General features: G+C 63.3%; 420 protein-coding genes and 3 tRNA genes (2 of these 423 cut by a window edge). 205 read left to right on the plus strand and 218 right to left on the minus strand.

Annotated features, from left to right (window positions below):
• A protein-coding gene (gene phnF, locus AC0NIL_RS08805; protein WP_164755509.1) for a phosphonate metabolism transcriptional regulator PhnF crosses the window boundary here: on the plus strand, positions 1-513 show its 3' portion. It extends 237 nt beyond the left edge of the window; 513 of the gene's 750 nt are visible here — the last part of the coding sequence; its start codon lies off the left edge, out of view; it ends in the stop codon at positions 511-513.
• 327 nt (positions 514-840) lie between these two features.
• Positions 841-1779: an IS110 family RNA-guided transposase gene (locus AC0NIL_RS08810; protein ID WP_473572595.1), complete on the plus strand. Its 939-nt coding sequence runs from the start codon at positions 841-843 to the stop codon at positions 1777-1779.
• A 223-nt stretch (positions 1780-2002) separates the two neighbouring features.
• On the opposite strand, the gene AC0NIL_RS08815 is transcribed toward AC0NIL_RS08810, so the two are convergent.
• The 6 genes from AC0NIL_RS08815 to AC0NIL_RS08840 form a co-directional block, all read right to left on the minus strand.
• Positions 2003-3022, minus strand: a complete 1020-nt coding sequence (locus AC0NIL_RS08815; protein WP_473572594.1) for a zinc-binding alcohol dehydrogenase family protein — start codon at positions 3020-3022, stop codon at positions 2003-2005.
• Between the two features lie 66 nt (positions 3023-3088).
• Positions 3089-4054, minus strand: a complete 966-nt coding sequence (locus AC0NIL_RS08820; protein ID WP_013529527.1) for an ABC transporter permease — start codon at positions 4052-4054, stop codon at positions 3089-3091.
• Complete coding sequence (locus AC0NIL_RS08825) at positions 4051-5604, minus strand: sugar ABC transporter ATP-binding protein (protein WP_064995547.1); 1554 nt, start codon at positions 5602-5604, stop codon at positions 4051-4053. The genes AC0NIL_RS08820 and AC0NIL_RS08825 overlap by 4 nt, the downstream gene beginning before the upstream one ends.
• Positions 5605-5787: 183 nt before the next feature.
• Positions 5788-6780, minus strand: coding sequence for an ABC transporter substrate-binding protein (locus AC0NIL_RS08830; RefSeq protein WP_013529529.1), 993 nt, complete (start codon positions 6778-6780; stop codon positions 5788-5790).
• Between the two features lie 300 nt (positions 6781-7080).
• Entirely contained in the window at positions 7081-8079 is a 999-nt protein-coding gene (locus AC0NIL_RS08835; protein ID WP_275954533.1) for an aldo/keto reductase, read from the minus strand.
• Positions 8080-8139: 60 nt separating this feature from the next.
• A complete protein-coding gene (locus tag AC0NIL_RS08840; RefSeq protein ID WP_013529531.1) occupies positions 8140-9645 on the minus strand; it encodes a UxaA family hydrolase in 1506 nt (501 codons plus the stop codon).
• 229 nt (positions 9646-9874) lie between these two features.
• On the opposite strand from AC0NIL_RS08840, the gene AC0NIL_RS08845 reads away from it, so the two are divergent.
• The 6 genes from AC0NIL_RS08845 (at position 9875) to gndA (ending at position 15795) form a co-directional block, all read left to right on the plus strand.
• Positions 9875-10777, plus strand: coding sequence for a GntR family transcriptional regulator (locus tag AC0NIL_RS08845; RefSeq protein ID WP_013529532.1), 903 nt, complete (start codon positions 9875-9877; stop codon positions 10775-10777).
• A 197-nt stretch (positions 10778-10974) separates the two neighbouring features.
• Complete coding sequence (locus AC0NIL_RS08850; RefSeq protein ID WP_275954532.1) at positions 10975-11331, plus strand: DUF2946 family protein; 357 nt, start codon at positions 10975-10977, stop codon at positions 11329-11331.
• Positions 11332-11428: 97 nt separating this feature from the next.
• Positions 11429-11968 carry a copper chaperone PCu(A)C gene (locus tag AC0NIL_RS08855; protein WP_063173102.1) on the plus strand — a complete coding sequence of 180 codons (540 nt, stop codon included), beginning with the start codon at positions 11429-11431 and terminating at the stop codon, positions 11966-11968.
• A gap of 41 nt (positions 11969-12009) precedes the next feature.
• On the plus strand, positions 12010-12528 hold the full coding sequence (locus tag AC0NIL_RS08860) for a YcnI family copper-binding membrane protein (protein ID WP_013529535.1): 519 nt from the start codon (positions 12010-12012) through the stop codon (positions 12526-12528).
• A 53-nt stretch (positions 12529-12581) separates the two neighbouring features.
• The gene (locus AC0NIL_RS08865; protein ID WP_473572593.1) at positions 12582-14219 is read left to right on the plus strand and encodes a copper resistance CopC/CopD family protein; all 1638 of its coding nucleotides are present in this window, start codon (positions 12582-12584) and stop codon (positions 14217-14219) included.
• A gap of 148 nt (positions 14220-14367) precedes the next feature.
• The gene (gene gndA / locus AC0NIL_RS08870; RefSeq protein WP_473572592.1) at positions 14368-15795 is read left to right on the plus strand and encodes an NADP-dependent phosphogluconate dehydrogenase; all 1428 of its coding nucleotides are present in this window, start codon (positions 14368-14370) and stop codon (positions 15793-15795) included.
• Between the two features lie 17 nt (positions 15796-15812).
• Here gndA and AC0NIL_RS08875 read toward each other — a convergent pair whose 3' ends face one another.
• The gene (locus AC0NIL_RS08875) at positions 15813-16868 is read right to left on the minus strand and encodes a LacI family DNA-binding transcriptional regulator (RefSeq protein WP_063169024.1); all 1056 of its coding nucleotides are present in this window, start codon (positions 16866-16868) and stop codon (positions 15813-15815) included.
• A 405-nt stretch (positions 16869-17273) separates the two neighbouring features.
• On the opposite strand from AC0NIL_RS08875, the gene AC0NIL_RS08880 reads away from it, so the two are divergent.
• From AC0NIL_RS08880 to AC0NIL_RS08915, 8 genes are all read left to right on the plus strand, one after another.
• Positions 17274-18512: an ABC transporter substrate-binding protein gene (locus AC0NIL_RS08880; protein ID WP_473572591.1), complete on the plus strand. Its 1239-nt coding sequence runs from the start codon at positions 17274-17276 to the stop codon at positions 18510-18512.
• Between the two features lie 81 nt (positions 18513-18593).
• Positions 18594-19481: a carbohydrate ABC transporter permease gene (locus tag AC0NIL_RS08885; RefSeq protein ID WP_024504415.1), complete on the plus strand. Its 888-nt coding sequence runs from the start codon at positions 18594-18596 to the stop codon at positions 19479-19481.
• A 2-nt stretch (positions 19482-19483) separates the two neighbouring features.
• Positions 19484-20416: a carbohydrate ABC transporter permease gene (locus AC0NIL_RS08890; protein ID WP_275954589.1), complete on the plus strand. Its 933-nt coding sequence runs from the start codon at positions 19484-19486 to the stop codon at positions 20414-20416.
• Positions 20417-20421: 5 nt separating this feature from the next.
• Positions 20422-21519 carry an ABC transporter ATP-binding protein gene (locus tag AC0NIL_RS08895; RefSeq protein ID WP_027161308.1) on the plus strand — a complete coding sequence of 366 codons (1098 nt, stop codon included), beginning with the start codon at positions 20422-20424 and terminating at the stop codon, positions 21517-21519.
• A gap of 53 nt (positions 21520-21572) precedes the next feature.
• Positions 21573-22319, plus strand: coding sequence for a sugar phosphate isomerase/epimerase family protein (locus AC0NIL_RS08900; protein WP_275954529.1), 747 nt, complete (start codon positions 21573-21575; stop codon positions 22317-22319).
• An 11-nt stretch (positions 22320-22330) separates the two neighbouring features.
• Positions 22331-23473: a Gfo/Idh/MocA family protein gene (locus AC0NIL_RS08905; RefSeq protein ID WP_013529544.1), complete on the plus strand. Its 1143-nt coding sequence runs from the start codon at positions 22331-22333 to the stop codon at positions 23471-23473.
• 120 nt (positions 23474-23593) lie between these two features.
• Positions 23594-24640 (plus strand): L-glyceraldehyde 3-phosphate reductase, encoded by a 1047-nt coding sequence (gene mgrA, locus AC0NIL_RS08910; RefSeq protein WP_275954528.1) that lies wholly within the window; start codon positions 23594-23596, stop codon positions 24638-24640.
• A gap of 194 nt (positions 24641-24834) precedes the next feature.
• Positions 24835-25239, plus strand: a complete 405-nt coding sequence (locus tag AC0NIL_RS08915; protein WP_013529546.1) for a Fur family transcriptional regulator — start codon at positions 24835-24837, stop codon at positions 25237-25239.
• Between the two features lie 152 nt (positions 25240-25391).
• Here the strand turns inward: AC0NIL_RS08915 and polA are convergent, their stop codons facing one another.
• Entirely contained in the window at positions 25392-28343 is a 2952-nt protein-coding gene (gene polA / locus AC0NIL_RS08920) for a DNA polymerase I (RefSeq protein ID WP_063170336.1), read from the minus strand.
• Positions 28344-28759: 416 nt separating this feature from the next.
• On the opposite strand from polA, the gene AC0NIL_RS08925 reads away from it, so the two are divergent.
• The 7 genes from AC0NIL_RS08925 to AC0NIL_RS08955 all read left to right on the plus strand — a co-directional run bounded on the left by AC0NIL_RS08925 (position 28760) and on the right by AC0NIL_RS08955 (position 35099).
• Positions 28760-30145, plus strand: coding sequence for a M20/M25/M40 family metallo-hydrolase (locus tag AC0NIL_RS08925; RefSeq protein WP_473572590.1), 1386 nt, complete (start codon positions 28760-28762; stop codon positions 30143-30145).
• 124 nt (positions 30146-30269) lie between these two features.
• On the plus strand, positions 30270-30890 hold the full coding sequence (locus AC0NIL_RS08930; protein ID WP_013529549.1) for a ribonuclease D: 621 nt from the start codon (positions 30270-30272) through the stop codon (positions 30888-30890).
• 100 nt (positions 30891-30990) lie between these two features.
• The gene (locus AC0NIL_RS08935) at positions 30991-31194 is read left to right on the plus strand and encodes a hypothetical protein (RefSeq protein ID WP_013529550.1); all 204 of its coding nucleotides are present in this window, start codon (positions 30991-30993) and stop codon (positions 31192-31194) included.
• A gap of 108 nt (positions 31195-31302) precedes the next feature.
• Positions 31303-31557, plus strand: coding sequence for a GlsB/YeaQ/YmgE family stress response membrane protein (locus tag AC0NIL_RS08940; RefSeq protein WP_013529551.1), 255 nt, complete (start codon positions 31303-31305; stop codon positions 31555-31557).
• Between the two features lie 25 nt (positions 31558-31582).
• Entirely contained in the window at positions 31583-31729 is a 147-nt protein-coding gene (locus tag AC0NIL_RS08945) for a hypothetical protein (RefSeq protein ID WP_275954526.1), read from the plus strand.
• 18 nt (positions 31730-31747) lie between these two features.
• Positions 31748-32662: a hypothetical protein gene (locus AC0NIL_RS08950; RefSeq protein ID WP_275954525.1), complete on the plus strand. Its 915-nt coding sequence runs from the start codon at positions 31748-31750 to the stop codon at positions 32660-32662.
• A 169-nt stretch (positions 32663-32831) separates the two neighbouring features.
• Entirely contained in the window at positions 32832-35099 is a 2268-nt protein-coding gene (locus tag AC0NIL_RS08955; protein ID WP_473572589.1) for a transglycosylase domain-containing protein, read from the plus strand.
• Positions 35100-35108: 9 nt separating this feature from the next.
• Here the strand turns inward: AC0NIL_RS08955 and AC0NIL_RS08960 are convergent, their stop codons facing one another.
• Positions 35109-35474: a nuclear transport factor 2 family protein gene (locus tag AC0NIL_RS08960; RefSeq protein WP_027161316.1), complete on the minus strand. Its 366-nt coding sequence runs from the start codon at positions 35472-35474 to the stop codon at positions 35109-35111.
• 161 nt (positions 35475-35635) lie between these two features.
• Between AC0NIL_RS08960 and AC0NIL_RS08965 the strand changes: the two genes are divergently transcribed.
• Entirely contained in the window at positions 35636-36388 is a 753-nt protein-coding gene (locus AC0NIL_RS08965) for an SDR family NAD(P)-dependent oxidoreductase (RefSeq protein WP_013529556.1), read from the plus strand.
• A gap of 13 nt (positions 36389-36401) precedes the next feature.
• Here AC0NIL_RS08965 and AC0NIL_RS08970 read toward each other — a convergent pair whose 3' ends face one another.
• A complete protein-coding gene (locus AC0NIL_RS08970) occupies positions 36402-37322 on the minus strand; it encodes a zinc-binding dehydrogenase (RefSeq protein WP_473572588.1) in 921 nt (306 codons plus the stop codon).
• 138 nt (positions 37323-37460) lie between these two features.
• Between AC0NIL_RS08970 and AC0NIL_RS08975 the strand changes: the two genes are divergently transcribed.
• Complete coding sequence (locus AC0NIL_RS08975) at positions 37461-38270, plus strand: AraC family transcriptional regulator (RefSeq protein ID WP_473572587.1); 810 nt, start codon at positions 37461-37463, stop codon at positions 38268-38270.
• 70 nt (positions 38271-38340) lie between these two features.
• Here AC0NIL_RS08975 and AC0NIL_RS08980 read toward each other — a convergent pair whose 3' ends face one another.
• On the minus strand, positions 38341-40137 hold the full coding sequence (locus AC0NIL_RS08980) for a cation:proton antiporter domain-containing protein (protein WP_473572586.1): 1797 nt from the start codon (positions 40135-40137) through the stop codon (positions 38341-38343).
• 219 nt (positions 40138-40356) lie between these two features.
• Positions 40357-40806: a baeRF12 domain-containing protein gene (locus tag AC0NIL_RS08985; protein WP_013529560.1), complete on the minus strand. Its 450-nt coding sequence runs from the start codon at positions 40804-40806 to the stop codon at positions 40357-40359.
• Positions 40807-41226: 420 nt separating this feature from the next.
• Between AC0NIL_RS08985 and cysG the strand changes: the two genes are divergently transcribed.
• The 6 genes from cysG to AC0NIL_RS09015 all read left to right on the plus strand — a co-directional run bounded on the left by cysG (position 41227) and on the right by AC0NIL_RS09015 (position 47829).
• Entirely contained in the window at positions 41227-42678 is a 1452-nt protein-coding gene (gene cysG / locus AC0NIL_RS08990; RefSeq protein WP_473572585.1) for a siroheme synthase CysG, read from the plus strand.
• Positions 42675-42968: a DUF2849 domain-containing protein gene (locus tag AC0NIL_RS08995; RefSeq protein ID WP_013529562.1), complete on the plus strand. Its 294-nt coding sequence runs from the start codon at positions 42675-42677 to the stop codon at positions 42966-42968. Before cysG ends, AC0NIL_RS08995 begins: the two co-directional genes overlap by 4 nt.
• Positions 42969-43011: 43 nt before the next feature.
• Entirely contained in the window at positions 43012-44682 is a 1671-nt protein-coding gene (locus AC0NIL_RS09000; protein WP_013529563.1) for a nitrite/sulfite reductase, read from the plus strand.
• Complete coding sequence (locus AC0NIL_RS09005; RefSeq protein ID WP_013529564.1) at positions 44657-45421, plus strand: phosphoadenylyl-sulfate reductase; 765 nt, start codon at positions 44657-44659, stop codon at positions 45419-45421. Before AC0NIL_RS09000 ends, AC0NIL_RS09005 begins: the two co-directional genes overlap by 26 nt.
• A gap of 172 nt (positions 45422-45593) precedes the next feature.
• The gene (locus AC0NIL_RS09010) at positions 45594-46127 is read left to right on the plus strand and encodes a DUF934 domain-containing protein (RefSeq protein WP_473572584.1); all 534 of its coding nucleotides are present in this window, start codon (positions 45594-45596) and stop codon (positions 46125-46127) included.
• Positions 46128-46224: 97 nt separating this feature from the next.
• Positions 46225-47829, plus strand: a complete 1605-nt coding sequence (locus AC0NIL_RS09015) for a GMC family oxidoreductase (RefSeq protein WP_473572583.1) — start codon at positions 46225-46227, stop codon at positions 47827-47829.
• A gap of 126 nt (positions 47830-47955) precedes the next feature.
• Here AC0NIL_RS09015 and AC0NIL_RS09020 read toward each other — a convergent pair whose 3' ends face one another.
• From AC0NIL_RS09020 to AC0NIL_RS09030, 3 genes are all read right to left on the minus strand, one after another.
• Positions 47956-48978 (minus strand): fatty acid desaturase, encoded by a 1023-nt coding sequence (locus AC0NIL_RS09020; protein WP_013529567.1) that lies wholly within the window; start codon positions 48976-48978, stop codon positions 47956-47958.
• Between the two features lie 132 nt (positions 48979-49110).
• Positions 49111-49614, minus strand: a complete 504-nt coding sequence (locus AC0NIL_RS09025; protein WP_473575039.1) for a hypothetical protein — start codon at positions 49612-49614, stop codon at positions 49111-49113.
• Positions 49589-49789, minus strand: a complete 201-nt coding sequence (locus AC0NIL_RS09030; RefSeq protein WP_013529569.1) for a hypothetical protein — start codon at positions 49787-49789, stop codon at positions 49589-49591. The genes AC0NIL_RS09025 and AC0NIL_RS09030 overlap by 26 nt, the downstream gene beginning before the upstream one ends.
• Positions 49790-50028: 239 nt before the next feature.
• Between AC0NIL_RS09030 and grpE the strand changes: the two genes are divergently transcribed.
• Together grpE and AC0NIL_RS09040 are read left to right on the plus strand one after the other, a co-directional pair.
• On the plus strand, positions 50029-50664 hold the full coding sequence (gene grpE / locus AC0NIL_RS09035) for a nucleotide exchange factor GrpE (RefSeq protein WP_013529570.1): 636 nt from the start codon (positions 50029-50031) through the stop codon (positions 50662-50664).
• Between the two features lie 136 nt (positions 50665-50800).
• Complete coding sequence (locus tag AC0NIL_RS09040; RefSeq protein WP_275954517.1) at positions 50801-51433, plus strand: trimeric intracellular cation channel family protein; 633 nt, start codon at positions 50801-50803, stop codon at positions 51431-51433.
• Between the two features lie 64 nt (positions 51434-51497).
• On the opposite strand, the gene olsB is transcribed toward AC0NIL_RS09040, so the two are convergent.
• The 6 genes from olsB to AC0NIL_RS09070 form a co-directional block, all read right to left on the minus strand.
• Entirely contained in the window at positions 51498-52373 is an 876-nt protein-coding gene (olsB, locus tag AC0NIL_RS09045) for a l-ornithine N(alpha)-acyltransferase (protein WP_023812526.1), read from the minus strand.
• Between the two features lie 182 nt (positions 52374-52555).
• Positions 52556-54847 carry a PAS domain-containing hybrid sensor histidine kinase/response regulator gene (locus tag AC0NIL_RS09050; protein WP_027161326.1) on the minus strand — a complete coding sequence of 764 codons (2292 nt, stop codon included), beginning with the start codon at positions 54845-54847 and terminating at the stop codon, positions 52556-52558.
• Positions 54848-54988: 141 nt separating this feature from the next.
• Positions 54989-55978: an acrylyl-CoA reductase (NADPH) gene (acuI, locus tag AC0NIL_RS09055; protein WP_024502831.1), complete on the minus strand. Its 990-nt coding sequence runs from the start codon at positions 55976-55978 to the stop codon at positions 54989-54991.
• 53 nt (positions 55979-56031) lie between these two features.
• Complete coding sequence (lspA, locus tag AC0NIL_RS09060; protein WP_473572581.1) at positions 56032-56520, minus strand: signal peptidase II; 489 nt, start codon at positions 56518-56520, stop codon at positions 56032-56034.
• Between the two features lie 13 nt (positions 56521-56533).
• Positions 56534-57391 carry a TrmH family RNA methyltransferase gene (locus AC0NIL_RS09065; protein ID WP_063169012.1) on the minus strand — a complete coding sequence of 286 codons (858 nt, stop codon included), beginning with the start codon at positions 57389-57391 and terminating at the stop codon, positions 56534-56536.
• A complete protein-coding gene (locus AC0NIL_RS09070; protein WP_473572580.1) occupies positions 57388-58482 on the minus strand; it encodes an RsmD family RNA methyltransferase in 1095 nt (364 codons plus the stop codon). Before AC0NIL_RS09070 ends, AC0NIL_RS09065 begins: the two co-directional genes overlap by 4 nt.
• A 136-nt stretch (positions 58483-58618) precedes the next feature.
• On the opposite strand from AC0NIL_RS09070, the gene AC0NIL_RS09075 reads away from it, so the two are divergent.
• The 3 genes from AC0NIL_RS09075 to AC0NIL_RS09085 all read left to right on the plus strand — a co-directional run bounded on the left by AC0NIL_RS09075 (position 58619) and on the right by AC0NIL_RS09085 (position 60212).
• Positions 58619-59311, plus strand: a complete 693-nt coding sequence (locus AC0NIL_RS09075) for a helix-turn-helix transcriptional regulator (protein ID WP_063169010.1) — start codon at positions 58619-58621, stop codon at positions 59309-59311.
• A 71-nt stretch (positions 59312-59382) separates the two neighbouring features.
• Positions 59383-59778 carry a VOC family protein gene (locus AC0NIL_RS09080; RefSeq protein WP_013529579.1) on the plus strand — a complete coding sequence of 132 codons (396 nt, stop codon included), beginning with the start codon at positions 59383-59385 and terminating at the stop codon, positions 59776-59778.
• Positions 59775-60212, plus strand: coding sequence for an EVE domain-containing protein (locus AC0NIL_RS09085; protein ID WP_473572579.1), 438 nt, complete (start codon positions 59775-59777; stop codon positions 60210-60212). The genes AC0NIL_RS09080 and AC0NIL_RS09085 overlap by 4 nt, the downstream gene beginning before the upstream one ends.
• Here AC0NIL_RS09085 and lhpI read toward each other — a convergent pair.
• The 4 genes from lhpI to sppA form a co-directional block, all read right to left on the minus strand.
• Positions 60209-61174 (minus strand): bifunctional Delta(1)-pyrroline-2-carboxylate/Delta(1)-piperideine-2-carboxylate reductase, encoded by a 966-nt coding sequence (gene lhpI / locus AC0NIL_RS09090; RefSeq protein WP_063173091.1) that lies wholly within the window; start codon positions 61172-61174, stop codon positions 60209-60211. The genes AC0NIL_RS09085 and lhpI overlap by 4 nt on opposite strands.
• Positions 61175-61211: 37 nt before the next feature.
• Positions 61212-61568, minus strand: a complete 357-nt coding sequence (locus AC0NIL_RS09095) for a DUF1049 domain-containing protein (RefSeq protein WP_024502826.1) — start codon at positions 61566-61568, stop codon at positions 61212-61214.
• A 57-nt stretch (positions 61569-61625) separates the two neighbouring features.
• Positions 61626-61910, minus strand: a complete 285-nt coding sequence (locus AC0NIL_RS09100; RefSeq protein ID WP_006200394.1) for an integration host factor subunit beta — start codon at positions 61908-61910, stop codon at positions 61626-61628.
• Positions 61911-61992: 82 nt separating this feature from the next.
• Complete coding sequence (sppA, locus tag AC0NIL_RS09105) at positions 61993-62949, minus strand: signal peptide peptidase SppA (protein ID WP_473572578.1); 957 nt, start codon at positions 62947-62949, stop codon at positions 61993-61995.
• A 404-nt stretch (positions 62950-63353) separates the two neighbouring features.
• Here sppA and lptC point away from each other — a divergent pair, with 404 nt between their 5' ends.
• From lptC to ptsN, 6 genes are all read left to right on the plus strand, one after another.
• Positions 63354-64067: an LPS export ABC transporter periplasmic protein LptC gene (gene lptC, locus AC0NIL_RS09110; RefSeq protein ID WP_013529584.1), complete on the plus strand. Its 714-nt coding sequence runs from the start codon at positions 63354-63356 to the stop codon at positions 64065-64067.
• The gene (locus AC0NIL_RS09115) at positions 64054-64635 is read left to right on the plus strand and encodes an LptA/OstA family protein (protein WP_013529585.1); all 582 of its coding nucleotides are present in this window, start codon (positions 64054-64056) and stop codon (positions 64633-64635) included. Before lptC ends, AC0NIL_RS09115 begins: the two co-directional genes overlap by 14 nt.
• On the plus strand, positions 64635-65453 hold the full coding sequence (gene lptB, locus AC0NIL_RS09120; protein ID WP_013529586.1) for an LPS export ABC transporter ATP-binding protein: 819 nt from the start codon (positions 64635-64637) through the stop codon (positions 65451-65453). The genes AC0NIL_RS09115 and lptB overlap by 1 nt, the downstream gene beginning before the upstream one ends.
• A 199-nt stretch (positions 65454-65652) precedes the next feature.
• Positions 65653-67179: an RNA polymerase factor sigma-54 gene (gene rpoN / locus AC0NIL_RS09125; protein ID WP_024502824.1), complete on the plus strand. Its 1527-nt coding sequence runs from the start codon at positions 65653-65655 to the stop codon at positions 67177-67179.
• Between the two features lie 265 nt (positions 67180-67444).
• Positions 67445-68029, plus strand: coding sequence for a ribosome hibernation-promoting factor, HPF/YfiA family (hpf, locus tag AC0NIL_RS09130; RefSeq protein WP_013529588.1), 585 nt, complete (start codon positions 67445-67447; stop codon positions 68027-68029).
• Between the two features lie 121 nt (positions 68030-68150).
• Positions 68151-68615, plus strand: coding sequence for a PTS IIA-like nitrogen regulatory protein PtsN (gene ptsN, locus AC0NIL_RS09135; protein WP_013529589.1), 465 nt, complete (start codon positions 68151-68153; stop codon positions 68613-68615).
• A gap of 92 nt (positions 68616-68707) precedes the next feature.
• Here ptsN and AC0NIL_RS09140 read toward each other — a convergent pair whose 3' ends face one another.
• Positions 68708-68962, minus strand: coding sequence for a BQ00720 family protein (locus AC0NIL_RS09140; protein WP_013529590.1), 255 nt, complete (start codon positions 68960-68962; stop codon positions 68708-68710).
• A 65-nt stretch (positions 68963-69027) separates the two neighbouring features.
• Positions 69028-69453, minus strand: coding sequence for an Hsp20 family protein (locus tag AC0NIL_RS09145; protein WP_013529591.1), 426 nt, complete (start codon positions 69451-69453; stop codon positions 69028-69030).
• 315 nt (positions 69454-69768) lie between these two features.
• Here AC0NIL_RS09145 and AC0NIL_RS09150 point away from each other — a divergent pair, with 315 nt between their 5' ends.
• A complete protein-coding gene (locus AC0NIL_RS09150) occupies positions 69769-70710 on the plus strand; it encodes a nucleoside hydrolase (protein WP_128307451.1) in 942 nt (313 codons plus the stop codon).
• A gap of 157 nt (positions 70711-70867) precedes the next feature.
• Here the strand turns inward: AC0NIL_RS09150 and AC0NIL_RS09155 are convergent, their stop codons facing one another.
• The 9 genes from AC0NIL_RS09155 to AC0NIL_RS09195 all read right to left on the minus strand — a co-directional run bounded on the left by AC0NIL_RS09155 (position 70868) and on the right by AC0NIL_RS09195 (position 77633).
• Positions 70868-71482: a LysE family translocator gene (locus tag AC0NIL_RS09155; protein WP_473572577.1), complete on the minus strand. Its 615-nt coding sequence runs from the start codon at positions 71480-71482 to the stop codon at positions 70868-70870.
• A 113-nt stretch (positions 71483-71595) separates the two neighbouring features.
• Positions 71596-73047 carry an amidase gene (locus tag AC0NIL_RS09160; protein ID WP_473572576.1) on the minus strand — a complete coding sequence of 484 codons (1452 nt, stop codon included), beginning with the start codon at positions 73045-73047 and terminating at the stop codon, positions 71596-71598.
• 1 nt (position 73048) lies between these two features.
• Complete coding sequence (locus AC0NIL_RS09165) at positions 73049-73954, minus strand: ribokinase (protein WP_473572575.1); 906 nt, start codon at positions 73952-73954, stop codon at positions 73049-73051.
• Between the two features lie 152 nt (positions 73955-74106).
• Entirely contained in the window at positions 74107-74589 is a 483-nt protein-coding gene (locus AC0NIL_RS09170) for a hypothetical protein (RefSeq protein WP_473572574.1), read from the minus strand.
• A complete protein-coding gene (locus tag AC0NIL_RS09175; protein ID WP_473572573.1) occupies positions 74564-75076 on the minus strand; it encodes a hypothetical protein in 513 nt (170 codons plus the stop codon). The genes AC0NIL_RS09170 and AC0NIL_RS09175 overlap by 26 nt, the downstream gene beginning before the upstream one ends.
• Positions 75043-75435, minus strand: coding sequence for a hypothetical protein (locus AC0NIL_RS09180; protein ID WP_013529600.1), 393 nt, complete (start codon positions 75433-75435; stop codon positions 75043-75045). Before AC0NIL_RS09180 ends, AC0NIL_RS09175 begins: the two co-directional genes overlap by 34 nt.
• 21 nt (positions 75436-75456) lie before the next feature.
• Positions 75457-75927, minus strand: a complete 471-nt coding sequence (locus AC0NIL_RS09185) for a hypothetical protein (RefSeq protein WP_024502818.1) — start codon at positions 75925-75927, stop codon at positions 75457-75459.
• 211 nt (positions 75928-76138) lie between these two features.
• Complete coding sequence (locus AC0NIL_RS09190) at positions 76139-77014, minus strand: methylated-DNA--[protein]-cysteine S-methyltransferase (RefSeq protein ID WP_473572572.1); 876 nt, start codon at positions 77012-77014, stop codon at positions 76139-76141.
• A 124-nt stretch (positions 77015-77138) separates the two neighbouring features.
• On the minus strand, positions 77139-77633 hold the full coding sequence (locus tag AC0NIL_RS09195; RefSeq protein ID WP_473572571.1) for a DUF2244 domain-containing protein: 495 nt from the start codon (positions 77631-77633) through the stop codon (positions 77139-77141).
• A gap of 22 nt (positions 77634-77655) precedes the next feature.
• On the opposite strand from AC0NIL_RS09195, the gene nth reads away from it, so the two are divergent.
• Entirely contained in the window at positions 77656-78480 is an 825-nt protein-coding gene (nth, locus tag AC0NIL_RS09200; protein ID WP_473572570.1) for an endonuclease III, read from the plus strand.
• Position 78481: 1 nt separating this feature from the next.
• Here nth and AC0NIL_RS09205 read toward each other — a convergent pair whose 3' ends face one another.
• From AC0NIL_RS09205 to AC0NIL_RS09215, 3 genes are all read right to left on the minus strand, one after another.
• Positions 78482-79990 (minus strand): tripartite tricarboxylate transporter permease, encoded by a 1509-nt coding sequence (locus AC0NIL_RS09205; protein WP_473572569.1) that lies wholly within the window; start codon positions 79988-79990, stop codon positions 78482-78484.
• A 10-nt stretch (positions 79991-80000) separates the two neighbouring features.
• The gene (locus AC0NIL_RS09210; RefSeq protein WP_027037698.1) at positions 80001-80474 is read right to left on the minus strand and encodes a tripartite tricarboxylate transporter TctB family protein; all 474 of its coding nucleotides are present in this window, start codon (positions 80472-80474) and stop codon (positions 80001-80003) included.
• A 75-nt stretch (positions 80475-80549) separates the two neighbouring features.
• Positions 80550-81527, minus strand: a complete 978-nt coding sequence (locus AC0NIL_RS09215; protein ID WP_473572568.1) for a tripartite tricarboxylate transporter substrate-binding protein — start codon at positions 81525-81527, stop codon at positions 80550-80552.
• A gap of 260 nt (positions 81528-81787) precedes the next feature.
• On the opposite strand from AC0NIL_RS09215, the gene AC0NIL_RS09220 reads away from it, so the two are divergent.
• On the plus strand, positions 81788-82321 hold the full coding sequence (locus AC0NIL_RS09220) for a GNAT family N-acetyltransferase (protein WP_013529609.1): 534 nt from the start codon (positions 81788-81790) through the stop codon (positions 82319-82321).
• Positions 82322-82462: 141 nt separating this feature from the next.
• Here the strand turns inward: AC0NIL_RS09220 and AC0NIL_RS09225 are convergent, their stop codons facing one another.
• Entirely contained in the window at positions 82463-83227 is a 765-nt protein-coding gene (locus AC0NIL_RS09225) for an IclR family transcriptional regulator (RefSeq protein WP_013529610.1), read from the minus strand.
• Between the two features lie 183 nt (positions 83228-83410).
• Here AC0NIL_RS09225 and AC0NIL_RS09230 point away from each other — a divergent pair, with 183 nt between their 5' ends.
• The 5 genes from AC0NIL_RS09230 (at position 83411) to AC0NIL_RS09250 (ending at position 88637) form a co-directional block, all read left to right on the plus strand.
• A complete protein-coding gene (locus tag AC0NIL_RS09230; RefSeq protein WP_027161341.1) occupies positions 83411-84385 on the plus strand; it encodes a Bug family tripartite tricarboxylate transporter substrate binding protein in 975 nt (324 codons plus the stop codon).
• A gap of 139 nt (positions 84386-84524) precedes the next feature.
• Positions 84525-85061, plus strand: coding sequence for a tripartite tricarboxylate transporter TctB family protein (locus AC0NIL_RS09235; RefSeq protein ID WP_027161342.1), 537 nt, complete (start codon positions 84525-84527; stop codon positions 85059-85061).
• 4 nt (positions 85062-85065) lie between these two features.
• Positions 85066-86589, plus strand: a complete 1524-nt coding sequence (locus AC0NIL_RS09240; protein ID WP_013529613.1) for a tripartite tricarboxylate transporter permease — start codon at positions 85066-85068, stop codon at positions 86587-86589.
• A 15-nt stretch (positions 86590-86604) separates the two neighbouring features.
• Positions 86605-87789 carry a CaiB/BaiF CoA transferase family protein gene (locus AC0NIL_RS09245; RefSeq protein WP_473572567.1) on the plus strand — a complete coding sequence of 395 codons (1185 nt, stop codon included), beginning with the start codon at positions 86605-86607 and terminating at the stop codon, positions 87787-87789.
• Positions 87786-88637, plus strand: coding sequence for a citryl-CoA lyase (locus tag AC0NIL_RS09250; RefSeq protein ID WP_013529615.1), 852 nt, complete (start codon positions 87786-87788; stop codon positions 88635-88637). The genes AC0NIL_RS09245 and AC0NIL_RS09250 overlap by 4 nt, the downstream gene beginning before the upstream one ends.
• Positions 88638-88641: 4 nt before the next feature.
• On the opposite strand, the gene AC0NIL_RS09255 is transcribed toward AC0NIL_RS09250, so the two are convergent.
• Positions 88642-89112 carry an NUDIX hydrolase gene (locus AC0NIL_RS09255; protein ID WP_013529616.1) on the minus strand — a complete coding sequence of 157 codons (471 nt, stop codon included), beginning with the start codon at positions 89110-89112 and terminating at the stop codon, positions 88642-88644.
• 126 nt (positions 89113-89238) lie between these two features.
• Positions 89239-89547 carry a hypothetical protein gene (locus AC0NIL_RS09260; protein WP_013529617.1) on the minus strand — a complete coding sequence of 103 codons (309 nt, stop codon included), beginning with the start codon at positions 89545-89547 and terminating at the stop codon, positions 89239-89241.
• A gap of 635 nt (positions 89548-90182) precedes the next feature.
• Between AC0NIL_RS09260 and AC0NIL_RS09265 the strand changes: the two genes are divergently transcribed.
• On the plus strand, positions 90183-98258 hold the full coding sequence (locus tag AC0NIL_RS09265) for an autotransporter outer membrane beta-barrel domain-containing protein (RefSeq protein ID WP_473572566.1): 8076 nt from the start codon (positions 90183-90185) through the stop codon (positions 98256-98258).
• Between the two features lie 35 nt (positions 98259-98293).
• Positions 98294-98872 (plus strand): invasion associated locus B family protein, encoded by a 579-nt coding sequence (locus AC0NIL_RS09270; protein ID WP_024502803.1) that lies wholly within the window; start codon positions 98294-98296, stop codon positions 98870-98872.
• A gap of 85 nt (positions 98873-98957) precedes the next feature.
• On the opposite strand, the gene coaBC is transcribed toward AC0NIL_RS09270, so the two are convergent.
• From coaBC to ubiE, 5 genes are all read right to left on the minus strand, one after another.
• Positions 98958-100190: a bifunctional phosphopantothenoylcysteine decarboxylase/phosphopantothenate--cysteine ligase CoaBC gene (gene coaBC / locus AC0NIL_RS09275; RefSeq protein ID WP_473572565.1), complete on the minus strand. Its 1233-nt coding sequence runs from the start codon at positions 100188-100190 to the stop codon at positions 98958-98960.
• Positions 100187-100609 (minus strand): type II toxin-antitoxin system VapC family toxin, encoded by a 423-nt coding sequence (locus AC0NIL_RS09280; protein ID WP_013529621.1) that lies wholly within the window; start codon positions 100607-100609, stop codon positions 100187-100189. Before AC0NIL_RS09280 ends, coaBC begins: the two co-directional genes overlap by 4 nt.
• Before the next feature lie 2 nt (positions 100610-100611).
• On the minus strand, positions 100612-100869 hold the full coding sequence (locus AC0NIL_RS09285) for a FitA-like ribbon-helix-helix domain-containing protein (RefSeq protein ID WP_013529622.1): 258 nt from the start codon (positions 100867-100869) through the stop codon (positions 100612-100614).
• A gap of 81 nt (positions 100870-100950) precedes the next feature.
• The gene (ubiB, locus tag AC0NIL_RS09290) at positions 100951-102525 is read right to left on the minus strand and encodes a 2-polyprenylphenol 6-hydroxylase (RefSeq protein ID WP_473572564.1); all 1575 of its coding nucleotides are present in this window, start codon (positions 102523-102525) and stop codon (positions 100951-100953) included.
• A 70-nt stretch (positions 102526-102595) separates the two neighbouring features.
• On the minus strand, positions 102596-103372 hold the full coding sequence (ubiE, locus tag AC0NIL_RS09295; RefSeq protein WP_024502799.1) for a bifunctional demethylmenaquinone methyltransferase/2-methoxy-6-polyprenyl-1,4-benzoquinol methylase UbiE: 777 nt from the start codon (positions 103370-103372) through the stop codon (positions 102596-102598).
• Between the two features lie 134 nt (positions 103373-103506).
• On the opposite strand from ubiE, the gene AC0NIL_RS09300 reads away from it, so the two are divergent.
• The 3 genes from AC0NIL_RS09300 (at position 103507) to AC0NIL_RS09310 (ending at position 106045) form a co-directional block, all read left to right on the plus strand.
• Complete coding sequence (locus tag AC0NIL_RS09300) at positions 103507-104481, plus strand: adenosine deaminase (RefSeq protein WP_473572563.1); 975 nt, start codon at positions 103507-103509, stop codon at positions 104479-104481.
• 146 nt (positions 104482-104627) lie between these two features.
• Positions 104628-105257: a uracil phosphoribosyltransferase gene (gene upp, locus AC0NIL_RS09305; protein ID WP_013529626.1), complete on the plus strand. Its 630-nt coding sequence runs from the start codon at positions 104628-104630 to the stop codon at positions 105255-105257.
• A gap of 224 nt (positions 105258-105481) precedes the next feature.
• On the plus strand, positions 105482-106045 hold the full coding sequence (locus tag AC0NIL_RS09310) for a TIGR02281 family clan AA aspartic protease (RefSeq protein WP_024502797.1): 564 nt from the start codon (positions 105482-105484) through the stop codon (positions 106043-106045).
• Positions 106046-106130: 85 nt separating this feature from the next.
• Here the strand turns inward: AC0NIL_RS09310 and deoA are convergent, their stop codons facing one another.
• The 6 genes from deoA to AC0NIL_RS09340 are packed head-to-tail and all read right to left on the minus strand — an operon-like array spanning position 106131 to position 112379.
• Positions 106131-107450, minus strand: a complete 1320-nt coding sequence (gene deoA / locus AC0NIL_RS09315) for a thymidine phosphorylase (RefSeq protein WP_275954499.1) — start codon at positions 107448-107450, stop codon at positions 106131-106133.
• Positions 107450-108259, minus strand: a complete 810-nt coding sequence (locus tag AC0NIL_RS09320; protein ID WP_337123644.1) for a purine-nucleoside phosphorylase — start codon at positions 108257-108259, stop codon at positions 107450-107452. The genes deoA and AC0NIL_RS09320 overlap by 1 nt, the downstream gene beginning before the upstream one ends.
• A 30-nt stretch (positions 108260-108289) precedes the next feature.
• Positions 108290-108682 (minus strand): cytidine deaminase, encoded by a 393-nt coding sequence (gene cdd / locus AC0NIL_RS09325; RefSeq protein ID WP_013529630.1) that lies wholly within the window; start codon positions 108680-108682, stop codon positions 108290-108292.
• A 55-nt stretch (positions 108683-108737) separates the two neighbouring features.
• Entirely contained in the window at positions 108738-109709 is a 972-nt protein-coding gene (locus tag AC0NIL_RS09330) for an ABC transporter permease (RefSeq protein WP_013529631.1), read from the minus strand.
• Between the two features lies 1 nt (position 109710).
• The gene (locus AC0NIL_RS09335; protein WP_024502793.1) at positions 109711-110850 is read right to left on the minus strand and encodes an ABC transporter permease; all 1140 of its coding nucleotides are present in this window, start codon (positions 110848-110850) and stop codon (positions 109711-109713) included.
• Positions 110847-112379 (minus strand): ABC transporter ATP-binding protein, encoded by a 1533-nt coding sequence (locus AC0NIL_RS09340; RefSeq protein ID WP_473572562.1) that lies wholly within the window; start codon positions 112377-112379, stop codon positions 110847-110849. Before AC0NIL_RS09340 ends, AC0NIL_RS09335 begins: the two co-directional genes overlap by 4 nt.
• Before the next feature lie 227 nt (positions 112380-112606).
• Between AC0NIL_RS09340 and AC0NIL_RS09345 the strand changes: the two genes are divergently transcribed.
• Positions 112607-112816: a SlyX family protein gene (locus tag AC0NIL_RS09345; RefSeq protein WP_473572561.1), complete on the plus strand. Its 210-nt coding sequence runs from the start codon at positions 112607-112609 to the stop codon at positions 112814-112816.
• A 23-nt stretch (positions 112817-112839) separates the two neighbouring features.
• Positions 112840-113235 carry a hypothetical protein gene (locus AC0NIL_RS09350; protein WP_127368211.1) on the plus strand — a complete coding sequence of 132 codons (396 nt, stop codon included), beginning with the start codon at positions 112840-112842 and terminating at the stop codon, positions 113233-113235.
• Here the strand turns inward: AC0NIL_RS09350 and AC0NIL_RS09355 are convergent.
• The 5 genes from AC0NIL_RS09355 to AC0NIL_RS09375 all read right to left on the minus strand — a co-directional run bounded on the left by AC0NIL_RS09355 (position 113230) and on the right by AC0NIL_RS09375 (position 117036).
• On the minus strand, positions 113230-113691 hold the full coding sequence (locus AC0NIL_RS09355; protein ID WP_063168986.1) for a GNAT family N-acetyltransferase: 462 nt from the start codon (positions 113689-113691) through the stop codon (positions 113230-113232). The genes AC0NIL_RS09350 and AC0NIL_RS09355 overlap by 6 nt on opposite strands.
• A 114-nt stretch (positions 113692-113805) precedes the next feature.
• Complete coding sequence (locus AC0NIL_RS09360; protein WP_024502791.1) at positions 113806-114795, minus strand: BMP family lipoprotein; 990 nt, start codon at positions 114793-114795, stop codon at positions 113806-113808.
• A gap of 208 nt (positions 114796-115003) precedes the next feature.
• Complete coding sequence (gene msrA / locus AC0NIL_RS09365; RefSeq protein ID WP_473572560.1) at positions 115004-115669, minus strand: peptide-methionine (S)-S-oxide reductase MsrA; 666 nt, start codon at positions 115667-115669, stop codon at positions 115004-115006.
• A gap of 32 nt (positions 115670-115701) precedes the next feature.
• The gene (locus AC0NIL_RS09370; protein WP_473572559.1) at positions 115702-116025 is read right to left on the minus strand and encodes a hypothetical protein; all 324 of its coding nucleotides are present in this window, start codon (positions 116023-116025) and stop codon (positions 115702-115704) included.
• A 306-nt stretch (positions 116026-116331) separates the two neighbouring features.
• Entirely contained in the window at positions 116332-117036 is a 705-nt protein-coding gene (locus tag AC0NIL_RS09375; RefSeq protein WP_473572558.1) for a hypothetical protein, read from the minus strand.
• A gap of 351 nt (positions 117037-117387) precedes the next feature.
• Here AC0NIL_RS09375 and AC0NIL_RS09380 point away from each other — a divergent pair.
• From AC0NIL_RS09380 to AC0NIL_RS09425, 10 genes are all read left to right on the plus strand, one after another.
• A tRNA-Ser gene (locus AC0NIL_RS09380) sits at positions 117388-117477 on the plus strand.
• Between the two features lie 113 nt (positions 117478-117590).
• Positions 117591-117815: an alkylphosphonate utilization protein gene (locus AC0NIL_RS09385; protein WP_013529641.1), complete on the plus strand. Its 225-nt coding sequence runs from the start codon at positions 117591-117593 to the stop codon at positions 117813-117815.
• A gap of 258 nt (positions 117816-118073) precedes the next feature.
• Positions 118074-118376: a DUF982 domain-containing protein gene (locus tag AC0NIL_RS09390; protein WP_013529642.1), complete on the plus strand. Its 303-nt coding sequence runs from the start codon at positions 118074-118076 to the stop codon at positions 118374-118376.
• 451 nt (positions 118377-118827) lie between these two features.
• Positions 118828-118917 carry a K(+)-transporting ATPase subunit F gene (locus AC0NIL_RS09395; protein WP_032808122.1) on the plus strand — a complete coding sequence of 30 codons (90 nt, stop codon included), beginning with the start codon at positions 118828-118830 and terminating at the stop codon, positions 118915-118917.
• A gap of 20 nt (positions 118918-118937) precedes the next feature.
• Positions 118938-120641: a potassium-transporting ATPase subunit KdpA gene (gene kdpA / locus AC0NIL_RS09400; RefSeq protein ID WP_224675276.1), complete on the plus strand. Its 1704-nt coding sequence runs from the start codon at positions 118938-118940 to the stop codon at positions 120639-120641.
• 25 nt (positions 120642-120666) lie between these two features.
• On the plus strand, positions 120667-120864 hold the full coding sequence (locus tag AC0NIL_RS09405; RefSeq protein ID WP_224621338.1) for a hypothetical protein: 198 nt from the start codon (positions 120667-120669) through the stop codon (positions 120862-120864).
• Positions 120861-122954, plus strand: a complete 2094-nt coding sequence (gene kdpB / locus AC0NIL_RS09410) for a potassium-transporting ATPase subunit KdpB (protein ID WP_027161361.1) — start codon at positions 120861-120863, stop codon at positions 122952-122954. The genes AC0NIL_RS09405 and kdpB overlap by 4 nt, the downstream gene beginning before the upstream one ends.
• Before the next feature lie 74 nt (positions 122955-123028).
• Positions 123029-123595: a potassium-transporting ATPase subunit KdpC gene (kdpC, locus tag AC0NIL_RS09415; protein WP_473572557.1), complete on the plus strand. Its 567-nt coding sequence runs from the start codon at positions 123029-123031 to the stop codon at positions 123593-123595.
• Between the two features lie 54 nt (positions 123596-123649).
• Positions 123650-126379, plus strand: a complete 2730-nt coding sequence (locus AC0NIL_RS09420) for a DUF4118 domain-containing protein (RefSeq protein ID WP_473572556.1) — start codon at positions 123650-123652, stop codon at positions 126377-126379.
• Positions 126376-127068, plus strand: coding sequence for a response regulator transcription factor (locus tag AC0NIL_RS09425; RefSeq protein ID WP_013529648.1), 693 nt, complete (start codon positions 126376-126378; stop codon positions 127066-127068). The genes AC0NIL_RS09420 and AC0NIL_RS09425 overlap by 4 nt, the downstream gene beginning before the upstream one ends.
• 15 nt (positions 127069-127083) lie before the next feature.
• On the opposite strand, the gene AC0NIL_RS09430 is transcribed toward AC0NIL_RS09425, so the two are convergent.
• The 7 genes from AC0NIL_RS09430 to AC0NIL_RS09460 all read right to left on the minus strand — a co-directional run bounded on the left by AC0NIL_RS09430 (position 127084) and on the right by AC0NIL_RS09460 (position 132694).
• Positions 127084-128520, minus strand: a complete 1437-nt coding sequence (locus AC0NIL_RS09430) for an MFS transporter (RefSeq protein WP_473572555.1) — start codon at positions 128518-128520, stop codon at positions 127084-127086.
• Positions 128521-128742: 222 nt separating this feature from the next.
• A complete protein-coding gene (locus AC0NIL_RS09435; protein WP_127384935.1) occupies positions 128743-129225 on the minus strand; it encodes a DUF992 domain-containing protein in 483 nt (160 codons plus the stop codon).
• 90 nt (positions 129226-129315) lie between these two features.
• Positions 129316-129792: a DUF992 domain-containing protein gene (locus AC0NIL_RS09440; protein ID WP_024502781.1), complete on the minus strand. Its 477-nt coding sequence runs from the start codon at positions 129790-129792 to the stop codon at positions 129316-129318.
• Positions 129793-130000: 208 nt separating this feature from the next.
• The gene (locus AC0NIL_RS09445) at positions 130001-130843 is read right to left on the minus strand and encodes a tetratricopeptide repeat protein (protein WP_013529652.1); all 843 of its coding nucleotides are present in this window, start codon (positions 130841-130843) and stop codon (positions 130001-130003) included.
• Positions 130844-130981: 138 nt separating this feature from the next.
• Positions 130982-131260, minus strand: coding sequence for a 30S ribosomal protein S21 (gene rpsU, locus AC0NIL_RS09450; protein WP_013529653.1), 279 nt, complete (start codon positions 131258-131260; stop codon positions 130982-130984).
• Positions 131261-131437: 177 nt separating this feature from the next.
• A complete protein-coding gene (locus tag AC0NIL_RS09455; RefSeq protein WP_013529654.1) occupies positions 131438-131824 on the minus strand; it encodes an SET domain-containing protein in 387 nt (128 codons plus the stop codon).
• Positions 131825-131935: 111 nt separating this feature from the next.
• Positions 131936-132694: an SDR family oxidoreductase gene (locus AC0NIL_RS09460; RefSeq protein ID WP_473572554.1), complete on the minus strand. Its 759-nt coding sequence runs from the start codon at positions 132692-132694 to the stop codon at positions 131936-131938.
• A 269-nt stretch (positions 132695-132963) separates the two neighbouring features.
• Here AC0NIL_RS09460 and AC0NIL_RS09465 point away from each other — a divergent pair, with 269 nt between their 5' ends.
• From AC0NIL_RS09465 to AC0NIL_RS09500, 8 genes are all read left to right on the plus strand, one after another.
• Entirely contained in the window at positions 132964-134217 is a 1254-nt protein-coding gene (locus AC0NIL_RS09465; RefSeq protein WP_013529656.1) for a sarcosine oxidase subunit beta, read from the plus strand.
• Positions 134217-134657, plus strand: coding sequence for a hypothetical protein (locus tag AC0NIL_RS09470; protein WP_224675281.1), 441 nt, complete (start codon positions 134217-134219; stop codon positions 134655-134657). Before AC0NIL_RS09465 ends, AC0NIL_RS09470 begins: the two co-directional genes overlap by 1 nt.
• A gap of 10 nt (positions 134658-134667) precedes the next feature.
• Positions 134668-134964, plus strand: coding sequence for a sarcosine oxidase subunit delta (locus AC0NIL_RS09475; protein WP_013529658.1), 297 nt, complete (start codon positions 134668-134670; stop codon positions 134962-134964).
• On the plus strand, positions 134961-137957 hold the full coding sequence (locus AC0NIL_RS09480; protein ID WP_473572553.1) for a sarcosine oxidase subunit alpha: 2997 nt from the start codon (positions 134961-134963) through the stop codon (positions 137955-137957). Before AC0NIL_RS09475 ends, AC0NIL_RS09480 begins: the two co-directional genes overlap by 4 nt.
• A complete protein-coding gene (locus tag AC0NIL_RS09485; RefSeq protein ID WP_473572552.1) occupies positions 137950-138534 on the plus strand; it encodes a sarcosine oxidase subunit gamma in 585 nt (194 codons plus the stop codon). Before AC0NIL_RS09480 ends, AC0NIL_RS09485 begins: the two co-directional genes overlap by 8 nt.
• 60 nt (positions 138535-138594) lie before the next feature.
• On the plus strand, positions 138595-138825 hold the full coding sequence (locus AC0NIL_RS09490; RefSeq protein ID WP_024502775.1) for a hypothetical protein: 231 nt from the start codon (positions 138595-138597) through the stop codon (positions 138823-138825).
• 77 nt (positions 138826-138902) lie between these two features.
• On the plus strand, positions 138903-139688 hold the full coding sequence (locus AC0NIL_RS09495; RefSeq protein ID WP_027161369.1) for a ThuA domain-containing protein: 786 nt from the start codon (positions 138903-138905) through the stop codon (positions 139686-139688).
• A 69-nt stretch (positions 139689-139757) separates the two neighbouring features.
• A complete protein-coding gene (locus AC0NIL_RS09500) occupies positions 139758-140807 on the plus strand; it encodes a Gfo/Idh/MocA family protein (protein WP_473572551.1) in 1050 nt (349 codons plus the stop codon).
• A gap of 42 nt (positions 140808-140849) precedes the next feature.
• Here AC0NIL_RS09500 and AC0NIL_RS09505 read toward each other — a convergent pair whose 3' ends face one another.
• The 5 genes from AC0NIL_RS09505 to AC0NIL_RS09525 form a co-directional block, all read right to left on the minus strand.
• Positions 140850-141098 carry a DUF680 domain-containing protein gene (locus AC0NIL_RS09505; protein ID WP_224621347.1) on the minus strand — a complete coding sequence of 83 codons (249 nt, stop codon included), beginning with the start codon at positions 141096-141098 and terminating at the stop codon, positions 140850-140852.
• A 206-nt stretch (positions 141099-141304) separates the two neighbouring features.
• Positions 141305-141949, minus strand: coding sequence for a TetR/AcrR family transcriptional regulator (locus tag AC0NIL_RS09510; RefSeq protein WP_013529665.1), 645 nt, complete (start codon positions 141947-141949; stop codon positions 141305-141307).
• A gap of 165 nt (positions 141950-142114) precedes the next feature.
• On the minus strand, positions 142115-143146 hold the full coding sequence (locus AC0NIL_RS09515; RefSeq protein WP_024502772.1) for a phosphotransferase family protein: 1032 nt from the start codon (positions 143144-143146) through the stop codon (positions 142115-142117).
• Positions 143143-143628, minus strand: a complete 486-nt coding sequence (locus AC0NIL_RS09520) for a MaoC family dehydratase (protein WP_263484965.1) — start codon at positions 143626-143628, stop codon at positions 143143-143145. The genes AC0NIL_RS09515 and AC0NIL_RS09520 overlap by 4 nt, the downstream gene beginning before the upstream one ends.
• A gap of 39 nt (positions 143629-143667) precedes the next feature.
• Positions 143668-144483, minus strand: a complete 816-nt coding sequence (locus AC0NIL_RS09525) for an SDR family oxidoreductase (RefSeq protein WP_473572550.1) — start codon at positions 144481-144483, stop codon at positions 143668-143670.
• 113 nt (positions 144484-144596) lie between these two features.
• Here AC0NIL_RS09525 and AC0NIL_RS09530 point away from each other — a divergent pair, with 113 nt between their 5' ends.
• The 7 genes from AC0NIL_RS09530 (at position 144597) to AC0NIL_RS09560 (ending at position 151018) form a co-directional block, all read left to right on the plus strand.
• Positions 144597-145838, plus strand: a complete 1242-nt coding sequence (locus AC0NIL_RS09530; protein WP_473572549.1) for an acyl-CoA dehydrogenase family protein — start codon at positions 144597-144599, stop codon at positions 145836-145838.
• Between the two features lie 53 nt (positions 145839-145891).
• On the plus strand, positions 145892-146929 hold the full coding sequence (locus AC0NIL_RS09535) for a zinc-binding dehydrogenase (protein ID WP_473572548.1): 1038 nt from the start codon (positions 145892-145894) through the stop codon (positions 146927-146929).
• Positions 146930-146935: 6 nt separating this feature from the next.
• Positions 146936-147478 (plus strand): hypothetical protein, encoded by a 543-nt coding sequence (locus tag AC0NIL_RS09540; protein ID WP_473572547.1) that lies wholly within the window; start codon positions 146936-146938, stop codon positions 147476-147478.
• Between the two features lie 181 nt (positions 147479-147659).
• A complete protein-coding gene (locus AC0NIL_RS09545; protein WP_337123672.1) occupies positions 147660-148823 on the plus strand; it encodes a glycosyltransferase 87 family protein in 1164 nt (387 codons plus the stop codon).
• Positions 148816-149805 (plus strand): glycosyltransferase family 2 protein, encoded by a 990-nt coding sequence (locus AC0NIL_RS09550; RefSeq protein ID WP_032808129.1) that lies wholly within the window; start codon positions 148816-148818, stop codon positions 149803-149805. The genes AC0NIL_RS09545 and AC0NIL_RS09550 overlap by 8 nt, the downstream gene beginning before the upstream one ends.
• Positions 149802-150611: a ChbG/HpnK family deacetylase gene (locus AC0NIL_RS09555; RefSeq protein ID WP_063168965.1), complete on the plus strand. Its 810-nt coding sequence runs from the start codon at positions 149802-149804 to the stop codon at positions 150609-150611. Before AC0NIL_RS09550 ends, AC0NIL_RS09555 begins: the two co-directional genes overlap by 4 nt.
• Positions 150608-151018, plus strand: coding sequence for a GtrA family protein (locus AC0NIL_RS09560; protein WP_013529676.1), 411 nt, complete (start codon positions 150608-150610; stop codon positions 151016-151018). The genes AC0NIL_RS09555 and AC0NIL_RS09560 overlap by 4 nt, the downstream gene beginning before the upstream one ends.
• A 65-nt stretch (positions 151019-151083) precedes the next feature.
• Here AC0NIL_RS09560 and AC0NIL_RS09565 read toward each other — a convergent pair whose 3' ends face one another.
• The 3 genes from AC0NIL_RS09565 to AC0NIL_RS09575 all read right to left on the minus strand — a co-directional run bounded on the left by AC0NIL_RS09565 (position 151084) and on the right by AC0NIL_RS09575 (position 156393).
• Complete coding sequence (locus tag AC0NIL_RS09565; RefSeq protein ID WP_473572546.1) at positions 151084-154215, minus strand: efflux RND transporter permease subunit; 3132 nt, start codon at positions 154213-154215, stop codon at positions 151084-151086.
• The gene (locus AC0NIL_RS09570) at positions 154212-155372 is read right to left on the minus strand and encodes an efflux RND transporter periplasmic adaptor subunit (protein WP_013529678.1); all 1161 of its coding nucleotides are present in this window, start codon (positions 155370-155372) and stop codon (positions 154212-154214) included. The genes AC0NIL_RS09565 and AC0NIL_RS09570 overlap by 4 nt, the downstream gene beginning before the upstream one ends.
• Before the next feature lie 193 nt (positions 155373-155565).
• Complete coding sequence (locus tag AC0NIL_RS09575; RefSeq protein WP_013529679.1) at positions 155566-156393, minus strand: MurR/RpiR family transcriptional regulator; 828 nt, start codon at positions 156391-156393, stop codon at positions 155566-155568.
• A 144-nt stretch (positions 156394-156537) separates the two neighbouring features.
• Here AC0NIL_RS09575 and AC0NIL_RS09580 point away from each other — a divergent pair, with 144 nt between their 5' ends.
• The 12 genes from AC0NIL_RS09580 to AC0NIL_RS09635 all read left to right on the plus strand — a co-directional run bounded on the left by AC0NIL_RS09580 (position 156538) and on the right by AC0NIL_RS09635 (position 171041).
• Positions 156538-157356, plus strand: a complete 819-nt coding sequence (locus tag AC0NIL_RS09580; protein WP_024502760.1) for an N-formylglutamate amidohydrolase — start codon at positions 156538-156540, stop codon at positions 157354-157356.
• Between the two features lie 44 nt (positions 157357-157400).
• Entirely contained in the window at positions 157401-158957 is a 1557-nt protein-coding gene (locus AC0NIL_RS09585) for an amino acid permease (protein ID WP_473572545.1), read from the plus strand.
• A gap of 87 nt (positions 158958-159044) precedes the next feature.
• Positions 159045-160415 carry a glutamine synthetase family protein gene (locus AC0NIL_RS09590; protein WP_013529682.1) on the plus strand — a complete coding sequence of 457 codons (1371 nt, stop codon included), beginning with the start codon at positions 159045-159047 and terminating at the stop codon, positions 160413-160415.
• Positions 160416-160542: 127 nt separating this feature from the next.
• Positions 160543-161931, plus strand: coding sequence for an aldehyde dehydrogenase family protein (locus AC0NIL_RS09595; protein ID WP_224621351.1), 1389 nt, complete (start codon positions 160543-160545; stop codon positions 161929-161931).
• Positions 161932-161948: 17 nt separating this feature from the next.
• Positions 161949-163121 (plus strand): iron-containing alcohol dehydrogenase, encoded by a 1173-nt coding sequence (locus tag AC0NIL_RS09600; RefSeq protein WP_013529684.1) that lies wholly within the window; start codon positions 161949-161951, stop codon positions 163119-163121.
• A 242-nt stretch (positions 163122-163363) separates the two neighbouring features.
• Positions 163364-164470: an ABC transporter substrate-binding protein gene (locus AC0NIL_RS09605; protein WP_013529685.1), complete on the plus strand. Its 1107-nt coding sequence runs from the start codon at positions 163364-163366 to the stop codon at positions 164468-164470.
• Positions 164471-164653: 183 nt separating this feature from the next.
• Positions 164654-165448: an ABC transporter permease gene (locus AC0NIL_RS09610; RefSeq protein WP_224621361.1), complete on the plus strand. Its 795-nt coding sequence runs from the start codon at positions 164654-164656 to the stop codon at positions 165446-165448.
• On the plus strand, positions 165445-166236 hold the full coding sequence (locus AC0NIL_RS09615; protein WP_013529687.1) for an ABC transporter permease: 792 nt from the start codon (positions 165445-165447) through the stop codon (positions 166234-166236). Before AC0NIL_RS09610 ends, AC0NIL_RS09615 begins: the two co-directional genes overlap by 4 nt.
• Before the next feature lie 16 nt (positions 166237-166252).
• On the plus strand, positions 166253-167317 hold the full coding sequence (locus tag AC0NIL_RS09620) for an ABC transporter ATP-binding protein (RefSeq protein ID WP_013529688.1): 1065 nt from the start codon (positions 166253-166255) through the stop codon (positions 167315-167317).
• Positions 167318-167579: 262 nt separating this feature from the next.
• Positions 167580-169130 (plus strand): cation:proton antiporter, encoded by a 1551-nt coding sequence (locus tag AC0NIL_RS09625; protein ID WP_027161381.1) that lies wholly within the window; start codon positions 167580-167582, stop codon positions 169128-169130.
• Between the two features lie 166 nt (positions 169131-169296).
• The gene (locus AC0NIL_RS09630) at positions 169297-170199 is read left to right on the plus strand and encodes an endonuclease/exonuclease/phosphatase family protein (RefSeq protein ID WP_027161382.1); all 903 of its coding nucleotides are present in this window, start codon (positions 169297-169299) and stop codon (positions 170197-170199) included.
• Positions 170196-171041 (plus strand): EamA family transporter, encoded by an 846-nt coding sequence (locus AC0NIL_RS09635; protein WP_337123683.1) that lies wholly within the window; start codon positions 170196-170198, stop codon positions 171039-171041. The genes AC0NIL_RS09630 and AC0NIL_RS09635 overlap by 4 nt, the downstream gene beginning before the upstream one ends.
• Positions 171042-171049: 8 nt before the next feature.
• On the opposite strand, the gene AC0NIL_RS09640 is transcribed toward AC0NIL_RS09635, so the two are convergent.
• The 14 genes from AC0NIL_RS09640 to AC0NIL_RS09705 form a co-directional block, all read right to left on the minus strand.
• A complete protein-coding gene (locus tag AC0NIL_RS09640) occupies positions 171050-172285 on the minus strand; it encodes an MFS transporter (RefSeq protein ID WP_013529692.1) in 1236 nt (411 codons plus the stop codon).
• A gap of 146 nt (positions 172286-172431) precedes the next feature.
• Positions 172432-172740, minus strand: a complete 309-nt coding sequence (locus AC0NIL_RS09645) for a Dabb family protein (protein ID WP_013529693.1) — start codon at positions 172738-172740, stop codon at positions 172432-172434.
• Positions 172741-172757: 17 nt separating this feature from the next.
• Positions 172758-174386: a GMC family oxidoreductase gene (locus tag AC0NIL_RS09650; RefSeq protein ID WP_473572544.1), complete on the minus strand. Its 1629-nt coding sequence runs from the start codon at positions 174384-174386 to the stop codon at positions 172758-172760.
• A gap of 12 nt (positions 174387-174398) precedes the next feature.
• A complete protein-coding gene (locus AC0NIL_RS09655; protein ID WP_473572543.1) occupies positions 174399-175157 on the minus strand; it encodes a 3-ketoacyl-ACP reductase in 759 nt (252 codons plus the stop codon).
• Complete coding sequence (locus AC0NIL_RS09660; protein WP_473572542.1) at positions 175154-176656, minus strand: GMC oxidoreductase; 1503 nt, start codon at positions 176654-176656, stop codon at positions 175154-175156. The genes AC0NIL_RS09655 and AC0NIL_RS09660 overlap by 4 nt, the downstream gene beginning before the upstream one ends.
• Before the next feature lie 88 nt (positions 176657-176744).
• Positions 176745-177860: an ABC transporter ATP-binding protein gene (locus tag AC0NIL_RS09665; protein WP_013529698.1), complete on the minus strand. Its 1116-nt coding sequence runs from the start codon at positions 177858-177860 to the stop codon at positions 176745-176747.
• A gap of 4 nt (positions 177861-177864) precedes the next feature.
• Positions 177865-178809 (minus strand): carbohydrate ABC transporter permease, encoded by a 945-nt coding sequence (locus AC0NIL_RS09670; protein WP_027161386.1) that lies wholly within the window; start codon positions 178807-178809, stop codon positions 177865-177867.
• Positions 178806-179762: a carbohydrate ABC transporter permease gene (locus AC0NIL_RS09675; RefSeq protein WP_024502750.1), complete on the minus strand. Its 957-nt coding sequence runs from the start codon at positions 179760-179762 to the stop codon at positions 178806-178808. Before AC0NIL_RS09675 ends, AC0NIL_RS09670 begins: the two co-directional genes overlap by 4 nt.
• Positions 179763-179866: 104 nt before the next feature.
• Positions 179867-181120: an ABC transporter substrate-binding protein gene (locus tag AC0NIL_RS09680; RefSeq protein WP_013529701.1), complete on the minus strand. Its 1254-nt coding sequence runs from the start codon at positions 181118-181120 to the stop codon at positions 179867-179869.
• 57 nt (positions 181121-181177) lie between these two features.
• Positions 181178-182689 carry an aldehyde dehydrogenase family protein gene (locus tag AC0NIL_RS09685; protein ID WP_473572541.1) on the minus strand — a complete coding sequence of 504 codons (1512 nt, stop codon included), beginning with the start codon at positions 182687-182689 and terminating at the stop codon, positions 181178-181180.
• Between the two features lie 9 nt (positions 182690-182698).
• Positions 182699-183475, minus strand: a complete 777-nt coding sequence (locus AC0NIL_RS09690) for an enoyl-CoA hydratase/isomerase family protein (RefSeq protein WP_473572540.1) — start codon at positions 183473-183475, stop codon at positions 182699-182701.
• A complete protein-coding gene (locus tag AC0NIL_RS09695) occupies positions 183468-185018 on the minus strand; it encodes an acyl CoA:acetate/3-ketoacid CoA transferase (RefSeq protein WP_474048774.1) in 1551 nt (516 codons plus the stop codon). The genes AC0NIL_RS09690 and AC0NIL_RS09695 overlap by 8 nt, the downstream gene beginning before the upstream one ends.
• A gap of 47 nt (positions 185019-185065) precedes the next feature.
• Positions 185066-185245: a hypothetical protein gene (locus AC0NIL_RS09700; RefSeq protein ID WP_224621356.1), complete on the minus strand. Its 180-nt coding sequence runs from the start codon at positions 185243-185245 to the stop codon at positions 185066-185068.
• Positions 185242-186300 (minus strand): LacI family DNA-binding transcriptional regulator, encoded by a 1059-nt coding sequence (locus AC0NIL_RS09705; RefSeq protein WP_013529706.1) that lies wholly within the window; start codon positions 186298-186300, stop codon positions 185242-185244. Before AC0NIL_RS09705 ends, AC0NIL_RS09700 begins: the two co-directional genes overlap by 4 nt.
• A 238-nt stretch (positions 186301-186538) precedes the next feature.
• Between AC0NIL_RS09705 and AC0NIL_RS09710 the strand changes: the two genes are divergently transcribed.
• On the plus strand, positions 186539-187693 hold the full coding sequence (locus AC0NIL_RS09710) for a dihydrodipicolinate synthase family protein (protein WP_473572538.1): 1155 nt from the start codon (positions 186539-186541) through the stop codon (positions 187691-187693).
• 55 nt (positions 187694-187748) lie between these two features.
• Here the strand turns inward: AC0NIL_RS09710 and AC0NIL_RS09715 are convergent, their stop codons facing one another.
• Both AC0NIL_RS09715 and AC0NIL_RS09720 read right to left on the minus strand, forming a co-directional pair.
• Complete coding sequence (locus tag AC0NIL_RS09715; RefSeq protein WP_473572537.1) at positions 187749-189917, minus strand: alginate lyase family protein; 2169 nt, start codon at positions 189915-189917, stop codon at positions 187749-187751.
• A gap of 228 nt (positions 189918-190145) precedes the next feature.
• Entirely contained in the window at positions 190146-190436 is a 291-nt protein-coding gene (locus tag AC0NIL_RS09720; RefSeq protein ID WP_127368816.1) for a hypothetical protein, read from the minus strand.
• A 202-nt stretch (positions 190437-190638) separates the two neighbouring features.
• Here AC0NIL_RS09720 and AC0NIL_RS09725 point away from each other — a divergent pair, with 202 nt between their 5' ends.
• A complete protein-coding gene (locus AC0NIL_RS09725) occupies positions 190639-190971 on the plus strand; it encodes a lysozyme inhibitor LprI family protein (protein WP_224621359.1) in 333 nt (110 codons plus the stop codon).
• Positions 190972-190985: 14 nt separating this feature from the next.
• A complete protein-coding gene (locus AC0NIL_RS09730; RefSeq protein ID WP_013529710.1) occupies positions 190986-191381 on the plus strand; it encodes a hypothetical protein in 396 nt (131 codons plus the stop codon).
• Positions 191382-191833: 452 nt separating this feature from the next.
• Here AC0NIL_RS09730 and AC0NIL_RS09735 read toward each other — a convergent pair whose 3' ends face one another.
• Positions 191834-192601 (minus strand): Stf0 family sulfotransferase, encoded by a 768-nt coding sequence (locus AC0NIL_RS09735; RefSeq protein WP_127365980.1) that lies wholly within the window; start codon positions 192599-192601, stop codon positions 191834-191836.
• A gap of 402 nt (positions 192602-193003) precedes the next feature.
• Between AC0NIL_RS09735 and AC0NIL_RS09740 the strand changes: the two genes are divergently transcribed.
• Positions 193004-193210: a hypothetical protein gene (locus AC0NIL_RS09740; protein WP_013529712.1), complete on the plus strand. Its 207-nt coding sequence runs from the start codon at positions 193004-193006 to the stop codon at positions 193208-193210.
• A 274-nt stretch (positions 193211-193484) separates the two neighbouring features.
• On the opposite strand, the gene AC0NIL_RS09745 is transcribed toward AC0NIL_RS09740, so the two are convergent.
• Both AC0NIL_RS09745 and cpdR read right to left on the minus strand, forming a co-directional pair.
• Positions 193485-193559, minus strand: a tRNA-Val gene (locus AC0NIL_RS09745).
• Positions 193560-193675: 116 nt separating this feature from the next.
• Positions 193676-194038 carry a cell cycle two-component system response regulator CpdR gene (cpdR, locus tag AC0NIL_RS09750; protein WP_006199474.1) on the minus strand — a complete coding sequence of 121 codons (363 nt, stop codon included), beginning with the start codon at positions 194036-194038 and terminating at the stop codon, positions 193676-193678.
• Between the two features lie 164 nt (positions 194039-194202).
• Between cpdR and AC0NIL_RS09755 the strand changes: the two genes are divergently transcribed.
• A complete protein-coding gene (locus AC0NIL_RS09755) occupies positions 194203-195144 on the plus strand; it encodes an N-formylglutamate amidohydrolase (protein WP_013529713.1) in 942 nt (313 codons plus the stop codon).
• 301 nt (positions 195145-195445) lie between these two features.
• Positions 195446-196219, plus strand: a complete 774-nt coding sequence (gene hisN / locus AC0NIL_RS09760; RefSeq protein WP_024502739.1) for a histidinol-phosphatase — start codon at positions 195446-195448, stop codon at positions 196217-196219.
• A 17-nt stretch (positions 196220-196236) separates the two neighbouring features.
• Here the strand turns inward: hisN and AC0NIL_RS09765 are convergent, their stop codons facing one another.
• Positions 196237-197214 carry an alpha/beta fold hydrolase gene (locus AC0NIL_RS09765; RefSeq protein ID WP_127385173.1) on the minus strand — a complete coding sequence of 326 codons (978 nt, stop codon included), beginning with the start codon at positions 197212-197214 and terminating at the stop codon, positions 196237-196239.
• A 481-nt stretch (positions 197215-197695) separates the two neighbouring features.
• Between AC0NIL_RS09765 and AC0NIL_RS09770 the strand changes: the two genes are divergently transcribed.
• A complete protein-coding gene (locus tag AC0NIL_RS09770) occupies positions 197696-198163 on the plus strand; it encodes an Hsp20 family protein (protein WP_013529716.1) in 468 nt (155 codons plus the stop codon).
• 71 nt (positions 198164-198234) lie between these two features.
• On the opposite strand, the gene AC0NIL_RS09775 is transcribed toward AC0NIL_RS09770, so the two are convergent.
• On the minus strand, positions 198235-199284 hold the full coding sequence (locus tag AC0NIL_RS09775; RefSeq protein ID WP_473572535.1) for a threonine aldolase family protein: 1050 nt from the start codon (positions 199282-199284) through the stop codon (positions 198235-198237).
• A gap of 491 nt (positions 199285-199775) precedes the next feature.
• On the opposite strand from AC0NIL_RS09775, the gene gltB reads away from it, so the two are divergent.
• Both gltB and AC0NIL_RS09785 read left to right on the plus strand, forming a co-directional pair.
• The gene (gene gltB, locus AC0NIL_RS09780; protein ID WP_473572533.1) at positions 199776-204512 is read left to right on the plus strand and encodes a glutamate synthase large subunit; all 4737 of its coding nucleotides are present in this window, start codon (positions 199776-199778) and stop codon (positions 204510-204512) included.
• A 141-nt stretch (positions 204513-204653) separates the two neighbouring features.
• Positions 204654-206108, plus strand: coding sequence for a glutamate synthase subunit beta (locus AC0NIL_RS09785; RefSeq protein ID WP_275954474.1), 1455 nt, complete (start codon positions 204654-204656; stop codon positions 206106-206108).
• A gap of 27 nt (positions 206109-206135) precedes the next feature.
• Here AC0NIL_RS09785 and AC0NIL_RS09790 read toward each other — a convergent pair whose 3' ends face one another.
• Both AC0NIL_RS09790 and AC0NIL_RS09795 read right to left on the minus strand, forming a co-directional pair.
• A complete protein-coding gene (locus tag AC0NIL_RS09790; protein WP_013529720.1) occupies positions 206136-207350 on the minus strand; it encodes an SGNH/GDSL hydrolase family protein in 1215 nt (404 codons plus the stop codon).
• A gap of 128 nt (positions 207351-207478) precedes the next feature.
• Positions 207479-208699 carry a lytic murein transglycosylase gene (locus AC0NIL_RS09795; RefSeq protein WP_473572531.1) on the minus strand — a complete coding sequence of 407 codons (1221 nt, stop codon included), beginning with the start codon at positions 208697-208699 and terminating at the stop codon, positions 207479-207481.
• A 209-nt stretch (positions 208700-208908) separates the two neighbouring features.
• Between AC0NIL_RS09795 and galU the strand changes: the two genes are divergently transcribed.
• On the plus strand, positions 208909-209814 hold the full coding sequence (gene galU / locus AC0NIL_RS09800; protein ID WP_013529722.1) for a UTP--glucose-1-phosphate uridylyltransferase GalU: 906 nt from the start codon (positions 208909-208911) through the stop codon (positions 209812-209814).
• 40 nt (positions 209815-209854) lie between these two features.
• Here the strand turns inward: galU and AC0NIL_RS09805 are convergent, their stop codons facing one another.
• The gene (locus tag AC0NIL_RS09805) at positions 209855-211645 is read right to left on the minus strand and encodes an outer membrane beta-barrel protein (protein WP_275954473.1); all 1791 of its coding nucleotides are present in this window, start codon (positions 211643-211645) and stop codon (positions 209855-209857) included.
• A gap of 236 nt (positions 211646-211881) precedes the next feature.
• Between AC0NIL_RS09805 and AC0NIL_RS09810 the strand changes: the two genes are divergently transcribed.
• Positions 211882-212883, plus strand: coding sequence for a KpsF/GutQ family sugar-phosphate isomerase (locus AC0NIL_RS09810; RefSeq protein ID WP_024502733.1), 1002 nt, complete (start codon positions 211882-211884; stop codon positions 212881-212883).
• A 4-nt stretch (positions 212884-212887) separates the two neighbouring features.
• Here the strand turns inward: AC0NIL_RS09810 and AC0NIL_RS09815 are convergent, their stop codons facing one another.
• From AC0NIL_RS09815 to AC0NIL_RS09870, 12 genes are all read right to left on the minus strand, one after another.
• Entirely contained in the window at positions 212888-213352 is a 465-nt protein-coding gene (locus AC0NIL_RS09815) for an NfeD family protein (RefSeq protein ID WP_013529725.1), read from the minus strand.
• An 11-nt stretch (positions 213353-213363) separates the two neighbouring features.
• Positions 213364-214314: an SPFH domain-containing protein gene (locus tag AC0NIL_RS09820; RefSeq protein WP_013529726.1), complete on the minus strand. Its 951-nt coding sequence runs from the start codon at positions 214312-214314 to the stop codon at positions 213364-213366.
• 119 nt (positions 214315-214433) lie between these two features.
• On the minus strand, positions 214434-215645 hold the full coding sequence (locus AC0NIL_RS09825; protein ID WP_275954472.1) for an NAD(P)/FAD-dependent oxidoreductase: 1212 nt from the start codon (positions 215643-215645) through the stop codon (positions 214434-214436).
• Between the two features lie 155 nt (positions 215646-215800).
• Positions 215801-216865: a ferrochelatase gene (gene hemH / locus AC0NIL_RS09830; protein WP_013529728.1), complete on the minus strand. Its 1065-nt coding sequence runs from the start codon at positions 216863-216865 to the stop codon at positions 215801-215803.
• 234 nt (positions 216866-217099) lie between these two features.
• Positions 217100-219130: a 5'-nucleotidase C-terminal domain-containing protein gene (locus tag AC0NIL_RS09835; RefSeq protein ID WP_473572528.1), complete on the minus strand. Its 2031-nt coding sequence runs from the start codon at positions 219128-219130 to the stop codon at positions 217100-217102.
• Between the two features lie 187 nt (positions 219131-219317).
• Positions 219318-219695 carry an outer membrane lipoprotein Omp10 gene (omp10, locus tag AC0NIL_RS09840; RefSeq protein WP_473572527.1) on the minus strand — a complete coding sequence of 126 codons (378 nt, stop codon included), beginning with the start codon at positions 219693-219695 and terminating at the stop codon, positions 219318-219320.
• 185 nt (positions 219696-219880) lie between these two features.
• Positions 219881-221326: a homospermidine synthase gene (locus AC0NIL_RS09845; protein WP_224675584.1), complete on the minus strand. Its 1446-nt coding sequence runs from the start codon at positions 221324-221326 to the stop codon at positions 219881-219883.
• Positions 221327-221456: 130 nt separating this feature from the next.
• On the minus strand, positions 221457-222410 hold the full coding sequence (locus AC0NIL_RS09850) for a heme-dependent oxidative N-demethylase family protein (RefSeq protein ID WP_473572525.1): 954 nt from the start codon (positions 222408-222410) through the stop codon (positions 221457-221459).
• Between the two features lie 3 nt (positions 222411-222413).
• Entirely contained in the window at positions 222414-223076 is a 663-nt protein-coding gene (locus AC0NIL_RS09855) for an aminotransferase class IV family protein (protein ID WP_127368891.1), read from the minus strand.
• Positions 223025-224170 (minus strand): aminodeoxychorismate synthase component I, encoded by a 1146-nt coding sequence (locus tag AC0NIL_RS09860; RefSeq protein ID WP_473572523.1) that lies wholly within the window; start codon positions 224168-224170, stop codon positions 223025-223027. The genes AC0NIL_RS09855 and AC0NIL_RS09860 overlap by 52 nt, the downstream gene beginning before the upstream one ends.
• Positions 224171-224352: 182 nt before the next feature.
• The gene (locus AC0NIL_RS09865; protein ID WP_337123714.1) at positions 224353-225093 is read right to left on the minus strand and encodes a proton-conducting membrane transporter; all 741 of its coding nucleotides are present in this window, start codon (positions 225091-225093) and stop codon (positions 224353-224355) included.
• A gap of 361 nt (positions 225094-225454) precedes the next feature.
• Positions 225455-227287 (minus strand): M3 family oligoendopeptidase, encoded by a 1833-nt coding sequence (locus AC0NIL_RS09870; RefSeq protein ID WP_063168941.1) that lies wholly within the window; start codon positions 227285-227287, stop codon positions 225455-225457.
• 175 nt (positions 227288-227462) lie between these two features.
• Between AC0NIL_RS09870 and AC0NIL_RS09875 the strand changes: the two genes are divergently transcribed.
• The 3 genes from AC0NIL_RS09875 (at position 227463) to AC0NIL_RS09885 (ending at position 231601) form a co-directional block, all read left to right on the plus strand.
• On the plus strand, positions 227463-228998 hold the full coding sequence (locus tag AC0NIL_RS09875) for a sigma-54-dependent transcriptional regulator (protein ID WP_473572521.1): 1536 nt from the start codon (positions 227463-227465) through the stop codon (positions 228996-228998).
• 409 nt (positions 228999-229407) lie between these two features.
• The gene (gene mepK / locus AC0NIL_RS09880; RefSeq protein ID WP_473572519.1) at positions 229408-231234 is read left to right on the plus strand and encodes a peptidoglycan L,D-endopeptidase MepK; all 1827 of its coding nucleotides are present in this window, start codon (positions 229408-229410) and stop codon (positions 231232-231234) included.
• A 175-nt stretch (positions 231235-231409) separates the two neighbouring features.
• Positions 231410-231601: a hypothetical protein gene (locus tag AC0NIL_RS09885; RefSeq protein WP_013529739.1), complete on the plus strand. Its 192-nt coding sequence runs from the start codon at positions 231410-231412 to the stop codon at positions 231599-231601.
• Positions 231602-231688: 87 nt separating this feature from the next.
• Here AC0NIL_RS09885 and AC0NIL_RS09890 read toward each other — a convergent pair whose 3' ends face one another.
• Positions 231689-232327, minus strand: a complete 639-nt coding sequence (locus tag AC0NIL_RS09890) for a 2-dehydro-3-deoxy-phosphogluconate aldolase (protein WP_063173036.1) — start codon at positions 232325-232327, stop codon at positions 231689-231691.
• Between the two features lie 311 nt (positions 232328-232638).
• On the opposite strand from AC0NIL_RS09890, the gene trhO reads away from it, so the two are divergent.
• From trhO to AC0NIL_RS09905, 3 genes are all read left to right on the plus strand, one after another.
• On the plus strand, positions 232639-233559 hold the full coding sequence (gene trhO, locus AC0NIL_RS09895; RefSeq protein WP_013529741.1) for an oxygen-dependent tRNA uridine(34) hydroxylase TrhO: 921 nt from the start codon (positions 232639-232641) through the stop codon (positions 233557-233559).
• Positions 233560-233675: 116 nt separating this feature from the next.
• Complete coding sequence (locus AC0NIL_RS09900; protein ID WP_473572517.1) at positions 233676-234413, plus strand: tellurite resistance TerB family protein; 738 nt, start codon at positions 233676-233678, stop codon at positions 234411-234413.
• A gap of 258 nt (positions 234414-234671) precedes the next feature.
• Complete coding sequence (locus AC0NIL_RS09905; RefSeq protein WP_473572515.1) at positions 234672-235427, plus strand: SDR family oxidoreductase; 756 nt, start codon at positions 234672-234674, stop codon at positions 235425-235427.
• Between the two features lie 22 nt (positions 235428-235449).
• Here AC0NIL_RS09905 and AC0NIL_RS09910 read toward each other — a convergent pair whose 3' ends face one another.
• Positions 235450-235824 carry a YciI family protein gene (locus AC0NIL_RS09910; RefSeq protein ID WP_473572514.1) on the minus strand — a complete coding sequence of 125 codons (375 nt, stop codon included), beginning with the start codon at positions 235822-235824 and terminating at the stop codon, positions 235450-235452.
• 152 nt (positions 235825-235976) lie between these two features.
• Positions 235977-237161, minus strand: a complete 1185-nt coding sequence (locus tag AC0NIL_RS09915; RefSeq protein ID WP_473572512.1) for a pyridoxal phosphate-dependent aminotransferase — start codon at positions 237159-237161, stop codon at positions 235977-235979.
• An 83-nt stretch (positions 237162-237244) separates the two neighbouring features.
• Here AC0NIL_RS09915 and AC0NIL_RS09920 point away from each other — a divergent pair, with 83 nt between their 5' ends.
• The 4 genes from AC0NIL_RS09920 (at position 237245) to denD (ending at position 240206) form a co-directional block, all read left to right on the plus strand.
• On the plus strand, positions 237245-237931 hold the full coding sequence (locus AC0NIL_RS09920; protein ID WP_013529746.1) for a GNAT family N-acetyltransferase: 687 nt from the start codon (positions 237245-237247) through the stop codon (positions 237929-237931).
• Between the two features lie 10 nt (positions 237932-237941).
• Positions 237942-238910, plus strand: coding sequence for a cation diffusion facilitator family transporter (locus tag AC0NIL_RS09925; RefSeq protein ID WP_024502717.1), 969 nt, complete (start codon positions 237942-237944; stop codon positions 238908-238910).
• An 89-nt stretch (positions 238911-238999) separates the two neighbouring features.
• Positions 239000-239212 (plus strand): hypothetical protein, encoded by a 213-nt coding sequence (locus AC0NIL_RS09930; protein ID WP_013529748.1) that lies wholly within the window; start codon positions 239000-239002, stop codon positions 239210-239212.
• Between the two features lie 16 nt (positions 239213-239228).
• Positions 239229-240206: a D-erythronate dehydrogenase gene (gene denD, locus AC0NIL_RS09935; protein WP_013529749.1), complete on the plus strand. Its 978-nt coding sequence runs from the start codon at positions 239229-239231 to the stop codon at positions 240204-240206.
• A 25-nt stretch (positions 240207-240231) separates the two neighbouring features.
• Here the strand turns inward: denD and AC0NIL_RS09940 are convergent, their stop codons facing one another.
• The 4 genes from AC0NIL_RS09940 to AC0NIL_RS09955 all read right to left on the minus strand — a co-directional run bounded on the left by AC0NIL_RS09940 (position 240232) and on the right by AC0NIL_RS09955 (position 244278).
• Positions 240232-241425: a nickel/cobalt transporter gene (locus AC0NIL_RS09940; RefSeq protein ID WP_063173033.1), complete on the minus strand. Its 1194-nt coding sequence runs from the start codon at positions 241423-241425 to the stop codon at positions 240232-240234.
• Positions 241422-242090: a DUF1007 family protein gene (locus AC0NIL_RS09945; protein ID WP_027161413.1), complete on the minus strand. Its 669-nt coding sequence runs from the start codon at positions 242088-242090 to the stop codon at positions 241422-241424. The genes AC0NIL_RS09940 and AC0NIL_RS09945 overlap by 4 nt, the downstream gene beginning before the upstream one ends.
• Positions 242091-242179: 89 nt before the next feature.
• Complete coding sequence (locus AC0NIL_RS09950) at positions 242180-243079, minus strand: LysR family transcriptional regulator (protein WP_024502714.1); 900 nt, start codon at positions 243077-243079, stop codon at positions 242180-242182.
• A gap of 2 nt (positions 243080-243081) precedes the next feature.
• Positions 243082-244278, minus strand: coding sequence for an amidase (locus AC0NIL_RS09955; RefSeq protein ID WP_224621538.1), 1197 nt, complete (start codon positions 244276-244278; stop codon positions 243082-243084).
• A 540-nt stretch (positions 244279-244818) separates the two neighbouring features.
• Here AC0NIL_RS09955 and odc2 point away from each other — a divergent pair.
• Positions 244819-245952 (plus strand): ornithine/lysine decarboxylase, encoded by a 1134-nt coding sequence (gene odc2, locus AC0NIL_RS09960; RefSeq protein ID WP_013529754.1) that lies wholly within the window; start codon positions 244819-244821, stop codon positions 245950-245952.
• A gap of 153 nt (positions 245953-246105) precedes the next feature.
• Positions 246106-246675 (plus strand): GNAT family N-acetyltransferase, encoded by a 570-nt coding sequence (locus AC0NIL_RS09965; RefSeq protein WP_473572509.1) that lies wholly within the window; start codon positions 246106-246108, stop codon positions 246673-246675.
• Positions 246676-246770: 95 nt separating this feature from the next.
• Here the strand turns inward: AC0NIL_RS09965 and AC0NIL_RS09970 are convergent, their stop codons facing one another.
• The 9 genes from AC0NIL_RS09970 to AC0NIL_RS10010 form a co-directional block, all read right to left on the minus strand.
• Complete coding sequence (locus AC0NIL_RS09970) at positions 246771-247055, minus strand: SCP2 sterol-binding domain-containing protein (protein ID WP_013529756.1); 285 nt, start codon at positions 247053-247055, stop codon at positions 246771-246773.
• 197 nt (positions 247056-247252) lie between these two features.
• On the minus strand, positions 247253-247768 hold the full coding sequence (locus AC0NIL_RS09975; RefSeq protein WP_013529757.1) for a hypothetical protein: 516 nt from the start codon (positions 247766-247768) through the stop codon (positions 247253-247255).
• 97 nt (positions 247769-247865) lie between these two features.
• A complete protein-coding gene (locus tag AC0NIL_RS09980; RefSeq protein WP_013529758.1) occupies positions 247866-248291 on the minus strand; it encodes a hypothetical protein in 426 nt (141 codons plus the stop codon).
• 13 nt (positions 248292-248304) lie between these two features.
• Positions 248305-248916 carry a rod-binding protein gene (locus AC0NIL_RS09985; protein WP_318011957.1) on the minus strand — a complete coding sequence of 204 codons (612 nt, stop codon included), beginning with the start codon at positions 248914-248916 and terminating at the stop codon, positions 248305-248307.
• A 99-nt stretch (positions 248917-249015) separates the two neighbouring features.
• Positions 249016-249909, minus strand: coding sequence for a carbohydrate ABC transporter permease (locus AC0NIL_RS09990; RefSeq protein WP_013529760.1), 894 nt, complete (start codon positions 249907-249909; stop codon positions 249016-249018).
• A 1-nt stretch (position 249910) separates the two neighbouring features.
• Positions 249911-250762, minus strand: coding sequence for a carbohydrate ABC transporter permease (locus AC0NIL_RS09995; RefSeq protein WP_473572671.1), 852 nt, complete (start codon positions 250760-250762; stop codon positions 249911-249913).
• 193 nt (positions 250763-250955) lie between these two features.
• Positions 250956-252281: an ABC transporter substrate-binding protein gene (locus tag AC0NIL_RS10000; protein WP_013529762.1), complete on the minus strand. Its 1326-nt coding sequence runs from the start codon at positions 252279-252281 to the stop codon at positions 250956-250958.
• A 37-nt stretch (positions 252282-252318) separates the two neighbouring features.
• Positions 252319-253404, minus strand: a complete 1086-nt coding sequence (locus tag AC0NIL_RS10005) for an ABC transporter ATP-binding protein (RefSeq protein WP_127370955.1) — start codon at positions 253402-253404, stop codon at positions 252319-252321.
• A 422-nt stretch (positions 253405-253826) separates the two neighbouring features.
• Positions 253827-258842 (minus strand): autotransporter domain-containing protein, encoded by a 5016-nt coding sequence (locus AC0NIL_RS10010; RefSeq protein WP_473572506.1) that lies wholly within the window; start codon positions 258840-258842, stop codon positions 253827-253829.
• A gap of 57 nt (positions 258843-258899) precedes the next feature.
• On the opposite strand from AC0NIL_RS10010, the gene AC0NIL_RS10015 reads away from it, so the two are divergent.
• The 3 genes from AC0NIL_RS10015 to AC0NIL_RS10025 all read left to right on the plus strand — a co-directional run bounded on the left by AC0NIL_RS10015 (position 258900) and on the right by AC0NIL_RS10025 (position 262090).
• Positions 258900-259790 (plus strand): hypothetical protein, encoded by an 891-nt coding sequence (locus AC0NIL_RS10015; RefSeq protein WP_473572504.1) that lies wholly within the window; start codon positions 258900-258902, stop codon positions 259788-259790.
• Between the two features lie 159 nt (positions 259791-259949).
• The gene (locus AC0NIL_RS10020; protein ID WP_063168931.1) at positions 259950-261398 is read left to right on the plus strand and encodes a sensor histidine kinase; all 1449 of its coding nucleotides are present in this window, start codon (positions 259950-259952) and stop codon (positions 261396-261398) included.
• Positions 261395-262090: a response regulator transcription factor gene (locus AC0NIL_RS10025; RefSeq protein ID WP_473572502.1), complete on the plus strand. Its 696-nt coding sequence runs from the start codon at positions 261395-261397 to the stop codon at positions 262088-262090. Before AC0NIL_RS10020 ends, AC0NIL_RS10025 begins: the two co-directional genes overlap by 4 nt.
• Positions 262091-262275: 185 nt before the next feature.
• On the opposite strand, the gene AC0NIL_RS10030 is transcribed toward AC0NIL_RS10025, so the two are convergent.
• Genes AC0NIL_RS10030 through flhA form a run of 3 tightly spaced genes read right to left on the minus strand, consistent with a single transcriptional unit; the run spans position 262276 to position 265498 of the window.
• Positions 262276-262659 carry a hypothetical protein gene (locus AC0NIL_RS10030; protein ID WP_013529767.1) on the minus strand — a complete coding sequence of 128 codons (384 nt, stop codon included), beginning with the start codon at positions 262657-262659 and terminating at the stop codon, positions 262276-262278.
• 2 nt (positions 262660-262661) lie between these two features.
• A complete protein-coding gene (gene fliR, locus AC0NIL_RS10035) occupies positions 262662-263414 on the minus strand; it encodes a flagellar biosynthetic protein FliR (protein ID WP_013529768.1) in 753 nt (250 codons plus the stop codon).
• Positions 263411-265498: a flagellar biosynthesis protein FlhA gene (flhA, locus tag AC0NIL_RS10040; RefSeq protein WP_473572500.1), complete on the minus strand. Its 2088-nt coding sequence runs from the start codon at positions 265496-265498 to the stop codon at positions 263411-263413. The genes fliR and flhA overlap by 4 nt, the downstream gene beginning before the upstream one ends.
• 147 nt (positions 265499-265645) lie before the next feature.
• On the opposite strand from flhA, the gene AC0NIL_RS10045 reads away from it, so the two are divergent.
• Together AC0NIL_RS10045 and AC0NIL_RS10050 are read left to right on the plus strand one after the other, a co-directional pair.
• Positions 265646-265945 carry a putative quinol monooxygenase gene (locus AC0NIL_RS10045; RefSeq protein ID WP_473572498.1) on the plus strand — a complete coding sequence of 100 codons (300 nt, stop codon included), beginning with the start codon at positions 265646-265648 and terminating at the stop codon, positions 265943-265945.
• Positions 265946-266075: 130 nt separating this feature from the next.
• A complete protein-coding gene (locus AC0NIL_RS10050) occupies positions 266076-267857 on the plus strand; it encodes a chloride channel protein (protein ID WP_473572496.1) in 1782 nt (593 codons plus the stop codon).
• Positions 267858-267879: 22 nt separating this feature from the next.
• On the opposite strand, the gene AC0NIL_RS10055 is transcribed toward AC0NIL_RS10050, so the two are convergent.
• From AC0NIL_RS10055 to AC0NIL_RS10205, 31 genes are all read right to left on the minus strand, one after another.
• The gene (locus AC0NIL_RS10055; protein ID WP_063168926.1) at positions 267880-269523 is read right to left on the minus strand and encodes an MFS transporter; all 1644 of its coding nucleotides are present in this window, start codon (positions 269521-269523) and stop codon (positions 267880-267882) included.
• Positions 269524-269751: 228 nt separating this feature from the next.
• Entirely contained in the window at positions 269752-270018 is a 267-nt protein-coding gene (gene fliQ, locus AC0NIL_RS10060) for a flagellar biosynthesis protein FliQ (protein WP_013529773.1), read from the minus strand.
• A 24-nt stretch (positions 270019-270042) separates the two neighbouring features.
• Positions 270043-270450 (minus strand): flagellar hook assembly protein FlgD, encoded by a 408-nt coding sequence (gene flgD, locus AC0NIL_RS10065; protein ID WP_013529774.1) that lies wholly within the window; start codon positions 270448-270450, stop codon positions 270043-270045.
• Positions 270450-270893 carry a flagellar biosynthesis repressor FlbT gene (gene flbT, locus AC0NIL_RS10070; protein ID WP_064995636.1) on the minus strand — a complete coding sequence of 148 codons (444 nt, stop codon included), beginning with the start codon at positions 270891-270893 and terminating at the stop codon, positions 270450-270452. The genes flgD and flbT overlap by 1 nt, the downstream gene beginning before the upstream one ends.
• Positions 270890-271237, minus strand: a complete 348-nt coding sequence (flaF, locus tag AC0NIL_RS10075; protein WP_013529776.1) for a flagellar biosynthesis regulator FlaF — start codon at positions 271235-271237, stop codon at positions 270890-270892. The genes flbT and flaF overlap by 4 nt, the downstream gene beginning before the upstream one ends.
• A gap of 31 nt (positions 271238-271268) precedes the next feature.
• Positions 271269-272312 (minus strand): flagellar hook-associated family protein, encoded by a 1044-nt coding sequence (locus tag AC0NIL_RS10080; protein ID WP_013529777.1) that lies wholly within the window; start codon positions 272310-272312, stop codon positions 271269-271271.
• Between the two features lie 4 nt (positions 272313-272316).
• Complete coding sequence (gene flgK / locus AC0NIL_RS10085) at positions 272317-273771, minus strand: flagellar hook-associated protein FlgK (protein WP_063173019.1); 1455 nt, start codon at positions 273769-273771, stop codon at positions 272317-272319.
• Positions 273772-273798: 27 nt separating this feature from the next.
• Complete coding sequence (locus tag AC0NIL_RS10090; RefSeq protein ID WP_013529779.1) at positions 273799-275058, minus strand: flagellar hook protein FlgE; 1260 nt, start codon at positions 275056-275058, stop codon at positions 273799-273801.
• A 79-nt stretch (positions 275059-275137) separates the two neighbouring features.
• Entirely contained in the window at positions 275138-275806 is a 669-nt protein-coding gene (locus tag AC0NIL_RS10095; RefSeq protein WP_013529780.1) for a response regulator transcription factor, read from the minus strand.
• Positions 275807-276029: 223 nt separating this feature from the next.
• Entirely contained in the window at positions 276030-276617 is a 588-nt protein-coding gene (locus tag AC0NIL_RS10100) for a transglycosylase SLT domain-containing protein (RefSeq protein ID WP_275954452.1), read from the minus strand.
• Complete coding sequence (gene fliK, locus AC0NIL_RS10105) at positions 276547-277923, minus strand: flagellar hook-length control protein FliK (protein ID WP_275954451.1); 1377 nt, start codon at positions 277921-277923, stop codon at positions 276547-276549. Before fliK ends, AC0NIL_RS10100 begins: the two co-directional genes overlap by 71 nt.
• Positions 277920-279302 carry a hypothetical protein gene (locus AC0NIL_RS10110; RefSeq protein ID WP_063173017.1) on the minus strand — a complete coding sequence of 461 codons (1383 nt, stop codon included), beginning with the start codon at positions 279300-279302 and terminating at the stop codon, positions 277920-277922. Before AC0NIL_RS10110 ends, fliK begins: the two co-directional genes overlap by 4 nt.
• Positions 279299-280636 (minus strand): MotB family protein, encoded by a 1338-nt coding sequence (locus AC0NIL_RS10115; RefSeq protein WP_013529784.1) that lies wholly within the window; start codon positions 280634-280636, stop codon positions 279299-279301. The genes AC0NIL_RS10110 and AC0NIL_RS10115 overlap by 4 nt, the downstream gene beginning before the upstream one ends.
• Positions 280633-281259, minus strand: a complete 627-nt coding sequence (locus AC0NIL_RS10120; RefSeq protein ID WP_013529785.1) for a hypothetical protein — start codon at positions 281257-281259, stop codon at positions 280633-280635. The genes AC0NIL_RS10115 and AC0NIL_RS10120 overlap by 4 nt, the downstream gene beginning before the upstream one ends.
• 3 nt (positions 281260-281262) lie before the next feature.
• The gene (fliF, locus tag AC0NIL_RS10125) at positions 281263-282909 is read right to left on the minus strand and encodes a flagellar basal-body MS-ring/collar protein FliF (RefSeq protein WP_013529786.1); all 1647 of its coding nucleotides are present in this window, start codon (positions 282907-282909) and stop codon (positions 281263-281265) included.
• Between the two features lie 134 nt (positions 282910-283043).
• On the minus strand, positions 283044-284108 hold the full coding sequence (locus tag AC0NIL_RS10130) for a flagellin N-terminal helical domain-containing protein (protein WP_024502691.1): 1065 nt from the start codon (positions 284106-284108) through the stop codon (positions 283044-283046).
• 267 nt (positions 284109-284375) lie between these two features.
• On the minus strand, positions 284376-285377 hold the full coding sequence (locus AC0NIL_RS10135) for a flagellin N-terminal helical domain-containing protein (RefSeq protein ID WP_013529788.1): 1002 nt from the start codon (positions 285375-285377) through the stop codon (positions 284376-284378).
• Positions 285378-285577: 200 nt separating this feature from the next.
• Complete coding sequence (fliP, locus tag AC0NIL_RS10140) at positions 285578-286309, minus strand: flagellar type III secretion system pore protein FliP (protein ID WP_013529789.1); 732 nt, start codon at positions 286307-286309, stop codon at positions 285578-285580.
• Positions 286306-286800 carry a flagellar basal body-associated FliL family protein gene (locus tag AC0NIL_RS10145; protein WP_013529790.1) on the minus strand — a complete coding sequence of 165 codons (495 nt, stop codon included), beginning with the start codon at positions 286798-286800 and terminating at the stop codon, positions 286306-286308. The genes fliP and AC0NIL_RS10145 overlap by 4 nt, the downstream gene beginning before the upstream one ends.
• A 17-nt stretch (positions 286801-286817) precedes the next feature.
• Complete coding sequence (flgH, locus tag AC0NIL_RS10150) at positions 286818-287525, minus strand: flagellar basal body L-ring protein FlgH (RefSeq protein ID WP_027161433.1); 708 nt, start codon at positions 287523-287525, stop codon at positions 286818-286820.
• Complete coding sequence (locus AC0NIL_RS10155; protein ID WP_013529792.1) at positions 287522-288103, minus strand: MotE family protein; 582 nt, start codon at positions 288101-288103, stop codon at positions 287522-287524. Before AC0NIL_RS10155 ends, flgH begins: the two co-directional genes overlap by 4 nt.
• Before the next feature lie 9 nt (positions 288104-288112).
• Positions 288113-289354 (minus strand): flagellar basal body P-ring protein FlgI, encoded by a 1242-nt coding sequence (locus AC0NIL_RS10160; RefSeq protein WP_013529793.1) that lies wholly within the window; start codon positions 289352-289354, stop codon positions 288113-288115.
• Positions 289351-289878 (minus strand): flagellar basal body P-ring formation chaperone FlgA, encoded by a 528-nt coding sequence (flgA, locus tag AC0NIL_RS10165; RefSeq protein ID WP_063168917.1) that lies wholly within the window; start codon positions 289876-289878, stop codon positions 289351-289353. Before flgA ends, AC0NIL_RS10160 begins: the two co-directional genes overlap by 4 nt.
• Before the next feature lie 3 nt (positions 289879-289881).
• Positions 289882-290670: a flagellar basal-body rod protein FlgG gene (flgG, locus tag AC0NIL_RS10170; protein ID WP_013529795.1), complete on the minus strand. Its 789-nt coding sequence runs from the start codon at positions 290668-290670 to the stop codon at positions 289882-289884.
• Between the two features lie 11 nt (positions 290671-290681).
• A complete protein-coding gene (gene fliE / locus AC0NIL_RS10175; protein ID WP_013529796.1) occupies positions 290682-291008 on the minus strand; it encodes a flagellar hook-basal body complex protein FliE in 327 nt (108 codons plus the stop codon).
• On the minus strand, positions 291008-291424 hold the full coding sequence (gene flgC, locus AC0NIL_RS10180) for a flagellar basal body rod protein FlgC (protein ID WP_013529797.1): 417 nt from the start codon (positions 291422-291424) through the stop codon (positions 291008-291010). The genes fliE and flgC overlap by 1 nt, the downstream gene beginning before the upstream one ends.
• A gap of 2 nt (positions 291425-291426) precedes the next feature.
• Positions 291427-291807, minus strand: coding sequence for a flagellar basal body rod protein FlgB (gene flgB / locus AC0NIL_RS10185; RefSeq protein WP_473572492.1), 381 nt, complete (start codon positions 291805-291807; stop codon positions 291427-291429).
• Between the two features lie 80 nt (positions 291808-291887).
• A complete protein-coding gene (locus tag AC0NIL_RS10190) occupies positions 291888-292727 on the minus strand; it encodes a hypothetical protein (protein ID WP_473572491.1) in 840 nt (279 codons plus the stop codon).
• Positions 292714-294117 carry a flagellar protein export ATPase FliI gene (fliI, locus tag AC0NIL_RS10195; RefSeq protein WP_473572489.1) on the minus strand — a complete coding sequence of 468 codons (1404 nt, stop codon included), beginning with the start codon at positions 294115-294117 and terminating at the stop codon, positions 292714-292716. The genes AC0NIL_RS10190 and fliI overlap by 14 nt, the downstream gene beginning before the upstream one ends.
• A 3-nt stretch (positions 294118-294120) precedes the next feature.
• A complete protein-coding gene (gene flgF, locus AC0NIL_RS10200) occupies positions 294121-294843 on the minus strand; it encodes a flagellar basal-body rod protein FlgF (RefSeq protein ID WP_013529801.1) in 723 nt (240 codons plus the stop codon).
• A 7-nt stretch (positions 294844-294850) separates the two neighbouring features.
• The gene (locus AC0NIL_RS10205; RefSeq protein ID WP_473572487.1) at positions 294851-296662 is read right to left on the minus strand and encodes a DUF1217 domain-containing protein; all 1812 of its coding nucleotides are present in this window, start codon (positions 296660-296662) and stop codon (positions 294851-294853) included.
• Positions 296663-296809: 147 nt separating this feature from the next.
• On the opposite strand from AC0NIL_RS10205, the gene motA reads away from it, so the two are divergent.
• Genes motA through AC0NIL_RS10235 form a run of 6 tightly spaced genes read left to right on the plus strand, consistent with a single transcriptional unit; the run spans position 296810 to position 301648 of the window.
• Positions 296810-297685, plus strand: coding sequence for a flagellar motor stator protein MotA (gene motA / locus AC0NIL_RS10210; protein WP_013529803.1), 876 nt, complete (start codon positions 296810-296812; stop codon positions 297683-297685).
• Between the two features lie 32 nt (positions 297686-297717).
• Positions 297718-298665 carry a FliM/FliN family flagellar motor switch protein gene (locus AC0NIL_RS10215; RefSeq protein WP_224621555.1) on the plus strand — a complete coding sequence of 316 codons (948 nt, stop codon included), beginning with the start codon at positions 297718-297720 and terminating at the stop codon, positions 298663-298665.
• Between the two features lie 16 nt (positions 298666-298681).
• A complete protein-coding gene (gene fliN, locus AC0NIL_RS10220) occupies positions 298682-299068 on the plus strand; it encodes a flagellar motor switch protein FliN (RefSeq protein ID WP_023809994.1) in 387 nt (128 codons plus the stop codon).
• Between the two features lie 43 nt (positions 299069-299111).
• Positions 299112-300122: a flagellar motor switch protein FliG gene (locus tag AC0NIL_RS10225; protein ID WP_013529806.1), complete on the plus strand. Its 1011-nt coding sequence runs from the start codon at positions 299112-299114 to the stop codon at positions 300120-300122.
• Between the two features lie 9 nt (positions 300123-300131).
• Positions 300132-301214 (plus strand): flagellar biosynthesis protein FlhB, encoded by a 1083-nt coding sequence (gene flhB, locus AC0NIL_RS10230; protein ID WP_024502683.1) that lies wholly within the window; start codon positions 300132-300134, stop codon positions 301212-301214.
• Positions 301211-301648 (plus strand): hypothetical protein, encoded by a 438-nt coding sequence (locus AC0NIL_RS10235; RefSeq protein ID WP_024502682.1) that lies wholly within the window; start codon positions 301211-301213, stop codon positions 301646-301648. Before flhB ends, AC0NIL_RS10235 begins: the two co-directional genes overlap by 4 nt.
• A 34-nt stretch (positions 301649-301682) precedes the next feature.
• Here the strand turns inward: AC0NIL_RS10235 and AC0NIL_RS10240 are convergent, their stop codons facing one another.
• From AC0NIL_RS10240 to AC0NIL_RS10255, 4 genes are all read right to left on the minus strand, one after another.
• Complete coding sequence (locus tag AC0NIL_RS10240) at positions 301683-302453, minus strand: helix-turn-helix transcriptional regulator (protein ID WP_027161441.1); 771 nt, start codon at positions 302451-302453, stop codon at positions 301683-301685.
• On the minus strand, positions 302450-303160 hold the full coding sequence (locus AC0NIL_RS10245) for a helix-turn-helix transcriptional regulator (RefSeq protein WP_024502680.1): 711 nt from the start codon (positions 303158-303160) through the stop codon (positions 302450-302452). The genes AC0NIL_RS10240 and AC0NIL_RS10245 overlap by 4 nt, the downstream gene beginning before the upstream one ends.
• A 550-nt stretch (positions 303161-303710) precedes the next feature.
• On the minus strand, positions 303711-304742 hold the full coding sequence (locus AC0NIL_RS10250; protein WP_024502679.1) for a histone deacetylase family protein: 1032 nt from the start codon (positions 304740-304742) through the stop codon (positions 303711-303713).
• Between the two features lie 26 nt (positions 304743-304768).
• Positions 304769-305530: a TetR/AcrR family transcriptional regulator gene (locus AC0NIL_RS10255; protein ID WP_244514233.1), complete on the minus strand. Its 762-nt coding sequence runs from the start codon at positions 305528-305530 to the stop codon at positions 304769-304771.
• 154 nt (positions 305531-305684) lie between these two features.
• On the opposite strand from AC0NIL_RS10255, the gene AC0NIL_RS10260 reads away from it, so the two are divergent.
• From AC0NIL_RS10260 to AC0NIL_RS10295, 8 genes are all read left to right on the plus strand, one after another.
• On the plus strand, positions 305685-307364 hold the full coding sequence (locus AC0NIL_RS10260) for an amidohydrolase (protein WP_224621557.1): 1680 nt from the start codon (positions 305685-305687) through the stop codon (positions 307362-307364).
• A 141-nt stretch (positions 307365-307505) separates the two neighbouring features.
• Positions 307506-308600 (plus strand): ABC transporter ATP-binding protein, encoded by a 1095-nt coding sequence (locus AC0NIL_RS10265; RefSeq protein WP_013529814.1) that lies wholly within the window; start codon positions 307506-307508, stop codon positions 308598-308600.
• A 2-nt stretch (positions 308601-308602) separates the two neighbouring features.
• Positions 308603-309523 carry an ABC transporter permease gene (locus tag AC0NIL_RS10270; protein ID WP_013529815.1) on the plus strand — a complete coding sequence of 307 codons (921 nt, stop codon included), beginning with the start codon at positions 308603-308605 and terminating at the stop codon, positions 309521-309523.
• The gene (locus tag AC0NIL_RS10275) at positions 309516-310316 is read left to right on the plus strand and encodes an ABC transporter permease (RefSeq protein ID WP_013529816.1); all 801 of its coding nucleotides are present in this window, start codon (positions 309516-309518) and stop codon (positions 310314-310316) included. The genes AC0NIL_RS10270 and AC0NIL_RS10275 overlap by 8 nt, the downstream gene beginning before the upstream one ends.
• 23 nt (positions 310317-310339) lie before the next feature.
• Entirely contained in the window at positions 310340-311374 is a 1035-nt protein-coding gene (locus AC0NIL_RS10280) for an extracellular solute-binding protein (RefSeq protein WP_013529817.1), read from the plus strand.
• A gap of 63 nt (positions 311375-311437) precedes the next feature.
• Positions 311438-312634: a serine hydrolase domain-containing protein gene (locus AC0NIL_RS10285; RefSeq protein WP_473572484.1), complete on the plus strand. Its 1197-nt coding sequence runs from the start codon at positions 311438-311440 to the stop codon at positions 312632-312634.
• 37 nt (positions 312635-312671) lie between these two features.
• Positions 312672-313853, plus strand: coding sequence for a serine hydrolase domain-containing protein (locus tag AC0NIL_RS10290; protein ID WP_063173005.1), 1182 nt, complete (start codon positions 312672-312674; stop codon positions 313851-313853).
• 126 nt (positions 313854-313979) lie between these two features.
• Positions 313980-316307, plus strand: coding sequence for a Tex family protein (locus tag AC0NIL_RS10295; RefSeq protein ID WP_473572483.1), 2328 nt, complete (start codon positions 313980-313982; stop codon positions 316305-316307).
• A 58-nt stretch (positions 316308-316365) separates the two neighbouring features.
• Here AC0NIL_RS10295 and AC0NIL_RS10300 read toward each other — a convergent pair whose 3' ends face one another.
• The 3 genes from AC0NIL_RS10300 to AC0NIL_RS10310 are packed head-to-tail and all read right to left on the minus strand — an operon-like array spanning position 316366 to position 317885.
• Complete coding sequence (locus AC0NIL_RS10300) at positions 316366-316677, minus strand: type II toxin-antitoxin system RelE/ParE family toxin (RefSeq protein WP_473572481.1); 312 nt, start codon at positions 316675-316677, stop codon at positions 316366-316368.
• A 3-nt stretch (positions 316678-316680) separates the two neighbouring features.
• Positions 316681-316935, minus strand: a complete 255-nt coding sequence (locus tag AC0NIL_RS10305; RefSeq protein WP_473572479.1) for a type II toxin-antitoxin system ParD family antitoxin — start codon at positions 316933-316935, stop codon at positions 316681-316683.
• 53 nt (positions 316936-316988) lie between these two features.
• Positions 316989-317885 carry a LysR family transcriptional regulator gene (locus AC0NIL_RS10310; RefSeq protein WP_473542866.1) on the minus strand — a complete coding sequence of 299 codons (897 nt, stop codon included), beginning with the start codon at positions 317883-317885 and terminating at the stop codon, positions 316989-316991.
• A 137-nt stretch (positions 317886-318022) separates the two neighbouring features.
• On the opposite strand from AC0NIL_RS10310, the gene AC0NIL_RS10315 reads away from it, so the two are divergent.
• The 8 genes from AC0NIL_RS10315 (at position 318023) to amaB (ending at position 330641) form a co-directional block, all read left to right on the plus strand.
• Complete coding sequence (locus AC0NIL_RS10315; RefSeq protein WP_024502670.1) at positions 318023-319219, plus strand: acyl-CoA dehydrogenase; 1197 nt, start codon at positions 318023-318025, stop codon at positions 319217-319219.
• A 112-nt stretch (positions 319220-319331) separates the two neighbouring features.
• The gene (locus tag AC0NIL_RS10320) at positions 319332-322691 is read left to right on the plus strand and encodes a transglutaminase family protein (protein WP_063173001.1); all 3360 of its coding nucleotides are present in this window, start codon (positions 319332-319334) and stop codon (positions 322689-322691) included.
• 6 nt (positions 322692-322697) lie between these two features.
• Positions 322698-325109 carry a circularly permuted type 2 ATP-grasp protein gene (locus AC0NIL_RS10325; protein WP_063168908.1) on the plus strand — a complete coding sequence of 804 codons (2412 nt, stop codon included), beginning with the start codon at positions 322698-322700 and terminating at the stop codon, positions 325107-325109.
• A gap of 3 nt (positions 325110-325112) precedes the next feature.
• Positions 325113-325997, plus strand: a complete 885-nt coding sequence (locus tag AC0NIL_RS10330) for a transglutaminase family protein (RefSeq protein ID WP_013529827.1) — start codon at positions 325113-325115, stop codon at positions 325995-325997.
• 84 nt (positions 325998-326081) lie between these two features.
• Positions 326082-327188: a DNA topoisomerase IB gene (locus AC0NIL_RS10335; protein ID WP_127369741.1), complete on the plus strand. Its 1107-nt coding sequence runs from the start codon at positions 326082-326084 to the stop codon at positions 327186-327188.
• 107 nt (positions 327189-327295) lie between these two features.
• On the plus strand, positions 327296-327670 hold the full coding sequence (locus AC0NIL_RS10340) for a YciI family protein (protein ID WP_013529829.1): 375 nt from the start codon (positions 327296-327298) through the stop codon (positions 327668-327670).
• Positions 327667-328941, plus strand: a complete 1275-nt coding sequence (locus tag AC0NIL_RS10345; RefSeq protein ID WP_024502666.1) for an RNA polymerase sigma factor — start codon at positions 327667-327669, stop codon at positions 328939-328941. Before AC0NIL_RS10340 ends, AC0NIL_RS10345 begins: the two co-directional genes overlap by 4 nt.
• 185 nt (positions 328942-329126) lie before the next feature.
• Entirely contained in the window at positions 329127-330641 is a 1515-nt protein-coding gene (gene amaB, locus AC0NIL_RS10350; protein WP_127385386.1) for an L-piperidine-6-carboxylate dehydrogenase, read from the plus strand.
• 62 nt (positions 330642-330703) lie between these two features.
• Here amaB and AC0NIL_RS10355 read toward each other — a convergent pair whose 3' ends face one another.
• From AC0NIL_RS10355 to AC0NIL_RS10370, 4 genes are all read right to left on the minus strand, one after another.
• Positions 330704-331564 (minus strand): hypothetical protein, encoded by an 861-nt coding sequence (locus AC0NIL_RS10355; RefSeq protein ID WP_473572476.1) that lies wholly within the window; start codon positions 331562-331564, stop codon positions 330704-330706.
• 386 nt (positions 331565-331950) lie between these two features.
• Positions 331951-332283 (minus strand): hypothetical protein, encoded by a 333-nt coding sequence (locus tag AC0NIL_RS10360; protein ID WP_224675620.1) that lies wholly within the window; start codon positions 332281-332283, stop codon positions 331951-331953.
• 62 nt (positions 332284-332345) lie between these two features.
• Entirely contained in the window at positions 332346-333194 is an 849-nt protein-coding gene (locus tag AC0NIL_RS10365; RefSeq protein WP_013529834.1) for an endonuclease/exonuclease/phosphatase family protein, read from the minus strand.
• A 108-nt stretch (positions 333195-333302) separates the two neighbouring features.
• Complete coding sequence (locus AC0NIL_RS10370; RefSeq protein ID WP_473572475.1) at positions 333303-334766, minus strand: phospholipase D-like domain-containing protein; 1464 nt, start codon at positions 334764-334766, stop codon at positions 333303-333305.
• A gap of 307 nt (positions 334767-335073) precedes the next feature.
• Here AC0NIL_RS10370 and AC0NIL_RS10375 point away from each other — a divergent pair, with 307 nt between their 5' ends.
• From AC0NIL_RS10375 to AC0NIL_RS10430, 12 genes are all read left to right on the plus strand, one after another.
• Entirely contained in the window at positions 335074-335274 is a 201-nt protein-coding gene (locus AC0NIL_RS10375; protein ID WP_013529836.1) for a hypothetical protein, read from the plus strand.
• 613 nt (positions 335275-335887) lie between these two features.
• Complete coding sequence (locus AC0NIL_RS10380) at positions 335888-336175, plus strand: hypothetical protein (RefSeq protein WP_473572474.1); 288 nt, start codon at positions 335888-335890, stop codon at positions 336173-336175.
• Positions 336176-336187: 12 nt separating this feature from the next.
• Positions 336188-336703 carry a helix-turn-helix transcriptional regulator gene (locus AC0NIL_RS10385; protein ID WP_063173788.1) on the plus strand — a complete coding sequence of 172 codons (516 nt, stop codon included), beginning with the start codon at positions 336188-336190 and terminating at the stop codon, positions 336701-336703.
• A gap of 195 nt (positions 336704-336898) precedes the next feature.
• Positions 336899-341893 carry a beta strand repeat-containing protein gene (locus AC0NIL_RS10390; protein WP_473572472.1) on the plus strand — a complete coding sequence of 1665 codons (4995 nt, stop codon included), beginning with the start codon at positions 336899-336901 and terminating at the stop codon, positions 341891-341893.
• A gap of 7 nt (positions 341894-341900) precedes the next feature.
• The gene (locus tag AC0NIL_RS10395) at positions 341901-342458 is read left to right on the plus strand and encodes an invasion associated locus B family protein (protein ID WP_013529840.1); all 558 of its coding nucleotides are present in this window, start codon (positions 341901-341903) and stop codon (positions 342456-342458) included.
• Between the two features lie 13 nt (positions 342459-342471).
• Positions 342472-343140, plus strand: a complete 669-nt coding sequence (locus AC0NIL_RS10400; RefSeq protein WP_473572471.1) for a hypothetical protein — start codon at positions 342472-342474, stop codon at positions 343138-343140.
• A 38-nt stretch (positions 343141-343178) separates the two neighbouring features.
• Positions 343179-343640, plus strand: a complete 462-nt coding sequence (locus tag AC0NIL_RS10405; protein WP_013529842.1) for a DUF4189 domain-containing protein — start codon at positions 343179-343181, stop codon at positions 343638-343640.
• The gene (locus AC0NIL_RS10410; RefSeq protein WP_127369579.1) at positions 343625-344173 is read left to right on the plus strand and encodes an invasion associated locus B family protein; all 549 of its coding nucleotides are present in this window, start codon (positions 343625-343627) and stop codon (positions 344171-344173) included. Before AC0NIL_RS10405 ends, AC0NIL_RS10410 begins: the two co-directional genes overlap by 16 nt.
• Before the next feature lie 421 nt (positions 344174-344594).
• Positions 344595-346043 (plus strand): TolC family protein, encoded by a 1449-nt coding sequence (locus AC0NIL_RS10415; RefSeq protein WP_013529844.1) that lies wholly within the window; start codon positions 344595-344597, stop codon positions 346041-346043.
• A gap of 39 nt (positions 346044-346082) precedes the next feature.
• Positions 346083-348215 carry a type I secretion system permease/ATPase gene (locus AC0NIL_RS10420; RefSeq protein WP_013529845.1) on the plus strand — a complete coding sequence of 711 codons (2133 nt, stop codon included), beginning with the start codon at positions 346083-346085 and terminating at the stop codon, positions 348213-348215.
• Positions 348216-348257: 42 nt separating this feature from the next.
• The gene (locus AC0NIL_RS10425; RefSeq protein ID WP_013529846.1) at positions 348258-349547 is read left to right on the plus strand and encodes an HlyD family type I secretion periplasmic adaptor subunit; all 1290 of its coding nucleotides are present in this window, start codon (positions 348258-348260) and stop codon (positions 349545-349547) included.
• Positions 349537-350178, plus strand: coding sequence for a ribbon-helix-helix domain-containing protein (locus tag AC0NIL_RS10430; protein ID WP_024502654.1), 642 nt, complete (start codon positions 349537-349539; stop codon positions 350176-350178). Before AC0NIL_RS10425 ends, AC0NIL_RS10430 begins: the two co-directional genes overlap by 11 nt.
• Before the next feature lie 49 nt (positions 350179-350227).
• Here the strand turns inward: AC0NIL_RS10430 and AC0NIL_RS10435 are convergent, their stop codons facing one another.
• On the minus strand, positions 350228-351157 hold the full coding sequence (locus AC0NIL_RS10435; protein ID WP_473572469.1) for a transglutaminase-like cysteine peptidase: 930 nt from the start codon (positions 351155-351157) through the stop codon (positions 350228-350230).
• Between the two features lie 323 nt (positions 351158-351480).
• On the opposite strand from AC0NIL_RS10435, the gene AC0NIL_RS10440 reads away from it, so the two are divergent.
• The 6 genes from AC0NIL_RS10440 to AC0NIL_RS10465 all read left to right on the plus strand — a co-directional run bounded on the left by AC0NIL_RS10440 (position 351481) and on the right by AC0NIL_RS10465 (position 364283).
• Positions 351481-360129, plus strand: a complete 8649-nt coding sequence (locus AC0NIL_RS10440) for a VCBS domain-containing protein (protein WP_474048588.1) — start codon at positions 351481-351483, stop codon at positions 360127-360129.
• 60 nt (positions 360130-360189) lie between these two features.
• Positions 360190-360561: a hypothetical protein gene (locus AC0NIL_RS10445; RefSeq protein WP_027163714.1), complete on the plus strand. Its 372-nt coding sequence runs from the start codon at positions 360190-360192 to the stop codon at positions 360559-360561.
• A 32-nt stretch (positions 360562-360593) separates the two neighbouring features.
• On the plus strand, positions 360594-361352 hold the full coding sequence (locus tag AC0NIL_RS10450; protein WP_473574202.1) for a lytic transglycosylase domain-containing protein: 759 nt from the start codon (positions 360594-360596) through the stop codon (positions 361350-361352).
• A gap of 92 nt (positions 361353-361444) precedes the next feature.
• A complete protein-coding gene (locus AC0NIL_RS10455; protein ID WP_473574200.1) occupies positions 361445-362641 on the plus strand; it encodes an ABC transporter substrate-binding protein in 1197 nt (398 codons plus the stop codon).
• 33 nt (positions 362642-362674) lie between these two features.
• Entirely contained in the window at positions 362675-363379 is a 705-nt protein-coding gene (locus tag AC0NIL_RS10460) for a thermonuclease family protein (protein ID WP_473574199.1), read from the plus strand.
• A 151-nt stretch (positions 363380-363530) separates the two neighbouring features.
• Positions 363531-364283: a GGDEF domain-containing protein gene (locus tag AC0NIL_RS10465; RefSeq protein WP_473574198.1), complete on the plus strand. Its 753-nt coding sequence runs from the start codon at positions 363531-363533 to the stop codon at positions 364281-364283.
• A 58-nt stretch (positions 364284-364341) separates the two neighbouring features.
• Here the strand turns inward: AC0NIL_RS10465 and AC0NIL_RS10470 are convergent, their stop codons facing one another.
• Both AC0NIL_RS10470 and AC0NIL_RS10475 read right to left on the minus strand, forming a co-directional pair.
• Complete coding sequence (locus tag AC0NIL_RS10470) at positions 364342-365889, minus strand: GMC family oxidoreductase (RefSeq protein ID WP_473574197.1); 1548 nt, start codon at positions 365887-365889, stop codon at positions 364342-364344.
• Between the two features lie 42 nt (positions 365890-365931).
• On the minus strand, positions 365932-366609 hold the full coding sequence (locus tag AC0NIL_RS10475; protein WP_063172988.1) for a FadR/GntR family transcriptional regulator: 678 nt from the start codon (positions 366607-366609) through the stop codon (positions 365932-365934).
• Between the two features lie 203 nt (positions 366610-366812).
• On the opposite strand from AC0NIL_RS10475, the gene AC0NIL_RS10480 reads away from it, so the two are divergent.
• The 9 genes from AC0NIL_RS10480 to AC0NIL_RS10520 all read left to right on the plus strand — a co-directional run bounded on the left by AC0NIL_RS10480 (position 366813) and on the right by AC0NIL_RS10520 (position 375911).
• Positions 366813-368441, plus strand: a complete 1629-nt coding sequence (locus AC0NIL_RS10480; RefSeq protein ID WP_473574196.1) for a GMC family oxidoreductase — start codon at positions 366813-366815, stop codon at positions 368439-368441.
• A gap of 291 nt (positions 368442-368732) precedes the next feature.
• Entirely contained in the window at positions 368733-369884 is a 1152-nt protein-coding gene (locus tag AC0NIL_RS10485; protein WP_063172986.1) for a cupin domain-containing protein, read from the plus strand.
• A gap of 55 nt (positions 369885-369939) precedes the next feature.
• On the plus strand, positions 369940-371097 hold the full coding sequence (locus AC0NIL_RS10490) for an LVIVD repeat-containing protein (RefSeq protein ID WP_473574195.1): 1158 nt from the start codon (positions 369940-369942) through the stop codon (positions 371095-371097).
• 6 nt (positions 371098-371103) lie between these two features.
• Complete coding sequence (locus tag AC0NIL_RS10495; protein ID WP_013529860.1) at positions 371104-371514, plus strand: RidA family protein; 411 nt, start codon at positions 371104-371106, stop codon at positions 371512-371514.
• Positions 371515-371540: 26 nt separating this feature from the next.
• Positions 371541-372161 carry a glutathione S-transferase family protein gene (locus AC0NIL_RS10500; protein ID WP_275955001.1) on the plus strand — a complete coding sequence of 207 codons (621 nt, stop codon included), beginning with the start codon at positions 371541-371543 and terminating at the stop codon, positions 372159-372161.
• Positions 372161-373090 carry a 5-formyl-3-hydroxy-2-methylpyridine 4-carboxylate 5-dehydrogenase gene (gene fhmpcd1 / locus AC0NIL_RS10505; RefSeq protein WP_024505124.1) on the plus strand — a complete coding sequence of 310 codons (930 nt, stop codon included), beginning with the start codon at positions 372161-372163 and terminating at the stop codon, positions 373088-373090. Before AC0NIL_RS10500 ends, fhmpcd1 begins: the two co-directional genes overlap by 1 nt.
• 130 nt (positions 373091-373220) lie before the next feature.
• Entirely contained in the window at positions 373221-374051 is an 831-nt protein-coding gene (locus AC0NIL_RS10510; protein WP_013529863.1) for an ABC transporter ATP-binding protein, read from the plus strand.
• Entirely contained in the window at positions 374048-374863 is an 816-nt protein-coding gene (locus tag AC0NIL_RS10515) for an ABC transporter permease (RefSeq protein WP_013529864.1), read from the plus strand. Before AC0NIL_RS10510 ends, AC0NIL_RS10515 begins: the two co-directional genes overlap by 4 nt.
• A 37-nt stretch (positions 374864-374900) precedes the next feature.
• Positions 374901-375911 (plus strand): ABC transporter substrate-binding protein, encoded by a 1011-nt coding sequence (locus AC0NIL_RS10520; protein WP_024505123.1) that lies wholly within the window; start codon positions 374901-374903, stop codon positions 375909-375911.
• 38 nt (positions 375912-375949) lie between these two features.
• On the opposite strand, the gene AC0NIL_RS10525 is transcribed toward AC0NIL_RS10520, so the two are convergent.
• Positions 375950-376375: a hypothetical protein gene (locus AC0NIL_RS10525; protein ID WP_063172982.1), complete on the minus strand. Its 426-nt coding sequence runs from the start codon at positions 376373-376375 to the stop codon at positions 375950-375952.
• A 139-nt stretch (positions 376376-376514) separates the two neighbouring features.
• Between AC0NIL_RS10525 and AC0NIL_RS10530 the strand changes: the two genes are divergently transcribed.
• From AC0NIL_RS10530 to AC0NIL_RS10565, 8 genes are all read left to right on the plus strand, one after another.
• Complete coding sequence (locus AC0NIL_RS10530) at positions 376515-377504, plus strand: putative B6 ABC transporter substrate-binding protein (RefSeq protein WP_244506860.1); 990 nt, start codon at positions 376515-376517, stop codon at positions 377502-377504.
• 76 nt (positions 377505-377580) lie between these two features.
• The gene (locus AC0NIL_RS10535; protein WP_027163702.1) at positions 377581-379149 is read left to right on the plus strand and encodes a putative B6 ABC transporter ATP-binding protein; all 1569 of its coding nucleotides are present in this window, start codon (positions 377581-377583) and stop codon (positions 379147-379149) included.
• A complete protein-coding gene (locus tag AC0NIL_RS10540) occupies positions 379146-380243 on the plus strand; it encodes a putative B6 ABC transporter permease subunit 2 (RefSeq protein WP_275954998.1) in 1098 nt (365 codons plus the stop codon). The genes AC0NIL_RS10535 and AC0NIL_RS10540 overlap by 4 nt, the downstream gene beginning before the upstream one ends.
• 3 nt (positions 380244-380246) lie before the next feature.
• Positions 380247-381182, plus strand: coding sequence for a putative B6 ABC transporter permease subunit 1 (locus AC0NIL_RS10545; RefSeq protein WP_275954997.1), 936 nt, complete (start codon positions 380247-380249; stop codon positions 381180-381182).
• Positions 381183-381229: 47 nt separating this feature from the next.
• Positions 381230-382036, plus strand: coding sequence for a 4-pyridoxolactonase (pldA, locus tag AC0NIL_RS10550; RefSeq protein ID WP_013529871.1), 807 nt, complete (start codon positions 381230-381232; stop codon positions 382034-382036).
• 25 nt (positions 382037-382061) lie between these two features.
• On the plus strand, positions 382062-383240 hold the full coding sequence (ppaT, locus tag AC0NIL_RS10555; protein WP_275954996.1) for a pyridoxamine--pyruvate transaminase: 1179 nt from the start codon (positions 382062-382064) through the stop codon (positions 383238-383240).
• A gap of 33 nt (positions 383241-383273) precedes the next feature.
• The gene (gene pldH, locus AC0NIL_RS10560; protein ID WP_275954995.1) at positions 383274-384020 is read left to right on the plus strand and encodes a pyridoxal 4-dehydrogenase, SDR-type; all 747 of its coding nucleotides are present in this window, start codon (positions 383274-383276) and stop codon (positions 384018-384020) included.
• The gene (locus AC0NIL_RS10565; RefSeq protein ID WP_346016466.1) at positions 383992-384981 is read left to right on the plus strand and encodes a sulfite exporter TauE/SafE family protein; all 990 of its coding nucleotides are present in this window, start codon (positions 383992-383994) and stop codon (positions 384979-384981) included. Before pldH ends, AC0NIL_RS10565 begins: the two co-directional genes overlap by 29 nt.
• Before the next feature lie 21 nt (positions 384982-385002).
• Here AC0NIL_RS10565 and AC0NIL_RS10570 read toward each other — a convergent pair whose 3' ends face one another.
• The 4 genes from AC0NIL_RS10570 to AC0NIL_RS10585 form a co-directional block, all read right to left on the minus strand.
• Positions 385003-386352 (minus strand): HlyD family type I secretion periplasmic adaptor subunit, encoded by a 1350-nt coding sequence (locus tag AC0NIL_RS10570; RefSeq protein ID WP_082827485.1) that lies wholly within the window; start codon positions 386350-386352, stop codon positions 385003-385005.
• The gene (locus tag AC0NIL_RS10575) at positions 386349-388118 is read right to left on the minus strand and encodes a type I secretion system permease/ATPase (protein WP_064995308.1); all 1770 of its coding nucleotides are present in this window, start codon (positions 388116-388118) and stop codon (positions 386349-386351) included. Before AC0NIL_RS10575 ends, AC0NIL_RS10570 begins: the two co-directional genes overlap by 4 nt.
• A 79-nt stretch (positions 388119-388197) precedes the next feature.
• Positions 388198-393591, minus strand: coding sequence for a DUF5801 repeats-in-toxin domain-containing protein (locus AC0NIL_RS10580; RefSeq protein WP_474048591.1), 5394 nt, complete (start codon positions 393589-393591; stop codon positions 388198-388200).
• A gap of 316 nt (positions 393592-393907) precedes the next feature.
• Positions 393908-394555: a response regulator transcription factor gene (locus AC0NIL_RS10585; RefSeq protein WP_013529878.1), complete on the minus strand. Its 648-nt coding sequence runs from the start codon at positions 394553-394555 to the stop codon at positions 393908-393910.
• A 470-nt stretch (positions 394556-395025) separates the two neighbouring features.
• On the opposite strand from AC0NIL_RS10585, the gene AC0NIL_RS10590 reads away from it, so the two are divergent.
• Positions 395026-395901 carry an ABC transporter permease gene (locus AC0NIL_RS10590; protein ID WP_275955052.1) on the plus strand — a complete coding sequence of 292 codons (876 nt, stop codon included), beginning with the start codon at positions 395026-395028 and terminating at the stop codon, positions 395899-395901.
• On the plus strand, positions 395894-396865 hold the full coding sequence (locus tag AC0NIL_RS10595; protein WP_275955051.1) for an ABC transporter permease: 972 nt from the start codon (positions 395894-395896) through the stop codon (positions 396863-396865). Before AC0NIL_RS10590 ends, AC0NIL_RS10595 begins: the two co-directional genes overlap by 8 nt.
• Here the strand turns inward: AC0NIL_RS10595 and AC0NIL_RS10600 are convergent.
• The 5 genes from AC0NIL_RS10600 to AC0NIL_RS10620 all read right to left on the minus strand — a co-directional run bounded on the left by AC0NIL_RS10600 (position 396836) and on the right by AC0NIL_RS10620 (position 402403).
• Positions 396836-397756, minus strand: coding sequence for an ABC transporter permease (locus AC0NIL_RS10600; RefSeq protein WP_275955050.1), 921 nt, complete (start codon positions 397754-397756; stop codon positions 396836-396838). The genes AC0NIL_RS10595 and AC0NIL_RS10600 overlap by 30 nt on opposite strands.
• Positions 397756-398847, minus strand: a complete 1092-nt coding sequence (locus AC0NIL_RS10605) for an ABC transporter permease (RefSeq protein ID WP_013529892.1) — start codon at positions 398845-398847, stop codon at positions 397756-397758. The genes AC0NIL_RS10600 and AC0NIL_RS10605 overlap by 1 nt, the downstream gene beginning before the upstream one ends.
• Positions 398831-400378, minus strand: a complete 1548-nt coding sequence (locus AC0NIL_RS10610; protein ID WP_275955049.1) for an ABC transporter ATP-binding protein — start codon at positions 400376-400378, stop codon at positions 398831-398833. The genes AC0NIL_RS10605 and AC0NIL_RS10610 overlap by 17 nt, the downstream gene beginning before the upstream one ends.
• A 97-nt stretch (positions 400379-400475) precedes the next feature.
• On the minus strand, positions 400476-401570 hold the full coding sequence (locus tag AC0NIL_RS10615) for a BMP family ABC transporter substrate-binding protein (RefSeq protein ID WP_013529894.1): 1095 nt from the start codon (positions 401568-401570) through the stop codon (positions 400476-400478).
• Positions 401567-402403 carry a GntR family transcriptional regulator gene (locus AC0NIL_RS10620; RefSeq protein WP_013529895.1) on the minus strand — a complete coding sequence of 279 codons (837 nt, stop codon included), beginning with the start codon at positions 402401-402403 and terminating at the stop codon, positions 401567-401569. The genes AC0NIL_RS10615 and AC0NIL_RS10620 overlap by 4 nt, the downstream gene beginning before the upstream one ends.
• 250 nt (positions 402404-402653) lie before the next feature.
• Here AC0NIL_RS10620 and AC0NIL_RS10625 point away from each other — a divergent pair, with 250 nt between their 5' ends.
• The 6 genes from AC0NIL_RS10625 to fghA all read left to right on the plus strand — a co-directional run bounded on the left by AC0NIL_RS10625 (position 402654) and on the right by fghA (position 409188).
• On the plus strand, positions 402654-403511 hold the full coding sequence (locus AC0NIL_RS10625) for an aromatic ring-hydroxylating oxygenase subunit alpha (protein ID WP_127369653.1): 858 nt from the start codon (positions 402654-402656) through the stop codon (positions 403509-403511).
• Positions 403512-403540: 29 nt separating this feature from the next.
• The gene (locus AC0NIL_RS10630) at positions 403541-404434 is read left to right on the plus strand and encodes an aromatic ring-hydroxylating oxygenase subunit alpha (RefSeq protein WP_275955048.1); all 894 of its coding nucleotides are present in this window, start codon (positions 403541-403543) and stop codon (positions 404432-404434) included.
• Positions 404435-404455: 21 nt separating this feature from the next.
• On the plus strand, positions 404456-406222 hold the full coding sequence (locus AC0NIL_RS10635) for a Rieske 2Fe-2S domain-containing protein (protein WP_275955047.1): 1767 nt from the start codon (positions 404456-404458) through the stop codon (positions 406220-406222).
• A 71-nt stretch (positions 406223-406293) separates the two neighbouring features.
• Positions 406294-406944: a glutathione S-transferase family protein gene (locus AC0NIL_RS10640; RefSeq protein ID WP_063168879.1), complete on the plus strand. Its 651-nt coding sequence runs from the start codon at positions 406294-406296 to the stop codon at positions 406942-406944.
• Positions 406945-407002: 58 nt separating this feature from the next.
• Complete coding sequence (locus AC0NIL_RS10645; protein WP_013529900.1) at positions 407003-408130, plus strand: S-(hydroxymethyl)glutathione dehydrogenase/class III alcohol dehydrogenase; 1128 nt, start codon at positions 407003-407005, stop codon at positions 408128-408130.
• 212 nt (positions 408131-408342) lie between these two features.
• Positions 408343-409188: an S-formylglutathione hydrolase gene (gene fghA / locus AC0NIL_RS10650; RefSeq protein WP_275952393.1), complete on the plus strand. Its 846-nt coding sequence runs from the start codon at positions 408343-408345 to the stop codon at positions 409186-409188.
• Positions 409189-409369: 181 nt separating this feature from the next.
• On the opposite strand, the gene AC0NIL_RS10655 is transcribed toward fghA, so the two are convergent.
• Positions 409370-409446 (minus strand) — tRNA-Met (locus tag AC0NIL_RS10655).
• Positions 409447-409686: 240 nt separating this feature from the next.
• Here AC0NIL_RS10655 and AC0NIL_RS10660 point away from each other — a divergent pair.
• A complete protein-coding gene (locus AC0NIL_RS10660) occupies positions 409687-410652 on the plus strand; it encodes a Gfo/Idh/MocA family protein (protein ID WP_024504501.1) in 966 nt (321 codons plus the stop codon).
• Positions 410653-410708: 56 nt separating this feature from the next.
• On the opposite strand, the gene mnmA is transcribed toward AC0NIL_RS10660, so the two are convergent.
• Positions 410709-411899 (minus strand): tRNA 2-thiouridine(34) synthase MnmA, encoded by a 1191-nt coding sequence (gene mnmA / locus AC0NIL_RS10665; RefSeq protein WP_013529903.1) that lies wholly within the window; start codon positions 411897-411899, stop codon positions 410709-410711.
• A 289-nt stretch (positions 411900-412188) separates the two neighbouring features.
• On the opposite strand from mnmA, the gene sciP reads away from it, so the two are divergent.
• Positions 412189-412464 (plus strand): CtrA inhibitor SciP, encoded by a 276-nt coding sequence (gene sciP / locus AC0NIL_RS10670; protein WP_013529904.1) that lies wholly within the window; start codon positions 412189-412191, stop codon positions 412462-412464.
• 69 nt (positions 412465-412533) lie between these two features.
• Here the strand turns inward: sciP and AC0NIL_RS10675 are convergent, their stop codons facing one another.
• A complete protein-coding gene (locus AC0NIL_RS10675; protein ID WP_275952395.1) occupies positions 412534-413460 on the minus strand; it encodes an NADP-dependent oxidoreductase in 927 nt (308 codons plus the stop codon).
• A 90-nt stretch (positions 413461-413550) separates the two neighbouring features.
• Here AC0NIL_RS10675 and AC0NIL_RS10680 point away from each other — a divergent pair, with 90 nt between their 5' ends.
• A complete protein-coding gene (locus AC0NIL_RS10680) occupies positions 413551-413949 on the plus strand; it encodes a winged helix-turn-helix transcriptional regulator (RefSeq protein ID WP_127368630.1) in 399 nt (132 codons plus the stop codon).
• A gap of 96 nt (positions 413950-414045) precedes the next feature.
• Here the strand turns inward: AC0NIL_RS10680 and AC0NIL_RS10685 are convergent, their stop codons facing one another.
• Positions 414046-414423: a flagellar export protein FliJ gene (locus AC0NIL_RS10685; protein WP_013529907.1), complete on the minus strand. Its 378-nt coding sequence runs from the start codon at positions 414421-414423 to the stop codon at positions 414046-414048.
• 452 nt (positions 414424-414875) lie between these two features.
• Between AC0NIL_RS10685 and ctrA the strand changes: the two genes are divergently transcribed.
• Positions 414876-415571: a response regulator transcription factor CtrA gene (gene ctrA, locus AC0NIL_RS10690; RefSeq protein ID WP_006203583.1), complete on the plus strand. Its 696-nt coding sequence runs from the start codon at positions 414876-414878 to the stop codon at positions 415569-415571.
• 104 nt (positions 415572-415675) lie between these two features.
• Here ctrA and AC0NIL_RS10695 read toward each other — a convergent pair whose 3' ends face one another.
• Both AC0NIL_RS10695 and chpT read right to left on the minus strand, forming a co-directional pair.
• A complete protein-coding gene (locus tag AC0NIL_RS10695) occupies positions 415676-416080 on the minus strand; it encodes a response regulator (RefSeq protein WP_024504503.1) in 405 nt (134 codons plus the stop codon).
• Between the two features lie 238 nt (positions 416081-416318).
• On the minus strand, positions 416319-416948 hold the full coding sequence (gene chpT / locus AC0NIL_RS10700; protein ID WP_024504504.1) for a histidine phosphotransferase ChpT: 630 nt from the start codon (positions 416946-416948) through the stop codon (positions 416319-416321).
• 391 nt (positions 416949-417339) lie between these two features.
• Here chpT and AC0NIL_RS10705 point away from each other — a divergent pair, with 391 nt between their 5' ends.
• Together AC0NIL_RS10705 and AC0NIL_RS10710 are read left to right on the plus strand one after the other, a co-directional pair.
• Positions 417340-417876, plus strand: a complete 537-nt coding sequence (locus tag AC0NIL_RS10705) for a DUF1134 domain-containing protein (protein WP_224621527.1) — start codon at positions 417340-417342, stop codon at positions 417874-417876.
• Between the two features lie 175 nt (positions 417877-418051).
• Positions 418052-419188 (plus strand): coiled-coil domain-containing protein, encoded by a 1137-nt coding sequence (locus AC0NIL_RS10710; protein WP_024504506.1) that lies wholly within the window; start codon positions 418052-418054, stop codon positions 419186-419188.
• 92 nt (positions 419189-419280) lie between these two features.
• On the opposite strand, the gene AC0NIL_RS10715 is transcribed toward AC0NIL_RS10710, so the two are convergent.
• The 6 genes from AC0NIL_RS10715 to AC0NIL_RS10740 form a co-directional block, all read right to left on the minus strand.
• Positions 419281-420096 (minus strand): TrmH family RNA methyltransferase, encoded by an 816-nt coding sequence (locus tag AC0NIL_RS10715; protein ID WP_473573591.1) that lies wholly within the window; start codon positions 420094-420096, stop codon positions 419281-419283.
• 164 nt (positions 420097-420260) lie between these two features.
• Positions 420261-420605, minus strand: coding sequence for an ArsR/SmtB family transcription factor (locus tag AC0NIL_RS10720; RefSeq protein ID WP_013529913.1), 345 nt, complete (start codon positions 420603-420605; stop codon positions 420261-420263).
• 152 nt (positions 420606-420757) lie between these two features.
• On the minus strand, positions 420758-421537 hold the full coding sequence (locus tag AC0NIL_RS10725) for a HugZ family pyridoxamine 5'-phosphate oxidase (RefSeq protein ID WP_473573590.1): 780 nt from the start codon (positions 421535-421537) through the stop codon (positions 420758-420760).
• A 31-nt stretch (positions 421538-421568) separates the two neighbouring features.
• Positions 421569-422744, minus strand: coding sequence for a CaiB/BaiF CoA transferase family protein (locus tag AC0NIL_RS10730; protein ID WP_473573589.1), 1176 nt, complete (start codon positions 422742-422744; stop codon positions 421569-421571).
• Positions 422745-422751: 7 nt separating this feature from the next.
• Positions 422752-423513: a 3-hydroxyacyl-CoA dehydrogenase gene (locus AC0NIL_RS10735; protein ID WP_013529916.1), complete on the minus strand. Its 762-nt coding sequence runs from the start codon at positions 423511-423513 to the stop codon at positions 422752-422754.
• Between the two features lie 60 nt (positions 423514-423573).
• Entirely contained in the window at positions 423574-424110 is a 537-nt protein-coding gene (locus AC0NIL_RS10740) for a GNAT family N-acetyltransferase (protein ID WP_013529917.1), read from the minus strand.
• A 274-nt stretch (positions 424111-424384) separates the two neighbouring features.
• Between AC0NIL_RS10740 and AC0NIL_RS10745 the strand changes: the two genes are divergently transcribed.
• Positions 424385-425377: a glutathione S-transferase family protein gene (locus AC0NIL_RS10745; RefSeq protein ID WP_473573588.1), complete on the plus strand. Its 993-nt coding sequence runs from the start codon at positions 424385-424387 to the stop codon at positions 425375-425377.
• A gap of 1 nt (position 425378) precedes the next feature.
• Here AC0NIL_RS10745 and AC0NIL_RS10750 read toward each other — a convergent pair whose 3' ends face one another.
• Positions 425379-425873 (minus strand): NUDIX domain-containing protein, encoded by a 495-nt coding sequence (locus tag AC0NIL_RS10750; protein ID WP_473573587.1) that lies wholly within the window; start codon positions 425871-425873, stop codon positions 425379-425381.
• 53 nt (positions 425874-425926) lie between these two features.
• Here AC0NIL_RS10750 and AC0NIL_RS10755 point away from each other — a divergent pair, with 53 nt between their 5' ends.
• Positions 425927-426850: a metallophosphoesterase family protein gene (locus tag AC0NIL_RS10755; protein ID WP_473573586.1), complete on the plus strand. Its 924-nt coding sequence runs from the start codon at positions 425927-425929 to the stop codon at positions 426848-426850.
• Here AC0NIL_RS10755 and AC0NIL_RS10760 read toward each other — a convergent pair.
• The 4 genes from AC0NIL_RS10760 to leuA form a co-directional block, all read right to left on the minus strand.
• Positions 426834-427451: a hypothetical protein gene (locus tag AC0NIL_RS10760; RefSeq protein WP_473573585.1), complete on the minus strand. Its 618-nt coding sequence runs from the start codon at positions 427449-427451 to the stop codon at positions 426834-426836. The genes AC0NIL_RS10755 and AC0NIL_RS10760 overlap by 17 nt on opposite strands.
• A 113-nt stretch (positions 427452-427564) precedes the next feature.
• Positions 427565-428368 (minus strand): alpha/beta fold hydrolase, encoded by an 804-nt coding sequence (locus AC0NIL_RS10765; RefSeq protein WP_027162195.1) that lies wholly within the window; start codon positions 428366-428368, stop codon positions 427565-427567.
• Positions 428369-428565: 197 nt separating this feature from the next.
• On the minus strand, positions 428566-430341 hold the full coding sequence (locus AC0NIL_RS10770) for a tetratricopeptide repeat protein (RefSeq protein WP_013529923.1): 1776 nt from the start codon (positions 430339-430341) through the stop codon (positions 428566-428568).
• 184 nt (positions 430342-430525) lie between these two features.
• Positions 430526-432265: a 2-isopropylmalate synthase gene (gene leuA, locus AC0NIL_RS10775; protein ID WP_337123819.1), complete on the minus strand. Its 1740-nt coding sequence runs from the start codon at positions 432263-432265 to the stop codon at positions 430526-430528.
• A 419-nt stretch (positions 432266-432684) separates the two neighbouring features.
• Here leuA and AC0NIL_RS10780 point away from each other — a divergent pair, with 419 nt between their 5' ends.
• Together AC0NIL_RS10780 and AC0NIL_RS10785 are read left to right on the plus strand one after the other, a co-directional pair.
• Positions 432685-433851: an ATP-grasp domain-containing protein gene (locus tag AC0NIL_RS10780; RefSeq protein WP_473573584.1), complete on the plus strand. Its 1167-nt coding sequence runs from the start codon at positions 432685-432687 to the stop codon at positions 433849-433851.
• 4 nt (positions 433852-433855) lie between these two features.
• On the plus strand, positions 433856-434632 hold the full coding sequence (locus tag AC0NIL_RS10785; protein WP_473573583.1) for an esterase family protein: 777 nt from the start codon (positions 433856-433858) through the stop codon (positions 434630-434632).
• Positions 434633-434655: 23 nt separating this feature from the next.
• Here the strand turns inward: AC0NIL_RS10785 and AC0NIL_RS10790 are convergent, their stop codons facing one another.
• On the minus strand, positions 434656-436191 hold the full coding sequence (locus AC0NIL_RS10790; RefSeq protein WP_064994765.1) for an MFS transporter: 1536 nt from the start codon (positions 436189-436191) through the stop codon (positions 434656-434658).
• Positions 436192-436336: 145 nt separating this feature from the next.
• Between AC0NIL_RS10790 and AC0NIL_RS10795 the strand changes: the two genes are divergently transcribed.
• The gene (locus AC0NIL_RS10795) at positions 436337-437221 is read left to right on the plus strand and encodes a LysR family transcriptional regulator (RefSeq protein ID WP_473573582.1); all 885 of its coding nucleotides are present in this window, start codon (positions 436337-436339) and stop codon (positions 437219-437221) included.
• Between the two features lie 125 nt (positions 437222-437346).
• On the plus strand, positions 437347-438426 hold the full coding sequence (locus AC0NIL_RS10800; RefSeq protein ID WP_473573581.1) for an SIP domain-containing protein: 1080 nt from the start codon (positions 437347-437349) through the stop codon (positions 438424-438426).
• Positions 438427-438433: 7 nt separating this feature from the next.
• On the opposite strand, the gene AC0NIL_RS10805 is transcribed toward AC0NIL_RS10800, so the two are convergent.
• The 5 genes from AC0NIL_RS10805 to AC0NIL_RS10825 form a co-directional block, all read right to left on the minus strand.
• Positions 438434-439537: an AbrB family transcriptional regulator gene (locus AC0NIL_RS10805; protein WP_473573580.1), complete on the minus strand. Its 1104-nt coding sequence runs from the start codon at positions 439535-439537 to the stop codon at positions 438434-438436.
• Between the two features lie 43 nt (positions 439538-439580).
• A complete protein-coding gene (locus AC0NIL_RS10810) occupies positions 439581-439874 on the minus strand; it encodes a type II toxin-antitoxin system Phd/YefM family antitoxin (protein ID WP_224675202.1) in 294 nt (97 codons plus the stop codon).
• A gap of 28 nt (positions 439875-439902) precedes the next feature.
• Positions 439903-440211, minus strand: coding sequence for a putative quinol monooxygenase (locus tag AC0NIL_RS10815; protein WP_013529933.1), 309 nt, complete (start codon positions 440209-440211; stop codon positions 439903-439905).
• Positions 440212-440274: 63 nt separating this feature from the next.
• Positions 440275-441054, minus strand: a complete 780-nt coding sequence (locus tag AC0NIL_RS10820) for an SDR family NAD(P)-dependent oxidoreductase (protein WP_013529934.1) — start codon at positions 441052-441054, stop codon at positions 440275-440277.
• Between the two features lie 125 nt (positions 441055-441179).
• Positions 441180-441617 (minus strand): DsrE family protein, encoded by a 438-nt coding sequence (locus tag AC0NIL_RS10825; protein ID WP_013529935.1) that lies wholly within the window; start codon positions 441615-441617, stop codon positions 441180-441182.
• Positions 441618-441719: 102 nt separating this feature from the next.
• Between AC0NIL_RS10825 and AC0NIL_RS10830 the strand changes: the two genes are divergently transcribed.
• The 3 genes from AC0NIL_RS10830 (at position 441720) to AC0NIL_RS10840 (ending at position 443533) form a co-directional block, all read left to right on the plus strand.
• Complete coding sequence (locus AC0NIL_RS10830; protein WP_275952411.1) at positions 441720-442838, plus strand: hypothetical protein; 1119 nt, start codon at positions 441720-441722, stop codon at positions 442836-442838.
• Between the two features lie 66 nt (positions 442839-442904).
• Positions 442905-443150 carry an antitoxin gene (locus tag AC0NIL_RS10835; protein WP_023760667.1) on the plus strand — a complete coding sequence of 82 codons (246 nt, stop codon included), beginning with the start codon at positions 442905-442907 and terminating at the stop codon, positions 443148-443150.
• The gene (locus AC0NIL_RS10840; RefSeq protein ID WP_275952412.1) at positions 443147-443533 is read left to right on the plus strand and encodes a type II toxin-antitoxin system VapC family toxin; all 387 of its coding nucleotides are present in this window, start codon (positions 443147-443149) and stop codon (positions 443531-443533) included. Before AC0NIL_RS10835 ends, AC0NIL_RS10840 begins: the two co-directional genes overlap by 4 nt.
• 6 nt (positions 443534-443539) lie before the next feature.
• Here AC0NIL_RS10840 and AC0NIL_RS10845 read toward each other — a convergent pair whose 3' ends face one another.
• Together AC0NIL_RS10845 and AC0NIL_RS10850 are read right to left on the minus strand one after the other, a co-directional pair.
• Positions 443540-444487 (minus strand): cation diffusion facilitator family transporter, encoded by a 948-nt coding sequence (locus AC0NIL_RS10845; protein WP_013529938.1) that lies wholly within the window; start codon positions 444485-444487, stop codon positions 443540-443542.
• A 5-nt stretch (positions 444488-444492) separates the two neighbouring features.
• Positions 444493-446682 (minus strand): anthranilate synthase, encoded by a 2190-nt coding sequence (locus AC0NIL_RS10850; protein WP_275952413.1) that lies wholly within the window; start codon positions 446680-446682, stop codon positions 444493-444495.
• A 319-nt stretch (positions 446683-447001) separates the two neighbouring features.
• On the opposite strand from AC0NIL_RS10850, the gene AC0NIL_RS10855 reads away from it, so the two are divergent.
• Entirely contained in the window at positions 447002-447772 is a 771-nt protein-coding gene (locus tag AC0NIL_RS10855) for an isocitrate lyase/PEP mutase family protein (protein WP_275952414.1), read from the plus strand.
• Between the two features lies 1 nt (position 447773).
• Here the strand turns inward: AC0NIL_RS10855 and AC0NIL_RS10860 are convergent, their stop codons facing one another.
• The 4 genes from AC0NIL_RS10860 to AC0NIL_RS10875 all read right to left on the minus strand — a co-directional run bounded on the left by AC0NIL_RS10860 (position 447774) and on the right by AC0NIL_RS10875 (position 452048).
• Positions 447774-448829, minus strand: coding sequence for a succinylglutamate desuccinylase/aspartoacylase family protein (locus AC0NIL_RS10860; protein WP_275952415.1), 1056 nt, complete (start codon positions 448827-448829; stop codon positions 447774-447776).
• An 86-nt stretch (positions 448830-448915) separates the two neighbouring features.
• A complete protein-coding gene (locus tag AC0NIL_RS10865; protein WP_013529942.1) occupies positions 448916-450088 on the minus strand; it encodes an MFS transporter in 1173 nt (390 codons plus the stop codon).
• 125 nt (positions 450089-450213) lie between these two features.
• Positions 450214-451590, minus strand: a complete 1377-nt coding sequence (locus tag AC0NIL_RS10870) for an FAD-containing oxidoreductase (protein ID WP_063168860.1) — start codon at positions 451588-451590, stop codon at positions 450214-450216.
• Positions 451587-452048 (minus strand): DUF4126 domain-containing protein, encoded by a 462-nt coding sequence (locus tag AC0NIL_RS10875; RefSeq protein ID WP_473573579.1) that lies wholly within the window; start codon positions 452046-452048, stop codon positions 451587-451589. Before AC0NIL_RS10875 ends, AC0NIL_RS10870 begins: the two co-directional genes overlap by 4 nt.
• A gap of 135 nt (positions 452049-452183) precedes the next feature.
• On the opposite strand from AC0NIL_RS10875, the gene AC0NIL_RS10880 reads away from it, so the two are divergent.
• Positions 452184-452741, plus strand: coding sequence for a sugar O-acetyltransferase (locus AC0NIL_RS10880; RefSeq protein ID WP_063168859.1), 558 nt, complete (start codon positions 452184-452186; stop codon positions 452739-452741).
• 5 nt (positions 452742-452746) lie between these two features.
• On the opposite strand, the gene AC0NIL_RS10885 is transcribed toward AC0NIL_RS10880, so the two are convergent.
• Positions 452747-453742, minus strand: coding sequence for a GlxA family transcriptional regulator (locus AC0NIL_RS10885; RefSeq protein WP_063168858.1), 996 nt, complete (start codon positions 453740-453742; stop codon positions 452747-452749).
• A gap of 126 nt (positions 453743-453868) precedes the next feature.
• Between AC0NIL_RS10885 and AC0NIL_RS10890 the strand changes: the two genes are divergently transcribed.
• Positions 453869-454513, plus strand: coding sequence for a cysteine hydrolase family protein (locus tag AC0NIL_RS10890; protein WP_013529947.1), 645 nt, complete (start codon positions 453869-453871; stop codon positions 454511-454513).
• Between the two features lie 67 nt (positions 454514-454580).
• Here the strand turns inward: AC0NIL_RS10890 and AC0NIL_RS10895 are convergent, their stop codons facing one another.
• From AC0NIL_RS10895 to AC0NIL_RS10915, 5 genes are all read right to left on the minus strand, one after another.
• Positions 454581-456260, minus strand: a complete 1680-nt coding sequence (locus AC0NIL_RS10895) for a formate--tetrahydrofolate ligase (protein ID WP_013529948.1) — start codon at positions 456258-456260, stop codon at positions 454581-454583.
• A 313-nt stretch (positions 456261-456573) separates the two neighbouring features.
• Entirely contained in the window at positions 456574-457698 is a 1125-nt protein-coding gene (locus AC0NIL_RS10900; RefSeq protein ID WP_275952417.1) for a DUF2333 family protein, read from the minus strand.
• A gap of 104 nt (positions 457699-457802) precedes the next feature.
• Complete coding sequence (locus tag AC0NIL_RS10905) at positions 457803-459107, minus strand: DUF6638 family protein (protein WP_224675194.1); 1305 nt, start codon at positions 459105-459107, stop codon at positions 457803-457805.
• 42 nt (positions 459108-459149) lie between these two features.
• Positions 459150-461060 (minus strand): AAA family ATPase, encoded by a 1911-nt coding sequence (locus AC0NIL_RS10910; protein ID WP_473573578.1) that lies wholly within the window; start codon positions 461058-461060, stop codon positions 459150-459152.
• Positions 461061-461084: 24 nt separating this feature from the next.
• Positions 461085-461373, minus strand: partial view of a hypothetical protein gene (locus AC0NIL_RS10915; RefSeq protein ID WP_473573577.1) — the final stretch only. It continues 857 nt past the right edge of the window; only the last 289 of its 1146 coding nucleotides appear in the window; its start codon lies off the right edge, out of view; it ends in the stop codon at positions 461085-461087.

Genomic DNA, 461373 nt, shown 5'->3' on the forward strand with positions numbered 1-461373 from the left:
TTCGTACTGTCGCGCAAGCGGCTGTCCTATCCGATCGGGGCGCGCACACGTTTTTCGACAGGGCTGCAAGGGCAAACGACGGAACGGCACATCGTCCTGCTCGCCTCGTCGGTCGAGCCGGCCAGCCAGCGCGTCGCCGAGGGACTGGGTCTTCCCAAGGGAGCCGATGTGATCCGGTTGGAAACGCGCGGCGAAGCCGACGGACGGCCGGTGTCGCGCGCTGCCGGCTGGTTCGAGGCCCGGCGCTTTGCCGGCATCGATGCCGCGATGGCGGAAACAGGCTCGATCACCGCATCGCTGGCGCGGTTCGGCATAGACGACTATCTCAGGCAATCGACCGTGCTGTCGGCGCGCCATGCCGATGCGGCGGACCTTGCCGACCTCGACCTGCAGCCGGGCGCCATCGTACTGGTCACGGTCGCCGTCAACGTCACGCCGGACGGCCAGCCGATCCAGTTTTCCGAGTCGCGCTTCCCGGCCGAACGGGTGGAGCTGAAGCTGTCGGCGCTGTAGGGAGTGACGGGCTTATACGAGACCGTGATTTATCTGACTCACGCTGATATCAGACCAGCTCGGTCGCGCTCACTTGCGTCTTGGCGATTGAGGACCGCCTTCCCCCACTCCGTCGCTGCTTCGCCGAGCCACCTTGTATCTACACGAGAGAGATTTCGTGGGATTAGAGCGATTGAGCCAAGGTCCGGGTGGCCGCCCGGACCTTGGCTTGGCGAAGTCGCCCGTACCACCTGAGGTTACAGCCGCGGGAGAGCTTGGGATCTTCGCCTTCATCACGCACGACCGAACAGTCGCTTGGTTCCAACCGTACGCACAAGGCAGGTTACCGTGAACAGGATTATTTGTGGAGTTGATGTTTCGAAAGATTGGCTGGACGCGCATGTCTGGCCTGGCGGAGCGGCAGCGCGCTTCGCCAACGACGCGGCGGGGATCGCAGCTCTTTGGCTGTTCTGCCGCAGCCATGACGCAGCCCTTGCGGTGATGGAGGTATCGGGCGGCTATGAACGGCTGGGATTCATGCTCTTGTGGGCGCACGGCATGCCGTGCGGCGTGGTCAATGCCAAGAGCGTGCGCCGTTTCGCCGAGGCGATGGGCTATCTTGAGAAGACCGACAGGATCGACGCCGCTGTCATCGCCCACTACGGCGCAGTCAAGAACACTGTGCCGACGCCACCGCCAAGCGCCGCCCAGCAGCGGCTTGCCGCGTTGGTTGGCCGGCTTTGCCAGATTGTCGGCGATGCGACCATCAACAAGCAGCGTAGAAGTGCCGCACGCGACGCCGAGGTATGCGCCAGCATCGAGGCGATGCTGGCCTTCCTCAAGCGCGAGCAACGGCGCCTGGAAGGCGAGATTGCCTCGATGATCGATGACGATCCGCTGTGGGCCAGGCTGGAGCAGGCCTTTCGTTCGCTGAAGGGCGTGGCCGGACGCACCGTCGCCCGCCTGATGGCCGAACTGCCCGAGATCGGCCTCATCTCCAACAAGGCCATCGCCAAGCTGGCAGGCCTCGCTCCCTTCGCCAACGATAGCGGCAAGCGCACCGGCAACAGGCATGTGCGCGGCGGACGCGCCGGGCCGCGTGGCATCCTCTTCATCGTCGCAGCCATCGTGGCCAAATTCGATCCCAATCTCAAAGCTTTCGCTCAACGGATGCAACAGGCGGGAAAGCCAAAAATGCTCATCCGCATCGCACTCGCCAGAAAACTCCTCGTCATCCTCAATGCAAAAGCACGCGATGCGCGCAACGAGTTCGCGAGTGCAACTTGACACCCCAGATAGTCGCTCTCCCCCCTCCGGAGGGAGAGGAAGGGCGCCACGCTTGGTGGCGGGAGAAGCAGGGAGTCTGGTTGAAGAGCGTTGGCAGCAATAGGCTCGCGCCCTTCCTCTACCCCGTCGATCGGGAGAGAGGTGGCTCGGCGAAGCCGAGACGGAGTGGGGGTCGACCTGGCTCGGGCGTCGTCAGTTCGGGCTGGGTTCGCCGGCTGCCATGTTATAACCCCACCTCGATCACAGCCTTGATCAGGCCGGATTTCTCATGCGCCCAACGAGCCAGATCGCGCGGCGTGGCGGCGAGTGTGGTGCGGTGTGTGACGAGCTTGGCCAGTGGTACGGCCCCGTTGCGGATCGAGGCGGCGACATGATCGAAGTCGGCGCGCAGCGCGTTGCGGCTGCCGATCAGCGTCATCTCTCGCTTGTGGAATTCCGGGTCGGAAAAGCTGATATCGTCCTTGACGACGGAGACCAGCACCAGCGTTCCGCCATGCGCGACATGGGCGAAGGCCGACTGCACCGACTGGGTGTTGCCGGTGGCGTCGAAGACGACATCGAAGCCTTCGCCTGATGTCGCTTCCCTGATCAGATCGGGCACCGCGCCGCGCGAGCCGTCTAGCGTCTGGAAACCAAGCTCGTTTGCAGCGAAGGCGAGCCTTTCACTGCTCATGTCGAGCAGCGTCACGTCGAGCCCGGCGATGCGGGCGAAGATGGCGGTGCCGAGCCCGATCGGGCCGGCGCCGATGACCAGCGTGCGGGCGCCGGGGTCGGCGCGGGCGCGCCACACGGCATGCGCGCCGATGGCCAGGAACTCGACGGCGGCGGCGTCGGCCAGCGACAGGCCGTTGGCCGGATAGAGATTTTGCGCCGGCACCAGGATGCGTTCGCACATGGCGCCGTCGCGATGCACGCCAAGCACCTCGATCCTGACACAGCAATTGGGCTTGCCGTGCCGGCAGGCGATGCACTTGCCGCAGGAAAGATAGGGGTTGACGACGACGGGCTCACCAATGGCCAGTTCGACGCCTTCGCCGGTCTCCATCACGGTACCCGAGACCTCATGACCCATGATGCGGGGATAGGCGAGGAACGGGTGCTTGCCCTCGAAAATGTGGTAGTCGGTGCCGCAGATGCCGACATGGCTGACCGCCACCAGCGCCCAGCCGGGAGGCGGTGTCTCGGGTGCGGGCCGGTCTTCAAGGACAAGATCGCCGGGCGAACGGCAGAGGACGGCTTTCATGCGCTAATCCAGTTATGAAATCGCCGGCCCGTTGGTGTGGCGGACCGGCGGTTGATTGCGGGGTCGCTACTTGCCGCGGCGGCGCAGGCCGTCGAAGTAGACGATGATGATGATCAGCGCGCCGGTGATGATGCGCTGCCAGAACGAGTTGACGTTGAGCAGGTTGGCGCCGTTGTTGATGGTGGCCAGGATGAAGGCGCCGAGCAGCGGCCCATGCACCGAGCCGACGGCGCCGAACAGCGAGGTGCCGCCGATGACCGACGACGCGATCGCCTGCAGTTCCCAGCCCTCGGCCTGCGTCGGGTTGCCGATGCCGATGCGGGCGGCCAGCAGCACCCCGACGAAGGCGGCGCACAGGCCCGACAGCGTGTAGGCCATGTAGATGGTGCGCTGGACATTGACGCCGGACAGGCGCGAGGCCTCGGCGTTGGAGCCGACCGAAAACAGGTATCTGCCCCAGCGGCTGTGGTGCAGGAAGATATAGGCCGGAATGCCGACCAGGATCACCATCCAGAACAGGTTGGGGATGCCGATGAAGGAATTGCGCGAGAAGGCGGTGAAGGTGTCGCTGTTGATGTTGATCGAATTGCCGTTGGTCATCAAAAGGCCGATGCCGCGCAGCGAGGTCAACGTCGCCAGGGTGATGATGAAGGGCGGCAGGCCCATCTTGACGATACCGAAGCCGTGGAACATGCCGATGGCGACACCGACCAGCAGCGTCACCAGAATGGCGAGCCAGATGGGGAAGCCGGCATTGATCATCATGGCCACGACCACGGTGGCGAAGCCGACCACGGCGCCGACCGACAGATCGATGCCGCCGGTGATGATGACGAAGGTCTGGCCGACCGCCATGATGGCGATCATCGAGCCCTGGCGCAGGAGATTGGCTATGTTGTTGGCCGAGGCGAAGCTCGTCGTCGTCACGGAGAGGAGGATCCAGAGCAGAACCAGCAGCGCCAATAGCGTCAGCCCGAACAGGACATTATAGTTGCGCTTCGGTTTTTCGACGGCGATCGCCTCGGTGCTCATATCTGTCCTCCCAGCTTTTCTTGTTTCTCGGCGAGCGCCTGAGTGAGAATATCCTCGTGGCTGGCGGCGTGAAAACCGTGCGTCGCCACCAGTTTGCCGCGCCGGAACACATGCAGCGTATCGGCGAGTTCATAGACTTCCGGCAGATAGGACGAGATCAGGATGATGCCGGCGCCCTTTGACAAAAGCGCGCCGAACAGGCGGTAGATCTCGGCCTTGGTGCCGACATCGACGCCGACGGTCGGTTCGTCGAAGATGAACAGCTTGGCGCCGTGCGCCAGCCATTTGCCGATGACGATCTTCTGCTGGTTGCCGCCCGACAGGCTGGATGCCAGCGCCCCACGTGTCGGTGTCTTGATGCGCAGATCGGCGATCTGGCGATCGGCCTGCGTCTTCTCCTGCGTGCTCGAAATCAGCAGATTGTTCGAGATGCGCTTGTAGATCGGCAGGTTGAGGTTGAAGCCGACCGGCAGGTTGAGGCAGAGGCCCTGGTCGCGGCGGCTCTCCGGCGCCAGCGCCATGCCGAGCTTGATCGCGTCATGTTCGGAATTGACCTGTACCTCCTTGCCTTCCCAGAGGATCTGGCCGGCGGATTTGCGGTGGCGGCCGTAGAGCGTGGTGACGAACTCGCTGCGTCCGGCGCCAATCAGCCCATAGAGTCCGACGATCTCGCCGGCGCGGACCGTCATCGAGACATTTTCGAAGCCCTTGCCGGACAGGTTTTTCGCCTCGATGATGGCGGCGCCCGGCGTGAAATGCTCCTTGTGATAGACCTGCTCGATCGAGCGGTTGATCATCATCTTGACCAGTTCGGCATCGTTGGTCTCTGCGATGTTGCGGGTGCCGACCAGCGTGCCGTCGCGCAGCACGGATACCCGGTCGGCGAGTTCGAACACTTCCTCCATGCGGTGGCTGATGTAGATGATCGTCACGCCTTCGCCCTTCAGACGGCGGATCAGCGTGAAGAGCTGGTCGGCCTCCTTGCGGGTGAGGTAGGCGGTCGGCTCGTCGAAGATCAGGAATTTGGTGCCGCGCACGGTGGCGCGGGCGGCGGCTATCAGCTGCTGCTGGCCGATGGTCAGGTCGCCGAGCGTGACATGCGCCGGCAGGTCGAAGCCTAGGTCGTCGATGATCGTCTGCGCCTGCCTGACCATGGCGCGCTGCTGCAGGATGCCGAAGCGCGAATTCTCCTCGCCGAGGAACATGTTGGCGGCGACCGTCAGGTGACGGCACAGCACGACTTCCTGGTGCACGGCATTGATGCCGAGCGCCATCGCCTCGTGCGGCGTCGCCAGGGCGGCCGGCTGGCCCTCCCAGACAATCTCTCCGGAGGTGCGCGGCATGACGCCGGTCAGAAGCTTGATGAGCGTGGATTTGCCGGCGCCGTTTTCGCCGACGATGGCGTGGATCTCACCGGACTTGAAGGCGAGGTCGACCGGTTTCAGCGCGTGGGTGCCGGGATAGCGCTTCTCCAGCCCGCGCAATTCGAGGATAGTCCGCCCCTGTTCCAGAACGGGTGCGGGATGCAGTTCCTGCGCCGTCGAAATCATGACAATCCTCCCAGATTGGCCTCCCGGATTGGCTTCCCAGGCTGGCCTCACGATTGGCACGCGGCGAGGCAGGGATATGCCTCGAAAACAGCCTGGCTCAGGCGTGCGGATTGCCAAGCCGTTTGTGCGGCAGTTTGTGTCTCCGGGGCGAGGTGCCCCGGAGACGATTGCGGATGCGACGGCTCAGAGCTTCGGATTGAGCAGCGCGTCGATCTTGGGGTCTTTCATGTTGTCCTTGGTCACCAGGTTGGCGCCGGTGTCGACATTGGCTTCGACCTTCTCGCCCTTGGAGGCGGCGAGCGCGGTCTTGATGCCGTCATAGCCCATCCGGTACGGATCCTGGACGACGAGGGCGGAAATGACGCCGTCGTTGAGGAACTTGATCAGCTTCTCGTCGCTGTCGAAACCGACCAGCGCCAGCTTGCCGCCAAGGTTGTTTTCCGCGACGGCCTGGCCGACGCCCTGCGCCATGATCAGGTTGGAAGCGAAGATGCCCTTGAGGTTCGGGTTGGCGGTGATCAGGTCGGTGGCGATGTTGAGGCCGGTGGTGGCCTGGCCGTCGGCATATTTGTCGGCAACCAGCTTGAGGCCCGGATATTTGGCGGCCAGCTGTTCGGTGAAGCCCTGCTTGCGCTGCTCAAGCGAGCCGGCGCCCGGTGCGTTGGTGATCAGGGCGACGTCGCCCTCGATCTTGCCGCCGTTGGCGGCGCCGATGGCGGCTGCGAGGCCGTCGGCAGCGACACGGCCGCCCTGGACGTTGTCGGTGGTCAGGAACGAGGTGAAGGCCTTGGAGTCGGCGCCGGAGTCGATGCCGATGACCTTGACCTTGGCAGCGGCTTCATCGATCGGCTTGCCGAGCGCCTTGAACTCGGTCGGCGCAATGACGATGGCCGCCGGGTTGCTGGCAACGGCGTTCTCGAGGATCGAGACCTGGCCGTTGACGTCGGTTTCAGCCTGGGCGCCGAGTTCCGGCACGTTAACGCCGAGATCCTTGCCGGCCTTGCGGGCGCCGGCCAGAACGATCTGCCAGTAGAAGGACGTGGTGTCCTTGACGATGATCGGAATGGTGACGTCCGCCGCCGAAACCGGCGCCGAATGCATGACGCCGGCGAGCATTGAAGCTGCTGCCAGCGCCATGACGGCGCGGCGGTTGAGAATGCTGGTCACGAATTTCATGAGGTTTCCTCCCTAAGTCGCCCGGTGAACGATACGGAAGCTCCGTTCGGATAGGCGCGGTCCCAAACAGAACTTTATCAATAAAAAACAGTTGCCCTGTTTTGATAGTGCATCGAACAGATCGATGCAAGCGGTGTTTGACCAGTCGTTGCGAGGTCTGGCAGAGGCAGATCCCCCGCCCTGTTCTCCCATTGGCGCCGTCACGCTTCCGTTCCGTTCTGGGAACGTATGGAATATTAATTCCACCAATTCGTCAATATGGAATATCCATTCCTCCATGTGCCGCAAGAACATGACGTTTCACGCCAGCTCCTGCACCAGCGTGTAGGGACGATATTTGGCGTATTCCGTTTCCGGTACGTCGATGTCGAGCAGCTCGAGGTTGCGCGTCAGATTTGCCAGCTTGGCGGTGCCGGTCAGTACGGTGGCGACGGCAGCTTCATGCAAGGGGAATTGGAACGCTGCGGCGGCGAGCGGATAGCCACCCTCGGCGGCGATCCTTTCCATTGCGCCGACGCGGTCGAGCACGTCATGGCTGGCGGGGCGGTAGTCGAAATGTGCGCCTTGCACCGGGCCGGTCGCCAGGATGCCGGAGTTGAACACGCCGCCAATGACCAAGGAGGTCTGCTGTGCCCGGCATAGCGGCAGCAACTCCGCTTCGGCACTGCGGTCGAGCAGGGAATAGCGGCTGGCAAGCAGGATGCAGTCGAGCGGCGCCCGGCGCATCACGTCCAGGCAGATCTGCACCTCGTTGACGCCAAGCCCATAGGCGGAAATGACGCCAGTCCGTTTCAGCTCTTCGAGTGCCTTGAGGCCACCATCCATCAGGTCGCGAAAATGCAGCTTGGTCTTCTCGATACCATGGGTGTAGGCGCCGATGTCGTGGACAAACAGGATGTCTATCCTGTTTAGGCCAAGCCGCGCATAGCTGAACTCGACCGACCGCATAATGCCGTCATAGGAATAGTCGTAGTCGAGCGCGAAGGGCAGCGGATCGACATAGGAGTGATCGGGAACCTGATCGTCCGGCACCGGGCGAAACAGCCGGCCGACCTTGGTCGACAGCACATAGGAATCGCGCGGCTTGTAACGCAGGAAGTCGCCGAAGCGGCGCTCCGACAGTCCGAAACCGTAGAAGGGTGCGGTGTCGAAATAGCGCAGCCCGGCATCCCAGGCGCCCTGCAGCGTCTCCATCGCCGCTTCGCGCGAACAGGCGCGGTAAAGGCCGCCAAGTGCGGCGCCGCCGAAGCTGACTTCGGTGACCTCCAGAGCTGTCCGACCGATACGGCGTTTTTCCATGCAAAACCTCCCCGTTGCCCGCCGCTGACCGGCGCGCAGTCTACTTTATATCAGTAAAATCTAAAGTGTTGCGCCCAGATGCCAGGGCACGAACTCGTTGTCGCCGTAGCCGAAGTCCTCGCTCTTGGTCTTGCGGCCGGAAGCCGTTTCGACGATCAGTTCGAAGATCTCGCGGCCCATGCCGGCGATGGTCTTTTCACCCGAGGCGATGACGCCGCAATTGACGTCCATGTCCTCTTCCATCTGGTGGTACATGGTCGAGTTGGTGGCGACCTTGATCGACGGCGTCGGACGGCAGCCGAAGCAGGAGCCGCGGCCGGTGGTGAAGACGATGACGTTGGCGCCGCCCGCCACCTGGCCGGTCGCCGAAACCGGGTCGTAGCCAGGCGTATCCATGAACACGAGGCCACTGCCGGTGACTTTTTCGGCGTAGCCGAAGACGCCGTTGAGCGGCGTCTGGCCGCCCTTGGCGACCGCACCGAGGGACTTCTCCAGGATGGTGGTGAGGCCGCCGCGCTTGTTGCCGGGCGAGGGATTGTTGTCGATCGAGGCGCCATGCTTGGCGACGTGGTCCTCCCACCACTTCACGAAGCCGTCGAGCTTCTGCGCGATCTCCGGCGTTGCCGCGCGGTAGGCAAGCAGATGCTCGGCGCCGTAGATTTCCGTGGTCTCGGAGAGGATGCCGATACCGCCGACGCCGGCCAGGATGTCGACAGCCGCGCCCAGCGCCGGATTGGCCGTGATGCCCGACATGCCGTCGGAGCCGCCGCATTGCAGGCCGACGACGATCTCGCTGACCGGGATCGGCTCACGCTTCAACTGGCCGACTTCCTCGGCGATCTCGGCCAGCACGCCCATCGCTTTTTCCACCGATTTGCGCGACCCGCCGGCGTCCTGGATGTTGAAATGGCGCTTGCCGGCAGCGACGCCCTTCTGGCCGTAGAGGGTGAGCTGGTTGACCTCGCAGCCGAGGCCGACCATCAGCACGCCGCCGAAATTCGGGTGGCGGGCATAGCCGGCAAGCGTGCGGTGCAGCACCATCATGCCGTCGCCGGTGCCGCTCATGCCGCAGCCCTGGCCGTGCACGATCGGCACGAAGCCGTCGATGCCGGGGTATTTCGGCAACAGCGTGCGGTTGGCGGTATCGGCGATGGAATGGCAGACGGTGGCCGAGCAATTGACGCTGGCGACGATGCCGATGAAGTTGCGCGTGCCGGCGCGGCCATCGGCGCGGCGATAGCCCATGAAGGTGCGGGCGCGGTCGGCCTCCGTCGCGTGCTCGGCCTCGCTCGGCGGCACGACCGGCAAGCGGCCGGATTCGAAAACCAGATTGTGCGAATGCACGTGCTCGCCGGCTGCGATGTCCTGTGTCGCGCGACCGATCGCCTGGGCGTATTTCACCACGGCCTCGCCGGCGGCGATCGGCTTGATCGCCACCTTGTGGCCGGGCTCGATCAGCGCACTGGCGACGGCACCGCCCGGCAGCGCGGTGCCGATCTCGATGCGGCCGTTGGCGACGGCGACATTGTCGGCGGGGGACAGAAGAATGCAGTTGGAGGCGTTCACGGGCGGTTTCCTGGGTGATCCTGGGTTGCGCGGGGCGGATTGACACGCGCCTGTTTAGAGATATTGTCTTTTATCGTGAAAAAACAGTTTTGCGTCAATTGTTTTTTCGTGGGGAGTTCCGCATGTCTCCGGGTTGTTCCGGGAAGCAATTTCGCTTCTCAGAGCCATGCGAACGTCATATTGCGCTTCAAACCGTCCGCTGCAAGCGACGGCGTGCAACGGGTCAGGGATGTCGAAGAGCAACAACGTCTACAAGGATGCCTACAACCGCTGCCTGCGGCTGCTCGACGAAACGCGCAGCCTGCCTTCGGAGCCGGAACTGGGCACCTTGCTTGGCGTCAGCCGGACCACGGTGCGCACCATTCTCGCGCGCATGGAAGAGACCGGGCTGATCGCCTGGAACAAGCGCGCCAAGACGGTGCTGCGCGAACCGCTTCCCGATGATTTCTTCCCCGAGGAAGAGACAGACACGCTGGCCGAGATCATCGAACGGTCGTTCATGCGTCGGCTGCTCGCCGGCGGTGCCGAAGCCGGCATGCAGATCAACGAACTCGAACTGGCGCGCGAGATCGGCGTTGGCACCACCAGCGTGCGCGAGTTCCTGATCCGCTTCTCCCGCTTCGGCCTGATCGAGAAACGTCGCAACAGTCATTGGGTGCTGAAGGGCTTTACGCGCGCCTTCGCGCTGGAGCTGACCGAAATCCGCGAGATGTTCGAACTGCGCTCGGCGGCCGCCTTTGCCGCTTTACCGCAGGACAGCGCAGTCTGGACCGATCTCGACCGCCTGGAAGACGAGCATCGCCAGCTGGCAAACGACATAGCCGCCCGCTTCACCGAGTTCTCCGAACTCGACGAGCGCTTCCACCGGCTGATCCACCGGGCATCGCGCAATCGCTTCATCGTCGATTTCTACGATGTCATCGCCATGATCTTCCACTACCATTACCAGTGGAACAAGGCGCAGGAACGCGAGCGCAACGAAGTCGCGATCGGTGAGCATCTGGTCTACATAGAAGCGCTGAAATCACGCGATCTCGGCAAGGTCGACGCCGCTTGCCGCAAGCATTTGAAGTCGGCGCGCCAGACATTGCTGACCTCGATCCCGGAGAGCCGGTCGCTGCAAAAACACTGAGCCGCATCGCGGCTCGCAGCCTTGTTTCATGCATGTCGTTGTCCCAAAACCGCTATACACTTCTGGGCGACATGCCTTGGGCCTGCCGCGTTGCCGCCGCGGCGATTTGGCGATTTTCCACCCGCCGGCCCCGTGCTAGATATGGTTGGTTGCTGCGAAGAGGCAGGGCTTTGGGCGTATCGAGGAGACGATGGAGCATGCCGGTCGCGCTTGTCGCGGCCTATCTGCTGTTGCTCCAGTCGACGCTTGGTGCATTCGCCTTCGGCGCCGGTCCCAATGCATCGCAACTCGACGCTTTCGGCAACGTCATCTGTACCCATGAAGGCGCAACCCAGCTTCCGGGCGGCAACCAGCCGCCGTCCCATCTGCCGGCATGCTGCGCGCTCGGCTGCAGCATGGTTTCGGCGGCCTTTGCGCCGCCGCCCAATGCCGGTCTGGCGCCGGGCAGCCTTTCCTTTGAAACGGTCGCCTTTGTCTTCCCGGCGGCCATCCATCTCGACTTTGCGCGTGAGCGCTCGCCGTCGAACCCGCGCGCGCCGCCGCTGACGGCCTGAGCCTGTTTGCCCGGCGGAACCTTTCGTGGGCGTACCCATCCAAAGATCTAACTGCTCGCGACCGGCAGCGGCGCGACCTTCACTTCATGGAGCAACCATGTCCTATTTTTTCCCTGACGCCGCGCGTCCTATGGCCGGCAGCATTCTACGCGGCATCGAAGAGCGTGTCGGCATTGCCGTGCTGGCTCTTGCGCTGCTGTTCACAGGCGCGCAGTCCGTCTTCGCGCATGAGTTCAAGGTTGGCGATCTTGAGATCGGCCACCCCTGGTCGCGCGCCACGCCGGCCGGCGCCAAAGTGGCCGGCGGTTATTTCACCATCACCAACAAGGGCAGTGCGCCGGACCGGCTGGTGTCGATTTCCTCCGATGTCTCCGAAAAGGCCGAGCTGCATGAGATGGGCGTCAAGGACGGCGTCATGACCATGCGGCCGGTTGCCGGCGGCCTGGAAATTCCGGCCGGCGGCAAGGTAGCCCTTGCACCTGGCGGCTATCATTTGATGTTCATGGGCCTGAAGCGGCAACCCAAACAGGGCGAAAAGTTCTCCGCCACCCTGACCTTCGAAAAGGCCGGCGCCGTCAGCGTCGATTTCGCCGTCGAAGGCATGGGCGGCGGCGCCGTGGACGATCACGCCAATTGACCGCGCCAGCTCGACAAATCTTGAAAATCCGAGGGACCATCATGAACAAATATCTTTTGTCGGCCGGCGCACTTCTCGCGCTCGGAACCAGCGCCGCCTTCGCGCATATCACGTTCGAAACCCAGGAGGCGGCGGTCGGCTCGACCTACAAGGCCGTTTTGCGCGTGCCGCATGGCTGCGACGGCAAGGCGACGACCGCCGTGCGCGTGCAAATTCCGGAAGGGGTGATCGCGATCAAGCCGATGCCGAAGCCCGGCTGGACGCTGCAGACCAAGAAGGGCAAGTACGAGAAATCCTACCAGCTCTACGGTCAGGCGGTGACCGATGGGGTCAAGGAGGTCGACTGGAGCGGCGGCAACCTGCCCGATGAATTCTATGACGAGTTCGTTTTCCGCGCGACGCTGACGGCGGATCTCCCCGTCGGCCAAAAACTCTATTTCCCGGTCGTGCAGGAATGCGACGGTGCAGCCGATCGCTGGATCGAGATTCCAGCGGCAGGGCAGGATGAAGACGCACTGGAAAGCCCGGCACCCGGCATCAAGCTGCTGCCGAAGAAATGATCTCCCAGGCGGCGCGCTCTTTCGAGTGCGCCGCTTTTTTTCGTGGCGGTGACATGAGCACGACCTCCCTCCTGCAAACGGCTTGCATGACCGGCAAACGCACCGGCCGGCTTGCCGTCGGCCTGTTGGCTGTGATCGTGTTTCTTGCCAGCCTTGCCGTGTCAGATCAGGCCTTTGCCCATGCCGCGCTGATCAAGACCGACCCGGCCGACGGCGCGGTGCTGGCACAGGGACCGGCGCAGTTCTCGCTGACCTTCAGCGAGCCGGTCTCGCCTCTGGTGCTGACGCTGGTGAAGTCCGACGGCAAGCCGGTTCCACTGACCGCCTTTCGTCTCAGCGACCAGACCGTCGAGATCGACAATCCGCAGCCGCTCAAGTCGGGCACGCATGTCTTGAGCTGGCGCGTCATCTCCGCAGACGGTCATCCCGTCGGCGGATCGCTGCTGTTTTCCATCGGAGCGCCCAGCGAACCGCCGGCCGTATCCGAAACCGTCGACTGGCCGTTGCGGTCGGCTATCTGGGCGGGCAAAATCTTTCTCTACGTCGGCCTCTTCCTCGGCGTTGGCGGCGCCTTCGCGCTTGCCTGGTTGGCCGGAAGTGCCCGTGCCGGGCAGCGCTTCGTTGCAGCTGCAATCCTGAGCGGGCTGGTCGCGTCGTCCCTGTCGCTCGGATTGCAGGGGCTTGATGCACTCGGGGCGCCGCTCTCCCATCTGGCACAATCGGTCATCTGGCGGACCGGGCTCGGCACCAGCTTCGGCTGGACGGTGCTGGTCGCGCTGATCGCGCTGGGGCTTGGCCTGCTGTCGCTGGCCGGTCCCCGTGCCACCGCCAAGCCATTGGCGCTGGCCGGCCTGGCCGGGGTGGGGATTGCACTTGCCGCCAGCGGCCATGCCAGTGCCGCCGAACCGCAATGGCTGACGCGGCCGATGGTGTTCCTGCATGGCGTCTGCATCGCGTCGTGGGTCGGCGCATTGGTCCCACTCGGGCTGGCGCTCAAGGGGCAATCGGCGGAGGCCACGCCATTCCTGCGGCGATTTTCTTGGGCGATCCTGCCCGTGGTGGCCGTGCTTGCCGCTGCCGGCACCGTGCTTGCCGTCATCCAGGTGCAAACGCCCGCGGCATTGGTCGACACCGCCTATGGAAGGCTGCTGCTGATCAAGCTCGGGCTGCTGGTCTTTCTGTTCACGCTCGCTGCCGTCAACCGCTGGAAACTCACGGCATCGGCCGAGGCGGGATCGACGGAAGTTCAACGCAGGCTGGTCCGCTCGATCGGCGTCGAGATGTTGATCGTGTTGGCGATTTTCGGCGTTGCCGCGGGCTGGCGCTTCACACCGCCGCCACGAGCCCTGGCGATCGCGGCAGCGCAACCGGTGTCGGTCCATATCCACGCGCTGCAAGCGATGGCCGATCTCAACTTCACTCCCGGCCATGCCGGCCCGGTCGTTGCCTCGATGGTCATCATGAGCGGCGATTTCGGCCCGCTCGACGCCAAGGAGGTAACGCTTGTGCTGTCAAAGCCCGATTCCGGCATCGAACCCTTGAAGCGCACGGCGACCAAGCCCGGCGACGGCAGCTGGCGCGTCGACAACCTCGTCATTCCGGTGCCTGGCCGGTGGACGGTGCGCATCGACATACTGGTCTCGGATTTTCAGATGGTGAAGATCGAGGCGCCCGTCGACATCAGGCCGTAGGCGGGACTGCCAGGTACCTCTACACGGGCACGACCGACAATCCGGGCAACACAATTCGGCGAGGCGGTTGACGCAGGCGTCAAGGCCCGTCAATCATCGCCCGCAAAATCGCGGTCTCAACAAACGATCCGAGAGCAGGGAAGAAACGATGGAAAAAGCCGAAATCGGCCTGATCGGCCTTGGCACGATGGGCTCCAACCTGGCGCTCAACATCGCCGAGCACGGGCACCGCATCGCTGTCTTCAACCGCACCAGGGCGCGCACCGATGCCTTTGTCGAGAATGCCGGAGCGCTCAGGGACATGGTCGTGCCCTGCTACAGCCTTGAAGAGCTCGCCGCCGCGATCCGGCCGCCGCGCCCGATCATCATCATGGTGCTGGCCGGCAAGCCGGTCGACGAACAGATCGCGGCACTGCGCGGCGTGCTGTCGGCCAACGACATCGTCATCGATGCCGGCAACGCCAATTTCCGCGACACGATGCGGCGCTTCTCCGAGCTTTCCGGTTCGGGTCTCACCTTCATAGGCATGGGCGTGTCCGGCGGCGAGGAGGGGGCACGCCACGGGCCGTCGATCATGGTCGGCGGCACGGAGGACTCATGGAAGCGCGTCGAGAAGGTGCTGACGGCGATCTCCGCCAAATTCAAGGACGAACCCTGCGCGGCATGGCTCGGCACCGACGGCGCCGGACATTTCGTCAAGACCATCCACAACGGCATAGAATATGCCGACATGCAGATGATCGCGGAGATCTACGGCATCCTGCGCGACGGCCTGGGCATGGGTCCGAAAGAGATCGGCACGGTGTTTGCCGACTGGAACAAGGGCCGGCTCAACTCCTACCTGATCGAGATCACCGCCAAGGTGCTGGCCGCCGACGATCCGAAGACCGGCAAGCCGGTGGTCGACATCATCCTCGACCGCGCCGGCCAGAAGGGCACCGGCAAATGGTCGGTCATCGAGGCGCAGCAGCTCGGCATCCCGGCCACCGCGATCGAGGCGGCGGTGGCGGCGCGCGTTCTGTCGTCGATCAAGGACGAGCGGCTGGCGGCGGAAAAGGCCTATGGCAACATCAGCGAGACGAAGATTTCCGGTGACAAGGACGCCTTGCTGAAAGATCTGGAACTGGCGCTGTTCGCCGGCAAGATCGCCGCCTACGCCCAAGGTTTCGCGGTGATGAGCGGCGCGTCGAAGGAATTCAATTGGAACCTGCCGATGCCGACCATCGCCAGGATCTGGCGCGCCGGCTGCATCATCCGCTCGCAGATGCTCGACACCATGGCGGAAGCCTTCAGCAAGGGCGGCGCCTCGACCAACCTTCTGATGGCGCCGGCCTTCATCTCGCTGATGCAGGGAGCGCATCCGTCGCTGCGCCGCATCGTGGCGAGGGCTTCGGAAGCCGGCTCGCCGGTTCCGGCGCTGTCTTCCGCACTTGCCTATTTCGACAGCTATCGCCAGGGCCGCGGCACCTCGAATCTGATCCAGGCGCAGCGCGACTTCTTCGGCGCGCACGGCTTCGAGCGTATCGACGACAAAGGCGCGTTCCATGGGCCGTGGGGAAGCGGTGCGGCTGGCTGACAAGCCGGCCCAAGAGCCTAAACGGAAACCGGCGGTCTGAACGCCTGAACCTCGCTGGTGGCGACCAGGCGCTGCAGCGAGCCGGGTGCGGCGCCGCCGATCCAGCCGAGCACGGAGCGGGCGAGATCGGAGCCGGCCAGGCGGAAGTTCTCGTTGACGACGAGCAATTCCGGCCGGAACAGGTGCAACAGGTCCGACGATTGCTTGGACACGACATCGACGTCGCGGCCAAGCTTGAGGCCGGCATCTTCGATGCCGGCGACGATAGCCAGTGTCGCGGCGGCGGCGCTGCTGACGAAGCCGTCCGGCCTGTTTTCGCGGCGCATCACCTGCGCGGTCCTGGTCCTGATCTGCTCGATCGTGTGATCGATGGAAACGGTGTTGAACGGAATTTCGCTGGCGCCGACCTCGCTCAGCGCATCGGCAAAGCCGTTCAGCGTGTGGCCATAATAGGTCAGCCCGGGTGGCGGCGACAGAAGCGCCAGCTTGCGCCTGCCCATGCTCGCCAGGCGGCGCACGGCTTCCATCGCGAATACATGGTTGTCGAAGTCATGGTAGGGGTGGACGAGGCCCATATCGGTGCGGCCATGCGTGGCAAAGGGCATGCCGTGCTCGAGCATGTAGCGGGCGCGTGGATCGTTCGGTTGGGTGCGCGAGATGATGACGCCATCGGCCGAGCCGGTCTCGACGAGATAGCGGATCGGCTCCATCGGATCCTGCGAGCGGGAATAAGGCGTGACGATCAGGTGATAGGGCGTTTCGGCGAGCACTTCCGAAACACCGTAGATGATGTCCGAGACGAAGCTCATGATCTCGCGGTCGGTGTTGAGCACGAGGCTGATGACATTGGTCCTGCCGGTGCGCAGACGCACGCCGGCGCGGTTCGGCCGGTAGCCGATCTGCTTGGCGACGAGTTGGACGCGGCGCCTGGTCTCGGCGCCGATTTCCGGGGCATCCTTCAAGGCGCGTGACACGGTGGTGACGCCGAGCCCGGTCATGAAGGCAAGCGTCTTCAACGTCGGCCGTCCCTGTGCCGAGTTCTCCCCGTTCTTGTCCGTACGCTGTCTGTCCATTCGTCCCGCCCGTCAGGCGCATAGCAGCCGCGGGCCATGTCGGCAATCGCCGTCATAGCGATACGATATGCGTCCCAGCCCCGGCAAAGCGTCAATATACTGAAACGTTACAGATTGCCAGTATCGAGATGTATGTCCTCGTCACGAGGTGGATGGTTCTTTTTGCGAAACGCATTGGGATTCCAGGAGAAATCGCCCCTGCCGCCGCCTTTTGCCCGTATCAGGCGGCATTTCGGTGTTTGCGCCGCAGCAAACCATGCTGCAGTGCATGAGAAGGGCGATCATTCAGACGAATTTGTTCGCTGCCCGAAAAAAATATCGAGGGCGCTTCGTTGATGGGTTGCACAGCCCGCGCAATTGCCGTATCGAAAATCTGTAACGTTTCAGAGTCTGGGAGGAGCCGAAATGCGATACAGATTTTTGACCGCTGCCCTGGCGGCGACGGCTGCACTGCAATTTGCCGGCCAGGCGGCCGCGACGGACCTGGAAGTCACCCATTGGTGGACTTCAGGCGGCGAGGCCGCGGCGGTTGCGGAACTTGCCAAGGCATTCGATGCGGCCGGCAACCACTGGGTGGACGGCGCCATTGCCGGCTCCGGCGGCACGGCGCGGCCGATCATGATCAGCCGCATCACCGGTGGCGATCCGATGGGCGCCACGCAGTTCAACCACGGCCGGCAGGCGGAAGAGTTGGTGCAGGCCGGGCTGATGCGCGACCTCACCGACGTCGCCACCAAGGGCAAGTGGACTGATGTCGTGCGGCCGAAGAGCCTGCTCGACGGCTGCACCATCGACGGCAAGATCTATTGCGTGCCCGTCAACATCCATTCCTGGCAGTGGCTGTGGCTGTCCAACGAAGCCTTCGCGAAGGCCGGCGTGCCGTTGCCGAAGGACTGGAATGAATTCGTGGCGGCAGCGCCGGCACTGGAGAAGGCCGGCATCATCCCGCTCGCCGTCGGCGGGCAAGCCTGGCAATCCTCCGGTGCCTTCGACGTGCTGCTTGCGGCTGTGGGCGGCACGGACACGTTCCTCAAGGTCTACAAGAACAAGGATGCCAAGTTCGCCGCCGGGCCCGAAGTCGCCAAGGTCTTCAAGGCCGCGGACGATGCCCGCAAGATGGCGAAGAACACCAATGTGCAGGACTGGAACCAGGCGACCAACCTGGTCATCACCGGCAAGGCGGGTGGCCAGATCATGGGCGACTGGGCACAGGGCGAGTTCCAGGTTGCCGGCAAGACCGCCGGCAAGGACTATACCTGCCTGCCGGGCCTTGGGCTGAACGAGGTCATAGCCACGGGCGGCGACGCCTTCTACTTCCCGCTGCTCAAGGATGCCGACAAGAGCAAGGCGCAGGAGGTGCTGGCCGAGACGCTGCTCGATCCCAAGACGCAGGTTGCCTTCAATCTGAAGAAGGGTTCCCTGCCGGTGCGCGGCGACGTCGATCTCAACGCGGCGAACGACTGCATGAAGAAAGGCCTCGCCATCCTCGCCAAGGGTGCCGTCATACCGTGGACGGATCAGCTGCTTTCGCAGGACACCCAGAAGCAGAAGGAAGACCTTTTCGCCGAATTCTTCGCCAAGCCGGAATTGACCATCGAAGACGCACAGAAGCGCTTCGCCGACCTCATCGCTTCGGCGGACTGACGCTGGCGGCAACCCACCTCGCTCCCGGCCTTGCGAATGCAGGGCCGGGAATGCACCGCCCTTACCCAGCCGGCTGACGAGATGAGCAAGAGCGAACGCCCGAACCTTCTGTTCCGCAACCTCAATGCGAAGGTCGCCTCGATCCCGATGATCCTCACCGCCATGGTGGTTTTCGTCGGCGGCACCGTTTGGACGGTGCTCTATTCCTTCACCAATTCGAAGCTTCTGCCGCGGCTGAATTTCGTCGGGCTCGACCAGTACTACCGGCTGTGGGCGACGCCGCGCTGGCTGATCTCGATCGAAAACCTGCTGATCTACGGCGCGATCTCGCTGGTGTTCTCGCTGGTCATCGGCTTCCTGCTTGCAGCACTGCTCGATCAGAAGATCCGCTTCGAGGACACGTTGCGCACCATCTTCCTCTATCCTTTCGCGCTCTCCTTCATCGTCACCGGCCTGGTCTGGCAGTGGCTGCTCAATCCGGATTTCGGCATCCAGCATGTGGTCCGTGACTTAGGCTGGACGAGCTTCAGCTTCGACCCGCTCTACAATTCCAGCATCGTCATCTACGGCATATCGATCGCGGCGCTGTGGCAAGGCACAGGGCTCATCATGTGCCTGATGCTGGCTGGCCTGCGCGGCATTGACGAGGACATCTGGAAGGCGGCGCGGGTGGATGGGATCCCGATGTGGAAGACCTATCTGTTCATCGTCATCCCGATGATGCGGCCGGTCTTCATCACCACGCTCGTCATCATCGCTGCCGGCATCGTCAAGGTCTATGATCTCGTCGTGGCCCAGACCAGCGGCGGCCCGGGCATCGCCTCCGAAGTGCCGGCCAAATACGTCTACGACTATATGTTCTTCGCCCAGAACCTCGGCCAGGGCTTTGCTGCCTCGACCATGATGCTGCTCTCGGTGGTGATCGTCATCGTGCCCTGGGCCTATCTCGAGTTCGGGCGGCGCAAATGAGCATGGCAGACATCACCGCTCAAGCGAGCACCGCCGCCGGCGCGCGCCAGGGCATCACCGATCCCTACGGCCCGAAGCCGCGCCGCGTGATTTCGCGCCGCAACGTCTTCCTATACGGCACATTGTTCGTCATGGCGGTCTACTACCTCTTGCCGCTCTACGTCATGGTCGTCACCTCGCTCAAGGGCATGCCGGAGATCCGGCTCGGCAACATCTTCTCACCGCCGCTCGAGATCACTTTCGAACCGTGGGTCAAGGCGTGGTCGACTGCCTGCACCGGCCTTAACTGCGACGGGCTTTCGCGCGGCTTCTGGAATTCGGTGCGCATCACCGTGCCGTCAGTGCTGCTGTCGATCGCCATCGCCTCGGTGAATGGTTATGCACTGGCCAATTGGCGCTTCAAGGGCGCGGATACGTTCTTCATCGTCCTGATCGTCGGCGCCTTCATTCCCTACCAGGTGATGATCTATCCGATCGTCATCATCCTGCGCGAGATCGGCCTCTATGGCAGCCTCAGCGGGCTGGTGATCGTCCATTCCATTTTCGGCATGCCGATCCTGACGCTGCTGTTCCGCAATTATTTCTCCTCGATGCCGGAGGAGCTGTTCCGGGCGGCACGTGTCGACGGTGCCGGCTTCTGGGGCATCTTCCTGCGCATCATGCTGCCGATGTCGCTGCCGATCTTCGTCGTCGCCATCATCCTGCAGGTGACCGGCATCTGGAACGACTTCCTGTTCGGCGTCGTCTACACCCGCCCCGACACCTATCCGATGACGGTGCAGCTCAACAACATCGTCAATTCGGTGCAAGGCGTGAAGGAGTACAACGTCAATATGGCCGCAACCATCCTGACCGGGCTTGTGCCGCTCATCGTCTACTTCATCTCCGGCAAGCTTTTCGTACGTGGCATCGCCGCCGGCGCGGTGAAGGGGTGATGGCGATGACGGCAGCCAACGATACCAGCGTTTCGATCCAGGACCTGTCGCTGAATTTCGGCGCGGTGACCGTCCTGGAGACGCTCAATCTGGATGTCGCCGATGGCGAGTTCATCGTGCTGCTCGGGCCGTCCGGCTGCGGCAAGTCGACCTTGCTCAATTGCATTGCCGGCCTGCTCGACGTTTCCGAAGGCCGCATCTTCATCAAGGGCAAGAACGTCACCTGGGAAGAGCCCAAGGACCGCGGCATCGGCATGGTGTTCCAGTCCTATGCGCTCTATCCGCAAATGACGGTGGAGAAGAACCTTTCGTTCGGGCTGCGTGTCGCCGGCACGCCAAAAGAAGAGATCGCCAAGCGGATCACGCGGGCGGCTGAAATCCTGCAGATCGAACCGCTGCTGCAGCGTAAGCCGGCCGCACTTTCCGGCGGCCAGCGCCAGCGCGTCGCCATCGGACGGGCGCTGGTGCGCGATGTCGACGTGTTCCTGTTCGACGAGCCGCTGTCCAATCTCGATGCCAAGCTGCGCGCCGAACTGCGCGTCGAGATCAAGCTGCTGCATCGCAAGCTGCAGAACACCATGATCTACGTCACCCACGACCAGATCGAGGCGATGACGCTGGCCGACCGCATCGCGGTGATGAAGGGCGGCGTCATCCAGCAGCTCGATGCGCCGCAGACCATCTACAACCGTCCGGTCAACCGCTTCGTCGCCGGCTTTCTCGGTTCGCCCGCAATGAACTTCGTCGATGGCCACCTGGAAGACGCCGACGGCGGCTGGCGGTTCGCGGCCGGGGATATCAAGATCCCGCTCGGCACTTACGACTTTGCCAAGCCTCCGGCTCCCGGCCCCGTCACATTCGGTATCAGGCCCGAGCATGTCAGCCTGAACAGCGGCACCGGCTGGCCGTTCTCGATGGCCGCCAATGTCGAGGTGGTCGAACCCATGGGCTCCGACACGCTGGTCTGGCTGAAACTTGCCCAGCAGAATTTCAGCGTCCGAGTGACCTCGGAACGCACGCCCAAGAACGACGAGGCGGTGACGCTTGGCTTCGATCCGATGCGCGCCTCGCTTTTCGACACCGCAACCGGCACACGCATCTAGCTTCCGAGAACCAACCTTCCAACGACGATCCCCAAGCAAAACGGACAGAGACGATGAATTGGTCATTCCAACTTTACAGCGCCCGCAATTTCCAACCCTGGGACGGTGTGCTCGCCATGCTCGGCAAGCTCGGCTACGCCCAGGTCGAAGGTTTCGGCGGCGTCTATGATGATCCCGGCGCATTCCGTGCCGAGCTCGACAGGAACGGGCTTGCCATGCCGACTGGGCATTTCTCGATCGACGCGCTCGAGAACGATTTTGACGGCGTGCGCAAAACCGCCGACGCACTCGGTATCACGCTGCTCATCTGCCCTTTCCTGATGCCCGACCAGCGGCCATCCGACGTGGCCGGCTGGCGTGGTTTCGGCGAACGCCTGGCCAAGGTCGGTGATGCCGCGAAAAAGGCCGGCTACGGCTTTGCCTGGCACAATCATGATTTCGAGTTCAAGAAACTTGCCGACGGATCGGTGCCGCAGGACCACATCCTCTCATCCGCGCCCGATGTCAGCTGGGAGATGGACGTTGCCTGGGTGGTGCGCGGCGGCGATGATCCGCTGCCGTGGATCGAGAAACACGGCAAGCGCATCAGCGCCGTCCACGTCAAGGACATGGCCAAGCCCGGCGAGGGGCTGGATGAGGATGGCTGGTCGGATGTCGGCCATGGCACCATCGACTGGGCCGGCCTGATCAAGGTGTTGCGTGCCAGGAGTGCTGCCCAATACTACGTCATGGAACAGGACAACCCCAACGACATCGAGCGTTTCGCCCGCCGCTCCATCGCAGCCGCCAAAACCTATTAGGAGCAATCAGCATGGCAAAGAAACTTGGCATCGGCGTCATCGGCTGCGGCAACATCTCGAAGGCGTATTTTTCGCTGGCGCCGCTGTTTCGCGGCATTGAAATGCGTGCCTGCGCCGACATCAACATGGAGGCGGCCAAGGCGCGGGCGAAGGAGTTCAAGCTGCGCGCCGAAACCGTCGAAGACCTGCTCAAGGCCGACGACATCGACATCATCGTCAATCTGACCATCCCGGCGGTGCACTATGAGGTGTCAAAGCAGATCCTCGACGCCGGCAAGCACGTCTATTCGGAAAAGCCGTTCGTGCTGTCGGTCAAGGAAGGGCTCGACCTTAAGAAGCGGGCGGAGAAAAAGGGTCTGCGCATCGGCTCGGCGCCAGACACTTTCCTCGGCGGCGCGCACCAGCTGGTACGCAACCTGATCGACACCGGCAAGCTTGGCAAGGTCACGAGCGGTACCTGCCATGTCATGGGTCACGGCATGGAGCACTGGCACCCCAATCCGGATTTCTTTTTCCAGCCAGGCGCGGGGCCGGTGCTCGACATCGGACCATATTACATCACCAATCTGATCCAGCTGATCGGGCCGGTGAAGCAGGTCGCGGCCTTCGCGACGACGCCGGCCAAGGAGCGCACGATCAGTTCAAAGCCGCGCGCGGGTGAAAAGATACCGGTCAACACGCCGACAACCATCCACGGGCTGCTGGAGTTCGAGAACGGCGCCGTTATCACGCTCAACACCAGCTGGGACGTCTGGGCCCACGGCCACGCGCCGATGGAGCTTTATGGCGAGGCGGGTACGGTGTTTGTGCCGGACCCGAACTTCTTCGGTGGTGACGTTCGCTTCACCGTCGCGGCCAAGCCGGTCAAGAAGCTGCCGAACTGGCCGCATCCGTTCGGCGTGCCCAACGAGATGCATTCGCAAGGCATGATGGCCAACTACCGCACGTCAGGCCTTGCCGATATGGCGGTGGCGATCGCGGAAGGTCGGCCGCACCGCTGTTCGATGGAGCTGGCGCTGCACGCCGTCGACGTGATGACCGGCCTGCTGCGTTCCGGCGAAACCGGCAAGTTCGTCGCCATGCAGACCACCTGCGAACGGCCGGCCGCACTTGGCGTCAAGGAAGCCAAGGCGCTTTTGGCGAAGAAGAAATAGGGCAGCACACCTCAACCCTCTCCCCGTTTCGACGGAGAGAGGGTAAGGGTGGGGGCAGAGCCAACTCGCCGCGTTGTGACGATGCAGCCGACCGGCTCGTTTCCATTCGAGGATTTTCCGATGCCCTACACGCCCGCCGAAAACCGTTACGAGAAAATGGTCTACAACCGCTGTGGCCGCTCCGGCCTGAAGCTGCCGGCGATCTCGCTGGGCCTGTGGCACAATTTCGGCACCGACACGCCGCACAAGACCAAGCAGGCGATCGCGCGCAAGGCCTTCGACCTCGGCATCACGCATTTCGACCTCGCCAACAATTACGGTCCGCCGCCCGGTTCTGCCGAAACCGCCTTCGGTGAGATCCTGCGCACCGACTTCGCTGCCTACCGCGACGAACTGATCATCTCGACCAAGGCCGGTTACCAGATGTGGGCCGGGCCCTACGGCGAATGGGGTGGGCGCAAATACATTCTGGCCAGCCTCGACCAGAGCCTCAAGCGGATGGGGCTCGACTATGTCGATATCTTCTATTCGCACCGTTTCGATCCCGACACGCCGCTGGAAGAAACGATGGGTGCGCTCGACCATGCCGTGCGCTCGGGCAAGGCGCTCTATGCCGGCATCTCGTCCTACAATTCGCAGCGCACGCGCGAGGCGGCCGATATCTTGAAGCAGCTTGGCACGCCTTGCGTCATCCACCAGCCGAGCTATTCGATGCTGAACCGCTGGGTGGAGGAAGACGGCTTGCTCGACACGCTCGAAGGGCTCGGCGTTGGCTCCATCGTGTTCTCGCCGCTGGCGCAAGGCATGCTGACGGACAAGTATCTCGGCGGCATTCCGGACGGCAGCCGTGCGTCGCAGGGCAAGTCGCTGAAGACAGCCTTCATCAACGACAAGACCATCGCCAACATCAAGGCGCTCGACGCCATCGCCGGCAGGCGCGGACAGACGCTGGCGCAGATGGCGCTGGCCTGGGTGCTGCGCAAGGGCAGGGTGACCTCGGCACTGATCGGCGCCAGCCGGCCGGAGCAGGTCGAGGACTGCGTCGGCGCGCTCAAGGCGCTCGACTTCAGCGATGCCGAACTCGCCGAGATCGACACCTACGCGCGCGAATCCGACATCAATCTGTGGGCGGCTTCTGCCGAGCGCAAAGGCCCGCCGAGGAAATAGGTCCGCTCGATAAGCCGGCAAAGCGAAAAACGGCGGGCAACCTGCCTGTTGCCCCGCTCCGATCGATGTTCTCGGCCGCCTTGCGGGCAGAATGCTGGAAACAGTAGCAAAAATGCCTGTTCGTCGCTATCTGGGTGGGACATGGATCGTTTGTGCGCGGCGCAAGCGACGCAAGGCGAGTTGGAAACAGGATCATGGCGGCAAGGGATGTGCTGACGAAAAACCAGCTGTGCGTGCTCGAGAAACTCGAGACCGCCAGCGGACCGCTCAGTGCCTACACCTTGCTCGACCAATTGCGCGAGCGCGGTTTTCGCGCACCGCTTCAGGTCTATCGCGCGCTCGACACGCTGGTGAAGTCAGGTTTCGTGCATCGGCTTGAAAGCATCAATTCCTTCGTCGCCTGCGCCGAGCCGCATGACCACAGCCATTCGATGACTGCCTTCGCCATTTGCGACACATGCGGGCAGGTCACCGAGATGTCCGACCACGATGTCGGCCACAGCTTGGACGAATGGGTGCGCTCCACCGGCTTCGCCGCCAAGAAGGCGGTGATCGAGTTTCGCGGGACATGTGCCAAGTGTTTGGCTGAGGCGGCTTGAGGTGAGTTGAGATTCAGATGATGCCGGCCTGCAAATGGCGGCTTCCTGCCGCTTCCGGTGCTCACGTACGAAAAGTACGCTCCGCTCCGGTTCTCGGAATCCACCATTTTCGGCTCGGCCTGATCTGAATCTCAACACACCTTGCGTTGGTGCTAATGCGCCTCGTCCCAGTTGTTGGCGGCTCGCGCGTCGACATGCAGCGGCACCGACATCGAGACCGCCGGCATCGCCGCGTTTTCCATGACATGACGCACGACCGGGATCGTCGCCTCGACTTCCGCCTCGACGGTCTCGAAGATCAGTTCGTCATGCACCTGCAGCAGCATGCGTGCCGAAAGGCCTGCTTTTTCCAGCGCCTCCTCCATGCGGATCATGGCACGGCGGATGATGTCGGCGGCGGTGCCTTGCAGGCGGGCATTGATCGAGGCGCGTTCGTTGAAGGCGCGGAGCGAGGGGTTGGACGATCTTATGTCGGGGTAATGGATGCGGCGGCCGAAGATCGTTTCGACAAAGCCGTGCTCGCGGGCATAGGCCTTGGTCTCCTCGATGTAATCGCGGATGCCGGGGAAGCGCTCGAAATATTTCTTGATGTAGTTGCCGGCTTCCTCGCGCGGGATCGACAGCTGGTTGGCGAGACCGAAGGCCGAAATGCCGTAGATGATGCCGAAATTGATCGCCTTGGCGCGGCGGCGAACCTCCGAGGGCATGCCTTCGACCGGCACGTTGAACATCTCCGACGCGGTGATGGCGTGGATGTCGGCGCCGTCGGCGAAAGCCTGCCGCAGTTGCGGGATCTCGGCGACATGGGCGAGCACCCGCAATTCGATCTGGCTGTAGTCGGCCGAGACCAGCCGATGGCTCTTGTCGGTGATGAAGGCGGTCCTGATCTTGCGGCCCTCGGCGGTGCGCACCGGGATGTTCTGCAGGTTCGGATCGGAGGATGACAGGCGTCCCGTCGTCGTAGCGGCCAACGCGTAGGAGGTGTGGACGCGCTTGGTGTCGGGGTGGATGAAGCCGGGCAGCGCATCGGTATAGGTCGATTTCAGCTTGGTCAGCTGGCGCCAGTCGACGATCTTGCGCGGCAGTTCGTGACCTTCGGCAGCGAGATCTTCGAGAAGCTGCGCCGAGGTCGACCACTGGCCGGTCTTGGTCTTCGAACCGCCGGGCAGGCCCATGCGCCCGAACAGGATGTCGCCGAGCTGCTTTGGCGAACCGATGTTGATGCGTTCGCCGATGAGCTGGTAGATTTCCTCTTCGAGGCGAGCGGCGCCCTGCGCCAATTCGCCGGAGAGCCGCGAGAGGATCTGCCTGTCGACCGAGATGCCGCGCTGTTCCATGCGCGCCAGCACCGGCACCAGCGGCCGCTCCAGCCGCTCATAGACCGACACCAGGCCCTTGGCGGCAAGCCGCGGTTTCAGCACCAGCCAGAGCCGCAGCGTCACATCGGCGTCTTCGGCGGCATGAGCCGTCGCCTTGTCGATGTCGACCTGATCGAAACCGACCGAGCTTTTGCCCGAGCCGGTCACGTCCTTGAGCTGAAGAGGAGTATGACCGAGCCACTTTTCGGCAAGCGCATCCATGCCGTGACCATGGGGCGTACCGGCATCGAGCACGTAGGAGATCAGCATGGTGTCGTCGAACGGTGCGACATCGATGCCGTAGCGGCTCATGATGACAAGATCGTATTTCAGGTTCTGCGCGATCTTGAGAACCGATCTGTCTTCGAGCAGCGGTTTCAGCACCGCCAGCGCCTCGCGCAGCGGAATCTGGTTTTCGAGCGCGCCACCACCGAGCAGGTCGCCATTGCCGCTCATGTGGGCGAAGGGAATGTAGGCGGCGCGTCCGGGAGCCGTGGCGATGGCCATGCCGATCAGTTCCGCCTGCATCGGATCGGCGGATGTCGCCCTGACGTCGAAGGCGGCGATGCCAGCCTCCCGTGCCTCGGCGACCCAGGCTTTCAGGGTCGAGATATCGCGGATGCAGTGATAGGCCGAAATGTCGATCTTGCCGGTGGCCGCGCGCTCCAGCCTTAGTGCCGCGAGCAGGGAGGGGGTATCGCCTTGTTTTGACGTCTCCGCCGTCCCGCCGGCTTCGTCCGGTTCAGTGCCAGGCGCGTTTCGGGCAACCGGCGGCAAACCGGCGCCAACGTCCGGGCCATGGGCATGATCGGCGCGTTCGACGGTGACCGCGACGGCCTGGACGTCGCCGGCCTCGGTGCTGGTCGCTTCCGCGACACGGCGGGTCAGCGAGGTGAATTCCATGGTCTTGAGGAAACCGATCAGCTTCGGGCCGTCGGGCGCGTGCAGGACGAAATCCTCCAGACCCTCGGTCACCGGTACGTCGTTCATCAGCGTCACCAGCTGACGAGAAATGCGCGCCTTGTCGGCGTTGGCGATGATCGATTCCCGGCGCTTGTCCTGCTTGATCTCGCCGGCCCGGGCCAGCAGCGTGTCGAGGTCACCGAACTGTTCGAGCAGTTGCGCCGCCGTCTTCGGCCCGATGCCGGGCACACCAGGCACATTGTCGACCGAATCGCCGGTCAGTGCCTGCAGGTCGACCATCTTCTCCGGCGGCACGCCCCATTTCTCGATGACCTCCGGAATTCCGATCTGGCGGTCCTTCATCGGGTCGTACATGGCGACCGTATCGCCAACCAGTTGCATCAAATCCTTATCGGAGGAGATGATGGTGGTATCGCCGCCGGCTTCGCAGGCGAGCCTCGCATAGGTGGCGATCAGATCGTCAGCCTCGTAGCCTTCGATCTCGACGCAGGGCAGGTTGAACGCCCTGGTCGCCTGGCGGATCAGGCCGAATTGCGGGATCAAATCTTCCGGCGGTGCCGAGCGGTTGGCCTTGTATTCGGGGTAGAGATCGTTGCGGAAGGTTTTTGACGAATAGTCGAAAATGACGGCGAAATGCGTCGGCACGATGCCTACATCGGTATTGCGGGCGTCGAGCATCAGCTTCCACAGCATGTTGCAGAAGCCGGAAACGGCGCCGACCGGCAGGCCGTCGGATTTGCGGGTCAGCGGTGGCAGCGCGTGATAGGCGCGGAAGATGTAGCCGGAGCCGTCGACAAGGAAGAGATGATCGCCTTTTTTCATGCCGGCAGGGATAGCGCGGCGCGGCGGCTTGGTCCATGCCAAAGGCAGCCTCGACTATCGGTTCCGGCAACACCCTGACAGATCGCCGTCGCCCTGCTCACGCCCATGTTACAAAACTGTAATTTTCGTGCCCTTGAATCGCCACGTTCAGAGACCCAAATACACGTCATCGGCAGTTTTCGCCGAGTCCGGAGCAAGGCCCGTCCCCCGCCTATCCCGGACACCTGCGGCAGCCTATCCCCCCTCTCCGGGCTGCCGCATCGTTTCGAGTAGAAGGCCGCCGTGGTTCCCCCTCCACCACGGCGGTCTTTTTTTGCCTCGCAGAGACGTTTGCAGCCCGTGGTCCAATGATCGCGGGCTTTTCGTTTTCCCGTCATGCCTTTACGGTTCCGGTTCTGAATCGAAAGGCTTCACATATGTCCGCAGTTTCCCCCGTCCTCGACCGTCTCGACAAGAATCTCGACCAGAGCCTCGAGCGCCTGTTCGGCTTGCTCAGGATCAAGTCCATCTCCACCGATCCAGCCTATGCCGCCGACTGCCGCAAGGCGGCGGAATGGCTGGTGGCCGAACTCGAGCTGATCGGCTTCGACGCCAGCGTTCGCGACACGCCCGGCCACCCGATGGTGGTTGCGCACCATGACGGCCCGGCCGGTTCGCCGCATGTGCTGTTTTACGGCCATTATGACGTTCAGCCGGTCGACCCGATCGAATTGTGGGAAAGCGATCCGTTCGCGCCTGCTGTCAAGGAGGTCGGGCCGGACCACAAGGTGATCGTCGGTCGGGGGTCGGCCGACGACAAGGGCCAGTTGATGACCTTCGTCGAGGCTTGCCGCGCCTGGAAACAGGTGCATGGCAATCTGCCTTGCCGCATCACCATCCTGTTCGAGGGCGAGGAGGAATCCGGTTCGCCTTCGCTGAAGCCGTTCCTCGAGGCCAATGCCGACGAACTCAAGGCCGATTTCGCGCTGGTCTGCGATACCGGCATGTGGGATCGCGACACGCCGTCGATCTGCGTCGGATTGCGCGGGCTGGTGGGTGAGGAGATCACGGTGAAGGCCGCCGACCGCGACCTGCATTCGGGCCTCTATGGTGGTGCCGCCGCCAACCCGATCCGCATCCTGGCCAGGGCGCTGGCCGATATCCACGACAAGGACGGCCACATCACCATTCCCGGCTTCTATGATGGCGTCGAGGAAACGCCGTCGCAGATCCTGAAATCATGGGAGACGCTCGGCGAGACTGCCGAGACGTTCCTGGGACCGGTCGGCCTGTCGATCCCGTCGGGCGAAAAGGGCCGCTCCGTGCTGGAATTGACCTGGGCGCGGCCGACGGCCGAGTTCAACGGCATCATCGGCGGCTATACCGGCAAGGGCTTCAAGACGGTGATCGCGGCCGAAGCCTCGGCGAAGGTCTCGTTTCGCCTCGTCCATAAGCAGGACCCGAAAAAAATCCGGGCCGCGTTCCAGAAGTTCGTCAAGGAGCGCATTCCGGCCGACTGTTCCGTCGAATTCCATCCGCATGGCGGCTCGCCGGCAATCCAGCTTTCCTACGACTCGCCCTTCCTGGCCAAGGCCAAGAATGCGCTGTCCGACGAATGGCCGAAGCCGGCGGTTACGACGGGCAGCGGCGGCTCCATTCCGGTTGTCGGCGATTTCCAGACCTATCTCGGCATGGAATCGCTGCTGGTCGGGTTCGGCCTCGACGACGACCGCATCCACTCGCCCAACGAGAAATACGAGCTCAGCTCCTTCCACAAGGGCCAGCGCTCGTGGGCGCGGATTCTCGATGCCTTGACGCGCTGAGCAGCGGAACCCCTGTTTTCCTGTTGATTTTTCAGCCGATCGCGGCGAGGACGGGCCACAAGATAAAGCGCTGCAACATCCCCTGCGGGTCAGGGGGCACTCTAGGGCTCGACCGGAGAAGACAATGGCCGATATCCGTTTCCATAAAAACGACCTGCCCGACCTCTCGCACTACAATGTCGGGGCAGTGGCCATCGACACCGAAACGCTCGGGCTCAATCCGCATCGCGACCGGCTGTGCGTGGTGCAGATTTCGCCCGGCGACGGCAGCGCCGACGTCATCCAGATCGCGCCCGGCCAGAAGAAGGCGCCGAACCTCGTCAGCCTGCTGAGGAACCGCGGCGTAACCAAGCTGTTCCACTACGGCCGCTTCGATCTTGCCGTTCTCTACAATGCGTTCGGCGTCATGCCGGAGCCGGTGTTCTGCACCAAGATCGCCTCGCGGCTCACCCGCACCTACACCGACCGCCACGGGCTCAAGGACATCTGCTTCGAGCTTCTCGGCGTCGGGCTGTCCAAGGCGCAGCAATCGTCGGACTGGGCGGCCGAGACGCTGTCGCCCGAACAGCTCGAATATGCGGCTTCCGACGTGCTCTATCTGCACCGGTTGCGCGATGTACTGGCCGGACGGCTGGCGCGCGATGGGCGGACCAAGGAGGCCGATGCCTGCTTCCGCTTCCTGCCGACGCGTGCCAAGCTTGACCTGATGGGCTGGGACGAAGAGGATATCTTCGCCCATAGCTGAGGGCCGTTGGCGCGCTCCGCGGGCCGGTGACCGTTTGGAACCGGATACAGGCCGTCGCGTTCTGTCGGCTCAGTTTGTCGGTGCAATTGGGGATAATGACATGGCGGACAGAAAGCCGATTGCGACCGCGCCGACAGACGGCTCCAAGGTCTCCGTGACCTGGAAGGACAGCGACGGCGTCATCAACGAATCCATCGCGCAATATCGCGACGACGGCTGGTGGGTCTATATCGACAGTCACACGCAAAAGAAGGTCGAGCCGACCAGCTGGCGCCCTGCCGCAAGCGACGACGACGATCAATAAGCGCGCCGCTGGTGAGGCCGGCTGCTTTCGAATAGCCTAAGCTGTTGATGTCGAGGCCGATTCGGGCTTTCCGGTCCGCGGTCGCCCTCTTGCTCGGAGGAAATGGCTATGGGTGTCGAAAGCTTGCTCGTCTTCATCATCATCGGTGCCATCGCCGGCTGGCTCGCCGGTCTCATCGTTTCCGGCTTCGGCTTCGGCCTGATCGGCAACATCATCGTGGGCATCGTCGGTGCGTTCATCGCCGGCTGGCTGTTTCCGCGGATCGGCTTTTCCATCGGCGGCGGCACTCTCGCCGCGATCATCCATGCCACGATCGGCGCCATCATCCTGCTGGTGCTGGTCAAGGTTCTGAAACGAGCCTGAGGCTCGACAACGCAAAGAGCGCGCAATGAAACAGAATACGCTCAATCTCGTCATCGGCGCGCTCGTCGTCGTGGTCATCGCGCTTGGTATCTATGTCTATCGCGAGCAGACCAAACCCAAGGGCGTCGAGCTCAAGATCGACGACAAGGGCATTTCGATCCAGCAGAACTAAGCCATGCGGGGGCGCGACATGGTTGCTTCTGACGCCCCGGAAGACGTCGATCAGCCCCCGATCACCGTGGCGGAATGGGAGAGGCTGAACAGACCGCCAAGGCGCGAGGCGCTGCTGCGCTATCGTTGGCGGGTGTTTCGCTTTCTGAGGACATCCGCACCGGTCAGCGAATTGCAGGGGCAAGAGCAGGTATTCCGCGATGCGGTCGTCGCCACCGTGGCCTTCAACCGGCCCGAAATGATCGAATGGCAGATCCACCTGGTACGCCGATACCTGGCCGAGCACGAAAGCTACATCGTTTTCGACAACAGCAACAAGGGCGAGGCAAGGGAAGCAATCCGCGATCTCTGCCGTCGCCAGCATGTCCCCTATGTCGCATTGCCGAAGAACAGGCTGGTCGTCAGCAGATCGCACGGTCAAGCGCTCAACTGGATCGTGCGGAATTTCTTGCCCAGGTTCGGGCCGAAGCTGTTCGGCTTCATCGATCATGACATCTTTCCGACTGAACCGTTTTCGATCCGCGCCCGGATGGAGGGCAAAAGCCTCTACGGCAGCGTGCGGCGCGACACGCCGACGCCAGGCGGCTGGTTCCTGTGGCCCGGCTTCTGTTTTTTCGACGGAAGCCTGTTGCGGCGACGGCTGGATTTCGCCCCGAGCTACAAGTTTCATATGGATTCCGGCGGCGGCAACTGGCCTGTGCTCTACAGGTCGATCGATCCGGCGCTGGTTCGATTCGCTGAAAACAAATCGCTTCGCTTCGGCGCCGGACATGATCAATCCGAGGATTTTTTCATGATGGTCGATGGCTGGCTGCACGTCACGAACGCCTCGAACTGGAGGCGACAGCCGGTTGACAGGGGCGAACACATTGTCGCGCTGTTGCGGCAAGCCGGCGGTCCCGACCAGCCGGATGTGAAGTTCGAGCCCATCTGAACGAGACAGCGAACAGCGTGGCGTCAGTAACCTGCAAAGAGCAGACGCTGGCCTTTTTGGCTGCCCAACCCCAAGGCCGGCATTCGAACACGACTTAACCCGCCCTTAAATCGCCGCATCTACTCTTCAACCCGAACGCCATAGGCATCGGGGACATCAAGCACAGCGCATGGCGAACCGCAGAGACAGTCGCATCGAACCCAGTTTCGAGGGGCCGCCGCAGGCGCGGTCCTCGGCGGGTCTTTCGGTGAACGAGGAGGATCGCGTCGTGCCGAGCAATCGCAAAGCCTCCGCAAAACGCAAGCCGGCCAAAGGGAAATCGTCGCGGGTCAAGCGCGGCAGAAGCCGGCGCGGCCTGTTCGGCGTGCTCGGCCGGCTATTCTACTGGTGCTTCGTGCTCGCCATCTGGGGCGGCATCGCCGTGGCCGGCATCGTCATCTACTACGGCGCCAAGATGCCGGCGGCGACGACCTGGTCGATTCCCGACCGCGCCCCCAACATCAAGATCGTCTCGGCAGATGGCCAATTGCTCGCCAATCGCGGCATGAGCGGCGGCGAGGCGGTCGGCCTGCACGAAATGTCGCCCTATATCCCGGAAGCCGTCATCGCCATCGAAGATCGGCGCTTCTACTCGCATTTCGGCATCGACCCGATCGGGCTTTCCCGCGCGATGGTCACCAATGTGCTTGGCGGGCATTTCTCGCAGGGTGGCTCGACGCTGACCCAGCAATTGGCCAAGAACCTGTTCCTGACACCCGACCGCACGCTGGAGCGCAAGGTGCAGGAAGTGCTGCTGGCGCTATGGCTGGAGCACAAGCACACCAAGGACCAGATCCTCGAAATGTACCTGAACCGGGTCTATTTCGGCTCTGGCGCCTATGGCGTCGAAGCCGCCTCGCGCCGCTATTTCGGCAAGAGCGCGCGCGACGTCACCCTGTCGGAAGCCGCATTGCTTGCCGGCCTGCTGAAGGCGCCGTCGCGGCTGTCCCCGGCACGCGATCCGAAGGCCGCCGAGGAACGCTCGCAGCTGGTGCTTGCCGCCATGCGCGACGAGGGCAAGATCAGCGCCAAGGAACTGACCTCGGCGATGAGCGCGCCGGCAACGCGTGCGCCTTCCTATTGGACCGGCTCGGAGAATTACGTCGCCGATACCATCATGGAGGAACTGCCCGACCTGATCGGCGACGTACGCGGCGATATCGTCATCGACAGCACCGTCGACCTGAACCTGCAGAAGCTCGCCGAGCAATCGATCCGCAGGCTGATCGACGACAGCGGCAAGAAACTCAACGTCAGCCAGGGCGCCCTGGTGTCGATCGACGATTCCGGTGCGGTGCGCGCCATGGTCGGCGGCTACGACTATTCGACCAGCCAGTTCGACCGTGCTTCGGAGGCACGTCGCCAGCCGGGCTCGGCATTCAAGCCGTTCGTCTATATGGCCGCTCTTGAAGCCGGCCGCACGCCCGACAGCATCCGCAACGATGCGCCGATCAAGATCGGCAACTGGACGCCCGACAATTACGGCGGCAAGTATTTCGGCAAGGTGACGCTGGCCACCGCGCTGGCCAAGTCTCTGAATTCGGTGGCAGCGCAGCTGACCATGGAGGTCGGGCCGAACGCGGTTGTCGAGGCGGCGCACCGCATGGGCATCCAGTCCGACCTGACAGCCAACACCTCGATCGCGCTCGGCACTTCGGAAGTGACGCCGCTGGAGTTGACATCGGCCTATGTCCCCTTTGCCAATGGCGGCTACAAGCCCGAAATCCATTTCATCCGGCGCGTGACGACCACCGAGGGCAAAGTGCTTTACGACAGCGGCGGCGGCAGCGCGCCGCGCGTCGTCAAGCCTGAGATCGTCGGCATGATGAACTCGATGATGACGGGCACGGTTGAGATCGGCACTGCCCGGAAAGCGGCTTTCGCCTGGCCATCGGCCGGCAAGACCGGCACCAGTCAGAATTCGCGCGACGCCTGGTTCGTCGGCTACACCGCCAACCTCACCACCGGTGTGTGGTTCGGCAATGATGATGGCAGCCCGATGAAGAAGGTCACCGGCGGCGCACTGCCGGCGCAGGCCTGGCACGAGTTCATGGTTGCGGCCCACGAGGGTGTGCCGGTGCGGCCGCTGCCCGGCACCTGGAAATCGACGCCGGCCGACACAATCGTCCCCGACGAGATACCCTCGGCGAACAACACGGCGCCGGTTCCGTCCACGTCGGTCAGCCAGCAGGCACCGGCGCGGCCAGCAGCGCCGGTTGCCCAAGCACCAGCGCCGGTCCGCGCGGCCCGTCCCGCCCAAACCGTCGATGCCGATGGCCTTTCCATGCCGGAGGATGACGGCGCCACCGCATCGATCAAGCACCCGGTGCCGCCAGGCGACGTCGGCGGTCCGCGCAAGAAGCGGCAGACCTCGATCCTCGACCTCCTTGGCGGCTGAGTAGACCCGCTAATTCGCCTTTGGTTTGGCGCTGCCCAGCTTCTTGCTGTCAAAGGTCAGTTTGTCGCTGTGAATCTTGCCGTCGCTGATGGTGAGGTGCTTGGCGCAGGAAAGCGCGCCGGACGACTCTGTCATCAAGTCATACATAAGCAGCGCCTGGTGGTCGTCTCCGAAGGCCGCGATCATGCGCACACCGGTCACATCCTGTGAAAGTTTGGTCAGGCCCTCGAGGTAGGGGGCCTTGCCAGTCGACTGTTGCATCGGCCCATCAAAAACGACGTCGTCGGCGACATAGGATGCTGCCTTTTCGAGGTCGTGTCCTGTCCACGCTTTGGTGAAGGCAGTGGCGATGTCGAGGGGTGCTGTCTGTGTCATGGCTTTGTCCTGATAGATTGATTCAGAACCCCGCGCCCTTTCCGCATTCAAGGACCAACGGCGAGCCGGCTTCCCGGTTCCTCCTTTGAGGTGAATGGTGACATTTCGGCCTCTCGCCACCTCGGCGGCGTTCGGCTACATCTGCCGGCTGGAGACCTGAAATGACTGAACTCGACACCCGAAAGACCATCGTGCTGACCGGCGCCAGCCGCGGCATCGGCCACGCCACCGTCAAGCGTTTTTCGCGCGAGGGCTGGCGCGTCATCACCTGCTCCAGGCAGGCTTTCGCCGAGGACTGCCCGTGGCCGGCCGGGCCGGAAGACCACATCAAGGTCGATCTCGCCGATCAGGAGGATGTCGGCATCGCCGTCTCCGAAATTCGCCACCGGCTGGAAGCGCATGGCGGCCAGTTGCATGCGCTGGTCAACAATGCCGGCATTTCGCCGAAGCTCAAGGACGGCAACAGCCGCATGAATTCGATCGACACGCCGATGCATGTCTGGCGCGACGTGTTCCAGGTCAATTTCTTCGCGCCGATCATGCTGGCGCGCGGGCTGTTCAAGGAACTGGCGGCGGCCAAGGGCTCGATCGTCAACGTAACCTCGATCGCCGGAACCCGCGTGCATCCTTTCGCCGGCACGGCCTACGCGACATCGAAGGCGGCACTCGGCTCGCTGACGCGCGAGATGGCGCATGATTTCGGTCCGCACGGCATCCGCGTCAACGCGATCGCGCCGGGCGAAATCGATACCGCGATCCTGTCGCCGGGCACGGACAAGATCGTCGAGACCATTCCTCTCAGGCGCCTCGGCACCACGGCCGAAGTCGCCGACATCATCTTTTTCCTGTGCTCGCAGCAGGCGTCGTATGTGACTGGCTCGGAAATCCACATCAATGGCGGCCAGCACGTGTGACAAAACAGGATGCTCATCCTGTTATGGTGAGAACAGCCTTGCCGCTGAAGCTGCGCTGGCGCAGTGCGTCCAGCGCTTGAGCGACGTCTGTCCACGGCGCCGTCAAGGCCACGCGCGTTTCGAGCCGGCCGGCTGCGACCAGAGCGAGCAGTGAGGCGATGTCCTCGCCGATGCCTGGACCAGACGTGTAGTACGCAAAAGTCTGAAGCCTTGCCCCTTCATGATCCGGAACGAACTGGCGGAATCCGACGGGCGTCAGCTCGCCGCTGCTCGAACCGAACATGACGATGGTCCCGCCAGGTGCGATACGTTCGATCGCGCGTGCGAGGCTTTGGCCGCCGACCGACTCGGTGACCAGCGAGAACGGCCCCTCGGCCAGATCGATCGCTTCGACAACCTGCTCGGCTCCCAGACCGCGGAGATCGTCGGCGTGCCGGGCCGCGGCGATTGCCGTCACCGAGGCGCCTTGCTCGCGGGCGATCTGGATCTGAAAACGGCCGACCGCTCCGCTTGCACCGGTGATCAAGACCTGCTGGCCGGCGAGGTCGCCGCCATGGCGTAGAGTCCTTAGTGCCGTCGTACCGGCGACAGGAAGCGTGGCTGCGGAAACGAAACTGACGTCATCCGGCAGGACGGCGAGACGGTCGATTGGGACTGCGATGCGTTCGGCCCAACCGGCCTCGTCGACCAAAGCAACAACCCGGGCGCCGACGGCTGGCCCGGAACCATCGGCTGCTCTTCGTTCGACAATCCCCGCGATGTCCTGGCCGGGTGTCCAGCCCTCGGGGCGTATGGCAAGCAGGCGCAGTTCGCCCCGGTTCAACGAAGTTGCGTGGACAGAGACAAGCGCTTCGTTCGAAGCCGGTTGAGGCTCGGCGATGTCGGCGAGCCTCAACCCGGTCGCGCTTTCGGGAGAGATGACCAGGGCGAGCATGGCATACCTTGTTGCTGGCTTGTCGGTGCCAGCTTGCTGTGGAAAAGCACGGCAAGCTGAGTACGAGCCGGAGCTTATCGACTTTCGCCGTTAAAGAATTTAGCTATCATGGCGTTTAATCGCTAATAACAGTCAACCATGAGACAACCCCTCAGCTACCCCTGGCTCGATCTCGATGTGGATGACCCTGCCGCGCCGGCGATTGCCGTGCGCGTCGACATCCCCGACACCAGAGCGGAAGTCCCCGCCCATCGGCACCGCAAAGGCCAACTCGTCTTCGCACTCGGCGGCGGCGTCACATGCCGCGTTCCAAGCGGTCTATGGATGGTGCCGCCGCATTGCGGGGTGTGGATCCCCGGCGGCATGGAGCACAGCAATGTCGCAACCGCCAACGCCCGGATTTTCTTCGTCTACATAGAGCCGGGAGCCGCCGATCTGCCGGAGCGGTGCTGCACGCTTTCAATCTCGCCCCTGCTGCGCGAATTGATCATCGAGCTTTCCGACCGGGTGGAGGATGACGGGGCGAGGGGCGAACTCTTGACCAAGATGCTGCTCACCGAATTGCCACGCATGCCTGTCCAGCAATTGCACCTGCCGATCTCGTCCGAGCCACGCTTGAACAGGATCGCCGAAGCGTTGGCGCAAGACCCTGCCGACCGCAGCACACTGGCGGAATGGGCCAACCGCATCGCGCTCAGCGAGAGCAGCCTCGCCCGCCTTATGGCAAAGGAGACGGGGCTGAGTTTCGGGCGCTGGCGCCAGCAATTGCACTTGATCGTTGCAATTCGGGAACTGGCTTCCGGCAAGAGTGTCCAGCAGGTCTCGGGCGATCTCGGATATGGTTCCGTTACGGCCTTCATCACCATGTTCAAGAAGGCGCTTGGGAAGCCGCCGGCCAAATACCTCAGCGGTATCGCGCAAAATGGCGGCTCTGCATTCGTGGCGTGATGCTCGCTTGAAAGGGTGGTCGAGCCGATCACGTTGCCAGCGTGCGAGAGTGCAGCTTGGGCTTTGGGACTCAGGCCACCGACGGCTCGGCGGTTTCGCGCCTCAACTCCGGTTTGGAACCGAGAACTTCTTCCACAATCCCGCGCGCAATCTCGCGCTCGCCCATGATCACCGTATCGGCGCCCAAACCCTTGAGATGTTCGACCTCGGCATCGGAATGGGCACGGGCGATGACGTTGATAGCGGGATTGGCGGCGCGCGCGCGGAGCACGATCTGGCCGGCTTCGAAGGCATTGGGGATCGCAAGGATCAGCCGGCTGGCGCCCTCGGGATTGGCGGCGGCGAACACTTCGGCATTGGCCGCATTGCCGGCGACGGTCTCGACGCTGTCCGCTTTCAGCTTCGCCAGCGTCTTGTCGGCGTCCTCGATGACCAGGAAGGGCATTGCCGCGCCTTTCAGCGCCGAGCCGACCAGGCCACCGACACGGCCGTAGCCGATCAGGATGGCATGGCCGGTGAGTGCCGTCTTAGGCGGCGGCCCGTCCTCCTTTTTCATCGTTGCCGCGACAGAGGCTACCTGGCCCGGCTCCGTCGCCGGACCAACCGGTTTTGCCTCGACCGGTGGTGCCGTCCTGGCGGCGCGCCGTTCCAGCCACGGCTTCATCCAGTCGATGGCCAGGAACATCAGCGGGTTGAGGACAATCGACAGGATCGCACCGGCCAGAATGAGGTCGCGGCCCTGTTCCGGCAGCAGCTTCAGCCCGACGCCGAGTTCAGCCAGGATGAAGGAGAACTCGCCGATCTGGGCGAGGCTTGCCGAGATTATCAGCGCCGTGGCGATGGGATAGCCGAAGGCAACAACGATGGCGAACGCGGCCAGTGATTTGCCGATGACGATGATGGCGAGCGTCGCCAGGATCGGCCAACCATTGCTGATCAGGCTGAACGGGTCGAACAGCATGCCGACCGAGACGAAGAACAGCACGGAGAAGGCATCGCGCAGCGGCAGCGATTCTTCCGCCGCGCGGTGGCTGAGTTCGGATTCGCTCATGATCATGCCGGCGAAGAAGGCGCCCAGCGCCAGCGAGACACCGAACAGTTTGGCCGCACCGAAGGCGACGCCGAGCGCGATGGCCAGAACCGCCAGCCGGAACAGTTCGCGCGAGCCGGTATGGGCGACATAGTGCAGGATCCAGGGAATGACCCGGCGGCCGACCACCAGCATGACGATGACGAAAGCGGTGACCTTGGCCAGTGTGATGCCGACGACGCCCCAGATGCCGTAGCTGGCCGGCAGCGACAGCAGGCCGCTGGCATGGGCGTCGGCCTGCTCCTGGCCGCCGAGCACGCCAGCGAGCGCCGGCAGCAGCACCAGCGCCAGCACCATGGCCAGATCCTCGACGATCAGCCAGCCGACGGCGATGCGACCGCGCTCGGTCTCGATCATCCGCCGTTCCTGCAGGGCACGCAGCAGCACCACGGTCGAGGCGACCGACAACGCCAGGCCGAACACCAGCCCCGCGCCCATCGACCAGCCGAGCATCCAGGCAAGACCAGCGCCAAGCGCGGTGGCAAAGCCGATCTGGACGATGGCGCCCGGCACGGCGATGGCACGCACCGACAGCAGATCCTTGAGCGAGAAGTGCAGCCCGACGCCGAACATCAGCAAGATGACGCCGATTTCGGCCAGTTCGTTGGCAAGCCCGGCATCGGCGACGAAGCCGGGCGTGTTCGGCCCGACCAGCACGCCGGCTATGAGATAACCGACCAGGGGCGGAATGCGGAAGCGGTTGGCGAGAGCCCCGAAGACGAAAGCCAGCCCCAGACCGGCGACGATGGTGGCGATAAGGGGCGTGTCATGCGGCATTGTCTATGGAGCGCCTTTCAAGTCAGCGATGTTGGATGAGCGCCGCCCAAGGCCGCCGCCTGTTTGCAATATGGTGGATGGTATGTCGGCGATGCAACCCGCAAAGCCGTGAAATCGACGGCGCTGCCGCGAAAATTTGACCGGCAGCTGAGAAAGCTGCCGGCCGGATCGGAATTTGTGCGGAGCTATTCGTCTCGATTCGTCAGGGCCGATCGATGATCAGGCTGCCCGCAGCAAGGCCTCGATTTCCGGTATGGCATGGTTGGTCAATGTCTTGGGAATTTCGGCGGTCACCTTGTCCCCGACCTCCTTGTGCAGCTTTTTGCGCATTGTCCCAAGCACCACCGGCGGCGCGACGAGCACGATCTCGCTGAACTCGCCGTCATGCGCGAGCTTGTAGAGCCGGGCGGCGATTTCATCGGCAAAACGCTCCTTGCCGATGCGGTGCCAGTCCGTATCCTCGACTGCGCTGCGGTGTACGGAGGGACCATCACTGTATCGGCCGGGGCTGTCACTGCCTTGCTCGCGGGTGGGCGGGTTGTCCTGCTGCATTTCCTGCACCACCTCGAGATTCGGATATTTGTTGTCACCGGCGTTCCTGAGGAAAAGCGCCTTCTCGCCATCGGCCACGATCACCCAGATACCGTGCTTGAGTATGATTGTGTTCATGATGACAGGGCTCCTTTTTAGCCGCGTGGCGACTTTAGTTGGCATTCCGCAGCCGGATTTCGATCCGACATGACGGGCCTTTTGAGAACGCACCTCGAGCCGGTAATGTTCCAGTCGGCAGCCAAGTCGGCGTTGGACATTCTGGCTATCCCGAGGTCGCGACTTTAATCTACTAACTTGGTAGAATTTAGAAAAAACAGTTTTGCGGCTTTTCTCGCCGGGCGCTAAAAGAGCCACATATCAAGGCCTGCGACAGCAGCTTGAATCCGCTCTATCTGTAAATAAGAAATATTTTTCTCTTGGCCGGGATGCTTTCAGAAAAGCAATTGCATCCCGATAAGGGATGCGCGAGTGCGTTCCTTCTGGTTTCTCGCGCTCGCGCGTAGAACTGCAAGCTCATTGAGGATTCCGCTCGCGTCCATGTCGCACACTGCTCCCAAGCTCAACGCCTTCCCCGTGTTCATGCGGGTTGAGGGCGAAGCTGTGGCCATCGTCGGGGGCGGCGAAGAGGCGCTGGCCAAGGCGCGGCTGATCGGACAGTCGAGCGCGGTCCTGCGGATCGTCGCGGAACACGCCGAGCCCGACCTGCTCGCCTTCGTCGCCCAGGCCGGCGCGACGCATTTTGCCGCGACTTACGAGGCGTCGCAGCTCGAAGGCGCGGTCATGGTGTTTGCCGCCAGCGGCGACGAGGAACTCGACCGCCGGGTGGCCGCGGATGCGCGCCGCCTAGGCATTCCGGTCAATGCCGTCGATCGGCCTGAGCTTTGCGATTTCTTCACCCCGGCGCTGGTCAACCGTGCGCCGGTGGCCATCGCCATCGGCACCGAGGGTGCAGGCCCGGTGCTTGCCCAGATGTTGCGCGGCCGCATCGACCGCATGCTGTCGCCGTCGCTCGGGCCGCTGGCAATTCTTGCGGCTTCGTTTCGCGGGGCTGCCGAGAAGCTGCTGCCGAGAGGCAATGCCCGCCGCCGCTTCTGGAATGATTTCTTCGCTGGCGCTCCTGCGCGCGCGGCTGAAGCCGGCCAGCTTTCGCAGGCGCATGACGCCGCCGTCGATCTTCTGCTGTCGAACACGCCCGCTTGCGGTCACATCGCGCTGGTTGGCGCCGGTCCGGGCGCCGAGGATCTATTGACCTTGCGAGCCCATCGTCTGCTGATGGAAGCCGATGTCATCGTCCATGACGCCCTTGTGCCCGAGGCGGTCGTTGCCATGGGTCGCCGCGATGCCGAGCGCCTGCCGGTCGGAAAGCGCAAGGGCTGCCACACCAAGAGCCAGGCTGAGATCAATGCGCTGCTGGTCGAGCTTGGCCGTGAAGGCAAGCGTGTCGTGCGGCTGAAGTCGGGCGATCCGCTGGTGTTCGGCCGGGCCGGCGAAGAGATGGCGGCACTTCGCGACGCCGGCATCGCCTATGAGGTGGTCCCGGGCGTCACCGCGGCCTTTGCCGCCGCCGCCGATTTCGAACTGCCGCTGACCTTGCGCGGTGTCTCCTCGTCGATGGTGTTCACCACCGGCCACGACCTCAAGGGCAATTCGCTGCCCGACTGGGCCAAGCTCGCGATTTCCGGCGCCACCGTCGCCGTCTATATGGGCCGCTCGGTGGCGGCCGAGGTTGCCGGGCGGCTGATCGAGGCCGGCCTGTCGCCGGACACTGCGGTGGCCGTGGTCGAGAATGCCAGCCTCGCCAACCGGCGGCGCTTCCACGGCACGCTTGCCGACCTGCCGTCGCTGGAAGCGCGCGCCGATCTTTCCGGCCCGGTCATGACCATCATCGGCGATGCGGTCGCCGGCGCCAACTTTGAACGGTCCGAGCCGCTGGCGGCACACAGGCATGAAGGCGCGTCCAGTTCGGTCGCCGAAGGAGTTCAGCAATGAAGATACTGACCGCCAACCGCCTCACCGACGGCATCGCCGTCTGGTACGCCGATGGCGGCTGGGCCGAGACGGTGGATCATGCCGACCTCGCCCATGACAAGGCAGCCGATGACAGGCTCGAGGCGATCGGCGCCAAGGCCTATGCCGCCAACGAAGTGGTCGACGTCAATTTGATCGACGCTGAAGTCGTCAACGGCGTCGTCCAACCGGTGCGGCTGCGCGAGAAGATCCGCGCCGCCGGCCCGACCATCCGCAACGATCTCGGCAAGCAGGCTGCGCGGGCAGCATAACCAAGACACCAGGCATGGGCGGACGCGCCCTGAAAGACCAAGCATGTACCGTTACGATGAGTTCGACCACGATTTTGTCCAGGCCCGCGTCGCCGAGTTCAGCGACCAGGTGCAGCGCCGTCTTGCCGGCGAGATCACCGAGGACCAGTTCCGGCCATTGAGGCTGATGAACGGCGTCTATCTGCAGCTGCATGCCTACATGCTGCGCATCGCGGTGCCCTATGGCACGCTGAACGGCAAGCAGCTGCGCATGCTCGGCCACATCGCCCGCAAATACGACAAGGGCTACGGCCATTTCACCACGCGCCAGAACATCCAGTTCAACTGGCCGGCGCTGTCGGACATTCCGGCGATCCTGGCCGATCTCGCAAGCGTGGAGATGCACGCCATCCAGACCAGCGGCAATTGCATTCGCAACGTCACCGCCGACCACTTCGCCGGCGCTGCCGCCGACGAGGTCGCCGATCCGCGTCCCTACGCGGAAATCCTGCGCCAGTGGTCGTCGGTGCATCCGGAATTCTCGTTCCTGCCGCGCAAGTTCAAGATTGCGGTGACGGGGGCCGAGCGCGACCGCGCCGCCATCCAGACCCACGACATCGGCCTGCACCTGAAGAAGAACGCCGCCGGCGAACTCGGTTTCGCCGTCTATATCGGCGGCGGCCAAGGCCGCACGCCAATGGTTGCCCGCAAAATCCGCGACTTCCTGCCGGAAGCCGACCTTTTGTCCTACTGCACGGCGATCCTGCGCGTTTACAACCTCTATGGCCGCCGCGACAACAAGTACAAGGCGCGCATCAAGATCCTCGTCCATGAGACCGGCGTCGAGGAGATCACCCGCCAAATCGAGGCCGAGTGGCAAGAGTTGAAAGACGCCCAGCTGAAGCTGCCGGAAGCCGATATCCGCGCCATCGAGGCCTATTTCGCGCCACCGGCACTCGCTGAGCGGCCGGAAGGCGACCAGGCGGTCAAGCTGGCGCGGCTCGATTCCAAGGGGTTCTCGGAGTGGCTCGACCAGAATGTCGTGACGCACCGCCATCCCGATTATGCGGCTGTGACGATCTCGCTGAAGGGCATCGGCGAGGTGCCCGGCGACGCCTCGGACAGCCAGATGGACGCAATCGCCGACATCGCCGAGACATATGGCTTTGACGAGCTGCGTGTCAGCCATGAGCAGAACCTGATCCTGCCGCATGTGGCCCGCGCCGACCTCAAGGCGGTCTATGATGCGCTGGTCGGCATCGGCCTGGCGACGGCCAATTCCAACCTGATATCGGACATCATCGCTTGCCCGGGCCTCGACTACTGCGCGCTGGCCACGGCGCGCTCGATCCCGATCGCGCAGGAAATCTCGCGCCGCTTCGCCTCGCTTGAGCGGCAGCGCGAGATCGGCGAACTGAAGCTGAAGATCTCCGGCTGCATCAACGCCTGCGGTCATCACCATGTCGGCCACATCGGCATCCTCGGCGTCGAGAAGAAGGGCTCCGAACTCTATCAGGTGACGCTGGGCGGCTCGGCCGACGAGAACACCTCGGTCGGCGAGATCATCGGCCGCGGCTTCTCTTCGGAAGAGATCACCGACGCCATCGAACAGATCGTCGAGACCTATCTCGGCCTTCGGCTCGACCCACAAGAGAAATTCATCGACGCCTACCGCCGAGTCGGTCCCGCGCCGTTCAAGGAGGCGCTCTATGCTGGCGAAGCCAAGGCCGCTTGACCGTATTGGAGACGTCGATGACGGCATCGCCGCCAAAGCGGCAGGGCTCGATGCGCTCTATGGTCATCTGAAGCCGCTCGAGATCATCGAACGCTCGGCCCGCGAACTGTTCCTCGACGAGATCGCGGCGGTGTCGTCGTTCGGCGCGGATTCGGCCGTGCTGCTGCACATGATCGCCAAGATCGACCGGACGCTGCCGGTCATCTTCCTCGACACCGGCAAGCATTTCGAGGAGACGCTCGGCTATCGCGATGCGCTCGCCGCCGATTTCGGGCTGACCAACATAAGGGTGATCAAACCCGAGGAAGCAGCACTCGAACGGATCGATCCGACGGGCAATCTGCACCAAAGCGATACCGATGCCTGCTGCGACGTGCGCAAGGTGGAGCCGCTGGCGCGCGGTGTCGCGCCATTTCGTGCCTGGCTCACTGGCCGCAAGCGTTTTCAGGCCGAGACGCGGGCAGCGCTGCCGGTGTTCGAGGCGGTCGGGCCGCGCATCCGCATCAATCCGCTGGCGCATTGGACGACATCGGATCAGGCCGACTATATGCGCGCGCATGCGCTGCGCGAAAATCCGCTGGTCGCTTATGGCTATCTGTCGATCGGCTGCTTCCCGTGCACGCAGCCGGTGCAGCCGGGCGAGGACGCGCGCAGCGGCCGCTGGGCCGGTCATGCCAAGACCGAGTGCGGCATTCACCTGTCGGGGCTGGAGAAGTCGCTGACCGACGCATCCCTTTAGGATATGCTGATATTCAGGTGGGGCTGGTCTGCAAACGGCGGCTTCCTGCGCTTCCGGTGCTCACGTACTTCAAGTACGCTCCGCTCCGGTTCTCGGAAGCCGCCATTTTCGGCGCAGCCTGACCTGAATCTCAACACATCCTTGGTTCGTTTGACTGTTTAGGAACTTTTTGATGACTGGACCGACGACATCGGAGACCCGGCTCTGGACCCCCGCGGGTTTTCAGGAGGATGAGTGGACGCATGCCGAAAGCGCCGATGCGCTGTCCGGCAACGGCCGCTTCATCCTGCCGTTGCAAGTCTTCCTCGATCTCGATCCGGAGGTGCGCCGCTCGGCCAAGGAACGGCTCGGCGTCCTGCTGCAGCCGGGTGATCCACTCGAGAAGATTGCCGACCTGCTCGACCAGCTGTCGCTGGTGGCGCTGGCCTTTCCGGCCTTCAGCGACGGCCGCTCCTTCTCCAAGGGAGAACTGCTGCGCGGCCGCTACCATTTCGAAGGTGCCGTTCGCGCCACGGGCCAGGTACTGGTCGACCAACTGCCGCATATGCTGCGCCTGGGCTTCGACGAGTTCGAGATATCGAACCCCGTGCTGTTGAAGCGTCTGGAGGAGGGCCGCACCGGCGGATTGGGGCTCTACTACCAGCCAGCCGCCGTGCCGGAACCAAAAGGCCCGAAATACTCCTGGCGGCGCGTTCGCAGCAGCTGACGTTGCGGTAATTCCGCGCGTCTTTACAACGCCCCCTGTTCAAGCCTTCTCTTGAGCTTCCGGATGGAAAATCCGGAATGATCGGGGAGGGGTCTTCATGCGTTACGACTATGTCATAGCCGGCGGTGGGTCCGCCGGCTGTGCGCTTGCCGCACGGCTTTCGGAAGATCCCTCGAAAACGGTCTGCCTGATCGAAGCTGGCGGTGAGGGCAGGGATATGCTGATCCGCGCTCCGGCTGGCATTATCGGTATGCTTTCCGGCCGGCCCAGGATCAACAACTGGGCCTTCGAAACCGTGCCGCAGCAAGGTCTTGGCGGCCGCAACGGCTACCAGCCGCGCGGCAAGGCGCTGGGCGGCTCCAGCGCCATCAATGCGATGCTCTATGTCAGGGGCCATCGCAGCGACTATGACGAATGGGCCGATCTGGGCTGTGAGGGCTGGTCGTGGGATGAGGTTCTGCCCTATTTCCGGCGCGCCGAAGGCAATGAGCGCGGCACTGATGCCCTGCATGGCGGGGACGGCCCGCTGAAAGTGTCGAACCAGCGCTCGCCGAGGCCAATCGCCAAGGCCTTCATAGAGGCTTGTGCCGAAAACCAGATTCGCGCCTCGGACGATTTCAACGGACCGGAACAAGAGGGCGCCGGCTATTTCCAGGTGACCCAATTTGCCGGTGGCGCCCGTAATGGTGAGCGCTGTTCGACTGCCGCCGCCTATCTCCATCCGGTGATGCAGCGGGCCAATCTGACCGTGATCACGCGGGCGCACGCCACAGGCATCGTCCTTGACGGCAAGCGGGCCACCGGTATCCGCTACCGGACACGCAAAGGCGAGGCAGTGGCGCAGGCGTCGTGCGAGGTGATCCTGTGTGGCGGTGCCTTCGGTTCGCCGCAGCTTTTGTTGCTGTCGGGTATCGGCCCGGCGGCCGAACTTGCCGTGCATGGCATTCCCGTCGTCCACGAATTGCCTGGCGTCGGCAAGAACCTGCAGGACCACCTCGATTTCATCGTCGGCTGGAGATCGAAGGACACCGATATGCTTGGCATGAGCCCGCGCGGCGCGTTGGGTTTCCTACGGCATATCGCGCAGTGGCGGCGGGATGGGACCGGGCTGATCGCCTCGCCGGCGGCCGAGAGCGGCGCTTTCGTTAAATCCGACCCGGCGCTTGAGCGCCCTGACCTGCAGCTGCAATTCGTCATCGGGCTGGTCGAAAATCATGCGCGCACGCTGCACTACGGCTTCGGCTTCTCCTGTCATGTCTGCATATTGCGGCCGCACTCGCGTGGCGAGGTTGGGCTGGCCAGTGCCGATCCACTTGCCGCGCCGCGTATCGATCCGCGCTTTCTCGGCGACCAGCGCGATGCGGAGCTGCTGTTGAAAGGCGTGAGGATCACCCGGCAGGTGCTGGCTTCACCGGCGCTGACGCGCTACCGGCACAAGGAAATGCACATCGCCGGCGAGCCAAGCGATGCCGATCTGATGACCCATATCCGTACCCGCGCCGACACGGTCTATCACCCGGTCGGCTCCTGTCGGATGGGGGTCGACGAGATGGCGGTGGTCGATCCGCAACTCAAGGTGCGCGGGCTTGAAGCCTTGCGTGTCGTGGACGCCTCGGTGATGCCGACACTGATTGGTGGCAACACCAATGCGCCAACCATCATGATCGCCGAAAAGGCCGCCGACATGATCAGGGCTGCCTGATAGGAGCTCCAGGCGCGGTGCCTATAGACTGGCGGTCGTTTTACTTTTCTTGGTTTGACGCAATTGCCCCAGGGAAAACGCTACGCGCTTTCCCTGGAAACCGTTCACCACTTCTGCTGGAATTGCTTAAGCCGCCGCCCGTGCCTCGCGGAACGACACCAGCTTGCGGCGGTTCTCGTCCCACAACGCCAGTTTAACGCAGCGCAGGCTTTCCAGCAGCGTGACACGGCCGATGTCGCGCAGCTCGGGATAATCCCGCAGCACTTCCTGCAACCGGTAGCACGGCACCTTGGCGGAGAGGTGATGGACGTGATGGACACCGATGTTGCCGGTGAACCAGTTCAGCACCGGCGGGAGGTCGTAATAGGACGATCCGTGCAAGGCAGCGTGCTGGAATTCCCAGTCGACATCCTTCGCCCATTCCGTTTCCTCGAACTGGTGCTGGACATAGAACAGCCAGATGCCGGCCGAACCGGCGAGGATGACGATCGGCAGGTGGACCACCAGGAACGCGCCGGGACCGACGAACCAAATGAGGATGGCTGCTGCGACCGCGATGCCAAGATTGGTGGTCATCGACGACACCCAAGGGGTCAGGCCGCCGCGCATCATGCCGACGGGCAGCCTTTGCTCGAAGATGAACAGCCAGATCGGACCGAGCCCGAACATCACCAGCGGGTGGCGATAGAGACGATAGGCAAGGCGGCCTCGCCACGACATCTGCCGGTATTCTGCAACGGTCAGCGTCCGGATGTCGCCCATGCCGCGTTCGTCAAGATTGCCGGCGCTGGCGTGGTGGGTCGCGTGGGCGCGCCGCCAGCAATCGTAGGGCGTCAGCGTCAGGATGCCGAGCGCGCGGCCGATCCAGTCGTCCGCGTAGCGATTGGCGAAGAAGGAGCCGTGGCCGCAATCGTGCTGGATCATGAAGATGCGCACCAGAAACCCGGCCGCGGGAAGGATGAGGATCAGTCCCCACCAATGGCCATAGGCATAGGCCGCCGAGGACAGGCCCCAGAGTATGGCGAATGGAATGAGAGTGATGGCGAGTTCGACGGTGCTGCGCCGCCTGTCAGGCTTCTTGTAGCGGGCGAGAATCTTCAGCCAGGCGCGCTTGCTGTTGGCGACCGTCTCAGGGGAAATCATGTTCATCAGGAAGCATAGGCGGGGTGCCTCGCCGCCGCAAGGCGACATCACGCAAAATTACTGTGCGTAATTGTCGCGTGGCCCGGCGGTCGAGCCTGCTGATGATTCTGAGCGTCAGTTTTCCGCTGAGGTCGATCGCTATTCGCGATCGAGGATGGGACAGCCGCGCTCGGTGCCAAAAGTCACGCGCACGCGGTCGCCACCCTGTCTGCCGCGGACTGTGATCTCCCGGCGGCCGACGGACTCTATCCTTGCGCGGCGGATGCCCATTCGGTCTGCCTTGTCGAGGGCTCGGTCCTCCGTGCAGCCTCGTCGACGGCGGTCGCGCCGGTCGTCGCGACGGGGGCCTTCGCAATCGTCATAGGCGGGGTCGCAATCTTCCATGAGCTTCAGCCGCGGGCCATGTTTGCCCAATTGCAGCTGCAGATTGTCTGCTTGTGCCGGAAAAGCCGCCAAGGTGATGGCGCCGAGGCCGACAAGCGCCATCAGCGATGAGGTGATCGAAACCTTGCGCACTACGTCCTCCATTTTGAACCACAACACATCTATCCTTAGATGGTTCGGCTCTCCCCGGCTATTGCCGACAGGAGGTTTGCTGCCAAGATCGATTGTTGCGTTAACGCCGGCGCCAGCCGATGTCACCGCGCTCCGCCCCATCGAGGCGGTCGAGCAGTTCTCGGAGCCGGTCGGGAATGTCGGCCTCGGTGCGGAAGGCCGGCAAGGTGCGTAGAAAGCGGGTCACCGCCTCGGCACCCAACTGGCGCCTGACCTCGATGGCCAGCCCTTCTGCCTTTTCGCCCGTGTTGCGGGTCATCATCTCAAAATCCTGTGTCGGCTTCGAAACTCCTCCAGCAAGGGAATGGTTCCCCCATCCTGCCTGTGGGGCAAGCAAAGCCGGCAGTTAAGGTAAAATTTGAATTAAAATCGAAATGTCTTGCCCGTCATTGTCCGGCCTTGGCCGGTGGCTTCCATAATCGCTTACCCCTTGATTTTTGGCTGCCAAACATCGATATCGGGCACAAAATCCACATCATTCGAGATTGACGGGAAACGGCGATGAGCGACCAGGCAAAAGACGAACGCGCGCCCGATGAAGTCGAGGCGACCGAGCCCGCAGCCGAGCGCACGGAAGGCAGCACCGACGGCGACTATGAAGCCCTTGTCCGGCTGCTGAAGGAAAATGAAGAGCTGAAGGACCGCGCGCTGCGCGTGGCGGCCGAGATGGAAAACCTGCGTCGCCGCACGGCGCGCGATGTGCACGATGCGCGCACCTACGCGGTCGCGAATTTCGCCCGCGACATGCTTTCGGTGTCGGACAATCTGCGCCGCGCGCTGGATGCGATTCCCGCCGAGGCCAAGGCATCGGGTGACGCCGGCTTCAAGGCGCTGATCGAAGGCGTCGACCTCACCGAGCGCGCCATGCTGTCGGCGCTGGAACGGCATGGGGTCAAGAAGCTCGCGCCGGAAGGCGAGAAGTTCGATCCCAATTTCCACCAGGCGATGTTCGAAGTGCCCAATCCGGACGTTCCGGCCAACACCGTGGTCCAGGTCGTGCAGCCGGGCTATTCGATCGGCGACCGCGTGCTGCGCCCGGCCATGGTCGGCGTCGCCAAAGGCGGTCCGAAGCTTGCCGCCGCTGAAGCGCCGGTCGAGCCGGGGCCGGTGAACGAGCAGGCTGAGAAAGATGCATAGTTAGGGGAGTAGGGGAGTAGGGGAGTAGGGCAGTAGGGCAGTAGGGCAGTAGGGAAAAGGGCAATCGCACCTTCCGTGCGGCTTCGTGCTAAACATACTGCCCTACTGCCCTATTCCCTTACTCCCCTGGCCTGCAATGAACCCCATCGCGCTTCTCGACTATGCCGGTGTCGCCGTCTTCGCGGCGACGGGGGCGCTTGCGGCTTCGCGTAAGCAGCTCGACATTATCGGCTTCCTGTTCCTGGCCAGCGTCACCGGGATAGGCGGCGGCACGCTTCGCGACGTCATCCTCAACCTGCCGGTTTTCTGGGTCGCCAACTCCGGCTATGTGCTGATCTGCGCCGCGGTTGCGGTGCTGGTCTTCTTCAGCGCGCATCGTGTCGAATCGCGCTGGAAATGGCTGCTCTGGCTCGACGCCATCGGGCTCGCCGCTTTTTCGGTGATGGGCGCGGCCAAGGGGCTTGCGATTACCGGCTCGCCGGTCGTCTCAGTCATCACCGGCGTGCTCACCGCCACTTTCGGCGGCATTCTGCGCGATCTCCTTGCCGGCGAGCCATCGGTGCTGCTCAGGCCCGAAATCTACGTCACGGCGGCCCTTGCAGGTGCCGGCCTTTACACACTTGGCGATCTTGCCGGATTGCCGCCGCTCGCCTCGGACCTTGCCGGTTTTGCGGCGGCGTTCGTCGTGCGCGGTGGTGCGCTCAAATTCGGCTGGTCGTTTCCGTCCTACAAGAGCCGGCCCGGCAGGCGGCCGGAAGATATTTTGTGAAAAGGAAGCGAATAGCGAATAGGGGTTGAACGAGATAGCTCCCGCTACTTTCTATTCGCCAGGCTCACGCAGCGAAGCGCTGGGCTTCGCCGCCATAATAGTTGACGTAGCGGGCGCCGATTTCCTTGACCGGCATCACAACGAACACATCGACCGTCGAGAATTCGCGATCGATGACGCAGCCATCGCCGATGCGGGCGCCGACGCGCAGATAGCCCTTGACCAGAGGCGGCATCGCGGCGATCGCCGCCTTGGCATTGACCGCCTCGATCGGCATCAGGTCCATCGAGCAGTAGCGCCCGGAGACCGCGCGCACGTCCCAGGCCGAATTTGTGCGGCAGTGGTGGGCGAGGTAGGTGAGCGCCTCGGCATGCGCCGCCGGCACGGTGCCGTGAAAAGAAGCGCAACCGGTCATCACACCGATTTCGTAATGGTTGATGTAGGCCCAGATGCCTTGCCACAACGCCTCGATGGTGCGTTTCGAGCGGTATTCCGGCAAGACGCAGGAGCGGCCGAGTTCCAGGAAACGCTGGCCGGGGTGACGGGCAATGAGCTTGGTCAGCTCGAATTCACCTTCGGAATAGAAACCGCCGGCGGTGGCCGCGATTTCTTGCCGCAGCAGCCGATATGTGCCGACGATACGGCGATGTTCGGGACCGGAAAGCGTAGTGTCCAAAACCAGCAGATGGTCGCAGAGTGGATCGAACCGGTCGGCGTCACGGCGATCATGAGCCTGGAACAGGTCCTTCCTGGCGCCAAGTTCGTCGTAGAACACCCGGTAGCGCACTTCCTGCGCGGCCGCGATCTCGGCCTCGTTGCGAGCGAGCCGCACTTCAAGATTGCCTATACGGCCCAGCGCCGCGCCCTTTATGACGGAATCGACGTTACGTCCGGCAAGCAAGGCGCTGCTGGCGTTCGGCCGAGTGTCACATTCCGGCATAACTGTATGCACGAGTGATTCTCCTTCGAGCCATCCCTCTTGGCACGGGGATACGGTGTAGGTGCAACAGGATTGTGACAGTACCGTGATACGACGTCGTGGGCAATACTTCGTCGGCTGGCGAATACGATCAACCGGCTACGTTTAAGTGATCGCCCGGTGCGGAACGGGCGGTGGAAAGCTCAGGCCGCGACGACCTGGCCCTCGACGGCATTGACCAGCGCCTCGGGGTCGAGCGGCTTGGTGACAAAGCCGCTGGCGCCATGGGCCAACACCGCATGGCGGGTCTTTTCCTGGCTGTCGGCCGACAGCACCATGATCGGCACCGGCCGCACAGCACTTTCTTCCTCATGGCGGCGGATGGCGGCAATCGCGTCCAGCCCGTCCATGACCGGCATGTGCAGATCCATCAAGACCACGTCGAAGCGGTCCTTGTGCGCGGCGCCGGTGACAGCCTCGACGGCCGCCTTGCCGTTGCCGACCACCCTGACGCGATGCCCGGCCTTCAGCAGCGTGGCGCGGGCCAGCATGGCATTGATGTCATTGTCCTCGGCGATCAGCACCGACAGGCCGCGCTGGCGGTTGCCGACGGCGCGCAGTGTCGGCGCGCCGCGCTTTTCCGGCTGCGGCGGGCCGAGGCTCGGAGCATGGCTGCTCAACAGTACACGCAAAAGTGTTCCGCCGCGCACCGGCCTGGCCAGGAAGGTTGCGTAGCCACTGGCGCGGAACTCGCCAAGCATGCCGCGATCTGTCGGCGCGATCAGCGTGATCGCCTCACAGTCGGAGAAACCGCTCTGGCGCAGGCGCTTGAGCAGCCTTCCGTCGCCTTCCTCCATCGCTGCATCGACCAGGATCGCGTCGCAGCCGGCGGCGAAAGGCGCGGCCTGTGCGGCGGTGGTGGCGATGTCGACCGCGCCGCCATTGGCGCGGATGGTGCGGGCGATGGCGTCGGCCTCGACGGCGTTCTTCGACAGGATCACCACGCGTCTGCCCGAGAGGGCATTCTGGCGGCCCTGCGGCGCTTCGGTGGCCGCTGTCGCAGGGACTTCGAAGACGAACTCGGATCCCTGGCCGAGCCGGCTGGATACCGAGATCGTGCCACCCATGGCGGCCACCAGGCGCCTGGAGATGGCAAGGCCGAGGCCGGCCCCGCCATGTGTGCGTGTCGACGTGCCGTCGGCCTGCTCGAACTCCTCGAAAATGCGCTCCAGGTCGGCATCATGCAGGCCCGGACCGGTATCGGCGATGGTAAAGCATATGCGGTCGCTGGTTTCGGTGCGTGCGCGTGCAATGCTCACCAGCACGCCGCCGCTGTCGGTGAACTTGATGGCGTTGCCGATGAGGTTGAGAAGCACCTGCCTGACCTTGCCTGGATCGGCGGTGATCAATTGCGGCACGTCGGGTTCGACATGACAACCCAGCCCGATATCCTTGGCGAAGGCGCGCGCCGCCAGCAATTCGATGATGTTGTCGGCGATCTCGCGCACCGACATCGGCTGCGGCTCCGGGTCGAAACGCCCGGCTTCGATCTTGGAATAGTCGAGAAGATCCTCGATCAGGGCAAGCAATGCGCTGGCTGAGGTCGAGACCGCGCCGACATAGGTCTGCTGCTCCGGCGACAGGCTGGTGTCGGCGAGCAACCTGGCCATGCCCATGATGCCGTTCATCGGGGTGCGGATTTCATGGCTGACGGTGGCGAGGAAACGCGATTTGGCCTGGCTGGCATATTCGGCCCGTTCGCGTGCGGTGATCAGCGAGGACTCGGCGCGTTTGCGGGCGGTGATGTCGCGGGCGATGGCGCGGTGCGAAACCGCGCCACTGTCCTTGTCGCGCACCGACAGTTCGATCCAGGAGAACCAGCGCTGCCCGCTCGGCGTGCTGATAGAGACATCGGTGGAACTCAGGCACTCATGGTCGGAAAAGGCGGCATCGGGAACCATGCCGACCTCAATGCCCAGTTCCGCCAGGGTCTTGCCGGCAAGATCGCGCTGGTCGATCTCGACGAGATCGGCGAAGACCTTGTTGGCATAGACGATGTAGCCGTCGCGGTCGCGATGGATGACAAGATCGCCAAGCGCGTCGATCAGGCCGCGAAAGCGCTCATCGCTCTCCTGCATCTCCCACATGCGGTCGGCCAGCGTCTCGATCTCGGCGCGGCTGCGGGCCGTGGTTTCGTCAAGAAGGGCGGCGGTGCGATGTTCGCTCCGCCTGGCGCGCAGATGCATGGCAAGGCCGGCTAGGCCGGTTGCGAGCAATGCAACGCTGATGAACATCGGTGCCCCGGTAAGGTGCGCCAGCCCGGCCATCACTACGATGGCGACGAATGTCAGAAAGGACAGGCCTTCGCGCCTGGAGAATTCCGGCTCGGGCACCAGCGGCGGCGCGGCGACGAAGCGCCGCGTCGACGCCGGCGGGAGCACCGCATCGACATCGTCGCCAGTGTCCGCCTGTTGGCTGCCGGATTGCGCGATCATGCGAAATTCTTGCCAGACAGAGCTTATGGAAAATTGCGGCGGATCGTTCCAATTTTAGCGGATGAGCGCTTTTTGCCGAGGCGCGGCGGGTTTGCCACCAGATCTGGCGATTGCATCCGCCCTTCCGGCAGTTGGGCGGAGTCACATATCCACGACGACGCGGCCGCGGATCTTGCCCTCGACGATATCGCGCGCGGCATCGACGATGCCGTCGAACCCGATGGTGCTGGACAGGCTGGCGAGCTTCTGCAGATCGAGGTCGGTGCCGATGCGGCGCCATGCCTCGAGGCGGACTGCTTTCGGCGCCATCACTGAATCGATGCCGAGCAATGAGACACCGCGCAGGATGAAGGGCGCGACGCTGGCCGGCAGGTCCATGCCGCCGGCCAGGCCGCAGGCGGCGACCGCGCCGCCATAGGAGGTCATCGAGAGCACATTGGCCAGCGTGTGGCTGCCGACAGCGTCAATACCGCCGGCCCAGCGCTCCTTGGCCAGCGGCTTGGCCGGCTGGGCAAGCTCCTCGCGCGAGATCACCTCGGCGGCGCCAAGGTCCATCAGAAAGGGGCTTTCGGCATTGCGGCCGGTGGAAGCAATGACATGGTAGCCGAGGCTGGACAGGATGGAGACCGCGACCGAGCCGACGCCGCCGGCTGCCCCCGTCACCACCACCGGGCCGCGATCGGGCAGGATGCCGTGCCGCTCCAGGGCCATGACACAGAGCATGGCGGTATATCCTGCGGTGCCGACGGCCATCGCGTCATGCGGGCTGATGCCTTGCGGCAGCGGCACCAGCCAGTCGCCCTTGACGCGGGCACGGCCTGCATAGGCACCGAAATGGGTTTCGCCGACGCCCCAGCCATTCAGCACGACCTTGTCTCCGGCGCGCCAGTCGGGATGCGAGGACGAAATGACGGTGCCGGCGAAATCGATGCCCGGCACCAGCGGCCAGCGGCGGATCACCGGCGCCTTGCCTGTGATCGCCAAGCCATCCTTGTAGTTCACCGTCGTTGCCTCGACCGCGACGGTGACATCGCCTTCCATCAGGTCGGCCTCGGTGAGATCGGTCACGGCGACCGACTGCTTTTTCTCGGCGTCACGCGAAACGAGGATGGCTTTGAAGGTTTCGGACATGTCTTTCTCCGCGATCTTGACGACATGAACTGTGCGGCGATGGCCGCACGGGGTCAATCCTTGGAAGGACTGGCTTTGGGTTCGCGCCGCCAGCCGAACAGCTCGTCGAAGACGACCAGTGCCGCACCAACCGAAATGAAGGCGTCGGCAAGGTTGAAGACGGCGAAGGACCAGACCGGCGTGTGGAACAGGAGGTAGTCGATGACGTGGCCGTAGACGGCGCGGTCGATCAGATTGCCGAGCGCGCCGCCGACGATCAGCGCAAAGCCGGTGCGGGCAAGGATCTGGGACGGCGCGATCCGCGTCGCCAGGAACAGCACGAAGGCAACGACGGCGAGCGAAATGACGATCAGCCCGGTGTCGCCGAAGGACGAGAACATCGAGAAGGCGATGCCGGTATTGTAGGTGCGAAACAGCGCCAGGAAGGGCAGCAGATCAACCTTCTCCTGAAAAGGCAGATCGGCCTCGACCAGGTATTTTATCCACTGGTCGAGCGCGATGGCCGCGACGACGAGCAGTGCGTAGGGAGACCATGATCTCACGGGCAGGCAACCTTCATTGCTGGTCCAGGATTGACTCGAGCTTCAGCGCGCCGCGCCGGATCTCGAACAGCATGATGCCGGTGGCAACGGCCAGATTGAGCGAATCGGCACGGCCCGCTTGCGGAATCCTGAGCAGCCTGTCGCAACTCGCAGCCAGGCTTTCGGGCAGTCCCTGCTGCTCGTTGCCCATCATCAGCAGCACGGGCCCGCGGGAAAAATCGACCGAGCGGTAGTCGACGGCGCCTTTCAGGTGGGTTCCGGCGACGAGGCCTGAAAACCCGCCTCGCCAGGCGAGGAAAGCCTCGGTTGTCGCCTTCGCCACCGGCACGGCAAAGATCGAACCCATGGTGGCACGCACCGTCTCCACGGAGAATGGATCAGTGGTATCGCCGACCAGGATGACGCCTTTGGCGCCGACGGCATCGACGGTGCGGATGACGGTGCCGAGATTGCCGGGGTCGCGCACCCGGTCGAGCGCCACCCAGACGTCGCCATTGTCAGCGCGGACATCCTTCAAGGCGAGGAATTTTTGCGAAAAGACGCCGACCACCATTTGCGGGTTGTCGCGACGGGTGATGGCGACCAGCACCTTCTCCGACACTTCGAGCACCATGCCGCCTGCCGCAACCGTGCGTGCGGCCACCTTCTCCACCGCAGCGTTGCCGCGCCCGGCCTTGGCGAAAACCAATGTCCTGATCTGCCAGCCGAGATCGAGCGCATCGATGACCAGCTTCAACCCCTCGGCCATGAAGGCGTTCTGCTGGTCGCGGAATTTCTTCTGAGCGAGCGCCTTGATGTCCTTGACCAGCGGATTGGCGAGGCTGGTGACCTCCTTCACCTGGCCGGGTGCGCCTGCATGCCGCTCGTTCATTCAGCCACCCAACGCGAAAACAATGAGGTCGATAGCGCCCGGCCGGCGGACTTTTCGCGGATGATCAACTCACCCGATTCAACCTTGCCGCCCATGCCGGCAAAGGTATCGCGCATCAGGGCGTGGATGGCGAAGAAGGAGGCGCGGATCGAGTAGGCGGTCAGCACCACGGCAAGCGGCTTCGGCGTCAGGATCGCCCGGCAGAGGTCGGTCAAATCGGGCAGGTCCTCGAACAATTGCCAGACCTCGCCCTTGGGGCCACGGCCATAGGCCGGCGGGTCGAACAGAATGATATCGTAGCGGCTGCCGCGGCGCTCCTCGCGCTCGGCGAATTTCACCGCGTCGTCGACGATCCAGCGGATCGGCTTGCTGCCGAGGCCGGCCATCTCCTGGTTTTCGCGGGCCCAGCCGATCGCCTTCTTCGAGGCATCGACATGGGTGACCTCGGCACCGGCGCGAGCCGCCACCAAGGAAGCGAGACCGGTATAGCCGAACAGGTTCAGAACCTTGACCGGCCGCTTCGCCGCCGCGATCAGCCCGGCCATGTGGTCCCAGTGGGAAGCCTGCTCGGGAAAGACGCCGACATGACGAAACGAGGTGAAACGGCCGAGATAGTCGATGCCGTCATGCTTCATCGGCCAGGTCTCGCCGAGCGGCAGCTTCGGGAAACGCCAGCGGCCGATCCCCTCCTCGTCGGTGTCTCCGGTGAAGACGGCGTCGGCGCGCTCCCATTCCTTTGCCGGCAAGGCCTTTTGCCAGATCGCCTGGCCCTCTGGCCGCACGATCCGGTAGGGGCCATATTGTTCGAGCTTCTGGCCGGTGCCGCTGTCGAGCAGCGCATAATCGGCATTGGGCGCCACTTCCAGGATCACGGGAAGATGTTCAGTGGGCAGAGCGCCTTCGCGGCGGGCCAGGATGCGCGACGCCGGGTTCGGTTCGGAACGATTTTCCGTCTTCGCCTCATGGCGCTCGCGCGGTGGCGCTTCCGGTCTGGCAGGAGCCTGGCCGGGACGCGGGCGTGACACGTCCGCCGCACTCATGGCGGATGGATGTGGACGGTTGTCGCGGCGTTTGTCGCGAAAAGACTTCAAGCGGGGGCAACTCCGAACGGCGTGGCCGCTTTTGACATAGGGCAACCGGCTTCGCAACCAAGTCCGACAGGTCGGCCTCTCCGGTTTATGTCTGCCGGCGATGGACCAATGTCAAAGAAACAGGCAAATCTGCTCGATGTCCCGCTCCGAACGCCTACTCGACCTCATACAGTGCTTGCGCCGGCATCGCCGGCCGGTGAGCGGGCACATGCTTGCCGACGAGACGGGCGTTTCGATCCGCACGCTCTACCGCGACATCGCCACGCTGCAGGGCCAGGGCGCGCCGATCGAGGGTGAGGCGGGGTTGGGTTATGTGCTCAAGCCCGGCTTCATGCTGCCGCCGCTGATGTTCAGCGACGAGGAGATCGAAGCCATTGTGCTCGGCTCGCGCTGGGTCGCCAGGCAGCCGGACCAGCGTCTCTCGGCCGCCGCCGCCAACGCGTTGGCCAAGATCGCAGCCGTGCTGCCCGACGATCTGCGCGAGGATCTTGACGCGAGCACACTGCTGGTCGGGCCTCCTGCCGCGGCCACCGAGGGCATCGATCTTGGTCTGGTGCGGCAGGCCATCCGCAACGAGCGCAAGCTCGGCTTTCTCTACCGCGATGCCGGCGGGGCCGTGTCCCAGCGCGTCGTCTGGCCATTTGCGCTGGGCTTCTTCGACAAGGTGCGGGTGGTGGTGGCGTGGTGCGAGATGCGGCAGGATTTCCGGCATTTTCGCGCCGATCGCATCGCCGAACTCCAAGCAATGGACACGCGCTATCCGCGTCGTCGCCAGGCGCTGCTCAAGGAATGGCGGACGACGCTCGACAAGCCGCGTGGTTCGCGATGACTGCTGCCATATTCTGACAGTAGCCTATCTTATGTTCGCCAAGTCGAAACACCGAACCTTGGAGAGCAGATATGGCCACCCCGAATTTCGTCATCCTCTATGTCGACCAGCCGCAGCAGAGCGGTGCCTTCTACAGCGCGCTGCTCGGTCGTGAGCCGGTCGAAAGTTCGCCGACCTTCGTGCTGTTCGTGCTCGATGCCGGCTTCAAGCTCGGCCTGTGGTCGCGCCATACGGTGGAGCCGGCAGCCGCCACGTCAGGCGGTGGCGCCGAAATCGTGTTTGCGCTGGATACGCCCGATGCGGTCGATGCCGCCCATGCCGACTGGTCCGGGCGCGGGCTGAAGATCCTGCAGACGCCGACCGACATGGATTTCGGCCGCACTTTTGTCGCGCTCGATCCCGATAATCATCGCCTGCGCGTCTACTGGCTGTCCGACGGGGAACAGGCCAATGGGGAACAGAAATGAGCGCGTATTGGATCGCGGTGGCGTCGGCCGAGCATGTCCGGCGTGGTCGCACAGCCGGCTTCATGCAGGTCAACCACGGCAAGGCGGCACCGCTGCGTCGCGTCAAGCCGGATGATGGCGTCGTCTACTATTCGCCGACCACTGTTTTGGGCGAGAAAGACGGCCTGCAGGCTTTCACGGCGATAGGCATCGTGCGGGAAGGCGAGCCCTATCAGGGGGATATGGGCGCCGGCTTCACGCCGTTCCGCCGCGATGTGGCGTGGGCCAAGGCCGAGGAAGCGCCGATCAAGCCGCTGCTCGACAGGCTGGATTTCACCGCGGCCAAGTCGAACTGGGGTTATCAGCTTCGCTTTGGCCTTTTTGAAATCGGGGATCACGATTTTCGTGTGATCGCCGAGGCGATGGGCGCCGAAATGGGTGCAACGGTAAACTAGGCCGTGAGCGCCTTGTAGACGGCAATGCCGGCGGCAAGATCCTCGAGCGCCGCTCCGACCGACTTGAACAGCGTGATCTCACCGGCGCTCTCGCGGCCCTTCTTCCGGCCGCGCGCCAATTCGTGCAGATCGGCGACGATGGCTTCCGGTTTCAGCACGCCGGAGGTCAGCGGTTGGACAATGTCGCCGGCTTCCTTGGTGGCGCCGGCGCGGGTGTCGACATAGACGCGGGCAAGCCTGATCGCATCGTCATCGCTCTCGCGCATCGTCGGCGTAAAGCCGCCGACCAGGTCGACATGGGTTCCCGGCCGCAACAATGCGCCCTTGATTAACGGCGTGGTCGTGATCGTCGCCGAGGAGACGATGTCGGCCTGCCCAAGCTCCGTATCGAGATCGCTTGCCGCACTGGCCGCGAAGCCCTGGGCGCACAGATCGGCCGCGACTTTCTCGGCATTGGCCGGGGTGCGGTTCCAGATGCGGATGGTCTTGATGGGCCGCACGGCTGAGTGCGCCTTGGCGAGGAAGGGCGACAGCGCGCCGGCGCCGACCACAAGCAGCCGCGAGGCATCGTCGCGGGCGAGATAGGAGGCCGCGAGCGCCGAAGCACAGGCGGTGCGCCATTGTGTCAGCCGCTGGCCGTCGATCAGGGCCTCGGGTTCGCCGGTGGCGCCGTTGAGCAGAAGATAGAGCCCCATCACCGCGGGCTTGCCGATGGCATTGTTGTCGGGCGACACGGTGACGATCTTGACGCCGACGTGACCGCCGGCCGACGTGCCGGCCGCGTTGAGATCGGTCCAGGCCGGCATCAAAAGCAGTGTGGAGGCGGCACCATCGGGCCGCTCGATCGTATGATGATGCCTGACCGGCTGCACCGCACCGTCGCGAAACGCCATGCGCAGCGTCTCGACCAGTCCGGGAAAGGTCAGCGCATGGTCGACCTCTGCGGCCGAAATGGTCAGCATGAAAAACTCCGTCAGGACAAAACCGCCGATTGGCGGCTCAAGCGGTCGGCTTCGGCAATGCTGCCCCTTGGGCGGACCCCGGTGCCTGGCTTTGTGATACCGCCGGCGCACGGCTGACCGCCTGGCGCAGGTTCTCGGCTTCGACGCCGCGCTGGCGCGCCAGCTTGCGATAGCGACCCTGTTTGACCCACGTAGCCAGACTGCCGACGATCATGCCGATGGCGAGCGCCAGGAACAGGAAGATGAACAGCGGCAAAGTCAGGGTCAGCTTCGGATTGCCGGGGTTGAACGGGTCCAGCGTGAAGGCGACCAGTTCGCGGTTGGCGACAGCGAGTGCGATCAGGATGATCGCCAGGGGCACGAAGATCGCGATAAGGATGAAGCGATTGAACATGATGTTTTCCGTCGGAAGCTGGCCTGTCCGAAAGGCCGTCAGGCGCTGACGTCGCGCCTACTTGCCGCCGTTCAGCCTTTCACGCAGTTCCTTGCCGGTCTTGAAGAACGGCACCCATTTCTCCTCGACCTCGACGGATTCGCCGGTGCGCGGATTGCGTCCGGTGCGCGCGGGACGATTTTTCACCGAAAAAGCGCCGAAGCCACGCAACTCGACCCGGTTGCCTTCGGCAAGGGCGTCGGTGATTTCATCAAAGATCGCGCCGACGATGTTTTCGACGTCGCGCAGGAAAAGATGCGGATTGCGCGTGGCAATAATCTGCACAAGTTCGGACTTGATCATGAGACGGGTCCCCGTGAAAGCAGTGCGGTCAAAATTATGAGGATGATTTTATTTGCTTTTTTCACTTGCCCCAAACGGCTTCTCAAGGGTGCCAGACGGAAACGAGACCGTCAAGAAACAAGCGGTCGGCTCCGATTTCATGGATGACGTCGCTGCTGTAGGCGGGCAGGCCGAGCGCACTGCCGATCGTTTGCGCCATCGCTTTCGAGAACAGGAAGCCGCTGCGCCGTTCGGTATCCTTCCACTCGACGACCTTGAGCTTGGCATCGACGCCCTTGGTCGCCAGCCAGTCGATCGCCACGGTCTCGCCGCCGACGGCGTCGATCAGCCCGTTGGCAACGCCCTGGCGACCGGTGAATATCGAGCCGTCGGCAAGCACCAGCGCTTGTTCGCGGCTCATCTTGCGGCGTTCGGCGACGATGTCGACGAACCAGTTGTAACTGTCGAGGATGAGCTTGCGAACCATGGCGCGCTCGTCGTCATTGGTCGGCTTGAAGGGAGAGGGCGCGGCTTTCAGCGGCGAGGATTTCACCTCCTCCAGCTTGACGCCGAGTTTGTCCATCAGGCCGCTGACGTCGGGATACTGGATCAGCACGCCGATAGAGCCGACGATCGAGGTCTTGCGGGCAACGATGTGATCGGCGGCACTGGCGATCATATAGCCCGCCGATGCGGCGAGCGTGCCGACTTCCGCCACCACCGGCTTGTCGGCGGCCAGCTTGCGCACTTCTTCATAGATCGATTCACCGCCAACGGTGGTGCCGCCAGGCGAATCGATCGACAGGATCACGCCTTTCACCTTCGATGAAAGACGGATGGTTTCCAGCCGCTTGATCAGTTCCTCGTCCTCGGTGATCGTGCCTTCGATCTTGACCTTGGCAATATGGTCGACCGTCGAGCCGCCGAAATCGTCGCCATAGAACCAGGTTGAAAGCGCAATCACCCCAAGGGCTACGATGCCTATGGCGACGACGCGCCAGAATGTCAGCTTGCGCCGCAAACGGCGGCGGTCGATCAGGTCGTCGGCTCTCAGTGCCATGGTCAGCCTTTCAGTCGGCGGGAGGAGACGCTTTTAGACCATGATCCTCCCATCTGGAAGCAGTTCTCTTTTGCGCATGGCGAGACAAGTCGGCGCCTGGACGTGAGGTGGCTATCCGCGTCGGCAGTCGACGGGGCCGGGTCGGGCCCTCTCCAGGCGTCGGTCTGCTCACATATTCGTGCAATCGCCACCAGGTCGGGCGACGAGACCGATGGCTGATAAATTTTACGCCGCGTGTCTGTTTCTGCTATGGAGAACACGCAGTTGTGCGGACTTCGTTTTCGTCTGTACAAAGGCGGCTGTCACATTTTTGCAGTTTTCGTGGGCTTGTGCTTGCTTGAAAGCGCCGGCGTCCCACCTATAGGCGGTGCCCAAGGGCGGGCAGGGTTAGAAGAAAGCAGTGAATGTTAGCGCGACCGATTGAACCGACCGACGCCGAGGCGGTGTTGGCTCCCCCGGCGGACGGCCGGACGCGCGGCGATGCTTTCGACCGTGCACAGCGTCATTCGCGCCGCGTGCGCGTTCTCAAATTTGCCGTGCCGGTGGCCGCAGCACTGATAGCGGTCGCTTTCCCGGTCTACTCCTATCTCGCCGCACCCGTCTCGGTGAAGATTCAGGCGGAAGGCACTGCCTTTTCCAACGGCAAGCTGGTGATGGCCAATCCCAAGCTCAACGGTTTCACCAAGCAGAAGCAGCCTTATTCGATGACGGCGCTGCGTGCCATTCAGGATGTCAGCACGCAAGGTATCATCGAGCTGGAAGGCATCGACGCCAAGGTGCCGATCGCGTCCGACAATGTGGCGGCGGTCAAGGCCTCGCACGGCACCTACGATCGCGACGGCAATACGATGAACCTGACCAGTGACGTGACGATCACCACGACCGACGGCATGCAGGCCAAGTTCAAATCGGTCTTCCTCGACATGGGCAAAGGCACTATGAAGACAGGAGATCCCGTCGATGTCAGCCGTGGCGGGTCGCGGATCACGGCGGATACGATGTCGGTCCAGGACAATGGCAAGATTCTGGTTTTCGAGAACAAAGTGCGCGTCAACATCGATTCCGCCGCCCTGAAGGCGGCACAGGGAAACAGCGGAGAAACCAATGCGGCTCAGTAGTTCGACGCGGCTCGCGGCTGCAACTTCAGCGTTGCTGCTGCTCGGACTCGTGCCGTCATGGGCGCAGACGACCAGTCAATCAGGCCTCAAACTGTCCGGCGACAAGCCGATCCAGATCGAGAGCGACAAGCTGGAAGTCCGCCAGGCCGACAGTGTCGCCATCTTCACGGGCAATGTCAGCGTCGTCCAGGGGCCGACATTGATGAAGGCCGGCAAGATGACGGTCTACTACGTCAAGGACCCCAACGCCGCTGCCAAGGGCACGGAGGCCGCGGGTGCGGCGATGACGGGCTCGGCCAACATCGACCACCTGGAGATCTCCGACAAGGTCTATATCAAGTCGGATGCGCAGATCGCGACCGGCGATCAAGGCAGCTTCGATATGAAGAGCCAGGTGCTGGTGCTTTCGGGCAAAAAGGTCGTTCTGTCGCAAAACGACAACGTTCTGGTGGGCTGCAAACTTACCGTGCAGATGAAAAGCGGGCTGGCTCAGGTGGATCCATGCGCTGGGCAACGTGTCCAGATGTCGATCACGCCGCCGCCGAAATCGGGAGCGACGAACCCCTGATGGCCAGCCTGTCGTCGCTGACGGCGCGTCTTCCGGGACGGGCCGCCGGCAAGCTTTCGGCGCCGGCCACGGTGACCGTCGATGCGGGAAAGTTCAAGGGAACCCTGATCGCCAAGGGGCTGACCAAGAGCTACAAGGGCCGCAAGGTCGTCAGCGGCGTCACCATCGGCGTGCGCGCCGGAGAGGCCGTTGGACTGCTCGGCCCCAACGGCGCCGGCAAAACGACCTGTTTCTATATGGTTACCGGCCTGGTGCCGGTGGATGAAGGCACGATCGAGATCGACGGCTTCGATGTCACGTCGATGCCGATGTACCGTCGCGCACGCCTCGGCATCGGCTATCTGCCGCAGGAAGCATCGATCTTCCGCGGCCTCAATGTCGAGCAGAATATCCGCGCCGTGCTGGAAGTGGTCGAAAAGGACCGCAAGGTGCGCGAGCGCAATCTCGACGAACTGCTCGAGGAATTCCACATCAGCCATCTGCGCAAGGCGCCATCCATGTCGCTTTCGGGCGGCGAGCGGCGACGCTTGGAAATCGCGCGAGCGCTGGCGACGCGTCCGGCCTACATGCTGCTCGACGAGCCTTTCGCCGGCATCGATCCGATCGCCGTCGCGGATATCCAGCAACTGGTGCGCCACCTGACGGCGCGCGGCATCGGCGTCCTCATCACCGATCACAATGTGCGCGAAACGCTCGGCCTCATCGACCGCGCCTACATCATCCATGCCGGCCAGGTGCTGACCCATGGAAGGGCCGACGAAGTGGTGGCAAACCCGGATGTGCGGCGACTTTACCTCGGCGAGGGTTTCACCCTCTGAGCGTGAAATTTGTTTCCTGACACGATTTTTGCGGCTCGCGCGGCGCTTTTTCGTCGATTTTGCTCCGAGATAACGCTCCGGTAAGCGAGTTTTGCTACCAATTGCCTTGACAAGCAAAAGCCGGGCCAGTTTCTATGGCCGGCTGCAAAATTCCTTTCCGGAAGTCCGGATGCGTAGACGAGGCGTTTGAAACCGAACCATGGCGTTGGCGGCCAAACTACAGCTACGACAATCGCAGTCGCTGGTGATGACGCCGCAACTGATGCAGTCGATTCGGCTGCTGCAGTTCACCCATGTCGAGCTCGAGCATTTCATCGACGAGGAAATCGAGCGCAATCCGCTGCTGGAGCGCGCCGAGCCGCAGGACGATGCCGCCAGCGACCAGGCGCAGAAGATCGAGGCGGAGCCGCAAGCCGCCCCCGAAGGCGACTGGTTCGAAAACGAGACGCAGTGGAGCGCGGAGGCGATCTCGGACAAGCTGGACACGTCGCTGGAAAACCTGTTTCCCGACGACCCGGGCACCAGCGAACGGCTCGGTCCCGACCTGACGGCGCAATGGAAATCGGCTTCCGGCAATGGCGCGGGTTCCTCATCCGAGTGGTTTGACGCCGGCGATATGGCGACTGCTGCGATCACGCTGCGCGACCATGTCGGTGAACAGGTGGCGCTAGCCTTCGCCGATCCGGCTGCACGTCTGATCGCCGCCGACCTCGCCGACGGCCTTGACGAGACCGGCTATCTGCGTGCCGATCTGGCAGAGATCGCCGCTCGTCTCGGTGCGGATGCCGCCGCCGTGGCGAAGGTGCTGGCGGTGTGTCAGACCTTCGAGCCGGCCGGCCTGTTTGCCCGCGACCTGGCCGAATGCCTGTCGCTGCAGCTTGCCGTGCGGAGCCGGCTCGATCCGGCGATGAAGGCGCTGGTCGCCAATCTCGAACTCCTGGCACGGCGCGATTTTCACGCATTGAAACGTATCTGCGGTGTCGACGAGGAGGATCTGCTCGACATGCTGGCCGAAATCCGGGCGCTCGATCCCCGGCCGGGCATGGCGTTTTCGGGCGGCGCCAGCGACGCGATCGTCGCCGATGTCGAGGTGCGCGCGGCCAATGACGGCAGCTGGACGGTCGAACTCAATGCCGAAACGCTGCCGCGGGTGTTGGTCGACCATATCTATTTCGCCCAGGTCTCTCCGCAGGCCAAGAACCAGGCGGAAAAGGATTTTCTGGCCGAATGCCTGCAGAACGCCAACTGGCTGACGCGCAGCCTCGACCAGCGGGCAAAGACCATCCTCAAGGTCGCCTCGGAAATCGTTCGCCAGCAGGACGCCTTCCTCGTCCATGGCGTGCGGCAGCTGAAGCCGCTCAATCTGCGCACGGTGGCCGACGCCATCGGCATGCACGAATCGACCGTCAGCCGGGTCACAGCCAATAAATACATGCTGACGCCGCGCGGCGTGTTCGAGCTTCGCTACTTCTTCACCGCCTCGATCGCCGCATCGGGCGGCGGCGATGCGCACTCCTCGGAAGCCGTGCGTGACCGCATCAAGCAGTTGATCGACGAGGAAAAGCCCGTCGACGTGCTTTCCGACGATGCAATCGTCGACATGTTGCGCGAAAGTGGCGTCGACATTGCAAGGCGTACGGTCGCCAAGTACCGGGAAGGCATGAATATCCCCTCCTCGGTGCAGCGCCGGCGCGAGAAACGTGCGATGGCCAGCGCCGGGCGCTGAGGCGGGTCGATTTTCCACAAGCCAGCACTTCATTGACAAGCCGCGGTGAACTGGCTAGAAGCCCGCCCGCATGAGACGGGCTAGATGCCCGCATGCGGATGGTCCGTCACGACGTTGGCCTCGGGACGGTCAAAGGGCGGCTTGTGATCAACCGGAAAGTCTGGATTTAAAATCGGCGCAAGTGACGCCGCAAAGCTTGTGCGCACGGATCACGAGTATAAACTCGGGCCAGTTTGAAGCCTGAGCAAGGAAGGTCAGTTTTCAGATGAATCTGCGCATATCGGGAAAACACATGGACATCGGCGATGCGTTTCGGACACGCATCAACGATCGTGTCGGCGAAGCGATCGGCAAATATTTCGATCGCGGCTTTGCCGGACATGTCACGGTCATCAAATCGGGCTCGCGCTATTCGGCGGATTGCATGATCCGGCTGGATTCCGGCGCTTCGCTGCAGGCCACCGGCGATGCCCAGGATCCGACGCTTGCCTTCGAGGCGGCGGCGGACCGTCTGGAAACCCGCCTGAGGCGCTACAAGCGCCGGCTGAAATCGCACAATTCGGGCGCCGCCAACGGCCAGCCAACCGACATAGCCTACACGGTGATGGCGCCGCTTGCCGATGACGACGAGGACATTCCGGAGAATTTCGCGCCGGCCATCGTCGCCGAATCAACCATGACGCTGAAGACCATGTCGGTGGCGTCGGCGGTCATCGAGCTCGACACCAAGGACAGCCCGGTCTTCGTCTTCCGCAACGCGGGAACCGACCATCTCAACATCGTCTATCGCCGACCCGATGGAAATATCGGTTGGATCGACCCGTCGACGACCAAGGTCGCACAAGCGTGACGACAACGGTCGCACGGTGACGACAAGGGTCGCACGGTGACGACGAGGTCGCACTGGGATAAGAGCCGGCCGCACGAGGGGTGAGGACTGGTGACGGCAGGCGAACAAGGGATTTTCAAGCATGGATCTGAGCGATCTTATCAACGTTCCGGCGATATTGCCGGCGTTGAAGGCGAACTCCAAGAAGCAGCTGCTGCAATTGCTGTCCGAACGGGCCGCGGCGATTTCCGGCATTCCGGAGCGGGAGGTGTTCGACACCATCCTGCAGCGTGAGCGGCTGGGTTCGACCGGCGTCGGCAACGGCATCGCCATCCCGCACGGCAAGCTGGCCGGCGTGAAGCGCATCGCAGGTGTTTTCGCCCGGCTGGAGACGCCTGTCGATTTCGAATCGCTGGACGATCAGCCCGTCGATCTGGTGTTTCTGCTGCTGGCGCCGGAAGGGGCGGGTGCCGATCACCTCAAGGCACTGTCGCGCATCGCGCGAGTGCTGCGTGACGCCGACACGGTGGCCAAGATCAGGGGTACGCGCGACGCCGCGGCTATCCACGCGCTTTTATCGGACACCCAGGCCTCGCACGCGGCCTGATTTTTCTGGTGAGACGAATTTCAAGGGCCGCCACGGGCGGCCCTATGCGTTTGAGCCTGCTGGTCGCGCCTAACAGGGCGGCGCGCTGGGTCTTAGTGGATGGCGACCGTGGTCAAATCGTTTTCCATGGCACCGGCCAGTGCGCGGTCACGCGCGTCGGAAAGCAGGATCGGCTGGCCATTGGCGGCAAACAGCGCCCACAGTTCCATGCCGGGAGCGATTTCGCCGAGATTGGGGAAACGGCCGAGCAATTCGTCGCTCGAGACCTTTCTGAGATAAGCGACCGAGCCCTCGCCGAGATGAGCGAATTCGCCATTGGTCATGGTGATAGTTTCAGTTCTGGTCATTTCAAAGCCTCCTTGGCGCGAGGACGCCGCTCAAGGCCATCCCGCATGAGAGCCATCGGTAAAGATCAGTCTTTCACCGATATGTTTATTTTCCGTACCAGCCGTTCGGACTCCGGCCGATCGAGGTCGATCGCCAAAAGGCCGTTCTTCAACTCCGCTGCGATCACCCGCATGCCGTCGGCCAGCACGAAACAGCGCTGGAACTGGCGCGCGGCGATGCCGCGATGAAGAAATTCGCGCTCGGTGTCGTCGGTTTGACGGCCGCGCACGACCAACTGGTTTTCCTCCGTGGTGACATCGAGATCGCTTTCGGCGAAACCGGCGACCGCCAATGTGATGCGCAACCTTTCGGTTTTGCCGTCGGCGCCGCTGAGGCGTTCGATGTTGTAGGGAGGGTAGCTGTCACCGGACTTCGCCAGGCGTTCCAGGGTCTTTTCCATGGCGTCGAAACCAAGCAGAAGCGGGCTGGAAAAGGGCGTCATTCGGCTCATGTTACACTGTCCTCTCAAGAGCGACATAAAGTGGAAAAACCCAGATGGCATTTTTCCTGATGGCCTTGATATGGTCCGCCCCGCGACCAAGTTCAAGCCGTCAACAGACCCGCCCAAAAAGACCAGGCCGTGGACTCACAGGAATGACAGACATGGCGCTTGAAACGGCGAGCAGATGCAAGGAAAAGCGCGCGGGTCGGGATTGTCTTCCCCGGTCGAGCGGTTCGGCCTGGCAGCTCGCGGCCGCTTCGGCGTCATTTGGATGTTCCGATCGGATCGATGCAAGTCCACGACCTCGCCAAACAAGGAATTGAAATGCCCCAGTCACGCAAGATCATCATCGACACGGATCCCGGCCAGGATGATGCCGTCGCCATATTGCTGGCGCTCGGCAGCTCCGAACTGGAGATCGTCGGCATATCAGCCGTTGCCGGCAACGTGCCGCTGAAGCTTACCGAAAAGAATGCCCGCAAGATCTGCGAGCTGGCCGGCCGCCCGGACATCAAGGTCTATGCCGGCGCCATCCGGCCCCTGATGCGCGAATTGGTCACCGCCGAGGAAGTGCATGGCAAGACCGGCCTCAACGGACCGCAATTGCCGGAACCGACGATGAAGCTGCAGGACCAGTACGCGGTCGATTTCATCGTCGAGACGCTGATGGGGGAAGAGAGCGGCACAATCACGCTTTGCGCGCTCGGGCCGCTCACCAACATTGCGCTGGCGCTGATCCGCGAGCCGCGCATTGCACCGCGCATCAAGGAAATCGTGCTGATGGGCGGCGGCTTCTTCGAGGGCGGCAATGTCACCCCGACCGCCGAATTCAACATCTATGTCGACCCGCAGGCCGCCGATGTCGTGCTCAAATCCGGCATCCCGATCGTCATGATGCCGCTCGACGTCACCCACAAGGCGCTGACTACCGCCAAGCGCACGCAAACCTTCCGCGCGCTCGGCACCAAGGTCGGCACCGCCACCGCCGAGATGCTGGAATTCTTCGAGCGCTTCGACGAGGAGAAATACGGCACCGACGGCGGCCCGCTGCACGACCCTTGCGTCATCGCCTATCTGTTGAAGCCTGACCTGTTCAAGGGCCGCAACTGCAACGTCAGCGTGGAAACCGCCTCGGAACTGACCATGGGCATGACCGTGATCGACTGGTGGGGCGTTACCAAACGGCCGAAGAACGCCATGGTGATGCGCGACATCGACCATGACGGGTTTTTCGGGTTGCTGGTGGAGAGGCTGGGGCGGCTGTGAGAGCTTCCTTCGCCCCGTTCACGGGGAGAAGGTGCCGGCAGGCGGATGAGGGGCGGCGCAAACGTTGAAATTCGGGCTTGCGGCCTCGGCGCTGCCCCTCACCCGATCGCTTCGCGACCACCCTCTCCCCGTAAACGGGGCGAGGGAAGGCGCGCCGTTACTTCGACCTCGAAAACGCCAGCCACAGGCCGCCGCCTACCATGAAGCTGCCGCTGATCCTCGACAAAAGCTTGATGCGCCTGGCCGACAGCAGGCGCCCGGCGCGGCCGGCGGCCAGCGCATAGGTGGAATCCGAGAAGGCGGCGAAGATCATGGCGGTCAGGCCCATGACGGCGATCTGCAGTGAATAGTTGCCTTGCGGCGAAATGAACTGCGGAAAGAAGGCGCCGAAGAAAATCAGCGTCTTGGGGTTGCTGAGCGCCACCAGCAGGCCCTGCAGGAAGAAGCCGCCGCGCGGTTTCCTGGCTGTTCCATCGGCATTCAGGGTGCCCTTGGAGCGGAACATTTGCACGCCCATCCAGATCAGATAGGCGGCACCGATCAGCCTGACCCACTCGAACCAGTGGCCCATGCCTGCGATCAGCGTGTTGAGGCCGATGCCGACGATGGCGATCATCACGGCAAGCCCGGCCTGCGTGCCGGCGACATTGACGAGGCCGGCGCGCGAGCCATGGCGCATGCTGTTGGCGATGATCAACGTGACCGTCGGACCGGGCACCAGGATGATAACGATGCAAGCGAGGACATAGGCAGCGTAGAGTTCGAGCGACATGGTCTTTCCTCAGGGAGGCCGCCGAGGCGGCGCGGCTGAGGATAATCAATGCATGGCGGCGCCGCTGGTGCAAGCCGCTACCTAACGCCCTGCGACACGCCAGTCCGCCCGGTTCAGGCGCCGGTCGGCCAAGGCAGCCTTGCCTCATAGGCCGCCGCTGCCTTGAGTACGGCGAGGTCATCGCGTGGCCGGCCGATCAGCTGCATGCCCATCGGCCGCCCCTTGTCATCGAAGCCGACCGGCACGTTGATTGCCGGGCAGCCGCCCAAGGTCGCGAAGGCGGAAACCTGCATCCAGCGGTGGTAGCTGTCCATCGCGCGTCCGGCGACCTCACGCGGCCAATGCATATAGACATCGAAGGGGAAGACCTGCGCTGTCGGCAGCGCAATCAGATCATAGCGGTCGAAGATCGACAGCAGCATGCGATGCCAGGATGTACGGGTCACGGAGGCGGCGCGGATCTGCGGCGCCGTCAGCCGCATGGCATTCTCCACTTCCCAGATGGCTTCCGGCTTGAGCAGGCGGCGCTTCGCGGGGTCGTCATAGTGGGTTTTGAGCGCGCAGCCGCTGCTGGCCTGGCGCAGCGTCACGAAGGCCTGCCACAGCGCTTCGAAATCGAAATCCGGCAGCAACGGTTCAGTCGCGAAGGATGCTTCCGCAAAGCGGCCGAGTGCCGCCTCGCACAGGCCGAGAATGCCTGTTTCAACCGGCAGATGACCGCCGAGGTCACCGAGCCAGGCGATGCGGCCAGCAGTTGCCGGTATTCCAAGCCCTTCGAGGAACGAGCCGGGTTTCTCGTAGGACAATGGCGCGTGCGGGTGGTAACCGGCCTGCACATCGAGCAGCAGCGCCATGTCACGAACGTTGCGGCCCATCGGCCCGTCGACGCCCATCTGCGCATGGAAGACTTCGAAATCGGGTCCGCCGGGAACAAGTCCTTGCGACGGGCGGAAGCCAAAAACATTGTTCCAGGCGGCCGGGTTGCGCAGCGAGCCGCCGAAGTCGCTGCCATCGGCGACGGGCACCATGTTGAGCGCCAGGGCCACCGCCGCGCCGCCACTCGAGCCGCCGGCGGTCAGGGCCGGATCGAAGGCGTTCAGCGTCGGCCCGAACACGGCATTATAGGTGTTGGAGCCAAGCCCGAATTCGGGGACGTTGGTCTTGCCGATGATGATGGCGCCGGCACTGCGGATACGCTCGACGAAGAAATCGTCTTCCTGCGGCACGAAATCGGCGAAGATCGGCGAGCCGAACGAGGTCCTGAGGCCCGTGGTCGAGGCGAGATCCTTGATGGCCATCGGCAGACCGAAGAGCGGACCCGCGGCTTCGGTTCGCGACAGGCTGGCATCGGCCGCATCGGCTTCGCGCAGGATATCGGCGCGATCGCGCAAGGAGACGATGGCGTTGACCAGCGGATTGACCGCCTCGATGCGATCGAGGAATGCCGCCACCACCTCGCGCACGGAAAGCTCTCTCTCCCGGATCGCGCCGGCGAGTTCGACCGCGGACAGGCGGCAGATGTCGCCTGCCGGCGGCACGGCATGTTTCGTTTGAGGGCGCAGCATTCTAACGGCTTTCCTGCAGCGCCTGATCGACGTCTTTGGCGAGCGGGATCGCCGGTTGGGCGCCAGGCTTCAGGCAGGCCAGCGAACCGGCCGCGCCGGCGCGCGCCAGCGCCTGTTCGAGCGTGAGGCCCGACGACAGGCTGGCGGCGAAATAGCCGCAGAACGTATCGCCGGCGCCGACCGTGTCGACAGGGGTGATCTTGCGTGCCGGAACGGTGAGGAATTCGCTCGGCGTTGCCGCCATCACGCCGTCGCCGCCAAGTGTGACGACGACGGTGCGGCCGGTCTTTCCGGCAAAGTCGCGCATGCGGGCCGCCCGGTCGCGGCCTTGCAACGACAGCGCTTCGCCATAGAGGTCGAACTCGGTTTCGTTGGCGACGACATAGTCGGCCTTGCCGATAAAGCCGGCTGCCTGCCCCTGGAAAGGCGCCGTGTTGAGCACGGTGAAGGCGCCGGCCGCCCTTGCCTGGTCGAGGGCGGCATCGACGGTGGCCAGCGGAATCTCGTTTTGCAGCAACACGACGTCGCCTTTTTTCAGAAAGGCCTTGGAAAGGTCGCCGGGCACCACGGAAGCGTTGGCGCCCGGCACCACGGCGATGATGTTCTCGCCGTCGTCGGCGACCATGATCAGTGCCGTGCCGGTCGAGGCGTGAGTCTCGGCAACGCCGGACAGGTCGACCTTGCCGTCGCGCAGCAATGCCAGTGCCTCGGCGGCGAAGCTGTCCCTGCCGACGGCGCCAACCATGCGCACCGAGGCGCCGGCGCGTGCGGCGGCCAGTGCCTGGTTGGCGCCCTTGCCCCCAGGCGCGGTGGTGAACGCCGAGCCGCCCACCGTCTCGCCGGGGCTCGGCAAGCGGTCGACCTTGGCGATAAGGTCGAGGTTGATCGAGCCGATGACGATAATCAAGCAAGGCCTCCTGGCAACGCAAATTCAAAATGTCGGAGCGTCTTCGTGCGTCCGGGCGAACGCAGATCGTTCCGATTGCGCGGAAGCTAACCTGTAAGGCCGCGGCTTGCCAGACCACGCGCATGGTCCAGTCCGATTTGAGGTGTCGTGGCCTATTCGCAGCGCACGGTGACCGTGCCCTGATAGTTGCCGGCGGGAAAGATACCGCTCGACTTGGTGGCGGTGAGGTCGACCTGCATCGCGTGGGTGCCGTTGGCAACCCTCTGCGGCACACTTCCGTTGACATCGACCCCCGAGCCATCGAGGCGGAAGACTGAAGCGAAGGTCACGTTGGTGCCGCCGCCGCTCGGCGCGGACGAGAATGCGGCAGGCGCCGGCGCCGAAACCGAATAGCAGTCAAGCAAGTTAAGTATCGAGCACAACAGGGAGCTTGCCACCACGGTGGCGCTGGCGCTCGATCCGCCTGCCTGTTTAGAGCCCAGTATGCTGATGGCGGGATTGGCCTTCATCGTTCCGGACGCCCCGACCACGATAGTGCAGGTGCCGATGATCGCTGCCTGCACCGGAAGGCAGGAACCGGCAAGTGCAGCCATCGCAAGCAGCGCGCGGCTACTGCTTCTTCTTTTTCTTGCCATCACCATTTCCGGTCCTGATGCTCCAGCCTTCATTGGCCCACCCCGGTGACGCGGCCGTGGAAGCGCTGGCGGCCACGCTCGTCGTCTGGCCGTCGGCGCCGAGGCCCATTTTGAGGAGCTTCAGTTCCAACTGCAGGCGCTCGACCTCAAGCTCATAGAGACGGCTGCAATCGACGCGCTTCGGCGTGCGCCCGATCGGGATCACCACGCGGCCGTAAGTGGCGACATCATTGTTCGACTGGCTGTTGCCTCTGATGACGCCGAGATCGACATAGGCGCCGGAACCGGAGACGGCGGAACGGCAGGTGGTGCCGTCCGCGGCATGGACCTCGTCCTGGCCTTGGGGCAAGGTGACGCCCGGCAGGTTGAAGCCGCTCTCATTCTGGTTGAGGTTGTAGACGTCCTCGGCCCCGGCCGGCAAGGCACCCGCCCAAGCAGCCGCGAGCGCCAGTGTCAGGACTTGCGGCGCCCAAAAAACTTTCCGCATATCTGTGCCCTTATCTGCGTCTGTTGATTGGGAAAGGGGATGCTTTCGGTACAGATACGCACTTTACGCTCGGCAGCGCCGTCAAAAGGCACGACCACAAGGACAGAACGGGAGGCCTGGGAGGCCAGTTGGAAGACATTTGGAGAGACCCTGGCATCTACCGGCTGGAAATCCTGATCGTAGACGTGGATTTCGACCCGGATCTTGCGGTCGTAGGGATTGGCGGGGAAGACGCGAACCGCAAAGACGTCGGTGAAGCTGTTGATCTCGCCACGCATCGGCGACATCGATTGGGCCTTGGCGGCAATGGGCGCCAATCCGACGGCCAATGCCGTCGCCAGGATTCGAGCATGTTTCAACGACCCCTCCTTCGCCACGCGTCATTCGCAGCGCAGCGTTACCGTTGCCTGATAATTGCCGTTGGCGAAGCGATTGCTGCCGCCCTTGGTGCCGGCAAGGTGGACCGAAACGAGGTCGGCGCCGGGGGTGGTGATGCTGGTTGCCGAGCCGGTCTCACCGATGGCATGCGCGCCGGCGGCAGAGTAGGTCGGTGTCCAGGTCGTCGACGTGCTGTCGGCGGATGGCACCGTCATGGTGGTGACCGGGTCGACACTCAGCGACACACCTCCGGTCGTCGTCAGCGTCACGGTTCCAGCCGAGCCGCCGCTGTTGTGGGAACTGAGGGACTGGAGATCGGGACTGGCCGTCATCGTGCCGTTGGTGGCAACAACAAGCGTGCAGGTGGGCGCGATCGTGCCATTGAAGATGACATTCTGCGTCGCGGCCAACGCGACCTCGTCGATGCCGGCAACCAGCAGAGCTGCGGCGCAGGCGGCGCGAACCAATGACATCGGGACCTCCTATTAAGCCGGATCGTCCGGATTAATATGAGGGCATCATCACTTTATCGTGGTTAATTTAGAGTTACCTAAAATAATTCCTTAAATAACAATCACAGGAACCGGAGGTTGCCCTCGGTTGCAAAGACAGTGAAAATCGCGCTTATACTTATCAGTGCCGATATATCCATGTTTTTCTTCGCAGTATCGAGAAAAATCGATATTACGACACCTGCCCGGCTTCCCAGCCCAGAATGGCGCGCTTGCGGGTCAGGCCCCAATGATAGCCGGTCAGGTCGCCGGATTTGCCGATGGCGCGGTGACAAGGCACCACGAAGGAGAGCGGATTGGCGCCGTTGGCCGCACCCACCGCCCGGCTGGCGGACGGGGCGCCGATGCTGGCCGCGATCGAGGAATAGGTGCGGGCCTTGCCCATCGGGATCTTGAGCAGCGCCTCCCAGACGCGAACCTGGAAGTCGGTGCCGATCATGACGACATGCAGCGGCTGGTCGGGGCGCCACAGCGTCGGATCGAAGATACGGGCGGCATAGGGGCCGGTAGCAGTCATGTCCTCGACATAGATGGCGTTCGGCCAGCGGCTGGACATGTCGGCGAAGGCGGCGCGTTCCTCGCCGGGGTCGCTGAAGGCGAGGCCGGCGAGCCCGCGCTCGGTGGCCATGATCAGGGCGGTGCCGAACGGCGAGGAGTGGAAGCCGTAGCGGATGAGGAGCCCGGCGCCGCGTGTCTTGTAGTCGCCCGGCGACATCGCCTCATGCGTGACGAACAGGTCATGCAGCCGGCCCGGGCCGGACATGCCCAGCTCGAACGAGGTCTCGAGCAGCGGCATGCCGGAATCGAGCAGCCTGCGCGCATGGTCCAGTGTCACCGCCTGCAGGAAGGCCTTGGGCGACAGGCCGGCCCAGCGGGTGAAGAGTTTTTGCAAGCCGGTCGGCGTCTCGCCGACCTCCTCGGCCAGTTCTTCGAGGGAAGGCTGATCACGATAGTCGAGACTGATCTTCTCGATGGCACGGCGCACGATTTCGTAGTCGCTGCCTTCAGGCGTGATGTCCTTTTTGAGGACTGCGGTGTGTGTGCTCATGGAACTGTCTCCTTGAGCCGGAATATCGCCCCTCGGGGCGTCGATCGCCACCCGAAACTTGCCTTCTTGCGGCGCATACCCAGATAGGCACGGGATTCGAGCCCTGGAGTCGCTCGTAGCTGGCTCAGCGTGCCTTGGCGGTCGCCAGCGCTCGCGAAAAGGCGGTGGCAAAACTCTCGCGGGAATCGGGGTCCAGGAACGATCCGATCGGCACGTTCCGGCCTTCGCCTTCCACCGTCATCCCTGTGATGCCGATCTCGGCGTGACGGGCCACCGAAAACCGCGCCCAGAACGGATTGAAGCGATGGGCTTCCGATTTCCCCGAGGGGGCTGTCTTGCGGATGTCGAGGCTGGTGCGCGAGACCGAGACTTCTTCGCGTGCGCGAGCGGCACGATAGTTGATGCGAAAGGCGATGTAGACGGCGGCCACGTCGAGGCCGAAGAAGCCGAACACCGGCCAGGCGCCGCGCGACAGGAAAAACGCGCCTGTCACCAGCCAGCCGAACAGCAGCGCGCCCATCAGGACGAAAAAGCCTGTCCGGCCCAGAGACCGGTGTGGGGTCAGTAGCGCCTGAAAGAATGGCTCGTCGGCCTGAAACGAGGCGTTTGTGTCGCTCATGAGGGGATATTATAGGAGGGAAATGGCAAGCCCCAAGTCCAAAGATTCTTCCCTGTCCAAAAAAGAGCTGTTGCCCGCACGACGCGATGGTTCGAACGCAAAGCCGCGCCCGCGGCCGACGCGAAGCGCGTCACGCTACAGCCCGGCCGAAGTGAACGAGATATTCCGGCGCTTTTCCGTCCAGCGGCCCGAGCCGAAGGGGGAGCTCGAACATGTCAACGCCTTCACGCTGCTGGTCGCGGTGGTGCTGTCGGCGCAAGCGACGGATGCCGGCGTCAACAAGGCGACGCGGGCGCTGTTCAAGGCCGCCGATACGCCGCACAAGATGCTGGCGCTGGGGGAGGCAAGGGTCGGCGAATATATCCGCACCATCGGGCTGTGGCGCAACAAGGCGAAGAATGTGATTGCGCTGTCGCAGGCGCTGATCCGCGACCATGGCGGCGAGGTACCCGATAGTCGCGATGAATTGGTCAAGCTGCCCGGGGTCGGGCGCAAGACCGCCAATGTCGTGCTCAACATGGCCTTCGGCCAGCACACGATGGCGGTCGACACGCACATTCTGCGCATCGGCAACCGGCTCGGGCTGGCGCCCGGCAAGACGCCGGAACAGGTCGAGCAAGGATTGTTGAAGATTATTCCGGACGAATATATGCGCCATGCACATCACTGGCTGATCCTGCATGGCCGCTACGTCTGCAAGGCGCGCAAGCCGGATTGCCCGGCCTGCGTCATCGCCGACATCTGCAAGGCCGAGGTCAAGACGACCGATGTGCCGGCACCGCTGGTGCCGATCGCACCGCTCGACCCGGTCGACGAGATTCGGGGCGGCAGCGGAACGACGGCGTAATTCAACTCTCCTCCACAAACACCTCTTCGCGCTTTTTCTTGACCGCCGGCAGGAAGACGACGGCGAGCACGGCGAGCGCGATGAGCAGCAGGCCGGCGCTGATCGGTCTGGTCACGAAAGTGCTCGGGTCGCCGCGCGAGAGGATCATGGCGCGGCGCAGGTTTTCCTCGAGCAGCGGGCCGAGCACGAAGCCGAGCAGCAGCGGCGCCGGTTCGCAGCGCAGCTTGGTCAGGAGGTAGCCGAGGAAGCCGAAGAAGGCGACGGCGTAGAGGTCGTAGACGTTGCTGTTGACGCTGTAGACGCCGATCGAGCAGAACGCCATGATGATCGGGAAAAGCACGTAATAGGGGATCGTCAGCAGCTTCACCCAAAGCCCGATCAGCGGCAGGTTGAGGATGATCAGCATCAGATTGCCGATCCACATCGAGGCGATGATGCCCCAGAACAGCGCCGGCTGTTCGGTGGCGACATTGGGGCCGGGTACGATGCCCTGGATGATCATAGCGCCGATCATCAGCGCCATGACCGGGTTGGCCGGAATGCCGAGCGTCAGCATCGGGATGAAGGAGGTCTGCGCACCGGCATTGTTGGCCGATTCCGGTCCGGCGACGCCTTCGATGGCGCCCTTGCCGAATTCTTCCGGGTTTTTCGAGACGCGTTTTTCGACCGTGTAGGAGGCAAAAGCTGCCAGGATCGCGCCGCCTCCCGGCAGGATGCCGAGCGCCGAACCGATGATCGTTCCGCGCACGATGGGCGCTGCCATGCGCCGAAAGTCCTCGCGGGTCGGCATAAGGCCGGTGACCTTGCGGATCATCACGGAACGCTCATCCTCGTTTTCGAGGTTGCGCAGGATCTCGGCGACGCCGAAGACACCGACCGCCACCGCAACGAAGTTCAACCCATCGGCATATTCCCGGATTCCGAGCGTGAAGCGCGGCGTGCCGGTGTAAATGTCGGTGCCGACAATACCGAGCAGCAGGCCGAGCACGACCATGGCCAGCGCCTTGACGATCGAGCCGTGGGCGAGCGCGACGGATGAGACGAGGCCGACGATCATCAGCGAAAAATACTCGGCCGCGCCGAATTTCAGCGCGATCGCCGTCAGCGGCGGGGCAAAGATGGCGACGAGGAACGTCGATACGGTGCCGGCAAAGAACGAGCCGATAGCCGCGATCGCGAGGGCCGCCCCGGCGCGGCCGTTCCTGGCCATCTGGTAGCCGTCGATCGCGGTGACGGCGGACGAGGATTCGCCGGGCATGTTGATGAGAATGGCGGTGGTCGAGCCGCCATATTGCGCACCGTAATAGATGCCGGCGAGCATGATGAGGGAGGAAACCGGGTCGCCGATCTGGAAGGTGATCGGCAAAAGCATGGCGATGGTCGCGGTGGCGCCGATGCCGGGCAGAACGCCGATCAGCGTGCCGAGAAGGACGCCGATCAGGCAGAAACCGAGGTTGGTCAGCGACGTCGCCGTCGAAAAACCGAGCGCGAGGTTGTCGAGCAGATCCATGCTCATCGCCTCACGACACCAACCATGGGGCCAGCCACGGGCCGAAGCGGCGGAACGGCAGGCCGAGCGCGTAGCTGAAGACGAGGTACGCAAACAATGTCAGGCCGGCCGACAGCACGAGCGCGGTCAACGGCTTCATGCGGCGGCTGGCAAACGACGCGATCAACGCCGTGAGAAAGATCGACGGGATGAAGCCGAGGCCGCGCACCGTCAGGCCGAAGAAGATCGGAGCAGGCAGGATGAGCAGCATGCCGCGCCACGCAATGTGCCCGATTGCTTCGCCCCCGACGCGTACGGCCTGGACGAGAATGACGGCGCCAAGCAGGATCAGCACGATCGCCAGGACCAGCGGAAAATAGCCTGGACCCATGCGCAAGGCGGTGCCGATTTCGAGGCCGAGCGATTGCAGCGCGAACCATGCGCCGAAACCGATGAACAGGGCGGCGCACAGGCCGTTGGCCCTGTCGATCGCGAAAGGTTTCATGATGGTTCTCCCAAGCCCGCAGTGGCTGGTGGATGCCGAGCGAACAGGGGCGCCGGTGGCGCCCCTGTTCAACCCTTAGTCGGCGTACTGGCCGGCGGCTTCGATGATCGGCTTCCAGCGCGCGATCTCGCTTTCCAGCTTGGCCTTCAGTGCGGCGGGCGTCGCATCGGCCTCAAGCGACGGCTTGGTGCCGAGTTCGGCGAAGCGGGCCGCGACGTTCTGGTCCTTCAGCGCGACCTGAAGCGATTTCGACAGGCGTTCGGTGATCTCGGCCGGCGTGCCCTTGGGTGCATAGAGACCGTGCCAGATGCCGACCTGCACATCGGGAAGGCCGCCTTCAACCGTCGTCGGCACGTCTTTCAGCACATCGAGGCGTTCCGGCGAGGTGACGGCATAGGCCTTGATCGTGCCGCCCTGGATCTGCTTGGTGGTGTTGGTCGTCTGGTCGCACATGATGTCGACCTGGCCGCCGAGAAGATCGGTCATGGCCGGGCCGGTGCCCTTGTAGGGCACGGTGACCAGCGGCGTCTTGATGGCGCTCATGAACAGCATGCCGCACAGATGCGAGGCCGCACCGATGCCGGCATTGGCGACGGTTATGGAATCCTTGTTGGCCTTGGCGTACTCCACCAATCCCTTGAGATCGGTAGGCTCCAGATCCTTGCGGCCGACGATGGTCATCGGCACCTCGGTGACGAGGCCGACATATTCGAAGGCGTTCAGCGTGTCGTAGGCGAGCTTTCTGTACAGCGTCGCACTTGTCGCCATGCCGATATGATGGAGCAGCAGCGTATAGCCGTCAGGCTCGGCGTTGGCGACGCGGCCAGCACCCAGCGTGCCGCCGGCGCCGCCGACATTCTCGACGATGACTTGCTGGCCGAGATCCTTCGACATGGCTTCGGCGACGAGGCGCGTGACCGTGTCGGTCGGGCCGCCGGCCGCAAAGGGCACCACAACGGTGATGGTGCGTTCAGGATAGGTCTGCGCGCCGGCAGTGAACCCATAAAGCGTGACGGCCGCGGCAGCAGCCAGAGTGGCGACAAATCTTCTCATCGTGATCTCCTCCCGGGATATGAATCTCCAACGCCGCGCGGATCTCCTCTCAACACCGGCTGCGCATGAAGCAACAACTAGGGCAAGCTAGCAAATAGCAACTGGGCGGCAAACTGCCGATGTCCGCAAACATCCGCACTCGATAACATCGTCGCGCAAAATTCCCATAGCGGCGCCTGGATGATGGGCCGTGTTGCCCTGGCCCCTTGCGCAGCACCGGCGATTTGCTAAGCGCTGGCGATCCGTGCGAGGCAGATCCCATGAACAATCCGCAAGCGACCAGTGCTCCTGTCATCGAAACGAAGCGAACCATCCTGCGGGCACACCGGCTGGATGATTTCGACACCTATGCCGCGATGTGGACCGATCCCGTCGTCACCCGCTTCATCGGCGGCAAGCCGCGCACGCGCGAAGAAAGCTGGATGCGCTTCCTGCGTCACGCCGGCCTGTGGTCGTTGCTTGGCTATGGCTTCTGGGCGATCGAGGAGAAGGCGACCGGGCGCTTCATCGGCGAGGCCGGGTTTCACGATCTGAAGCGCGACATGGAACCATCGATCGAAGGCATTCCCGAGGCCGGGTGGGCGCTGGTTCCGGCCGTGCACGGCGCGGGCTTCGCCACCGAGGTGGTTGGCCGCGTCCTGGCATGGGGCGAAGTGATTTTCGGGCGCGAGAAGACCGTCTGTATCATCGATCCGGAAAATGGCGCTTCGCTGAGGGTGGCTGCCAAGTGCGGTTACCGGGAAGTGGTAAAGACCACCTATCACGACGCTCCGACCATCCTGCTGGCGCGGTGACCTGAGCGGCGCGGCTGACCGCTGCGGGCGCCGGCATGATGGCACCTGTCGCCAGCAACGATGACGAAGCGGGCCGCGCCAAGAACCGCCGTGTGGTTCTGGTCAAGTTGAACTGGGCGAGCCTTCCAATCAGGCCGCATTCTACGGCAGGGCGTCCGCTGCCAGGCTTGCCTGCTCGAGCATTGAGGCGTCCTCGCCGAAGGCGCGGGTGGCGCGGGCCGCTGCCTCGAGCAGCGGACGCTTCATGCGCTGCAGAAAGGCCGCGTCGACGCGCGTGCTTGGTCCAGCCAGGGTCAAGGCGCCGAGCAGGACGCCCCCTGGCCCGAATACCGGCGCCGACACGCCCCCCGTCTCGGGGTCGCGGTCGCCGACGGCGAGACAGTTGCAGGTCTTGCGGATGGTCTCGTAGGGTTCGCCCTGCTGGCCCGAAAACGCTGCGAGCACGCGGCCGCCCGAGCCGAGCAGCAAAGGCAATACGTCGCCTTCGCGTATCGTGTAGCGGATCGGGTGCTTGGATTCGACGCGGTAAAGACAGGTGCGGACATCGCCCGAGCGAACGTAGAAGGCAACGCTTTCCCAGCTTCGCTCGGAAAGATCGCGCATGATCGGCAGCAGGATGTCGACCGCCACGACCGAACGCTGGTAGAGCGCACCGAGCCGAAACGTCGCGGGTCCGACGCGGTAGCGCCCATTGTCGAGGCGCTCGAGCAATCGTCCGCGCAAAAGGGAATTCGCAAGCCGCAGGATGGTGCTCTTGTAGAGGCCGGTGCGCGCCGCGATTTCGGCCAGGCTGAGCGACCGATCCTCCGTGCTGAAGGCATCGAGGATGGCAATCGCCCGATCGAGTGCTGCAACACCTTCGGCGCGGTCGATTTCCGCATCTGCCGATTTGCTTGGCGAGTCCATGGCGGTTCCAGTTTGAAGAAAGCCGAGTGACGCGACTGTGTCGCGCCGCCAAATCGTTCTGTCCAGCAGAATATCGTTTCCGTTGACAGAACTCCGTAACATCTGCTTGAAATCGATGACGGGTCTGGATGCAGGCGCGTTTTGGCGGGCACCGGAGGAGGTGTCGTGATTTGGAGGAATCCCATGCTGGACAGACGCAGATTTTTGATGAGCACCGCAGCCGTGGGTGCCGGGCTGATGACGTCGCATCTTTCTCCCGCTTTCGCCGAAGGCGCGCCCCAGATACAGCTCTTCGTGCCTGCCGCACCGGGTGGTGGCTGGGACCAGACGGCGCGCACGATCGACCAGGTGCTGCGCAGTGAAAAGCTCATCTCGGGTTCGCAGATCACCAATGTCGGCGGCGCCGGCGGGACTGTCGGGCTGCCGCAATTCATCAGCCAGTGGAACGGCAAAGGCAATTCCCTGATGGTTGCCGGCATGGTCATGGTTGGCGCCATCATTGCCAACAAGGCCGCCAACAATCTGACGCAGGTCACCCCGATCGCCCGCCTTACCGGCGAGTTCGAGGCCTTGGTCGTGCCGGCGGAGTCGCCGTTCAAGACGGCCGCTGATTTCGTCGCCGCGCTCAAGGCCGATCCGACAAAGGTTCCTGTCGCCGGCGGCTCCGCAGGCGGTTCCGATCACATCCTGTTCGGCCTGATTGCCAAGACTGTCGGCGTGCCGGCGACAAACCTGTCCTACGTGCCGTTCGCCGGCGGCGGTGAGGCGTTGTCGGCGCTGCTCGGCAACCAGGTCGCGGCCGGCATCTCCGGCTTTGGCGAGTTCTCCGAGCAGGTCAAGGCGGGCGCGCTGCGGCTGCTCGCCATCTCGGCAGACAAGCGCCAGGACGGCATCGATGCGCCGACGCTGAAGGAGGCCGGCATCGATGTCGAACTGTTCAACTGGCGCGGCGTCTTCGCACCGCCGGGCATTTCCGACGCCGACAAGGCAGCGATGATCACCCTCATCGAGACCATGGCCAAGAGTGACGCGTGGGCGACCGAATGCAAGAACCGCAACTGGACGCCGATCCTGCTCACCGGCGACGACTATGCGAAGTTCGTCACCGAGGATTCAGCCCGCATCGAGGCGATCCTGAAGGATCTCGGGCTCGCCTGATCCATCGTCATAGGGGCGGCGCAGGTCGCCCCTTCTCGCATGAAATGCAAGCCGGCATGACCCTGCGGTGGGGAGCAAGCATGCGGCGCCGGGCATTTTCGCCAACCATACTTGGCCAGCTCTCCTGGGGAGGACAATCATGAGCACCAGCGACCAGCAGCCGGCGCCGTCGCGGCTTGCCGTGCCGGAATTGTTGATAGGCATCGGGCTCCTGGCCTGCGCCGGCGCCGTTGCCTGGCAGACGCTGGCGATCCCGGTGTCGCCGCTCTACTCCAAGGTCGGCCCGACCGTCTTTCCCTACCTTACCATGGTTGGCCTGGTGGTACTTTCGCTGTTGCTCATCCTTGCCGCGCTTCGCGGCGGCTGGCAGCCGGAGGAGGAAAAGGAGACGCCGACCGACTGGAAGGCAATGGGCTTCGTCGTTATCGGCCTGATCGCCAATCTGCTGCTCATCCAACCGCTCGGCTTCACGGCGGCATCCGTCATCATGTTCGTGCTCGTCTGCTACGGCTTCGGCAGCAAGCGTACGCTGCGGGACGTCGTGCTCGGCCTTATCCTGGCGCTGGCCGCCTATTTCGGCTTCGCCAGGGCGCTCGGCGTCAACATCGGTGCCGGTTTCATCGAGAACCAGCTGAACACGGTCATCGATGCGTTCATCACCATGTTGAGGGGCTGACGCCATGGAAACGCTCGGACATCTGGCACATGGCTTCTCGGTCGCCTTCACCCCGGTCAACCTTCTGTGGTGCCTGCTCGGCACCACGCTTGGTACCGCCATCGGTGTGCTGCCCGGTCTTGGGCCGGCGCTGACCATCGCGCTGCTTTTGCCGATCACCTATCAGGTGGCGCCGGAGGCATCCTTCATCCTGTTTGCCGGCATCTATTACGGCGCCATGTACGGCGGCTCGACGACGTCGATCCTGCTCAACACGCCCGGCGAAAGCGCCACCATCGTCACCGCGCTGGAAGGCAACAGGATGGCGCGTTCCGGCCGCGGCGGTGCAGCCCTCGCCACTTCGGCGATCGGCTCATTCGTAGCCGGCACGATCGGCACGATGGGCGTCGCTTTCCTGGCGCCGGTGGTGGTCAAATTCGCGCTGGCCTTCGGTCCGGCCGAATATTTCTCGCTGATGGTGCTGGCCTTCATCACCGTCTCGGCGGTGCTCGGCTCGTCTTCCGTTCGCGGCCTGACCAGCCTGTTCGCAGGCTTCGTCATCGGCATGATCGGCGTCGACCTGCAGACCGGCCAGCCGCGCTTCACCTTCGGCATGACCGAACTGCTCGACGGCGTCGACGTCATCATCGCCGCCGTTGGCCTGTTTGCCGTCGGCGAGACGCTGTACATGGCCTCGCGCCGCTATGCCGGCAAGGACGAGATCGTGCCGCTGAAGGGCTCGCTCTACATGACGGCGGCCGAGTGGGGGCGTTCGTGGAAACCCTGGCTGCGCGGCGCCGCGATCGGCTTCCCGATCGGCGCCATGCCGGCCGGCGGCGCCGAAATCCCGACTTTCCTGTCCTATGCCATCGAAAAGAAGCTGTCGAAGCACAAGCAGGAGTTCGGCACGGTCGGCGCCATCGAAGGCGTTGCCGGCCCCGAGGCCGCCAACAATGCGTCCGCAGCCGGCGTGCTGGTGCCGATGCTGACGCTTGGCCTGCCGACCTCGGCGACGGCGGCGATCATGCTGTCGGCGTTCCAGAGCTACGGCATCAATCCCGGACCACTGCTTTTGACGACCCAGGGCGACCTCGTCTGGGGGCTGATCGCCAGCCTGTTCATCGCCAACGTCATCCTGGTCATCCTCAACCTGCCGCTGATCGGGCTGTGGGTGCGGCTGCTGAAAATCCCGGCGCCGCAGCTCTATGCCGGCATCCTGGTGTTCGCCACGGTCGGCACCTATGGCATTTCGCAATCGCCCATCGACCTCGTCATCCTCTATCTGCTGGGGGCCGCCGGTTTCCTGATGCGGCGGTTCGATTTTCCGACCGCGCCTGTCATCATCGGCATGATCCTTGGGCCGCTCGCCGAAACCCAGTTCCGCCGGGCGATGACCATCTCGAATGGCGACTGGTCCGTGTTCTACACCCACAAACTGTCGCTGACACTGCTGACGCTCGCCTTCATCGGTCTCGCCGGCCCGCATATCTGGGCCTTCATCGAGCATCGTCGTCGGCGCGGACCGGAGCATGTGCCCGGCGATGCCTGATCGATCCCTGATGCCATGACAGAACTGCTTTCCGGTATTCGCGTCCTCGACCTGACCAATGTCCTGGCCGGCCCCTATTGCGCCTACCAGCTGGCGCTGCTGGGCGCCGACGTGATCAAGGTCGAGGCGCCGCAAGGCGGCGACCTCGCCCGCCAGCTCGGCGGCTCGCCGAAGCTGAACAGCGCCGGCATGGGCGCCTCGTTCCTGGCTCAGAACGCCGGCAAACGGTCGGTTGTGCTCGACCTCAAGAAGCAAGCCGATCGCGAGCGCTTTTTCGATCTGGTGGCCAGCGCCGACGCACTGGTGGAGAATTTCCGCCCCGGCGTGATGGATCGGCTGGGGCTTGGCTACGAGGCACTGAAGACGGTTCGTCCGGGCCTCGTCTATTGCGCGATATCGGGTTTCGGCCAGACCGGGCCAATGCGCGATAATCCCGCCTATGACCAGATCATCCAGGGCCTGTCTGGGATCATGAGCATCACCGGCACACCGGAAGCGGCGCCGCTGCGGGTCGGCTATCCCGTCGCCGATACGCTTGGCGGACTGGTCGGCGCGTTCGCCATCGCCTCGGCGCTGGTGCGGCAGAAGACGAGCGGCGAGGGTGCCTTTCTCGACGTTTCGATGCTCGAATGCACACTTTCCGCACTTGGTTGGCCGGTTTCCAACTATCTGACCGCAGGTATCGACCCCATGCCGATGGGCAACGAGAACATGACGGCGGCACCCTCCGGTGCGTTTCGCACCGGCGACGGGCTCATCAACATCGCCGCCAACAAGCAGGAGCAGTTCGTGGCGCTGTGCCGGCTGATCGGCCGGCCGGAATTGGCTTCCGATGTCCGCTATGCAGAGCGCGAGACGCGCAAGCGCAACCGTGCGGCGCTTAAAGTCGAGATCGAGGACGCCCTGGCGGGCGCCTCGGCGGCGGCCTGGGAAGAGACGCTCAATCGCGCCGGCGTGCCTGCCGGCAGGGTGCTGACGATCCCGCAAGTGCTGGCCGAGCCCCAAGTCCTCGAGCGCCAGGTGACCGCGCATTTCGACGATGTGGCTGGCATGGACAAGCCGCTGACCGTTTTGCGCGGCGGCTTCATGGTCGATGGCGAGGCGCCCTTGCCGACAAAGCCGCCGCCGGCGCTCGGCGAACATATGAGCGAGGTGTTCGCCGACCTGCCGCCCCGCACCAGGACAAAGGCACGCGCATGAGCGGCACGGAGAAGAAGACGGGCCGTGAGCGCGGCGAGGAATGGTGGCAGACCGACATCATCGAGATGCGGCCAGGTGTCATCCGGCTGCGCGGCTACGAGATCCAGGATCTGATCGGCCGCGTCAGCTTTCCGGCTGTCATCTGGCTGATGCTGCGCGGCGAACTGCCCAGCGAGGACCAGGCAGAATTGCTCGGCATTGCCTTGGCTGCCGCCGTCGACCATGGACCGCAGGCGCCATCGATTGCCATCGCGCGCATGGCTGCAACCTGCGGCGTCGGTATCAACAGCGCCATGGCCTCGGCCATCAACGTTCTCGGCGACGTGCATGGAGGCGCCGGCGAGCAGGCGCTTTCCTTCTATGGTGACATTGCCGTGGCGATCGATGCCGGGATGACGCTGAATGAGGCGGTCTCGGCGCGGCTCGACCGGTTCTTCGCCGAGGAGAAGGGCTATGTGCCGGGGCTCGGACATCGCTTCCATCCCGTCGACCCGCGCGCGCCGCGCTTGCTGGAATTGACCCGCGAATTTGCCGCACGCGGTGCCGTCAATGGGCGTTTCGCCGATATCGCCGAAGCGGTCGAGGCGGACGTCGAACGCCGCAAGGGGAAAAAAATACCGCTTAACATCGATGGCGCCACCGCCGTCATCTATGGCGAACTCGGTTTTCCGCCGCCGCTGACGCGAGGGCTTTTCGTGCTGTCGCGCTCGGTCGGCATCCTGGCGCATGCCTGGGAGCAGTCGCAGCATGGCGAGCGAAACAAGGGGCCGCTGCCGCGCGAGTGGCTGTGGGCCTATACCGGCACGCCGGTGCGGCCGTTTCCCGAAAGCGATGACCCCGGCGAGTGAGGCTCTACGCCTGATCCACCTGCACGGGGATCTTCAGCGTCTTCACCAACGTTGAAAGATCCGGCTCGTCGATGAGCATGGCCGCATCGGCTGGCGCCAGCCAGGCCCGCTGGCGTCGTTTGGCTTCCTGCCAGTCGGCCAGTTCCTCGCTCACCTCGAGCAGGTAGACGATGACGTCGACGCGGACAAAGCGATTGGCCAGCCGCTTCCAGTAGGAATAGGTGCCCGCCGGCTGCTTCAGCGTCTTGCCGAGCACGCCGGCCTCCTCCTGCGCCTCGATGGTGGCCGCCTTGCGTCCGCTCTTGCCCTTCATCGGCCAGCCCTTGGGGACGATGAAGCGCCTGGTGGTACGCGACGTGACCAGCATCACCTCGATGTCGCCACGCGCGGTCAGCCGGAAGGGAATAGCCGCCACCTGGCGGATTCTCTCGCCCTTCTTTGCCTTGCGTACGGCCTTTTTCTTGGTGGCTGCCATTCGTCAATCCAGTCGATGCAATGCCGCATAGCGCGACAAGGCGTCGTTGCAAAACCAAAACTTTCGCATGTGCCAACGACACTCGAAATACATAAGTCGGCTAAATAAACGAAAAAGGCCTTGATGTCAGCGGCAATTGCTCACGGCGGTGGTGCCGATTATCTGTGTCTGGCAGCTTGGCTTGAGCTGCTGCACGACCGGTGGCGGTTGCTGAAAGATCTGGCGGTCCTGGGCGCGATTCTGCTGCTGTTGCTGTTGATATTGCTGCCGCTGTATCCTGTTTTGCAGGATTTGCAGGTCGTTCTGCCGGATCAGCGCATTGTTGCCGGTAGCGGGATTGAGCGCTTGCGCGGAAGCCGGCAGGCAAACGCCCGCCAGCACTGCCGTGGCCAGCATTGCCACTGTGAAGATCGTTGATGGCCGAAGTGCCGACATCCGTTCATTCCCGCGCAAAAACTCTGTCCTTTGATATAGGGCGTTTGCGCGTCGATGCCATGGCCAGCGGGTCGAGTATCACGAAATCGGGCGCTCCAATCGCTTTGTTCTGCGATTTCGGCCGCGAAACGGCAGATAGTCATCATATGATGACTATGAAACGTCGGTGGCTTTGGTCAGTGTTCCCCACGTAAATTTTTGGTTTCATCCGGCATAAGTTAATGTATTCTAATTGAGTCAGAGCTCCGCAAGTGGGAATACGGATGCCCTGTTTTAATGCATTGAACCTTATTGCACAGTGCCGGCATCCTTATTGCAATTGCATGAGCAGAGCATAGCGGTGGCGTCGGACTCAAGCAGGCATTGAGGCGCGCCCCCGTAAAACGGGGGGTAAGTGCATGGCTTTGTTCACAGAGCGCGTTGCCGTATTGTCGTGCGCATCGGCCGACGACGGTTCAGCCAGGGCATGTTCTGAGGAAGTTCTTCGTGATGCCGCGGCGACTCAGAAGGGTTTGCCCGGCCGGCCGAATCAATGTCTCGCCACTCTGCCCAAACGGATAGCTCGATTGCTTTGCGCTACGGCACTGGTGGGGCTGGTCTTTCCTTACGCTCAATCTCCGGTCCATGCGCAGCAATTGTCCATCAATACGGATGGTGCACCGGGCGACAATGGTGATGACGGAATCGGTACTGCTGACGCCGGAGATGGCCATTCGCCGGTGGCGCCGGCTACGGGAACGAATAGTGTCGGCCGCACGACCTCCGGGGAGGCCGCTTTCGTTGGCAGCGCCCGGGGTGGGCGCGGCGGCGATGGCGGCTCGGCTGTCCATGCAACAGCCGTCCCGCCTTTTGTGGAGATCAAGGGTGGTAAAGGCGGCGATGGCGCCAAGGGCGGAACCGTCGATATAACAAACAACGCATCTGGCGCCCTCGAAACATCGGGGGACAATGCTCCCGGCATATTGGGCGACGCCAGCGGTGGGGATGGTGGTAACGGCGCATGGGCATTCGCCATCGCGGTAGGCGGTAAGGGCGGCGTCGGCGGGCGGGGTGGCGATGGCGGCACGGCGACCGTGACCACTACGATCGAAAGCAATATCATCACGCACGGGGTCAATTCGAACGGCATCACCGTCAATTCCAGCGGAGGGCGCGGCGGCAATGGCGGCTTGGGCGCTGCGATCGGTGCCGGCAAGGGTGGCAATGGCGGCAATGGCGGTTTCGGCGGTGACGCGAAAGGCGATAATGCCGGCTCCATTTCCACGGACGGGGCTTTCTCGAAGGGTATGCTTGTGCGGTCGGCGGGCGGCGTTGCCGGTGATGGTGCAAGTGGTTTCGGTATCGTGGGTAACGGCGGCAATGGGGGCGTGCCGACAATCGGCGGCAATGCCGAGGGGATAAATTCCGGGACCATCACAACTCGGGGAGATTTTGCCAGCGGCATGGTCGTGCAGTCGGTGGGCGGCGGCGGCGGCGACGGCGGTGGCGGTCTAGGTCTGTTCGGCGGTGGCGGCGCGGGTACGGATGGCAATGACGGCCGGGCAGCCACGGGGACCAACACCGGCAACATCACCACCAGTGGCCTGGGCGCCATCGGCATGCTGGTCGAGTCGGTGGGCGGCGGCGGTGGCGATGGCGGCGGCGCTATAGGTCTCGTGTCGATCGGTGGCAAGGCAAGCGGTGGCGGCCAGGGCGATACGGCGACCGGCAATATTGGCGGCGTGATCAAGACCGGCGTCGATGGAAACGGCGGCGACGGCGCGCATGGCATTCTGATCCAGTCGGTCGGCGGTGGCGGCGGCAATGGCGGCTACGCCATCGGCGTAGCGCCTGCAATTTCGGTCGCCATCGGCGGTGGCGGCGGCACTGGCGGCAAGGGTGGCGTGGTCAACGTCAATCAGGCCGGCAACGGTGTGACCGTCGAGACGAACGGCCGTTCCGCTAGCGGCATCATCGCACAGTCGGTCGGCGGCGGCGGCGGCAATGGCGGCGGCGCCATTGCCATTGGCGGCCTGGTGGGTGTGTCGGTAGGCGGATCAGGCGATGCGGCGGGTGACGGCGACAAGGTGAATTACAACGTTGCGAACGCCAAGGTCACCACGCTCGGGGACGATTCCATCGGCGTGCTTATGCAGTCGGTGGGCGGCGGCGGCGGCAATGGCGGGTTTGCACTTTCCGGCTCGACCGTCGCAGCAGTGGGCGTCGGCGGCAGTGGCGGCAAGGCGGGTAAAGGCGGCGTGGTCGACGCGACCGTCGGCGGCACCGTCAACACCTCCGGGGATCGGTCGACCGGCATCGTTGCCCAATCGATCGGCGGCGGCGGCGGCAATGGCGGCTTTTCCGGCGCTGCCAGCTTCGGCGCCAGTGTGGGTGTCGGCGGCAGTGGCGCAGGCGGCGGCGATGCCGATGCCGTCACGCTGCGCACGGCTGATGGCGCGATGCAATCGATCACCACGGACGGCGCGGATTCGGCCGGCCTGATCGTGCAGTCGGTCGGCGGCGGCGGCGGCAATGGCGGCTTTTCCGGTACACTGTCGGCGATTGCCGGCTTCGGCATGGGGGGAAGAGGCGGCGCGGCCGGCAAGGGCGTGGCGACGGAAGCCACCTATAATGGTTCGGTCGAGACTTTCCGCGAAAGGTCGGCCGGTATCATCGTGCAATCAATCGGTGGCGGTGGCGGAAATGGCGGCGGCCAGTTCGGCCTGAGCGTCAACGCAAGCGTGGGCATCGGTGGTTCGGGCGCGGGGGGCGGCGAAGCCGGGACGGCAAAGTTCTTCTCGACGACAACACTTGACGTCACGACCCATCAGTCGGACTCGGCCGGCGTCATCGTGCAGTCGGTCGGCGGCGGCGGTGGCAATGGCGGCTTCTCGTTGAACGGCGCGGGTCTTGTGGCTGCTGTCAGCATCGGCGGCAAGGCCGGCACTGCCAGCGACGCCAAGGCAGTGACGGTCGGCATCAATTCAGGGCTGATTCACACGCTTGGTGACCGCTCCACGGGTATCATCGCCCAGTCGATCGGCGGCGGCGGCGGCAATGGCGGCGGCACGGCTTCCGCCGGCCTCGGCGCCAACGTCACAATCGGTGGCAAGGGAGGTGGCGGCGGCACGGGCTGGACCGTCGATGTCACCAATGGCGCGGCGGTACACACCGAAGGTGTCCAGTCTCATGGCATCCTGGCGCAGTCGATCGGCGGCGGTGGCGGCTCAGGCGGATTTGCCGTCTCGGTTGGCGGGCCGTCCTTCTCGCTTGGCGGCGATGGCGCGTCGGGCGGCGGGAGCAAGAAGGTCTATGTCGAAAACACAGGCCTGATCAGCACGGACAAGGATATGTCGATCGGCATCTTCGCGCAGTCGGTCGGCGGCTCGGGCGGCGACGGCGGGTTTGCGATGGCGGCCGGCGCCTTTGCCGCGGTCGGCATCGGTGGCAAAGGCGGGGCCGGCGGCGCGGCCGGCGAGGTAGAGGTCAAGAACACCACCAACATCACGACGGTGGGCTCCCTCTCACACGGCATTCTCGCCCAGTCGGTCGGCGGCGGTGGCGGCAATGGCGGATCTGTCGGAACGTTTGCCGTCGGTCTGTTCGGCGCCGCTTCCGTGGCGATCGGCGGCGGTGGCGGCGATGGCAATCTCAGCAACCAGGTCACGGTCACCCACAAAGGTGACATTCATGTCGGCGGCATGGGCTCGAAGGCCATTCTTGCGCAATCGGTCGGTGGCAGTGGCGGCAACGGCGGTTCGGCTTATTCAGGCGCGGTCAGCGCTGGTCTCTACGTGTCCGCTTCGGTCGGGGTTGCCGTGGGTGGCGAGGGCGGCAACGGAGGCAATGGTGGAAAGGTAACGGTTCGGGCTGATGGCAACCTGATTGCCGACACCGACGCAGCCGGTTCCGGCGGCATCGTTGCCCAGTCCATCGGCGGCGGCGGCGGCAATGGCGGCCGCGCTGCCACGATTTCGGGTGCAGCCAGCACGGGGGTCAGCGTTTCACTCGGTGTCACTGTTGGCGGCTGGGGTGGCGACGGTGGCAAGAGCGACCTCGTCATCGTCGACAGCGGCATGAATGGCGGCGGCAGCATCGTTACCAAAGGCGCCAACGCGATCGGCATCCTCGCGCAATCGGTGGCCGGCAGCGGCGGCAATGGCGGCGATTCCTGGGGAGCTGCAGGCGGCTTCGGGGTCAACGCCAGCATCAATGCGACAGTCACCATCGGTGGCGGCGGCGGCAAGGGCAACATCAGCGGCGATGTCGCCGTTCACAACGCCATGACGATCAAGACGGGTGGGGACATGAGCGCCGCGATCGTTGCCCAGTCGATCGGCGGCGGCGGCGGCAATGGCGGAGCAACCAATGGCGCGACGGCCGATCTCGGTACAGAAAACGGCGTCAACGTCGCCGTCAACGTTGGTGTCGGCGGGGCGGGTGGCACAGGCAACAAGTCCGGTGCCGTGGATGTTACGAATTCCGCCAATTTGACCACCGACGGCGACTATTCGTCCGGCATTGTTGCCCAATCGATCGGCGGCGGTGGCGGCATGGGCGGTGCGACAAACACGCAGGCCTTCCACGTCGGCGGCACCGCCGGCACGAGCGTTACCGCAAATGTCAGCATCGGCGGCAATGGCGGCGAAGGCAACGATGCCGCCTGTGCCGCGGACGCAGGTGGCAATGCCACTTGTTTCGATGGCAAGGTCGGTGTCGCAGTCGATAATTTGGGCGAGATCCGCACAAGCGGGTTCAACTCGGTCGGCATCCTCGCCATGTCCATCGGCGGCGGTGGCGGCGGCGGCGGCTCGGCTTCGACCAAAGAGGATATCGTCGGCCCAGGCGATGCTGGCGAGACTTCGGTCGGTATCGGCGCGGCGATCGCGCTCGGTGCCGGCGGCGCCGGCAATGGCGGCACGGTTTTGGTGACCAACCGCAATCTGATCGTCACGGACGGCGCCGATTCCTATGGCATCAGCGCCAATTCGATCGGTGGCGGCGGCGGTGTCGGCGGCTCGTCCAGCTCTGGCGTGCTTGGCACTTACGCAATCGGCGGCTCGCTTGGCGGTGCGGGTGGCAAGGGCGGCAATGGCAACCAGGTCGATGTCGTCAATATGGCCGGCACAACGATATGGACCAAGCAGGAGCGCTCGATAGGCATCTTCGCGCAGTCGGTCGGTGGCGGCGGCGGCGCAGGTGGTGCCGGCGAAAGCAAGGGCAAGAGCGATGGCGGTGAAGTCGCGGTAAACCTGTCGCTTGGCGGCTCGGGTGAGGTCGGCGGCAACGGCGGCAAGGTCAATGTCGAAAACAGCGGCATAATCCAGACCGACAAGGCCAATTCCCACGGCATCCTGGCGCAGTCGATCGGCGGCTCCGGTGGCGTCGGCGGGGCGTCCGGCACGTCATCCACCGACTCGAAGATCGCCATCACGCTGAGCCTCGGCGGCGCCGGCGGCGCTGGCGGTACCAGCGACAAGGTTCACGTCCAGAACTTCCAGAGCGGTTCGATCCTGACGCAGGACGACAACTCGCACGGCATCTTCGCACAGTCGGTGGGCGGCGGCGGTGGTGCGGGTGGCGCTGGCTCGACGGAGACCGGTAAGGCCGAGACGGCGGTTACCATGTATATTGGCGGCCAAGGCGGCAGTGGCAGCATCGGCGGTGAGGTCGAGGTCAACAACTTCGGCAAGATTGAAACACTGGGCTATATCTCGCACGGCATTTTTGCGCAGTCGATCGGCGGTGGCGGTGGTGCCTCGGGTGCCGCGACCGGCGCATCGGAAGCAGACATGACAATCGGTGGCGGTGCCAGCATACCCAACGGGATTCCGATCCCGGTGGTCGGCGACCCCAACGACCCCGACAACGAGGCCGATGGTGGCAACGTCACCGTCACCAACGATGGCGAGATCATCACACACAAGGATGGGTCATACGGCATCTTCGCCCAGTCCATCGGCGGCGGTGGCGGATATGGCGGCACGGTTTCGTCCGACTTCGCCGGGTCCGACTCCTTTGCCCTCAGCCTGGGCGGCAAGGGCGGCAACGGCGGCGATGGCGGAGATGTGAGGGTTGAGGTTTCCGGATCGATCGAAACCTTCGGCGCCCGCGCGCATGGCGTCGTGGCGCAGTCGGTGGGCGGCGGCGGCGGTGTCGGCGGCGACGCAAAAGGTAAAACCTCGAACGCGCTCGGCATCGGCGGCCTTGGCGGCAATGGCGGCGATGGCGGCGACGTGACCGTGATCCGCACCGGCACCATCACCACGCATGGTGTCGATGCGGTCGCCATCATCGCTCAGTCGGTCGGCGGCGGCGGCGGCATCGGCGGTGCCGGCTTCGGGCGCTTCGGCGCCACGGCGGATGGCGGCAGCGGCATCGACAACAACACCATCGGCTTCAACACATTTGCGGGTGCCAAGGGCAATGGCGGCACGGTGACCATCCAGCAGGATGGCGAGATCGTCACCGATGGCGAGCGGGCGCACGGCATCGTGGCCCAGGCGGTGGGCGGCGGCGGCGGCCTGGCCGGCACGCTCTCCACCGGCGCTGCCGGTTCCGGCGGTGGCATCGGCGATGCCGCGGCGGCGACGGCGACGGCCATGAGCCAGGTCTGGGTCAAGGGTGCGAGCTCGTATGCCATGTTCGGACAGAGCGCGACCGGCATCGGCGACGCGCACGCGGTTACGCTGACCGCGGGCGACAGCCTGTTCGCGCAGGGTGCTGGTTCCGTGGCCGCCTACGGCGAAAGCACAGCCAACGGCGCGAAAGGCAACATCACCATCAATCTCAACGGTCATTACACGATTGGCGGCGCCGGAACCGGCGTTGCCGCCATGCTCGTCGGCGGCGCCAACAACGCGCTGACCAACCACAGCCTGCTATACGCAATGGGAGCGACGCCGACATTCGAGATCCAGGCAGCGGATATCCAGGCATTCCAGACCTTCCTGTTGGCGCCCGGTCCCGTCGTGCCGACCAATGCGATCCTGGAATCGCTGCTCGACGATTTCAGTCCGCTGGCCATTACCGGCACGTCGGGTGATGACCATGTCGACAATTCGCCGCTGGGCGACACGCTGGGACGCGTCATCGGCAACATCGATCTCGGCGGCGGCGACAACAGCTTCCACAATTTTGCCGATGCCTCGATGGTCGGACTGAAAACCATCGATCTCGGCGGCGGGCTGTTCACCAATGACGGGCTCTATACCAACCAGGGCATCGGCGTGGTGGCGAAGGTGGATGTCGGCGGCGGCTTCAAACAAAACCTCTCCGGCGATTTCGTCACCGATGTGGATCTCAACAACCAGATCACGGATGCCCTGGCACTAACGGCGGCCGGTGACTTCAACGGCGAAGCGCCGCTGAATTTCCTGTCGATCGATAAGCTGTTCACGGAATATGTGGTCGCCAACGGCTCGGGGATGACCGACTCCGGCATAGCAGCGAAGACCTTGCATCCGGCAGTGGGCTTCAACTTCCAGTTCCGGGTGGATGGCGGCACCGATCTCGTTCTTTACGCCGACAACCCGACATTCCTGGAACTGGCGCAGGATCCGGGGTCCGGCACCACCGATCCCGGCGTGTTCCAGATGGCGCAGTACCTTGACGATGTCGAGGCAGCATCGACCCCGGACAACCCGATGGCCAGGCTTATCAACATGCTGCGCTTCCTGCCCAATGAAGAGGAACTGGGTGCAGCATTGACCCGGCTCACACCGCATTATGCCGTGCATACGTTCGACATGATCAACCGCGAAGCCGACATGATGCTGGAAGCGGCGCGTGAGTGTACTGGCGTGCCTGCCTACAAGAATCCCGACGGCCGCTGCGTCTGGGCAACGATCAGCCCGCAGGCCGAGTACAGCCGCGACGCGGGCGCTGGCACTACGAGCCGCGACGACGTCCTGAAGACGATGTCGCTTGGCGGCATTGGCGAGATCGGCCAGAACTGGTCGCTTGGCGCCACGATCGGCCGCACAGAGTTCGATTCCAAGATCGGCTTCAATGGAGACCTGCTGTCGGAGACCACCGGTGAGGCCTGGCAGGCCTTTGCGCTGGCCAAATATACCAACAAGAATTACTTCGTGGACTTTGCACTCGGTGGCGGCACGGGCTCGTTCAAGGGCGAACGCGACACCCATATCGACCCGGCATTCTACATTCCGGGCGAAACGTTGGCGGGTGATTATCTCGACGAGGTAATGCTGCCTGGCATCGGCAGCAGCGTCACCTACACACAGAAGACCGCGATGTTCGGCGGCTCGGCGCGGTTGGGTTTCACCCGGGAGATGGGCGCCTTCTATCTGCAGCCGACAGTGCAGTTCGACGCGCGCTGGCTGCGTGTCTCAGGCACGGAGGAGGGTTCGGTCGCCGCCTTCAACTTCGATGGCTCGGCCAACACCTACTATTCTGCAACCCCTGCAATCGAGATCGGCACCGACATCGCGCTCAGCGACATTGCCAGCCTTCGCGTCTACGGCAAGGCCGGGGCGGAGTTTTCCAACAAGGAGTGGGAAATCGAAGGTCGCTTCGCGGCGGCGGAGAATCTGCCTGGCAACCCCGCATTGCACTTGACGGAGGCCGTCGATTCGCCGCTCTATCGGGTCGGCGCCGGCCTTGAACTGAATGGCGTCAATGGCGTCGGCATGTCCGTCAGATATAATGGCGCCTTCGGCGAAACGGTTAAACAGAACGCGATCAGCGCGTCTCTCAAGGTCAGCTTCTAGCTGGCCCGAGGCGGAGCCGGGCGGGAGGGGTCTTGATGAGGAAGTTCGCGTATTTCGTGGCGATGCTGGGTGTTGCCTGCACCGTCGGTGTGCCGGCCGTGGCGGCGCAAACCAAGAGCGACAAGGCGGTCGCGGCACCGGCTGCCGCCGATGCGCCGCAGTTGCCCGGTGGCGCGTCGGCACTGTCCGAAACCCACGGCGACTGGACGGTCAATTGCCAGATATCAGGCGCGACCAAAACCTGCAGCCTGTCGCATCAGCAATTCAACAAGCAAAACAATCAGCGCCTGCTGGCGATCGAGCTGTCGAGCAAGACCGGCGAGGATGCCACGGGAACGCTTGCGCTGCCGTTCGGCCTGGCGCTGGCCAAGGGGGTGAGCCTGACCATCGACGATCAGAAGCTGGACGGCAGCCTGGCGTTCAACACCTGCCAGGTCGTCGGCTGTCTGGTGCCGGTGGTGTTCGATGCGACTGTCACGCCGCTGCTGAAATCAGGCACCACGCTGAAGATCGACGCTTTCGCGGCAGACACCGGACAAGCGGTGAGCTTTTCCATTCCGCTCAACGGCTTCGCCGGCGCACTTGCCCGGACCGCGGAGCTTTTGACCAATTGATGTGAGCCGCAGGACTTAAAGCGCGCGCCGCCTGAACGCAGTCTCGCGGCAGGGCGGTGCGTCACTGCAGCAGAACATTTTTCAGTCAAACGACGATTGTTTTAAGCCGTTCGGCGATCAGGGCGGCAAGCCGAGCCGCCACTTCGTCCTTGCTCATCTCCGGCCATTCCTCGACACCGGCCTTTGACACGATCCGCACCCGGTTGCGATCGCCGCCCATCACGCCCGAAGAGCCGACGCCGCTTCCCTGCGACACGTCGTTGGCAACGATGAGATCGGCGCCTTTCTTCTTGAGCTTGGCCTCGGCGTTGCGCAGGAGATCCTGTGTCTCGGCGGCGAAGCCGATAACCAGGCCGGGTCGCTGGCTGTGATGGCCGACGCCGGCGAGAATGTCGGGATTCTCGACCATGCGCAGCACCGGCGGCTCTTCGCCCGCGACCTTCTTGATCTTCTCACCGGCCGAGTTCTCGGTGCGCCAGTCGGCCACGGCGGCGACGAACACCGCCGCATCTGCGGGCAAGAGCCGTTCCACCGCGTCGCGCATCTCCTGCGCACGCTCGACGTGAATGGTCTTCACTCCGGGGGGATCGGCGATGCCGACAGGGCCGGAGACGAGGCGCACATCGGCGCCGAGCCTGGCCAGTGCTGCCGCGATCGCATGGCCCTGCTTGCCGGACGAGCGGTTGGCGATGTAGCGCACCGGGTCGATCGGCTCATGGGTCGGGCCGGAGGTGACGATGATCTTGCGCCCCGACAGCGGCCTGGGGCCGACATCGAGCAGCGCCTCGACCGCGGCAACGATCTCCAGCGGTTCGGCCATGCGGCCTTCGCCCGTCTCATTGCTTTCGGCCATCTCGCCCCTTGCCGGACCGACGAAGGTGACGCCGTCCTTCTGCAGCGTCGCGCGGTTGCGGCGGGTGGCCGGATGCGCCCACATTCTGGGGTTCATGGCCGGCGCCATCAGCACCGGCTTGTCGGTGGCGACAAGCACGGTGGAGGCCAGATCGTTGGCGTGGCCGTTTGCGAGCTTCGCCATCAGGTCGGCGGTGGCGGGCGCCACCACCAGCAGATCGGCCTCGCGCGACAGCCTGATATGGCCGACATCGTGTTCGTCATTGCGGTCGAACAGCTCGGTGAAAACATGGTCGGCGGAGAGCGCGCCGACCGACAGCGTGGTGACGAATTCCTGCGCGGCCGATGTCATGACCACCCGAACCGCGGCCCCGCGCTCGCGCAGCCGGCGGATCAGATCCAGCGCTTTGTAGGCGGCGATGCCGCCGCCGATGATGAGCAGGATGTGCTTGCCGGAGAGGCTCATGCACCCTCCCAAGGATTGACTATGCTGATACCGCAATCGGAAAAGTCAGCAACATTTCTAGTCACCATCGCAAAGCCCCGCGAGCGAGCAACCGAGGCGATCTGTGCGTCAAATTCGCGTATAGGACGTCCCAGAAATCGTCTGTTCGAAACAATCTCCGCGTATGCTTCGGCTTCGCGGTCACCGAACGCGAGCACTGGGGTCTTGAGCCATTTGGTGAAAAAGGCCCCGATGACACTACCCAGTGCAGCCTTACGCGTTCCGTCCGGCATGTTCGCAAGCCCAACGAGCAGCTCTGCCTTGGTCATCGCCGTGACATATGAGCGGGTCGCGAGCGAGCTATCCATCCAGGTAGCCACCCCTGCATCCGGCCGTGGTTTGAAGGTTTCCGAGATAACATTCGTATCCAGCACGAACATGGTTAGTCAAATTTCAGTGGCTCGCGCGTAGGGCCGCGCTCCGGCAACTCGACATCGAAACCGCCATGGGGCTCAACCAGCCTACGAATCGCGGCATAGAGTGACTCTCCCCGAGGGTCTTGGTCCACACCGTCCGAAAGAACACTCTTGGCAAGAACGCTACGCGCTTCCTCTTCCATGGAGACTCCCCTCACGGCAGCTCGCTCACGCAGTTTCTGCTTCACGTTGGTGTCGAGATTGCGGATGGTAAGTGTGCTCATGTTTTTGCTCCTTACCTCAACGTAGTCCATGAAAGCGATGCTTTCAATGATAGCAATGCCGGCACTGCTGTCACCGAGAACTCAGATCATCTTCCAGGCGATATAGACCAGCGTCACGGCAATCACCCAGAGTGCCCAGCGGCCGGAACGGCTGTAGCGCGCCTCGGCCTTGCCGATGGCGTGGGCGGTGGTCTCGTCGAAGCGCAGGCCGTGCTCGGCCATCAGGTCGATCTCGCGCGACAGCCGGTCAGTGCGCGCCGCAAGCTCGGGCACCTGGCGGGCCAGCGTCAGCAGCGCCTTGGCGCCATCGCGCGCATCCATCATCATGCCACGCGGCCCAAGATTGCCTGATATCCAGTCGCCGACCACCGGCTCGGCAGTCTTCCACATGTTGAAGGCCGGGTCGAGCGTGCGCGCCACGCCCTCGACCACCACCATGGTCTTCTGCAGCAGGATCAGTTCGGGCCGCGTCGCCATGTCGAAGAGCTCGGTAACCTCGAACAGCAGCGTCAGAAGCTTGGCCATCGAGATGGTCTCGGCCGGCTGGCCATGGATCGGCTCGCCGATCGCCCGGATCGCCTGCGCGAAGGCCGCGACATTGTGCTGGCGCGGCACATAGCCGGCCTCGAAATGGACCTCAGCGACGCGCAGATAGTCGCGCGTGATGAAGCCGTAGAGGATTTCGGCGAGGAAGCGGCGCTCCTTCTTGCCGAGCCGGCCGGCAATGCCGAGATCGACGGCGACGATGGTGCCGTTCGCCTCGACGAACAAATTGCCCGGATGCATGTCGGCGTGGAAAAATCCGTCGCGCAGCGTGTGGCGCAGGAACGACTGGATCAGGTTGGTGGCGATGGTTTTCAGATCGTGGCCCGCCGCGACCAGTCCGGCAATGTCGTTCATCTTGACGCCGTCGACCCATTCCATGGTCAACACGTCGCGGCCGGTACGCTCCCAGTCGACGGACGGCACGCGAAAGCCGGGGTCGTCCCTGGTGCTTTCGCCGAGCTCCGAGAGGGCCGCCGCCTCGAGGCGAAGATCCATCTCGATCTTGGTGGTCTGCGCCAGCGTCTGGGTGACCTCGACCGGCCGCAGCCGGCGGGACGAGGGGATGTATTTCTCCTGCAGGCGAGCGGCAAGGAAATAGCTTTCGAGATCCTGGAAGAAGCGGCGGCGCACGCCGGGCCGGATCACCTTGACCGCCACCTTGGTGGCAACGCCGTCATGCATGGCACCGGCGGCATGGACCTGGGCGATGGAGGCGGCGGCGACCGGATCGCCGAATTGCGCGTAGAGATCGCCGACTTTGCGCCCGAGCGAGGCTTCGATGGCCGCTATGGCTTCGGCCTTCGGAAAGGTGTGCATCTTGTCCTGCAACATGGCAAGATCGAGCGCCATGTCGTTGCCGACGACGTCGGGCCGTGTCGCCAGGAACTGGCCGAGCTTTACATAGGAGGGACCGAGCCGGACGACCGCCTTGGCCAGCCGGTCGCTGCGCTCATAGGCCAGCGCGCGGCGGCGCGTGAACAGCCGTGCCATCCGCCAGCCGAACTTCGGCAGGCCGGACAGTTCCTCACCCGGCAGAGCGGCGACGACACCCTCGCGGACCAGCACCCAGCCGGCCCTTACGAGCCGGAATCCTGCACTGACATTGCTCATCGCCGCGCCAACCCTGCCGGCTCTTTGAACCGGCATAGCACGCGTCGATTGTGAGAAATGCGGTCCGGCCTCAAAGCTTCCAGCCCGAATGAAGTGCTGCAATACCGCCGGAATAGTTGCGGAAGGAAACGCGGTCGAAGCCGGCGCGGGAAATCATCGTCGTGAAATTCTGCTGGTTGGGAAACCTGGCGATCGATTCGACCAGATAGGAATAGGGCTCGCCGTCGCCGGTGACCATCTTGCCGATCTTTGGAATGGCGTTGAACGACCAGGCTTCATAAGCCTTGTCGAGCAGCGGCATCTCGACCTCGGAAAATTCCAGGCACAGGAAGCGCCCACCGGGCTTCAGCACGCGAAACGCTTCGCCCAAGGCCACCTCGATGCGCGGTACGTTGCGGATGCCGAAAGCGATGGTATAGGCATCGAATGTGGCATCAGGGAAGGGCAGTTCCTCGGCATTGGCCTCGACGAAATCGGTGTTGCCGGACAGGCCCTTCTTTTCGGCCCGGTCGCGGCCGACAGCCAGCATCGAGCCATTGATGTCGAGCACGGTGGCATGGGCATTGCCGTGGCTGGCATCGACGATGCGAAAGGCAATGTCGCCGGTGCCTCCGGCAACGTCGAGCACCTTCCAGCCCGCCCGTTTAGGCGGATTGAGCCAGGTGACCATGGCGTCCTTCCACAGCCGGTGCAGGCCGGCCGACATCAGATCGTTCATCAGGTCGTAGCGGTTGGCGACCTTGTGGAAAACATCGTTGACCAGGGACTGCTTGTCGCCAGCCCCTACACGCTTGAAACCATAGGAGGTTTCCATGCCGCCCGCGGCCGTGGTTCTCTCAACTGACATTTTTTTGATCCGTCATAAAACCGGCGGGACCATAGCCGATCGATGGTGCGGGCGCTATTGTTTAAGGCGCGGTGTTCAGCCGCGCTTCCAGGTGGCGGGTTTTCGAGACCTGGACGGACCGACGGGATGATTGAATGCCTTTGAAAGCGGAACTGCACTGCCACATCGAAGGGGCAGCGGCGCCCGAACTCGTCATCCGCCAGGCGCAGAAATACGGCAAGGACACCTCGCCCTATATCCAGAACGGGTCCTTCGTCTGGCACGATTTCACCTCCTTCCTGGCGGCTTATGATTTTTCCGCCGATCTGTTCCGGACCGAGGAGGACTATGCGCGGCTGGCCGACCACTATCTGACCAGCCTTGCCCGCGATGGCGCCATCTATTCCGAGGTGTTCACCTCGCCGGACCACGCTAAAAAAGCCGGCCTGTCGCCCAAGGCCTATACCGACGCGCTCGGCGAAGGCATGGCCCGCGCCAAGGCCAAGACCGGCATCGAGGGCCGCATGATCGTCACCGGCGTGCGCCATGTCGGCGTCGAGTCGATCGAGCAGGCGGCGCGCTTCGCGGCGCGCTGCGGGCATCCGCTGGTCACCGGTTTCGGCGTTGCCGGCGATGAGCGGATCGGTGATATGGAGGACTATGTCAGGGCTTTCGAGATCGCTCGCGAAGCCGGGCTCGGCATCACCATCCATGCCGGCGAACTGACGGGCTGGGAGACCGTCCAGGCGGCGCTGGATCACATCCGTCCGTCCCGCATCGGCCATGGCGTGCGCGCCATCGAGAACCTGGACCTCGTCCGGCGCATCGCCGACGAGGGCATCGTGCTGGAATGCTGCCCCGGTTCCAACATCGCGCTCAAGGTGTTCGACAGTTTCGCCGATCATCCGTTTCCGGCCCTGCAGGCGGCAGGCTGCAAGGTGACGCTCAATTCCGACGATCCGCCCTATTTCTGGACCTCGCTCAAGCGTGAATACGATATGGCTGCCGAGCATTTCTCGATGAACGACAAGGCGCTGACCGCCGTCACCAGAACGGCCATCGAGGCCGCTTTCGTCGATAGAAAGACAAAGACGGCACTTCTTGCCCGGTTGAACAGCGCGGCACGCTGATTTCCGCCGACAAAGCTGTGGTCGGTGCGGGCCAAGCGGTTCCTTGGCCGGCGTATTGCCGCTAGGGTTCGCCCAGGCAGCTTGAAGCGCGGCGCGTCCGAAAGGGCGATGCGCGCATTTTCGGGCGCAGGCATCAGGAGAACACCATGCAGGGCGTCACCGTCGTCGACCACCCGCTTGTCCAGCACAAGCTGACCATCATGCGCAAGAAGGAAACCTCGACGGCGGGCTTCCGCCGGCTGCTGCGCGAAATCTCGCTGCTGCTCGGCTACGAGGTCACCCGCAATCTCGAACTGACGACGACGACCATCGAAACGCCGATGGAAACGATGGAAGCGCCGACGCTTGAGGGCAAGAAACTGGTCTTTGCCTCGGTGCTGCGCGCCGGCAACGGCTTGCTGGAAGGCCTGCTCGACCTGGTACCGGCGGCGCGCGTCGCCCATGTCGGTCTCTACCGCGATCACGAAACGCTGGAGGCGGTCGAATATTTCTTCAAGGCGCCGAGCGACCTCGCCGACCGGCTGGTGATCGTTGTCGATCCGATGCTGGCCACCGCCAATTCGGCGATCGCGGCGATCGACAAGCTGAAAGAGCGCGGCGCCACCAACATCCGTTTCCTTTGCCTGCTGGCGGCGCCCGAAGGCATCGAGCGCTTCATCAAGGCGCATCCGGACGTTCCCGTCTTCACCGCTTCGATCGACCGCCAGCTCAACGAGAAGGGCTACATCATGCCCGGCCTCGGCGACGCCGGCGACCGCATGTACGGGACCAAGTAATATCAGACCAAGTCGCCTGGTACGATTTACCAAATATTTACGCAAAGGCGCGGTTTTGGCGCGCGTTAAAGCGGCAAACACCATCCGGGCTTAACGATCGGCTGTCACTACAGCGCCGCGCGTCCGTTTCGGACGCGCAAAGGACGCTGTAGCACTTTGATTTTGTGCATGAGCCTTTCGGAAAATCGTTCCCGATTTTCGGGGTCATGCGGCGAGGCCGATCCATGCTGCGCAAACTTCTGATCCTCGCCGTTTTCGCCGGTACATCGGCATCGATACCGATTGTGTATCAGTCGAATCCGCAACTCGTCGAAAACCTGCTGAGGTCGGCGGTGCCGGGCAAACAAGCGGTCGAAGCCCAGCCGAACGTCAACCTGGCATCGGTGCCCAACAAGCCCGCGGCACCGCTGCCGATGGGCCGCAAGGTCCTCGTCGCGGCAGACGAACGCGGGCATTTCTCGTCACCCTTCAAGCTCAACGGACGTCAGGTCGACGGCATGATCGACACCGGCGCTACATTGGTCGCCATCAACATTTCGACGGCGCGCAGGATCGGCCTGTCGCTGAACGCTTCCGACTTCAACCGCGAGGTCAACACCGCCAACGGCACCATCAAGGCGGCCGTGGCCATGATCGACCGCCTGCAGATCGGCAGCATCACCGTCAATGACGTCCAGACCATCGTGCTCGACGACAGGGCGCTGCGCACCAATCTGATCGGCATGAGCTTCCTCAACCGGCTCGACAAATACCAGGTCGAGAACGGCACGCTGCTGCTCGTCCAGTAAGGCTATTCGGTTTCCAATTTCCCAAGGGAAAGCGCTATGCGCTTTTTCCCGGGGAGAACCGTTTCACACTTTTCCTGGAATTGCTCTAGCCGCGCGGCAGAATCCGCCGGATGACCGACTTGTCGGCGGGCGGCTTCGAGGCGCCGACCATATAGGCCGAAAGCACGGTTGCCGCGGCGGCCTCGGCATCGGCCGATGAGCGGGCATGGATCAGCGCCAGCGGCTCGCCGATCCCAACCTCCGCACCGACCGGCAATAGTCTGGTGATGCCGACCGCAGGGTCGATCTGGTCGTCCGGCCGCGTGCGTCCACCTCCCAGGCCGACCACGGCGAGCCCGATATCGCGGGTGGCGATGCCGGTGACGAAGCCATTTGCGGTCGCCTTGACGGCAAGTTCGATCGCCGCCGCAGGCAGATATTTTTCCGGTTTCTCGATGAAATCGGCGGGGCCGCCAAGCGCGGCCACCATGCGTGCGAAAGTGGCGGCGGCGCGGCCGCTGGCGAGCGTCTCGGTGGCGCGCCGCATGCCATCCTGGTTGGACGACACCAGCCCGGCCGACTGCAGCATTTCGGCGGCCAGCGCCAGCGTCACATCTTCGAGCCGACGGTCACGATACCGGCCGGTGAGGAAATCGACGGCGTTGCGCACCTCGACTGCGTTGCCGGCGGCCGACGCCAGCGGCTCGTTCATGCCGGTGATCAACGCCGAGGCCTTCAGTCCGGCGCCGTTGGCGATCTCAACCAGGCTGTTGGCGAGTGCGGTGGCGTCGCGCGATTTTTCCATGAAGGCGCCGTTGCCGACCTTGACGTCGAGCACCAGCGATTGCAGCCCGGCCGCCAGCTTCTTCGACAGGATCGAAGCGGTGATCAGCGGCACCGATTCGACCGTGCCGGAGACGTCGCGGATCGCATAGAGTCGTCGATCGGCGGGCGCGAGGTCGGCGGTCTGGCCGATGATGGCACAGCCTGTTTCGAGCACCGCCTTGCGAAACAGCGCGACATCGGGCTGGCTGATGTAGCCCGGGATGGCATCCATCTTGTCCAGCGTACCGCCGGTGTGGCCAAGGCCACGGCCCGAGATCATCGGCACATAGGCGCCGCAGGCGGCGACGATCGGCGCCAGCATCAGCGAGACATTGTCACCGACGCCGCCGGTCGAATGCTTGTCGGTGACCGGGCCAGGCAGGTCCGACCAGTCGAGCACATCGCCGGAATCGCGCATCGCCAGCGTCAGCGCCACGGCCTCGTCGCGGTTCATGCCGTTGAAGAACACCGCCATGGCGAAGGCGCCGGCCTGGCCGTCGGTAACGGCGCCTGACGTCACGCCCGCGACGAAGCCGGCGATCTCTTCCTCCGACAGCCTGAGGCCATCGCGCTTGCGGCGGATGATTTCCTGGGGAAGCATCAGATCTCCAGCAGTCCGTCGCGGAACACGCGCTGCAGGATCGTCGCCAGCCGCGCGCCGCCGACCGGCGCCATGTCCTTGGTCTCCTGGTGCGAAAGCTCGGCCCCGGTCATGCCGGCCGCCAGATTGGTGATGACCGAACAGGCGGCGACGCGCAGTCCGAGGAAGCGGGCGAGAATGACCTCCGGTACGGTCGACATGCCGACCGCATTGGCGCCCATGATGCGCGCCATGCGGATTTCGGCCGGCGTTTCGAAGCATGGGCCGGAGAACCACATATAGACGCCCTTGTGCAGGGTGGTGCCGGTCGCTTTTGCCGCCCGTTCGATGGCCTGGCGGATGCCGGCATCATAGGCTTCGGTCAGGCCGACGAAACGCCGGTCGCTTGGTTCGCCGATCAGCGGGTTGGTGCCCGAGAAATTGATGTGGTCCGATATCAGCATCACCGAGCCCGGCGGCATGTCCGGATCGACCGAGCCGGCGGCATTGGTGAGGATCAGTTTCGTGATGCCGATGCCGGCAAGCACTTCCAGCACCGGCCGCATCGCCGCGGCGTTGCCGTGCTCATAGTAATGGGCACGGCCCGACAGCAGCAGCACCGGCACGCCGGCAAACAGCCCTGCCACCACTTCGCCGGCGTGCCCGGTGACACCGCTTCTGGGAAAGCCGGGCAGGTCTGCATAGGAGATGCGGATCGGGTCCTCGATCTGGTCGACCAGACCGCCGAGGCCCGAGCCGAGCACCAGTGCCGTGGCCGGCGCCAGGCCGTCCAGCTTTTCGACGAGATGATCCAGGGCTTTTTCCGTCATCGTTGCCAGCTGTTCATTTGAGCCTGTTGCTCATTTCAAAATATCGCCGCGGAAGCCGTAAGGCAGCATGTCGCCCATGGTCACGGTTTCGGCCACACCCGCATTGTCGCAGAGATAGAGCTTTGTTTCCGGCCGGCAGAATTCGGCAAGCCGCTGGCGGCAGCCGCCGCAAGGCGAGCATTTGGCCATGCGTTCGGCAAGCACGGCGATTTCCACGATCTTGCCGCCGCCGCCCATGATGTAGTGGCCGAGCGCCGTGGTCTCGGCGCACCAGCCTTCCGGATAGGAGGCGACTTCGATGTTGGCGCCGGTAAAGACGCGACCGTCCTCGGTGCGCAGGGCAGCGCCGACCGGAAACTTAGAATAGGGCGCGTAGGCCTTGGCCATGGCGGCCTTGGCGGCCTCGAACAGATCATGCGACATTCAGCGTTCTCTCCGATGATCGTGTTCAAAACCCGGCGCAAAGCCGACCCGTCGCTCAACGTTCCTTGACGTAAGGCACGCCGCCGGCGCGTGGCGGGATGGCCTTGCCGATGAAGCCGGCGAGCAGGATGACGGTGAGGATGTAGGGCAACGCCTGCATGAACTGCGCCGGCACCTTGCCGATGATGGGCAGCGGGGATCCTTGCAGGCGGATCGACGCAGCGTCCAGGAAGCCAAACAGCAGGCAGGCGAACATGGCGTTGACCGGCTTCCACTTGGCGAAGATCAAGGCTGCCAGCGCGATATAGCCCTTGCCGGCAGTCATGTCCTTCACGAAGCCGCCATTTTGCACCATCGACAGGTAGGCGCCGGCAATGCCGGTGAGGATGCCGGTGCAGATCAGCGCCCGGTAGCGCAGCCAGGCGACCGAGATGCCGGCGGTGTCGACGGCGGCCGGGTTCTCGCCGACGGCGCGAAGGCGCAGGCCGAAGCGGGTGCGAAACAGCACCCACCAGGTGAACGGCACCATCAGGAAGGCAAGATAGACCAGGATCGAGTGGCCCGACAGGAGTTCGGCATAGATCGGTCCGATGATCGGCACGTCGCGGATGGCCTCGGCGCCCGGCAAGGTGATGGCCTCGAAGCGCTCGCCCGGTTGCAGCGCCGGCGTGCGCCCGCCCTGCTGGAACCAGGCCTGGCCGAGGATGATGGTCGAGCCGGCGGCGATGAAATTGATCGCCACGCCGGAGACGATCTGGTTGCCGCGATGAGTGATCGAGGCAAAGCCGTGGATCATGGCGAAGGCGACCGAGATCACGACCGCCATGCCGAGGCCGAGAAAGGCCGAATGGAACACGGAAGCTGCGGCCGCTCCGGCGAAGGCGCCGACAAGCATCTTGCCTTCGAGGCCGATGTCGAAGATGCCGGCGCGTTCCGAATAGAGCCCGGCGAGGCAGGCAAGCAGCAGCGGCACCGAGAGGCGGATGGTGGAGTCCAGTGTCTGGATGATCGCGTTGAACACATCCATCTCAGGCACCTTTCCCCTTGACCGCTTCCATGCCGACCGATCGCGGACTGAACGAGGCAAACAGCGCCTGGATGTAGGGCCGGAACATGTGCTCGAGGGCACCGGCAAACAGGATCACCAGGCCTTGAATGATGACGATCATGTCGCGGCTGATTGCCGGCATCTCGAAGGCGAGTTCGGCGCCGCCCTGGTAGAGCATGCCGAACAGGACCGCCGCCAATACGATGCCGACAGGGTGCAGGCGGCCCATCAGCGCCACGGCGATGCCGACGAAGCCGGCGCCGGAAACGAAGTCGATGGCGACATTGTGCTGATCGCCCATCACCGGATTGAGCGCCATCATGCCGGCCAACGCGCCCGAGATCATCATGGCGGTGATGATGATGCGGGTTTCGGAAATGCCGGCATAGCGTGCCGCCTTCGGGCTGTGACCGTAGGTGCGCATCTCATAGCCGAGCTTGGTGCGCCAGATCAGCAGCCAGACCAGGAAGGCCATGACCAGCGCCAGCAGGAAGGTGACGTTGAGCGGCGCCGAACGGATCTTGGCGCCGAACAGCTCGATGATCCAGTTGAGTTTGGGCAGTTCCGCGCCGGCGAGGAAGTTGCGCGTCTGCGGCGCTTGCGAGGCGGCTGGCTTCAACGGGCCGACCAGCAGGTAAACCATGATCGAGGCGGCGATGAAGTTGAACATGATGGTGGTGATGACGATGTGCGAGCCACGCTTGGCCTGCAGATAGGCCGGGATAAGCGCCCACAATGCGCCCACCGCCGCTGCCGCAATGATCGCCAGCGGGAAGGTCAGCCACCATGGCAGTGTGCTGTCGAAGCTCAGGCAGACGATGGCGATGCCAAGGCCGGCGATGTAGGCCTGCCCCTCGGTGCCGATGTTGAACAGGCCGCAATGCGCGGCCACCGCCACCGAAAGCCCGGTGAAGATGAAGGTGGTGGCATAAAACAGGGTGAAGGCGATGCCAGTGCCTTTGCCGAAGGCGCCTTCGACCAGGATGACGGCGGCGCGCAACGGATTCTCGCCGACCAGAAGCACGACGAAGCCGGCGACGACGAAGGCGACGAACAGATTGATCAGCGGGATCAGGCCATAGTCGGCCCAGGCCGGCAGTTTGGCGTAAGGCGTGCTCAAAGTGCTGCCTCCTGGTGCTCGATGCCGGCCATCAGCAGGCCGAGCTCGCCCTCGGTCGCTTCCGGACCGCGCTCGCCGACGATGCGGCCGGCAAACATCACCAGGATACGGTCGGACAGCGAACGGATCTCGTCCAGCTCGACCGACACCACCAGCACCGCCTTGCCCTGGTCGCGCATGGCGATCAGGCGCTTGTGGATGAACTCGATGGCGCCGACATCGACGCCGCGTGTCGGCTGGCCGACGATCAGCACGCCCGGGTCCTGTTCCATCTCCCGTGCCAGCACGATCTTCTGCTGGTTGCCGCCGGAGAAATTGGCGGTCTTCAGCCGGCAGTCGGCCGGGCGGATGTCGTATTTGGCGATCTTGTCCCTGGCATCGTTGCGGATGGCATCGATGTTGAGGAACGGCCCTTTCAAATAGCGGGGATCATCGTGATAGCCGAGGATCGAATTCTCGTTCTCCTCGAAGGCCAGCACCAGCCCGACGTGATGGCGGTCCTCCGGCACATGCGCCAGGCCACGGTCGCGCAACTCTCCGGGGTCGGCGGCACCGGTCAGGTCGATCGGCTTGCCATCCAGCATGACCGAGCCGGAAACGGCACGCCTGATGCCGGAAATCGCCTCGAGCAGTTCGGATTGTCCGTTGCCGGCGACACCGGCGATGCCGACGATCTCGCCGGCCCTGATATCGAAGGAGATGTCGTCGACCATGGTGACGCCGCGCGTATCCCTGACCGTCAGGTTCTTGACTGCGAGCTTGACGGCGCCGGCCTCTGCCTCGCCCTTCTCGACCCGCAAGAGCACGCGCCGGCCGACCATCAGCTCGGCCAGTTCCTCGACAGTCGTTTTCCTGGTCTCGCGCGTCGCCACCATCGTGCCCTGGCGCATGACCGACACCGTGTCGGTGATGGCCATGATCTCGCGCAGTTTGTGGGTGATCAGCACCACCGTCTTGCCCTGGTCCTTCAACTGCCGAAGGATGCGGAACAGATGGTCGGCCTCGGCCGGCGTCAAAACGCCCGTCGGTTCGTCGAGGATCAGGATCTCGGCGCCGCGATAGAGCGCCTTCAGGATCTCGACACGCTGCTGCAGGCCGACCGGCAGTTCCTCGATGATTGCATCGGGATCGACTTCCAGCCCGTATTCACGCTCCAGCCGCTCCAGTTCGGAGCGCGCCTTGGCGATGCTCTTCTTCAAGAGCGCATCGCTTTCGGCGCCGAGGATGACGTTCTCCAGCACCGTGAAATTGTCGACCAGCATGAAGTGCTGGTGCACCATGCCGATGCCGAGCGCGATGGCGTCATTGGGGGTCTTGATCGAAGCCGGCTGGCCGCCAACGCGGATCTCGCCGCTGTCGGCCTGGTAGAAGCCGTAGAGGATCGACATCAGCGTCGACTTGCCAGCGCCGTTCTCGCCGACAATGCCGTGGATCGTGCCGCGACCGATCTCAAGATTGATGTCCCGGTTGGCGCGCACCGCACCAAAACTCTTGTTGATGCCGATCAACTCGATTGCGGCTTGCGCCATGCAGCCTGTCCCACTCTTATTTTTTTATCGCTTGGTCAAAACGCCTAGCATGACGCTCCGCCCGTGCCAATTGGCGGAGCAGGTTCACTCTCGACAAATCCCGGTGCGCTTGTCAATTTGCAACGTGGCCGGGGCCTTCACATTCGCTAGTATGACGGAGCCGAAATTCGCATTGCGGCGCAAGACATCGCGGCGCAAGACATCGCGGTGAAGACTGGGGAATTCACATGACCATGCCCGCCGACCGGCTGACGACGCTGGAAATCCGCGCCGCCGAGCAGGAGAAGACCATCGAGGAACTGTCCGGCCAGATCGCCGAGCAGTGGAAAGTGATCGAGCGCATGCAGCGCAAGCTCGACGCGCTGACGGATCGCTTTCTGGCGCTGGAGGAGCAGACGGGAGATGAAGTGCCTGTAACCAAGCCGCCGCACTGGTGAGGAAAAAGGGAAGGGCGCACGCCATGGCCAGTGAAAGCGATCGCATTGCACGGGCCAGCGACTATGTGCGTGGCCTGATGAACGATGCGGAGCGCGAACGGGCCGAACGTGATCTGGAGATCGACCCGGCCTTCCGCGACGAGGTCGTGCGACTTGCCGAGCGCATGCACGTCTTCGACCGTGCCGAACCGGGGGATGGCGAAGAGCGCTGGAAGCAGATCACGCAGCGCATTGGCGACCTGCCGCAGATGCGTAGTTCTGGCCTGAGCGACGCCAGGCCGCCAACCGTGATCCGAAGCCTGTCGCAGCGGCCATACGGCGTCGGCGTGCACGCGCTGGGCGGCCGGCGTGGATTTGTGGTTGCCGCCGGACTGATGGTGGCGTTCGCGCTCGGTTGTCTCGTCGCGAAGCTGCTATAGGCGAGGCCGGCGAGACATCAGAGCCATCGTCTCGCCGTCCGAACGGCATATCTCAACGGTGTTCCAGCCGAGGGCCGCGTAGAAACCACGCGCATCCCATGTGTAGAGATAGAGCATCTCGACGCCCCGTGACGCCGCATGGGCTTCCGTTGCCTTGACCAGCGCGGTGGCGATGCCTCGGCGTCGATACCTTGCATCGACAACCAACCCGGCCAGCCATGGCGTCAGATCATGCGCGGGCTCCAGTTCGTGGCGGACCAGCAGGCATGTCCCGACCGGGGTGTCGCCGATCCGGGCCACGAATGCCGCCTCGAAACCGTCACCGGCGATCAAGTCGCGAAGCCCTGCCGCATCTTCCCCGAGAGTCCTTCCGGTTCCCTCGAAAAAGGCAGACAGGCGCAGTTGCGCGACCGCTGCTACGTCGTGCTCGCCCATGGGTCCGATCGTCGGCTGCATCTGTATCTCGAAACGGTGTCCGGCACGGAGCGAAGGTTTCGCTCGATCCGGTAAGGCAAAACCGCCGGGCTGGCGCCCGGCGGTTTGCAGATCATGGCTGTGTGTTCGTGCCGCTCAATAGGGGCAGGCGTTGTCAGTCGTATAGTCGTGTACTTCGACCTTGCCGGCAATGATGTCGGCCTTGGCTTTTTCGACGGCCGCCTTCATCTCGTCCGTCACCAGCGCCTTGTTGTTGTCGTCCATGGCGTAGTCGACGCCGCCTTCCTTGAGGCCGAGATTCTCGACGCCGCCCTTGAAGGTGCCGTTCTTGCCGTCCATGAAGGCGGTGTAGACGGCGACGTCGACGCGCTTCAGCATCGAGGTCAGCACCTTGCCGGGCTGCAGGCCGTTCTGGTTGGAATCGACGCCGATGCCGAGCTTGCCGGCATCTGCCGCCGCCTGCAGCACGCCGACGCCGGTACCGCCTGCCGCGGCGTAGACCACGTCGGAGCCCTGGTCGATCTGCGTCTTGGCGATCTCGCCGCCCTTGGCCGGATCGTTCCAGGCAGCCGGCGTGTCACCCGTCATGTTCTGGATGACATCGGTCGCGCCGGCCGATTTGGCACCGCCGACATAGCCGCATTCGAACTTGCGGATCAGCGGGATGTCCATGCCGCCGACGAAGGAGACCTTCTTCGACTTCGAGGCCATCGCCGCCATGATGCCGACGAGATAGGAGCCTTCGTTTTCCTTGAATACCAGCGAGCGGACATTGGGCATGTCGACGGCGTCGTCGATGATGGCGAAGTTGAGATCGGGATATTCGGCCGCGACCTTCTTCAGCGCATCCTCCCAGGCGAAGCCGGCCATGACGATCGGGTTGTGGCCGTCCTCGGCGAAGCGGCGCAGCGCCTGCTCACGCTGCGAGGCGTTGGAGACCTCGAATTCGACGTAGGCCGTGCCGGTTTCCGTCTTGAATTTCTCGGCGCCGTGATAGGCAGCCTCGTTGAAGGATTTATCGAATTTGCCGCCGAGATCATAGAGGATGGCCGGCTGGACATCCGCGGCGAAAGCCGGAAGAACCATTGCGGTTGCGGCCAGGAGGCCGAGAACGATACGTTTCATGTGATCCACACCCTGTCGGTTATTTTTTCCGTTACGCACCGCATGCCGGCCCGGTTCTCCGGCAGGCATGCGACGTCAGCCAGGAGTGTATTCCCTCCCGCTCGGCGGCAATCTGGCATGGCCCGAAACAAAATTCACGCGGAATTTTGACCTTTTGGAAAAGCTTGGTGCGGGCAAGCCGCACCGCAGCTTGTCCTTGCGCCAAGTGTCAGGCGGAGGCGGCGGCAGGGATGGCGCAAGCGACACCGGTGCCTTTGAGATTGCACGTGCCGTAAGGGTTCTTTGCCAGATATTGCTGGTGATCGGCTTCGGCGAAGTAGAATTCGGCCGCCGGGGCGATCTCGGTGGTGATCCTGCCGTGGCCGGCACCGCGCAGCGAGGTCTCATACGCATCGCGCGAGGCGCTCGCCGCCAACAGTTGCGCCTCGTCGCTCGTGTAGATCGCGGAGCGATAGGCGGTGCCGACATCATTGCCCTGGCGCATGCCCTGCGTGGGATCGTGGCTTTCCCAGAACAGCTTCAGAAGCCCAGCATAGGAGACGATCCCGGGGTCATGGACCACCAGCACCGCTTCGGCATGACCGGTTAGCCCGGTGCAGGTCTCCTGATAGGTCGGATTGGGCGTCAAGCCGCCGGCATAGCCGGCCGCGGTGACCCAGACGCCTTCGACCTGCCAGAACAGCCGCTCCGCAGCCCAGAAGCAGCCGAGCCCGAACATGGCCGTCTCCAGCCCCTCGGGATAAGGACCCTTGAGCGGTCTTTTCAAGACCTTGTGCCTGGATGCGGTCGGGATCGCCCTGGCGCGGCCCGGCAGGGCCTCGGAGGGCTTCGGCAGATTGAGCTTCTTGTTCAGCATGTCGCTGAGAAAGAACATGCGCGGGTTTCCCTCTCTTCGCGGAAAGCGGATCAGTTTGCGACGAACTGTCCGGCGCGACGTTGCCGCCTGTAGCCTATCGCATAGAGCAGGAAAGCCAGCATCGCGAACACGGCGAAGCCCGGCTGGTTCAGCACCCAGGCGATGGCGCCATCCCACAGCAGCGGGCTGGTCTTGGTTCGGATGAAGGTCTCGAAGGCGGCCCGCGTGTCGGGCGAGACCGCCAGCCAACTGCTGTTGAGCGGGGTCAGCACCAGCACGGAGGCCGCCACTGTGCGTGTCGCGTCGAGCACCGCCATGATGACGGAAATCGACAGCGCGATCATTGCAGCAAGACGAAAGACGAAGCGAAACATCGGAACCCTCCTCCGGGCTGGTCCTCTGCCGAGGGGCTTTTCAGAGATAGAATGCGCATGGCTGGATCGCAATCGCCATACGCGAATTTCCAGACTCCAAACTCAGGTCAACGGAGGGCCGGACGACAGTCGGTCGGGTCGCTTTTCATTGACATGTGAGGGCAGCTATGCTAATAATTTCGGTATGGCGTTGACTTGCGCCGATGACCCGCCGCACAGGCGGGTTTTTGCGTTTGGTGGCCGCAAACCGACGTGCCGGCGAAGTCTTCAAAGACCGTGTGAACCCGGATTTGTTGCCCGCGCGAATTATGCGGCCGGCTTCCTTTTGTGCCGGTGGACACGCCAGACAGCAAAAACGCCGCCGCCGATGGCGCCGATCACCAGACCGGCCAGGCCGGTGAACACGGCGAAATAGCCGCAGGCGCCCTCGAAACAGCTCATCTCGGTGGCATCGGCGATCACCGAGCCGATGGCGAATCCGCCCACGGCGCCGATGACCGCGCCCAGGACGATGCCGAGCAGCGCGGCGATGACCGAGACGAAGGCCGATGGGCTCTCGGTTTTCGGATTGACATAAACGGCATCGGCTTCGGATCCATGGCGCAACAGATAGATGCAGAGCGCGCCGATGGCGATTTCGGCGCCGGTGATGACAAGCGCCTGGCCCGAGAAGACGAATCCCGGCACCGTAGGGGCATAGGCATGGATGACCAGCAGCCCGGCGATTATGGCAATCTGCCAGATCGTGAACTGGCGCGGGAAGCGGGCCGAGCGGCCGAAGGCGAGGCCGAGCAGGTAAAGCCCCCACAGGATGGTGACGATGTCGACGACGAGCCCGCCATAGATAAGGTAAAGCACGCTGTCTGGCAGGCCGGTGGCGCCGACCGCGGGCCAGACGGAGATCAGGCCGTAGACCGACCACGCCATGACGAAGACAAGCCAGCCCACCGGCACGAAGGACAGCCCGCTGTCCGGCCGCCCGACTGGCGTCTGTCCATTGCTCGATGTCATGTCCGCACAATGCCCCCGCAAAGCCTCGGCACCCGACAGGCAACTCCGGGGGAAGTCAAGGGCGGGGTCCTGCCTGTGCACACCATTGCAGCGGCGGCGGCCGCAAAAACGGGCATGCCGGCGGCCTCGTGAAAGACTGTGTGGCCGGCAAAGCGAATAGACTGCCGTTATGGCTTGGCATTCGCCGTCGGATCGACTAGATGAGCCCCGCGCCTGTTGCTTCGACGGCTCAGGTGCAGGGGAAGGCGTTTGCTGGTTGGCGACGCCGATGGCGAAAGTTCCGTCTTGCCCCAAGGGAGGTGCATCTCCCCAACCCGCGCGGCAAAACCGGCCGACGCGACATGCATGGACGGAGAGGTGGCCGAGTGGTTGAAGGCGCACGCCTGGAAAGTGTGTTTACGGGAGACCGTAACGCGGGTTCGAATCCCGCTCTCTCCGCCATTCCTGCTTCGCTCTACGAGCTTCGCAGGACAAGCCCGAGCCTTTGCGCGAAGCAGGGCGGTAAACATCCCGCCGCGCTCTGCCCTTGAAACCTGCCAATCACAGGAGATGGCATGCCGAACGATGTAATCGTGCGCGACAGCAATGGCGCTCAATTGAATGACGGCGATTCCGTCACGCTGATCAAGGACCTCAAAGTCAAAGGCACTTCGGAAACGATCAAGCGCGGCACGTTGGTGAAGGCTATCCGCCTGAACGGCAATCCCGGCGAGATCGAATGCAACACCAAGCAAGTGAAAGGCCTGGTGCTCAAGACCGAGTTCGTGAAGAAGGCGTGAGCCTCAGGGCGGCAAGCGATCTCGATGGCTCCTTCGGGATTTTGGAGAGCCTGCCGTCGCCAAGTGGAAGCGGAGCCGTTGAGCGTCCGGCACACGATCGTTGCGCTGCGAAATTGATAATTTCGCCGACCAGGCACAATCAAAAACCGCCAAGACCCAAGCTTGGAACCTCCGGCCTCATTGCGCGTTTCAGGGCGTCCCGTTCGCGGACCCGCCGGATATCTCTCCAAGCGCGCAAAAAAACCAGGAGCCCGCTTCATGCACGACAAGCTGTTTCATTCCCCGGTCGCACTCTCGGTCGGCCTTGGCTTCAAACGCGAGATTGCGTCGCTGGCCGAAATGCACGACTTCCTCACCAATTGGACGACCTCCCGCCGCGGCCCGCTCTACCGCAACGCGGTGGAAGCATGTGAACTCGCCATCCCAGGCTATGTGACCATCGAGCAGGCCCGCCACGCGCTCGTCCAGTTTGCGCAAGCTTCTTGTATCCTGTGGCCGGACCTCGAGCCGGTGGCGGGCGTGCACGCCGTTGCGCGTGGCTATGGCGGCTACGCCGCCTGAAGATCGATACCCTCCGTGGCGACTTAAGCCACACCACCATAGAAGGCCCGGCTGGCCCCAGCCGGGCTTTCCCGTTTCCGGCAGCTCGCAAGCAAATCGCAATCCTGTGGCTGGCCGCCTGCCTTGCGCGACAATCCCCTGCGTGGAGTGTTGGGAAGAGTCCGCGCAAAAATCTTTATGAAATTCCTCTTTCTTTCCACTGCGCCCCGTCTCGAACCTTTATGGCGATCGGGTCCATATTCCCTTCAGAAAACACATTCGGTTTCGTCGCCAAAGATGCGACGGGAAAATTTCGAGATATTGCGAAATCTCCTGTCAAATTCGCAAAGTACAAAAGAACAAAAGGAATAACACAATGGATATATCCGTTATCGGGATCGGAATTTTGTTCTTCACCCTTTGTTTCGCCTACATCAAAGCTTGCGACGCGCTCTAGAGCGAGGCTGAGAAAATGATCGTCGACTATATTCTCGGTGGCGGCGTGACGCTGTTCCTGCTCGCCTACCTGACCTACGCGCTCGTTCGTCCAGAACGCTTCTGAAGGCACGGAAAGCCACAGCCATGACACTGAACGGTTGGATACAGATCCTGGTCTATTGCGGGATCGTGATATTGCTGGTGAAGCCGCTCGGCGGCTACATGCACCGCGTCTTCGACGGCGACCGGACGCTGCTCTCGCCCCTCTTCGGCCCGCTCGAGCGCGGGCTGTACCGTGTTTGCGGAACCAGCGAACGCGAGGAACAGCACTGGACCACCTATGCGGTCGCCCTGCTGCTCTTCAACCTTGCCGGCTTCCTGGTGCTCTACGCCCTGCAGCGCCTGCAGGGCAGCCTGCCCTACAACCCGGCCGGCATGACAGCGGTCGAGCCTGGGCTCGCCTTCAACACCGCCGCCAGCTTCATGACCAACACCAACTGGCAGAACTATGGTGGCGAGAGCACGATGTCCTATCTCGTGCAGATGGCCGGGCTGACGGTGCAGAACTTCGTTTCGGCGGCCACCGGCATTGCCATCGCCATTGCGCTGATCCGCGGCTTTGCCCGCGCATCGGGCAAGTCGATCGGCAATTTCTGGGTCGATATGACCCGCTCCACACTCTATCTGCTGCTGCCGTTCTGCGTCGTGCTGACGCTGGCCTATGTCTGGCTCGGCATGCCGCAGACGCTGGGCGCCTATGTCAACGCCACGACGCTCGAAGGCGCGCAGCAGACCATCGCCGTCGGCCCGGTCGCTTCGCAGGTGGCCATCAAGATGCTCGGCACCAATGGCGGCGGCTTCTTCAACGCCAATGCCGCGCACCCGTTCGAGAACCCCGACGCGATCTCCAACCTGATCCAGATGGTGTCGATCTTCGCCATCGGCGCCGCCTTGACCAATGTCTTCGGCCGCATGATCGGCAACCAGCGCCAGGGCTGGGCGATCCTCTCGGCCATGGGCGTCATGTTCATCGCCGGTGTCGCCATCTGCTACTGGGCGGAAGCCGCCGGCAACCCGCTGGTGCATGCGCTGGGCATCGACGGCGGCAACATGGAGGGCAAGGAGACACGTTTCGGCATCGCCTTGTCGGCGCTGTTTGCCGTCATCACCACGGCCGCTTCCTGCGGCGCTGTCAACGCCATGCACGGCTCGTTCACGGCGCTCGGCGGCATGATCCCGATCATCAACATGCAGCTTGGCGAAGTCATCGTCGGCGGTGTCGGCGCGGGCCTCTATGGCATCCTGATGTACATCGTCGTCGCCGTCTTCGTCGCCGGCCTGATGGTCGGTCGCACGCCCGAATATCTCGGCAAGAAGATCGAGGCCAAGGAGGTCAAGATGGCGATGCTGGCCATATTGTGCCTGCCGCTGGCGATGCTGATCTTCACGGCCATCGCCGTCGTGCTGCCGACCGGCGTGGCGTCGATGGGCAATGCCGGCCCGCACGGCTTCTCGGAGGTCCTCTATGCCTACACGTCGGCGGCGGCCAACAACGGTTCGGCCTTTGGCGGCCTCAGCGGCAACACGCCCTGGTACAACATCACCATCGGCATCGGCATGCTGATGGGCCGCTTCCTGGTCATCATCCCGGCGCTGGCCATTGCCGGCTCGCTGGTGGCGAAGAAAACGGTTCCGGCCTCCGCCGGCACCTTCCCGACCGACGGCCCGCTGTTCGTCGGGCTGCTGATCGGCGTCATCCTGATCGTCGGTGGCCTCACCTTCTTCCCCGCGCTCGCCGTCGGGCCGATCATCGAGCACCTGGCGATGGCTCACGGGCAGACCTTCTGAGGCCGCCATGTCGTGGTTCAATGCCATGCGCCGCAAGGTCGCCCACAGGGACGATCACGGAAAGGAGGAGGGACCTCCTCCTTTCCCGACCCTGTCGACGTTTCTCGGCCTTGCGGCAGTCATGCTCGTCCTCTGGCTGCTGGCCTACGGGCCGCCCCATCTCTTTTCGGCATCCGATCATCCGGTGCCGTCCAACAACACCGAAGCCGGAGCTTCAAAATGAGCAACTCGAAATCAGCCAGCATCATGGATGCCAGCATCCTGCTTCCCGCCATCGGCGGCGCCTTCCGCAAGCTCGACCCGCGCACGCTGGCCAGGAACCCGGTGATGTTCGTCGTTGCCGTCGTCTCGGCGCTCACCACGGTGCTGTTCGTCAAGGACCTGGTCTCCGGCGGCGGCAATCTCGGCTTCACGCTGCAGATCATCATCTGGCTTTGGTTCACCGTGCTGTTCGCCAACTTCGCCGAAGCGGTCGCAGAAGGCCGCGGCAAGGCGCAGGCGGATTCGCTGCGCAAGGCACGCACCGAGACCAAGGCCAAGCTTTTGACCGGTGAAGACCGCACCAAATACAAACTTGTGCCCGGCACCAGCCTCAAGGTCGGCGATGCCGTGCTGGTCGAGGCCGGCGACATCATCCCGTCCGACGGCGAAGTGATCGAAGGCGTCGCTTCGGTCAACGAGGCCGCGATCACGGGCGAATCCGCGCCGGTGATCCGCGAATCCGGCGGCGATCGTTCGGCGGTCACCGGCGGCACGCAGGTGCTGTCCGACTGGGTTCGCGTGCGCATCACGGCGGCTTCCGGCCACACCTTCCTCGACCGCATGATCTCGCTGGTCGAAGGTGCGGAGCGCCAGAAGACGCCGAACGAGATCGCGCTCAACATCCTGCTCGTCGGCATGACGCTGATCTTCGTGCTGGCCACCGCGACGATCCCGAGTTTTGCTTCCTATTCGGGCGGCTACATTTCGGTGACCGTTCTGGTGGCGCTGTTCGTCACCTTGATCCCGACCACGATCGGGGCGCTGCTTTCGGCCATCGGCATCGCCGGCATGGACCGCCTGGTGCGATTCAACGTGCTGGCCATGTCGGGTCGCGCCGTGGAAGCCGCAGGCGACGTCGACACGCTGCTGCTCGACAAGACCGGCACGATCACGCTCGGCAACCGCCAGGCGACGCAGTTCCGCCCGGTCAAGGGCGTCACCGAACAGGAACTGGCCGACGCGGCCCAGCTTGCCTCGCTCGCCGACGAAACGCCGGAAGGCCGTTCCATCGTCGTGCTGGCCAAGGAGAAATACGCCATCCGCGCCCGCGACATGGCAACGCTGCACGCCACCTTCGTGCCCTTCACAGCACAGACCCGTATGAGCGGCGTCGACATCGATGGTTCGTCGGTGCGCAAGGGCGCCGTGGATTCCGTGCTTGCCCATGTCAACCAATCGACGGTCGCAGCCCATGCCACGCGGCCCGGCAGCGATACCGTCAGGGATCTCCAGGCCATCGCCGACGAGATCGCCAAGTCCGGCGGCACGCCGCTGGCGGTCGAACGCGACGGCCGCCTGCTCGGCGTCATCCACCTCAAGGACATCGTCAAGGGCGGTATCAGGGAGCGCTTCACCGAACTGCGCCGCATGGGCATCCGCACGGTGATGATCACCGGCGACAACCCGATGACGGCGGCGGCCATCGCTGCGGAAGCCGGCGTCGACGACTTCCTCGCCCAGGCCACACCGGAGGACAAGCTGAAGCTGATCCGCGACGAACAGGCCAAGGGCAAGCTGGTTGCCATGTGCGGCGACGGCACCAACGATGCGCCGGCCCTCGCGCAAGCCGATGTCGGTGTCGCCATGAACACCGGCACGGTCGCCGCCCGCGAGGCCGGCAACATGATCGATCTCGACAGCGATCCGACCAAGCTCATCGAGATCGTCGAGATCGGCAAGGCGCTCTTGATGACGCGGGGCTCGCTGACGACCTTCTCGATCGCCAACGACGTCGCCAAGTATTTCGCCATCATCCCGGCGATGTTCGCCGTCTTCTACGTCGCACCGGGACAGACGACCGGCCCGTTGCAGGCACTCAACGTCATGCATCTGGCGACGCCGCAGAGTGCCATCCTGTCGGCCATCATCTTCAACGCGCTGATCATCATCGCGCTGATCCCGCTGTCGCTGAAGGGCGTCAAATATCGGGCCATCGGCGCCGGCGCGCTGCTCAGCCGCAATCTTCTCGTCTACGGCCTCGGCGGCCTCATCGTGCCTTTCGTCGGCATCAAGGCGATCGACATGATCGTCACCGCGCTTGGCCTCGCTTAACTCTTTGTTTTAACGCAATTCCCTAGGGAAAACCGCTTCACACTTTTCCTGGAATTGCTTTGAGGAACATCTCCATGCTCACCCAGATAAGACCCGCGATCATCATGATCGTCTTCTTCACGGTCCTGACCGGCCTGATCTATCCCCTGGGCATGACCGGCATCGCCCAGGCGCTGTTTCCGCGGCAGGCCAATGGCAGCCTGGTCGAGAGGGACGGCAAGATCATCGGCTCCGAATCGATCGGCCAGGGGTTTGCCAGCGACAAGTATTTCCACGGCCGCCCCTCGGCTGCCGGCGACGGCTACAATGCAGCCGCCTCGAGCGGCAGCAATCTCGGTCCGACCAATCCCAAGCTGATCGATCGTATCAAGGGCGAGGCCGAGAAGTTGAAAGCGGAAAAGCCGAACCAGCCTGTGCCGATGGACCTGGTGACGACGTCCGGCAGTGGCCTCGATCCCGACATCAGCCCGGAAGCCGCCTACTTCCAGGTCGCTCGGGTGGCCAAGGCCAGGGGCATCGAGGAAGCCAGGGTCAAGGCGCTTGTCGATGCCCAAGTCGAGGGCAGGGAACTCGGCTTCATGGGCGAGCCTGTGGTCAATGTGCTTGGCCTCAACCTTGCGCTGGACGTAGCGAAAGAGTGAATGGCGGCGGCCGGGGATCGACAGTACCCCCGGCGCCATCCATGATCGATCCCGATGCCTGACGACAGAAGCAGCGACACCAGACCCTCGCCCGACGCACTGCTTGACCATGCCGAGCGGGAGGGTCGCGGCCGCCTAAGAATTTTCCTCGGCGCGGCACCGGGCGTCGGCAAAACCTATGAGATGCTGATGTCGGGCCGCGCCAGGCTGGCCGACGGCGTGGATGTGGTGATCGGCGTCGTCGAGACGCATGGCCGCAAGGAGACGCTGGCCCTGGTCGAGGGCTATGAGGTCATTCCCCGCCGCAAGGTCGACTACAAAGGGCGCATCCTCGACGAGATGGATATCGACGCCATCCTCGCCCGGCGCCCGGCGCTGGTTCTTGTCGACGAACTCGCCCACACCAATGCGCCCGGCAGCCGCCATCCCAAGCGCTACCTCGACGTCCAGGAGATCCTGACGCACCGCATCGACGTCTATACGACGCTCAACATCCAGCATGTCGAAAGCCTGAACGACGTCGTCGCCCAGATCACCAAGGTCAGGGTCCGCGAGACGGTTCCCGATTCCATCATCGACCAGGCCGACGATGTCGAGATCATCGATCTCACCCCCGACGACCTGATCAAGCGGCTCGAGGAAGGCAAGGTCTATTTCCCCAACACCGCGCAGCGCGCGATCGAGAACTATTTCTCGCCGGGCAATCTGACGGCGCTCAGGGAACTGGCGCTGCGCCGCACCGCGCAGCGTGTCGACGACCAGTTGCTCATCCATATGCAGGCGCACGCCATTCCCGGACCATGGGCGGCAGGCGAAAGGGTCCTCGTCTGCCTCGACGCGCAACCTGGAGGAGCGGCCCGCGTGCGCTATGCACGCAGGCTGGCCGACCGGCTGCGTGCGCCGTGGACGGCGCTGCACGTCGACAGCACGCGCTCGGCCAGCATGCCCGAGGATGACAAGGACCGGCTGGCGACGAACCTGCGCCTTGCCCAGCAGCTTGGCGCCGAGGTGACGACCATTCCGGGTCAGAATGTGGCGCAGGACATCGTGCGTTATGCGACGGCGAACAATTTTACCCATATCGTCGTCGGCAGGCCGACCCGGTCGCGCTGGCGCGAATTGATCGAAGGCTCGCTCACCTATGATCTCATCCGCAACGCCGGCGATATCAGCGTCCATGTCATTTCGGGAAGCGAACGCGGCACCGAGGCGGCGTCGCGGAGCGTCAAGGCGGCCGACGAGCAGTGGCAGTTCGAAATCCGGCCCTATCTCAAGGCGACGGCCTTTGTCATCGGCTCGCTCGCCTTCGCCGTCCTTCTCGATCAGTTTCTCGACGTTCGCAATCTGGCGATCATTCTGCTCATCGGGGTGCTGGCATCGGCGGTGACCGGCGGCCTGTGGCCGGCTCTGTATGCTTGTTTCGTCAGCGCCCTTGCTTTCAATTATTTCTTCCTGGAGCCGCGCTATACGCTGACGATCAGGGATCCGGAGAGCATCGTCGCGCTTGGCGTCTTTCTCGTCGTTGCGGTCATTGCCAGCAATCTGACGGCGCGCGTGCAGCGCCAGGCGGTCGCCGCCCGCTCGCGGGCGCGGGCGACGGAGGATATCTACCTCTTTTCGAAGAAGCTCGCCGGCGCCGGGACGCTGGACGACGTCCTCTGGGCCACGGCCTTCCAGATCGCCTCGATGCTGAAGCTGCGCGTGGTGCTGCTTTTGCCGGAAGACGGGACGATCACCGTCAAGGCCGGCTATCCGCCTGATGACACGCTGGCCGAAGCCGACATCGCCGCCGCCCGCTGGGCCTGGGAGCACAATCGTGCCGCAGGTCGCGGCGCCGACACGCTTCCCGGCGCCAAGCGACTCTATCTGCCCTTGCGCACCGGGCGCACGGCCATCGGGGTCGTCGGCCTCGACAACGACAAGCAGGGGCCGCTGCTGACGCCCGAGCAGCAGCGGCTTCTCGACGCACTGGCCGACCAGGCGGCGGTCGCCATCGAGCGTATCCAACTGGTCGCCGACGTCGACCGGGCCAAGCTCGCCGCCGAGGCGGACAGGCTGCGCTCGGCGCTGCTCACCTCCATTTCCCATGATCTGAAGACGCCGCTCGCCGCCATCATGGGCGCCGCCGGCACGCTGCGGGATTTTTCAGCAGCACTTCCCGAACCGGATCGGGCCGAACTGCTGTCGACGGTGCTCGACGAATCCGAGCGGTTGAACCGCTTCATCGCCAATCTGCTCGACATGACCAAGATCGAGTCCGGCGCGATGGAGCCGAACTACGCCTTTCACTATGTCGGCGACATCGTCGGCTCCGCCCTGCAAAGGGCCAGGAAAATCACCGGCGAGCACAAGATCGAGACGGACATTCCCAGGGATTTGCCGATGTTGAAGGTCGACCCGGTGCTGTTCGAGCAAGCGTTGTTCAATCTTCTCGACAATGCGGCGAAATATGCCCCGGCCGGCTCGACGATCCGCGTCCAGGGCTGGACCGACAACGGCTCCGTCCTGCTGCAGATCATGGATGAAGGGCCGGGCATTCCTCCCGGCGATCTGGAACGGATTTTCGACACCTTCTACCGGGTGCGCAAGCGCGATCAGATCCGCGCCGGCACCGGGCTCGGCCTGTCGATCTGCCGCGGCTTCATCGAGGCGATGGGTGGCACGATCACGGCGGCAAACCGGACCGACGGTTCGGGCGCGGTCTTCACCATCAAAATGCCCAAGCCGGCAAATCCGCCCAACTTCGACGCTTCGAATACCGACGATGTGGGTGACCTGGCATGACCAACTCGAACGTCAGGATACTGGTCGTCGATGACGAGCCGCCGATCCGCAAGCTGCTGCGCGTCGGCCTCGGCAGCCAGGGCTACGCGATCAGCGAGGCGCCGAATGCCAGGGCGGCCATCGAGCTGATGGAGGCGGAGAAGCCGGACCTCGTCTTGCTCGACCTTGGCCTGCCCGGCATGAGCGGCCATGAGTTGCTGCGCAAATGGCGCGACGACGGCCTCGACATTCCGGTGGTCATCCTGTCCAGCCGGACCGACGAGGCCGGTATCGTCCAGGCCCTGGAGCTCGGCGCCGACGACTATGTCACCAAACCCTTCGGCATGAACGAACTGGTCGCACGCATCCGCGTGGCGCTCCGCCACAAGTTCCAGCAACAGGGCGAGAAGCCGATTTTCCAGACCGGCGATCTCAGCGTCGATCTGGTCAAGCGCATCGTCAAGGTCGAGGGCAAGGAGGTAAAGCTGTCGCCGAAGGAATACGACATCCTGCGCATGCTGGTGCAGCACGCCGGCAAGGTGCTGACCCACCATTTCCTGTTGAAGCAGGTCTGGGGCGACTCGACCGACGTGCAGTATCTCAGGGTCTATGTGCGGCAGCTCAGGCAGAAGATCGAGAAGAGCCCCGATCAGCCGCGCTACATCACCACCGAGACCGGCGTCGGCTACCGCCTGCGCGAGGTCGAATGAGCGGGTTGGGCGCTTCTAGCCAGTAGCTTCCAGCTGCTGGCCAAGCGGCCTGGAAACCCGCAAGGCCGCCAGGCAGCCGACAATGCCGAGCGGGACGAAGGCAAGAAACAGCCAGGACGCGACATTCGCCGCCGCGTCGTGGTTCAAACCTTGCGAAAAGCCGCTGGCATTGGCGACGATGCCGGCAAGGGCTGCACCCACGGCGTAGCCGATGCGCTGCATGGTCGGCACCGCCGCCGAGGCGATGGTCTGCTCGCTCTCCGGGGCGGAGGCGACGATGACGCGTGTCAGGAACGGCCAGGCGATGCCGAAGCCGCCGCCTTGCAACAGGGCGCAGATCAGGATGAGCGGGATGGAACCCAGGGGTATCGTGTAGGCAAAGCCGGCGATGCCGGCCGCGATCATCACCGCGCCGCTGATGATAATCAGCCGCTCGCGCCGCGGCGGCGCGTTGGCGACCAGGATCGACAGGATCGACCAGGCGATCGATTCGGCGGCGATGATGTAGCCGGTGGTCAGCAGCGGAATGTCGTGAAGGCTGGTCAGCAGCAGCGGCCCGTAGACGCCGAAGGAACAGGTGGCCACCGAAAAGGCGGCAACCATGGTCATGCCGGCGCCGACCGGCGTGCGCCATGAGAACAGCCGCGCCGGGAACAGCCGCGAAAGCGGCTTCAGCGCGTCGATGGTGAAGAACAGCAGCAGGCCGATGAGGCCGAAGGCCATCAGCAGCGAAGAGCGCAGCAAGGCGATGTCGACGCCGGCCGAGGCGATCAGCACCACGGCAACGGCAAGGCAGGCAAGGGCCGCGAACGGGAAGGGCGGCGCCCCGCCTGCGCTCGCCTTCGGCCTCGTCGCCTCCGGCGTGTCGAGCACGATGAAACTTGCCAGCGCCATGGCTGCGCCGCCGAGGGTGAAGATGCCGAAGGCCCAGCGCCATGACAAAAGCTCGGTCATGATCGCGCCGAGCAATGGTCCGCTGAAGGCGGCGACGCCCCAGATCGCCGACATGATGCCGAAAAGCTGCGGCCAGATGGCGCGCGAGAACAGTCGTTCGACCGAGACGAAGGCCAGCGACACCAGCGCACCGCCGCCAAGTCCTTCGATCAGGCGGCCGGCGAGGAACAGTTGCATGGAAGGCGAGGTGGCGCAGATCAGGGCGCCTGCTGCGTAGAGCAGGGCTGCGACCACCATGTTGGTGCGCAAGGGGACATAACTCACCAGCCGTCCGGCGGCCGCGCCGGCAACGATGGCACCGAGTTCGTAGATCGCCAGCGACCAGCCGACGAGCTGCACGCCCGCCAGTTCGCCGACCATGGCCGGCATCACCGTTGCCACCATCGTCTCGTTGGTGGCGTGCAACAGGATGCCGAGGCTGATGAAGCAGAAGCGCGCCAGGTCGCCGCTTGCCCATAATCCGCGCCAGTCGACCTTGTTTGTGCTGATCCCGGTCATTTTCACCCCTGTCTTGCATATCTCGACGCCAGCGCAGGACGCCAGAAGCCAGTGCGGGTTTCCGGCAGGACCATGCGGTTCGACAGCGCCGGATCGGGCGCCGCATCGAGGCGTTGTTGCGTTCGGGGCAGGCTTGTAAAACCTCAACCGGGGTTGAGCTCAAGCGGTTTTTTGGAGACCGTTCGCGCGGCAGCCTTTCCGATTGGCGGGTTCGTTGCGCGATCAGTTCTCGGTGCTGCGCAGCTGGAACTGGCTGACGCCGATCGCGAGGTTCATGCCGGTCTGCGTCTGCAAGCTGAGCGGCTGCAAGGTGAAGGCCTGAGCGGAGCCGCCGACCAGGAGATTGGCGCCGGCGCCGACGGCGGCCGTCACCTCGGCGCTGGCGCCGATGTAGTCGCCGGCCAGCGCACCCGGCGCGTAGATGTTCTTCAGCGGCGTCAGCACGATCCACTGCATGACCGTCTGCTTCGTCGTGCCGATGTCGAGGCCGTATTTGTTGACGGCGCCGAAATAGGCTTCCGGCGCGAAGCTCTTGTCGGCGGGGTTGAAGGTGCAGCTCAGATCCTTGCTCGAGCCGAAGATGAAGCCGGTGCCGCCGCCAATGGCACAGTCAAGCGTACCGAGCTCTATGCCTCGGTCCTGCGCCTGCGCTGCTCCGGCAAACACGGTAGCGAATATGGCAGCAGCAATGGCTGTCTTCAGCATGATGGTCCCTCAAAAATCAACGGCGCGGAACCATCCTATCTGGTTCCGCGCCGTTGGGTGAGGGGTCATGGAGCGCACGGCTCCATGCGATCACTTGAATGAATGGATCAGCTGGAGCGAGGTCACGGCCACGGCAAGGTTGACGCCGGTCTGCGCCTGGACGCTGAGCGGCTCCAGCATGAAGGCGCTGTCCAGGCCGCCAACCAGCAGATTGGCGCCGCCGCCGGTCACCACGCTCGCCTCGGCGTTGACGCCGTAATAGCTGCCGGCGAGATCGCCTCCGTCACGGTCCCGGGTCGCAGCCAGCACGGCCCAGACGAGCTGGCCCTGATGTGTCTGGCCGACATCGAGGCCGATCTTGGAGATGACGCCTGTGTAAACCTCGGACGGCCCGTGATGATGAGGCCGGAAGACACAGGACACGCCCTTGTTGGAAGCGACGATATAAGCGGTGCCGCCGTCGATGGTGCAATCGAGCGTGCCGAGTTGCAGCTTGCCGGCGCTGGCTGGAGCCACCGCGAACATCGTCGTGGCGAGGGCAGCGGCGCAGGCGAGTTTCTTGATCATGGGAGGGTCCTTTCGCAAATTGCTTTTCGATAACGGCTTGGGAGGCCAGACCGTTCCGCTGAAAACTTGGCGCGATCAAGGCAGGGGCCGAAAGCCTCCTGCCGGGGTTAATGCGCGGTTGCGAAGTGCGTCTTTTCGGACACGCCAAGGATCCCGCGGCATTTGGATGTCACGCGGATTTGTATGGGAAGCGTTTGCCGAACCGAGATCAGCTGACGCGGGCGAGGCCATCCTTGGCCGGCTGGTAGGTCGGGTCGAGGCGAACGGCTTCCTTATAGGATTTCGCGGCTTTGGCCTTGTCACCGCGCCGCTCGTAGATCAGCGCCTGGTTGGCCCAGGCCTCGGCGTTCTTGCCGTCGAGCTTGATCGCCATGTTGAAATCGGAGAAGGCGTTGTCCTCGTCATTGGTTGCCAGATAGGAGAGGCCGCGGCCGTTGTAGGGCTCGGCGGCGTCCGGCGCCAGCGAGATGGCGGTCGAGAAATCCTCGATGGCGAATTTGTGCTGGCCCTGGCTCTGATAGATCAGGCCTCGATTGTGGTAGGCGCGCGCGTCGGTCGTATCGAGTTGGATCGCCTTCTGAAAGTCGTTGAAGGCGTCCTGGGTGCGACCCGCCTTGCGGTAGAGATTGCCGCGGCCGATATAGGCGGCGTCATAGTTCGAGTTGATCTGGATCGAACGGTTGTAGTCCGCGAGTGCGGCTTCCTGGTTGCCGAGGAAGCGCTGGATGAGCGCACGATTCGAATAGGCCTGGAAGAAATTCGGATTGAGCTGGATGGCTTGATTGAAATCCTTGAGCGCCGCCTGGTACTGACCGCCACGGCCATAGGCCGAGCCGCGCACATTGTAGCCTTCGGGATCCTGGGGATTGCGCTGGATGACCGCCGACAGCGAGGAAATGTTCTCGCTCGAGCCTTGCGCCTTGTCGATGTTGTTGAATTCACCGGTCGGGCCCGCCGTTTGGCAGCCGGCAAGCGCCAGTCCGGAGAGCAGGGCCGCTGTCAGGGCGAAACCACGCAATGCGGTCCCGCGCTCCACGCTCGTTGCGTTCATGTCTGCCCTGTCCTCACTTCAAGCCGCGTCGTTCAGATCCGGCTCCCCCTCCGGACCGGTCACATCAAAACAAAAAGGTGGCGGCGATTCCACATCGCGCCACCTCTGATATCCTTCGAAAAGGACGAAAAATTGGCGTTAGAACCGCGGCGGACGCGGAGCGCCAGCTGCACCACCAGCGGCGCCGGCTGCAACAGGGCGCGGCGTCATCGGCAGCAGGCCTTCGCGCTGGGCGCGCTTGCGGGCCAGCTTGCGGGCGCGGCGAACGGCTTCAGCCTTTTCGCGGGCGCGCTTCTCGGACGGCTTCTCGTAGTGACCGCGCATCTTCATTTCGCGGAAAATGCCTTCGCGCTGCATCTTCTTCTTGAGAGCGCGAAGCGCCTGATCAACGTTATTGTCGCGGACGAGTACCTGCACGGGCAATCCTGTCTTTCGGGTTTGATATCAACAGGCAAGCGATCATAGCCGCTAGCCTCCGCGGCGGTTTACACCACGAATTGTGGCGGCTGATAGCAGAATCATGCCGCGCTGTCCACAGCGGAAATGAATTTGCGGTGTCAGCCGCAGTCTGTTTGCCTTGAGATAAGGAGCCGACTAGGCCGTCGCGAGGTGCAGCAGCTCGAAATCCTCGAAGAACTCGCCGTAGTCGCAGGTGATCTCCTCGCCCACGGCGATGTCGCGGGTCGCGGTGGCCCCGCCATATTGCGAAAAATCCGTATTCGGATTGCTGGAATGGTTCATGAAGCGGCCATTGTCGACTTCATAGACCATGAAACCTGGCCGGTCGGGGCTGGGATAGGCATAGCGGTCGAGCAGTTCCCTGAGATGCGGGGGTGCCGCTTCGTATTTGTCCATGGGGACCAGGCGGTCGAAATCCGGATCGAGCCGCCAGATCGAAGCGCCTTTCCTGATCGGCTCCGCAGCGAACACGCCGACGCCTTCGATCGCACTCGCAGTCACATAGGTTCTGATCAGCAACATGGTTCCAGACCCCGCTTTTGGACAGAAACGGCATCGCCAAATCGCGGCGAAAAATCAAGACCGGCCGTCTGCCTGGCGGCTATGAGCATGCATTCCGGACGCGAAAAGTCTTCACGTCCGATTGATCGACACGCCGCCATCGGCAAACAGAGCGGCTCCGGTGGTAAAGCTCGAGGCATCGGAGGCGAGATAGAGTGCCGAACGGGCGATCTCCTCCGGCATAGCGACACGCTTCAAAGCATGCAGGCCTTCGACGAAGGCCCGTGATTCCGGGGTCTTGAAGGTTGCCGCCGGCGTGTCTGTGCCGCCGGGCAGCAACGCGTTGACCCGCACGCCTTTCGGGCCGTATTCGGCGGCAAGCACCTGTGTCAGTCCGATCAGGCCGGCCTTGCTTGCGGCATAACTGGTCATGCCTGGCATGCCGACTGTGTGGCCGACGAAGGTGGAGGTGAAGATCAGCGAACCACCGCCACGCTCGACCATTGCCGGCACCTGGTATTTGGCGCCGAGAAACGCGCTGGTGAGATTGGTGTCGAGCGTCTCGCGCCAGCCTTCCAGCGGCAGTTCGGCTATCGGTCCCATCAGGCCGACAGCGCCGGCATTGTTGAAGGCGATGTCGAGCCCGCCGAATTTTTCGACCGCCAGATCGACAAGGGCCTTTGCGTAGGCTTCGTCGCGGACATCGCCGGCAAGCGCGAAGGCGATGCCATCGGCATCCGCGATTTCGGCGACAATCGCGTCGAGCTCGGCCTGGCGGCGGGCGGCGACGATGACCTTGGCGCCTTCCTCCGCGAAGAGTTTTGCCGTGGCGCGGCCGATGCCGGAACTGGCGCCGGTGACGATGGCGATCTTGTTGGCGAGTGCGAACATTTTTGCATCCTTTTCTTCGCGCCGGCTTGACCGGCGGTTGGGATGCTTGGTCGCAGATCGAGGCAAAGCGAGCCACCCGATACCCGCCAAGATGCTGGAAAGCGCCGACGCGCCGGATGCGTCTTTTTCACCACGGCGCAAAACGGCAAGCGCCGTCGCAAACAGCGCAAGGGTGGAAGCGCTGTTTCGCTAGTGATACACCTCGCGCGCCGGGACCGAATGAACGCCGGCCGCCATTCGCGAAGCCTTTTTGGGGCGAGGTTGGGACGTTGAAGAAATATTCGGTATTCGCCATCGCCCGTGAAGCCATGCGCGGCCACAAGGGCTGGGAAGAACAGTGGTCCTCGCCTGAGCCCAGGAAAGAATACGACGTCATCATCGTCGGCGCCGGCGGCCATGGCCTGGCCACCGCCTATTACCTCGCCACGGTTCACGGCATCACCAATGTCGCGGTGCTGGAAAAGGGCTGGCTCGGCGGCGGCAACACAGGCCGCAACACCACCATCATCCGCTCCAACTATCTCTATGACGAGAGCGCCGGCATTTACGATCATGCGCTGAAGCTGTGGGATGGGCTGAGCCAGGAGCTCAACTACAACGTCATGTATTCGGCGCGCGGCGTCATGATGCTCGCGCACAATGTGCACGACGTGCAGGTGCTGAAGCGCCACGTGCACGCCAACCGGCTGAACGGTATCGACAATGAGTGGCTGACGCCGGAGCAGGCGAAGGAATTCTGCCCGCCGCTCAACACCTCCAGGGATGCGCGCTATCCGGTGGTCGGTGCGGCGCTGCAGCGGCGCGGCGGCACGGCGCGCCACGATGCGGTTGCCTGGGGCTATGCGCGCGGCGCCTCGGCGCGCGGCGTCCATATCATTCAGAATTGCGAGGTCACCGGGGTCAAGCGGGCGGCCAATGGCGCGGTTTTGGGCGTCGACACGACGCGCGGCTTCATCGGTGCCAAGAAGGTCGGCGTCGTTGCCGCCGGCCATTCCTCAGTGATCATGAACATGGCCGGCGTGCGCATGCCGCTGGAAAGCTATCCGCTGCAGGCGCTGGTGTCGGAGCCGGTCAAGCCGGTGGTTCCCTGCGTGGTGATGTCGAACACGGTGCACGCCTATATCTCGCAGTCCGACAAGGGCGAACTGGTGATCGGCGCCGGCACCGACCAGTATGTCTCCTATTCGCAGACCGGCGGCCTGCACATATTGCAGCACACGCTGGACGCCATCTGCGAGATGTTCCCGATCTTCACGCGCATGAAGATGCTGCGCTCGTGGGGCGGCATCGTCGACGTCACGCCCGACCGCTCGCCGATCCTGGCCAAGACGCCGGTGCCCGGCCTTTATGTCAATTGCGGCTGGGGCACGGGCGGCTTCAAGGCGACGCCGGGCTCGGGCCATGTCTTTGCCCACACCATCGCCAAAGACGATCCGCATCCGATCAATGCGCCCTTCACCATCGAGCGCTTCCGCACCGGCCGGCTCATCGACGAGGCGGCGGCGGCGGCGGTGGCGCACTGATGATGGCTGGGATGGCTGTCGCGATGCCGCTGATTCTGGCGGGGGAACACGTGCTGGCGGGGGAACGGGGCATGTTCCATTTTCCGTCGGCTGACGAAGTGCGCACGCAACCGATCAGCCGCACCGGCAACGAGACCGTCTGGCCGTTTTCGGTCGACGACGGCACGCTGGCCTGCGTCTGGAGCGGCGGCCAGCGGGTGGTGATGTTCTTCGAGAGACGTCCCGAAGGGCTTGACGAAGACGAGACATTCCAGCCGCGTCAAGTCATCGTCACCACCGATCCGATGCAACTCACTCTCGGCAACATGGCGTCGCGCGATCTGTTTCGTCCCGCTGCAAGCGTGGAGGAACGCATCCGGCTCGTCGCGCCGTTCGCGACCCTGGGACAGAAGCTTTGCGATCAACCGGCGGGCGCCCGCGTCGGCCACGGCGAATTGTAGGAACGAACAAATGCTTCTCATCCGCTGCCCCTATTGCGAGGAAGAGCGTCCGGAACTCGAGTTCCGCAACGCCGGCGAGGCGCATATCGCGCGCTCGGCCAATATGGCCGGCGAGAGCGACGACGATTTCGAAAAGTTCTTCTTCATCCGCTCCAACCCCAAGGGCATCATCTATGAGCGGTGGCGGCACATGCATGGCTGCGCGCGTTTCTTCAACGCCGTGCGCGACACCGTCACCGACAGGTTCGTCATGACCTACAAGGCCGGCGAACCCAAACCCTCCAAGCTGCCAGGAGTTGGCAAATGAGCGGCGCGTCGTACCGCATTTCCGGCGCCGGCCGCTTCAGCCAAGCCAAGACCGCGCGTTTCAGCTTCGATGGCCAGTCCTATGCCGGCATCGAGGGCGACACGCTGGCCTCGGCGCTGCTCGCCAATGGCGTCCATCTGGTCGGCCGTTCGTTCAAGTACCACCGTCCGCGCGGCATCCTGTCGGCGGGCGCCGAGGAGCCGAACGCGCTGGTCGAAATCAGGCGCGACGCGGCACGCAAGACGCCGAACGTGCGCGCAACCGTGCAGGAGCTTTATGACGGGCTCGAGGCGCAGTCGCAGAACCGCTGGCCGTCGCTGTCCTTCGACGTCGGTGCGGTCAACGACATCGCGTCGCCGATGTTTTCGGCCGGCTTCTACTACAAGACCTTCATGTGGCCGAAGGCGGCATGGAAGAGCCTGTACGAGCCCAAGATCCGCGCCGCGGCCGGTCTTGGCGTTTCCCCGGACCAGCCCGATCCCGACCATTATTCGTCACGCTATGCGCATTGCGACGTGCTGGTGCTGGGCGGCGGTGCGGCGGGCATCGCGGCGGCATTGGCAGCGGCGGAGACCGGCGTGCGCGTCATCCTCGCCGACGAGCAGGCCGAGTTCGGCGGCAGCCTGCGTTTCGAGAGCGGCGCGAAAATCGACGGCCAGGACGGCTTTGCCTGGGCGCAAGCTGTGGTGGCGAAGCTCGCCGCGATGGACAATGTCCGCGTGCTCCCGCGCACGACGGCGTTCGGTTATTACGCGCAGAATTTCGTCGGCCTGGTCGAGCGTGTCAGCGATCATCTGAAGGCTCCCGGCCACGATCTGGCGCGCGAGCGGCTGTGGCAGGTCAGGGCCAAGCGCGTGGTACTGGCCTCCGGCGCGATCGAGCGCCACATGGTGTTCGCCGACAATGACCGGCCGGGCATCATGCTGGCGGGCGCGGCGCGCACCTATCTCAACCACTATGGCGTCGCGGTCGGCAGGAATGTCGGCGTCTACACCGCCAATGACTCTGCCTATGCGGCGGCGATCGACCTGAAGAAGGCCGGCGTCAACGTGGCGGCGATCGTCGATCTGCGCGACAATCCGACCGGACCGGTGATCGACGAGGCGAGGGCGCTCGGCATCGAGATCAATTTCGGCCGCGCGGTGATCCGCGCCGGCGGCAAGCTGCGCGTTTCCTCAATGACGGTGCAACCGAAGAATGGCGGCGGCGAACGCACCATCCCGGTCGACGCGATCCTGATGTCGGCCGGCTGGACGCCGTCGGTGCATCTGTTCTCGCAGTCGCGCGGCAAGGTCGCCTTCAACGACGAGACCAAGCGCTTCGTGCCGGGCGCCTATGCGCAGGACTGCGTCTCTGTCGGCGCCTGCAATGGTACCGACGGCCTATCGGCGACGGTCGACGAGGCCTATGCCGCGGGCGCCAAAGCGGCCAGGGATGCGGGCGCGAAAACCGCCAAGGGTACGAAGCCGAAGGTCGACACCTCCGAGAGCTGGTCGCGCGGCATGCTGGGTGCGGCTCCTGGCGCCGGGCCGGACACCACGGTGAAGGCGTTTGTCGACTTCCAGAACGACGTCACCGCCAAGGATATCCGCCAGGCGGTGCACGAAGGCATGCGCTCGATCGAGCACGTCAAGCGCTTCACCACCAACGGCATGGCCACCGATCAGGGCAAGACCTCCAACATGCACGGCCTGGCGATTGCCGCCGAGATGCTGGGAAAGCCGATCCCGGAGGTCGGCCTGACCACGTTCCGGGCGCCCTATACGCCGGTGACCTTCGGCGCCATCGTCAGCCATGCGCGCGGGCCGCTGTTCGACCCGACGCGTAAAACGGCGATCCATCCCTGGGCCGAGGCGCAAGGCGCGGTGTTCGAGGATGTCGGCCAGTGGAAGCGCGCCTGGTATTTCCCCAAGGCGGGCGAGGACATGCACGCCGCGGTCGACCGCGAATGCGTCGCCGTGCGCAAGACGGCCGGCCTGTTCGATGCCTCGACGCTCGGCAAGATCGAAGTGGTCGGGCCGGATGCGGCCAATTTCATGGAGCTGCTCTACACCAACCCTTGGGAGAAGCTGGAACCCGGCCGCTGCCGCTACGGCATCATGCTGCGCGAGGACGGGTTCATCTATGATGACGGCGTCGTCGGCAGGCTGGCGCCCGACCGTTTCCATGTGACGACGACGACCGGCGGTGCGCCGCGCGTCATGAACCATATGGAGGATTATCTCCAGACCGAGTTCCCGCATCTCAATGTCTGGCTGACCTCGATCACCGAGCAGTGGGCGGTCATCGCCGTTCAGGGACCCAAGTCGCGCGACATCATCGCGCCGCTGGTCGAAGGCATCGACATGTCGGACGAGGCGCTGCCGCACATGTCGGTGCGCGAAGGCAAGATCTGCGGCGTGCCGACGCGGCTGTTCCGCATGTCGTTCACCGGCGAGCGCGGGTTCGAGATCAATGTGCCGGCCGATTATGGCCAGACGGTCTGGGAAGCGCTGTGGGCCGAAGGCCAGAAGCATGGTGCGGCGGCCTACGGCACCGAGGCGATGCACGTGCTGCGCGCCGAAAAGGGCTACATCATCGTCGGCCAGGACACCGATGGCACGGTAACGCCGAACGACGCCGGCCTCGACTGGGCGGTCGGCAAGAAGAAGACCGATTTCGTCGGCATCCGCGGCCTGACTCGGCCGGACCTTGTCGCCAAGGGCCGCAAACAGCTGGTGGGCCTCAAGACCAAAGATCCCAAGGTGGTGCTCGAAGAAGGCGCGCAGATCGTCGAGGATCCGAAGCAGGCGATCCCGATGAAGATGATCGGCCATGTCACTTCGAGCTACTGGTCGGAAAATTGCGGCCGCTCGATCGCGCTGGCGCTGGTCGCCGGCGGTCGCGACCGCATCGGCGAGACACTCTACGTGCCGATGCCGAACGGGGTGATCGAAGTGGAGGTTACCGGCATGGTGTTCTTCGACGAAACGGGAGGGCGCCTCAATGGCTAAGGCCGCTGCAAGAAAGACGACGCCAGCTGCATCGTCTTCGGTAGAACGCCGTCCGGCGCTGGCCGGTCGCAGCACCACTGCCGCCGCCGTCAAGGTCGAGGTGCTGCCGCCGGCCGAGCGCATTTCGCTGCGTGCGCCGGAGGCTTCGGTCGCAGCGCTTTCGAAGGCGCTTGGCGTGGCCTTGCCGAACAAGCCGAAAACCTCTGCCGCGAGGGGTGGGCGCACCGCTCTGTGGCTCGGCCCTGACGAATGGCTTGTCATCGATGAGGCCGGCAACGATCCGCTCGCCGATTGCGCCAAAGTATCCGCGCTGCATTCGGCGGTCGGCGTCTCGCATCGCAACATCGCGATATCAGTGACGGGCACCGGGGCAGCGGCGACGATCAATGCGGGCTGCCCGCAGGATCTGTCGCTCGACGCCTTCCCGGTGGGCGCGGCGTCGCGCACCATCCTGGGCAAGACCGAGATCGTGCTGTTGCGCACAGCCGCCGATGCCTTCCGGGTCGAATGCTGGCGTTCCTTCTCGGACTATGTCTTTACTTTCCTGTCCGAGGGATCGCGCGACGCGGCGGTCTGAACTCGGAACGTTTTGCAGGGCACGCTCGTTCTGCATCCGCACGCCGAGGGAGAAATGCCGATGCCGTCGAATTCCGCGCCGAAGTCGCCGGTCAAAAAGACATCGGCCGTCCGCTCGCTCGAACATGAGCGACATGAAGCCCCGAGCGCCGAAGAGGAACTCGAGGAAGGCCTTGAAGACACGTTCCCGGCCAGCGATCCGGTATCCATTACCGGAACCGCCATCCCCGGCGCACCGGCGAAACCGGGCAAGGCCAAGACCGTGCCGGGGCGCAAGAAGCGCAAGACCTAGTATTCCATCGGGCCAGATCGCATCGGACCTTCTCAATCTCCTTGGGCGTGCTATTTAAAGCGCTTTGGGAGATGAAAATGCCGACAAAAGCGATCGTTTGGGGCGAGAACGTCCACGAGCAGACCAATGAAGCCGTGCGCGAACTCTATCCCTTGGGGATGCACGGCACCATCGCCGCCGCGCTCAACCAGGACAAGGGCATCGAGGCGGCCACCGCCACCTTGCAGGAGCCCGAGCACGGCCTGAGCGAAAAGCGCCTGGCGGCCACCGACGTGCTTTTGTGGTGGGGCCACGCGGCACATGGCGAGGTCAAGGACGAGATCGTCGAGCGGGTGCAGAAGCGGGTGTGGGAAGGGATGGGCCTGATCGTGCTCCATTCCGGTCACTACTCAAAGATCTTCAAGCGGCTGATGGGCACGCCCTGTTCGCTGAAATGGCGCGAGGCGGGCGAGCGCGAGCGCGTCTGGGCGATCAACCGCGGCCACCCGATCGCGCAAGGCATCGGCGAGTGCCTGGAGATCGGCGAGACCGAAATGTATGGCGAGCCGTTCGCGGTGCCGGAGCCGCTGGAGACGGTGTTCGTCTCCTGGTACGAGGGCGGCGAGGTGTTCCGGTCCGGGCTGACGTACCAGCGCGGCGCGGGACGGATCTTCTACTTCTCGCCCGGCCACGAGACCTATCCGATCTATCACAATGAGGGCGTGCAGCAGGTGCTGCGCAACGCCGTCCATTGGGCGCACAACCCGGCGCCGGCATGGTCCGGCATCACCAATGCGCCGAACGTGCCGACGGATGCGGCCAAGGAGAAGATCGTGCAGAAGGGGCTGCGCCTGCATGCCGATGGCGACAAGGGCCTGAGCTGATTGGGGCGGCCTGAGCTGATCGGGCCTGAGTTGCCCAAGGCGTGAGTTGATTTTGGGGGCTTGGGGCTAATGCATCGAATTCTTCTGCTCGGCACCGGCGGTATCGCCGGGCATCATGTCGAGGAGTTTGCCGGGATTCCCGGCTGCAGCATCGTCGCCTGTGTCGACCAGGTGCCCGGCCGCGCTGCGGCGTTCGCCGCGGCCAGCAAGATCGGCGATTCTTTCGAGAGCCTGGAGGCGGCGATCGCCTGGGGCCAGTTCGATGCCGCCATCAACGCGACGCCGGATGGTGCGCATAGGGCGACGACGCTGGCGCTGCTCGGCGTGGCAAAACATGTGTTTTGCGAAAAGCCGCTGGCGCCGAACTACGCCGACGCGTTTGATATGACGCAAGCGGCCGAGGCTGCCGGGGTGATCAACATGGTCAACCTCACCTATCGCAACTCACCGGCGATCCACGAGGCGCGGCGCATGGTTCAGGCCGGCGAGATCGGCGCGTTGCGCCATGTCGAGGCGAGCTACCGGCAAAGCTGGCTGGTCAGCAAATCATGGGGTGACTGGCGGGTCGAGGACAAATGGCTGTGGCGCTTGTCCAGCCGGCACGGCTCGACCGGCGTGCTGGGCGATGTCGGCATCCATATCCTGGATTTCGCCACCTATGGCGCCGGCCAGGATATCGTCAGCCTGCATGCCGATCTGATGACGTTTCCGAAGGCCGAGGGCGAGCGCATCGGCGACTATGTGCTGGACGCCAATGACAGCGTGGCAATGACGGCGCGGCTCGATTGCGGCGCGCTTGCCACGATCGTGGCGAGCCGCTACATGACCGGTCACGCCAACGATTTGTCGCTGGCCCTGCACGGCACCCAGGGCGCCATCAAGGTCGAGACGGACGGCAAGGCATCGAGCCTGTCGGCCTGCCTCGGCGGGGATGTCGATCTTCAGCGCTGGCGGACTTTGGATCTGCCCAGTGTCAAGCGCAATGCGCGACGCTTTGCCGATGCGCTGGATGCAGGCCGGAATGGCGATCCGTCGTTCCGGCGCGCCGCCGACATGCAGAAGCTGATCGACGCAGCCTTTGAGAGTTCAGCAGCGAAGCTGCCGATTTCGGTCGCTTGAAGCTGGCCGGCTTGTGCCGGCCAGACGCGATCTTTGCTGATATCAGAATGCGCTCGGCACAATCCACGGATTGATGCTGATGCCGAGCCGCGGGCCCTTGCCTTCAGCGGTGTTTTCCGTGGCACCCTTCTTCTCGACCGAACCGGTCGAAGCGCAATCGAGCTTCAGGTTGGTCTTGGTGTCAACGCACGCCGCCACCGGCGCATGCTTGACCGGAGGGGTGGTGTTGGCGGCGAAAGCCGAGCCCGAAAGTGCCAGCACGGCGGCGAGGGTGAGGAGTGTCTTTTTCATTGTCAGTCTCCGGTTTCCGGGTCGAATTCAATTCGTACCGACGGGTGAATTTTTCTCGTACATGTACGATAGACTGTACGTATACACCGTCGATTGGGAATTCAAGGGAAAACCGTACGCGTACGATAAATTTTTCGTTAACCAAGAAATCCCCCCAGGGTTTGGCTGGGGCGGAGAGAAAATATGGAAATGAAAGGAAACGGCGTTCAGCAGTTGACTGGTGTCTCGGTCAACGGCGGGACGTTTTGCGTGCTGAGCGTGGCGAGCGTGAAATCGCACATCCGCTTCACGAAGGCCTGCGGGTCGCCGAAGGGGTAGAATGGAAAGGTGATGAGCAGCGAGATCGTGCCGTGGCCGACCGCCCACAGCATGGTGGCGATGGCGCGCGGATCGCCCTGCAATTTTCCGGCGGCAACGCAGGCCTCGACCCGGCTGATCAGCGCCTTCATCGCCGGGTTGCTCTCTTCCATGTCGTCGTAGCTCCTGCCTTCCGGCAGCTTGGTCTTTTCGGTCATGAATACGGTGCGGTATTCGTTGGGATTGCCGAGCCCGAAGGCGGCATATTCCGTCATCACCGCCTGCAAGGCTGCGATCGGATCATCGGACGGATGCTCCTCGATGCGGCGAGCAAGCGTCTCGAATGCGTCCTCGGCCAGAGCGAACAGGATGTCCTGCTTGTCGGCGAAGTAGGAATAAACGGACATCGGGGCGTAGCCGACCCGCTTGGCCAGCTTGCGGATGGTCAGGCCCTCATAGCCCTCTTCCTGGACAAGCTTATGCGCGGCCTCGAGCAATTCGGAGCGCAGTTCTGCCTTTTGTTTCTCGCGGCGTGTCTGGACGCTCTGCGGCAAGATCTGGTGCCTTCGGTTGGGTTGGTGGCTGGCTAAATTATATACGCTGTACGGAAACGGACAAGGGCACGGGAAGTTCCCAAACGGTATGCTTCGGATCGTGCCGACGCTTGTCGTAATTTGGCAGCCCCGTGATCAGCACCGTTCCTCTCTCGAAACGGCCCATCACGCCTCCCTGTCGATCAGTTCTGCGGCAAGACACGAAAGCAGCTTCACCGCCTCGCCATAGGTTTTCGCCTTCTCGGGATTGGAGGCATTGCCGTCCAGCGCCCGTTTGAAGACGCCTTGGCAGATTGCAGCCAGCCGGAAGAAGGAAAAGGCGAGGAAGAACGTCCAGTTGCCGATACCGGTGAGCCCGCGCCGCCGGCAGTAGGCGGCGACGTAGTCCTCTTCGGAAGGCAGGCCGAGTGCGGAACGATCGATACCGCCCAGGCCGCGAAAGCCGGAAGCGTGCGGCAGCCGCCATTGCATGCATTGATAGGCGATATCGGCGAAGGGGTGGCCTGATGTCGAAAGTTCCCAGTCGAGCACTGCCAGAACCGTTGGCCGGTCCGGCGCGAAGATCAGATTGTCCAGCCGATAGTCGCCATGGACCAGCGAGATCCGGCCGTCATCTACGGGCATATGCGTTTCCAACCAGGCAATCAGCCGGTCCATGTCGGCGACGGTGCCGGTTTCCGAGGCACGGTACTGGCTCGTCCAGCGCGCCAGTTGGCGCTCGAAATAATTGCCCGGCCGGCCGAAATCGCCGAGCCCCACAGTCTCGACATCGACCTCGTGCAGGGCGGCGAGGGTGTCGTTCATGGCATCGTAGATGGCGGCGCGTTCATCATTGTCGCCAGCCTCCGGCAGGGCCGGATCCCAGAAAATGCGGCCGTCGAGGAAATCCATCACGTAGAACATGCGGCCGATGGGCGAGCCTTCCGCCGACAGGTGCAGCATGGCAGGCACAGGCACGGCGGTGCCGGCAAGCGCGCTCATCACCCTGAATTCGCGGTCGACCTGGTGCGCCGATTTCAGCAATTGCCCCGGCGGCTTGGCGCGCAGCACGTAACGGCCGCTTGCCGCCGTCAAAAGGTAGGTCGGGTTCGATTGGCCGGATTTGAACTTCTCGACTGCAGCAAGCCCGGAAAAGCCCGGTATGCTCGCCTCGAGGTAAGGCGCAAGCGCTGCCTGGTCGAGAACGGGATCACTCATGCCGTCTCGGGCTGGCGTTCGATCAAGGTCAGCGTCAGCCAGCGCGCGGTCAGTGCCGGCTTCTTCGAACCCTCGATCTCGATCGTCACGTCATGCGCGGTCTGCACCCAGCCCGACGGCCTGACCTTGACGTCGGCCAGCACGAAACGGGTGCGGATGCGCGCGCCGGTTTTCACCGGCGCCAGGAAGCGCAGCGAATCGAAGCCGTGGTTGACGCCCATCTTGCCATTTTCCAGCGGCGGCATGGTCTCGAAGGTCATCGCCGACAACAGCGACAGCGACAGGAAGCCGTGCGCGATGGTGCCGCCGAACGGCGTTTCACGCATCGCCCGCTCCGGATCGCAGTGGATGAACTGATGGTCGTCCGTGGCGTCGGCGAACTGATCGATCATGCGTTGCGTGACCACCCGCCACGGCGACACGCCGACCTCCTTGCCGACACTGGCCAGAAGCACATCGAGACTGATCGGTTCCACGCTCATGTCCTCCAGTTCACCCCCGGCTTCTGTGGCCGGAAAATGTCATTCCTTGAACAGCGTCAACCCATGCTGCACCGACTGTCCGCCGTCGATCGGCAGGATGGCGCCAGTGACATAGCTGCCTGCACGGCTGCACAAATAGAGCGTTGCGCCGGCAATGTCATCCGGTGCGCCGATACGGCCGATCGGAACATGGCTGCCGACGTGTCTGGCCTGCTCATCCGTACCGGTGGCGAATGCCGTCATCCGGCTCTTGAAGGGGCCGGGGGCAAAGGCGTTGACGGTGATGCGGCGGGCGGCGAACTCGAGCGCCAGTGTGCGCGTCAGATGATGAACCGCAGCCTTCGAGGCGGTGTAGGAATAGGCGTCGTCGGCCAGCGGCTGCGTGCCCATCACCGAACCGAGGTTGATCACCCTGGCCGGATCGGCGTCGCTGGCGGCGGCATCGAGCAGCGGCAGCAATTCACGGGTCAGGTGGAAAACCGCGGTGACGTTGACGCCAAACACCTTGGCCCATGCCGAATAGGGGAAGCTTTCCAGCGGCGCGCCCCAGGAGACGCCGGCGTTGTTGACCAGAATGTTCAGCCGTTCGATGCGCGATTTGACCTCGGCGACGAGTGCGGCGATGCCGGCTTCGCTGGAAACGTCGCCGGCGAAGCCGTCGGCCCGGCCCGGTGCACCAAGCTGGTTCAACTCTTCGGCGACCTTGATACAATCCTCGCCCTTGCGCGACGCGATCATCACGCTGGCGCCGGCCTTGACCAGCGCGGTCGCCGCCATGCGGCCGATGCCGGTCGCCGCACCCGTCACCAGCGCGGTCTTGCCGGCCACCGAAAACAGTTCGTCCAGATAGCTCATCACAATTCTCCGCGCTCGGCATGCGGGCAAACAGTTCGTTGACAAGGCTATCCGAAGTACGGTCATCCTTGCCACTGACAAAATGCCTGGCGTGTATGAAGGGTTAGCGACCGATGACGGAGATGAATCTCGGCATGACCGAGCGGCTGAAGCCAATCCACGCGCGCGTCGCGGCCATGGTGCGCGACGAGATCATGCCGCTCGACCATGAATTCCTCAGCGAAGTGGGCAAGGCAGGCAACCGCTGGGTCTACAGTGCGCGTCAGAGCGAGATCCTCGAAGGGCTGAAGAAGACCGCAAGAGAGCGCGGCCTGTGGAATTTCTGGCTGACCGGCTCGGAACGCGGCTATGGCCTTTCCACCGTCGAATACGCCTATCTGGCCGAAGAGATGGGCAAGGCGCATCTCGGCGCCGAGACCTTCAACTGCTCGGCGCCCGACACCGGCAACATGGAGGTGCTGGAGCGATACGGCTCGACCGACCACAAGAAAGCATGGCTGGAACCGCTGCTCGACGGCAATATCCGCTCGGCCTATCTGATGACCGAGCCGGATGTCGCTTCATCCGATGCCACCAACATTGCCATGCGTTGTGAACGCCACGGCGGCGACTATGTGCTCAATGGCGAGAAATGGTGGGCTTCGGGCGCCGGCGATCCGCGCTGCGCCATCTACATCGTCATGGTCAGGACCGATGGCGATGAGGAGCCGCAGCACCGCCGTCATTCGATGATCCTGGTGCCATCAGACACCAAAGGTGTGACCAAGGTCCGGGCCATGCAGGTCTATGGCGATGACGACGCGCCGCATGGCCACATGCATCTTCGCTTCGACAATGTGCGCGTACCGGCGTCGAACCTGATCCTCGGCGAGGGCAGGGGGTTCGAGATCGCGCAAGGGCGGCTCGGTCCCGGCCGCATCCACCACTGCATGCGCGCCATCGGACAGGCCGAGATGGCGCTCGAGATGCTGTGCCAGCGTTCCGTGCGCCGCGAGGCCTTCGGCCAGAAGCTGGCAAAGCTCGGCGCCAATTTCGACATCATCGCCGAATGCCGCATGGAGATCGAGATGGCGCGGCTGCTCTGCCTCAAGGCGGCGTGGATGATCGACCAGGGCGATGCGCGGGCCGCTGCTCCCTGGATCAGCCAGATCAAGGTGGTCGCACCGCGCGTCGCGCTCAAGGTCACCGACGAGGCGGTGCAGATGTTCGGCGCGCAAGGCATCAGCCAGGACACACCGCTGGCGCGGTCGTGGACGCATCTGCGGACCTTGCGCCTTGCCGACGGGCCGGACGCCGTGCATCGCCGTCAGGTGGCGCGGACGGAGTTGAGGAAATACACGCAGGAGAAGGTTTGAGCGCCGGCATCGTCATGCGGGCGCGACCCGAGGCTCGAGCGAGGAGTGTTCCGATGACCGTCCCATCCGAAATGAAGGCGCTGCTGCTTGTCGGCGATGGCTACACCAGGACGCGGAGCGGCAGTGTGCTGGAGGCGATGGAGCCCTATCTCGAGCCGGGCAGCATCGCGGTGCCGACACCGGGCCCCAGCCAGGTGCTGATCAAGGTCAGCCTCGCCTCGATCAATCCGTCCGATGTCGCCTTCGTCAAGGGCCAGTACGGCCAGCCGCGTGCCAAGGGCCAGCCGGCCGGCTTCGAGGGTGTCGGCATTGTCGTTGCCAGCGGGGACGAGCCCTATCCCAAAAGCCTGATCGGCAAGCGCGTGGCTTTTGCCACCGGCGTCACCAACTGGGGCTCGTGGGCCGACTATGCCGTCGCCGAGGCGGCTGCCTGCATCCCGCTGCTCGACACCGTTCGCGACGAGGACGGTGCGGCGATGATCGTCAACCCGCTCACGGCGCTCGCCATGTTCGACATCGTCAAGGAGGAAGGCGAGAAGGCCTTCGTCATGACCGCCGGCGCCAGCCAGCTCTGCAAGCTGATCATCGGCCTGGCCAGCGAAGAGGGTTTCCGGCCGATCGTCACCGTGCGCCGCGATGACCAGACCGCGGCTCTGAAAGCGCTTGGCGCGGCGCACGTGCTCAATGAAAAGGCGCCGGATTTCAAGGCGGCGCTGCGCGAGGTGATGAAGGCCGAACAGCCGCGCATCTTCCTTGACGCGGTAACCGGGCTGCTTGCCTCCGCCATCTTCGACGTCATGCCGAAGCGGTCGCGCTGGATCATCTATGGGCGGCTCGATCCCGAAGCCACCGTTATCCGCGAGCCCGGCCAACTGATCTTCCAGCACAAGCATATCGAAGGGTTTTGGCTGAGCGAGTGGATGCGCCAGTTCCGCGATCGCCGCGGCCCGGCGATCCTGGAAGCGCAGAAGCGTTTTTCCGATGGGCGCTGGTCGACCGACGTGACGGCGGTAGTGCCGCTCGCCGAGGCGATGGCGCGGCTGCCAGCCGAACTGGCCAAGCCCAACGGCAAGGTGTTCATCCGGCCTTGAACGAAAATGGCTGGCGAGCGAAGTCCAGTTACTGCAAAAAAGGGGCTGCTTGTGAGAAAATGGTGGTTTGTCCCGATTGTCCTCATGTCGATGGCCAGTACCATTGGTGCACAGGCTGCCGAAAAGTTCCCGCCGTTTTGGCGCAAGGCGATGACGAACGATCCCAGTACGAATTACTTTCTCAAGAAATATTCGGCCCCGCTGGATGATCCTGCCGGGACCGCGGTCAGGAATATCATGCTGGCGCGGGTCGTCGGCGCCGAATGTCAGGCCTCCAGACTCAACAAGGCCAAGATCAAAGCCTATCGCGACAGGATGATCGGGCCGCTCACGCCTGAGCAACTCAAAACAGCTGCATTTGAAGGTGGTAGTGCGTTGCGCAGTTTCAACTACCAGGATCTCGCTCACCTCTGTGCCGGCATCGACTATCAGTTCGGGCCGAAAGGCGTGCTGATTCCGGGGGCTGTTCTTGCTGGTAAGGGCGAGCCGAAATATCCCTTTGATCCGCGCAACCCCTATTTTCGTTTGCCCGAATTCACTGACGATTAGTCAGGTCGCCAGCCTCGGACGGCAGCCATGAAGGTGGGAACGCATATTCGAGGCGAAGGAGGTGCGGCCCTGACGTTCGTCAGCCCCCTATGCCACGCCACTTCGTCCGTGATATGCCGCCGCCATCGAATGCCGGGACAGGCTGGACTGATCCAGTTCCGGGATTGTGTGGAGCGCCTTGATGACGATTTCCAAGCCGGTTTTCGACCGTTTGGGGTTTGGCCTGTGGATCGGAGCGTTCCTGGTCGTTCTTGCCCTGGTCCTGTGGTCACCGCACACGCGGACGGTATGGCAGGCCTATATCGACGGCAGCGTGGCGCTTCAGGCCGGTCTGCCGCTCTACGACACCCAGTCCGAGATGGGGTATCTCTACGCGCCGGCCTTTGCCGCGCTCTACACTCCAATAGTCAAGCTTGGTCCGCATCTGGGCGGCTTGGTTTGGCATTCCATTGGCTTTGCGGTGCTGACCTACGCCGCGATGCGGCAGGTGCGCAAGCTCGGCGGCGGCGAACTGACATGGCTGCTTTCTTTCGGTCTTTTCCTCGCTTTGCCGATGGCGGTGGGGGCGATCCGCAACGGCCAGGCGACGATCCTTTTGACCGGCGCTTGCTGGATTCTCACCCTGTCGGCGCTGGAAGGGCGGCGGGCGGAGACGTTCTTCTGGGCTTCGCTTGCCATCATCGCCAAGCCGACCGCGATCATAATGCTGTTGTTGGTAGGAGCCCTTCGGCTCCGGCTGATACCGGTGCTGGTGCTGGCGCTGCTGTTCGTGCTGGCACTGCCTTACGCTTTTGCTCCCGCCGGCTATCTCAACGACCAGTATCGTGTCTTCATCCAGATGCTGACCTCCATGGCCGTCGACAACACCAGCCATTTCGTGCCCACCGATTTCACGGCACCGTTCACCACGATAGGACTGCCAATTCCGGAATTCGGCGCAACGATCGTGCGCATGGTCATGGCCCTGTTTACGCTTTCTGCCGTCATCTGGTTCGACCGCAGGCTCGAACAGGGAAAGGCGGCGCTGGCGATCTTCCTGACAGCCACTTTCTACATGTGCGTCTTCAACCCGCGCGTCGAGCCAAACACCTTTGCCATGATCGCGGTACCAGCCGGTCTTGCCATCGCCCTGTTGTGGCGCGAAGAACGGGGCGGCGTCCTTGCCTCGGTGCTGTCGACGACGCTGTTCGTGACCGGGTTGAGCGGCGTCGAGCGCCATGTGCACGATTTCCTCTTCCCCTGGTTCCGGCCGGTCGCCGTCACTTTTATCGCCGGTTCGCTGATCTGGTGGTTCTGGGCCAAGGCACGGGAAAAGGTGGTGAATGCGGGAGTCGCGAATGGTTGAGTTGCGGCCGAGCCTCGATATCGTCGCACCGTTCTTCAACGAGGCGGCATCGGCATCGGCCTTCGCGCGCCTGCTCGGCGAGCTCGAAGTGGCCGTGGCACAACGCTTCGGCATGGGCGTGCACAAGATCCTGGTCGATGACGGCAGTCGTGACGATGGTGCCGTGCGGTTTTCGCAAGCGCTGACGGGGTCGTGGGAGATCGTGCGCCTCAGCCGCAATTTCGGCAAGGAAGTCGCGGTGCTCGCCGGCCTCGACCAGTCGCGCGGCGACATGGTGCTGATCATGGACGCCGACCTCCAGCATTCCCTGGACATCAGCCTGAAGCTGATCGCCGAGCTGGTGGACCATCCGGACATCGACGTCGTCTATGCGCAGAACGACCGCCGCGAGGCGAGCTGGCGGCGCAGCCAGCTTGCACGGCTTTTCTACAGCCTGATCAACTCGAGCCAGCGTTTCGACATTCCCGAAAATGCCGGCGACTTTCGCGTCATGCGCGGCGCCGTGGCGCGCGCGCTGACCAGCCTGCGCGACAAGCGGCGCTTCAACAAGGGCCTGTTTGCCTGGGCCGGCTTTCGCCAGAAGGCGTTGCCCTATTCGCCGGAAGGCCGCGCCAGCGGCACGTCGAAATGGAGCCGGCTCAACCTGATCGCCTTCTCGCTCGAAGGTTTTACTTCCTTTTCCGTCATTCCCTTGCGTCTCATCAGCCTCAGCGGGCTGCTCGCGGCGTTGGCCGGTGCGCTCTATGGCGCCAAGGTGCTCTTCGAGGTGATCTTCTACGGCATTGCCGTTCCGGGCTACCCCAGCCTGCTGGTTGCCGTCGTCCTGCTCGGCGGCCTCAACCTGACCTTGCTTGGCCTGATCGGCGAATACGTCTGGGTCACGCTCAGCGAGAGCAAGGATCGCCCGGTCTATCTCGTGCGCGACGTCGTGCGCAGCGTGGCCCCCGCCGATCGGCCGGAGCCGGGCACTTCGAACAGATGACGCGGCGCATCCGCCTGATCGCCGACGATTACGGCCTGGCGCCCGGCGTTTCCGCTGCGATTCTCGACCTGCTCGATCGCGGCCGCCTGACCGGCACCAGCTGCATGACCGGCTTTCCGGAATGGGAAGCGGAGGCAGCGCGCATAAAACCGCTGTGCGGCCGGGCCGCGGTCGGGCTGCATCTCACCTTGACCGACCAGTTGACCATTACCGGCCGGTCGAACCTGGCGCCGGAAGGCCGGCTGCCACCGCTCCGCGCACTGGCCTTGCCTGTTCTGCGCGGCCGCATCGACGAGCGCCATGTTCATGCCGAGCTTGACGCCCAGTACAGCCGCTTCGTCGAGGCGCTTGGCCGCCGCCCCGATTTCGTCGACGGGCATCAGCATGTGCATTTCCTTCCCGTCGTGCGCACATGGCTGCGCGCGCGGTTTCCAGAAGGCGCCGACAGGCCGGCCCTACGCGGCGGCCCGGCGCTGGCCGCAGGGTCGAAGGTCGCCGCGATTGCCGCGCTCGCTGCCGGGTTCAACCGTTCGATGCAGCGCGCCGGCTTCATCGTTTTCCAGCCGCTCGCCGGCATCTATGACTGGCGGCAGCCCGAAAAGTTCACTGCGGTTCTGCAGGCCGCCGTCGAAGGGTTGCCGGAACAAGGGCTGTTCATGTGCCATCCCGGCCATGTCGACGAGACGCTGCGCGCGCGCGACACGATGCAAGGTGTGCGCGAGGTCGAATTTGCGGCCCTGGCATCGGACGCGTTCGGAGCCAGCCTGGCCCGCGCCAATGTCGCAATCATGGATGGCAGGGGATGAACGACGCCGAGCGGCCCCCGCGTTCGACCGGCAACAAGATCGTCCGCTTTGCCATTGTTGGACTGGCCAACACAGCCATCGACCTTGCCAGCTTCTTCCTGCTGCTCAAGCTCGGTGCTTCGCCGCTGCCGGCCAACGTTGCTGCCTGGTTCATCGCCGTCACCTTTTCCTTCGCGGCGAACGGCTTCTGGTCGTTCGAGCGCAATCGAGCCATCCGGCTGCGTGACGCATTCCTTCGCTTCGCCTCGCTTGGAGGGCTGATTTCGCTCGGCGTCTCCAGCCTCTCCATCGCGCTGTTTGCCGGCATCGCCGGAGTGTGGCCGGCAAAGATCGCCGGTGTCGTGGTGGCGGCGGTGCTGAATTTCCTCGCCGCGCGCTGGTCGATCGAAGGCCGGTTCTTGAGATAGGCGGAACTATTTTTTTTTACGAAATTCCGGACGGAAAACCGCTACACACTTTTCCCTGGATTTCTTTACTCCGCCGGTTCCACATTGGTGTAGGCGGCTTCCTCCAACTCGCGCTTCAGTCGCGCTTCCTCATGGGTCTTCGGCGTGACGAAGCGGCCAAGCAGGAGATAGGCGACCGGCGTCAGGAACAGCGTCGAGACGGTGGCCAGCCCCAGGCCGCCGACGATGACCCAGCCGAGCGCGACGCGCGCCTCGGCACCGGCGCCGCTCGCCAGCACCAGCGGCAAGCCGCCGAGCACGGTGCAGATCATCGTCATCATCACCGGCCGCACGCGGATGATCGAGGCCTGCTCGATCGCTTCGCGCACGCCAAGCCCGCGATCGCGCAGCTGGTTGGCGAATTCGACGATCAGGATGCCGTTCTTGGCCATGACGCCAACCAAAAGCACCAGGCCGATCTGGCTGTAGGCGTTGAGACTGGTGCCCGAGAGCAGAAGCGCGAAAATCGCGCAGGCCAGTCCGAGCGGCACCGTCGCCATGATGATGACGGCACTGACGAAACTTTCGAACTGGGCGGCCAGCACCAAAAGGATGATGACCAGCGCGAAGCCGAAAATGGTGATCATGGCGCTGTTGGTTTCGCCCAGCGTCGCCGCCTCGGCCAGAGGCAGGATGCGGCTGCCCGCAGGCAGCAGCGGCGTGGCGATCTCCTCGGCGCGGGTGAGCGCGTCGCCAAGTGCGAAGTCGCCACTGAGGTTGGAGGTGATGGCCACCGAGGGCTGCTGCTGTTCGCGCGACAGTGATGGCGGTACGGCACGTTCGGTCAGCGTGGCGATGGTCGACATCGGCACGAAACGTCCGTCTGCCGTCTTCAGGAAGATGTTTTCCAGATCGGTCGGATCGTTGATCGGATTGGTGGTCGAGACCAGCTTCACGCCGTAGCTGCGGTCGGCAATGTAGACGTCGACGACATCGTTGCCGTCGAGCATGGCCTGCAAGGTGTTGGCCAGTCCCGATATGTCGATGCCGAGGTCGGAGGCGCGCTCGCGGTCGATGGCCACGGCGAGCTGCGGTTGCGTCGGGTCGATCGACAGGCGCGGTGTCTGGAAGCGCGCGTCCTTCTGCATCTCGGCGATGATCTTCACGGCTGCGTCGCCGAGCGCCTTGCGGTCGTTGCCGACCAGCGCGAACTGCAGGCCGTTGCCGGCGCCACGGATGCCGAGGCTGTTGGGCTGTACCGGGAAGATGCGCACGCTCGGCACCTGCCTGGTCAACTGGCTGATCTCGGCCATGATCTCCTGCTGGCTGCGGCTGCGCTCGTTCCACGGCGCCAACGTCATCACCATGAAGCCGGAATTGTAGGAGCCGTTCTGGCCGGCATTCTCGAAGGTCGAGCGGATCTCGCCGGAATCGCGCATCGGCTGGATCAGTCTCTCGATCTTCTGCATCTGCTGCGTCGTATAGTCGAGGCTGACGCCTTGCGGGGCGCTGATGCGCAGAAGGACGGCGGCGCGGTCCTCGGTCGGCGTCAGCTCCTGGCGGATGGTGCCGAACAGCGTGAAGGCGGTGCCGGCAAACAGCACCGCGACCAGAAGCACGATCCATGGCGCGTCGAGGCAGGCGTGTAGGCCGCGCTTGTAGGCCGTACTGAGCGCGCCGCCGATGCGGGCGCCGATGCCATGGCCCCCTTCGTGGTGGAGCGATGCGCTGGTCAGCATGCGCGAGGCGAGCATCGGGCACAGCGTCAGCGCCACAACGCAGGACAATAGCACCGACATGGCAAGCACGAAGCCGAATTCGCGGAACAGGCCGCCGGTCTGGCCGGGCAGGAACGAAATCGGCACGAAGACGGCGACCAGCGTCAAGGTGGTGGCAATGACGGCGAAAAACACTTCCTGCGCGCCAAGCACGGCGGCGGCGCGGGGCCCCATGCCTTCATTGCGTCGTCGCACGATGTTTTCGAGCACGACGATGGCGTCGTCGACGACCAGTCCCGTCGCCAGCACCAGAGCGAGCAGGGTCAGGATGTTGACCGAGAAGCCGGCCAGATAGATGGCAGCGATGGTGCCGATCATGGCGACCGGCATCGACAGGCCGGGGATCAGCGTCGCGCGCCAGTCGAGGAGAAACACATAGATGACGATCAGCACCATAGTCACGGACAGGCCGAGTGCGATCTCGACCTCGTGCACCGCGCCCTTGACGAAGACGGCGTCGTCGCTGGTGATCTTGATCGACATGCCCTTGGGCAGGTTTTCCTGCAGCTTGGCGACGGCGGCCTGGACACCGGTCGAGATGTCCAGCGTGTTCGATTCCGCCTGGCGGATGATGCCGATGCCGATGCCGGTCTTGCTGTCCGAGCGCAGCGTGGTCTGGCCGACGTCGGGACCGAGCGTGACGGTGGCGACGTCGCGGATGCGCGTCGTGCCGCCGACAATGATGTTTTCGAACTCTTCCGGCGTGGTCACGTCGGCAGTCGTGCGGACGATCAGGTCCTGGTTGGTCGTGGTGATCGAACCGGCAGGGGAATCGAAAGCGACCGAGGCAAGGGCGGCCCTGAGATCGGCAACCGTGAAGCCGAGGCTGGCCAGCTTGTTCTGGTCGACATCGATGCGAAAGATCTTGTCGCGGTCGCCATAGACCTGGACGTCGGCAACGCCGGGCACGGCGGCAAGCTCGTCCTCGATCTGGTCCTGGACCACCACGGTCATGTCCTGGATCGACATGTTGTCCGAGGTTACCGCCAGTCGCATCACCGCGTCGGAATTGGCGTCGGCCTTGACGATGCGCGGCGGATCGGCGGTGTCGGGCATCTGGTTGGCGACGCGGCCGACAGCATCACGCACGTCCGAGGCGGCGACATTCAGATCGACGCCGTCGTTGAACTCGATGGTGACGCGGCTCGAGCCGAACGAGGAAGACGACGAGATCGACTTGACGCCTGAGACGCGGGCGACGGCGCCCTCGATCGTGTCAGTCAGTTCGCGGTCGACGGTCTCGGCCGCCGCGCCCTCGAAGGTGGTGGAAACAGTGACGACCGCGCGGTCGACATCAGGCAGTTCGCGGATCTCGACGCCGTAGAAAGCGGCCAGGCCGGCGACCGCAATCAGTGTGTTGAGCACGAAGGCCATGACCGGCCTGCGGATGAACAGGGCGGTGAAGCCGGTCTCGCTGGCGGTGTTGATGGTTCCGGTCATGAGCCTGCGGCGGCGTCCGCGGCGCGCTGCTCTTCGCCGGCAAGGCGAACCGCGCCGCCCTCGCTGACGCTCTGGGTGCCTTCTGTGACCACCATGTCGCCATTGTCGATCTCGGCGTCGATCAGCACGGTCTCGGTGTTGCGCTGGATGATGCGCACCGGGACCCGCCTGGCCTTGCCATCCTCGATCTGCCAGACATAGGCGCCGTCCGACCCCCACAGGATCGCCAGCGGGCTGACGGCCGGATAGGTTTGCCCAGGAAATTTCATGGTGATGCCGAACGACATGCCGGCGCGCAGCGAATCGGCCGGGTTGGCGATCTTGGCCTTGACCAGCAGGGTGCGGCTCTTTTCATCGATGTGGTTGTCGATGGCCGAAACGGTGCCGCTATAGGCGTTGCTGGGATTGGCGATCGGCGTCGCCGTCAATTGCGCACCGACCTTGACGGCGGCGGCGAAGCGCTCGGGCACCAGGAAATCGACCAGGATCGAGGACCGGTCGTCGAGCGTGGCGATGGCCGACTGGTTGGTGACGTAATTGCCGGCCGAGATCGGCAGGATGCCGACGGTGCCGGCGATCGGCGCCAGGATCGACCGGCGCTGCAGTGCAAGTTCCGCGTCCTGAAGCGCCAGCTTGGCGCCCGCCAGCACCACCTCGGCATCAGCCACGGCTACCGGGGTCGCGGCATTGGAGGCACGCAGCGACTTAACGCGGTCGAGCTTGGACTGAGCGTCCTGCAAGGCGAGCTTGGCACGGTCCTGAGAGATCACTTCGGTCTCGGAATCGAGGGTGGCGAGGATCTGTCCCTTTTCGACATGGCTGCCGGACTCGACCAGCAGTTCGGCGAGGCGGCCGGAGCTGTAAGGATTGACGGTCACCGAGGCGTTGGCACGGCCGGTGCCGATCGCCTGCAGGCGGTCGTTGATAACAGCCGAAGTGGCCGCCAAGGCGACCACGTTTACCCGCTGGTTGCCGTTGCGGCCGTTTGCCTGCCTCGCGTTGGCGGCACCGGTTTCAGCCGGGGGCGTTGCCGCGTAAGCCCAGTCGATGCCCCAACGTGCCAGCACGTCCGGTGCGCCGGGATAAAAGCGCAGCCAGGCGGCTGCCGCCACCACCAGCACCATGAGTGCAAAAAGTATCTGTTTCCAGGCGGCCATCAGCACTCCGGTTGGTAAAACAATCCTTCCGTCTACCGGTTTCCCGAAATGAAGCAGACGCAGCGAGGCTATTGTAAGGCAAAGAAGCCGCCTCGATATCGCGTCTTTATGACAATTCTCCGGGGGCTGCGCACATTAAATATATGTAACGTTTGAGAAAATATGCGTAACGCTTCGGATCATCGCATATGCACTAACGCAGACTTTCCATCTCGCGAATGCGTTTGGCGCCTTCTGCTTCCAGTTGCCTGGTGACGGCGCCGATCAGCGTTTCGGCGACGACGAAAAGGGCCGCCGATGAATCCCATGCCGACGGCACTGCGGTTCGTCCGGCGATGACATGGCGAGCAAGGCGGGCGATCGGCGACAGCCACTGGTCGGTGAACAGCACGATCTGCACGCCACGCTGATGCGCCTTCTCGGCGAAGCGGAGGAGGCTGTCCTGGTAGCGCCTGATGTCGAAGATGACCAGCACGTCGCGCTTGCCCATGTCGATCAGCCGGTCACGCCACATGCTTTCCTGCCCGGCGAGGTGAAAGACATCCGGCTGGATGATGGCGAGGTGGGCGGCCATGTAGCGCGCCAGCGGATCGGTGAAGCGGCCGCCGATCAGGAAGGTCTTGCCGCGCCGGTCCGCTAGCCGGGCGGCGATGTCGGCAAGCTGCTTGTCGGACAGGTGTCTGAATGTCTCGCGCATATTGTCGAGCGTCGCTTCCAGCATCGGCGACACGGTCCCGCCGCCGGGCGAGGGCGGATTGAGCGTCCTTGTCGCCGGCGATTGCAGTTGCGCCGCCAGTTCGTCCTGCAGGCTCGACTGGAACTCCGGATAGTTCTGAAAGCCCAACCGGGCGACGAAACGCAGGATTGTCGGCGAGGAAACGCCGGCTGCGGCCGAGAATTCAGCGACCGTTTTCAAGCCGATCATCGGGTAGAAGGCAATCAGTGTCTGGGCCGCGCGCCGTTCGCTGGCCGGCATCGTGCCGATGCGGTCGGCGATCAGTTCGGCAATGTTGGAAATCATCTTTTCCCCACCCTTGGCTCGGTCGATGGTCTTTTCCGAAATCGCATTTGACAAAGCCGGACAAACTGTATGAAATCATCCACAGGGACGCAATGAGGCAAAATACGTAACATACGATACAGCGCTCCCCGGGGACGGCAGAGTATGGAGAAAGCACGGCCCGCCAGCCTTGCATCGTCTGATACCGTAAGGGTGACGAACCCCGGCGGATCAAGCCCTTTCGTGCTGACCTGCGATCACGCCTCGAACTTCCTGCCCGCCGAATTCGGCACGCTCGGCCTTGCTGTCGAGGACCTGTCGCGCCACATCGCCTGGGATCCCGGCGCGCTGCCGGTTGCCCGCCGCATGGCGCAGGCGCTCGACGCGACGCTGGTCGAAACCCGCATTTCGCGCCTTGTCATCGACTGCAACCGGCCGCTTGACGCGCCCGACCTGGTGCCGCCGGTCAGTGAGACAACGGCCATACCGGGCAATGCCGGCCTGTCGGAAAGTGAGCGTGCCGCGCGTGTCGCGCTTTCGTGGCGCCCTTTCCACGATACGATTGCGGATATCATCAGCCACAGGCTGTCACACGGTCAGGAAACGCGGCTGGTTTCGGTCCATTCCTTCACGCCGGTATACAAGGGCCGCAACCGGCCCTGGCATATCGGCATCATCCATGACGAGGATCGCCGGCTGGCGGCGCCGCTGATATCGGCGCTGAAGCGGCTTTCCGGTGTCACCGTCGGGGTCAACGAGCCGTATTCACCTGATGACCGAGTCTATTTCACGCTGGAACGGCATGCGCGCTCGCGCGGACTGCCCTGCGCGATGATCGAAATCCGCAATGACGAAATCGCCGGCGAGACCGGGCAGCGGAAATGGGCGGATCTGCTCACGGGCATTTTTTCGGATCTGGAGCCAGAGGAGGCCGGACACACCAGATCGCATTCAGTCGGAAAGTCAGTTCAATCGGCTAGCTAGGGCGGGATCTCATCCCGACCCGAAAACCAACAGGGGACACTAAAATGGCAGCACCGGGTTATACTGAAGTTGACAAGGCGGAGGACGTAAAGCACCTCCACAGCATGGGCTATGCCCAGGAATTGGAGCGGCGCCTCAGTCGCTTTTCGAACTTCGCCGTTTCCTTCTCCATCATCTGCATCCTGTCGGGCGGCATCAATTCGCTGGCCCAGGCCACCTCCGGCGCCGGCGGCATCGGCATCGGCATCGGCTGGCTGGTCGGCTGCTTCGTTTCGCTGACCTTCGCGGTCGCCATGTCGCAGATCAGCTCGGCCTATCCGACGGCCGGCGGCCTCTATCACTGGGGTTCGATCCTCGGCAACCGCGGCACCGGCTGGGTCACCGCATGGCTCAATCTGCTCGGCCTGATCACCGTGCTCGGCGCCATCAATGTCGGCACCTGGACGTTTTTCATCGGCGCTTTCGGCCCGACGCTCGGAATCGAAGGTACGCTGACAAACCAGATGATCTTTCTGATCATCATCACCGGCGCGCAGGCGCTGATCAACCATCTCGGCATCAAGCTGACGGCGAAGCTGACCGATTTCTCGGGCTATCTCATCTTCTTCGGCTCGATCCTGATCGCCATCGTCTGCCTGGCTTCCGCTGAGACCTGGGATTTCAGCCGACTCTTCACCTTCAAGAACTATTCCGGGGACGCAGGCGCCGGCGTGTGGCCATCCGTCTCGAATGCCTGGGTGTTCGCGCTCGGCCTGTTGCTGCCGATCTACACGATCACCGGTTATGACGCTTCCGCGCACACCTCGGAGGAAACCATCAAGGCGGCTTCTTCCGTGCCGCGCGCCATGGTCATGTCGGTGATCTGGTCGGCCGTTTTCGGCTATCTGTTCCTGGCCGCCTTCGTGCTGATGATCCCGAACATGGACGATGCCGCCAAGCAGGGCTGGAACGTGTTCTTCTGGGCCTTCGACCAGCGCGTAAGCCCCGGCATCAAGGAGTTCGTCTACCTCGTCGTGTTCGTCGCGCAGCTGCTGTGCGGCCTTGCCACGGTGACGTCTGCCTCGCGCATGATCTTCGCCTTCTCGCGTGACGGCGGCCTGCCGGGTTCGGCGGCACTCGCCAAGGTCAGCCCGACCTACCGCACACCGGTGGCGGCGATCTGGACGGCTTCGATCCTGTCGGTGCTGTTCGTCTGGGGTTCGACGCTGGTTTCGGTCGCAGGCACTTCGGCCTACACCATCGTGGTTTCCTGCACCGTCATCTTCCTGTTCCTCTCCTTCACCGTGCCGATCGTGCTCGGCATGCTCGCCTGGGGCACGCCGAAGTGGGACAAGATGGGTCCCTGGAACATGGGGCGCGGCGTGTTCACGCTGTTCGCCTTCCTGTCGATCGTCTCAATGATCCTGATCTTCATCATCGGCATCCAGCCGCCGAACGATTGGGCGCTCTACATCACCGTCGGCTTCTTCATCCTGACGGCAGTCGTCTGGTTCGGCTTCGAGAAGCGCCGCTTCCAGGGGCCGCCGCTCGGCGACATCATTGCGGCGCGTCAGGCGGCCATCAAGGCGGCCGAACAGGCAGTCGGCGAAACCGGCCACTGACCTCGACCATCATGGCCATGGCCGGCATCGTGCCGGCCATGGTTTCGTTCAACTCATTCAAAGCCCAAGCGCTGGAGTGCCAAAGGAATGGCCGGAAATTTCTCGTTCGATCAGTTGAAGAAAGCGGTCTCCAGCGGTGAGATCGACACCGTGCTGGCCTGCATCGTCGACATGCAGGGACGGCTGGCGGGAAAACGCTTCCTGGCGCAGTACTTCGTCGATTCCGCGCATGACGAAACGCATGGATGCAACTATCTGCTGGCGGCCGACATCGATATGGAGCCGGTGCCGGGCTACAAGGCGGCGAGCTGGTCGAAGGGCTATGGCGATTTCGTCATGAAGCCGGATCTCGCCACACTGCGGCGCATTCCCTGGCTGGAAAAGACCGCGCTCGTGATCTGCGACGTGCTCGACCACCACACGCATGACGACCTGCCGCATTCGCCGCGCGCCATCTTGAAGAAGCAGGTCAAGCGGCTGAGCGAGCGCGGCTATATCGGCTATTTCGCATCCGAGCTCGAATTCTATCTGTTCAACGAGACCTACGATTCGGCCCGCAAGAAGCACTGGCAAGGTCTCGACACCGCATCGCCCTATATCGGCGACTACCAGATCGGCATCACCACCAAGGAAGAAGGCGTCATGCGCCGGCTTCGCAACGAAATGGAAGCGGCCGGCATTCCGATCGAGAATTCCAAGGGCGAGTGGGGTCCGGGCCAGGAAGAGATCAATGTGCGCTATGCCGAGGCGCTCGACATGGCCGACCGCCACGTCATCCTGAAGAACGGCGCCAAGGAAATCGCCGAGTCCGAGGGCAAGGCGATTTCGTTCATGTCCAAGTATAATTACGGGCTCGCCGGCAATTCCAGCCACATCCACAATTCGCTGTGGAGCGCCGACGGCAAGACACCGCTGTTCTTCGACAAAAAGGCCGACTGGACGCTGTCGACACTCGGCCAGCAATGGGCCGCCGGCCAGCTCAAATACGCCAAGGAATTCACCTGGTTCCTGGCGCCCTATATCAACTCCTACAAGCGCTTCCAGGCCGGCACCTTCGCGCCGACCAAGATCATGTGGAGCGAGGACAACCGCACCGCAGGCTTCCGCCTGTGCGGCGAGGGCACCAAGGGCATCCGCATGGAATGCCGCATCGGTGGCGCCGACCTCAACCCGTATCTTGCTTTCGCAGCCCTGATCGCCGCCGGCCTTGCCGGCATCGACGAAAAGCTGGAATTGCAGAAGCCGTTCGTCGGCGATGCCTATCAGGCATCTCGCCTGCCGGAGATTCCGAAGACGCTGCGCGATGCCACCGACACGCTGGCGAAGTCGAAGATGCTCAAGCAGGCGCTCGGCGAGGATGTGCTCGAACACTATGTCCACACCGCAAAGTGGGAGCAGTTCGAATACGACCGCCGGATTACGGATTGGGAACTGCACAGAGGGTTCGAGCGGTATTAGGTATCGACGGTTCGTCGGCGCCCCCCCTTCACTCTTAGCCTCTCCCCGTGGGGAGAGGCTGCCGGCAGGCAGACGAGGGGCAGCGCCAGGCCATACGATTTTGTTGTAGAATACGAGGACTTACAAAATGACCGAGACGGTCAAACTCATTACCCCCGTCGATGGCTCGATCTATGCCGAGCGGCCGATTGCTACAGACCAGGCGATCAACGCCGCAGTGGAACGCGCCAAGGCGGCGCAAGAGAAGTGGGCTGAGACACCTATCGTCGAGCGCGGCAAGTACATGTTGGCTATGCTGGAAGCGCTGGTCGCGATGACCGACGAGATCGTGCCGGAGATCGCCTGGCAGATGGGGCGCCCCGTGCGCTATGGCGGCGAATTCGGCGGCGTCAAGGAACGCACCAACTACATGGTCGAGATCGCCGAGCAGGCGCTCAAATCGGTGCCGGCCTCCAACCCCAAGGACGGTTTCCGCCGCTATGTGAAGAAAGACCCGCTCGGCGTCGTCATGGTGATCGCGCCGTGGAATTATCCCTATCTGACCGCCGTCAACACCATCGTGCCGGCGCTGATGGCCGGCAACACCGTGATCCTGAAGCATGCGGCGCAGACGCTGCTGGTCGGCGAGCGCTTTCAGCAGGCTTTCGACAAGATCGGCCTGCCCAAGGGCGTGTTCCAGAATGTCGTGCTGAACCACGCCCAGACCGAAAGGCTGCTCGGCTCGGGCAAGATCGACCACGTCAATTTCACCGGTTCGGTCGGCGGCGGCCGCGCCATCGAAAAGGCGGCGGCGGGCACCTTCATGACGCTCGGCCTCGAGCTTGGCGGCAAGGATCCGGCCTATGTGCTGCCCGACGCCAAGATGGACCATGCGGTCGCCAATCTGGTCGACGGCGCCTTCTACAATTCCGGCCAGTGCTGCTGCGGCATCGAACGCGTTTATGTGCACGAGAAGGTCTATGACGAATTCGTCGAAGGCTTCATCGCCGAGACAAAGAACTATGTCGTCGGCAATCCGCTCGATCAGGCGACGACGATGGGACCGATGGCGCAGGCGCGCTTTGCTGACCTGATCCGTGAACAGAAGGCGGAAGCGCTGCGCAAGGGTGCCAAGGCGCACATCAACATGAAGGTGGCTAACGACAAGGCTGGTTCGCCTTATCTGGCACCTGAGGTGCTGACAGAAGTCGATCATCAGATGAGCGTCATGCGCGAGGAAAGCTTTGGCCCGATCGTCGGCATCATGAAGGTGCGCAACGACGAAGAGGCGATCGCGCTGATGAACGACAGTCCCTACGGGCTGACCGCTTCGATCTGGACGCGCGATACCGAGCATGCCGTGGCGATCGGCAACCGCGTCGAGACCGGCACGGTGTTCATGAACCGCTGCGACTACCTCGACCCGGCCTTGGTCTGGACCGGCGTCAAGGACACCGGCAAGGGTGCGGGCTTGTCGGCCATCGGCTACGACAATCTGACCCGGCCGAAATCATTCCATCTGCGCGAAGCCATCTGATTTATTGAAAGACAAAAATGTCCAAGCTGATCTCCAAATGGAACTACCCCACCACCGTCCGCTTCGGCGCCGGCCGCATCAAGGAATTGCCTGAGGTGCTGGCGGCCACCGGCATCAAGCGGCCGTTGTTCGTCACCGACCCTGGACTGGCGAAACTGCCGGTCGTCGCCTCGACGCTGAAGATACTCGACGACGCCAAGGTTCCTTACGGCGTCTTCTCCGAGGTCAGGCCTAACCCGGTCGAGTCCAATCTGACCGCCGGCATCGCCGTGTTCAAGAAGGGCAAACATGACGGCGTCATCGCCTTCGGCGGCGGTTCGGCGCTCGATCTCGGCAAGCTGATCGCCTTCCAGGCCGGGCAGGTCAGGCCGGTATGGGATTTCGAGGATGTCGACGACTGGTGGACGCGCGCCAATTCAGACGCCATCGCGCCGATCATCGCCGTGCCCACCACCGCCGGGACCGGATCGGAAGTTGGCCGCGCCGGTGTTATCACCAATGAGGCGACGCACACCAAGAAAGTCATCTTCCATCCGAAACTTTTGCCAGCAATCGTTATTGCCGATCCGGAGCTGTCGGTCGGCATGCCCGGCTTCATCACCGCCGGCACCGGCATGGATGCGCTCGCCCACTGTCTCGAGGCCTATTGCGCGCCGGGCTATCATCCGATGGCCGACGGCATCGCCGTCGAAGGTGTGAGGCTGGTCTTCGAGAACCTGCCGAAGGCCTATGCCAACGGCAGGGATCTCGTCGCGCGCGCCCACATGATGAGCGCCGCCGCCATGGGCGCCACTGCCTTCCAGAAGGGGCTTGGCGCCATCCATTCGCTGTCGCATCCGGTCGGTGCGCTCTATGACACCCATCACGGCATGACCAATGCGGTGTTCATGCCCTATGTGCTCGCCTTCAACCGTGACTCCATCGAGGAGCGTATCGGCCGGCTCGCCGCCTATTGCGGCATCAAGGGCGGCTTCGACGGGTTCGCCAAGGCGATTATCAAGCTGCGCAAGGAATTGAAGGTGCCGCATGCGCTGCCGGGCCTTATCAAGGGGCTCGACATGGACAAGAAACGCAAGGCGCTGATCGCCGACATGGCGGTGGTCGATCCGACCGCCGGCGGTAACCCGGTCAAGCTGACCAAGAAGGCGGCGCTGACCTTGCTCGAAAACGCCATTGCCGGCACGGTCTGAGGCGTTTTCCGCGCCGCAAAGTGATCTGAAAAGGGGCTATGAAAACAAGGGGGAGGATGACGGGCAAGGCACAAACTAGTTAGCCGGAAAAAGAATCGCGGAGCGATTGCTACATCAGGTTAAAAAGAGTTTACTTTTTCGCACTGCGAGCAGCCGCTTTCACAAAGCTTTCATCTGGCTGTCACATGAAAACGATACCGCATCGCAGGCGTCCAACGGCGTCAGTTCAACGGAGAGAACACATGTTCAAGTTCACGGGGAAAGTGCTTTCCCTTTCGGCCGCGGCGCTTTTCGCGTCGACGGTGATTTCGTCCGCGGATTCGCTGGACGATCTCGTCAAGGCTGCCAAGGCGGAAGGCCAGCTCACCACCATCGCGCTGCCGCATGACTGGTGCGGCTATGGCGATGTCATCGCAGGTTTCAAGGCGAAGTATCCGGAAATCACCGTCAACGAACTCAACCCCGACGCCGGCTCCGGCGACGAGGTCGAGGCGATCAAGGCCAACAAGGACAACAAGGGCCCGCAGGCGCCCGACGTCATCGACGTCGGCCTGTCCTTCGGCCCGACCGCCAAGGCCGATGGCCTGATCCAGCCTTACAAGGTGTCGACCTGGGACTCGATCCCCGACAGCGCCAAGGATGCCGACGGCTTCTGGTACGGCGACTATTACGGCGTTCTGTCGTTCATGGTGAACAAGGACCTGATCAAGGAATCGCCCACCGACTGGGCCGACCTCTTGAAGCCGGAATTCGCCAACGCGGTCGCTCTTGCCGGCGATCCGCGCGTTTCAAACCAGGCCATCCAGGCTGTCTACGCCGCCGGCCTTTCCGGTGGCGCCGCAGCCGGTGAAGCTGCCGGCACTGCTGGCCTAGACTTCTTCAAGAAGCTCAACGCCGCCGGCAATTTCGTTCCGGTCGTAGGCAAGCCGGCAACGCTTGCCCAGGGTCAGACCCCGATCCTGATCAACTGGGACTACAACGCGCTCGCCGGCCGCGACACGCTGAAGGGCAACCCGCCCGTCGACGTCATCGTGCCGAAGACCGGCGTCGTCGCCGGCGTCTACGTGCAGGCGATCAGCGCCTACGCGCCGCATCCGAATGCAGCCAAGCTGTGGATGGAATACCTCTATTCCGACGAAGGCCAGATCGGCTGGCTGAAGGGCTATTGCCACCCGATCCGCTTCAACGATCTCGCCAAGAACGGCAAGATCCCGGCGGACGTGCTGGCCAAGCTGCCGCCGGCGGAATCCTATGCCTCGGCCGCGTTCCCGTCGCTCGACGAGCAGGCTAAGGCCAAGGAAGCTATCAGCAAGAACTGGGACGCCACTGTCGGCGCCAACGTCAAGTAAGACTTGAAATCGGGCGGCCGCGAGGCCGCCCGGTCCTTCCTCGAAGACGGTAGCCGGCGCATGACCGATCTCTCGCTTTCAAATCAGGCATTCGCCACCAAGCCGGTGCCGCCGAAGGAGGCGACCGCCTTCCGCTTGCCGACGCAATGGATAGGCGTGGCGCCGTTCTTCATCTTTGCCCTAATGTTCTTGATCCTGCCCACGCTCTATCTCGTCGTGGGAGCCTTCCGGAACGGTGAAGGCGGGTTCACGCTCGACAATATTCTGCAGCTGGTCAGCGATCCGTCGATCAGCAATTCCTACTGGTCTTCGATCAAGATCAGTTTCTGGTCGGCCATCATCGGGGCGTTTGCCGGGCTCGCCATCGCGATCGCGATCGTGCGCGGCGGACTGCCAAGCTGGACGCGCTCCGCGACCCTGACGTTTTCGGGCGTCGCCTCGAATTTTGCCGGCTTGCCGCTCGCCTTCGCGTTCCTGGCTACGCTCGGCCGTGTCGGTATCGTCACGACGCTTCTGCGTGACGTGCTCAACATCAACATTTACGCGATGGGCTTCAATTTTCTCACCACAACGGGCCTGATCGCGGTCTATCTGTTCTTTCAGATTCCCCTGATGGTGGTCATCATCGTGCCAGCCATCGACGGCTTGAAGAAGGAGTGGGGCGAGGCTGCGGCCACGCTCGGTGCCACGCAGGCGCAGTACTGGCGCATGGTTGTCATCCCTGTGATATGGCCGAGTTTTCTCGGTACGGTCATCCTGTTGTTTGCGAACGCCTTCGGCGCCATCGCCACCGCTTATGCGTTTGCCGGTCCGACGCTTAATATCGTTCCGATCAAGCTCTACTCGCAGATGAACGGCGACGTGCTGCACAACCCGCAACTCGCTTATGCCATAGCCTTTGGCATGATCGTCATCACCGGGCTTGCGAATGTCTTCTACATCTGGTTTCGAACTCGGTCCGAAAGGTGGCTCAAATGAAGTCGGGTAAGTTCTGGGCCTGGGTCGTCTTTGTTGTCGGGGCCGCCTATTTCTTTATTCCGTTGATGGCGACGGTCGAGTTCTCGCTGCGCATGCGGCGCGGCGTCCACTCCTTCGACGCCTATCAAGTCGTGCTGGGAGACGCGCGCTTCCAGTCAACTTTCCTTTTTTCAGTCATCGCTGCGCTCTGCACCATTATCCTGGGGGTGCTGATCGTGGTGCCGGCGGCATACTGGATCCGGCTGCGTCTGCCTCAGCTCAGGCCAATCGTCGAATTCATCACCCTTTTGCCGCTGGTCATTCCGGCAATCGTCATCGTCTTCGGCTATATCAGGATGTACGGCTCGAACTCGCCGCTGCCATTCTTGGCAAGCAATTGGGGTGCGAACGCGTTGCTTGTCATTGGCTATACGACGCTGTCTCTGCCTTACATGTATCGGGCCGTTGACACCGGTCTGCGCACCATCGATGTGCGTACGCTGACCGAAGCCGCGCAAATTCTGGGTGCGGGCTGGGGCACCATCATCACCCGCGTCATCCTGCCCAATGTGCTGATCGCGGTGCTGTCCGGCGCATTCCTGACTTTCGCCATCGTCATTGGCGAGTTTACAATGGCCAGCCTGCTCAGCCGTCCGGCTTTCGGCCCGTATCTGCAGAACATCGGCGCCAACCGTGCATACGAGCCCGCAGCCCTTGCAGTGATCGCCTTCGCCATCACCTGGGGCTGCATGTCGCTGATCCAGATCCTGTCCCGCTTCGCGCCGAAATCGGCGAACCGCCCAAATTGATCGAGAGAACCACGCCATGGCCGACCCATTCCTCTCCATCCAGCACGTTCGAAAATCTTTCGGCGCCACCACGGTGGTGGAGGATTTCAATCTCGACGTAGAGCGCGGCGAATTCGTCTCCTTCCTCGGGCCATCCGGCTGCGGCAAGACGACGGTGTTGCGCATGGTTGCCGGTTTCGAGGAGCCGAGCGCGGGCACGATCGTCGTCAGCGGCAAGGACATTACGAGACTGAAGCCCAACCAGCGCAATGTCGGCATGGTGTTCCAGGCCTATGCGCTGTTCCCGAACCTGACCGTGGCGCAGAATATCGGCTTCGGCTTGAAGGTCGCTGGCATGCCGAGGGCGGACATCGATGCCCGCGTCGCCGAGATGCTCGGCATCATCAAGCTGCCGCAGATGGCGGATCGCTATCCCTACCAGCTCTCGGGCGGCCAGCAGCAGCGCATCGCGCTAGCCCGCGCCATCGCGCCGAAGCCAAAGCTGCTGCTGCTCGACGAGCCGCTGTCGGCGCTAGACGCCAAGGTGCGCGTGTCGCTGCGCGAGGAAATCCGGTCGATCCAGAAGAAGCTCGGCATCACCACCATCTTCGTCACGCACGACCAGGAAGAAGCGCTGTCGATCTCGGACCGCATCGCCGTCATGTATGGCGGCAAGGCCGAGCAGGTCGGCACGCCATTCGAGATCTACAATCGGCCGGCAACCAAATTCGTCGCCAATTTCGTCGGCACGCTGAATGTGCTGGAAGGCACCGTCACCGATGCCGCCGCGGGCACGGTGCGGGTCAATTCCGAACAGGTCTCGCTCAAGGGCAAGCTCAACGGTTCCAAGTCGGGCGACACGCTGTCCCTGGCGCTGCGTCCGGAAGCTATTTCGCTGGGCCGCCAGCCTGGCCGTGACTCCAGCCTATCCGGAGAAATCTCCGAAGTGCATTTCCTCGGATCGGTCATCCGGGTTCGTGTCGGCATCGGCGGCAACACGGTCTCGCTCGACACGTTCAACAGCCCGGCAACGCCGCCCCCCGCAGTTGGTGAGAAGGCCGAGATCTCGTTTTCTTCGAGCGATATGCTCGTGCTGCACTAGGCTGCTGCGCTTGTTTGGAATGAATGGCTGTATCCCGGTTAGCGAAGGGGGAAGGATGCTTCCGCCCGCGTGGCATGGGCTGCAGTGCAGGGAAGTCCGCGTTTAAGCGCGCCCCATATCAGATGATTTCAATGTCGGTGTGGACGGCGATTTGTCAGGAAGCAATTCGAGGTATTTTCTGCCGGCTCGAGCTTGCCGGGCAATCAACAATTTCCAGCCGCTTTGCCGCTGCCAGAATCTCGCTTCCCGGCTATAAGAGGCCATGGTTCTTTTCGAACTGACACTCGTTCTGCTGTTGATCGCCGTTGCGCTGACGGCGCTGTCGCGGCGCGTGCAGGTTCCTTATCCCTCTTTGCTGGCGCTGGCAGGGGTGGCCATCGCCTTCGTGCCTGGCGTGCCGACCATCGAGATCGACCCGGAACTGGCGCTTGCCCTGTTCATCGCGCCGGTGCTGCTCGACGCCGCCTATGACACGTCGCTGCGCGATCTCAACCGCTACAAGGTACCGCTTGTGCTGCTGGCGCTTGGTGCCGTCCTTTTCACGACAGCGACGGTGGCGCTGGCCGGCTGGGCGATGGCAGGTCTGCCGATTGCCGCGGCCATAGCGCTTGGCGCCATCGTGGCGCCGCCCGATGCGGTTGCGGCATCGGCCGTGCTTGGCCAGTTCAAGGTGCCGCATCGCATCACTGCCATTCTGCAAGGCGAGAGCCTGCTTAACGACGCCACCGCGCTGCTGATTTACCGAATGGCGATTTCTGCGGCAGCAGGCTCCATTCTGCTGAGCAGCGCCGTTCCGATGATCCTGCTGTCCACGCTCGGCAGTCTTGCGGCCGGCTATCTGCTTGGCCGGTTGTCTCTGATGACGCTGGGCCGGATCGAGGACCCGGCGAGCGGCACTGTGGTGCAATTTGCCGGCACGTTCGGGGTCTGGATCCTGGCCGACAGGATCGGACTGTCGGCCATCATCACCATAGTCGTCTATGCCATGACGATCGCCCGCACCGCGCCGCGCCGCATGCCGGCCAGAAACCGCATCAGCTCTTATTCCGTCTGGGAAACGGCGGTCTTCGTGCTCAATGTTCTGGCTTTCGTGCTGATGGGCCTGCAGGCGCGTACGATCGTCGGCCGGCTTGCCGGGCAGGGGCAGACCGATGCGTTCGTCCTGGCCGGGACAGTGCTCGCCATCGTCATCGTCTCACGCTTCGTCTGGGTTCTGGGGTGCGGCGCGATCATCAGGTGGTTTGACCGTTTCGGCGTGGCTGATCGTCAGCGTGACGCTCCGTCGTTTCGTGGCGGCGTGCTGATCGGCTGGTGCGGGATGCGCGGTTTGGTGACGCTTGCGGCGGCATTCGCCCTGCCGGCTGAATTCCCGGCCCGCGACCCGATCGTGCTCGCTGCCTTCACGGTCGTCCTCGGCACGCTGGTGCTACAAGGCATGAGCCTGAAGCCGCTGCTGCGCCTTTTGAACCTCAACCCTGACGAAACGGTCGACCGCGAGGTTGCGCAGGCGCGTGTTGTGGTCATGCAGGCGGCGCTCGACATATTGAGCGGCAAGACATCGGACGCGGCGGCCGCGGTGCGCGAGCAATATGCCGCTCAACGCAAGATCGCCAAAAACCCCGACGATGCCCAGGCGGCGACCGAGTATGACCGCTTGCGTCTTTATGCGATCAAGAGCCAGCGCGACGCGCTGGAGGAATTGCGCCGCAATGGGACGATTGGCGACGAAGCCTATCATCGCCTTGAGGAAGAGATCGACTGGACCGAACTGGCCGCGTCGCCACCCGGCCGGTTCCAGCCGCTGAATACTTGAGGCATCGCACGCCGTTTTCCGGCGCACGGAAGATACCGAAGTGCTTCGGGATCGGTGCATGATCCCGGTCAGGGGCAAGGCTGGTCCAAGCCACGTCCATTCTCCTGCACATTGCAACCGCGGCATCGAACCGCTACTGCCAACACGAAATTGAGCCGGATAAGCAATGAAGCTGGTCAGCTACAACATCCAGTACGGGTTCGGCAGCGACGGGCGCTACGATCTTTCGCGCGCCGCGCGCATCGTTGCCGGCGCCGACGTCATTGCACTGCAGGAAGTCGAGCGTCACTGGCAGCGCAGCAATTTCGACGATCAGCCGGAACTGCTTTCCAGCCTGCTGCCCGACTATCACTGGGTCTATGGCCCGGCCTTCGACATGGACGCCAGCGAGCGGCATGACGGCCGCCTGGTCAACCGGCGCCGCCAGTTCGGCACCATGGTGCTGTCGAAACTGCCGATCGTCTGGTCGCGGCTGCATGCGCTGCCGATGCGCCGCACGCTGCGGCCGCTCAACACCCGCAATGCAGCACTTGAATGCATGATCCGCACGCCGGCAGGGCCGGCGCGGGTGTTGTCGCTGCATCTCGCCCATATCGCGGCCGAGGAGCGGCTGGAGCAGATCGACTATCTCCTGGCCGAGCATCGCCGGGCACCGTCCGACGGCGGGCCGTGGAGCGGCGTCGACGACGAGCCCACGCGCAACTGGACCAGCGGCGAAGCGGAGCCGGAAAACCCGCTGGCGGCGATCTGGATGGGCGATTTCAACATGGAGCCGGGCAGCGCCGAATATCGCCGCATCGTCGGCAGCACGCCCTACCATCGGGGTGCCGCCTATCTCAGCGGTTTCGTCGATGCCGCCGCTGTTGCCGGGGAGCCGGTTCCGGACTTCCACACCCATGTGAAGACCATCGACGGCAGACTGGCAAAGCGCCGGCTCGACCATTGCTTCGTCGGCGGCATGTTCGCCGGGCGGGTGCGTTCGATCGGTGCCGATATCGACGAGGTTGCGTCGGATCATTTTCCGTTGCGGGTCGACATCGACCTGGAAACGCCCGGCATTGCCACATGACGCTTTTCGTCTTTTTCGCAGTGCTTGCCGCCGCCGCCATGCACGCGATCTGGAACGCGCTGGTCAAGGTCCATCTCGACCGCTTCCTGTCGATCACGCTGATGACGCTCGGCATGGGCGCGGCGGCACTCGTGGTGCTGCCCTTCGTCGAAGTGCCGAAGGCGGAGGTGTGGCCCTACATCATCGCCTCCGTCATTTTCCACATGGGCTACCGCACCTTCCTGATCGGCGCCTACAAGGCGGGCGATTTCGCCCAGACCTATCCGCTGGCGCGGGGCACCGCACCTCTGCTCTCGGCCTTTGGCGGCATGTTCGTCGTTGCCGAGATTCCCGGCCCGTTCGCCATGCTCGGCATCTTCCTGTTGTCGGCCGGCACGCTGGTGATGTCGTTTCGTGGCGGCGCATATCTGGAAAAACTCAATCTGCGCGCGGTTGGCTTCGCACTGGGCACTTCCATCTTCATTGCCAGTTACACGCTGTCCGACGGCAGCGGCGCACGGCTGGCGGCAACCGCGCAGAGCTATGCAGCCTGGCTGTTCATCTGCGATGCTTTTGGCGCCTTGGTGCTGTGCCTCATCTTCCGCGGGCCGAAGGCGCTGCCGGTGTTGGCGCGCGACTGGAAGGCAGGACTGTTCACGGGCGTGCTCAGCGGCGCCGCCTACTGGATCGTCATGTGGGCGATGACCAAGGCGCCGATCGCCTCCGTGGCCTCGCTGCGCGAAACCTCGATCCTGTTTGCCATGATGATCTCGGTCTTCGCTCTCGGCGAAAAAATGACCGGCTGGCGCGGTGCCGCCGCGCTCAGCATCGTCGCCGGTGTCGTTGCGCTCAGGCTCGGCTGATTTCGACCCTAATTGAGTACGGTCATCAACTGGCCACGTCGTTCTGGACTGAAACGTATGACGACGATGATGCAGATGGCGACCACGCCTGCGAACAGCGCCAGGGCATAGCCATAGCTGCCTCCGGCGCTTTCCGCGATTCCTGCCTGATAGGGGCCGCCATAGGACGCGGCGAGATTGCCCGCCTGATAGATAAAGCCGGGCAAGGTCGCCCGCACCGCCCCGGGCGAAAGCTCGTTGAGGTGCACGGGGATGACGCCCCAGGCGCCCTGGACCGCGACCTGCATGACGAAGGCGCCGATGGCGAGCATGAACGGCGTGGTCGAGTAGGCCCATAGCGGGATCGACGGCAAGGCGATCAGGCAGGCCAGCGTGATGGCGTTGACGCGGCCGATCTTTTCGGACAGCGCGCCGAACGCCAGGCCGCCGACGATGGCGCCGATATTGGCGACGATGGTGATCCAGCTCACCGTATGCGGATCGAAGCCGTGCTGCTTCTTCAGGAAGGTCGGGTAGAGGTCCTGCGTGCCATGACTGAAGAAATTGAAGAACATCATCAGCACGACGGCATAGAGCGCGACACCCCAGTGTTTCTGCAGGGTTTCCCACATGCCCGGTCGAGCCGTCTTCTGCGCTTCGACGAAGGCCGGCGATTCCGGCACATGCGAGCGGATGAAGAGCACAATCAGCGCCGGCACGAAGCTGAGCAGGAACATGGCGCGCCAGCCGATCGTGTAGCCGCCGATCGTCTGCTGATAGAGCAGGCCATAGACCACCGCCGCCAGCAGATAGCCGGCCGGATAGCCGCATTGCAGGATGCCGGAGACCATGCCGCGTGCGCTCGGCGGAATGGATTCCATGGCCAGCGAACTGCCAAGCCCCCATTCGCCGCCCATGGCGATGCCGAACAGCGCACGCAGGGCGAGGAAGATGCCGAGATTGGGCGAGAAGGCGGCCAGCGCGCCGATCACCGAATAGCTCACGATGTTGAGCATGAGGATCGGCTTGCGCCCGTATTTGTCGGCAAGCATGCCGAAGAAGAACGCGCCGATGAAGCGTGTGGCCAAGGTCAGGAACAGCGCCTTGGAGACCGCGGGCACGTCGGCGTGGAATTCGGTCGCGATATCGGTGAGCAGGAATGTCAGAAGGAAGAAATCGAAAGCATCGAGCGTCCAGCCCAGGAACGAGGCGAGCACGGTCTTCTTCTGCTGCGAATTAAGGGGCAAATCTTCCTCCTCCACCATCATCGATATGAGGAATTATCAGCCAGTTCAGGGAAGACCGGTGGTCACTTTTTCGCGCGGCTCATTTGATCGAACGCCCGCTGAGGTGCAATGAGGAGCGACCGGTGCCATCTGTCGATGAACTCGATCGTGGCTTGACGGTGAGTCTAGATTTCGAGATCAAACACCATCAGCCCGTCCGTGCCGCCTTCCAGGGCAGCGACCAGGCGTGCGCCGGCGCGCTGGTGCGCTTCATGCACAAGATAGGCATCGCGCGCGGCAGCATCGCGGAAGTCGATGGTGAAGCCATGGGTGAAGCCGCGTGCGAACGGCTCCGGGCTGACATTGGCGCTGAATTTTACGGCGTCCATGCCGTCGATCAGCTGTCGCAGCGCCTCGAGATCGGCATGGACCGCCGTGCGCTCGGTAGCGGCGACATCATTGCGAAATCTAGCGAAAACACAGTGCCTGATCATGTCTTGCTCCTCAGCGGCTAATCAGCCCGGTTTCCGGAAAACACCGCCGGCGGCAGCGGCTCGCGGCCGAGGACCAGATCGGCTCCTTTTTCACCGACCATTATTGTCGGCGCATTGGTGTTGGATGAAGGCACGCGCGGCATCACCGAGGCATCGCAAACGCGCAGGCCCTCGATGCCGCGCAACCGCAGATCCGGTGTCACCACGGCCATGTCGTCATGGCCCATGCGGCAGGTGCCAACCGGGTGATGGTCGGTTTTGGAGGTGCGGCAGGCATAGTCGAACAGCTCGTCGTCGCTGGCGAGCGACGGCCCGGGCAGCACTTCGCGCAGCACGTAAGGGGCAAGCGCCTTCTGCCGCATGATCTGGCGCGCCAGTCGCAGCCCCTTGATCGACATGGCGCGGTCATAGGGATCGGACCAGTAGTTCGGATCGATCAGCGGGTGGTCGGCCGGGTCGGCACTCTTCAGCCGCACCGTGCCGCGTGAGCGCGGCCGCAGGAAGGCCGAGTTCAGGGTGACACCTGGATTGTTCAGCTTCTCGACGCCGGCCTCGATGCCGGATCCCAAGCCGAGATGGAACTGAATGTCGGGCGAGGCGGCGGTCGGGTCGGCGTACCAGAAGCCGCCGGTCTCGAACAGGCTGGAGGCCACCGGGCCTTTCTTCAGCAGCAGATATTGCAGACCGGCCCAGGCCGTGCGGTGCAGCTTGGCGTAGTTGTCATAGGTGTGATCGCCGGTGCATTCGGCGATGACGAACAAATCGAGATGGTCCTGCATGTTGGAGCCGACGCCGGGCAGGTCATGCACCGGCGTCACGCCGACCGACTTCAGATGGTCCGCGGGGCCGATCCCCGACTGCATCAGGAGCCTCGGCGAGCCGATGGCGCCGGACGAGACGATCACCTCGCGTTCGGCGCGCAGGATTTTCTTCTCGCCGCCCGGCCTGTCGACCACCTCGACGCCGATAGCGCGACCGTTCTCGACGACGATGCGCGTCACCAGCACATCGGTTCGGACGGTCAGATTCTTGCGGGCGCGGATCGGCTTCAAATAGGCGACTGAAGCGGACGAGCGCCGGGCATCCTTCTGGGTCAACTGGTAGTAGCCGACGCCTTCCTGGGCAGCGCCGTTGAAGTCCGGGTTGAAGGGGATGCCCATCTCCTGGCCGGCACGGAAATAGGCCTCGCAGATAGGCAGCGGCGAAATCGGGTTGGACACGCCGAGCGGGCCCTGGTCGCCATGAAAGTCGTTGGCGTAGCGCTGGTTGTTTTCGGCGCGCTTGAAATAGGGCAGCACGTCGCGATAGCCCCAGCCGGCGAGGCCTTCTTCCTTCTCCCAGGCGTCGTAGTCGCGGGCATTGCCGCGCGTGTAGATCTGCGCGTTGATGGACGAGCCGCCGCCGACCACCTTGGCCTGCGTGTACCAGAAGACGCGGTCCTTCATGTGCTTTTGCGGCACGGTCGACCAACCCCAGGAAGCAATGCCTTTGGTCATCTTGGCGAAGCCCGCCGGCAGGTGGATGTAGGGGTGCCAGTCCTTGCCGCCGGCTTCCAGCAGCAGGACCGAATTGCTGGGATCTTCGCTCAGCCGGTTGGCCATAACGCAGCCGGCAGGACCGGCGCCCACGATGATATAGTCAGTCATTTCCTGATCCATTCATAGCCGTGGCACCGAGAGCGCGCCGTCGACATTGATGATCGAGCCGGTCGAAAAGCCGAGCTTGCCGCCGGCGAGCGTCGCCACCACCGCGCCGATGTCCGATGCTTCGCCCCAGCGTTTGGCCGGAACCAGGCCGCCGTCGACAAGGGCGTCATATTTGGCGGTCACGCCTGAGGTCATGTCGGTGCGGATGATGCCGGGCCGGACTTCGAAGACGCCGATGTTTTCAGGCGCAAGCCGCAACGCCAGGTTCTTCACCCACATCGAAAGCCCGGCCTTCGAGATGCAGTAGTCCGGCCGTTCCGGCGACGCCATTTCAGCACTGACCGAGGTGATGGTGATGATCGATCTCTGATCGCCTGGCGCAGCCAGCATCGCCTTGGCGACAGCCTGGCTGAGGAAGACGGTGCCGCGCAGATTGATGCCGAGCGTGCGGTCGAAATTTTCCGGCTTGAGGTCCAAGAGGTCACCGCGCATCACGGCGCCGACGCCGGCATTGTTGACCAGGCAGTCGATGCGGCCGAAGGCGCGCATCGCGGCATCGACAAGTGCTGTATGGGTGTCGAGGTCCGCGATGTCGCACCTGACATAGGCGAATTTTGCGCCACGCTTGGTGATGTCGGGGGCAAGTCCGTCGGCGGCTGTTTCGGCAAGGTCGGCGACCAGAATATCGAAGCCGGCATCCGCCAGTGCCTGGGCGCAGGCGAGGCCGATGCCGCGCGCGCCGCCGGTGACGATGGCGGCGGGGCGGGTCATGCGGCGAGGTCCGTCTTGCGGATGTGGTCAGCAACGCGCAGCGCTTGGGCTGCAATCGACAGCGCTGGGTTGACCGCCGCCGAGTTCGGCAGGAAACCGGCGTCGACGACGAACAGGTTCCGGTGGTCGAAGGAGCGGCAGTAGGGGTCGAGCGCCGCCGCCGCCGGATCGTCGCCCATCTTGACCGTGCCGCATTGATGCGACGGCGTGCGCTTGTCGAAGGGGCGCGACAGCACGATGGGATAGCCGCAGGCGCGGAAGTTTTCGCGCATTACCTTGTTCAGCTCGTCGAGCGACTGCATGTTGGAGCGCCGCCACTGCATGACGATGTCCTTGCCGTCGACCATGATGCGGCTTTCCGGGTCGGGCAGGTCTTCGCACATAAGGTACCAGTCGACGGCGTGGCCGGCCATGAAGTCGAGCGCGAATCCCGGCGTGTACTTGACATTGGCCCGCAGCATGTTGCCGTCGATCTTGCCGAGCAGTTGGACGTTCCCCAGCGGCTTACCGCCCTTGCCGTCGGACAGATAGTAGTCGTTGAGCATCAGCGTCTTCTGGTAGACGGCATCGTTGCGGCGGCGCGGATCGATCGCCAGCATGGCGCTGGAATTGTGGTTCATGAAATTGCGCCCGACCTGATCGGAGCGGTTGGCAAGGCCCTTGCCATCAGGAGACGGTGATCGCAGCAGGATGACGGCGGAATTGACCGCGCCAGCGGAGAGGATGACCAGTTTCGGCGCGACCTTTTTCAGCTCACCATTCTGCCGATAGTGGATGGCAGCAATGGTTTTGCCGTCGGTCGATGCCTCCAGGTACTCGACATAACAGCCGGTCTCGAGCCGGATGTTGGTGTCCTTCAGGGCCGCCGTCAGCGGTCCTGTCTGCGCGTCGACCTTGCCCTGGCCGGTGTTGGGAAACGCATCCCAGCCGGTCTTGCCCTCTTTCAGCCAGGTGTCGATGTCGACGCCGAGCGGCAGCGAGGCCGGATGCAGGCCGAGGTTTTTCAGCTCGGCGCGGGCGCGGGCGATCGGCGCCTCGTCGGGCACCGGCTTGTAGGCGTAGGGGATCGAATGGAACGGCTCGGTCGGATCCTCGCCCAGTGCACCGCGCACGCGAAACAGCTGTTCGGCTTTCGAATACCAGGGCTCGAATTCCTCATAGGAGAACGGCCATGCCGGCGAGACCCCGCCAAAGTGCTCCATGGCGGCGAAATCTTCCTTGCGGTAGCGGATCAGCACCGCGCCATAGAACTTCGAATTGCCGCCGACATAATAATAATTGCCGGGGTTGAAGGCGGCGCCGCCGGCCTCACGCCACATCTCCTTCGGCCTATAATGGCCGTCGACGAAGATCGAGCGCGTGTCGCGCGCGTGCGGCGTCGCCGGCAACGGCTCGCCGCGCTCGAGCATCAAGATCGAGGCGCCGCTGCCGGCAAGGCCGGAAGCGATCGTGGCGCCGCCGATGCCGGAGCCGATGATGACGATGTCCGGATTTCTCATGGCCTAAATCGCGTCCCGACGCGCTTTAGTTTTTTGTTTTGATGCATGTCGTTGCCCCAAAACCGGATCCACTTTTGGGCGACATACATCAGCGAATACGGGTCTCGGTCGCCGGATCGAAGAACACCGCCTTTGTCAGGTTGAAGGCGAGCGGCGTGTTGGTGCCCGGCTGAATGTTGGCGTCGGCGCGCAGCCGCGCCACCACGCCCTTGCCGCCGAGATTGGTGACGGCGAAGGTGTCCGAACCTGCCGGCTCGACGACCTCGATGTGACAGTCCGCGGTTGCGATGTGCGAGGCGTTGCGCTCGGCACCTTCCGGATCGGTCAGGGCTTCGGGACGGACACCGAAGATGATCGGCTTGCCCTGGAATGCCGACAGGCCCGCCGGCGCATTGGCCATCGGCAGGTTGATCGGCTCGCGCGCCTCGCGCTGCAGCACGACGGACAACGCATTGCCTGACGTACCGATCGTCGCCGGGATCAGGTTCATCGCCGGCGAGCCCATGAAGTCGGCGACGAAGAGATTGCTCGGGTTGTTGTAGATTTCGGCCGGCGTGCCGAACTGCTGCACCTCGCCGTCGCGCATCACGGCGATCTTGGTCGCCAGCGTCATCGCCTCGATCTGGTCGTGGGTGACGTAGACGATGGTGGTGCCGGTGGTGGCATGCAGGCGCTTGATCTCGATGCGCATGTCGACGCGCAGCTTGGCGTCGAGGTTGGACAAAGGCTCGTCGAAAAGGAACAGTTTGGGGTCGCGCACCAGCGCCCGGCCCATGGCGACGCGCTGGCGCTGGCCGCCCGAAAGCTGGCTAGGCTTGCGCTGCAAGAGGTGGCCGATCTGCAGCACCTTGGCCACCTTGTCGATCGCCTTCTGGCGCTCCGCCGCCGGCACGCCGCGCATCTCCATGCCGAAGGAGATGTTTCCGGCCACCGTCATGTTCGGGTAGAGCGCATAGCTCTGGAACACCATGGCGATGTCGCGCTTGGAGGGGTGCAGATCGTTGATGGCGCGGCCGTCGACCCGGATTTCGCCCGAGGTGATCGTCTCCAGGCCGGCGATGGTGTTGAGCAAAGTGGACTTGCCGCAGCCGGAAGGGCCGACCAGCACCAGGAAACCGCCTTTCTCGAGCTCGACATCGATCCCTTTCAGGATCTCGACCTGGCCGAAGCGCTTTCTCAGACCATCAATTTCCAGAAAAGCCATCAGATCATCCTTTGACGGCGCCAGCCATGAGACCGCGCACGAAGTAGCGGCCGGCGAGCACATAGACGAGAAGGGTGGGCAGTGCCGCGATCATCGCGGCGGCCATGTTGACGTTGTATTCGACGACGCCGGTCGACGTGTTGACGACGTTGTTGAGCGCCACCGTCATCGGCATCGCGTCGCCGGTGCCGGCGTAAGCCGAGGCGAACAGGAAGTCGTTCCAGATGTTGGTGAACTGGTAGATCACGGTAACGACGAAGATCGGCATCGAGTTCGGCAGCATGATGCGGCGGAAGATCTGGAAGAAGGATGCGCCGTCGACCTGTGCCGCCTTGACCAGTTCGGTCGGAAACGCCTCGTAGTAGTTGCGGAAGAACAGCGTGGTGAAGCCGATGCCGTAGACGACGTGGACGAAGACCAGGTTGACCGTCGGGTTGCCGAGACCGAAGCTCGTTCCGACCGAGTTCTGCAGTGTGACGCCGAAGCGGCCGAGGCTGCCGAGGATGGTCGCCATCGGCAACAGCACCGACTGGAACGGAATGAAGCAGGCAAACAGCATCAGCCCGAACACCAGCGTCGCGCCGCGAAAACGCCATTTGGTCAGAACGTAGCCGTTCAGCGCGCCCAGCATGGTCGAAATCAGAACGGCCGGAACCACCATCTTGATGGAGTTCCAGAAATAGCCCTTGATGCCGGCGCAGGTGAGGCCGACGCAGGTCTCGCCCCACGCCTTCAGCCACGGGTCGAAGGTCGGCGCCTTGGGCAGCGCCAGCATGTTGCCGTTCTGGATCTCGTCCATGGTCTTGAACGAAGTCACCAGCATGACGAACAGCGGCATCAGGTAAAACAGCGCAAACAGCGCCAGCAGCCCGTAGATGACGATGCGGTTGAGGGTCTTGACGTTGACGCCGCCGGAGGCCTGGCGGGCGGGAGTGGTGACGGCGCTCATCGCGGCTTCTCCCGCAGTTCCGAATAGAGATAGGGCACGATGATGGCGACGATGGTCATCAGCATGATCACCGCACTGGCCGAGCCGACGGCCATTTCGTTGCGCTTGAACGTGTACTCATACATGAAGTTGGACGGCAGCCACGCCGAGCCGCCGGGCCCGCCGCTGGTCAGTGCGACCACGAGATCGTAGGACTTGATGGCGAGGTGCGCGAGCACGATGAATGCCGACAGGAAGATCGGCCGCAGCAGCGGGATGACGATGCGGCGATAGAGCTGGAAGGTGGTGGCGCCGTCGATCTGCGCCGCCTTCATGATCTCGCCGTCGATGCCGCGCAGGCCGGCCAGGAACATCGCCATGATGAAGCCGGAGGCCTGCCAGACGCCGGCAATGACCACCGTGTAGATGACGAAATCCTTATTCTTGATCCAGTCGAAATGGAAGCTCGTCCAACCCCATTGATGCAAGGTCTGCTCGAGACCGAGGCCGGGATCCAGGAACCATTTCCAGGCGACGCCGGTGACGATGAAGGACAGCGCCATCGGATAGAGATAGATCGGCCTCAACACGCCTTCGCCGCGGATCTTCTGGTCGAGCAGGATGGCCAGGAACAGGCCGAGCGCCAGGCAGATTGCGATGTAGAGGAAACCGAAAATACCCATATTGGTGATCGACGTGTACCAGCTCGACGGCGGGTCTGTGTCGAAGGTCCAGCCCCACAGCCGCTGATAGGCGCGCGAGCCGGTTAGGACATAGGACGGGAAGGTCTTGGAATTGGTGAAGGACAGATAGATCGTCCACAGGATGAAGCCGTAGACGAAGACGATGGTGATGGCGAAGCTCGGCGCCAGCACGATCTTCGGCAATGCGTCTTGCAGGCGCGAGCGCACCGAGGCGCGTGGCCGCGCATGCTCCGGCGTCAGCTTGATCTGGCTTGTCGCTACTGTGCTCATGGGGCTCCTCCCGTCGACTCGCGGCCAACCAGCTTCGCGGATCTATGTTCGCGGATCTGGGCCTTCCCCGCCGGAGCGGGGAAGGCGTTTTTGGTGCGTGGCGCTTACTTGGCGTCGTCGATCGCCTTGACCAGCTCGGTCACGGCTTCGTCCGAGGTCTTGATCTGACCATGGACGAATTTGGAGACGACATCCTTATAGGCATTGGCGACCGCCGGCGGCGCGCCGTAGCCCTGGGCCAGCGAACCGAACAGCGTGCCGCCTTCATTGGCGGCCTTCAGGTCGGCGATGCCCTTCTTGCCGCAAGCGTCGAAGTCGGTGTCCGGAACGTCGGTACGGGCCGGAACCGAACCCTTGACGACGTTGAAGGCCGACTGGAAGCTCTTCGACAGGGTGGCGGTGGCCAGTGCGACCTGGGCGGCCTTGCGGTCGTCGGGAACATTGAACATGCCGAACATGTCGGAGTTGTAGATCACCGAGCCGTCGGTGCCCGGGAAGCGATAGCACAGGAAGTCGGTGCCCGGGGTCTTGTTGGCGGCGTGGAACTCGCCCTTCGCCCAGTCGCCCATGACCTGCACCAGGGCATCGCCCTTGATGACCATGGCGGTGGCAAGGTTCCAGTCGCGGCCCGAGAAGTTGGGGTCGACATAGGTGACGAGCTTGGCCAGATTGTCGAACGACTTCTTCATCGTGTCGGACTTCAGGGACTCGTCATCGAGGTCGTTGAAGGCCTTCTTGTAGAACTCGGGTCCGCCGGTCGACAGCACGACGGAGTCGAACATGGTGGCTTCCTGCCAGTTCTGGCCGCCGAGAGCGAGCGGGATCACGCCTGCCGCCTTGGCCTTGTCGAGCAGGGCAACGAAGTCGTCGAAGGTCTTCGGCTCGGTGCCGCCGATCTTGTCCAGGACGGCCTTGTTGATCCACAGCCAGTTGACCGAGTGAACGTTGACCGGCGCCGCGACCCACTTGCCGTCATAGACCGAAAACTTCTGCAGGGCTGCCGGAACGGACTTGTCCCAGCCTTCCTTCTTCGCCGTTTCGGTCAGGTCGCCCATGACGCCGGCGGCTGCATAGTCGAGCACGGTGTAGCCGAGCATCTGCGAGGCGGTCGGATAATTGCCGGCCGCGACCATCGCCTTCAGCGCGGTCATGGCGGCATCGCCGCCGCCGCCGGCCACCGGCACATCCTTCCAGGCATAGCCTTCCTTGGCCAGATCACCCTTGAGGACGTTGAGAGCAGCCGCTTCGCCGCCCGAGGTCCACCAATGCAGCATCTGGACTTCCTTGACGTCCTCGGCGTGGGCCGCGAAAGCCAGGCCCGACGCGAGAGCCGTTCCGATAAGCAGTTTGCGCAACATGTACTTCCTCCCTTGTTGCATTACACGACCGGCGGATGCCGCCGGGTTCTTCTCAACTCAGCCGACCCACCACCCGGTGCGCTGGCCGCGATGAAACTGGATTGTCTTTTCCTCGGTATAATCCTCGACGGCGCGTTTGCCGAGTTCGCGTCCGAGACCGGACTGCTTATAGCCTCCGAAAGGCAGCTCGGGATAACCTTCCATGAATGTGTTCACCCAAACGGTTCCCGAACGCACGCCGCGCGCGACCGACATGCAAGTGTCAATGCTGGCGCTCCACACGCCCGCCGACAAACCATAGGGCGTGTTGTTGGCGATGTGCAACGCCTTTTCAATCGATTCAAAAGTCAGCACCGAGAGCACCGGGCCGAACACTTCCTCGCGCGCTATGGCCATGTCCTCGGTGACGCCGCGGATGATGGTGGGATCGAGGTATTGACCGATATTGGAGGCCAATTGCTTGCCTCCGCTGTAGATGCTGCTGCCCTCGGTCGCGGCTGCCGCAACGTAACCGGCCACCTTGGCCAAATGGTCGGACGAGATCATCGCGCCGACCTTGGTTTGGTCATCGAGCGGATCGCCGACCGTGACCCTGGCGGTAAGCGCCTTGACGGTGCTGAGAAAATCGTCGGCGATCGCCTCGTGCACGATCAGCCGGCTGCCGGCATTGCAGCACTCGCCGGCATTGAAGAAGCCGCCGAACACCGCCGCATCGGCGGCCGCTTCGAGGTCGGCGTCCTGGAAGACGATCTGGCCGTTCTTGCCGCCGAGCTCCATCGAGACTTTCTTCAGCGACTGCGCGGCGGATGCCATCGTCATCTTGCCGACGCGGGTGGAGCCGGTGAACGAGACCATTTCGACCAGCGGGTGGCTGACCATCGGCGCACCGACATCGGCGCCAAGTCCGGCCAGGATATTGACGACGCCGGCGGGCAGGCCGGCCTGCATCAGGATGTCGCCGAGCACGAAGGTCGAGGCCGAGGTCATTTCGCTCGGCTTGACCACCGCCGTGCAGCCGGCGGCGAGCGCGAAGGGCAGTTTCTGGCTGACGATCAGGAACGGGAAATTCCACGGGGTGATGATCGAGACGACGCCGATCGGTTCGCGCAGGACGACACCCAGCATGGCGTCGCCGAGATTCGCGTAGGTTTCACCATGCAGCGTACGGGCAAGCGAGGCGGCATAGCGCCAGATGTCGACGGCGCCGCCGATCTCGCCGCGCGCCTGGGCGATCGGTTTGCCCGATTCCAGTGCGTCGAGCCGGGCGATGTCTTCCAGCCGGCCCTCGATCAGATCAGCTGCCTTGAGCAGGATCGCGGCACGTTCGGCCGCCTTCATGCGCGGCCATGGACCCGTTTCGAAAGCCCTGTGGGCGGCAAGCACAGCGGCTTCCACTTCGGCCTCACCGGCCTGCGCATAGTGCGAGACGGTGAAGCCGTGGCCGGGGCTGTTTCGAGCAATCGTGCGGCCATCGCGGGCATCGACATGCTTGCCGTCGATCAGCAGCTTGTAGCCTTTCGGGGCTTCGGCCGCCTCGGCCGGCATGGCGATCTTCAGGGGTGCGTTCATATGTTTGCTCTAGGATCTCGAAAAGGCCGGCTTCTGCTTGGCCTTGAAGGCATCGACGCCGGTCTTCAGATCGCCGGTCAGGGCGATGAAGCCGCTGGCCAGCGCTTCGGTGGCGGCGGCACTTTCCTCGCCTTCGGCGACCGCGATCATCAGCTTGGCGGCTTCCGTCGCCAGCGGGCCGCGCTCGGCGATCTTTTCCGCCCACGCCTTTGCTTCTTCGTGTGCGTTGCCAGTCACGACCACCCGGTCGACGATGCCCAGGGCGAGTGCCTCGGGGGCGAGAAGGATCTCGCCGCCCAGCGCCATGCGGCGCACCGTCTGCGCGCCGAAGCGGCGCACGGCGCGCTGCGTACCGGACCAGCCGGGCACGACGCCAATCGAGGTTTCCGGGAAGCCTAATTTCACTTGTGTTTCCGCCACGCGCAAGTCGCAAGCCGCAGCCAGTTCCAGGCCGCCGCCCAGCGCATGGCCGGACAGGACGGCGATTGTCGGCTGCCGCAGCCGCGCCAAGCGGTCCAAGACGCGGTGGCCGTAGCGCACCCACTGCACCTGGAAATCGGCGGCACTCATCTGCGCCCAGGCTTCGACATCGCCACCGGCGCAAAAGCCCTTGCCTTCGCCGCGCAGCAGCACGACGCGGACGCCCTCGGCCATCTCGGCCGCGTCGAGCGCCGTCTCTAGCGCCCGCAGCATCGGAATGTCCAGTGCGTTGAATTTCTCCGGCCGGCGCAGCGTGATGGTACCGATGGCGCCATCCTGCTCGAAGGTGACGAGAGGCTCAGCCACGCGCGCCTCCGAGCGAGGCGCCGCCGTTCAGCGACAGGCCTATCGGTTGCTCCTGATAGAGGGCTGCCGGTGTCGTCTTGAGGTCCTTGGCAACGCCCAACGGAATTTCCGACTGGGCCAGCACATCACGCTGCAGATCGATGCCGGGTGCGAGTTCTGTGACGACCAACCCCTCCGGCGTCAGCTTCATCACGCAGCGTTCGGTGACATAGGTGATGTCCTGTCCCTGCGCCACCGCGCGCTTGCCCGAAAACGAGATGTGCTCGACTTCGTTGACCACCTTCTTGACCTTGCCCTCGTGGTCGATGCGGATGCCGCCATCGGCCAGAGACAGTTTGGCGCCGGCATTGAAGAAGCCGGAGAAGACGATCTTCTTCGCCCGTGCGGTGATGTCGACAAAGCCGCCGGCGCCGGCGGTGACATGCGGCCGCGCCGAAAGCTTCGAAACATTCACAGAGCCGTGTCGATCGATCTGCAGGAAGGACAGCAGCGAGGCGTCGAAGCCGCCGGCCTGGAAATAGATGAACTGGTGCGGCGAGGGCATGAAGGCGTCGGCGTTCGATGAGCAGCCGAATTTGAAGTCGAGCAGCGGCACGCCGCCGACCGCGCCCTGTTCGATCACCCAGGTAATTTTGCCGTGCTGGCCTTCCTCGAGAAGGATGCGCGGCACATTGGCGGAAATGCCGAACCCGATATTGACGGCCATGCCGTCGCGCAACTCCATGGCGACGCGGCGCGCGATCACCTTCTGCACGTTCATCTCCGGCGTGCGGAAGCTCGACAGCGGCCGGAAGATTTCTCCGGAGATCGCCGGGTCGTAGGGTGTCAGCGTCGTCTGCAACTGGTCGGGCGCGACGACGATATGGTCGACCAGAACGCCGGGCACGCGCACGTCATGCGGTTTCAGCGTGCCGTTCTCGACGACGCGCTTGACCTGCGCGATGACGATGCCGCCATTGTTGCGGGCGGCGAGCGCCTGTTCCAGTCCGCCGAGATAGGCGCCCTCATGCTCATAGGTGAGGTTGCCGCGCTCGTCGGCCGACGTGGCGCGGATGATCGACACCTGCGGCACGATAGAGCGGAAATAGAGCCATTCCTCGCCGTCGAACTGCTGCACCGAAACGATCGGCTCGCTGGCGGCGGCGTTCATGGCGCAGCCCTGGTGGCGCGGGTCGGCGAAGGTGTCGAGACCGACTTTGGTCAGCACGCCCGGCCGCTTGGCCGCGGCTTCGCGGTGCATATCGAACAGGATGCCGGACGGCACGTTGTAGGCGGCGACCGAATTGTCGCCGATCATCTTCCAGATCTGCGGCGGTTCGGAAGAGGAGGGGCCGGACGGGTAGGAGCCGCACAAGGTACGCTTCAGCAGTCCCGGCTTGGCCAGATGGTCGATGCCTTTGATGCCATACATGTCGCCGGCTGCGATCGGGTGCAGCGTGGTGATGTTCTTCGGATGGCCTTCTGCGTCGAAGCGTTCGCCGATCGCGGCGAGCACCGCATCGGGGCAGCCGAGGCCGCTCGACGAGGACACCGACACGACCATGCCGTCCTTGACCAGGCCGGCTGCCTGCGCCGCGGAGACCACCTTGCTCAATTCATACTCCCGAATTCAGGGTCGATTGCGACCGCCTTGCCTGATTTCGCGGTTTGCAATGCTGCTTCGACTGACGCCGATGACCAGATGCTGTCCTCGCCTTGCGCGCGGATGGCGTTGATCATGAACTGCCTGACGATCGTGCTGGCGCCGATCAAGCTCCATTTGACGCTCATGCAGCGCCTCCCGAACCGGCCGCCCTGTTTCGAATGCGGCGATCCGGGCCGCAGCTTTCCCTGACCACCAGATTGACCGCGCCGATATGGTCTTCGGCCCGTGTGGTGCGCGACTGGATCATTTTCAACATGACATGGGCGGCGCGTTCGCCGAGGCCCGCCGAGTCCACCGCGACGCTGGTCAGAGCCGGCATGTAGTGCTCGGCCTCGGCCACATCGTCGAAGCCGACGATGGCGAAATCAACTCCCGGCTCAAGCCCGCGCTTGCGCAGCGCCAGCATGGCGCCAAAGGCGACGGCGTCGTTGAAGCAGAGTGCCGCGGTCGGCGGTTCAGCCATTGCGAGAGCGGTTTCGAGGCATGCGATACCACCTCTGCGGCTGGTCTCTCCCTCGACGACCAGAGTGTCGCGGTCGGAGATGCCCTGCGTCTCGCAGGCTTCGCGAAATCCGCCAAGCCGCTCGTGATAGACGACGAGATCGGACGAGCCGCCGAAGAAGACCAGCCGGCGATGTCCCTTGCCGATCAGATGAGCGGTGGCGAGATAGGCGCCGCGATGATTGTCGGGCGCGATGACCGGAATGCGGCTCTCGGGAAGCCGGCGCATGGCGAATACCACCGGCAGACCTGCCGTCTCGATCCGCCTGAAGGCGCCCGGCGTCGTGCCGCGAGCCGGCGACACGATGAGGCCGGCGACGCCTTGCTCCATCAGCGACTTCAGCACTTCTTCCTGGCGCACCGGATTTTCCGCCGTGTTGGCGATGAACGGCACGATGCCGGCCGACTGGAAGACCCGCTCCATGCCGACCGCCAGCTCTGCGAAGAAAGGATTGGTGAGATCGTTGATGACCATGCCGATGACGTTGGAGTGCGCCTTGCGCAGATTGGCGGCGCCGCGGTTGTAGACGTAACCGACATCCTCGATCGCCTTGCGCACCTTGCTCGCTGTTTCGGGCCGGATCAGTCCGCTGCCCTGGAGCACGAGCGATACCGTCGATTTGGACACGCCCGCTTCGCGGGCGATGTCGAATATCGTCGCCTTGGCCCGGTTGGCCATCCAGATGCATCCTCCCGACTGCAGGCCCAAAACTATTGGAACGTTCTAATCTCTGCTCCGCTCGTGAGTCAATCGGGATTTTTCCCGCGCCTCGAACATCGATTGTGCGTACTCAAATGGCATGCTCCATAAGGCTTTCTTGTTGCAATGCAGCATTTCATCCTGCAGGGAGTTCGAATCTTAAAGGTCCTTGATTTATTGGAACGTTCCATTTAGTACGTTGCGAAGGGAGCGATGGATGGACATTTCCTTGCCTGGTGAGGGTGGCGGCAGCACCCGGTACACGCTGGTTGGCGAGCCCGTGCAGCCTGACATCGGCGCGCGATTTTCGCGTATCGCCTATGCCGCCGCGCACGTCGTTGCCGATCCGCTCGCCATGACCGATCCGTGGTCCAGACCGGTGATCGACTGGGAGGGGACGATGGCGTTCCGTCACCATCTGTGGCGGCTGGGCTTCCGCATCGCCGAAGCGATGGACACGTCGCAGCGTGGCATGGGCTTCGACTGGGCAAACGCGCAGGAATTGATCCGCCGCTCGATCGCCGAGGCGCGCACGGTCGATGGCGCCGATCTCGCCTCGGGCGCCGGCACCGACCATCTGGCGCCCGCCGCCGCCAAAACAATCGATGACGTCGTCAAGGCCTATGAAGAGCAGTTCGCTTTTATCGAAGGGCTCGGCGGCAAGGCGATCATGATGGCCAGCCGGGCGTTGGCGGCAGTTGCCAAAGGGCCGGACGACTATGTCAGCGTCTACGACCGCATCCTGTCGCAGTCCTCCGGCAAGGTCATCCTGCACTGGCTGGGCGACATGTTCGATCCGGCGCTCAGGGGCTATTGGGGCAGCGAGAATTTCGAGGTCGCTCTCGATACAGTCGTTGCCATCATCGAACGCCACGTCGGCAAGGTGGAGGGGATAAAAATCTCACTGCTCGATGCCGGCAAGGAGGTCGCGCTGAGGAACCGTCTGCCGGACGGCGTCGTCATGTTCACCGGCGACGATTTCAATTATCCCGAACTGATCGCCGGCGACGAGAAAAGGCACTCGCACGCATTGCTGGGTATTTTCGACGCGATTGCGCCGGTCGCCAACGCGGCGCTGGCGAAACTGGCGGAAGGCGACCGCGCCGGCTTTGACGCGTTGATAGCGCCGACCGTGCCGCTGTCGCGAAAGATCTTCGAGGCGCCGACCGAGTATTACAAGGCCGGCATCGTCCTCATGGCCTGGCTGAACGGCCATCAGGATCATTTTGCGATGGTCGGCGGTATGCAGTCGGCGCGCGGCATCCGTCACTATGCCGACTTGTTCCGCCTTGCCGACAAGGCCGGATTGCTGGCCGATCCGGAACTGGCGGTGACCAGGATGAAGAGCCTTTGCACCGTCGCGGGTGTTTGAAGCGCGGAAAGTGGTTCTCATCATCGACGTGACAGGCCAGGAATGCCGGGCGTCGCTAACGTCTCCGCCACAGCCAAAAAGGCGCGATTGCCTCGTCTGGATGAAAAATGGGCTTGGTCGCCCTTCCCAGATCGGCAGGTGGCATTCCTGCGGGATCATGGTGCGTCAGGTCGAGAAGCAGCGGCCCAAGCCGATCCGGATCGACAGTTTCGGCCGACATGGTGTGTGGCTTGTTCTCGTGCGCAACAAGCCAGTGCAGCGCCTGGACCAGTCCCAGTCCCTCGGCTGTCTTGTGTTGCCAGAGATTGTCACCGACCGAAGACAGGACACGGGCCAGCGACGTCCAGCCTTGCAAGGTAAACATGGCGTAGTGCCTGGGGCGCGTGCGGGACAGTTCCCTGGGCAAGGAGCCATCGGCTGCGATCTGGGTTGCTAGTCTCTCCCGAGCATAGAGGCTGATCTTGGCCAGGGTGGCGCTGTCGCCAAGAAACGTGGCGATCGATGCCCGCTGCAAATCGTAATATGTTCCCTGGTTGCTGCTGCTGCAGAAGGCCGTCGCGGCTGCCGGCGCGGTGTCCAGCCATTCACAGTAGGAACCGAGCCAGGCTCTGAACGCCTCGCGATCCTCGTCGCCCAGTACTCCCATTCGCTCGAGCAGGCGTACGGCATCCAGGAAGAAATAGAAATCCTTCAGCTCGATGATGCCGTGGCCGGACCCTTCATTGTTGTCGTGGCCCGACCGCACCTGCGCATAGCGCAAATGCGGGTTCATTCTTGTCCTGGGATCGATAAACCATGCGCGAATGAGCCTGGCGGCGTGGACGGCATAATGATGCCCATCAAGCACGGTTGCGGCGAGCGCAAGCACGGTTGTGTCGTCGAAGACGCGCTGCAAGCGTGTGCGATCGTAGGTTTCGCTTCCTGCTGCATACAATGCCGTGCCGGGCACGCGTTCGCCATCGCGCCGGATATAGGGCAGGCCGTCGGGTCTGTCGGGGTCGGGCCACCAGTAAGGCGCGGGGTGAAAATAGTCCTGGGGATCCCCGCTGGGGGCTAGGCCAGTCTTGTCGAGCACGCTGAACGGACCGCGGGCGAGTGCCTGTCCGGCCGCGGTTTCGAGATGGTGCAGGATGGGCCCGTCCTTCACTGCGTGGGCCAGGGCGTCTTCGTCATAAAAGGCCAGGCGGGAGGTATCAAGCCGAGCGGCGACTGCCTTGGCGTCACATTGATCGACCATATCGACGATCGCCTGATCGCGGCTGACCAGACGCGCGACGAAGCCGGCCTTGCCGATCTCCAGATGCGAACGCCCTGAATCCAGGCGCGCCACCCAGCCCGCTTTCTGGAGCAGCCCGGCATCCGCCGCCCGGACCGGGCGTGGAAAATCCCAGGCATCGTCGCGGTAGCGGTCCCAGGGGCCGGGAACTGCCAACCGCCACAGCATCTCGATTTTTGGCCGCCTTCCGTAACCATAGTTTTCGTCGAACAGTTGCGTGGTATCGGTTCGAAATATGATCTGCGGCTCTTCCTCGGCCGGCGGCTGGAAGCTCTGGTCCAGCAGAAGCGCATTGTCGACAATGCGCGCCATGGGCACCACAGCGTAGGGAAGGTGCGGGTTTTTCTCGATCGCGGACCGTATCCGCTGGAACGCAGAGGCTGTCAGGTAGCAGTTCCCGTCCCAGGGCATCAGCCATTTTGCCCTGTCGCGGGCAATCGCGAGCGCGGCGTTGCGAGCCCCATTGTTGTTCATCACATAGAGGTTCTTGCTGCGGCGGATGTGCGTTTCGTAACGCGCGGACTGTCCGCTCGCACGGCCCTTCTCTGAGAATCGGAGGTCGCCGGCAACAAGCTGGTCGACGTCCCAGGATATCTTCCGGTACTGATCGAGTTCGAAGGGGATTGTATGAAAACTCTGGCGGCGGCTTTCGAGCAGGCCGATGATCCGGGCTTCCTCGTCGGTGTCGACTATTCGATTGACGATCCAGAATTTTTCGCAGGCGTCGAAGACCGGTTCGTTGTCCAGAATGAACAGCACGTTGTCGAATGACTGGCCCTTGCGGTGTCGCGGTTCCAGATCATTGCCGATGATCCGGACGAGCATGAAGCTGTCGGCAATCTGCGAGATCGGCGACGCCGTGTAAGTCTCGCGGGCGGCCTCGATCCGCTTGCCGAGTTCGCGCCGGTATTCAGCGTTCTGCTTTGCGGAAATGAGCGCGTTGCCCAATGTCGACCACGGCGACCGCAATTGCGTGCGCACACGGTTCAGTTCGCGATATATCTTCGGCCAGGACGATAGTTTTGTCCTACCGGGCTGTGAGCTCATGACGGCACGCAGGGAGACCGGATCCCGATCACCGCCTCGGGGATGCGCGCGGTTTCGCCAATCATTCCGACTTCGACTCTGGACCATTTCTGAGCGTGAGGCGACCAAGCCCTGAATTGTGCGACACGATCAATCATGGAAAACGTCTCTCGCATGTAGCGTTGCGAATGTCCTGTTATGTTCTGCTGAATAAGTGACGGCAGGTTGCCAGGCAACGCCGACAGGACAATGCGATAAATCAAATCCGAAAACCACATAGCATGGCAAATGCCCCGGCATCGGCGATTCGCCTTCACGCAAAGGCAAGCTCGCGAAAGATGCGCCGGTGATCGCAATTTTCTTGGAACCAATCCTCCCGGCGCGCGACCAAGCGATGTGTCCAAACATGGTCAGCTTGTGGCGGCCGCATTCGACCGCCATTGCATCGAATGCATGAGTTATCTGCCACTCCCCGCATATCACCTCACGGCCCTAGCCTCGTCCGTCCTGCATTGTTGAACCCGACAACCCTTTGCTTACTATATGGTTTTCCAGGCCTTGCCGGCTGCTCCTATGCGTGCTTACTTGTGGTTGTTTTCATGAGGGGGATACAATCATGCGTTTTCTACTTGCTGCGGTCGCCATGCTGTCGTTCGCCGCCACCGCGGCTCTGGCCGATCCAGCTTCGGACTTCAAAAGAGCCGATCAGGCATTGAACCAGACCTTCAAGCAAATCCAGAAGCGGCTTACGGATGATTCCGACGGCAAGGCACGGTTCGTGAAAGCGCAGAGAGCGTGGATTGCGTTCCGCAACGCCGAATGCACGTTTCAATCCAGCGGTGACGATGGTGGCTCCGCGGCGCCGATGGTTGCCGCTGCTTGTCAGGCTGACCTGACCAAGGCCCGCACCAGGCAGTTGAAGGCCTACCTGAACTGCCAGGAGGGTGACCTCTCTTGCCCGGTGCCATCAGAATAATCTGGAGTGACAAAATGCCGAATTTCAAGATGAGATATGTGCTGATCGCGCTTGTGCCGTTGGCGGTTGCCGGTTGCGTCAGCGCTGAGGATCAGCGCGCAATGGATCAGCAACAGTGCGCGTCTTACGGCTACAGGCCAGGAACCAACAGGTTTGCCGACTGCATGATGCAACAGACCTCACAACGTTCAGAAGATGAGCAGCGCTCATTGGATCGCATGGCCGCGCAAGAACAGAGAGACAAGGATCGCAAGGAAGCGCGTCGAAAGGACGACAGCTACATCGATCCAAGGCCGAGTTACGACAAGGACGGCAATCCGAATTTCGACACTCAAGGCAATTACCAAGGGTGTCACGGCGCGGGATGTTTGGTCGACAATCCAGACAATAACGATGACGATGACCAGTAGGCTGGCTCCGCGAGGCTCTCCTTCCTGCCCCCTATAGTCCGGACCTCAACCAATCGAGAAACCCTTCGCCAACTTCAAGCACTACATGCGGCGTTGCGCCAGGTGCAGGCTAGAAGTCAACCCAAATGCGAACCGCTCTACCTCTGGCGAACAGCCGGGAAATGCCGATCCCGCACACGCGATCCGCGATTCCATCAGCTTGAAGGATGGTTCCGGAACTTTTTGCCGCAATGGCAGGTTCGAGCGACATGACGAAACTATCTGACCCTGGCCCGCCGTTCCCAGCAAGCTGCACGGCGGCCAGGACATCCCGGAAGAAGATCATTACTGCGGGCAGACGGTTGACCGGCGCGATTTACTCCAGGTGTTCTGGAGGAAGAGCCGGGGCATTGAGCGCTGGAACCGAGCCAGCTGCAACGATCATCGAATTTCCCCGAAGAAAGTACCTGCCTCTAGAAGCGCTTTCGGATCAGGGGCCGTTTCAGGGCAAAGCGGGCGATATTGTCGAGCGTTCTTGGCACCGCCATCTCCCCGATGCCCTCAATGGCGCCCTTGGCCGCTGCGTCCTCACGAAAGCGCACTATCCATTCTTCCGTGAGGCTGTCCCGTTGAACAGTGAATCTCGAATTGGCGGTGTCTTCCGGGACCTGGACGCCCATATAATCCGCCACAGCTTCCAGATAGGGCCGTGGGTCTTGCTGCAAATCTTCGTAGACGAATTGACGACAATCCAGCCCCGCAAGTTGTAGGTAGGACCTCCAGAACGCATAGCTTCGATCAATCTGGAAATACGCTTGGCTGATGTCGGCGAAGCTATAAGGAACAGAGCGCGGATTGACTTTCCCTTCGTGCCGGCTCGTCCACACTCCAGACATCCTAGCTCGGTAGAACGAAATAGCTTGCTGAATTCGGTCGCGACGTTCCAACAAAATGAATTCCAAGCCGTGTTTTCTTCGTATCTCGAATAGAAAATCCTTTCCGAATTTCTCCTTACACCAGGCCAGATGGCGCGGAAACAACTTGATCGCAAACCGCCCGTTGTCGGTCGCCGCTTTCTCGATGGCCGCTTTTTCAAGATCATCATAGGTGCGGGGATCGAAGCGTAGATAGGCCGGATCAAGCCATTCCTCCGACCGTCCCATCAGGCCAGTTGCGTTCGTCAGGCTTCCCAGCCAATTCGAACCGCTTCTTCCCTCTGTAAGAATCGCAACGCCCCGCATAAAATCCTCACTTCACCTTGTCCCGCAACGCATGCCGCAAGGCCCGCTTACCTTCAATCCAAATCAGCGCTGCGTTCCCGCCCCATGTCCAGGAACACCGTGTTCAGCTTATTGCCGCCGTGATCTTCGTTGCCATCTTGTCGGCATCACCAGGGTTTGGCTGGATTCCAGACCAGATGACCACGCAATTCATCTAGGACGCCGCATCGGCCGCCATCGTCATCGTGGGCGTGTTCGCCGTCGCCGACACGTCGCCACGCGATTGCTGCGCCTGCCCAGGAGTGTCCTCTGTCGAACAACCGTGAGGGTTGTTTTCGCCGCCATCACTATTTTTGTGAACCAATTCACCCGAGGCGCGACCAAGTGATGTGTCCAAACATGGTTCATCAAGGAGAACGTCTTATGTTTACTGTCTCGAGAAACGTCTTTTTGGCCGCCATCGCCGTTTCGGTGCTGGCCGGCTGCAAGACAACCGCTCCCAGGGAATGCGACAAGCTGAAGCCTGGCGTCACCTATAACGGCAAATGCTGCGGCATCGGCGAGCCTTGCCGCGAAGGCAAGGGCGGCGGCGACAGGCCGGGAAATACGCCTGATCCAGCGCCGCAATGATCTGATTGCGTGTCGCCCGTTCCGGTCAGCGCTGGGACGGGCGCGTTGCGCTCGAAAGCTCGCCAACGTCCAGCCTCCCCTTGAGGCACCGAAATCGTCCACCTCTGTGTAACGCGCGCCCTGGACGGCCCTGTGCCACGCTGTGCCCTGCTTATCCCAAGTGAGGAGTTCTTCCGCCAGCACCTCGACGCTGCTCATCCCGCGCGTCATGCCCACGCGCTTTGTCTGGCGAGCCGGCCAGCATGTCGATCCAAGTCTGATTTGTCTGGTTGGATGGTGGGCGTGACAGGGATTGAACCTGTGACCCCTGCAATGTCAATGCAGTGCTCTCCCGCTGAGCTACACGCCCATCCGAAGCCGCGCATACACCATTTTTGATCCAGCGCGTCAATAGCAGGAAAAAGGAAAGAAGGCGTCGTCTCGCCGCAGTGGCGAAGAGGTGCGGCGCCTCGCCTAGAAAACGGCTCAGGCCGCCTGCAGCATCTTCTCCACCTCGTTGACGAGGTCGCGCAGATGGAATGGCTTCGACAGCACCTTGGCGTCTTTCGGCGCCTTGGAATCCGGGTTCAACGCAACAGCGGCGAAACCGGTGATGAACATGACTTTCAGATCGGGATCGATCTCGGTGGCGCGGCGCGCCAGCTCGATGCCGTCCATCTCCGGCATGACGATGTCGGTCAGCAGCAGCGAGAACGGTTCTTCGCGCAGCCGCTCATAGGCGCTGGCGCCATTGTCGAAATCGCTGACCTGGTAACCGGCGCGCTCCAGCGCCTTGACGAGGAACCGACGCATATCGTCGTCGTCTTCCGCCAGAAGAATGCGTGCCATGATATCCTGTCCGAATCACCCGCCCGAGATTGCCGTTGGGCAAGCCCGTTAACCATCCTGTATATGAGGAGGTGAGGGTAAACATCAAGTGAACGCGGACGGCGATGATCCATATTTGCCGGGGGGTGTGCCGCCGCTGAAATGCTGGACACGCGGCCTGCAAGGTGGCACTTTCACATCATGATGCACTGGTGTTTTCGGGTTCGTTCAAATTGAAGACGGCAGCCGAGGATTTTTCGGTCTTTCCACCCTTCGAAATCCGGTCGGGCGCCGAGCAGCGCGTCCCCTTCCTCTTCAATTCGCCGCATAGCGGCCGCTACTATCCCGAACGGTTCCTGGCCATGGCAAGGCTGGACCGCAACGCCATCCGCCGGTCGGAAGACTGTTACGTCGATGAGCTGTTCGGCGGTGCCGTGGCGCTCGGCGCGCCGCTGCTGGCGGCGAATTTTCCGAGGGCCTATCTCGACGTCAATCGCGAGCCGTGGGAGCTCGATCCTCGCATGTTCGCCGAGCCAGTGCCGTCCTTCTGCAACATCCGCTCGGCGCGGGTGGCGGGTGGGCTTGGCACGGTGCCGAAGCTGGTCGGCGAGGGGCTCGACATCTATTCCGGCCGCCTGCCGCTGTCGGAAGCCGTTGCCCGGATCGAAACCGTCTACAAGCCCTATCACGAGACGCTGAAGCGGCTTTTGACCCGGACCCATGCGCGGTTCGGTTTTGCCGTGCTGATCGACTGTCATTCGATGCCGGCGAGCATCCGTGTCGGCGACAGCGGGCTGCGGCCCGACTTCATCATCGGCGACCGTTTCGGCATCTCGGCAACCGCCGCCCTGACCGAGACCGCGATCGGCCTGCTCAGCGCCATGGGCTATTCGGTTGCCCACAACAAACCCTATGCCGGCGGCTTCATCACCGAGCATTACGGCCGCCCGGCGCGCCATCTGCATGCGCTGCAGATCGAGGTCAATCGCGGGCTCTACATGAACGAACGGACATTCGAGAAGGCCGCCGGCTTCGATGCGCTGGCCGACGATCTGACGCGGTTCTCAGCCGACCTGATGTCGATGCCCGACCATCATTTCATCGACCTGCCGCTGGCCGCGGAGTGAAATCGCGGCGTAAAAAAAGACCGCATCGTTTGCACGATACGGTCGAAGTCTAGGGAGGAAACGCCCAAGGAGGGCATGGACAGGAAACCCTGTCCGAGGTCAAGGGTATTGTGCGTTGCACAAATGTCAAGCGACCTTCAGGCTTTTTTAATTCACTCTGATGTGGAAATTGCGTTTCGACGACGCTTATGTGACATCCGGGCAACAGATGCCGTCGCGGAGAAGTCGTCGAACACACTTGTTTTGGTACGAAATTGGCGGCAGAGCACGGCTCGGACATGCTGCAGTGCGGGAGAATCAGTTGGACATCAGTGTCGATTTCATGCGCCGCATCGCGCAGGTGGCGGCGGCGGAGACCTTGCCGCGCTTTCGTGCCCAAGGCGCGGTCGCCAACAAGGAACAGGGCAGTTTCGATCCGGTCACCGAGGCCGATCGCGAGGCCGAGCGCGCTATCCGGGCGCTGATCTCTGCCGAGTATCCCGACCATGGCATTCTTGGCGAGGAGCATGGCAGCGAGAACATTTCGAGCCGGCATGTCTGGGTGATCGACCCGATCGACGGCACGCGCGCCTTTATTTCCGGCCTGCCGGTGTGGGGCACGCTGGTCGGGCTGACGGTCGACGGTGACGCCGTTGCCGGCATGATGGCGCAACCCTTCACCGGCGAGCTGTTCTACGCCAACGCCTCAGGTTCGCACTATGAGGGGCCGGGCGGGCCGCGAAAACTGACGACCCGCAAGACGACGAAGTTGGACCAGGCGACGCTGTTCACCACCACGCCGGCGCTATTCAAAGGCGAAGCGCGCAACCGTTACGATGCATTCGAAAGACAGATCCAACTCGCCCGCTATGGCGCCGATTGCTATGCCTTCGCCATGATCGCTTCGGGAAGCGTCGATATCGTCGCCGATCCCGGTTTGAAGCCATACGACATCGTGGCGCTGATCCCGATCATCGAGAAGGCAGGCGGTGTGGTCACCACATTCGATGGCGGGCCTGCGGAAAAGGGCGGCGATGTCCTGGCGGCTGCAACGCCGGAACTCCACGCAGCTGCCATGGCCGCCTTGCGCGGCTGACCAGCGACCGGCGGCCGTCAGGCCGTGGGGTCGTCGCTGCCGGGAATGAAGGCGTCGAAGGCGGCGAGCAATTGCTCGCGGTAGATATCGGCTTCCTGCAGGATTTCGTGGCGGGAGCCGTCGATCATCAGCAATGAACCGAGCCGCAGACGCCTGGCGTAGGCTTCGACAGCCCTGGTCGAGACGACCTGGTCGGCGCCGGCGGCGATGATCAGCAGCGGGACCTGGATCCGGGCCATGAAGTCGGGGTCGCTGACGGCTTCCGAAGCTTTCGCGGCTGCCCGCAGCCAACGGATCGTCGGCCCGCCAAGCGCCAGTTGCGGGTATTCTTCATAGATCCGTGTGTTGCGCCGATAGCGTTCCGGGTCCGATGTCAGCTTGTTGGTCTCGAAAGGGGCCGTTACCCTCGGCCGCGGACCCCAGGCGGCATAGAGCCGGCCGAGGCCGAGAGCGCAGAACAGGGAACAGACGCGGCGAACCGTCGAGATCGAGACCGGCAGGTCGGGCAGCGTCAGGAAGGGCGCGATCAGCACCATGCGCCGGACGCGGTTCACCATCGACGGCGCGGCCAGCAGGGTGATCAATGCGCCTGCCGAATGGGCCAGGATGTAGTAGGGTCCGCGGCAATCGGGCAGCACGATCTCCTCGAAGAACTGTTCGAGGTCGGCGGTGTAGTCGCGGAAGCTGCTGACGTAGCCGCGCTGGCGATCGCGGATCAGCCGGTCTGAATCGCCCTGGCCGCGCCAGTCGAGCGTGGCGACGCCAAAGCCACGATCGGCAAGGTTGCGGATGGTTTCGAAATATTTCTCGATGCACTCGTTGCGGCCGGTGAGCAGGACCACGGTGCCCTTCATCGGGCGAGCGACCGCGCCGAACAGGCCGTAGCGGATATTCTTGCGGTCACGCGTGGTGAAGAAGCCGCCGGCGGCGTTTTCCGGCCGCGGATTGCCCTCGATTTCGTGAAAAAGGGAGTTTTCGGTGAAAAGATCCGTCATTCGGCGCTTCGTGCTCGGCGTCTCGCATGCCCGCCTGCGCTGGCCGGCTCCGCTAAGGTGATAGACGCCCATGCGCCAAAAGCCAAGGAATTCCCGGTGACTGACTGGGCTGCAACAGGGAAGGCCGGAAGCCGCTTGAAAGCGTGCTTCCGGCCTCTGTCGATCCGGGAGGAAGGGACGTTACACCCGGTCGGCCTCGTTGCGGTGCCTGTTGTGCAATCGGCGCCGCCAGTCCTTGATCCTGGAATGGACTTTAGCGCCGGCTGCCTGAACGCGCGCCGAAGTGCCGGTTCATCTGCCGTTCATCAAGGGTCCGGCCGCCGTGGCTTTTGCCGCCAGGTGAAATCTTGAAATGCTTTCCAGCGCTCCCCAAATGTCTCGTGCGGTCGCCAATGTCGGGGCCGCTGGCCCACCCGAAACGCCGCTCAAGGGTTTCGCACCGGCCATACGCAAACCATGTTGCTCAACAGGAGAACACCTCATGCGTCACGTTGATTTTTCCCCGCTTTATCGCTCGACCGTCGGCTTCGATCGTCTGTTCACGATGCTCGATTCGCTTGCGCAGCCGGATGGCGCGCAGACCTACCCGCCCTACAACATCGAGCGCACCGGTGAGGATTCCTACCGGATCTCGATGGCGGTTGCCGGCTTCTCTGACGAGGAAATCTCGATCGAAGCCCATCGCAACGTGCTGACCGTGAAGGGTGAGCGCAAGGACGAGGGCACCGGCGAAGGCTCTGAACTGCTCTATCGCGGCATTGCCTCGAGAGCCTTCGAACGCCGCTTCCAGCTTGCCGACCACGTCGAAGTTGTCGGTGCTTCGCTGAAGAACGGCCTGCTGTTCGTCGACCTCAAGCGCAACATCCCCGAGGAGCTGAAGCCGCGCAAGATCGCGATTACGGCATCTTCGGCCAAGGCCAAGCAGATCGAGGCCAAGACCGCTGCCTAAAGTACAAGTCTCCTCCCGAGACGGAAGCGGCGCCGAAAGGCGCCGCTTTTTTGTTATCGGGGATTTCGGTATCAGGCGATCAGCTGGCCAAAACGGTCGACCTCATCGGCCGTCGTCGCGAAGCTGGTGACGAAGCGATACAGCAACTCGTCCTCGCTGATGTGGCCGTCAAAGCCGTGCGGCTTGTGCCAATCATAGAACGCCGCACCCGCTGCCTGCAGCTTTTCAGCTTCGGCTTTCTTGATCACTGCGAAAACCTCGTTTGCCTGCGGCAGCCATGCCAGCTTTGCCGTGGCCGAATCCTCGATCGCAGCGGCAAGGCGTGCGGCCATGGCGTTGGCGTGGCGGGCGGTGTCCAGCCACAATCCGTCTTTGAAATAGGCCTCGAACTGCGCCGCGACGAAGCGCGATTTCGAAAACAGCTGGGCGGCGCGCTTGCGCAGGAACGCCAATTCCCCGGCACGATCAAGATCGAACAGCACGATCGCTTCGGCGCACCAGCAGCCATTCTTGGTGCCGCCGAAGGACAGGATGTCGACGCCGCGTTTCCAGGTCATTTCGGCTGGCGACGTGTCGAGCGCGACCAGCGCATTGGCAAAGCGGGCGCCGTCCATGTGCAAGGGCACCGAATATCGTTTGGCGATCGCCGCGATCGTCTCGATCTCATCCAGGCCGTAGATAGTGCCGACCTCGGTCGACTGGGTGATCGAAACGGCCATCGGCCGTCCCCAATGGACGATTTCCGGTGCGAAACGGCCGATGGTCCTTTCCAGATTGTGCGGATCGATCTTGCCCAGCGCGCCATCGATCTCATGCAGGCGTGAGCCGCCGGAAAAATACACCGGCGCGCCGCATTCGTCCTCGATGACATGCGATTCGCGATGAGCAAAGGAAATGCCGCCCGGCTTGTTGTAAGCGGTCAGCGCCAGCGAGTTGGCGGCCGTGCCGGTGGCGACGAAGAACACCGCGACCTCGCGTTCGAAAATCTCGCTGAAGCGCTGGTAGACTGCCTGGTCGAGCGCTCCGTCGCCGTAGGCGGTCGAAAAGCCGCCGGCATTGGCCGACAGGCCGGCGGCAATGTTGGGGTGGGCGCCTGCCCAATTGTCGGAAGCGAAGAACATGCATCTGCCTATGTCTTGGGAGAACGGGGGGTTGGGGAAATCAGACTGAAGTTGACCGGTTTCGCGTGCTGATCGCAAGGGCCAGGCGCCGGAAAAACAGTAAAGCCAGCCAACGGGCAAAGCCCAGGCCGACGACTGAAGCTTACGTTTTTCCTCAGCTTCACGACATTTTCTGTCGCGAATGCCCCAAGTTTTTTGCAAATCGGTCTTGTGTGCGTCCGGGATTTCTGCCATAAAAATTTAGGACAGTAGTGCTGTCTTATTTTGTCGCACAAAACGAGCTGGATTGGCGTATCATTTGGGCCTCTCCGGCTGTTGCCGCGAGCGACAGGTGGACAGCCAGACTCTGGCCTGTACGATTACCAGATGCGATCCATGCGGAAAGCCGCCTGGTTCGACAGGATTTCGCAAGACGTGCCACAAGGATCAGGGTGAGCCAAGCGCTTGCCGAGGCAAACCAGCGCCTGAATGGCTGGGAAGGAGGACAGGAGATGACGGACATGACGCACTCTGCGACGAACGGCCAGGCCGCGCAGACGAAAGCGGCAACCGTCAAAACCACCTTGCGATCCAATATTGGCCGAAGCGCCAACGGATTTTCCGCCCAGGGCCTCTACGATCCACGCAACGAGCATGACGCCTGCGGCGTCGGTTTCATCGTCAACATGAAGGGCGTGAAGTCGCATCAGATCGTCGAGGACGGGCTTGCTGTGCTCGAAAACCTGACGCATCGCGGCGCCGTCGGCGCCGATCCGCTGGTCGGCGATGGCGCCGGCGTGCTGGTGCAGCTTCCCGACCAGTTCTTCCGTGACGAGATGGCAGCCCAGGGCATCGAGCTGCCGCCGGCGGGCCAGTACGGCGTCGGACACTGGTTCATGCCGCAGGACGCGGCCCTTCGCGCCCATATCGAGGACATCATTGCCGAATCGGCGCAATCCGAGGGACTTCCGCTCATCGGTTTCCGTGACGTGCCCGTCGACAATTCGTCGCTGTCGAAGGCGCCCGACATCGTGGCATCCGAGCCGTTCCATCGGCAGATCTTCATCGGCCGCACGCCAGACATTACCGATGACGAGGAATACGAGGCCAGGCTCTATCTGCTGCGCAAGGTCATCTCGGGCCGCATCTATGCCGAGAACGACAACAAGGACATCGGCGCCTATTGCGTGTCGCTGTCGGCGCGCACCATCGTCTACAAGGGCATGTTCCTGGCTTATCAGGTCGGGGCCTACTACAAGGACCTCAAGGACCCGCGCTTCGAAACCGCGCTGATCCTCGTCCACCAGCGCTTCTCGACCAACACGTTCCCGTCATGGAAGCTGGCGCATCCCTACCGCATGGTCGCCCACAATGGCGAGATCAACACCGTGCGCGGCAACAACAACTGGATGGCTGCGCGCCAGGCGTCGGTCGATTCCGAACTGTTCGGCAACAACATCTCGAAGCTGTGGCCGATTTCCTATGACGGCCAATCCGACACCGCCTGCTTCGACAATGCGCTCGAGTTCCTGTTCCAGGGCGGGTACAGGCTCAGCCATGCCATGATGATGCTGATCCCGGAAGCCTGGGCCGGCAACAAGCTCATGGATGCCGATCGCAAGGCCTTCTACGAATACCATGCGGCATTGATGGAGCCGTGGGACGGACCGGCGGCGGTGGTCTTCACCGATGGCCGCCAGATCGGCGCCACGCTCGACCGCAATGGCTTGCGCCCGGCACGCTACATCGTCTCCGACGATGACCGCGTCATCATGGCCTCGGAAGCCGGCGTGCTGCCTGTGCCGGAGGAGAAGATCGTCAAGAAGTGGCGGCTGCAGCCTGGCCGCATGCTGCTGATCGACCTGGAGAAGGGGCGCATCGTCTCCGACGAGGAGCTCAAGTCGGAGATCGCGACCAAGCATCCCTACAAGACCTGGCTCGCCAACACGCAGCTGATCCTCGAAGATCTGAAGCCGGTCGAACCGCGCGCGTTGCGCAAGGATGTCAGCCTGCTCGATCGTCAGCAGGCATTCGGCTACAGCCAGGAGGACACCAAGCTGTTGATGTCGCCTATGGCGACGACAGGCCAGGAAGCGGTGGGCTCGATGGGCACCGACACGCCGATCTCGGCGATGTCGGACAAGTCGAAGCTGCTCTACACCTATTTCAAGCAGAACTTCGCCCAGGTCACCAACCCGCCGATCGACCCGATCCGCGAGGAGCTGGTGATGAGCCTGGTGTCCTTCATCGGGCCGCGGCCCAACATCTTCGACCTTGTCGGCAATTCGCGCCGCAAGCGGCTCGAAGTGCGCCAGCCGATCCTGACCAATGGCGATCTCGAAAAGATCCGCTCCATCGGCCACACCGAGGACCGTTTCGACACCAAGACGATCGACATCACCTATGGCTCCGCCGAAGGCGCCGCGGGCATGCAGGGCGCCATCGATCGGTTGTGCGAGCGGGCGGAGGCGGCGGTTGCCGGCGGCTACAACATCATCATCCTGTCCGACCGCCAGGTCGGGCCCGACCGCATCGCCATCCCGGCGCTGCTGGCGACGGCGGCGGTCCATCATCACCTGATCCGCAAGGGGCTGCGCACCTCGGTCGGCCTCGTCGTCGAATCCGGCGAGCCGCGCGAAGTGCATCATTTCTGCTGCCTCGCCGGCTATGGCGCCGAGGCGATCAATCCCTACCTCGCCTTCGACACGCTGCTCGACATGCACAAGCGCGGCGAACTGCCGAAGGAAGTGGACGCCTACGAAGTCGTCTCGCGCTACATCAAGTCGATCGGCAAGGGCATCCTCAAGGTGATGTCCAAGATGGGCATCTCGACCTACCAGTCCTATTGCGGCGCGCAGATTTTCGACGCCATCGGCCTGAAGACCGATTTCGTGCAGCAATACTTCACCGGCACCGCGACGCTGATCGAAGGCGTCGGCCTGGACGAGATCGCGGCCGAGACGCTCAGCCGCCACAATGACGGTTTCGGCAACGACCCCGTGCTGCGCAACAGCCTCGAGGTCGGCGGCGAATACATGTTCCGCATGCGCGGCGAGGCGCATATCTGGTCGCCCGATGCTGTCGCCACCTTGCAGCACGCCGTGCGCCAGGGATCGTGGGAAACCTTCAAGGACTATTCCGCCCAGATCGACAGCGAGACGGCCCGCGCCCAGACCATTCGCGGCCTGTTCAAGCTCAAGCTGGCCGGGGAAACCGGCCGCAAGAAGGTGGCGCTCGACGACGTCATGCCGGCGGCCGACATCGTCAAGCGGTTCTCGACCGGAGCGATGTCGTTCGGCTCGATCTCGCGCGAAGCGCACACGACGCTGGCGCGCGCGATGAACCAGATCGGCGGCAAGTCGAACACCGGCGAGGGCGGCGAAGAGGCCGACCGCTATCTGCCGCTGCCGGGCGGCGGCAAGAACCCGGAACGCTCGGCGATCAAGCAGATCGCCTCGGGACGTTTCGGCGTCACGGCCGAATACCTCGTCAACTCCGACATGATGCAGATCAAGGTGGCGCAGGGTGCCAAGCCCGGCGAGGGCGGCCAGCTGCCCGGCCACAAGGTCGACGCCACCATCGCCAAGGTCCGGCATTCGACGCCGGGCGTCGGCCTGATCTCGCCGCCGCCGCATCACGACATCTATTCGATCGAGGATCTGGCACAGCTGATCTACGACCTGAAGAACGTCAATCCAGCGGCCGACGTGTCGGTCAAGCTGGTGTCGGAAGTCGGCGTCGGCACGGTCGCGGCGGGCGTCGCCAAGGCGCGCGCCGACCACATCACAATTTCGGGCTATGACGGCGGCACCGGTGCCTCGCCGTTGACCTCGCTCAAGCATGCCGGCAGCCCGTGGGAAATGGGCCTTGCCGAGACACACCAGACGCTGGTGCTGAACGGCTTGCGGTCGCGCGTTGCGCTGCAGGTCGATGGTGGCTTGCGCACAGGGCGCGACGTCATCATCGGCGCGCTGCTCGGCGCCGACGAGTTCGGCTTCTCGACCGCACCGCTGATCGCGGCCGGCTGCATCATGATGCGCAAATGCCATCTCAACACCTGTCCGGTCGGCGTCGCGACGCAGGATCCGGTGCTGCGCAAGCGCTTCAAGGGCACGCCCGAGCATGTCATCAACTTCTTCTTCTACGTCGCGGAAGAGGTGAGGGAGCTGCTCGCCGAGATGGGCTACATCCATCTCGACCAGATCATCGGCGACACCGATCTTCTGGAAAAGCGCGACCTGATCGTGCACTGGAAGGCGCGCGGGCTCGATTTCTCGAAGATGTTCTTCAAGCCGGATGCGCCGCATGAAGCGGTGCACTGGACCGAGCGGCAGAAGCACCCGATCGACGACGTGCTCGACCGCAAGCTGATCGAACTGGCCAAGCCGGCGCTCGAGAGCAAGCTGCCGGTCAAGATCGAGGTCGATATCCGCAATGTCGACCGCTCCGCGGGCGCCATGCTGTCGGGCGAAGTGGCCAAGCGCTTCAAGCACAAGGGCCTGCGCGAGGATACGATCCAGGTGAAGCTGACCGGCACTGCCGGCCAGTCCTTTGGCGCCTTCCTGGCGCGCGGCATCTCATTCGAGCTTGTCGGCGCCGGCAACGACTATGTCGGCAAGGGCCTGTCGGGCGGCCGCATCGTCATTCGGCCGCCGGAAGAGGCCAAGATCGTCGCGGCTGAATCCATCATCGTCGGCAACACGGTGCTCTATGGCGCAACCGAGGGCGAAGCCTATTTCGCCGGCGTCGCCGGCGAGCGTTTCGCCGTGCGCAATTCGGGCGTCGCCGCCGTCGTCGAAGGCGTGGGCGATCATGGCTGCGAGTACATGACTGGCGGCATCGTCGTCGTCATCGGCAAGACCGGCCGCAACTTCGCCGCCGGCATGTCTGGCGGCGTCGCCTACGTGCTCGACGAGGCGGGCGATTTCGCCGAGCGCTGCAACATGGCGATGGTCGAGCTGGAGCCGGTTCCGGAAGAAGACGATCTGATGGAAAGGCTGCTGCACCATGGCGGCGACCTCGACCACAAGGGCCGCGTCGACGTCTCCGGCGACATGACCAGCCATGACGAGGAGCGGCTCTACCAGCTGATCTCGAACCATGTGCATTACACCGGGTCGGTACGTGGTCGCGAGATTCTCGACGACTGGGCGACGTTCCGGCCGAAGTTCCGCAAGATCATGCCGGTCGAATACCGCCGCGCCCTGATCGAGATGGAACGCATGCGCATGGGCGTTGCGGCGGAATAGGCTTTGCAATGGCCGGGGAGCCCAGGCTTCCCGGCCCATCTTCATCGACAGTTTGACCTCCGGCGCAAGGTTGCCATGGCTGCCTCAAGGGGTTAACGGGTGCGGCGAAAACCGCACCATCTGGACAGCAGGAACTGGACTATGGGCAAGGTAACAGGCTTTCTCGAAATCGACCGGCAGGTGCACAAGTACCAGCCGGCCTCCGACCGCATCCGGCATTTCCGCGAGTTCACGCTGCCGATGTCTGACAAGGAGGTCGAGAAACAGGCCGCGCGCTGCATGGATTGCGGCATTCCGTTCTGCCACGGGCCGACCGGCTGCCCGATCCACAACCAGATTCCAGACTGGAACGACCTCGTCTACAATGGCGACTGGGACAACGCGATCCGCAACCTGCATTCGACCAACAATTTCCCGGAGTTCACCGGCCGCATCTGCCCGGCGCCTTGCGAGGAAGCCTGCACGCTGAACCTCGAGGACATTCCCGTCGCCATCAAGACGGTCGAGCAGGCGATCGCCGACAAGGCCTATGAAACCGGCCATATCAGGCCCTATCCGCCGGAGAAGAAGACCGGCAAGCGGGTCGCCGTCATCGGCTCCGGCCCGGCCGGCATGGCGGCTGCCCAGCAGCTTGGCCGCGCCGGTCACGACGTCCATGTCTACGAGCGCGAAAGCCGGCCCGGCGGGCTGATGCGCTACGGTATTCCCGACTTCAAGATCGAGAAGCACTATATCGACCGGCGCATCGAGCAGATGCAGGGCGAGGGCGTGACCTTCCATTGCGGCGTCAATGTCGGGGTCGACAAGCCGGTCGCCGAACTGCTCGCCGAACATGATGCCGTGCTCTATTGCGGCGGTTCCGAAACGCCGCGCGCGGCCGGTATTCCCGGCGACGATCTCGGCGGCGTGCATGACGCGATGCCCTATCTGGTGCAGCAGAACAGGCGGGTCGGCGGCGAACCGATCCAGTCGGTGGCGTGGCCGTCGCATCCCATCATCGCCGGCGGCCAGCATGTCGTCGTCGTCGGCGGCGGCGATACCGCGTCCGACTGCGTCGGCACGGCCTTCCGCCAGGGCGCGGTGCGCGTCACACAGCTCGACATCCGCCCACAGCCGCCGGAGAAGGAAGACAAGCTTTCGGTCTGGCCCTACTGGGCGACGAAGATGCGCACCTCGTCCTCGCAGGCCGAAGGCGCCGAGCGCGAATTCCAGGTGGCGACGCTCGAATTCATCGGCGAGGAAGGCCAGCTGACCGGCGTCAAGTGCTGCGAGGTCGACGACAAGCGCAAGCCGATCGCCGGTACCGAATTCGTCATTCGTGCCGATCTCGCTTTCATCGCCATCGGCTTTGCCGGGCCGGCCGCGGCCGGTGTGGCGAAGGAATTGGAGGGTGAGATGAAGATCTCCACCGACAGCCGCCGCTCGCGCAATGTCGAGGCCAATGACCGCGACTACAAGACCAGCGTCGACAGGCTCTATGCGGCCGGCGACGTGCGTCGTGGCCAGTCGCTGGTCGTCTGGGCGATCCGCGAAGGCCGCCAGGCGGCGCGTTCGATCGACGAGGCGTTGATGGGGTCGAGCGTTCTCCCGCGCTGAGCCCGGCCTCGGAGCCGCGCTGCGACACTAACGATTGATCGCGGTCGTGGTGTCGGTCGCGGCTGCGGCCTTCGGCGGCCAGGAGAAATCGTCGGCGCGGCCGGGCGATGCAATCGGTGCCTTGCCCTCGACCACAAGCTTTTCACCGGGCAGGTCCGGATTGGCCTTTGCCGGCGGTGCCGCGCCAAGCAGCTCCGAGCCGCCGTCGAGTGCCGGATCGCTGAGCAGCATCGGCGCGGTGCGGTCGATGACGATGGGGGGCGCGGCCGGCGCCGGCGTCTCGACAGGGGCGCCCGCCGGAGCGGACGGTGTAATCATGCTTCCCGGCGCGGTCAGGCCGAGGATCTTCAGCAGCGGTTTTTCGGTGTAGAAGGCGAGCTTGCGCTTGCCCGCCTTCGAGATATTGATGCCGTCATCGGCGCGCAGCCGCACCGGCTGGCCGTTGATGTCGGGGCCGCTGGTGACGAAGGCGCCGTTCTCGTCGACAAAGCCGTCCCAGATATCGACGAATTCGCCGCCATGGCTTTCTGCGGCCTGATGGTAGATGTCGTTGAAGGCAAGCATATCCGAGGTCATCTTCGGCACCCGGAACGCCGGCATGCCGACCCAAAGGAAGGGGACCTTGGCCGCGGCGATGGCTTTGCCCAGCGCGTCGGTTCTGCGTTCATATTCCTTGGTCCAGTTCTCGGAGCGTGGCTGTTCGCGCACGTCGCCCACCTTCATCGACTGGCGGTCGTTGGAGCCCAGCATGACGATCACGGCGGCGGGTTTTTCGGTCTCGATCAGCGATTTGATCTGTTCGGGCCAGTTGTAGAAATCATCGCGCACGAAGCCGGACGAGCCATTGCTGCGAACGACGATCCTGACGCCGGCATTCTCTGCGAAAGCGGTGTCGAGGCCTTCGGCGAGGCCGGCCGCCATGAAGTCGCCGACCACCAGGACGGTGCGGGCGTCCGGCGCCTTGTCGACCACCGGGATTTCCGGTTCCGCGGGCGGGCGCGGGGCGCGGGGTTTTTTCGCCTTGGGCCTGGGCCTCGGCTTCTGGATATCCAGGGGCGGCTCAATGCGCTCGCTGCGGCGCGGAAACAAAAGGTCGCGCAACGACCAGCCGCGGTTTTGCTGCTCCTGCGCCATGGCCGGCGCATGAAAGGCGCCAGCCACGCCGACGGCAAGCACGACCACGGCCAGGACGAGCACCGGCATGCGACGAACAAGCCCTGCGATGCGCGCAGCCGAAGCCAATCGTTTCCTCCGTCCCTTGGCGCAGTCCTGCCGAAAAACCGCATCGGTTTCTCGGCAAATGCCGCGCCAACCAGATTGCTACAGTGTCCTTTGCGCGCCTGGAAGGCCGCGCGGCACCGCAGGCGGCTCTATTTCTGCCGGAGCCACTTCAGCACTTCCATGCTCGGATAGCCGTCCTGGGTCAAGCCGGCCTTGGCCTGGAAGGCCATGATGGCAGTCTTCGAGCCGTCGCCGATCTTGCCGTCGAACTTGCCGTCGTAAAGGCCATGCTGGGAAAGCCGCTTCTGCAGCTCCTGTCTTTCCTCGAAAGTAAGCTTGGTGAAAGGCCGCTTCCAGTCCTGCACCAGACCGCTCGAGCCGGCGATTTCGTCGGCAAGAAGGCCGACGGCCAGCGCATATTTGTCGGCGTTGTTGTAGGCCTTGATGACCGTGAAATTCTTGATCATCAGGAAGGCCGGCCCGCTGCGGCCGTCCGGCACCTTCAGCGTCGCCTTGTCGGAGCCGTTCTTGAACGGCTTGCCGTTGGCCCTGGCGACGCCGAGCGCCTGCCACTGCGACAGCGTCTTGGAACCGCCGGGAAGTTTTCCGGCTGGCAAGGCGACCTCATAGCCCCAGGTCTTGCCGGCCTGCCAGCCATTCTTCTTCAACAAATTGGCTGATGTCGCCAGCGCATCGGGGATCGAATTCCAGATGTCTCGCTTGCCATTGCCGTCCATGTCCACGGCATAATGCAGATAGCTGGTCGGGATGAACTGGGTGTGGCCCATGGCGCCGGCCCAGGATCCGCTCAGATGGCTTTCGTCGATGTCGCCGGTCTGCAGGATCTTCAGCGCGGCGATCAGCTGTGTGCGGGCGAATTTCGCCCGCTTCGGATCGGCGTAGGCCAAGGTCGCCAGCGAGCGCACGACGTTGCGCATGATGTCGTCGCGCTTGAGGATCTCGCCATAATTCGATTCCATCGACCAGATGGCCAGCAGGATGTAACGGTCGACGCCGAACCTGGCCTCGATCCGATCCAGCCACGGCTTCCATTTCCTGGCCATCTGCTGGCCGACGGCGACGGACTGATCATGGACGCGGTTGTCGAAATAGTCCCAGGCAGGGGCCGTGAATTCAGGCTGCGTGCGCGCCTTTTCCAGCACCACGGGATCGATATCCCTGATGTTCCTGAAGGCCTGGTCGTAGAGGGCGCCGGAAACGCCGCTCTGCACGGCGGTGGCGCGGAAGCCGGCGACCCATTGCCGGAAACCGGCATCGGCGAAAGCGGGGCCAGGCATCAGCAGAGCGAGCGATAGGCTGGCTGCCACCATGACGCTGGTAAAAATTTTTGCGGCATTGCGAACGGACATCTTTTCCTCCTTCTCTGTCTCAGGAAAGACCATTCATCGCCGAACCAGGTTAGGAATTAGTTTACCATAGGTGCCACCGGGAACGAAAAGACGCTTCGAAGCTTTACCGGTGGACGTTCCCCTCAGTTTCCCAGTAATCCCCAATTCCGGCGTGAAAATGTCTTGAAACGGGGATTGCGGAGCTGGCCCTCAAACGGATAATTGAAAGCATGAAGAGAGTTCGCAAGGCAGTCTTCCCGGTCGCCGGTCTCGGCACACGGTTTCTTCCGGCCACCAAGGCTGTCCCCAAGGAAATGCTGACCGTCGTCGACCGGCCGGTGATCCAGTATGTGGTGGATGAGGCGCGCGAGGCCGGCATCGAGCATTTCATCTTCGTCACCGGTCGCAACAAGGCCGTCATCGAGGACCATTTCGACATCCAGTTCGAACTCTATGACACGCTGGCCCAGCGCGGCAAGGACGACCAGCTCGCCCGCCTGCAGCGGCTGCAGCCGGCGCCGGGGCAGACCAGTTTCACACGCCAGCAGGTGCCGATGGGACTTGGCCACGCCGTCTGGTGCGCCCGCGAGCTCGTCGGCGACGAGCCCTTCGCGCTTTTGTTGCCCGACATGATCATGCAGTCGGAGAAGAGCTGCACGAAGGCAATGGTCGAGCTCTACGAGGAGACGGGCAACAACATCATCGCGGTGCAGGAATGCGATCCCGCCGAAACCCACAAATACGGCATCGTCGGCCGCGGCGAGGACACGCATCACGGCTTCCGTATCACCGAGATGGTGGAAAAGCCGAAGGCCGGCACCGCGCCGTCCAACCTCTACATCAACGGCCGCTACATCCTGCAGCCGGAGATCTTCAAGATCCTAGAAGGTCAGGAAAAAGGCGCCGGCAACGAGATCCAGCTCACCGACGCCATGCTGAAGCTGGAAAAGCAGCAGCCTTTCTACGGCTACCACTATCGAGGCCGCACGTTCGACTGCGGATCGCCGGAGGGTTTTGTCGAGGCCAATGTCGCCTTCGCGCTGTGGCGCAGCGACATGAACGAGAACATGGCGGGCGTCATCCGCACGCTTCTCGACGAGCTGAAGCCGTCAGAGCGCCGTGGCGCTGCGTTTTAAAACATCCTAGCGAGCGGCCGGATGTCGTTGGTGCGGCCGTTCAGCGCTGCACCTTGACGCCGAGGAAGATGCTGTTGGCGGTGTAGTCCCGGCCCGGCAGGTTGCTGGTCAGTTTCTCGCTCCTCACTCTTGTGGTCAGGCCGGCGTAGCGGTTCAGCCACCAGGTCAGGCCGGCCTCGGCGCTCAACACCCTGTCATGGCCGTCGATGCCGATGTAATCACGCCAGTCGAGACCCAGAGCCGCGTTGGCGGTGAGGTTGGCGCGAATCTGGCGTTCGCCTGTCAGGCGACCGGAATAGAGGATGTCGCCGCTCTCGCCCGATGTGGTCGTGGGCTCGACGGTGGTCCGCCCGGTCAGGCCGATTATGGTGCCGCGCTCGGGTGACCATTTGAGGTCGGCGTTGACGGTGGCACCCGAGATCGCATCAAGGTTTTTGTCGTCGATCGCTTCCCTGAGCCAGCCGGCCGAGAATTCGCCCGACAGCTTCTCACCCATGTCGAGTGCAAGGCCGGCGCGGGCGCCGAGTCGCGTCGACGAGCGCTCGAAGCCTTCATTGTCGATGCGTTGATCATAGGTCCGGCGGCCGACCTCGATTTCGGTGAAGGGGGTCAGGGCAGGGGAGATCTCGTAGCCGGTGCGCAACGTCGCCGTGTAGAGCGTCGAGTCCTGATCCTTCTGCGATAGCGAGGTGCCGTCCGAGAGCTTGGCGTCGCCGTAGAAGTCGTGCGAGACCGCGCCGGTCAACGTGTACTGCATCTTGCCGAGATGCTTTTCGACGGCCAGGCTGCCATCGATGGTCTGCCGCAGCGGCTGCTTGCTGACGCCGGCAATGGCATCAGGCGATGATGCCGATTCCGGCACGGCCTCGTAGCCGAGCTTGGCGATGGCGCGCAATTCATTGTCGAGATCGACATTGAGCTGGCCTTCGATGCGGCCTTGCTCGTCGTGAACCGGGTAACCCGAGACGGTCTCACGAAAAAGGCCATAGCCGTCGATCGTAGCGGAGTTCTCGCGCCAGTCGGAGGCGGCGGAAAAGCGCAGCGCGGTCTCGGACAGCAGCGCCGACTTGCCTGCACTGCTCGAATCGCCGTTCGAGGTGGCGGTCAGGCCCTGTTCGATCGTCGGCCGGATGACGAAGGAGCCCCATTTGACGCCGGTGGCGGCAAACGGATCATCCTCCAGCTTCTTCTTCTGGCCTTCGATGGCGTCCGTACGCTCCGCTCCTGGGTCGAGCTTCTGCCTGTCGGCGCTGTCGATGGTGAGTGCGCGGCGGTTGGCCGTGTCCGCATCGGTCTCTGCAGCATCGGTGGCGTCCGGCGTGGAGGCGGTCGTGGAAGCGGTGATGTCGGAGGTGTCGGCCGTCGATTTCTTCTTCTTTTTCGACTTGTCGGCAGCCCTGTCCTTGGCCTGGTCAGCCGCATTCTGCCTGGCGCTCGATGAGCGGCGGCGAGGCTTGGGCGGCGCCGCCGTGTCGGCGGACGTGTCGTCAGTGGCTGCCGGCGGGTCAAAGAGGCTGCCGGTCGCGGTGGCGTCGCCAGTGTCGGCGTCGTCAGGCACGGCACCGGCGCTGGCCGGCCGATAGGTGCGGGCCGGCGCATTGTCCTGCGCGGCGTTGGCCGGCTGTTGACCCTGCGCTGCCAAGGCCAGCTGTCTCGCCTTGCGCTGCTGGTCGGACAGGATCGCCGATTCCGAAACTTCGCCGCGCAGTTCGGTTTCCTGGGCATGGAGCGCCGTTGGGCGCAGCAAGGCAAACATGCTGGTTGCCAGCAGCAAGGCGCAGACCGCCTTGCCCCCACGTCGCGTCGAATTTTCTGGCTGGACCCCGGACATCGCCACCACTGCTTGCGCGGCGCACGCGCGCCATACTTACCGAACCGTAAATGGGGATGGTTAACGGAGGGTTGAGGCAGCGGCCCGTCAGCTGCCTGAAGCGCTGATTTCCAAAGGGATTCATACTGCGTGCGTTTTCTCGCCTGCCGTCGTCTAAACCACCGCACACGTTCGGGCGATATGCCTGGGCCATTTCCGTTGGACAGCGCGCCGGCAAAGCGCTAATCGCATCAGCCATGCATGCGGGATCCCTGGATAAGAAGCCTTTGGACAGGCAAGCCTCGATCGCTTCGGCGCTGAGGACGGTGGCGACAGAACAGGCTGGTGTCGCAGCCCTCGCCGAGGCGCTGGAGAATGGGCTGGCCGCGCCTTTCGCCCAGGCGGTCGAGATGATCTCGGGGATTGAAGGCCGGCTCATCGTCACCGGCGTCGGCAAAAGCGGCCATATCGGTTCGAAGATCGCCGCGACGCTGGCCTCGACCGGCACGCCGGCTTTCTTTGTCCATCCCGCCGAAGCCAACCACGGCGATCTCGGCATGATCGCCAGGGACGACGCCATCATCGCCATGTCGTGGTCGGGCGAAAGCAAGGAACTGATGGGCATCGTCGCCTATTCCAGGCGCTTTTCCATTCCGCTGATCGCCATCACCGCCGGAGAGACATCGGCGCTGGCGCGGGCGGCGGACGTGGTGCTGCTTTTGCCGCGCGCTCCGGAGGCCTGTCCGCATGGCCTGGCGCCAACGACATCGACGCTGCTGCAACTGGTGATGGGCGACGCGCTGGCGATCGCGCTGCTCGAAGCACGCGGCTTCACGCCGGACCATTTCCGCACCTTTCACCCGGGCGGCCAGCTCGGCGCCAACCTGACGCAGATCCGCGAGATCATGCATGTCGGCGACAGGCTGCCGCTGGTGGTTGCGGGCACCGGCATGCAGGACGCGATCCTGGAACTGTCGCGCAAAGGGTTTGGCTGCGTCGCGATCACCGATGTCGACGGTGCGCTGGTCGGCATCATCACCGATGGGGACATCCGCCGTCACATCGGCAGCAATCTGCTGGCGATGACGGTGGATCAGGTGATGACAAGAGGTCCGAAGACCGCGACGCCGGACACGCTGGTGGCAACGGCGCTGCAGACGATCAACAATTCAGCCATCACCAGCCTGATGGTGGTGGAGGGCCGGAAACCAGTCGGCCTCATCCACCTGCACGATCTGCTGCGTATCGGCGCGGCCTGAACGTTCAGACCGCTTCGACGGTCAGTTCCAGATCCGTATCGGCCGCACCCGTCACGCGCACTTGCGTGCCGGCCGGCAGGTCAGGGCCGGAGACACGCCACAGTGTGTCGCCCAGCTTGATGCGGCCGCGCCCGTCACGGATCGGTTCGGCAAGTGTCGCCATCCTGCCGACCATTTGCGCGCCGCGCCGGTTGAGCAGCGGCTGATCGGTCGGGTCGTTGCGGCTGCCGACCAGCTTCTTGCCGACATAGGCCGAGACCAGCGACAGCGCCAGGAAGGCGAGGACCTGGACCTGCCATGTCCAGAAGCCGGTGTCCCAGATCAGCAGCGACACAGCGCCGATGATCAGCGCGGCGATGCCGATCCACAGCATGAAGATACCCGGCGCGATGATTTCCATCACCAGCAGGACGAAACCGAGAACCATCCAGTTCCACGGGCCGAGTTCGGAAACGATGCGGTCGATCATTGGTTTCGACCTCAGTTGTCGGTTGGGCGAACGACCGGCGGGCGCGCGGCCTGCCTCTGCGAGCCGGTCGTGCCTTCGCTGCGGAAGACTTCCTTGGCGATCTCGCCAATGCCGCCGAGCGAACCGATCAGCGACGATGCCTCGAAGGGCATCAGCACGATCTTGCTGTTGGTCGCGGTGCCGATCTTGCCCAACGCTTCGGTGTATTTCTGGGCGACGAAGTAGTTCAGCGCCTGCACATCGCCTTTGGAGATCGCTTCCGACACCACCTGGGTGGCGCGGGCCTCCGCCTCGGCCGAACGTTCGCGCGCCTCGGCATCGCGGAAGGCGGCTTCCTTGCGGCCTTCGGCCTCGAGGATCTGCGACTGCTTGAGGCCTTCGGCGGCAAGGATCTGGGCGCGCTTGTTGCGTTCCGCGGTCATCTGCCGGCCCATCGATTCGATGAGGTTAGCCGGCGGGTTGATGTCCTTGATCTCGACGCGGGTGATCTTGATGCCCCACGGGTGGGCCGCTTCATCGACGACGCGCAGCAGGCGCTCGTTGATGGCGTCGCGGTTCGACAGGAGTTCATCGAGATCCATCGAACCCATGACGGTACGGATGTTGGTCATCGTCAAATTGAGGATGGCGTTCTGCAGGCCGGAAACCTGGTAGGCGGCCTGAGCGGCGTTGAGGATCTGGAAAAAGGCGATGCCGTCGACACCGACGATGGCGTTGTCGCGGGTGATGATTTCCTGGCTTGGAACGTCGAGCACCTGCTCCATCATGTTCATCTTGGCGCCGATGCGGTCGATGAACGGGTAAATGAAATTGAGACCCGGGCTCAGTGTCTTGGTGTAACGGCCAAAGCGCTCCACCGTATAGTTGTAGCCTTGCGGGATTGTCCTGATGCCTTTGATCAGCAGCACCAATACCAGAAGGGCAAGTGCACCAACCGCAATATCGAAACCACTGAAATCCATTTGGCTCTCCCTCAGACGAAGGCCGCACAAGCCATTCTCGCGCGGCCGACTTCACCAAAGACTTAAGTGTGTTTCAGATGCGTTACAATCAGGTGATGACGGATTGTTTGCGGGTGCGATCAGCGGTTGAAGGCAAACAAACTTGCATCCGTGTCCTCCAGCCCGTTGATCGAAGCCGGGACAATCTCGGAAGCGATCTGCGAGAAGGTGATGCCGTTGCCGCCGTAGCCCATCACTGCATGGATGCGCGGGTGGCGGGGAATGGCGCCGATATAGGGCAGGCCGGTGGTTGTGGTGCCGAACGAACCGGTCCAGGCAAAATCGGGCCTGGTGTCGAGATGCGGAAATACCAGGCCGAGCTTCTCGGCGATGCGTGTGCTCTTGTCGGCGATCAGCTCGTCGCGCCGCGCTTCGTCGACAAAATCCTCGTCCTCGCCCCCGCAAATGACCCGGCCGTCGATCGTCGTGCGCATATACAGATATGGCTCCGACGCTTCCCAGATGAACGCTGCGTCCGGCCAGAGCTTTCGCGGTTGCGGGCATGTTGCGATCGCCCATGTCGAGATGATCCGGTGGGCCGCGGCCGGCACGATCTCCACAAGTTCGTAGCCGGTGGCCAGAACAACATGTCGCGCGGTTATGGTCGGGCCATCCCTGGTCGCGACGACAACAGCTTCGGCGCTATCCTCAATCACTGTCGCTTCGACGGGGGCGTAGAAGCGAGCCTTGCGCTGAAGGGATTTCAGCAGCAGCCCAGCCGTCAGCTTACGCGGGTCGAGCGCGATGTTGCCGTGGCTGAGAATGGCGCCTTCGCGGTCGATGCCGAATGTCTCCGCCAGCGGCGCCGGCGTCAGATAGGTCGCGGCGATGCCGGCTAGCCGCCGTGCCTTGGCCTCGTCGCGCAGTTCCGACGGACCAAGTATCGTGCCAGACAGATAGAGCGACGGCGCCCGGCTCAGGCCACAGTTGATGCCGAGTTCGGCGATGCGTCCGGCGAGATTGGAGACGGCGAGCCGCGAGCGCCGCCAGGCCTGCTGCGCCGAGGCTCTGCCGATCATCTTCGAAAGCGTGGAGAGAGGCTGGTCTATTTCGAATGCCACCAGTGCGGTGGTTGCGGCCGTCGAGCCCTTCAGCGGACCGCGCCGGTCGATACAGATCACCCGATGGCCATCGGCCGTCAGCGCCTCGGCCATCATGGCGCCGCTGATGCCCATGCCGACGACCAGCACATCTGCCTTGACGTCCCGGATCAAGCCGTCCGTCGGCACCGCAGGCGCGCGATAGGCTGACCAGACGGGCTGGCCAGTTCTGAGGTCGAGTTTGCGGGACATCGCATTCTCCGGCGGCGCGCCTTAACGCCCCGGAGCTTGTGTTGTTCCGGAGTTAGAGCGGCGAGCCGCTCTAACTCCGGTTGACGAAATTCCCAAGGGAAAGCGCTATTCGCTTTTCCCGGGAAAACCGTTTCACACTTTTCCTGGAATTTCTCCTAGACCCAGCCAGACAGTTCGCGCCGCACCATCGCCTCGATCACCGCCATCCCCTCCGCGCTGTCGTTGAGGCAAGGGATATGGGCGAAATTCTTGCCGCCGGCATGGTGGAAGGTTTCGGCCGCCTCGCGGCCGATCTCATCCAGCGTCTCGATGCAGTCGACGGAAAAGCCGGGATTGACGACGGCGATCGACTTGACGCCGTCCTGTGCGAGTTTCTCCACCGTCTTGTCGGTATAGGGTTGCAGCCATTCCTGCGCGCCGAAGCGCGACTGGAAGGTGATGATCAGTTTCCTGTCATCCCAGCCGAGCCGTTCGCGCAACAGCCGCGTCGTCTTCTGGCAGTGGCAATGATAGGGATCGCCCTTCTCGAAATAGGGTTTTGGAATGCCGTGATAGGAGGTGATGACCACCTCCGGCTCGAAATCCAGCGTCGCCAGATGCCGTTCGATCGAACGCGCCAGCGCCTCGATATAGACCGGCTCGTCATAGTAGGGCGGCACGCTGCGGACGGCCGGCGCGCGGCGCATCTTCATCAGCGCGCGAAACAGCTGGTCGTTGGCTGTTGCCGTGGTCGTCGCCGAATATTGCGGATAGAGCGGAAACGAAAGAATGCGGTCGCAGCCCTGGTCGGCCAGACGCTGGGCAATGCTGGCGGTCGAAGGATTGCCATAGCGCATCGCCCAGTCGACGACGACATCAGGCAGGTCGCGCAGCGCTTCGGCCAGCTTTTCGGCCTGGGCACGGGTGTAGGTGCGCAGCGGCGACTCGTTCTTTTCCCGGTTCCAGATCCGGGCGTAATTGGCGCCCGACTTCTTGGGGCGCGTGGTGAGCACAAGTCCATAGAGGATCGGATACCAGATCGCCCTGTTGAGCTCGATGACGCGCGGATCGGACAGGAATTCACGCAGATACCGCCACATCGGCTTGAAATCGGTGCCATCGGGCGTGCCCAGATTGACCAGCATGACGCCGATCTTGCCCGCCTTGACCGGCGGATGCCCAGCGGGCAACGGGCCGAGCGCTTTTGCAACCTTGGGATCGGCGGGGGTGGGAAGCGTCATAAGGGTTCTCCGGGAGACGCGAACCTAACCATCTTGCGCGCGCATTCAATGCAGCGTCTGGCCGCACCTTACAGCGGATTGTCCGAATGGATTCAGACGACCCGCTTTAAGTCTCTGTTTTATGCATGTCGTTCTCCCAAAACCGAGGTCACTTTTGGGCGACATGCATTAGCCCGAAAACAGGACGCCCGTCCGGTTTTCGGACGGGCGGTGTCATTCAGGCATATAAGCGAGCTATTTCGGCGGGATGGTCAGCGTTGCGCCGACAGGAAGCCGGCGGGGTTCGTAGCCCTTGTTGGCGCCCGATATGACCTTCCACATGGCGCCGTCGCCATAGGCCTTCTTGGCCAGATCCCAATAGGTGTCGCCGGCAACGATGACATGGCTGGCTTCCGCTGGCGCGGCCTCAGCAGGTTTTGCCGGCTCGGCCGGTGCCAGCGCGGCTGGTGGCGCTGGCGGGGGAGGTGCTCCTTCCGTCGATATGGCCGGTGGTGTGTTGGCGATATCGCCCGAGTTGGCCGGCAATTCAGGCATTGCCGGTGCCGCTTCGGCAGGCTTGGCGGCTTCAGCCGGTGCGGGCGCCGGGGTGGCCGGTGCCGCTTCGGCTGGCTTGGCCGGATCGGTTGCCGGGGCCGCAGGCGCCGCGGCGACGGTCGCGGCTATTTCGGTGATGCGGCCGTCGAGCTTCGGCGTGTAGGGCCGGTGGGCGCCGAGATAGTCGGCAACCACCTGTTCGAGGCCGGGGCCGTAGTCGTAGGCATTCCTGGCCTTGTCGGCAAAGACCTTGTAGCCGTCGCCGCCCTGGCGAACATAGTTGTTGGTGGCGACCAGATAGTCCTTCTCCGGCTTGATCGGCGTCCAGGCACCGCCTTCCATGACCTCCACCGATTTGACCCGGCCGGCATTGGGCGCAACGGATTTGTCGAAGGAATATTTCAGGCCGGCGACCTGGGGGAAGCGCCCGGCGCCGTCCTCGACCTGACTGAGACCGCCCTCGAGGCCGGCCACCAGATCCTTGCCCGAAATCTGGAAGGTCGCCAGCGTGTTCTGGAAGGGCAGCACGGTCAGCACCTCGCCCATGGTGACGGTGCCCTTGTCGATCGAGGCGCGCAGGCCGCCGCCATTGGAGATGACGATCTCGACGCCCTGTCCCTTGACGCGGTCGAGGATGGCGTCGGAGACGAGATTGCCCATCGCGCATTCGCGGGTGCGGCAGCTCTCGCGACTGCCGTCGATGACGTCGGTGGTTTCGGCCACTTCCTTGTTCTTCAACGCCTCGATCGGCGCCCCAAGCTCCTTGATGCGGGCGAGCACGGCCGGGTCGGGGGTGATCGACTTGTCGAGATAGATCGGGTCGCCGCTGGCCGATTTGACGACGCCATTGTCGTCGAACACCACCTTGAACTCGCCGAGATATTTCGAATAGGAGGCCGCCTGCACCACCGGCACCTTGTAGCCGTCCGGATTGTCGACCATCGTCGGGTAGGGGCCTTCCGCCTTCGGGTCGGTGTTCGACAGCAGGGAATGGCTGTGGCCGCCGACGACGACATCGACGCCCGGGATCTTGGCGATGACGTCGCGTTCGCGCTTGTGGCCGATATGGGTCACGGCGATGATCTTGTTGACGCCTTCGCCTTTGAGCTTCTCGACTTCGGCAGTGATCGACTTGACGTCGTCCTCGATGGCGACGTTGGGACCCGGCGAAGCGAGGTCCGGCGTGTCGTTGGTGATCGCGCCGATGATGCCGATCTTCTGGCTGCCGACCTCGACGACAACAGATGGCTTGACGCGGTCGCCGAGCTTGGATTGCGCGTTGGCCTTCACATTGGCGCCGAGCACGGGGAACTTGATCATGTCGAGGAACGGCGCCAAGGCGGCCTCGCCGTCGTCGAATTCATGGTTGCCGAGGGCCATGGCATCGAACTTCATGTCGTTGAGGAATTCGCCTTCGACCTTGCCCTTATAGGTTGTGTAGAACAGCGAGCCCTGGAAATTGTCGCCGGCGCTGAGCAGCAGCACGTTCTGGCCTTCCAGCTTCTTGCGTTCCTGGGCGATCGCGGTGATCAGCCGGCCCGCGCCGCCGATGCACTCGCCCTTGGTCTCCTCGTCCGCCGAGCAGGTCGATTCATATTTGTTGTTGCCTTCGATGCGGCTGTGCCAGTCGTTGATATGCAGGATGTTCAGCGTGTAGTCGGCAAAGGACGCGCCGGCCGACAGGCCGAGGGTTGAGGCTGACAGGGCTGCAATGGCGGCAAGCTTCTTCATCTTCGTCTCCCGGAAAGCTGATCAGAGGCCATTAGCGCTCTTGCTTGACTGGAACATAACAGCCGGCGCTTTGGCCATGTTCCCATCGCGTTCCGGATGACGCAAGCGGAATCCGGGACCCTTTGCCGGCACAAAAAAGGACGGCGGCCAACCGGCCGCCGTCCTTGGAAAACGAATGGTCGTGGGTTCAGACGCGCCTTGTCAGCACGAAATTCTGACCGCTGGAGCTCGTGCAGTTGAGCTGGCTTGTCGACACCATCAGGCAGTTGAAGCTGACCGCGGTCTGGCGGATCAGCGAGGTGCCGTTGATCTGCACCGATGTGGCGCCGGTCATCGTGTAGCTGCCGTCGGCAAGCTTCTGGCCGGTGTCGGTGGCTACCGTCGTGAAGGTGCCGCCGGTGAAGGTCGACAGGCCGGTGCCCTTGGCGTCGATCCACGAGCCCTCGACGCCTTTCGGCGCCGCTGCCATCGGCGGTTGATCGGGGCCGCTGGTCGCACAGGCGGCGAGCATCGCCGCAATGGCACCCGCCGCGCTCATCGAAAGAATTTTGCGCGCAATGATCATGTGAAAATCCTCTCCTCTCCGCATCGGCCCAAAAATCGGAAATCGATTTTCGACAAGCACGAGGCGTGCATCCAAGTTTCCAGAGCGACGTGCGTCCAGATGAATACGTATCGCTATGGTCCGCATCCCTTCAATCGCCCGATTTCCGGGCGATTGCAAGGCAGTGAGGCAGGTGGGCGGTGCTGCTATCGCACAAGGATGTTGCGGAACTGCCACGGGTCGTTCCGGTCGAGGTCTTCCGGGAACAGGCCGGGACGGTTATCGAGCGGCGTCCAGTCGGAGTAGTAGCCCTTGACCGGTCCGAGATACTGGGACTGCACTTCCAGGCACCGCCTGTAGTCCATCTCGTCGGCTTCGACGATGCCGGCCTCGGGATTCTCCAGCGCCCAGACCATGCCCGAGAGCACCGCCGAGGTGACCTGCATGCCGGTGGCGTTCTGGTAGGGGGCCAGCTTGCGCGCCTCGGCGAGCGACAGCTGCGAGCCGTACCAGTAGGCATTCTTGTCGTGGCCGTAGAGCAGCACGCCGAGTTCGTCGACGCCGTCGATCAACTCGTTCTCGTCGAGCACATGATGCACCGGCTGAGGCTTGCCGGCGGCGCCGAACATCTCGTCAAGCGACAGCATCGCGTCGTTGCAGGGATGATAGGCATAGTGGCAGGTCGGGCGGTAATGCACCTTGCCCTTCTTCGAACGCACGGTGAAGAAATCGGCGATAGAGATCGCCTCGTTATGCGTCACCAGCAGGCCGTATTGCGCGCCGGGCGTCGGGCACCACGAGCGCACGCGCGTGTTGGCGCCCGGCTGCTCCAGGTAGATGGCTGCCTTCGAGCCGTGCTTGTGCTTCTTGGCGTTCTTCGGCATCCATGTCTCGTGTGTGCCCCAGCCAAGTTCCGCGGGCTGCAGGCCCTCGGAGATGAAGCCTTCGACCGACCATGTGTTCCAGAACACATCCATCGGTTTCGGCTTCTTGGTGCGCTGGGTGTCGCGTTCGGCGATGTGGATGCCCTTGACGCCGGCCTTCTTCATCAGCTTGGCCCAGCCCTCGCGGTCGTCCTGCGCGGGCTCCGAGAACTCCAGGCCAAGATCGGTGGCGAGATTGACCAACGCCTGCTTGACGAACCACGAGACCATGCCTGGATTGGCGCCGCAGGTGGAGACCGCCGTGGCGCCGCCGGGCTTGTCGTGCTTTTCCTTGAGCAGCGACTCGCGCAGCGCGTAATTGGTGCGGCTGGCGTTATCGGCCTTGGCGTCGAAATAGAAGCCGAGCCACGGCTCGACGACGGTGTCGATGTAGAGCACGCCGAGCTTGCGGCAGAGCCGCATCAGGTCCACCGAGCCGGTATCAACCGACAGGTTGATGCAAAAGCCCTGGCCGCCGCCATTGGTCAGAAGCGGGGTCAGGAGCTTCTTGTAGTTCTTCTCGGTCACCGCTTCCTGGACGAAGGTGATGCCGCGCTCGTCGAGCAGCTTGCGGTCGGTGTCGCGCGGATCGATAACCGTCATGCGCGACTTGTCGAACTTGAAATGGCGTTCGATCAGCGGCAGCGTTCCCCGGCCGATCGAGCCGAAGCCGATCATCACGACAGGGCCGCTGATCTCACCGTAAACGGGCCAGTTTTCATTCGCCATTTTATCGAGCACTCCTTCAAAGCCCAGGAAACTGGGAAAACGCGCACACAAAACCGGGCATCTTTGCCCGGCGGCCATGCGCTACATCACAGATCATTGTCACAAACCAGCGAAAAGCGCCAACCAGCGATCAGTCGTCATTGGCCATGTGGTTAAGGACCGTCATCAGCCGATCACGGTCCGATGTCAGGCCCTTGTAGTCGAGCTGGGCGAGATCGAGTGCTTCGAGCTGGGCGGCGAAAGACACCGCGAGCTTCGCCCGATCAGGGTGCCTGGCCAGCACGGCGAGCGGATCGAGATGGATGCGGATGGTGAACAGGATATCGCGTGAAACAGGCAGTTTGCGTAGGGTTTGCCGCTCGACGCGAATGAAGGCACGGGCGTCGATGTCGCCATCGGGAAAGCGCGACGGCCGGTTGGTGGCGCGGTCGATGCGCTGCAGGTCGGAGAGCGGATGGTAGAGCGCGTTGTCGGCCTGGATCGACCAGTTGTAGCGCTCGACGGCCTGCCCCTGAAGGCCATCGAACATCCGGTTTATGAGTTCCGCCGGACGCGTGCCCGGGCCGAAACCCGGCACCGGCGCGTGGATGTCCTGCAGCGGCTTGCCGAACTTTTCCAGGAGCGACCAGGAGGAGGGAAAGCAGAGCGAGCCGGCGACCAGCCGCCAGCCGCTGTCACTGCTGCGCATCAGGATCAGGTCTTCCTGGACGAGCAGTGAGGCTTTGGCCAGCGGCGCATCGGCGAGGGAAGCAGGCAGACGGCTCGCCGCGCCCGCCACCTCGACGCCTGATCCGCCGAGCCGATGGGTTTCGGGGAACCTCTCCGGGAGATGCGCGGCGAGCAAGTCGAGCACTTCCTGCTGGGCGTCCCGCGTGCCGTCTTCCTCGACGAAAACGCGCTCGGGGATTTCGGCATAGAGCCGGTGCTTTTCGGCGAGATACGGCAGCAGATGGCCGTCGACCTCGATCCAGGCCGCCGGGTCGAGCGGCTTCAGCCCGATGCTGAACAGTTTCGACGAGCCGTCATAGGGCGTGTGGGTGGGCAGCGTATGTTTTGGGGGTGTGTGAGTGGGCACGGACGTCATGTCTCAGGTCAGTCTTGCGGGGATCAGTCCGCGCAGCGAATTGCCGACGAACAGGGACTTGGCGGATTTCAGATCGTCCAAGCTGTAGATCGCTTCGCGGGCGCGGCCTTCATCCAGAAGCTGCGCGCGCAATACGCCAGGCAGCAGGCCGCAATCGAGCCGGGGCGTCGCCAGCACGCCGTCGCCGAGATCGGCAAAGACATTGGTGATCGTGCCTTCACAGATCTCGCCACGCTCGTTGGCCATAAGCACCTCGTCGGCCTGCGTGATGAGGTGTTCGGCACGGGCACGCGTGTAAAGCTGTCGCCGGCTGGTCTTGTGGCGCAGCAGCGTGTCGTTCGAATCGAGCCTCGTCCGCGCCAGCCGCAGCATCCAGACCTTGTCGGCGGCGAGCGGTTCATAAGGCTGCGCAGAGGCCGTCACCTCGCCATCGTGCGACAGGACGAGGCGCGTGCGCATGGCAACGCCGGAACCGCCGACCGCGCTGCTCAGCGCCTCGCCGACCGTGCCTGGATCACAGCGGAAGCCGAGTTCCGCCGCCGAGCCATAGAGGCGCGCAAGATGACGATCGAAGCGCAGGAAGCCCGAGCCGGGTTCCCAGCGCATGGTCTCGATCAACTGAAAGTCGGCGGTGTTCCCGTCGCGAAGCGCGCTTTCAGCAGACACTCCTGATACTCCTCCTGCGCCGTCGAATCGAAGACGACGCCGCCTCCGACATTGTAGACGGCCTCGCCGCCCGAAAAGAGCGAGATGGTGCGGATCGCCACGGAAAAGCGCATCGGGCCGCCGGGCGCGATCCAGCCTGTGGCGCCGCAATAGGCATCGCGGGGCGTGCCTTCCAGGTCGCGCAGGATCTCCATGGCACGGATCTTAGGCGCGCCGGTGATCGAACCGCAAGGAAACAGCGCCGCGAAGATCTGGCGGATAGAGAGACCCGGCAGCAGTTTGGCCCTGACGTCGCTCACCATCTGATGCACGGTCGGGTAAGTCTCGATGCGGAACAGCGCCGGCACGTCCAGCGTGCCCACCTCGCTGATCAGCGAGATATCGTTGCGCAGGAGATCGACGATCATCCGGTTTTCGGCCTGGTTTTTCTCGTCATTGCGCAGGAAGATCTTCTGCCGTTCGTCCTCGGCTTTGGTGGCGCCGCGCGGCGCCGTTCCCTTCATCGGATGCGTCTCGATCATGCCCTCGGCGTCGATCTCGAAGAACAGTTCAGGCGAGCGCGACAGCACGATGGGTTCACCGAGCGCGATCAGCGCGCCATATTTCACCGGCTGACGTTCAGTCAACGCATCGAAGGCGGCCAGCGGCTCGCCTGACCATTGCGCGTGCACGGGAAAGGTCAGATTGCCCTGGTAGCAATCACCTTGCCGGATGTGCTGGTGCAGCCGCGAGAAGCGTTTTTCATAATCCTCGGGCGACCACGTCGCACGGGCGTCGAAGATCGGGCCATTGGTCGCCGCCGTATTGCGCGGCGGCACCGCCTCTTCGACCGGGGCATCGAAAACCCCAAGGCACACGAGTGGGGCGCGGCGTCCATTCGGCAGCAGGGGAACGAGCTTGGGTTCGAGCAAGTAGCCCGCCTCATACGAGAAATAGCCGGCAAGCCATTTGCCTGCATCATGCGCGGCTTGTGCTGCTTCCAGAGCCGGCCCGAAATCGCCTGCGTCGTGCGCCACGATGATATCGGCCGGCCGGTCGAAAACGAGCTGGCGCGCGCTTTTGTCATTGCGAAAAATTGCGGCGGGCAGGGACATGGGCACCGAATGCTGCGGTCAATGAAGCCATCAACCGCTCTATATGGGGTGCCGCCCGCGCGCAATCGAGGGAACGGCACGCTGCCTCTTAAAGCCGACCTTTGGGCCAACTCAGGAACCAAGAGCAAACGGCGACGCCGATATGGCGCCGCCGCTTGCAATCTTCAGGTCGTGCCTGGCGATCAGCTGTTGCTGGAGGTTCCGGCTGTTGGAAACTGCTTGGCGAATTCCTTCTCGTTGCCGGCGGCGAGCAGCTTGGCCTGCTCGATCCAGCGTTCGCGCGCGATGCGGCCATCGAAATTCATGACGTCTTCGATCCGTTTGATATCGGCCGCTGTCCAGGACGCGATCTGGGCGAAGCTGGTGACGCCTTGTGCCTTGAGCAGTTTCTCATTGACCGGACCGATACCGATCAGCCGACGCAGATTGTCGGGCTTTCCGGATGCTGGCTTGGCTGTTGCAGGCTTGACTGTTGCAGGCTTGCTCGTTGCGGATTTGGCTGGAGCCGAGGTTTTGGTGGCGGCGGGTTTCGCCGCCGGCTTGGCAGGGACCGCCTTGGCAGAGACCGCTTTCGCAGCGGCCGGTTTGGCCGTCGCGGGCTTTGTGGTGGCGGATTTGGCCGTCGCGGGGGTCGACATCAGGGCCGCCGGCGCCTGGCTTGCCGGTTTTGCCGCGCTGCTTCCGGCGGCAGGTGCGGCCGACGCTTCGCGCAGCCGGCGCTCAAGGTCGGCGCGGGTCTTGCCGCATGCATCGAGTTCGCCGGTCAGGCGGTCGCTGTCGGTGCGCAGCCTGTCGCGTTCGCTGCGTGTACGGTCGAGATCGCCGCGCAAGCTGTCGAGTTCACCGCGCAGGCGCCCCCAAAGGAACCAGCCGACCAATACGCCTATCAGGAACGCCAGGACCACGTAGAAAAAAGTGCCCATTGTCTCTCTCCAGTCAGATCCGTCTGCCGTGGGTCATGATCTTCGGCGAAGGACTACTCTTGGTGGTTCCGCGGTAAGCAGAACAGCCGGCTTCGGTTCGAGCTGTCGGCGATCGGCTTTGCTTGCCCATGGCCAACGGCCGTTGTCGCGTTCGCCTGAGCGCCACGGCCGGCTGAGATTTCTCCTCGCCGATCCGCATGCGCTCCGGCTGAGCTTGGAGCGAAGGCTATCATAGAGCTTGTGGAAAGCTATCGGAAAACTTCGGTGGAGAGTACTTCAAGAACAGATATTTAGGGCGATAGTAGAGCTGTCCCAACATGCATTCCGGCTAAACTGTTAGAGCGACGCCTGGGGGCGCATTTCAAGTGTCGAGCGCTTCCAGCTCGTCGATCAGGCCACCGATGACGCCAAGTCCGATCTGCCAGAAGGCGGGATCGGTGGCGTCGAGCCCGAAGGGCGCCAGAAGCTCGGAATGATGTTTGGTGCCGCCGGCGCGCAGCATTTCGAAATACTTGTCCTGAAAGCCGCGCTCGGCGTTCTGGTAGACCGCGTAGAGCGAGTTCACCAGGCAGTCGCCGAAAGCATAGGCATAGACATAAAAGGGCGAATGGATGAAGTGCGGGATGTAGGTCCAGAACACCTCATAGCCTTCGCGCAGCTTGATGGCGGGACCCAGACTTTCGGCCTGCACTTCGAGCCAGAACTGACCGAGCCTGTCGGAGGTCAGTTCGCCGTTCTTGCGTTCGGCATGCACCTTGCGCTCGAATTCATAGAAGGCGATCTGGCGCACGACCGTGTTGATCATGTCCTCGACCTTCTGGGCGAGCATGGCCTTGCGCTCGCGCCGGTCGGTGGTCTGGTCGAGCAGCGAGCGGAAGGTCAGCATCTCGCCGAAGACCGATGCCGTCTCGGCCAGCGTCAGCGGCGTCGAGGCCATCAGCGCACCCTGGCCGCCGGCCAGCACCTGATGCACGCCATGGCCAAGCTCGTGCGCCAGCGTCATCACATCGCGCGGCTTGCCCATATAGTTGAGCAGGACATAGGGATGCGCCGACGGTACGGTCGGATGCGCGAAGGCGCCAGGCGACTTGCCGGGCCGCACCGGCGCGTCGATCCAGTTGCGGTCGAAGAAGGTTCGCGCGATCTCGGCCATGTCGGGCGAAAAGCGCTGATAGGCGGACAGCACGGTGTTCCTGGCCTCGTCCCAGCCGATGATCGCCTGGGGCGTATCCGGCAACGGCGCGTTGCGGTCCCAATGGTTCATCACCTCCATGCCCAGCCAGCGTGCCTTCATCGCGTAGTAGCGGTGCGAGAGGCGCGGATAGGCATCGCGAACGGCGGAGGCCAAGGCGTCCACCACACTGCGCTCGACGCGGTTGGCCAGATGGCGTGAATCGGCGATGTCCTCGAAGCCACGCCAGCGGTCGGATATCTCCTTGTCCTTGGCCAGCGTGTTGGTGATCAGCGTGAAGGTGCGCAAGTTCTTGCGGAAGGTCGTGGCCAGCGCCTCGGACGCCCGGCGGCGCACCTCGCCGTCGGCGTCCTGCAGACGGTTCAGCGCCGGCTCCAACGTCAGTTCCTCGCCGTCGATGTGGAAGCGAAGGTCGGTCATCGTTTCGTCGAACAGGCGGTTCCAGGCGCCGCGTCCGGTGATCGACTTTTCGTGGAAGAGCTGCTCGACGCGGTCCTCGAGCTGGTAAGGCTTGTCCTTGCGCAGATCGAGCACCCATGGCCGATAGTGGCCGAAGGCGGGATCGCCGGCGAGCGCGCCTTCGATCGACGCATCGTCGATCAGGTTGAGTTCGAGCGCGAAGAACAGAAGGTGCGCGCTGGCGTCGGTCATCTTCTCCTGGATGTCGCCATAGAGCTTGGCGCGCTGGGGATCGGCGGTGTTTCCGGCATAAACCAGTCCCGCATAGGAGACGATGCGGCCGATCAGTTCCTCCAGCGCCTCGTAGGCGACAAGCGCCTCGCCCAACCTGCCGGCGCCGCCGCGCTCGGCTTCGGCGGCCAGCGTACCCTTCCAGCGGCTCTCGAAACTGGTGGCATCGGTGGCGGCCTTGGCGATGTCGCGCTTCAGCTCCGGCGCGTCCATGCCGGCATAGAGGTCGGCAAGGTTCCATTCCGGCAAGTCGCCCAGCTCGGCCGCGCCTTGACCCGACGCCGGCGCCGCCAGCCGCCGTGCGGAAACCATGTGCCCAGAATCCCTATGCATTGCCGACACCTTCCGTGGCCAAGGTTCAAGGAGAAACGAGAAGCCGGTCAAATCCTAAGGAATTCATTCACCGGGTTTTTTGAAACCTTATTTAGAACCCTGTGCCAAGATGGTCCACAGGGCAGAATTCCTCGGGCGGGCAGTCACACCAGTCATGACAGGTTCCATACTCATAGTCGATGACGATCCGGTGCAACGCCGGCTGCTCGAAGCGGCGGTGACGCGGTTCGGCTACAGCGCAATCGTCGTCGACGGCGGCGCGGCCGCTCTCGACATCCTCGATGGACCCGGCGCCCGCGAGGTGTCGGTGGTCATCCTCGATCTGGTCATGCCCGGTCTCGACGGTATCGGCGTGCTGAAGGCAATGCGCGAGCGCGACATCAACGTGCCGGCGATCGTGCAAACCGCGCAGGGCGGAATCGAGACCGTGGTTTCGGCGATGCGTCATGGCGCCTTCGATTTCGTCGTCAAGCCGGCGTCTCCCGACAGGCTGCAGGCGTCGATCGGCAATGCGCTCAAGGTCGAGGCCGTCGAGGGCGAGGTCAAGCGCACATCGCGCCGGCGCGGCGGCCTCCTGACCTTCAAGGACATGATCACGCACAGCCCGGCCATGGACAGGGTGATCCGCCTTGGCCAGAAAGCGGCGGCATCCAACATTCCGATCCTGATCGAGGGCGAGTCCGGCGTCGGCAAGGAACTGGTGGCGCGTGCCATCCAGGGCAGTGGCGACCGCCGCACGAAGCCCTTCGTCACCGTCAATTGCGGCGCCATTCCAGACAATCTGGTCGAATCGATCCTGTTCGGTCACGAGAAGGGCTCGTTCACCGGGGCCACCGACAAGCACACCGGCAAGTTCGTCGAAGCGCATTCGGGCACGCTGTTTCTCGACGAGATCGGCGACCTGCCGCTCGACGTGCAGGTCAAGCTGTTGCGCGCGGTCCAGGACGGCGAGGTCGACCCGGTCGGTGGGCGCTCGACCGTCAGGGTCGACATCAGGCTGATTTCGGCGACGCACCGCAACCTCCTGCAGCAGGTCAAGGACGGCAAGTTCCGCGAGGATCTGTTCTACCGGCTGAACGTCTATCCGATCTTCGTGCCGCCGCTGCGCGACCGCCGCGACGACATCCCGTATCTGGTCACCCATTTCATGGAGAAGGTCGCGCCGGCCGACCCGCACCGTCGCCTGCAACGTATTTCGGTGGCAGCGCTCGCGGTGCTGCAGGCCTATGACTGGCCCGGAAACATCCGGCAGCTCGAAAACGCCGTCTTTCGCGCCTCGGTGCTTTGCGAAGGCGATATGTTAACCGCGGAGGACTTCCCGCAGATCCGGGCGCAAGTGGAAGGCACCGTCAACCTCGATATGGATGGCGACGCGCCGTCGCCGTCCTTGCCTTTGCAGGCGCGCGATGACGAAGCCTTGCCCGGCGAGGGCGGCCCGGCAATCGCGTTCGATCCGCCGGCAAGGCTGCAGCCTCGCTTCGGCACGTTGCGGGCGCTCGACGAGCGCGGCAATGTGCGGGCACTTGCCGATGTCGAACTCGAGATGATCAAGCTTGCCATCGATCACTACAACGGACAGATGAGCGAAGTCGCCCGCCGACTCGGCATCGGCCGCTCGACGCTCTATCGCAAGCTCAAGGAACACGGCATCGATCCGGAGACAGGCCGCGTCGATCGACTAGCCTCTTAAGGGCGATGCCGGGCTGAGCTTTGGCCCGGCTTCCGGCTTTGCCACAAGGCCGGCGCCAGCTTGCAATGCCACAACGGGCCTTGTATCGCCGTTTCGGCGGCATTGTGGCTGTCCCGTGGACAGCTCTGTTCACGCATTAAGGCTAACGGTAACAGATCGTGTTTGGGGCGAAGGCGAAAATCCGATCTAAACCAGCGGTTTACCAAGAAACCTTGTGAACAATTTTTGACGGGATATCGCCACGGTGTTACCGCATTTCGGCTTCAATAAGCGATGATTAACCATTAGGATCGATATTCGGGTGTGCTAATGCCACATCCGTTTGGACAAATCCGGGGACAAACGGCAGCCTGCAAGGCCTTTTGATTTGAACAGAATCGAACGACACACAAACAGGCGGCACCATCATTTGAGCGTCTGGCCGAAGTGGCTGGCAGTGTTGGTTGTCGCTTTTGGTTTTGTTGCCGCGGCTGCGAGCGGAGCCAGCGCCGAAACACGGTCGCTGAAGCTGTATCATCTCCACACCCATGAGAAGGCCGAGATCGTCTACAAGCGCAACGGCCGCTACGTCCCCGAAGGTCTCCGGAAGATCAACATCATTTTGCGCGACTGGCGTCGCAACGAGCCAACCAAGATGGATCCGCGCCTGCTGGATCTCGTCTGGGAGGCGTATCGGGAAGCAGGTGCCACGGACTACATCCAGGTCGTGTGCGGCTATCGCTCGCCGTCGACGAACTCGATGCTGCGCAGCCGCAGCAGGGGCGTGGCCGAGAAGAGCCAGCACATGCTCGGCAAGGCGATGGATTTCTATATTCCCGGCGTGCCGCTGAAAAAGCTGCGCAACATCGGCCTCAAGATGCAGGGCGGCGGCGTCGGCTACTATCCGTCATCCGGTTCGCCGTTCGTCCACATGGATGTCGGCAATGTGCGCCATTGGCCCGGTATCAGCCGCCAGGAACTGGTCTCCCTGTTCCCCAATGGCAAGACGCTGCATGTGCCGAGCGACGGCAGGCCGCTGCCCGGTTTTGAGCAGGCGCTCGCCTCCTACAAGGCGCGCAAGGGATCGGGCTCGCCGGCCATCGAGATGGCCAGTGCCGGCGGCAGCAGCAAGAAATCGGGTGGATTCCTGTCGGCTTTCTTCGGTGGCGGCGGCGACGACGAGGCCGACGACAGCGCCGATGTCGAGACCGCTTCGGCCGCCCCCCCGCCCAAGGCGAGAAACCTGAAGCCGGCAGCGGCGGCCAAGACCAGCAACCTCCCGGGCATCGCCATCGTGGCGCCGGAGAATGCGCGGCGCGCCGAGATTCCGCAGGTGACCGAACAGCAGGCTCCGGAGCCTGAACAGGACACGCCGGAGACGATCATCGCGGCATTGCCGGCCCGAAGCATTCCGCTGCCGGATTTCGCACCGCGGCCGAAAGCCGATGTCGGCGCGCAGCAGCCTGAGAATGTTCCCTTCGCGATGGCGGAGGCGACAGCCACCACCGAGCAGGCCGTGGCGACCGCGCATGCGCCGGCGAGCGTTCCTTTCGGCATGGCCGATGCAACGGCTTCGGCTGATGCGACCCAGGTCGCGGTCAACAACATACCGTTGCCGACATGGCGTCCCGACAATTCGCTGCCAGCCGCTCTGGCTGCGCCGCCCAGCAAGGATGTGCTGATGGCGCTGGCGGAGACGGCCGACCAAGGCAAGACCGCGACCGATGCGTTCTCGGTGCTGCCGACGGCGCGGCCCGAGATGGCCAGGCCGGACGCGGTCAAGGCCGTGCTCGACGAGGCCAATGCCCAGGTCGGTGCGGCCGATTACCAGCTTGCTTCCTTGTCCGGGTCCGAGCCGCGTTCGGCGTTCAACGATCCGGGCACCAACACCGCATCGCCGCGCGATGCTGTCGTGGCCCGCCCAGTCGGTTCCGATCCGGCCGCCGCGATCGGCGCCGGCGTCAAGACGACGCGCAAGGAATCGAGAGCCACCGCCCGCGACCTGAAGCCAAGCCCCAAGGCCATGGTGGTTGCAGCCGCACCGCAGGCCGCCCGTTGGGCCTTGACCAGCGGCGAGCAGGTCGCCACCGTTTCAAGCGCGACGACGGCGCCGGGTTACGCCTACAGCATCGTGCACACGCCGCCGAGCGAGGTCTACACCGCTGGCTTCCAGCCGAGCAGCCAGGTGGCCGATGCCAATCGCTTCACCGGCAACGCCGTCAAGTTCATGTCGGTAGCTCGCTTCCAGACCAAATGACGGCAAATCAACCGACAAAGCCGCGCCGGGCAACCAGCGCGGCTTTTTGCTGCGTGGCCGGATCCGGTCGCGCGGCCCGCCGGCTTCCGATCACACCGGCCTGACATTGCCGTGATCGTGGAACGCCTTGGGCCGTCAGCGGTTTCTCCCCCGTTCGTTCAAACCGGGGATACCCATGAAGAAGATTCTACTGGCATCGGTCATCGCGTTGGCAACCGCTTCGGCGGCCATCGCCCCTACGCAGGCCGAAACCATTGTCGTCAAAACCCACGATCACATGCACATGAAGAAGCACTGCCGGACCAAGGTTGTCACGACCTGGAAGCATCATCATAGGGTGGTCAGGGAAGTCAGGGTCTGCAACTGATCCGGCCAAGGCAGGCCTGGAAAAAACATCCGGCGGAAACCCGGTCGACGCAAGTCGGCCGGGTTTTTCCATGCCGCCATGAAAGCCTTATTTTGTGAGCTTGCTCGCCGCGCGCGCCAAGGCTTCGATCTCGTCCCATTTGCCGGCCTTGACGAGGTCGTCGGGCGCCACCCAGGAACCGCCGACGCAGACCACGTTGGGCAGACTGAGATAGTCAGCCGCGTTCTTGGCCGAGATGCCGCCGGTCGGGCAGAATTTCACATCGGCGAGCGGCGAGGCGAAGGCCTTCAGCGAAGCGATGCCGCCCGACTGCTCGGCCGGGAAGAATTTCAGAAAGCGCAAGCCGGCTTCGCGCGCGGCCATGATCTCGCCGGGGGTGATCGCACCGGGCAGCAGCGGAACATCGCTGGCGGCGGCTGCCGACAGAAGCTCGCGGGTGATGCCGGGGCTGACGATGAAGCGCGAGCCCGCGGCAGCCGCCTCTTCGAACTGCCTGGCATCGAGAATGGTGCCGGCGCCGACGATGGCTTCCTCGACTTCACCAGCGACCCGCCGGATCGCTTCCAGCGCGTCGGCGGTCCTCAGCGTGATCTCGATCGCAGGCAGGCCGCCGCGCGCCAGAGCGCGGGCCAGCGGCACGGCATTGGCGACATCGGAGATCTTCAGCACCGGGATGACGGGCTGGCCGTTCAGGAGCGACAGAAGTTTTTCGGTCTTGCTGGGCATGTGTCTCTCCGTGGCGTGGGACAACTCAACCGATTAGCAGAAGGCCGTTTTCCTGTCCACGAAACCGGCCGTGTCGCGATGTCACGCGTCGCCCATACTCGCCAAGCCCAAGTTGACAAGGGTGGCTGCCGGCTCGATGGTGCCGACAGCTTTGGTCCCGGTGGCTTTTCAGGATAGGAATTTTTTCTTGACTCCCTGATCTCAGCTATGGTACAAATTCACCCATGGTGCAGATTTGCGCCAGTGACCCGCCGAACAGGATGCCTGCTTTGCCTTGAATCGGCTTGCTCGAGCGTCTAGTGGCTTCGGCGATGACATCACTTCCACTCCTTCGCGTCGCCGCGCTCTACCGGTTTGCCCGGCTCGACGCTTTCGAAGAACTGCGCGCGCCGCTCGCCGCATTCTGCTGCGGGCGCGGCATAAAGGGCACGCTGCTGCTGGCGCATGAAGGCATCAACGGCACCGTCGCCGGCAGCGAGACGGCAATTGCCGAACTGATCGCGTATCTCGAAGCCATCGAAGGGCTTGCCGGACTCGAGGTCAAGTACAGCGCGGCCGCGGACATGCCGTTCCATCGCATGAAGGTGCGGCTGAAGCGCGAGATCGTCACCATGGGTGTCGATGACATCGATCCTTCGAAAAGTGCCGGCACCTACGTTGCGCCGGCCGACTGGAACGCTCTGATTTCGCAGCCCGGCACTGTCATCATCGACACGCGCAACGCCTATGAGGTGTCGATCGGCACGTTCAAGGGTGCGATCGACCCGGCCACCGCAAGCTTTCGCGAGTTCCCGGCCTGGGTGGAAACGCACCGGGCGGAGCTCGAAGGCCGCAAGGTTGCGATGTTCTGCACCGGCGGCATACGCTGCGAAAAGGCAACCGCCTATGTCAAATCGCTCGGCTTCGAGGATGTCTTCCATCTCAAGGGCGGTATCCTCAAATACCTCGAAGAGGTTCCGGCCGAACAGAGCCTCTGGCAAGGCGAGTGCTTCGTCTTCGACGAGCGCGTTTCGGTGTCGCACGGCCTTGCCGAGGGTGACGCGGAACTGTGCCGCGCCTGCCGCCACCCGCTGACGCCGGGCGAGCTGACGTCGCCCAAATTCGCTGCCGGTATTTCGTGCCCGCATTGCTTCGATGCGCGTTCGGACGAGGACCGCCAGCGTTATGCCGAGCGCCAGCGCCAGGTCGAGCTTGCGCAGGCGCGGGGCAGGGGGCCGCATATCGGCTCCTGATCCAGCATCGTGCTGCTGCAAAGCGGCTGCCTGTCATTGCAATGTCAAGTTTCGGGACCTACGTCTTCGACGTTCGAAACCCGCCCGTTCGGCCGGGCAAATCCTGGAGGCACTGAATGTTCGATCCCAAGAAGCTTCTCGACGATCTGCTCGGCTCGCAAATCCCCGGCACCAGCGGCACCGTTCGCGACAAGGCGGGGCAGGCCGTGCAGATGGCCAAGGACAATCCGCTGGCCGCCGGTGCGCTGGCCCCGGTGCTGCTCGGAACCGGTACTGGCCGCAACGTGACGGGCGCCGCGGTGAAGCTTGGCGGACTGGCCGCGATCGGCGGCCTCGCCTACAAGGCCTACCAGAATTACAAGGCCGGCAACGCGCCCGCGGAAGCACCGGCGGCCGGCCAACCGGAATTGCTGCCGCCGCCCAAGGATACCCCCTTCCACCCGTCGCAGGCGCGGCAAGGCGAGGACGAATTCACGCTGACCCTGGTGCGGGCGATGATCTCGGCGGCGAAAGCCGATGGCCATATCGACGATGAAGAGCGCCAGAAGATCGCCGGCAAGCTCAGCCTGGCCGGCATAGGCTCCGACGCCGAAAAGTTCCTGATGGCGGAGCTGGCAAGCCCGCTCGACCTCGACACGCTGGTGGCCGGCGCCAAGACCGATGCGCAGAAGCTCGAACTCTACACGGCGTCGCGCCTGACCATCGATCCCGACACACGCGCCGAGCGCGGTTATCTCGACCTGCTTGCCGGCCGGCTCGGCCTGCCGGACGCGCTGGTCGACCATGTCGAGGCGACGGTTTCGGCGGCCAAGGTGCCGGCCAAGGCCGGGACGTCACCCAATCCGCGCTGGTAGGCCAAAACGGCACAGGGGGGCACTTTCCGGGTTAACCGCTCATTAACCCAGCAAGCGCATCATTCAACACAGTCGGATCGGCTTTTCCTCCTCCCAAGCCCGGTTCAGATCAGGGGCGGTCGCCAATGGCCGCCCTTTTTGTCGGTCCGGCCGGATGGACACGCTTGCCATCGCCGCCGTCATTTGCGATGCCTTCCTTTTCGAGCCAACCCCCCAAAATCAGTCGAGCAAGCGCAGCGCTGCCGGAGGACAATAGCCATGACCGAGCAAAGAACCGCCATCGTCACCGGGGCCGGCACGGGCATCGGCAAGAGCGTCGCCACGGCGCTGCTCAAGGCCGGCTGGAACACGGTATTCTGCGGACGCCGCAAATCCGTGCTGGATGCAGCCGTGGCTGAGGCCGGGTCCACCGACGCCAAGGCCCTGGCGGTTGCCTGCGATATCAGCAAGGCAGGCGAGGTCGACGATCTGTTCGAGACCGTGGCGGCGGCCTTCGGCCGTGTCGACCTGCTCTTCAACAATGCCGGCATGGGCTACAAATCGACGCCGATCGACGAGATACCGGTCGAAGTGTGGAACGATATCGTCGGCGTCAACCTCACCGGTTCGTTCCTGTGCGCCCGTGCCGCCTTTGGCGCCATGCGCAAGCAGAAGCCGATGGGTGGCCGCATCATCAACAACGGTTCGGTGTCGGCCTATGCGCCGCGCCCAGGCTCGGTGCCCTACACGGCGACCAAGCATGCCATCACCGGACTGACCAAGACGCTGGCGCTCGACGGTCGGCCCTATGACATCGCCTGCGGCCAGATCGACATCGGCAATGCGCTGACCGACATGGCGCAGCCGATGACGGTCGGTGTGCCGCAGGCCAATGGCTCGATCGCAGCCGAAGCGGTGATGGATGTTCAGCGCGTCGCCGACGCCGTCGTCCACATGGCCAGCCTGCCGCTCGACGCCAACGTGCTGTTCATGACCGTGATGGCGACCAAGATGCCGTTTGTCGGGCGTGGGTAGTTATTTTGTGGGATGTGGGTAGTTATTTCCCCGCAAGCGGCACGCCGGGCTTGAACAGCAGAATGGGCCTGATCTCGTAAACGGCGGTGGGATTGACGCGGCGAAGGTCGCGGGCGATCGCGATGGCCTCGTCTCGCGTGGCGCAGTCGACGACATAGAGCCCGAGCAACTGTTCCTTGGTTTCGGCGAAAGGACCGTCGATGATCACACCGTCGCCCGGGCCGCGCAGGGTGATGGCATCCTGTGTTGCGCCCAGACGCGCGGACGGCCCCAGCGTGCCTTCCTCATGAAGCCGGGTGTTGATCTTCAGCGGGTCGGCCATAAGTGCTGCATCTTCCTGCGGCGTCAGCGCCTTGATCGCATCTTCCACGTGATAGGCAAGGATTGCGTAGAACATTTTATGTCACCTGCTTCGATCCTGATCCAGGGAGCGTAGCGGTTCCCGACACGCCCGCCCAGCCTTGGCCGTGCGTGTCCGGACAGATCATGACACCATCATTGTCGCCAGCCGCAACCACCCGGAAAGAGGCCACCGGCCCGCTTTCAAACCTACTTCGCCAGGAACGCTCCGATCCGCTCCAGCGCGCGCAAGATGTTCTCCTCGGAATTGGCGTAGGAGAGCCTGATATAGCCTTCGCCGAGAATGCCGAAATCGGGGCCGCCGATCAGCGCCACGCCGGCCTCGTCGAGCAGTGCCGAGGCGAGCTTCTTGGCCTTCCAGCCGGTCTTCGAGACGTTGGGGAAGGCGTAGAACGCGCCCTTGGGCGTGATGCAGGAAATATTGGGCAGGGCATTCAGTCCCTCGACGACGATCTTCCGGCGGCGGTCGAAGGCGCGCATCATCTTGTCGACGTCGTCCTGCGGGCCGTCGATGGCGGCGATGCCGCCAAACTGGCTCGGCGCGTTGACGCAGGACCAGCAATTGACCGCCAGCTTGCGCACCTTGTCGTAGAGATGGGCGCCCTTGTCGCCATTCGGCCAGATCGACCAGCCCATGCGCCAGCCGGTCATCGCCCAGGTCTTCGACCAGCCATTGAGCACGATCAGCCGGTCGCGGATTTCGGGAAAGCCGAGCAGCGAGCAATGCGTCTCGCCATCATAGGTCATGACGTCGTAGATTTCGTCGGAGAGGATGGCGACCTGCGGATGCGCCTCCAGCCCCTTGACCAGTTTCTCGATCTCGGCGCGAGGCGTGACGCCGCCGGTCGGATTGGCGGGCGAGTTGAGGATCAGCAGCCTGGTCTTCGAGGTGATCAGCGCCAGCGTCTCCTCGGCCGAGAAGGCAAAGCCGTTTTCTTCGCGCATCGGCACGGGAATGGGTGCCGCACCCGTGAACTCGATCATCGAGCGGTAGATGGGAAAGCCGGGGTCCGGGTAGAGGATCTCGGCGCCGGGCTCGCCGAACATCAGGATCGCGGCGAACATGGTCGGCTTGCCGCCGGGCAGGATCATCACCGTTTCGGGCGATATCTCGACACCGGTGGTGGTCAGCGTGCGGCGCACCACCGCCTCGCGCGTCGCCAGCAGGCCATTGGCCGGCGTGTAGCCGTGATGGCCGTCGCGCAGCGCCTTGATCGCCGCCTCGACGATGTGCTGCGGCGTCTTGAAGTCGGGCTGGCCGATGCCGAGATTGACGATGTCGCGGCCTTGTTGGGCAAGTGCTGTGGCCCTCGCAAGCACGGCGAAGGCGTTTTCCTCGCCAAGGCGGTCGAAGGCCGAAATCGTGTGGAGCATTTTTCCCGTCCGTGTGGTTCTTGCTGTTGGGTCGCGTTTTTGTGAGCCTCAGCCCGCAAAAGTCAAACGGATTGGAGCATTCGGTGTCGGAAAATCTGAAGGATTGGCAACCGCGTCCGCGGCCTGAACGCAAGACCATCGACGGTCGATACGTCCGGCTTGAACCGCTGAGCGCTGCAAAACACGGCGACGGCCTCTATGAAGCGTCCTCCGTGTCCGATATCGACGACCGCTTCGCCTGGTTGCCCGATTATCCGCCGGAGACCCGCGCCGCCTTCCAGCCATGGCTGGACAAAGTCGAGGCCAGCGAGGATCCGCTGTTCTTCACCGTCATCGACAAGGCCAGCGGCAAGGTCGCCGGACGCCAGACGCTGATGCGCATCGATCCGGCCTACGGCGTCATCGAGATCGGCAACATCTATTGGGGACCGCTCATCTCGCGCAAGCCGGGAGCAACCGAAGCGCAGTTCCTGTTCATGAAATACATCTTCGACGGGCTCGGCTATCGCCGCTACGAATGGAAGTGCAACAACCGCAACGAGCCATCGAAGCGGGCGGCCGAGCGGTTCGGCTTCAAGTTCGAAGGCATTTTCCGCCAGCATCTCATCGTCAAGGGTGAAAACCGCGACACTGCGTGGTATTCGATCATCGACAAGGAATGGCCGGCGCTGCGCAGTGCCTATGAGGCGTGGCTCGATCCGGCCAATTTCGATGGCGACGGCCGGCAGAAGCGACGGCTCGAGGATTTTCGCGCGGAATTCGGCGCTTAGGAGTTCACTATTGGCACATACCCACGATCACACTGGGCACGGTCACGGCCCTGGTCATGTGCATGGCTCGACCGACAAGAAACGCGTTCTGATCGCAGCCTGCCTGACCGGCGGCTTCATGGTCGCCGAGGCGCTTGGCGGCATCCTCACGGGCTCGCTGGCGCTGCTGGCCGATGCCGGCCACATGCTCGCCGATTCGATCGCGCTCGGCCTTGCCTGGTATGCGTTTCATCTTGGCGGCCGGCCGGCGACCGTTCGCCTCACCTATGGCTTCGGCCGGGTCAAGACGCTGGTGGCCTATACCAACGGCATCGCCATCTTCGTCATCGCGCTGTGGATCGTCTATGAGGCCTGGGGACGCCTGCAGGCGCCGGCGCCGGTGCTTGGCGGGCCGATGCTGGTGGTGGCGATCCTCGGCCTGCTGGTGAACCTCGGCTCGTTCTTCGTGCTGCATGGCGGCGACCGCGAGAGCCTGAACATGCGCGGCGCCATCCTGCATGTGCTTGGCGACCTGCTCGGCTCGGCGGCGGCCATCGCGGCGGCGCTGGTCATCCTGGCGACCGGCTGGACGCCGATCGACCCGATCCTGTCGGTCCTGGTTTCACTGCTGATCCTCTACACGGCATGGTCGCTGATGCGGGAGGCCGCCCATGTCCTGCTCGAGGGCGTGCCGCCAAGCCTCGACCGAGATCTGATCGCCAGCGATATCGAGGCGACCATCCAGGGCGTGCGCGAAGTGCACCACATGCATGTCTGGTCGCTCGACGGGACCAGCAATATGGCGACGCTGCATGCCTGTCTCGACGAGGGCGTCGATGCGCATCAGGCGGTGAGTGCCGTCAAGAAGCGGCTTGCCAGCGAGCACGGCATCAGCCATGCCACCGTGGAACCGGAATTCGGCCAATGCGCCGACGATGGCGACGAGCACGACCACGGGCACGAGCATGAAGCGGCTGCATATCACGACCACCATCACTAGGACCGGATCGATCGATGTCGATCGTCCTGCCTCAGGAGTTGCAAAACCTTGAAAACCAGCTTGACGAACGCCCATCCTCCGGACGCGGCATGATGGACCGCGACACCAGGAACGCGGTCATCGCCGCCGCGTGGATCATGCTGCTGTTCGGTATAGGCGCCTACTATCTGCCGACCGTGATGCTGGCACTCGGCAGCCTTTCCACCGTGCTGGCCGGCGCCTTTGGCATCGTCTTCGTGCTGGCGTTCTTCTCGGTGTTCTGGCTGCGCGCCCGCAACCAGCGCAAAAACCAGGGTAAATAGGCAAGGGATCTTCGACATGCGCATTCTGATCACTGGCGCCGCGGGTATGGTCGGCCGCAAGCTCATCGCCCGGCTGGCCAAGGACGGGACGCTGCGCGGGGGCAAGATCACCGCGCTCGATCTCCACGATATCGTGCCGCCACAGGCGCCGAGCCTGGATGGCGTCAGCGTCACGCTGCACACCGGCGATCTCGCCGAAGCGGGTGCCACCGAGCGCCTGGTCGCATCGCGCCCCGACGTCGTGTTCCACCTTGCCGGCATCGTGTCGGGCGAGGCGGAAGCGAATTTCGATCTCGGCTACCGCGTCAATCTCGATGGCACGCGCGCCCTGTTCGATGCCATCCGGGTGGCGGGCTTTGCGCCGCGCGTCGTCTTCACCTCGTCGATCGCGGTGTTCGGCGCGCCGTTCCCGGACGTCATTCCCGATGACTTCCATCCGACGCCGCTGACCTCTTATGGTACCCAGAAGCAGATGAGCGAAGCGCTGCTGGCCGACTATTCCAGGCGCGGGTTCTTCGACGGTATCGGCATCCGGCTGCCGACCATCTGCGTGCGGCCGGGCAAGCCGAACAAGGCGGCGTCGGGCTTCTTCTCGGGCATCATCCGCGAGCCGTTGAGCGGCCATGAGGCGATCCTGCCGGTGCCGCGCTCGGTCGTGCACACGCATGCCAGCCCCCGCTCGGCGGTCAACTTCCTGATCCATGCGGCGGGGATCGACGGCAGCGCTGTCGGGCCACGCCGCAATCTGACCATGCCCGGCGTCGCCGTCACCGTCGGCGAGCAGATCGAGGCGCTGGAACGCATCGCCGGGCCGAAGGCGGTAAGCCTGATCCGCGAGGTTCCGGATGACACGATCTGGGCGATCGTCAAGGGCTGGCCGACGCGCTTCGAGGCAAAGCGGTCGCGGGAGCTCGGCTTCAGCGCCGAAAAGAGTTTTGACGAGATCATCCGCGCTCACATCGAGGATGAGCTCGGCGGCAAGATCGCGGGTTAAACTCCGACCCTCGTGGCGCCGGGCATCATCCGCCGCTCGCCAGGCTTGCCGACAGCAGCAGCAGTCCGAACAGGAACACGAAGGCGGCGCCGCCGATCTCGACGATCGAGTGGATGCGGTTGCCCATGCGGCCGTCGCCGGCGAAATAGACCGCCCAGTTCTTGGCGGTCACCGCCAGCGTCGCCAGTGCCGAAACGGTGATGGCGGTGCCCAGCGACATTGCCAGCACCGACAGCAGGCCGCCGAGCCAGAGGCCGTTGAGCAGGGCGAAGCTGAGCACGATCAGCGCGCCGGAGCAGGGGCGGATGCCGACCGCCGCCACCGCTGTCCAGGCCGTGCGCCAGTCGAAGCGGTCGCCTGACAGCAGCGCCGGATCGGGTGCGTGCGAATGGCCGCAGGTGTCGCAGACTTCGCCGGCCGCGTGATCGTGATGAGCATGATCGTGTTCGGCATGATCGTGATGATCGTGCGAAGGGCCGTGCACATGGTCATGCGCGTGTAGAGCGTGCGAATGGGCATGCGCCGAATGGCTGTGAGCTGCATGGGAATGGCCGGCATGCGAATGCGCGCCGTGCGAATGACCCCCGTGCGAATGACCCGCGTGAGAATGGCCGGCATGAGCCGCCGACAGGCTGTAGGCCGGGCCCTTGCCGAACAGACGCAGGACGGAAGGACCGAGTTTGCGCCACAGCAGCCAGGCGCCGAACAGGGTGACGAAGACAAAGCTCATGATCTCCATGAACCAGGCTGCGTCCGTCATCGAGACGGAGGTGCCGCGCAGGACGAAATAGGCGACCCCCATCACCGCGACCGCGGTCAGGCCCTGCAGCAGCGCCGAGACGAAGGACAAGAGGATGCCGCGCCGCAACGCCACTTCATTGGCCACCATGTAGGACGAGATCACCGCCTTGCCGTGACCGGGGCCGGCGGCATGGAAAATACCGTAGGCGAAGGACAGGCCGACGAGTATCCAGATCTTGCTGCCGTCCTGGCGCATCGCCTTCATCGCCGTTGCCAGCGCGCGGTAGAATTCCTGCTGCCTGAGATTGATCCACATCAGGATATGGGCGAACGGGCCGGTGGTGGGCGCCATGCCGTCATTGACGCCGATGCCGAGCGAACTCTGGGCATGAGCGGCGTCGGCGAAATGCATCATGGCGACTGTGAGGGCCAACAGGCCGAATGCCAAACGCAGGGACGGTTTCGTCACCGGCTTCATCCTTCTGGCTGACAGGTCAGTTCGAGCTTGGTGGCGAAGATCTTGCTCATATCGGTGCCGGTCGGATCGTTGAAAAAGGCATCGGTGAGGGTCTTCTGGTTTTCCTTGATGGCCTCGTCGGGGTCGGGACGGACCACCTTGCTGGTGCAGTTCGAGGGCAGGCCTTCGACCGTGATGTTGGAGTCCTCGGTGAAGTCGATCGCCGTGTAGAATGTCGGATCGTAGACGCCGATATCGATTTTGCCGTTGAGCTTGATCGGCACCTTCGGTTCGGACTCGAACAGGATGATCAGCTGGTCGTTGTCGAAATTGGCCATCAGATGCGGCGGCGGCGTCATCGCCACGTCCTTGCCGTCGACGGTGACGAGCTGGAAGTAATTGAACTCCGCCAACGAGGCATGAACGGTGTCGGCGACTTCCTTCAGCTCCTTGTCGTCGAGCTTCAGGTCGGAGTTCTTGTCGAATTCCATCATCACCGTCGAGGAAAACAGATCGTCGAAGCGCCAGAGATGACGCAGAGCCTTCACGCTTTGGTGATCCGGGGAGAGGATCACATCGAGGCGAGCCTCGGCGAAGACGTGTGGATGCACGTAAGCGGGTCCAGTGGCGGCAAAGCTAGCCGCCAAGGCCGAAGCCAGCATGATTGCGTGCCGTTTCAGGTGCATTCTCGGTCGCGATTCCCTAGGCTTCGGAAGAGTTGCCGAGAGTTACCAGAAAGGGGGCGAAATTGGGACCGCTGCTCGGCTGAAGTGGGTCAGGCAACTTCACGCGTCCTGAACCACTGCACCAGGAAGTCGACGAAAACGCGGACCTTGGCCGGCAGATAGCGGCGGTGCGGGTAGACGGCGAAGATGCCGCCGCCCGACAGGATACGGTCATCTATCACCGACACCAGCCGGCCGCTCGCGAGGTCGGGCGCGGCAATGAAATCCGGCAGGACGGTGAATCCCAGCCCGGACACGGCCGCGGCTCTCGCCGTCATCGGGCTGTTGACCTCGATCGGACCCGACACCGAAACGCTGACCGGATCGCCATTGTCGCCCTTGAACGGCCAGTTGTTCAGTCCGCGGCCATTGGTGTCGACGATGCAAGGCATGCGGCTGAGATCCTGCGGCCGTGTCGGCGTGCCGTGCTTGGCGATCAGTTCGGGGGAGGCGCAGAGCTTTATCGAAAACGGCGCCAGACGCCTGGCGATCAGCGACGAGTTCTCCAGCCGCGAGATGCGCACCGCAAGGTCGAAGCCTTCCTCGACCAGATCGACGAAGCGGTCGTCGAGCTGGATGTCGAGCACGATGTCTGGATGCTGCTTGGCGAAGTCGATCAGCGACTGGCCGATCGGCGCGTCGGCGAAGGTGCGCGGCGCCGACAGCTTGATCCGGCCGCGCACGTCGCCGGAGGATTCGCGCACCGCGTCGGCCAGGCTGTCGACCTCGCGCACGATCTCCGACGCGCGCCGGTAATAGGTGTGGCCGGCCTCGGTCATCGAGAACTGGCGCGTGGTGCGGTTGAGCAGCAAAGCGCCGAGTTCGTCCTCCAGCTCGCGCACATATTTCGACAGCAAGGCCTTGGAGCGGCCGATCTTGCGCGCCGCCGCCGAAAAGCCCTCGGCCTCGACCACGTCGATGAAGGCACGCATGCGCGTCAGTGTGTCCATGGTCAGGCCTTTCGTGCCGCGTCGAGAAGTTTCCGGCCGAGCCGTATCAGGGCAATGTCGCTGCCGGAAGGGCCAAGCAGCGACAGGCCGAACGGGGCGCCGGCGACCGAGCCGATGGGCAGTGTGATCTGTGGAAAACCGGACAGGCCGGCCAGGCACAGAAGCTGGAGCGCCCGTTCGCGATAGGCCTGGAACTGCTCCGGCGTGCTGTCCACGTAAGGCGCCGGACCAGGCACCGTCGGCAGGACAAGGAAGCCGTCCTTGCCGAGCAGGGCGCTCAGTTCGCCGCGAAAGGTCAGACGCCGCACCTTCTCGGCCTGCGCTGTCTTGTCGTCGACGGCGCGGCCGAAGCCGAAACGTTCCTCGACGCCGGGGCCGAGGCCGCGCTCGCCGCTGGTGATCCATTCGCCATGCACCGCCCAGGCCTCCCTGGCCTGCAGCCGGCGAAAGCACCAGTAAAGTTCATCGGGAGATGAGGAGAAGCGGATTGCCGGCGTCGCCGGCGCGCCGAAAACCGCGCCCGCCAGCCCCTTCATTCCGGCATATTCGGCCAGCGCCGGGCGGGCGACCAATCCGTCCAGCCAATCCAGCGCCAGCGGCCGGTCCAACACGTGCTGGTGCGGATCGCGGCCGAGCAGCAGCTTGCCGACGGTCTCGTAGGTCTCGATGTCGTCGGCGAACCAGCCGAACGTGTCGAGGCTCGGCGCCAGCTTCATCGTGCCGTCGAGCGAAATGCGGCCATGCGTGGTGCGCAGCCCGATCAGTCCGCAAAAGCTCGCCGGCGCGCGGATCGAGCCGCCGGTGTCGGAACCAGTGGCGATATCGGCCAGCCTGCCCGCCACCGCCGCCGCCGACCCCGATGAGGAGCCGCCGGTGACGCGGTCGGGTGCCGCCGGGTTCACCGGAAACGAGAAATGCGCATTCTGACCGAATAGCGCGAAGGCGAGCTCGTCGGTCTGCGTCTTGCCGACGAAGCGTGCGCCGGCATCGAGGATCATCTGCACGGCGGGTGCGGTGCGCGAGGCTGCGTGGCTTTCGGCGAATTTTTGCAAATTGCCGCAACCGGTGCGGTAGCCGGCGACGTCGTATATGTCCTTGACGGCCAGCCGCAGGCCGGCCAGCGGGCCGAGCTGGGCATGTGCCACGGGCATCTGGCGAAGATCGAGAAAGGCGTTGAGAGGGCCGTGCGTGCCTGTCATCGTTCGATATCCGGATACGGTTGCCGCAACATTGTTCGACGCCAGAAATTTTACAACCTGCGATACGATTTTTATTGATTGTGAAAGTCTTCGCCCTTATATCGCGCTTGCCCAAAGTCGCACGTGCCTGTGGGTGTCCGCCGATCCTCGAATGGTGAGGGAAATCGGTAAGGTAACTGGAGCCAACCCCTCCAGTCGGTCTAGCGGCCAACCGCCAGCCCGAGGACACCTTGAAGCAACGACGGTGCGGGCCTTTCTGGTGTTCTGCCGGTTGTCCAAAAACCGGGGTTACTGAAGAGGCACACCTTCATTGCCGGCAGTGCGGACGGGTCTCCCATCCAAGCCAAGGCAGACAAAGCGAACCGAGGCCGGGCAAGGCCAAGGTTCACCGCCGCGAGACGGCGCTTCATGGTTCCGGGGTCTCCACCGGCTGGTTCCATGGATTTCCGTCCCGCCTTTGTCCACCGCGAGTTCGCGAGGCCGACAGCCCGCGTCCCGCAGCCTTATTGCGCGCCGAAAGGCGCTGATGGAGAGACCCCGATGGCCACCCAGCGCATCCTTGACTTCCTCGCCACCCGACGTCCGACCGGCCCCTGCCTCGTCGTCGACCTCGATGTCGTGCGCGACAATTTCCGCGCCTTCGAGAAGGCGCTGCCCGATTCCAGGATCTACTATGCGGTGAAAGCAAACCCGGCGCCGGAAATCCTGCGCCTGCTTGCTGCGATGGGCTCGTCCTTCGACACCGCTTCCGTTGCCGAAGTCGAGATGGCGATGGACGCTGGTGCGCCGGCGGACCGCATCTCCTTCGGCAACACCATCAAGAAGGAGCGTGACATCGCACGCGCCTACCAGCTCGGCATCCGCCTGTTCGCCGTCGATTGCGTCGAAGAGGTCGAGAAGATCGCCCGCGTCGCGCCCGGTGCGCGCGTGTTCTGCCGCGTGCTGACCGATGGCGAGGGCGCCGAGTGGCCGCTGTCGCGCAAGTTCGGCTGCGTGCCGGCGATGGCCGTCGACGTGCTGCGCCATGCCAAGGGGCTCGGCCTCGACGCCTATGGCGTGTCGTTCCATGTCGGCTCGCAGCAGACCGACCTGACCGCCTGGGACCGCGCGCTGGCCGACGCCAAGGTGGTGTTCGCGACGCTCGCCGAGGAAGGCATCGTCTTGAAGATGGTCAATATGGGCGGTGGTTTCCCGACGCGCTATCTGCGTGACGTGCCGGCCGCCCAGGCCTATGGCCAGGCGATCTTCTCGGCGCTGCGCAAGCATTTCGGCAATGCCATTCCGGAGACCATCATCGAGCCGGGCCGTGGCATGGTCGGCAATGCCGGCGTCATCAAGTCGGAAGTCGTGCTGATCTCGAAGAAGGCCGCCAACGACAATGTGCGCTGGGTGTTCCTCGACATCGGCAAGTTCGGCGGCCTGGCCGAGACGATGGACGAGGCGATCCGCTACCCGATCGTCACCGCGCATGACGGCACGGAGACCGCACCTTGCGTGCTCGCCGGCCCGACCTGCGATTCGGCCGACGTGATGTACGAGAAGACGCCCTATCCGCTGCCTTTGTCGCTGACCATCGGCGACGAGGTGCTGATCGAAGGCACCGGCGCCTACACGACCACCTACTCGGCGGTCGCCTTCAACGGCTTCGAGCCTCTCCGATCCTACGTGATCTGACGGCGCTTGCTCAGCGCATTTTCGAACGGCGAACCGGACACAACTTCGCCTGAAAATGCGCTGAGAGAGCCGATCAGATCATCCCAGGTGGGCGACTTTCGTCCACCCGGGCTCGCCTGTGGAACAGATCTCCGCTCGCCAGGGATTACGGAAATGGAAATGCCAGTTGAAATTGGGGGCCACGCACCGGCCTTTGTGATGGTTGCCGAAACCGCCGCCGATGTTGCGGCGCGCGAGGCGTTGCTCGATCGGGCGATGGGGCCGAAGCGCAGGAAAAAGTCGTCGGAGAAGCTGCGGCGTGGCCGGCGGCCCTCGGAAGGCTTGGCCTTCGTCGCCCGCGATGGCTCGGGCGGCGTCGCCGGCACCGTGCGGCTGTGGGATGTAAGGCTGGGCGAGGGCGGTGCGGCCGCGCTGCTGCTTGGCCCGCTTGCCGTCGATCCGTCGCTCAAGAACGCCGGCATCGGCTCGGCCCTGATGCGCCATGCCATCGCCGAGGCGGCACGTCTTGGCCATGCCGCGATCCTTCTGGTCGGCGATGCGCCCTATTACGCGCGCTTCGGCTTCTCGGCCGAGAAGACCGGTTCACTTGCCATGCCGGGACCCTATGAGCGGCACCGCCTGCTGGCGCTGGAACTGGTGGAAGGCGCGCTTGACGGCGTGCACGGCACGCTGAAGGCTGCCGGCCGCAAGCTGAAGGCGCAGGCGTTGACATCGGCGGCCTGAGATACGAAGCCGCCAGCATTTCATGCAAAAACGCCGCCCGAAAAGGCGGCGTTTTTTCGCGATTGGTGGGCGCCACCTTGGGCGCCTGCATGCCTTCAGCCGATCAGTTGGCTGAGCGCCATGGCAACGGTCATGTCGCCTTCGACCTTTATCTTGCCGGTCATGAACGCCATTGTCGGGTTCAGGTCGCCAGCGATCAGCGAATCGAGATCGTCGAGCGAGAGCTTGATGGTGCAGTCGGTGGGTGCATCGGTGTTCGAGACGGTTGCGCCGTCGATGACGATGACGCCGTCGCTGCCGGTGTCGAATTTCACGGAACGATCGAACCCGCTGCTGGCCACGCGCGACTTGATCTTCTCGGCAATCTCCTGAACGCTCACGCTGTTCTCCTTGTCTGGTTGCATCTGTCTCGCAACGGCGCTTCGATCCAGCCGAAGCCCGTGCCGCGGTTTCGCGATCACGGTCGCTGCCGCATATAGCTTTGGGTTGACGTTTACGTCAACGCGAATTCAGGCGGTTGGTTCCTGCCGCTGCGGCAGGCGAGCCTGGAGGAGGCCGGGAATGCGAGCCCGGCAACTCAGTGTTCCTTGAACGCCTTGGTCATTTCGCTCGCCGTCTCGCTTTTCTTGCGGCGCAGCCAGTTGTCGCGGATTTCGTCCTTCGACAGGAAATTGACCTGGTCGATCAGAACCTCATGCACCAAAGGCGCCCCGACACGCGTGTTGACGGTATCGCGGATCGCGGCGCGGAAGGCATCGAGATCGATCGTCGCCTTGTTGGTGAAGTCGATCTGCGGATTGGAATAGAGGTAGGAATAAACCTGGTCGGTGATCAGCGCTTCGGCCGGAATGGACAGTTTCTTGATCTGCTCGGGTTCGACCGTGTAGACAAGCTTGGTCAGGAAATAGCCGCCGATCTCGGAGTCGCGGATCAGCGGCACCGAAATGATGTCGGTCTTGACGTAGTCGAGGCCGCCCAGCATCGGCTTCGGCGTTTCGCCGACACCGCGCTCGCCGGCCGCCTGGAAAGAATAGAACACGGCGCCCAGCGTTGCGGCGCAGATCCAGACGGCAATGGCGATGACCTTGATCATCGGGCCTTGTCAGTCCCTTGGTCAGTCCCTTGCAATGGCAACGCGGCACGGCGCCGTTGCCGAGGCAGGATCTCCGATGTGTCGCCTGTGTTCGCCATCACGCCTTTATCCAGCCGAACTCGCCGGCGGAATAGGTGCCGTCGGTCTCGGCGCGCTGGATGGCGTGCCGCAGCAGGCTGGCGACTTCGTTGACCGCGCTGAGATGCGCCAGGATCGCCGCTTCGTTCTTCGCCAGCTTCTGGCGCAGCCGGGTCAGGCCCTCGCGGTGCTGCTCGAGGAATTCGGCTTCGCTGCCGCCCTTCATGGCGCGGGTCAACTCGTAGAGGTAGCGGCTCTTGCGGGCGTTCGATGCCTTGAGATCATAGTTGGTGGCGTTGCGGATGCCCGCCGTCTCTTCCTCGACCACTTCCTCGATGCGGCCGATGATGGCGGCGAGATTGCCGGGCCGCGCGAACGGGATCGGCGCTTCCGATGTGGTCGTGCGTGCTGGCAGGTTGGGCGTGGATTCCGAAAAGTCGGCCATGGCGTTTCCCAGTTTAGATCCTGATATTTGTTTTTATGGTCGTCTCGTCACCGGTCATCGATCCCGCAGCCTTGCGCTGCAATTGATGGACCAGCGAGGTCGACAGGCTGTTTTGCTGGTCGACCTCGGTCTTTTCCGGCCCGCCCGAAACCGGACCGACGGGCACGACGCGCTTGCCTTCGAGATAGTGGTCGGCGAGCATCGATTTGGCGATGCCGATGCCGCCGCGTTCGGCCATTACGTCCGCCACCCGCTCGGCAAGCTGCGATTTCCACATGTCGCCGGCCAGGCCCTTGCCGTAGACGCCCTCGGTGTCCTTGGGCAGCATGTTCTGGATGAAGGTCTGCAGCACCATCGCCTCGAACTTCTTGAATTTCTTGGCCGGGTCGGTTGCGGCGGCGGCCTTGTCGGCGGTGGCGCGCGACAGGATCGAGCCGGCATCGACGGAAGCGGCGGTGTCGAGTGAAAACGTGCCCGCAGCGCCGCCGGCCCGCTTTGCCAGCGCGGCGCGGGCGGTCTCGATATCCGCCGGGTCGACGGCTCGGGCCACATCCATAACGATGTCGCTGGGTGGAGAAATCGCCAAGAAAGTCCGCCTTTTACCGGTTTTCCCTGACCAGACCATGCCTCAACAAGCTTGTGGCAGGCTTGCGGGAAGGAGAGGGAGCGGAGTGCGGGGATCGGATCGAAGCTGCCGGCCGAGGGTGGGATTTCCGCCTCAGCCTCACTCCTTGACCGCCCCCGTCATCGAGGAGACGTAGTGCTCGACAAAGAATGAATAGAGCACCACCACCGGCAGGGAGCCGATCAGCGCGCCTGCCATCAGGGCTCCCCATTCATAGACGTCCGAACGTACGAGTTCGGTAAGCACGCCGACCGGCACGGTTTTGTTTTCGGACGACTGGATAAAGGTCAAGGCGTAGATGAATTCGTTCCATGACAGGGTGAAGGCGAAGATGCCGGCGGAGATCAGGCCGGGCACCGACAGCGGCAGAACTATCTTGGTCAGGATTTGCCAGCGGCTCGCTCCGTCGATCAGCGCGCATTCTTCCAGTTCGAAGGGTATCGAGCGGAAGTAGCCCATCAAGAGCCACGTGCAGAATGGAATGAGGAACGTCGGATAGGTGAGGATCAGTGCGAACGGCGTATCGTAAAGGCCGAGGTTGAACACCATCACCGACAGTGGAATGAACAGAATCGAGGGCGGCACGAGATAGGCCAGGAAGATCGCCAAGCCGACCTGCCGCGCCCCGGAAAACCTCAAGCGTTCGATCGCATAGGCTGCGAACACCGCCGCCAGCAGCGACAGGAAAGTTGCGGCGGTCGAGATGATGATCGTGTTGAGAAGCCAACCCGGATAGGACGTCTCGAAGAGCAGATACCGAATATGCTCGAGCGTCGGATGGACGACCCAGAACGGGTTGAAATTGGCATAATCCGTCATCTCGAGATTGGGTTTCACCGCCGTGATCGTCATCCAGTAGAACGGGAACAGCAGCACGATGACGAATATCAGGAGCGGCAGATAAACGGTCACCACGCGCCGGGGCAGGCTCTGGAGATAGCCCATGCCGCCTTCATCCGTGTTCGGACGGTTGCTCGTTTCGATCGCGGCCATGTCAGTCTCCACCGCCCTGCTGCCATTTACGACGTTGCAAGCCGAAATAGCTGAAAAGGATCGCCGCAAGCAGGAACGGGATCATCGCCACCGCGATCGCGGCTCCCTCGCCAAGCTGGCCGCCGGAAATACCTCGCTGGAACGAGAGCGTCGCCATCAGATGGGTGGCATTCACCGGCCCGCCGCGAGTCAGCACATAGATCAGCTGGAAATCGGTGAAGGTGAACAGGACCGAAAAGGTCATGGTGATGGCGATGATAGGCGTCAGCAACGGCAGCGTCACGTAGCGGAACAACTGCCAACGGCTGGCGCCGTCGAGCGTCGCGGCCTCGTAAAGCGACTGGGGAATCGTCTGCAGGCCGGCCAGCAGCGTGATGGCCACGAAAGGAATGCCGCGCCAGACATTGGCGGCGATCACCGAGGCGCGTGCGTTCTCCGGATCGCCAAGGAAATTGATGCGGTGGTCGATCAGTCCCATCTGCTGCAGCGCCCAGGAGAGGATGGAGAACTGCGAATCGTAGATCCACCAGAAGGCGATGGCCGAGAGCACCGTCGGCACCACCCACGGCAGCAGGACAATCGCGCGGAAGAACGATTTGAAGGGAAGGTTCTGGTTGAGGATGAGCGCCAGCCAGAGGCCGAGCGCGAATTTCAGGATCGAAGCGCTGATCGTGTAGAGCAAGGTGTTGAAGACGGAGAGCCAGAAGACGGCGTCGCTCCATAGAAATTCATAGTTTTCGATGCCGATGAAGATGCCGGGGCGGCCGATGCGGGCGTCGGTGAAGCCGAGCCAGACGCCGAGCCCCAGCGGATAGGTCAGGAAGACAAGCAGCAGTGCAGCCGCCGGAAGCATGAAGCCGAAGCCAAGTGCGTTCCGGCTTTCGCTCCAGCGCGATAGAATCCGTGAGAAGATCGAAGATCGCGGCTGGATAGCAGCTGACGGCACGGCCATGGGTCGGCTCCTGCTGAGGTCTCATTGATCGGCCGGATCGGCCACGATGCAATCCGAAGCCAGCCGGGCAGCCGCGCTGCCCGGCTGAGCCGGCTCAAACGCGATAATAGCGATTTGCCCGCTTCTCGGCCTCTTCCATTGCCTCTTGCGGCGTCGCCTGGCCGGTCACCGCTTTGGCGAACATATCGACCAGCACGTAGTCGGCCATGGTTGCCGCCGAAGCATAGCCGAGCGGCCCGGCATAGCCGTTAGGTCGCAGAGTAGCCGAAGCCTTGGCGTAAGCGGCGTTGTTGGGATCGGCAGTCCATACCGGGTTGTTGTCGAATGCCTTCAGGGTCTGGCAGCAATATCCGGCCGAGGAGGTGATCCAGTCCTTCATTTGCGGTTCCTCGAACATGAACTGCAAATACGCCTTGGCCGCGTTGGGGTAGGGCGTGTAATTGAAGATGACAGCCGTGGTCACCTGGAACAATTCGACGGATTTGCCGACAGGGCCGATGGGCAGATTGGTGGTGCGTATGTCCTTGGCGATTTCAGCCAGCTTCGGATCATTGTCCTTATTGATTTTGGCGGTGTTGTAGGCCGAGATGCCGTTGGCGATGACAGCCAGTTCGCCGGCCAGGAAGGCGCGGTTGTTGTTGACGTCGAGCCAGCTTTCCGTGCCTGGAATGAAGGTCTTGTAGAGTTCCTGCGCGTATTCGATGGCCTTGAGGGTCTCGGGGCTGTTGATCGTTACCTTGCCGCTCTCGTCGACCATCTGGCCGCCATGGCTCCACAGCAGCCAATGAGCATAGTTGTTGCCGTCGCCGACGCCATGGCCATGCGTGAAGCCGGCCGGATGTCCCTTCGCCTGCAAGGCCTTGCAAAGTTCCAGGAAGCCTTTCGTGTCCTTGGGAAACTCCGAAAAGCCGGCCTCTTTCACCCAGCTTTCCCGATAGACGATGGCATTTCCGATCGTGGCCAATGGCAGGCCGATGAATTTGCCTTCCCGGGTCGCATATTGCTTTGGTCCATCATGCCAGCCGCCGTATTTCGAGCCGAGATACTCGCCCAGTTCGCTCACGTCGTGCAGCTTGTCGGGATATTGGTGCGGGTCATCGAACCAGACGAACATCAGGTCGGGGCCGGAGCCGACATTTGCCGCGACTGCCGCCTTGGGGCGAATGTCCTCCCAACTTTCCTTGTCGACGCGGACCGCGACACCGGTCGCTTCGGTGAAGCGCTTGGTGTTGGCCAGCCATTGGTCCTCGTCGCCCTGGACGAAGGGCGACCAGCGCAGCAGCCTAAGCTTGGCGCCATCCTCGGGTTTGTATTTCGGTCCGTCCTGGGCAAGGGCCGGAGAGCTGATGAACCGACTTCCCAAGGCACCCGCCGCCGCGCCGGCGGTGGTGCGGATCACGTCACGTCTGGTGAACTTCATGCTCGTTTCCTCCTGCTTGTTGTCCTTGCCTGTGGTCCTACTGATCGGCACGTGTTTGGAACCTCTGTCCGGTTTCTCCGTGAAAGAGATGGATGAGGCCGGGCTCGGCCGTAAGCCGGATGGTTTCGCCCGGCGTGAAGGAATGTCGTTCCCGGAAATTGGCGACGATCTCTTCGCCACCGGCTGTCCGGCCGATGAGCTGCACTTCGGACCCGGTTGGTTCAACCACCGCGACGGTGACCGGAATGCCCTGGTCGTCGGACAGCCGCAAATGCTCGGGCCTTATTCCCAGCACCACAGGCTCGCCATTGGGGATGGAAAGTGCCGAGGCCAACGGGACTGAAATCCCCCCGGCGCCGCGGAACGAGGGTGAGCCGTCAATAGCGATCTCGCCCCTCAGCAAATTCATGGCCGGCGAGCCGATGAAGCTGGCGACAAAAAGATTGTTCGGCCGGTCATAGAGTTCCAGCGGCGGCCCTATCTGCTCGACGATGCCGTCATGCATGACCACGATCTTGTCAGCCATGGTCATGGCCTCGATCTGGTCGTGCGTGACGTAGACTGTCGTGGTCTTGAGGCGCTGGTGCAGTTCCTTGATCTCGGCGCGCATCTGCACCCTGAGTTTGGCGTCGAGATTGGACAGCGGTTCGTCGAAGAGAAAGACCGCCGGATCACGCACGATCGCGCGGCCCATGGCGACGCGCTGGCGCTGGCCGCCGGAAAGCTGCCGAGGATAGCGCGCCAGCAACGGCACCAGCCCAAGGATTTCGGCCGCGCGGCGCACGCCTGCATCGCTCTCCGGCTTGGAAACTCCTTTGAGCATCAGCGAGAACGCCATGTTCTCGGCAACGGTCATGTGTGGGTAGAGCGCATAGTTCTGGAAGACCATGGCGACGTCGCGCTCCTTGGGCGCAACGTTGTTGACGACACGTTCGCCAATCGCGATCTGGCCGCGTGAAATCTTTTCCAGGCCGGCGATCATTCTGAGAAGGGTTGATTTTCCGCAGCCCGATGGTCCGACCAGAGTGACGAACTCGCCGTCCTCGATGTTCACGCTGACCCCGTGCAGGATCTCGACAGCGCCGAATGATTTGTAGACTTCGCCAATTGCGACAGACGCCATCGATCCTCCCAATAAATTCCCGCGACGTCGTCGAAGGAACAACGCTTCCGCCAGCGACAGCCCTGGCTCCTCCCAGGCTCACGCTAGGCCGAAACGGTAGCGCTACCAAACCGGGCTGTAAAGCGTTTAGGGGAAAGCCGAACCTTGGGAGGGTCCGCTTCGCGCCACACAATCCTCCCAGCTGCTCCTGCGTCCGCTTCTGCGCGATCAAGTCCGGCACCTGCGGTCGCAGCGTTCGCGTTCATCACAGTTGCGCACGTCCTTGTAGGCTCGCTCCGACCGGCGGCGATAAGGCTGGCTTCCTGCCTGGCGCTCGCGAGGTTCGCTTCCTGGCGTACGACCGCCTGGGCGATGCGACAAGCGGATTGAATAGCCCCTTTTCCGTCAGGGGCAGTCATTCCGGAACGATCCTTCCCGCTTGATTAGAATTCCACGTTGAGTTTTGCATTGAAGCCGTTCTGCTGGACGCCGGAGCCGAACTGACCCTGGTAGGCGACGCTGAGGGTTGCGGCATCGGTCAGGTTGAGATCGAACCCCGCTTCGATGGCGGCACTGTCCTTGGCGATCGGCACGCCAGCGATCGTGAAGGCATCACCGGCAGAGAAGGCATGTGTGCTGGTCGGTATGACGTCGCCATAGGCATGGCGCCAGCCCAGCATGCCGCGCGCTGTGGCATTGATGGCGCCGAGCGTGAAGCCGGCGGAGGCTCTGAGACCAAGCGTGGTGAAGGTGGCGTCGGTGGTCTGGCTTGCACTGGTCAATGCCGCCGCACCGCCCTTTTCCGTGAAGCCGTCCGTATGCAGGTTGACATAAGCGAGGTTGGCAAAAGGCTCGAAGGCCGCGACTGGCGTATCGATGCGATAGCCGAGTTCCCCGAACGCCTGGAAGGTGCCAGCGTTGTAGTCGCCGCTCAGGCTGTCGGCAAAGCCGGGCATGGCCACCGAGCGCGATGTCTTCATGTCATGCCACGTATAGGCAAGCCCGGAGCGGAAGGCGAGAGCGCCCCGCTGCGTGCCACCATAAAGGCCGAGATGATAATTGTCGCTCGAGCCTGACGAGGATCGGCCGTCGGCATCGAAGCTCGTGTGGCTGTAGCCAGTCATGATGCCAAGCCGCACATCCTCCGCGACAAGGCCGTCGACGCCGGTAAGAAAGCCGCCGGTGGAGGTATCGAGGCCCGCGGCATTGCCGTCGCCGTCGAAGGTGCCCCATGACCCGAAAGCCGTGCCCCAGGCGGCAAAGCGATCGGTGGTGGCAGGCGCCAGCATCGGACCGCCTTCGCCATAGGCCAGCACCGGCGTTGCCGGGATACCTACCCCCTCGAAGGCCGCACGCAGGCGGTCATTGATGGCATCGCGGACAAAATGGCTGTCCTCGATCAGCGCCGATTTGGCGGACGCATGGATCTCGCCAGATAACGCATCGAAGGCTTCGCGTGCGGTTTCATCGTCCGGAAGGCCGGCGATTGCATCGTAGATCGGGTTGCCCGGCCCGGCGCTTTCGGCGCCATTGGCGGTGGCACACTGGTTGCGGGTGCCGGCCACGTCGCAGAACGACACGTCATTGCGGGCAACGTCGAGATAGATATTACTGGCGTCATAGGCGAGTGCCAGGTCGACAAACGGGGCGTTCTGGTCGAACGCATCATAGGTGCCGGTCACGCCTTGATCCGCGCTCAGGATCGTGTAGCGGGTTCCGGCACTGTAGCCGCCCGGCGCCTTGAGCGCGAAGACGGTGCCACCCTGGATGGTGGCTTTGCCCGTCACGTCGATCAGGTCGGAATTGCCGGCCGGATTGATCTCGACTTCGTAGGTCGAGCCTATCTCCTGCGTGTAATCGCCTGACACATTCAGCGTGCCGATCGAATTGCCCGGCGTAATCGTGCCGCCAGAAGCGATCGTGGTCGTACCCACCGTTCCCAAACCGCCGAGCGTGCCGCCGGCTGCAACCGCAATGGCGCCAGCAATGCTTGCCCCGGAATGGCTGCCGTCGCCGACAACGAGCTTGCCGCCGCCGATGGTGGTCAGACCGGTATAGGTACTGACGCCGTTCAGCGTCAGCGTGCCGGCGCCGGTCTTGACGAGGCTCCCTCCGATGCCAGTGCTGCCATCCTGGATGACGCCGCCGATCGTGTCGTTCTTATCCAATCCGCCAAGCGTCAGCGACTTCGAGCCGAGAAAGACGAGACCATCGCCCGAAAGCGAGCCAATCGCGATACCGTCCGACGTCATTTCGGAGATGTCGACCTTTCCCCCGGTATCGTTGATGATCGTGGCGCCATCCGCGGTGTTGGCGCCATGGAAGCCAACGAAGCCGCCCTTGTTGGTGATGGCGGCGCTGCCGGCAGACGCGGTGTCGTAGAAGTCGAGCGTTCCTTGGATTGTAACGCCAATCGTGGCATTGGCGGCGCTCGAATTGCCGTTGAAGGACGTCCTGCTACCATTGCCGGTGATCGAAGCCGCACCGGCCGATGTTTCGTCGTTGAAGTTGATGCGGCTTTGGGTAGTGACGATCGTCGCCGTTCCCGCCGACGCACTGCCATCGAAGCGCATCGTTGCGTTCATTTCCATGACGATGTCGAGGCTCTCGGCGCTTGCATCATTGATGAAGCGGAGGTCAGCGGCCTTGACATTCACCGGTCCGCTGCCCAGCGCGCCTGTCGTCGCCGCGGTGATGAATCCTGCCGAAACCGTCGTCCCACCGGCGTAGCTGTTGGCGCTCGAAAGCACCAGCCCGCCGGCCCCGGTCTTGGTGAGCGCGCCGGTCCCGGAGATGACGCCGTTCGCCGTCAGGTCGGCATCGGTCTGGAACGTGCCGCCGCCCGCGCCGAGATCGACATTGCGCGCGGTCGTGAAGGCCGCCGTGTTCCGCAGCGTGCCGCCATTGAATGTCAGGGCACCGCTTGCGGCGCCGAGATTGGCATCGGACGAAACGGAAATAGTCCCGCCCAGAAGCCGCGTGCCGCCCTGATAGCTGTTGCTGCCTTCCAGGACGAGCGTGCCGCCTTGCGTCTTGCTGACCCCGCCCGCGCCGGTAATCGTCGTCGCGATGGTGGCTGCCGTGCCGGCCAGCACGCGGATCTCGGCATTGCCATCGGCGCTGTCGGAACCATCTATCGCGAGCGTGCCGGAACCTTCCAGGCGGTAGCCGCTGTCGACGAATTGCAGGCCCTTGAAGCTTTGCGCTCCTTCGACGGCGATCGTGCCGCCGTCGAAGCCGCCCGGTTCGTTCTTGAACACCGCATGGTTTCCTGCCCAGGAGACGAGAGTATCGCCGCCCTGGTTCAGCCATTTTTCGTTCGTGGTGTTCCAGGTCCCGTCGCCGCCTTGCCAGTGCTGCAGCGTGTCGTCGCCGGCCGCTCCGATGAAGAGGTCGACATTGCCGCCGCCCGCCTGGATCTCATAGGCGGCCGGATCGGAAAGCGGCGGCTTCGTGCCGATCTCCAGGCCGTTGTCGGTGAGGCTGCCGCCATAGGTCATCAGCCGGTAATAGCCGAGGCCCGCCGTGCCATCGGCCACGTCGCCGCTCTGCGCAAGATTGAGCGTACCGTCGAGCGTCAGATTGCCACTCACCCCGATGCGGTCGCTTATCCCCGGAGAGTCGGTTGAACCGCCTGGATTGCCGAATTCGTAATCGAGAATAGACCCTGAAGAGAGGCCCAGATTTCCGGCAACCGTCAGCGTACCCACCGAATTGCCTGGCGCGATATGCCCGCCATCGGCAACTGTCGTCGTGCCCACCGTGCCCGAGCCACCGAGCGTGGCGCCGTCCTCGACATTGATCGTGCCACCGAGGAAGCCGGCACTGGCATGGTTCCCGACAAGAAGCGTGCCGCCTGCAACAGTGGTGGCACCGGTGAAGCTGGAACTGTCCGCGGTCAAAACGGTCGTGCCGCTTTCATGGAGGATGGTCCCCAAGCCGGTCAGGGAAGGGCTGAAAATCAGATCGGACCCATCGGGATTTCCCAGATGATTGAACACAACCGTGCCTGTGCCAGCGCCAAAAGCTATCGATGCCGCATCAACCGTGCCGGCGGCCTTCGCCACTTCCCCACTTGCCGCACCGATGTTGAGCGTTCCGAATGATCCTGGCTGGGCCGCCAACCCAACGATAGCAGGACCCCCGGCAAGCGAAACCTGCCCGCCCTCCGACAGAGTCAGCGTGCCCTTGCCCAAGACGCCAACGGCAATGATGGAGTCGCCTGTCCAAACCGACCCGGGGCCCGTAATATTCACAATTCCGGTGGCTTGAGCATCCCAACCAACAATGGCGTTGTTGCCGCTGGAAACCTGCCCGCCATTTTCAATGCTGAGCGATCCATTGCCAAAGAGACCAACTGCGATGGCATCAACGAGTGTCCAACCCGAATCATTTCCGGAAATCACCGCGGAGCCAGTGCTGCCCGCGCCATACGCCACAACTCCCGAATCGTTGAAAACCTGACCGCCATTCTCGACGATCAAGCTCCCTTTCCCTTTGGAATCCCCATTGGAATCCCCGACCCTAAGGACGTCGGCAGTCCAGGTGGCCGACCCTGAAACTCTTGCGGTTGCCCACTCGTCCGGATCAGTTCCGTCAGTAGCAATGATCCCGGTAAAAGAGGTGAGCTGTGTGTCGATGTCGAGCGTGCCCCCCATGACGCCCAGGTTGCCCGCGAGGTCGGAAGCGTCGCCTGACAGCGTCAGCGTACCGGCGCCGGCCTTGCCGAAATGGCCGGGGCCGGTAATGGTCCCGGCATAGGTACCGTCGCTCGCCTGGTCGAAGACGACGGCGCCGGTGTTCACGCCTGAGAAGGTGAGATTGCCGCCGAAGCTGTTGGTGTCGCCGACCAAGGTGCCTTGATCGATGGTCCAGTCCTGCGCACCCGTGCCGGTCAGGGTCACGGTATTCGTCCCGGCCTTGTTAAAGCTCGTGAAGCCGACGAACTCGTCACTCGCGCCTACCGTGGCCGTATTCACGAGCTTCGAGACATCGAAGGCCGGTGTGGAAGGCAGCGTGTCATAGTCCCCGAGCATCAATGAGCCGGTCGCGCCACTCTCCACCACGACATTGCCGGTGATAATCGAGCCGTTTCGCAGGGAAAGCGTGTTGGCGCCGCCGGTGAAGGTGATGGCGTTAGCCCGGCCAAAGAAAGAATCTCCCCCAGTAATCTCCCCAACGTTAAGCACCGCCAAATTGGCCCCAACGATGCCGGTACCACCGTTTCCATTGCTGGGCGTCAGGGGAATATAGCCGGGGGCGCCGCCACTGCCGGTTCCGCCAGCAGGGCCGTTAGAGCCGCCGGCATGGCCACCGTTGCCCTCGCCGCCAATGATCACTCCGCTGTTAAAAACCGTCCCACCATTTCTGAGGTCGATCGCTGCACCGGCGGATGCAGAAACCCCGGCGCGGCCACCGGTAATGCGACCGTCGTTGACGATGCTGCCAGAATCTCCCATCACAATGGCTGTTCCGCCGGTGGCTAAAGCCCCGCCCGTGCCACCGAGGACATCGCCATGGTTGGTCAAGTCGCCGCCGGCGTTCAAAACAATGCCCGCACCACCACCACCGCCGAAATTGGCGCCAGGATTGCCACCGTTTCCGCCAGCAACGGTGGCCGAGCTTTCAACAGTGATGGCGCCGTTGTTCAGAAGCACCATGCCGGCGCCCCCGCCCCCGCCGCCGCCGCCGCCGCCGCCGCCGGCAAACGGGCCATTGCCATTGCCATCGCCGCCATCGCCGCCATGAACATCAGCCGTCACGGAAATTGCCGGGTTCACCTCTTCATTACGCACGCCATCGCCACCAGCGCCGCCGCCGCCATAGCCTCCGTCCAAAAAGCCGCCGCCATAGCCTCCATTGCCACCATTGAGGGGCGCGGAAATGTCGCCAGCAATGATATTGCTGTAACCACCGCCGCCGCCGCCACCACCACCGCCACCGGAGCCGCCGTTGTCACCATTTCCACCGTCTGGAATGGCCTGCGTGCCGGCCGCCCCACCGGTCCCTGCATCCGGACCGTTGCCCGCGACGCCGGCGTCGCCTGCATCGCCACCATCGCCGCCGTTGCTGTCTACGTCACCATCACCGCCCCTGCCTCCGGTCGCACCATAAAGAGCCTGTGCATGCGCCGGCGCCGTCAGGATGACTGGCAGCAGCAACGACCCCGCGAGCGCCGTGGAGCACAAAAGTACAAGCGGGCGTATGAGCGAGCGACGATCGCGAATTGTCATGGAATTCCCCCCGTGTGCCGCAAGCAACGATTCCGCGGCCGGCCCGATCGCCGAGCGTCCCGCGAAAATCATCGCTTGCCGCTGCGTCGGGTCGCGTGCGTCCGCCACGCACATCGCCCGACTGCTTCCTCACAATCCGCCCGGCGAAACCACCAAGACGATCGCGGCCGATGATAAAACGTCCTCTCCCGACAATTCCACCGATCAATTCTGTTGAATTCTGACCAATTCTTGCACGGGCGGATCGCGCTTGCCTCCCCGCACAACTCCTGCGAGATTCAACATTTGGCGCATCGGGGGGTGTGGCAGGGGAACCCGTGCGAATACTCGACCATGCTTGATCTGAAGACCGTTCTGGTTGTTACGTTTGCAACCGCAAGCCTGCAGGCCGTCACCTGGTTGTTTGTGTGGCTGGCGTGGCGCCGCCTCTATGAGTTGAAGTTTCTTGCGGCCGGCTTCGTCGCTATCGCGGCGGGGGTGCTGCTGATTCTCCTGCGTGGGGAGCAGCCGGCGGCCTGGGCCATCGTGCTCCACAACACGATCATCAAGCTAGGCCTGGTGTTGCTGGCCGAGGGTCTGGCGCGCTTTCTGGGACAGCCACGCTATACCTGGATCAGCATTTCACTGCTGATTTTCCAAATTGTCGCATGGAGTGCCGCCCTCGCGATTGATCCGGGCGACATTGCTATACGCATTCACGCATCGACCTTCTTTACGGTCGTGATGATGTCGGTGATGTGTCTTGGGCTGATGCGGGACCGGACGCAACCAACCCTCCTGCGCTGGATCACGATCGGTGTGCTTGCCGAGTATATCGCGGCTAGCGTTCTCCAGAGCATCATCGAATACCGGCTGCCGGTCGATTTTCAAGGCGCCTCGGTTCTGGCCGACCGCAACGCTTGGTATCTGCTGCAGGGCGCGCTGTTCCTGATCGCCTTTTTCGGCTGCCTGCTGTTCATGGTCAGTTCGCGGCTGTCCTCTGCGCTGCTGGAGAAAAATATCGCCCTGTCGCGGGAGGTGCGGGAACGACGACGGCTGGAAAGCCGGTTGAACGCGAGCCTGGCGGCCGAACGTGTGCTTCGCGACGAGCAGGCGGACTTCATGCGCGTCGTCAGCCACGAGTTTCGCACCCCGCTCGCCATCATCCGCAACGCGGCCGACATGATCGGCCTTGTCGGCCACAAGTCGCCCGAAGCGACACGAGAACGGATTGCCGGCATTGGCGAGGCGCTCGATCGCCTGTTTTCCCTGATCGACCGCTTCATGGCCAATGATCGCGACAGCGGGTTTCAGCCGGAGATGATACGCGTCGGTTTGCTTATTGCCGATGTGCGGCTGCATTTCGGGATGACCGGGCGCGGCGAGCGCCTGATCTTTACGGCGGATGACGACGCCGTTTCGCTTGTCGCCGATCCCGAGATGCTGGCGACCGTCCTGATCAACCTCATCGACAATGCGCTCAAATATTCGTCGGAGGACCAGCCAGTGGATATCGATGTGCGCAGCGAAGGTCGAAGTGCGGTCATTCGGGTGCGTGACCGTGGCATCGGCATTCCACAGGCCGAGCTTCACAAGATCGGCAGGCGCTTTTTCCGGGCCTCCAATACGATGGCGGTAACCGGAACCGGTCTCGGCCTCTATTCTTCGCGCAAATTGCTGGCCTATCACGGCGGCAAGCTGCAGTTGCTCGCCAACGACGACCAGGGCATTACGTCCATCGTCAGCCTGCCTCTGGCAGGCGAGGCAACGGATCGACTTTCGCCCGAGGAACTGACCGCATGACGCATATTCTGATCGTCGAGGACGAGCCCCGGCTGCGCAAGGATCTGGCGGATTTCCTGGAACTGACGGGCTTCACGGCCGAAGGCATCGCGACAGCAGGGGAATTGCGCCAGACGCTGGCCAACGGCAGTTCGCCCGCTGTCATCATCCTCGATGTCGGGCTGCCCGATGGGAACGGGTTCGATCTGGCAACCGAAATCCGCAAATCACATGCCTGCGGCATCATCATGCTGACGGCGCTCGGTGACAGCGACGACCGTATCCGTGGCTTTGAGAGCGGCGCCGACATCTACCTGGTCAAGCACAGCACGCTGCGCGAGATCGACGCCGCAATTCGCAGCCTGCTGCGACGGACGGGAGCCCCGCCCGACTCTGCCAACGGCAGCAACGATCGGTGGGTGCTGGACGGCACGAACTGGATGCTGATCGCGCCCAATCACCGTTCGCTTAAACTGACGGCGGCCGAGTTCGCCTTCATGAACGTGCTCTGCAACCGTAGCGGCGAAATCTGCCAGCGCGAGGATCTGGTGGAGCTTGTCGCCCGTCCCAGGTCGAACTTCGACAACAGGCATCTCGACGCAGTCGTCAGCCGGCTACGCCGCAAACTGGAGGAGCACATCAGCTTGCCCGCGCCGATCAAGGTCGTCTATGGCGTTGGCTACATCTTCACCGCGGCCGCCGCCGTGCAATGAACGTCTGCTCAACGGCTGCTTCCAGACCGAAGCATCGACTGTTCATGGCGCGGCAGGACCTCGATGTGCAGCCTGCAATGTCTGCTCTCAGGAAGCCACCATGCCCGCCCCAAAGACCGAGATTGCCGCCATTCGCAACCTGGTCAATGACGCTCACCGTTGGCCCATAGCGGAACACCCTCAGCTTACTCCTCGCCCTGCTTCTGCGCGATGATGTCGAGCCGCTCGCGGTCGGAGCGTTCGCGCTCGTCGCGGTTGCGCACGTCCTTGTAGGCACGCTCAACCATGTTGGTGCGGGCGGTCGCGGCGGCGATGAGGCCGGCTTCTTGCTTCGCGCTTGCCAGGTTCGCCTCCTGGCGCACGACCGCTTGGGCGATGCGGCGGTGGTAGAGATCGGGGAACAGGGCGGAAAGCGAATCGGGCTGGTCGAAATGGCCGACCAGTTCCCTGGCTTCAGCCTCGGCGGCACTGGCCGCGGCAAGGAAGGTGGCGTGGCGGGTTTCGTGCAGCGCCTTCAGCTGTTCCTGCACCTTGACCAGTTTCTTGAGGCGGTCCTTGCGCGTGCTCATGGTCATCTCGCCAGCGTCAGGTCGACGAAGCCGTCGACGAACAGCGACAGCATGGTGCCGACGGCGAAATAGAAGATGATCATGCCGCCGGCGATGATGAAGGGCTGGGAGATGAAATAGATCGGGATCTGCGGGGTCAGCTTGTTGACGAAGCCGATCGTCAGATTGACGAGAATGGCATAGGCGACGAACGGGCTGCCGAGGCGGATGACCAGGAAGAAGGTGTCCGACACCGTGTCGGTGACATCGACGAGGGCTGCCTGCGGGTTGAAGAAGATGTTGACCGGCGCCACCGTGTAGGAGGAAACCAGCGCGCGTATTATCTCGTGGTCGAAATCGAACACGAACAGCATCAACAGCGCCGAGAACGAGATGATGGCGGCAAGGGCTGCCTGGGGTTCGGGCTCCTCGATCGCCGGTCCGCCGGTGCCGCCATAACCGACCAGCATGGCGATGGCCGAACCCATGAAGCGCAGGGCTTCCATGTAGAGCCTGGTCATGGCGCCGATCAGGCCGCCGACCAGAAGTTCCGAGATGATCATCGGCACCAGGATCTGCGGGCGCGGGTCGACGAAAGGAAAGATCTTGTCCCACAGGAAGGCGAGCAGGCCGCCGGTGGCGGCGACCGCCACGAACAACCTGACCTGGACCGGGACGCGGGCGCTGGACAGGCCCGGCATCAGCATGAAACAGGCGCCGATGCGGCAGAAGGCGAGGAACGCCGCGATGACGACGCCTTGCGACAGCACGCTCACGATATGGTTCCGAGCACCCTGATCTCGACGCCCTTGGCGATTTCGACGTGGCTGAGCACCGGCAGCGTGGTGAACAGCCGCTCGATGATCATGCGCACATAGGGGCGGGCGTCGGGCGCGGTGACGAGGACGAAACGTTCGCCGGCTTCCAGATATTTCTTGATCGCCTTGGTGGCGTCCTGGCCGAACTCCTCGAGCTGGCGCGGGTCGATGTCGAATTCGCGCACCTCGCCCTTGGCGTCGCGCTTGAGGCTCTGGTGGAAGGCGAGGTCCCAGCGGTTGCCGAGGCGAAGCACCTTCAGCACGCCGCCCTCGGACAGGTCGCCGCAAATCTGCTGGGCCATGCGGATGCGGACATGTTCGACGATCTGCTCGGTGCGGCGCACATGCGGCGCGATCTCGGCGATCGCCTCGATGATCAGGTGCAGGTTGCGGATCGAGACGCGCTCGGCGAGCAGCAGCTTCAGCACCGCCTGCAGGCCGGGATAGGAGATGTGGGTGGTGCAGATCTCGTCGGCGAGCTTGCGGTATTCCTGGTCCTGGCGTTCGAGCAGCGCCTTCATATCCTTGTAGGACAGAAGCTGCGGCAGGTTGTTGCGGATAACCTCGGAGAGATGGGTGAGCAGCACCGACATGTTGTCGGCGAAGGTGTAGTTCTCGCGCTTCAGATCCTCGGCGAAGGCTTCGACGACGGAATAGGCGCGCATGCCGAAGGCCGGCTCACGGATTTCCTCGCCCGGCATCTCGGGTACGTCGCGATTGCCGAGCAGCACCATGATCTCGCCGACGCGCATCTGGTATTCGGCCACCACGGTGCCGTGCACCTTGATCTGGTAGCTTTTCGGCGGGATGGCGAAATCGTCGGCGACACGCACTTCCGGCACGACGAAGCCGTACTGGGTGGCGAATTTCTTGCGCATCTTGCCCATGCGGAAAACCAGTTCCTGATGCGACGTCAGCAGCCTTGTCGACAGCTGCTTGCCGATCAAAAGCTCGATCTCGGCGGTGGCGAGCGAGGCCTTGACCGAGTTCTTCTCCTCCTCGACCTTGGTCGCCTTTTCCTGGTCCTTGATCGCCTCGGCTTCGGCGAGGACACGGTTGGCGCGCATCGGGATGACGTAGCCGAGACCGGCCATGCCGGCGGCGAGCGCAAAGAACGGGAACAGCGGCAGGCCGGGCATCAGGCCGAGCAGCACCAGCAGCGATGCCGCGACATAGAGGGCGCGCGGGTGGGCGCCGAGCTGGCCGAACACCGCCTGGTTGGTCGAGCCGCGGGTGCCGCCCTTGGAGACGAGCAGACCGGCGGCGAGCGACACGATCAGTGCCGGTATCTGGGTGACGAGGCCGTCGCCGACCGACAGCTTGATGAACACGTCGGCGGCTTCGCCCATGCCCATGCCGTGCCTGATGTAGCCGATGGCAATGCCGCCGACGATGTTGATGGCGGTGATGATGAGGCCGGCGATGGCGTCGCCGCGGACGAACTTCGAGGCACCGTCCATCGAGCCGAAGAAAGAAGATTCTTCTTCCAGTTCACGGCGGCGCAGCTGCGCGGTCTTGTCGTCGATCATGCCGGCCGAGAGGTCGGCGTCGATCGACATCTGCTTGCCGGGGATGGCATCGAGGGTGAAGCGCGCGCCGACTTCGGCGATACGCGTGGCGCCCTTGGTGATGACGATGAAGTTCACCACGATCAGGATCATGAAGACGATGAGGCCGATGACGAAGTCGCTGGCCATCACCAACTTGGAGAAGCCGGCGATGACGTAGCCGGCGGCATGCGTCCCTTCATTGCCATGCGACAGGATCATGCGCGTGGTGGCGATGTTGAGCGACAGCCGCAGCATGGTGGCGATGAGCAGCACGGTTGGAAAAGACGAAAAATCGAGCGGCCGCTGGATCCACAGCGCCACCATCAGGATCAGCACCGAAAGCGCGATCGAAAAGGCGAGGCCGACATCGATGAGAAAGGCCGGGATCGGCAGGAACAGCACGGCAAGTATGATGACGATGCCGATGGCGAAGAAGACGTCGCGGCCGTTCTTGGCGGCCGCGCCGGGCTGAATGCTTTCGCTGATCGCCATATCGTCCTCAAACCCCATAGACTGCCGAGCGCGCGACAGCCCTGTGAGGGTAGTCCGCCAAGCTTGCGCGAGGGTGGGAGACTGGCTAGTTCGAACGATCATGCGCAGGTCGCCGTGTCGGCTAGCCTCGCCAGGAAAGGGAAACCCATGCTTCTGATCATCGGCACCATCCGCTTGCCGCCAAACAAATTTGAAGAAGCCAAGCCCGCAATGGAACGCATGGTTTCAGGCAGCCGCGCCGAGGTCGGCTGCATCCAATATTCCTATGCGCAGGATGTTTTCGATGCCGGGCTCATCCGGGTCACGGAAGTCTGGAGCGACAGGGCAGCGCTCGACGCGCACTTCCGCTCGCCGCACATTGCGGACTGGCGTGCGAGCTGGCCGGCGCTCGGCATAGGCGAGCGCAACCTCGTACTCTATGAAGCCGGCGAGCCCATGCCGACCTGAACGGTCCATCGGCCGATCGATATCGCGCTGTCGCCAACATGGTGTCTGTCGGCATTGTGGTTGCCATGCCGTGCCGCCGGGCGTATCAGGCTGGCTTTCCACTGCCTTTCGATATCGGCGAGCCGCCTCGGTGCTTTCCAGAAACCACAGCGAAGTCTATGCCCGCCGGCTGCGCGCGGTGCTGATCAGGTCGTTGCCCCTGCTCGAGGCACGCGGCATCGTGGTGGTCATCCTCGCCGGTGTCGTAGGCGTAATGGCTGGCATATTGGTCACGGCGATGAGCCAAATCGTGCAGGACCTGCACGGGCTGCTGTTCGGCGTTCAGCCAGGCGGCCGGCTTTCCGGCATGTTTTCGCTCGCCAATCCGATGCAGGCGCTGATACCGGCGATCGGCGGCATACTGCTGGGGCTGACGGTGGTCTGGCTCCGGATACGGAAATTCCGCACACCGATCGACCCGATCGAAGCCAATGCGCTCTATGGCGGGCGCATGTCGCTGACCGACACCTTCATCATCGCCGGCCAGACGATGATCTCCAGCGGTTTTGGCGCCTCGGTCGGGCTGGAAGCCGGCTACACGCAGGTTGGCTCCGGGCTGGCATCGCGGCTGGCGGGCATCTTCAGGCTGCGCCGCAACGATGTCCGTATCCTGGTCGGCTGTGGTGCGGCCGGCGCCATCGCCGCTGCCTTCGATGCACCGCTGACCGGCGCCTTCTACGGCTTCGAATTGGTCATCGGCATCTACTCGGTCGCCAATGTCGCGCCTGTCATGACCGCCGCGATCTCAGCCTCGCTGACCGCTGAAATGTTCGGCGGGGTGCCTTTCCCGCTCGAGCTTTCGGGTCTGCCGGCGCTCACCGCCAGCCAGTATGTGCCGTTCCTGCTGCTCGGGCTGCTCGGCGGTGCCGCCTCGATCGCCATCATGCATCTGGTGACGCTGATCGAGCGCGGTTTCGCCAGGCTGTCGATCGATGCGTCGCTGCGCCCCGTCATTGGCGGCGTCATCGTTGGCTTGTTGGGGCTGATCACGCCGCAAGTGCTGTCCAGCGGCCATGGCGCGCTGCATCGCGAATTCTCGATGAATTACGGGCTGGCCGTGGTGGCCAGCGTCTTCGTGCTCAAGCTGGCGGCGTCGGCGGTCTCGCTGGGGTCGGGTTTTCGCGGCGGACTGTTCTTTGCCTCGCTGTTCCTCGGCGCGCTGCTCGGCAAGGCGTTCGCGGATGTGATGCTTGTTATTTCTCCGGCAACCGGCATCGACCCTGCCGTCGCCGCCGTCGTCGGCATGACGTCGCTCGCCGTCGGTGTCGTCGGCGGTCCGCTGACGATGACCTTCCTGGCGCTGGAATCGACCCGCGACCTGACGCTGACCGGCGTCGTGCTGGCCGCCTCGATCATGTCGGCCATCCTGGTGCGCGAAACCTTCGGCTACTCGTTCTCGACATGGCGCTTCCATCTGCGCGGCGAGACCATCCGCAGCGCCCACGATGTCGGCTGGATGCGCAGCCTCACAGTCGGCTCGATGATGCGCAAGGACATCAAGACCATCTATGCCTCGACGACGCTGGCAGCCTTCCGCAAGGAGGTGCCGCTCGGCTCTGCCCAGCGCCTCATCGCCGTCGATGCGGGCGACCACTATGTCGGCGTGCTGATCGTGGCCGAACTGCACAGCGATCCGTCCGATGGCGAGGTGCCGGTGCGCGATCTCGCCAAATACAAGGACGCGGTGCTGGTGCCGAGCATGAACGTGCAGGCCGCCGCGGAAACATTCCAGCGGGCGGGCGCGGAAGAACTCGCCGTGGTCGAAGATTTCACCGACCACATCGTGCTGGGCCTGTTGACCGAAGGCCATTTGATGCGGCGCTATGCCGAGGAACTCGACAAGGCGCGCCGGGACCTGTCGGGCGAGGGGTAAGCGGGCAAAAGGGGTTACGGGCTTAATGCTCGATCGGCCCCTTGGCCATCACAAGCGCCGTGCCGGCGGTGGTCGGGCGCTCGATCATGCGTCGTACGCGGGGCGGTTCGTCGCCGCTGTGCAGGGCCCGCACGCGTTCGCCGATGACGGCGTCGGCATGGGTGATGCGTCCATTGTGCCTGATATACTCGATCCAGGTCGGCGTGTGATAATGCTCGATCCATACGGTGGGATTCTCGAGATCGCGCGCCAGCGTCCAGTTGCGGGCGCCGTCACGGCGGCGGATGCGGCCGCGTTCGGCCATGATGGCGAGGAACTCCGGTTCGTCCTCGTGGCGGATCACATATTCGATCATGATGGCGATGGGACCACTGCGCGGCTTCAGGTCAAGCGCCAAATGCGGTTCCTTGAAGCGATTGAGCGGGTCGAGGTTGAGCACCTGCTGTTGCGGCAGCGGGAGCAAAAGACCGATGGCGCCGCCGGCCAGCATGGCGATGCTGGCGGCGATCAGCGCGGTTTCGGCGCCATGCGCGTCGGCGACGACGCCCCAGATCCAGCTGCCGAGCGCGATGCCGCCGAAGGTCGCGGTCTGGTAGACCGACAGCACCCGGCCGACCACCCAGCGCGGCGTCGCCATCTGCACCGTGACGTTGAAATGCGAAAGCGCGATCACCCAGCAGGCACCGCCGACAAGCAGGCCGAGCGATGTCTGCCAGGCATGCTGGCTGACGGCGGCATTGAAGGCGCAGACGGCGAAGCCGGCGAACGCACAGCGCACCATCGTCTCGCTGGAGAGCAACTGCCGCAGCCTGACGCTGATCAAGGCGCCGCCGACCGCGCCTATGCCGAAGGCGCCGAGCATGATGCCATAGGTCAGCGCATCGCCCTTGACGACATCGCGCGCCACCAGAGGCAGCAACGCAAGCACAGCGCCTGCACTGAAGCCGAACGCAGCACCCCTGACCAGCACCTTGCCGATGTTGGGCGACATGGCGACATAGCGCAGGCCGGCGCCCATGGCGGCCCCCAGCGACTCGCGCGGCAAGGTCGATACCGGCACGTTCGGCTTCCAGCGCGCCAGCACGACGATCAGGCCGATATAGCTCACCGCGTTCGCCGCGAAGGCGGCTGCCGCACCGGCGGCGGCGACGATGATGCCGCCGATCGCCGGACCGACGCTGCGCGTCAGGTTAAAGCCCATCGAATTGAGGGCGACGGCCGCCGGCACCTTGTTGCGGGGAACGATATCGCCGACGGAGGCTTGCCATGATGGGCTGTTGAGCGCGGTGCCGCTGTCGATCAGAAAGGTGAAGGCAAGCAGCGTCCATGGCGTGATCAGGCCCGAATAGGTGAACAGGGTCAGAAGCACCGACACCACCAGCATGAAGGTCTGGGCGACCAGCATCACCTTGCGCCGGTCGAAACTGTCGGCGATGGCGCCGGCGACCAACGCAAACAGCATGATCGGCAAGGTGGTCGAAGCCTGGACAAGGGCCACCTGATAGGGCGAGGTGGCGATCGTGGTCATCATCCAGGCGGCGCCGACACCCTGGATCAGGCCACCGAAATTCGAGACGAGACTTGCGCCCCACACGGCGCGGAAAATGCCGTGCCGGAAGGGCGCCAGCGCCGAGACGCTCTCGCTGTCCGGCTTTTCGTCAATCATTTGGGATTCCTGCCATGTCGTGCCTGCCCGTCAGACAATCCGTTTGCGCAGACCGTTTGCCGAAAGTAGGGCATGGCGCCGCAAAGGGCAAAAAAGCTCATGGTCCAACAATGGGATAGAGGCGGTCCAGGCCTTGTCTGCCGTGCGTGCGGAGGCGCCGCGGGGATCGGCGGCGTCTGTCTTCGGACAATTACGACGACATGCCGCGGCACGCCTTCCCAAAACAGGTTAGAACCCGTTCTGGATGCGCTCGAAGATGACGTTGGTGAAGGCCGATATCTGGCTGCCGATGAAGGGGCCGGTCAGCGCCACCACCAGCATGATGGCGACGATCTTCGGCACGAAGGTCAAGGTGATTTCCTGCACCTGGGTCAGCGCCTGGATGAGGGCGATGCCGATGCCGACCACCATGGCGACCAGCACCACCGGAGCGGACGCGACGAGCACCGTCCATACCGCGTACTGGACGATGTCGAGAGCGTCGGCCTCATTCATGGGACTGGCTCTCTGTCGAAAGCGTCAGCTTGCCGCCTTGACCGAAACTCCCGGACCGACCGCGACTTCGGTGCCGTTCTGCAGCACGGCGATGAGACCGTTGCTGGCGAGGCGCACCGAAGCCACGGTGCCCGTCGTCAGGCCGTCGGCGGAGGTTATCGAGCGCCCGATCAGTGCGTCGGCCTGCGACAGCGCCGAGGACTGCATGATCTGATTGAGCTTGGTGTTGGTCTGCACCGATTGCTCGACCTGCGAGAAGGTGGCGAGCTGGGCGACATACTGCGTCGAATCCATCGGCTTGGTCGGATCCTGGTTCTTCATCTCGGCGATCAGAAGCTTCAGGAAGGACTGGTAGTCGACTGCTGTCTTCGAGGTGGACGCGGTGGCCTGATTGGCGCCGGTTGGAATCGTCGTCGTCATGTCCACGTTCATCAGTATCGTGCTCCCACAGCCAACGGGCGCTCGGCACCCGAAATATCGTCATTGCCACCCAGCGCGCGGCGTTCGAGCGGATAAAGTGCGCGGATCGCCTTCAGCGCTTCGTAGATATGGTCCTCGCCGACCATGCGGTCGATCTGTTTCAGCGCGCTGCAGATCTGGCCGTCCTCGAAGCTTGCCAGAAGCAGCGGCAGCGAACGACGGAACATCTCGCGTGCGGCGGCGGCACCGGCCGGGTTCATCAGCATGACCTGCAGGATGAAATAAAGCTGCTTGAGCGGTGTCGAGGCATCTTCGGCCTGGATCACGTGGTTTTCGAGCAGGAACTGGACGTCGTTCATCAATTCGACGGTGACCTTGCGGTCGACCCGGATGACGGCGCCGTTGATGTAGATCTTTTCGTTCGGCTTCAGCGATATCTTCAGCGTGTTGGTCATTGAATGCCGTCCCTGATGATCTGGGACACCTCGATCAGCCCTTCGAAATTGTTGGTGCGGCCCTGACGGATGTCCTCCGCCTCGCGCAGCAGCCACAGGCCGATGGAAATGAGGTTGGCGCGCAGTTCCTTTGGCAGGGCGTTGTCGCTGGAGCCAAGATCCTCGACGAAGGCGGTCCAGACGCGGTTGGTGAAGTGAAGCGCCTCTATCGCCTCCATCGAACCGTGGCCGGCCACTGCTGCCGCCGCCAGCATGTCGATCGAGCGGGTCAGAAGCTCGCGCTCGCGGTCCTTCGCGTCGGCAACGGAGTTGCTCTGGATGTCGGCGTAAGAGAATTGGTACATCGTTGGGGCTCTACCGTTCCGTTAAGCGTTGTCAGGTCAGGTAATTCAACAGGCTGAGCTGCTGCAGGCGTGCGGTCAACGCGAAAGACGTTTCGATGTGCTGTGTCAGATCCGCGACCCGTGTCGCGGCTTCGGCCGGATCGACGGCTTCCAGGTCGAGAATGTGCCGTTCGAAAAGGTCGACCTGCGTTTTCATCCGATCGTTGGCATCGGAAACCCGCTTCTGGACGATGCCGGTCTCGGATTGAAGCTGGCCAATGCCGCTCAGCGCTTCGCCAACCAATGTGGTGGAGCGGCTGACAACCGTATTCTTCGCCGCCTGGCTGATGTTGCTGGACATCAGGCTGCTGACCATGGCTGCCGCCATTGCGAGCTTCTGGATGCCGGCGCTGTTGGCGCTGGTCGACGTCGGTGTGGTTTCGTTGAGTGCGATGCGGCTGACGATCTGCTGGTCGGTGGCGTTCGACCAGTTGCCCTGCCAACCAGCGCCCGTGAACTGCGGGGCGACATCATTGGTGATGAAATCGTCCATCTGGGCAGCCGTGATGTCGGCCGCGAGCGGATCATCCTGGGTGAAGCCGAAATTGGCGACGAAAGCGGCGTCGAATGCCGCCTTGGCGGGGGAGCCGGCAGCTGTGAAGTCGTTGATTGGCTTGACGTCGGTGTTGGTGCCGGCGAACAGGTATTCGCCATTGACGCTGGTGTTGAGGATCGAGGTCAGCTGCTGGATGGTCGCCTTGCCGGAGGATTGGGTGAGGCTGTTGGACGAGTCGCTTGAGGAGGCGGTGGTCAGGGCGGACAGGAACGTCTGAGCGGCGGTCGAGAGTTGACCAAGCGAGGTCTGCGTCGAGGAGAGCCGGGCGCCGACCAGGCCGTTGGAATCGATGATGACGTTGAGCCGGTCAAGATCGCGCTGGAAAGTGACGGCCTGGGTGGTGCGCCCGCCGAGAGCCAGGCCGACGTCGGCGACCCTGCCCGTCGAGGATTCTTTCGTGGCTTTGACGAGTTCGGCCTGCATGCGCATCTGCTGGGAGCGCATGGCATTGGAGATTGCGGCCGAGGAGACTGAAGTCATGGAATTATCCCACCGCGTTGAGCAAGGCCGTCATCATGTCGTCGACGGTTTTCATCATCCGGGCCGATGCCTGGTAGGTGTGTTCGAGGTCGAGCAGCAGCGACATTTCCTGGTCGACATTGACCCCGGTCGCGTTGGACAGCGCCTCGGCGCTGCGCGACGCCAGTGCTTCCTTGGCGTCGGAGGCGGTCGAAGCCTGCTGGCGCACGCCCTCGAACCAGCCGATCGAACTGGCGGCGTAGTCGGACACGCTGGACGTTGCCGAAACCCCGGCGGCGGGGTCGAAAGTCATCGGCTGGTCGAGCCGGTCGCCATAGGCAACCAGAAGGGTGGAATAGGATGCGCCACCGCCCGTGTTGGCGACGTAGGCCGCACCGTTGGCTCCGCCGTCGCGCAGCAGCATCGGGTTGCCGCCGGTGCCCGGGTCCATCGCTGCATTGACGCTGATGGACGCGGCAAGGCCGTTGACCAGCGTGCCGGCCGCCGGCACGGCCGGCGCACCAGACCAGGTGAACAGGCCGGCGGCGTTGGCCATCGAGGGTGCGGTCTCGGCAAAGGCTGTGATCAGGCCACGCGCGGTCTCGTCGAGCTGGCTCTGCATGGTCGAGGCGACGCCGTCGCGCAATTGCAGCAGGCCGGCAAGCGTGCCGCTGGCGCTGGTGTTGCCACCGGCTCCCGCCGAGATCGGCACATTGTCGATGTAGACGGCATTGCCGGCGGCACCCGCGGTATAGCCTGCCGACGCCGCGAAGGTGACCGTGCGCGGTATCGTCTCGAACAAGGTCGTGCCGTCGCCGGTGGTGATGACCATGTCATTGTCGCCTCGCGTGAAGGTCGACACCGGGACATAGTTCGAAATCTTCTTCAAAAGCGCATCGCGCTGGTCGAGCGCATCGGAAACGTCGGTGCCGGAACGGGTTCCGGACATGACGGCCGTGTTGGCATCCTGGAATTGGCCGAGCAGCGAGTTCAGGTCGTCGACGGCGGTGGCAATCTGACCGTCGGTCTGGGTGCGGAAATCCTGGACTGCCTTGGAGCCCTCATTGAGCGAGCGCACGACCTGTTTGGCGGCGTCGATGACGGAGGCGCCGAGGTTCTGATTCGACGGCGAGGTGGCGTAGAGCTGCAGCGCCTGCTGCAGGTTGGCGATCGCAGTCGAGGGCGAGGACGCATTGTCGACGCCATTGACCGCAACACCCAACTGATCCATGCCGTTGTAGAGAGCGTTCTGGCCGCTCCAGGCCGATAGCGCGGCGAGATTCTGGCGAAACAGAAGCTCGTTGGCTGCGCGCTGGATATCGACCGAGCGCGCACCCGGCGCCGTGCTGGTGACGACGGCCTGGCGCCGCGAATAGTCCGGGTTGGAGGCGTCGGCGACATTGCGCGAGACAACGCTGGTCTGTCGCGCGGTGTTCATAAGCGCCGACTGGGCGATACTCAATGCGGTAGACAGTGACATGCGGGTCTTTCGCGGGCGACGCCCGTCTTATCTCTTCAGGTTGACAAGGACGTCCATCAGATCGGAACCGGTCTGGAAGACTTTCGAATTGGCGGTGTAGCTGCGCTGTGCCGCGATCATGTTGGTCAGTTCTTCGGCGATATCGACGTTGGAATTCTCGAGCGCGCCGGAGATGATGGAGCCGAGCTTGCCTTCATTGGCAAAGCCGACACGAACCGCGCCGGACTCGGTGCCTTGCGAATAGACGTTGCCAGGCAGCGCCTTGAGCTGGTCCGGGCTCTGTACGTCGGCCAGCGGGATCTTGTAGAGCGGCTTGGTCGAGCCGTCCTTGTACTGGGCGTAGATGGTGCCGTCCTTGCTGATCTGGACCTTGTCGATGGTGCTCGGTGCGTTGCCGTTGACCTGGGCGTCGGAAACCGTGAAGCCGGTGCCAAGCTGGGTCAGCGCCGACAGATCGAGATTGAGGGTGGCGCCGTTCGGCACGGTAAATGAAACGTTGGTGGGCGTGCCGGTGAGCTTGCCGGTGGTGGTGTCGAAGGTCAGGTTGGCCGAGCCCAGCAAGCCGCCGGCGGTGTAGGGGAACGATGTTCCAGCGGTGGCCTTCGACTGATCGAAGACCGCCACCTGCCAGGTGCCGGCGCCGGTGTTGGTGAAATAGACGTCGAGCAGCTTCTTGTTGCCGAGATTGTCGTAGGCGACCATGGAGGATTTCGACGTGTATTGCGCGGTCGCAGCGTTGGCGGCGGGCAGGTTGGCGGTCGCGACCGGGGTCGCACCCGCCGGCAGGTTGCCGGCAAAGCTGCCCTCGGTGCTCGGCGTTGCGGTCATGCCCTGGTCGGAGATGACAACCGGGACCAATCCCTCGAAGCCGTTGACCGTCGCTGCCGGTACGCCGTTCTCGTAACTGTAGGCCATCAGCTGGAAGCCGGCCGAGTTGACAAGCCTGCCCTGACCGTCGGGAACGAAAGCGCCGGCTCGGGTCAGATAGGGGGTACCGCTCGGATCCTGAACGACAAAGAAGCCATCGCCGCTGACGGCAAGGTCGGAAACCGAGGTCGTGTACTGAAGCACGCCCGGATCGCTGACCGCCTGACGGATCGTCGTGGTGACGCCGCCGGAATTGTAGGCGCCGCCGGTCGACGGCATGACCAGCGTCGAAAATTCGGCGGAGGACCGCTTGTAACCCGTGGTATCTGAATTGGCGATGTTGTCGGCGACCGTCGACAGGCGGTTTGCCTGCGCGTTCATGCCGGAAACGCCGGTCCGCATCATTCCATAGAGGCTCATCGAAACGTCTCCGCTGTGTCCATGCTGCTGGCTGCGAGGCTACGCATGTTTTCTTGCGCGAGGCTGGCGCGGCGCTGCATCAGAAGACGAGCCGGTAGCCGAGGAAACGCTTGGAATCGATCGGGTCGGTGCCCAGCTTCTCGCGCAGCTTCTTGCGCAGTTTGCTGATGTGGCTTTCCACCACGTTCTCCTCGACCTCTTCGTCGAAGATGCCGTAGATGGCGTTGAAGACCTGGGTCTTGGTGACCCGGCGCCCGCGATTGCTCGCCAGATATTCGAGGATGCGGCGCTCGCGGCGCGGCAGGGGGAGGGGCTGACCGTCGATCTCGGGGTCGCGGCCGTCCATGAAGATGCGCATGGCGCCGATCTCGGTGTAGGCGACGTCTTCCTGGGCGCGGCGGCGGATCGCGGTGATGCGGGCCAGGATCTCACGGATATGGACGGGCTTGCGAATGACGTCATCGACGCCGCTCTCGAACAACCGCAGCGTGTTCTCCAGCGAATGCTGTTCGCTCAGCGCAATCACCGGGGCCCCGGTGCGGTCGCGGATCTGGCGCGGAGAGATGGAACCTTCGCGGCAATCGCCGATGAGGAAGGCCCTGACCGAGCGCAGATCGGTGTCGGCGGCCGAATTCACCCACTCACCGAATTCGCCGGATGCAAAGCCTGCACAGGCGATGCCCTCACGATCGAAAAGTGAATTGTATCCCTCTGTTACGAGCTCGCGCTCGTCAACGATCACAATCATCGGCCCCGCCTTCCGAATCAAATCATTTGCCCCGTGAAGAGAGGCCTATCCGCTGGCGAGAATCCTGAACAACCGTCATTTCTTGTAGCTAGTTTCTTGGGAGTCTGGAATCGTATCGGTTGCATTAGCGTGCAGCCAGATACGCATTCGGCGCCAAGTTTTGGCCAGGCCAGAACAACAATTCGGGGTTGTGTGGTAGGTCTATCAGTAATGGGAAATGCGCTTATGGGTTGCAGAATCCGCGGGCGTTCGCGGTCCATTTTCCAAAGCCGGTGGCGACCATGTTGGCAATGACACGGCAGACATAGATCTTCTGCGCCGGGTCATTGTCGGGGCCGGCATGATAGCGGGCCACGGCCATCGACCAGGTCTCGTGACGGGCATGAAGACTGGCCAGGAAGCGCGCCGCATAGTCGACGTTCTGACGTGGGTCGAGCATGTCCTCGACGCTGCGAAAATGCGATGCGTGGTAGTGGTGGTTGATCTGCATGCAGCCCAGATCGATCAGGGTCTTGCCCTCGCGCCGGGCATTGGCGAAGGCGGCAAGGGCCTCGGTCCGGCTTCTGGGAAAGACTGCTTTTCCCTCTATATTCAAAGCGTTGGGTTGAAGGCTGCCCTTGTTGCCGGTCTCCGTCAGGCCAACGGCATAAAGGATGCCGGGGGGAACGCCATAGCGGTCGGCGGCGCGCAGGATTTCCGGCTCGCAAGGGTTGGTCGTGGCTGCGGCAGCTGTTACCGCGCTAGATAAAGATATCGCCGCCAGCGCGCTCGCGAGAAGGCGAAGTGCCGCGGCCGTAGTCCTGCGCGTCATCGTTGCGGTTCCCTGAGGATTGCTGACCCGGTTGCTGGCCGCCGGCTCCACCATTGCCGCCGCCCGAATTCCCCGGTTGAAAGGGTGCTGGATCGCGGCCTGTTGCCGCCGCCAACGGAGCGGTTGCATCCGTCCGGGTTGCAGCGGGAACTGCTACCGAAGGTTGCAGTATCGTGACCTTGTCAACCTCGAAGCCGAGCCGTCGCAGCGACTTGACGATGGCCTCGCTGTCGGCGGACAGCCGACGATAGGCATCGTGTGTTTCAGGCTTCAGCTCAATCGAAAGTTGTTCCCCGGAGAGGCGAAGATTGGCCGTCACCATGCCGAGTTCGGCAGGGTGAAGTTCGATCTTCAACACATGTGTCGGAACGGCAACAGAGCTGGCCAGATGGGTGGTCGTGGGTGAGGCTGAAAGCGCCTTTTGCGGCCCGGCGTCGGCGGCTATGGCGTTGATCACATTGAGGGCCGCCTGGCTGATGGGACCCTGCGGCGGCGCGGGGAAGCTCCGTTCCGACACCACGTCGATGCGCGCGGCGGACAGGGACTGTTTTCCCGCTTCGGGACGCATCGAGGACCGCACATCCTCGATGCTCCTCATCGCATTCGTGGTGGGCTTCGACGGCACGCCGGGCACATCGGCAGCCGGCGCGTCCGACAGCTTCTGGGCCGCCGCTGTGACGTCGCGTTTTGGCGCGCTGGAGGCAGCGCTCGGCGACTGACCGTCAAGCGCCGTCAAAGGTCCGTCGACGGTCGACGCCTGCTCCGCCTTCGACACGGTTTCGAGTGCTTCGCGTCCGCCCGACGATTTTGAGCGGTAGGTCTTTGGCAGTGCAGCCTGTCCGCCGAGCGCCGGGTCCGACGGAATCTCGCCGGTGGCCGCATTGCCCCCCGCTGCCTTGGCCGCTGTCGAGAAATGCCGCAGGTCATGAAACGCGATCAGCAGCGGCAGGTCGTCCTGAAGCGGCGCGGTATCCGACGCCGTCTGTTCGGCGTCGGCCTTATGCGCCTTTGCTTCCAAATCGTCCTTGCCGGTTTTCACGCTTGCGCCTTTGGCCGAGGTGGTCCTTCCGGGCTCGGCCGATGCCGGTTCGACCTTGGCGCCATGCCCGGCGAGGCCGGCAGCGAGCTTGCTCCAGCGCCGGTCGCGCGATCCCGCCTCTGTCGACGCCTGCCGTTCCGGGCGGGCATCGTCGCGCAGCATTTTGCCGAAGCCGGCGTCATCGTTTCTGCCGTTCGCGGCCGGCTGCTCCGACGTCGCGCGCGTGGAGGCAAATCCTGGCAAGGCCGAGCCGAGGCTGGTGGTCATTTGGGGGCGGCTCCAAGCATCTGGTCGATCAGGTCGAGCTGTCGACGTGTTCTGGTCATGGCGGCGTCGGTCGGATCGGCGGGCTCTGGACCGGCGGCGGGCGAAGGTGCCGACGCCGGCACGACGGTCGCAGGCTCGGCGGAGGTGGCTGCAACTGCCGCCGTGTCCGGCGCATTGGCGGCCGATCCGCCGGAGGCCGCGGTGGCGGCGGGTTGCTCCGAGATGGCGCCTTCGACCGGTGGCAAGCCACTGTCATCGGCGTTTTGCGGCGTGGCGATCTCGGGAGCCGGAGGTTGCTCGGCCGCGACAGGGGCAGGCTTTTCCGCCGGAAGGGCGGTGGGCGGCGCGACGACCTCGCCGGCAATGGCCTGAGCGGCGTCGAGCAAGGCGCGGTCGCCCTCCGACAGCCGGCTGCGATCGATCTTGCCGAGCTTGGCACGAATGTCCTCGATTGTGCCAGAGGTGACGGTGGAAAGGCTGGCATAGAGCAGGGCGCGTGGATCGTCCTGATTGGTGTTGCCGTCACGGCCCTGCTCGGCCCGCGCCGAAGCGAAGGCCGAAAGGTCGTTCAGGCCGTCTATCGCGGCACGGCGGGCGATGCGCAGATAGATCACCTTCTCGCGCTCGGGATCCATCATCGAGGTGATGTCGCCCAGCTTGTCCTGGCTGATCGACATGTGCAGCGCGATGACGCCGGAGACAAAGGAGTCCGCGAACTGGCTGGCATAGGGCGAATAGAGGTAGCGCTCGACATACTGGGTGGAAGCAAGGGCGAAACGTGCCGCGTCGCCTTGCGCGACTGCAAGGCCGACCGAACGGCGAAGTGCCGCCTCCTCGACCAGCGTGCCGGGGCTGAGCAATCTTGCCTCGTCGAGCAGACCGAGTGCGGTCGCCGGTTGATCGCCGGCAAGCAGCGAGCCTTTGACCAAAGCGAGGAAGGCGCCGAGATCCGGAGGCAGCGCCATGGGATCGATCGGCCTCAAGGCTTCGATAGCCTTGCCGGGCCGGCCGTTGAGGTACTCAATCACGCCTTTGGCGATGGCAAGGCTTTGCGGGTCCGCCGTAGCGCGCGACGTGGCTGCTTCGACGGTCACCGGGTTGCCGCCGCTCATGCCGTAGACAAGCAGGGCCCGAAAATTCTTGGGATCCTTGTAGTCCTCGGCATTCGCCGCGCGCAGGCGCGCATCCGTCATCTCGAGCAGCTTGGCCTGCATCGGCAGGGCGGCATGATCGCCGGCGGCTATGCGGTCCTGGATGAGTTGCAGCGAGCGCACCAGCTGATACGGCTGCAGGGCCTCCTGGGCGAAACCAGTGGACGGGTGTCCGCCGGCCAGCAGCAACAGGCCAATCAACCGGCGGGTGACGGCCGCTCGCTTCATCCGCCGGTCGCCATCAGGATCTCGATGCGGCGGTTCGCGGCCGCCAATGGATCGGCTGCTATTTTCGGCTGGCGGTCCGCGAAACCGGCGACCTCGGTGATGCGGCGTTCGTCGACGCCGCCGCGCACGAGCATGTAGTACGCGGAATGCGCGCGCGCCGTCGACAGCCGCCAATTGTCGTAGCTGTCGCTGCGGAACGGCCGGGCATCGGTGTGGCCGTTGATGCTGATGGTGCCCTTCTGGCTGTTGACGATGCGGCCGATCTTCTCCATTGCCAGCACCAGTTCGCGTCTCGGCAACGCCGAGCCGACCTCGAACATGCCGAAGTCGAGCTGATCGGTGATCGAGATGACGACGCCCTTGTCGGTGGCTTCGACCGAGACGCCGTCGTGCAGCTTGTCGCCAGGCTTGAAAGCATCGGCCAACTGCCGCTTGACGTCGGCCGCTGCCTTCACGGCAGCAGCGGTTGGCGCCTTCTCCCCGATGTCGGGCTGGACGGCCTTTTGCGCCTCAGGCTCAGCCTTCGCTACCGCGGCCTTGGTGCCGTCCGGTTTGGTCTCGCCGGCCAATGCCGTGGCAGGGTTCGCGGCCTGTTTACTGGTCGCGTCCTTTGCCAGTGGTTCGAGCGGTGCCGCGACAGGCGGCACGGCTTTGACTTTGAGCACCTGCGTTTCGGCGGTCTTGTCGCCGGGCTTGGCCGGATCGCCCTCGATCTTGGTGCGCTGGGCGCTGGCCTCGGCGCCGGGCGCCGCGACCTGCTGCGACCAGAAATCCGGCTCGAAAGGATCGCGGTAGGAGGCGCCACCGGAGGCGCCGGTAGCCGGGCCGGCAGCCTGCACGCCGCCATCGCCTTTCTGGCTGACATTCTGCATGACGCCGGTATCTGTGGCGATTTCCGAAAGCACCGCGTAGGGGTCGGCGAAGAGATGGTCGTCGGAGTGTTCCGCCTGCTGTGGCTCCTGCTTGTCCTGCTTGCGCTCCGACGCGCCCGCGCCGGCATTGCCGTTCTGTCCGGCTTTGCTGGTCGCCTCTTGCGGATCGTCGGCCGTCAGTCCCATGGCGCGCGGGCCGTCGCCGAGATCCTCCAGGCCCTTGCGGCTCGAATTGCGGTCGACCAGCTTGACCGGGTTGAAGTAGCTGGCGACGGCTGCCTTGGTCTGCTCGTTGGCGGCGTTGATCAGCCACATGACCAGGAAGAAGCACATCATGGCCGTCATGAAGTCGGCGAAGGCGATCTTCCAGACGCCGCCATGGTGGGCCTCGTCATGGTCGTCATGACTGCGCCGCACGATGATGATCTCGTGGCGGCCCTGATCGGCGTTGGCGACGCTCATGCCAGGACCTCCGAGAGGGTCGTCGACCATTCGGCCATGCGCGTTTCGAACACCGCCTCGTCGATAGCCACGGTCAGGTCGAAGCCTGGCGCCTCGACAAAATCGAGATTGGCGGCGCGGGGTCCGAGCGATGCCTTCAGTGTTTCGAACATCGAGAGCGGGCCGCGCACGACGATGCGCACAGCCTCGGCGTCGCCAACCGCTTCGCGGACGGCGTCTGCCAACGCATCGATCGAACGTTTCTGCAGATCGTCGCTGACGATGCCGCCGATGATGCGGGCGACCGTGCCGGCGACAAGTCCGGTCACGCGCGCCTCCATCGCATCGATGTGCAACGAGACCGCCTTGCCGACATCGTCGCCAAGGCTTTCGAGAAATATCCTTGCTTCCTCAGCACTGGCCTGGCGTTCGGCTTCGAGCGCGGCGTCATGCGCAGCCGCCAGGCGGCCCTCCAGCGCTGCCTCCGCCTGGGCAACCGCCTCGGCGATCAGCGTGCCGATATCGGCTTGTGGCGCCGGCGTCTCGGGCTTGTGTTCGGGATCGACTGCTGCCCGGGGCTGGCCGGCACGCTGCGCGCGCGTGCCGAAATCAGGCAGAAGGTCGAAGAGGGCTACGGAAGGCATGGTTTACACCGCCACTTCCTGGGAAGCCCATTTGCGCAGGATCTGCGCGGTGCGCTCCTCGTTGAGGTCGACCATCCTGGCAAGCCGGTCCTGCGGCGCCGGCCGGATCTTCTGGCGAAGATCGTCGAGCGGAGTGGGGCCTGGGCGTGTGCCTGGCAAGGCGCCAACCGCGGCATTGTCGGTGGCCGCCATTGCCTCCGGCGTCGGCAGCGAGCGCTGGACGTCGTCGAAGCTGGGACCTGCCAGGGCTGGAGCAGCCTTTGCCGTCAGCGCCGCGGCCATCGGCCTCAGGCCGAAGAAGGCCACCAGGAACACCACGACGATGAAGGCACCTGCATTGATCATCGTGCCGGCATGCTGGCCGATCGAATCGAGCATTCCCGCCTGCGGGATCGCCTCGCCATCCAGGCCATCGATGAACTCGACCGCCGAGACGTCGATGATGTCGCCGCGCTTTTCATCCAGGCCGGTGGCGGATGTGACCATCTTCTGGATCTCGGCGACGCGCTTGGCGATCTGCTCCGGTGTGGCATCCTTGCCGAGGATGGTCGTCAGCCGCTGCTGGTTGACGACCACGGCAATCGACATCTTGGTGACGGTGTAGCCGTTGGAGACGGTGGCGATCTTCTTGGAATTGATCTCGTAGTTGGTGATCTCTTCCCTGCGGTCGTTCTGCGAGGAGGATTGCGGGCCATCGGTGGCGGTTGCCTGGGTCTCGGGCAGGTTCTGCTCGACGCTGGCCGGAGTGGAAGCCTGCTTCTGGTTGTTGTTCTCGTTGGCGCGCACCGACTGCACCGAGCGCTCGACGCGGGAATTCGGATCGAAGATTGTCTCTTCCGTCTGGCGGGTGTCGGTGTTGACCTCGGCCTTGACGCTGGCGCGGAAATTGTCGGGGCCGAGATAGGCCGTCAGCGCACGGCGGATGTTGTCTCCGATCTGCGCCTCGACGGTCTGCTCGACGCCGAGCGTGCGGGCGGCGCTGGTGTTGGAAGGATCATCGCCTGCGGCCAGCAGATTGCCGCTGGAATCGAGCACCGTCACCTTGTCGGCCGACAGGCCGGGGACGGCGGCGGCGACGAGATGGCGGATCGACATGGCGCTCTTCTCGGCGTCGATGCCGGCGTAGCGGATGACCACGGAGGCCGAGGGCTGCTGCTCGTCGCGGCGGAAATTGGCGCGTTCGGACATGACGATGTGGACGCGCGCCGCCTTGATGCCCGATATCGACTGGATGGTGCGGGCGATCTCGCCTTCCAGCGCGCGTACGCGGGTGATCTGCTGCATGAACGAAGTGAGGCCGAGCGAGCCGACATTGTCGAACAGTTCGTAGCCGGCATTGGCGCTGGTCGGCAGGCCCTTTTCGGCGAGCAGCATGCGCGCCTGGGCGGTGGTGCCGGCCGGCACCAGAACCGAGGTTCCGTCGGCGCCGACATCGAAGCCGATACCGGCTTCGCCGAGCACCAGGCCGATCTGGTTCACGTCGGCGCGGTCGAGCCCGACATAGAGCGTGTCGTAGGCGGGGCGGTTGAGATAGACCGAGGCGATGCCGATGACGCCCATCACCAGAACGGCGATGCCCGCCAGCATGGCGAGGCGCTTCACGCCAAACCCGCGGAGATTCGAGATGATGCTCTGGATCTGTTCCGGCACGGTTCGACGACTCCCAGCATGATTGTCCGCCGAAACTCTAGTCTTCGAAGCTTGTGCGAAAATGAAATCGGGCCGCGCTTGCGGCGCGGCCCGTCAGTTGGGATGCGAAAGGAGGGCGCCGGTGGCGCCCGCGATTAGTTCTTGAACAGCGACAGGATCGACTGCGAGGAGCTGTTGGCGATCGACAGTGCCTGGATGCCGAGCTGCTGCTGCACCTGCAGGGCCTGGAGGCGGGTCGATTCCTTGTTCATGTCGGCGTCGACGAGCTGGCCGACGCCGCGGTCGATGGAGTCCATCAGGCTCTGTGTGAAGGTCTTCTGCAGGTCGATCGAGCTCTTGGCCGAACCGATGATGGTGGCGGAATCAGTCAACTGGGCCATGACCTTGTCCATCATGGTGACCATCTGGGTGATGATGCCGTCGGTCACCCCTGGGGCCGTGATGTCGAGGTTGTAGGCGGAAATATTATCGACCTTGGTGACCGCTCCCGCCGCCGTCTGGCCGGCAGTGTTCGCGGCGATATCCGTTCCTCCGCCCGCGATCACGCCAGCATAGGCGTTGTCATACAGGGTCTGGGCGGCGCCCGTGGAATAGATGGAGGTCTGGCGATCGAGGACGCCCTGGTTCTTGACCTCGGCGGCAAGGCCGTAGTCGAAAAGCTTGGTGCCCTCGACATTGATGTTGATCGTTCCGATCGAGACAGCGCCGGATGAAGAGCGATTGAATGAGGACACGATCTGCGAGTCGGGCTGGACGCCATCATTGGCGGACGTGACCTGCTTGGAGGTCACCGCGAGGAAATTCGAGCCGGAGAAGGTGGCCGCATCGGCAAAGGACTTCATCTGCGTTTGAAGCGCCTTGATCTCGGTCTGGGTCTTCGCCTTGGCGGCATCCGTCTGGCCGACCATGGACAACACCTTGGTCTTGATCTGGCCGATCGTCGTCAGCACGTTGGTGATGCCGGTGTAAGCGGCATCGACTTTCGAGGCGCCGAGGCCGAGTGCATCCTGCACCGTCGACAGGGCCGAATTGTCCGAGCGCATGGTGGTGGCGATCGACCAATAGGCGGCGTTGTCCGAAGCCTGCGAGACCCGATAGCCGGTCGATATGCGGGCCTGTGTCTGTTCGAGCGACTTGTTGGTGGCGCTGAGGCTTTGAAGTGCGGTTAACGCCGAGGCGTTGGTCATGATGCTCGCCAAGAAAGTCGCTCCTTCTCAAAAGCCGACATGCTCAGACATGCCGGATGGGCCTGTTCAACGATTGGCATCGTGCCGGTCGGACCGATTCGCCAACTGTCGTAAGCTATTGGTTAACCATAACTAGCGCGGCATGGTTAACAGCCTGTTAAAAGCTGGCTTTTGAGAGTTAAGGATCGAGGATTGTGCGGGGCTGGAGCAAACGCAAATAGGGCCGCGCTTTTGGCGCGGCCCGAATTTCTAGTGCGAACTGTGGTTGAGCGGAGGCGATCAGCCGCGGAAGAGCGACAGGATCGACTGCGAGGAACCGTTGGCGATCGACAGCGCCTGCACGCCGAGCTGCTGCTGGACCTGCAGGGCCTGCAGACGGGTCGATTCCTTGTTCATGTCGGCATCGACGAGCTGGCCGACGCCGCGGTCGATGGAGTCCATCAGGTCCGAGGTGAAGGTCTTCTGCAGGTCGATACTGCTCTTGGCGGCGCCGAGCGTGGTGGCCGAGTTGGTCATATCGGCGAGCGCGGAGTCGATGACGGTCAGCATCTGCTTGATCTGCGAATCGCTGGCAGCCGTGCCACCCGAGAAGATGGAAAGCGAGGCGGCCGAATAGGTGTCGGTGGCCAGTGCAGCCGCCCCTAGAGCTGTCTGCGTGCCGGAGACCGCTGCGGCCACACTGCCGTCGCTGCCGAGGCGGTACGTGTCAAGGATGCCCTTCGCGAGGCCCGAGGTGGTACCAGCTTCATAGAGCTTGATGCTTTCCACCTTGACGTCGATGGTCGAGATCGAAGATGCGCCGGCCGCGTCACGGTTGAAGGCCGAAAGGATCTTCACATCGGCAGCCGTCGTGGCTGTTGAGCCGCTGTCTACGGACAGCATGTTGGTGCCGGAGAAGGTGGCGCCGTCGGCGTAGGACTTCATCTGCGCCTGAAGAGCGGTGATTTCGGTCTGGGTCTTTTCCTTCGAGGCGTCCGTCTGGCCGTAGGAAGCCAGCAGCTTTGCCTTGATCTGGTTGATGGTGGAGATCGCGCTGTTCATGCCGGTATAGGCGGTGTCGACCTTCGAGGCGCCGAGGCCGAGAGCGTCCGAAACGGTGGACATTGCCTGGTTGTCGGAGCGCATCGTGGTGGCGATCGACCAGTAAGCGGCGTTGTCCGAGGCCTGCGAGACGCGATAACCGGTCGAGATGCGGGCCTGGGTGTCCTGGAGGGATTTGCTGGTGGCGTTAAGGCTCTGCAGAGCCGTCAACGCGGCGGAGTTCGTCATGATGCTGGACATGGTACTCGTACCTTGGTTTTTACAGGTGTTTTTTTGACATACCGGGCCTCCCGGTATGACGGTGCGGCATCATGCCAATGATCTCTGAAATCGATCACCCGCCATCTGCGAGCGAATATGCGGGCAAGTCCCTACCAAAGGGCTAAACCGGACGGTTAATCGAAAATATATTGCTGGAATTTCGAGCCGGCGCGGCAGTGTCAGTTGAAGGAGCGCACCAGGCTGCCGACAAGCAGGTTCCAGCCGTCGATCAGGACGAAGAACAGGATCTTGAACGGCAGCGACACCACCGTGGGCGGCAGCATCATCATGCCCATCGCCATCGTGATGGTGGCGACGATCAGGTCGATGACCAGGAACGGCAGCACGATCAGGAAGCCGATTTCGAAGCCGCGCCGGATCTCCGAGATCATGAAGGCGGGCACCAGGATGCGCAGGTCGACGGTGTCGCGCGAAACGGTCTGGCCGCGCTCGCGGGCGAGATCGGCGAAGAGGTCGAAATCCTTGTCACGCACATTGTGCAGCATGAAGGTGCGGAACGGATCGGAAATCTTGTCGAAGGCTTCGGTCTGGGTGATCTGGTTGTCCATCAGCGGCTTGACGCCGGTGTTCCAGGCCTGATCGAAGGTCGGCGCCATGACATAGAAGGTCATGAACAGCGACAGCGAAATCAGGATGAGGTTTGCCGGTGTCGACTGCAGGCCGATGCCGGCGCGCAGGATCGAGAAAGCGATGACGAAGCGGGTGAAGCTGGTCACCATGATCAGCAGGCCCGGCGCGACCGACAGAACAGTCAGCAGGCCGAACATCTGGATGATGTAGCCGACGGTGGTGCCGTCAGCCTTGCCGATGCCGCCGAGATCGAGCTGCTGAGCCGCCGCGATGGAGGTGGCGGCGGCGATCATGGCGGTGGCGAGAAGGAACTTTCTCATTCGAGCAGCAATGTCCTGATGAGTACCTGTTTGGCGTGACCCTGGCTGCGGATCGCGGCGCGTTCTTCGAGGTCGGCCTTCAGGTGCTGGTAGCCGCTGGCTCCCTCGATCTGATGCATCTTCAACGTGCGCACCAGGGCCAGGAGATCTTGGTGGATGTCATCCGACATTGCCTGTGGCTGCGGCGCGTCATAGACGACGGACACCTCCATCCTGATCCAGGTGCCGGCAGGCGAGGCGATGTTGGTGGTGATCGGCGCCAGCACGACAAGCATCGGGCCCAGGCCTGGTTGCTCGGCTGCGGCGGGCTGCATGATCTTACCTTCGTTCTCAGGCGCGACCGGTACCGACGCCGGTGCGCCGACGCCCTTGAGATAACCGCCGGACATCCAACCCACGCCAATGGCGGCCGCCGTCACAAGCAGCAGCATGCCGGCCTGAATGACAGGGGAGGGACCCTTGCGCGGCTGAACCTGTTCAATATTTGCCACGGCGCCCTGCCCCGATCCTAGAACGGAAGAACCTGGTCGAGGATCTGCTGGCCGTAGGCAGGTTGCTGGACCTCGGTGATGCGACCGCGTCCGCCGTAGGAGATGCGGGCCTCGGCGATGCGTTCGTAGGGGATGGTGTTTTCGGCGCCGATATCGGCCGGCCGCACGATGCCGGCGAGCGTCAGCACCCTGAGCTCGGCATTGACGCGCACTTCCTGCGATCCGGTGATCATCAGATTGCCGTTGGGCAGCACATCGGTGACGATCGCCGCGACATTGAGTTCAAGCGTTTCCGAGCGCTTGATCTCGCCGTCAGCCGTCGTGTCGGTGGTGGAGCTGAGAGCCCCGGCGCCCTTGCCGGCGGTGCTCCACTTGTCCCACTGCGCGCTGAGGTCATAACCGAGCTTGCGATTGGCGGTGCGGCTCCTGTCGTTCTGGTTCTTGAAGTTGGCGCGATCGTTGATCTTGATCTTGACCGTCAGGATGTCGCCCTGGGACAGCGCCCGCGGGTCGGTGAACAGCCGGCTCTGGCGGTCGTCCCACAACGAGAATTTCTTGACCGGCACTGGCGGCGTTTGCGGATATCGATAGAGCGAGCCGGTGCTGCCGCCATCGATGCCGGAGCCGACCGGGGACAGGGCCGGCTCTCTGCCGACCTCCTTGAGGTTGGTTCCGCAACCGGACAGCATGGCAACCGCGCACAGGACAAGCATCTTCCGGATCATGACGGATCTACCCTTCGGGCTGCGCTGGCCATAATGCCGGTGAGCGTCGCCGCCGCCTTCTGGTCCATTTCGTTGAGGATGACGCTCGCCTTGCGTGAATCGAGCTTCATCAATATAGCCGCAGCCAGGTCGGCGTTGACGATGGCCAGCCGCTCGGCGGCGGCGTCGGGTTTCATACCGGCGTAGATCTGGACGACGCCGTCCTCGGCCCGGGCCAGGAAAACCTCGCGCCGCTTCAGCCAGGTCTCGTATTCAGCTTTCTTTGCATCAAGAGCTTTCATGCGCTCGTCAATGCCAGCCTGGAGCTGCTTCAGTTCCTGCGCCTGCAGGACATAGCGGCGGTCGCGGGCGGCATCGGCGATGTTTGAGCAGAAGCGCTCGATCTCGCTTTGGTCCGGCGCCTTTTCCCGTGTCAGTTGCTGCGGCGCCGCCGCCACCTGTGCTCCCGGCAGGACCTGGCGGACCGTCTCCTCGCCGCGCGCGGTGCCGCCGGCAAAGGGCAGAGCCGCGAGAAAAGCGGTCGCAAGCAGGATCGCGGCTTTGCGGTGTCTGTCGTGGCGTGGGAAGGAGCGCGTCATCGGCATCGCCTATTGCAGAACCAGGTCGGCCTGCAGGGCCCCGGCCGACTTGATGCCCTGCAGAATGGCGATGATGCCGTCCGGCTTGACGCCGAGGCGGTTGAGGCCGGAAACGAGGGTCTGGAGATCGGGTCCGTCAAGCACGGCAACGCGGGCGTCGGGCCGGCTGGCGTCGATGGCGGTGAACGGTTCGATCGCGGTCTCGCCCTTGGAGAAGGGTTCGGGCTGGACGACGCGCGGCGCTTCGGTGATGCGCACGGTGAGCGTGCCGTGGCTGATGGCGACCCGTGAGATCTTGACGTCATTGCCGATGACGATGGTGCCGGTGCGCTCGTCGATCACGACACGGGCCGGCGTGTCGGATTCGACCACCAAATTCTCGATTTCGGCATAGAAGCGCGCCGCCGAGACACCCTTCGGCCTTCTGATCTGGACGGTGCGCGAATCGCGCTCGGCCGCCACCCGCATGCCGAAGCGCTGGCCGGTGTAGTCGTTGATGGCATCCGCGATGCGGATAGCGGTCGAGAAATCGGGATTGCGCAGCTGCAGCGTCAGGATCGCCTGATCGTCGAATTCGGCTTGGACAGCACGCTCGACGATGGCGCCGTTGGGCACGCGGCCGGCGGTCGGCACGCCTTGCGTCAGCTGCTCGGCCTGTCCTTGCGCGGTAAAGCCGGACACGATGACCGAGCCCTGGCCGACGGCATAGATTTCGCCGTCCGCCGCCTTCAGCGGCGTCATGATCAGCGTGCCGCCGGAAAGCGAGGTCGCGTCGCCCATCGAGGAGACGTCGATGTCGATGCGGGCGCCCGACTGCACGTAGGGCGGCATGTTGGCGGTGACGATGACGGCGGCGACATTCTTGGCGCGCGCGCTGCCGCCTTCGGTGGCGATGCCGAGGTTTTCGAGCATCGCGCGGATCGACTGTTCGGTGAATGGCGAGTTGCGCAGGCTGTCGCCCGATCCGGCAAGGCCGATGACCAGGCCGTAGCCGACGAGCTGATTGTCGCGCGAACTCTGCAGCTGGGCGATGTCCTTGATACGCGAGGCGACCTGGCCCGGCGGCAGCGAACTCGGCCCGGTCGAGACCCGGAACATGCGGCTGGTGGTGGCCGGATCATATTCGGGATCGTTGTAGACGCCGCCATTCTTGGCGGCGAGCTCGCGCTTGGCCTTCGGCGTCAGGCCGTCGGCCAGCGCCGGCTGCAGGCCAAGCACGGCTGCCAGGATCAAGGTAAGCCCGCGCATCATGAAGCGCTGACCTGGATGGTTCCATCCGCCATCACCGTGCCGGACAGGATTTTGCCGCTGTCGATGTTGCGAACCTTGACGAGGTCGCCCGCGGCTCCTGGCTGCAGCGTCACGGCGGTCGCCGAGATCGTCAGGCCGCCGGCGATGAAGAAGATCTGCACGGAGGCACCCTGTTCGACCAGCCAGGCCTCGCGGATGGCGGCGGAGGGAATGTAGCGGCCGGGCAGCAAGGTGCGCTTGGCGACCTTGCCATCCAGTTCCTCGGCCCGTGTGGCGACCGCCTCCGGCTTGTGCTTGCCGACGATAAGGGTGACCTGTTTCAGGGCAGCCAGGTTGATGGTCTCGCCGGGATAGATAACCCGGCTCGGAATAAGCACCACCTCGCCGCCAGCTTGATTGCTGGCGATCCGGGTGGCCGACTGGTTGGCCGATTCCTGGGCAAAAGCCGGCATCGTGCCGGTCACCAGCGCAAGGACGAGCGCGGTGCGGCGGAATGCAGACAGGAGGCCGGGCGTCGACATCATGCGTTACCTGATGTTCTTGGAGACCACGGAGGCCATGTCGTCGGCGGCCTGGATGACCTTGGAGTTCATCTCATAGGCGCGCTGCGCCGAGATCAGCTCGGTGATTTCCTTGACCGGGTCGACGTTGGAGGCTTCGAGATAGCCCTGCTGGATGGTGGCAAAACCGGGATCGCCAGGCACGCCGACATTCGCGGGCCCCGAAGCCGTGGTTTCCTGGAACAGATTGTCGCCGAGCGGCGCCAGGCCGGCCTCGTTGGCGAAATTGGCGATCTGAAGCTGACCGAGGTTCTGCAGGTCGGTCTGCCCGTCGATGCGGGCGAAGACCTGGCCGGTCTTGTTGACGATGACCTCGACGGCATCAACGGGAACATTGATTGCCGGAATGACCGCAGCGCCGTCGACCGTCACCAACTGGCCGGTGGCGTTGGTGTTGAGAGCGCCGGCGCGGCTGTAGAGCGTGCCGCCGTCGGCACCCTCGATCTGGAACCAGCCCCTGCCGGTCAGCGCCAGGTCGAAACTGTTGCCGGTGCTGGTCAGTTCGCCCTGGGTGTGCACGTTGCGCACCGCCGTCGTCTTGACGCCGAGGCCGATCGAGACGCCCTCCGGCACCAGCGAGGCGTTGGAGCGGTTGGGCACGCCTTGCGTGCGGTCGACCTGATAGAGCAGGTCGGAGAATTCGGCACGGGCGCGCTTGTAGCCGGTGGTATTTATGTTGGCGATGTTGTTGGCGATGACTTCCAGATTTGTCTGCTGGGCATTCATGCCGGTGGCGGCGATGGCGAGTGCTTTCATGGCGGAATTCCTCAGATGCCCATTCGACTGACTTCGAGATAGGCGGAGACCACCTTGTCGCGTATGGCGACGGCGGTCTGAAGCGCCTGCTGCGCGCTCATCACGGCGTCGACCACCTGGCGGGTGTCGGCATCGCCCTTGAGCGCCTGCATCGATACCTGCTCGGCATTCTGCATCGTGTCGACGGTCTTGGAGGCTGCCTGGCTCAGCGCCTCGGCAAAGGAGGTGCCGACATTGCCACCGGCCGACGGTGTCGCGCCGCCCTGGAGCAGGCTTGTCGCCGCGTCATCGCCGCCGATCGACGGCTTGAACTGAAGGGCTCCGATACCGCTGATCATTATTGGTTCCTCATCAGGTCGATGGTCATGGAAATCAAGTCGCGGGCCTGCTTGACCACCTGAAGGTTGGCCTCGTAGGAGCGATTGGCCTCGGTCATGTCGGCCATTTCGATCAGCACGTTGACGTTGGGCATCTTGACGTAGCCCTTCTCGTCGGCGGCCTCGTTGCCGGGCTGGAACTCGACTGGAAAGTCACTGGGATCTCGATCGATCGAGTTCACTGCAACCGTTGAACTGCCGGAGGCCCGGTCGAGCTCGGAGACGAAGCTGATGGTCTTGCGGCGATAAGGGTCGGAGCCGGGCGCGGTGCCCGTCGACTGGGCGTTGGCGAGGTTTTCGGAAACCACGCGCAGGCGCTCCGACTGGGCGCCGAGGCCGGATGCTGCGACTTTGAGGGCTGCGGTCAGCGCGTCCATGGTCAGCTCTTCACCGCCATCATCATCATCGAATGGAACGCCTTGACGATCGCCGTGTTGAGCTCGAAGGACCGGCGCACCTCGCCGGCCTTCAGCAACTGGTCTTCCAGCACGACCGAGTTCTTGGACGGCATGACAACGCCGTCATCTTCCTGCGGCTTGATGGTGAAGCCGGCATTGGTCGCTGCATTGCCGAGATGGCCGGCCTGGGTGGCCTGCAGCGATACGGCGGCGCGGTCGACCACTTTTTCGAATGGCTCGACGTCGTTTGCCGTATAGCCTGGCGTGTTGGCATTGGCGATGTTGCCGGCCACGGCCGACTGGCGCACGGCCAGCCATTGCGCTTGCTTGGCGGCGAGGTCGAAAAGGGAAACGGGCTCCATGGGAATCTCCGAGCAGGTACCCAGAGACTAGGCCGCCAGTCTTGCGCGGGCCTTGCGGATGGCCGGAAGCCGGAGATCGTTTATCGGGACAGTTCGATCACCTGGTCGGCACTGGTGACCATGACCCATTTGCCGTTGCGCCGCTCGATGGAGGATACCTTGCTGGAATCCGGCAGTATCGAGCCGCGCTGGACCATCCAGAGGCCAGCGTCGTCCTGGATCATGGCGCGGCCGTTGGCGACATGAACCATGCGGAATTTCGCCGCGTCGGCCGGAAACGGTTGCTCGTCGGATGCGGCTGCGGGATCGGCATCATCCCGCACCGTCCCCGTGGCAAGAAGATCGAGATTGGCCGCGGGAACGTCCTTTGCCGTCAGCGGCGCGCTGCGTTCGGCGACCACGCCGCCGCCCGCTCGCCCGGAATTAGAGCCTGTGCCGCCGAACTTCATCGCCTGGACGCCAAACTGGTCCTGGTTGAAGAAGATATACCAGGGGAACAGGGCGCAGATCAGGCCGAGCGCGATGCCGAGCGCGGCAATGACGAAATCGCTGCGTCGGTCGGACTTCCTCTCCAGTCGGGGAAACGGCGCCTTTGGCGGCTGCGGCCATTCGGTGCGCGGGAACAGGCCGTCGATCAGCGATTCCCGGCTGGCCTGCGTCATCTCGGCAGCCACCGCCTGGGGAGCCCGGGACAGAGCGGGTTCGACGGGCCTGGCCAGATCAGGATCGGCTTTGCCAGCCCGTGGCAGGATTGGCTTGACGGCTCTGGCCAGAACGGCCTCGGCTTTGGCCGCGATGGCACGGGCGGCCTTTGCCTTGGCAGTTCTCGCTGTGTCAGCCTCTGCCTGCTGCGCGGCATTGGCCTCGGCGATCATGTCGCGCAGGATGCGCTCGGTGTATTCGCGTTCAGTCTCCGGCATCGGCGTTCAGCTTGCTCTTGAGGTGGCGGGCGAGATCGGAGAACGGGTCGGCTGAGGGGCGATCCTTCGGCCCTTGCGTCAGCGCTTCATAGATCAGCGGCACCTGGCGCACGGCGATGTCGAGTTCGGCATCGACGCCGCCCTGATAGGCCCCGAGCAAGCGGATATCGCGTGTGTCCTCGAAGCGCGAGATCATCGACTTCAGCCTTGTCACCAGCGCGCGCTGTTCGACGCTCCAGGCCTTTCCGGCCAACCGCGATATCGACGACAGCGGGTTGACGGGGGGATAGCGACCCTGTTCGGCGATCGTGCGGTCAAGCACGACATGGCCGTCGAGGATGCCGCGCACGGAATCGGCGACCGGGTCGTTGTGATCGTCGCCGTCGACCAGTACGGAAATGATGGCGGTGATCGATCCCTTGCCTTCCGTACCCGGCCCGGCGCGTTCGAGCAGCTTGGGCAATTCGGTGAACACCGAGGCCGGATAACCGCGGGCGACCGGCGGCTCGCCGGTTCCCGTCGCCACCTCACGCAAGGCGTGAGCGAAGCGGGTGATCGAATCCAGCACCAGCAAAACGCGATGCCCCTGGTCGCGAAAATGCTCGGCGACGCGCATGGCGGTGTCCGGCGCACGCCGGCGCATCATGGCGCTTTCGTCGCTGGTGGCGACGACGGCGATGGTCTTGGCCATGCTGTCGCCGATCGTGTCCTCGAGGAATTCACGGACTTCCCGGCCGCGTTCGCCGATGAGCGCCACCACGACGGTATCGAATGCGTCGGCTCCGGCGAGCATGGCGAGCAGCGTCGACTTGCCGACGCCGGAGCCGGCAAAGATGCCGAGGCGCTGGCCGAAGCAGAGCGGCGTGAAGATATCGATGACCTTGACGCCGGTCATGAAAGCAGTGCCGACGCGTTGCCGCGCCATGGCGCCCGGCGTCGTCTGGGCGCCGCGCGATGTGTCGTCTCCCCGGGCGAGCGGCGGGCCGCCATCGATCGCCTTGGTGAGTGCGTCGATGGTGCGGCCGCGCCATGAGGCATGCGGTGCCACCACAAGCGGACCGCGGCGGAACACGGCATCACCGATGCCGGAATCGGCGCTGCGTTCGAAGGGTGCCACGACGGCCTCGTCGCGGCCGATCTTGACGATCTCGCCGCGGCGCGCACCGGCATGGCCGGGCTGCTCGACGATGTCACCCAGCCTGGCGAAGCTGGAAAGGCCGTGCACCTTGTAGTGCGTGGGCGTGACTTCGATGACGCGGCCGCCGCGCTTGAGCAGTGCCTCGGCGTCGGCGAAACGCCGCCAGACCCGTTCCAGGGCGGCAAGCCGGTCTTCCGGTGCCGGCTGGAGTTGCATTTCGAGTGCCCGCAGGGATGGCTGGTCGAGCGACATGGACTATTTCGAGCCGAGCGTCTTGATCGCCTCGTCGGTGGACGAGTCGGTCTGGCGCATCAGGGCGGCCGTGTTCTCGAAGGCGCGCTGGACCATGATCAACCTGGTGATCTCCAGCACCGGATTGACATTGGACTCTTCGAGAAAACCTTGGGCAACGCCGATATCGGAGCGATCGGTGACAGGCTCCGGGGTGCGTGCCGGAACAATGCCGGAATTGCCATAGCGGACGAAGTTCGCGCCTGGATCGAAATTGTAGAGGCCGATCGATCCGACAAGCTGATCGTTCTGGCGCAACGAACCATCGGCCCCGGCCTTGGGCGGACCGTTGCGGGGGTCAAGCTGGATCGGCGAGCCGCCGGCATCGAGCACCGGGTGGCCTTCGATCGACATCAGTTCGCCGTTCTCGTTCATCGAAAAACGGCCGTCGCGGGTCATGACGGTGCCGACCGGCGTCTCTATAGCGAACCAGGCATCGCCCTGGATGGCGAAATCGAAGGGATTTCCGGTCTCGCTCAAGGCACCGTGGGCGCCGGAAAGGTAGGTCTTGCCCGGGGAGGCGAATGACACCGATTTCTGCCCGGTGCCAGAGACGACGTCCTCGAACTTCACGCCGGTGGCGCGAAAGCCGATCGTGGAGGCGTTGGCGACGTTGTCGGCGATGGTGTCGAGGCGCCGCTCGAGCGCGATCTGCGATGAAAGAGCGACGTACAGGCTGTCCCGCATGATGGTCTCAGAACCTCAGTTTCTGCATGGCCATCATCAGGTCGGTGGAGATGCCGACGGTGAGTGGCTGGGCAAACAGCACGCTGACCGAGGTGACGGCCGATGAAGTCGGGTTGTTGATCTCGTACATGCTGGTGAAGCGCGTCAGGAACTTGCCGAGTTTCTCGGGGTCGGAGAAATCCGAGATGTCGAGTTTCTGCTCGAACAGCTGCGCCTGCTTGTCGACATCGGCGGTGGCGAAGGAATCGGGCAGGCCGAGCACGGTGCGCACGACACTGGCAAGCGCAGTGTCGGCCAGCACGTCATACCAACTGGTGATGGTTGGGGCCTTGCGATCGAAATAAAGCGCCAGCCGCACGCCCTGGTTGGTCTGGCCGGCATCCTCTTCGAGGGTCTGGCGCATGTATTTGTCGACGGTCGGCTGCTGCGCCGGATTGATGGTGGTGGCCGCTTCGCCGTATTGTTCGAAGTTGAAGGCGGCGGCCAGCCCGGCATAGGCCTTGTTGGTCATCTTGTTGGCGACGCTGTCGGCGTCGCGAATGCCACCGGCAAGAACGTTGCGGATGAGGTCCTTGCTTTCCGTCGCCGGGTCCAGTCCGTAGGCCGAGAGCACGTAGTTGTACAATCGGCTGTTGGCCATCAGGTCGTCGATGGATTTCACGTTCGTGACGTTGGCAAGATAGTACGCGGTCTCCGACTTGATGTAGTCCGCATTCGGCGCGATCAGGCCAAGCGCCGACTCCGTCGTATAGATTTTCGGCGTGTCTTTCTGCACTTCGTCGCGCGACGTTGTCTGATCGCCATATTGGGCAAAGTTGAAGGCCGTGACGAAGTTGGCGTACCGTTTATCCGTCAGCTTGTTTGCTGGGCTGTCGGGGTCGCTGACGCCGCCCTCGAGCATTGTGCGGATCTGCTGCGGCGTTTCGGTTGACGCATCAAGTCCGTAGGAAGCCATGGCGAAGGTGAGCAGGCGCTTGTCCGCCATGAGGTTGTCGATCGACGTCACCTTGGAAATGTTTGTCGCGTAATAGTCGGCCTCGCCCTTGATATATCGCGCGCTTGGCTCGACCAATGTCAGTCCGGCTCCGGCCATGTATCCTTTCGGCACCGCCTGCTGGACATCGTCGCGCATGGTCGTCTGATCGCCATACTGGGCGAAGTCGAAGGCTGCGACGAATTTGGCGTAGCTCTTGTCGGGCAGTTTGTTGGCGGGACTGTCGGGATCGCTGACGCCACCTTCGAGCATCGCCTTGACGGTTGCGGCAGGTTCGGTTGCGGCGTCGAGTCCGAAAGCGGCCATCGCATATGTCAGCAGGCGGCTGTCGCCCATCAGGTCGTCGACCGATTTAACCTTGGCGATGTTGGTGACGTAGTAGGCGGTTTCGCTCTGGTAGTAAGGGAGCCCCTTCTGCGAGGCGCCGATCTGGACTTGCAGCGCATAGTTGCTGGTCACCAGTTGCTGCGCCTTGTTGTAGACAGTCGTACTGGTGCCGTTGGCGGCGAAATTGAAGGCCCTGACGAATTCGGCGTAACGCTTGTCGGTCAGCTTGTTGGCGAAGCTGTTGGGATCGGAGACGCCTTCCTTGAGTGCCTTGACCATGAAGGCCTTGGCGTAAGCCATGTCCTCGAGCCCGTAGGCCTTCATGGCATATTTGAACAAACGGTCATTCTTGACGAAATCGTCGATCGATTTCACCTTGGTGATGTTGTCCAGATAATATTTGGTGTCGCGATCAACCACGGGCTGCTGCTCGATCCTGTCGATCGACTTTGAAATGTCCCTGGTGATGAGCTGGTAGCTGGTAAAGGTATTAAGCAAAAAGGTGCCTCCGGCCGAAGCTATGTCCGGACAATACCCCTACTTCCTTGCGCGAAACTGAATCGTCTCCGACGCCTTCGATTCAAGCCTCACACAAGGCACGGGGGCTATCCCTAGCTCCTGATGTGAAATGCGGAAGGACCTGTCGTGGGCATTCTGATTGGACTGGTGGTAACGCTCGGCTGCGTCCTTGGCGGCTTCATGGCCATGGGCGGCCATCTTCACGTGCTGATCCAGCCCTGGGAGGCGGTGATCATCTGTGGTGCGGCTTTTGGCACATTCCTCGTCGCCAATCCGATGAAGACGGTCAAGGATACCGGCAAGGGCATTCTCGAAGCTTTCAAGCAGGCGGTGCCGAAGGAACAGGACTATCTCGAAACGCTCGGCGTGCTGCACTCGCTGATGCGCGAGCTGCGCTCGAAATCCCGCAGCGAGGTCGAGGCGCATATCGACAATCCGGAAGAGTCGGCGATTTTCCAGGCGTTCCCAACCGTGCTGCATAACCACGATCTGACGCATTTCATCTGCGACTACTGCCGCATCATCATCATCGGCAATGCCCGCTCGCACGAGATCGAGGCGCTGATGGACGAAGAAATCCAGACCATCAGGTCCGACAAGATGAAGGCCTATCACGCGATGGTGGCGGTGGGCGATGGCCTACCGGCGCTCGGCATCGTCGCCGCCGTGCTCGGCGTGGTCAAGGCGATGGGCGCGCTCGACCAGTCGCCGGAAATTCTCGGCGGTTTGATTGGTGCCGCACTTGTCGGAACGTTCCTCGGCATCTTCCTGTCCTATTCGGTGGTCGGACCGGTCGCCACCAAGATCAAGACAGTGCGCGAGAAGAAGAACCGCCTCTATATCATCGTCAAGCAGACGCTGTTGGCCTACATGAACGGCGCGCTGCCGCAGGTGGCGATCGAGTTCGGCCGCAAGACCATCTCGTCCTATGAACGGCCGACGATCGACGCGGTCGAGCAGAGCACGATGAATACCGGCACCGTCGAAAAGAAGGCCGCCTGAACGATGCGCGACAGATCGGTCCCGGCACTGTCATGACCAGCCTGGGCAGTCCAGCGGAAGCGCGCTCGCTGATCATCGAGCGTCTGGTCGGCGACAGCGGCGAGGCCGCGCAGGTCATCGACGCAGGCCGCGCCATGGCCGAACGCGCCGTGCCGCTGCTGCAGAAAAGCCTGACCAGCGAGTTTGGCGTTCCGGTCGTCGTCGATCTCAAAGCGATCGAGGTCAGCCGCGTTCCCGAGGCGCGTTCGCGTGCCGGCGACACGTTTGCGATGACCGTGATCGGCTCGTCGGCGTCCTCCGATGCGATGACCCTGGTGATCGATGCTCCGGCGATCGCCATCATGGTCTGCACGCTGTTCGGCGGCGACCCGGATCTGCCGGCATCGCCGATCGAACGCGATCTGTCGCAAATCGAAATCGATGTTTCGACCATGGTGTTCCAGCAGGTCGCACAGGCCCTCAACGGATCGGGAAAGCGTTCGCTCGACCTGCGCCTGCCCGCGCCGCGGGCAATGTCGGGCACCGAGGCGAAGCGGTACGTGCTGCGCGATGGCGCGGCAATCCGCATCGTGCTTGGCATCTCGACGCCGGCCGACAGTGGCACCGTGACGGTGACGATGCCGCAGCGCGTCGTGCTGGCCAGCCGCGACGGAGCCGTGCCTGTCAGCGACGACGATCACGGCCCCAGCTGGCGCGCCCGCTTCTCGGAAGAGGTGATGCGCTCCACCGTGGCGCTCGAGGCCACGATGCCGCTGGCGCGGCTGACGCTCGGCGACCTCGCCGGTTTCGAAATCGGCGACGTCATCGAATTCGAGGAAACGGCCCAGTCCCAGGCGCGTCTCAGCGCACGGGGCAAGACGCTGTACGTATGCGAGTTCGGCAAACTGGGACAGAATTACACCGTCCGGATCAGGCATCCTTACGACGCCGGGCAGGACTTTATCGACGGGCTGATGCCGGCTGCCGCCGGACGCGCCTGAGCATTTGGAGACGATCATGGCCAAAACCAAGGCGGAAGCCGACCTCGACCAGCCGGACGAGCAACTCGACCGTGCCATCGAAGAGTTGCGCGGGGTCCTGCATGAAGAGGAGCAACGCCCCGATGCGGCGTTCAGGGCGGCCTCATCGGCCAATTCGAGCGTGATCATGAACATCCCCGTCGATGTCCAGATCATCCTCGGCAGCACCGAGATGCCGGTCTCCGATCTGATGGCGCTGCAAAAAGGGTCGACCGTGGCGCTCAATCGCCGCATCGGCGAACCTGTCGACGTCGTGGTCAACGGCCGAAAGATCGCGCGCGGCGAGATCACCGTTCTGGAAAGCGATCCGTCGCGCTTCGGCATCAGGCTGACCGAAATCATCGCCGGCACGAAGGGCGCCTAGACATGGTTTGCGGGGCTTGCCGGTGGCAGCGGAGGCGAGTGGCATGACGACGCCGGTGACCTTGACCCGCGCGCAGAAGGCGGCCGCCATACTTGTGGCGATGGGCAAGCCGTCGGCCAGCCGCCTGCTGAAATTCTTCAAGCAGGAAGAACTGAAGGCCCTGATCGAGGGCGCCCGGCTGCTGCGGACGATTCCGCAAAGCGATCTTGAGCGCATCGTCGCCGAGTTCGAGGCCGAGTTCACGGAAGGGGCGGGATTGCTCGATTCCGCCGACAGGATGGACACCATCCTCAACGAATCGCTGTCGCCCGAAGAGATGAGCGCGATCATGGGCGACAGGAAATTCGAGGTCGCACCGGAAGGCCCGCCGCCGATCTGGCCCGAGCTCGAAAAGCTCGAGCCGGCGCGGCTTGGCGCCTTCCTGGCCGGTGAGCATCCGCAGACAGCGGCCATGGTGTTGTCGAAGCTGGCGCCGCAGGTGGCGGCGAGCGTGCTGCTGACACTGACCAAGCCGATGCGTGGAGAAATCATCAAGCGCATGGTGACGATGGCCAATGTTCCCGACGCTGCCGCCAGGATCGTCGAAAACCGGTTGCGCACCAGTGTGCTGGCCGAAACCTCGACCAAAGACACCTCGGCCGGGCAGGCGCGTGTTGCCAGCGTTCTCAACGAACTCGACAAGCCGCTGCTCGAGGAGGTGATGCAGGATCTGGAAGCCGCCGGCACGCCTGATCTCGACGGCGTGCGAGCCCGGCTGTTTGCTTTCGACGATCTGCCGCTGCTCACCCAGAAAGCGCGGGTGCTGCTGTTCGACGGGCTATCGACGGAGCTGGTCACGCTGGCCTTGCGTGGCACGTCGGCCGCACTCGCGGAATCGGTGCTGTCGGCCATCGGCGCCCGCTCGCGGCGCATGATCGAAGCCGAACTCGGGCAGGGCTCGGACGGGATCCCCCTCGCCGACATCATGGCGGCCCGCAAGACGATCGTGACGACGACGATCCGGCTGTCGCGCGAAGGCGCCTTCGAACTCCCCTCGACCCAAGACGCCGCCTAGGACCGCGCCATGGCTGACGCGGTCGACAAGGATTCGAAAACCGAAGAGGCGACGGAAAAGAAGATCCGCGACACCATCGAACAGGGCAAGCTGCCCCATTCGCGGGAGACAGCGCTCTTTGCCTCGTTCGTTGCCATACTGGTGTTCACCGTCTTCTACGCCAAGGATGCGATCATCGATCTCGGCATGTTCCTGTCGATGTTCCTGGAGAAGCCGGAAGCCTGGCCGATGGACACGGAGACCGACGTCATCGCGCTTTACAAGATCGTCCTGCTCGAGGTCGGCCGCGCCGTCCTGAGCTTGATGGTGCTGCTGACCGTCGCCGGCGTCGGCGCCTCGGTGTTCCAGAACATGCCGCAATTCGTAGGCGAGCGGGTCCGGCCGCAACTCTCGCGCATTTCGATCGCCAAGGGTTGGAACAGGCTGTTCGGCATCCAGGGTTGGGTCGAGTTCCTGAAGTCACTCGGCAAGGTCGGGTTTGCCATCGTCGTGCTGAGCTTCACCCTGTCGGAAGACCACCGCAAGCTGCTCGCCGGGATGATCACCAATCCGGTCGCCTTCGGTCTCGTCATCCGCGGCATCGCCGTCGACATCCTGGTGGCCATCGTCTTCGTCATGGGGCTGATCGCGGCAGTCGACATCGTCTGGTCGCGCTTCCACTGGAAGCAGGACCTGCGCATGAGCAAGCAGGAGGTCAAGGACGAGTTCAAACAGTCCGAGGGCGACCCGATCGTCAAATCGCGGCTGCGCTCTCTGGCGCGCGACCGGGCGCGCAAACGGATGATGACGGCGGTGCCGCGCGCGACGCTGATCATCGCCAACCCGACGCACTTCTCGATCGCGCTGAAATATGTGCGCGACGAGGACTCGGCGCCCATGGTGCTGGCCAAGGGCCAGGATCTGGTGGCGCTCAAGATCCGCGAGATCGCGCGGGAACACAACATCCCGATCTTCGAGGACGTGGCGCTCGCCCGCTCCATGTACAAGCAAGTTTCGGTCGATAATGTGATCCCGTCACAATTCTACCAGGCCGTCGCCGAACTGGTGCGGATCGTCTACTCGAAAAAGGCTGAGCGCAGACAGATTTCATGAACCGGCAACCGCACGCAAAATCCCGCGAGATCATCGTCGCCAGCGCCATCGAGCAGGTGGTGGGCGAACTGAGGCTGATCGATGTCGCCGACTACATCGCCTTTATCCGGCTGGAGCATTTCGCATGCCTGTCGGACCTGGTCGATTCAGCGGTTGAGTTGTTCTTCATGCCGGGCACTCTGCGGCTCGGCCATGGTGGTGAGGCGCATGTCGACTGGAGCGGCAGCCCGCGCATCGTGCTCGATCTGGAACTGAGGCCGCCCGGCGTCACCGTCTATTTCCAGCTGACGCTGAGCGAGCTCGGCGCGTCGGTGGCGGTCAACTACGTATCGTTCGAGAAGCCGGGCGAAGACCCGGAGCGCAACACGGCGCTGCTCGAAGCGGTGATCGAAGAGGCGCGTATCCGCAAGGTCGAGCCGCTGGCCTATCGCTGACCGTCGGTCGCTTTCGAAGCGCTGCCGAATTCCCCTATTCGATCAAGCCCAGCCGCAGCGCCTTGGCAACGGCCTGGTTGCGATTGACGGCGTTGAGCTTCTGGGTCGATTGGGTCAGATACTGGTTGGCGGTGTGCACCGACAGTTTCAGGAGTCGCGCGATCTCTTCGCTGGTGTTGCCGTTGGCGGTCAGCTTCAGGCATTCGAGTTCGCGCTTGGAGATTGCACGCATGCGGCCGGCATCGCCCGGACGGATGCGGGCGACGGCGGCGAACAGCGAAAAGCAGCGGGCGTGTATTTCGTAGAGCGCATCCTGCTGCAAGGTCATCTCCGAGCCCAGGAACACGACAAGACCGCATTGGCCGCGGTCGGCGTGCACGGGAAAAGCGATGCCGCTGGTTCCGGGCACCAGCGCCGCCATCCGCTCGGTCCAGGCGAAATCGCCAAACAGCTCCGCCGTGGCAGGGACGCCGTCATCCGTCCACCAGCGCGGTTCGGTCGAGATGCGGGTGTGGCGCACGATCTCCTCGCCGTTGGCGCCTGAGATGAACTTGGTCGCCACCGCAATGCCGGGATAATCGGAATCGAAGCATGGCACGAGCCGCGCCCGCTCGGGCGAGGGGCTTACGAAGAAGAGGCCGAAAGCCGAGGCATTCATGTCAACGGCGATCCAGCGGCAGCGGCGCACGGCATCGGGAATGGTGACCGCGTGATGGGTTTCGGAGCCAAGGGTGAAGGCCCCGAACGGGTTGCGCTGCTCGTTGAAAAGGGCTTCGGCCGTTTCCTTGATATCGGCGTGTTTCAAATGATGCCGCTCCTGATCGCCGTGGCGATGGCCATCGCGCGGTTGCTGGCCGCGAATTTTTGGATGGCGTGGGTGATGTAGCTGTTGACGGTGTTGGAGGAGACGCCAAGGATGACGGCGACCTCGTCGGTGGTCTTGCCTTCGGAAACCCAGAACAGGCATTCGCGCTCGCGATCCGACAACGGGTCCTGCATGGCGGCGGCGGCAATCAGTTGCGGGATGTGCGAGAGCGCGTAGCAGCATTTCAGCTGCGCGCGCATCAGCGCCGGCTGGTCGATGCTGCCGGCGGTCGCCGCAGAGAACAGGGCAAACAGGCGCTGGCGGCCGACATTGAGGCGCAGCGAATAGATTTCGGCATGGCCGAGCACGTCGAGAAGGCGGGCTTCCTCGCCGGTGACCAATCCGTCTGCCTCTGGTGCTTGAGATGCCACCAGCGGCTGTGGGCGGATGCCTGGCGCGACGGTGAGCGCGCCTTGCGCAAGCCCGGCGATCAATCGCTTGCCGATCAGCTCGATGGCATCGAAAATCCAGTTGGAGGAGACGATGCGCGCATCGTTGCGGTCCTGGTCGTGGACGATGGCGACCAACATGTAGCTGTCGGCGCCGATCTCGGCGGTCAATTGCATGAAAAAGCTGGTGAGATCGCCGCGCGACGTCAGGCGCGAGCCCAATGTGTCGGATTGAAGACGTGCGGCGGGACTGCTCATTCTTGTTGCTTTTGGCCGGAATCGTTTCTGCTGTCCGGATACTGGAAGCCAGCCGCCGAACCCGAATACGCATTACTTTGACGAAGACACACGCGTGGCGCAGGGCTGCACCGAACCAAATCCCGAATCCATTCAGGGAACGCGAAGCCGTCCGCGTCTGGTGCCGGAAAAGCTCCGGAACAAAAGACTTTGGGTGGTCGCCGCGCCCCCCAGGACCGGCTGATTCGGGTCTAATCTACCCGCAGTTGAATCTGACATCAAACGCGATTTGACAAAATCGAATCTGATGGACTCCGGCGCGACTCACAGCTCGGTTTTCGCGCCCTGGACAGACGACCGGGACGCGAAAGTCTTCGCCGGCCACCTCGGCGGCTGGTCGATTTCGCCAGGCTCGGGAGCATTGGACAGACGGGCGCGCCGGTTGCTGTGCCGAAGGGGGTGCCTTGGCCCGATAGTCGGAGCCGGGCGATGTTGCCGCCCGGTCCCGGTGGTCCTTTGCTTATGCCTGTCGTTGTCCCAAAACCGCCAGATGCTCCTGGACGACAGGCATTTACCGATCCTCGAACCCGGTCAGCACGCCGACCGCGTTGATGCCGATCTCCTCGACGGCATAGCCGCCTTCCATGACGAACAGCGTCGGCAGGCCGAGCCTGGCGATGCGGCGGCCGATCTTGGGATAATCAGACGTCTTCAGCTTGAACTGGCTGATCGGGTCCTTCTCGAACGTATCGACACCCAGCGAGACGATGACGACATCCGGTGCATAAGCGGCGAGCCTGCCGCAGGCATCCTCGAGCGAGGCGTTCCATGCATCCCAGTCGGTGCCGAAGGGCATCGGATAATTGATGTTGAAGCCTTCGCCGGCACCCGCGCCGCGTTCGTCGGCATGGCCGAGGAAGAACGGGTACTCGACCATCGGATCGCCATGCAGATTGAGCACCTGGACGTCGGCACGGTCGTAGAAGATCTCCTGCGTACCGTTGCCGTGATGGTAGTCGACATCGAGGATCGAGATGCGTTTGGCGCCGTGGTCGCGGAACCATTGCGCGGCGACAGCGGCGTTGTTGATGTAGCAATAGCCGCCCATGAAGCCAGCCCCGGCATGGTGGCCGGGCGGACGGCAGAGCGCGAAGGCGGAAGCCTCGCCATCCTTGAGCAGGCCGGCGGCGGTCAGCGCTACGTCGTAGGAAGACTTGATCGCGGCCCACGTGCCTTCGACGAAAGTGGCGCCGGCATCGAAGGAATAATAGCCGAGCAGCGCGTCGACGCGCTTTGGCGGCACGTCGCCGCGCAGGCCGCGCGTCGGCCATGTGAAGGGCATCGCCGTGCCTGTGAGACCTGCTTCCAGCCATTGCGGCCAGACCGTCGGGAGAAAGTCGATATAGTCTGATTTGTGGATGCGCTTGGCGGCGGCGAGGTCATGTTCGTGCGGCGCGATGATGGGACCCAGTTTCTCGCTTTCGACCCGCGCCTTGATGAATTCGGCCCTCGATGGCTTCTCGAAACCCGGCACGATGGCTGATGTGACCAGTTCCATTTGACCGGCATGGCCGGCGTGAAGGGGGGAGAAAACAGTCTTCATAAATTCCTCTCGAAGTGCGAAATCAGTCAAGATTCAAGATTGAGATAAGGGCTCACCAGAGCGAGCCACATTCTTTCCACATCGTCCTCGATGAGGTCGTATGTCTTGCGGTCTCTTTTCAGCCCGACAAGCCGGCAGGCGTGCCCGACGTCCATCATCAGCACGCCGAGCCGGCTGGCGACATTGTCTTCAAGCGCCGGGTTCACATGCTGCAGCCATGCGGCGTAGAGCGCGATGATCTGCTCGTCATATTCGTTCTGGATCGGCCTGAGGTCGGCGTTGCCTGAAATGGCCTCGATCACCGGCATCAGGCTGGCGTTTTCGAGGTAGAGTCTGGACGTGTCGATGAAGAGCTTGCGCACTTCCTGCCGAAACTCTTCACGGTTGGTGGGCGGGGCGACCTTGATACGCTTGGCGATCACCTCGGGAAAGGATGACAGCCAGCGCCGGGCGAGGTCCAGAAGAATGGCTTCCTTGTTGGGAAAGTATTGGTAGATCGAACCAACCGACAAGCCTGCGCGCTGCGCAATGGCCAGCGTCGTCGGCGTCTTGGTTCCTTGCTCCCGCGTCAAGACCAGCGCTGCGTCGAGAATCCGGTCGACCACCTTGCTGGAGCGTTTTTGCCGCGGCTGTTTGCGCGGTTCGAGCGCTATCCTGCTTTTGCGGTCGAGACTGCGCTTCACCGTCCGATGTCCTCGTTCCCCGCCCGGTCTCAACATGGTGGGAGCTTGCTGTCCACGATACATTCCAGATTCGGTATGTTGACAAACGCGAATAATCAGTCGCATTCTTTATCCACGCTGCCTCTTGGGATGACAAGGGGAATTTCCAAGACAGCGCGCTGGCATTCTTTTTCGTCCCATGGCGCCGCTCCGGTGGAGTGGCAGGTCGTTGGCCAAGAGGTTGTCGGTCTCAGTCAGTCGTCAAAAGCGCGGAGTCGCGATGTCTGTCACAGGTGCAGGTCACAATGCGGATCTGATCGTCATCAATGGTCGTGTACTGACCATCGACGACGACAATCCCACCGCCGAGGCCGTCGCCGTCAAGGACGGCGCAATCATCGCCATCGGCAGCCGCGCCTCCATCGAAGAGTTCAAGGGACCGGCCACCAAGGTAATCGACGCCAAGGGCGGCTCCGTCCTGCCGGGTTTTATCGAAGCCCACATGCATCTGTTTTCGGGCGGGGCTGAACTTGCCCACCTTCAACTCACCGGTATCCATGGCTTCGAGGCGCTGCAGAAGGCGATCCGCGACTATGCGCCTACCCGGCCCGACGCGAAGATGCTGGTCGGCCAAGGCGTCGACTACACCGTGCTCGGCAGCGAGCGCGTGACGCGCCATCACCTCGACGCCATTTTGCCCGATCGTCCGTTCTGCATGGCGGCGCCAGACCATCACACCATGTGGGCCAACACCAAGGCGTTGGAAATGGCCGGCATCCTGCAGGGGCGCACGCTCGGCCCTGGCAATGAGATTGTCATGGGTGACGATGGACTGGCCGCCGGCGAATTGCGCGAAGGCGAGGCCTTTGGCCCGGTGCTCGACCTTGCCGGCGAAAGCCGGGTGCGGCTGGGGCTGTCGACCGGCGGCGAGCCGGACCCGATGCCGACGGCGGCCGAGCGGGACGCCGATCGCGACATTATGCGGCGCGGGCTCGCCTGGTGCGCCCGCCACGGCATCACCTCGATCCAGAACATGGACGGCAACCTCTATCAGCTTGAGCTGCTGGCCGAGATCGAAGCCGAGGAAGGCTTGCCCTGCCGCGTCAAGATCCCGTTCCACTACAAGAATTTCATGACGCTCGACATGCTCGACAAGGCATCTGGTATGGCCGAAAGCTACAACAGCGAATGGCTGTCGTCGGGCATGGTCAAGGTGTTCTACGACGGGGTGCTCGACTCCTGGACAGCCGTCATGGTCGAGCCATACGCCGACCGGCCCGACTGGGTGGGCGAGCCGCTGTTCACGCCGCAACAATTCATCGATCTGGCCGTCGCGGCCGACAGGCGCGGGCTGCAGATCGCCGTGCACTCGATCGGCGACGGCGCGGTGCGCGCGGTGCTGGACGGTTATGAGGCGGCGCAGAAGGCGAACGGCAAGCGCGACAGCCGTCACCGGGTCGAGCACATCGAGGTCACCACCACATCGGATGTGCCGCGTTTCGCAGAACTCGGCGTCATTGCTTCCATGCAACCGCCGCATCCGCCCGGCGCCATGGATTTTCCGCTGGAGCCGACGGTGTCGCGCATCGGGCCGGCACGCTGGCCGCTGAGCTATGCCTGGCGGACCTTGAAGGATGCCGGCGCGCATGTCGTCTTCGCATCCGATTGGCCGGTGTCGCCGATCGATCCGATCCTGGGCATTCAGGCGGCAGTGTTGCGCAAACCGTGGGCAGAAAGCGACCCGGACCAGAGTTTTTCACTGCATGAAGCGATTGCCGGTTACACGATCGAGGGCGCCTACGCCGAATTCGCCGAGCACCGCAAGGGCACGCTGAGATCGGGCTACATGGCCGATCTGGTGGTTTTGTCGATGGATATCGAGAACACCGCCCCGGCCGATCTGCACAAGGTGCGGCCGGTGACGACGATTTGCGGCGGCAAGATCACCTATCAGGCCTGACTATGGCATGGGGCTTGCAGGCCTCAATGACTGACTGAACTGTGACCCAATGCCGGGCTTGCCAACCCACCGGCCATGTGGTCACATCGAACAGGGGAAGAGCTCCGCCAGCAAGAGCGGGGTCAACAGTGAGGCGTAATCGTGCCGGACAAACCGGATCGGAATGCGATTGAAGTAGTAAACGTCAGCAAAATTTTCGGATCAGGTGAGGGGCAGGTAGCTGCCCTCGACACGGTCTCGGTATCTATCCGCGAGAACGAATTCTTCACGTTGCTGGGGCCATCCGGCTGCGGCAAGACGACGTTGCTCAGGCTGATCGCCGGCTTCGATTTTCCAACCGCCGGTGAAATCCTGCTCTACGGCCAGGACATCGCGCCGCTGCCACCCTTCAAGCGGCCGGTCAACACCGTTTTCCAATCCTATGCGCTGTTCCCGCACATGACGGTCGCCGACAATATCGGCTTTGGCCTGGAAATGCTGGGTAAGCCGAAGGCCGAGATCAAGGCGCGCGTCGCCGAGATGCTGAAGCTGGTCAAGATGGAGGCACTCGCCGGTCGTCGCACCAGCCAGATCTCCGGCGGCCAGCAGCAGCGCGTGGCCTTGGCCCGCGCCTTGGCACCGCAGCCGAAGGTGCTTTTGCTCGACGAGCCACTGTCGGCGCTCGACTACAAGCTGCGCAAGGAGATGCAGATCGAGTTGAAGCGGCTGCAGCACGAGACCGGCATCACCTTCATCTTCGTCACCCACGACCAGGAAGAAGCGCTGACCATGTCCGACCGCATCGCGGTCATGTCATCGGGCAAGATCCTCCAGGTCGGTTCGCCCTGGGATATCTACGACAAGCCGGCCGAACGCTTCGTCGCCGACTTTATCGGTGAAACCAACTTCCTGACGGCCGCCATCAGCGAGATGGCCAACGGCAAGGCGCGCGCCACGCTCAAGTCCGGTGCGACCATCGAGGCGACCGTGGCCCAGGGTTTCCAGCCCAAGCCCAATGCCACGGTCGTGGTTCGGCCTGAACACGCCAAGCTGACCAAGGCCAAGGGCGAACTGTCGGGGAGGGTCGATAATATCGTCTATTTCGGTACCGACACCCACATCCATGTTCATCTCGACAGCGGCGAACTCTTCACCGTACGCCAGCAGAACACGCGCAGCGCGGGCTGCGGTTTCGAGAAGGGCGACGCGGTCGGGATCCTCATCGGCAGCGATGCCGCCCAGGTCCTGAAGGACTGACGATGGCGACCGCGGAAGAAGTCGCCAAGGCAGCGGAGCGGCGCGATGTCCGTGACCGCTGGCTTTTGTCAGCACCAGCGCTGCTGGTCATTTTCCTCGCCGCGACCGGCCCTTTGCTGATCGTGCTCGTGTACTCGTTCCTGACGCCAGGCTCCTATGGCGACGTGAAGTGGCAGTTCTCGCCGGAAGCCTGGATAGCGGTGTTTCTGGAACGCGATATCTTCGACGACACGCTTTCGATCGCCGCCGCCCACGTCACCATCTTCCTGCGCTCGATCAAGCTCTCGGTGGTGACGACGATCGCCACCTTGGTGCTTGGTTTCCCGACCGCCTATTTCATGGCGACGCGCAGCGAAAAGACCCGCGATCTCTGGCTGTTCCTGATCACCATTCCGTTCTGGACCAACCTTTTGATCCGCACCTTCGCAGTGCTGCAGATCATCCGCAACGAAGGCATCATCAACACAATGCTGCTCAAGCTCGGCATCATCTCGGCGCCGATCCAGATCCTCTACACCGACACGGCGATCCTGATCGGCATGGCCTATGTCTACCTGCCGCTGATGGTGCTGCCGATCTACGCCAGCATGGAAAAGCTGGATTTCCGGCTGGTCGAGGCGGGCTACGACCTTTACGCCACGCGCTTCCAGGTGCTGCGGCGGATTATCTTTCCGATGGTCAAGCCGGGCGTCATCGCCGGCTCCATCCTGGTCTTCATTCCAGCGCTTGGCGCCTATGTGACACCGAGCGTGCTTGGCGGCGGCAAGAACATGATGCTGTCCAACCTGATCGAATTGCAGTTCGGGCAGGGCCGCAACTGGCCACTCGGCTCGGCGCTGTCGATCGCCGTCATGATCATCGTCATGGTGGCGCTGCTTGCCTATGTGCGCAATGCCGGCAAGTCGGGGGTGCGTCATGGCTAAGAACTTTTCCATCAAGCACCAGCCAGGATTCAGCGCGATCGCCGCGACCTGCTTTATCGTGCTGTATCTGCCGATCATCGTGCTGGTCATCTATGCCTTCAACGCGGCGAGCTCGACCTCCGAATGGGGCGGCTTTTCGCTGAAATGGTTCCAGTCGGCATGGCAGAACACGCAGGTCGTCGATGCCACGCTGCGTTCCTTCCAGATCGGCTCCATTGCGGCGGTGCTCTCCACGATCTTTGCCACTATGGCGGCGCTCGCCACCACCCGCACCGCGTCCTATCCCGGCCTCACCTTCAAGTATGCGGCGATCAACCAGCCGCTGATGGTGCCCGAGATCGTCACCGGCGTGGCGCTGCTGATCTTCTTCTCGCGCATCAAGATCTTCACCGGCTATTCCGGCATCGGCTATCTGGTCGCCGCGCACACGGCGTTCTGCATTCCCTTTGCCTATTTGCCGATCCGGGCGCGGCTTGAGAATATGGACCTGACGCTGGAGCGTGCCGCAGCCGACCTCTACGCGACGCCCTGGAAGACGTTCCGGCGCATCACGCTGCCGCTCCTGTGGCCCGGCATCCTGGCCGGGCTGATGCTGGCCTTCGTCATTTCGCTCGACGACGTCGTCATCACCGAGTTCGTCAAATCGGGCGGCCAGGACACGCTGCCCACCTACATGCTCGGCCAGATCCGCCGCGGCATCACACCCGAGATCAACGCGATATCGACCGCCTTCCTGCTGCTTTCGGTCGCGATCGTCACGTTGTTTTTCTTCGTCAGCAGGAAACGAGACTGAACCGAAAAATGGGAGTTAAAACCATGAACTGGAAAACAACAGCAACCGCCATGGGGTTGGCGTTGCTCGCCTCGACGGGCTTGGCCCGCGCCGACGGCGTGCTCAACATCTACAATTGGGGCAACTACACCAGCCCCGACGTGATCAAGAAGTTCGAGGCCAAATACAACGTCAAGGTGACCATCACCGATTACGATTCAAACGACACCGCGCTTGCCAAGGTCCGGCAGGGCGGCACCGGCTTCGACATTGCGGTACCCTCGCAGACCTACGTGCCGATCTGGATTAAGGAAGGCCTTGTCCTGGAAACCGACCCCGGCAAGATGGAGAACTTCAAGAATGTAGCGCCCGAATGGGCCAACCCCGACTTCGATCCAGGCCGCAAATACTCGGTGCCGTGGGCGCTGGGCACGGTGGGCGTCGTCGTCAACACCGACGCCTACAAGGGACCGGCCGACAGCTGGGGCATCATCTTCAACACGCCGGACGAGCTGAAGGGCAAGGTCAACGTCGTTCCCGAGATGAATGACGTCATCTTCGCGGCGATCAAATATGTCGGCGGCCAGCAGTGCACGGACGACAAGGCGGTGCTGAAGAAGGTGCGTGACACGCTGGTCGCGGCCAAGCCGAACTGGATCGCCATGGAATACAACACCATCGAGAAGATGGGCGCCGGCGACTTCAAGGCAACCAGCGACTGGAACGGCTCGGCGCTGCGCCAGCGGCTGGCCAATCCGGCCATCCACTACAATTATCCAAAGGAAGGTTACGGCCTGTGGAGCGATAACGTGGTCGTCCTGAAGGAAGCCAAGAACGTCGACAACGCCAAGCTGTTCCAGAACTTCATCATGGATCCGGAAAACGCGGCGGGCCTGTCGGCCTTCCACCGCTATGCCAACGCCATCACCGGCTCGGACAAATACATGCCGGCCGACATGAAAGATGCGCCGGAAGTCGTCATTCCGGCCGCAGCGAAGCCACAGGGCGAATTCCAGAAGATGTGCGCGCCTGAAATCCAGGACATCTACACCAAGATCTGGACCGAACTGCAGAAGTAATCGCTGCATGACGGACCCGGCGGTACATGCCGCCGGGTCTTTTCTTTTCCGGGAATGGCTTTCATGGACTCCTATCGCAACAGCGATCCGCGGCCGCCGATCATGCAGGGCTCGCCGCCCGCCATGGTGCCGCCGAAGCTCGACTGGGACCGGCCGCCATGGAACCGCTGGGCGTTCCAGCACATCCGTGAAATTCTGCCGACCGCCGAAGTCTGGCGCGGCAACGGCCATCGCCGCCGTCTCGAACGCGCCGTGGTCGATCTTGACGGGCTGGCGGTCGAGGACAGCGAGGGCAAGCCGACGACACTCGCCGGGCTGCTCGACGAGACCTATACGGACGGTTTTCTGGTGCTCAAGGACGGCAAGATAGCCTATGAGCGCTATTTCAACGGCATGGGTGAGCGCACGCTGCACCTGTCGCAGTCGATGGCCAAGTCCGTCACCGGTTCGGTATTCGGCATACTGGTCGGGCGCCGCCTGATCGGTCCGGCCAGGCCGGTCACGGATTATTTGCCGGAGCTCGGCGCCACCGGCTGGGCCGGCGCCAATGTGCAGCATGTGCTCGACATGACGAGCGGCGTGCGTTTCTCCGAGGAATATACCGACCGCTATTCCGACATCGGCCAGGTCGATGTCGCCACCGGCTGGAAGCCGGTGCCGCCGGGCAGCGATCCGGATTTTCGCTGGCCCTCGCACATGTTCGAGCTGATCCTGGGCTTGAAGGACACGATCCGCCCGCACGGGGCTCAATTCGAATACCGCTCGATCGAGACCGATGTGCTCGCCTTCATCATGGAGCGGGTGACAGGCAAACGGCTGCCGCAGCTGGTTTCGGAAGAGCTCTGGCAAAAGCTCGGCGCCGACGAAAGCGCCTGCTTCACCGTCGACAGCGCCGGCTATGCGGTGGCCGATGGCGGCTTCAATGCAACGTTGCGCGATTATGGCCGCTTCGGCCAATTGATCCTCGACAATGGTGGCGGCGTCGTGCCGGCCGGCTGGGTCGAGGACACGCGCAACGGCAGGCATGGGCCGGACTTCAGCCCCAGCCTGCCGGAGGGCAGCTATCGCAACCAGTTCTGGATCGAGGACCCGCGCTCGCGCGCACTGATGTGCCGCGGCGTGTTCGGTCAGATGATCCATATCGACTGGAACACCGGAATGGTCGTGGTGAAGCTTTCGACCTGGCCGGATTTCGCCAATGGTGCCTATTCCATAGCGACGCTGAAAGCCGTGCACGCTATCGCCACGGCACTTCGCTGAGCCTCCACAAAGAAGAAACGACCCGGAAGGAAACGCCATGACCGGCAAAACCGTGTTCGAGACCCGCTATGGCTTCCGGCGCAACCAGGTCGTGCTCGCCAATTGGCGCGAGAACCCGTTCAACCGGTGGTCGTTCCAGAATCTCGGCGAACTGGTGCCGACCGCCCGGGTGGCGGCGACGTCGGGCGTTGTCGAAACCCCCGTGCGCGATATGGGCGGCCTGCTCGGCGAGAAGGTCACGATCGCCGGCACACCGGAGACGGTGGCTGATTTTCTCGCACGTTCGAGCACCGACGCACTGACGGTGATGAAAGGCGGCAGGATCGTCGGCGACTGGTTCGCGCCGCATATGGATTTCGGCGCCCGCCACATCATCTTTTCGATCAGCAAGTCGCTGACCGCCATCATTGCCGGCATACTAGAAGGCGAGGGGATGTTCGACCCGGAAGCGCCGGTGACGGCCTACATCCCCGAAGCCGCCGGCTCGGCCTATGGCGATGCGAGCGTGCGGCATGTGCTCGATATGAGCGTCAGTCTCGATTTCGAGGAAGCCTATCTCGATCCGGAAAGTGCTTTCGCCCGCTATCGCCGTGCCACGCTGTGGAATCCGGGCGGCGGCACGGAGAGCCTGCGCGAATTCATCCTGACCCTGCAACGCCTTGCAGAGCCGCATGGCCAGACCTTCCGCTACCGCTCGCCGAATTCCGACCTGCTCGGCCTGCTGCTCGAGCGTGCGTCGGGCCAGCGGTTCACCGACCTGATGCGCGAGAAGCTGTGGCTGCCGCTCGGCGCTGTCAGCGAAGCCTCGATCGGCGTCGACATGGAAGGCACGGCGCGCACGGCCGGCGGCATTTCGGTGACGCCGCGCGACCTGGCGCGTGTCGGCGAGATGATGCGGCAAGGTGGCATGGCCAATGGCCGCCGCATCGTACCGGAAGCCTGGGTGCGCGACACGACCAGCACTGGCGGCAGTGCGGACGCCTGGCAGCGCGGCGCGATGCTGCCACTGTTTCCCAAGGGCCGTTACCGGAACAAATGGTACCAGACTGGACACGAGAACGGCGCCTATTGCGGCATCGGTATTCATGGCCAGTGGCTGTATGTCGATCCCAGGACCGAAGTGGTGATCGCCAAGATGTCGTCGCAGCCGGAGCCTGTCGACGATCCGCTCGATATCGAGATCGTCGCGTTCTTCGAGGCGCTGAGCCGGCTGATCTAGGCGCGCCGCGATCGCCACATTGGCGCACGCTTTCCTGTGGACCGCCGGGCTGATCGAAGCGCGGCGGTTGGCGGGCCGGACGTCTGCGCCTATGGTCGCCGCTCTTTGGATGAGAGCAGGAACGACATGGCATCCGACATCAAGCGCATTGCAGCCATCATCGCGGCCGAGATCAGCGCGCGGCCCGAACAGGCGGCCGCGGCGATCGAACTGCTCGATGAGGGCGCGACAGTGCCGTTCGTGGCGCGCTACCGCAAGGAAGTCACCGGCGGGCTCGACGACACGCAATTGCGCGATCTTGCCGAACGCCTTGCCTATCTGCGCGAGCTCGACGCGCGCCGCGACACCATCCTTGGCTCGATCCGCGAACAGGGCAAGCTGACCGAGGAGCTTGAAGGCAAGATCATCGCCGCCATCACCAAGGCGGAACTTGAGGACATCTACCTGCCCTACAAGCCCAAACGCCGGACCAAGGCCGAGATCGCCAGGGAGCGCGGGCTGGGGCCGCTGGCCGAAGCCATCTTGGCGAACCGCTCATTGGTGCCTGCCGAACTGGCGCTGGCCTATGTCAACGAAGAGGTGGCCGATACCAAGGCGGCGCTCGAGGGCGCGCGCGACATCCTGTCGGAACAATTCGCCGAGAATGCCGATCTGGTCGGCAAATTGCGCAGCTACATGAAGGAGCGCGCCTTCATGCGCGCCAGGGTGGTCGACGGCAAGCAGGAGGCCGGCGCGAAATTCTCCGATTATTTCGACCATGTCGAGCGTTGGGCAAATGTGCCGAGCCATCGCGCGCTGGCGATGCTGCGCGGCCGCAACGAGGAAGTGCTGTCGCTCGACATCGAGGTCGATGCCGATGACACCTCACCGGTGAAGCCGGTCGAGCGGATGATCGCCAATGCCTATGCCATCGGCGGCAGCCTTCCGGGTGACAGATGGCTGATGGAGGTGGCGGGCTGGACCTGGCGTATAAAACTGTCGCTGCACCTGACGCTCGATTTGATGCGCGATCTGCGCGAGCGGGCGGAGGAGGAAGCGATCCACGTCTTTGCCCGCAACCTCAAGGATCTACTGCTGGCCGCTCCCGCCGGCTCGCGCGCCACGATGGGGCTCGACCCCGGCATCCGCACCGGCGTCAAGGTGGCGGTGGTCGACGGCACTGGCAAGGTGCTGACAACGACGACGGTCTATCCATTTCCGCCCAGAAACGATGTGCGTGGCACGCAGGCGGAACTCGCCAAGCTCATCCGCCTGCACAAGGTCGAGCTGATTTCGATCGGCAACGGCACCGGCAGCCGCGAGACCGAAAAGCTGGTGGCCGACATGCTGTCCGACATGCCGGCGGACGGTGGCCCCAAGCCACTGAAAGTGATCGTCAGCGAGGCCGGCGCCTCTGTCTATTCGGCATCGGCAACGGCGGCGGCGGAATTCCCCGGTCTCGATGTGTCGTTGCGCGGCGCCGTGTCGATCGCCCGGCGGCTGCAGGATCCGCTGGCCGAACTGGTCAAGATCGAGCCCAAATCGATCGGCGTCGGCCAGTACCAGCACGATGTCGACCAGTACCGGCTCGGCCGCTCGCTGGAAGCGGTGGTCGAGGACGCGGTCAATGCCGTCGGCGTCGATCTCAACACTGCCTCGGCGCCGCTTTTGGCGCGCGTTTCAGGTCTGGGCGCATCGCTGGCCGACGCGATCGTTGCGCATCGCGATGCGACCGGGCCCTTCGCCAGCCGGAAGGACCTGCTCAAGGTGCCGCGGCTCGGACCTCGGGCCTTCGAACAATCCGCCGGCTTCCTGCGCATTGCCAATGGCAGCGAGCCGCTCGACGCCTCGTCGGTGCATCCGGAGGCCTATGGCGTGGCGAAGAAGATCGTCGCTGCCTGCGGGCGCGATGTGCGGTCGTTGATGGGCGATAGTGCCGCGCTCAAGGCACTCGACCCACGCGTCTTCGTCGACGAGCGTTTCGGCTTGCCGACGGTGCGCGATATCCTGGCGGAGCTGGAAAAGCCCGGCCGCGACCCGCGCCCAGGCTTCAAGACGGCGACCTTCGCCGACGGCATCGACGACATCAAGGATCTGAAGCCCGGCATGCTGCTGGAAGGCACGGTCACCAACGTGGCCGCCTTCGGCGCCTTCGTCGATATCGGCGTGCATCAGGACGGGCTGGTGCATGTCTCGCAGCTGGCCGATCGGTTCATCAAGGATGCGCATGAGGTGGTCAAGGCCGGCGACGTGGTGAAGGTGCGGGTCGTCGATGTCGACATCAAGCGCAAGCGCATCGCGCTTTCCATGCGCAAGGATAGCGGCGAGGGCGGTGCACCGCGCAGCGGACCGCGCGACAATGGTGGCGGCAGGCCGGCACCACGTTCGCCGGCACCCCAGCAACGCCAGCCGGAGCGGCCGGCGCAACAGGGAGCGTTCGGTGCTGCTTTGGCGGATGCGCTGAAGCGAAAGTAGCTATTCTGCGACGAGCCCTATGAGTGTTCCAGCCCAACGAGACAGGGAGGCGTGGAGTTCAAGAGCCATTGAGTGGCTGTCCTCCCTCAAGAATAGTTGGGATGTCGCGGGCACCATGCAAGACGCGCTCGACACGCACCTCATCGCCGTCGGTGGGGTAGAAAATAACATAGCGATGAAATGCAAAGGAGCGCAGGCCGGGCCATAGGGTCGGGCGGGGGACGCCGCCATGCGGCACGTCTGCAATGCGGCTACAGCGTTCCCTGAGCGCGGCAATGAAGCGCCGACCCGCAGCCGGATTTTCAGCATGGATGTAGTCGCTGATCTCTTCGACGTCCTGCGCGGCGGCTGGCGCAAATATGACCGCCATAGTTCACGGCTTTCCGCCGCGGTATTTTGCTTCCAGCCGCTGAAATACCTCTTCGGCAAGGATACCTGGGCCGCTTTCCACGCCTTTGCGGATATCCGCGCGCAACGCAGCAAGCTTTGCCTTGCGCTGTTCTTCGCGCTCTTCCAGCAGGCGCAGGCTATCGCGCATAACCTCACTGGCGCTGGCATAGCGGCCGCTTTCCACCAACTCGCGAACCAATGTCTCATAGCGGGTGCCGATGCTGTAGCTTGCAGGCATGGTCTCTCCTTTCGCTTTATCCAATATTATCAATTTTTGATAAACCGGCCAAGTCAAATTTGACGTGCGACCTGGCCCAGCAGCCAGTCGCGAAAACTGGCGACCGGCGGATGGCCGCGCTTGTCGTGCGGGACGACGAGATAGTAGGCACTGCGGCTTTGCATGGGCTGGCCTGGCGCCGGCACCAGCTGGCCGCGCTGCAATTCGCCTGCAATAAGGATCAACGGCAGCAGCGCCACACCGAGCCCCGCCATGCAGGCCTGGGCGGCGGTGCCGAACTGTTCGAACTGCATGCCGGGTCCGGTCGGCGCGCTCAGGCCCTGATGCTCGAACCATTCGGTCCAGGCGCCAGGACGCGTCGCCATGTGCAGCAGCGGCAGGCGGCCGATATCGGCCGGTGAGGCGATGGCGCGGCCGGCGAGGAATTCGGGCGACACGACCGGCGCCACGGTTTCGCGCACCAACAGTGTCGAGTCGGCCTCCGGCCAGTCCGGCAGGCCGTAGTGGATGGCGGCATCCAGCCTCTCCCTGGCGAAGTCGAAGCGGCCGACGCGGGTGACGAAGTTGATGGTGATATCGGGATTGTTTTCGACGAAATCGGGGATCATCGGCATCAGCCAGCGCGTGCCGAAGGTCGGCAAAATGGCAAGGTTCAGGATACCACTATGCCGATTGCTCATCAATCCAAGGGCTGCGTCACGCAATTGCCCAAGTGCTGAACGCACCGCCTCGGCGTAGATCTCGCCCGATGTCGACAGCCTGACATTGCGGCTGTCGCGTTCGAACAGCCGGCGGCCGAACTGATCTTCCAGAAGTTTGATCTGGCGGCTGACCGCGCCCTGGGTCAGATCGAGCTCCTGGGCGGCGGCGGTGAAACTGCCGAGCCGGGCCACAGCCTCGAAGGCGGCAAGGGCGCTGATGTTGGGCAAAAGGCGGCGCTGGACACTCATGATCCATTCTTAATGCTCATTGATCGGTGAATCAATTTCGTTTGATTTTTTCGAGGCACAGGCCGATAGAACGGGCCAACATTTTGCTTCATGCATGTCATCGTTTTGAGCGACATGCATTGGTTGGGAGAAACGCGATGGCCGCCGACAAGAACGCATTCGTCTGGGAAGACCCGTTCCTGATCGAGGGCCAGCTTTCGGAAGACGAGCGCATGGTGCGCGACGGGGCGGCCGCCTTCGCCGCCGACAGACTGGCGCCGCGGATCGAGGACGCCTACCTCAACGAGACCTTCGACACCGCGATCTTCCGTGAAATGGGCGAGGCCGGCCTGCTCGGCATCAACATCCCTGAAGAATTCGGCGGGCTTGGCGCGAACTACGTCACCTATGGGCTGGTCGCACGCGAAGTAGAGCGCGTCGATTCCGGCTATCGGTCGATGATGTCAGTGCAGTCGTCGCTGGTGATGTATCCGATCTATGCCTATGGCTCGGACGAACAGCGCAAGAAGTACCTGCCCAAGCTCGCCAGCGGCGAGTGGATCGGCTGTTTCGGCCTGACCGAGCCGGATGCAGGCTCCGACCCGGGCGGTATGAAGACGCGCGCCGAGAGGACCGCCAACGGCTACAAGCTGTCCGGTTCGAAGATGTGGATTTCCAACGCGCCCGTCGCCGATGTGTTCGTCGTCTGGGCGAAGCTGAAGGGCGAGAACGGCAAGGACGAGATCCGTGGCTTCGTGCTGGAAAAGGGCATGAAAGGGCTTTCGGCGCCGAAGATCGGCGGCAAGCTGTCGCTGCGGGCGTCGATCACCGGCGAAGTGGTGATGGAAGGCGTCGAGGTCGGCGAGGACGCGCTGCTGCCCAACGCAAAGGGCCTTGGCGGACCGTTCGGATGCCTCAACCGGGCTCGCTTCGGCATTTCCTGGGGCTCGATGGGCGCCGCCGAGGATTGCTGGCACCGCGCCCGCCAATACGGTCTCGACCGCAAGCAGTTCGGCAAGCCGCTGGCCGGGACGCAGCTCTACCAGAAGAAGCTTGCCGACATGCAGACCGAAATTGCGTTGGGATTGCAGGCGTCCTTGCGCGTCGGGCGGCTGCTGGATGAAGGCAAGATGGCGCCGGAAATGATCTCGATCGTCAAGCGCAACAATTGCGGCAAGGCGCTGGACATCGCCCGCCAGGCCCGCGACATGCATGGCGGCAACGGCATCCAGATCGGCTACCACGTCATGCGCCATGCGCAGAACCTGGAGACGGTCAACACCTATGAAGGCACGCATGACGTGCATGCGCTGATCCTGGGAAGGGCGCAGACGGGGTTGCAGGCATTTTTCTGAGCCGGCAACCGTTGCTTAAATTAGGTGCACCGCAACATCTCTGCTTGGAGAATGGTCGCCAGATGTGTCAGGGTTCAGCGAAATCGTTTGAAACGCTGAATTCCGGGGCCCCATGGCAATTCTGGCAGCCGTCTACCACCTGACCCATTACAAATACGACCGGCCGGTGGTTCTCGGGCCCCAGATCATCCGGCTGCAGCCGGCGCCGCATTCCCGTACCAAGGTGCTGAGCCATTCGCTCAAGGTCGAGCCGGCGAACCACTTCGTCAATCTGCAGCAGGATCCTTACGGCAATTTCCTCGCCCGCTTCGTCTTTCCGGAGCCGGTGACGGAGTTGAAGATCGAGGTTGACCTCGTCGCCGACATGACGGTCTACAATCCGTTCGATTTCTTCGTCGAGCCGTCGGCCGAGGCGTTTCCGTTCGAGTATCCGGAAGAAATACGCGACGATCTCGCCATCTATCGCACTCCGGAGCCGGCGGGACCGCTGCTGTCGGCGCTGCTGAAGACCATCGATCGCAGCGCTGCCAACACCGTCAATTTCCTGGTCGATCTCAACGCGCGGCTGCAGCGCGAGATCGCCTATATCGTGCGCATGGAAACCGGTGTGTTCTCGCCGGAAGAGACCTTGGCCGCGAAAAAGGGATCGTGCCGGGATTCGAGCTGGCTGCTGGTGCAGATCCTGCGCAATCTCGGCATCGCGGCGCGCTTCGTTTCCGGCTATCTGGTCCAGTTGAAGCCCGATCTGGTGGCGCTGGACGGTCCAGCCGGAACCGCCGTCGACTTCACCGATCTGCATGCGTGGTGCGAGGTCTATCTTCCCGGCGCCGGCTGGATCGGCTTCGATCCGACCTCGGGCCTGCTCACCGGCGAGAGCCATGTGCCGCTGGCCGCCACGCCGCATTTCCGCAACGCGGCCCCGATTTCCGGCATGGCGAGCTTCGCCAATGTCGAATTCGGCTTCGAGATGCGGGTCGACCGCATCGCCGAACATCCGCGCATCACCAAGCCATTTTCGGACGAAAGCTGGCAGGCGCTCGACGCTCTGGGCAACAAGGTCGATAAAGCACTTGCCGCCGGGGACGTGCGGCTCACCATGGGCGGCGAGCCGACTTTCGTGTCGATCGACGATTTCGAGTCGGCCGAATGGAACACCGCCGCCGTCGGTCCCACCAAGCGCGAAAAGGCCGACGAACTGATCCGTAAACTGCGCGAGCGCTTTGCGCCGGGCGGCTTTCTCCATTACGGCCAGGGCAAATGGTATCCGGGCGAAAGCCTGCCGCGCTGGACCTTTTCGCTCTACTGGCGTGCCGACGGCCAGCCGGTGTGGAGCGATCCGTCGCTGATCGCACGCGAAAAGAGCGAGGCCGATATCGGCCCGAAGCAGGCCGAAAGCCTGCTCACCGCGATTGCCGGCGAGCTCGGCATCGACAAAGCCATGGTCAGCGAAGCCTATGAGGATCCGGCCGAATGGCTGCTCAAGGAAGGCAAGCTGCCCGACAATGTCGATCCGTCCAACTCCAGGCTGGAGGATCCGGAAGAACGCAGCCGCATGGCGAAAGTGTTCGAGCGCGGGCTGACCAAACCGTCCGGCTATGTGCTCCCCGTCCAGCGCTGGAACAGCCAGGCATCGGATCCGCGCTGGCGTTCGGAAAAATGGAAGACGCGGCGTGGCCGGCTGTTCCTGGTGCCAGGCGATTCACCGGTCGGCTACCGGCTGCCGCTCGGCACGTTGCCCTATGTGCCGCCGGAGCAATTCCCTTATATCGTGCCGGTCGATCCGTCACTGCCACGCGGCCCGCTGCCCGCGCGTGAAGCCATACTGGCCGGACCGGCTCCAGCCGAACTGGAAGGCGCCGACGAGATGGCGCGCCGCCAGCAGGCGGCATCGTTCACCGCTGCGACCGGCCAGCAGGAGCGGGTCGAGCAGGAGATCACCGAGATCGGCGGCGCGGTGCGCACCGCACTTTCGGTCGAACCGCGCGATGGCCGGCTTTGCGTGTTCATGCCGCCGGTCGAGGCGCTGGAAGACTATCTCGAACTGGTCGCGGCGGCCGAGAACGCGGCGAAGGCGATAGGCCTTCCCGTGCACATCGAAGGCTATGGCCCGCCGCACGATCCGCGCCTCAACGTCATCCGCGTCGCGCCTGACCCAGGCGTCATCGAGGTCAACATCCATCCTGCTTCCAACTGGCAGGATTGCGTGGCGACGACGACGGCGATCTACGAGGAGGCGCGGCAGACACGGCTTGGCGCAGACAAGTTCATGATCGATGGCCGCCACACCGGCACCGGCGGCGGCAACCATGTCGTGGTCGGCGGTGCGACACCCAATGACAGCCCGTTCCTGCGAAGGCCGGACCTGCTGAAGAGCCTGGTGCTGCAATGGCAGCGCCATCCGTCGCTGTCCTACCTGTTCTCCGGCCTGTTCATCGGGCCGACCAGCCAGGCGCCACGCTTCGACGAAGCGCGTCACGACTCGCTCTACGAGCTTGAGATCGCTATGGCGCAGGTGCCGCATCCAGACCAGGGCAACGCACCCTTGCCATGGCTGGTCGACCGGCTGTTCCGCAATTTGTTGACCGACGTCACCGGGAATACGCATCGTTCGGAAATCTGCATCGACAAGCTGTTCTCGCCCGACGGACCGACCGGCCGGCTGGGGCTGGTCGAATTCCGCGGCTTCGAGATGCCGCCCAATGCGCGCATGAGCCTCGCGCAGCAACTTTTGGTCCGCGCTATCATTGCCCGTGCCTGGAAGAGCCCGCTCGACGGCCGTTTCGTGCGTTGGGGCACATCGCTGCATGACCGCTTCATGCTGCCGCATCATGTCTGGGCCGATTTTCTCGACGTGCTCGACGACCTCAAGCTCAACGGTTTTGAGTTCCGTCCCGAATGGTTCGATGCCCAGCTCGAATTCCGCTTTCCGTTCTGCGGCGAGGTTCAGCATGCCGGCATCAAGCTGGAACTGCGCCAGGCGCTGGAGCCGTGGCATGTCATGGGCGAGCAAGGCGCGATCGGCGGCACCGTGCGCTTCGTCGATTCCTCGGTCGAACGGCTGCAGGTCAAGACCGAAGGGCTGAACCCGGAGCGCCACGCAGTCGTCTGCAACGGCCGCATCGTGCCGATGAAGGTCACTGACAATCGCGAAGTGGCGGTGGCAGGCGTGCGCTTCAAGGCCTGGCAGCCGGCATCGGGCCTGCACCCGGCGCTGCTGGTCAACACGCCGCTGGTCTTCGACATCTATGATCGCTGGTCGGGCCGAGCGGTCGGCGGCTGCGTCTACCATGTCGCCCATCCCGGCGGGCGCAATTACGATACCTTTCCGGTCAATGGCAACGAGGCGGAAGCTCGGCGGCTCGCCCGCTTCGAACCGCGTGGTCATACGCCATCCGCCTATGTGATCCGTGAAGAACAACCGGCGGAAGATTTCCCGATGACCCTTGACCTTCGGCGGCCGGCAAGACTCTGATCAGCGATGGCAAAGGGGAATCACAAGAGGGGACGCGGCAAGCCGCAGACCCACAGCCTGCTGGAGCACTACCAGCCCATCGACGGCGTCGTCGACGAGATGGTCGATGCATCGGGCAATCCTCGCCCGGCCTGGAAGCATTTTGTCGAGGCGCTCGAGGAACTCGGTGCTGAAAAGCTCGGCCAGCGCTTTGCCCGCGCCGACCAGTATCTGCGCGATGCCGGCGTTTATTACCGCGTCTATGACAAGGCCGGCGCCAATGAACGCGAATGGCCGCTGGCGCATGTCCCGGTTCTCATCGAAGAGAGCGAGTGGGCGGCGATCAGCGCCGGCCTCGTGCAGCGCGCCGAACTGTTCGAGGAAACCATCGCCGATATATACGGGCCGAACCGGCTGGTCGAAAAAGGCATCCTGCCGGCGGGATTGATCGCCGCCAGCCCCGAATATTTGCGGCCTGTCCTCGGCACCAAGCCGGCCGGCGGCCACTTCCTGCATTTCTGCGCCTTCGAGCTCGGCCGTGGACCTGACGGCCAGTGGTGGGTGCTTGGCGATCGCACGCAGGCGCCGTCCGGCGCCGGCTTCGCACTGGAAAACCGCGTCGCCACCACACGCGCGCTGTCCGACATCTATGGCGAGATGCATGTGCACCGCCTTGCCGGCTTTTTCCGCCGTTTTCGCGACGCGCTGATCGGCATGGCCAAGGAGACCGACGGCCGCGTCGCCATCCTCACGCCGGGGCCGCTCAACGAAACCTATTACGAACACGCCTACATCGCCCGCTACCTTGGCATCATGCTGCTCGAAGGCGAGGATTTGACCGTTTCAGGCGGCCGGCTCATGGTACGCACGGTTTCCGGCCTGATGCCGATCAGCGTGTTGTGGCGGCGGCTCGATGCCGCCTTCGCCGATCCGCTCGAACTGCGCCCGGATTCGCAGATCGGCACGCCGGGCCTGGTCGAGGCGATCCGCCAGGGCGCGGTTGCTACCGTCAATGCGCTTGGCTCCGGCCTGATGGAGACGCGTGCGCTGCTCGCCTTCCTGCCCAAGATTTCACGGGCCTTGCGGGGCGAGGAATTGCTGCTGCCAAGCGTCGCGACATGGTGGTGCGGGCAAGCAACCGAACGCGCGCATGTGCTGGCCAACATCGATCGCATGGTGATCGGCCCGGCGCTATCGACGAGACTTGCCTTCGAGGATGACGATTCAACGAAGCTCGGTTCGGCGCTGTCGGCCGGAGAGCGGGCGGAGCTGGTGGCGCGCATCGAACGCGATGGCGGCGATTTTGTCGGCCAGGAAGCGGTGACGCTTTCGACGACGCCCGTCTATGTCGGCGGGTGGCTGGAGCCGCGGCCAGCGAGCCTGCGCGTCTACCTGGCGCGAACGCCGGAGGGCTGGACGGTGATGCCGGGCGGTTTTGCCCGCATCGGCCTGTCGCTCGACCCGACGGCGATCGCCATGCAGCGTGGCGGCCAGGCAGCGGATGTCTGGGTTGTCAGCGACAAACCGGTGGAGCGCGAGACGCTGCTGCCGCAGGAAGGCGACAGTTTCAGCCGCACCAGGCCCGGCAGCCTGCCCAGTCGCGCGGCGGAGAACCTGACCTGGCTCGGCCGCTACATCGAGCGCTCGGAAGACACGGTGCGCATCCTGCGCGCCTACCATGTGCGGCTCGCCGAAACGTCCGACCCGGACATGCCGCTGCTCGCCGACATCAGGGATTATCTCGAACCTTTCGGCATCGACGTCGAGACGGCGATCCCGTCAGGGCTGATAGGCACGCTGGATAGCGCGGTCTACAGCGCCGGGCAGATTCGCGACCGCTTCTCGCCCGATGGCTGGCTGGCGCTGAAGGACCTGTCGAAAACCATCCATCAGTTCGCAACGACGGTCGCGCCCGGCGACGACGCGACCCGGGCGATGACAGTCATCCTGCGTAAGCTCGCCGGCTTTTCCGGCCTGCTGCACGAGAACATGTACCGCTTCGCCGGTTGGCGCTTCCTCGAGATCGGCCGCCGGCTGGAGCGCGGCATCCAGATCTCCCGCACGCTGTCGCGGCTGACCAGCGCCAAGGCGCCGGACGGCGCGCTCGACATGATGCTGGAGATCGGCGACAGCGTGATGACCCATCGCCGCCAATATCCGGTGCAGGCCGGCCGGCGCACGGTGATCGACCTGCTGGCGCTCGATCCGCTTAACCCGCGCTCCATCCTGTTCCAGCTCGAAAGGCTGAAGGCCGAAATCGGCCTGTTGCCGTCGCTCGGCGGGGAGGGGCAAATGTCGCCGGCGGCGAAGGAAATCCTGCAGCTCAACACCCAGATCGCCATCAAGGAGCCTTCGGATATGACGGCAAAGGCGCTGGACGAGCTCGCCCACGAAATCGGCGGCCTCTACAACAGCCTCGCCAAAGCCTATTTCGGATAAATCATGCTCTACGATATCAGGCTTCATCTCCACTATGATTACGCTTCCGCTGCCGGCGGCGGTCGTCATCAGGTGCGCGTGCTGCCGTCGACGATATCAGGCGTGCAGCGCGTCATCGCCGCATCACTGTCCTTTGCGCCGGCGCCCAACGAGCGTTCCGACTTTTCCGATTTCTTCGGCAACAACGTCACCTCGATCGCCTTTCGCGACGCGCATGATGCGCTCGACATCAGGATGAGCGCCCGCGTGTCGGTGTCTCGGCCCGAGCCCGGGCTCGACGTGTCGCCCGATATCGCCCGGCTCAGGCAGGAGCTCGCCGCGGTGCGGTCTCTAGCACCTGATGCACCGCACCATTTCCTGACGGCCAGCACCCATGCCGGCATCGACGATGCGATCACCGCCTACGCACGCAGCAGCATCGCCGGTTCCGCCGCCAGCACGGCCATGAACCTGTGCCATCGCATTCATCGTGATTTCACCTATGACGGCGAGGCGACGACGGTGCGGACCCGGGCCAGCGATGCCTTCAGGCTGAAGCGCGGTGTCTGCCAGGACTTTTCGCATATCATGATCGCCGGCCTGCGTGGGCTCGGCATTCCCGCTGGCTATGTCAGCGGCTTCCTGCGCACCATCCCGCCGAAGGGCAAGCCCCGGCTGGAAGGCGCCGATGCCATGCATGCCTGGGTCAAGGTCTGGTGCGGGCGCGACGCAGGCTGGCAGGAATTCGATCCGACCAACGGCATGCGGGCCAGCAACGACCATATCACCGTCGGCTACGGCCGCGACTATTCGGACGTAGCGCCGATCGTCGGCGTGCTCAAGACCACGGGGGGACAGGTCGGCGAGCAGGCTGTCGATGTCATTCCGGTTGTGCTCGAGAAAGCCTGAAGGCAGGCTCGACACCGTTTTCGGACGGCGCGTGGAACCAGCGGTCGGCCAGTGGCTTATCTACGGAATTCGCGTGGAGCCGACATGTTGCAGAAATCCGGATTGTCGCCCGGCCGACCGGCTGGCGAGGACGCTGTATCGCCAGATGGCGTGTTCAAAAACGGGGCACAAAGCTCGGCCGATCATGCGTCGCTTAGTTATGTCAGCGATGCCGAGCCTGGTATCCGGCGGCTGAAGACAGGCAAGGGGTTTTCCTACAAGGGACCGGACGGACGGACGGTTTCGGACGCCACCAAAGCCCGCATCGAGGCGATCGTCATTCCGCCGGCCTGGACGGATGTGTGGATTTCGCCCGACGCGGACGGCCATATCCAGGCAACCGGCAGGGACCAGCGGGGACGCAAGCAATATCGTTATCATCCGCAATGGGCCGAAGAGCGCGATGGTGCCAAATATTCGAGCCTTGTCGCATTCGCCGAGAGCCTGCCGGACCTGCGGCACAGGGTCGATAGCGATCTGCGCCGTCGTGGCTTGCCGTTCGAGCGGGTCGTCGCCGCGGTCGTCTGGCTGCTCGACAACACGATGATCCGCGTCGGCAATGCCGCCTACGCCCGCGACAACAAGAGTTTCGGGCTGACCACGTTGCGCGACCGGCATGTCGATATTGTCGGTTCAAGCCTGCGCTTTGCCTTCAAGGGCAAGTCGGGCAAGGAGTGGAAGCTGAAGCTGGCCGACCGCCGCATCGCCAGGATTGTGCGTGGCGCGCAGGACCTGCCAGGCCAGAAGCTGTTCCAGTATCTCGATGAGGATGGCGACAGGCGGCCGGTCCGCTCCGAGGACGTCAACCGCTATATCCGTGAGGCGGTCGGTGACGCCTTCAGTTCGAAGCATTTCCGCACCTGGGGCGGCACCATTCACGCCGCGTCGCTGTTTGCGCAAACGGAACTGCCGCAAAGCCAGACGCAGCGAAACAGGGCGATGAACAGCGTCATCGACAAGGTTGCCGAGCGGCTGGGCAATACGCGTGCCGTCTGCCGCAAATGCTATATCCATCCGCGGGTCTTCGAAGCGTGGTCCGAGGGACGGTTGCTGGATGAAATGGCGCAGGCCAACAAGCGCAAACGGGCGATTGCCGGTCTCGATGACGAGGAAGCTCTCGTGTTGCGATGGCTGAAACTGGGAGAAAGCTGACCGACGCGGCCGACGGTGGCCAAATCCGTCACATCTGGATTTTTTTATCGACGTCATGTCGGGATCGGTCTTACTGTTTCGTCCTTTGACAGAGAAAAGGACCAGCCATGCTCTACGCAATCCTCTGCTATGCCTCCGAAGATGTCGTCTGCTCCTGGAGCAAGGCACAGGACGACGAGGTCATGGCCAATCTCCTCGACGTTCAGGACAAGTACGCCAAGGCTGGTCGGCTCGGCCCGGTGGCACGGCTTCTGCCGACCACGGCCGCGACGACGTTGAGGAAGGTCAAAGGCGAATCGGTCGTCATCGACGGGCCGTTCGCCGAGACCAAGGAACAGTTTCTCGGCTTCTACACGCTCGAATGCGCCGATCTCGACGAGGCGGTGGAGTTCGCCCGCGAGCTTTCCGAGGTCAACCCGAGCGGCGGCTCCTATGAAATCCGGCCGGTTTCGGTCTTCAACCCAACAACGGTTTCCGCATGACCGAAATGGCCTGGATCAGCTCCGCGATCAGCGCCGCCCGCCCGCAGGCGATGGGCGCGCTGCTGCGTTATTTCCGCGATCTCGATACGGCGGAGGAAGCTTTCCAGGACGCGTGCCTCAGGGCGTTGAAGAACTGGCCGCAGAACGGGCCGCCGCGCGACCCGGCGGCCTGGCTGATCTTCGTCGGCCGCAACAGCGGCATCGATGCGGTGCGCAAGCGCGCCAAGCAGGCGCCGATGCCGGATGAAGACCAGGTTTCCGATCTGGAAGACGCCGAGAGCGATATCGCCGAGCGGCTGGACGGGGCGCACTACCGCGACGACATATTGCGGCTGCTGTTCATCTGCTGCCATCCCGATCTGCCGGCAACGCAGCAGATCGCGGTGGCGCTGCGCATCGTCTCCGGTCTCACGGTCAAGCAGATCGCGCGCGCCTTCCTGGTTGGCGAAAGCGCCATGGAGCAGCGCATCACTCGCGCCAAGGCGCGCATTGCGGACGCCGGCGTGCCGTTCGAGACGCCTGGCGCGGTCGAGCGCTCGGAACGGCTCGCCGCCGTCGCCGCCATGGTCTACCTGGTCTTCAACGAGGGCTATTCGACCAACAGCGGCGAGGCGCCGGCGCGCGCGCCGCTGTGCGAGGAGGCGATCCGACTGGCACGGCTGTTGCTGCGGCTGTTCCAGACCGAGCCGGAGATCATGGGGCTGACGGCGCTGTTGCTTCTGCAGCATGCGCGCGCACCGGCCCGTTTCGACGAGAGCGGCGAGATCGTGCTGCTCGAAGACCAGGATCGCAGCCTGTGGAGCCGCAAGATGATCGATGAGGGGCTGGCACTGGTCGACAAGGCGCTGCGCCATCGCAAGCCCGGCCCTTACCAGGTGCAGGCGGCGATTGCCGCGCTGCATGCGCGGGCCGAAAAGGCCGAGGATACCGACTGGAACGAGATCGACCTGCTCTACCGCTTGCTGGAGCAGATGCAGCCGTCGCCGGTGGTCACGCTCAACCGGGCCGTCGCGGTCTCGAAGGTGCGTGGACCGGGGGAGGCGCTCGCCATGATCGAGCCGCTGGAAGAACGGCTTTCCGGCTATTTCCACTTTTTCGGGCTCAAGGGGGGCCTCTTGATGCAGCTCGACCGGGGCGACGAGGCGCGCGTCGCCTTCGACCGCGCCATAGCGCTTGCGAACACGGCGGCAGAGGCTGCCCATATCCGCATGCATATCGACCGGTTGATCAAGGACGGTGCGGTGCGCCCGCCGGCGAAAAAGGCAAACTGAGCGTCACCTCCCCATCTGGCTCAATCGTGTAGTTTGGGCTTGGACCATGCCGGGGTGGCGATTTTCCCCTGAAACGAGTAATGCCACGCCATGACTGCGCCTGAAGTGCCTTTCGGCACACGGGCGGCACGGCGAAGGCTTAACCCAGCGCCATATGATGGCGACGGGATCTGAAAGGGACAAGAATGACGATAGGCAAGGAAACGACCGAACTGCTGGCGAAACTGGGCGTGGCCAAGGAAGCGCTCGTCGGCGGCGACCTGATCGTGCGCAGCCCGGTGACGGGCGAGCAGATCGCGGCGCTGAAGACGATCTCGCCGGCTGACGCGGCCAAGGTGATCGATGCCGCGCACAAGGCCTTCCAGGCCTGGCGCATGGTGCCGGGCCCGCGGCGTGGCGAACTGGTGCGGCTGCTCGGCGAGGAACTGCGCGCGCACAAGGCCGAGCTTGGCCGGCTGGTGTCGATCGAGGTCGGCAAGATCCCGTCCGAGGGGCTCGGCGAAGTGCAGGAGATGATCGACATCTGCGATTTCGCCGTAGGCCTCTCCCGGCAATTGTACGGCCTGACCATCGCCACCGAGCGCCCGGGCCATCGGATGATGGAAACCTGGCATCCGCTCGGCGTCGTCGGCGTCATTTCCGCCTTCAATTTCCCGGTCGCTGTGTGGTCCTGGAATGCCGCCCTGGCGCTTGTTTGCGGTGACGCGGTGGTGTGGAAGCCGTCGGAAAAGACGCCGCTGACCGCACTTGCCTGCGAGGCTATCTTCAAGCGTGCGGTCAAGCGCTTCGGCGCGGACGCACCTGATGGCCTGGCGCCGGTGCTGATCGGCGACCGCGCCGTCGGCGAGATCCTGGTCGATCACCCCAAAGTGCCGCTGGTTTCGGCGACCGGCTCGACCCGCATGGGCCGCGACGTCGGCCCGCGGCTGGCCAAGCGCTTTGCCCGCGCAGTGCTCGAACTCGGCGGCAACAATGCCGGCATCGTCTGCCCGAGCGCCGATCTCGACATGGCGCTGCGCGCGATTGCCTTTGGAGCGATGGGCACGGCCGGCCAGCGCTGCACGACGCTGCGGCGCCTGTTCGTGCATGACAGCGTCTACGACGCCCTGGTTCCGCGCCTCAAGAAGGCCTACGAGAGTGTGTCTGTCGGCAATCCGCTGGAGACCTCCTCGCTGGTCGGGCCGCTGATCGACAAGGCGGCCTTTGACGCCATGCAGAAGGCGCTGAAGGAAGCCGCCGCCCATGGCGGCAAGGTGACCGGCGGCACGCGGGTCGAGGACGGGCACCCGGATGCCTATTACGTGCACCCGGCGCTGGTCGAGATGCCCAAGCAGGTGGCCCCTGTCACGGAAGAGACCTTCGCGCCGATCCTCTATGTGATGAAATATTCGGATTTCGACGCCGTGCTCGACGAGCACAATGCCGTGGGCGCAGGCCTGTCGTCGTCGATCTTCACCCGCGACCTGCAGGAATCCGAGCGTTTCCTGGGTGTCGACGGATCGGATTGCGGCATTGCCAATGTCAACATCGGTACCTCGGGCGCTGAGATCGGCGGTGCCTTTGGCGGCGAAAAGGAAACCGGCGGCGGCCGCGAGAGCGGCTCCGACGCATGGAAGGCCTATATGCGCCGCGCCACCAACACGGTGAACTATTCCAAGGCGCTGCCGCTCGCCCAGGGCGTGTCGTTCGACATCGACTGAGAACTTCGGGATTTTGATCGCCCGCATTGAAAGGCATCCCCGCTACGGGGATGCCGCACCGATCAGCTTCCAGCCGGCGGAAAACAGGCATTGAAAGCGGTGTCGACGATGGCCAGTTTGGCCGCCTGGACTGTCATGTATTCCTGGTAGAATGTATTCGACACCCACATCACCGAATGGCCGCGCTGGCCGAGCCAGCCGATGCTGCCGAGATTCTCGGCAGCGCGCAGCTTGCGGGCCAGATGGGTCCGCGAGAGCTTGAGCCATTTGGCGAAATCTCCGATCGAAACCACGCTGGTCGGAATCTGGTCCAGGCCGGCGTGATCGGGGTCGATGCCCGACATCAGCCAGTCCATGACGATGCCGCCATTGTTGAGCCAGATGAACAGGGAAAAGGTCTGGTTGGGTTCGCGCACCGGCTTGGAGGCAAGCAGGCCGTCCGCCACCAGAGGCTGCAGCCCGGCAACCATCTCGGGGTGTTCGAGGAACCTGGTCAAGCGGTCAGCGCCGTCGAGGCGATCCAGCGTCCGTAGATGGGCAAGGACCCAGCCGGTAAAGGTCTGCACGGTTGCCGCCGTCGGCTGCAAAGGGTGCGTACGGCCGTCGCCACCCGACACATACTCGGCGATGTGGTAGTGCAGCATCTCCTTGATGAAAGCGTCCGCCGTGTTGCGGCTGGCGACCGCATGCTGGTGCACGAACTCGATGAACCGCGATACCGTCAGTTCCTTGCGGCGGTCGTGCGGATCGCGCCTGAAATGCATGGCGAGGCCGACATGACCCATCAGCCAACGCTGCTGCGTGGCGAAAATGGAAGCCAGGCGAGGGCTCTCCTCATAGATTCGGATCAGCGCCAGGGACTGTTCCTGAACGTAGCGATGCAACGCCGGATGGCCGGCAATATCTTCCAATTCCAGCGCCATCCTCCTGGTGTTCCGGTTCAACTCAAAAAGCCGAGTTGCGCTCCACATTTTTCAGCCTTCCACGGCTGTGTCCAGAGGCACCAAATGCGAAGAGCAAGCCCAACCCGAACACGGGTCGGGCAACGACCGGTCCATGGTGGGATCGGCTAGCCGATTGCCATGCCCTGGGAAGCGCGCCGGTGATCTGCGGCTTGACGGGGATGGTGGAGAGTGAGTTACCGTGCCAAGCGCAATCGCGACAAGATTAGCCAGGTAATCCAGCTGCGCGAACCGCGCCGCGCGTCAGTCGTCTGCAGGGGCATTTCCAACTGGTCGATGGCGGCATCTCTCGCCACCATACGCGATGAAACCGGCCGGCTTTCGCCGGCCGGTTGGTTCGATCAGGATCAGCCGCAGACGCGAACCTCTTCGATCACCCTGTGGTGGTGGCGCCAGTGCTTGACCAGTTCGATATGGCAGCGATGATGCCGGTGGTGGCGGCGATATTCGCCGTACCGGTATTCGCCATCGTCATACTGAACGTTCCTGTCGCCATCATACTGATTGTCGGAATAGTGATCGCGGTGATGACGGCGAATAACGATCCCACTGTCGGAATCGTCGTCCGGCAAATATCGATCGTCGTCGGACTGGATGGTCACGCTTGCCGCTCGCGTCGGCGCAGTGATCGCCGCTGTCGCGGCCAATGCCAACAGGGAAGCCAGAATCAACTTCTTCATCTCGTCCTCCTACACGTTCAAGACATGGTAACTCGCGGAAGAACTGGGCGTTCCGACTAATTTTACACTCTTTGCGACGCGGGAGACATCAAGGCGTTATCGTCCACCCGCTCCAGGCGCACGAAAGCCGTCAGCGGCAGGTGGTCGGAGGCAACGCGTGAAAGCGGCGTGTCATGCGCGTCGATGGCGGCAATCATGCCATGCCGGTTGGCCATGATCCGGTCGAGCGCCAGCAGCGGCAGGTTCGACGGGAAGGTGGGGACCGCCGGCGGCTGCGGGCCGAACGTCGCATGCAGCGTGTTGAGAGCGGAGCGGTTGCCAAGTCGCCATTCGTTGAGGTCGCCGAGCAGCAGGGTCGGTCTTTCGTCCGGGCTGTTCATCAGGTCGAGCACGACGCGCGCCTGCTGGGAGCGGGAGCGGCGCAGCAGGCCAAGATGGGCGGCGATGATGCGCAGCGTCCGGCTTCCATCGAGGTCGATCTCCGCCACCACCGCGCCGCGCGGCTCCAGCCCCGGAAGCTTGATCTGGTGCACGTCGCGAACGACGCCCTTCTTGAACAGCAAGACGTTGCCATGCCAGCCATGGCCCTTGCCGGTGGCGGAAATCGGCACCGGAACCAGTCCGGTTTCCCGTTCGAGCCGCGGCAGGTCGAGAAGACCATCACGGTCGCCGAAGCGGTTGTCGGCTTCCTGCAGGGCAATGACATCCGGATCGATTTCGCGGATGACGCGGATGGTCCGGTCCGGATCGAACTTCCTGTCGACGCCGATGCATTTGTGGACATTGTAGGAGGCAACCAGCGTGCCGGTGGTGGCTGTCGTCTTGAGTGCGGCGGCGTTAGCTTTCTGCATCCGGCGGTCACGAAGGGACAGAAGCATGCTTGCCGGGAGGCTGCGTCCAATTCTGTGCATCTGTGCTGCTCGTTCTCGCTGGCTTCAATTCAGAAGCCGGATACAGTCAAAATAGGCAATTTCGGCGTATGTTCCATGACAGACGAGTTCCTCAAGCGCACCTCCGCCTTAGAGATAGGGTGAACCGAGCCACAATGCCCGGTCGAACAGCCTGATAAGGAACGGCCGGGCTCGCAAGGCTTCCAGCGTTACCGGCACGGCGGAGGCAATCGCCGACCCGATCCGCGCCTCGATCTCGCTGGCAAAGCCGGCATCGAGCACCTCCAAGTCGATCTCGAAATTGAGCCGCAGCGATCGGGCGTCAAGATTGGAAGATCCGACATAGGCCCACACGCCGTCGATCGAAAGCAGCTTCGAATGGTCGAATGGTCCCTCGGTTCGCCAGACACGGCAATAGTGTTTGAGCACCTGATCGAACTGCGCCATCATCGCGCGGTCGACGAGGAAAAGATTGTTCACCGCCGGCACCACGATGTCTATCTCGACCCCGCGCCTGCCGGCGGTGATCAGGGCGCTGATCAGTTCCCGATCCGGCAGGAAATAGGGCGACATCACGCGTATGGACTTGCGGGCGACCGAGAACGCACCGATCAGCAGCTTGTGGTTGGTCTCGTTGCTGGCATCCGGGCCGGAAGCGACTGCCCGCACCATCATCGGTGCGCCTGGCGATGGCGACAGCGGGGCAATGCGCCAGGCGTCGCCCTTCAGCGCCTCGTTGGTGGCGAAGCGCCAGTCTTCGGCGGCGACCGAAAAGAGGTCGGCTACGATCGGGCCGGTCACCCGGAAATGTGTGTCCCTGGCGCTGTTGGAGCCGGCGAATTCGGCGGAGAAGCCTTTTCGGATGTTCATGCCGCCGGTGAAGGCGGCGATGCCGTCCACCACCAGGATCTTCCGGTGGGTCCTCAGATTGGCGTAGGGCAGGCGCAGGCCCATGACGATGTTGCCGTTGAAGACATCGGCGGGGATGTTGGCCTCGCGCAAATGCCCCAGGATGCTCGGCACCGAGTAGCGGGCGCCGACGGCATCGATCAGCACGCGGACGGTGACGCCGCGCCGGACGGCGCCGGCCAGCGCCTCGACGAAGAGCAGGCCGACGGCGTCATTGTCGAAAATATAGGTCTCGAGCAGGACGCTGCGCTCGGCGCCGTCGATCGCCGCGCACATGGCGGCATAGGCCTCGTCGCCGGTCTCCAGCACATCGATTGCGTTTCCAGGGTTGAGCGCGCGCCGCGCCACCCTGTCGCCGAGTGTCCGCAAGCCCGTGAACCGTTGCCCGTATCGCTCGACGATCAGGGCCTGTTCGACAGCGACGTCGCGCTCATGCTTGGCGGACACCACGCCGTCGGCAAACGGGCGCTGGGCGGTGATCGTGGCACGGCGGATGCGATTGATGCCGGCGACGGCGTAGATCAGCACGCCGAGGATCGGGGACAGCACCATCACGCCGACCCAGCCGGTGGCGGCGCGCACATCTTCCTTGGTCATGACGGCATGGACGATGCCGACCGTCGCCATCGCCACGGAGATGATCGCCAGAATTTGCGGCCAGTGAGTCGCCAGGGTCGCCAACATGCCGAGACTATCCAGCGAGCGGTTGCAGAAGGCAATGCGCCGGTCCTGCCGCGCATTCGCCGGATGGTGGCATGCGGCCCTGGCCGAAGGTTTCGACCAGCCGCAGAGATTGATGGGTAGAAGCTTCCCGACGGACCCTGTTCAGAAGGACAAACCTGACCTAGCGGAAGCATAGAGCCTGGCATCATCCTGTTCTGCTCAGAGCCTCCGAAGCCTCTTATGCTTTGGTGCGACCTCTATTGTATATCAGGATGAATGAACTTAATGATATGAACACTTTGATTGATGGCGAGGGGGGCGCCTAACGATGAAATTCAACTTCGATGAACCTCCCGGCGATGACGTAGTTGCCGACACGTCGGCAGAATGCCAACGCCAATTGCTGCCTCTCGTCCGCGAGATCGTCCAGGCGGCCGTCGCTGCCGGATGGAGCGAGGAGGACGTTCTTCTGGGGTTTGTCGAACTTGCATGGGATTTGTATGAGAATCGTCGCGACGATCTGCAATGACCGGTAGCCAATCTGGTAGCTCTGCATTGCTGGCGGTGTCGCGGCTTTTGCGTCGGCAGCTTTTCGCGATAGGAATTTTTTCTTGACACGGTGATCTCAGCTAAGGTATATATTCGTGCATGGTGCTGATTTGCGCCAGTGACCCGCCGAGCAGGCGGGTTTTTCGTCTGATGCTCCGTCAGCCAATGCGCCGAAGGGTCCAAAGGGACCTGTTGACCCGTAGTCGCGATCTAAAGGCCTGGGTTCCTCGCCCCGAGGGGCTTTTATCCCGAACAAAATTTTTTGTTTGCGTACGGATGTTATTCACTATCCGCAGCATGTGCGTTACGTTGGATCCGGGTCGGGCTAAGGGGGATTTCAGGCGACAGACAAGCGGCTGAGGCCAGCAATGGAAAATACGGACGATGCTCGGGAAGGCGGCAATTCCCAGGGCGTCACTCGAGAACGGACAGCTCGATATGTCCTGGACATAATCCCTAAAAGCGCAGGCCCCTGGAGGGCCACCGCGGCGCGGAGTGTCATAGACTCCGCCCGCGATCCCGTCTCGCAGACATTCCCGGCCAAAGAGCATTCCACTGGAATTGCGCTGCGGCCCGCACGCCGATCGAGAGCCTTGCTCGGCAGCGACCGGATCACGCGGTACGATACGCCGACCGGATGTCGCGTCGTCAATCCGGCGGGTGTGGACAGCAAGCCGGCCTGGTCCCTGACCCGGGAGAACGCCGTCATTTCCATCGCTCCCGAAGCGCTGGCGCAATTGGCCGTGCATGAATTCGATCTCGCCGAACTCGATCCGCCTGCTTTCGGCACGGTCGACCCGGCCGATCTGCTGCGCACCCACCCAGGCCGCAACAGGCGCCTTGCGGCGTTTTCCAGAATACATCTTGGAACGCTCTCATGAATGGGGTTGGCGATGCCGGTCGGCTTCGATCAATCACGAATTGTTTTTCAGGGGAACGCGGAAGGAAGCCTAGGGTTGAACCTCATCCGGGACGAATCAGGAGGCCAAGAAATGCCGGGTGAGGATGGTGTCCCCGGACCGGTTTCCGGATCCAATTCGCGACAATCGACGCTCAACGCAAAAGGCGGGCTTTCCGTCCGCGCCGCGAGCCGCGTGCGGCAATTCCTGGACGAGAACTTTACGCGCAAGCTGGCGCTTGCCGAGATGGCCGCGGTTTGCGGTCTTTCACCCTATCATTTTGTGCGGGCTTTCTCGAGGACGTTCGGGATGCCGCCGCATCAGTACGTGCTCGGTCTGCGGCTGGATTTCGCTGAAAGGTTGCTTGCCGACAGCGGCATGACGATCGCCGACATCGCTCACTCCAGCGGATTTTCGAGCCAGAGCCATTTTACCACCGTGATGAAGAAATACCGGCAGATGACGCCGCTGCAGGCGCGGATGGGAAAGCTTAGCGCCAAGTTTAGATGAGACGGCGCTTAGGGAGTTGCTTGATTACTTGATTCTAAAGCATTGGCAGGGGTAACGAGCCGTTAACCTATGCCGGTTTGCTCGCCTCTTTTCTGACAAGACAGCAATATCGTGAAATACCGCACGCAGGAATCATGTCTTCCTGCGATGGAGCGGAATTGTCAGACATTTCGTGCCGGCCAGCGGAGAGGGACCATGACCGACAACCAGATTTCGAACGGCCAGATTTCGAGCGGTTCGTTTGTTCGGCGTCGCACAGCGCATTTCGCGGGGCAGTGGATCGCGGGGGCCGATCATGGTTCGCGCTCGGTTCGCCGCCGCCTGATGGCCGTGCTGCTCATGGCGCATAGCGTGCTCGGCATGGGGCGCAGGCGCCTTGGCCTGGGAACGCTCGGCGTCGGCGGGATGTCGGCGGCGGTCGCGGTGCTGAGCGCCTTCGCGATCGGCATGGCTGCGACGCCGGCCCTGGCGCAATATCAGGCCGGTGGCGGTTCGGCGACCGGCGGCAACGCCGTAGCCATCGGTAACGGCACCGCGACGAATGGCAATAACAGCGTGGCGTTGGGCAGTTCCAACAGTGCAACGGGCGACGGCACGATCGCCATCGGCTATGCGATGGGTGTCAATGGCCTCAATTCCATAGGCATAGGCGTCTTCGCAGGCGCAACTGGCGTCAATGCCCTCGCCCTGGGCGGAAACGCCCATGCCAACGGGGACGCGGCAAGCGCCATTGGCGTCAATTCGGTTGCAACCACAGGCGCGGCCGCCTTTGGCAATAATGCGCGTGCCGACGGAACGAGCTCGACGGCGATCGGCTATGTTACCCGGGCGACCGGGCTGCGCGCCACCGCGCTTGGGTTTCAGGCAAACGCATCGGGATTGGATGCCTTCGCCCAGGGCAACTCGGCCAGCGCAAGCAACCAGAATGCCATCGCTATCGGCTTTCAGGCGGTGGCGTCCGATATCAACGCTATCAACATCGGCGGACGCACTCTTGCAGGAGCGGGCGCTACTGCACAGGGCGCCATCGCTCTTGGTACGGATGTGGTGGCATCCCAGGTAAGAAGCGTCGCCATAGGCGTCCTGACCAAAGCAACGGGAACGGGCGCAACGGCGATGGGCAACACCGCCAGCGCCTGGGGCAACCAGTCGATCGCGTTCGGTGTCGGCGCGCAGGCGGGCGTGCAGGCCAACACGGCCCTGCCCAACAGCATCGCCATCGGCACCAATTCGCTCTCTTCCGGCGCTTTCGCCACCGCGATGGGCGCAACCTCGGTTGCGAGTGGCTCAGCCAGCACGGCGATTGGCAACACGGCCGTTGCCAGCGGCGCAAACGCCTCTTCATTCGGGTCCGGGACGATCGCGGCAGGCGACAATTCTCTCGCTGCCGGCGTCAGCGCCAGCTCGGCCGGCGCGCAATCGGTGGCGCTTGGCAACCAGGCCAATGCGCAGACAGGCGCGGCAATCGCGATCGGCGCCCAGGCGACCGCCTCCGGCGGCGTCCCCGGCGCTGGGGCGATCGCCATGGGCATCGGCGCCAATGCGGTTGCCACCGGCAGCGGTTCACCGACCGCCATCGGCGCTTTCGCCAATGCGAGCGGCGCTTCGGGCACGGCGCTTCCCGGCGGCTTCACATCCTTCGAAGCGACCGCGATCGGCAACAGCTCGGTCGCCACGGGGCAGGGCGGCACGGCTGTCGGCGTCGCGAGCAAGGCAACGGGCACCTGGTCCACCGGCCTCGGCTTGAGCAGCACTGCGTCGGGCGTCAACGCGACCGCGGTCGGCGTCCTGTCCAGCGCGACGGGAAACAATACCCTCGCGGCCGGCATCAACTCCGGTGCCAGCGGAGCCGGCAGTACCGCGCTCGGCAACGGTGCCCGAACCACCGCCCTGAATGCCGTCGCTGTCGGCGCTGGGACAAGTGCGTCCGGGATAAACTCCGTCTATGTCGGCCAGAGCAGCTTTGCGACAAGCGCCAGCGGACAGAGCGCCATCGCCGTCGGCACGGACGTGACGTCATCCGGAGACGACGCGATCGCGATGGGACGCGAAAGCTTTGCGACTGCAACCAACGCCATCGCGGTCGGTCTCCAGTCCTTTGCTGAGACCGCCGACTCCGTCGCCATCGGCACCAGGGCGTTCGCAAGCGGGGGGAAGGCCGTCGCAATCGGCGCCGACAACGTCGCTTACGGCGACGGCGCGGTTTCGATCGGCGATCCCAGCTACGCCAGCGGCACCGGCGCCTTCACCGGCGGCGCCAACAACATCGCCAACAGCGACGGCACGGCGACGGCCACCGCCGCCAATATGGCCAACGGCGCTGTCGCCATCGGCAACAGCAACAAGGCGATCGGGCAAGGCTCGGTGGCGCTGGGCAACGGCTCGACGGCGGGCGCAGCCGGCCTCGCCGGGAACGTCGCACTGGGCGATGGCGCGACGGCGGCGGCAAGCTCCGGCGATGTCGCGCTCGGTTCGGGCTCGGTCACCACTACGGCGGTCGGCACGGCCAGCGGTGTGGTCAACGGAACGACCTACGCCTTCCAGGGCACCAATCCGACCTCGACGGTCAGTATCGGTGCACCAGGCGCGGAGCGCACCATTACCAATCTGGCGGCGGGGCGGATCAGCGCGCTCTCGACCGACGCCATCAACGGCTCGCAGCTCTTCGCCACCAACCAGGCGGTGGACGCCATCGGCGTCACGCTCAACAACATCAATGTCGGCGGCGGCATCAAGTACTTCCACGCCAACTCGACGCTGGCGGATTCCCAGGCACTGGGAACCGATTCCGTCGCCGTCGGCCCGAATGCGGTGGCCAACAATGCCGGCGATGTGGCGATCGGCCTGAATTCCACGTCTGGCGCAACGACAAATGTCGCCGGAACGACGATCGGCGGTGTCAACTACACCTTCGCGGGCACCACGCCGGCCGGCGCTTTCTCTGTCGGGTCGGCGGGAGCCGAGCGCCAGATCCAGAACGTCGCGGCCGGACAGTTGAACGGCGGCTCGACGGACGCGGTCAACGGCTCGCAGCTCTTCGCCACCAACCAGCAGGTGACGCAGAACACCACCGATATCGCCAATATTGGCAGTGGCGTCACCAATCTCGGCAACACGTTCAACAACATCGCCGGCGACACCTCGACGGCCTATACCGATGCCAACGGCATAGGCATCCGCTACGCCCGCACCAACGAGGCCGGGCTGGCGCAGACCGATTCCTTCGCCCAAGGCGTCGGGTCCACAGCGGTCGGTTACAATGCGACCGCGACCGGCATCAGCGCGCTGTCGCTCGGCCGCGACAGCAAGGCCAGCATCGACGGCAGCGTGGCGCTGGGCTCGGGTTCGATCTCCGATCGCGCGATCGCTCCGGCCACCGGCCAGATCGCGGCCGGTCCGTCCAACTTCATCCAGTACAACACGAGCGACAAGACGCTGCTCGGCGCCGTTTCGGTCGGCGATGTCAACTCCTACCGGCAGATCACCAACGTGGCCGACGGCACGCAGGACCAGGACGCAGTGACGGTGCGCCAGCTCGCCGGCGCCATCGCTGCCGTATCGGTTACCTCGACGAAATACTTCCACGCCAATTCGGCGGCGGGCGACTCGCTCGCAGTCGGCGCGGAATCGGTCGCGGTCGGCCCGACGACTGTCGTCAACGGCGACAATGGCATCGGCATCGGCAATGGCGCCATCGTCGACCTGACAGCGCCCGGCGGAACGGCCATCGGCCAGAACGCCCATGTGTTGCTGGCCGACGGCCTGGCGCTCGGCACCAATTCGCTGGCGTCCGGTGTCCAGTCGGTGGCGCTCGGCGCCGGCGCCCAGAGCACCTTCATCAACAGCGTGGCGCTCGGTGCGCAATCCATCACCACGGTCGGCGCGCAGGCCGGCTACACGGCCTTCGCGCTCGCCGGTCCGCAGACCTCGGTCGGCGAGGTGTCGATCGGCGCCGCCGGTGCCGAACGCAAGCTCACCAATGTCGCGGCGGGCTCGGCCGACACCGACGGCGTCAACGTCTCGCAGTTGCGCGGCGTGACGAAAAACGTCACCGACCTGTTCGGCGGCGTTACCACGATCAATCCCGACGGCTCGATCACCGGCCCGACCTACACTATCCAGGGCAACAACTACTCGACCGTCTATGACGGCCTGACGGCCGTCGACAATGCCCTGACCACCATCAGCAATGGCGGCGGCATCAAATACTTCCACGCCAATTCGACGCTGGCCGACAGCATCGCCGGCGGCACCAACGCGGTGGCGATCGGGCCGGAAAGCGTGGCGAGCGGCGCCGAGAGCGTGGCTGCGGGCCATGGCTCGACGGCTACCGGGCCGGGCGCCGTCGCGCTCGGCCAGGGTGCGCAGGCCAACAACGCCAACGATGTGGCGCTCGGCTCCGGCTCGGTGACGCAGACAGCCGTCGGCACCTCCAGCACCGTCATCGGCGGCAAGACCTACACCTTCGCCGGAACGACTCCGACCGGAACCGTCAGCGTCGGCGATGCCGGCGCCGAGCGGACGATCACCAATGTCGCCGCCGGGCGCGTCGACGCCGGCAGCACGGATGCGATCAACGGCTCGCAGCTCTACGCCACCAACACGGCGATCGAGGATTTGAAAGCCGGCGTCGGAAACCTCACCCAGAACGCGGTGACCTATGACGCCCCGGGCGGCGTCAAGTCGAACACCATCACGCTGCAGGGTGGCGACGTCAACGCCCCGGTTGTCATCTCCAATGTCGGCCCCGGCGTCAAAGGGACCGATGCGGTCAATGTCGACCAGATGAACCAGGGCCTGACCGCCGGCAAGAGCTATACGGACAACCGCGTGGCTTACGCTATCGATACGTCCAACGACTACACCGACAAGGTAGCCGCCACGACCCTGCAGCAGGCCAACGACTATACCGACCAGAAGCTCGGCCAGCTCAATTCGGACATCAACGGCATCCGCGACGAGGCCCGGCAGGCGGCCGCGATAGGTCTCGCCGCCGCCTCGCTGCGCTACGACGACCGGCCCGGAAAGCTGAGCGTCGCGGCGGGTGGCGGCCTCTGGCGCGACGCCGGCGCATTCGCCTTCGGTGCGGGCTACACCAGCGAGGACGGTCGCATTCGCGGCAACCTGTCGGGCACGGCAGCGGGTGGGCATGTCGGCGTCGGCGCCGGCATCAGCTTCACCTTGAACTGAGGCAGGGATGAAAGGACTTGTTGCCCTGACCTGCCTGGCGCTTTGCGGCGGCCTCGTGCCGGCCGCCGGGCAGGTCGCGTCGACCTACAGGATCAAGCCTTCGGACGTGGTGCTCCCGCCCGAGGTGAAGCTCGGAGACTACCAGCGCACCATACGCCCATTCGACAACTGGACGCTGATCTGCGACGAGAACCTCAAAGCCCGCAAGAAGGTCTGCAACGTCTCGCAGATCATCGAGGACGCGTCCGGCAAGATGGCCTTCAGCTGGTCGCTTGCCGCCACCCAGGACGGCAAGCCGTACATGATCCTGCGCACCGCCCCGAACGCCAGGAGCGATGGCCTTGTGTCCGTGAAATTCGATGGACAGAAGCAGCCGATCGACGTGCAGCTGAACGGCTGCAACGAAATGGTCTGTGTCGGCATGTTGCCGGTCGGCCCCGTCATGCGCCGGCAGATATCGCAGAACGCGACGCCGGCGATCTCCTACTCGACGGTCGATGGGCAGACGATCACCGTTACCGCAACGCTCAAGGGGCTGTCAGACGCCCTTTCACCACTCAAATAGCCGAGGCGCCACCATGAGCCAGCAGGACCAGTTCACGTCCGCCAAACGCACTCCGAGCGTCGAGGCGGATCGGCAGAGGCGGGCCGAGCCCCCAAGGCGGCGCTGGCCACGCCTGGCCGGATATTCATTGCTGGGATTGGTCGTGGCGGGGCTTGGCTTCGCCGCCGGGAATTACGCCGCGGTCGCCAATCTGGTCGGCGGCGCGACGGCCGCACCTGCAGCAACAGCGGCGGCCCCCGTGCTTCCGGACACGCCCTTCCTCGAGCATGTCAAGCAGGCCGGTGTGCAGGCCTGCTCGACCGTCTATCCAGTGCTCGGACAGATCCTGACGACCGGCACGAAATACAGCGTCAAATCCCTGTGGAACGACCAGGCCGCCGACAAGCACGCCATCCAGGCCTTTGTCGGCATGGACTATGCGTCGGAACGCTATAGCGGACCGGCCGCCGGCATCGTCTTCGCATCGCCCACCGCCACGGGTTGCGAAGGGGCGATGGTGCGGGTGGCGCCATTCGCCAGCCCGTGCGCCGACATCCCATCCATCCTGCCGCAGGGCAGCAAGATCACCGACCATCTCGGGCAGGTCGAGGTCTACGAGCTCGGCGGCAATGCCGGTGAAGCGCTTCTCCTGCCGACGGGCAAAAGCTGTGTGGTGATCTCCCTTGCTTCGGCGGCGAAGTAGGACGCGAAGCGAGTGAGGTCAAGGAAAGGATGCCGACCATGAGATTGCAGGCTTTGGCAGTTTTGGGCTTGACCTTGTTGTGGAGCGGACAAGTCGTCTCAGCCGACCTTGTGGCCCCATCGGAACCGCAACAGGAGGAAAAGGGCATATGGGCGGCCATTGCCTATTCGCAGGCCGATAGCAAATACGGCTTCTTCTGGGGCGCCGACAAGCGGCAGGAAGCGAAGGACATCGCACAGAAATATTGCGAGAACGCAGGCGGAAAGGCCTGCAACGTCGTCACCGTCTTCCGCAACCATCGCCATTGGAATGATGACGACGAGACCGGCTTTCCCTACAAGCACTGCGGTGCGCTTGCCGTGGCAGACAAAGTGGAGAACCGTTTCACGCCCTGGGGCGTGAACTCGGCCGAGACCCGTCGGGAAGCGGAGGATCTCGCTTTGCAGGCCTGCGAGGCGACGGGAGAGAAATGCAAGATCCGCGAATGGGTCTGCACATGAAGCTTGGCCCGAAGGCCGTCTCCGCATGTGGAGCAATTCTATTCTCATTGATGTCGCCGGCGTCTGCCCAGCAACAGGTGGCGGCTGTCCCGGATGGACCCTCATCGCTGCGTGAGGTCTATCAGGACTGGAGCGTGACCTGTTCGGTACGGGAAAAGGCGAGAGTGTGCTCGCTTGCGCAAGACCAGGTCCAGCAGAACGGGCAGAGGCTTCTTGCCATGGAGATCGCGGCACGCCCGGACGGTTCGACGACGGCTACCCTGCTTCTGCCCTTCGGCATCCTCCTTGATCCGGGCGTGACGCTGCAGATCGACGATCAACCGCCGCTGTCCCCGCAGCGCTTCAGGACCTGCCTGCCGACGGGTTGCGTCTCCGTCTTTACGATCGATCGGCCGACGCTTGGAAAGCTGAGGGGAGGCTCGGTGCTGAAGCTCAATGTCACGACGGACGCCGAGACCCCGCTGAGCTTCCCTGTGTCGCTTCGCGGCCTGACCGCGGCGCTCGACCGCATGGTGGCGTTGAGCGCAAATTAGGGTGCGCGCTGACCAGCTTTTGGCCGCAGTGAGCCACATGAAGCGTACGCCGGCCGCCGCGATGGAGTATTTTTGGGCGCGGCATCCAAAGGGACGCGCCTGAAAAAGGGTTCAACTTCAGGTTGGATCATCGACAGCCGCTATCCGAACCGGCCATGATTCTGGCCATACCGGCCCACTGGCCTGCCGTTTTTTGTGCTTTCCCACTGAATGCGGCGTCCGGATACAACCGCAGCGAGCCGACGTTATGTGCTATTTTTGCTACATCTCGCAGCCTTGTTGCCCAAAAAGGCTATTTAGCGATCTCTAAATCAATAATCGCTCACATATTTCGTGAATCTGTGAATAATCCACCGACGGGCAGGCCTTGGCTTGGTTAGCGCTCTGAAAAGGACGCTGGGGAAACGTTAGGGTGGGATTAATGAATACGACAAACATGTCGACCATAGGCAGGCGCCTTGGTCTTTTGATGGCGGCCACCATGCTGACCTGCGGCAGTGCTCACGCGCTCACGCTCAAGGAGGCGATGGCTGTCGCGGTGGAGTCCAATCCCGAGATTGGACAGGCGATCGAAAATCGCGAAGCCATCGAGTTCGAGTTGCGGCAGGCCAAGGGCCTTTATCTTCCCAGTGTCGATGTCGAGGCATCGGCTGGCGTTCGCCGGCTCGACAATCCGTCCCGGCGCTCTCTTTCCATCGAAGGCGATGCGCTCTATCCGGCTGAAACGGATCTTACCGTTTCGCAGACGCTTTATGACAGCGGCGGAAGGCGGGCCGAATTGAACCGTCAGGCATCGCGCGTCGACGGCGCTTCGTTCCGCGTTCTGGAACGGTCCGAATTCATCGGGTTGTCCGTTGTCCAGGACTATCTGGAATACATGCTGCAGGCCTCGATCGTTGCCGAAGCGAAGAAGAATCTCGGCTTCCACCAGGCAATTCTCGGCGACATCCGGCAAGGCATCTCGGGCGGCGCGCTGAACGAGGCCGACCGGCAACAGGCCGAGGAACGGCTGTTCGCCGCCAAGGCGCGCATGCAGGAGGCGACCGAGGAACTGGAAGCGGCCAAGATCCGCTTCTTCAAAACCGTCGGAAAGCCACTGACCAGCCCTTCGAGGCCTGGCGATGTCTCGGCCGCACTCCCGCGCTCGCTCGACGACGCGATAGGGTTGGCGCGGGAAAGCAATCCGCGCGTACACATGGCCAACAGCGACATCGACGCGGCGGCCTCCCTCGTGGACGCTGCGCGGGCAAAATTTGGCCCCTCCATCATCGCTGAAGGTCGGGCCCGGGCAGGAACCGACATTGACGGCGACGATGGCGACACCACCGACCTGCAGGCGCGCGTGGTCCTGCGCTGGAACCTCTACCGCGGTGGCATCGACAAGGCCAACGAGCAGGAACAGATCCGCCGCACCAGTGAACAGCGTCTCGCGCTGCATCAGGTCCAGCGTGAAATCGAGGAAGCCGTTCGCACCTCATGGGATCGCCGTTTCCGGCAAGCCGATCTGGCAAAGACCCTGAGGCAACAAGCCGCTGCCAATGAGAAGCTGGTTGCTTCCTATCGCGAGCAGTTCAAGGTCGGACAGCGCTCGCTGCTCGACGTGCTCGACGCGCAGAATACACGGTTCAACACGGCAACGCTGGCGGATACCGCGTCCTACGCATCGCTGTTTGCCCAGTACCGGCTCCTGGCCGCGACCGGACAGTTGCTGAAAACGATGAATCTCGAGCCGGCAAAGCAAGCGACGGCCTATGCACGCACCGAGTTCGCAGCACCGGAAACCGCGGACACAGAAACCTATGCGCGGACGCCATCGGAGCAGAAGAACGACCTGCCATTCGATATTCTCGCTCCGGTGAGGAAGAAATAGGACAGCACAAGGTCCAGCGAGCGTCCTGACGGGCAGATCGTGAACCAGCAACCCAACATCCTCTCCCCGAAGGAGGCGTTCAAGGCCTGCTTCTCGGCCGTTGCCGGATATCTCGGCAGGCCGAGCGCGGAGACCGTGCTGTTTGCCGGCGTGCCGCTCTCGGACACGCGAATTGCGGCCGACGACATCAGGCACCTTGCCGAACGCATCGGCCTGGAAGTCACGGAGTTCAATCATCGCGATTTTCTCAGGGGGCGTATCGACCTGCCGGCCATCGTCTTTCGCGTCAGCCAATTGCCCGTCGCCCTGCTGGCTCTAGGCGAAGGCGATGCGTATATCACCGCGCCCCAGGAAGACGGCCGCACCACGATCGGCCGGTCGGAACTGGCCGCCAGCTACATCAGCGGCGGCGCTTCCTTTTCGATCACCTATGCCAATGCCGCCGAGACCATGTCGGTCGGCTCGGCGGCCAGGATCGAGCGAAGACATTGGCTTACAGGGACGATGGGCGCTTTCTGGCGCACCTACTCGAAAGTCGTCCTGGCGGCGGTGTTCATCAATCTGCTGGCCATAGCCTCGCCGATCTTCACCATGAACGTCTACGACAGGATCCTGCCGAACAAGGCGATATCGACACTGTGGGTCCTGGCTCTCGGCATCGGTGCGGTCATCCTGTTCGACCTGCTTTTGAAGACGGCAAGGGCTTCCCTCATCGACTATGCCGGGCGCAAGGCGGATCTACGGATATCCTATCTGCTGTTCGAAAAAGTGCTGAACTCGTCGCTTTCGGCGCGCCCCGGCTCGACCGGCGAATACGCAAACAGGGTCACGCAATATGAGTTCGTCAGGGAGTTCTTCACCTCCAACACCATAAGCGTGTTCATCGACACGGCATTCGTCTTCGTCTTTCTCCTTGTGATCTATGCAATAGGCGGCTGGCTGGTGATCATACCGGCGCTGGCCTTCGTGATGTCCGTCATCGTCGGCCTGGTCACCCAGCGCCGCATCGGCAAGCGCGTCGCAGCCTCGATGAACGAAGCGTCGCAGCGCCAGGCCCTGCTGGTCGAATCCATCTCGACGCTGGAGACCATCAAGTCGCTGCGCGCCGAGGCGTATCTGCTGCGGAAATGGGGAGAGCACTCCAAGAACGCCGCCAACACGTCCGAGAAAATCAAGCAGCTTTCGGCGGCAGCGGGCAACATCACCCAGTCCATACAGCAGCTGGTGACCGTCGCCCTGGTCGTGGCCGGCGCCTATGCCTTCTCGGAAGGGCATGTTTCGACAGGAGCAATCATAGGAACGGTGATGCTGGCGAGCAGGGCCGTGGCGCCGCTCGGCCAGATCGCCATAACGTTGTCCCGGTTCCGCCAGGCCATGCTCTCGCTGAGGATGGTGAATTCGATCATGGCTCAACCGGAAGACCGGCCCGACACGGTGGGCTTCGTCAACCGCCCCATCCGCAAGGGCGCGATGGTGTTCAGGAATGTCGGGTTTGTCTATCCAGGCTCGGAAAACGAAGTTTTGACCGGCCTGAATTTCTCGGTCAAGCCGGGTGAGCGGATCGGCATCATCGGCCGCATAGGATCGGGAAAGACGACGATGGGTCGGCTGGTCGGCCGGCTCTTCCTGCCGACTTCCGGTGAGTTGCTGCTGGATGGGATCGACATTCGCCAGTATCACCCGTCCGAGGTTCGCGCCGCGGTCGGCATCGTTGCGCAGGCCGGCGACCTGTTCTCGGGCACCATCAAGGAAAACCTCCTGATGGCATGCCCCGAGGCTACAGACGAACAGATCATCGAAGCGGCAAAGGCTGCCGGCGTCGATGATTTCGTTTCACGCCACCCGCGCGGCTACGACATGAATGTCGGCGAGCGCGGCACCAATCTTTCGGGCGGCCAAAGGCAGACGGTGGCGATCGCGCGCCTGCTGCTGACCAAACCGAAAATCGTCTTTCTGGACGAGCCGTCGGGCTCGATGGATCTTGCTTCCGAACGCCAGTTGATCAAGCAGCTCAAAGTCGCCTTTGACCGCGACACGACGCTGATCGTCTCCACACATCGGTTCAGCATGCTTGAACTGGCCGACCGCCTGATCGTTATCGAACAGGGCAAAATCGTTGCCGACGGACCGAAGGACCAAGTCATACAGGCGTTGCAGAAAACAAGCGCCTGACAAAACAATTATTGCTGCATCCAATGCGTTGGGGCGTGGGAAATGCTTGCCAGGGAAGATCGACCGCCGCTGTTTGCGTCGGCGTCCATATTCATCATCGGAGCGCTCTTCGTCGTTTTTGTCGCCTGGGCGTCCTTTGCCGAAGTCGATGAGATCGCACGCGGCGACGGCAAGGTCATACCTGCTTCCAAGACCCAGATCATCCAGGCGAGCGAGGCCGGTGTCGTTCAGGAAATCGCCGTGACGATCGGCCAGGTCGTCAAGAAGAACGATCTCATCATCCGCCTGGACAACACGCTCAACACGTCCAGCCTTGGCGAGCAGCAGGCCAAGGCGCGCGCGCTCGAAGTGCGCATAGCAAGGCTGAAATACGAACAGGCCGGCAATCTCTCGGGCCCATTTCCGTGCCCGCAGGACATCCAGTCGGTCGCTCCGCAAATCTGCGACAATGAACAGAAGCTGCTCATCGCCCGGCGCGGGAACTTCGACAACAAGCTGTCCGTGCTCAAGTCACGCCTCGATCAGCGCGAGAAGGAACTTGCCGAGGCGGAGGCCAATTCCGATCGTCTTTCTAAGAACCTGGTCGTCAGCGACCAGGAGGCAAAACTCGTCGACGCGATGGTCAAGAAAGGCCTGATGGCAAGGACCGAGCAGCTCCGGGTAGAGCGCGAGCAGACCGAACTCAACGGCCAGCTGAACCTTGCCGGCGAAACGATAAAGAAGATCAAATCGTCGATCACGGAAGCTCAGCTTCAGGTCGAGGAACTCGGCCTGCAATTGCAGCAGGAGGCGCTGGACGACCTTACCCAGGCGCTGGCGGACCTTTCGGTGGTGGATGAGACCATAAGGGGAGCCACCGACAAGGTCGCGCGCACCGATATCCGGTCTCCCGTGGACGGCATCGTCAACACGCTGGAGCTGAACACGGTCGGCGCCTTCGTCCAGCCTGGCGCCGTCGTGGCCGGCATCGTGCCAACCTCCGAAACGTTGCTGGTGGAGGCACGGGTCTCGCCGCGGGATGTCGCCTTCATCCGGCCCGACCAGGAAGCCCTTATCAAGGTCACCGCCTATGACTTCTCGATCTTCGGCGGCATCGAGGGCAAGGTTTCCAACATCACAGCCGACAGCCTGGTCGATCAGAAAACGGGGGAGCCCTATTATCAGGTGCGCGTGGCGACGGACAAATCGACGCTTCAAAGAGACGGCAAGGCCTATTCGATCATCCCCGGAATGATCTGCTCGGTCGACATCAAGACCGGGCGCAAGACGATCCTGCACTACCTCCTGAAGCCGATCAACAAGGCGCGCGAGGAGGCGATGAGTGAGCGGTAGCGCCAGCCCTCATCATTCCGATCGCGAGCGGCTGCTTGCGCCAGTCGCCGCCGAGGATTTCGGGCTGGAGTTTCGGGTCGTGGCGCGCGGTGGCATACGGCGCGGCATTCGTCTGGAGCGGGCATTCTGGATGTCGCTGAAGCAGATGGCCGAAAGCAGGAAGTGCACGATCGGCATGCTCATCGACGAGATCGCCGAAAGCCAGGCCCAGACAGGCAATCTGACATCCGCGATCAGGGTGGCCTGCATGCGTGGGTTGGGGGACGAAAACCTGACCTTGCGAAGGCTTGCATCGATCAACACCATCAACGCCATACTGGTCGCGTGCCCGTCCCCGGCCTTTGCGCTGGCTTCTTCGAAGAAGATACTGTCGTTCAACGCGCCGTTCCAGCAACTGGTCAAGCGCCAATTGCCGATCGCTCCAAGCGATGACGCACGGCACGACCTCAAGCTGGCGCTGGATCTCAATGTGGCCGACATCTTCACGCGGCTCGACGCCAATGGCGAATCGCCGGTGGCCACCGGTTTTGTCATCGGCGCGGGTGACCGTCGTTACCGGGGGCAATTGAATGCGGTGCGGGCTCCGGTGCTCGAGCCGGAGCTGCTGATGGCGTTCGTCTTCGGCGGCTGAATGCCCGCCAGTCTTTGGCGAGAACCTATGGCTTGGACTGGCCGAAACCCTATGGCTGAAAACCTTCGCCGGGTGCGACGGTTGCGAAACCGCCCTTGATGTCGGCCATCTGGGCGCCGCCCGGTCTTGAACCGTGGATCCAGGCCCGGTCGGTGCTGAACGAATAGAGCGGGACGTAATCCGGGAGATCGCTGTCACGCATAACGGTGTTGCTGAGGCTGTCGAGAATGAAGGTGCCGCTGCCTGTGCTCACCGACAGCACTGCGTGAAAGAAGCCTCTCTTGCGATCCTGGAGGACGACAAGCGCCATGCTTTGCGTCGGAATGCCGGCCCTCAGCAGGGCGGTCATCTTGAGGATGGCAAAATCCTCGCAATCGCCGGCTCGCCGCTCGAGAATCTCCGAAGGCTTCGCCCAATAGTCGAGCTTGCCGTAGACGACGCTGTCTTTCCTGTAGGCGATCAGGCGATTGACGCTGCTGTTGACGAAGGACAGCTTCTCGCTGAATCCCTTGCCTTGAGCGGCGGCGATCATGCCGGCAAAAGCCGTGCTCTTGTGCTCGCAGGGGCTGCCTGCCGAGCAGGCGGTGATTGCCCGGTAGACAGGCGCCCAGCGCGCCGCGACGGGAAAATTGCGCATGGACAAGGCAACCGATCCGAAGACCCCTGGAATAATCGACGCGGTCTGCACCGGATCTATCCCGGCGTCATCTCGCGCCGTTGACGAGCCGTCCCCGCGGCCGATATCCGGGCCATAGCTGCCGGTGACCATGCCGATCCGGTAAGCGTCCGCAGGCTGCCAGGGCTGGGGCCTCGTCAGTGAAACACCGCCGAGACAGGGCGGCGTCTGGACCTTCTCCTGGGGCCTGCCGGGTGCGGGGATATCGCTGGCGAATGACGGCCCCGCCAGGCCGACAAGCCCGATTGCCAGCAGGAGCATCTGGAGCCCGGTTTTCCCCGGAACCGATTTTTGCTTTTTCATAACGCCCACCTTTGACTGTGGACGCTACCAATCTTGTCTCAAATTATTGGAAAGGAAGGTGGATAAATATCCAGCAACTGTCTTCATCCCTTTTATATAAAATTTTATTCAATTTTATACTTTGATTTACCAAAAAATCCCGGCTAGTCCTCCGTCAGGGAAGCCTCCGGAGGCCAGCATATATCAGGTTATATTGTCGCGGTTTACCACGTGTAAAAAATGCCGAGCAATGCATATCATAATATATGAAATAGATTAGGGGGCAGTTGCAAAGTAGAAATGGCCGCTGTCTCTATCCGGTAAATATCGGAGGGGTTTCAGCCATGACGAACAATATCGAGTTGGACAGCTTTTCGGGTTCCTTGAACGAGCATTCCGCGTCCAGTGAACACGGCGATCAGGCATCGCCGGCGGAGATCCGGGTCGCACAGGCAAATTCGACGCAGCAGGCCGCACCGGCAGCGTCCGAACCGGTGCCGGTCGATGTCGGCGGCGGAGCGCCCGTCAAGCCGGAAGCCCCCGCGGAAGCGAAGACGCTGCCGGCAGCTGCGCCGCACGAATATGTAGCCGACGCCAGCCACGTGGTAAGGCTTCCTGCCAACGCCTCCATCGACAACATCAAGGTCGACGGCCAAAACCTTGTACTCGAACAGGCCGACGGCTCGGTGATCGTGATCAAGGATGGCGCCCTGAACGTGCCGACCTTCATCATCGGCGACGTCGAGGTGCCGCGCGTTGCCTTGCTGGCGGCGCTGGAAGCCAGCCATGTCGATGTCGCCTTCGGCGCCGACGGTTCCATCTCGGCCGGCCCCGGCGGTTCGAATTCAAGCGCAGGCGGTGATTTCTCGGTTCCCCCCGGCGGCATCGGCGACGGGTTCGACCTGTCGGCATTGCTGCCGCCGACCGCCTTGCAGTTTGGGCTTCTGGATCGCCGCGAACTGTTCCCGTCCATCGTCGACAGGCCGGTTTCAGTGGTGGCCACGTCACTGCTTGCCCCGACCGAAGCGGCCAGTGAAACCGGCCTCGATGGCAACCAGACACAATCGCCCGGCAGCGACGCGCCAAGCAATTCCGAAACCTCAGGCATCGGAACGATCAGCATCGACGCACCGGATGGAATCGGGTCGATCGTTATCAACGGTGTCGCCGTCACCGGCGTCGGCCAGCAGATCCCGGGCCAGTTCGGCTATTTGGAGATCGTCTCCTACAATCCGAGCACGGGTGCTATCCAATACAACTACACGGTGACCGAATCGGTCACTCATCCCGAGCACACGAACGGATTCGATCCCAACGACACGGTTCCGGACAATTTCAGCATCACTGTCACGGACGTCGACGGCGATTCGGCCAGCACCACCTTTGCCGTCGCCATTGTCGACGACGTGCCGACCGCGGTTGCCGATACGGACAGCGTGACGGAAGACGGCGCGACGGTCGCGGACGGCAACGTGATCACGGCCAGCGGCGGCGCGGACGCGAATGTGACGGACGGCGTCGCCGACGTTAAGGGCGCGGACGGGGCGACGGTAACGGGCGTCGAGGCAGGCACGGTTGCATCGGCCTCGGGTCATGTCGGGTCGGCCGTGGCGGGCAGTTACGGTTCGATCACGATCGATGCGGACGGCCACTACAGCTACACGCTGAACAACGGCGCTGCGGCGGTCCAGGCGCTGACCACCGGCCAGCATCTGACGGACACGTTCACCTATACGCTGACCGATGGCGACGGCGACACCTCGACGACAACGGTCGAGATCACCATCAACGGCACCAACGACGTCCCACAGGTCGTCGTCGACCAGGGCAACCCGGCCGGCGCGCATGACCAGGTCTATGAAGCAGGTCTGGCGGCGGGTTCGGCGGCCGGCGACGGCAGCACGGTTGCGACAGGCACCTTCACGGTGTCGGACGCCGACGGGCTCGATGACGTGCAGAGCGTCACCATCGGCGGCGTCACGGTTGCCATTGGCAGCCTTAACGGTTCGGTCTTCCAGGGCGACCACGGCACGCTGCTGATCACCGGCTACAACCCGGCAACCGGCGTTGCTGCCTATCAGTACACGCTGACCAGCCCGACCACGGACGTTCCCGCAGTCACCGAGACCGACAGCTTCTCGCTCACCGTCTCTGACGGCACCTCGTCGTCGGCCCCGGCGGCCATCGTCATCGACATCGTCGACGACGTGCCCAATGCGGTCAACGACACCAACAGCATCAGCGAGGACGCGCTTTCGCCGGTCAACGGCAATGTGCTGACCAACGACCTGCATGCCAACAACCAGCCGGGCGCCGACACGCCGACGAGCTTCGTCAGCTGGGATGGCTCGACGACGGGCGCGCACGGCACCTTCGTGGCCAATCCCGACGGCACCTACACCTATACGCTCAACAACGCCGATCCGGCGGTGCAGGCGCTGGATGCCGGCCAGACGCTGACCGAGACCTTCAACTACACGATGAAGGATGCCGACGGCGACACCGATACGGCAACGCTGACCATCACCATCAACGGCGCCAACGACGTGCCGCAGATCGTCGTCGACCAGGGCAACCCGGCCGGCGCGCATGACCAGGTCTATGAAGCAGGTCTGGCGGCGGGTTCGGCGGCCGGCGACGGCAGCACGGTTGCAACAGGCACCTTCACGGTGTCGGACGCCGACGGGCTCGACGACGTGCAGAGCGTCACCATCGGCGGCGTCACGGTTGCCATTGGCAGCCTTGACGGTTCGGTCTTCCAGGGCGACCACGGCACGCTGCTGATCACCGGCTACAACCCGGCAACCGGCGTTGCTGCCTATCAGTACACACTGACCAGCACGACGACGGACGTTCCGGCAGTCACCGAGACCGACAGCTTCTCGCTCACCGTTTCGGACGGCACCTCGTCGTCGGCCCCGGCAGCCATCGTCATCGACATCGTCGACGACGTGCCGACGGCCCATGCCGACACCAACAGCGTTGTCGAGGGCGGGATCGTGCTCGGCAACGTGCTGAGCGACGGCACGGACGACGTGTTCGGCGCCGACGGTGCGGCGGCGGGCGGCGGCGTTGTCGGGGTCCGCGTTGCGGGCGGCGACACCACGACGGCGGTGACGACGGGCGTCAACACGGTGATCAACGGCAGCTTCGGCACGCTGACGCTGCAGGCCAATGGCAGCTACAGCTATGACGGCCTGCCCAACGTGGTTCCGCCGGCAGGCGCAACGGAGACCTTCGTCTACACCATCATGGACGGCGACGGCGACCTGTCGACGACGACCCTGACCATCAACCTGTCGGACAGCGGCCTTGCCGTCTCCAACGACGACCTGACGGTCAACGAGGCGGCGCTGCCGATCGGCAGCAACCCGTCGAGCACCGCCGAGACCATCGCCGGAACGGTCGTCGACAATGTATCGGGCGGCACCGGACCCTACACCTACGCACTGGTGAGCAACGCCATCGGCGCGCACGGCACGCTGACCTTCAATGCCAACGGCACCTACAGCTACACGCTGACCTCGCCGGTCGACGGCGCCGACGCCAACAACGGCACCAACACCGTCAACAATGTCGAGACCTTCACCTACCAGGCCACCGACGCCAACGGCAACACGATCACCAACACCATCACCATCGACGTCACCGACGACGTGCCGACGGCCCATGCCGACACCAACAGCGTTGTCGAGGGCGGGATCGTGCTCGGCAACGTGCTGAGCGACGGCACGGACGACGTGTTCGGCGCCGACGGTGCGGCGGCGGGCGGCGGCGTTGTCGGGGTCCGCGTTGCGGGCGGCGACACCACGACGGCGGTGACGACGGGCGTCAACACGGTGATCAACGGCAGCTTCGGCACGCTGACGCTGCAGGCCAATGGCAGCTACAGCTATGACGGCCTGCCCAACGTGGTTCCGCCGGCAGGCGCAACGGAGACCTTCGTCTACACCATCATGGACGGCGACGGCGACCTGTCGACGACGACCCTGACCATCAACCTGTCGGACAGCGGCCTTGCCGTCTCCAACGACGACCTGACGGTCAACGAGGCGGCGCTGCCGATCGGCAGCAACCCGTCGAGCACCGCCGAGACCATCGCCGGAACGGTCGTCGACAATGTATCGGGCGGCACCGGACCCTACACCTACGCACTGGTGAGCAACGCCATCGGCGCGCACGGCACGCTGACCTTCAATGCCAACGGCACCTACAGCTACACGCTGACCTCGCCGGTCGACGGCGCCGACGCCAACAACGGCACCAACACCGTCAACAATGTCGAGACCTTCACCTACCAGGCCACCGACGCCAACGGCAACACGATCACCAACACCATCACCATCGACGTCACCGACGACGTGCCGACGGCCCATGCCGACACCAACAGCGTTGTCGAGGGCGGGATCGTGCTCGGCAACGTGCTGAGCGACGGCACGGACGACGTGTTCGGCGCCGACGGTGCGGCGGCGGGCGGCGGCGTTGTCGGGGTCCGCGTTGCGGGCGGCGACACCACGACGGCGGTGACGACGGGCGTCAACACGGTGATCAACGGCAGCTTCGGCACGCTGACGCTGCAGGCCAATGGCAGCTACAGCTATGACGGCCTGCCCAACGTGGTTCCGCCGGCAGGCGCAACGGAGACCTTCGTCTACACCATCATGGACGGCGACGGCGACCTGTCGACGACGACCCTGACCATCAACCTGTCGGACAGCGGCCTTGCCGTCTCCAACGACGACCTGACGGTCAACGAGGCCGCGCTGCCGATCGGCAGCAACCCGTCGAGCACCGCCGAGACCATCGCCGGAACGGTCGTCGACAATGTATCGGGCGGCACCGGACCCTACACCTACGCACTGGTGAGCAACGCCATCGGCGCGCACGGCACGCTGACCTTCAATGCCAACGGCACCTACAGCTACACGCTGACCTCGCCGGTCGACGGCGCCGACGCCAACAACGGCACCAACACCGTCAACAATGTCGAGACCTTCACCTACCAGGCCACCGACGCCAACGGCAACACGATCACCAACACCATCACCATCGACGTCACCGACGACGTGCCGACGGCCCATGCCGACACCAACAGCGTTGTCGAGGGCGGGATCGTGCTCGGCAACGTGCTGAGCGACGGCACGGACGACGTGTTCGGCGCCGACGGTGCGGCGGCGGGCGGCGGCGTTGTCGGGGTCCGCGTTGCGGGCGGCGACACCACGACGGCGGTGACGACGGGCGTCAACACGGTGATCAACGGCAGCTTCGGCACGCTGACGCTGCAGGCCAATGGCAGCTACAGCTATGACGGCCTGCCCAACGTGGTTCCGCCGGCAGGCGCAACGGAGACCTTCGTCTACACCATCATGGACGGCGACGGCGACCTGTCGACGACGACCCTGACCATCAACCTGTCGGACAGCGGCCTTGCCGTCTCCAACGACGACCTGACGGTCAACGAGGCCGCGCTGCCGATCGGCAGCAACCCGTCGAGCACCGCCGAGACCATCGCCGGAACGGTCGTCGACAATGTATCGGGCGGCACCGGACCCTACACCTACGCACTGGTGAGCAACGCCATCGGCGCGCACGGCACGCTGACCTTCAATGCCAACGGCACCTACAGCTACACGCTGACCTCGCCGGTCGACGGCGCCGACGCCAACAACGGCACCAACACCGTCAACAATGTCGAGACCTTCACCTACCAGGCCACCGACGCCAACGGCAACACGATCACCAACACCATCACCATCGACGTCACCGACGACGTGCCGACGGCCCATGCCGACACCAACAGCGTTGTCGAGGGCGGGATCGTGCTCGGCAACGTGCTGAGCGACGGCACGGACGACGTGTTCGGCGCCGACGGTGCGGCGGCGGGCGGCGGCGTTGTCGGGGTCCGCGTTGCGGGCGGCGACACCACGACGGCGGTGACGACGGGCGTCAACACGGTGATCAACGGCAGCTTCGGCACGCTGACGCTGCAGGCCAATGGCAGCTACAGCTATGACGGCCTGCCCAACGTGGTTCCGCCGGCAGGCGCAACGGAGACCTTCGTCTACACCATCATGGACGGCGACGGCGACCTGTCGACGACGACCCTGACCATCAACCTGTCGGACAGCGGCCTTGCCGTCTCCAACGACGACCTGACGGTCAACGAGGCGGCGCTGCCGATCGGCAGCAACCCGTCGAGCACCGCCGAGACCATCGCCGGAACGGTCGTCGACAATGTATCGGGCGGCACCGGACCCTACACCTACGCACTGGTGAGCAACGCCATCGGCGCGCACGGCACGCTGACCTTCAATGCCAACGGCACCTACAGCTACACGCTGACCTCGCCGGTCGACGGCGCCGACGCCAACAACGGCACCAACACCGTCAACAATGTCGAGACCTTCACCTACCAGGCCACCGACGCCAACGGCAACACGATCACCAACACCATCACCATCGACGTCACCGACGACGTGCCGACGGCCCATGCCGACACCAACAGCGTTGTCGAGGGCGGGATCGTGCTCGGCAACGTGCTGAGCGACGGCACGGACGACGTGTTCGGCGCCGACGGTGCGGCGGCGGGCGGCGGCGTTGTCGGGGTCCGCGTTGCGGGCGGCGACACCACGACGGCGGTGACGACGGGCGTCAACACGGTGATCAACGGCAGCTTCGGCACGCTGACGCTGCAGGCCAATGGCAGCTACAGCTATGACGGCCTGCCCAACGTGGTTCCGCCGGCAGGCGCAACGGAGACCTTCGTCTACACCATCATGGACGGCGACGGCGACCTGTCGACGACGACCCTGACCATCAACCTGTCGGACAGCGGCCTTGCCGTCTCCAACGACGACCTGACGGTCAACGAGGCCGCGCTGCCGATCGGCAGCAACCCGTCGAGCACCGCCGAGACCATCGCCGGAACGGTCGTCGACAATGTATCGGGCGGCACCGGACCCTACACCTACGCACTGGTGAGCAACGCCATCGGCGCGCACGGCACGCTGACCTTCAATGCCAACGGCACCTACAGCTACACGCTGACCTCGCCGGTCGACGGCGCCGACGCCAACAACGGCACCAACACCGTCAACAATGTCGAGACCTTCACCTACCAGGCCACCGACGCCAACGGCAACACGATCACCAACACCATCACCATCGACGTCACCGACGACGTGCCGACGGCCCATGCCGACAGCGGCAATGTCAATGAAGGCGCGCTGCTGACCGTGACTGCTGCGGCCGGCGTTCTGATCAACGACGTGGCCGGGGCAGATGGTGCCACGATCGACGGCGTCCGGGCTGCGGGCGGCAACACGACAACGGCGGTGACGACCGGTGTCAACACCGACATTGCCGGCCTGCACGGCACGCTGCATCTCAACGCCGACGGCTCCTACACCTACCAGTCGACGGCCCACAGCATCAACGCGAACACCACGGACGTGTTCGTCTACACCATCAAGGATGGTGACGGCGACCTGTCGACGACGACGCTGACCATCAACCTGTCGGACATCAATGACGCGCCCGTAGTCGCGAACACTCAGAACTGGATGTCGAGCGACCCGGCGCAGCAGACCTTGAGCACGCCCAGCTATCCGAATGGGTATCCGCTGCTGGTCTCCATTCCGACGGATGCGGACGGGGATAACCTCATCGTCACCGCTACGGGAACGATCCCCACCGGCACGTTCTATTTCAACGGCGTGACCTATATCGCCCTGACAGCCGGCACGGTGCTGTATAATCCGTCCGGCGGTATCAACCTGCTGGACGATCTGGTTTATCGGCCGACCGCATTGCAAACTGACACGGTCAACAACAACCTGTCGCTGGATGTCTATGACGGGCACACTCACGTTGCACAGACTGTTGGCATCCACGAAGTGCCGCCGACCAGCCTGCCCAGCGACACGTCGCAGATTGGCGATGGCAGCAGTCCGCTGACGTCGGGCAATGATCAGGTCACGACGCTTGCTCTGTCGCAAGCGACGGTAAACGCGATATTGGCGGATCCTCACAGCGCAACTGTCGTCGTCTATACCGATTTCCAAAAGACGCCGATTGATACGCCGATTGACCCTTCAGAGCGAAACCCAGGTGCGTTCGGAGATAGTAGCGCAGGGTCGCATCGTGAACAGGAGGTTCAGGTCGAGATCAGAATTGGCACCAATCACTTCGCCGTAGTAGAAGACGATTTGACCGCTGGGACCTTCGAGCAGACTTGGTTCTACGATCCGGCCACGGGTCAGATGAAGGCTACGGTCGACTACGATCACATCTTCCTTCTCGATGGCGCGGGCAATGCCACCGCTACGACGCTTGCCAGCTACTTGATCGCGCATCCGCCGGCAGCCGGAGACTCGTGGACCCTGTCCTACTTCGACAATGATGGCGGCAGTTGGCAGGCCCGCTCCGTCAATTTCTCCTTCTTCTCGCACAATCCTGGTGATCCCGGGATCACGGTGAACGGTGACCCAACGCTGGCCGACCAGATCTATGGAACGTCCGGTATCGACCAGCTCAGCGGTAATGGCGGCAATGACGTCATCGTCGGCCGGGGCGGCAATGACTTCCTCAGCGGCGGAGCCGGCAACGACCTGCTCAGCGGCGGCGACGGCAACGACCTTCTCATAGGAGGTCTCGGCCAGGACACCCTGACCGGAGGAGCCGGCGCCGATACGTTCCGGCTTGAGAATATCGACATCAAGGACCTCATCACTGATTTCAGCGGCGTGGGAGGACATGGCGACAAGATTGACCTGACCGCCCTGTTTGACACGGCGCCTGGAGGAGCCAATATCGGTGACTTCGTGAACTACAATGCGGGGACGGGTACGCTCAGTGTCGATGCCAACGGCAGCACCGGCGGCGCCAACTTCGTCGACGTGGCAACGCTGACGAACCTGCCCGCTGCCAACACGATCACGCTGCTCTACGACGATGGCATAACCCAGCATCAGACAACCGCAAACCTGGTCTAACGGCATAGCGCACAACCATGCGATTATGTTATACGTCGCTAATATTTAGGGGAGCTAAACATGAAACGTTCTGCAAGACTGCTTGTTTCCGCTGCGACGCTGTTGCTGGCAGTCGGGTCGACGGGGTATGCCGCCGACATCATCGAAGGTCCGACAGGCGATTATTGCCGGGTCGTCGGCACGTCCAATCTGGTCTTGAACGACAACATCGTCGATCTGAAGCAGCAGGTGGTGAAGCTGATGGACGAGTCGGTTGCCGCCGCCAACAGCTCAGAGTGGATCAACTCGTCCCGGCCCGTCTTCGTCTGGGCATCGGAAGCCAAGGTCGCCTGCGGCATGGCTTACGGCTACCTGAAGACGAACTACAAGGACGAAGACACCCTCAACAAATGCGAGTGTTTTCACGATCGCATGGTCGAGTACATGCACTGACCGGATAGGCGAACCCACGCCTGTTGGCCATCATGACAGCCGCCGGATCATTCTCGAAGGCGATCGCAGGCGGGATCGCGTTCGTCGGCTTTGGCCTCACTGTCACGCTGGCCCACGCCAACTGGCTGGAACGGCCTTTTGTGGAACAACAGCAGCCGTCCAGCCTGACGCGGCCGGCACACTGTGACACTGCCACGGAGTGGACCCGGCAGGCTTTCAAGGCGTTTGCCAGTTGCCAGGCATCGATCTATGGCCTGGAGCCGATGCTGGCGCATGCGGTGATGGAGATCGAAAGCGGCTTCGATCCCGGCGTGCAAGGCGCCGATGGCGAAGTCGGCCTGATGCAGGTGATGCCGGCGACCGCCAGGATGCTCGGCTTTCGAGGTTCCCTCGACGATCTCAGCGCGCCGGCGGCCAACATCGCGCTGGGGGTCAAATATCTTGCACAGGCCAACAGGCTCGCCGCGGGTGATCTCTGCACCACCGTCATGAAGTATCGCGCCGGGCACAATGAAAGCCGGTTCTCGGCCCTTTCAGTCCGCTACTGCCAGCGTGCGCGGGCAATCCTGGCAAGGGAAGGGATCGAAGTGACCGGGCCTTTGCCGGTGGCGACGTTCGGCTTTTCCGCATTTTCGCCAGGCGAGGAGGGTGGAGCCTCTGCCCAGGCAAAGGGCGTCTGCGTGCGCCGCGTGTTCGTGCCCGGGCCGCGATACATGAAATGCGCCGACTATCGAAGTGCCGGGCAAGCAAGGCAGATCAGGGCGCTCAGAGGCAGGCTGTTCGGCGGCTAAAAGAACTACAGACGGCACTGCAAGTCCGCCGTAACATGCGTTGAAGACCAGACCGGGAACAATATCCGGCGGCACATAGGGGTGGAGCATTCATGGAAGCTGGCCGACAGGTCCACCGTCCGCGGACATGGGCAATCGCCTTGGCGCTCGCCGCGATCGTGTCGGGCTGCCAGTCGAAGGGCGGCGTGTCCGAAGTGCTCTATCCGGCGGCGGTTACCGCGCCTGCCGGGCAGAACGGCGCCGCCGGTGCCGGTCCCGTCCAGGCGACCCAGTCGCTGGGCACCGGGTCGACCAAAGTCACGATGCTGCTGCCGCTGTCCGCCCCTGGAACGGCCGGGGAAAACGGCAGGAAGATGCTCGATGCGACCAAGCTGGCGATGACGGATATTGGCAACGGATTGCTGGCGCTGACGGTAGAAGACACCAAAGGCGACAGCGCACTGGCCGGCAAACTGGCGGTTACGGCCATTACGACGGGGTCTAAAGTCGTCATCGGCCCGACCGAGCTACCGGCGGCCCAGCATATTGCCACGCTGTCGGGGTCGAAGCGGCCACCGGTCCTGGCGCTCGCCGACAATTTCGCCGGCGGCCCCGGGGTCTATGCCGTGCTCCTTGGCGAACCGGACAGCGCCGCCGCGGGCGCCGCGGGACTGGCCGCGAAAGGCAGCAAGAAGTTCGTACTGCTTGTCGCGGATGGCCCAAACGCCGGCGCCATGGAGAAGCGGGTCGCAAACAGCCTCAGCATCTACGGCGCGGCGCTCGCGGTCACTCTCCGATATTCTGCCGGCGACGGCGCGAAGACGGTCGACGAAATGGGCTCACTCGTGGACGCCCCCGACGCCGTCATCGTCGCCAGCGGCAATGGCAGTCCGTCGCCTGTCCTTGCCGCCCTCAAATCGAAGGGCATTCCGGGAAAGACGATCTCCGTCGTCGGGACGAACCGTTGGCTGGAGCACCCCATGGATCCGCTCTTCGAGGGGGCGTTTATCGCCACGCTCGATCCAAGCGAAACCGGGCCGATCGCCGACCGCTTCAGGACGACATACAACTATCCGGCTGACGTCAATGTGGCCTATGCCTATGATATGGTTGCCCTGACGGCAGGGATTGCCAGCGCGGTCGGGCCAGATGGCTTCAGCAAAAAAGCTCTCGAGAACCCAAACGGCTTTCGCGGGTCGACCGGCCTGTTCCGGTTTCGGGCCGACGGATCCAGCCAACGCTCGATGCCGTTCTATCGGATTGAAAAAGGTGCGCTCAAGCTGGTTGCCAAATCGACGTCGGGTTTCTGACCGGCGCAAATCCCTGGGATCCTGTTCAAGCTGATGGCCAGGCCGGGCCGCAGCCGCTTGGCGATCGCACTTGGAAGCCTCCTGCTCCTGGCCGGGATCCTGCTGATCATTCAGGGCGGGGCGTTGCTTTCGGTCGATCAGCCTGTCCGTGCCCGGTCGCGGGATGTTGACGATACCCAGCCTGTCCGGCCGGTTGCCCCGGTTGCCGGCGCACAACGCCTGGAGCCGGCTCGCAAGGTTGCTCAAGACCTGATCGCTCCACCACGGCTTGATCCCGCTGAGATCGAACGGGCCGAGCCCCGTCCGCCGCTCAGCGAGCTCGGTCTCGCCGTGCCCCCGAAAACGCCGATGCCCAGGGATTGGCGGGAGGTCTTGCTCTACCGCCCGGTTGCCACATCGTCGGCGATGTTCGAAGCCATGGGCCGCAAGGTGGTCATCAGCGGAGTGCGAGGCATCGATCTCGACAGCTCCTGCTCGTTTCATGACGTCACCTGGCCTTGCGGCGTGCGCGCCCGCGCCGTTTTCAATTCCTGGCTGAGGGGACGCGCGCTGCACTGTTTCGTACCGCCGGACGTCGAGCGTTTTGCCGTCGCCGCACCGTGCAGGCTGGGCAAGCAGGATGTTGGCGCCTGGCTTGTCTCCAACGGCTGGGCCACGGCGCTGCCGAGCGGCATCTACGGCAAGGCGGAGGCGACAGCCAGAAACGCCGGGATGGGCATATTCGGCCCGGCACAATAGGCTGTCATTCAATCCCTGATGTTTTGTTTGTTAACCGCCACGGGCGCAGCCTTGATGGGGTCATCGCGCAATCGATTAAATTGCAATGTTCCTTGAAACTGAAATTGCAACACACCGGCCTTATACAAGCCCATCCACAGGAGATCGGCCAGTGACAAAGACTATGGCGAGCACCACCGACCAGGCATGGAAAGGCGTCGCTTTGCTGACCTTTCTGGGAACCACTTCAATCCTGGGCGTTTCCGTCGGTCTCAATTATCTGCTTCTGTTCTCCGAGGCGCTGACGCCATTTGGGCGCAGCATGGTCACGGCAATCCTGTTGCCTGTTGTTCTTGGTGTTCCGCTTTTTCTGTTCGTTGGATTGAAACAGATCGAGCTTCGTCGCTATCGCCGGGAACTCGACAAGTCGGCAACCTTCGACACCACGACCGGCTGCCTGAACGGAGCGGTCTTCACGTCGATGGTCGAAAAAAGAACCGCAGGGCCGTCGGTGCCGGGGCCGAAATCCGGCGCCTTCCTGGTCATCCATTCGGAGCATCTGCGGTCCATCAACCTGCGCTTTGGTCTTGAATGGGGCGATCAAGCCTTGCGGCTCATAGCCTCAACCATACAATCGTCAGTGCGCGCGGAGGATCTGGTTGGACGCATGGGGACGTCGATGTTCGGGGTCTTCCTCGCCGGCGCGACCGAAGCAGAAGCCAGGGAAATCGGCGAGCGTATCAGGGCGCGCATCGCACAAGTCTATTTCGCGCCAAAAGGCACCGAGGATGCCTTGACGGTCAAGGTCGGCGGCGTGGTGTTCGAGAACCAGGTGGAGTTCGCGGACATGTTCCGGTCCGCCGAGCAGCGCATGGCCGGCGTCCAGGACGGAGCGGCGTTTGAGCTGACGCATCTCCATAGCTGATAGTCGCCGGGAAGCAGAGCCATTCGGAACCCAGGGGAAGTGTCGGATGCGGCCGCCGTCACGCGGCCGCCGCGGTAACCCGTGAAGACGCCGCCCAGGTTTCGGCGATGGCGACGATCGCCGCGTTGATCGGTCCGCTCGGGATCGCCGGTATCACCGAGGCGTCGACGACAAAGGCATTGTCGAAGCCGTTCAGCCGCAAGTCAGGATCGACGACGGCCTCGGTGTCACGACCCATCCGGCAGGTGCCGGCCGGATGGTGATGGGTGGAAGCAGCCCTGGCGATGAAAGCATCGAGTTCGGCATCGGACCGAACCGGTGCGCCTGGCAGGATCTCCGTATCGCGCCATTCGTCCAGGGCCTCATGATGGCCGACCATGCGCGCCCGCTTCAACGCCATCCTGAATGTCGCGCGATCGTGTTCGGTTTCCAGATAATGCGGATCGATGACCGGCGCATCGTTGCGGCCCGGCCCGCTCGGTGTGATGCGCCCGCGGCTTGTCGGATGAGTGACGCCGCAAAGGATGGTAAAGGCCGAGCCATAAAGCGGGGCATTCAGGCCCTCGGCCGCCGACGGAGCGACGACGCAGGCGAGCACGATATCGGGACTTCCCATGGAGCGGGTCGGGTCGTCGCTGTGCAGATACATCAGCGATTCGGAGTGCTGCAGGCGGGAAGGCGGCACCGGCTTTTTGGTGCTGTAGACATTTCCAAGAGCCAGCAGATGATCCTGCAGGTTGCGGCCCACCTCGCTGCGATCGGCAAGGCAGCGTATGTCAGCCTGCTTCAGCGTATCCGGGCAACCAATGCCCGACCGCATGAGGATGAGCGGCGTGGACACGGCGCCCGCGCAAAGGACAATCCGGTCGGCACAGAGCGTTCTGGTCTGGCCCTCGCAGACCACGCTCACGCCCGTGACCTTGTGGCCGTCCAGCACCAGATGCTCGACCTCGTGGCCGGCGAGCAAGGTCAGGTTCGGCCGCGCCATGACCCGCGGCGGCAGATAGGCGTCGGCGACGCTCAGGCGCTTGCCGTCGCGTATGTTGAGTGAATTGGGGCTGGTGCCGACCAGCTCGCCGCTGTTGTGGTCGCTCAGGGCGGGAGCCCCCATGGATCGCCCGGCGGCGATGTAGGCACGCACGACCGGACTGACCTCGGCGTCCGGCAGATAGACGTCCAGCGGGCCGCTCCTGCCGCGTGTTGGCCCGTCGAAGGCGGTGAAGGCTTCGCTGCGGATGAAGCCCGGCAACAACCCCCGATAGGACCAGCGCTCGCCGCCGGCTTGCACCCAGGGTTCGAAATCATCGGGATGGCCGCGCACATAGGCCATTGCATGCAGGCAGCTCGAGCCGCCGACGATTTTGCCGCGCGGCCATTCATGGACGCGGTTGGCGGTGAAGGGTTGGGGCACGGTCCGGTAGCTCCAGTCGTAGGCGCGGCCCTGGAGCATCGTCCATTTCAGCGGGTCGGCGATGTCGGGATCGGCCGGCATCGCCCCGGCCTCGATGAGGCCGACCTGGCACGACCGGTCTTCACTGAGACGGCTGGCAACAACCGAGCCAGCGGATCCCGCGCCGATCACCAGCACGTCGAAATGACGTTTCAATTTGAAATTCCCCGCACAGGCTCGACGTCAGAGGCGATGCGATCACGCGGCAAAGGCGCCGGCATTCGACCGTTCCATGATCTGTCTCTGCACCGACAAAAGGTGCGCGCGCATTGCGGCCTCTGCCGCTTCGGGGTCGCGCTGCGAGATCGCTTCGGCGATCAGGCGATGCTCGCCGTCGCGGTGGGCGATCCGCTTGGGGCAGGTGGGTGCCGCGGTGCGCGCAACCTTCACCCGCGCATCGACACCGACCTGGCGCAGCATCTTGTAGAATTCCGCGGCGAGATGGTTGCGGGCCGCGGCAATGATCGCGAGATGGAAAGCGAAGTCGACCTCACCCGACGGGGCGTTCTCCGGCGTGGTTGCCGCGTCGAGGATCCGCGCCGTCTCGAAAGAGGAGGCGCGCAGCGACGCCAGTCGGGCAAGGCCCGGCTCCATGATCAGGCGCAATTCCAGAACCTCGATCGGATTGGTTACCCTGACCAGTTCCTCGCCATATCTCGGAAGGGCGGTCGGCGCCCGCCTGGCGCGCGCCGGTTTGAGGTCGCCCGAAAGGCGCAGCACTTCAAGCGCCTTGCGAAGCTGATGGCGCTTGACGCTCAGATGTTCCGCAAGATCGCGCTCGGACGGAAGCTTGCCGCCGCCCTGCTGCAACTGGCGGACCGCGGCGATGATGTCGTCGAGATCAGATGGTCCGACCTGCGGCTCGAATGCGCTCAAAACCAAATCTCCTGTCCGATCGGCAGACCGCCGACTCAACGTCCCGACATCATATTGTGACACGAAAACCTGTTCGACGGCACTCAACCAATTCAACCAATCTACAACTGTACGCAATGGTTGACAACACCAGTTGCGCGATGGTTGACTGCCCATGTCGACGGTTGCCATCGCGGCAGACGTCTTTCTCCCGAGGATCACGCATGCCGGCTGGCGAAACCTTTGACTACGTCATTGTCGGTGCGGGATCGGCCGGCTGCGTGCTGGCGAACCGGCTGAGCGAAGACCCCGCCGTGTCGGTGCTTCTGCTGGAGGCGGGGGATTGGGACCGCGATCCGATGATCCACATCCCGCTCGGCTGGGGCAAGATACTGACGGAGCGCCGCCACGACTGGATGTATTTCTGCGAGCCCGAGGCCAATGTCGGCGGCCGCAAGGTCGAATGCGCGCGCGGCAAGGTCATCGGCGGCTCTTCCTCCACCAACGCCATGGCTTATGTGCGCGGCAATCGCGGCGACTACGATCGCTGGGCGGCAAGCGGCCTGACGGACTGGTCGTTCGACAAGGTGCTGCCCTACTTCAAGAAGCAGGAGCGCTGGGAAGCGGGCGAAAGCCGGTACCGTGGCGGCAGCGGGCCGCTGAACACCCAGTTCTGCCGCTACAAGGACGAACTGATCGATGCCTTCGCCACAGCCAGCCGTGATGCCGGATACCCGCAGACCGATGACTATAACGGCGCCATACAGGAAGGCTTCGGCCGGCTGCAGATGACAATTGCCAACGGCCGCCGCTGCTCGACCGCAACCGCCTATCTGAGGCCCGCCATGCGGCGCGGCAATGTCAAGGTGCTGACCGGCGCGATGGCGACGAAGATCCTGCTCAGGGATGGCCGCGCAGCCGGCATTGCCTACACCAGAGGCGGGGCGAGCCATGAAGTTCTGGCGCGGCGCGAAGTTCTGCTTGCCGGCGGCGTCATCAACACGCCGCAGCTGATGATGCTGTCAGGCATAGGCGACAGCGGCGAGCTGGCGGCGCATGGCATCGAGACGAAGGTCGATCGTGCGCAAGTCGGCAAGAATCTGCAGGACCACGTTTCGGTTATCGTGATGTATCGGCGCAAACAGCCTGGACCGTTTCTCAAGATGATGCGGGCCGATCGTATCGGGCTGGATTTCGTCAGGACTTATCTCACCGGAAAGGGCTTTTCGGGAGATGTGCCTGGCGGCGTCGTGGCATTCCTGAAGAGCGACGCAAGCCGGCCGTTGCCGGACGTACAGCTGCTTTTCACCGCCGCGCCGCTTGGGGCATGGCCTTACATGTCGCCGTTCAAGGCGCCGTTCACCGACGGCTTTGCGACCCGTATCGTTGCGGTGCAGCCGGAGAGCCGCGGCAGCGTCAAGCTGGCGTCGAGCGATCCGGTCGCCGCGCCCCTGATCCATCAGAATTTCCTGTCCTCGCAGCGCGACTGGCAGTCGCTTCGCGCCGGCTTTCGTGTTGCGCGCAACCTTGCCAGCCAGCCGTCCATGACCCCGTTCGTCGGCGCGGAGTTCTTCCCCGGCCCGAAATGCGAGAGCGACGAAGAGATCGACGAGCATATCCGCAAGACCTCGATCACCGTGCATCATCCGGCCGGCACGTGCCGCATGGGCGTCGATGCGGCATCGGTGGTCGATCCGGAATTGCGGGTGCGCGGCATTGCCGGGCTTCGTGTCGTGGACGCCTCGGTCATGCCCGACCTCGTTTGCGGCAACATCAATGCGGCGGTCATCATGATCGCCGAAAAGGCCGCGGATCTGATCGGCAGCCGCGCTCGACAGAGCGTGGCGGCCTGATAAAGGCGGCCGGAATACAACCAAAGTCTTTTGGTTGAGACTGAAAAACTGCGTTGGTTGGACTGTCATGCGCGTCCGCATGGCCGTGGCGAAGCGGTTTCACGCGCTGATTGCGAGCCGTGTTTCGTGCATTTCTAGGCTATTCCTGCCTATTTCTGGGCATTTGCCACTCAAAAATGCACCTCAACCAAAAACTTATAAAATTCGCAATTTGGGTATTGTCGAGCAAAACCAATGTGAATACGGTTGAGTTGGTTAGAAGTATTTTCTTCGTGACGAGAGGTGTCCGATATGTCCCTGGCGCAACCAGCTAACGATGTGCTCACCAACAAGAAGGCGGCACTCAAGGGCCTCTATGACGCCCTCTACGCAAAGAACATGTTTCCGTTCTGGGCGACGTCGGAAGGCGTCGACCATGACGAGATCAAGCAACTGATGGCGACGTCGAAAGCCGTTCCCTTCGTGTGGTCCTATTCGGACATCGAGCCCCTGCTCCAGCGCGCCGCCGAACTTGTGACCATGGACGACAGCGAGCGCCGTTCGCTGATCCTCGTCAATCCCGGTCTTGCACCCAAGCGTGCATCGGTCAGCACCATGTACACCGCCTACCGCTTGAACGATCCCGACGAGATCATGCCGCCGCACAAGCACTCGCCGAGCGCCATCCGCTTCGGCCTGACGGGCAAGGGCAACTTCACCGGCGTCGAGGGCGAAGACGTGGTCTTCGGCCCGGGCGACATGGTGCTGACGCCCAACGACGCCTGGCACAATCACGGCACCGTCGGCGGCGAGCAGGCGGTCAACCTGTCGGTGCTCGACCTGCCGCTGGTCGAAACGCTGCATGCCGTCCATTTCGACCACAAATACACCGAGATGGTCGATGGCAAGGAAGTCGAGAAGAAGGTGCAGACCGCCCGCTATCCGAGCGACTACTCACAGCGCATCTATGGCGAAGGTGGCCTGATGCCGCGTTTCGTCGACCACAAGCGTGGCGGCGGCCTGTCGTCGCCGATGTATGTCTATCGCTGGGAGAAGATGGAAGCGGTTCTCGACGCCCACAAGGATTGGGAAGGCGACCCCCATGAAGGCATCGTCATCGACTATGTCGATCCGACGACCGGCGGACCCGTCTTCCACACCATCAATTTCTACGTGCAGATGCTGCGTCCCGGCGAGAAGACCTTGCCGCAGCGTGAGACCGCCAGCCTGCTCTTGGCGCCGTTCCGCGGTAACGGCCATTCGATCATCGACGGCAAGCGCTATGACTGGAACCAGTTCGACACCATCGCCATACCCGGCGGTTCCTGGGTCGAGCATGTCAACGGCTCGTCGAGCGAGCCGGTGATCTTCTTCGGCGCCACCGATGCGCCGACGCAAAAGGCGCTGCTCCTCTACAAGCGCTGGGGCCGCAACCAGGCCGGCGATCTGCTCCGTCTCGTCTAGTTCCGGTCCTCCGGCAGGCAATGTCCGCGCCGCCATTGGCGGCGTGGACATCGAAATGGAATTTCAGCAGCAAGGGCGTATGCATTTGGTTTCGGCGTTCAACACAAAGCAGATCGGCCATGTCGACTGCCCAGGCGGCGGTCAGGTCTGGGTCGACGGCAACATCCTCTATATCGGCCACATGCGGCCGCCGAGCGGCACGACGCTGGTCGACATTTCCGACCCGCGCAATCCGCGCAAAATTACGACGATCGATGTCCCGCCCGGTTGGCACTCGCACAAGGTGCGCGCCAAGGACGGACTGATGATCATCAACCACGAGCGCTTTGGCGACGCCGGCCCGGCTGATTTCGGCGGCGGACTGGCGCTCTATGACACCACCAAGCCGGCACAGCCGAAGCTCATCTCGAAATGGATAACCGGCGGCAAGGGCGTCCACCGCTACGATTTCGACGGCCGTTACGCCTACATATCGCCGACCGCCGACGGTTATGTCGGCAACATCGTGATGATCCTCGACCTGATCGATCCCGCGAAGCCGGTCGAGGTCGGACGCTGGTGGATACCGGGCCAGTGGACCGGGGGCGGCGAAGAGTATCCTTGGCACGACTATGTCACGCCGCGCTGTCACCATCCGCTGCGAATGGGCGACAGACTCTATGTCAGCTACTGGCATCATGGCTTGTTCATCCTCGACATTTCGGACATCACCAAGCCGAAGCTGGTCTCGCACGTCAATTCGAGCCCGAGCTTTCCGCATCCCACGCACACCTGCCTGCCGATTCCACAGCCGCTCAAAGGCCGCAACATCATGGTGGTGGCGGACGAGGATGTCGCCAAGCTTCGGCCATCGCCGCCGGCCTTCACCTGGATTTACGACATCACTGATGAGACCAACCCGTTGCCGATCTCGACCTTCCAGGTGCCAGGCCTCGACACGGACGGTTCACCGCAGCCGCAGATGACCGGCTGCCATCAGCCTTCCGAGCGGTTCAATGGAACCGTCATTCCGTTTGCGTGGTTCGCGCAGGGGCTGCGCCTCGTCGACATCGCCGATCCGTTCGCGCCAAAGGAAGTCGGTCATTTCATGCCCGACGCGCCGGAGGGCGCGGAGCGTTCGTCGTCCAACGACGTGACCATCGACGACCGCGGCATCGTCTACCTGATCGATCGCATCCGCGGCGTCGACGTCATCGAAACCAGCGTTCTCTAGGGGGATATGTTGAGTGACAGCACGCGAAAATCCGCCAGCCACTACGCCATCGGCAACAAGAACCCGAACCTGCCGTTTCATCCGGCGGTGCGTGCCGGCGATTTCATCTTCGTCTCGGGCCAGGTGCCGAAAGACGAGAACAACAACATGATCAGCGGCACGATCGAAGAAGAGACGCTGGCGACGCTGAAGACCATCGCGCGCGTCATCGCCCATGAAGGCGCGACGCTGTCGGATGTCGTGCGGATCACCACCTATCTCGAGGATACGCGCGATTTCGGCCGCTACAACAAGGCGTTCCTCGAAGGGATCGGCGACGCCGTTCTGGCGCGCACGACCGTCGAGGCAAAAGCGGTCATCAACACCAAGATCGAAATGGACGCCATCGTCTACAAGCCGCTGCCGGCGAGCAAGTAGGCCCTGGACACTAGCGAGGAGACGACATGTACAAGCTGTTAGGCCGCCAGACATCAGGCAACGTCCAGAAGGTGCTCTTCATGCTCGAAGAGCTGGGAGCGTCCTACAAGCGCGAGGATTATGGCCGCCAGTTCGAGAACACGCAGACGGCGGAATACAAGGCGCTCAACCCGACCTCCAAGGTGCCGACGCTGGTCGACGGCGACACCGTGATCTGGGAGTCCAACACCATCCTGCGCTATCTCGCGGCATTCGGCGGCGAACAGTTGAATGGCGCCACGCCGGCGGAAAAGACCGAGGTCGAGCGCTGGATGGACTTCCTGCTGGCGGCAGTCAATCCGGGCTATCTGGCGGCCTTCAAGGGCGCCAAGCTCACGCCCGAGGAACAGACCGCCGAATACAACGAACAAGTGAAGGACCTTGTCGCGCAGCTCAAGATCGTCGACGGCCACCTGGCCGGCAAGGACTTCCTGGCGCTCGGCAAGCTGACCCTTGCCGACATTGCCTGCGCGCCGATCCTGAAGCGCTGCGTCGACTTCAAGATCGACCGGCCGTCAATGCCCGATCTGGAGCGCTGGGTGGCCGCGATCGCCGCTCGGCCGGCTTTCAAGGCGGCAACCACTGCTGCTCCCGCAAAGGCCGCATGATGATCAAGCGCGCCGCTCTCATCGGACTGGGAACGATGGGTCCAGGCATCGCCGCGCGGCTTTCGCGCGGCGGGCTCGATGTGACGGCGTATGACGTTTCGCCAGGGGCAATCGAGCGCGCCCGCGGCATGCTCGATCTTGCCGGCGGCGTGCTCGACCGTCTCGACATCGAGGCGCCCGGGACTGGTGCCGGCAAAGTGCGTTTCGTCGAGACGATCGCCGAGGCCGTCGATGGCGCCGAACTGGTGATCGAGAACGTGCCCGAGAATATCGACATCAAGGCGCAGACCTATCGTGACATCGATCCACTGATCGGCCCGTCCGTCATCGTCGCTTCCGACACGTCGGGCATCCCGATCACCAAGCTGCAGGCGCATATCTCGCATCCCGAGCGGATGGTCGGCATGCACTGGTCGAACCCGCCGCACATCATCCCGATGATCGAGGTGATCGGCGGCGAGAAGACCGCGCCTGAAACCGTGGCTGTTATCCGCGATCTCATCCGCTCGATCGGCCTGCTGCCGGTGGTGGTGAAGAAGGACGTTCCAGGCTTCGTCGAGAACCGCGTGCTCTATGCGCTGCTGCGCGAGGCGGTCGATCTTGTCGAGCGCGGCGTCATCGAGCCGGAAGACCTCGACACCTGCGTGTCGTGGGGCATAGGCTACAAGATCGCGGTCATCGGCCCGATGGCGCTGCTCGATATGGCGGGGCTGGATATCTACAAATCCGTCTCGTCCTTCCTGAATGCCGATCTCTCCAACCGCGACGATGTGGCGCCGATGGTTCTGGAGAAGACGGCTGCGTCGAAATTCGGCATCAAGTCGGGCGAGGGCATGTTTGCCTACACGCCCGAGCAGACAAAGGCGCTGCAAGGTGAACGGGCGCGCAAGCTCGTCGCGGTGCGGCGCATCCTGGAAGGCCGGGAGTAGCCAATGTCACATGGTGCGCACAGGGCCAGCCGGTTTGAGGAGTTCCACCGGTCGGCTGTTTGTGTGAAGGGCGCCTTCGCCATCAAGATGGTGCGGGTGCGGCAGAAAACAGCGCGCGGGGCGACAAGCCATGCGCATTGAAACCATCCGAGCCGCCGGCGACAGGCCGGCCCATATCCGCCATGACGATCTAATCTCCGCCAAGGGCGTTTCGGTGGTCATGGCCCGTCAGCTGATCCTCAGGAACATCGATCTTTCGGTGCCAAAGGGATCATTCGTTTCCCTTATCGGTCCTTCCGGATGTGGCAAGAGCACCTTGCTCAAGGTGCTGGCCGGGCTGGTGCAGCCTACCCAGGGCAGCGTTTCGATCGCCGGGCTCGCGCCGGTCGAGGCGGCGCGCAAGCGGATGATCGGCCTCGTCTTCCAGGACGCCAACCTGCTCCCCTGGAAAAACGCCGTCGACAATGCCTCGATGCTGCTCGGCATCGCCGACAAGTCGCTCTCGCGCTCGGATCTGCGGGCGCGCGGGCAGGAGATGCTGGAACTGGTGGGGCTGGGCGACAGCGCCCACAAGCGGCCAAACGAGCTGTCGGGCGGCATGCGGCAGCGGGTCGCCATTGCACGGGCCCTGGCGCTCGATCCGGCGGTCCTGCTGATGGACGAACCGTTCGGCGCGCTCGATGCCATCACCCGCGATTCGATGGGCCAGTCGCTGCTGGAGATCTGGCAGCGGACCGGCAAGACGATCGTGCTCGTCACCCATTCCATCGACGAGGCCATCCATCTGTCGCGCCATGTTCACGTGCTGGGGATCAAGCCGGGACGGATCACCGAGAGCCTCGACATTGCGCTGCCTTACCCGCGCGACCTGTCGGTCACCGAAGATCCGGAGTTCGTCAGGCTGGTGGTCCAGTTGCGAACGATGCTGCGCTCCAGCCATCAACCGGGAGGCGCGTCTTGAGCGACCAACCCATAATCGACCTTTCCGAGCCGCGCCTCGCCTCCAGCTGGAGTGCGGCGACCGGCAGCTGGCTGCCGGCTGTCATCCTCCTGCTGGTGACGATCGTGCTGTGGGAAGCCGCGGTGCGGATCTTTGCCATATCCGCCTTCATCATTCCCGCCCCGTCCGAAATCGCGAAGTCGCTGGTGGCGCAATGGGGCACGCTGATGCAGGCGACGCTGGTGACGGCGGGCGAGATCCTGTTCGGCTTCCTGGTCTCGGTCGTGGTCGGCATTGCCATTGCGCTGGTCATCGTGCGCTTCGATTGGTTGGGACGCGCGCTGTATCCACTGGTGGTGCTGTTCCAGAACGTGCCGAAAGTAGCCCTCGCGCCGATCTTCATCCTCTGGTTCGGCTATGGGCTGGCGCCCAAAATCGGCCTGATCCTGGTCATCGCCTTCTTCCCGGTGACGCTGTCGATGCTGGCGGGCATGCAATCGGTCGACCGCTCGCTGCTGTCGCTGATGAATTCCGTCGGGGCCAGCCCGACGCAGATCCTGTTCAGGATCCGCGTTCCGCACTCGCTGCCGAACCTGATGGCCGGAACCAAGATCGCCGCCACGTTGAGCGTGATCGGCGCCATCGTCGGTGAGTTCGCCGGGGCGTCGGACGGTCTCGGCTACGTCATCCAGTTCGCGTCGACCCAGCTCGACACGGCGCTGGTCTTCGCAGCGCTGCTGCTCGTTTCCGTGCTTGGCATCGCCTTCTACTACGCCGCCGAAATCCTAGAACGCATCGTGGTGCCGTGGGCGCCGAAATTCAGCCAATCCTAGCCCGCTCGATCAACCAATTCATAAAAGGGAACAAAAAATGCTGAGACGCTCACTTATCAAGGCCGCTACCTTCGCGGCGTTTGTTGCAGCACTCGGTTTTTCCAACGCGGCTCTGGCGGCGGACAAGGTCAACGTCCAGCTCGACTGGGTCGTGCGCGGCAATCACGCCATGTTCTTCGTCGGCAAGGAAAAGGGCTTCTTCGCCAAGAACGACATCGATGTGGCCGAGATCCGCAAGGGATCCGGCTCGCCGGACGCGATGCGGCTGGTGGGCAATGAGAACGCGGATTTCGGGTTCGGCGATCTTCCCACGCTTGCCGTCGCACGGTCGCAGAATGTCCCGGTCGTGGCGCTGGCAGCCGTCAATCAGCACTCGCCGCTGGGGATCATTTCGCTGGCCAAGACGCTGAAGCTCACCAAGCCGTCCGACCTCAAGGGACTGACCATCGGCATTCATCCGGCCGGTTCCACCTACATCTTCTTCAAAGGCTTCCTGGCCGCCAACGGCCTGACCGAAAAGGACATGACGCTGAACAGCGTCTCGCCGCCCTATGAAAGCTATTTGCTGCTTGGCCGGGTTCAGACGGTCGTCGGCTATATCGATGCGGAGGTTCCCGAACTGGAAGCGAAGGCCGGGGGCCCCGGCTCGCTCAGCATCATGATGGGGGCGGACTATGGGTGGAAAGCCTATGGCTCCGGCCTGTTCACCTCGCAGGCGATGATCAAGGACAAGCCGGACGTCGTGCGCCGCTTCGTCAAGGCATATAGGGAGGCCTTCGACTATGTCGTGGCTCATCCGGAAGAGGCCGCCGAGATCACCGCCAAGGCAGCGCCCGGCTATGCGGACAAGAAGGACGTACTGCTGGCGCAGATCAATGCCGACATCGCCTCGACGTTCACCAGCCCGGACACCAAGGAACACGGTCTCGGCTGGATGACGAAGACGCAGTGGGAGGAGACCCTAAAGACGCTGACGGACCAGGGCGTGCTCAAGGCGGCTCTGTCGGCGGACGACGTCTTCACCGACGCGTTCCTGGCAAAGGAATAAGAGGCTCGCGATGTTCGAACGGACGCGGGAATGAGCGCCTACCGGCAGGCCAGGCTGTCCTGCGCCATGGCGCAGGACACATCACGCTCGCCTTTCGCCGCATCGGTGCGGTCGAGCGTGATCTGCACGCGGGTGGCATATGCTCGGCTCGCCAGACCGCACCACAGCCGCTCGACGGGCAGGTTCTCGCGCTTGTCGTTGAGGATCGTGAACGTGCCGGTCTTCGCATCGAACCAGAGCTCGACGCGGGTCTTCTTGCCCGGCTCGATCGTTGCGATCCCGGCCGAATACCAGTGGGCGAAGTCGGCGTTGCAGGAGAGGCCTTCGCTGCCCGCATTCGAAATCGTCAACGGAACCATGTCGAGCCCGTCAGTGCCGGTGCGGACGGCGACATGGTGCAACTCAACCGCGTTGGCGAAGGACGATAACGCCAGCATCACCGGAAGGGCATAACGGATCTTCACTTTGCCTGAGCTCCACAATGTAATTTTTCCTAGGCAGTCTATCTCGCTTTCGCGCAATAACAATAAGAATATTGATTGGTGAAACAACAGAGAGGGTAACATGTTAAAGCTTCTTAAGAGCAGTGTAAGTGCAGTTATATTGACCAGTGTCTTGTTGAGCGGCGCGCTTGCCGGCGAGGTCAAGTCGATCGCCATCCTCACGCCCGAAGAAGGCACGGACTACGGCTGGAACCAGCAAGGCATCGATGCCGCCAAGGCGGCTGGCAAGGCCGCCGGCGTCGAAGTGGTCGTGGCCCAGGGCCTCGGCTATGGCGATGTTCGTCCGACCTTGCGGGAACTTGCCTCCGACGGCGCCAGCCTGCTGATCGCGCATGCCAGCGGCTACAACACCTCGGCGCCTGAAATCGCCAAGGAATTGAAAGTTCCGGTGGCAATCGTCGACACGCCAGCCGGCCTGGAGAAGGGCCTTGTCGCCGACTATACGCTGAGCGGCCACGAGGGCGCCTATCTCGCCGGCCGTCTCGCCGCCAAGGTGTCGCGTTCCAAGTCGGTCGGCATCGTGGTGTCGGGCGAACCGCCATCGTGGAATTCGCAGTCGGCGGCGTTCGCGCAAGGCGTGAAGGCGGAGAACCCGGACGTCAAGATCACCTACGCGGTGATCGGCCCGGCCGCCTACAGCGATGCGGCCGGCGGCAAGCGCGTCACCGAAAGCGTGATCGCGTCGGGCGCCGACATCATCTTCGGCCAAGGCAACGGTTCGAGCTTCGGCATGCTGCAGGCGGTCGAGACAACCAAGGCAGCCGATGGCGGCAAGGTCTATTTCATCGACGTCATCGGCGACAAGTCACCGATCGACAAGGGCTTCCTGCTGTCGTCGGTGGTGTGGAATATCGAGCCGGTCTATGCGGCGATGATTGCCGACCTGAAGGCGGACACGTTCGGCACCAAACACTATACGATCGGCCTCAAGGACGACTCGGTCAAGTTGCTGAAGACCGCTGCGATCCCGGACAATGTCTGGACGGAAATCCAGGCGCTGCGCGAGGACGTCATTTCCGGCAAGATCAAGGTCGAGCCGGTCTATGACGCGGCCGCCGTAAGGGCACTGATGACCAGCGTCGCCCAGTAAGGCGATCATGGTCGGCTGCCGGAGGGGTGATCCGTTCACCCCTCCGGACGATTCCTGTTTTTTGGTGCTGGGCTTCATGAGCGGTTTTTCTTCATCGTCCGTTGCCGGGCGCGACATCGTCGCGCTTGAAGGCGTGACCAAACGGTTCCCCGGCATCGTTGCCAATGACAGCGTCGACCTGTCGATCCGCCCGGGCGAAGTGCATGTGCTGCTGGGCGAGAACGGCGCTGGAAAATCGACATTGATCGGCATGTTGTCCGGCCTGCAGCAGCCTGACGAAGGACGCATACTGGTCGACGGCAAACCGACGCCGATCACCTCGCCACGCCATGCGCTGGCACTCGGCATAGGCACCGTATTCCAGCACATGATGCTGGTGCCGACGCTAACGGTGGCGGAGAACCTCCTGCTTGGCGGGCCGTGGTGGCAGCGCCCCAGGACCGAGGAACTGGCGGCGCGCGTCGCCGAGATCACCGGCACGCTCGGCATCACCGTCAAGCTTCAAGCCAAGGTATCAGAGTTGTCGCTCGGCGAGCAGCAGCAGGTCGAGATCCTGCGCGCGATGCTGCGCAACAGCCGGCTGCTCATCCTTGACGAGTCCACCTCCATGCTGACGCCGAAAGGTATCGACGAACTGGGCGCGCTGATGCGCCGCCTTGTCGAGCAGGGCCTTGCGATCGTCTTCATCACCCACAAGCTCAAGGAGGCGGCTGCCTTCGGCGACCGCATCTCGGTGCTGAAGCTTGGCCGCAAGGTCGGCGAGATTCCACCCGAGCGGTTTCGCACGCTGGGCGAACAGGAGATCGTCTCGGAGATCGTGGAATTGATGTTCGGCAAGCAGAAGGATGACCCGGAAGCCGTCGAGCGTCCTGTCCGCACTGCCCGCGCCGGCGCTGACCCGCTGCTTCAGGTGACGGACCTGGCGGTAGCGGCGACGGACAATGCGCCGGGCCTGTCGTCGATCTCCTTCGACATCCGCCCGGGCGAGATCCTCGGCATAGCCGGCATCGACGGCAACGGCCAGAAGCAGCTGGCGGAAGCGCTGGCCGGCCAGCGTACAGCCACAAGCGGCTCGGTGCGGCTGGACGGCGCCGCCATCGAGACGCTGAGCGTCGGCGAGCGCCGCCGGCGCGGCCTTCGCTACCTGACCGACGACCGACTGGGCGAGGGCACTGTCGGCACCTTCCCGGTCTCGATCAATTTCTTCCTCAAGCAGGTCGGCGCGGCCCCGTTCTGGCGCAACGGCGTCGAGCAGCGCGCGGAGATCGACAAGCGCGCCGCGCAGCTCGTGCGCGAATACGACGTGCGCACGCCGAGCCTGAAGACGCCCGTCGCGCGGCTGTCCGGCGGCAACATCCAGAAGGTGCTTCTGGCAAGGGAACTGGCTGAAGGCGCCAAGGTGGTGATCTTCAACAAGCCGACCTATGGGCTCGATCTCGCCAACACATTGGCGTCGCGCCAGCGCATTCGCGATACGGCGGCGCGTGGCCTTGCCGTGCTGCTGATCTCCACCGACCTCGAGGAATTGCTTGGCATGTGCGACCGCATCGCCGTCATCGCCGACGGCGCTTTGGTCGGCACCGTCGAGAACGTAGACGACGCCCGCACAAAGGTCGGTCGCCTGATGATCGGACTTGCCGCATGAGCATCGACACCGCACCCACGGTCAGCGCCACCGCACTCGATGCCACGAGCGGGGCAGCGACGCGCCCCGACATCCTGCATCGGCTGCTGATGACGCTCGGCCCGATCCTTATCGCGCTGGTCATAGCCGGCTGTATCCTGCTTGCCGTCGGCGTCGACCCGCTGGCCTATTATGGCTTCGTGCTGGAGAAGGGACTGTTCTCGCCGCTCGGCATCCAGCAGACACTGACGCGCATGGCGCCGCTGCTGTTTCTCGCCGCCGGCCTGATCGTCGCCTTTCGCGCCGGCATGTGGAATCTGGGCGGCGACGGCCAGTTCCTGCTTGGCGCGGTGACGGCGGCTGCCAGCGCTCCCGTGTTCGTGCAGATCATGCCAGCCTGGCTGGCGCTGGTCTGCTCGTTTCTCATCGCCATGGTGGTGGCGATGATCTGGTCGCTGGTGCCGGCGCTGCTGCGTGCCTATCAGGGCGTCAACGAGATCATCACCACCCTGATGATGACGTTCCTCGGCACCTCGCTCGCCAATGTGCTGGTCAAGCTGGCGTTTCGCGACCCAAGCACGACCGTGCCGCAGACGCGCACGCTGCCGGTGGAGGACCGGCTGCCGCGCCTGTTCGAAACGACCATCACCAGTGGCCTGCTGCTTGGGCTGGCGGCGATCGTCATCGTGCATCTGGTGATGACGCGCACGGCGTTCGGGCTGAAGCTGAGGATCGTCGGCGCCAATCCACGAGCGGCGGTTCACTCGGGGCTCGGCGTTCCCGGCCTGACCGTCGCCGTCTTCGCCATTTCGGCCGGGCTGGCCGGGCTTGCCGGCGCCGTCGACATCATTGGCGTCCAGGGCAATGTCCGCGCCGACTGGAATCCCGCCTACGGGCTTGCCGTAATACCCGCCGTGTTTCTCGCCCGCATGAACGGCTTTGCAGCCATCGGCTTCGTGTTCCTGCTTTCGGTGCTTTCGATCGGCGGCGAGAGCGCGGCGCGCCGGCTCGGCGTGCCCAATCATTTCACGCTGGTGCTGGTTTCCATCGTGCTGATCGTGCTCGCGCTCGCCGAATATTTCGATCACCGATACAACCAGTCGCGGAGGGCCTAGGGCATGACCGGGCTCTTCAGCGAGGTCTTTCTCAGCGCGCTGCTGTTCGGCGCCGTCACCGCAGCGATCCCGCTGCTGCTTGCCGGGCTCGGCGAGCAGATCTCCGAGAAGGCTGGCGTGCTCAATATCGGCATCGAAGGCATGATGCTGGCCGGCGCCTATCTCGGCTTTGTCGGCGCTTTCTATTCCGGGTCGCTGTGGCTGGGCTTTCTCACCGGCGCCGCCGGGGGTGCTGCGGTGGCGCTTGTCATGGCGCTGCTTTGCGTGCGCATCGGGCTCAACCAGATCGTCATCGGCATCGCGCTGACCTTGGGGCTGGAAGGCCTGACGGCGCTGCTCCACCATTTCCAGTTCTCGCGCAGCTACCCGCGCCTGCCCGCGGCGGATGCGACTGTCATTCCGCTGCTTTCGGACCTTCCGGTCATCGGGCCTGCATTCTTCAAGCATCATCTGATCGTCTATCTGGCGGTCGCACTGGTTTTCGGCATGGCCTACATCTACCGGCGCACGCAGCTGGGCCTCAATTTGCAGGCGGCAGGCGACAAGCCGGCCGCGCTCGATGTCGCCGGCATCGATGTCGTGCGGACCCGCACCATCGCCGTGCTGACGACCGGGGCGTTGGCCGGGCTCGGCGGCGCCTATCTCGCCAATGTCGGGGCCGGCCTGTTCATTCCGTTCATCACCAATGGCGCGGGCTTTCTCGGCATCGTGCTGGCCATGCTGGCGCGCGGTCGCCCGATCTGGGTGCTGTTCGGCGCGTTGCTGTTCGGTGTCTGCCTTTCGCTGACGACGGCCATGCAAGTGGCCGGCATCAACATACCGACCGACATCATCCAGATGCTGCCGTTCCTGGCGGTGATGATCATGCTGGTGCTGTTCGGCCGGCGCGCCAGCCTGCCGGCGGCGCTCGGCATTCCATATGAGCGCGGCGCGCGCTGAGGACAATTCATGCGCGGACGGGACCCGCGCCAATAAAGGAGGCAAGAATGTCGGATACCAAGGTCTACCTGCTCGACGGCGGCTCGCTCGTTCTCGACGGCTATCATGTGTTCTGGAACCGCGGCCCTGGCGGCGAAGTGCGCTTCCCCGTCTATTCGATCCTGATCGAACATGCCGAGGGCCGGTTCCTCATCGACACCGGCTACGACTACGATCACGTGATGAAGGTGCTGCCGTTCGAAAAGCCGATCCAGGAAAAGCACCAGACCATCCCAGGCGCCCTGGCGCTGCTCGGCCTCGAACCGAAGGACATCGACGTCGTCGTCAATTCGCATTTCCACTTCGATCATTGCGGCGGCAACAAGTATTTTCCGCACGCCAAGAAGATCTGCCACCGGACCGAGGTGCCGCAGGCCTGCAATCCCGAACCTTTCGAGCATCTCGGCTATTCCGATCTGAGTTTTTCGGCGGAGGCTGCCGAAGCGCGTGGCGCGACCGGGCAATTGCTTGCGGGAACGACACGGGCGAATTCGACCTTTGAAGGCATCGATGGCGACGTCGAGCTTGCCAGGGGCGTCCGGCTGATCTCGACGCCCGGCCATTCGATCGGCCATTACAGCCTGCTGGTCGAGTTCCCCAAGCGCAAGCCGATCATGTTCACGATCGATGCGGCCTATACGCAGAAGAGCCTCGAGACGCTGTGCCAGGCGGCCTTCCACATCGATCCGGTGGCGGGCGTCAATTCGATGCGCAAGGTGAAGAAACTCGCCGAAGACCATGGCGCCGAGCTGATGTACTCGCACGACATGGACAACTTCAAGACCTACAAGACCGGTACGCAATTCTACGGCTGACCGCCGCCAATCCGGAGACAAGACGATGCGCTATCTCGAACACGCCGATCCGGTCATCACCCTGACCGCGGGACCGGTGAACGCCTATGCCGAAGTGCTGCGCGGTCTCGGCCGCACGGTGCTCTACGACTACGACCCGGCGTTCCAGCTTTTCTATGAGGGTGTGGTCGACAAGGCGCAAAAGGCCATGCGGCTGTCGAACAAGCCGGTCATCCTGCATGGCGAGCCGGTGCTTGGCCTGGAGGCCGCCGCGGCCTCGCTGATCACGCCGGACGATGTCGTGCTCAACCTTGCCTCCGGCGTTTACGGCAAGGGGTTCGGCTATTGGGCGAAGCGCTATTCGCCACATCTGCTCGAGATCGAGGTGCCCTACAACGAGGCGATCGATCCGCAGGCGGTTGCCGACATGCTGAAGAAGCATCCGGAAATCACCATCGTGTCCGTCTGCCACCATGACACGCCGTCCGGCACCATCAATCCGATCGACGCCATCGGTGCGCTGGTTTCAGCGCATGGCGGCTATCTCATCGTCGATGCCGTCTCGTCCTTTGGCGGCATGAAGACGCATCCGCAGGATTGCAAGGCCGATATCTATGTCACCGGCCCGAACAAATGCCTGGGGGCGCCTCCCGGCCTGACGATGATGGGCGTCAGCGAGCGGGCCTGGGCCAAGATGAAGAGCAACGAGGCAGCCCCCCGCGCGTCGATGCTGAGCATCGTCGATTGGGAGCATGCGTGGTCGCGGGATAAGCCGTTTCCGTTCACGCCGTCGGTCTCGGAGATCAACGGGCTCGATGTCGCGCTCGACCTCTATCTCAATGAGGGGCCGGAGGCGGTATGGGCGCGCCACGCGCTCACCGCCAAGGCCATGCGCGCGGGCATTGCTGCGATGGGCCTGTCGATCTGGGCGGCCAGCGACAGCATCGCGTCGCCGACCACGACCGCTGTCCGCACGCCCGAAGGTGTCGACGAGAAGGCGCTTCGCCAGGCTGCCCGCGCCCGTTACGGGGTGGTGTTTTCGTCTGGCCGCGGCGAGACCTTGGGCAAGCTGACGCGCATCGGCCATATGGGTCCGACCGCCCAGCCGATCTATGCGATCGCGGCGCTGACGGCACTTGGCGGCGCCATGAACGCGGCCGGCCAGAAACTGGCGATCGGCAGGGGTATCGACGCGGCGCTGGCCGTGATCGACGCCGACGCCTGAACAGATATCACCACGGATTGAGGGAGCATTTTCATGACTGAACGGCTTGCGGGGAAGACGGCCCTGGTTACGGGCGCTGCGCAGGGTATCGGCAAGGCGATCGCCGCGCGGCTCGCCGCCGACGGGGCAACCGTCATCGTCAGCGACATCAATGCCGAAGGCGCCAAGGCGGCGGCCGCGGCAATAGGCGGAAGGGCGAGGGCGATTGCCGCCGACATTTCCGATCCGGCCTCCGTCAAGGCACTCTTCGCCGAAATCCAGATCCTGACCGGGGGCATCGACATCCTGGTCAACAATGCCAGCATCGTGCCGTTCGTCGCCTGGGACGATGTCGACCTCGACCATTGGCGCAAGATCATCGACGTCAATTTGACAGGCACCTTCATCGTCAGCCGCGCCGGCACGGACCAGATGCGTGCGGCAGGCAAAGCTGGGCGGGTGATCAGCATCGCATCCAACACCTTCTTTGCCGGCACGCCGAACATGGCGGCCTATGTCGCGGCCAAGGGTGGCGTCATCGGCTTCACCAGGGCGCTCGCCACCGAACTCGGCAAATACAACATCACCGCCAATGCGGTGACGCCCGGCCTGATCGAGAGCGACGGCGTCAAGGCGAGCCCGCACAATGAGGCGTTCGGCTTCGTCGAGATGCTTCAGGCGATGAAAGGCAAGGGGCAGCCGGAACATATCGCCGATGTGGTCTCGTTCCTGGCCTCCGACGATGCGCGCTGGATCACCGGCCAGACGCTCAATGTCGACGCCGGGATGGTGCGCCACTAAAGCATTCCGCACCCCAAACCCCTGTACGCTTTCGGGCGATCTGCACCCAGGTCGCGACGGGCGGACAGGCGCGGCCAAAAATGTATCCGCAAGGCCGCAGTCGGCCAATCAAGGAAAAATCACAGTGGACTTCGGATTCGACACGTCGGTTTTCGACGGGCTGACGATTGCAATGCTGGTCGCCGGTCTGGCCATGACCGGAATGGCCTCCGGCGTGCTCGCCGGTCTGCTGGGGGTCGGCGGCGGCATCGTCATCGTCCCGGTGCTGTTCTGGGTGCTTAGCCTGTTCCACTTTTCGCCTGCTGTGATCAGCCATCTGGCTGTCGCGACGTCGCTTGCGGTCATCATCCCCACCTCGATCTCGTCAATGCGGTCGCACAACAGGCGCGGCAATGTCGATCGGCCTCTGCTCACTCTGTGGGGACCGGCCGTTTTCGTGAGTGCCCTGATCGGTGGCATCACGTCGAAGTTCATCCCGGGCGCCGGCTTGCGGCTGGTTTTCGGCATCGTCGGCCTGCTGGTGGCCCTCAACATGGCGTTGCCGAAGCACCTCGTGATCTCCGATCACCTGCCGCAAAGCGGCTGGATCAACCGCGCGATCGCCTCTGTCATCGGCTTTGTCTCTTCGCTCATGGGAATCGGTGGCGGGACGCTCTCGGTGCCGACGCTTTCCAGTTTTTCCTTTCCTGTGCACCGGGCCGTAGGCACATCGTCGGCGCTTGGCCTGCTTATTGCGCTTCCGGCAGTGGCTGGCTTCATCTGGTCGGGTCTCGCAATCGCAGGCAGGCCTCCGCTCAGCCTGGGTTACGTCAGCCTGCCGGCGGTTGCCATCATAGCGCCCGTGAGCTTCCTCTTCGCACCCTTGGGCGCAAGGCTCGCCCACGCGCTCAACCCGCGCTACCTGAAACTTGCCTTTGCATTCTTCCTGGCGATCACGGCCGGGCGAATGCTGCTGTCTTGAATTTCGCTGGGCGGCGTACGGCTATTTTTCCCGCATGGCCCGGCGGAAGTTCTGCGTGATCGGCTCGGCGAGATAAGAGAGAACGGTGCGAGCCCCCGTCCGGATCATCGTCTCGCTCGACATGCCGGGCAGCAGCTTGCGGCCCTCCAGCTTGCCGAGTTCGCTTTTGTCGATCACAACCGTCGCGGCGAAATACGGTGCGCCGCTGCGCTCCTCAACCATGCGGTCGGCCGACACGATCTCCACGACACCCTCGAGCGGCGGCAGGTTGTAGCGGGCGAAGGCCGGGAAGCTGACGCGCGCGGGCTGTCCGGGTGCGATCGTCTCGACATCCTCCGGTTTGACCATGGCTTCGACCACGAGTTGTTGTCCGAGCGGTACGATCGTCATCAATGTATCGCCGGGTTTCACGACACCGCCCGCGGTGTGGACCTTCAGATCCATGACGATGCCGTCAACCGGTGCGACGACATCGGTACGGGTAAGCACGTCCCTGGCGGCACGCTCCTCCTGTCTCAGGTCGAACAGTTCCGCCTCGACCTTGCTCAACTCATCGACGGACTCGTTGAGCCGCACGGTGTCGAGGTTCAGGATCTGCATGTCGATCTCGGCCATGGCGCTTCTGGCGCGGGCGATTGCGGCGATGTTGGTGGCGCGCTCGCCCTCGATCTCCTGCTGCTGTCGTCTGAGCAACAGGTTCCGCTCGCGGGTAGTCAGCCCCTTCTTGAGGAGACTCTCGAGGTCTTTGGTCTCACCCTCGATTGCCTCGATCTGTTTGTCCTTGGTGACGATAAGCTCTTCCAGTCCCTTTATCTCCTCCTCGGTCTGGTGGCGGCGCTGGCTGAGGATTTCCCGCTCGTCCGCCAGATTGTGGTGCTTCGCAGCGAACACGTCACGCTGTGCGGCCACCGCGTCCCTTGCGGCGGTGGCGGGGTTGGCGAGCAACGCCGGATCGAACTCGATCTCGGCCCTGCCGTCACGCTCGGCCCTGAGACGCGCGGCCAGCGCCTCACGCGTTGCTATCCGGTTCTGGATCAGGTCGAGCTGCGCCTTTGCCTGCGTGTCGTCGAGCCGGACGAGGATCTTGCCGGCCTTGACGACATCACCGTTGGCTGCGTTCAACTCCGCGATGATGCCGCCCTCGAGGTGCTGGATCAGCTTGCGGTCGCCGGCGACCTTGATAACGCCCGGCGCCACAGCGGCGCTGTCCAACGGTGCCAGGGCCGCCCAACCTCCCGCGACGCCGAAGAACAGGAACATGATCGCGAACCCGGTGCAGGTCACGCCTGTGAGACGCAGCGGCATCGGTTGCAGCAGGGAGGGCGGCGGAAGGGGCAACGGCACGACGTTCAATTCCGGGGGGCGGCTCATGCTTCCTTGACCTCTTTGGTTTCCTTGACCACTTCGAGGGCAGGCAACTGGGTAGCCTTGGGCAGATGGGCCACCTTGCTGACGCGGCTGGCGAGTTCGTTGAAGACATGGTCGCGCGGCCCGAAGAGATCTTGCTGACCCCTGTTGAGGACCAGTATCTTGTCTACCTTCTCCAAGATGTTGGCGCGGTGCGCGATCAGGATAACGGTTGTGTTCGTCGCCTTGGCCACGCCGAGAGCGGCAATCAATGCCTCCTCGCCCTCCCTGTCGAGGTTGGAATTGGGTTCGTCGAGGATAAGCAGCGTGGGGTCGCCGTAAAGTGCCCGCGCCAGCCCGATGCGTTGGCGCTGCCCGCCCGACAGTATCGCACCCGCCTCGCCGATCTCGGTGCCGTAGGCCTTCGGCAGCCCCTTGATGAGTTCGTGGACGCCGGCCAACTGCGCTGCCTTGATCACGTGCTGGAAGACCGCCGGATTGACCGTCGCAAAGCGGGCGATGTTGTCGGATACGGTGCCGGCGAAGAGTTCGATGTCCTGCGGCAAATAGCCGACATAACGGCCACGGTCTTCCGCCGCCCATTGGGCAACATCCGTTCCGTCCAGCAAGGCACGCCCCCCCGACGGGCGCCAGGCACCGGCAAGTATGCGCGCCAGGCTCGTCTTGCCGGCCCCGCTCGGACCGATCAGGGCCATCGCTTCACCCGGCTCGAGACGGAAGCTGATGCCTTTCAGGATGTGCTCGCCACCCTGTCGGGCAAGCACAAGGTTGTCGGCCTCAAACCTGCCTTTCGGACGGGGCAGTGGCAGGACCGGTGTGGCTTCCCGGTGCTGTCCGGCGACCGCGGTGAGGCGTTTGTAAGCGGCACGCGCTCCCACCGTCGCCTTCCATGTGCCGATCGCTTGCTCGACCGGCGACAAGGCGCGACCCATCAGGATCGAGGCGGAGATCATGATGCCTGGCGAGGCCTCGTTGCGAAGAACCAGATAGGCGCCGAGGCCGAGTATGGCCATTTGCAGGGCCAGCCGGTGGCAACGCGCGATGGCCGCGATGACGCCGCCACGGTTGGCGGCAAGAACCTGTCCCTTGTTGGCCTCGTCCTGTTGGGCCTTCCAGCCTTCCAGCAATGGCTTCAACATGCCCATCGCCTGGACGACCTCGGCGTTGCGGATCGCCGCCTCGGCTTGCACATAGGCCCGCGACTGTGCGCTTGCGGCCTCGGTCAGCGGCTTGCGTGTGAGGTATTCGTTGAGCAGCGCCAAAGCAAACAGCACGATCCCGCCGCAAAGCGCCAACCAGCCCAGCCATGGGTGCATGAAGAATATGGCAACGAAGAACAACGGTGCCCAAGGCGCGTCGAGGATCGGGAAGATGCTGGGGCTGGTGAAGAAGTTGCGCACTTGATCCAGGTCGCGCAGCGGACGGGCGTTGGCTTGGCCTGGCGCCGAGGCGGCATATTCCACCGATGCGGTCAGGAGAACCGGTGCCAATCGCGCGTTCATCCACGATCCGACGGTAGCCAGCAGGCGCCCGCGCACCACCTCAAGCCCCGCCATTGCCGCGAGCGCCCCTGCCGCCATCAGCGACAGCATCACCAGCGTCTCCAGGCTGTGGCTGGACAACACGCGGTGGTAGACTTGGAGCATGTAGAGCGCTCCGGTCAGCATCAACACGTTGATGCCGCCGCTGAACCAGACAAGCGGCCGGATGGCACGTCTGGCCTCTTTCATCACCACCTGCAGGGCAGGGGGCTGTTGTTTGGTTTTCATCGTTATTTCTCTGGTGTGCGGGATGACATCTCGTGCGGGAAGGTTGGGGGCAGCATTGGCTGCCCCCCGTTGGCCAGTGTCAGGCGACGTCGACAAGTATGTGCTGCATCGCTGTCTGGTCCGCGTCCGCGTCCGCCACTTTGAAGGCGAAGTCGAGGTGGGCATCCGGCGTCTGGGTCGAGGTCGAGGTGAAGCCGATGTCCGTGATCTTCAGCACGTCGTTGTCGGTGGGGTCGAAATTCACCAGGTTGGTGGTCGCATCGCTGCCGCCACCGGCGCCGGTCGTCGGGTTCAGGTTGATTGCCGTGTTGTTGCCGGTGATGCCGTTGCCCGACTGCATGATCTGGACACCCTGCAACACGAAGTGCTCGCCGGCCGCGTTGTAGTCGTTCTGCTCGATGATCACGAGGCCGTCATTGTTGTCGAGCGTGAACTCGCCGCTGTACGGGGCCGGGACGTGACCCATCTTGAAGATGTCGGCATTCTGCACGTACATCGCCCTCGTAATCGAGACATCGTCGAGCGTCGACGCCGTGCCCTTGTCGTCGATCAGGTTGAGGATCAGCATCAGATCCTCGCTGTTGCCGATGCCATCGAACTTGATGGCCATGGTGCCGGCGGTCGCTGTCGGCTGGGTAGCCTCGTTCTGACTGTTGATACCGACGTTGCTGTCGAAGAACCGCAATGTGAGCAGTTCGCCTTTCTGGATCGTGTCACCGGCGACACCGTTGGTGCTCTGCGTCGCGGATACCCAGCTTTCATTGGCGTTGCTCACCATCTCGTGACCACCTAGGGTGAAGGTGGCGTCGCCGGATGACCCCTCGCCATTGGCTGTCAAGCTGAATGGGTTGGCTTTGTTGATCAAGTTGCCCGTGAACTGCACGTAGAAGTTTTCGTTAGCCGGCGTATTCGGATCATCAGCCTGCAATTTTTCCAGCACGATCTGTGGGTGGCCCGTATTGCCGAGGGGCTCCTTGGACAAGAGTTGGCTGGTGTGGATAACGTCGAAGCTGAAGCCTTCGAGAGGGTCGGTCAGGTGGATGGTATAAGTATCGGCAATCTTGTCGAAGACGAGGGTGCCGCCCGCCGTTCCGGTCTGGGTGCCAGCCGCCGGATCCTTGTCGTAGGTGAAAGTGAAGTTGAACGTCGCGGAGGTAAGGCTCTCCGACGCCAGCGTCACCTCCGAGGTGAGAATGTTACCACCGCCGCCGCCGGTGATCGTGCCGGCGAGCCCGATCTGGACGCCGGCAAGCGCGCCATTCTGGTCGACAAAGTCAGAACCACTCGCATAGAACGCGGCCGGATGAGCATCCGCGCCGATGTCGTACCCGAAGGCTCCGGTGGCCGACGCGTTGAGCGTGTTGGCCAGAGTCTCGGGGGTCCCGATACCGTTGCCGGCGTTCTGGTCACCGTCGAACGGCACTGTGATCGTCGGCGCATCATCCTTGAAGACGAGGCTTGTACCGATGTTGACACTGTCCGAGGCCTGGTCGCCGTCACCGTCGGTGATGATCGCCGTCAAGGTTACGAGATCATCGGCTGCCAGCGATGTTTGCTGATCCGGTCCGGTGTCGGGCGAGTGTATGACGGCACGTGCCTGATCGAGCGTCACGGTCCCGTCAACAGCCACGCTCACCGTGAACACAATATCGCCAGCGGCTGAACCGGCACGACCGACCACCTCGCCGCCTTCGACGAAAAGCAGGACGGACAGGCCGGTCAAGGTGTCAGTGAGGCCGCTAACGTTCGTAACCTGATTGATGCCGAGCGCATAGCTGATAGCGTCACTATCCGCGCCGGCGTTTGGGGTGAAAACGGTCGCGAAATCCGCACTGTTGGCACCCAAGTTGGACTCGTCGACGGTCAGCGTCGGCTCGGCGCCGGTGGTCGAGATGCTCGGGCCATCATCCTTGAAGTTGAGGTTCTGGCCGATGTCGAGGCTGGCCGACAGGTGGTCGCCATCCTTGTCGGTGACGGTCGCGGTGAGCGTGACCAGATTGTCGGCGGCCAGGCTGGTGCTGTCGTCGGGGTTGCTGGCGTCGGCATGGACCACCGCCCGGAGCTGGTCGAGGGTGACGGCGCCGGCGGCGCTGACGGAGACGGTGAATACGAGTTCGTTGGAGCCGATGGTGTGACCTTCAACGACGCTGCCATTGAGCGAGAGGACGACTGCCTGGCCGGTCGCCGTGTCGATCAGACCCGAAGGGCCTGCCACGACGCCCAGTGCGTAGGTCAGCGTGCCGGCCCCGTCGGCGCCGAAGCCCGAACTGAAGTTGGCGGCAAAGCTCTGCGTATCGTTGGTGGTAAGAACCGACTCGTCGACGGTCAGCGTCGGCTCGGCGCCGGTGGTCGAGATGCTCGGGCCATCATCCTTGAAGTTGAGGTTCTGGCCGATGTCGAGGCTGGCCGACAGGTGGTCGCCATCCTTGTCGGTGACGGTCGCGGTGAGCGTGACCAGATTGTCGGCGGCCAGGCTGGTGCTGTCGTCGGGGTTGCTGGCGTCGGCATGGACCACCGCCCGGAGCTGGTCGAGGGTGACGGCGCCGGCGGCGCTGACGGAGACGGTGAATACGAGTTCGTTGGAGCCGATGGTGTGACCTTCAACGACGCTGCCATTGAGCGAGAGGACGACTGCCTGACCGGTCGCCGTGTCGATCAGACCCGAAGGGCCTGCCACGACGCCCAGTGCGTAGGTCAGCGTGCCGGCCCCGTCGGCGCCGAAGCCCGAACTGAAGTTGGCGGCAAAGCTCTGCGTATCGTTGGTGGTAAGAACCGACTCGTCGACGGTCAGCGTCGGCTCGGCGCCGGTGGTCGAGATGCTCGGGCCATCATCCTTGAAGTTGAGATTCTGGCCGATGTCGAGGCTGGCCGACAGGTGGTCGCCATCCTTGTCGGTGACAGTCGCGGTGAGCGTGACCAGATTGTCGGCGGCCAGGCTGGTGCTGTCGTCGGGGTTGCTGGCGTCGGCATGGACCACCGCCCGGAGCTGGTCGAGGGTGACGGCGCCGGCGGCGCTGACGGAGACGGTGAATACGAGGTCGTTGGAGCCGATGGTGTGGCCTTCAACGACGCTGCCATTGAGCGAGAGGATGACCGCCTGGCCGGTCGCCGTGTCGATCAGACCCGAAGGGCCTGCCACGACGCCCAGTGCGTAGGTCAGCGTGCCGGCCCCGTCGGCGCCGAAGCCCGAACTGAAGTTGGCGGCAAAGCTCTGCGTGTCGTTGGTGGTAAGAACCGACTCGTCGACGGTCAGCGTCGGCTCGGCGCCGGTGGTCGAGATGCTCGGGCCATCATCCTTGAAGTTGAGGTTCTGGCCGATGTCGAGGCTGGCCGACAGGTGGTCGCCATCCTTGTCGGTGACAGTCGCGGTGAGCGTGACCAGATTGTCGGCGGCCAGGCTGGTGCTGTCGTCGGGGTTGCTGGCGTCGGCATGGACCACCGCCCGGAGCTGGTCAAGGGTGACGGCGCCGGCGGCGCTGACGGAGACGGTGAATACGAGGTCGTTGGAGCCGATGGTGTGGCCTTCAACGACGCTGCCATTGAGCGAGAGGATGACCGCCTGGCCGGTCGCCGTGTCGATCAGACCCGAAGGGCCTGCCACGACGCCCAGTGCGTAGGTCAGCGTGCCGGCCCCGTCGGCGCCGAAGCCCGAACTGAAGTTGGCGGCAAAGCTCTGCGTGTCGTTGGTGGTAAGAACCGACTCGTCGACGGTCAGCGTCGGCTCGGCGCCGGTGGTCGAGATGCTCGGGCCATCATCCTTGAAGTTGAGGTTCTGGCCGATGTCGAGGCTGGCCGACAGGTGGTCGCCATCCTTGTCGGTGACAGTCGCGGTGAGCGTGACCAGATTGTCGGCGGCCAGGCTGGTGCTGTCGTCGGGGTTGCTGGCGTCGGCATGGACCACCGCCCGGAGCTGGTCGAGGGTGACGGCGCCGGCGGCGCTGACGGAGACGGTGAATACGAGGTCGTTGGAGCCGATGGTGTGACCTTCAACGACGCTGCCATTGAGCGAGAGGATGACCGCCTGGCCGGTCGCCGTGTCGATCAGACCCGAAGGGCCTGCCACGACGCCCAGTGCGTAGGTCAGCGTGCCGGCCCCGTCGGCGCCGAAGCCCGAACTGAAGTTGGCGGCAAAGCTCTGCGTGTCGTTGGTGGTAAGAACCGACTCGTCGACGGTCAGCGTCGGCTCGGCGCCGGTGGTCGAGATGCTCGGGCCATCATCGTCGAAGTTGATGTGGGAGCCGACCTCTTCGCTATAGGCGTTGGTGCTCGTCGCCGAGAAATGGAACTCCGAGATGTCGCACCCCTCGTTTGCATCGACCCCTTTGACCGTCAGCCGATCCATTGGGCTGCCGGTGGTGATATCGACGGTGGTGGTGTTGTCGAGCCCGGTGATGGTGACGGCGTTTCCGGTCCCGCTGAGCCCGGTGACGGTGATGTTGCCGCTGCCGGTCGCATAGGTGCCATCGACAGTGATGACGGACGCAAACCCCGATGTACCCGTCAACTTGATGCCGGTGATATCCACGGGGCTGGTCGTGGTGCCGTCAAAGAAGTTCGTGCCTTGGTCGTTGCCCGTATTGTTGAAGGCGCTGACGGTGACGTCCACACGCGCAGTCGGAGTGGAAGGTGTGATCTGGCTGATCGTGAACCCGGCCTGCGTGATGGTCTCGATGTGGTTGCCGTACTGGATTTGCGACGCACTCCCTGCGTTCAGGGTACCGCCGGTGACAAAATCGACCTGCAGCGTTTCGTTCGGATTGATGCTCTGGTTGTTGATGCCGAAGCCCTGTTCGCTGACGTTGGCACTGCCACCGTTCAAACCGATTACCAGCAGCTGCTTGGAAGCGTCATTGGCCGAATTGATCAGATAGAAATCATTGTTGCCGGGCGCGGCGGCTGAGCCCAGAAAACTAGCCACGGAGGTGCCGGTGACCGACGCGAACACCTTGTTGGTCAAACCGATACGGTCGTCCGGATTGGTCGCGTCCGGATTGAGCAACGGCACATACTCGACCGTGTACAGGTCCGCATTGGTGGCGCTGGTGCTGACCAGCCCAAACGAGAAAGCGAGCGGGCCGGTTGCGGCCGGTGCGGCCGACGGGTCAGAGGTGCCGATGACACCGATTACGACGTTTGCATGGGTCGGGTCTGCGTCTTTGAACAGCCAGACATAATTGCCATCGACCGTCTGAATGCCGCTGTTGACGCCGACGGTGGTGGAAAACGGGGTTCCGGTGAGATTCTGGGAGAGAACGACCGAGGTGATGGTTTCTCCCGCGCTCGCCGAGGCCACGACGAAGTTGGCCTGGAAGGCGACCTCCGGCGAGGTCAGCCCACCCGGATCGTCGAGACTTAGGAGATATTGCACCGTGGGGTTGGTATCGTAAGGCGGAATGGCCGGATTGATATCATCGTCCGTAAATCCGGTGGTCTCGTCGAGGACGATGTCCTGGGTCAAGATGTCGAGTGCCATGGAGATTCTCCTTGGTTCAAAATTCTCTCTGGAAAAGGGATGCAGCCCCTAATGCCGGAAATGCACCTACCCCGGTGCAGCCGGTCGCATACTGAAATGCGCCCCTCCAATTTCATTGTGCCGCCGGCGCAGAGGGCGCGTCCATTCCCGCTTCGATAGTATTGCGGTCAATGTCCGCACCTGATCGAACGATATATATCCATCGATAGGTCAGGTTGACCGGCGCTGCGGGAGGTCGCGCAGGCACGCGCCAGATGCCGCCAGACGGCTCTGCGGCCGTTGCCGTGCGTACAATGTCGGTGCGAGTGGAGAGTGTTCAGAGCAGGCCGGTTCGGCCCATTCCCGGACGCTCGGCGGCTTTGCCGTGCGTCATCCAGGCCAGTTCCGCCCGGCCGCCTAGGTGCAACTTCTCGTAGACGTGATGCAGGTGCATCTTCACCGTGCCTTCGGATAAATGCAGCCGCTGCGCGATGGTCTTGTTGCGCAGCCCGCGCGAGACGAGATCGGCGATTTCGGTCTCCCGCCCGGTCAGCCGGGACATTGGCTGCGGCTGCGAACCGGGCATCAGCAGCTGCTGGACGATCTTGTTGTCGATCCACTTCTTGCCCGCCGCCACCGCATTCACGCATTCGATGAGAAAGCGGTGGCTGATGCCGTCCAGAAACAGGCCATCGACGTCGAGCGTCTGTATTTCCCTGACATCGAGCCTGCCGGTTGGCTGTACGATGAAGATGATGCCGAGAGCGCTGTTGCCGGCCTTCAGCCGTGAGGAAAGACCTGATGTCTGCTGATCCGCGAGATCCACGCCTACGATGACCATATCAGGCTGATGGCGCTCCACATGAGCGAGAACGTCCACAGGGCGGCGACACTGGGCGACAACATCGTGTCCAGCCTTCTGCAACACCCATTCCAGACCGGCGAGATATACCCCCCGCGGGTCCGCGACAACCACTGTTGACATGCGAACACCGTCCGTAAAAAACGCAACGAACTTGGTTAAATACCCGTAAAATCAGGAAACCAGAGCCCACATCGATTGTCAAGGAATAGCTAATATACATATTGCTATAATCTACGACGGACCGGCGGGCTCCCTCGCAGCGTAGCAGGCCGGCTGACGATTCTGCGGAGGCGATGCTGGACCTGGTTGAAATGCCAGCATTCGATCGCACGATGATCCGCGGAATCGAAGTCGAAATCGCCGGACGTCTCACCGCACTCCTGGGTGAGAAATTTGGTAGCGCCAGCGCGCTACCGCCTTTCCCCCACGCGTCGAGCTGCCAATTCAGGCTTCGATGCTACGGCTGAACGGGCCGAGCTTGTGCGGTGCGACGGCGTTACCTGGTCGACCGCAAGCGAGCATTTGCCGGTGAAGGCTGACAGCGAAAGCAATCCGACGGCGGCTTCAAATATTCAGGTTGAACTGCGGGTATGCCGTCGGCAACCGGGCTGGGCACGGTGTTCGCATTCAGGGCCAAGATCTGGAACATCGGCCAGGAGGGGCAGGTGTTCGCCGGCGCGATGGCCGCCTATTGGGTGAGTTTCTGGATAGCGCCATTGCCAGGCTGGCTGGCCGTCTGCACACTCGCGCTGGCCGGAATGGCGGGCGGCGGCGTGCTCGGCCTGTTGGCCGGCGCACTGAAAACCAGGTTCGGCACCAGCGAGATCATTTCGACGGTGATGCTGAATTACGTCGTCATGTACCTGCTCGCCTACCTTCTCGATGGCGGCCCCTGGATGGCGACAGGCGTGACCGTATCCTATCACCAGTCGCCGCCCATCGATCCAAGTCTGGAGTGGCCGATCCTCTTGGCCGTTGGGGCGGGAAAGCTGCATGTCGGCTTCCTGTTCGCTCTCGCCGCCTCGGCATTCGCAGCGGTGCTGCTCGACAAGACGTCGCTGGGCTACGAAATCCGCGCGTTCGGCTCAAACCCGACCGCGCTGACGTTTCGCGGCACCAATGTGCGCCGGCTTCTGCTGACCGTCATGCTGATGTCGGGGGCCCTGGCGGGACTGGCTGGCGCCGGCGAGCTTTTCGGTGTCTCGCACCGGCTGCGTGCCGAGACGCTGCTTGGCATCGGCAGTTCGGGGATCGTCGTTGCCATGGTGGGAGGACTGCGCCCGAGCGGCGTGATGATCGCCGCCCTGTTCTTCGGCGCGCTGGAAAGCGGCACGATCTACATGCGGCTGAAGAGTGGCACGCCGGCAGGTCTGGTGTCGGCGATGGAAGGGCTGGTGCTTTTGTTCTTTCTCAGTGCCGCCGTCGCAACGCGCCTTCAGATCGTGAGGAGGGAAGTCCATGCTTGAGCTGCTGCAGGGCCCGCTTCTGATAAGCCTCCTGGCGGCGATGGTCCGCATTGCCACGCCATTGCTTTTTTCGGCAATGGGCGAACTTGTCACGCAGCGCGCGGGCATCTGGAACATCGCTGTCGAAGGCACCATGCTGATTGGCGCCATTGTCGCCTACATGGTTGCCTCGACAACCGGATCGCCTTGGCTGGCTCTGGCGATAGCCATCCTGGCCTGCGCCGCGAGCAGCCTGATCATGTCGTTCGTCACGATTGTTTTGAAGGCCGAGCAATTCGTAGCCGGCCTTGCCCTTAATCTCCTGGCATCGGGCGTGACGCTGTTCTGGTTCCAGGCCTATATTGGCGGTCGCGAGGCGCCGACCTTCATCGGCTTCGACCAGGTTCCGATCCCCTATCTGTCGGATATTCCGATCCTGGGGCCGGTGCTGTTTTCCCAACGCCTGCTGACCTATGTCAGCTTCCTGGTGCCCATCCTCGTCTGGTTCTTTCTCTACCGAACGAAATACGGCCTTGAGGTGCGCTGTGTCGGCGAAAATCCGAAGGCGCTTGACGTCAAGGGCCTGCACGTCGGCCTCAGGCAGTGCCTCGCGATCATGTTCGGCAGCATGATGTCCGGCTTCGGCGGCGCCTTCCTGATGCTTGGCTATTCGGACAAGTTCGTTCCCGATCTCATTGCCGGCCGCGGCTGGCTGGTCGTGGTCGCGATCATCGCCGGCAACTGGATGCCGTTCCGGATCGTTGGAGCGATCTTCATCTTCGCGTTTCTGGAGGCGTTGGGCATCCATGCGCAAGTGGTGGGGATTCCTGTCCCCCACCAGTTGTTCCTCGTCTTGCCCTATGTGGCGTCACTTGTGCTGCTTGCGGGCCTGCGGCGCGCACCCATCAGCCCGTGGCGCTCGGCATTCCCTACAACAGGGAATAGACCCTGCTGCTCAACCCGCCGGGCGGAAAGGCTTTGCTAGCGAAGCCGGGAAGTGCAGCGCCAGCATTTGCTGGTTTCGCGAGATCAGCACCAGAACGATGATTGTCGCGAGATAGGGCAGGGCCGAGAGCAGTTCGGACGGCACTTCCAGTCCGAGCGCCTGTCCCTGCAGCTGGAGGATCGTCATGCCGCCGAACAGCCAGGCGCCAAGCAGGATGCGCAGCGGGCGCCATGTGGCGAAAACCACCAGCGCCAGTGCGATCCAGCCTTTGCCGGCAGTCATGTTCTCGACCCAGAGCGGTGTGTAGGCGACGGACAGATAGGCGCCCGCCAGGCCAGCCATCGCCCCGCCAAACAGCACGGCCATGTAGCGGATCCTGATCACGGGATAGCCGATCGCATGCGATGTCTGCGGTGACTCGCCGATCGTTCGCAGGATCAGCCCGGCCTTCGTGCGGTAGAGAAACCAGCTGATGGCAGCGAACATCACCAGAGCCAGGTAGACCATCGGATCGAAGCGGAAGAGCAACGGACCGATCAGCGGCAGATCGGACAGAACAGGGACGTTGATGCCGTGCAGCGCCTCGATAGGCTCGCTGCCGAAGCCGCGGCCAAGGAAGGCCGACACGCCGGAACCGAAGATGGCCAGCGCCAGTCCGGCCGCATATTGATTGGTGAGGAAGGTCAGTGCCAGAACGCCGAACAGCAGCGAGGCGGCGGCACCTGCCAGGGCGCCGGCCAGGATCGCAACCGGCATTGGATAGCCTGCGGTTACGGCCCAGAAAGCCAATGCCGCGCCCATCAGCATCATGCCTTCGATGCCGAGGTTGAGCACGCCGGACTTCTCGACCACCAGTTCGCCGAGTGCCGCGAATATCAGCGGCGTGGCGGCGATGACGGTGCCGGTGAAGATGGCGATGATCAAGTCCATCAGGCTGTCTCCAGCGCGTGCGTGTCTCGGGCCGGCCGTATCAGGCGGATGCGATAAAAAATGAAGAAGTCGGCGGCGAGCAGGAAGAACAGAAGAATGCCCTGGAAGATGCGCGTCAGCGCCGAGGGCAGGCCCAGCGTCATCTGCACGCCTTCGCCGCCGAGGAAAAGCAGCGACATCAACAGCCCGCCAAGCACGATGCCGAAGGCGTTCAGCCGGCCGATGAAGGCGACGATGATGGCCGCGAAACCGTAGCCGGGCGAAATCTGCGGCGAGAGCTGGCCGAGCGGCCCGGCGGCTTCCGCCATGCCGGCGATGCCGGCGGCCGCACCACCCGCCATCAGCCCGATCCAGACGGCGGCAGATTCGCGAAAGCCGGCATAGCGGGCGGCTAGCGGTGCCGCTCCGCTCACCGACATCTTGTAGCCAAGGAAGCTGCGGTCAGTGAACAGCCACATCACGAACACGGCGACGACGGTGATGAAGATCGAAGGGTTGAGCCGATAGGCCGGGTCGAAGGATTCGAACAGGGCGGCTGTCGGCAGAAGTGCCGTCTGCGGGTAGTTGAAACCGGCCGGATCGCGCCACGGTCCATGCACGAGATAGGACAGGAACAGCGTCGCGATGTAGGTCATCATCAGCGTGACCAGGATCTCGTTGGTGTTCATGCGGGCGCGCAGGAAGGCAGGGATCGCCGCCCATGCCATGCCGGCGCCCATGCCGGCAACGAACATCAACGGCAACAGCAGCACGCTGTCCGGGTTCGGCCAGAAAAGACCGACGCCGCTCGCCGCAATCGCGCCCATGGTGAACTGGCCCTCGGCGCCGATGTTCCAGACATTGGCGCGGAAGCCGATAGCCAGCCCACACGCAATGAGGATCAGCGGCGAAGCCTTGAGCAGCCATTCCGACAAACCGTTGAGGGAATTCAACGGCTCGACAAAGAAGGCGTAGAGCGTCGGCAGCGGATCGTGTCCGAGCGAGGCAAAAAAGATCGAGCCGACGACCAGCGTCAAAACCGACGCCAGCACCGGCGCCGCGACGCGCATTGTTGCCGAAGGCTCCGGCCTTTGTTCAATCCTGAAGCGCAACGTCGCCACTCCCAATTGCCATTTGATCCGTGCTCATCGTTCGACCGGTCATCAGCAGCCCGACCTCTTCGCGGTCGGTCGTCTTGCGTATCAGCGGCGGTGACACGCGCCCCTGGCAGATCACCAGAAGCCGGTCACAAATCTCGAACAGCTCGTCGAGTTCTTCGGAGACGACGAGCACCGCCGCGCCGGCGCGGCTGAGGTCGACGATGGTCTGGCGGATGAAGGCGCTGGCGCCGACATCGACGCCCCAGGTCGGCTGGGAGACAAGCAGAAGCTTCGGCTCGAGCGCGATCTCACGGCCGACGATGAATTTCTGCAGATTGCCGCCCGACAGGCTTTGCGCCGTCGAAGCCGGACCGTTGGCCTTGACCTTGAACCTGTCGATGATGCCAGCTGCGAAGGCGCTGGCTTTGCGCCGGTCGACCAGGCCGTTGCGGACGGTGCCGAAGCGATGGGCGGTCAGAACCGCGTTCTCCCACAGCGTATGCGACGGTACCGCGCCGCGCCCCAGCCGTTCCTCGGGAACGAAGGCGAGACCGAGCTTACGGCGCTCGTCGGCACGAAGGCGAGCGGCAGCGGTACCGCAAATCCTGATCGCGTCGTTGTTGTGATGCGTGCGTTCGCCGCTGAGCAAGGCGATAAGCTCCGCCTGGCCGTTTCCGGACACTCCCGCCAGGCCGACGATTTCCCCGCCATGAACGTTGAAGGAGACGTCCTTCAGATCCACGCCGAAATGGTCTCTTGCCTTGACCGAAAGGTTGTTGACCTCGAGCACTGGCTTCTCGCTCGGGGTCGGCGGGCTGACATGCATTTCCGGCAGCTTCGAACCGACCATCATGCGGGCGAGCTCGAGCGAGGTCGTCTCTTTCGGCCGAGCGGTGCCGGTGACCTTGCCGTTGCGCAGCACGGTTGCGGTGTCACAGAGCTCCTGCACCTCGTCGAGCTTGTGGCTGATGTAGACGATGCTGCAGCCTTCAGCGGCGAGTTGTCGAAGCGTCTCGAACAGCTTGACCACCGCCTGTGGCGTCAGCACGGAAGTCGGCTCGTCGAGGATCAGAAGCTTGGGCGCCTGCAGCAGGCAGCGCACGATCTCGACGCGCTGCCGCTCGCCGACAGAGAGGTCATGCACCTGGCGATGCGGATCGATCGGCATACCGTAGCGAAGCGAAAGCTCGCGGATCTTGGCGGCAAGCGAGGGCAGATCGAAGGCGCTGCTTGCCGAGAGCGCAATGTTCTCGACCACTGAAACGGATTCGAACAGCGCGAAGTGCTGGTAGACCATCTCGATGCCGAGCGCGCGCGACGTCGCCGGGTTGTGCGCCGCGATCGGATTGCCGTCGCAGAAGATCTCGCCGGAATCGGCCTGCGCCGCGCCATAGATGATCTTCATCAGGGTCGATTTGCCGGCGCCGTTTTCGCCCAGCACCGCGTGGATTTCGCCGGGCTGGATAGACAGCGAGACGTCGTCATTGGCGACGACGCCGGGATAGCGCTTGCGGATGTTGCGCAGTTCTAGACGCGGATGCATGGCGGGTCCTGCCGTGGCGTGAAGCGAGGTTGGACGGGAACCAGGCAGAGAGACGCCGAAGGTCGGTCTCGGCGCCTCCCTGGTTCTTTGATGGCGTTCAGCTCAGCTTGCCGATCATGCCTTTGACGAACCAGTTCATGCCGCGAACATCGTCATCGGCCAGGACGGAGCCTGCAGCGACCTTGAGGTTGCCGGCCTGGTCCTTCAACTCGCCGCCATAGGGGTGCACCTTGCCGCTGCCGATGTCGGCCTCGAGCTGCTTCAGCTTGGCCTTGGTGTCGGCCGGTATGCCGTCATTGTAGGGCGCCATCTTCACGACGCCCGCCGCCAGTCCATCCCAGCGCACTTCCGGCTTCCAGGTGCCGGCGGCGACGGCCTTGGCGGCGCCGACATAGTCGCTGGTCCAGTCGAGGACAAAGGACGTCAGCTGTTTGCCCGAAGCGAACTTGGCCATGTCGCTGGCGTAGCCGATCGACCAGGCGCCGCCTTCACCCGCGACCTGGACGCCCGTCGCCGTGTCGGTCATCGAGCAGATGACATCGCAGCCTTGCGAAAGCAGCGTCTTGGCGGCCTCCTTCTCCTTGCCCGGATCGAACCAGGAATTGAGGAAGATGGCGTTGCAGGTGGCGTTCGGATTGACGCTTTGCGCACCGAGCAGCAGCGCGTTGGCCGGGCCGACGATATCCGGAATCGGAAAGCCGCCGATGAATCCAATCTTGCCGGATTTCGACATGTAGCCGCCGGCCGCGCCGGCGACGAAAGTGCCCTCGTAATATTTGGCTTCAAAGGTACCCAGATTGGCAAGGTGGACGATGCCGGAGCAATGTTCGAAAGCCACCTTGGGGAACCGCGGCGCCACTTTCTGCATCGGCGTTCCGTGCGAAAAGCTGGTGCCGAAGATCAGTTTGTTGCCGGCGCTGGCCAGCTCGCGGAAAATGCGCTCCGCATCCTGCGGCATAAAGATGTTGTCGATGACGGTGAGTTCGGCCTTGTCGCCGAACGCGGCTTTGATCGCCTCGACGCCAAGGCTGTGCTGCTTGGTCCAGCCGATTTCGGCGATCGGCGAGACGTAGACGACGCCGATCTTGAGCACCTCTTGAGCCTTGGCGACCGTGCTCAGCCCTCCAGCACCGAGCGCAGCACCCAGCGCACCGCTGTATTTCAGGAATCCGCGTCTTGTCAGGTCGTTCATGTCGGTAACCCTCTGTTGGTTTTTTTGGTTGATGCCCGGCTTGTCGATGCCCGGTCTTTGTTAGGGAGATGGACGTGCGCGTGCACCGCGCCGTCGCCATTCCCGGATGGTTTTGCCTGCCTCAATCCAGCCGATATCGTTGCTCCGTCGGCCTTGCCGTCGAGATAGGGTGCGAGCGCTTCGGCAGGCGTCATCTCCGGAAACACCTCGCGATCCATGATGTAGCCGCGCACCACGGTGCGGTGATGCGTGTCGATCAGGTCCATGGCCTGTTTCAGGCGGCCCTTTTCCAGGAGGTCGACGACCCTCGAATGATCGTCGAGCAGATTGCAATAGTCGAAATCGGCTGAAATGAGCGAGCGCAGCAGCGTCGTGCGGCGCACCAGCTGGGCATGGATTTCCTGCATCACCTTGTTGCGACTAAGGCGCACGAACACCGTGTGGAATTCCTGGCCGAGCACGTCGGCCAGCGCATCGTTGCCGGCGGCGACTGCCTGGCGCTGGCGTTCGACATGCTGGCGCAGCTCGGCCCATCCGGCGGGGCCAAGGCGATCGCTGAGCTGGGCCGCCACCCCCTGTTCGACAAGGGTCAGCGCGTCGTAAATCTCCATTGCCTCCTGCATGCTTGGCCTGGCGACGAAGGCGCCGCGGTTGCGCTCGATCTGCGCCAGCCCGTCATCGGCGAGCCGTATCAGGGCCTGACGCACCACGATGCGGCTGACATCGAATATCTCGGCAAGCTCGCGCTCGCCGAGCTTGCAGCCGGGCACCAGCCGATGGTCGATGATGGCGCGGGTCAGCGTGTCCGCGATCGTCTGGGAGCGGCTGCTCAAGGCACGGTTCTCCGCCTTTGCGACGACATGATCAGCAGGCTTTCCATGATGAAGACATGACGCTTCGGGATGTGCCATATCCCAGGTTCAGGTTTTCCATATCGGAATTCAATCATCATAGTCTGTCAACACAAAAAATGATTTTGGCTGACAAAAAATCATTGATTGGTATCCAATCTTGTGATTTCGTCATTGCGAAACGTCAGGCTAGGTTCGTGGTGAAGGGCTAGCCGAGTTGGGAGGGATGCCGATGGCAACCCGTTGCGTCGACCGCGAGCTTCTGAACGACTGGCATATCGTCGCTGACCAGGAATCGCTCAGCCAGGATGTGCCCTTTTCGACCCGTCTGCTTGGGGTCGATCTCGTCGTTCGAAAACATTCAGACAAGATCGAAGTCGTTCGCAACGATACCGGCGACGTGTTGAAGAGCGCCGAGCGCTATGGCTTCGTCTGGACCTGTCTGGACAAACCCTGGCGCGACATCATCTACATCCCCGAGGCCAACGAGGCGGATCGACATCTGGTCAGCGGCGGCTCGATCGCGGTCAAGGTGTCGGGCCTTCGCGCCGTCGAGAATTTTCTCGACATGGGGCATTTCCCCTTCATCCACACCGGCTGGCTCGGCGAGGAGCCGCATACCGAGGTCGTGCCTTACAAGGTGGAAATCACGCCCCAGGACGAGGTGCTGGCGACCGAATGCAAATTCTACCAGCCCATCGCGTCGCCGACCGCGAAGGAAGGGTTCGTCGTCGAGTACATCTACAAGGTGATCCGACCCTATACGGTGGCGCTCTACAAGAGCAATCCGATCCAGAAGGGGAGGCTGGATGTCATCACGCTGTTCGTGCAGCCGGTCGACGAGGAGAACTGCGTCGCGCATCCCTATCTCTGCTACCTCAAGGAGGGCATGGACGCGGCGACGGTGCGCAGTTTCATGCAATTGATCTTCGCGCAGGACAAGCCGATCCTGGAAAACCAGGTCCCCAAGCGCCTGCCGCTCGATCCGCGCGCCGAGACGCCGATCCGCGCCGATGCCGTCTCGGTTTCCTATCGGCGCTGGCTGCGTGACAGGGCGGTCACCTATGGTGCGATACCGGCACAGATCTGATGACGTCCGAGGGTATTTGAAGGGATAACATGATGACGAAATGCGCTGATCCCGTGATCCTCAATCTCTGGCATCCCGTGGGCGCCATCGCGGAAGCTGCTCCCGGCGCCGTCCAGAAGACCGTTCTGCTCGAGGAGCGCCTCAGCTTTGCGGTGGACGTGGATGGCGAGCCCGTCGTCTGGCGCTCGCGTTCCGATGTGCAAAGGGCTGACCATATTCCACCCGCCGACAGGCTGCCTGCAATAAGCGCCTATGGCTATGTCTGGACCTCGCTCGGGTCGCCGCCGGCCGAGTTGTTCCCGATCCCCGAATATCAAGAGCCGGACCGCCGCAAGCTCAATGCGGCAACGTTCGGCGTCAACGTCTCGGCGCCGCGCGCCATCGAGAACTTTCTCGACATGGGCCACTTCCCCTATGTGCATACCGACATACTCGGCGTCGAGCCACATACCGAAGTCAAGGAATACGACGTCGAGATCTCCGTCGATCGCGACGAGATCCTGGCCACGCGCTGCCGCTTCTTCCAGCCGATGGCGTCGACGGCGTCCGATGGCGGCGCCGACGTCGACTACGTCTATCGCGTGCCGCATCCCTATTGCTCGGTGCTCTATAAATCGAGCCCGATCGACGAGACCCGGCGCGATGTCATCGCCGTCTTCCTGCAGCCGGTCGACCAGGAGCATGTGCGCGCCCACATGCTGCTTTGTGTGCTCGACGAAGACAATGAAGACAAGGTGATCAAGCGTTTCCAGCAGACGATCTTCGGCCAGGACAAGCCGATCCTGGAAAACCAGGTGCCGAAGCGCCTGCCGCTCGATCCGCGCGCCGAGACGCCGATCCGCGCTGACAAGTCGGCCATCGCCTACCGGCGCTGGCTCAGCCAGAAGGGCGTGACCTACGGGGTCATCCCGGCTGCAGCCTGACAGACATTTTGGAGACGATTGATGTTGGAAGAAGCCAGAAGCCGGTGGCATCCGATCGCCGCTGCCCATGATTTGCCGTTTCGCCACGTTTTCCACGGCCAGTTGCTCGGCCGGGAATTCGCCGTGTGGCGGGCCGATGACGGTTACGTCAACATCTGGGAGAACCGCTGCCTGCATCGCGGCGTCAGGCTGTCGATCGGCATCAATGACGGGCGCGAACTGAAATGCCAGTATCACGGCTGGCGTTATTCGAACCGCACCGCTGGCTGCACCTATATCCCGGCTCATCCGGCCGATGCACCCGCCCGCACCATCACCAACCGCACTTTTCCGGCGGTCGAACGTTATGGCTTGGTCTGGTCCTCGGAAGAGCCGCGCGGGGAGGTGCCTGAGATTGCCGGCCTCGCCGAAGGCAAGCTCTTCGCCTTGCGCGGCATCGCGGTCAACGCGCCGGCCGACAAGGTCGTCGAGAGGCTGAGAGCCTATCGCTTTCAACCCAACGGAGCGATCGATGGCGAGGGCGCCGACATTCTCGTCGAAGCCGCCCAGGATTTCGCTGTGGCGCTTCGCTCGCGAGCCAGCGGCGCCGAGACGCAGGGCGTTTTCTTCGTGCAGCCGGTCGATTCCAACCGTTCGGTGATCCGCGGCGTGCTCGATCAGGAGGCCGAGGGCACCGCGCGCATTGCCATTCTGCGTCACCACAATGAGCGGCTTTCCAAGCTGCGCGACGAGGTCGAGCGCGACGTGGCGAACGCGCCGGCGCCGGCGCCGCTCGAGCCGGTCTACGAACGGGTCTCGGCCGAACTCGCGGAAATGCCTGAGGTGACCACGCATGGCCGCAAGGCTGCGCTGCGTGTCAGCGTGGCCAGAAAATGGCAGACCGCTGACGGGATCGCAGGCTTCGAGCTTCGTCCGATCAAGGGCATCCTGCCGACGTTCCAGCCTGGAGCCCATATCGACGTCCACATGCCCAATGGCGAGATCAGGCAGTATTCGATCACCAACGGTCCCGGTGAAACCGACAGCTTCACCATCGGCGTCAAGCTGGAACGGGACTCCAAGGGTGGCTCGAAATGCATGCATGAGACGGTGCGAGAGGGCGACGTGCTGGCGATTTCCGAGCCACGCAACAACTTCCCGCTGCGCCGCGATGCGATCAAGACGCTGTTCGTCGCCGGCGGCATCGGCATCACGCCGCTGCTCGCCATGGCGCAGGCGCTGAAGAACCAGGAGCTTGCGCACGAGCTGCATTATTTCGCGCAAGGCGAGGAACACCTCGCCTTTGCCGATCGGCTGAAGCATCTCGGCGATGCGCTGAAGCCGCATCTCGGCCTCTCGCCCGACGCGACCGGCGCCGAGCTTCGACAACTCCTCGCCGGTTATCGCAATGGCATGCATCTCTACATCTGCGGCCCGGGACCGATGCTGGAAGCCGCGCGCAAGATCGCGGCCGAGCAGGGCTGGCCGGATAGCGCCGTCCATTTCGAGTACTTCAAGAACACCAACAAGATCGACGACAGTTCGAGCTTCGAGGTCGCGCTGGCGCGCTCCTGCGTCACGCTTCAGGTGCCGGCGGGCAAGACGATCATGCAGGTCATGCGCGAAAGCGGCATCGATGTTCCGTCGTCTTGCGAGCAAGGCGCCTGCGGCACTTGCGTGGCGACGGTGATCGAGGGCGAACCGGACCATCAGGACGTCTACCTCAACGATGCCGAGAGGAAGGCCGGAACCAAGATCATGACCTGCGTTTCGCGCGCCAAATCGGCACGCCTCGTGCTGGACATCTAACTGTTTGTTTTACGCAATTCCGGACGGAAAACCGTTACACACGTTTCCTGGAATTGCTTTAGGAGCCGCCGATGATCACGCTTTACGACTACGAACTGTCGGGCAATTGCTACAAGCTGCGGCTGCTGATGAGTTTTCTCGGCATCGACTACAAGACCGTGCCGGTCGACTTCTACCCCGGCCGCGAACACAAGTCGGAATGGTTCCTGAAACTCAATCCGCTTGGCCAGCTGCCGGTCATCGAGGATGAAGAGCTGATCTTGCGCGATGCCCAAGCGATCCTTGTCTATCTCGCCTCGAAATACGATCCGTCGGGCACCTGGTATCCGCGGGACAATCCCGCTCTGCTGGGCGAGATCAGCCAGTGGCTGGCCTTTGCAGACGGTATCACTTCGACGGCGTCGGCCGCCCGCCTGCACGATGCGCTGTTTTATGACTTCGATATCGACGCCGCGCGTGCCGGCGCGCATCGCCTTTTCCGTATCCTCGACGAGCATCTGTGGTTCGGCGAACAGCAGGGCCGCAACTGGATCTGTTCGGCCAGTCACCCGACCATCGCCGACATCGCCTGTTTTCCTTACATCATCCTGTCGGAGGAAGGCGGTGTTCCGCGCCAGGACTATCCGGCTATTCGGCGCTGGTGCGACCGTGTCAAGCGCATCAAGGGCTTCACCGTCATGTCGGGTGTGTTTCCCGCCGGCCCCGGCAAGATCGCCGCATAGTCTGATCATCAGCGCCGCGTTCTGGCCCGGCAAAATAGAGATTTGGGAGAGAAAAAGAATGAAAACCCGCGCCGCTGTCGCTGTCGCCGCCGGAAAGCCGCTGGAGATCATGGAGGTCGACCTCGAGGGCCCGCGCGAGGGCGAAGTGCTGGTCGAGATCAAGGCGACAGGCATTTGCCACACCGACGAATTCACACTGTCGGGCGCCGATCCGGAAGGTCTGTTTCCGGCCATCCTCGGCCATGAAGGCGCCGGCGTCGTCGTCGATGTCGGCAAGGGTGTCACCTCGCTCAAGAAGGGCGACCACGTCATCCCGCTCTATACGCCCGAATGCCGCCAGTGCCCGTCCTGCCTGTCGAGAAAGACGAACCTCTGCACGGCGATCCGCGCCACGCAGGGCCAGGGCCTGATGCCCGATGGTTCGTCGCGCTTCTCGATCGGCAAGGACAAGATCTTTCACTATATGGGCTGCTCGACCTTCTCCAACTTCACCGTGCTGCCCGAGATCGCACTGGCCAAGGTCAATCCGGACGCGCCCTTCGACAAGATCTGCTACATCGGCTGCGGCGTCACCACCGGCATCGGTGCCGTGATCAACACCGCCAAGGTCGAGATCGGCGCCACCGCGGTCGTCTTCGGCCTCGGCGGCATCGGCCTCAATGTCATCCAGGGCCTGAAACTTGCCGGCGCCGACATGATCATCGGCGTCGATTTGAACAACGACAAGAAGGAGTGGGGCGAGCGCTTCGGCATGACGCATTTCGTCAATCCGAAGGAGATCGACGGCGATGTCGTGCCCTACCTCGTCAACATGACCAAGCGTGGCGCCGACCAGATCGGCGGCGCCGACTACACATTCGACTGCACCGGCAGCACCAAGGTCATGCGTCAGGCGCTCGAAGCCTCGCATCGCGGCTGGGGCAAGTCGGTGGTCATCGGCGTGGCCGGCGCCGGCCAGGAGATCTCGACGCGGCCGTTCCAGCTGGTCACCGGCCGCACCTGGATGGGCACCGCCTTCGGCGGCGCGCGCGGCCGCACCGATGTGCCGAAGATCGTCGACTGGTACATGGACGGCAAGATCCAGATCGACCCTATGATCACCCACACGCTCAAGCTCGAGGACATCAACAAGGGTTTCGATCTCATGCATGCCGGGGAGAGCATTCGCAGCGTCGTGGTTTACTGACCGGCTCACACGACACGCTCGCGTCGAAGGCTCTGTGTTCCCAAAATACCGTGCCTCCCCGACATCGGGCGTTAGGCCGGCGGCGCGACTGACATTCCGGATGTCCGCGCCGCCGGTCGGTTCGACCCCACCTGATCCGCCCGGGTTGCCGCGATCAATGTCGATGCCGTAGACACCGGCCCATTGGTGTTTGAAATCCGTGGAGAGGGAATATGCCGGAACCCATGAAGACCATCTCCCAGGCAAAATCCCATGGCGGAGTGCAGGGCATCTATTCGCACCTGTCGACGAGTTGCTGCTGCGACATGACGTTTGCCGTTTTCGTGCCTCCACAGGCCCGGGAAACGCCTTGCCCCGTGGTGTGGTATTTGTCGGGACTGACCTGCACCCATCAAAATGTCATGGACAAAGGCGAATACAGGCGCATGGCCGCCGAACTTGGCCTGATCGTCGTCTGTCCAGACACCAGTCCGCGCGGCGCCGACATCCCTGATGAAAAGGACAATTGGCAGTTTGGCGGCGGCGCCGGCTTTTATCTTGATGCAACGCAGGAGCCTTATGCGAAGAACTACCGGATGTATTCCTACCTCGTCGAGGAACTATCCACGCTGATCGCCGCTAATTTTCCGGCAGACATGTCGCGCCAAGCCATAACGGGCCATTCGATGGGCGGACACGGCGCGCTGACGATTGCTTTGAAAAACCCGCAGCGGTTCAGGAGTTGCTCGGCATTTGCGCCGATCGTGCAGCCAAGCGCTGCCGGCTGGTCAAGGCCGGCTTTCGAAAAATATCTCGGCACGGATGAGGCCTCGTGGCGGGCCTACGACGCTACTTCGCTTGTTGAAGACGGGCGCCGCTTCCCGGAATTTCTCATCGATCAGGGAACATCGGACGGGTTCCTGAATGACGGGCTGAGACCCTGGCTATTAGAGGCGGTCTGCGCCAAAGCCGGCATTCCGCTGACGTTGCGCATGCAGGACGGATACGACCATTCGTATTTCTTCATTTCGACATTCATGGACGACCATTTGAGATGGCATGCGGAACGGCTTGCATAGGTCGAGGTCCGAGCGATGCAATCGGATTAATCCTCGTCCAAGCGAGGACCGCGTTACTCTTTCTTGTCTCTACCGGGGCGAGGAACACGATGGCGCCGCATTGAAATTGTTGAACAATTTCAACCGGAAGCGCTACCAACGCGTATAAATTTTTAGCCATTTCAATGGTTTAACTGGATTTTGGTAGCGGGAGAGGGACTTGAACCCCCGACCCCAGGATTATGATTCCCGTGCTCTAACCAACTGAGCTACCCCGCCAGGGCGGCGAAAGGCCCGAAATCCGCCTCAAATCGAAAGGCATGTCGGGGGCGTTCGCCAAGGTCGCGCGGATATAAGGTTGGGAAGGTGAGCCTGTCAAGCTTCGAAGCAACCGGCTTGCCGGCTTATCGTCATTATCGAAAAGCTTTGCCGCGGCGACATTTGGTTGTCGCCGCCGGGGTTGAGTTCGAAGGGGCACGTCGCTATGTCTCGGCCACGAGTTTTTAGAGTTTGAAACAGATGAAGCCGCGCATAGCAGTCCTCGGTTGCGGATACTGGGGCAGCAACCACATCCGCACTCTCAAGGCGCTCGGCGCGCTGCACGCGGTCTCCGATACCAACCGGGCCCGCGCGGAAGGCTTTGCCAGCGAGCAGGACTGCCTGGCGATCGAGCCGGACCAGCTGTTCGTCCGTGACGATATCGACGCCATCGTCATGGCGCTGCCGCCGCAATTCCATGCCGACCTTGCGGTACGTGCCGTCGAGAGCGGCAAGGACGTGCTGGTGGAAAAGCCGATCGCGCTGACGGTGGCGGATGCCGAGCGTGCGGTGCAGGCGGCCAAGGACAATGGCCGCGTCTTCATGGTTGGCCATGTCCTGCGGTTCCACCCCGCCTTCGAGACGCTGAAGGGGCTGATCGACAAGGGCGAACTCGGGGAGGTCCGCTACATCCACTCTCACCGGCTCGGCCTCGGCAAGTTCCACACAGAGAACGACGCGCTGTGGGACCTGGCGCCGCACGATCTGTCGATGATCCTGGCGATCACCGGCACAGAGCCGATCGAGGTGCGCGGCGAGGGGGCCGCCCTGCTCGACAATCTCAGCGACTTCGCGCATCTGCACATGCGCTTCCCCAACGGCCTGCGCAGCCATCTCTTCACCTCGCGTCTCAATCCCTATCGCGAGCGGCGGCTGACCGTGGTCGGCACCAAGGCAATGGCGGTGTTCGACGACGTCGAGCCATGGGAACGCAAGCTGGCCGTCTACCGCCACGCGGTGTGGCAGGACAGCGGCCAATGGGCCTTCACCACCAATGAGCCGTCCTATGTCGCGGTTGCCCAGGGCATGCCGCTGACGCGCGAGCTGGAGCATTTCATCCAGTGCATCGAGACGCGTGCCGAACCGCGTACCAGCGGCGAGGAAGCGATCCGGGTGCTGCGCATCCTGACCGCCGGCACGGTCACCCACACCAAGTCGAATTCCTGAAGCGCGGATTATTCGGCAGGAAACTTATTCGGCAAGAATCTTATTCCGCGGGAATCTTATTCCGCGGGAATCTGGGCCGGCCGGGCGGCAAGCCGGGTCAGCATGGCCTCGGCCTCGGCGCCACGCTCCGATCGCTCGATGAAGCCGCCGCCGAACACGCGGGCTTCGTTGCCGTCATCGGAGTAGAGCACGCAGGCCTGGCCCGGCGCGATGCCGGACTCGCCGTCGACCAGTTCCACCCATGTGGCACCGGCACGATGATGCAGCACGGCCGGGCGCGGCGGCCGCGTCGAGCGGACCTTGGCGAACAGTTCCAGGCCGCCGGCAGGGACGTCTGTGAGCGGTCCGTCGCCCAGCCAGTTCATATTGCGCAGATAGATCTTGTGCGTCTCCAGCGCCTCGCGCGGGCCAACCACGACGCGAGCCCGGTCGGCATCGAGATGGACGACGTAAAGCGGTTCGCCCGAAGCGATGCCGATGCCACGGCGCTGGCCGATCGTGTAGCGCAGGATGCCCTCATGGCGGCCGAGCACGCGGCCGTCGATGTGGACGATGTCGCCCGGATTGGCCGCAGTTGGCTTCAGCTTGGCGATGATGTCGGAATACTTGCCCTGCGGCACGAAGCAGATGTCCTGGCTGTCCTGCTTGGCGGCAACCGCCAGCCCCATCTCCTCGGCGATGGCGCGAACCTGAGGCTTCGACAGGCCGCCGAGGGGAAAGCGCAGATAATCGATCTGCGCCTGCGTGGTGGCGAACAGGAAGTAGCTCTGGTCACGGTCGGCGTCGACCGGACGGTAGAGCGCGCGCTGGGCGCCATTGGCGCCGGAACGGATGTAGTGGCCGGTGGCCAGCGCGTCGGCGCCGAGCTCCTTGGCGGTGGCCAGGAGGTCGGCGAACTTCACCGTCTGGTTGCAGGAAACGCACGGGATCGGCGTCTCGCCGGCGACGTAGCTTTCGGCGAAGGGATCGATGACCGCCTTGCGGAAGCGTTCCTCGTAGTCGAGCACATAATGGGGGATGCCGAGCGTCTCGGAGACACGGCGGGCATCGTCGATGTCCTGCCCCGCGCAGCATGAGCCGGCCCGGTGCGTCGCCGCGCCGTGGTCGTAGAGCTGCAAGGTGACGCCGACGACGTCGTAGCCCTCGCGTTTCAGCAGGCCGGCGACGACCGATGAATCGACACCGCCGGACATGGCGACGACGATGCGGGTGTTTTCGGGACGTCCGGGGAGATCGAGACTGTTCATGATGCTTTCGTTCTGCGCGGCGCCTCAATGCCAATGTCGAGAATATAGGTCAAGCTTTACCGGCGCGCCAGCGTGCAGGGCGATTCACCGTTTGTGGCCGATCTTCGCCAAGGGATGCATTTTCCCCCGGCAAATCAGGGTTTGCGGGCAGATGTTTCAAATGCCGGCGAAAAGACTAACGCGGCGTTCATGATCCTTACCTAGTCATTAGGGTCTGCTTAGGCAATTTTTAAAGCTGTGGCGGTAACGTGGCGGGGATTGGGTCTTTGAGTTTTTTGTAGAGAGTACGATGACCGATCTGGTTAGACCGAGAGTCAAATATGTTATCGGGCCTGACGGCAGCCCTCTTACGATTGCCGATCTGCCGCCGACCAATACACGTCGCTGGGTTATCCGGCGTAAGGCGGAAGTGGTTGCGGCCGTGCGCGGCGGGCTTTTGAGCCTGGACGAGGCATGCCAACGCTACAAGCTCACCACCGAGGAATTCCTGTCCTGGCAGGCGTCGATCGACGAATACGGCCTTGCCGGGCTGCGCACGACACGCATCCAGCAATACCGGCACTGACCATTGCGAATTTAGACGAAGGGCGCGGCTAACTCCGCGCCCTTCTGTTTTTCACGGTCACCGTTCCGCTCAGAGCGACAGCACAACCTTGCCGATCGGCTTGGTGGCAAGGAAGGCGTGAGCGGCCCCCGCCTGGTCCAGTGGGAAGCTCTTCGCCACATGGACGGTGATCTTGTTGGCATCGATCAACCGAGCCAGTTCCAGCAGGCCCTCCCTGTCGGGCACGACCGACATACGCTCGACCCGAATATCGCGCGCACTGGCCTGCGCCCTGGTGTCGTCGCTGACATCGAGCAGTGACACCAGCACGCCGCCACGCTTGAGCACCTTCAGCGAGCGTTGGGCGTGGTCGCCGCCCATTGGATCCAGCACCAGATCGATGTCGCGAACATGTTCGGTGAAATCGCCCTTGGTGTAGTCGATGACCTCGTCGGCGCCGAGGTTGCGGACGAAATCGAGCTTGCCCGGGCTGGCCGTGGCGACGACGTGGGCGCCGCGCGCCTTGGCGATCTGCACCGCCAGATGACCGACGCCGCCGGCTCCCGCATGCACCAATACGCGCTGCCCCGATTTCAGCCCGCCGTGGCGAACAAGCCCTTGCCAGGCGGTGAGGCCGGCCAGCGGCAAGGCGCCTGCCTCGAGGTGGCCCGCGCCCTTCGGCTTCAGTGTGATTTGATCGGCAGGTACGGCAACCAACTCGGCATAGGCGGCGGCCTGCTTGGGAAAGCGCGGCATCCCGAACACCTCGTCGCCGATCTTGAAGCCGGTGACGCCGGCGCCGAGTGCTTTGACAGTTCCCGAGATATCCCAACCCAGGATGAAGGGCGGCTCGCCGAGCAAGGGGTAGTAGCCGGCACGGACGGCGCCATCGACCGGATTGATGCCCGCGGCCTTGACACCGACCAGCACTTCGCCGGCCTCTGGCGTGGGATCGGGCTGATCGGCGATGACAAGGACGTCGGGTCCGCCGACGGAATTCTGGATAGCGGCACGCATAGAGATGTCTCCTGCTCGGTTGATGCCACTATCATTTGGATAGTAATAGCCCCTTGTCCAGTATGTACCTTCCTGATACATACGCACCTCATGGATAGTGAAGATGATTGCGGTTTCGGCTATGACGCGTTCCGGCGAACGTGTCCTTCGCACACAGTGCTGGAGATGCTGGCCAGCAAATGGGTCTATCTGGTGGTTTGCGCGCTGCGCAAAGGCCGGCTGCGCAATGGCGAGCTTGCCCGGAAGCTTGACGGCATCACGCCGAAGATGCTGACGCAGACGCTGCGCGTGCTCGAGCGCGACGGATTGGTACGGCGCGAGATCTTTCCGGTCATTCCGCCGCGCGTCGAATATGAATTGACCGAGCTCGGTCAGAACCTGGCGGGACTGCTTACCCAGATCAGGTCATGGGCGGAGCAGCATGCGCCGGATATCAAGGATGCCCGTGCAAAGGCAATTGCCGAGAATGAAGGGGATTGGGCCGCGTAGGGCGGTTTTCATTCTTCTGGGCGTATTCCCGCCGGGCCGCAAGCCGCGACAATGCGCCAGTCCGATGGCGAGCGTTGACGTCGCCAAGGGCAGGGTTTAGCCGATCATGGCGCTGCGGCCACCGACTTCGGCTTCGCGGATCTTCGTGTCGCGCGATTCCAGCATTTCCGCTTTGGAAAGCTCCGCTTCAGCTTCGCCGAGTAATGATTCGGCGGCGCTTCGCTGCTGGGCGAGGTCGCTTTGGGAATTCCTGAGATTGTCGCGGCGCAGGCGAGCCGCCTTGGCGAAGGTCGGATAGGCGAAATGGTTGATGTCGGTGATGCCGGCCTTCTTTTCCTCGGCGGTAATCTGAAGCTCCAGCTCGACGGCCATGCGTTCGAACTCGGCGATCATCATGTCGAGCTGCAGCAGCTGCCGCCGCTTCTCATTCACCTGAAACTGTTTCAGCCGAACGAGGTTTTCACGTGACTTCATGATTCGGTACTCCCGGAAACGCACACCCGCACTTATCGTCCAAACCACCTGGAAACGCCCAGGCCGCACCCGTGTCCACCGGCTTTCCCCCAACTATGGGAAACAAAACCCTAAAGTTTTTTGCCGGCGGTAACCATTCGTTTACGGGCATTGTTAATCATACGGGTCAGGACTTAAGGCCGGGTAAAAATTCCGGCCACCGATGCGGAAGCGACGTCGATGAGTCCCTGGAGTCGCTTAGTCCAGGTTGTTAATGTGTTGCATTAGGAATTTGGTTCTGAGATTCGTTATTAGATTCAAGAGGGTGTAGAAAGAGGTTAAAAAATCTGGTACCGTCATGGACGGGAAATTAGGATTTGTTAACCATTCAATGGCAGCCTCTGCACAAGGCAACCACTGCTCCGGGTCCGGACGGGTCGTGAAATGGTCCGGCAGCAGAAAAGGGGAATAAAATGCGTGTTCTGCTGATAGAAGATGACAGTGCAACCGCACAAAGCATCGAACTGATGCTGAAATCAGAAAGTTTCAACGTCTACACGACCGATCTCGGTGAAGAGGGTGTCGATCTAGGCAAGCTCTACGACTACGATATCATTCTTCTCGACCTCAACCTGCCTGACATGTCAGGCTACGAGGTCTTGAGAACGCTTCGCCTTTCCAAGGTCAAAACACCTATTCTCATCCTCTCCGGCATGGCCGGCATTGAGGACAAGGTGCGCGGCCTCGGCTTCGGCGCAGACGACTACATGACCAAGCCATTCCACAAGGACGAGCTGGTTGCCCGCATTCATGCCATCGTGCGGCGTTCCAAGGGCCACGCCCAGTCGGTCATCACCACCGGCGACCTGGTGGTCAACCTCGATGCCAAGACAGTCGAAGTGGGCGGCCAGCGCGTGCACCTGACCGGCAAGGAATACCAGATGCTGGAGTTGCTCTCGCTACGCAAGGGCACCACGTTGACCAAGGAAATGTTCCTCAACCACCTCTATGGCGGCATGGACGAGCCTGAGCTGAAAATCATCGACGTCTTCATCTGCAAGCTGCGCAAAAAGCTCGACGCGGCATCGGGCGGTCAGAACTACATCGAAACGGTCTGGGGTCGCGGCTATGTGCTGCGCGAACCGGAAGACATTCGCGTCAGCGCCTGAGCGACGAATCGTTCGAATCTTTTCAATAAAAAACCCGGCTTCGGCCGGGTTTTTGCATGATGGGCTGGTAACGGTCTGCTTTTGGGCTTCCGAGCAGAAGACCGTCACGCACTTTTTCTGGAGTTGCTCAAGGATGCCGAATCAGGTGCGCTCTTCAAGGTGCGAAAGCGCTCGAGCAGCTGCGGGCGGTTGAACGGCTTCAAGAGATAGCCCTGGGCGCCGGCTCGCTTGGCCCGCATGATCGAAGCAATATCGAGCTCGACCAGGGAAATCAGGATCTGCGGCCTTATCGGGCTCTCCATGGCGCGGACGCGACGGATGAGATCGACCGCCGGTACGTCGGGCAAGGCGCCATCGACGACGATGATGTCGGGCATGTCGGCGGCGCACATCTCCAGCGCGTCAAGTCCGCTGGCGGCCTCGATGACAATCATTTCGGAGCCGCCCAGGATGCGTTTTGCAACCTTCCTGATAACGCTTGAATCGTCGACGAACATGCAGCGTTTCATTTCCGGGTCCTCTTTGCCTTCTGGCAGTCCGGTAGCGTCGGGGGCATCCAGGACGCACCATAGGCCAATCTGGTAAAGAAGCCGAAAAGGCGTTAGGTAAAATTTTTACAAAGATGGGCAGGTGCCTACTTTTATTCACGAATGCTTTGGCACCGCCTGAACGACCGGACGCATTTCAAGTCGATGAGCTGGAATTACAGCGTTAAATGAAAAAATACTTCGCTTTATCGGCTGCGCATCAGGCCGCCGAAAGCACGATTTCTTCCGGCGTCGCGTGGATCGATATCGTCATGCCGGCTTCGCGCGCCAGAAGCAGCGTGTAATAGGGCTGCACGGAATGCGCGTCGATCGGCTCCTCCGGCTTGTGGCCGGAATGCAGTTCGAGGAATTTCGGCGGCACCCGCAGCATCGGGCCAGCCGACGCAAGCGCGAATCGCGGCTCGGTCTCAAGGTTTTCCAGCGTCACGGAAAGCTTGCCGCCGCGCGGAATGGCGGCATTGGCGACGAGGATCAGGTTGAGCAGCAGCTTGACTTTGTTCTTGGGCAGCAACGCGCGGGGCCCGTTCCAGGTCAGTTCCGGCTTTTCGTTCTTGAGGAAGGCGATGGCGACCGCTTCGGCATCGCCGGTATCGATCAACATGCCGGCCGAACCGGCGGCACCGAAGGCGATGCGGGCGAACTGAAGGCGGGCCGAAGCGTTGCGGGCGCTCTGACGGATCAGCTTCATGGCGTCCTCATCGGCGCCGCCTTCATCAAGCAATTCGAGCCCGTTGTTGATCGCGCCGACCGGCGAGATGATATCGTGGCAGACCCGGCTGCACAAAAGCGCTGCCAGATCGGGTGCGGAAAGGGTGAACAGATCGGCCATCGGCGAAAAATCCCTGCAAAATCTCACAACTCATGGCCGGGCGATCGATCGTCGCCTGCCACACGAATCACGCACTCTCTCCTCAGGCTTTCTGAATACACAGCGCCCGTGCGTGCAGCAACAAATCCAAATTGTGGTTGTGGCAAATGGCGTGTTCACGCAGGCTGCCGACCCCAATTGAGCGACCCCAAACAGCCTTCGAACCGCCATGTTCATGTGGGAGCTTAATGGTTGAAAAAGGATTACGGCATAATTTGCCCCTAACAGTTACCCTTAACGGCCGGCTAAAAGAGCCGTACGGGGTGCGAGGCGTCGGCGAAGGTGCTCCCTGACGGAGATTGGAAGCATGTTTTCCCGATACTACGACCGGAGCTTTCTCCGTGTCTTCTCAATGGCGGTCACGCTCCTGGGCGTTCTCGTCTTCTCGACTTCAGCCCTGCGGGCCCAGGAATACACCGCTCAGGAGATTGTCGATTCCGGTCACAAATTTTTTGGCGCCACATCGGGCGGACTCGCCACGGTGATCGAGAAGATTTTTGCCTCCTACGGCCTGCCCAACGGCTATCTGCTGGGCGAAGAGGGCTCTGGTGCGCTGATCGGTGGCCTGACCTATGGCGAAGGCACGCTCTACACCAAGAATGCCGGCGACCACAAAGTGTTCTGGCAAGGCCCGTCGCTCGGCTGGGATTTCGGCGGCGAGGGGTCGCGGGTGATGATGCTGGTCTACAATCTCGATGATGTGGGCAGCCTCTACAACCGCTATGGCGGCGTTGCCGGTTCAGCCTATGTGGTGGCGGGCGTCGGCTTCAACGTGCTGAAGAACAACAATGTTCTCCTGGTGCCGATCCGCACCGGCGTCGGTGCTCGGCTCGGCGTCAATCTCGGCTATCTGAAGCTTACCGAGCGGGCCACGTGGAATCCGTTCTAGGCTGAAGTCCTTGGCTGTCGTTGTCCAATCCGGGACCGCTTTTGGGTCGACATGCATTAAACTCGTACCGTTGCGGCAAACCCTTGCCGCAACGCTGGATTTCCGCCATGTCAACGTGGCACAGTCAAAGCGATCTATGCGCTTTTGATGCTTGCCGGCCACAACGGGTAGTCACTTGGTCCAGTCGGTCCTGTTCTTCGTCCTCGGCTTTCTCTGCGCTGGCTTTCTGGCGCTCATGGTGGCTCCGGCCATATGGCGTCGTGCGGTCGCGCTTACACGCAAACGCATCGAATCCTCGATCCCTCTGACGCAGACCGAAATCCAGGCGGACAAGGATCGCATCCGCGCCGAATACGCCATGACGACGCGCCGCCTGGAAATCAGCGTCAAGGCGTTGCGTGAGAAGGCGGCCGAACAACTGGTCGAGATCAATCGCGGTCGCGAGGCCATGAAGGGCTTGGCGGTCGAGCGGACGGACAAGAACCAGGCGCTGACCGAGCTGGGCGCGAAGAACGAAGCGCTGCGTCAGCGAGAGGGCGAGTTGCAGCAGCTTTCGGAGCGTCTGAAGGAAACCGAACGCAAGCTGGAAAAGCGCGCACTTGAGCTGGAAAAGCTGGAGCGCATGTATGACGACGCCAGTTTTTCCTCGAGCAGCCGGCAGATCGAGCTCGTGGCGCGAGAGTCCGAAATGCAGAAACTCGCCAGCGACATTGCGATGCTGCGCGGCCAGCGCAAGGAAGCCGACAGGCGCGGCCAGGAAATCGCGGCCGAAAGCAAGGCCGCGCGGGACGCCCTGAAAGCCGAGAAGAAAAAGACCGCCGAGCTCGACAAGAAGGTCGAACGGCTGCTGGCCACACTTGCCGATCGAGAAGACAAACTCGACCGCCGCGAAAAGGAACTGGCACGCATGCGCGAAAGATCGAAATCCGAGGACAGCGCGCCAGCCTTGCGGCTGGTCGGCAAGGGCGGCGATGTCGCGAGGAGCGATGATTTCGACAAGGCAATCGCCAAGCTCGATAGCGACCGTGAGCAGCTCGAGGCGAGGCTGACGGCGCTGGCGCGCGAGAACAAACGGCTGAAGGCGGATCTCACCGCACTGGCCGCCTCCAAGGCCACTGACAGCAGCTCCGCCTTGCGCGAGCAGATGAACGAGCTGGCGGCGGAGGTCGTCCATCTGACGGCCAAGCTCGAGGGGCCTGGTTCGCCGATCGCCATGGCATTGGCGGTACCGTCGGACGCACGCTCCGGCAACGGTGACCGCAGTCTTGCCGACCGCGTGCGCGCGCTGCAGAAGGCTGACGCGACAAGCTGAGATCAGGTCTCCTTAGAGCATTTCACCGTTTCACGGAAACGGCGAAATGCCCTAACTCTTTGCTTTGACGCAATTCTGGACGGAAAACCGCTTCACACTTTTCCTAGAATTGCTCTAGCCGAAAAATGGTGCAGCGCGATGGCTGAAGCCGCGGCGACATTCAGGCTGTCGAAGCCTTCCGCCATGGTGATCCGCACGTCGTGCAGGCTTGCGAGCAGCTCGTCCGGCAAGCCTTCGCCCTCGGTGCCGAGATAGAGCGCCAGGCGCTCGCTGCGCTGCGCATCGCGGATGTCGGTCTCCCCGCGGGGCGAGAGCGCGAATTGTTCGAAGCCACGTCGGGCGAGCATCGTTGTGAAGCCGGCGGTGTCGGTGAACGATGCGAACGGGATCTTGAGCGCGGCGCCGACCGAAACGCGGATCGCCTTGCGATAGAGCGGGTCGCAGCACGTCGCATCCAGCAAAACCGCGTCAGCGCCAAAGGCGGCGGCGTTGCGGAAGATCGAGCCCACATTGTCATGGTTGGCGATGCCGACGAGCACCACGACCAGCGCACGAGGCGGCAAGCCATCGAGCAGGGCTTCGGCCGGCTGCGGCGCTCCCTTGCGGCCCATGGCCAGGATGCCGCGATGCATGTGAAATCCGGCGATTGCGTCCATCACAGCGCTGGTGGCCACATAGACCGGGAGGTCGGCGGGCGCCTTGCTCAGGATCTTGTCGAGACCCGCCAGCCGGTTTTCCAGGACGAGGGCCGATTCGGCGGCAAAGCGTCCAGTTGTGAGCAACAGGTCGAGCACCACCTTGCCTTCGGCGACGAAGCGGCCTTGCCGGCCGGCGAGGTCACGCTCGCGAATGTCGAGATAGGCAGCGACGCGCGGATCTTGCGGGTCGTCGATGCGAATGGGATCCATGCATTCCTCGCGACCGTCGCATCGGCCCGAAAATCCGGACCGCTTCCCGGCGCTCACCTTGTTTGGAAAGCACGATGCGACAATTCGGGACAATCAGCCAGCTTTGTGCGCCCCAAATCGGCGCATGTCGCTCTGAATCACCGGCGAGATCGGCGGCTGTGTGGTCAGGTTCCAGCACGGCGCAAGCGGTGCGCCATCTGGGACAGGTCATCCTTGCCGCTGCCGAAAATGCCGTCCAGCATGACAAGCAGTTCTCGCACGGCGTCGGATTTGCAGGAGTAGTAAATCATCTGGCGGTCGCGGCGGGTGTCGACAAGGTCGAGCGCCCGCAACTTGGCGAGATGCTGGGACAGGGCGGATTGGCTGAGCATCACCTTCTCGGCTATGGCTCCCACCGACATTTCACCTTCGGCGAGGTAGCTCATGATCAACAGTCGCTTCTCATTGCCCATCAGCATGAGAAACTCTGCCGCCGATTCGGCGTTCACGATTAGCTTTGTCGAGACCATCGATCCCCCATGCTTCCTGTTCATCCCGACGCCATGGGGGCAATGGCGTCTGATTCCATAAATTCACTTATCGATCGGCGCTGGCGATTCAGCGTCACTAAAAGGTAGAGCATTTCACCTAAATCTCAAGTGTTGCTTTTGATCCAGCATAATTAAGTCTCAGTCCCGGCGTCGACAATGGCTCGGCCAGCCCTCGCCATATCGACCAGAACGTGCCGCAATTCACCTGCTGCGCCCAGAGGTTGCGGGTAAAAGACCCGGCAAGCATCGTCGCCCGACACCAGATCCATGCCATCGGCATCGAATCCGGCAATACGCCAGCCGTTGCCGGATACTTTGGCGAAATGCTGTGCGTAAACGGCGATCGCGTCGAGATGGTCGGCGTTCATGTGGTCGATGGCCGATTGTTCGCGCGCCGCGAGTTCCTCGACGACCGGTCCGCTGGCGAGCAGATCCGATCGGTCGAGCTGATAGGCCTTGCCGAAGCCGCCGTTGAGGCTGGCGCGTTGCGGATCGAGGCGAAAGATCGAAAAGTCACCGAGACCGGCGTAAAGTTTCGCCCTGGCATTGTGATTGAGGTAACGGCGCTCGGTGCGGGCGTGTTCGGCCGATCCGCGCTCGATCCTTACCGCCTGGCAGACCAGTGTCAGGCGCGGCTGCGCCAGCGGGTCGCCCTTGCCTGGTTCGCCGAGCAACAGGGAACAGCGCGGGTCGGCAAGCAGCGCGCCGGTGTGCGCCGAAAGCATCGACACCAGGATCAGCGGTGCGCCATCGATGTCGGTGGCCACGCCAACCCTGCTGGCCAGCGGCGAGCCGGTTTGCGGTTCGATCACCGCCAGGGCGCCAAAGCGGGCGCTGCGCAGAAGCGTCTTCGCCAGCCGGCTCGCTTCGGCGTCCGTCTCACGGATCACGTCCTTCTTCGGCTCGTCCAAGGCAGCACCGCAGTAAGTTGATTTTTGTTCTCTAGTTATCGGTCAGCAAGCCGGATTTGACAAGGTCGTCGATCTCGGCTTTCGCAAAGCCGAAACGTGCCAGCGTTGTCGACGGCAACAAATCCTCATCGCCGGGCATAGTGGCCAATGTCGGTTGCGAACTCGAGAAACGCGGGGCCGGGGCCGGGCGCTCAAATGCACCTGCCGTCACAGAGGCGTTGCGTGCCCGATTGTGCGGGTGGTGCTTTGCCTCTTGCAGCGACAGAACGGGTGCAACGCAGGCATCGGTTTGCGCGAACAACCGGTCCCAGTCGTCGCGTGGTTTCTGCCGGATCCGATCGGCAATGGCGGCGCGCATCGGCGGCCACAGGGCCTTGTCGTACTGGCCGGATGCAAAGCGCTCGTCGAGCGGCAGCAGCCTGGCGAATTCGGCGAAGAATTGCGGCTCGAGACAGCCGATGGCAATATGGCGTCCGTCCGACGTCTCATAGGTGTCGTAGAACGGGGCGCCGGAATCGAGCAGGTTCGCGCCGCGCTTATCGCTCCACAAGCCGGCCGCCATCAAGGCGTGCAGGGGCACCGCCAGCATCGAGGCGCCATCGACCATCGCGGCGTCGATGACTTCACCCTTGCCTGTGCGCGAACGTTGGAAAAGGGCGGCCAGCACGCCGGCAACCAGCATCATGGCGCCACCGCCATAGTCTGCAACGAGGTTGAGCGGCGGGACGGGACGGCCGTCGGCATGGCCGATGGCGTGCAGCACGCCGCTATAGGCGAGGTAGGTTATGTCATGGCCGGCGCGGCCGGCGAGCGGACCGCCCTGGCCGAAGCCGGTCATACGGCCGTAGATCAGCGCCGGGTTACGCGCCAGCACCGTTTCCGGGCCGAGGCCGAGCCGCTCCATGACGCCTGGGCGAAAGCCTTCGAGCAACATGTCCGCCTTTTCGGCAAGGCGCAGCAACAGATCGGTGCCTTCACGGCGCTTCAGGTCGAGGCGCAGCACGGCGCGGCCATGGCGGTCGATGTTATACTCATCCGGCAGCGGCAGGAGCTGGCTCGTCCCCGCCCGTTCGATGCGCAACAGTTGCGCGCCCATCTCCGACAGCATCAGGCCGGCCAGCGGCACGGCGCCGAGCCCGGTCATCTCGATCACCTTCAGCCCGGTCAGCGGACCGGTTTTAGCGGCAGCGGACAGGCCGGCGCTCATGACCGGTTTATTTCGGCGCCATGCGAATGGCGCCGTCGAGGCGAATGGTCTCGCCGTTCAGCATCTGGTTCTCGATGATGTGCAGGGCGAGAGCGGCATATTCGGACGGTTCGCCCAGGCGCGACGGGAAGGGCACGGCGGCGCCCAGTGAATCCTGCACCTCTTGCGGCATGCCGGCCATCATCGGCGTCTTGAAGATGCCGGGAGCGATGGTGCAGACGCGGATGCCGGAACGGGCAAGGTCGCGCGCCACCGGCAGCGTCATGCCGACGACGCCGCCCTTGGACGCCGCATAGGCGGCCTGGCCGATCTGGCCATCATAGGCGGCAACCGAAGCGGTGTTGACAATGACGCCGCGCTCGCCGCCCGGCAGCGGCTCGAGCTTTGACGCGCGTTCGGCGACGAGGCGGATCATGTTGAACGTGCCGATCAGATTGACCTCGATCACCTTGCGGTACTGATCAAGCGGATGGGGACCATCCTTGCCGATCGTCTTCACGCCGATGGCGATGCCGGCGCAATTGATCAGGATACGCGGCTCGCCAAGCTTGGCGGCGACGTCGGCCAGGGCAGCAGTCCCACTGTCGGCGCTGCTGACGTCGCATTGGACGGCAATACCGCCGATCTCGGCCGCGACCTTGGCCGCGCGGTCAATACCGACATCGAAGATGGCGACGCGGGCTCCCTTGGTGGCCAGCGCGCGCGCCGTTGCCTCGCCAAGGCCGGAGCCGCCGCCGGTGACGATCGCGATCTGGCCGTTCGGGTTCATGACGTCATCCTTTGATCTCAGGAACAGTGGACGGATCAGGCGCCAGATCGATGGGAAAGGTCAAGCCATCGCCGCGGTAGGATCGGTCACCCTGGCCTGATCGGCGTGGCAGACCTCGCCCAAGAGCCTGGCGACCGCGCCCGGCGCGATCTCGTGCGACAGCAGCCGGTCGAGGTCGACGGGGCGCGGCATCGAAATCTGGCCGCGCGGAATCCGCTTGAAACCGAGCGGCCCGTAATAGGGCTCGTCACCGACCAGCATGACGGCAGGTGCGCCGGCCCGGGCAGCGGCCTCCAGCGCGATCGCCACCAGCCGGCGGCCGATGCCGAGATTCTTGAAGGCCGGCCGCACGGCGAGCGGCCCGAGCATCAATGCGCGGCCGGCACCGGCGGCGATGCGGGTCATGCGCACCGAGGCGACGACGATGTCGCCATTGACGGCGACAAAGGACAGCGAGCGCTCGTGCCCTCCGGCCTCACGAATCTTGTAGGCGGCCAGCACAAAGCGGCCGGGCCCGAAGGCTTCGTCGTTGATGGCTTCGATCTCGGGGTCGTGCGCCGGGGTTTCCGGCAGGTATTTCACGTCGGCAAGGCTCATGGTCTTTGCGGTCCGGTACAAGGAGGAAAGGTTGCTGCAAACGGCAGCATTCGCCAGTCAGCGCTTCATCAAGCGCGGGCGCCCTTTCGTCGTCGGTCAAACCGTATCAAAGCAAAGTCGAACATGCGGATTGTCCGCTAGCATCAATTTCCCGCCGCTGCAATCGGCCGTTTCTGTCCGTCATTTCGGCCAAGTGACGGTCTGTTCAGCACCTGACGTCTTCGACAGGGCAGCCTTGCGCCTACATCAACCAACAGGACGCAAGGAGATTCGCATGGGATTGCTGGTCGAAGGAAGATGGCAGGACCGCTGGTACGATACGGCGGACAATGGTGGCAGGTTCGTGCGGGCGCAGTCGCAATGGCGCGACTGGATCACCGTTGACGGGGCGCCTGCCGAAGGCCGGACGCGCGGTTTCAAGGCCGAGCCCGGCCGCTATCACCTCTATGTCTCGCTTGCCTGTCCGTGGGCCCACCGGACGTTGATCTTTCGCGCGCTGAAGAAGCTGGAGGGCATCATATCGGTGTCCGTGGTGCATCATTTCATGGGCGCCAACGGCTGGACGTTCGTAGCTGAGGACGGCGCCACGGGCGACACGCTCTACGGCCTCGACTTCCTGCACCAGATCTATGCCAAGGCCGATCCCGCCTATTCGGGCAGGGTGACTGTGCCGGTGCTGTGGGACAAAAAGGAGCAGACCATCGTCTCCAACGAGTCTTCCGAAATCATCCGCATGCTGAATTCAGCCTTCGATGAATGGGGCGACGCCAGCTTCGATTTCTATCCTAAGGCGTTGCGCGGCGAGATCGACCGCATCAATGCGCTGGTCTATCCCGCCATCAACAACGGCGTCTATCGCGCCGGCTTCGCCACCACGCAACGCGCCTATGAAGAGGCTTTCGGCGAGCTGTTTTCGGCGCTGGATACGTTGGAGGAGCGGCTGGCAAAACAGTGCTATCTCGTCGGTGGTCGTATCACCGAGGCCGACTGGCGGCTGTTCACCACGCTGGTGCGCTTCGATCCGGTTTATGTCGGCCATTTCAAATGCAATCTGCGCCGCATCGCCGACTACCCGAACCTATCCAACTATCTGCGCGATCTCTATCAGGTCCCTGGCGTGGCCGGGACGGTGAACATGCATCACATCAAGGCTCATTATTACGGCAGCCACCAGACGATCAATCCGACGCGGATCGTGCCTGTCGGACCGGATCTCGATTATGCCGCACGGCATGACCGGGCGCGCTTCGAGAAAGCGGCGGCCTGATCTACCAGTAGGGCGAGGGCTGCTCGCCGTCAAAAACCTCGGCGATCCGGCGCAGCGTCGCCGGCGTCGTGCCCTGCGGCAAGCGGTCTAGCGGGAAGAAGCCGGCTTCGGCGATCTCGTGGTCCGGCAGCTTCGGCGCCGTCTGGCTGAAATTCTCGAGCAGATAAAAGCCGACATGGTCGCGGTGGCTGGAGCGGCGGTTGAAATGCATCGATTTGAGCACCGGCGGGGCGGTCAGAGCGATGTTTCCTTCCTCGGCCAGTTCACGGGCCAGCGCCTCGTTCATCGTCTCGCCGACTTCGACGCCGCCGCCGGGAAGCTGCCAGCCCGGTACATAAGTATGGCGAATAAGGAAGACGGATCTGGACGCTGTGTCGTGGATCAGGCCGCGCACGCCAAGCGTCATCGGCCTCCGCAGCACGAAATAGAGATGGAACAGCCTGGCCCTCAACCCTGGCCAGCCGGTCTGGCGGAAGGCATCTTCAGGGCTCGTCATTGATAGCGAAACCGTGGGTGGAAAGCCGCGCGCGGGTCGCCTATGAAGGTTGTATGTTCAGGCTCGCGCATATTTCCGATGTCCATCTGGGGCCGCTCCCCGATGTATCCTATCGCGATCTCGCCTCCAAGCGCGTGCTCGGCTATGTCAACTGGCAGCGCAACCGCCGCCGCCATATGCATGATGCGGTCATTGACACGATCGTCGCCGACATCAAGGCGAACACGCCTGATCACCTCGCCGTCACCGGCGACCTGGTCAATCTGGCGCTCGACGGCGAGATCGAGATGGCCAGGCACTGGCTGGAGACGCTGGGGCCGCCGCATGATGTTTCGGTCGTTCCGGGCAATCACGACGCCTATGTGCCGGGCGCCTTCGACAAGGTCTGCCGGTCCTGGGCGGCGTGGATGAGCGGCGACGGCGTCAACACGCCGGTCGACCGCAACGCCTTCCCCTATCTGCGTGTACGCGGCAATGTCGCGCTGATCGGCGTCTCGACGGCGCGCGCCACGGCACCCTTCATGGCCAATGGGTTTTTCATGGAAGGCCAGGGGGATAGGCTCGGCAAAATCCTCCAGGACACTGCCGGACAGGGGCTGTTCCGCGTCATCATGATCCACCATCCACCGGTGCGCGGCTCGGTCCCGCAGCACAAGCGGCTGTTCGGCATCGCCCGCTTCAACAAGATCATTCGCCGCCATGGCGCCGACCTTGTGCTGCACGGCCATTCGCATCTGCCGTCGCTGTTCTTCATCGGCGGTCGAGGCGTCAGGATCCCGGCGGTCGGTGTCGCTGCCGCCGGCCAGGCGCCGGGTGGCAAGCACCCGGCGGCGCAGTATAATCTGTTCGACATCGACGGTGAAAAGGGAAACTGGCGGATCCGGCTGACACGGCGCGGCCTGACCGGGCCGTCCATACCGCCATCCGATCTGCAGACGGTGGAGCTTGGCGCCGAGGCCGCTATGGCCGCAAATTGACAACCATGGCCACGATGCGGTCCCAGAACAGGACGACCGACACCACAAGGCCGACCAGTGCGCCGGCAGCGACCAGGCCAAGCCCGGACAGAAGGGCCGACCAGCGTTTGCTGCGCTCCGTCGCGCGCAGCGGCGGTTCGGCTTCTGGCACATACGCACGTTTCAGGCCGGCGACGGCGGGTTCGACGCCGCCTTCCAGCATCCTCTGACGCTCGACGATGCGCTCGGCGACATAGCGCGTCACGGAATCGGCAACCGATTTCATCTCAGTGGATTCGGCAAGCACCACCCGGCCGATGCGGGTGTCCTTGAGGAAGCGATAGGTGCGGCGGTCGCGCCCCATGGCGACATGGCTGATGGCGTCGATCCACAGGCGCGGCTGCAAGCCCGACGAGACGACAAAGTCGAAATTGTCCATGTCGGCCGGAACATCGGCAAAAACCGGCGCCAGCTCGGCGGCAAGCAGATCGAGGCGCATGCGATGCGCCTCGCGCATGTCGACGACGACATCGTCGCGGTCGGCGAAGGCATTTTTGACATCACGGATGGCATCGGACAGTTTCTTCGACTGGTCGATGGTCTTCTCGCCTGCTTCCTTCATCGGCGTCTGCCTCGTGGGTTTGGTTAACACTGGGTTAACACAGCCGCCAGCAAAATGCACTGGCGAGATCGACGGCGTCGGGATGCTCAGGAGGGTCGTCGTGCGCGAAAAGGTCAGCTTGCTGCTGCGGCGAATTTCTGGCGGTGCGGCCTGGCGCGGCGGCTGGTGTTGCGGCGAATGATCTCGGCAACGAGGTCGGGTGCTTCCTCGGCCAGCATATGGCCCGCCTCCAGCACGTGGTGCACGTGAAAATGCGCCGGCAGGTCATCCGCCTGGGTAAAGGGCAGCACCGCATCGCTGGTTCCCCATGCCACCATTACCGGCATGTTCAGCCGATCGAGGCGATCGTGCGGGATGACGCCTTGCCGATCGTCCACGGTCATGGCGGCCGCGATCCCGACGAGCTTTTCGAGTTGGCCGGGTCGCCTGCGCATTTCCCAAAGGATGTCTACCGTATGTTCGAGCGGCAGGGCTGAAGGTCCCGACATCACGGAGAGGCAGGAGCGGATCTCGGACCGATCCGCGGCTTCGGCATAGCGGCGCAACAGCGGCCCGTTGATTTCGGGGCCAAGGCCGCCCGGCGCCAGAAGCGTCAGCGAGGCTATCTTTTCGGGCTCGGCCAGCGCCATCAGCGCCGCCACGGCACCACCCATCGAGTGGCCCACGAGATGAACGCGCTTCAGCCGACGCTCCGAGAGGTCGGTCAGCACGGCCTTGGCCGCCACCCTGGCCGGACCGGCGGCGGGAAAGTCGAGCGACATCCCATGCCCAGGCAGATCATAGGCCAGCGTATGCGTGGAAGGCGTCAGGGCGGAAATCACCTCGCGCCATACATCGTGGCAGCCGCCGAAACCGTGCAGCAGGACGATGGCCTTCGAGCCAACACCCTCTTCGGCGGCAAAAAGTGATGCGGTCATGAAAGCTGATTTTTTGTTATTGCAGAATGCGCGACACCAATCGTGGCTGAATTGCTCCTAGTCCGACATGATGACCAGTAAAATTTTCGCGATTTGTACGGTTGTGTACAGAACTTGGGGATCAATCGACTTTCGGCGATCGGAGCGCAGTAAATCCATCGGGACACGGCGCAGCCAGTCCGCGGACGTCGATGGTGTCAGCTCGGGCTGCCGAGCCCGGCAGCGCGCAGTGCCTGAACCAGCCGGTCGGTCAGGTCGGCCGGATATTTCCGCTCGACGAAAGTCGCCCGCGGATCGGCGGCAAATTTGGGGAACTCGGTGGTCAACTGTTTCAGCAGCGTGCTCACCAAATGATCCTGTCCGGCAGCCTTGGCGCCGATCAGCCGTGCCGCCAGATAGTGTGATTTCGTTGCCGTCGTTCTCAGTGCCATGCTGGCCGCGACTGCCTTGTTCGTGTCGCCGAGCATGAGCTCACCGACGAACAGCCCATAGTCCCACCATGTCGGGTGTCCGCTGAAGGTCTCCGCCGCATGATCGAGGATCGGCGTTCCCTCGGCGTAGCGTCCGGCGAAGATCAGCCCGTAGCCGTAAGCGGCGGCCATGCCGAGATCGTAGGGGTTGAGTTCATAGGCCTTGCGCATCCAGCGGATTGATTCGTCCGTATTGCCGAGGCGCGAACTGACATAGCCGTAGGCGCGATGCGCATAAGGGCTGGTCGGACCCATCTGCACGCCGCGATGGGCAAACTCGACGGCTGTTTCAATCGTCGCGTTGGGAGGATAGGCGTAATGATCGGACACCGCCTCGAGATGCAGGGAAGCAAGTTCCGAATAGACGAGCGAGGACTTGGTTCCACCATTGGCCAGCTTCTCGAGGCAACGATAGGCCGCCTCATGGGTCCTGGCGTTCTGGTCGAGGTAATATTTGCCGTTGAGCAGCAGGCACTGCGTCAGACCGTTTGGCGTGCCGGTCTGCTCGATATAGTTGTAGATGGTGCCGGAGGCGGGGAGTGCCGAGCTCAGCATGTCGGCAATACGGTCTTCGACCGCCGCAGGTGCGCTGTCGGCAGGGGTGAGATTGCGCGATAGAAGCACCCGTCCGGACGCCATGCTTTGCAGTTCTATCGTGATATCGCCCGCGTCCGGTCCGGGCAGGATGTCGAATATGAAGCTCGCAGCGTCGTCGGCTGGATCGTTGACGGTGTCGCGGCCGATGAAGTCGATCGTATCGAAGCCACTCAGGCCGGCGCGCAGCGATGCGGCGACACGGCTGGCGTCGGAGCCGTCAGCCTTGAGTCCGATATAGACTTGCGGCAGGGCGTCAGCCCTTGCCGACGATGTGATGCTTGCGGTTGCGCCAGCGGTCTCCGGCGTTGCCGAGATGTCGCCGCCTGCCAGCAAGGCAGTGCTGCCCTGGCGAAGGATCAGTACGCCCAGCATGGCGATGACCAGGGCGATCGCCATCCAGAAAAAGCGGAGATGGCGCGCCACCGAGGGGGCAGGCGAAGTCGGTACGGAAGTCAGAGACATCGCCTCCGGCGTGCCCGTGCCGGCTTCGTTTGACCGACCGGCGGATGCGGCGCCGTCCAGCCTGAGTTCGGGAACAGCCTCGGCAATATCCGGCAGGCGGATCGCATTCGATTCATAGGCAGGAACATAGCCGCCGCGCGGAATGGCGATGCGGACCGGTTCGGCAATTCCCTCATTGGCGAAATAGTGCTGCAGAAGCTCGCGCAGCCTGCCTGCCTGCACCCGCACCACAGCATCGGTGGACGGGTCGAAATCGCCGTCCTTGCCGAAAACATCCATGGCAATGGAAAAGCCCTTGAGCCTGTCGGCTTCGCCGGCCTGTTCACGTTCGACAAGATAACGTAGCAGCTTGCGCGCGCGTTCGGATCGGCCGAACGTTTGGCTGGCAAGCAGTCGCTCCAGTGTCTCGCGCACTGCGGGGGCGGCAGGCGTGGCATGCTGCAAGTGTCGATCCTCTCGAAGTCGGCACAGGTTGAGGCGCGATCATATAGGTCCCGCACCACCACACAAGTATACACCCCATTATGCGATCACGTACCCACCGGATAATTCCGCGGTGGTTAACGGCCCGAAAGGTCGGAACCGATCACCAGATTGGGACGGTTCCGATCTTTGTTGCCGTCGGGCGTCAGCCGGCTTTTTTGCCGACGATACGGTTGGCGGCGGACATCACTGCTTCCAGCGAGGCAGCGACGATGTTGGTGTTGATTCCGGCGCCGAACAGCTTGCCGCCGGGATATTCCATCTCGACATAGGAAATGGCCGACGCGTTCGAGCCGCGCTGCATCGAGTGCTCGGAATAGTCGAGCACCGACATCTCGACACCGAGATGACGTGACAGCGCATCGACGAAGCCGTCGATCGGGCCGGTGCCTGTGCCCGATATCGTCAGTTCCTTGCCGTTGTCGAGGATGACCGCCTCGACGACGCGCCGGCCCTTGATCTCGGTGCTGGGATAGGTGTGGTGATCGAGGAATTTCAGCCGCGCGCCGGGCTGGTCGACATAGGTCTCGAGAAAGCGCTCGTAGATGCGCTTGGCCGGCACTTCCTTGCCCTCGGCATCGGTGATCGCCTGGATTTCCTGGCTGAACTCGATCTGCAGGTTGCGCGGCAAATTGAGGCCGTAATCGGCCTGCAGCACATAGGCGATGCCGCCCTTGCCGGACTGCGAATTGATGCGGATGATGGCTTCGTAGCTGCGTCCGACATCGGCCGGGTCGATCGGCAGATAGGGCACTTCCCACAGGCTCGTATTGGCCTTCTTCAGCGCCTTCATGCCCTTGTTGATGGCATCCTGGTGCGAACCGGAAAAGGCGGTGTAGACGAGTTCGCCGACATAGGGGTGGCGCTCGGGGATCTTCAACTGGTTCGAATATTCATAGACGTCCTTCATCCGGTTGATGTCGGAGCAGTCGATCAACGGATCGACACCTTGCGTGTACATGTTCAGCGCCAGCGTGACGATGTCGACATTGCCGGTGCGCTCGCCATTGCCGAACAGCGTGCCTTCGACGCGGTCGGCGCCGGCCATCAGGCCGAGCTCGGTGGTGGCGATGCCGGTGCCGCGGTCATTGTGCGGATGCAGCGAGACCAGCAGGTTCTCCCGGTTGTCGAGGTTGCGGCACATCCACTCGATGCGATCGGCATAGATGTTGGGTGTCGACATCTCGACCGTCGAGGGCAGGTTGATGATCAGCTTGTTGTCAGCGGTCGGCCTGACGATGTCGGTGACGGCGTTGCAGATCTCCAGCGCCACTTCCAGCTCGGTGCCGGTAAAGCTTTCCGGCGAATACTCGAAACGAAAGCCTCCGCCGGCCTTGGCCGCCATGTCGGTGATCATCTTGGCCGCGTCGGTGGCGATCCGCTTGATGCCGCCGACGTCCTTCTCGAAGACGACGCGACGCTGCAATTCGCTGGTCGAATTGTAGAAATGGACGATCGGGTTGGTGGCGCCCTTCAGCGCCTCGAAGGTGCGGGTGATCAGCTCCGGCCGGCACTGCACCAGCACCTGCAGCGAGACATCGGCGGGTACGTTGCCTTCCTCGATGCACCAGCGGGCAAAGTCGAAATCGGTCTGGGAGGCCGACGGGAAGCCGATCTCGATCTCCTTGAAGCCCATGTCGAGCAGCAGGCCGAACATGCGTGCCTTGCGCTCATGGCCCATAGGATCGATCAGCGCCTGGTTTCCGTCGCGCAGGTCGACCGAGCACCAGATCGGCGCCTTGTCGATAACCTTCGAGGGCCAGGTGCGATTGGTGAGACCGACGGTCGGATAGGGCTGATATTTGCGAGCCGCGTCGGGCATGCCTTTGGCCGAATCCGTGTCGGCTACCGCGGCATCGGAGCGGATCTCTTCTCGTGCGTTCATCGTCGTTTCTCCCGGCGGCTCATGGATCCACCTTCAGGTGGATTGATGGCGAGCGGCGCCTTTACCAGAATTTCGTTCGCTTGATGTGATTGCCAAGGAGCATGCGCTTGCGCGGCGGTTCGACCGCCGGGCGCTCCTTCAGCGAACCCGGCGATCGCCGATAAGGCCGAGAAGAAGCAGGGTCGAGGCGAACGCGCGCACGGCCTCGCCGGAAAAACCGGTCGAACGGGAAGCGTTGGTGGCGCGCGTGTTCATGGCGGTTTTCATACAGGAGCGGCTTGTGAGAGGCAAGTGGGGCCGCATGGCGGACCGTGAGCTGTCGGATATTATCCCTAACGCGGATGCTCTTCCCCAGGCGCGGCAAATGCGCCAGACTTGGGTGTCGACGGGTGCCATCCTGTCGCCGGGAGGGGTCATCCATGAACTTCGTGTTCTTCTCGCCGCATTTTCCCGCCAATGGCGCGGATTTCTGCGACCGTTTGAAGAAGGCCGGGGCCAGGGTGCTCGGCATCGGCGACGCACCCTATGACGCGCTCGACGCCAAGCTTAAAGCAGCCCTTTCGGAATATTACCGCGTCGCCGACATGGAGGACTACGATCCGGTGTTCCGGGCGATGGGGCATTTCATCCACAAATGGGGCCGTATCGACCGTTTTGAATCGCTCAACGAACACTGGCTGGAGCTGGAAGCCAACATCCGCACCGACTTCAACATCTACGGCACCAAGCTCGATTTCGTGAAGAATCTGAAGCGCAAGAGCCGCATGCGCGCCTTCTTCCGCAAGAGCGGCGTCGACACCATCGCGCAGCGGAAATGTTCCGACCGCGCCGGGGCGATGACCTTCATCCGCCGCGTCGGCTATCCGGTGGTGGTCAAGCCCGACAGCGGCTCCGGCGCCTCGAACACCTTCAAGATCTCCAACGCCAAAGAGCTCGACCAGTTCTTCAGGGACAAGCCCGAGGATGTGACCTTCGTCATGGAGCAGTTCATCGAAGGACTGGTGGTGACCTATGACGGGTTGGTCAACCGCGACGGCGAGGTGGTGCTGGCGGCCAGCCACCGCTATGACCAGAGCGTCATGGAGGTGGTCAACAAGGACCGCCACATGAGCTACACCTGCTTTCCCAGGATCAGCCCGGCGGTCGAGGAGGCCGGCCGCAAGATCCTGAAGGCATTCGACGTGCGCGAGCGCTTCTTCCACATCGAATTGTTCGAGACCAAGGACGACCGCGTCATTGCGCTGGAGGTCAACATGCGCCCGCCCGGCGCCTGGATGACTGATGCGATCAACTACACCTTCGACATCGACGTCTATGCGGCATGGGCCGACATGGTGGTCAGGGATGCCGCCGGCGGACCCTATGAGGGTAAGTATTTCACCGCCTATGCCAGCCGCAAGCGGCGCCTCGGTTATTTGCACAGCCATGAGGACGTGCTAGCCGCCCATGGCGACAAGATCGTGCACCATCAGGCCATCGAAGAGGTTTTCAGCCGCGCCATGGGAAATTACGCCTATCAGATGCGCTCGAAGGACGAAGCAGCCCTGCGCGAGGCGGTCGCCTATATCCACGCGGAAAAGGCGTGAGCCGATGGACATTTCCTATCACAAGAATTTCTCGGACAAGCTCGGCCGCGACATGGAATACAAGCGCTACGGCCATGCCGGCCGGCCGGTGGTGGTGTTTCCGACCTCGCAGGGCCGGTTCTACCAGTTCGAGGATTCCGGCGGGGTGGGCGCACTGGCCGAATTCATCGACACCGGCCGCATCCAGCTGTTCACGGTCGACGGCGTCGATTCGGAATCCTTCTTCGACAAGCATGCCGACGCGGCCCATCGCATTGCCCGCCACGAGGCCTATTTCCGCTATGTGCGCGAGGAAGCGCTGCCGGACTTCCTGTCCACGGCCGAGCAGGCCAATGGCGGGCGCAAGCTGAAGCCGCTGTTCTCGGGCTGTTCGATGGGCGGCTATCACTCCTCGAACTTCGTCTTCCGCTTTCCCGAACTCGCCAGCGGCGTCATCGCGCTGTCGGGCGTCTATTCGGCGCGCGATTTTTTCGGCAGGGCGCTCGAGGGCGACATCTTCTACAACTCGCCACTCGACTATCTGCCCGGCATCGTCGATCCCAAACTGCTGGCCCGGCTGAAGACGCTCAGGCTGATCTTCTGCTGCGGGCAGGGCGCGTGGGAAGAGCGGATGCTGGTCGAGACGCGCAGGTTGGAACAGATCCTGCGCGACAAATCCATTCCCGCCTGGGTCGATTACTGGGGCGGCGATGTCAGCCACGACTGGCCGTGGTGGCACAAGCAACTGGTCTATTTCTTCGGCCGTTGGCTGGATGAGGACCTGATGCACAGGCTGGATTGATAGCGAGGCCCGTCCGCTGACGGCTACCCTTCCTGGCATGCCGGCAGGGCGGCGGTTTCGCGCTCCGAAGCCGATACGCGACGCAGGCCAAGGAAGACGACAAGGGCGGTGACGACGGTGATCGCCGCCAACACGATCAGCAGCCTGTCGAACGCCGTCTCGTAGGCCTGGACCAGAACAATGGCTCCGGCTTGGGGCAGATGTTGTGCTGCTTCGCCGAGATTGCCGGTCACCAGCAACTGGGCTGCCGCCGCTGCGTCCGTCGAAGATGCCATTCCTTGTGCGGCGAGCTGCGCGGCGGCAAAGCCGGAAAGCGTCGCCATGACGATCGCCAGCGCCACACCCTCGCAGGCGACGCGGGTGGTGTTGAAGATGCCGACCGCCATGCCGGCGCGCTCCCTTGGCACGACGCTGACCGCAAGCCCGTCCATCAATCCCCAGGGCAGAGCGATGCCGACGCCGATCAGCATCAGCGGCGCCATCAGCGCACTATCGACCGGTGGTGTCAGGCTCAGCCAGACAAGCCCGGCGGCAGCGACGAGCAGGCCGACGCCGCAGATGGTGGCAGGTGCGATCCAGCGCGCCAGCTGGCCGGCGAGCATCGGCAGGATCAGCAGCGGACCTGAGAGGCAGATCATCAATTGCCCGGCCTTGATCTCGTTCATCCCTTCGATGCCGATGAAACGGATCGGCAACAGGACGAGCAGGACGACGAAGGCGTAAGCGGGTGCCGCAGCCAGGAACTGGACGCCGACGAAGCGGGGGTAGGCAAACAGCGTGAGATCGAGCATCGGCCGTTGTGCTTGCCGCTCGACAACGACGAAGGCGACAAAACAGATGATAGAAGCGGCTAGAAGCGTGACGACGAGGGGATCAGCCCAGCCGCTCTGCGGCGCCTGGAGCACGCCATAGGTCAGCGACGCCAGCGCGATCGTGAAGGTGCCGGCTCCCGCCCAGTCGAGGCCCGTCGCATCCGGGTCGCGCGATTCCCTGATGGTGCGCAGGCCGAGCATGGCGGCGGCAATCGCGAGTGCCGCAACCAGAAGAAAGATCGACCGCCAGCCGAATGCGGAGATGAGCAGGCCCGACGCGATCGGGCCGAAGGCGAGGCCGATGCCGAAACTGGTGCCGAGGAAGCTGAAGGCGCGCAGCCGCAATGGCCCTTCGAATTCCTGGGCGAGTGCCGAGGCGCCGCCAGCGAAGGCGGCCGCACTGCCGATCCCCTGCACGGCCCGGAAGATGTCGAACCAGATGATGTCCGGCGCCAGCATCGCGCCCAGTGATGCCAGGATATAGAGGGAGAGGCCGACGAGGAAGAGGCGCTTGCGGCCGTGGTTGTCGGCCAGGGCGCCCGACGCCATCAGGGTGGCGCCGAAGGTCAGCATGAAGGCGTTGGTCACCCAGTTGAGCTCGATGGGACTGCCGCCGAGATCGGCCGCGATGCGCGACAGAGCGACGGCCGGACCGGTGAAGGTCAATGGCATCGTCATCGCGGCAAGGCACACGGACAAGAGCACGAGCCATCTCTCGGCAGAGCCGGTTGTGGTCCTGGAAGTCATGGATTTTCCTATCTGAAACAGCACTCGCCGGTGGGCCGCGATTGCGGAGCCGGTCGTGATGACAAGATAGGTCGTCGGCATTTCAGGAAGAATAGTGTTATATCTCCTGGTATATCGGACTGAAACGCTCGAATGGAATGACACGATGGATCGTCTCAACGGGCTCCTGGCCTTTGCCCGCACCGCTGAATTCGGCAGTTTCGTCGCTGCCGGACGGGCGCTTGGCATCTCGGCTTCCGCTGTCGGCAAAAGTGTCGCCCGGCTCGAGCAGGAACTCGGCGTGCGGCTCCTGCAGCGCAGCACGCGGCGCATTGGCCTGACGGAAGAGGGCAAGCTGTTCAACGAGCGGGTGCGCCGCATCCTCGACGACATTGACGATGCCGAGGCGATGCTGTCGCGGACACGGGAAACACCGCGTGGGCGGCTGCGCATATCCACCCCGATCGTCACCTATCATCTGTTGCTGCCGGTGTTGTCGGAGTTCATGGCCCGCTATCCCGAGATCGAACTCGACATCGATTTCAACGACCGGATCGTCGACGTCATCGACGAGGGCATCGATGTCGCGATCCGCAGCGGCGAGCTGCCTGATTCGCGCCTCGTGTCGAGACCCGTTGCGCCCTTCCGCATGCTGCTGTGCGCGGCGCCCTCCTACCTCGAGCGCCATGGCACACCCGGCGAGCCGGCGGATCTCATCAGGCATTTCGGCATAAACTTCCGCTTCCTCAACAGCGGCAGGCTGCTGGAGTGGCCGTTCATAACCGGAAGCGCTGAACCGCAGATCCGCTCGATGCTGACCTGCAACAACATGGAAGCATTGAAGGGCGCCACGATCGCCGGCCTCGGCATCGCCTGCATGCCGGATTTCCTGGTGCGTGAGGCGCTGCACGAAGACAGGCTGCGTACCGTTCTCGACGGTCATGTCGACGGCCGTGTCCAGTTCCGGATGCTGTGGCCTTCCAACCGCCATTTGTCGCCGAAGGTGCGCGTGTTCGTCGATTTCCTTCCCGATCGCCTTGCGGCGCGCTAGGCGTTCATCGCATAATATGACTGTGATAGTCATGTTTGTGTGGAAGCGCTTGAGCGGCTGTGGCATGCCGCTGACCGCGGTGGCGCTGCGGCGCTTGCCCCGAACTGTTGCAAAGGACTTGAATGATGGACCAATTGAGCGCGCAAACCCGGATCAGCGACGCGGCGATCAGGTCGGTGATGGACCGGCTGCGCGCCGAGCACAGCGAATTCGAGATCGACACCGGCGTCGCCGACCAATGGGAGCTTCGCCTCTATTATGGTTCGTTGAGCGCCACGCTCGATGATGAAAGCGTACTGATCCGCGTCGCGGCGTCCGACGAAACCTGCCTGTCCTACATGAAGATGACGGTTGCCGGCCATGTCGCCGAACATCTCGGCACGACCAGGGGCATTCATTGGCAAGGCGACGGCGTTGACGCCGGCACGCCGGTCTTCTTCCGCGAGATCACGGTGATGTCGTCGACGCGGATTTCGGCGCATATGCAGCGTCTGCGCTTCGCCGGCAAGGATCTCGGCCGGTTCAGCCATGGCGGCCTGCACATGCGGCTGCTGCTGCCGCCGGCTGGCCGCCAGCCGCTCTGGCCGTCGATGGGTGCTGATGGCTTGATTGTCTGGCCTTCGGGCGACGATGCGCTTGCCGTGCGGGTCTACACGATCCGGGCGCTGGATGCGGCCAGTGGCTGGCTCGATGTCGATTTCGTGCTGCACCCCGGCCAGGAGACGCCCGCCGCCAGCTTCGCGCAAAATGCACGGGCGGGAGATGTCATCGGCATGATCGGACCCGGTGGCGGCGACGCTCCGGTGGCGCAGACCTTGCTTCTGCTCGGCGACGACACAGCACTTCCCGCCATAGGCAGGATTCTGGAAGATCTGCCGCCGTCAACACGCGCTGAGGCGCTGATCGAGATCGATGGGCCGGACGACCGGATGGCGCTGGCGCAAGGGGATAATATCGACATCACCTGGCTTTACCGGCACGGCCGCGAGGCCGGCACCGCGGGCCTGTTGTCGACCGCCTTGCGTGAGCGCAATCAGATGGCGCTTGCCGACGGCCTGTACGTCTGGGCCAGTTGCGAATTCGGTGACTTCCGGGAGATCCGCAAGATCGTGCGTAAACAGTGGGGCCTGCCGCGCGACCGCCACCTGGTTACGGCCTACTGGCGCCGGGACGCGCACAGCATGGGCGAGGGCGGCGAGGACTAGTCGCTGCCTATTGCCTGACGCTTCTCGCCACCAGCCGCGCCATGCTCGGGCCGATCAGCAGCACGATCAGGAAGCGTGCTGATTGCAGGGCCATGACGAAAGAGATGTCGACGTTCTGCGCTGCTGCAGCGATGATGGCGATGCTGTCCATGCCGCCGGGGCTGGTCGCCAGATAGGCGGTCAGCGGATCGATGCCCAGGAGATGGCTGATCATGAAGGCAAGGCCGCCGCAAAAGGCGATCAAGGCCACGATCGAGGCGATGATCTGCGGCAAGGCGCGCGCCGCATGGCGCAGGATCGCCCTTGTGAAGTTCAGGCCGATCGACCAGCCGACCATGGCGTAGCTGACGGCTAGCAGCCATTGCGGCAATTGCATTTCCACGCCCAAGCCGAGATGGACGACGGTGCCGAAGATGAAGGTGCCGAGGAAGAAGGGCGAGGGCAGTCGGCACAACTTTCCCCCCAGGCCGCCTACGACCGCGATGCCGATGGTGGCGGCGAAGGCTTGGGCATCGATCGGCGGAAACCAGACGATGGCGGGGATTTCGACCTCAGACGTGTCGACCCACATCTTGGCAACGAGTGCCGCCGTCATCGAGACGAAGATGACGCGCAGATATTGCATGAAAGCGACGAGCCGCTGATCGGCGCCGAAGGCACCTGCCATCAGCACCATGGCGGTGGCCGCACCCGGCGACGAGCCCCAGACGGCGGTGGTGCCGGGCAGGATGCGCCAGCGGCTGATCAGCCAGCCGAGCAGGCTGGAGGCTGTGACGGTCGCCACCACGACGCCAAGAAACAGCGGCCATTCCTTGTAGAAGACCGGAAAGATGTCGGCCGAGATCGACGCCGCGACGAGGCAGCCGACGATCGCCTGGGCGGCGCCGAACAGAAGACGCGGCACGCGCACCGTGGCGCCATTGGTGCCGGCGACGATGGCGGCCAGCATCGGCCCGATCAGCAGCGCCGCCGGCAGGGCGGCGAGTTCCAGCGCGCCGGCAAACAGCAAGGAAACAACCAGCAGGGCAAGCCACTGCCAGAGCTTGCGCATCCGCGCCATGCGCTCGAGTGTGGGCAGGTCCGGGGAGGGCTGCTCGGCCGAGGAATCCATGTTTCGCTCTTAGACCCGCAGGGCGAAAAATGCGAACCGCGATTCACAGAAAAATGATTGTTTCACCCGCCCAGGTGTCGAGTAACAGGTCTCGCAAGCCGGCGTTGAACCGTTGCTCGATCTCATTGCGACCCATGCGGTCGAAATCGTCGGGGACGGAAAACTGGCCGGCCATAAAACCGACCCGTCGCGCCTGCAGCGTCGGCTGTTCGATCGGCACGATTCTGGCCAACGGCTTGCCAGCTTTGGCAATAACAAACGACTCGCCTTGGGCTGCACGTCTCACAAGGCGCGACAGATGAGCTTTCGCATCGCGAATGTTTACTGTCTGCGTCAAAGATTGCTCCTCAAAATTGGCATCGAACTCACCCCGTCTTGCTGTCGGCTAGGCCGAAGCCGCCGACGGGGTGGGTCTCGACCTGGAATTCGAAGCCGGCGATGAACGGCCGCGCCTTGGCGATCGCCGCCTGGACTTCGGGAAGCTGCAGCGAGGCCTTGTGGCTTTCGGCGTCGGTCCACACTTCGGTGACCCAGATCGCGTCGGCGTCCGCGGGATCGCGGGCGATGATATAGCTCAGGCAGCCCGGCAGGGCGCCGGTGCTGGCGCGCAGGAGGTCCATGACCGCGTCGCGCTGGCCGCGCGACGCCCGCATCTTGCCGATCAGTCCGTACATTCCGTTGTCTCCCTTTGAGGTTTTCGACAAGAGCGTGCAGATCGCCAGTATGCCGATAGCCGTTCAAGGCATCAACTGGCCGCCATTCACCTCGATCACTTGGCCGGTGATGTAGCCGCTGAGAAGGTCGGAAGAGAGGAACAGATAGGCGCCGACGCAATCCTGCGCCGTGCCGGCGCGTCCCTGCGGAATGGTGGCGACCATGCCCTTGATCTGCTCGTCGGTCGAATAGCGCTCGTGGAACGGGGTGAGAATTGTGCCGGGCGCCACCGCGTTGACGCGGATGCCGAAGCCGATCAGCTCCTTGGCCATGCCACGCGTCACATTGGAGACGAAGGCCTTGGCCGAGCCGTAAAGCCCGGCGCCGCCGCCCGCACCATTGCGCGCGGCGATCGACGAGGTGTTGACGATGAAGCCGCCCTGTTTCTTCAGCCACGGGATCGCCTTGCGCGAAGCAGTCAGCACCGAACGGGCGTTGAGGTCCATCACCGCATCGTAATGCGCCTCGGTCTGCTCGGCATAGGGGATGCGGCCGAGCATGCCGCCGGCATTGTTGACCAGCCCGTCGAGGCGGCCGAAATATTGCGCACTGTCCTCGACGACGCGCTCGACATCGGCGGCAACGGAGAAATCGCCCTGGACGAGAAACACCTCGCCGCCCTTGTCGGCAATCGTCAGGCCGAGCTTCTCGGCGGCGTCGCGGCTCGAGTTATAATGCAGCGCCACCTTGCATTTCTGCGCTGCATAGGCCAGCGCGAGCGCCGCCCCGATGCCGGTCGATGCACCGGTAACCAGCACTGCCTTGCCGGCAAGATCGGGTATGCTGAGTGTGGTGGCTGGCACGGTTCTTCCTCCGGGATGTCTGCCTGCCCTTCGTAGGCCCTTGCCACCCCGGTGTTCAAGCCTTGGAGCAATTCAAGGAAAAGTGTGAGCGCTTTCCCCGGGGGATTTGCGTCAAACAAACCGCTCTACGGACGCAGATAGGCGTAACCCTGGCCTTGCAGTTCGGCGAGTTTGACGACGCCGCCCTTGTCGGCGGCATGAAATCCGGCGAGCAGGTCGGGGAGTGTAATGTCCATGCCGTGCATGGTGTTGGCGCAGGCGTGGGGTTCCAATCCCTGCTGCACCAGGCCGGCGAAGCGCCCGGAAATCGCGGCCGATATGCCTTTCGACTTGAAGGCCGCGAGCGCGGGACCATGCACGACCAGCACGATGTCGACCTTGCCGCCGGTGCCTTCATAATGGTTCTTGATGTTGCCGAGCACGAAATTGACCTTGTCGGTGTCGCTCAAGTGGTAGGCGACTTTTTGCCTTGTGGGCTCGGTGGCGGCTGCCTGTGCTGCCCGCAGACCGAGAAGCGTTCCGGTTCCGGCAAGAACCGTGCGGAACATATCGCGCCGGCGCATGGCATCCTCCTCCGCTTGGCGGCTGACCGCGAATTGCGTGACTCCAGCCGCAATACTAGCATAAATTGCCGTTGCGTCCTTTCGATGCGGAGGAGAGGTCACATGGCGTTGAAGGAATGGGCGTTTGGGTTGGGGGAATGGAAGACGGTTGCCGGCGCCGGGTTTTGCGCCGTGCTGCTCGGCGCGCTTGCCGGATCGGCCTCCGCCGACGATGCGCTGAAGCTTACCGAACTCAGTCCGAACGGCGCTGATGCCTGTTTCGGCCGCGTCTATGATGCGGCGCATCTCAAGGCGCACCCGAAGCAGAAGGTGGCGCGGATCTTCTTCTACTACGGCCATGATCCGGTCAGCCGGCCGAACGAGGAGCCGACCGGGAATTCCGACACGTCCTACAATGCCTTCATCGCCACCACCGTGCGCGGCGCCAAGTCGCCTGAATGGGCCGGCGGCTGGTGCAATCATGCTTCCGAGGACGGCAAGACGGGCCCGGTCCATTGCGGCATGGAATGCGACCGGACGCTTGCGTCGCTGAAGGTCGATGACAAGGGTCGGCTGTTCCTCTCGGATCTGCAGCCCGACATCTATCTCGATGCCGGATCAGAAGAGGAGCTTGGCGCAGCGGAATATGACAGGCGGGCGCTCGGCTCGGAGGATGACAATTTCCGCCTCGACCCGATGCCGGCAGCGACCTGTCAGGCGGAGTTCGCGCGCATCGATCCAGTCGCCGCTGCGCTCGGAGCTCCGCTACGCGAGCGGCTGAAGCCGGACCAGGCGTTCTGCTACGGGCGCGACTACGATGCAGCGCATCTCGGCTCGCACCCCGATCAACTCACCCAGTCGATCCGGGTTTTCCGCGGCAAGGTAGAACTGGCGTCCTTCGCCTCGGGCGGTGACACTGCCAATTGGCCAGACGGCGCCGACATTGCCGTTACCGTCACCACACGGCAGAAATCGGCTAAGGTGACGCAGACCTATTCCTGCCAGGGCGAAGCCGACCAGTGGCGCTGCGCGGCCAGCACGAAGATGAGCGATTTCTCCTGCGACATCGCGCAGAAGGAGATTTTCCTCAAGCGTGGCGCCAACGGCACGATGATGCTGGCCAACCCAAACAGCGCGCTTGCAATCGTCGACCTGTGTTCGAAGGCGGACGCCGGAAAGACGAAATCCGACGACAAGGTCTATCGGCTGAAGCCAATGCCGCAATCGGCCTGCTCGCCCTGAGCTCGGACTTGTCTACGTCGCCATGAAGGGATATATCTTTGCTATATCTCATTTGAGGATAGCATGATGGACAAGGCGAAAGTGTTCTGGTCGGGCCGGTCACAAGCTGTGCGTCTGCCCAAGGAGTTCCGTTTCGAAACAGATGAGGTTTCGATCCGCCGTCACGGGCAAACCGTCATTCTGGAACCGCTTGCGCAGGACTGGGCGTGGCTAGACCAAGTGATCGGACCGCTTGATAACGATTTCGCCGAGGCGGCGCTCGAACGTCAAGACGGGCAGGATCGACCTGCCTTGGATGACGTTTTCAAGTGATCTACCTGCTCGACACCAATGCCGTCATCGCGGTCATCAAGGGCGACGCGGGTCTGTTGGCGCTGCTAAAACGGCACAGGCCGCAGGACTATGCCCTCTCTGCGATCGTCGCGCACGAACTGCACTATGGTGCTGAAAAGAGCCAGCGAAGGGCTGAAAATTTGGCGCGCATCGAAGCTCTGCAGTTCCCGGTGCTCGAATTCGACCGAGAAGACGCAAGACATGCTGGGGAGATTCGGGCAAAGCTTGCGACGTTAGGAACTCCGATCGGTCCCTACGATGCGTTGATCGGTGGGCAAGCGCGCGCTCGGAACCTTACGCTGATGACCCGTAATGTCCGGGAATTCGAGCGGATCAAAGATCTCTCAATCGAGACCTGGTGAACCGCCTCATGCGAACGGCACGGCCGTCGTGCCCTTGGGCAGCTTGGCCTCGTCGTCGGGCTCGACATGGATGGTGACGCGCACCGAGGGGATTTCGGCCTTCAGCGCGTCCTCGATGCGGTCGCAGATGACATGGCTGGCGCCGACCGACATGTCTGCGTCGACGACCAGATGAAACTCGATGAAGGTGGCGCGGCCGGCGATGCGCGTCTTGAGGTCGTGCACTTCAAGCGCGCCCTTGCAGTTAGCCGAGATGACGTCGCGGATGCGCATGTGCTCCTGGGTGTCGACGGCGCGGTCCATCAGCCCGTTCATCGACGAGCCGATGACATGCCAGCCCTGCCACAAGATGTTCAGCGCCACGAGGACGGCAAGTGCGGGGTCGAGGATCTGCCAGCCGGTCAGGATCGCCCCGACCAGGCCGCCGAAGACCCCGATCGAGGTCACCACGTCGGTCATGATGTGGTTGCCGTCGGCGACCAGTGCCGGTGATTTCTCCGCCCTGCCGGCGCGGATCAGCGTCCAGGCCCAGAAGGCGTTGATAATCGTGGCAACGCCGTTGACCGCAAGACCTTCCCAAGGCTGTTCCAAGGGTGACGGAGTCTGCCAGGAGCGCCAGACCTCGTTGAGGATCAATAGCGCGGCAAGCACGATCAACACGCCTTCCAGCACTGCCGAGAAATACTCGGCCTTGTGATGGCCGAAGGGATGATCCTGGTCGGCCGGCTTGTGGCTGATCTGGATCGCCCAGAAGGCGGCGACCGAGGCGATGACGTTGACGATCGATTCCAGTGCGTCCGAATAGAGTGCGACTGAGCCGGTGACGTACCAGGCGGCAGCTTTCAGCGCGAGCACGACAAAGGCGACGATAATCGACCAGAAGGCGAGGTTCGCGACCTTGCGCTTCGCGGCCGCCTTGGCCGCGATCGCCATCGTGTTCTCGGCTTCGGCCATGATCGTCAGGCGGCCTTTTCCTTGGCCTTGCGCGGCAGGTGGGCGACGATGTTCTCGATGATGCGCATGCCGGCATTGTGCCCGAGCGTCATGATCGATTCCGGGTGGAATTGCACTGCGGCGATCGGCTCCTTGCGGTGCTCGAAGGCCATGATGACGCCGTCCTCGGTCTCGGCCGTGACGATGAAATCGTCGGGCAGCCGCACCGGATCGGCAAAGATCGAGTGGTAGCGGCCGACGGTGACTTCCTTGGGCAGGCCGGAGAAGATGATGCCGGGCTTGGAGACGCGGATGCGCGACGGCTTGCCGTGCATCGGTATGTGCAGCTGCCGCAGTTCGCCGCCATAGGCCTCGGCCAATGCCTGCAAGCCAAGGCAGACGCCGAAGATCGGCAGTTCGCGGGCGCGCGCCTTCTTGATGGTTGCGGCGCAATCGAAGTCCTTCGGCGTGCCGGGGCCGGGCGACAGCACGACGAGGTCGGGTTTCAGCCGGTCGAAGACTTCCTCAGGCACCGGCGAGCGAACGGTCGAGACGTTGGCGCCGGTCTGGCGAAAATAATTGGCCAGCGTGTGGACGAAACTGTCCTCGTGGTCGACCAGCAGGATGTTGACGCCGTCGCCGACGCGCGCGGTGGTGCGCTCGGTGCTGGCGGAATTGCCTGTCTTGGCGTCGCGGATGGCGGAGAGCATGGCGGATGCCTTCAGTTCGGTTTCGGCTTCTTCTTCCTCGGGAATGCTGTCGAACAGCAATGTGGCGCCGGCGCGCACTTCGGCAATGCCGTCCTTGATACGGATGGTGCGGAGCGTCAGGCCGGTGTTCATGTCGCCGTTGAAATTGACCATGCCGATCGCGCCGCCATACCAGGCGCGCGGGCTCTTCTCGTTCTGCTCGATAAAGCGCATGGCCCATAGCTTCGGCGCGCCGGTGACGGTGACCGCCCAGGCATGCGACAGGAAGGCATCGAAGGCATCCATGCCTTCGCGCAGCCTGCCTTCGATGTGGTCGACCGTATGGATCAGGCGCGAATACATCTCGATCTGGCGCCGGCCGATGACGCGCACCGAACCCGGCTCGCAGACCCGCGACTTGTCGTTGCGGTCGACGTCCGAGCACATGGTCAGCTCGGATTCGTCTTTCTTCGAGTTGAGCAGTTTCAGGATCTGCTCTGAGTCGGAAATTGCGTCGTCGCCGCGCTTGATGGTGCCCGAGATCGGGCAGGTCTCGACGCGGCGGCCGTTGACGCGCACGAACATTTCGGGCGAGGCGCCGATCAGATATTCACCTTCGCCCAGATTGATGAAGAAGGAATAGGGCGACGGATTGATGGCCTTCAGCTTGCGCGAAATCTCGGACGGCTGCGTCTCGCAGCGCTCGTAGAACATCTGGCCCGGCACGACCTCGAACAGGTCGCCGCGCTTGAACGAATCCATCGCTTTGCGCACCAGGTCGGCGTATTCGCCGGGTTCATGGTCGCCGCGCGGCGGGATGCGGTCGGGGCTCTTGAACGGCTCGGAGATTTCGTCGCGCGGCAGCCCTTCGGTCGAAAAACCCTCGCCGGCATAGTCGTAGCGGTCGGTCCATGCCTTGGCCGAATAATGGTCGACGACCAGGATCTCGTCAGGCAGGAACAGCACCAGGTCGCGCTGGCTTGGCTTGCGTTCGAGCTTGTAGTCTACCGGGTCGAACTGGAAGGCGAGATCGTAGCCGAAAGCGCCGTAGAGACCTAGATTGGCGTCTTCCTCGGTCTTGAACAGAGCGGTGATGGCGCGCAGCACCGTGAACACCGAAGGAACGCGGCTGCGCTCTTCTTCCGTGAAGACACGGCCGGGCTTGGCGACGTCGAGACGGATGAGCCTTTTCGATGTCTCGGCGATGGTGATATCGGCCAAGCTATCCAGCTCCTTGCCGATGACCGGCAACAACACCTCGCCACGGCCGTTGAGCGCCTCGATACGCATGGCGCGGCCGCGCGCGGAGATAACCAGAGGCGGGTCGATGATGGCGGTGTCCCAGCGCGTGTAGCGGCCGGGATATTCATAGTTGGAGGAAAACACCGCGCCGCGGCGCGAATTCAGGCCGTCGACGTAAGCGTCGATCGCGCCCGCATACGGCCGGTCGTGGCGCGCGCGGGTGATGGTGATGCCACCCGCGGTCACGAAACTTTCCGCGCCGTTTTCCAGAACCTTCATCGTCATTGCCGTCTCCATCAGCTTCTTGGGGCAACGGACCCGGGAATGGCTTGGAAAAAACAAATGGCCGCCCGGACTTTCCGTTGCGGCCACCCTCTCTATTCACGCGCACGTGTTCGAACAGGCCGCTGTCAGCAGGCCCACCACCAAATGGTCTTGATCGAACGCATATTCATGGCGAAATCCATAGCTGCGAAAAGAAGGATGCGCAACAGGTTTGAAAGTCTGTTCGTTGGCCGCCGCTTCTCAGGCTCATGGCACATCGCCAGAGCCGACAGTGCTGCTTAGAGTGCTCATCCAACAGCAGGAAGACGGGAAAATAACCATGACCGAGCAGATCGAGCGCGCGCGGACGTTTCATTCCCTCCACGTCAAGGGCAACCCGGTCGTCCTCTACAATGCCTGGGATCCGGGTTCGGCCAAGATCATCGAGAAAGCGGGTGCCAAGGCGATCGCCACCGGAAGCTGGCCGGTCGCGGCCGCGTTCGGCTACGCCGATGGCGAGAAAATCCCGCTGGAACTGGCGCTCGACAACATCAAGCGCATCGTCGGGTCGGTCGGCCTGCCGGTGACCATGGACCTCGAGGGCGGCTACGGCGTTGACCCGGAAATCGTCGCTCGCACGGTGACGTTGGCGCTGCGGGCCGGCGCTATCGGTTTCAATTTCGAGGATCAGATTGTCGGTGGCAGCGGCCTGCATGACATTTCCGTGCAGGCAAAGCGCATCGAAGCCGCGGCGGCGGCCGTCAAGGCTTCCGGCATACCGGCATTCATCAACGCTCGAACCGACATCTTCCTCAAGGCGAAACCGGATGCGCATGATGACGTTCTGCTCGACCAGGCCATCGAGCGCGCACAGGCCTTCGAAAAAGCCGGCGCGCACGGCTTCTTTGCGCCGGGCCTTGGCGACGAAGGCCTGATCGAGACGCTCTGCAAGGCAATTGCGTTGCCGGTCAACATCATTGCGCTGGCGCATGTGCCGCCGCGCCAGCGGCTGGCGGAACTGGGTGTCGCCCGCATCAGTCACGGCCCGATGCCTTACCGGCAGATGTCCGAATGGCTGGAGGCGAAAGCGCGACTGGCTATTTCGGGCTAAGTCAGTCCTCCAGCGTTCCCGACCGGGCATCAGTGCTCTTCCTGTCGCCGACCAGCTTCAGAAGATCTTCGCCGGCGCGGATGATGCGGCGCGAGCGGCGGGTCAGGATGATGCCGTCCTGCGGTGCGAACACTTCGGTGCGGCCATCGGCTTCACCCGGTGCATGGACGATGGTGGCGAGGCGCGCGCCCTTGGCGACGCGGTCGCCGGGCTTCACGTCGTAGAGCACGGCACCGGCCCGTGGCGCCGGCATCATGTCGATGTTTTCCAATGGCGCCACGAAGCCGGTGAAAGGACCCGGCGCGGGCAGGGCGCTGTCGGCGATCACGCCGCGCGCCACCAGCAGCCGGTAGAGGCCGTCGGCGTCGGCGGCGGCCAAGGCACCGTCGACATCGAGGATGCCGCGATATTCGACGGTGGTGGCGACGCGACGGTCGAGCTTGGCCACATCGGCGGGGACGTTCTGATAGGGCATGATCGAGGCGCCCTCGAAGGTGCCGTCAGTGTCTTCACTCCACAGCACGACCGCGTCGACGCCCATGGCCGCGGCGCAATCGGCCATACCAGGCCACAGGCTGGTGTGGACGTAGAGATAGGCGAGGCCCTCGTCATCGCAGTGCAGGTCGAGCATGATGTCGTGGCCGAGCGACAGCTGCACCAGCCGCGTCTTCAGCCGCTGGTCGACGCTGCCAAGGGTAATGTCGGGCAAGAGCGCTGTGTCGGGCGCCGTTAGCAGCGGAAAGCCGCGGTTGAAATTGGTGCGCGTGCCGAGATGGAAGCGGCCCTGATGCTCGCCGAAATGATATTGCGCCCGGCCGATCGGGTTGGCCCAGGGCACGATGGTGAGGTTGCCCTTGATGCGGCCTTCGGCCTCCGCCCTGGCAAGCATCGGCATCAGCGCGTCGATGGCGACGACACCCGGCAACTCGCCGGCATGGAGTGCCGCCTGCAGATAGGCCGAAGGAGCAGCCTTGTCGGAACCAGTGAAGCGGAACAGCGGGAATTCGTAGGAAACCCCTTCGCTTTCGCCGGCGATGCGTTCGATCGATTTCTGCATGACTTCCTCCATCAGGAGCGAGAGACATGCGATTTGAAGGCGCCGATGTCGATTGGTCCAGCCTGCCGCGCTATGGGCGCAAGAGACTATTCAGCCGGAAGCGGGATGACCGGCGCGCGCCGGTCCAGCGCCTGCGACAGCACAGCGACGGTGACCGCCAAAAGAGCGAGTGCTGCGCCGACCAGCGGCAAATTGGCATAGGAAACACCGGCGGACAGGGCCACGCCGCCTATCCAGGCGCCGCTGGCATTGCCGATATTGAAGGCGCCCTGGTTCAGCGTGGCGGCAAGGTTCGGTCCCTCGGAGGCCGCCTCGACGACCCGGATCTGCAACGGCGGCACGACGACGAAGATGAGCAGGCCCCACAGGAAGACGATGCCGATGGCAACGCTGGCGATTGCGCCGAACTGCCTGAATCCAACGAAAAGCAGGGCCATCAGCAGCAGGGTGCCGATCACTGTCGGCATCAGTTTCCAGTCGGCCAGTCTGCCGCCGATGATGTTGCCGATGGTCATGCCCGCGCCGAACAGCAGCAGAACCCACGTGACTGCCGAGGTCGACAAGCCCGATACCTCGGTGAGGTAGGGTTTGATGTAGGTGAAGACGGTGAACAGGCTTGCGGAGGTCAGCGCCGCGATCAGCATGGCCAGCCAGACCTGCAGCTTGCCCAGCACGCGCAGCTCGCCGCGCAGGCCGCCACCGCTTGGCTCGGCGACATCGGACGGCACCAACCAGGCGATCGCTGCCACCGAGATCAGGCCGATACCGACCACGGCAACGAAGGTGGAGCGCCAGCCGAACGCTTCGCCAAGTGCGGTTCCGGCGGGAACACCCAGGATGTTGGACAGCGTCAGCCCGGCGAACATCAGCGCGATAGCGCTGGCGCGCTTGTTGCGCGGCACCAGGCTGGCGGCAACGACCGAGCCGATGCCGAAGAAGGCGCCGTGGCCGAAAGCGGTGAAGACGCGCGCGGCCATCAGCGTCCAGTAGTTGGGCGAGATGGCGCAAAACAGATTGCCGACGACGAACAGCACGGCCAGCCCGACCAGCACCGGCTTGCGCGGCAAATGCGCAGTGGCCATGGCGACGATCGGGGCGCCGAAGACGACGCCCAGCGCATATCCGGTAACCAGCAGGCCCGCCGCGGGGATCGACACGCCGAGGTCGGCGGCGACCTCAGGCAGCAAGCCCATGATGACGAATTCGGTGGTGCCGATGCAGAAGGACGCAATGGCAAGCGCAAGGATCGGCAAGGGCATGGTGCGTCCAGACTGAATCGGTTCAATTCCAGACTGCGCGAAGCACGCCACCGTGCGCAAGCTGCATTGCTGCATTGCAGCGATGCAGAAAAGGAAGAGCTTTAAAATGGGTCTTCAACGGGCTGTCACGCCAGCGGCTTCAGCTCCTGGGCAATGGTGGGCAGCAACTCCGAAACATTGGGATGGATGTGCACGGCACGCGCCAGCGTGTCGACGGGCGCCTTGGCGTACATCAGGTCGAGCACACAATGGATAGCCTCGTCGCCGCCGGGGCCGAGCACCGAGCAGCCGAGGATCTCCCTGGTGTCGGCATCGACCAGGATTTTCATGAAACCCTGCGTCTCGCCCTTTTCGATAGCGCGGCCGACGCGGGTCATCGGCCGCTGGCCGACCAGCGCGCGACGGCCGGATTTCTTCACTGCGGCCTCGGTCATGCCGCAGCGGCCAAGCGGCGGGTCGATGTAGAGCGCATAGGCTTCGATCCGGTCGCTGACCCTCCGCGGATCGTTGTCGAGCAAATTGGCGGCGACGATCTCGTAGTCGTTGTAGGAGGTGTGGGTGAAGGCGCCCCTGCCGTTGCAGTCGCCCATCGCCCAGATGCCGGGCACGCTGGTGCGCAGCTGGTCGTCGACGGTGACAAAACCGCGCTTGTCGACCTCGACGCCGGCCCTTTCCAGGCCGAGATCGTCGGTGTTGGGCGTGCGCCCCAGCGCCAGCAGCACATGCGAGCCGACCGCCGGTGGCTTGCCGGCGGAGAAGGTCACGGCGATGTCGTCACCCTGTCTGGCGAAGGCAATGTCGTCGGCGCCGACATGGACCGCGATGCCTTCGTTTTCGAGGATCGACAGGATGGCGGCGGAGACATCCTCGTCCTCGCGGCCGGTCAGGCGCGGGCTCTTCTCGACGACGGTGACTTCCGCGCCGAAGCGGCGGAACATCTGAGCGAATTCGAGCGAGATGTAGCTGCCGCCGACGACGACGAGATGGCGCGGCAGCACGTCGAGATCCATCATCGACGAGTTGGTCAGATAGTCGATGTCGTGGATGCCGGGAAGGTCGGGCACCGAGGCGCGGCCGCCGGTGTTGAGGAAGATCTTTTCGGCGGTCAGCAGATCGTCGCCGACGCGCACCGTGTTGGCGGATTCGAAACGCGCATGGCCGCGATAGAGGGTGCACTTGTCCATGCCGGCAATCCAGGTCTCGAGATTGCCGCGAGCGTCGTTTGTGACCTTGTCCTTGCGCGCCTTGATCACCTTGTAATCCACGCCGACCGGCCCGGAGAGCGTCACGCCATAGTCGGCGGCGCGGCGCGCCAGATGCGCGGCATAGGCGCTGGCGACCATGGTCTTGGTCGGCATGCAGCCGGTGTTGACGCAGGTGCCGCCGACCAGCTTGCGCTCGATCAGCGCGACGCTCATGCCGGCGGCCGTCAGCCGCCCGGCCAGCGGAGGGCCAGCCTGTCCGGCACCGATGATGATGGCGTCGAAGATTTTCGTCGTCATGCCACCGCCGCTACGATCAGCAGGCCGCCGATGATCGCCACCGCGTCCTCGATAAAGGCGGCGGGCGGATCCTTGCCGAAGGCGGCCGCGAGCCGGCCCCGAGCTTCGGCGCCGCCCAGCGTGCCGATGACAGCGCCGATGGCCCCCGCGATCAGGCCGCCGATGGTGGCGCCGCCTGTCGCGCCGATCACCGCGCCTGTGAAGGCGCCCATGACGATGCGGGCGCCGAATTGCTGGGGTACTTTACGGCTCGGCGTCGACGGCAACTGGTCGGTGACCAGCTCGACGATGGCCAGGATGGTGAAGATGCCGACAGCCGCCCAATGGCTCATGAAGCTCGCCCAAGTGCCGGCAACCATCAGCCAGCCGAGATAAGCGCCCCAGGCAATGGCGGCCGGCGCCGTCATGGCGCGAAGACCGGCAATGACGCCGATCAGAAGTGCGAGAATGTAGAGCATGGTCGATCCCCCTCGATCACGGGCCAAGACGGCCTTGAGTCACAGGCTACCATAGGTCCAATATTTGACCAGTACTGGCATCGGCGCTTTTGGCTGCACTTGTGCTTTGCAAGGACGTGAACTGGAGACCGCATCATGGCTGAGAGCGAGCGCGTGAAAATGGTGGCCGGCGAATGGTATACCTGCATCGATGACGAACTGGAGTCGTTGCGGATGATAGCGCGCGATGCGGTGTTCGAGCACAACTTGCTGCCGCCTCGTCAACGCGGCAATCTCGGGCCGGGTCTGAAGGCACTGCTGGGAAGAGCCGGCGAGGGCGCCCGTATCGAGGCGCCGTTCCACTGCGCCTATGGCTTCAACATCTTTCTCGGCGACGGCGTCTTCCTCAATACCGGCTGCACCATCCTCGACACGGCGAGCGTGCGCATCGGCAAGGCAACGCTGCTCGGCCCGAACGTGCAGATCTACTGCGCCGAGCACCACAAGGAGGCCAGTGGGCGGCAGGCCGGACTGGAGATCGCCCGACCGATCGAGATCGGCGCCAATGCCTGGATCGGCGGCTCAGCCGTCATCCTTGGCGGCGTCAGCATCGGTGAAGGCGCCATCGTCGGCGCCGGTGCGGTGGTGACGCGCGACGTGGCGGCGAACGCCACGGTGATCGGCAATCCGGCGCGGCCGGTCAAGCGGGGCTGAACAGGTCAGGACGACAGGACATACGTCATGCGCTCTTCCTGATCGACCCGCCTGGAGAACTCGCGCCGATACTGCGCAGGCGATGTCTTGAGCCGTGCCGAAAAATGCTGGCGCAGCGAGGTGGCGCTGCCGAAGCCGGCTTCGAAGGCGATCATGTCCATGGATTTCTCCGTCGCTTCCAGCAAACGCTGCGCCAGTTCGATCCGCTGGCTGGTCAGCCAATCGCCAAAGCTGGCGCCGATCGATTTCTGAAAGCGACGGGTAAAGGTGCGGCGGGTCAGGCCGGCGGCCTCGGCCACGCGGTCCAGGCTATGCGCTTCGCCAAGCGTCGCGCGAACCGCGTCGAGGGCCTGGGTGAAGCGGTCGGCGTCCGCGCTTCTTGCCACCGGATGCTCGATGAATTGCGCCTGGCCGCCCTGGCGATGCGGGGAAAGCACGATCTGGCGAGCAAGCCGCAGTGCTGCTTCCGCGCCATAGCGGGCGCGCACGATGTGGAGACAGCAGTCGAGGCCGGCGGCGACGCCGGCCGAGGTCACGACATCGCCATTGTCGACGTAGAGCACCGCGGCATCGACAGCGATGTCGGGATGGAGTGTTTGCAATTGTTCGCAATAGGCCCAGTGCGTCGCGGCACGTCGGCCCGAAAGCAGCCCGGCCGCTGCAATGGCGAAGGTGCCGAGGCACAGGCCGACAATCAAGGCGCCGCGTTGGTGCGCATGGCGCAGCGCTTCCATCAGCAGCGGCGATACCGGTTCGCTCAGATGATGCCAGCTCGGGATGATGACGATATCGGCGCCGTCGAGCCCTTCGAGCCCATGCGGCGCGGCAATTGTCAGCCCGGCTTCGGTATGGATCGGCCCGGCCTTGACCGCGCAGATGCGGAAGTCGAAGCGCGGCAGGCCAAGCGCCGTCCTGTCCTCGCCGAAGACCAGGCACGGTACGGAAAGATGGAACGGGCTGATGCCGTCGAAGGCGAGGACGGCAATGATCGGGTCGTTCATGGGTGCTTCCAGCGGTTGAATGCGGATTGTCCCAATTCTTTCGAATGATGTCAATCGGGTCACTTTCGGCTGTCTGGCAGCCCGCCTATCTTCCATCCATCGAATTCAAGCCGGAAAGGAAACACCATGTCTGACCCAGCCAACACCACGCCGCGCCGGGCGCTGATCGTCGTCGATGTGCAGAACGATTACGACGGCGGCAATCTCGCCATCCAGCATCCGCCGTTCCGCGACAGCGTCGTCAATGTGGCACGCGCCATGGATGCAGCGACTGCTGCCGGTATCAAGGTGGTGGTCGTCAAGCAGATGGCGCCCGAGACCTCGCCGATCTTTGCCAAGGGCAGTCACGGCGGCGAACTGCATCCCGAAATCGCCAGGCGCAAGCGCGACCATTATGTCGAAAAGAACCTGCCCTCCGCCTTCACCGGCACTGATCTGGAAGACTGGCTGCGCGCCAATGCCATCGATACGATTACGGTGGTCGGCTACATGACGCATAATTGTGACCTGTCGACCATTATCCACGCCGTGCATATGGGCTTTGCCGTCGAGTTCCTGTCGGATGCGACCGGCTCGGTGCCTTACGCCAACAGCGCCGGCTACGCCTCGGCCGAGGAGATCCATCGCGTGGTCACGATCATCCTGCAGTCGCGCTTCGCCGCCGTGCTCAAGACCGCCGAATGGGTGGAGTGCCTGCAGACCGGCGCGCTGCCGGAGCGCGACACGATCTTCGGCTCCAACCAGCGGGCGCTGTCGCGCAGCGCTGCTTAGGGCTATCCGAACAAACAGAAAGGGCGCCGCATCGCTGCGGCGCCCTTTCTGTTTGAATTGAAGGATTTTAGAACAGGCCTTCGATATTGCCGGCCTCATTGAGGAAGATCTTTTCCGAGGACGGCGCCCTCGGCAGGCCCGGCATGGTCATGACCTCGCCGCAGATGATGACGACGAAGCCGGCACCGGCCGAAAGCCTGACCTCGCGCACCGGCACGGTGTGGCCGGTCGGCGCGCCGCGCAGGTTCGGGTCGGTCGAGAAGGAATACTGGGTCTTGGCCATGCACACCGGCAAATGGCCGTAGCCGGCGTCTTCCCACGCCTTGAGCTGGTCGCGCACCGACTTGTCGGCGATCGCTTCCGAGCCGCGATAGATGCGCTGGACGATGGTGTTGATCTTCTCGAACAGCGGCATGGCATCGGGATAGAGCGGCGCGAACTGCGAGGCGCCGGATTCGGCCAGTGCCACCACCTTGTTGGCGAGATCCTCGATCCCGGCCGAGCCGTGTGCCCAGTGCTTGCACAGGATCGCTTCTTCGCCCATCGAGGCGACATAGTCCTTCATCGCCTGGATCTCGGCGTCGGTGTCGGAATAGAAATGGTTGATGGCAACCACCGCCGGCACGCCGAACTGCCTGATGTTCTCGATGTGGCGGCCAAGATTGGCGCAGCCCTTCTTCACCGCTTCGACGTTTTCCTTGCCGAGGTCTTCCTTCTTGACGCCGCCATTCATCTTCATGGCGCGCACGGTGGCGACGATGACCGCCGCTGCCGGCTTCAGGCCCGCCTTGCGGCACTTGATGTCGAAGAACTTTTCAGCACCCAAATCGGCGCCGAAGCCGGCTTCGGTGACGACATAGTCGGCGAGCTTGAGCGCCGTCGTGGTGGCGACGACCGAGTTGCAGCCATGCGCGATGTTGGCGAACGGCCCGCCATGCACGAAGGCCGGGTTGTTCTCCAGCGTCTGCACCAGGTTCGGCTGCATGGCGTCCTTCAGCAGCACAGCCATGGCGCCGTCGGCCTTGAGGTCGCGGGCATAGACGGCTGACTTGTCGCGGCGATAGGCGACGATGATGTCGCCGAGGCGCTTTTCCAGGTCCTTCAGGTCGGTCGACAGGCAGAGGATCGCCATCACTTCCGAGGCGACGGTGATGTCGAAACCGCCCTCGCGCGGGAAGCCGTTGGCGACGCCGCCGAGCGAGCAGATGATCTCGCGCAGCGCGCGGTCGTTCATGTCCATGACGCGGCGCCAGACGACCCGGCGGGTGTCGATGCCGAGCTCATTGCCCCAGTAGATGTGGTTGTCGATCAGCGCCGAAAGCAGGTTGTGCGCGGTGGTGATGGCGTGGAAGTCGCCGGTGAAGTGGAGGTTCATGTCCTCCATCGGCACGACCTGCGCATAGCCGCCGCCGGCGGCACCGCCCTTGACGCCGAAGTTCGGGCCGAGCGAAGCCTCGCGGATGCAGACGATCGCCTTCTTGCCGATGCGGTTCAGGCCGTCGCCGAGACCAACCGTGGTCGTGGTCTTGCCTTCGCCGGCCGGCGTCGGGTTGATGGCGGTTACGAGGATCAGCTTGCCGTCCTTGTTGCCCTTCACCGATTTGATGAATTCGGCTGATATCTTGGCCTTGTCGTGGCCGTAGGGCAGCAGGTGTTCGGTCGGGATGCCGATCTTCTGGCCGATCTCCTGGATCTGCTTTTTCCTGGCGCCGCGCGCGATCTCGATGTCGGACTTCACTTCGGCCATGACGGCTTTCCTCTGGATTGGACGGTGGAGGGGACGGGTTTGGTCTTACTGGCAAGCAGATTGGAACCGGGCGCGGGCATGTTCTAACCCTGTCGCTGCCGCGGCGTCAACTTGTATGCAACTATGTTTCCTCTTGAGAAAATTCTTCTGCGGACCGACCGACCTGTCGTCGGTTCTTCCTGGCTCCGTTGCCGCGCCGTATAGAAGCCAGAGGACGCGTCGTTCCGCCGTCTCAAAACAGCCGCACAATGCACGGAATGCGACAGAGGCGACGGCGCAAATTCACCATCGCCTGGTCCCTAATGGAACAGCGCTACTGCGTCAGAACGTTGCTGATTTCGACCATGTTGGAGCGCACCCTGAGCACATAGAAGCCCATCGTCGTCAGATGCGTCGGCAACAGCCAGCCATCCTCGCGGCCATTGGCGATGATGAAAGGCTGGATCTTCAGTGCCGAAACGAACTGCGAGTCCATCGTGTCCCAGAGGTTCTGCAGATGCTTTTCCTTGATGACGTCCTCGAAGTCGGCCTGGGCGCCCTTCATCAGGCCGTAATAGCCATAGAGCTGGCCATAGGCGAACCAGTAGCGGTCGTCGGCGCGGAAGTCGAACCAGCCATTGTTGTGGTTCTCGGCGCGTTCCTTGAGGATCGCCGAGGTCGAGCCGATGTCGGACGAGATGCGGTCGATATACTGTTTCAGATTGTCGGCGCGGGCGTCGAATGTCGCCTGGCAGGTGGCAAGGCGAGCGTTGAAGGAACGCAGCATGCGCACGGCGTCGCGATAGTAGCTCGGCGTCGGTGTCTTGGGGCCGAACGGGTTCAGGCCGAAATACCAGGTCTCCTCGTCGAACTGCAGGTTGCCGCGGGCATTCTGCAGATCGCTGTCGATCTGCGAGGTGGTGCGGACGCGGCCGAGATTGTCGGCGAGTTCGGTCGCCGTGCGCCGCACCGCCTGGTTGATGCCGCGCTGGAAGGAGGCCTTGTTGTCCATCCACGGCGTGTTGTCCCAGTCGACGCCGAACAGGCCGAGCTTGTAGAGGATCATCGACGAGATCCAGGCATTCTGGTTGACGTTGAAGTCGGTCAGGTCGGCGGCGATCTGGGCAATGCCGGAGTTGCCGCAGGTCTTGGCCGTGTCGGTGCCGGCGCCGGCGGAGACCTGTTCGCCAGCGGAGACATTGCGCTTCTCGAACGTGTAGGTGTCTGGATAGTTCGGGTTGAAATTGTTCCACCACTGGGTGGCGTAGAAGAAATTGGCATAGAGGCCGATCAGCACCAGCAGAGCAAGGCCGACCGCCGCCTTGAGGATCCAGCCGCGTTGCGTGTACCAGCGTCCGGCCCACAGGAACGGCCACAGGATGACGCCGATCAAAAGCCCGATACCGCGGCCGATCCACTGGAAAATGCGGGTGAAGAAGTTCACGATCGGATCGAGCATGGCTGTGTCACCCCCTCAAGCATGATGCCAAAAAGTTGCAGACTTTTTGGATAACATTATGCGCCAAAACAAGAAGTTAGAACGAAATAACGGTTCATTTCGTTCTAGTCAGTCAGGCCGTAGAGGCGCGTGCGAAACGCCACCTTGTCCTTCAAATATGTGGTTTTGAGAACGTCCACAACATGCGATCGCCAGGCGTCGCTGAAGCCGCCATAGTCCTTGTAGAAGCCGTCCTTGTTGAAGATGTAGCGCGAGACGAAGTCCGACGGCACGAAATCCGAGATCAGCCGGTTGGTCAGCCAGGCGTCAGGATGGTCAGGCTTGGCGCGGATCACCAGGAAGCGCTGCTGCGGGAAGACATCCTCGATCTTCAGGTGGCCGAGCTGGGCGATCTCGCGCTTGGCGGCGTTGAGGAAAGGGAAATTGCCGTCCCTGGTGATCAGGTCGGCATGGCTCTGGATCCAGGTCTGCAGCCAGACCTTGTCGACATTGGTCAAGTTGCGGTTCGGCTCGGCATCGCGGATCAGCGCGCGCACCACCATCTCGGCGCGGTGCTCGAGATAGCCCGAGGCCTCGACCCAGGAGGCGCGCGGCAACTCGATGCGGCCGGTGGTGGCGAGGAACTTGAACACCTTGTCGGCGTCGTTAATGGAGAGATAGCTGACCTGCCACGGCCGCGAACGGCGGAAGCCTGGCGCCGCAGGATCGCTGATCACCGTCGTCACATCCGGGTCGACGAAGACGTAAAGGCCACCGAAATGGCTGGTCCAGTAGGCGTTGTGGCGGAAGATCACCTGGTCGGGCACCAGCGCGTTCTCGCGGATGTCGCCGCAGATCTTGGCGAGCTCGACCATGCGGTTCAGCATGGCGCTGTCGCGCCAGGCGTCGGGCTCCTGCTTCAACCGGTCGACGAGCTTGCCGAGCTCGGCGGCCTTGCCCAGCACATCCTCAGCCGACAGCACCTTGAACTCGACCTGGCTGATCGACAGCAGGTCCTCGATATCGTTGACCTTGGGAACGGAATCCTCGATCTCGCCGTAGATGACATCCTTGATCGTCAGCGCATCGATGGCGCGCTGGTTCTTGGACATGAACTCGAACATCAGCTGCGAGGTGTTGGAGAAGGCGGTGTGCACCACCGGCAGGTCGATCTGCGACGGCGTCAGGATGATGAAACGGCGGTTGACCTCGTTGGGATCGAGATAGTCGTAGTCGTCGCATTCCTCGGCCACTTCGGGCGAAAAGCCGGTGCGATCGATCTGGAAGGTCTTCAGCTTGGTCGGCTTCAAGCCGAATGCGGCGAGCGCCTTGTTGTAGCGCTGGATCAGATGCGGCTCGTCGACCGTCAGCAGCCGGCCATAGATCAGCTCATTGTCGCGCAGGAGATCGGGTTTCTTGGCGGGGCTCATCTTCCCTTCTCCCACAAGGGGTGAAGGGAAGGCCGGCGCAGCTCACGCATTCCATAGCCCCTTCTTCTTCATCTCCTCCATCTCGCGCGCAGCCCGTTCGCGCAGGCGGGCGTCGCGCAGCAGTTTTTCCACGGCGGAGTCGTCGGACTTGTCGGAATAACGGAACTCCGAGTCGGCGTAGCGGTTGATCTCCTGCATGACCATGTCCATCGAGAACGGCCCGCGCAGTTCCTCGATCATCGCTTTCTTCTCGTCGTAGCCCTTGTGCATGAAGACTTCCGGCTTCTCGAACCAATCGTCGGGAAGCTCGATGTCCATGGCGCGCATCTTGATGGCGTCGGTGACATTCTTGATGGCGCGACCGGTGAAGCGGGGCTCGGCATCCTTGATCAGGTGCAGATAGGTGCCGATATCGGCCATCGATTTCGGCGCGCCGTTCTCCTTCATGTAGCGCTCGTAGACCTTCATCAGCCCATCTTCCTGCGGCTTCTCGTGCTCCTCATAGGCTTCGGTCACGGCGCGCTGGATTTCCTGCGCGGCGTAGAGGTCGTGTTCGCCGAGCGGGATCTTGTGGTTTTTCCCCGCCAGCAGGACAAAAATATCGATGTAGTCGTCGCGGCTCTGCGGCCCGTCGACCAGCCAGCGGGCGCCGGCGCGCTGGCGCAGCGCGTCGTCGACATTTTCGGGGTAGTTGGAGAACATGCCGAATGAGCAGTTGCCGCGCACCACGGTGGCGGCGCCGGCGAAGGCGTCCATCAAGACGCCTGTTATTTCCTGCTGGCCGGCCGAGGCGCGGTCGTCGGAGCGGCGCGCCGCCACCTGGTCGATGTCGTCGATGGTGCCGAAGCCGATGACGCGCGGGTTCAAGACATTGTTGATGAACTGGCGGCAGTTCTGGCCCGACTTGCCCTGGTAGGACGAGATCTGGTCGACGCCGAAATTCTCGTAGGCGAAGGGATAGCCGGCGACCTGGCAATAGCCGTTGACGAGGCCGGCGATCATCTGGATCAGCGTCGTCTTGCCGGTGCCGGGGGCGCCGTCGCCGATGAAGGTGAACAGGAAGCCGCCGAGCTCGACGAACGGATTGAGTTCGCGCTCGAAATCATAGGCCATCAGCATCTTGGCGAGCTTGACCGACTGGTATTTGGCGATGTGGTTGCCGACGACCTCTTCCGGCTTCTTGAAGGTCATCACCAGCGGTTTTGAGCGCTTGCCCGGCGCGACGTCGAAACCATCGAGAGTGAAATTGTCGGCATCGATGCGGATATGGGCGTTCTCGAACGGGCCGATGCCGTCGAAGCGGCCCTTGCGGGCCAGAAGCCCGTCGATGGCGACGCGGGCGAAGGCGCGTGCCCTTGTCATCAAATCGGCATCATCGGACGATCCCGAGATCGCCTTGTCGAGGCCAGCGAGGATCGACTTCACCGCATCCTGCGGCGTGTCGAACAGGAAGTCCGGTTCGGGGATGTCGTTGGGTGCCTCGCCGTCGCTGTCGATCAGCTGGAACAGGTAGGAGGCGAGGCTGAAGGCGGAGATGTAAGCCGAGGCCGACAGAAGCTTCTTGAAGGTGGCCGCTTCGTCGCCTTCGAGCGGCGCGCGGGTATTCCTGGCCTGCAGGCTTTCGAGGTCGGAGCCTTCGGCAAAGACGTCCGATATGGCCAGCGCGATCGCCGTGCCGCGCCGGGCGCGAAACAGGAGCGTGTGCTGCGGGATGGTCAGCAGCTGGTCGTCGGGATGAACGGCGCCGACGGTCTTGGCCAGCTCGACCTCGCGCGTGCGACGCACCGAGCCGACCGAGACGGTCGAGACGAAGCGGCGGTTGGTGCCGGCAAGCGCGGTGCCGGACTCCCGTGACGGGTCCTCAAGCACGACGATGCGGGTGATGAAGCTCTGCGCGGTGGCGCGGTGCTTCTCGATGGCGGCTTCCGGGATGGTGGTCAGGCCGGTATCCATGAAGGGTGCTCCGTGGTGTGACGGTCAGACGTCTGAGATGACCTGTCCGTTGGACAGGATATGAACCTTGTAGCCGGCAAAAATCTTCTGTGCTTCGCCGGCGGCGTAGAGTGCCTGATAGGCCTCGTGCGGAATCAGCGCATGGTTTTCATAGCTCGACACGCCCTGACGCGCGGCTTCCAGATCATCAGTGTTGATGAAGAATTCCTGCGTTGCCTTCTCACTCGAAAACAGGCCCTTGCGGCCGGGTTTCTCGCTCTTGGAATAGATCTCCTGGATCGTCCAGGTCAAAAGCCAGGCATTTTCCGGCTTG

The organism is Mesorhizobium sp. WSM1343 (assembly GCF_055901535.1).

Bases quoted from the DNA above. Each gene is read 5' to 3' on its own strand.
- kdpA (WP_224675276.1), top strand. From the start codon at position 118,938: ATGACACTGAACGGTTGGATACAGATCCTGGTCTATTGCGGGATCGTG.
- hpf (WP_013529588.1), top strand. From the start codon at position 67,445: ATGAATCTGCGCATATCGGGAAAACACATGGACATCGGCGATGCGTTT.
- AC0NIL_RS10295 (WP_473572483.1), top strand. From the start codon at position 313,980: ATGGCATCCGACATCAAGCGCATTGCAGCCATCATCGCGGCCGAGATC.
- AC0NIL_RS10870 (WP_063168860.1), bottom strand. From the start codon at position 451,590: ATGACGACGAAAATCTTCGACGCCATCATCATCGGTGCCGGACAGGCT.
- kdpB (WP_027161361.1), top strand. From the start codon at position 120,861: ATGAGCAACTCGAAATCAGCCAGCATCATGGATGCCAGCATCCTGCTT.
- AC0NIL_RS10155 (WP_013529792.1), bottom strand. From the start codon at position 288,103: ATGACGCGCTCCTTCCCACGCCACGACAGACACCGCAAAGCCGCGATC.
- ubiB (WP_473572564.1), bottom strand. From the start codon at position 102,525: ATGAGCAATGTCAGTGCAGGATTCCGGCTCGTAAGGGCCGGCTGGGTG.
- AC0NIL_RS09705 (WP_013529706.1), bottom strand. From the start codon at position 186,300: ATGGCCAACCGGGCCAAGGCGACGATATTCGACATCGCCCGCGAAGCG.
- AC0NIL_RS09570 (WP_013529678.1), bottom strand. From the start codon at position 155,372: ATGGCCGCCTGGAAACAGATACTTTTTGCACTCATGGTGCTGGTGGTG.
- AC0NIL_RS09115 (WP_013529585.1), top strand. From the start codon at position 64,054: ATGCGGCTCAGTAGTTCGACGCGGCTCGCGGCTGCAACTTCAGCGTTG.
- AC0NIL_RS10495 (WP_013529860.1), top strand. From the start codon at position 371,104: ATGTTGAGTGACAGCACGCGAAAATCCGCCAGCCACTACGCCATCGGC.
- AC0NIL_RS09915 (WP_473572512.1), bottom strand. From the start codon at position 237,161: ATGCTCCACACGATTTCGGCCTTCGACCGCCTTGGCGAGGAAAACGCC.
- AC0NIL_RS08925 (WP_473572590.1), top strand. From the start codon at position 28,760: ATGTCCGCAGTTTCCCCCGTCCTCGACCGTCTCGACAAGAATCTCGAC.
- AC0NIL_RS09000 (WP_013529563.1), top strand. From the start codon at position 43,012: ATGTACCGTTACGATGAGTTCGACCACGATTTTGTCCAGGCCCGCGTC.
- AC0NIL_RS09640 (WP_013529692.1), bottom strand. From the start codon at position 172,285: ATGGTGGAGGAGGAAGATTTGCCCCTTAATTCGCAGCAGAAGAAGACC.
- AC0NIL_RS09220 (WP_013529609.1), top strand. From the start codon at position 81,788: ATGAACAATCCGCAAGCGACCAGTGCTCCTGTCATCGAAACGAAGCGA.
- AC0NIL_RS10805 (WP_473573580.1), bottom strand. From the start codon at position 439,537: ATGGATTCCTCGGCCGAGCAGCCCTCCCCGGACCTGCCCACACTCGAG.
- AC0NIL_RS10825 (WP_013529935.1), bottom strand. From the start codon at position 441,617: ATGCGCCGGCGCGATATGTTCCGCACGGTTCTTGCCGGAACCGGAACG.
- AC0NIL_RS08945 (WP_275954526.1), top strand. From the start codon at position 31,583: ATGAAACAGAATACGCTCAATCTCGTCATCGGCGCGCTCGTCGTCGTG.
- AC0NIL_RS10095 (WP_013529780.1), bottom strand. From the start codon at position 275,806: ATGATTGTGATCGTTGACGAGCGCGAGCTCGTAACAGAGGGATACAAT.
- AC0NIL_RS10115 (WP_013529784.1), bottom strand. From the start codon at position 280,636: ATGAGCGTCGCCAACGCCGATCAGGGCCGCCACGAGATCATCATCGTG.
- AC0NIL_RS10625 (WP_127369653.1), top strand. From the start codon at position 402,654: ATGGCAACCCGTTGCGTCGACCGCGAGCTTCTGAACGACTGGCATATC.
- AC0NIL_RS08845 (WP_013529532.1), top strand. From the start codon at position 9,875: ATGTCGAAGAGCAACAACGTCTACAAGGATGCCTACAACCGCTGCCTG.
- AC0NIL_RS10110 (WP_063173017.1), bottom strand. From the start codon at position 279,302: ATGAAGCGAGCGGCCGTCACCCGCCGGTTGATTGGCCTGTTGCTGCTG.
- AC0NIL_RS10450 (WP_473574202.1), top strand. From the start codon at position 360,594: ATGACAGCCGCCGGATCATTCTCGAAGGCGATCGCAGGCGGGATCGCG.
- AC0NIL_RS08930 (WP_013529549.1), top strand. From the start codon at position 30,270: ATGGCCGATATCCGTTTCCATAAAAACGACCTGCCCGACCTCTCGCAC.
- flgB (WP_473572492.1), bottom strand. From the start codon at position 291,807: ATGGAGCCCGTTTCCCTTTTCGACCTCGCCGCCAAGCAAGCGCAATGG.
- AC0NIL_RS09550 (WP_032808129.1), top strand. From the start codon at position 148,816: ATGGTTGAGTTGCGGCCGAGCCTCGATATCGTCGCACCGTTCTTCAAC.
- AC0NIL_RS09425 (WP_013529648.1), top strand. From the start codon at position 126,376: ATGACCAACTCGAACGTCAGGATACTGGTCGTCGATGACGAGCCGCCG.
- AC0NIL_RS09650 (WP_473572544.1), bottom strand. From the start codon at position 174,386: ATGACTGACTATATCATCGTGGGCGCCGGTCCTGCCGGCTGCGTTATG.
- AC0NIL_RS08940 (WP_013529551.1), top strand. From the start codon at position 31,303: ATGGGTGTCGAAAGCTTGCTCGTCTTCATCATCATCGGTGCCATCGCC.
- AC0NIL_RS09765 (WP_127385173.1), bottom strand. From the start codon at position 197,214: ATGACGGATCTTTTCACCGAAAACTCCCTTTTTCACGAAATCGAGGGC.
- lptB (WP_013529586.1), top strand. From the start codon at position 64,635: ATGGCCAGCCTGTCGTCGCTGACGGCGCGTCTTCCGGGACGGGCCGCC.
- AC0NIL_RS10080 (WP_013529777.1), bottom strand. From the start codon at position 272,312: ATGACTTCAGTCTCCTCGGCCGCAATCTCCAATGCCATGCGCTCCCAG.
- AC0NIL_RS08975 (WP_473572587.1), top strand. From the start codon at position 37,461: ATGAGACAACCCCTCAGCTACCCCTGGCTCGATCTCGATGTGGATGAC.
- AC0NIL_RS10660 (WP_024504501.1), top strand. From the start codon at position 409,687: ATGAAGCCGCGCATAGCAGTCCTCGGTTGCGGATACTGGGGCAGCAAC.
- AC0NIL_RS09740 (WP_013529712.1), top strand. From the start codon at position 193,004: ATGTTTACTGTCTCGAGAAACGTCTTTTTGGCCGCCATCGCCGTTTCG.
- AC0NIL_RS09910 (WP_473572514.1), bottom strand. From the start codon at position 235,824: ATGTTCTACGCAATCCTTGCCTATCACGTGGAAGATGCGATCAAGGCG.
- AC0NIL_RS10790 (WP_064994765.1), bottom strand. From the start codon at position 436,191: ATGACTTCCAGGACCACAACCGGCTCTGCCGAGAGATGGCTCGTGCTC.
- ptsN (WP_013529589.1), top strand. From the start codon at position 68,151: ATGGATCTGAGCGATCTTATCAACGTTCCGGCGATATTGCCGGCGTTG.
- amaB (WP_127385386.1), top strand. From the start codon at position 329,127: ATGACGATAGGCAAGGAAACGACCGAACTGCTGGCGAAACTGGGCGTG.
- ctrA (WP_006203583.1), top strand. From the start codon at position 414,876: ATGCGTGTTCTGCTGATAGAAGATGACAGTGCAACCGCACAAAGCATC.
- AC0NIL_RS10635 (WP_275955047.1), top strand. From the start codon at position 404,456: ATGTTGGAAGAAGCCAGAAGCCGGTGGCATCCGATCGCCGCTGCCCAT.
- AC0NIL_RS10815 (WP_013529933.1), bottom strand. From the start codon at position 440,211: ATGTACGGACTGATCGGCAAGATGCGGGCGTCGCGCGGCCAGCGCGAC.
- AC0NIL_RS09140 (WP_013529590.1), bottom strand. From the start codon at position 68,962: ATGACCAGAACTGAAACTATCACCATGACCAATGGCGAATTCGCTCAT.
- AC0NIL_RS09050 (WP_027161326.1), bottom strand. From the start codon at position 54,847: ATGATCGCGCAATCCGGCAGCCAACAGGCGGACACTGGCGACGATGTC.
- AC0NIL_RS09565 (WP_473572546.1), bottom strand. From the start codon at position 154,215: ATGACCGGAACCATCAACACCGCCAGCGAGACCGGCTTCACCGCCCTG.
- AC0NIL_RS09340 (WP_473572562.1), bottom strand. From the start codon at position 112,379: ATGGCGCAAGCCGCAATCGAGTTGATCGGCATCAACAAGAGTTTTGGT.
- AC0NIL_RS09520 (WP_263484965.1), bottom strand. From the start codon at position 143,628: ATGAGCGTGGAACCGATCAGTCTCGATGTGCTTCTGGCCAGTGTCGGC.
- AC0NIL_RS09310 (WP_024502797.1), top strand. From the start codon at position 105,482: ATGCTGCGCAAACTTCTGATCCTCGCCGTTTTCGCCGGTACATCGGCA.
- AC0NIL_RS08915 (WP_013529546.1), top strand. From the start codon at position 24,835: ATGGCGGCAAGGGATGTGCTGACGAAAAACCAGCTGTGCGTGCTCGAG.
- flaF (WP_013529776.1), bottom strand. From the start codon at position 271,237: ATGTACCAATTCTCTTACGCCGACATCCAGAGCAACTCCGTTGCCGAC.
- AC0NIL_RS10000 (WP_013529762.1), bottom strand. From the start codon at position 252,281: ATGAAGTTCACCAGACGTGACGTGATCCGCACCACCGCCGGCGCGGCG.
- flbT (WP_064995636.1), bottom strand. From the start codon at position 270,893: ATGACCAACACGCTGAAGATATCGCTGAAGCCGAACGAAAAGATCTAC.
- AC0NIL_RS10390 (WP_473572472.1), top strand. From the start codon at position 336,899: ATGACCGACAACCAGATTTCGAACGGCCAGATTTCGAGCGGTTCGTTT.
- AC0NIL_RS10845 (WP_013529938.1), bottom strand. From the start codon at position 444,487: ATGGCCGAAGCCGAGAACACGATGGCGATCGCGGCCAAGGCGGCCGCG.
- AC0NIL_RS08900 (WP_275954529.1), top strand. From the start codon at position 21,573: ATGAATTGGTCATTCCAACTTTACAGCGCCCGCAATTTCCAACCCTGG.
- AC0NIL_RS10400 (WP_473572471.1), top strand. From the start codon at position 342,472: ATGAGCCAGCAGGACCAGTTCACGTCCGCCAAACGCACTCCGAGCGTC.
- AC0NIL_RS08890 (WP_275954589.1), top strand. From the start codon at position 19,484: ATGGCAGACATCACCGCTCAAGCGAGCACCGCCGCCGGCGCGCGCCAG.
- AC0NIL_RS08960 (WP_027161316.1), bottom strand. From the start codon at position 35,474: ATGACACAGACAGCACCCCTCGACATCGCCACTGCCTTCACCAAAGCG.
- AC0NIL_RS10600 (WP_275955050.1), bottom strand. From the start codon at position 397,756: ATGGACTTGATCATCGCCATCTTCACCGGCACCGTCATCGCCGCCACG.
- AC0NIL_RS09330 (WP_013529631.1), bottom strand. From the start codon at position 109,709: ATGGATGTGTTCAACGCGATCATCCAGACACTGGACTCCACCATCCGC.
- AC0NIL_RS10795 (WP_473573582.1), top strand. From the start codon at position 436,337: ATGGATCGTCTCAACGGGCTCCTGGCCTTTGCCCGCACCGCTGAATTC.
- AC0NIL_RS09245 (WP_473572567.1), top strand. From the start codon at position 86,605: ATGACAGAACTGCTTTCCGGTATTCGCGTCCTCGACCTGACCAATGTC.
- AC0NIL_RS10645 (WP_013529900.1), top strand. From the start codon at position 407,003: ATGAAAACCCGCGCCGCTGTCGCTGTCGCCGCCGGAAAGCCGCTGGAG.
- AC0NIL_RS10885 (WP_063168858.1), bottom strand. From the start codon at position 453,742: ATGAACGACCCGATCATTGCCGTCCTCGCCTTCGACGGCATCAGCCCG.
- AC0NIL_RS09940 (WP_063173033.1), bottom strand. From the start codon at position 241,425: ATGAAGCCGGTGACGAAACCGTCCCTGCGTTTGGCATTCGGCCTGTTG.
- AC0NIL_RS10100 (WP_275954452.1), bottom strand. From the start codon at position 276,617: ATGACGCGCAGGACTACGGCCGCGGCACTTCGCCTTCTCGCGAGCGCG.
- AC0NIL_RS09240 (WP_013529613.1), top strand. From the start codon at position 85,066: ATGGAAACGCTCGGACATCTGGCACATGGCTTCTCGGTCGCCTTCACC.
- flhB (WP_024502683.1), top strand. From the start codon at position 300,132: ATGGCTGACGCGGTCGACAAGGATTCGAAAACCGAAGAGGCGACGGAA.
- AC0NIL_RS09775 (WP_473572535.1), bottom strand. From the start codon at position 199,284: ATGTTCTTCGCTTCCGACAATTGGGCAGGCGCCCACCCCAACATTGCC.
- AC0NIL_RS09445 (WP_013529652.1), bottom strand. From the start codon at position 130,843: ATGAACGCAACGAGCGTGGAGCGCGGGACCGCATTGCGTGGTTTCGCC.
- AC0NIL_RS09710 (WP_473572538.1), top strand. From the start codon at position 186,539: ATGGACATTTCCTTGCCTGGTGAGGGTGGCGGCAGCACCCGGTACACG.
- AC0NIL_RS09965 (WP_473572509.1), top strand. From the start codon at position 246,106: ATGGAAATGCCAGTTGAAATTGGGGGCCACGCACCGGCCTTTGTGATG.
- AC0NIL_RS09730 (WP_013529710.1), top strand. From the start codon at position 190,986: ATGCCGAATTTCAAGATGAGATATGTGCTGATCGCGCTTGTGCCGTTG.
- AC0NIL_RS10745 (WP_473573588.1), top strand. From the start codon at position 424,385: ATGGGATTGCTGGTCGAAGGAAGATGGCAGGACCGCTGGTACGATACG.
- AC0NIL_RS09665 (WP_013529698.1), bottom strand. From the start codon at position 177,860: ATGGCTTTTCTGGAAATTGATGGTCTGAGAAAGCGCTTCGGCCAGGTC.
- AC0NIL_RS09635 (WP_337123683.1), top strand. From the start codon at position 170,196: ATGACGCTTTTCGTCTTTTTCGCAGTGCTTGCCGCCGCCGCCATGCAC.
- AC0NIL_RS08905 (WP_013529544.1), top strand. From the start codon at position 22,331: ATGGCAAAGAAACTTGGCATCGGCGTCATCGGCTGCGGCAACATCTCG.
- AC0NIL_RS09370 (WP_473572559.1), bottom strand. From the start codon at position 116,025: ATGTTTCGCTTCGTCTTTCGTCTTGCTGCAATGATCGCGCTGTCGATT.
- AC0NIL_RS09455 (WP_013529654.1), bottom strand. From the start codon at position 131,824: ATGTTGCTGATCAGAACCTATGTGACTGCGAGTGCGATCGAAGGCGTC.
- AC0NIL_RS09675 (WP_024502750.1), bottom strand. From the start codon at position 179,762: ATGAGCACAGTAGCGACAAGCCAGATCAAGCTGACGCCGGAGCATGCG.
- fliP (WP_013529789.1), bottom strand. From the start codon at position 286,309: ATGAGAAAGTTCCTTCTCGCCACCGCCATGATCGCCGCCGCCACCTCC.
- AC0NIL_RS09190 (WP_473572572.1), bottom strand. From the start codon at position 77,014: ATGAGCACACACACCGCAGTCCTCAAAAAGGACATCACGCCTGAAGGC.
- AC0NIL_RS10675 (WP_275952395.1), bottom strand. From the start codon at position 413,460: ATGCGTGCCGCTATCCAGAATTCCGTCGGCGGACCCGACGTCCTTGTC.
- AC0NIL_RS09030 (WP_013529569.1), bottom strand. From the start codon at position 49,789: ATGATGACCCGCAACACGGGCGAAAAGGCAGAAGGGCTGGCCATCGAG.
- gltB (WP_473572533.1), top strand. From the start codon at position 199,776: ATGACGGACATGACGCACTCTGCGACGAACGGCCAGGCCGCGCAGACG.
- AC0NIL_RS09020 (WP_013529567.1), bottom strand. From the start codon at position 48,978: ATGAACATGATTTCCCCTGAGACGGTCGCCAACAGCAAGCGCGCCTGG.
- AC0NIL_RS10585 (WP_013529878.1), bottom strand. From the start codon at position 394,555: ATGTCAACAGTGGTTGTCGCGGACCCGCGGGGGGTATATCTCGCCGGT.
- AC0NIL_RS09515 (WP_024502772.1), bottom strand. From the start codon at position 143,146: ATGAGTGATCCCGTTCTCGACCAGGCAGCGCTTGCGCCTTACCTCGAG.
- AC0NIL_RS09585 (WP_473572545.1), top strand. From the start codon at position 157,401: ATGGCAGCACCGGGTTATACTGAAGTTGACAAGGCGGAGGACGTAAAG.
- lhpI (WP_063173091.1), bottom strand. From the start codon at position 61,174: ATGCTGACCATTTCGGCCGCAGAGGTCGACCATGCGCTGACCTTTCCC.
- AC0NIL_RS09720 (WP_127368816.1), bottom strand. From the start codon at position 190,436: ATGGCGGTCGAATGCGGCCGCCACAAGCTGACCATGTTTGGACACATC.
- AC0NIL_RS10685 (WP_013529907.1), bottom strand. From the start codon at position 414,423: ATGAAGTCACGTGAAAACCTCGTTCGGCTGAAACAGTTTCAGGTGAAT.
- AC0NIL_RS09535 (WP_473572548.1), top strand. From the start codon at position 145,892: ATGACCGTCCCATCCGAAATGAAGGCGCTGCTGCTTGTCGGCGATGGC.
- AC0NIL_RS09835 (WP_473572528.1), bottom strand. From the start codon at position 219,130: ATGAAGAAGCTTGCCGCCATTGCAGCCCTGTCAGCCTCAACCCTCGGC.
- pldA (WP_013529871.1), top strand. From the start codon at position 381,230: ATGTCGGATACCAAGGTCTACCTGCTCGACGGCGGCTCGCTCGTTCTC.
- AC0NIL_RS10570 (WP_082827485.1), bottom strand. From the start codon at position 386,352: ATGAGCCGCCCCCCGGAATTGAACGTCGTGCCGTTGCCCCTTCCGCCG.
- ppaT (WP_275954996.1), top strand. From the start codon at position 382,062: ATGCGCTATCTCGAACACGCCGATCCGGTCATCACCCTGACCGCGGGA.
- AC0NIL_RS10615 (WP_013529894.1), bottom strand. From the start codon at position 401,570: ATGAACGACCTGACAAGACGCGGATTCCTGAAATACAGCGGTGCGCTG.
- AC0NIL_RS09300 (WP_473572563.1), top strand. From the start codon at position 103,507: ATGCCTTTGAAAGCGGAACTGCACTGCCACATCGAAGGGGCAGCGGCG.
- AC0NIL_RS10460 (WP_473574199.1), top strand. From the start codon at position 362,675: ATGGCCAGGCCGGGCCGCAGCCGCTTGGCGATCGCACTTGGAAGCCTC.
- AC0NIL_RS08995 (WP_013529562.1), top strand. From the start codon at position 42,675: ATGAAGATACTGACCGCCAACCGCCTCACCGACGGCATCGCCGTCTGG.
- AC0NIL_RS10540 (WP_275954998.1), top strand. From the start codon at position 379,146: ATGAGCATCGACACCGCACCCACGGTCAGCGCCACCGCACTCGATGCC.
- AC0NIL_RS10405 (WP_013529842.1), top strand. From the start codon at position 343,179: ATGAGATTGCAGGCTTTGGCAGTTTTGGGCTTGACCTTGTTGTGGAGC.
- flgK (WP_063173019.1), bottom strand. From the start codon at position 273,771: ATGTCACTGTCTACCGCATTGAGTATCGCCCAGTCGGCGCTTATGAAC.
- AC0NIL_RS10510 (WP_013529863.1), top strand. From the start codon at position 373,221: ATGCGCATTGAAACCATCCGAGCCGCCGGCGACAGGCCGGCCCATATC.
- AC0NIL_RS09495 (WP_027161369.1), top strand. From the start codon at position 138,903: ATGCCGACAAAAGCGATCGTTTGGGGCGAGAACGTCCACGAGCAGACC.
- msrA (WP_473572560.1), bottom strand. From the start codon at position 115,669: ATGTTCTTTCTCAGCGACATGCTGAACAAGAAGCTCAATCTGCCGAAG.
- AC0NIL_RS10830 (WP_275952411.1), top strand. From the start codon at position 441,720: ATGGCGTTGAAGGAATGGGCGTTTGGGTTGGGGGAATGGAAGACGGTT.
- grpE (WP_013529570.1), top strand. From the start codon at position 50,029: ATGAGCGACCAGGCAAAAGACGAACGCGCGCCCGATGAAGTCGAGGCG.
- AC0NIL_RS09630 (WP_027161382.1), top strand. From the start codon at position 169,297: ATGAAGCTGGTCAGCTACAACATCCAGTACGGGTTCGGCAGCGACGGG.
- AC0NIL_RS09320 (WP_337123644.1), bottom strand. From the start codon at position 108,259: ATGACGGAAAAAGCCCTGGATCATCTCGTCGAAAAGCTGGACGGCCTG.
- AC0NIL_RS10785 (WP_473573583.1), top strand. From the start codon at position 433,856: ATGGACATTTCCTATCACAAGAATTTCTCGGACAAGCTCGGCCGCGAC.
- AC0NIL_RS09655 (WP_473572543.1), bottom strand. From the start codon at position 175,157: ATGACCCGCCCCGCCGCCATCGTCACCGGCGGCGCGCGCGGCATCGGC.
- mnmA (WP_013529903.1), bottom strand. From the start codon at position 411,899: ATGAACAGTCTCGATCTCCCCGGACGTCCCGAAAACACCCGCATCGTC.
- AC0NIL_RS09555 (WP_063168965.1), top strand. From the start codon at position 149,802: ATGACGCGGCGCATCCGCCTGATCGCCGACGATTACGGCCTGGCGCCC.
- AC0NIL_RS08835 (WP_275954533.1), bottom strand. From the start codon at position 8,079: ATGGAAAAACGCCGTATCGGTCGGACAGCTCTGGAGGTCACCGAAGTC.
- AC0NIL_RS09150 (WP_128307451.1), top strand. From the start codon at position 69,769: ATGCCCCAGTCACGCAAGATCATCATCGACACGGATCCCGGCCAGGAT.
- AC0NIL_RS10395 (WP_013529840.1), top strand. From the start codon at position 341,901: ATGAAAGGACTTGTTGCCCTGACCTGCCTGGCGCTTTGCGGCGGCCTC.
- AC0NIL_RS09100 (WP_006200394.1), bottom strand. From the start codon at position 61,910: ATGATCAAGTCCGAACTTGTGCAGATTATTGCCACGCGCAATCCGCAT.
- lptC (WP_013529584.1), top strand. From the start codon at position 63,354: ATGTTAGCGCGACCGATTGAACCGACCGACGCCGAGGCGGTGTTGGCT.
- trhO (WP_013529741.1), top strand. From the start codon at position 232,639: ATGACATCACTTCCACTCCTTCGCGTCGCCGCGCTCTACCGGTTTGCC.
- AC0NIL_RS10300 (WP_473572481.1), bottom strand. From the start codon at position 316,677: ATGGCGGTCATATTTGCGCCAGCCGCCGCGCAGGACGTCGAAGAGATC.
- AC0NIL_RS09095 (WP_024502826.1), bottom strand. From the start codon at position 61,568: ATGTTCAATCGCTTCATCCTTATCGCGATCTTCGTGCCCCTGGCGATC.
- olsB (WP_023812526.1), bottom strand. From the start codon at position 52,373: ATGCCGGAATGTGACACTCGGCCGAACGCCAGCAGCGCCTTGCTTGCC.
- AC0NIL_RS10410 (WP_127369579.1), top strand. From the start codon at position 343,625: ATGGGTCTGCACATGAAGCTTGGCCCGAAGGCCGTCTCCGCATGTGGA.
- AC0NIL_RS10370 (WP_473572475.1), bottom strand. From the start codon at position 334,766: ATGTTGGCGACCCTGGCGACTCACTGGCCGCAAATTCTGGCGATCATC.
- upp (WP_013529626.1), top strand. From the start codon at position 104,628: ATGCAGGGCGTCACCGTCGTCGACCACCCGCTTGTCCAGCACAAGCTG.
- AC0NIL_RS10580 (WP_474048591.1), bottom strand. From the start codon at position 393,591: ATGGCACTCGACATCTTGACCCAGGACATCGTCCTCGACGAGACCACC.
- AC0NIL_RS10365 (WP_013529834.1), bottom strand. From the start codon at position 333,194: ATGCACAGAATTGGACGCAGCCTCCCGGCAAGCATGCTTCTGTCCCTT.
- AC0NIL_RS09345 (WP_473572561.1), top strand. From the start codon at position 112,607: ATGACCATGCCCGCCGACCGGCTGACGACGCTGGAAATCCGCGCCGCC.
- AC0NIL_RS09605 (WP_013529685.1), top strand. From the start codon at position 163,364: ATGTTCAAGTTCACGGGGAAAGTGCTTTCCCTTTCGGCCGCGGCGCTT.
- AC0NIL_RS10880 (WP_063168859.1), top strand. From the start codon at position 452,184: ATGGCTGAGAGCGAGCGCGTGAAAATGGTGGCCGGCGAATGGTATACC.
- AC0NIL_RS09215 (WP_473572568.1), bottom strand. From the start codon at position 81,527: ATGAGAAGATTTGTCGCCACTCTGGCTGCTGCCGCGGCCGTCACGCTT.
- AC0NIL_RS09010 (WP_473572584.1), top strand. From the start codon at position 45,594: ATGACTGGACCGACGACATCGGAGACCCGGCTCTGGACCCCCGCGGGT.
- AC0NIL_RS10855 (WP_275952414.1), top strand. From the start codon at position 447,002: ATGACCGAGCAGATCGAGCGCGCGCGGACGTTTCATTCCCTCCACGTC.
- AC0NIL_RS08875 (WP_063169024.1), bottom strand. From the start codon at position 16,868: ATGGACAGACAGCGTACGGACAAGAACGGGGAGAACTCGGCACAGGGA.
- AC0NIL_RS10595 (WP_275955051.1), top strand. From the start codon at position 395,894: ATGCTTGAGCTGCTGCAGGGCCCGCTTCTGATAAGCCTCCTGGCGGCG.
- AC0NIL_RS09160 (WP_473572576.1), bottom strand. From the start codon at position 73,047: ATGCTGCGCCCTCAAACGAAACATGCCGTGCCGCCGGCAGGCGACATC.
- AC0NIL_RS09610 (WP_224621361.1), top strand. From the start codon at position 164,654: ATGTTCTTGATCCTGCCCACGCTCTATCTCGTCGTGGGAGCCTTCCGG.
- AC0NIL_RS10895 (WP_013529948.1), bottom strand. From the start codon at position 456,260: ATGGCCGAAGTGAAGTCCGACATCGAGATCGCGCGCGGCGCCAGGAAA.
- AC0NIL_RS10760 (WP_473573585.1), bottom strand. From the start codon at position 427,451: ATGAAGGAAGCAGGCGAGAAGACCATCGACCAGTCGAAGAAACTGTCC.
- AC0NIL_RS10500 (WP_275955001.1), top strand. From the start codon at position 371,541: ATGTACAAGCTGTTAGGCCGCCAGACATCAGGCAACGTCCAGAAGGTG.
- AC0NIL_RS09545 (WP_337123672.1), top strand. From the start codon at position 147,660: ATGACGATTTCCAAGCCGGTTTTCGACCGTTTGGGGTTTGGCCTGTGG.
- AC0NIL_RS09195 (WP_473572571.1), bottom strand. From the start codon at position 77,633: ATGAGCGACACAAACGCCTCGTTTCAGGCCGACGAGCCATTCTTTCAG.
- AC0NIL_RS10535 (WP_027163702.1), top strand. From the start codon at position 377,581: ATGAGCGGTTTTTCTTCATCGTCCGTTGCCGGGCGCGACATCGTCGCG.
- AC0NIL_RS09360 (WP_024502791.1), bottom strand. From the start codon at position 114,795: ATGAAACGTATCGTTCTCGGCCTCCTGGCCGCAACCGCAATGGTTCTT.
- fliI (WP_473572489.1), bottom strand. From the start codon at position 294,117: ATGTCGCTCGACCAGCCATCCCTGCGGGCACTCGAAATGCAACTCCAG.
- AC0NIL_RS10305 (WP_473572479.1), bottom strand. From the start codon at position 316,935: ATGCCTGCAAGCTACAGCATCGGCACCCGCTATGAGACATTGGTTCGC.
- AC0NIL_RS08825 (WP_064995547.1), bottom strand. From the start codon at position 5,604: ATGATTTCGACGGCGCAGGAACTGCATCCCGCACCCGTTCTGGAACAG.
- AC0NIL_RS09225 (WP_013529610.1), bottom strand. From the start codon at position 83,227: ATGGACTCGCCAAGCAAATCGGCAGATGCGGAAATCGACCGCGCCGAA.
- AC0NIL_RS10020 (WP_063168931.1), top strand. From the start codon at position 259,950: ATGCTTGATCTGAAGACCGTTCTGGTTGTTACGTTTGCAACCGCAAGC.
- AC0NIL_RS09185 (WP_024502818.1), bottom strand. From the start codon at position 75,927: ATGTCATTGGTTCGCGCCGCCTGCGCCGCAGCTCTGCTGGTTGCCGGC.
- AC0NIL_RS10485 (WP_063172986.1), top strand. From the start codon at position 368,733: ATGTCCCTGGCGCAACCAGCTAACGATGTGCTCACCAACAAGAAGGCG.
- AC0NIL_RS09460 (WP_473572554.1), bottom strand. From the start codon at position 132,694: ATGTTCGCACTCGCCAACAAGATCGCCATCGTCACCGGCGCCAGTTCC.
- AC0NIL_RS10765 (WP_027162195.1), bottom strand. From the start codon at position 428,368: ATGACCGCATCACTTTTTGCCGCCGAAGAGGGTGTTGGCTCGAAGGCC.
- AC0NIL_RS10735 (WP_013529916.1), bottom strand. From the start codon at position 423,513: ATGAACCCGAACGGCCAGATCGCGATCGTCACCGGCGGCGGCTCCGGC.
- AC0NIL_RS09270 (WP_024502803.1), top strand. From the start codon at position 98,294: ATGAGGAAGTTCGCGTATTTCGTGGCGATGCTGGGTGTTGCCTGCACC.
- deoA (WP_275954499.1), bottom strand. From the start codon at position 107,450: ATGCTTCCCCAGGAAATCATCCGCCGCAAGCGCGATGGCCTCAGGCTG.
- AC0NIL_RS09085 (WP_473572579.1), top strand. From the start codon at position 59,775: ATGAGCGCGTATTGGATCGCGGTGGCGTCGGCCGAGCATGTCCGGCGT.
- AC0NIL_RS09420 (WP_473572556.1), top strand. From the start codon at position 123,650: ATGCCTGACGACAGAAGCAGCGACACCAGACCCTCGCCCGACGCACTG.
- AC0NIL_RS10215 (WP_224621555.1), top strand. From the start codon at position 297,718: ATGACCAGCCTGGGCAGTCCAGCGGAAGCGCGCTCGCTGATCATCGAG.
- fliQ (WP_013529773.1), bottom strand. From the start codon at position 270,018: ATGAATGAGGCCGACGCTCTCGACATCGTCCAGTACGCGGTATGGACG.
- AC0NIL_RS10275 (WP_013529816.1), top strand. From the start codon at position 309,516: ATGGCTAAGAACTTTTCCATCAAGCACCAGCCAGGATTCAGCGCGATC.
- AC0NIL_RS10565 (WP_346016466.1), top strand. From the start codon at position 383,992: ATGTCGACGCCGGGATGGTGCGCCACTAAAGCATTCCGCACCCCAAAC.
- AC0NIL_RS09210 (WP_027037698.1), bottom strand. From the start codon at position 80,474: ATGAAACCTTTCGCGATCGACAGGGCCAACGGCCTGTGCGCCGCCCTG.
- AC0NIL_RS10385 (WP_063173788.1), top strand. From the start codon at position 336,188: ATGCCGGTCGGCTTCGATCAATCACGAATTGTTTTTCAGGGGAACGCG.
- flgC (WP_013529797.1), bottom strand. From the start codon at position 291,424: ATGGACGCGCTGACCGCAGCCCTCAAAGTCGCAGCATCCGGCCTCGGC.
- AC0NIL_RS10680 (WP_127368630.1), top strand. From the start codon at position 413,551: ATGGATAGTGAAGATGATTGCGGTTTCGGCTATGACGCGTTCCGGCGA.
- AC0NIL_RS09375 (WP_473572558.1), bottom strand. From the start codon at position 117,036: ATGACATCGAGCAATGGACAGACGCCAGTCGGGCGGCCGGACAGCGGG.
- AC0NIL_RS09875 (WP_473572521.1), top strand. From the start codon at position 227,463: ATGACAGGTTCCATACTCATAGTCGATGACGATCCGGTGCAACGCCGG.
- AC0NIL_RS09645 (WP_013529693.1), bottom strand. From the start codon at position 172,740: ATGATCAGGCACTGTGTTTTCGCTAGATTTCGCAATGATGTCGCCGCT.
- AC0NIL_RS10335 (WP_127369741.1), top strand. From the start codon at position 326,082: ATGTTGCAGAAATCCGGATTGTCGCCCGGCCGACCGGCTGGCGAGGAC.
- AC0NIL_RS09560 (WP_013529676.1), top strand. From the start codon at position 150,608: ATGAACGACGCCGAGCGGCCCCCGCGTTCGACCGGCAACAAGATCGTC.
- AC0NIL_RS09015 (WP_473572583.1), top strand. From the start codon at position 46,225: ATGCGTTACGACTATGTCATAGCCGGCGGTGGGTCCGCCGGCTGTGCG.
- cpdR (WP_006199474.1), bottom strand. From the start codon at position 194,038: ATGGCACGCATTCTTCTGGCGGAAGACGACGACGATATGCGTCGGTTC.
- AC0NIL_RS09235 (WP_027161342.1), top strand. From the start codon at position 84,525: ATGAGCACCAGCGACCAGCAGCCGGCGCCGTCGCGGCTTGCCGTGCCG.
- hemH (WP_013529728.1), bottom strand. From the start codon at position 216,865: ATGACGCTTCCCACCCCCGCCGATCCCAAGGTTGCAAAAGCGCTCGGC.
- AC0NIL_RS10190 (WP_473572491.1), bottom strand. From the start codon at position 292,727: ATGCCGGAGACTGAACGCGAATACACCGAGCGCATCCTGCGCGACATG.
- AC0NIL_RS09250 (WP_013529615.1), top strand. From the start codon at position 87,786: ATGAGCGGCACGGAGAAGAAGACGGGCCGTGAGCGCGGCGAGGAATGG.
- AC0NIL_RS10875 (WP_473573579.1), bottom strand. From the start codon at position 452,048: ATGCTCTACATTCTCGCACTTCTGATCGGCGTCATTGCCGGTCTTCGC.
- flgA (WP_063168917.1), bottom strand. From the start codon at position 289,878: ATGATGTCGACGCCCGGCCTCCTGTCTGCATTCCGCCGCACCGCGCTC.
- flgD (WP_013529774.1), bottom strand. From the start codon at position 270,450: ATGAACGTGGACATGACGACGACGATTCCAACCGGCGCCAATCAGGCC.
- AC0NIL_RS09865 (WP_337123714.1), bottom strand. From the start codon at position 225,093: ATGGGCACTTTTTTCTACGTGGTCCTGGCGTTCCTGATAGGCGTATTG.
- flgF (WP_013529801.1), bottom strand. From the start codon at position 294,843: ATGCGGGACAGCCTGTACGTCGCTCTTTCATCGCAGATCGCGCTCGAG.
- AC0NIL_RS10235 (WP_024502682.1), top strand. From the start codon at position 301,211: ATGAACCGGCAACCGCACGCAAAATCCCGCGAGATCATCGTCGCCAGC.
- AC0NIL_RS09405 (WP_224621338.1), top strand. From the start codon at position 120,667: ATGCGCCGCAAGGTCGCCCACAGGGACGATCACGGAAAGGAGGAGGGA.
- AC0NIL_RS08895 (WP_027161308.1), top strand. From the start codon at position 20,422: ATGACGGCAGCCAACGATACCAGCGTTTCGATCCAGGACCTGTCGCTG.
- AC0NIL_RS09950 (WP_024502714.1), bottom strand. From the start codon at position 243,079: ATGGACACACTGACGCGCATGCGTGCCTTCATCGACGTGGTCGAGGCC.
- AC0NIL_RS10225 (WP_013529806.1), top strand. From the start codon at position 299,112: ATGACGACGCCGGTGACCTTGACCCGCGCGCAGAAGGCGGCCGCCATA.
- AC0NIL_RS10445 (WP_027163714.1), top strand. From the start codon at position 360,190: ATGAAACGTTCTGCAAGACTGCTTGTTTCCGCTGCGACGCTGTTGCTG.
- AC0NIL_RS09430 (WP_473572555.1), bottom strand. From the start codon at position 128,520: ATGACCGGGATCAGCACAAACAAGGTCGACTGGCGCGGATTATGGGCA.
- AC0NIL_RS10850 (WP_275952413.1), bottom strand. From the start codon at position 446,682: ATGACGATGAAGGTTCTGGAAAACGGCGCGGAAAGTTTCGTGACCGCG.
- galU (WP_013529722.1), top strand. From the start codon at position 208,909: ATGAAGAGAGTTCGCAAGGCAGTCTTCCCGGTCGCCGGTCTCGGCACA.
- AC0NIL_RS09595 (WP_224621351.1), top strand. From the start codon at position 160,543: ATGACCGAGACGGTCAAACTCATTACCCCCGTCGATGGCTCGATCTAT.
- fghA (WP_275952393.1), top strand. From the start codon at position 408,343: ATGCCGGAACCCATGAAGACCATCTCCCAGGCAAAATCCCATGGCGGA.
- flgH (WP_027161433.1), bottom strand. From the start codon at position 287,525: ATGATCCGGAAGATGCTTGTCCTGTGCGCGGTTGCCATGCTGTCCGGT.
- AC0NIL_RS10750 (WP_473573587.1), bottom strand. From the start codon at position 425,873: ATGACGAGCCCTGAAGATGCCTTCCGCCAGACCGGCTGGCCAGGGTTG.
- nth (WP_473572570.1), top strand. From the start codon at position 77,656: ATGGCAAGCCCCAAGTCCAAAGATTCTTCCCTGTCCAAAAAAGAGCTG.
- AC0NIL_RS10590 (WP_275955052.1), top strand. From the start codon at position 395,026: ATGCCGTCGGCAACCGGGCTGGGCACGGTGTTCGCATTCAGGGCCAAG.
- AC0NIL_RS09860 (WP_473572523.1), bottom strand. From the start codon at position 224,170: ATGTCCCTGCCCGCCGCAATTTTTCGCAATGACAAAAGCGCGCGCCAG.
- AC0NIL_RS09975 (WP_013529757.1), bottom strand. From the start codon at position 247,768: ATGATCAAGGTCATCGCCATTGCCGTCTGGATCTGCGCCGCAACGCTG.
- AC0NIL_RS10045 (WP_473572498.1), top strand. From the start codon at position 265,646: ATGCTTCTGATCATCGGCACCATCCGCTTGCCGCCAAACAAATTTGAA.
- fhmpcd1 (WP_024505124.1), top strand. From the start codon at position 372,161: ATGATCAAGCGCGCCGCTCTCATCGGACTGGGAACGATGGGTCCAGGC.
- AC0NIL_RS08865 (WP_473572593.1), top strand. From the start codon at position 12,582: ATGAGCACGACCTCCCTCCTGCAAACGGCTTGCATGACCGGCAAACGC.
- AC0NIL_RS09080 (WP_013529579.1), top strand. From the start codon at position 59,383: ATGGCCACCCCGAATTTCGTCATCCTCTATGTCGACCAGCCGCAGCAG.
- AC0NIL_RS09260 (WP_013529617.1), bottom strand. From the start codon at position 89,547: ATGTCGGCACTTCGGCCATCAACGATCTTCACAGTGGCAATGCTGGCC.
- ubiE (WP_024502799.1), bottom strand. From the start codon at position 103,372: ATGTCAGTTGAGAGAACCACGGCCGCGGGCGGCATGGAAACCTCCTAT.
- AC0NIL_RS10320 (WP_063173001.1), top strand. From the start codon at position 319,332: ATGGCAATTCTGGCAGCCGTCTACCACCTGACCCATTACAAATACGAC.
- AC0NIL_RS09145 (WP_013529591.1), bottom strand. From the start codon at position 69,453: ATGAGCCGAATGACGCCCTTTTCCAGCCCGCTTCTGCTTGGTTTCGAC.
- gndA (WP_473572592.1), top strand. From the start codon at position 14,368: ATGGAAAAAGCCGAAATCGGCCTGATCGGCCTTGGCACGATGGGCTCC.
- AC0NIL_RS09805 (WP_275954473.1), bottom strand. From the start codon at position 211,645: ATGTCCGGGGTCCAGCCAGAAAATTCGACGCGACGTGGGGGCAAGGCG.
- AC0NIL_RS10270 (WP_013529815.1), top strand. From the start codon at position 308,603: ATGGCGACCGCGGAAGAAGTCGCCAAGGCAGCGGAGCGGCGCGATGTC.
- kdpC (WP_473572557.1), top strand. From the start codon at position 123,029: ATGCTCACCCAGATAAGACCCGCGATCATCATGATCGTCTTCTTCACG.
- AC0NIL_RS09355 (WP_063168986.1), bottom strand. From the start codon at position 113,691: ATGCAGCCGACGATCGGACCCATGGGCGAGCACGACGTAGCAGCGGTC.
- AC0NIL_RS09385 (WP_013529641.1), top strand. From the start codon at position 117,591: ATGCCGAACGATGTAATCGTGCGCGACAGCAATGGCGCTCAATTGAAT.
- AC0NIL_RS09885 (WP_013529739.1), top strand. From the start codon at position 231,410: ATGAAGAAGATTCTACTGGCATCGGTCATCGCGTTGGCAACCGCTTCG.
- AC0NIL_RS09590 (WP_013529682.1), top strand. From the start codon at position 159,045: ATGGCCGGAAATTTCTCGTTCGATCAGTTGAAGAAAGCGGTCTCCAGC.
- AC0NIL_RS10290 (WP_063173005.1), top strand. From the start codon at position 312,672: ATGACCGGCAAAACCGTGTTCGAGACCCGCTATGGCTTCCGGCGCAAC.
- AC0NIL_RS10355 (WP_473572476.1), bottom strand. From the start codon at position 331,564: ATGGCGCTGGAATTGGAAGATATTGCCGGCCATCCGGCGTTGCATCGC.
- AC0NIL_RS08985 (WP_013529560.1), bottom strand. From the start codon at position 40,806: ATGAACACAATCATACTCAAGCACGGTATCTGGGTGATCGTGGCCGAT.
- AC0NIL_RS09255 (WP_013529616.1), bottom strand. From the start codon at position 89,112: ATGGCAGCCACCAAGAAAAAGGCCGTACGCAAGGCAAAGAAGGGCGAG.
- AC0NIL_RS09390 (WP_013529642.1), top strand. From the start codon at position 118,074: ATGCACGACAAGCTGTTTCATTCCCCGGTCGCACTCTCGGTCGGCCTT.
- AC0NIL_RS10255 (WP_244514233.1), bottom strand. From the start codon at position 305,530: ATGCGACTGATTATTCGCGTTTGTCAACATACCGAATCTGGAATGTAT.
- AC0NIL_RS08880 (WP_473572591.1), top strand. From the start codon at position 17,274: ATGCGATACAGATTTTTGACCGCTGCCCTGGCGGCGACGGCTGCACTG.
- AC0NIL_RS09660 (WP_473572542.1), bottom strand. From the start codon at position 176,656: ATGAGAAATCCGGACATCGTCATCATCGGCTCCGGCATCGGCGGCGCC.
- AC0NIL_RS10860 (WP_275952415.1), bottom strand. From the start codon at position 448,829: ATGCAGAAATCGATCGAACGCATCGCCGGCGAAAGCGAAGGGGTTTCC.
- AC0NIL_RS10120 (WP_013529785.1), bottom strand. From the start codon at position 281,259: ATGCCTTCCGTAGCCCTCTTCGACCTTCTGCCTGATTTCGGCACGCGC.
- AC0NIL_RS10520 (WP_024505123.1), top strand. From the start codon at position 374,901: ATGCTGAGACGCTCACTTATCAAGGCCGCTACCTTCGCGGCGTTTGTT.
- AC0NIL_RS10695 (WP_024504503.1), bottom strand. From the start codon at position 416,080: ATGAAACGCTGCATGTTCGTCGACGATTCAAGCGTTATCAGGAAGGTT.
- omp10 (WP_473572527.1), bottom strand. From the start codon at position 219,695: ATGATCATTGCGCGCAAAATTCTTTCGATGAGCGCGGCGGGTGCCATT.
- denD (WP_013529749.1), top strand. From the start codon at position 239,229: ATGCGCATTCTGATCACTGGCGCCGCGGGTATGGTCGGCCGCAAGCTC.
- polA (WP_063170336.1), bottom strand. From the start codon at position 28,343: ATGAAAAAAGGCGATCATCTCTTCCTTGTCGACGGCTCCGGCTACATC.
- AC0NIL_RS09170 (WP_473572574.1), bottom strand. From the start codon at position 74,589: ATGGCAAGAAAAAGAAGAAGCAGTAGCCGCGCGCTGCTTGCGATGGCT.
- AC0NIL_RS10250 (WP_024502679.1), bottom strand. From the start codon at position 304,742: ATGAAGACTGTTTTCTCCCCCCTTCACGCCGGCCATGCCGGTCAAATG.
- coaBC (WP_473572565.1), bottom strand. From the start codon at position 100,190: ATGAGCCTCTCCGGCAAGCACATCCTGCTCATCATCGGCGGCGGCATC.
- AC0NIL_RS09685 (WP_473572541.1), bottom strand. From the start codon at position 182,689: ATGAACGCACCCCTGAAGATCGCCATGCCGGCCGAGGCGGCCGAAGCC.
- pldH (WP_275954995.1), top strand. From the start codon at position 383,274: ATGACTGAACGGCTTGCGGGGAAGACGGCCCTGGTTACGGGCGCTGCG.
- rpoN (WP_024502824.1), top strand. From the start codon at position 65,653: ATGGCGTTGGCGGCCAAACTACAGCTACGACAATCGCAGTCGCTGGTG.
- sciP (WP_013529904.1), top strand. From the start codon at position 412,189: ATGACCGATCTGGTTAGACCGAGAGTCAAATATGTTATCGGGCCTGAC.
- mgrA (WP_275954528.1), top strand. From the start codon at position 23,594: ATGCCCTACACGCCCGCCGAAAACCGTTACGAGAAAATGGTCTACAAC.
- AC0NIL_RS09615 (WP_013529687.1), top strand. From the start codon at position 165,445: ATGAAGTCGGGTAAGTTCTGGGCCTGGGTCGTCTTTGTTGTCGGGGCC.
- AC0NIL_RS09815 (WP_013529725.1), bottom strand. From the start codon at position 213,352: ATGATCGACCGCATCGTTTCCGAACTCGGCCCGTGGAACTGGATGGTT.
- AC0NIL_RS10480 (WP_473574196.1), top strand. From the start codon at position 366,813: ATGCCGGCTGGCGAAACCTTTGACTACGTCATTGTCGGTGCGGGATCG.
- AC0NIL_RS10015 (WP_473572504.1), top strand. From the start codon at position 258,900: ATGGTTGGTCAAGTCGCCGCCGGCGTTCAAAACAATGCCCGCACCACC.
- AC0NIL_RS09435 (WP_127384935.1), bottom strand. From the start codon at position 129,225: ATGCTGAAGACAGCCATTGCTGCTGCCATATTCGCTACCGTGTTTGCC.
- AC0NIL_RS09930 (WP_013529748.1), top strand. From the start codon at position 239,000: ATGATGGACCGCGACACCAGGAACGCGGTCATCGCCGCCGCGTGGATC.
- AC0NIL_RS09785 (WP_275954474.1), top strand. From the start codon at position 204,654: ATGGGCAAGGTAACAGGCTTTCTCGAAATCGACCGGCAGGTGCACAAG.
- AC0NIL_RS09575 (WP_013529679.1), bottom strand. From the start codon at position 156,393: ATGATTTCCAACATTGCCGAACTGATCGCCGACCGCATCGGCACGATG.
- acuI (WP_024502831.1), bottom strand. From the start codon at position 55,978: ATGTCCGAAACCTTCAAAGCCATCCTCGTTTCGCGTGACGCCGAGAAA.
- AC0NIL_RS09505 (WP_224621347.1), bottom strand. From the start codon at position 141,098: ATGAAAAAGACACTCCTCACCCTCGCCGCCGTGCTGGCACTTTCGGGC.
- flgG (WP_013529795.1), bottom strand. From the start codon at position 290,670: ATGAAAGCACTCGCCATCGCCGCCACCGGCATGAATGCCCAGCAGACA.
- AC0NIL_RS10730 (WP_473573589.1), bottom strand. From the start codon at position 422,744: ATGAGCGCCGGCCTGTCCGCTGCCGCTAAAACCGGTCCGCTGACCGGG.
- odc2 (WP_013529754.1), top strand. From the start codon at position 244,819: ATGGCCACCCAGCGCATCCTTGACTTCCTCGCCACCCGACGTCCGACC.
- AC0NIL_RS09990 (WP_013529760.1), bottom strand. From the start codon at position 249,909: ATGGCCGCGATCGAAACGAGCAACCGTCCGAACACGGATGAAGGCGGC.
- AC0NIL_RS09480 (WP_473572553.1), top strand. From the start codon at position 134,961: ATGAGCGGCGCGTCGTACCGCATTTCCGGCGCCGGCCGCTTCAGCCAA.
- AC0NIL_RS09600 (WP_013529684.1), top strand. From the start codon at position 161,949: ATGTCCAAGCTGATCTCCAAATGGAACTACCCCACCACCGTCCGCTTC.
- AC0NIL_RS09540 (WP_473572547.1), top strand. From the start codon at position 146,936: ATGGCTGGCGAGCGAAGTCCAGTTACTGCAAAAAAGGGGCTGCTTGTG.
- AC0NIL_RS09005 (WP_013529564.1), top strand. From the start codon at position 44,657: ATGCTGGCGAAGCCAAGGCCGCTTGACCGTATTGGAGACGTCGATGAC.
- AC0NIL_RS09075 (WP_063169010.1), top strand. From the start codon at position 58,619: ATGTCCCGCTCCGAACGCCTACTCGACCTCATACAGTGCTTGCGCCGG.
- AC0NIL_RS09230 (WP_027161341.1), top strand. From the start codon at position 83,411: ATGCTGGACAGACGCAGATTTTTGATGAGCACCGCAGCCGTGGGTGCC.
- AC0NIL_RS10135 (WP_013529788.1), bottom strand. From the start codon at position 285,377: ATGTCCAGCATCATGACGAACTCCGCCGCGTTGACGGCTCTGCAGAGC.
- AC0NIL_RS09500 (WP_473572551.1), top strand. From the start codon at position 139,758: ATGCATCGAATTCTTCTGCTCGGCACCGGCGGTATCGCCGGGCATCAT.
- chpT (WP_024504504.1), bottom strand. From the start codon at position 416,948: ATGGCCGATCTGTTCACCCTTTCCGCACCCGATCTGGCAGCGCTTTTG.
- AC0NIL_RS09475 (WP_013529658.1), top strand. From the start codon at position 134,668: ATGCTTCTCATCCGCTGCCCCTATTGCGAGGAAGAGCGTCCGGAACTC.
- leuA (WP_337123819.1), bottom strand. From the start codon at position 432,265: ATGAACGCACGAGAAGAGATCCGCTCCGATGCCGCGGTAGCCGACACG.
- AC0NIL_RS10435 (WP_473572469.1), bottom strand. From the start codon at position 351,157: ATGAAAAAGCAAAAATCGGTTCCGGGGAAAACCGGGCTCCAGATGCTC.
- AC0NIL_RS10345 (WP_024502666.1), top strand. From the start codon at position 327,667: ATGACCGAAATGGCCTGGATCAGCTCCGCGATCAGCGCCGCCCGCCCG.
- AC0NIL_RS10755 (WP_473573586.1), top strand. From the start codon at position 425,927: ATGTTCAGGCTCGCGCATATTTCCGATGTCCATCTGGGGCCGCTCCCC.
- AC0NIL_RS09350 (WP_127368211.1), top strand. From the start codon at position 112,840: ATGGCCAGTGAAAGCGATCGCATTGCACGGGCCAGCGACTATGTGCGT.
- AC0NIL_RS10315 (WP_024502670.1), top strand. From the start codon at position 318,023: ATGGCCGCCGACAAGAACGCATTCGTCTGGGAAGACCCGTTCCTGATC.
- AC0NIL_RS09530 (WP_473572549.1), top strand. From the start codon at position 144,597: ATGACGGAGATGAATCTCGGCATGACCGAGCGGCTGAAGCCAATCCAC.
- sppA (WP_473572578.1), bottom strand. From the start codon at position 62,949: ATGGCACTGAGAGCCGACGACCTGATCGACCGCCGCCGTTTGCGGCGC.
- AC0NIL_RS10425 (WP_013529846.1), top strand. From the start codon at position 348,258: ATGCTTGCCAGGGAAGATCGACCGCCGCTGTTTGCGTCGGCGTCCATA.
- AC0NIL_RS08955 (WP_473572589.1), top strand. From the start codon at position 32,832: ATGGCGAACCGCAGAGACAGTCGCATCGAACCCAGTTTCGAGGGGCCG.
- AC0NIL_RS09700 (WP_224621356.1), bottom strand. From the start codon at position 185,245: ATGAGCGTCAAATGGAGCTTGATCGGCGCCAGCACGATCGTCAGGCAG.
- AC0NIL_RS09985 (WP_318011957.1), bottom strand. From the start codon at position 248,916: ATGGTCTGGTCAGGGAAAACCGGTAAAAGGCGGACTTTCTTGGCGATT.
- AC0NIL_RS09850 (WP_473572525.1), bottom strand. From the start codon at position 222,410: ATGACGTCCGTGCCCACTCACACACCCCCAAAACATACGCTGCCCACC.
- AC0NIL_RS09980 (WP_013529758.1), bottom strand. From the start codon at position 248,291: ATGGCCGACTTTTCGGAATCCACGCCCAACCTGCCAGCACGCACGACC.
- AC0NIL_RS08855 (WP_063173102.1), top strand. From the start codon at position 11,429: ATGTCCTATTTTTTCCCTGACGCCGCGCGTCCTATGGCCGGCAGCATT.
- AC0NIL_RS09470 (WP_224675281.1), top strand. From the start codon at position 134,217: ATGATGGCTGGGATGGCTGTCGCGATGCCGCTGATTCTGGCGGGGGAA.
- AC0NIL_RS10360 (WP_224675620.1), bottom strand. From the start codon at position 332,283: ATGAAGAAGTTGATTCTGGCTTCCCTGTTGGCATTGGCCGCGACAGCG.
- AC0NIL_RS08970 (WP_473572588.1), bottom strand. From the start codon at position 37,322: ATGCTCGCCCTGGTCATCTCTCCCGAAAGCGCGACCGGGTTGAGGCTC.
- AC0NIL_RS09900 (WP_473572517.1), top strand. From the start codon at position 233,676: ATGTTCGATCCCAAGAAGCTTCTCGACGATCTGCTCGGCTCGCAAATC.
- AC0NIL_RS09485 (WP_473572552.1), top strand. From the start codon at position 137,950: ATGGCTAAGGCCGCTGCAAGAAAGACGACGCCAGCTGCATCGTCTTCG.
- AC0NIL_RS08860 (WP_013529535.1), top strand. From the start codon at position 12,010: ATGAACAAATATCTTTTGTCGGCCGGCGCACTTCTCGCGCTCGGAACC.
- AC0NIL_RS10800 (WP_473573581.1), top strand. From the start codon at position 437,347: ATGGACCAATTGAGCGCGCAAACCCGGATCAGCGACGCGGCGATCAGG.
- AC0NIL_RS09065 (WP_063169012.1), bottom strand. From the start codon at position 57,391: ATGAACGAGCGGCATGCAGGCGCACCCGGCCAGGTGAAGGAGGTCACC.
- AC0NIL_RS09825 (WP_275954472.1), bottom strand. From the start codon at position 215,645: ATGTCCCGCAAACTCGACCTCAGAACTGGCCAGCCCGTCTGGTCAGCC.
- AC0NIL_RS10910 (WP_473573578.1), bottom strand. From the start codon at position 461,060: ATGGATACCGGCCTGACCACCATCCCGGAAGCCGCCATCGAGAAGCAC.
- AC0NIL_RS10720 (WP_013529913.1), bottom strand. From the start codon at position 420,605: ATGGTCTCGACAAAGCTAATCGTGAACGCCGAATCGGCGGCAGAGTTT.
- AC0NIL_RS10055 (WP_063168926.1), bottom strand. From the start codon at position 269,523: ATGATTGACGAAAAGCCGGACAGCGAGAGCGTCTCGGCGCTGGCGCCC.
- AC0NIL_RS09580 (WP_024502760.1), top strand. From the start codon at position 156,538: ATGGAGAAAGCACGGCCCGCCAGCCTTGCATCGTCTGATACCGTAAGG.
- AC0NIL_RS10610 (WP_275955049.1), bottom strand. From the start codon at position 400,378: ATGCATCCGCGTCTAGAACTGCGCAACATCCGCAAGCGCTATCCCGGC.
- AC0NIL_RS10780 (WP_473573584.1), top strand. From the start codon at position 432,685: ATGAACTTCGTGTTCTTCTCGCCGCATTTTCCCGCCAATGGCGCGGAT.
- AC0NIL_RS10630 (WP_275955048.1), top strand. From the start codon at position 403,541: ATGATGACGAAATGCGCTGATCCCGTGATCCTCAATCTCTGGCATCCC.
- AC0NIL_RS09205 (WP_473572569.1), bottom strand. From the start codon at position 79,990: ATGGATCTGCTCGACAACCTCGCGCTCGGTTTTTCGACGGCGACGTCG.
- fliK (WP_275954451.1), bottom strand. From the start codon at position 277,923: ATGACCACCAGCCTCGGCTCGGCCTTGCCAGGATTTGCCTCCACGCGC.
- AC0NIL_RS09770 (WP_013529716.1), top strand. From the start codon at position 197,696: ATGCGTCACGTTGATTTTTCCCCGCTTTATCGCTCGACCGTCGGCTTC.
- AC0NIL_RS08980 (WP_473572586.1), bottom strand. From the start codon at position 40,137: ATGCCGCATGACACGCCCCTTATCGCCACCATCGTCGCCGGTCTGGGG.
- flhA (WP_473572500.1), bottom strand. From the start codon at position 265,498: ATGGCGATCAGCGAAAGCATTCAGCCCGGCGCGGCCGCCAAGAACGGC.
- AC0NIL_RS08950 (WP_275954525.1), top strand. From the start codon at position 31,748: ATGGTTGCTTCTGACGCCCCGGAAGACGTCGATCAGCCCCCGATCACC.
- AC0NIL_RS10280 (WP_013529817.1), top strand. From the start codon at position 310,340: ATGAACTGGAAAACAACAGCAACCGCCATGGGGTTGGCGTTGCTCGCC.
- AC0NIL_RS09490 (WP_024502775.1), top strand. From the start codon at position 138,595: ATGCCGTCGAATTCCGCGCCGAAGTCGCCGGTCAAAAAGACATCGGCC.
- fliN (WP_023809994.1), top strand. From the start codon at position 298,682: ATGGCCAAAACCAAGGCGGAAGCCGACCTCGACCAGCCGGACGAGCAA.
- AC0NIL_RS08935 (WP_013529550.1), top strand. From the start codon at position 30,991: ATGGCGGACAGAAAGCCGATTGCGACCGCGCCGACAGACGGCTCCAAG.
- AC0NIL_RS09870 (WP_063168941.1), bottom strand. From the start codon at position 227,287: ATGGTTTCCGCACGGCGGCTGGCGGCGCCGGCGTCGGGTCAAGGCGCG.
- AC0NIL_RS09905 (WP_473572515.1), top strand. From the start codon at position 234,672: ATGACCGAGCAAAGAACCGCCATCGTCACCGGGGCCGGCACGGGCATC.
- AC0NIL_RS10835 (WP_023760667.1), top strand. From the start codon at position 442,905: ATGGACAAGGCGAAAGTGTTCTGGTCGGGCCGGTCACAAGCTGTGCGT.
- AC0NIL_RS08815 (WP_473572594.1), bottom strand. From the start codon at position 3,022: ATGAAAGCCGTCCTCTGCCGTTCGCCCGGCGATCTTGTCCTTGAAGAC.
- AC0NIL_RS10005 (WP_127370955.1), bottom strand. From the start codon at position 253,404: ATGGCGTCTGTCGCAATTGGCGAAGTCTACAAATCATTCGGCGCTGTC.
- AC0NIL_RS10285 (WP_473572484.1), top strand. From the start codon at position 311,438: ATGGACTCCTATCGCAACAGCGATCCGCGGCCGCCGATCATGCAGGGC.
- AC0NIL_RS09175 (WP_473572573.1), bottom strand. From the start codon at position 75,076: ATGCGGAAAGTTTTTTGGGCGCCGCAAGTCCTGACACTGGCGCTCGCG.
- AC0NIL_RS08965 (WP_013529556.1), top strand. From the start codon at position 35,636: ATGACTGAACTCGACACCCGAAAGACCATCGTGCTGACCGGCGCCAGC.
- AC0NIL_RS09155 (WP_473572577.1), bottom strand. From the start codon at position 71,482: ATGTCGCTCGAACTCTACGCTGCCTATGTCCTCGCTTGCATCGTTATC.
- AC0NIL_RS09725 (WP_224621359.1), top strand. From the start codon at position 190,639: ATGCTGTCGTTCGCCGCCACCGCGGCTCTGGCCGATCCAGCTTCGGAC.
- AC0NIL_RS09845 (WP_224675584.1), bottom strand. From the start codon at position 221,326: ATGGCGAATGAAAACTGGCCCGTTTACGGTGAGATCAGCGGCCCTGTC.
- cysG (WP_473572585.1), top strand. From the start codon at position 41,227: ATGTCGCACACTGCTCCCAAGCTCAACGCCTTCCCCGTGTTCATGCGG.
- AC0NIL_RS10865 (WP_013529942.1), bottom strand. From the start codon at position 450,088: ATGCCCTTGCCGATCCTTGCGCTTGCCATTGCGTCCTTCTGCATCGGC.
- AC0NIL_RS10010 (WP_473572506.1), bottom strand. From the start codon at position 258,842: ATGGGAGATTCTGGCAGCATCGTCAACGACGGTCGCATTACCGGTGGC.
- AC0NIL_RS09695 (WP_474048774.1), bottom strand. From the start codon at position 185,018: ATGGTCGTGTCGGTGTCCTCGTCGAGCGGCCTCGGCTGCCCCGATGCG.
- AC0NIL_RS09625 (WP_027161381.1), top strand. From the start codon at position 167,580: ATGGTTCTTTTCGAACTGACACTCGTTCTGCTGTTGATCGCCGTTGCG.
- AC0NIL_RS09945 (WP_027161413.1), bottom strand. From the start codon at position 242,090: ATGCACCTGAAACGGCACGCAATCATGCTGGCTTCGGCCTTGGCGGCT.
- AC0NIL_RS10545 (WP_275954997.1), top strand. From the start codon at position 380,247: ATGACCGGGCTCTTCAGCGAGGTCTTTCTCAGCGCGCTGCTGTTCGGC.
- AC0NIL_RS09285 (WP_013529622.1), bottom strand. From the start codon at position 100,869: ATGAGCACACTTACCATCCGCAATCTCGACACCAACGTGAAGCAGAAA.
- AC0NIL_RS09395 (WP_032808122.1), top strand. From the start codon at position 118,828: ATGATCGTCGACTATATTCTCGGTGGCGGCGTGACGCTGTTCCTGCTC.
- AC0NIL_RS09735 (WP_127365980.1), bottom strand. From the start codon at position 192,601: ATGCGGGGCGTTGCGATTCTTACAGAGGGAAGAAGCGGTTCGAATTGG.
- AC0NIL_RS10715 (WP_473573591.1), bottom strand. From the start codon at position 420,096: ATGGATCCCATTCGCATCGACGACCCGCAAGATCCGCGCGTCGCTGCC.
- AC0NIL_RS10025 (WP_473572502.1), top strand. From the start codon at position 261,395: ATGACGCATATTCTGATCGTCGAGGACGAGCCCCGGCTGCGCAAGGAT.
- AC0NIL_RS08820 (WP_013529527.1), bottom strand. From the start codon at position 4,054: ATGAGCACCGAGGCGATCGCCGTCGAAAAACCGAAGCGCAACTATAAT.
- AC0NIL_RS10415 (WP_013529844.1), top strand. From the start codon at position 344,595: ATGAATACGACAAACATGTCGACCATAGGCAGGCGCCTTGGTCTTTTG.
- AC0NIL_RS10330 (WP_013529827.1), top strand. From the start codon at position 325,113: ATGCTCTACGATATCAGGCTTCATCTCCACTATGATTACGCTTCCGCT.
- AC0NIL_RS10575 (WP_064995308.1), bottom strand. From the start codon at position 388,118: ATGAAAACCAAACAACAGCCCCCTGCCCTGCAGGTGGTGATGAAAGAG.
- AC0NIL_RS09955 (WP_224621538.1), bottom strand. From the start codon at position 244,278: ATGACAGGCACGCACGGCCCTCTCAACGCCTTTCTCGATCTTCGCCAG.
- AC0NIL_RS08850 (WP_275954532.1), top strand. From the start codon at position 10,975: ATGCCGGTCGCGCTTGTCGCGGCCTATCTGCTGTTGCTCCAGTCGACG.
- AC0NIL_RS10455 (WP_473574200.1), top strand. From the start codon at position 361,445: ATGGAAGCTGGCCGACAGGTCCACCGTCCGCGGACATGGGCAATCGCC.
- AC0NIL_RS10245 (WP_024502680.1), bottom strand. From the start codon at position 303,160: ATGAGCAGTCCCGCCGCACGTCTTCAATCCGACACATTGGGCTCGCGC.
- AC0NIL_RS10090 (WP_013529779.1), bottom strand. From the start codon at position 275,058: ATGAGCCTCTATGGAATGATGCGGACCGGCGTTTCCGGCATGAACGCG.
- cdd (WP_013529630.1), bottom strand. From the start codon at position 108,682: ATGTCGCATGATCTGTTCGAGGCCGCCAAGGCCGCCATGGCCAAGGCC.
- AC0NIL_RS09280 (WP_013529621.1), bottom strand. From the start codon at position 100,609: ATGTTCGTGCTGGATACGAATGTTATCTCGGAAACCTTCAAACCACGG.
- AC0NIL_RS10375 (WP_013529836.1), top strand. From the start codon at position 335,074: ATGAAATTCAACTTCGATGAACCTCCCGGCGATGACGTAGTTGCCGAC.
- AC0NIL_RS10325 (WP_063168908.1), top strand. From the start codon at position 322,698: ATGGCAAAGGGGAATCACAAGAGGGGACGCGGCAAGCCGCAGACCCAC.
- AC0NIL_RS10890 (WP_013529947.1), top strand. From the start codon at position 453,869: ATGTCTGACCCAGCCAACACCACGCCGCGCCGGGCGCTGATCGTCGTC.
- AC0NIL_RS10905 (WP_224675194.1), bottom strand. From the start codon at position 459,107: ATGAGCCCCGCCAAGAAACCCGATCTCCTGCGCGACAATGAGCTGATC.
- AC0NIL_RS09890 (WP_063173036.1), bottom strand. From the start codon at position 232,327: ATGCCCAGCAAGACCGAAAAACTTCTGTCGCTCCTGAACGGCCAGCCC.
- AC0NIL_RS09820 (WP_013529726.1), bottom strand. From the start codon at position 214,314: ATGGATTTCAGTGGTTTCGATATTGCGGTTGGTGCACTTGCCCTTCTG.
- AC0NIL_RS09670 (WP_027161386.1), bottom strand. From the start codon at position 178,809: ATGAGCGCCGTCACCACTCCCGCCCGCCAGGCCTCCGGCGGCGTCAAC.
- AC0NIL_RS10260 (WP_224621557.1), top strand. From the start codon at position 305,685: ATGTCTGTCACAGGTGCAGGTCACAATGCGGATCTGATCGTCATCAAT.
- AC0NIL_RS10740 (WP_013529917.1), bottom strand. From the start codon at position 424,110: ATGAGCCTTGCCGACGTGAAATACCTGCCGGAAACCCCGGCGCACGAC.
- AC0NIL_RS10030 (WP_013529767.1), bottom strand. From the start codon at position 262,659: ATGAGCACGCGCAAGGACCGCCTCAAGAAACTGGTCAAGGTGCAGGAA.
- AC0NIL_RS10705 (WP_224621527.1), top strand. From the start codon at position 417,340: ATGGCGGTCACGCTCCTGGGCGTTCTCGTCTTCTCGACTTCAGCCCTG.
- AC0NIL_RS09680 (WP_013529701.1), bottom strand. From the start codon at position 181,120: ATGTTGCGCAAACTGCTTATCGGAACGGCTCTCGCGTCGGGCCTGGCT.
- AC0NIL_RS09795 (WP_473572531.1), bottom strand. From the start codon at position 208,699: ATGTCCGTTCGCAATGCCGCAAAAATTTTTACCAGCGTCATGGTGGCA.
- AC0NIL_RS09040 (WP_275954517.1), top strand. From the start codon at position 50,801: ATGAACCCCATCGCGCTTCTCGACTATGCCGGTGTCGCCGTCTTCGCG.
- AC0NIL_RS10440 (WP_474048588.1), top strand. From the start codon at position 351,481: ATGACGAACAATATCGAGTTGGACAGCTTTTCGGGTTCCTTGAACGAG.
- fliE (WP_013529796.1), bottom strand. From the start codon at position 291,008: ATGATCAGCGGTATCGGAGCCCTTCAGTTCAAGCCGTCGATCGGCGGC.
- AC0NIL_RS10160 (WP_013529793.1), bottom strand. From the start codon at position 289,354: ATGATGCGCGGGCTTACCTTGATCCTGGCAGCCGTGCTTGGCCTGCAG.
- AC0NIL_RS09620 (WP_013529688.1), top strand. From the start codon at position 166,253: ATGGCCGACCCATTCCTCTCCATCCAGCACGTTCGAAAATCTTTCGGC.
- AC0NIL_RS09810 (WP_024502733.1), top strand. From the start codon at position 211,882: ATGCATGCGGGATCCCTGGATAAGAAGCCTTTGGACAGGCAAGCCTCG.
- AC0NIL_RS10900 (WP_275952417.1), bottom strand. From the start codon at position 457,698: ATGCTCGATCCGATCGTGAACTTCTTCACCCGCATTTTCCAGTGGATC.
- AC0NIL_RS10340 (WP_013529829.1), top strand. From the start codon at position 327,296: ATGCTCTACGCAATCCTCTGCTATGCCTCCGAAGATGTCGTCTGCTCC.
- AC0NIL_RS09440 (WP_024502781.1), bottom strand. From the start codon at position 129,792: ATGATCAAGAAACTCGCCTGCGCCGCTGCCCTCGCCACGACGATGTTC.
- AC0NIL_RS10310 (WP_473542866.1), bottom strand. From the start codon at position 317,885: ATGAGTGTCCAGCGCCGCCTTTTGCCCAACATCAGCGCCCTTGCCGCC.
- AC0NIL_RS10640 (WP_063168879.1), top strand. From the start codon at position 406,294: ATGATCACGCTTTACGACTACGAACTGTCGGGCAATTGCTACAAGCTG.
- AC0NIL_RS09525 (WP_473572550.1), bottom strand. From the start codon at position 144,483: ATGAGCTATCTGGACGAACTGTTTTCGGTGGCCGGCAAGACCGCGCTG.
- AC0NIL_RS08885 (WP_024504415.1), top strand. From the start codon at position 18,594: ATGAGCAAGAGCGAACGCCCGAACCTTCTGTTCCGCAACCTCAATGCG.
- AC0NIL_RS09995 (WP_473572671.1), bottom strand. From the start codon at position 250,762: ATGCTTCCGGCGGCTGCACTGCTGCTTGTCTTCCTGACCTATCCGCTG.
- AC0NIL_RS08830 (WP_013529529.1), bottom strand. From the start codon at position 6,780: ATGAAATTCGTGACCAGCATTCTCAACCGCCGCGCCGTCATGGCGCTG.
- AC0NIL_RS10490 (WP_473574195.1), top strand. From the start codon at position 369,940: ATGGAATTTCAGCAGCAAGGGCGTATGCATTTGGTTTCGGCGTTCAAC.